Source organism: Ancylobacter novellus DSM 506 (genome assembly GCF_000092925.1).
GTDB lineage: Bacteria > Pseudomonadota > Alphaproteobacteria > Rhizobiales > Xanthobacteraceae > Ancylobacter > Ancylobacter novellus.
Genome location: NC_014217.1, coordinates 57,672 through 509,623, shown reverse-complemented (window position 1 = coordinate 509,623; position 451,952 = coordinate 57,672). Strand labels below are relative to the sequence as shown.

Genomic DNA, 451,952 nt, shown 5'->3' with positions numbered 1-451,952 from the left:
GACGCCGGGATGGTTCTCGCGCAGGTCGCGAATGTCCTGCGGGGTGAAGCGCTCATGCACCTCGCAATGGCCCTTCCAGGCGATAAGCTCGATCTCCGGCACTTCCTTCTGCACGTTGCGGGCGAGGTACTCGTCCGGCAGCATGAGGATGCGGTTGACGCCCCATTCCTTCGCCACGGCGCGCACCACCTTCACGGCATTGCCGGAGGTGCAGCAATAGTCGCTCTCGGCCTTCACCTCGGCCGAGGTGTTGACATAGGTGACCACCGGCACGCCCGGATAACGCTGGCGCAGCAGGCGGATATCCTCCGCAGTGATGCTCTCGGCGAGCGAGCAGCCCGCTTCCATGTCCGGCATCAGCACGATCTTGGAAGGGTTCAGCAGCTTGGCCGTCTCGGCCATGAAATGCACACCGGCCATGACGATGACGTCGGCATCGACCGTCACAGCCTCGCGGGCGAGCGCGAGGCTATCGCCGACGATGTCGGCCACCGTGTTGAAGATTTCCGGCGCCTGGTAGTTGTGGCCGAGCACCACGGCATTGCGCTGCTTCTTCAGCCTCTCGATCGCCTCGACGTCGCGCACGATCAGCGGCCATTCGGCCGGGGTGACGTGCTTCGACACGCGCTCATAGAGATGCGCCAGCGGCAAGGCACTGGGACTGGAAGGCGCGTTGGCGGGCGCCAGGTCGGGGGCGAAATCCTCAGTGGTTCCCATGCGGGCGGCGACGTCGAGATCCAGCATCGCATCCTCCCTTATGCTCTTTTTGAGTATATCTAAGGCCAAAGAAGACCGGGCTACGAGCCCGGCATTTCGGGGTTATGCTAGGACTGAGTATAAGTCGCTGTCAACAGGCTGTCACAAAGAGCATGGCGATTTCTGCGGCTCCGAATCCGACATGCACGCAGGAGTCTTTGCAGATCATGGATTTGACGCTGGAGCCGGCCCTCGCCGCGGAGGAGGAAGCCGTCGCTGCGCTGTGGCGGGAATGCGGGTTGACCGTGCCCTATAACGACCCCGCCGCCGATTTCCGCTTCGCTCTCGGCCGCGAGGCGTCCGACGTGCTGGTGGCGCGCCAGGATGGCCGCGTGGTGGCGACGGTGATGGTCGGCCATGACGGCCACCGCGGCTGGCTCTACTACGTCGCCGTCGCCCCGGCGCTGCAGGGCAAGGGCATCGGCGCGCAAATCGTCGCCGCCGGCGAGGAGTGGCTGAAGGCGCGCGGCGTGGTGAAGCTGCAGCTCCTCGTGCGCGAGACCAACACGCGCGTCGTCTCCTTCTACGAGAATCTCGGCTTCGAGATCGCCCCGCGCGTCGTCATGTCGAAATGGCTGGACGGGCGGGAATAGTCACCGCCGCCCGAAGCCGCCGGGCAGGCGCACGCCCGGCGCGGGGCGCTCCAGCAGCACCTCGCGGCGGAAGCGCACGAGGCGAGCCGGCCGGCCGCCGGTCTCGGCGGTGGTCTCGCCGGTCTCCTCGACCAGGCGCTGCTGCTCCACCAGCCGGCGGAAATTCTGCTTGTGCAGCCGCGCGCCGGAGAGCGCCTCCACCGTGCGCTGGAGCTGGCCGAGCGTGAAGCTCGGCGGCATCACCTCGAACACCACGGGGCGGTATTTGATCTTGCCGCGCAGTCGGGCGATGGCGAGCGCCAGCATGCGCCGGTGGTCCTCGCGCATCTCGACGCCGGAGGGGCCGGACGCCGCGCGCTCGGAGCCGCGCTCGCGCAGCGCCTCGGCGACGAGGCCGGCCTCGTAGAGCAGCTCGTAGCGCTCCAGCACCCGCTCCTCGTTCCAGCCCGCCTCGTTGCCGCCCATGCCGCCGAAGCACAACGCGATGCGCTCGGCGCGGATCTCGCCCATGCGCGAGCTCGCCGCCCCCGCCGCCCAGGCGCGCAGCCCGTGTTCCAGGCTGTCGAGCACCGCCGGCCGGCCGCCGCGCCAGTCCTCCCACGGGAAATAGCGGTACCAGCTCTGCCAGGCGGCCTCCGTGTCGCCGGCCGGGCGCGCCTCGCGCACCAGAGCGAGATAGGCCAGCGAGAGCGCGCGACCGCCGTCCTCGCCGCGGTCGCGGTCGCCGAAGGTGTAGAGCTGCTCGACATAGCCGAGCTCCTGCAGCGTCTGCCGCTCCACCCAGCTTCGCAGCCCCACCTCCAGCGTGCGGTGGCCGCGCTCCAGCGGGCCGGAGGGCAGCGAATCCCGGCCGTCGCCATGGCGGATGGTCAGCACCTTGGGGTCGTCGCCGGTCACCGCGACGATCACCGCCGACAGGCCGATGGCGAGCCCGGGCTCGGGCGCATCGGGCAGGTCGGCGTCGGCGGTCGGACGGGTGAGCGGCGTCGCGGACATGGGTTCCGGGCGATGGCGGTGTTCTGGCGTGCGTGCGCGGAGAATAGCATGGCGCAGAGCGCGCCGCTTGCGCCGGGGCGCCGGGAATGGCAATCCGCCTCATCAAGCTGTGGAGGTCGACGATGAGCAGAGTGGTTCTTCCCGGCGGGACGCGGGTTCCCGCTCTCGGCATCGGTACATGGATGATGGGCGAGCGCCCCGCCGCGCGGAAGGAGGAGACCGAATCGGTCCGTCTCGGCGTCGAGCTCGGCCTGACGCTGGTCGACACCGCCGAGATGTATGGCGAGGGCGCCTGCGAGACCTTCCTCGGCGAGGCGCTGGCCGGGCTGCGCGACAAGGTGTTCCTCGTCTCCAAGGTCTATCCGCACAATGCCAGCCGCGCCGGCGTCGTCGCCGCCTGCGAGCGCAGCCTGAAGCGGCTGAAGACCGACCATCTCGATCTTTACCTGCTCCATTGGCGCGGCGGCGTGCCGCTGGCCGAGACCATCATCGGCTTCGAGCACCTCAAGAGCCAGGGCAAGATCCGCCACTGGGGCGTGTCGAACTTCGACACCGACGACATGAACGAGCTCTACGAGACCCCCGGCGGCGAGGGCTGCGCGGTCAACCAGGTGCTCTACAACCTCACGAGGCGCGGGCCGGAATATGACCTGCTGCCCTGGTTGGAGGAGCAGGAAATCCCGCTCATGGCCTACAGCCCGATCGAGCAGGGGCGCATCAAGACGAGCGGCGTGCTGGCGCAGATCGCCGCCAAGCACGGCGCGAAGCCCTTCCAGGTCGCGCTCGCCTGGGTGCTGCGCAGCCCGAACAACATCGTCATCCCCAAGGCCTCGCGCCCCGAGCACATGCGCGAGAATGCCGGCGCGCGCGACATCAAGCTCGACAATGACGACCTCGCCGCGCTCGACGCCGCCTTCCCGCCGCCGAGCCGGAAGCGCTCGCTGGAGATGCTGTGACGATCACGCACCGGTCGCCGCCTGGAACACCGTCATCCCCGGGCCTGGCCCGGGGATCCACGCCTTTGCCCGATGAAGGCGTGGATGGCCGGGCCAAGCCCGGCCATGACGTCGCAAAGGAGGGTAGCGGCTTGCATGGAGACTCCCTCCTCCTCGAAAACGTCACCCTGCGCCGCGGCGGGCGGGTGGTGCTCGATTCCGTCAGCCTCGACCTCTCCGAGCGGCGCATCGGCCTGATCGGCAATAACGGCTCGGGCAAGAGCTCGCTCATCCGCCTGCTCAACGGCCTTCTGACCGCCGACGAGGGCCGCGTCGTCGTGCATGGGCTCGATGCGAAGGAGAAGGCCGCCGAGCTGCCGCGCAAGGTCGGCTTCATCTTCCAGAACCCCGACCACCAGATCATCTTCCCGACCGTCGCCGAGGAAGTCGCCTTCAGCCTCGAGCAGGCGGGCATGCCGCGCCGCGAGGCGGCCAAGGAGGCGATCCCGGCCCTCGCCCGCTTCGGTCGCGACCACTGGGCCGAGCGGCCGGTGCATGCGCTCTCCGAGGGCGAAAAACAGTTCCTCTGCATCATCGCCGTGCTGGTGATGCAGCCCGCCGTGCTGGTGCTGGACGAACCCTTCTCCAGCCTCGACCTGCCCACCCGCCGCCGGCTTGAGGCGCTGATCGCCGGCCTGCCGCAGCAGGTCATCCTCATCGCCCACGAACTCGACGCCTTCGCAGGCTACGACCGGGTGATCTGGTTGCATGAGGGCAAGGTGGCGATGGACGGCGCGCCGGAGGCGGTGATCACCGCCTACCGCGCCTTCGTGGAGGCGGGCGGATGATCTCGCTCTACCTTCCCGAGCGCACCTGGCTGCACGGCATTCCCGCCGGCTGGAAGCTGATCGCGCTGGCGCTCGTCAGCCTCACCGTGGCGCCCTTCGACAATCCGTCGCTGATGGCGGGCCTCGTCGCCGCGGTGCTCGCCCTCTACGCCTCGCTCGGCCGCGCGGCGCTGGCGCAGATCGCGCTGCTGCGCCCGCTCTGGCCGCTCTTCCTCATATTGCTGGCGCTGCACTGGTGGCGCGGCGATGTCCTCCTCGGCGCCGTCGTCATCCTCCGCATTCTCGCCATGGTACTGCTGGCCAATGCGGTGACCATGACCACCCGCATGGATGCGATGATGGACGCGGTCGAGCCGCTGCTGCGCCCGCTCGCCCTATTCGGTGTCGCGCCACGCGCGGTGGCCCTCGCCGTGGCGATGATGATCCGCTTCGTGCCGCTGCTCTTCGCGCTGTGGGAGGCGCTGAACGAATCCTGGCGCGCCCGCACCGGAAGGCGCGGCGGCTGGCGCCTGCTCGCGCCTTTCTGTATCCAGACTTTGAGAATGTCGCATCATACCGCCGAGGCGCTGGCCGCGCGCGGCGGCGCCCCGCGAGGAGAGAGAAGATGAAGGACCGCAGCCTCGTCCAGATCGCCCTCTATGCGGCGATCTTCGCCGTGCTCGGCCTGTTGCCGCGCTTCGACCTGCCGATCGCCGGCGGCGTCCCGATCACCGCCCAGAGCATGGGCGCGATGCTGGCGGGCGTGATGCTCGGCGGCTGGCGCGGGGCACTCTCCATCGTGCTGCTGCTCTTCGTGGTGGCGCTCGGCGCGCCGCTGCTGGCCGGCGGGCGCGGCGGGCTCGGCGTGTTCTTCACGCCCTCGGTCGGCTTCCTGTTCGGCTGGGTCGCCGCCGCCTTCGTCGCCGGCTGGATCATGCAGAAGCTGCGCAAGGCGCCGGTCTTCCCCGCCGCGCTGGTCGCCTCGGTGGTCGGCGGCATCCTCGTGCTCTACGCCTTCGGCATCGTCGGCATGGCCGCGATGGGCAACCTGACCCTCAAGGAAGCCGCCATTGCCTGCCTCGTCTTCATCCCCGGCGACACGATCAAGGCGGTGCTGGTGGCGCTGATCGCCCAGACGGTGGCACGCGGCATGCCGGAGGCGCTGCTCTCGCGCAACGCCTGAGGCGATGGCACGGACCATCGGCGCGAAGCTGGAGGCGCTGGCGGCCGCCGCGCCGTCACGCCGCGCCCTGATCTGCGACGACGAGACGGTCTCCCGCGCCGCGCTTGCCGCCCGCATCGGCGGGCTGGCGGCATGGCTGACTGAGCGTAGCGCCCCGGGCGAGGGCATCGCGCTCGCCATGGGCAATGCCCCCGCACTGGTGGAAGCCTTCCTCGCTTGCGCGGTCTCGGGCCGGCAGGCGCTGGTCTACGATCCCGCGTGGCCCGCGCCCTACCGCGCCGCCATCGACGCAGCGCTGGCTCCGAGAGTGACGTTGGAAACCGCGCCCGAGGTGCCGCCGGCCCCCTTCCCCGCGCCGCCAGCGCCCGAGGCACCGTTCTATGTCGGCTTCACCTCCGGCTCGACCGGCACGCCGAAGGGCTATCGCCGCAGCCACCGCTCCTGGATCGACAGTTTTCACGTCAGCGCCCTCGAGTTCGGCCTGTCCGAGCGCGACGTGGTGATGGCCCCCGGCGGGCTCGCCGCCTCGCTGCATCTCTATGGCGTCGTCCACGCGCTGCACATCGGCGCCACGGCGGTGATGATGCACCAGTTCCACCCGCGCCGGGCGTTGCGGCTCATCGCCCGCCACGGCGTCACCGCGCTCTACGCCACGCCGACGCAGTTGCAGATGCTCATCGACGCGGCCGGCGGCGAGGCCTTCCCGAGCCTGCGCATGCTCATGATCAGCGGCGCCAAATGGCGGGCGGAGACGCGCGCCGCGACCGAGGCGCTGTTCCCCAAGGCCGGCATCGCCGAGTTCTACGGCGCCTCGGAGACGAGCTTCATCACCATCGGCCACCCGGACGAGAAGGTGCCCGCCGGCTCGGTCGGCCGCGCCGCCCATGGCGTATCCTTGCGCATCCACGACGCTGAGGGACGCGACCTGCCATCGGGGGAGGCCGGCGCGATCTGGGTCGGCAGTTCCATGCTGTTCGACGAGTATGCCTGCGGCAGCGCGCCGGAGACGCGGCGCGAGGACGGTTTCCTTACCATCGGCGACCATGGGCGGCTCGACGAGGACGGCTTCCTCTATCTGCACGGGCGCGAGAAGCGCATGCTCGTCACCTCCGGGCTCAACGTCTATCCCGAGGAGGTGGAGGCGGTGCTGGGCGGGCTCTCCGGCATCGAGGAGGCGGCGGTGTTCGGCCTGCCGGATGCCCTGCGCGGCGTCGAGCTGGTTGCCGTGCTGCGCGGCCATGTCGACGAGCCGGCCCTGCGCGCCGCCTGCCGGGCGCTGCTGCCGGCGGCGAAGATCCCGCGCCGCTTCCTCGCCCTCGACGACTGGCCGCGCACCTCCGGCGGCAAGGCGGACCTCCGGGTGTTGGAGGCCATCGCGGTCGAGAGGCTGAAGCGGTGAGCCGCGCCTTCATCGCGAGCGCCCGCCGCACAGCCGTGGCACCCCGGCGCGGGGCGTTCAACACAGTGGAGGCGCACGACCTCGCCGCGCCGGTGCTGCGGGCCTGCCTCGATGACGCCGGCGTCGCGCCGGACGCGGTCGATCACGTCATCCTCGGCAATGCGCTATCCGGCGGCGGCAATGTCGCCCGCCTCGCCGCGCTCGCCGCCGGTCTGCCGGACGGCGTGCCGGCGCTCACGATCGATACCCAGTGCTGCTCCGGTCTCGACGCCATCATCCTTGCTGCCCGCCTCGTCGAGGCCGGCGCGGCGGAGGTCGTGCTGGCAGGGGGCGTCGAGAGCTGGAGCCGGGCGCCCTTGCGCGCCCGTCGTCCGAAGGCGCCGGACGAGAAGCCGGCCTTCTATGAGCGCCCGGCCTTCGCGCCGTTTCCCGAGCGCGACCCCGACATGATCGAGGCCGTTGCCGGGCTCGCCCGCGAAAAGGGCATTTCGCGCGAGAGACAGAACGGCTTCGCGATCCACAGCCACGAAAAGGCCCTCGCCGCCCGCGAGCGGCTGAAGGCGGAGATCGTGCCGGTCGCCGGCCTCGACCACGACGCCTTCAGCCGCGCCCTCACCATGAAGCTCTGCGCCCGCGCGCCGGTGCTCGCCGGCGACGGCGAAACCGTCATCGACGCTACCGGAGCCGCCGTGGAGGCCGATGCGGCCGCAGCGGTGCTGGTCGTCTCGGAGCGCCGAGCGGCCGCCGGCGGCATTGCCACCCTCGACGGGCTCTCCGTCGGCGGCGCGCCGGAGCAGCCGGCGATGGCGCTGGTGCCCGCCGTCGAACGTCTTCTTGCGCGCCACCAAGGCACGCCCGCCGTCGTCGAGCTCATGGAAGCCTTCGCCGCGCAGGCGCTGGCGAATATCGACGCCCTCGGCCTCGATCCCGCCGGCATCAATCCCGGCGGCGGGGCGCTGGCGCGCGGCCATCCCATCGGCGCGTCGGGCGCCATCCTCGCCGTGCGGCTGTTCCACGAATTGAAGGCGCGGCCGGAAGGAACGCGCGGCCTCGCCGCCATCGCCGCGGCCGGCGGGCTCGGCGCCGCGATGCTGCTGCAGCGCACCTAAGCGGGCGTTTGCCGCGAGCCGTTCCATTGTGCAGGATTGATGACCGCAAGGGCGACAGATGAATCGCCCATCAGAACGACAGATCATTCGGGAAGAACCGGCCAAGACAACATGAACATCTCCTCACGCCAGCAGGACATCCTCGTGCTCGCCCGTGCGCAGGGGCGCGTGAGCGTCGAGGACCTCGCCGGGCGCTTCGAGGTCTCGCCGCAGACCATCCGCAAGGACCTCAACGACCTGTGCGTGCGCCGGCTGATGTCGCGCGTGCATGGCGGCGCCGTGGTGGCTTCCGGCGTCGAGAACCTTGCCTATGAAGCCCGCCGCGCCATGGCGCAGGGCGCCAAGCGCGCCATCGCCGAGGCGGCCGCGCTCATGGTGCCGAACCGCGCCTCGCTGTTCATCAACATCGGCACCACCACCGAGGAGGTCGCTCGCGCGCTGGCCGACCACGAGGACCTCCTCGTCATCACCAACAATCTCAACGTCGCCACCCTGCTCTACCGCCACCCGAAGATCGAGCTGATCATGGCCGGCGGCCCGGTGCGGCATGCCGACGGCGCGGTGATCGGTTCCTCGGCGGTCGACTTCATCCGCCAGTTCCGCGTCGACTATGCCGTCATCGGCGCCTCGGCGATCGAGGAGGACGGCACGCTGCTCGATTTCGACTATCGCGAGGTGCAGGTCGCCCGCGCCATCATCGACAATGCCCGCCAGGTCATCCTGGTCGCCGACCGCTCCAAGCTGGAACGCTCCGCGCCGGTGCGCATCGGCGCCATGTCCGAGGTCGACACCTTCGTCACCGACACCGTCTCCTCGCCGGAACTGCGCCATGTCTGCCAGCGCGAGCAGGTGGAGCTCATCGAGGTCGGCAGCCTCGACGAGGATGGTTTCTGACGCAGCCCGCCTACAACATATGGGTGGTTAGCACCCGCGCGCTCCTGCCCTACACTCCCGCCGAACCATCATGGCGAGACAGAGGCGGGAGGAAGACGAATGGAACTGCGCCGGCTCGGACGCTCCGACATACTGGTCCCGCCGCTCTGCTTCGGCGGCAACGTGTTCGGCTGGACCGCCGACGAGACGACCTCCTTCCGCCTGCTCGACGGCCTCGTCGAGGCGGGCTTCAGCTTCATCGACACCGCCGACGTCTATTCGCGCTGGGCGGACGGGCATGCCGGCGGCGAATCCGAGACTATCATCGGCAACTGGATGAAGGCTCGCGGCAACCGCGCCAAGATCGTCCTCGCCACCAAGGTCGGCGGCGACATGGGCCTCGGCAAGCGCTGCCTGAAGCCGGACTATATTCGCAGCGCCGTCGAGGCCTCGCTGAAGCGCCTGCAGACCGACTATATCGACCTCTACCAGTCGCATTGGGACGATCCCGAGACCCCGTTCGAGGACGTGCTGGACATCTATGAGGAGCTGATCAAGGCCGGCAAGGTGCGCCTCATCGGCGCCTCCAACCTTTCTCCCGCCCGGCTGTTCGAGGCGCTGGCGGTGGCGACGCGCGAGAAGCTGCCGCGCTACGAGACCTTCCAGCCCGAATACAACCTCTATGACCGCGCCGGCTACGAGAACGAGCTGGAGCCGATCTGCTCCGGCAACGGGCTCGGCGTCATCACCTATTTCTCGCTCGCCGCCGGCTTCCTCACCGGCAAGTACCGCTCGGCCGCCGACGCGCAGAAGAGCGTGCGCGGGCGCGCGGCGGTCGACAAATATCTCAACGACCGCGGCCGGCGCATCCTTGCGGCCCTCGACCAGGTGTCCGCCGCCCATGGCGTGAGCCCGTCGCAGGTGGCGCTCGCCTGGGTGATGGCGCGCCCCAGCGTCACCTCCGCCATCGCCAGCGCCTCGAAGGTCGAGCAGCTCGGCGACCTCCTCGCCTCGGCCGAGCTCAGGCTCACCAATAGCGAGATATCCCGGCTCGACGCCGCCAGCGCCTGGAAGGAATGAACATGACGATGCTGGATTCCGCCGCGCTCGGGCGCTTCATCGATGCCGGGCGCGGCGTCGCTCCAGCCGATGTCGTGATCAAGGACGTGCGCCTGCTCGACGTCATCACCGGCGCGATCACGCAGACCGACATCGCCATCGTCGGTGACCGAATCGTCGGCACCTATGACAGCTATGACGGCCGCGAGGTGATCGACGGCAACGGCCTGTTCGCCGTGCCGGGCTTCATCGACACGCATCTGCATGTCGAATCCTCGCTGGTCACGCCGCTGGAATTCGACCGCTGCGTGCTGCCGCACGGCGTCACCACGGCGATCTGCGACCCGCATGAGATCGCCAACGTGCTGGGCGCGGAGGGCATCGAGTACTTCCAGCGCTGCGCCGAACACACGATCATGGACCTTCGGGTCCAGCTCTCCTCCTGCGTGCCGGCCACCACCTTCGAGACCGCGGGGGCGGAACTCGATGCCGACGACCTCGTCGCCCTGCGCGGCCACAAGAGCGGCATCGGCCTCGCCGAGTTCATGAACTTCCCCGGTGTGCTGTTCAAGGACGAGGGCTGCCTCGCCAAGCTCGCCGCCTTCTCCGAGGGCCACATAGACGGCCACGCGCCGCTGCTGCGCGGGCGCGACCTCAACGGCTACATTAGCGCCGGCATCCGCACCGAGCACGAGGCGACCGGGCTCAATGAGGCGCGCGAGAAGCTGATGAAGGGCATGACGGTGCTGATCCGCGAGGGCTCGGTCTCCAAGGACCTGCATGCGCTGATCCCGCTTGTATCCGCAGACACCTCCGCCTTCCTCGCCTTCTGCACCGACGACCGCAACCCGCTCGACATCGCCGAGCAGGGCCATCTCGACTACATGATCCGGGAGGCCATCACTGGGGGCGCGCCGCTGCACCACGTCTACCGCGTGGCGAGCTGGTCGGCGGCGAACGCCTTCGGCCTGCGCGACCGCGGGCTGATCGCGCCGGGCCGGCGCGCCGACATCGTGCTGCTGGATAATCTCGAAGCCTGCTCGGTGCGCCACGTCATTTCCGCCGGCCGGCTGGTGACGCCGGAGCTGTTCGCGTCGCGCGGCACGGTCGAGCCGGTCGGGCTGGAGTCGATGAAGGCCGAGCCGGTGGCGGCCCAGGATTTCCGCATCCCCGCTTCGGAAACCGCGACGCGGGTGATGGGCGTGGTGCCGGGGCGCATCATCACCGAGGACCTCGCCTTCGACCTGCCGTTGATCGGCGGCGAGAAGCATGTTGACCTCGACAAGGACGCGGTGAAGGTCTGCGTCGTCGCCCGCCACGGCAAGAACCGCAATATCGGCCGCGGCTTCGTGCATGGCTTCGGCATGAAGCGCGGCGCCATCGCCTCCTCGGTCGGCCATGACAGCCACAATATCTGCGTCGTCGGCGCGGATGACGCCGACATGGCGGTGGCGGTGAACCGGCTGATCGAGCTGAAGGGCGGCTTCGTCGTCGCCGAGGGCGGCGCGGTGAAGGCCGAATTGGCCCTGCCGGTGGCGGGGCTGATGTCGGCCGGCTCCTTCGAAGAAGTGCACGACGCCCTCATCCCGCTGCGCGCGGCGGCCAAGGCGCTCGGCGTCGTCCTGCCCGAGCCGTTCCTGCAGGTCGCCTTCCTGCCGCTGCCGGTGATCCCGCATCTGAAGATCACCGATTTCGGCATGTTCGACGTGAACAGCTTCGCGCTGATCGGCGGTTGATTCCCTGCGCACCGTCATGGCCGGACTTGGTCCGGCCATCCACGACTTCCCGTGGGACAGGAGAAGACGTGGATCCCCGGGCCAAGCCCGGGGATGACGTCGCACTTGCGGTTCAGGCCCGACGCCTACGCCATCGCCTGCCCCTCCCTCCGGCGCCACCGATCTGCTAGACCCGGCGCATCGTTTCCGAAATTCCGCCGCCCGAGATTCCGCCGCCTATGTCCCGCCTGCGCTCGTCCGCCTTCCTCGTGCTGCTGGTCCTGTGGACGGTGCTGCTGGCGCCGACCATCCCCTATTACGCCCTGCGCAACGCGCCGAGGGCGACGCGGCGCTTCTCGCGGATCTGGGCCGGCGGCGTGCTGGCGATATTGCGCATTGTCGGCGTCTCCTGCCGCACCATCGGCGAGGCCAACCGGCCGGACGGGCCGGCGCTCTATGTCGCCAACCACCAGTCGACCTTCGAGACCATCGCCAGCGCGGTGCTGGTGCCGGACGTCGCCATCATCCTCAAGGAAGAGCTCTACAAAATCCCGGTCTTCGGCTGGTTCCTCAGGAAATCCCCGATGATCGCCATCGACCGCGCCGGCGGCGGCACGGCGATGAAGAAGATGTTCCGCGAGGGCCGCGAGGCCGCAGCCGAAGGCCGCAGCCTGCTGATCTTCCCGGAAGGCACCCGCCAGCCGGTGGATGTGCGCGCGCCGATGCAGCGCGGCGTGGTGCTGCTCTACAAGGCGCTCGGGCTTCCCGTGGTACCGATGGTGCACAATGCCGGCCTGTTCTGGCTGGCGCGCAGCTTCGAGATCAGGCCCGGCGAGATCACCGTCTCCTTCCTGCCGCCGATCCCGGCCGGCCTGCCGGAGGCCGAGTTCATGGAGCGGCTTTCCGCGGCGATCTATGACGAGCGCGACCGGCTGGTCGCGCAGGCGCAGGAGGCCGCATGAGCAGGCAGGAAGGCATCGTCATCGTCGGCGCCGGACAGGGCGGCTTCCAGGCGGCGGCCTCGTTGCGCGAGGCGGGCTTCACGGGCCCGGTGACGCTGGTCGGTGAGGAACCGGGCCTGCCCTATCAGCGCCCGCCGCTCTCCAAGGCCTATATGAAGGGTGATGCCGGCATCGAGCAGATCGAGCTGCGTCCCGCCGCCTTCTTCGCCGACCACGATATCCAGATAGTCAACGCCCGCGCCGAGGCCATCGACCGCGCGGCGCAGCGGGTCGTGCTGGAAGGCGGGGAAGCCCTGCCCTACGCGCACATGATCCTCGCCACCGGCGCCCGCAACCGGCCGCTGCCAGTGCCGGGGCGCGAATTGGCGGGCGTGTACTATCTGCGCAGCCACGCCGATGCGGATGCGCTCAGAGAACGGCTCGAAGGTGCGCGCCGCGTGGTGGTGATCGGCGCCGGCTTCATCGGGCTGGAATTCGCCGCCGTCGCCCGCACGCTCGGCCATGAGGTGACGGTGATCGAGGCGGCCGCCCGTCCCCTCGCCCGCGCGGTCTCGCCGGAAATGTCGGCCTTCTTCGCGGACGCCCATACGAGCATGGGCACGAGCCTGTTGCTCGGCGCCGGCGTGATTGGACTCATCGGCGCCGCCGGCCATGTGACCGGCGTCGAGACGACGGACGGCATGGTGCACCCGGCCGATTTCGTCGTCGTCGGCATCGGCGTGACCCCCAATGTCGAGCTCGCCGCCGAAGCCGGGCTGGAAGTGGCCAACGGCATCGTGGTCGACGCGCATCTCTCCACCATGGACCCCGCCATCTCGGCCATCGGCGACGCGGTGGCCTATCCGAGCCGCTTTGCCGATGGACTGGTGCGGCTGGAATCGGTGCAGAACGCGGTGGACCAGGCCAAGGCCGTCGCCGCCCGGCTCACCGGCAGGCCGGCGCCCTATGCGGCGGTGCCGTGGTTCTGGAGCGACCAGTCCGACCTGAAGCTTCAGATGGTCGGCCTCGCCGGCCCGACCGACGACGCCGTGCTGCGCGGCGACCCGGCTTCCCGCCGCTTCTCGGTGTTCCGCTTCCGGGATGGCGTGCTGACGGCAATAGAGAGCGTCAACCGCCCCGCCGACCACATGCTCGGCCGGCGCCTGCTCGCCGGCACGCCGACGATCACTCCCGAGCAGGCGGCGGACGAGAGCTTCGAGCTAAAGAGCCTGCTGGGGAAATGAACACCCTCATGGCCGGGCTTGACCCCGCCACCCAGTGACTTGGCGCACCCAGTCTCCCTGGGTCCCCGGGTCAAGCCCGGGGATGAGGGGAAGTGGTGTGTCACACCTTCGCCGCGCGCAGCCGCAGGGCATTGGCGATGACGCTGACCGAGGACAGCGACATGGCGAGCGCGGCGATCATCGGCGAGAGCAGCAGGCCGAACACCGGGTACAGCACTCCCGCCGCGATCGGCACGCCGGCGGCGTTGTAGATGAAGGCGAAGAACAGGTTCTGCCGGATGTTGCTCATCGTCGCCTCCGACAGGCGCCGCGCCCGCACGATACCGCCGAGATCGCCGCGCAGCAGCGTCACGCCGGCGCTCTCGATGGCGACGTCCGTGCCCGAGCCCATGGCGATGCCGACATCGGCGCTGGCGAGCGCGGGCGCGTCGTTCACGCCGTCGCCGGCCATGGCGACGACGCGGCCCTCGCGCTTGAGCTTCTCGACCACCGCCGCCTTCTGGTCCGGCGCCACCTCGGCCTCGACCTCGGTGATGCCGAGCCGGCGCGCCACGGCTTCCGCCGTCGTGCGGTTGTCGCCGGTCAGCATGACCACGCGGATGCCCTCGCTCGCGAGGTCGGCCAGCGCCTGCGGCGTCGTCGCCTTCACCGGGTCGGCGATGGCGACCACCGCCGCCGCCTTGCCGTCGATGCCGACGAAGATGGCAGTCGCGCCCTCGCGCCGCAGCTCGTCCGCCTGCCCGGCGAGCGCATCCGTCGCGATGCCGAGCTCCTTGAGGAAGCCGGCGCTGCCGAGCACCACCCGCTTTCCGTCGACGAGGCCATAGGCGCCCTTGCCGACGGGTGAATCGAAGCCGCGCACCTTGGGGATGTCGAGGCTGCGGTCCTGCGCCGCCGTCACGATGGCGCGCGCCAGCGGATGCTCGGAGGGCCGCTCGACCGCGGCAGCGAAACGCAGCGCCTCGGCCTCCTCGACGCCTTCCGACGTCACGATGGCGGTGACGGAAGGCTGGCCCTCGGTCAGCGTGCCGGTCTTGTCGACCACCAGCGTGTCGATCTTCTCCATGCGCTCCAGCGCCTCGGCGTTCTTGATCAGCACGCCCATCTGCGCGCCGCGCCCGACGCCGACCATGATCGACATCGGCGTGGCGAGGCCGAGCGCGCAGGGGCAGGCGATGATCAGCACCGCCACCGCGGCGATCAGCGCATGGGCGAGCTGCGGCTCCGGCCCCCACACCGCCCAGGCGGCGAAGGCGAGCACGGCGCACAGCACCACCAGCGGCACGAACCAGCCCGACACCTGGTCGGCGAGACGCTGGATCGGCGCGCGCGAGCGCTGCGCCTCCGCCACCATCTGCACGATGCGCGCCAGCATGGTGTCGCGCCCGACCTTCTCGGCGGCGACGACGAGGCCGCCCGAGCGGTTCAGCGTGCCGCCAATGACATGGTCGCCTTCGGTCTTGGTGACCGGCATGGATTCGCCGGTGACGAGGGATTCGTCCACCGCCGAGCGGCCCTCGACCACCTGCGCGTCCACCGGCACCTTCTCGCCGGGGCGCACCCGCAGCTTGTCGCCGACCGCGACCTGGTCGAGCGGGATCTCCTCCTCGCTCTCGTCCGGATTGATGCGCAGCGCGGTTTTGGGCGCGAGGTCGAGCAGCGCCTTGATGGCGCCGGAGGTCTGCTCGCGGGCGCGCAGCTCCAGCACCTGGCCGAGCAGCACCAGCACGGTGATCACCGCCGCCGCCTCGAAATAGACCGCGACCGCCCCCTGCGCGTCGCGGAAGGCCGGCGGGAAGACGCCGGGCGCCAGCACCGCGACGAGGCTGTAGAGATAGGCGACGCCGGTGCCGAGCGCGATCAGCGTGAACATGTTGAGGTTGCGCGTCAGCAACGACTGCCAGCCGCGCTCGAAGAACGGCCAGCCGGCCCACAGCACCACCGGGGTGGCGAGCACGAGCTGGATCCAGTTGGAGAGCTGCGGCGGAATGAAATGGTGCACCGCCGGCAGGAAATGGCCGCCCATCTCCAGCACCACCACCGGCACGGCCAACGCGAGGCCGATCCAGAAGCGGCGGGTCATGTCGACGAGCTCGTGGTTCGGCCCGTCGTCGAGGCTCACCAGCACCGGCTCGAGCGCCATGCCGCAGATCGGGCAGGAGCCGGGGCCGATCTGGCGCACTTCCGGGTGCATCGGGCAGGTATATTCGGTGCCTTCCGGCACCGGCGCGACCGGCGCCCGCTCGCCGAGATATTTCTCGGGGTCGGCGACGAACTTGGTCCGGCAGCCGGCGCAGCAGAAATAATAGGTCCGCCCGCCATGCTCGGCCCGGTGCTGGGCGGTGTGCGGGTCGACATCCATGCCGCAGACCGGGTCCTTGGCCATGTGGGCTGCGGCCCCTGCGTGGTCATGCGTATGGCCCTGCGCGTGGGCGTGGCCATGATGGGAGTGGTCGTGGCCGGCGTGGTCGTGATCATGGCTGCCGCAGCAGGAATCGGCGGCCTCGGCGGGCTTCTCCGAAGGCGCCTTGGCATGGCTGCCGCAGCAGGACGCGCCGCTCGGCTTCGCTTCATGTTCGTGATCCGCCATCGCCATCTCCTGTCCATACCCCACTTGGGTATTCGGTACTTGCGATATATACCCGACAGGGGTATATGGCAAGCATGCAGAATGAAACACGCAATGCTTGTTTGAAACGCCTCAGCCGCATCGAGGGCCAGGTCCGCGGCCTCTCGCGCATGGTCGAGGAGGACCGCTACTGCATCGACATCGTCACTCAGGTGGCGGCGGTGCGGGCTGCACTCAAGAAGGTGGAGGAGGAAGTGCTGCGCGACCACGTCGCTCACTGCGTCGAGCACGCCATCCAGTCCGGCGACGCCGACGAGCAGCGCGGCAAGGTCTCCGAGCTGATCGCCGTGCTCGGCAAGCTGAAGGCGTGAACGCCGGCAAGGGCGGCTAGAAAAGCGATCCCTGCGCCGGTGCCGGCGGCCTGAGATCGACGCCTTCGAGCTCCAGCATATGCGCCTTGGTGTCCGCCCCGCCCGGCGCGGAGAAGCCGCCGAGCTTGCCGCCGGCGGCCAGCACGCGGTGGCAGGGGATGATCAGCGGCACCGGGTTGCGCGCCATCGCCTGCCCGACGTCGCGCGCCGCCTCCGGCCCCGCGCCGAGTTCTTTCGCCAGCGCGCCATAGGTGGTGGTCGCGCCCCAGCCGACGCGGCGGAGCGCGGCATAGATATCGGCGAAGAAGGCCTCCTGCTCACCAAGGTCGAGCCGCACGTCGGAGAAATCGACCGTCTCGCCATCGAAATAGCGCCGCACAGCGGCAACCGTCTCGGCGATCTCGGGCGTCGGCTCGCCGGGCCGCGCCACCGGCACCCGCCGCAGCAGGTTGCGCTCGGTGGCGGCGGCGCTCGACGTGGGCAACTGGAAGCGGGTGATGCCGGCGGCGCTCCAGGCGAGGCCGCAAAAGCCGCGTGCGGTCTCGAACACCAGATAATGCTGCGCAAGCGGGTCCATGGCTTTCCTCCCTGGTGAAAGCTAGGTCGCTTTGCCGGCGCGACCAACCCGATCCCGCCTCACCCCGCGTAGAGCGCCTTGTACTGCTCGCGCAGCAGGTTCTTCTGCACCTTGCCCATGGTGTTGCGCGGCAGGTCGTCGACGAAGATCACCCGTTTGGGCAGCTTGTAGCGGGCAAGCCGCCCCTCCAGCGCCGCAACCACCGCCTTCTCGTCCAGCGCCGCGTCGGGGCGGGCGACCACCACCGCCGTCACCCCCTCGCCGAAATCGGCGTGCGGCAAGCCGATCACCGCGCTCTCGACCACGCCGTCCAGCGCGTCGATTTCGCTCTCGATCTCCTTGGGGTAGACGTTGTAGCCGCCGGAGATCACGAGGTCCTTGCCGCGCCCGACGATCTGCACATAGCCATCCGGGCCGATCAGCCCGAGGTCGCCGGTGACGAACCAGCCGTCATGAAATTCGGCGGCGGTCTTCTCCGGCATGCGCCAGTAGCCCTTGAAGACGTTCGGCCCCCTCACCTCGATCATGCCGATCTCGCCGGCGCCGAGTTCCGTCCCGTCGTCGGGCGCGACGACGCGCAGGCTCACCCCCGGCAGGGGCATGCCGACCGTGCCGGCTATGCGCTCGCCGTCATAGGGGTTGGAGGTGTTCATGCCGGTCTCGGTCATGCCGTAGCGTTCGAGGATGGCGTGGCCCGTCCGCGCCCGCCATTCGCGGTGCGTGTCGGCCAGAAGCGGCGCCGAGCCGGAGATGAACAGCCGCATCTTCGCCGCCGCCTCGGGGGTGAGGCCGGGCGCCTTGAGCAGGCGGGTGTAGAAGGTCGGCACCCCCATCATGACGCTCGCCCGGCCCATCAGCCTGAGGATCGCCTCGGGGTCGAACTTCGGCAGGAAGATCATCGACGCGCCGGCCGCCAGGATCACATTGGTGGCGACGAACAGGCCGTGCGTGTGGAAGATCGGCAGGGCGTGGATCAGCACGTCCTCCGGCCCGAAGCGCCAGGTGTCGACCAGCGCCAGCGCGTTGGAGGCGAGGTTGTCATGGGTGAGCATGGCGCCCTTGGAGCGCCCGGTGGTGCCCGACGTATAGAGCAGCGCGGCGAGGTCGTCCGGCCCGCGCTCTACGTCCTCGAAGTTCGCCGCCGCCGCGTCCGCCGCCGCGCTCAGGGTTCCCTTGCCGTCGGCGTCGAGGGTGAACAGATGCGCGACGCCCCGCGCCCTTGCGATCGGCGCCAGCGTCGCCTCGGCCGCCGGATCGCAGACGAAGACCGCCGGCTCGGCATCGCCGAGGAAATAGTCGATCTCCGGCGCCGTATAGGCGGTGTTCAGCGGCAGGAACACGCCGCCGGCTCGAACCGTGCCGAGATAGGCGAAGATCGCCTCGACGCTCTTCTCCACCTGCAGCGCCACCCGGTCGCCGGGCTTCACGCCCAGCGAAACCAGCGCATTGGCGTACTGCGCCGCCCGCCGCTCCATGTCGGCATAGGTGAAGACGGCGCCCTCCGGCGTCGCGATGAACACGCGCCCGCCCTCCGGCTGGCCAGCCCGGAGGGTGTCGAACAGATGGTTGGTCATGGGCAGGGGGTTTCGAGCTGGGACGCGCCGGCGGGGTCGAGCGAGGCAAGGCGGCCGCAGGGGGCGCCGGTCGACGCGGTCTCGGGAACCTTCAGCCCGAGCGAGGCGACATAGCCGCGATTGACCGCGGTGTTGGCGAAGCGCGCATTGTCGAGATAGGCGCGCAGCGTCGCCTGCACGGCCTCGCGCGACGGCTTGTCCATCGTCGCCCATTGGCTACGCGGCACACTGCCGAAATGCGCGATCGCGTCCCAGCCGGCCGGCTTCCGGATCGAGGCGACAGTCGAGGGTGAATCCAGGTTCTTGTAGGTCCAGAAACTCCAGCCGATGCCGAAGCGCTCGTTCAGCGCGCGGAACTGGGCGTTCCAGTCATTGTTCAGCTCGCCGGTCTCGCCGACGAAGATCGGCACCTGCCAGCGATTGGCGAAGTTGGCGTATTTCTGGATCGAGCTGCGCTGAGGGGCCGCCCAGAACATGTGGTAGGTGTAGCCGAGGTTCTCGGCGAAGGGCGGGCCGAACACGTCGAAATTCGTGCTCCACTGCGCCCCGGCGAGCATGATCGGGTGGTTCGGGTCGACTTCGCGGATCGCCGTCACCAGGTCGCGGTAGAAGGGCTCGAGCCGCGAGTTCAGGAAATCGGTGTCGTGATAGGGCGTGACCGGCTCGTTGAGCAGGTCGTAGCCGAGCACGGCGGTCTCGTCGCGGTAGCGCTCCGCGATGGCGCGCCACATGGTGATGGTGCGGCGCTTGAACTCGGGCACGTAGAAGGTCAGCGGGTAGCCGACGCCGTCGTCGTGGTTCACCCCGGTCTGCCCGCCGGGGGCGGCGTGGATGTCGAGAATCAGCTTGATGCCGTGGGTCTTCGCCCAGCCGACCAGCCGGTCGATCAGCACCCAGCCTTCGCCGTTCGGGTCGACGCTGTCCGGGTTCTTCGGGTCGAGGAAGAACTTCCAGTGCAGCGGCACGCGCACCGTGGTGAAGCCGGAAGCGGCGAGGAAGGCGACATCCTCTTCGCGGATGTAGGTCTCGCGAAAATCCTTCCAGAACCGCGCCGCTTCCTCCGGGCCGGCGAGGTATTCGATCACGCCCTCGATGTCCGCCGGCGAGCGCTGGACGGTGAACTTGAACATGTAGCCTTCCGGCAGCAGCCAGTTGCCGAAGCTCATGCCGCGGATCGGGAAGGTCGAGCCGTCCGGATTGACGAAGCGCTTGCCCTCGACGCGCACGAAGCCCGGTGTCGGGGAGGCCGGCGCGTCGCTCTGGGCGCGCGCGAGAGGCGCGGCGGCGAGAAGCAGGACGGCGAGCGGGAGGAGGCGGGAGAGGAAGTGAAAGATCATGGCAGGAACCTATAAAAGCCGGCGCGCGGCGGCAATGGCGGACCTGACTCGGCCTAAGGTAATTGAGGGCTGGTGCGCGCCTCCGGCACGGTGACAGCGCGGGCCGGGCAGGCTAAGCCTGACGCGTTCCGCCCTTGCTCCCGCCCGTTGATGCCTCACCCATGTACCTGACCTACGCCGCCATCTTCGTCGCCGTCGTGGCCGTCTTCGCGCTTCTCACGGCGCGCGGCAGGGTCCATGCCTTCCTCGCCCTCGTGGCCGCCGCCTTCGCCTTCAACTGGGGCATCGGCTGGTCGCTGGGCTATGTGGTCAAGAGCTTCGGCACCGGCTTCAGCCAGTCGCTAGCGGCGCTCGGCCTCGTCGTGGTGGCGGGGGCGCTGATGGCCGAGATCGCCGACGGCACCGGCGCCACGGCGCGGCTGCAGCAGATGGCGCGCGGCTGGCGCCGGCGTTCGCCGCCGCTCGCACTGCTCGGGCTGATCGGCGGCATGGGCTCGACGCCGGGCGCCGCCTTCGCGGTGCTCGACCCGCTGCGGCGCGGCATCGGCGGCGACAGCCCGCGCTCCGCTCTGGTGCTCGGCCTGTCGCTCTCGGCCGGCCATGGCCTTCTCATCCCCGCCCCGGTGATGCTGGCGAACCTCACCATATTGCGCGGCGACTGGCTTCTCGCAGCGTTCATCGGCCTGCCGGCGGCCATCCTCTGCGTGCTGCTCGGCATGTTCTTCGCCCGCCTCGCCGCCACTGACGCGCCCCGCCCGGTCGACACGGCGGAGAGCATCGGCGGCGAGACCCTGCACGCACCCCGCCGCGGCGCGCTGGCGCTACTCGTCACCAGCCTCGTGCTGATCGCGCTGCTGATCGTGCAGTCGCTCGGCGACATCGCCTCCGAGCCGTTCGGCGGTGGCAATGACCGCCTCTTCATCCTCGCCCTCGGCAGCCCGATGCTGCTGGTGGCGGTGGGCGTCGGCCTGCTCCTGCTGCTGAGCTGGAACTGGGAGCCCGGCGGGCTCGGCGAGGAGGGCTGGGCGGCCCGCGCCTTCGCCCGGGTCGCGCCGCTGCTGCTCATCGTCGGCGCGGCCGGCGGCCTGGCGAAGGTGGTGCAGGACACCGGCACCGCCGAGATGGTGGCCGAGACGGCGATCGACCTCCTGCCCGCCCACGGCGCGCTCGCGCTGCTCGTGCCCTTCGCGCTCGCCGCGATCGTCAAGACGCTGCAGGGCTCGTCCCTCGTCGCCGCCATCACCGCCGCGGGCATGATGATGGAGCTTCTCGCCCCACTCGGCCTCGACGACCCCACCGGCCGGACGCTGGCCGCGCTCGCCGTTGGGGCCGGCGCCATGACGGTGTCGCAAATAAATGACGGATTCTTTTGGCTCGTTGCCCGCGCCGGCGGCTTTACGCCCCCAGCGGCGCTCGCGCGCCTGTCGGTCGGCACCGCGCTGCAGGGCGCGCTCGCCGTCGCCGTGCTGATGCTGTTCCGGCTCATCGCCGGATAGGTCCTCAAGGGAATCCCCGATGCTCCGACGCCGCGACTTCCTCGCCTCCGCCGTCGCCGCAACCGCCCTGCCCGCCTTGCCGCTCGGCGCGAGGGCGCAGCAGGGGCAGCCCCCCGTAGCGATGCCGCCGGCTCCCGCACAGGTGCAGCCGCTGTCGCCCGCCGGCCAGCCGCAGCTGCCGCCCGGCTTCGTCTGGGGCGCCTCGACCTCCTCCTACCAGATCGAGGGCGCGGTGAAGGAAGGCGGGCGCAAGCCCTCCATCTGGGACACCTTCTCGCACACACCCGGCCGCATCGCCGACGGCACCAATGGCGACATCGCCTGCGACCACTACAACCGCTATCCCGGCGACGTCGAACTGATGGCGAAGGGCGGCTTCCAGGCCTACCGCTTCTCCATAGCCTGGCCGCGCGTCATCCCCGACGGCACCGGGCAGGTGAACGCCGCCGGCCTCGATTTCTACGACCGCCTCGTCGACAAGCTCATGGAGCGCGGCATCCTGCCCATGGCCTGCCTCTATCACTGGGACCTGCCGCAGGCGCTGCAGGACCGCGGCGGCTGGCACAATCGCGACATGGCCGGCTGGTTCGCCGACTATGCCCGCGCCGCGGTGGGCCGGCTCGGCGACCGCGTGAAGCCCTGGGCCATGCTCAACGAGCCCTCCGTGCACGCCATCTTCGGCCACGGCTTCGGCAACCACGCGCCGGGGCTCACCGGCTGGCCGAGCTACGTCATGGCCCAGCACCACCAGAACCTCGCGCAGGGTACCGGCATCACGGCGGTGCGGGCGCTGCGGAGCAACCTCAAGCTCGGCACGGTGTTCTCGCTGCAGCCGATCTACCCGGCCTCGCAGGACCCGGCCGACCTCGCCGCCGCCCAGCGCTTCGACGCCTGCTGGAACACGATCAACCTCGACCCGCTGTTCAAGGGAAGCTACCCGGCACCGTTCGAGAACGTGTTCGCCCAGCTGGTGAAGCCCGGCGACATGGAGGCGATCCGCGTTCCCGTCGACTTCCTCGGCATGAACTATTACGGGCCGTCCTGGATCAAGCACGACCCCGCCGCCTTCCTCGCCCAGGCCGGCTATGGCGCGGTGCCGGAAGGCACGCCGCGCACGCTGCTCGGCTGGCCGATCAGCGCGCAGGGACTGGTCGAGGTGCTGACAAGGCTGCGCGACCAATATGGCAACCCGCCGGTCTTCATCACCGAGAACGGCGCCTGCTACGAGGACCCCGCGCCCGCGAATGGCGTGGTGCAGGATCCCGAGCGTGTGGAGTACATCCGCGCCCATCTCGTCGCCTGTAGCGAGGCGATCCGCCAGGGCTGCGCGCTCAACGGCTATTTCGCCTGGTCGCTGCTCGACAATTTCGAGTGGGCCGAGGGCGAGCGCCGGCGCTTCGGCCTGATCAACGTGGATTTCGCCACCCAGCAGCGCACGCCAAAGGCGTCCTATCTGTATCTTTCGCAGGTCATGCGGGCGCACGCCGCCGCGCGGCCGTGACGGCGGATTTCGGTTTGCGGGCGAGTGACATGCGCCGGACACATATGTCGGTCATTTGACGCTGCTGGCTTGAGCCGCCCTTCTATGTGATACCAGACGTAACCTCAGCTTCAGGCATCTCGCCGGACGGACAACAGAGCAGACGCATGCAGACAGACGATCCCGCCGTTGCTGAAATCGTCGACTTCATCTCCGGCGAGGTCGGGGTCGATTCGAACCTGCTGACCCCCGAGACGCCGGTTTCCGAGCTCGGCATCTCCTCGCTCGACCTGATCGAGACCATCTTCAAGCTGGAAAGCCGCTTCGGCATCGAGATACCCAATGACGGCCCGCTGAGCGGCAATGACGTGACCGTCGGCACACTCGTCCAGCACGTCGCCGAGCTGCTCGCGGCGCAGAAGGCCAAGACCGCCTGATGCCGGCGCGCGTCGCCATCACCGGGCTCGGCTCCCTCTCGGCGCTGGGCCAGGATGTGCCGTCGCATCTGGCGGGCCTGCGCGCCGGCACGGTGGGCATCGGCGAGACGCAGGGCGTCGACGTCTCCACCATGAAGACCAAGATCTCGGCCGAGGTCCGCGGCTTCGTGCCGGAGGATCATTTCGATCCGCGCCAGCTCGGCCTGCTCGACCGCACGTCGCAATTCGCCGTCGTCGTCGCCCGGCAGGCGTTGGCCGACGCCGGCCCGGCGCTGGAGGGCGCGGCACGCCATCGCGCCGGCGCCATCTTCGCCGCCTCGGTCGGGTTCCACGCCGTCGACGACAGCTACCGCAAGCTCTATGCCGACAAGGCGCCGCGCCCGCACCCCTTCACCGTGCCGCGCGCCATGCCGAGCGGGCAGGTGAGCCATGTCACCATGGACCTCGGCATCCACGGCCCCTCCTTCTCCATCGCCTCGGCCTGCTCCTCGGCCTCGCACGCGATCGGCACCGCCTTCCACATGATCCGCTCCGGCATGCTGGACGTGGCGGTGGCCGGCGGCGCGGAATCGCAGATCACCTACGGCATGCTGAAGAGCTGGGAAGCCCTTCGGGTGCTCGCCCCCGATGGCTGCCATCCCTTCTCCAAGGACCGGGCCGGGCTCGTCATCGGCGAGGGCGGCGGCGCGGTGGTGCTGGAGAACATGGACCGCGCCATCGCCCGTGGCGCCACCATCCATGCCGAGCTGGTCGGCTTCGGCATGAGCGCCGACGGCATGGACATCACCGCCCCCGACATGGCGAGCGCCGCGGCCTCCATGCGCTTCGCGCTGGAGGATGCCGGCCTCGCACCGGAACAGGTCGGCTATGTGAGCGCCCATGGCACCGCCACGGTGCTCAACGACAAGACCGAGACGGCGGCGCTGCGCCATGTGTTCGGCGCTCATCTCGACAGGCTGCCGGTCTCCTCGTCGAAGTCGCAGTACGGCCATACGATGAACGCCTCGGGCGCGCTCGACCTCGTGACCACGGTTCTGGCTTTGCGCGAGGGCTTCCTGCCGCCGACCATGGGCTTCAACGAGGCCGACCCGGAATGTGACATCGACTGCGTGGCGAACGCCTCGCGCGAGGCGCCGATCGAGGTGGCGATTTCCTCCTCCTTCGCCTTCGGCGGCCTCAACGCCGTGCTGGCGGTGAGGCGGTACGAGGGGTGAGCCTCACGGCTCGACCCTGAACCCCTCGGCCAGCCCCTCCCCCACCAGCGCCGCGACCGCCGGCTTCGACGCCAACAGCCGCTCGCGGCAGAAGGCGGCGATCTCGCGCGGCAGGCGGCCGAGCTCCTGGCGGCGGGCGATCAAAGTGAGGTGCCGCGCCAGCCCCGGACCGGGCAGCGCATGGCAGGCGAGCCCGTCCAGCGGCACGGCGGCCTCGATCAGGCACAGCGGCGTGGTCACGGCGAAGCCGGCCCCATCCGCCACCGCCGCCGTCACCCCATAAGGCGTGTCGAACTCCAGCGGGCGCGGCAGTTCGAGCCGCAGCCGGCGCAGATGCCGCTCCACCTCCATGCCGGTCTTGGAGCGGGCGGAGAAGCGCACCAGCGGCACGGTGCGGGTCAGTTCCTCGATGTCGGCGACCCGCGAAGGCGCGGGCAGGTTCGCCGGCATCAGCAGCACATAGGGCTCGGTGAGCAGCGGCCAGCGCTCCAGCCCCTCGATCTCGTCGAGCGCGTCGGCACCGACCAACAGGTCGAGCTGGCGCGTCAGCAGCGCCCCGGCATGGGCGGCGGTGAGGCCGGAAAGCAGCGACACCTGCTCCGCCTTCTCGGCCAGGGCCCGCACCAGCGGCGCGATCAGCACGCGCGAGAGCGAATCCACGATCCCCGTGCGGATCAGCGGCAGCCGCGCCCGTTCCGCCTCGCGCAGCAGCGGCGCGATCTGCCGCGCCTCGGAGAGCAGCGCACTCGCCCGCTGGCGCAGCGCCCCGCCGGCGGCGGTGAGGGCGAGCGGCCGGGCGCTGCGGTCGAACAGCGCGACGCCCATGCGCCGCTCCATCTCGGCCACCGCCTGCGAGATCGCCGGCTGCGTCAGCCCGAGCCGGCGCGCCGCCTGCGCCATGGTGCCGGCGTCGCAGACGGCGAGGAACAGCTCCAGCGAACGCAGGTCGAAGGGAAGGGTGTCGGGCTGTGCCATGGCGCCGCTGGAGATTATAAGTGAAACTTATATTATCAGCGGATCGGCTCTCGCCTATAGCTCTCAGCCACATCCACGCCGATCCCGCCGAGCACTGCTCCCGATGCATTATTCCTGGCTCAGCATCCTCAAGAACGGCCTCACCGGGCAGAAGGGCTGGACGCCCGCCTGGCGCGACGCCGCGCCCAAGCCCTCCTATGACGTGATCATCGTCGGCGGCGGCGGCCACGGGCTGGCAACGGCCTACTATCTCGCCAAGGTCCACGGCATCCACAACGTGGCGGTGATCGAAAAGGGTTATATCGGCTCCGGCAATGCCGGGCGGAACACCACCATCATCCGCTCCAACTACCTGCTGCCGGGCAACGAGCCGTTCTACGAATGGTCGATGAAGCTCTGGGAAGGGCTGGAGCAGGAGCTGAACTACAACGCGATGGTCAGCCAGCGCGGCATCCTGAACCTCTTCCATTCCGACGCCCAGCGCGACGCCTATGCGCGGCGCGGCAATGCCATGCGGCTGGCGGGGGCGGATTCGGAGCTGCTGGACCAGCGGCAGGTGCGGGCCATGTACCCGTTCCTCGACTTCGACAATACCCGTTTCCCCGTACAGGGCGGCCTGCTCCAGCGCCGCGGCGGCACCGCCCGCCACGACGCGGTGGTCTGGGGCTATGCCCGTGCCGCCGACCGGCTCGGCGTCGACATCATCCAGAACTGCGAGGTCACGGGCTTCCTGCGCGAGGGCGAGGCGATCGTCGGCGTCGAGACCTCCCGCGGGCCGATCCGTTCGGCCAAGGTGGGCCTTGCGGTCGCCGGCTCGTCCTCGCGCGTGGCACAGAAGGCCGGCCTTCGCCTGCCGATCGAGAGCCACGTCCTGCAGGCCTTCGTCTCCGAGGGGCTGAAGCCGCTGATCGACGGCGTCATCACCTTCGGCGCCGGGCATTTCTACATCTCGCAGTCCGACAAGGGCGGCCTCGTCTTCGGCGGCGACATCGACGGCTACAATAGCTACGCCCAGCGCGGCAACCTCCCCGTGATCGAGGACGTCGCCGAGAGCGGCATGGCGCTGATGCCCCGCATCGGCCGGCTGCGGCTGCTGCGCATGTGGGGCGGCATCATGGACATGTCGATGGACGGCTCGCCCATCATCGACCGCGCGCCGGTGCCCGGCCTCTATCTCAATGCCGGCTGGTGCTATGGCGGCTTCAAGGCCACCCCGGCCTCGGGCTGGTGCTTCGCGCATCTGCTGGCGAAGGACGAATTCCACGATGTCGGCGGCGCCTACCGGCTCGACCGCTTCCGCACCGGCCATCTCATCGACGAGAAGGGAGTCGGCGCCCAGCCGAACCTGCACTGATGCGCATTCCCTGCCCCTATTGCGGCGAGCGCGACGCCCACGAGTTCGCCTATCTCGGCGACGCCACGCCGGCGCGGCCCGATCCCGCCGCCGAGGACGCGGAGCAGCGCTTCCACGACTACGTCTACCTGCGCGACAACCCGGCCGGCGCCCACATCGAGTGGTGGTACCACGCCAATGGCTGCCGCCAGTGGCTGAAGGTCGAGCGCGACACCCGCACCCATGCCATCGCCGGCGCCCGCGCCGCGCGCGAGGCCGACACGCCGGCGGGAGACGCCGCATGAGCCGCGCCCAGCGCAACCGTCTCGATGCCGGCGGCCTGATCGACCGCTCGCAGGTGCTCGACTTCTTCTTCGACGGCCGCCGCTATCGTGGCCATGCCGGCGACACGCTGGCCTCGGCGCTGCTGGCGAACGGCGTGCGCCTGGTCGGCCGCTCGTTCAAGTACCATCGCCCGCGCGGCATCTTCTCCGCCGGCGCGGAGGAGCCGAACGCGCTGGTCGAGCTGCGCGACGGCGGCCGGCGCGAGCCCAACACCCGCGCCACCGTCGCCGAGCTCTATGACGGGCTGGAGGCGACCAGCCAGAACCGCTGGCCCTCGCTCGGCCTCGACGTGCTGAGCGTGAACCGGCTCGTTTCGCCCTTCCTCGGCGCCGGCTTCTATTACAAGACCTTCATGTGGCCGGCGAAGGCGTGGGAGAAGCTCTACGAGCCCTTCATCCGCCGCGCCGCCGGCCTCGGCCGCGCAGCCGAAGGCAATGACCCCGACCATTATGAGAAGGCCACCACCTTCTGCGACGTGCTGGTGATCGGCGCCGGCCCGGCCGGGCTGATGGCGGCGCTCGCCGCCGGGCGCACCGGCGCCCGCGTCATCCTCGCCGACGAGGACTTCCTGCCCGGCGGTCGCCTGAATGCCGAGGTCCACGAGATCGGCGGGCAGCCGGGCGCCGCCTACGCCGCCCATGTCGCCGCCGAGCTGGCGAGCCTGCCCAATGTGCGGGTGATGCCTCGCACCACCGTGTTCGGCGTCTATGACGGCGGCACCTATGGCGCGCTGGAGAAGGTGGGCGATCATCTGCGCGTGCCGGCGCCCTTCCAGCCGCGCCACAGGTTCTGGCGTATCGTGGCGCGGCGCGCCGTGCTGGCGGCCGGCGCCACCGAGCGGCCCATCGTCTTCGGCGGCAATGACCGACCGGGCGTGATGCTGGCCGGCGCGGTCGGCACCTATGTGCAGCGCTTCGCCGTGCGGCCGGGCCGACACGTCGCCCTCTTCGCCAATAACGACGCCGCCTGGCGCGGCATGCTGGCGGCGCAGGCCGCCGGCGCCAATGTCGAGGCCATCGTCGATGTGCGCGGCGACGTTGCCTCAGTGCTGACCGAGGCTGCGAAGGCGAAGGGCATCCGGATCTTCACCGGCGCGCGCGTGATCGCCACCCACGGCAAGAAGCTGCGCACCATCGACGTCGCCGCCTCCGGGCGCGGGCGCGAAACGCTCTATATCGACACGCTCGCCGTCTCCGGCGGCTGGTCGCCGGCCGTCCACCTCACCTGCCATCACGGCGGCAAGCCGGTGTGGAACGAGGCCGTCGCGGCCTTCGTGCCCGGCAGCACGCCGCCCGGCCTCGCGGTCGCCGGCGCGGCGAATGGCAGCTTCGCCCTGGGCGCCATCCTGAAGGAAGGCGCGCAGCAGGGCGCCGAAGCCGCGGAGGCGCTCGGCTTCCCGGTGCCGCCGCTCGACGTGCCGCATACGAGCGAGGAAAGCACCGCCCTCAAGCCCTTCTGGCATGTGGCGGACTCGAAGGGGGCCGCCTTCGTCGACCTGCAGAACGACGTCACCGCCAAGGATGTCGGCATCGCCCATCGCGAGGGCTTCCGCTCGGTCGAGCATCTCAAGCGTTATACGACGCTCGGCATGGCGACCGACCAGGGCCGCACCTCCAATGTCACCGGCCTCGCCATCATGGCCGAGCTGACCGGCGCTTCCATCGCCGAGACCGGCACGACGATCTTCCGCCCGCCCTACACGCCCGTCTCCCTGGGCGCGCTGGCCGGGCATCACCGGGGCAAGGATTTTCGCCCCGTGCGCCTGACGCCCACCCATGAATGGGCGGCCAGGCAGGGCGCGGTCTTCGTCGAGACCGGCCCGTGGCTGCGCGCGCAATATTTCCCGCGCAAGGGCGAGAAGGACTGGCTGGAGACCGTCACCCGCGAGGTCAAGGCGGTGCGCTCGTCGGTCGGGCTGATCGACGTCTCGACCTTCGGCAAGATCGACCTGCAAGGCCCGGACGTCGGCGCCTTCCTCGACCGCGTCTACATCAACACCTTCTCGACACTTGCCGTCGGCAAGGCGCGCTACGGCGTCATGCTGCGCGAGGACGGCATGGTGATGGACGACGGCACCACCGCCCGGCTGGCGCCCGAGCACTATGTGATGACCACGACCACGGCGAACGCCGCCAAGGTCTTCCAGCATCTCGAATTCTGCCTGCAGGTGCTGTGGCCGGAACTCGACGTCTCGCTCGCCTCGGTCTCCGAGCACTGGGCGCAGATCGCCATCGCCGGCCCGGTGGCGCGCACCGTGCTGTCCCGCGTCGTCGACAAGGGCGTCGATGTGTCCGATGCCGCCCTGCCCTTCATGGGCGCGATCGAAGGCACGGTGATGGGCGGGGTGAAGGCGCGCCTCTTCCGCCTCTCCTTCTCCGGCGAGCTCGGCTATGAGATCGCCGTGCCGGCCCGGCAGGGAGCGAAGCTGGCGCAGGCGCTGATGCAGGCCGGCCACGAATACGGCATCACCCCCTACGGCACCGAGGCGCTCGGCGTGATGCGCATCGAGAAGGGCCACGTCTCCGGCAACGAATTGTCCGGCCAGACCACGGCCGGCGATCTCGGCCTCGGCCGCATGGCCTCGGCCAAGAAGGATTATATTGGCCGCGTCATGGCCGGCCGGCCGGGCCTCGTCGACCCCGACCGCCCGAGCCTCGTCGGCTTCCGGCCGGCGGACCGGACGAAGCGCCTGCGCGCAGGCGCGCATTTCCTCGGCCTCGGCGCGCCGGCCGACACGGCGCATGACGAGGGCTACATGACCTCCGTCGCCTATTCACCGCAGCTCGGCCACTGGATCGGCCTCGGCCTGCTCAAGGGCGGGGCGAAACGCATCGGCGACCGGGTGCGCGCCTATGACCCGGTGCGCGGCGAGGAATTTGAGCTAGAGGTCTGCGCGCCGGCCTTCATCGATCCGCAAGGGGAGCGTCTGCGTGGCTGACCGTTCGTCTCACGACCCTCTCGCCGGGATCGCCTTCGACCGGCTGCCGCCGGCCGGCGCCTATGGCGTCGCGGGCGAGCCGGGCGTGGTCGCCTCCATCGCCGAGCCCTTCGTCGCCCTCGTCGTCGCCCGGCCGGGCAAGGCGGCGAGCGTGGTCGACCGCCTGAACCGCGCCTTCTCGGTCACGCTGGCCGACCGCCCGCACGCCGCCATCGAGGGCAACACCACCGTCATCGGCACCGCGCCGGGCCGCTTCCTCGTGCTGTCGCGCACCGACGCCGACCTCTTCGGCACGCTGCGCGCCATCCTTGGCACCGAGGCCATGGTGACAGAGCAGAGCGACGGCAATGTCACCTTTAGCGTCACTGGTGACAGGGCGCCGGACATGCTCGCCAAGGGAGCGTTGATAGACCTCGATCCGGTCGCCTTCCATGTGGGCGACGCTGCCACCACCGTCATCGCCCATATCGGCGTGACGCTGTGGCGGAGCGGCGAGAAGAACTGGCGGGTGCTGGTGGGGCGCAGCTATGAGGCGAGCTTCACCCGTTTCCTGATCGCCAGCGCCGCCGAATACGGTCTGCGTCTGGAAAACCAGGGTTCTGAGGGACGAGGTTGAGGGCGGCGCGCCGCGCGCTTCCCCTGACACCTCATCTCCCTTAAAACCGCGCCGCCGGCGCTGCGACGAGATCGACATGACCGATATGACCGAGCCCTACGTCCTCACCCTCTCCTGCCCCGACCGCCCCGGCATCGTCGCCGCAGTGGCGAGCTTCCTGTTCGAGCGCGGCGGCAACATCCTGGAAGCGCAGCAGTTCGACGACACGGAGAGCGGCCGCTTCTTCATGCGCGTCGTGTTCGACCGCGCTGCCGATTCCGGGGCCATCGCGGAGCTGAAGGCGGAATTCGAGGCGGTGGCGGAGAAGTTCGCGCTGAACTGGCGCCTGCGCGGGCGCAACCAGAAGCGCCGGGTGATGCTGCTGGTCTCCAAGTTCGACCACTGCCTCGCTGACCTGCTCTATCGCTGGCGCATCGGCGAGATCCCGATGGAGATCGCCGGCATCATCGCCAATTACCCGCGCGAGACCTACGCCCATCTCGATTTCGCGGACATCCCGTTCCATTATCTGCCGGTCACCAAGCAGACCAAGATGGAGCAGGAAGCCCAGCTTTGGGAGCTGTTCCAGAAGTCCGGCGCCGAAGTGGCGGTGCTCGCCCGCTACATGCAGGTGCTGTCGGACGGGCTCTCGGCCAAGCTTTCGGGGCGCTGCATCAACATCCACCACTCCTTCCTGCCCGGCTTCAAGGGCGCCAAGCCCTATCACCAGGCGCATGAGCGCGGGGTGAAGCTGATCGGCGCCACCGCCCATTACGTCACCTCCGACCTCGACGAAGGCCCGATCATCGAGCAGGACGTGGAGCGGATCAGTCACCAGGACACCGCTGATGACCTGGTGCGCAAGGGCCGCGACATCGAGCGCCGCGTGCTCGCGCGGGCGCTGGCCTGGCATCTCGACGACCGTGTGCTGCTAAACGGCCACCGCACCGTCGTTTTCCGCGACTGAGGGGGCGAAGCATGGTCGAGACCCGGATCATCGACGGCAAGGCCTTCGCGGAGAAGCTGCGCAAGCGCGTGGCGAGCGAGGTGACCGCCTTCCACGCCGCGACCGGCGTGACGCCGGGCCTCGCGGTGGTGCTGGTCGGCGAGGATCCGGCCAGCTCCGTCTATGTGCGCAACAAGGGCAAGCAGACTGTGGAGGCCGGCATGGCCTCCATCGAGCACAAGCTGCCGGCGAGCACCACGCAGGCCGAACTGCTGGCGCTGATCGCCACGCTCAACACCGAGAAGGAAGTGCACGGCATCCTCGTGCAGCTTCCCCTGCCCGGCCATATCGACGCGCAGGCGGTGCTGTCCACCATCGACCCGGCCAAGGACGTCGACGGTTTCCACGTCGTCAATGCCGGCCGGCTCGCGGTGGGTATCGACGCGCTGGTGCCCTGCACGCCGCTCGGCTGCGTGATGCTGCTCAAGGATGCACTCGGCTCGCTCGCCGGGCTGGAGGCGGTGGTGGTCGGGCGCTCCAACATCGTCGGCAAGCCGCTGGCGCAGCTCCTGCTGCGCGAGGACTGCACCGTCACGATCGCCCACTCGCGCACCCGCGACCTACCCGAGGTGTGCCGGCGCGCCGACATCCTCATCGGCGCAGTGGGCCGGCCGGAGATGATCCGCGGCGACTGGATCAAGCCGGGCGCCACCGTGATCGACGTCGGCATCAACCGGATCACGGGGCCGAACGGCAAGCACCGGCTGGTGGGCGACGTGGCTTTCGAGGAAGCGCAAGGCATCGCCGGCGCCATCACCCCTGTCCCCGGTGGCGTCGGCCCGATGACCATCGCCTGCCTGCTGGCGAACACACTGACGGCGGCGAAGCGGCAGGTGGGTTCCTAGACCCGCGGCATGCGGTTCCATGCGTCGAGGCCGGCGATCTTGTAGGCCTCGGCGAGCGTTGGGTAGTTGAACGTGTTCTCGATGAAATAGTCGATCGTGCCCTTCAGGTTGAGCACCGCCTGGCCGATGTGGATCAGCTCGGTCGCGCCCTCGCCGACGATGTGCACGCCGAGCAGACGGCGCGTCTTCACCGAGAAGATCATCTTCATCATGCCGTTGCTCAGCCCCATGATGTGGCCGCGCGAGGTCTCGCGGAAGCGGGCGATGCCGCACTCATAGGGGATCTCGCGCTTGCGCACCTCCTCCTCGCTCATGCCGACCGTCGACATCTCCGGCACCGAATAGATGCCATAGGGGAAGAACTCCGGCGGCGGAGGCGGCTCCAGGCCGAAGGCGTGGCAGGCGGCGACGCGGCCCTGCTCCATCGAGGTGGAGGCGAGGCTGGGGAAGCCGATCACGTCGCCGGCGGCGTATATGTGCGGCACCTCGGTCTGCAGCGTCTTCGGATCGACCTTCAGCCGCCCGCGATGGTCGACGTTAAGCCCCGCCGCGTCGAGGTTCAGCCGGTCGGTGGCGCCGACGCGGCCGGCGGCGAAGAGCAGCATGTCCGCCTGCACGGTGCGCCCGTCAGCCAGCTTGCACACCGGGCGTTCATCGGGGCCGAGTGTGATCGAGGTGACCGCCGCGCCGAGGCGCAGGCCGACATTGCGGTCGCGCAGCTCATGGGTGAATTCCTCGATCAGCTCCTTGTCGATGAAGTCGAGGAAGCTCGTGCGCGGCTCTATGAGCGTCACCGCGACATCCAGTGCGCTGAAGATCGTGGCGTATTCGACCCCAATCACCCCGGCGCCGATCACCGCCAGGCTGCGCGGCAGCTTGGGCAGGTCGACGATCTCGTCGCTGTCGAACACAGTCATGCCGTTGAACGGCACGTAATCCGGGCGGAACGGCTTGGTGCCCACGGCAATGAGGACGTGCTCGCCGGTCACCGTCTCGATCTCGCCGGTCTCGCCGGTGATCTCGATGGTGTGCGGGTCGAGGAAGCGCGCCTCGCCGCGCGCGTTCTTCACCCCGTTGCGCGCGAACTGATGCTCCAGCACCTCGACCTCGTGGTCGAGCGTCTTGTGCAGCCGCGCCATCAGGTCACCGGCGCCGATGTCCTGCTTTACCCGGTAGGCGCGGCCATAAAAGCCGCGCTCGCGCCAGCCGGAGAGGTTCAGCACCGTCTCGCGCAGCGTCTTCGAGGGGATGGTACCGGTGTGGACCGAGACGCCGCCGACGCGGCGGCCCTTCTCGATCACCAGCACCGACTTGCCGATCTTGGCGGACTGCACGGCGGCGCGGCGCCCGGAGGGACCGCTGCCGATGACGATCATGTCGTAGTCGTACATGGAGGACGCCGGACCATTGGGGCAGCAGGATCGCCGCCCATCGATGCACGATGAATGCCAAGCTTCGATGACGGTCGATTGCACCCGAAGGCTTGGCTTTTGCTCTGCGAGACTTGGCTTTTGCCGGCGAAAGGGCTCCCATGGTCCGGTCGAAAAGGGAGCCAGACTTGACCGACACGTCCCGCAGGCCGGCCGCCAAGGCAGAGACGACGAATGAGGATCTCAGCACCGGGTCGGGCGCGCCGCTCGTCAATGAGCGCACGCTGGAGCAGGCGCTCGGCCAGCAGGTGCGCGCGGTGCGGCGCGAGCTCGAGCTCACCGTCTCCGACCTCGCCAGCGCGGCCGGCATTTCGGTCGGCATGCTGTCGAAGATCGAGAACGGGCTGATCTCGCCCTCCCTCGCCACGCTGCAGGCGATCTCCAGCGCGCTCAACGTGCCGATCTCGACCCTGTTCACCACCTTCGAGGAAAAGCGAGACTGCTCCTATGTGCCCGCCGGCCAGGGCGTGCGCATCGAGCGGCGCGGCACCAAGGTCGGGCACCAGTACGAGCTGCTCGGCCATGCGCTCGGCGGCGACGTGGTGGTCGAGCCCTACCTGATCACGCTGAGCGAGGAGGCGGTGTCCTATACCGGCTTCCGCCATGCCGGGGTGGAGTTCATCCACATGCTCTCCGGCGAGGTGATCTACCGCCACGGCGACCGCACCTACCACCTTCGCCCCGGCGATTCGTTGCTGTTCGATTCCGCCGCCAATCACGGGCCGGAGGAATTGCTGGTGCGGCCGATGACCTATTTGTCGATCATCATCTATCCGCGCCAGCCGGGGTAACCCGTCTCCCGTCGCTGTCATCCCGGACGGCTGCAGGCCGATCCGGGATCGCAAGCCAATCGGAGAGCGATCCCGCTCTCGGCTTCGCCTCCGGCCGGGATGACGACAGAAATGGGATCGGCACCGAAGTTTCTTCCTAAGAAAATTATATTCCCTTACATTGACGTCCCGCCCCACCTCGCCTACAAGGATCGGGACCCCCTCTCCTGCCCCGGAGTTCCGCCATGTGCGGCATTGTCGGCCTGTTCCTGAAGGACAAGAAGCTCGAACCCGAGCTCGGCGCCATGGTGGCGCAGATGCTCGACGTCATGTGCGACCGCGGGCCGGATTCGGCCGGCTTCGCCGTCTATGGCGCCGGCATGCCGGGCTTCGTGAAGCTCACTTTGCGCGGCCCCGCCGGCACGGACTTTTCCGCCCTCGGCGCCGCGATCGGCCATCTCGTCACCCCGCGCGACACCCACGCGGTGCTGAGCGTGCCGGTGGCGGAAGAAGCCACCGTGCGCGCGGCGCTGGCCCGCATCGCCCCTGACGTCCGCGTGGTCGGTGCCGGCGCCCGCATGGAGCTCTACAAGGAGGTCGGCCTGCCCGCCGACGTCGCCAAGCGCTTCAAGCTGGAGACCATGTCCGGCACCCATGCCATCGGCCATACCCGCATGGCGACCGAGAGCGCGGTGACCACCGACGGCGCCCATCCCTTCTCCACCGGCCCGGACCAGTGCCTGGTGCATAACGGCTCGCTGTCGAACCACGCCGGCGTGCGCCGCCTGCTCGCCCGCGAGGGGCTGCCGGTGACCACCGAGAACGACAGCGAGGTCGCCGCGGCCTACCTCACCTACCGCATGCGCGGCGGCGACAGCCTCGGTGAGGCGCTGGAGCACTCGCTCGACGACCTCGACGGCTTCTACACCTTCGTCGTCGGCACCGAGTCCGGCTTCGGCGTGCTGCGCGACCCCATCGCCTGCAAGCCCGCCGTCATGGCCGAGACCGACGGCTACGTCGCCTTCGGCTCCGAGTACCGAGCTCTCGCCGGCCTGCCGGGCATCGAGAGCGCCCGCGTCTTCGAGCCTGAACCCGCCAAGGTCTATTTCTGGGACCGCGCCGCGTGACCCTCGCCATGGATCGCCCCATGACTGCCCCGACCGCCGACGCTACTTTCTTCGATCTCGCGGCCGCACCGCTGCGCGAGCTCAACTCCGCCCTGCACAAGCTTTCCGCCGACACCAATGAGACCTATTGGAAGGTCGCCAACCCCGCCGGCCGCCACGCCGTCGCCGCCGGGCTCGACGTGCCCGTCACCGTCGAGATCGACGGGCCCGTCGGTTACTACTGCGGCGGCATGAACAAGCAGGCGCGCATCATCGTCAACGGCAATGCCGGCGTGGGCGTCGCCGAGAACATGATGAGCGGCCTCGTCCATGTGAAGGGCGACGCCAGCCAGGCGGCCGGCGCCACCGCCCATGGCGGCCTCCTCATCATCGACGGCAACGCCTCGGCGCGCTGCGGCATCTCGATGAAGGGAATCGACATCGTGGTGAAGGGCTCGGTCGGCCATATGAGCGCCTTCATGGCGCAGGCCGGTACCCTCACCGTGCTGGGCGACGCCGGCGACGCGCTGGGCGACTCTCTCTATGAAGCCAAGCTCTTCGTGCGCGGCTCGGTCGCCGGCCTCGGGGCCGACTGCATCGAGAAGGAGATGCGCGAGGAGCACAAGGCGCTGCTGGCCGCCAAGCTGGAGGCCGCCGGCATCCTCGGCGAGGTCGATATAGGCGAGTTCCGCCGCTACGGTTCGGCCCGCACGCTCTATCATTTCCACGTCGACAACGTGTCGAGCTACTGAGGTGGACATGTCGGACCACAGCAACATTCCGCGCACCAAACCCCGCGCGTCCGCCACCTTCGACGACTACACGCTATCGGAAATCCGCCGCGCCGCGGCGACCGGCATCTACGACATCCGCGGCGCCGGTGCGAAGCGCAAGGTCCCGCATTTCGACGACCTGCTCTTCCTCGGCGCCTCCATGTCGCGCTATCCGCTGGAAGGCTATCGCGAGAAGTGCTCGACGGAGGTCGTGCTCGGCACCCGCTTCGCCAAGAAGCCGATCGAGCTGAAGATCCCGATCACCATTGCCGGAATGAGCTTCGGCTCGCTCTCGGCCAATGCCAAGGAAGCGCTCGGACGTGGCGCCTCGGCCATGGGCACCTCGACCACCACCGGCGACGGCGGCATGACCAATGAGGAGCGCGGGCACTCCATCCAGCTCGTCTACCAGTACCTGCCCTCGCGCTATGGCATGAACCCCGACGACCTCAAGCGCGCCGACGCCATCGAGGTGGTGGTCGGCCAGGGCGCCAAGCCCGGCGGCGGCGGCATGCTGCTCGGCCAGAAGATCACCGAGCGCGTCGCCGCCATGCGCACGCTGCCCGTCGGCATCGACCAGCGCTCCGCCTGCCGCCACCCCGACTGGACCGGGCCGGACGACCTCGAGATCAAGATCGAGGAGCTGCGCGAGATCACCGACTGGGAGAAGCCGATCTATGTGAAGGTCGGCGCCGCCCGCCCCTATTACGATACGGCGCTGGCCGTGAAGTCGGGCGCGGACGTGGTGGTCGTCGACGGCATGCAGGGTGGCACCGCGGCGACGCAGGAGATCTTCATCGAGCATGTCGGCATCCCGACGCTGGCCGCCGTCCGGCAGGCGGTGAAGGCGTTGCAGGACCTCGGCATGCACCGCAAGGTGCAGCTCATCGTCTCCGGCGGCATCCGCAACGGTGCCGACGTGGCGAAAGCCCTGGCGCTCGGCGCCGACGCGGTGGCGATCGGCACGGCGGCGCTGGTGGCGCTCGGTGACAATGATCCGCACTACCAGGCCGAATACGAGGCGCTGGGCACCACTGCCGGCGCCTATGACGACTGGCACGAGGGTCGCGACCCCGCCGGCATCACCACGCAGGACCCGGCGCTGATGGCGCGGCTCGATCCCGTCGCCGCCGGCCGCCGGCTCGCCAACTACCTCGCCGTGCTGACGCTGGAGTGCCAGACCATCGCCCGCGCCTGCGGCAAGAGCCACGTCCACAATCTCGAGCCCGAGGATCTGGTGGCGCTCACCATCGAGGCCGCCGCCATGGCCCAGGTGCCGCTCGCCGGCACCGACTGGGTGCCGGGCAGGAATGGAAGCTTCTGAAGATCATCAAACCCCGCGCCTCGGCGCGGGGTTTGCACGTCACGACCACCAACGAGCCCGCAACGGGCCGGGGAACAGCACGGGACCGGATTGAACCATGGCGAACGACCTCGCGCATGCCGCCAAAGAGCTCGGCATCAAGTATTTCCTGATCTCCTATGTCGACCTGTTCGGCGGGCTGCGGGCCAAGCTGGTCCCGGCCGCTGCCATCGGCGGCATGCAGAAGGCGGGCGCGGGCTTCGCCGGCTTCGCCACCTGGCTCGACATGACGCCGGCCGACGCGGACCTGTTCGCCGTTCCCGACCCGGACAGCCTGATCCAGCTGCCGTGGAAGCCGGAGGTCGCATGGCTCGCCTCGGACCTCGTCATGAATGACGAACTGGTGGCGCAGGCCCCGCGCAACCTGCTCAAGACCACCATGCTGGGCGCCGATTCCATCGGCTACCAGATGAAGACCGGCGTCGAGTGCGAGTTCTTCCTGACGACGCCGGATGGCTCCAAGATCTCCGACGGCGCCGACAACGCCACCAAGCCCTGCTACGACCAGTCCGCCCTGATGCGCCGCTACGACGTCATCAAGGAGATCTGCGACAGCATGCTCACTCTGGGCTGGGGCCCGTACCAGAACGACCACGAGGACGCCAACGGCCAGTTCGAGATGAACTGGAACTTCGGCGACGCGCTCATCACCGCCGACCGGCACGTCTTCTTCAAGTTCATGGCCCGCTCGATCGCGGAGAAGCACGGGCTGCGCGCCACCTTCATGCCCAAGCCCTTCATCGACCTCACCGGCTCGGGCTGCCACATGCACACCTCGCTGTGGTCGGGCGACGCCAATGTGTTCGAGGACGAGGCCGGCGAGCTCGGCCTGTCGGACATCGGCTACAATTTCATCGGCGGACTGATCCATTCGGCCGACGCGCTATGCGCCATCACCAACCCGACGGTGAACTCCTACAAGCGCATCAACGCCCCGCGCACGGTCTCCGGCGCCACCTGGGCGCCGAACACCATCACCTATACCGGCAACAATCGCACCCACATGATCCGCATCCCCGATGCGGGCCGGCTGGAGCTGCGCCTGCCGGACGGGGCGGCGAACCCCTATCTCATGCCGGCCGCCGTGCTCGCCGCCGGCCTCGACGGCGTGCAGAACCAACGCGATCCCGGCAAGCGCCTCGACATCAACATGTACACGGACGGCCACAAGGTGCGCGGCGCCAAGAAGCTGCCGCTGAACCTGCTCGACGCCCTGCGGGCGCTGGAAAAGAGCTCCGTGCTGCGCAACGCGCTCGGCGCGCCCTTCATCGACGGCTACATCAAGCTGAAGACCGAGGAATGGAACGCTTATTCGCGCCACCTGACCCAGTGGGAGCGCGACAACACGCTGGATATCTGACACAGGAGTTGCTAACTGGGCACGACCATCCATGGTGGAAATACTTGCGTGCTCGGGGACAACCATTGCGACATCACGTACTGATTACGGGAACAGGCCGTGCTGGCACGTCTTTCCTAGTTCAACTTCTTACCAATCTGGGGTTGAACACCGGCTACGCCACAGACAACTTCATCCTCGATCCTATCGCTCGTGCAGGGCTCGAATTCGACGCGCGGGATGCGAATGCTCCCTACATCGTCAAAAGCCCCTGGATCTGCGACTACATCGAGGAGCTTCTGGAGGACGTTTCGGTCCGGATTGACCACGTCATCATTCCGGTCCGGAATTTCGAGGCCGCCGCGGCCAGCCGCGCCTATGTGCAGAAGATCAATACGGGCGTCGAGGATGGCTCGAGGCCCGTGCCAGGCGGTCTCTGGCACACAGAGAAGGCGTCGGACCAGATCGGCGTCCTTCAGCAGCGCTTTACCCGGCTGGTCGAGCAGCTCGTCCGCTTCGACGTCGAGACGACGTTCATCTGGTATCCCCGCCTCACGCAGGATGCGGCCTATCTCCGCTCGAAGCTGGCCAAGGCGCTGCCAATGCCGGACCAGAAGACCTTCGAAGAGGTCTTCACCAGGACCATCCGCCCGGAATGGGTGCATCAGTTCGGCGCTACGGATCGGACGATGGCGGTATGATCCGCGGTTGAGGCCGCTTAGTCCCGCACTGAGAACGGCACCACGTCGCGCCGGTCGGGATCGAGCACGATCTCGCGGTCGAGCGGCGGGAAGGCGCGCTCGGGGCATGAGGCGCGTGGGCAGATGCGGCAATTGACTCCGAGCGGCGCGACCGCCGCCGACTTCAGGTCCAGCCCGTCGGCATAGACGAGCTCGCCCGCATAGGAGATCTCGCAGCCTATGCCGAGCGCGAAGCGGCGCTCGCGCGCACCGTAGCGGGTCGCCGGCTTCGAGGTGCCGCGCGCGAGGCACAGATAGCGCACCCCGTCCGGCATCTCGCCGACCTGCACCAGCGTGCGCGAGGGCTGCTCGAACGCCTCGTGCACGTTCCACACCGGGCAGGCGCCGCCATAGCGGGCGAACTGGAAGCGCGTGGCGCTGTGGCGCTTGATGACGTTGCCGGCGCGGTCGACCTTGAGGAAATAGAACGGCACGCCCTTCTCGCCCGGCCGCTGCAACGTCGAAAGCCGGTGGCAGACCTGTTCCAGGCTCGCCCCGGTTATCGCCGCCAGAATGTCGAGGTCGTGCCGCCTCTCCCGCGCGAGGCGCGCGAAGCGGCGATAGGGCAGCATCAGCGCCCCGGCATAGTAGTTCTGTAGCGACAGCCGGCAAACTTCGCGCGCGGTGGCGCTGCGGAAGCCGGCATCGATGACGTGCTGGTCGATAAGGTCGCTCTGCTCGAAGCGGGCGATCAGCGCGGCGAGGCGGAAGGCCTGGCTGGCGCGGTCGAGCGTGCGCGAGAGCGTCGCCACGCGCCGATGGCGATCATAGGCGACGAGCGGCGCGTCGAGCGCGTCGGCGGGCGCCATGTCGACGACGATGTCGTGCCTCTGGCGCAGATGCTGCGCCAGCACCGCCACAGCATCCTCGCGGGCGAACAGGTCGAGCGCGGCGTTGCGCTCCTCCGCCGCCCGGTCGAGCCCGTCGACATAATTGTCGATGTAGTGGAAATGGTCGCGCACCTCCTCATAGGGTGCGGGGTTGCGCGCTTCCCCGTCGACCTCCCGCGCGACCGACACCACCGCGTCGTCCAGCGCGGCGCGTCGCTCGTCCAGCCGGCGCAGCGCGCCGTGCAGGCGCAGGAAGGCGTGCGCGAAGGCGGGGGCGTGGGTGGTGGCGTTCTTCAGGTCCTGGAGGCTCGGCTCCAGTCCACGAAACACCGGATCGGCCAGCGCCTCGCGCAGGTCAGCGACGATGCGGTCGAGGTCGTCGGCGCCGAAGCGGGTGATGTCGAGGTCGAAGGTGCGGCTGATGGCGAGCAGAACCGCGGCGGTGACCGGGCGCTGGTTGCTCTCGATCTGGTTGATGTAGCTCGGCGACAGCGACAGCCGCCGGGCGAAGTCGATCTGCGTCAGCCCGAGCCGCTCGCGCACATTGCGCACCGCGTGTCCGGCGAACACCTTCTTCGACATGCCGGCCATGGTCGCCGCTTGCGTCCCGTCATCGATTTTGTGAAAATTTTACAATTTTACGATCCGCATTTTCACAGCTTAAGTTTTGCCCCGCAAGGGCCTAGAACATTCGCCGAATACCGCGCGCCGCGAACGCCGAGGGAACCGCCCGATGAAGCACATTCTCGACGAGCTCGAACAGCGCCGCGCCGGTGCCCGCCTGGGCGGCGGGGAGAAGCGCATCGAGGCGCAGCACAGGCGCGGCAAGCTCACCGCGCGCGAGCGCATCGAACTGCTGCTCGACACCGGCTCCTTCGAGGAGTTCGACAGCTTCGTGCAGCATCGCTGCACCGATTTCGGCATGGAGAAGTCGAAGATCCCCGGCGACGGCGTCGTCACCGGCTGGGGCACGGTGAACGGCCGGCAGGTCTTCGTCTTCGCCAAGGACTTCACCGTGTTCGGCGGCTCGCTGTCGGAAGCCCACGCGGCGAAGATCACCAAGATCCAGGACCTGGCGCTCAAGACCCGCGCGCCGATCATCGGCCTGTTCGACGCCGGCGGCGCCCGCATCCAGGAGGGCGTGGCGGCGCTCGGTGGCTATGGCGAGGTGTTCAAGCGCAACGTACTGGCCTCCGGCGTCATCCCGCAGATCTCGGTCATCATGGGTCCCTGCGCCGGCGGCGACGTCTATTCGCCGGCGATGACCGACTTCATCTTCATGGTGCGCGACACCTCCTACATGTTCGTCACCGGCCCGGACGTGGTGAAGACCGTCACCAACGAGACCGTCACCTCCGATGAGCTCGGCGGCGCCAAGGTGCACACGACCCGCTCCTCGGTCGCCGACGGCGCCTATGACAATGACGTCGAGTGCCTGCTGCAGATGCGCCGGCTGATCGACTTCCTGCCGGAGAACAACCTCTCCGGCGTGCCCTCCTGGCCGAGCTTCGACGATGGCGAGCGCATCGACGCCTCGCTCGACACGCTCGTCCCCGATAACCCGAACAAGCCCTACGACATGAAGGAGCTGATCGGAAAAGTCGTCGACGAGGGCGACTTCTTCGAGATCCAGGAAGCCTTCGCCCGCAACATCGTCACCGGCTTCGGCCGGGTCGAGGGGCGCACGGTCGGCATCGTCGCCAACCAGCCCATGGTGCTGGCCGGCGTGCTCGACGCCGACGCCTCGCGCAAGGCCGCCCGCTTCGTGCGCTTCTGCGACGCCTTCGAGATCCCGATCCTCACCTTCGTCGACGTGCCCGGCTTCCTGCCTGGCACGGCGCAGGAATATGGCGGCCTGATCAAGCACGGCGCCAAGCTGCTCTTCGCTTACTCGCAGGCGACGGTGCCGCTCGTCACGCTCATCACCCGCAAGGCCTTCGGCGGCGCCTATGACGTCATGGCCTCCAAGCATATCGGCGGCGACGTGAACTATGCCTGGCCGACGGCGCAGATCGCGGTGATGGGCGCGAAGGGGGCGGTGGAGATCATCTTCCGCGCCGACATCGACGATCCCGAGAAGATCGCCGCGCGGACGAAGGAGTACGAGCAGCGCTTCCTCTCGCCCTTCGTGGCGGCCGAGCGCGGCTATATCGACGAGGTGATCACGCCGCGCTCGACGCGCAAGCGCATCGCCCGCGCGCTCGCCATGCTCGCCTCGAAAAGGATCGAGGCGCCGATGAAGAAGCACGACAACCTGCCGCTCTGAGATCAAGGCATGTTCAAGAAGATCCTCATCGCGAACCGTGGCGAGATCGCCTGCCGGGTAATCAAGACCGCGCGGCGCATGGGCATCGCCACCGTCGCCGTCTATTCCGACGCCGACAAGGATGCGCTGCATGTCGAGATGGCCGACGAGGCCGTGCATATCGGCGCGGCGCCGGCGGCGCAGTCCTATCTGCTGATCGACCGTATCATCGCCGCGGCGAAGCAGACCGGCGCCGAGGCGGTGCATCCGGGCTACGGTTTCCTCTCCGAGCGCGCCGCCTTCCCCGAGGCGCTGGCAGCGGAAGGCATCGTCTTCATCGGGCCCAATCCGCGCGCCATCGAGGCCATGGGCGACAAGATCGAATCCAAGAAGGCGGCGGCCGCCGCCAAGGTCTCGACCGTTCCCGGCTATCTCGGCGTCATCGAGGATGCCGAGCACGCGATGAGGATCGCCGACGAGATCGGCTATCCCGTGATGATCAAGGCCTCGGCCGGCGGCGGCGGCAAGGGCATGCGCATCGCGAATTCCCGCGCCGAGGTGCAGGACGGGTTCGACCGCGCCCGCTCGGAAGCGAAGTCCTCCTTCGGCGACGACCGGGTGTTCGTCGAGAAGTTCATCGTCCAGCCGCGCCACATCGAGATCCAGGTGCTGGGCGACAAGCACGGCAACGTCATCCATCTCGGCGAGCGCGAATGCTCGATCCAGCGCCGCAACCAGAAGGTCGTCGAAGAGGCGCCTTCGCCGCTGCTGGACGAGGCCACGCGCAAGCGCATGGGCGAGCAGGCGGTCGCGCTGGCCAAGGCGGTGAACTATGACAGCGCCGGCACGGTGGAGTTCGTCGCCGGGCAGGACAAGTCGTTCTATTTCCTGGAGATGAACACCCGCCTGCAGGTGGAGCATCCGGTGACCGAGCTCGTCACCGGCATCGATCTCGTCGAGCAGATGATCCGCGTCGCCGCCGGCGAGAAGCTGTCCATCACCCAAGCCGACGTGAAGCTGAAGGGCTGGGCGGTGGAGAGCCGCGTCTATGCCGAGGATCCCTATCGCGGCTTCCTTCCCTCCATCGGCCGGCTCACCCGCTACCGGCCGCCCGCGGAAGGGGTGAAGGACGCCGTCACCACCCGCAACGACACCGGCGTCTATGAGGGCGGCGAGATCTCACTGTTCTACGACCCGATGATCGCCAAGCTGATCACTCACGCGCCGACGCGCGAGGAGGCGATCGAGGCGCAGGCGGACGCGCTGGACGCCTTCGCCATAGACGGCATCCAGCACAACATCCCCTTCCTCTCCGCGCTGATGGCGCATCCGCGCTGGCGGGCGGGCACGCTCTCCACCGGCTTCATCGCCGACGAATATCCCGACGGCTTCCACCCCACCGCGCCGAGCCCGGCGCTGGCCCGCCGCCTCGCGGCGGTGGCGGCGGTGATCGACAATGTCGGCAACGCCCACAAGCGGAAGATTTCCGGCCAGCTCGCCGGGCGTCCGGTGATCTTCGAGCATCAGCGGGTGGTGAGCCTCGGCGGCGGTCAAGGCGGGCTTGCCCTGCACTGCGAGGTCGACCGCGCCGCCGGCGGCTTCATCGTCACATTCCTCGATGAGGACGGCCGCGCCGCCGGCACGCATGAGCTGCGCTCCGGCTGGCAGCCCGGGGAACTGGTGTGGAACGGCGTGTTCGACGACGAGGCCATCGCCGTTCAGGTGCGCCCGCGTCTCAACGGCGTCAGCCTCGCCCATCGCGGCGTGGCGGTCGACGCGCTGGTCTATACGCGCCGCGAGGCCGAGCTTGCCGCGCTGATGCCTACGAAGGTGCAGTCCGGCGCCGGCAAGCAGTTGCTCTGCCCGATGCCCGGCCTCGTCGTCTCCATCCCCGTCTCCGAGGGGCAGGAGGTGAAGGCCGGCGAGGCACTCGCCGTGGTCGAGGCGATGAAGATGGAGAACGTGCTGCGCGCGGAGCGCGACGCCACGGTCGGCAAGATCCTCGCCAAGGCCGGCGACAGCCTCGCCGTCGACGCCGTGATCTTGGAATTCGCCTGAGGAACGCGTGATGGACCTCGATCTCGCCTCCTTCCCGCCCGCCACCCGCGCCGACTGGCTGAAGCTGGTCGAGGGCGTGTTGAAGGGCGCGCCCTACGACAAGCGCATGCTCACCCGCACGGCCGACGGCTACACACTCGACGCCCTGCCCGAGCGCCGGCGCGAGGCCGCGGCCATCGTCGGGCGGCGGGCGGGTGCGTCGTGGAAGGTGATCGCGCGGATCGACCATGACGACCCGGCGGCGGCCAATGCGCAGCTGCTGGAAGACCTCGACGGCGGCGCCGACGGCTTCAGCCTCGTCTTCGCCTCGGCGCCCTCGGCCGGTGGCTTCGGCCTGCCGGTCCGCCACGAGGAACTGGTGCAGGCGCTCAAGGGGGTGATGCCGGAGCTCATTACCCTGCGCGTCGAGGCGGGGCAGTATCAGGGCCGCGACATCGCCCTCGCGCTGGCGCGGCTGTTCGAGGCGCAGGACCCAGCCCGGCTCGACATACGCTTCGGGCTGGACCCCATCGGCGACTTCGCCGCGCTGGGTGCCGCGCCGATCGAATGGGACGCGCTCTCCGCCCGCCTCGGCCAGACCGTGGCGACGCTGCGCGCCCGCGGGCTCGTCTCGCCCATGGTGCGCGCCGATGGAAGGCTGCACCACGCCACCGGTGCCACCGACGCGCAGGAACTCGCCGCGGTGCTCGCCACCGCCATCGCCTATCTGCGCGCGCTGGAAGCGGCGGGCTTGTCGCTGGAGGACGCCGCCGGCGCCATCGAGGTGACGCTCACCGCCGATGTCGACCAGTTCGGCACCCAGGCCAAGCCGCGCGCCTTCCGCCAGCTCTGGGCGGCGGCGCTGTCCGCCTGCGGCATCGAGGCCAAGCCCGTCGCCATCCACATGGAGACGGCGTGGCGCTCGCTGACCCGCCGCGATCCGCATGTGAACCTGCTTCGCGGCACCATTGCCGCCTTTGCAGCAGGTGTCGGCGGCGCGGATAGCGTGAACGTGCTGCCCTACACGCAGGCGCTCGGGCTTCCCGACGCCGATGCGCGGCGGCTCGCCCGCAACACGCAGATCATCCTGATCGAGGAATCCCATCTCCACCGCGTCGCCGATCCTTCGGCCGGCGCCGGCGCCATGGAGGAACGCACAGAGAAGCTGGCCGCCGCCGCGTGGGAGCTGTTCCGCCAGATCGAGCGCGAGGGCGGGATGGTGGAGAGCCTCACCTCCGGCGCCTGGCAGAGGCGAGTGGCCGAAGCCCGCGCTGCGCGAACCAAGGACGTCGCCACCCGCCGGCTGCCGATCACCGGCACATCGGAATTCCCGCTGCTGGGCGAAGCCGTGCCGACCGTCCTCGCCCCCGCCCGCCGCGTCGCGGCCGCTCCGCCTTCGGAGGGCGCGCTGCTCTGCGAGCCGCTCACCGCCCAACGCCTTGCCGAGCCATTCGAGCACCTCCGCGATGCCGCCGAGGCGGCGGGCGCGCGCGTGTTCCTCGCCGACCTCGGCACGGCCGCGGACTTCACCCCCCGCGCGGCTTTCGCCCGCAGTGCTTTCGAGGCCGGCGGCATCGCCGCGCCGGCCAATGATGGCTTTGCCGACACGGCGGCACTGGCCGCAGCCTTCCGCGAATCCGGCGCCCGCCTCGTGTGCCTGTGCTCTTCCGACGAGGTCTATGCGACCTCGGCGGCCGAGGCGGCGAAGGCGCTCCGGCAGGCCGGCGCCGCCGCGATCTATCTCGCCGGCCGGCCGGGCGAGCACGAGGCCGACTGGCGCGCGGCCGGGATCGATGCCTATCTCTATGCGGGCGGCGATCTCCTCGCCTTGCTGGAGGAGGCGCATCGCCGGCTTGGCATCCCTGCAACGCGGGAGGGCTCGGAATGACCGCCACCGCTCGCCGCATCCCCGATTTCAGCGCCATCGACTGGAAGGCGCCCGCCCTCGCCCTGCCGCCCGAGGGCGCCGGCGCCTGGGAGACTCCCGAGCGCATCGCGGTGAAGCCGCTCTACGGGCCGGACGACGTCGCCGGGCTTGCCTTCGTCGACAGCTATCCCGGCATCGCGCCCTTCCTGCGCGGGCCGTACCCGACCATGTACGCGACGCAGCCCTGGACCATCCGGCAATATGCCGGCTTCTCCACGGCGGAGGATTCCAACGCCTTCTACCGCCGCAATCTCGCTGCGGGTCAGAAGGGGCTGTCGGTCGCCTTCGACCTCGCCACCCATCGCGGCTACGATTCTGACCACCCGCGCGTCGCCGGCGACGTCGGCATGGCCGGCGTGGCGATCGATTCGATTCTGGACATGCGCACGCTGTTCTCGGGGATTCCCCTCGACCGGATGAGCGTGTCGATGACCATGAACGGCGCGGTGCTGCCGATCCTCGCGCTCTATGTCGTCGCCGCCGAGGAGCAGGGCGTGAAGCCGGCCCAGCTCTCGGGGACCATCCAGAACGACATCCTCAAGGAGTTCATGGTCCGCAACACCTATATCTACCCACCCGGCCCCTCGATGCGGATCATCGCCGACATCTTCGCCTTTACCGCCAAGGAGATGCCGCGCTTCAACTCGATCTCGATCTCCGGCTACCACATGCAGGAGGCGGGGGCGACGCAGGACCTCGAACTCGCCTATACGCTCGCCGATGGCGTCGACTATGTGCGCGCCGGCATCGCGGCGGGCATGCCGGTCGACGCCTTCGCGCCGCGCCTCTCCTTCTTCTGGGCGATCGGCATGAACTTCTTCATGGAGGTCGCCAAGCTCCGCGCCGCCCGGCTGATCTGGGCCAAGCTGATGAAGGACCTCGGCGCCTCGAACCCCAAGTCGCTGCCGCTGCGCACCCATTGCCAAACCTCGGGCTGGAGCCTGACCGCGCAGGACGTGTTCAACAACGTCATGCGCACCATGGTCGAGGCGATGGCGGCGACCCAAGGCCATACCCAGTCGCTGCACACCAACGCGCTGGACGAGGCGCTGGCGCTGCCGACCGACTTTTCCGCCCGCATCGCCCGCAACACGCAATTGCTGATCCAGCAGGAGAGCGGCACCACGCGCGCCATCGACCCGTGGGGCGGCTCCTTCTATGTCGAGCGGCTCACTGCCGACCTCGCGCAGAAGGCGCTCGGCCACATCGCCGAGGTCGAGGCGCTGGGCGGCATGGCCAAGGCCATCGAGGCCGGCATCCCCAAGCTGCGCATCGAGGAGGCCGCCGCCATCACTCAGGCGCGGATCGATTCCGGCGCCCAGACCGTGGTCGGCGTGAACAAGTACCGGCCCACGCGCGAGATGCTCATCGACGTGCTCAAGGTCGACAATTCGGCCGTGCGCGCCGCGCAGCTCGACAAGCTCAGGCGCCTCAAGGCCGAGCGCGACCCGCAGGCCGTCGAGGCGGCGCTGGCCGCGCTGGAGAACGGCGCGCGCGGAAATGCTAACCTGCTGGCGCTTGCCATCGACGCCGCCCGCGCCAAGGCGACGGTGGGCGAGATATCGGACGCGCTGGAGCGCGTCTTCGGCCGGCACCGGGCGGAGATCCGTGCGGTCACCGGCGTCTACCGGCGGGAGGCGGGAGCGATGGGCGACAGGGTGGCCCGCATGCGCCAGCGCATCGAGGCCTTCGAGCACGAGGAGGGCCGGCGCCCGCGCATCCTCGTCGCCAAGGTCGGGCAGGACGGCCATGACCGCGGCCAGAAGGTGATCGCCTCGGCCTTCGCCGACCTCGGTTTCGACGTCGACATCGGCCCGCTCTTCGCCACGCCGCAGGAGGCGGCGCGGCAGGCGGTGGAGAACGATGTCCACGTCATCGGCATCTCCTCGCTCGCCGCCGGTCACCTGACGCTAGTGCCGCAGGTGAAGGCCGCGCTCGCCGCAGAAGGCCGGCCGGACATCATGGTGGTGGTCGGCGGCGTGGTGCCGCCGCAGGACTACGAGGCCGTGCGGGCGGCCGGCGCCGAGGCGATCTACCCGCCCGGCACGGTGATCGCCGAGGCGGCGGAGGAACTCGTCGACAAGCTCGCCGCGCGTCTCGGGCACAAGAAGCAGGCGGCGGAATAACGGCGCCCATTTCGGCGCTGCTGGTCAAAGAAGCGGCATCTGGTCCGCACCGGCGCAGCAGGGCCCCATAAAACACCGTCATCCCCGGGCTCGGCCCGGGGATCCATGTCTTTTTCCAATGATCCAGACCAGGGAAGACGTGGATGGCCGGGCCAAGCCCAGCCATGACGGCGTTCTGTCGGCTCGCCGCCAGCTCGCCCCCGTCCTCTGGCACAGCCCTTGCTTGCAAGCTTGTATACAAGTTTGTGGGCAAGCCTGATGAACCCCGCCACCGCCAATATCGAAGAGGCGATCCTTTCCGCCATCCTCGCCGGCCGCATCGCTCCGGGCACGCGGCTGGGCGAGCAGAAGCTGGCCGACCTGTTCGGCGTCTCCCGCACCCGCGTGCGCGAGGCGATGATGCGGCTGGAGACGCGCGGCGTGGTGCAGGTCAGCGCGCGGCGCGGCTGGTACGTGGTCGAGCCTTCGGCCGAGGAGGCGCGCGAGGCGTTCCAGACCCGCCGCGTGATCGAAACCGGCCTGTTGCAGACCGTGCGCGAGGTGCCGCCGCAGGTCCTCGCCAGCCTCAAGGAGCATGTCGCCATGGAGCGGCAGGTGATCGAGGCCGGCGACGTGTCCTCCCGCGCCTGCCTGCTCGGCGACTTCCACATCCATCTCGCCGACGCGCTCGGCAACCGGCTGCTCACCGAGATCATCCGCGACCTCACCGCGCGCACCACGCTGATCTCGATGCTCTACCAGCCGACCGAGAAGGCCGAGGAATCCAGCCACGACCACGAGGACATCGTCGCGGCCATGGAGGCGGGCGACCTCGCCCTCGCCGCCCGGCTGATGGACGAGCACATCGGCAAGGTCGAGGCCGGGCTCGACCTCACCGCCCGTCCCGATCCGCTCGCAAGCCTGCGCGAACTGCTGACGCCGTCGGCCTTCGCCGGCAACGCCCCCTCAGTGCCGCACGCTCATTCCCACTCCCATCCCCCATCGCTGCGAAAAGAGGATTGACCGCATGAACCCCATTTTCGTCCACCGCCGCACCCTCCTTGCCCTCGCCGCCGGCGCGCTGATCGCGAGCACGCAGGCCCCGCTCCCCGCCCATGCCGACGCGCTCGCCACCATCGAGGCGAACAAGGTGATCCGCATCGCCGTGCCGCAGGACTTCCCGCCCTTCGGCACGGTCGGCGCCGACATGCAGCCCAAGGGCTACGACGTCGACATGGCCAAGCTGATCGCCGACAAGATGGGCGTGAAGCTGGAGCTGGTGCCGGTGACGAGCGCCAACCGCATCCCCTATCTCCAGACCAACAAGGTCGACCTCGTCATCTCCTCGCTTGGCAAGAACCCCGACCGCGAGAAGGTCATCGACTTTTCCGCCGCCTATGCGCCCTTCTTCAACGGCGTGTTCGGCCCGGCCGAAGTGGCGGCGAAGGACGCCAAGGACCTCTCCGGCAAGACGGTGGGTGTCACCCGCGGCGCAGTGGAAGACCTGGAGCTGACCAAGATCGCCCCCGCCGACGTCACCATCAAGCGCTACGAGGACAATAACGGCACCATCTCGGCCTTCCTCTCCGGCCAGGTCGACCTCATCGCCACCGGCAACGTGGTCGCCGCCGCCATCCTCGAGCGCAACCCGCCGAAGAAGCCGGAGATCAAGTTCCTGATCAAGAACTCGCCCTGCTTCATCGGGCTGAACAAGAACGAGCCGGCGCTGCTCGCCAAGGTCAACGACATCATCGCCGCCGCCCGAAAGGACGGCGCGTTGGAGGCGATCTCGCAGAAATGGCTCGGCGCCAAGCTGCCGGCGGAGCTCTGATCGGGATTGGCCAGACCGATCTCGTCTGCGTGCTTCGAGACGCGGGGCTACGCCCCGCTCCTCGGCATGAGGAACTCCTCTTCGGCTTTCCGGCCCTCCTCCTCCTGAGGTGCCCGGCGTAGCCGGGCCTCGAAGGACGCAGAACGTCGCCGCCCCTCCGTCACACTGCACCAGCGGGAGTTCACGGGCATGAACTACGCGTTCGATTATGGCTGGCTGTTCGAATACTGGCCGGTCCTCGCCAAGGGGCTCGCCGTCACCGTCGAGCTGACTTTGGTCGGCGGCGTGCTGGGCGTGGCGCTCGGCGTCGCCTGCGCCTGGGCGCGGGCGCTCGGGCCGTCATGGCTGCGCCCGTTCGTTGCGGCCTATGTCGAGCTGATCCGCAACACCCCTTTCCTGATCCAGCTCTTCTTCATCTTCTTCGGCCTGCCGGCGCTCGGCCTGCGCATGGGCGAACTGGAGGCCGCCAACCTCGCCATGGTGGTCAATCTCGGCGCCTATGGCTGCGAGATCATCCGCGCCGGCATTCAGGCCACGCCGAAGGGCCAGTTCGAGGCCGGCGCCTCGCTCGGCATGAGCCGCATCCAGACCTTCTGGCATGTCGTGCTGGTGCCGGCGCTGCAGCGCATCTGGCCGGCGCTGTCCTCGCAGATCGTCATCGTCATGCTCGGCTCGGCGGCGGTGTCGCAGATCGCCACCGAGGACCTGACCTTCGCGGCGAACTTCATCCAGTCGCGCACCTTCCGCGCCTTCGAGGCCTATTTCGTCTCGACGCTGATCTACCTCGCCCTCGCCATCGCGCTGCGCCAACTGCTGCGCGGGGTCGGCTGGACGATCTTCCCCAGGCGTGGAGCGGCACGATGAGCGACTTCACCACCTGGGACATCGTCCGCAACCTGCTGCTGGCGGCGCGCTGGACCGTGCTGCTCTCCCTCGTCTCCTTCATCGGCGGCAGCATCGTCGGCGCGCTTCTGCTCTTCATCCGCACGGCCAAGGGCAGGCTCGGCCCCGCCTTCGTGAAGGCCTATGTCGAGGTCTTCCAGGGCACGCCGCTGCTGATGCAGCTCTTCCTCGCCTTCTTCGGCCTCGGCCTGTTCGGCATCGACGTGCCGGCCTGGCTCGCCGCCGGGCTGGCGCTGATCCTGTGGAGCGCCGCCTTCCTCACCGAGATCTGGCGCGGCTGCGTGGAATCCGTTGCCCGCGGCCAGTGGGAAGCCTCCTCCAGCCTCGGCATGGGCTATGTGCAGCAGATGCGCCACGTCATCCTGCCGCAGGCGCTGCGCGTCGCCATCCCGCCCACCGTCGGCTTCTCGGTGCAGGTGGTGAAGGGCACGGCGCTGACCTCGATCATCGGCTTCGTAGAATTGTCCAAGGCCGGCACGGTCGTGACCAACGCCACCTTTGAGCCCTTCAAGGTCTATGGCCTCGTCGCCCTCATCTATTTCTGCCTGTGCTGGCCCCTGTCCAAGTCCTCCCAGATCCTCGAGAGGAAGCTCAATGTCGCTCATCGAAATCACTGAGGTGAAGAAGCGCTTCGGCGACAACGAAGTGCTCAAGGGCATCAATATCGACGTCGCGCCGGGCGAGGTGATCGCCATCATCGGCAAGTCCGGCTCGGGCAAGTCGACGCTGCTTCGCTGCATCAACGGGCTGGAGACCATCGACGAGGGCTCGATCTCCGTCGCCGGCGCGCAGCTCCTGCCGGACGAGTTGCACCTCAAGGCGCTGAGGCTGAAGGTCGGCATGATTTTCCAGAGCTTCAACCTGTTTCCGCACCTCACGGCGGGGCGCAACGTCATGCTCTCGCAGATGGTGGTGAAGAAGACGGCGAAGGCCGAGGCCGAAGCGATGGCGCGCCGCCAGCTGGAACGGGTCGGGCTCGGCCATAAGTTCGACGCCTATCCGGACCAGCTTTCCGGCGGCCAGCAGCAGCGCATCGCCATCGCCCGCGCGCTCGCCATGCAGCCCATCGCCCTGCTCTGCGACGAGATCACCTCGGCGCTCGATCCCGAGCTGGTCAGCGAGGTGCTCGCCGTGGTGAAGGAGCTCGCCGGCGAGGGCATGACGCTGATGATGGTGACGCACGAGATGCGCTTCGCCCGCGACGTGTGCTCGCGCGTTGTCTTCATGCACCAGGGCCGGGTGCACGAGATCGGCCCGCCCGAGGAGGTGTTCGCCGCTCCCAAGACGCCGGAGCTGAAGCAGTTCCTCGGCGTCCTCCACTAAGGCCTAGAACAACGCCTCCGGCCGGCGGCGATAGACGTTGCCGGAGGCGAAGAGCTCGGCCACCCAGTCGACGAAGACGCGCAGGCGGCTGCTCAAATGCCGGTTGGGCGCATAGACGACGTGCAGCACGATCGGCTCGCCGCGCCACTCCGGCAGGACCGGCACTAGCGTGCCGGCGGCGAGATAGGGCTGGATCATCGGCTCGACCGCATGGGCGATGCCGAGCCCGGTGAGGCAGGCGGCGAGATAGGCGGTGGAATCGTTCACCGCCACCGCATAGGGCAGATCGAGCTCGTAGGTCTCCTCGCCGCGGATCATGTCGAAGGCGAAGCGCCGCCCGGTGCGCGGGCTGAAATAGGCGATGACGCGGTGCCCGTCGCGCAGGTCGCGCGGGTGCTGCGGCATGCCGTGGCGCTGGATGTAGCCCGGCGTCGCGCACATCACGAGCTCCACCTGGCCGATGCGGCGGGCGATGAGGCTGGGGTCCAGGAGCTCGCCGCCGCGTATGGCGCAGTCGATGTTCTCGCCGACGAGATCCGCCGGCCGGTCGGAGACGCCGAGGTCGAGCTGGATGTCGGGATAGCGGGCGTGGAAGTCCGGCAAGGCGGGTATCAGCACGTTGAGCGCCAGCGACGAGCCGACATCGACGCGCAGCCGGCCGGACGGGGTGGTCTGCGCCTTGGTCATCGAGCCGTCGAGCTCGTCGAGGTCCGACAGCAGCGCCAGCGCCCGCTCGTAATAGGCGGCGCCGTCCGGCGTCACGCCGACGCGCCGCGTCGTGCGGTTCAGCAATTTGGTGCGCAGATGCGATTCCAGTTGCTGGATCAACTTGGTAATGGTCGGCTTGGGCATCTCCAGCAGGTCGGCCGCACGGCTGAAATTGCCCGCCTCGACGACCCGGACGAAGGCCCGCATGGCGGCGATCTGGTCCATGCCTGGGCTCCTACTGCCTGATTATTTCCGTATGTGAATAATGAAATCACCAGACGGGTATTTTTTCGGCACGGACAAGATACTAGTTTTCGCCGCACTGCAATAGGACGAAATCGGGTGGGCATCGGGCCTGCCCGTTTCGATGGTGGGCACCATGACCGCATTGTGGACCGAGGACAGGCTGGAGATGGACGGGACGGCGTTGCCGGTCCGCGTCTATCGTGCGGCCGCGTCCATGCGTCCGACGCCGCTGGTGCTGCACCTGCATGGCGGCTGCTTCACCGACGGCGACCTCGAATGCAGTGTCAAGGTGTGCCAGCTGATGGCCGAGGCAGGGGCGGTCGTCGTCTCCGCCGACTATCCGCTGGCGCCCGAGCACCCCTTTCCGGCCGCGCTCAACGTCTCCTTCGCCGCCCTCGGCCTGTTGCATGCGCAGCGGGCGAAATGGGCGGGCCGCGGGTCGCGCCTCTTCGTCGCCGGCGAGGAGGCCGGCGCCAATCTCGCCGCGGCGCTGGCGATGATGGCGCGCGACCAGGGTGCGCCGGCGGTCGCCGGCCAGATCCTGCTCTCGCCGATGATCGATCCCTCGCTGTGTACGGGCTCGATCCATGCGGCGGAAGCGGGCGCTGCCGGCTGCAAATGGGCGGATGGCTGGCACCGCTATCTCGGCTCGGCCGACAAGGCCGCGCACCCCTATGCGGCGCCGTTCGGCTCGCGCAGGCTCGCCGGCGTCGCGCCGGCGCTGATCATCACCTGCAGCGACTGCCCGATGCGCGACGAGAGCCTCGCCTATGCCCGCCGCCTCGCCGAAAGCGGCATCGCGGTGGAGACCAGCGTGCTCGAGACGCCGGCGGATTCGCCGGATGAGATCGACGCCAGCATGGACGCCAGCATCGACGCCAGCCCGCAATGGGAAGCGCCGCTGCGCGACCTCTTTCAGAATTTCCTGGCGGAGCATTCCGCCAGCCCCGTTCGCACTATTCGGGCCTGAGGGCCAGGAGACCGCCATGAGCAACGACAACCTCGGCAACGACGCTGGTTCGAGCCAGATCGTACACGTTGAGATCGCTCGCGACGTTGCGTCGCAGCATAAGCGCCACCGCTGGCGGGAGGCCGGCGTCGTCCTGACGCTGGCGGCGCTCGCTACCGGCGCGGCGGTGTTCCTGGCTTGGCCGAGCAGCAACGCGCTGGCGACCGATCCGGCGCCCGCCGCGGCCGCTCCGCCGGCCATGCCGGTCGCGGTGGCGGTGCTGGAGCCGCGCGACACCATGAAATGGGACGAGTTCTCCGGCCGCCTGCAGGCGGTGGAGCGCGTCGAGGTGCGCCCGCGCGTCGCCGGCGCGGTGAAGACCATCCATTTCCGCGAGGGCGCGCTGGTGAAGCAGGGCGAGCTGCTCGTCACCATCGATCCCGAGCCCTTCCAGGCCGAGCTGGACCGCGCCGAGGCGCAGTCCGCCGCCGCCGAGGCGCGGCTGCTGTTCACCAAGAACGAGCTCGACCGCGGCCAGAAACTGGTCGATTCCCGCGTCGTCTCGGTGCAGGACCTCGACCAGCGCACCAACAACTACAAGGAAGCGCAGGCCAATCTACGTGCCGCGCAGGCCGATGTGCAGACCGCCAAGCTGGACCTCGGCTACACCGAGGTGCGCGCGCCGGTCGACGGCCGCGTCGGCCGCATCGACGTGACGGTCGGCAACCTCGTCTCGGCCGGGCCCACCTCGCCCGTGCTGACCACGCTGGTCTCGGTCGACCCGATCTATGTCGGCTTCGCGGCCGACGAAGGTGCGGTGAGCGAGGCCCTCGCCACGCTCGGCAACGGCGACGTGCTGGGCGAGATCGACCGCATCCCGGTCGAGATCACCACCGCCACCACCGGCGAGAAGCCGGCGCGCGGCCATCTCCAGCTCGTCGACAACCAGGTCGATACCGCCACCGGCACCTTCCGCCTGCGCGCCGTGTTCGACAATCCGGACGGCCGTCTCGTGCCGGGCCAGTTCGCCCGCGTGCGCATGGGCCGGGCCAAGACCGAGCCGGCGCTCGTCATCAACGAGCGCGCCATCGGCACCGACCAGGACAAGAAGTACGTCTTCGTGGTCGATCCGGAGAACAAGGCCGTCTATCGCGAGGTCAAGCTCGGCCCGCCGAGCGAGGGCCTGCGCGTGGTGGCGAGCGGCCTGAAGGAAGGCGAGCGCATCGTCGTCAACGGCCTGCAGCGCGTGCGTCCCGGCGCGCTGCTGGCGCCAGAAATCGTGCCGATGAACACGACCGCCAGCGCGGCGAACCCCAACACTTCCGTCGCCGCGCGCTGATTTCTAGCCGCCGACTTTTCGCCTCCTAAAGGGGGAGGACGCTATGAATCTGTCCAAATTCTTCATCGACCGGCCGATTTTCGCCGGCGTCCTCTCCGTCGTCATCTTCCTCGCGGGGCTCCTAGCCCTGCGGGTGATGCCGATCTCGGAATATCCGGAAGTGGTGCCGCCGCAGGTCATCGTGCGCGCCACCTATCCCGGCGCCAACCCGAAGGTCATCGCCGCCACGGTGGCGACGCCGATCGAGGAGCAGATCAACGGCGTCGAGGACATGCTGTACATGTCCAGCCAAGCGACCACCGACGGCGTGATGACGCTGACCGTCACCTTCAAGCTGGGCACCGACCCCGACAAGGCGACGCAGCTGGTGCAGAACCGCGTCGCCCAGGCCGAGCCGCGCCTGCCGGAAGAGGTGCGCGCGCTGGGCATCACCACGGCGAAGAGCTCGCCGAACTTCATCATGGTGGTGCACCTTCTCTCCCCCAATGACCGCTACGACATCACCTATCTGCGCAACTACGCCGTCCTCAACGTGAAGGATCGGCTGGCGCGCATCTCGGGCGTCGGCCAGATCGACATCTTCGGCGCCGGCGACTACTCGATGCGCGTCTGGCTGGACCCGCAGAAGATCGCCGAGCACGGCCTCTCTGCCGGCGACGTCGCCAACGAGATCCGCGCCCAGAACGTGCAGGCCGCCGCCGGCATCGTCGGCGCCTCGCCGGCCGCCGAAGGTGTCGACCTTCAGCTCTCCGTCAACGCCCAGGGCCGCCTCGAGACCGAGGAGGAGTTCGGCGACATCGTCGTGAAGACCGGCACCGACGGCCAGGTGGTGCGCCTGCGTGATGTCGCCCGCATTGAGCTCGGCGCCGCCGACTACGCGCTGCGCTCGCTGCTCGACAACAAGCAGGCGGTCGGCATCGGCGTGTTCCAGGCCCCCGGCTCCAACGCGCTGGAGATCGCCGAGAACGTCCGCAAGACGATGGAAGAGGTGAAGAAGACGATGCCGGAAGGCGTCGACTACGCCATCGTCTACGACACCACCCGCTTCGTCGACGCCTCGATCGAGGCGGTGGTGCACACGCTGTTCGAAGCCGTGCTGCTGGTCGTCATCGTCGTGGTGGTGTTCCTGCAGACCTGGCGCGCCTCGATCATCCCGCTGCTGGCCGTGCCTGTCTCCATCGTCGGCACCTTCGCGGTGATGTATATCTTCGGCTTCTCGATCAACGCGCTGAGCCTGTTCGGCCTCGTGCTCGCCATCGGCATCGTGGTCGACGACGCCATCGTCGTGGTGGAGAACGTCGAGCGCAACATCGAGAACGGGCTGACGCCCCGCGCCGCCGCCTATCAGGCGATGACCGAAGTGTCGGGACCGATCATCGCCATCGCCCTGGTGCTGGTCGCGGTCTTCGTGCCGCTGGCCTTCATCTCCGGCCTGTCGGGCCAGTTCTACCGGCAGTTCGCGCTCACCATCGCCATCTCGACGGTGATCTCGGCGATCAACTCGCTGACCCTGTCGCCGGCGCTGGCCGCGCTGCTGCTGCGCGGGCACGATGCCCCGCCGGACATGCTCCAGCGCGTCATCAACGCCCTGTTCGGCTGGTTCTTCCGCGGCTTCAACTTCGTGTTCTCGCGCGGCTCGCGCGGCTATGGCAGCGGCGTGCGCGGCACGCTGAAGGTCAAGAGCCTCGTGATGATCTTCTACGCGCTCATGCTGGGCGCCACCTGGTGGCTGTTCCAGGCCGTGCCCTCGGGCTTCGTACCGGCGCAGGACAAGCAGTATCTGGTCGGCTTCGCCCAGCTGCCCGACGGCGCCACGCTCGACCGCACGGAAGAGGTGATCCGCAAGATGACGGAGATCACCCTCGCCGAGCCGGGTGTCGCCAGCGCGGTGGCCTTCCCGGGCCTGTCGATCGCCGGCTTCTCCAACTCGTCCAACGCCGGCATCGTGTTCTCGGTGCTCAAGCCGTTCGAGGAGCGCACCGACCCTTCGCTCAGCGCCGGCGCCATCGCCGCCTCGCTGAACCAGAAATACGGGGTGATCAAGGATGCCTTCATCGCCATGTTCCCGCCCCCGCCGGTGCAGGGCCTCGGCGTGGTCGGCGGCTTCAAGCTCCAGCTCGAAGACCGCGCCGGCCAGGGCTACGAGGCGCTGAGCGAGGTCACCAACGCCTTCATGGCCAAGGCCATGGCGGCGCCGGAACTGACCGGACAGTTCACCACCTACCAGATCAACGTGCCGCAGATCTTCGCCGCCATCGACCGCACCAAGGCCCGCCAGCTCGGCGTGCCCGTCCAGTCGGTGTTCGAGACGCTGCAGGTCTATCTCGGCTCGCTCTACGTGAACGACTTCAACAAGTTCGGCCGCACCTATTCGGTGCGCGTGCAGGCCGACGCGCCGTTCCGTTCGCGTCCCGAGGACATCGGCAAGCTGAAGGTCCGCTCGATCTCCGGCGAGATGATCCCGCTTTCCGCTTTGCTCAAGGTCGAGCAGACGGCGGGACCGGAACGCGCGCAGCGCTACAACGGCTTCCTCACCGCCGACTTCAACGCCTCGCCGGCGCCGGGCTTCTCGTCCGGCCAGGCGCAGGACGCGGCCAAGCGCATCGCCGAGGAGGTGTTGCCGCCCGGCTTCGACTATGAATGGACCGACCTGACCTATCAGGAGATCCTGGCGGGCAACTCGGCGACGCTGGTGTTCCCGATCGCCATCCTGCTCGTCTTCCTGGTGCTGGCGGCGCAGTATGAAAGCCTGACCCTGCCGATCGCGATCATCCTGATCGTGCCCATGGGCCTGCTAGCGGCGCTGTTCGGCGTCTGGCTCGGCGGCGGCGACAACAACATCTTCACCCAGATCGGGTTGGTGGTGCTGGTCGGCCTGTCGGCGAAGAACGCCATCCTGATCGTCGAGTTCGCCCGCGAGCTGGAGTTCGTCGGCCGCAATCCGGTGGATGCGGCGATCGAGGCGGCCCGGCTGCGCCTGCGGCCGATCCTGATGACCTCCTTCGCCTTCATCATGGGCGTGCTGCCGCTGGTGCTCTCCACCGGCGCCGGCGCCGAGATGCGCCACGCCATGGGCGTCGCCGTGTTCGCCGGCATGATCGGCGTGACCTTCTTCGGGCTGTTCCTCACGCCCGTCTTCTATGTGCTGCTGCGGCGGATCACGGGCAACCGCCCGCTGCGTCAGCACGGCGAGGTGCTCCCCGCGGCTCATCCCGCGGAGTGAGCGCTTGCGGCCGGCCGGAAAGCCGGACCCCACGTCGTCCCGCCCCCCTCGACGTGCGGCCCATAAAGCTTTCCGGCCGGCCCTCATCGACAATCCGGCCTCGCGATGCCACATGCGTGCGCGACAGAGCCGGGACAACCATGAAGCACATCAAGACCGACTGGACGGACGTCGTCCTCGTCTGCCGCAAATGCGCGAAGAAGCTCGGCGGCAGCTTCGGCCCGGACGGCGAGCAGTCGCTGCCCAAGGCATTGCGCAAGGAGATCGCCCGGCGCGAGGGCGGCAAGCCGATGAAGAAGCCGCGCCGCAAGGGCGCCCGCGTCGCCGTGGTCGAGATCGACTGCCTCGACATCTGCCCCAAGGGCGCGGCGGTGGTGGTTCCGGCGAGCGCGCCGAGCCGCTGGCGTTCCGTGCCGCGCGGCACGGATGTCGCGACGCTGCTGGACGAGATCGCCCCGGCCCGCGATCAGGACTGATCAGGCCGGTCCGTCCGCCACCTTCTCCGCCGGCTTCACCGAATTGAACGCCCAGACCAGCGTGGTCATGATGCTCACCCCGATGACGATGCCGACGAGGCGGTCGATCGGCGGCTCCAGCGTGGTCGGCGGGCCGGTGCCCACCAGCGTCACCAGATAGGCGATTGCCGACTGCGTGCCGATATAGGCCTGCGTCGTCCCGCCGAGATGGATGCGGGCGAAGGTGAACACGCCGAGGAACAGCATCGTCACCCACCACCACATGTCGGTGGCGTCGAGCCCGATCACGACCAGCCCGGCCGTGCCGCCGATGATGCAGCCGAAGATGCGCTGCGCGCCGCGATGGCGGCTCGCCACCGGGTCGTTGTCGATGATGATGAGGCTGGAGATCAGCACCTGCGGCAGCTGCGGCAGGTCGAACAGCGACCAGGTGACGATGATGATCAACGCGCCGACCGCCGCGACCATCGACTGGCGCTCGGCATTGACCTGGCTGGTCGCCGCCGCCTGCGCGACGAGGCGGGCGTGCAGTTCGCCTGCGCGCGGCCCGAGCGCCCAGCTCGCCAGCGTGCCGCAGACCACGCCGGTAACGATCTCGTAGCAGCGATACCAGGCGAAGTCGTAGAGCTGCTCGGGCTGCGTCATGGTGTAGAGCATGACGAGGGCGAAGGTCAGCCCGCCATAGAACCAGGCATAGCCATAGGCGCTGCGCTGGCGGCCATAGGTGCCGACCGCCGCGGCGATCATCACCAGCGCCGCCTGCAGCGCGTTCAGCCCCTCGGCCCACTGGCCGACATAGTAGCCGCCGATCACCCCGATGAAGGTGCCGGTGATGCGCAGCACGCCCTTGGTGAACAGCGCATCGCGGTCGACATTGGCGATGATCATTACGCTGAGCGCGGCCCAGTACGGGTCCTGCCATCCCATGGCCAGCGAGATGTAGACGGCGGCGAGCACCCCGGTGGCGGTGGCGAAGGCATGCCGCGTGACGTCGTCCATGGGCTTGAGCATGTTCCGCGAAAGTTGCCCGACTTTCGCGATTAGAACATGCTCCAGCTTATTGAATCTAGAGCACTTTCTTATCAATCAGGTGATTCCACCTGATTGGAAAGGGCTCTAGAACCAGATCAGCACGCGGGCATCGGCGCCGTTGAACAGGCCGACGCCCGCCGGCCAGTCGTCGAGCTCGATCTCGATCGGGAAGCGCCGGGGCAGACGCACCCAGTCGGTGGTCGGCTCGACATAGGGCACGATCTCGGGATTGTGCGGCGAGCGCGCGACGCCGGCGGCGATGCCGCTCACCCGCCCGAGATGCAGCTGCCAGGGATCGTTGCCGAGGGTCAGCAGCACGCGTTGGCCGATGCGGATGCGCTCCAGATGGCGCTCGTTCATGTTGGCGACCACGCGCCGGCGGCGATCGGTGATGATCGCCAGCACCTCGGTGCCCGGCCGCAGATAGTCGCCGAGCCGCGTGGTGAAGGGCGTGATCCGCCCCGCCTCCGGCGCCGCCACCACGGTCTTGGAGAGGTCGTATTCGGCCCGCGCCAGCTCCGCCTGGGTGGAGCCGATCGCCGCATTCGCCACGGTGACACGCTGGGTCGCCACGGCGAGTTGGGCCTGGGTGGAGGAGACGTTCGCGCCGGCGGTGGCAACGTCACGGGTGGCGACGTCGAGCTGCGCCTCCGGCGAGAAGCCCTCCCCCGACAGCGTCTTGATGCGGTTCAGCTGCTCCTGCGCATTGGCCTGGATCGCCTGGGCGGAAGCGATGTTGGCCTTGGCGGCGTTCACCTCGTCCTGCGCCAGGCCGAGATTGGCCTGCGCCTGCGCCAGCGACGCCTGCGCCTCCTGGACCTTCAGCGCGAAGGGCGTGCGCTCGATCTCGAACAGCAACTGGTTCGCCGCGACCGTCTGGTTGTTCTGCACCGCAAGCTTCGAGACCGGCCCCTCGATCTGCGAGGAGATGACGACGATGTCGCTCATCACATAGGCGTCCGCCGTATAGGCGAAGAAGCGCACGCTGATCTCGTAGATGACGAAAAGCGCGACCACCACGCCGACGATCAGCGTCACCGGATGGCGGAGAAGGCGACTCAACATGGACGGGCGCGTCTCCGCGGCGGGTCGGGCGGTGACGCATCATCGCGGCTTTGCCGCCCGCGCTCAATGGCTAGAGGCCGGAGAGCGTGCTCTTATCCCGAGCGTATGACCAGTCCCCGGCGACCGTTATGCCCGGGCTTGGCCCGGGCATCCACGCCTTGGGCGAGTACCGGCGAGAAGTCGTGGATCCCCGGGTCAAGCCCGGGGATGACGGTCAGATGGCGGCAGCCGCCCTCAGTGCCGGCGCTCCTCGATGGTCGGGAGCATCGGCTCCTCGTCCTCCTCGCTGCGCTCGCGCGCGCCGGGATGCTCCTCGATCAGCGGACCGGGCGTGCGGGCGGCACGGGCGGCCTCGGCCCGGCGGGCACGCTGGGGCGCGGAGAGGTCCTCTGGCCGCTGGCTGACGAGGCGCAGCGGCGGCGCCTCGCCCTTCTTGTCGGTGCCGAGATAGACGGTGCGGTGCGGGTACGGGATCTCGATGCCGCGCGCGTCGAACGCCGCCTTGATGCGGCGGTAGAACTCGCGCTTGACGTTCCACTGGCCGAGCGGACGGGTCTTGAAGCGGCCGCGCAGCCAGATGTAGCTCTCCTCCAGCGCCTCCACCCCCACCACCTCGAAGGGCGCGACGATGGTCTCGGCCAGCGGCCCCTTCGCCGCCATGTCCGCCGCCACCTCCGACATCAGCGCCAGCGCCTCGTCGATGTTCTCGCGATAGGAGACGCGCACGTCGATGACCGCATAGGCGAAGTCCTTCGACATGTTCTTGATGGTCTGCACCTCGCCGAAGGGGATCGAGTGCACGTTGCCGTCGAAGTCGCGCATGTGGACGGTGCGGATGCTGATCTTCTCCACCAGCCCGCTATGGGCGCCGACCTCCACCACGTCGCCGACCGAGATGGTGTCCTCCATCAGGATGAAGATGCCGGTGATCACGTCCTTCACCAGCGTCTGCGCGCCGAAGCCGATGGCGAGGCCGAGCACGCCGGCGCCGGCCAGCAGCGGGGCGATGTTGACCCCGATCTCGGAGAGCAGGATCAGCCCGCCCAATGTCAGCAGCACCACGCGGAAGGCGTTCTGCAGGAAGGGCAGCAGCGTCTTCAGCCGGGTGGAGCTGGGATTGCCGGCGCGCAGACGCTCGGAGAAGACGGTGGCAAGCTCCCAGGCGATCAGCCCGGCCAGCACCACCACGCCGATGGAAATGAGCCGGCCGACCGCGCCCTGGCCGTGGTCGGAGGCCAGCCATTCGAACGGCCTGGCGCCCCATATCTCCAGCAGCACCAGCGTGGCGACCGCGAGCACCAGCCCCTGCATGCCGCTGCGCAGCGCGGGCAGATAGCGGTTGGCGCGCGCCTCCAGCAGCGGGTAGCGCTCGCGCATCTCGCCGTTCAGCCGGAACACCTTGTCGAAGGCCCGCAGCAGCAGCGAGATCGCCAGCGCGGCAAGCGCGACGGTGAGGAGCGAGAGCAGCGTCGCCTGGGTGAGGAAGGCGAAGCCGCCGGCGACATCGAACACACGGACGATGTAGGCGGCGACGACGTAGGCGATCAGCAGCACATGCCAGAAGTCCGCCACCGTATCGCGCAGCCGCGCCGCGCGGCCTTCCCGCGCGCCGATGCGGCGCAGGCGCGCAGCGACGCCGGCGCGAATCTGCAGGATGAACACGATGCACATGCCGGCGACGAACAGGCCGAGCGCATGGCTGAGGAAGTGGTAGGTCGGCAGGGCGAGGCCGAGCACCCAGGCGGCGCGCAACAGGAAATAGCCGTAGACGACGGTGTATGCGAAGCGCCTGACCCACAGATAGCCATAGGCCGCGCTCTCATTCTCCAGCGGGAACAGCCGCAGATGCGGCGCGTCCGGCGTCAGCACGGCCCTGCCGGCGGCGAGGATGAGCCGCGCCAGCACATTGGCGTTGATCACTGTGACCACGGCGAGCCGGATGACGAAATTGAGCTCGACCAGCGCCAGCACGCCGAAGGACGCGGCGGCAAAGGCGGCGATGGGCAATATGTCGAGCACCGTGCGTATGCCGAGCAGCAGAGCCCGCATGGGAAGACCCCGCGCGTGGCGCGCTTCCACCGCCCGGCGCAGGCGGGAGAGCAGCAATTTGGCGACATATTCCGCCAGCAGCGCCGCCGCGAGGACGGTGATGACCATTATCGCCGCCCAGCCGACGCGCTGGAGCACCAGCGGATCGGATAGATCCTCGAAGAAGCGTTCGGCCTGTTCCGGCAGTTGCTCGATCTCGCCGACCAGGCCGAGGACCGAGTTGGAGAAGCTGCCGAGCGACCGGGTGGCGCCCGCCAGCCAGTCGTCGCGCTCCGGCGCCGCCGGTTCCGGCGCAACGGTGCCGCTCTCGACGAGCGCACGCAGCCGGGCGAGGAAAGCCGTCCGCGCCGCGTCGTCCTCCAGCGTGTCGAGCAGCGCGCGCAGATCCTGCCGCGTGCCCTCGGGCCGCGTGCTCTCGGGCGTCGTCTGTGCCGGCTGGGCCGGCGGGGAAGCGAGCGTCTGCGCCTTGAGCGGCGCGGCGAAGGTGACGCAAAGGGCGAGCAGCAGGATGCCGGGTATCGCGCGCAGCGGCATGAAGCATTCCGTCGTTCGCGGCCCATTGGCCAGCATCGACCGGCGGGCGCGCAGATTGGGACGAGGGGATGCGACCGGCAGATGCGGCCACGCGCCATTTAACGCTGCATTGCGGGAAAGGTTCCCCGGCCTCCACGCAGGAGAGCCGCGAGAAGCTCAGCGCATATAGGTGCGGATGACGTCGATCAGCTCGGCGGCGGCTTCCTCGCGGGCCTCGCCTTCGGCGCTCACCACATGCTCGCGCAGATGGTCCTCGATCAGTTCGGCGGTCAGCCCATTGATCGCGCCACGCACCGAGGCGACCTGGTTGAGGATGTCGGCGCAGGCGACCTCGCTCTCGAGCGCGCGCTCGATCGCCTCCATCTGCCCCTTCAGCCGGCGGACGCGGGCGATCAGCCGCGCCTTGTTGGTGACTGTGTGGCTCATATGATCGTGTGCCTCATGGGCGCTACCCTATAACCCATCGGGGCGCGACAGAATGTGCCAGCGGGCCGTAGGGCCTTGTTGCCGACAACTTCCTCGCCACATTGGGCAACGAAACGCGACAGTGTGGAAACATGGAAGCAATTGCTGCGGATTTGGCCGCCTTCATGCGCGGCCATGAATACCTCGTGCCTGTCGTCATCGGCCTCATCGCCTTCGCCGAATCCCTCGTCCTGGTCGGCCTTGTCGTCCCCGCCACGGCACTGATGCTCGCGATCGGCGGGCTGATCGGCTCGGGCATCCTCTCCCCGGTCCCGGTGATCAGTGGTGCCATCGTCGGCGCCGCGCTCGGTGACATTGTCTCCTACTGGCTCGGCCGCTGGGTCGGCCCGCGGGTGGTGCATCGCTGGCCGCTGCAGGGCTATCGCCACCAGGTGGCACAGGCGCGGCTGTTCTTCCGCCGCTTCGGCTTCGCCTCGGTGTTCGTCGGCCGCTTCTTCGGGCCGGTGCGCGCGACCATGCCGCTGGTCGCCGGCATGATGCGCATGGACCAGCGCCGCTTCCAGTTCGCCAACGTCTCCTCGGCCATCGTCTGGGCACCGGTGATGCTGGCGCCGGGCTGGATCGCCGGCAAGGGCGCCAACCAGCTCGGCGCCGCCAGCAGCGGCGAATGGCTGGTGCTGATGGTGGGGATCACCCTGGTCATGCTCATCGCGACTGCCGTCATCCTGCGGGTGGTGCAGGGGCGGATCGCCAAGCGCCCGCGCAACCGCCGCGCCGCGCGTACCTCCGCCCGCGCCTCGGCCGGCTGAGGACGCCGCCGGCTTCATCCGCTGACCGCCGCGGCCGGTAGATGGGCGAGGCCGGTCCAGCCGTGCCAGCCGACATAGAGTGCCACTGCCACCAGCAGCGCACCGGAGACGTAAGGCGCACGCCGCGCCAGTTCGCCGAACCACGCGATGCGCTTGGTCGCGTGCTGCACGCTCAGTGCTGCCACGACGCCGACCGCCACCAGCGTGAGCGCAAGGCCGACCGAGAAGCTCAGCACCAGCGTGAAACCCAGCGCCAGCTCGCGCAGCTGCAGGCAGAGCAGCAGCACGGTAATCGCCGCCGGACAGGGGATCAGCCCGCCGGTGAGCCCGAACAGCACGATCTGCCAGGTACTTACCTGACGGCCGGCGAAGCGGCGGCGGATGTCGTCGGCATGCGCCAGCTCATGCGCGTCCTGATAGCCCTCGGTCGCCAGCTCGAAGACGTGGTCGTCATTGCCATCGTGACAATGGTCATGGTGACTCCTGTCATGATGACTCTTGTCACCGTGAGCATGGTGACTCCTGTCATGATGGTGATGATCGTGCGCGGCCTCGGCGATCCGGTCCTGCCGGGTGCGCCAGATCATCCACGCGGCCATGGCGAGGATGACCGCCGCGGAGGCGAGCTGGAGATAGGGCTCGAAGGTCTCCGGCGCGACGCCCTGCCAGAGATAGACCCCGCCCAGCGCGATCGTCCACACCACCAGCGTATGCGAGACCGTGGCGGCGAGGCCGAGCAGCACCGCCTGCGGAACGCTGCCGCGCACGGCGATGATGAAGGCCGCCATCATGGTCTTGGAATGGCCCGGCTCCAGCCCGTGCAGCGCGCCGAGCAGGATGGCGCTGGGGATGAACAGCCAGGCATGGGCGGCGCCCTGCTGCAGGAGTTCGGCGAAGGCGGGCATGGCGGCCTCTGGTCGTTTCGCTGCCGCCTGCACGGTTTGCAGCCGGCAGCGCGACGATGTTGCAGCGCCGATGCAGCCGAGGCGGCAGGCTCCGCGTGCCGCCTTTATCGCTCCTGTCGCGACGATCTTCAATACATATAGGGGGTATATCTATAATAAAAATCCGCCGACCCTGCAGGCCGCGCCGGCACCACGGCCGGCGAGCGGCCCGCCCGCCCGCTAACCAAAGCGGCAGGTCGAGGTCGGCGGCGGTCGGCGGTTGCGATAAGATGCGTGGAAGTGGGCGTGCCGTTGGGCGGATCGGCGTCATGTCGTCCGCCCGAGTAGGAGCATGAGATGACGGATATGACCGAGCCATCGCCGGAATCGCCCGGACCGCGCCCGAGCGACGTCCCGACGGGGGCGAAGCCGTCCGGCCCCGCCGCGCCGGCAAGCCGCAGCAAGGGGCCGCCGCAGGATCCCGAAGCTTTCCAGCGCTGGATCGGCATCGAGCGGCTCAAGGTCGACATGCGCCGGCTGGAGCTCGAGACCAAGCGCATGGAGGCGCCGGAGACGATGCCGCCGCGCCGGCGTAGTCCGGTGCTGCCCATCCTCTACGGCGTGATCCTCGTCGCCTTGGTCGGGCTCACCGCCTTCCTCGCCTCGCAGGTCCTGGCGCTGCGCGGGGAGATCGGCGCGCTGCGCACGGCGCAGACGGAAATCGGCCAGCGCCTCGCCGCCGCGGAGAGCGAACAGACCGGGCTGCGCGAGGCGGTGGAAGCGGCGCAGACCAAGGCCAATGCGGCGGCATCGGTCCAGCCGGCGCCCCAGGCCTCATCGCAAACCCCAGCGGCACCGAGCGTCGCGCCGGCTGATGCGTCGAGCCAGGCGGCTGCGCCGGCCGCTCCGGACCCCGCTCTTCCCGGCTCCGGCTACACGGTGCGCATCTTCGCGCCGGTGAACGCCGTGGCGAAGGCGAAGATCGACGGCTTTGTCAATCCGCTGAAGGCGGCGGGTTACGACGTCGTGGTCTCGGATACCGGCGTGGTGCAGACGACGAGCAACAGCCTGTCCTATCACGCCTCGTCCGAGGAGATGGCCAAGCGCCTGTCGACGCTGATCCAGCAGAAGAAGCCGGCGCTCGCCATGGAGATGCGCGCCTCGCCCTCCATCCCGCCGAGCGCGCGGCAGATCCTCATCCTCAACCTGACCGAGGACGCCTTCAAATGAAGGCCTCCGGATCCTGCTGATATTGGCTCCTTGAGCGGCAGGGGCCACCCTCTCGCCCTCATGGCCGGGCTTGACCCGGCCACCCAGGGGCCATTTCGCGCAACCGCGGAAAGGCTGGATCCCCGGGTCAAGCCCGGGGATGAGGGAAGGTGGAATTGCCTTCAGGCGGCGGCGCTCTGCCCGCGCGCCGGCCGGCAGGAGCCGCGGATGGCGGCGATGTTGGCGGCGTAGGCGTCCGCTCCGCCCTTGAACACGGCCGAGCCCGCGACCAGCACATTGGCGCCGGCCTCCGTGCAGAGCGGCGCGGTTTCCGGAGTCACGCCGCCATCGACTTCGAGGTGAATAGGCCTGCCCCCTATCATGGCCCGCAGCCGGTGCAGCTTCGGCACCACGTCGGGAATGAAGGCCTGACCGCCGAAGCCCGGATTGACCGTCATCGCAAGAATGAGGTCGGTCTTCTCCAGCACATAGGCGAGCACGCTCTCATGCGTCGCCGGATTTAGCGCGACGCCGGCCTTCTTTCCCAGCGAGCGGATGAGCTGAAGGCAACGGTCGAGGTGATCCGTGGCTTCCGCCTGCACGGTGATGATATCGGCGCCGGCCTTGGCGAAGGCTTCGATATAGGGTTCGACCGGCGCGATCATCAGGTGAACGTCGAACACCTTGTCGGTGTGCGGGCGCATCGCCTTGATGACATCCGGGCCGAAGGTGATGTTCGGCACGAAATGCCCGTCCATCACGTCGAGATGAATCCAGTCGGCGCCGGCCGCATCGACCGCGCGCACCTCCTCGCCGAGCCGGGCGAAGTCGCTGGCGAGCATGGAAGGGGCGATGAGGGCCATAGGGGTCTCCTGACGTATGGACTGGTACGACGTCATCCCCGGGCTTGGCCCGGGGATACACGTCTTTCCTGCCGTTCCAAAGGCGTGGATGGCCGGGCCAAGCCCGGCCATGACGTTCAGTCAGCCGCACGCAGCGGCGGATAGCTGTCGATGCCGCCGGAGAACACCCGGCTGGCGAGGATGTCCTCCGCCTCGATGGTGGCGAGGTCGGCCGCCGTCACCGGCCGCTCGGAATTGAACAGCCGGTTCGCCTGCCGCAGCCGCGCGCGGTCGAGCGCGTTGCGGATCGAGCGGCCATTGGCGAAATGCGGCTGCTGCATGCGCAGATCGATGTAGCGCTGGAACGCCTCCTGCGCGCCCGCGCTCATGCGGTAGTTCATCGTCTCCAATATGCGCCCGCCAATGGCTTCCAGCTCCTCGCCGGAATAGTCGGGGAAGTCGATATGGTGCGCGACGCGCGAGCGGAAGCCGGGATTGGCCATGAAGAAGCGCTCCATCCGGTCGCCATAGCCGGCGAGGATGACGACGAGGTCGTCGCGCTGGTTCTCCATGACCTGGAGCAGGATCTCGATCGCCTCCTGCCCGTAGTCGCGCTCGTTCTCGGGCCGGTAGAGGTAATAGGCCTCGTCGATGAACAGCACGCCGCCCATGGCGCGCTTGAGCACTTCCTTGGTCTTGGGCGCGGTGTGGCCGATATACTGGCCGACAAGGTCGTCGCGGGTGACGGTGACGAGATGGCCTTTGCGCACATAGCCGAGCCGGTGGAGGATCTCCGCCATGCGCAGGGCGACGGTGGTCTTTCCCGTCCCCGGATTGCCGGTGAAGCTCATATGCAACGTCGGGCTGACCGCCTGCAGGTCGAAGCGGGCGCGGGCGCGGTCGACCAGCAGCAGCGCGCCGATCTCGCGCAGCCGCTGCTTCACCGGGCCGAGGCCGACCAGCTCGCGGTCGAGCTGCTCGAGAACTTCCGCGAGCCCGCTGCTCGCGAACTCGGCGCGCAGGTCGATGGCGGTGGGCTTTGTGGCGCCAGCGGCTTTCGGTTCGTCGATGACGGCATCCATGGCGGCCTCCATTCAGTCCTTCGTCATCCCGGAAGCGGCGCAGCCGCTATCCGGGATCGCCCGGGAATTGTGTTCGCGATCCCGGCTCTCCGCTGCGCTCCGGCCGGGATGACGAGATTGAGAAGAAAAGGGGGACCGGCTCCGGGCGCGGCATTCCGGAACCGGTCCCTCGCGGTCGGGGAGGAAACCGAGCGACCGCGAAAACCGTCGGGGGAGTGAAGGGAGACCGACGGGTTCCTGGCGTCTCCGGGCGAAGCGGGATCGCCCCGCCCGGAAGCGCATAATCCTCAGTAGCGCGCTCCCTCCGGCCGGTTGGCGGCATAGGCGCGCGTGGTGTAGCGGATCGACCGTCCATCCACTTCCTGGCGCTCCAGCGCGAAGCCGGGCTCCTCGGCGGGGCGGTCGGTGATGAAGGAGAGGCGCAGCGATTCCCACGTATGGGTGGAATCGAAGGCGCTGACGCGGATGTAGTGCCGGCCCGCATAGGCCTTGCGGCAGGCGTTCAGCTCGAACATGACGCCGGCGGCATCGCGCACGTCGAACATCGGCTGGCCCCACAGCTCCCAATAGGTGTTGCGGGGGTGCGGGTCGTCGGTGAACTCGATGTTCACCGCCCAGCCCTTGTCGATGCAGTACTGCACCTGCTTGGTGATCTGCTCGTCGGTCAGGTCGGGCAGGAAGGAGAAGGCTCCCTGGGTGATGCGCATGGTCTTGTCTCGCTCTGTTAGCTGTGACGGGCTCCGCCTTCCGCCGTCATCCCCGGGCTTGGCCCGGGGATCCACGCCTTTGACCTCCGGCAAGCGGGAAGTCGTGGATGGCCGGGCCAAGCCCGGCCATGACGTCGTGAGGCGGCACAGATCAATCACTCCGCCGCGGTGGCCTGCGGCACGAAGTCGGGCGTGTCGGTGGACGAGTAGTTGAAGGTCACGTCCTTCCACGTCTCCAGCGCCTGCTTCAGCGGCATGCAGTGGCGGGCGGCCTCGTTGAGGATGTCCGGCCCCTCGGCCAGGATGTCGCGGCCCTCGTTGCGGGCGAGGATCATGCATTCCAGCGCGACGCGGTTGGCGGTGGCGCCGGCCTGGATGCCCATCGGGTGGCCGATGGTGCCGCCGCCGAACTGCAGCACGACGTCTTCGCCGAGCAGGTCGATGAGCTGGTGCATCTGGCCGGCATGGATGCCGCCGGAAGCGACCGGCATCAGCTTGCGGGTCGAGGCCCAGTCCTGATCGAAGAACACGCCATGGGCGAGGTTCTGCGGCACGAAATCGTCGCGGCAGATGTCGTAATAGCCCTTGGTGGTGTGGGGGTCGCCTTCCAGCTTGCCCACCACCGTGCCGGCATGGATGTGGTCGACGCCGGCGAGGCGCATCCACTTGGCGATGACGCGGAACGACACGCCATGCGACTTCTGCCGGGTGTAGGTGGAGTGGCCGGCGCGGTGCAGATGCAGGATCATGTCGTTGCGCCGCGCCCACTTCGCCATGGACTGGATCGCGGTGTAGCCGATCACCAGGTCGATCATGACGATGTTGGAGCCGAGGCTCTTGGCGAAGTCGGCGCGCTCGTACATGTCCTCCATCGTGCCGGCGGTCACGTTGAGGTAGGTGCCCTTGATCTCGCCGGTCGAGGCCTGCGCCTTGTTCACCGCCTCCATGCAGTAGAGGAAGCGCTCGCGCCAATGCATGAAGGGCTGCGAGTTGATGTTCTCGTCGTCCTTGGTGAAGTCGAGGCCGCCCTTCAGCGCCTCATAGACCACGCGGCCATAGTTGCGGCCGGACAGGCCGAGCTTGGGCTTCACCGTGGCGCCGAGCAGCGGCCGGCCGAACTTGTCGAGCCGCTCGCGCTCCACCACGATGCCGGTGGCCGGGCCGTCGAAGGTCTTCACATAGGCGACGGGCAGGCGCATGTCCTCGAGGCGCAGCGCCTTGAGCGGCTTGAAGCCGAACACGTTGCCGATGATCGAGGCCGACAGGTTGGAGATCGAGCCCGGCTCGAACAGATCGAGGTCGTAGGCGATATAGGCGAACCAGGAGCCCGGCGAATTCGGCACCGGGTCGACCCGGTAGCACTTGGCGCGGTACTTGTCGCAGGCGGTGAGCCGGTCGGTCCACACGACCGTCCAGGTCGCGGTCGAGCTCTCGCCCGCCACCGCCGCCGAGGCCTCGATCGGGTCGACGCCGTCCTGCGGGGTGACACGGAACAGGGCGATGACGTCGGTGTCCTTCGGCTCGTAGTCGGGCTGCCAGTAGCCCATCTTGCGGTATTCCATCACGCCGGCGCTGTAGCGGCTGCGCGGCTTGTCGGCGGAAGCGGTCTTGTCGATCGCGTTCATCGATCCCTCTCCTGTGACGTTCCCGACGGCGCCCGATCAGCGCGCGCGGGGTGTTTGCGTGGTCTCGTTCATTCCGCCGCCGCCTGGGCGCCGCCGATCACCGGATCGAGCGCGCCCGAGGCGTAGCGCTTGGCCATCGCTGCCAGCGGCAGCACCTTGATCTGCGCGGCGTGGCCCGCCGTACCGAACTGCTCGAAGCGCTCGCGGCAGAGGTCGCGCATCGCGTCCATGGCGGGCTTGAGGAATTTGCGCGGGTCGAATTCCGACCTGTTGGCCTGCCCGACCTTGCGGAACTGCGCGGTCATGGCGAGACGGCAGTCGGTGTCGATGTTCACCTTGCGCACGCCGTGGCGGATGCCGCGCACGATCTCCTCGACCGGCACGCCCCACGTCTGGGGCATCTCGCCGCCGGAAGCGTTGAACAGGTCCTGCAGCGCCTGCGGCACCGAGGAGGAGCCGTGCATGACGAGGTGGACGCTCGGCAGCCGGCGGTGGATCTCCTCGATCACATGCATGGCGAGGATGTCGCCGTCCGGCTTGCGGGTGAACTTGTAGGCGCCGTGCGAGGTGCCCATGGCGATGGCGAGCGCGTCGACCTTGGTGCGGGCGACGAAGTCCACCGCCTGGTCGGGATCGGTGAGCAGCTGGTCGTGGCTGAGCGCGCCCTCCGCGCCGTGGCCGTCCTCCTGCTCGCCCGAGCCGTGCTCCAGCGAGCCGAGCACGCCGAGCTCGCCCTCGACCGAGGCGCCGACCCAATGGGCGGCGTCGACCACGCGGCGGGTGATGGTGACGTTGTAGTCGTAGTCCGCCGGGGTCTTGGCGTCCGCCTTCAGCGAGCCGTCCATCATCACCGAGGTGAAGCCGTGCTGGATGGCGGAGAGGCAGGTCGCCTCGTTGTTCCCGTGGTCCTGATGCATGCAGATCGGGATCGACGGATACATCTCGGTCAGCGCGTCGATCATGCGGGCGAGCATGATGTCGCCGGCATAGGAGCGCGCGCCGCGGCTCGCCTGCATGATGACGGGAGCATCGACCGCCTGGGCGGCGTCCATGATGGCGATGCCCTGCTCCATGTTGTTGATGTTGAAGGCGGGCACGCCGTAGCCGTGCTCGGCGGCATGGTCGAGGAGCTGGCGAAGGGTGATGCGGGCCATGTCCGTCCTCCTCAGGCGCAGGTGATGAGGTCGCAGGCAGCGGCAACGACCGCCTCCGGCGTGATGTTGAAGTACCTGTAGAGGTCGGCGGCCGGCGCCGAGGCGCCGAAGCCCTCCATGCCGACGAAGCGGCCGCGCTCACCGATCCAGCGGTCCCAGCCGAACCGGGCAGCCGCCTCCACCGCGACGCGCGGGGCGGTGCCGAGCACGGCGCGGCGATAATCCGCGCTCTGCTTCTCGAACAGCTCCCAGCAGGGCATGGAGACGACGGCGGCGTCGACGCCGCGCAGCGCAAGCATGTCGGCCGCCTTAAAGGCGAGCTCGACTTCCGAGCCGGTCGCCAGCAGCGTCACGTCGCGCCGGCGCTCGGGCTTGCGGGCGACATAGGCGCCGTAGCCGGTGAGGTTCTCCTCGCTGTGCGTGGTGCGGAAGGTCGGCAGGTTCTGCCGCGACAGCGCCAGCACCGAGGGCGTGCGCTCCGCATGCAAGGCGAGCTGCCAGGCTTCCAGCGTCTCCACCGCGTCGGCGGGGCGGAACACATGCAGGTTCGGCGTCGCCCGCAGCATGGCGAGGTGCTCGACCGGCTGGTGCGTCGGCCCGTCCTCGCCGAGGCCGATGGAGTCGTGCGTCAGCACATAGACGACGCGCTGGCCCATCAGCGCCGAGAGCCGCATGGCGCCCCGCGCATAGTCGGAGAAGACCAGGAAGGTCCCGCCGTAGGGGATGGTGCCGCGATGCAAGGCGAGGCCGTTCATCACCGCCGCCATGGCGTGCTCGCGGATCCCGTAATGCAGGTAGCGGCCGGCGAAGTTGCCGGGCGTCACCGGCATCAGGCCCTTGGTGTAGGTGAGGTTGGAATGGGTGAGGTCGGCCGAGCCGCCGACCGTGAGCTCGGTCTCGGCATTGATGACCCCGAGCGCCATCTCCGACGCCTTGCGGGTCGCGACCTTCGGCGCGCTCTGCGACAGCTCGCGCTTGTAGGCGTCGAGCTTCTCGTCGAAATCGGCGGGCAGTTCGCCTTCCATCGCCGCCTCGAAGGCGGCGCGGCGGCCGGAACCGGACAGGCGCCGCTCCCAGGCCTCGCGGGCGGTACGGCCGCGCGCGGCGGTATGCGCCCAGGCCTCGCGGACGTCGTCCGGCACCTCGAAGGGCGGATGGCTCCAGCCGAGCCGGGCGCGGGCGCCGGCGATCTCGTCGGGGCCGAGCGGCGCGCCATGGGCGCCTTCCGTGCCCGCCTTGGTGGGCGCGCCGAAGCCGATGGTGGTGCGGCAGGCGATGAGCGTCGGACGCTCCGTGCCGCGGGCCTCGGCGATCGCGTCGGTCACCGCGTGATAGGCGTGGCCGTCGACGCGCATCACGTCCCAGCCGGCCGCCTCGAAGCGGGCGAGCTGGTCGGTCGAGGTCGAGAGCGTGGTGCGCCCGTCGATGGAGATGCCGTTGTCGTCCCACAGGAGGATCAGCTTGCCGAGCTTGAGGTGCCCGGCGAGGTCGATGGCCTCGTGGCTGATGCCTTCCATCAGGCAGCCGTCGCCGGCGATGACGTAGGTGTAGTGGTCGACGAGGTCGTCGCCGAAGCGGGCGTTGAGCATGCGCTCGGCGAGCGCCATGCCGACCGCGGTGGCGAGCCCCTGGCCCAGCGGGCCGGTGGTGGTCTCGACGCCGAGCGTGTGGCCGTGCTCGGGATGGCCGGCGGTGACCGCGCCGAGCTGGCGGAAGCGCCTGAGCTGGTCGGTGCCCATGTCGGCATAGCCGAGCAGGTGGTTGACGGCGTAGAGCAGCATCGAGCCGTGGCCGGCCGAGAGCACGACGCGGTCGCGGTCGTACCAGTCCGGGCGGGTCGGATCGATCTTCACGAAGCGGCTGAACAAGGCGGTGGCGACATCCGCCATGCCCATGGGCATGCCGGGATGGCCGGACTTGGCCTGTTCGACCGCATCCATGGCGAGCGCGCGCAGCGCATTGGCCATGTCGTCGTGCAGCACTTCCGGCAGGTCTTGGGGCGGACGCTGGGACGTCGGGGCGTTTCGGGTGAGCATGTCGTCCTCCGGCTCAGGCGGCGCGCCGCTTCTTTTCGACGAGGTGAAGGATCATCGGCGTGAGGATGAGCTGCATCGCGATGTCGAGCTTGCCGCCCGGGATCACGATGGAATTGGCGCGGCTCATCCAGGAGCCCTGGATCATCGAGAGCAGGTAGGGGAAATCGATCCCGCGCGGGCTCTTGAAGCGGATGACGACGATCGACTCGTCCGCCGTCGGTATCCAGCGCGCGATGAACGGGTTCGAGGTGTCGACCGTCGGCACGCGCTGGAAGTTGATGTCGGTGTGGGTGAACTGCGGGCAGATGTAGTTCACGTAGTCCGGCATGCGCCGCAGGATGGTGTCGGTCACCGCTTCGGTGGAATAGCCGCGATGCGAGCGGTCGCGGTGGATCTTCTGGATCCACTCGAGATTGATCACCGGCACCACGCCGATCTTCAGGTCCGCATAGCGGGCGACGTCGATGTTGCCGCTCACCACCGCGCCGTGCAGGCCCTCATAGAAGAGCAGGTCGGTAGGCGTCGGGATCGGCTCCCAGGCGGTGAAGGTGCCGGGCGCGCCGCCATATTCCTCCGCCTCCTTGTCGTCGTGGACATAGTGGCGGAACTGGCCGGTGCCGGTCTGAGCGTAGGAGCGGAAGGTCTCCTCCAGCTCCTCGAACAGGTTCGAGTCCGGGCCGAAATGGCTGTAGTGATGGTTGCCGCGCCCCGCCTCCTCGGCCATGACGCGCTTCATCTCGGCGCGGTCGTAGCGGTGATAGGCGTCGCCCTCGATATAGGCGGCGGCGACATCCTCGCGGCGGAAGATCTGCTCGAAGATGCGCCGCACCGAGGTGGTGCCCGCGCCGGACGAGCCGGTGACGGAGATGATGGGATGGTGGATCGACATGGTTCCCCTCCCCTCAGGCGCGCAGCAGGCCGCGACGGCCGAACAGCGGCGAGCGCTCGGGCATGGCGGCGGCATCGTGGTGATAGCGGGCGATGCGTTCGACCTCGGCGCGCGAGCCGAAGACGAGGGGCACGCGCTGGTGCAGATGGGTCGGCTCGAGCTCGAGGATCGGGCGATGGCCGTCCGTCGCCGCGCCCTGCGCCTGCTCCATCAGGAAGGCGACGGGATTGGCCTCGTAGACGAGGCGCAGCCGGCCCTGCATGTAGCCGCGGCGCGCGTCGCCCGGGTAGAGATAGACGCCGCCGCGCACCAGGATGCGGAAGACGTCCGCCACCATGGAAGCGACCCAGCGGGTGTTGAAGTCCTTGGCCCGCGGGCCGTCCACGCCGGCCTGGCAGTCCTCGACATAGCAGCGTATGGCGAGATCCCAGTGGCGGGTATTGGAACCGTTGATGGCGTATTCCGCCGTCTCCGGCAGCACCATGGCCCGCTCCTCGGCGAGCAGGAAGTCGCCGCTCGCACGATCGAGGATGAAGATTTGCGTGCCCGCGCCGACGGTCAGCGCCAGCGCGGTCTGCGGCCCGTAGACGAGGAAGCCCGCGGCGAGCTGCGCCGAGCCCGGCTGCAGCAGCGAGGCGGGACCGATGTAGGGCAGGATCGAGAAGATCGTGCCCACCGTCATGTTCGTATCGATGTTGGACGAGCCGTCCAGCGGATCGACCGCGACGGCGAGCGACCCGGCCGGGTTCAGCGCCACCGCCTCCTCGGCCTCCTCGGAACCGAACAAGGCGACCTGCGTCCCGGCCAGCGCCTCGCGCACCAGCGTGTCGGCGACGACGTCGAGCTCCTTCTGGCTGTCGCCATCGGCATGGTGGCCGCGCACGGCAGCGAGCGCACCCGCCAGCGGGCCGGCGGCGAGAAGCTGCGAGATGCGGATGCCGGCGCCCGCAAGGGCGAGCACGGCGCTCGCGACGTCGCGGCGCGAATCATCGGCTTGCGACCACCTGTCGAGGTGGTCCTGCAAAGTCGGGCGTATCATGGCGTTCCCCAGTTATGTCGAGGGCTTCAGCCCTTTCGGCGTGTCGTTTCCGTAAGGCCTTCGAGCGGGGAACCCGAAGCGGCGGACGCCTTTTGTTGATGTCAGACTGCACGAATTGCGTGCGTAAGGAAATTCGAATAATCTTTCCTGGTAATTCAATTTAGCTGAAATGTAATTCCCCATGCGTAATGCCACGCTCAAGCAGCTTCGTGCCGTCGCCGCCGTCGTCGAGACCGGCAGCGTCACCGGCGCCGCCCGCAAGCTCAACGTCACCCCGCCCGCGGTGACGATGCAGGTGCAGCAATTGGAGGAGCATCTCGGCCTGCCGCTGCTCGACCGCGCCGGCGACCGCTTCCAGCCCAGCGCCGCGGGGCGCGAGGTGCTCGCCGCCATCGCCCGCATCGAGCAGGCGATGGCCGATTGCGGCGCCGCGCTCGACGCCATGAAGGGGCTGAAATCCGGACGCGTCTCGGTGGGGCTGGTCTCGACGGCGAAGTATTTCGTGCCGGCGGCGCTCGGCAGCTTCACCCGCGCCCATCCCGGCATCGACGTGGTGCTGACCGTCGGCAACCGCGAGGAGATCATCGCCGGGCTGCGCGGCGACAATATCGACGTCGCCATCATGGGCCGCACGCCGCTCGACATGGAGGTCGACAAGACGCTGATCGGCGATCATCCGCACGTCATCATCGCGCCGGCGGACCATCCCTTGCTCGGCCGGCGCCTGCCGCCCTCGGCGCTGGCGACTTCGACCTTCATGTCGCGCGAGCCGGGCTCGGGCACGCGCGGGCTGATGGAGCGCTTCTTCGAGGAGAACGGCATCGCCCCGCGCATCGGCATGGAGATCGGCTCGAACGAGACCATCAAGCAGGCGGTGATGGCGGGGCTCGGCCTTGCCTTCATCTCCGGCCACACCATCGCCGCCGAGGTCGCGGACGGGCGCCTCGCCGCGCTCGACGTCGAGGGGCTGCCGGTGGTGCGGCAATGGTTCGTGGTGAAACGCACGGCCAAGCGCCTGACCCCGCCGGCGGCGGCGCTCACCGAGTTCCTGTCGCGGCGCGGGCCGGAATTCCTGCCGTCGACGCCTTATGTGCATGTCGAGGCGACGGCCTGATAAGCAGAACGCCCTCATCCCCGGGCTTGACCCGGGGACCCAGCCTTTCCGCATGCACCCGGTCACTGGGTGGCCGGGTCAAGCCCGGCCATGAGGGCCGTGTGGGGTGCTACGCGTAAATCGGAAAGCTCGCACAGAGCGAGGTCACCTGCGCCCGGACGGCGGCGATCGCCGCGGCGTCCGCCGGCGCCTTCACCACGCGGGCGATCCAGCCGGCGATGGTCTCGAACTCGGCGATGCCGAAGCCGCGCGCAGTGCCGGCATTCGACGAGAGCCGAAGCCCCGAGGGCGCTTCCGGCGGGCGCGGATCGAAGGGGACGAGGTTCTTGTTCACCGCCAGCCCGGCCTTCTCCAGCGCCTTGGCGGCGATGTCGCCGGTGACGCCGAGCGGCGAGAGATCGACCAGCATCAGCCCGCAATCGGTGCCGCCGCCGACGATGCGTAGCCCCTCGGTTGCCAGCGCCGCCGCCATGGCGCGGGCGTTCGCCAGCACCGCCTCGTTATAGGCGTGGAACTCGGGCTTGAGCGCCTCGCCGAAGCAGGCGGCCTTGCCGGCGACGGCATGCATCATCACCGAGCCCTGCACGCCGGGGAAAATGCCGTAATTGATGCGGTCATTCAGCGACGCGTCGTTCCACAGCACGATGCCGCCGCGCGCACCGCGCAGCGACTTGTAGGTGGTCGAGGTCACCACATGCGCATGCGGGAACGGGTGCGGGTAGAGCCCCGTCGCCACCAACCCGGCGAAATGCGCCATGTCGACCATGAACAGCGCGCCCACCTCGTCGGCGATGGCCCGCATGCCGGCAAAGTCGATGGCGGGCGGGTAGGCCGAGCCGCCGGCGACGATGAGCTTCGGCGCATGGTCGAGGGCGAGCGTACGCAGTTCGTCGAGCTCGATGCGCTCGGTCTCGCGGCTGACGCCATAGGGCACGATCCGGTAGTCGCGCCCGGTCAGCGTCGCCGGATGGCCGTGGCTGATATGCCCACCGGCCGCCGTGTTCATCGACAGGATGGTGTCGCCGAGCTTCAGCAGGCCGAGGAACACGCCGGCATTGGCGTTGGAGCCGGAGTGCGGCTGCACATTGGCGAAGCGGCAGTTGAACAGCTTCTTCGCCCGCTCCACCGCCAGCGCCTCGATGGCGTCGGCGAATTCCGCGCCGCCATAGTAGCGGGCATAGGGCAGCCCCTCGACGGTCTTGTTGGTCAACACCGAACCCTGCGCCTCCAGCACGAGGCGGGAGACGATGTTCTCCGAGGCGATCAGCTCGATGCCATCCTGCTGGCGCTTCAGCTCGCCACGCAGGGCAGCGGCGAGCTCGGGATCGGCGTCGAGCCCCTCGGTGAAATAGCCGGCGTGCAGCGTGGACATGGCTCGCGGGTGGGCGGTCTGGAGATGAGAAGTCCGCAGCCGGTCAGCTGCGCTTGCCGGTCAGCCAGGACAGCAGCGGGTTGAGCGTGTCGCCCGAGCCCGGCATCGATTCGACCACCACGAGTTCCTGCACCTCGCCCCGCTTGAAGGCGGCGAGGAAGGCGTCGTAGTCGGCGACGGAGACGCAGCCATTGGAATCGCCGCGCGGCCCGAGCAGGTACGGGTGCAGCAGGAAGCCGTTGCGGCCATACATCTTGCCGTCGCCGACCGGCGTCATGCGGACCGCCTCGGTCCCATGGAACAGCGCCTCGCGCATCTTCAGCGAGTAGCGGTTCGGCGGGGTCACGCCCTCCATCCGGACATGGACGTAGCGGACGTTATCCATCTTTGCGCCATACCCCGAATGCGCCTCTAGCTTCTTGCCGCTCGGCAGATAAAGCTTCTTGGCGCGGATGTCGTAGACGGCGAACTTGTCCTCGCGCGTGGGGTAGCGCAGTTCGTCCTTCGGCGCCTCGGTGACGGCGGGCGCCGGGGCCGGCTCGTCCGGCGCGACGTCCTCCTCCATGGGAGGCGGCAGCGCGGCGATCTCGGCATCGAGCTTCGGCTTCTTCGGCGGCCGCGGCGCGAAGGTGAGCGCGTCCTCCGGTTCGTTGCCCGCCATGACGCGGCCGGCGGCAAGCGGATTGGCAGCCGGCAGCGGCACGGCACTCACCGTCTCGACGGTCGGCTCGGCCGTCGGGGCCGGCACCGGCACGGCGGCGACCACCGCCGGACGGATCGGCATCACCGCCGGGTCGAACAGCCAGTTCGAGGGCTGCGGGATCTCGCCGGCGGCGTAGAAGTTGCGCACGTCCATGACGGTGCGGGCCGGCCGTGCGGAGGGCTCGTCGACGACGGCGCTCGCCGTCTCGGGGGCGGCCGGCGCCATGCGGAACGGCGGAAGATCGGCGCGGGCGGCATCGGCCGGCGTCGGCAGGGAGGCGTTCGACACCCATGCCACAGCGACGGCAACGCCGACGAAGCCCGCTGAGCCGATGAGGAACGATCCGATAAGCCGCATCAAGCATCCCTGCACAGAGGACGGGCGTACGCGCCAACGGCGTGGCCGCCACGCGCGTCTGTTCCGTCTTCGGTTGCGATCAGGTCCGCGGCGCCCAAGCCATTGTCGCCGAAGACCCCCAAGCCAAATCGGTTAGTAGCCCACGTTTAGGTAATATTTCATTAATGTCGCTCGGACAACCCGCCGATTTGGTGGGATGCCAACCCGCCAACAGCTTCCCGGCATGGCGGGCCGAGGCGTGGCGCAGCGCCTTCTAGGCCGTGAGCGGGCGCTTGGCCGGCGGCGCCATGAAGGTCGGCGCGATCGGCTCGGGGACGTGGCGGGCGAGGATGGCGTCGATCTCGCCCTTGGTCGCCTCGTCGATGGTCCAGCCGGCGATTTCGCCCACCGGGTCGAGCTGGTCTGGACGGCGCGCGCCCCACAGCGCGATGGTCGGCCCCTGGTCGAGCACCCAGCGCACGGCGAGCGCCAGCACGGTCTTGCCGAAGCGCTCGCGCGCCAGCGTGTCGAGCTCGGCCACGGCGGCGAGATAGCGCGGGAAGCGCTCGCCGGTGAATTTCGGGTCGAACTTGCGCAGGTCGTCGCCGGTGAAGGTGGTGTCGGCGCGCATGCGCCCGGAGAGCAGGCCGCGGCAGATGGCGCCGTAGCTCAGCACGGTCAGCCCGGAGCGCGCCGCATAGGGCAGCACGTCCTTCTCGATGTCGCGCTCGAAGAGATTGTAGGGCGGCTGCACCGCGTGCAGCGGCGCATGCGCGCGGAAGGCGTCCATCTGTGCCGGCGAAAAGTTGCTCACGCCGATGGCACGGATTTTCCCCGCCTGGCGCAGTTCCTCCAGCGTGCGGGCGGTCTCGTCGAAGGGTGTCTCGAGGTCCGGCCAGTGGATCTGGTAGAGGTCGATGACATCGGTGCGCAGCCGGCGCAGCGAATCCTCGACCTCCTGCCTCAGCCGCGCCGCGCGCGAATCGCGATGCACCTTGCCGTCCACCCAGGCAAGGCCGGCCTTTGTGGCGATCTGCGCCTTTGCGCGCAGGCCGCCCTCGGCCAGCGCCTTGCCGACGATCTCCTCGGAATGGCCGAAGCCGTAGACCGGCGCGGTGTCGATAAGCGTCACACCGCGCTCCACCGCCGTGCGGATGGTGGCGATAGCCTCGGCCTCGTCCGAGCCGCCCCACATCCAGCCGCCGATGGCCCAGGTGCCGAGGCCGATGCGCGAGGTCTTCACCCCCGAGGAGCCGATGTCGATCTGTTCCATGTCCTGTCTCCAATACGGCGGTCAGACGACCCCGCCGGCGTCCTTCGCGGCGAGGCGGCCGATGGCCGACCAGTCCTGCCCCTCGCCGCCATTGGCGAGGAGGGTGAGAAAGCGGTCGCGCAACAGGCTGCCGACGGGGAGCGGCACGCGCAGCTCCTCGGCGGCGGCGAGCGCGAGCCGCATGTCCTTGAGCCCGAGCGGAGCGGCGAAACCGACCGGCCGCGGCGTGGTGTCGACGATGAGGTTGCCGTAGTTGCGGTAGACCGGGGCGCCGAACAGGGTCGAGGTGAGGAAGTCGAGATACTGCTTCTGGTCGACGCCGCCCTTGCCGACCAGCGCCAGCGCCTCGCCGAGCGTCTCGATCACGCAGGCGATGAGGAAGTTGCCGCTCAGCTTGACGAGGTTGGCCTTGGACGGCGTGTCGGAGAACACGAAGGTCTGCCGGCCGATGGCGTCGAACAGCGGCTGGGCGAGCGTGAGCGTGTCCGCCGGACCCGCGGCGGCGACGAAGAGCTCGCCCGCCGCCGCCACTTCGGGCCGGCCGAAGACGGGAGCGGCGGCATAGAGCTGGCCGGCCTCGGCATGCGCGGCGGTCAGCTTCTCCGACAGTGCCACGCTGATCGTGCTGGCAGAGACGTGCAGCGCGCCGGGCGCGAGGCTGGCAAGGATGCCGCCCTCGCCTTCCGCGACCGAGGAGACGGCCGCATCGTCGGCGAGCATGGTGATCACCGCCTCGCCCTTGCAGGCCTCCGCGACGCTCGATGCGGCGACGGCGCCGGCTTCCACCAGCGGCGCGGCCTTGGCCGGCGAGCGGTTGAACACCGTCACCTCGTGCCCCGCCTTGAGAAGGTTGCGCGCCATGCCGGCGCCCATGCTGCCCAGTCCGATGAAACCGACCTTCATGATGTCTCTCCATCTCCATTCGGGCCCGCGCCCGCCGCGGCAAAGATCGCGATCCGAAGCCTCGTGCACCATGGGACGATGCGATTGATCTTTCAAATTGAATGTCGAGATGGCATTAATCTGATGGAGACATGAATAGCGAGGCCGCCATGGAACTGCGCCATCTCCAGCACTTCATCGCCGTCGCCGAGGAGCAGCACTTCACCCGGGCGGCGCAGCGCGCCAACATCGTCCAGTCGGCGCTGTCCTCCTCCATCCGCGCGCTGGAGGAGGAGCTGGACGCGCGGCTGTTCCTGCGCACCACGCGGCAGGTGCGCCTCACCGCGGCGGGCGAAGCCTTCCTGGAGAAGGCGCGGCGCGTGCTCGACGCGGTGCGCGAGGCGCGCGAGGCGGTCTCCTCCGCCGCGGCGCTGGAGCGCGGCACGCTCGACATCGGCGCGGTGCCGAGCCTGCCGGCCTTCATCGACCTGCCGGCGCTGCTCGCCGCCTTCCACGCCCTCTATCCCGGCATCGAGGTACGGCTCAGCCAGGGCGGCTCGGAGCCGCTGACGGAGAAATTGCGCGCCGGCACGCTCGATCTTGCAATCCTGCCGCTGTGCGAGCCGGTGCCCGACATCGCCGCCTCGGTCGTCGCCTGCGAGGGGCTGGTGCTGGTCTGCGCGCCCGCGCACCCGCTCGCCGGCCGGACCGAGGTGACGCTGGCCGAGCTGGCCGGCGAGCCCTTCGTCGACTTCCAGCCCGGCTGGGGCACGCGCCGGCTGGTCGACAAGGGCTTCGGCCAGGCGGGTCTGGAGCGGCGCATCGCCTTCGAGGTCAGCGACCTCGACAGCCTGCTGGCCCTTGTGGCGCGCGGGCTCGGCGTGGCGCTGGTGCCGGAGACGGTGGCCGAGGCGCGGCGGGACATGCTGGCGGTGGTGGACATCGCCGGGCCGGACCTGTGCTGGGAGCTGGTGGTCGCCCATCTGGCGCCGGGCCGCGGCGGGATGAGTGCGCTCGACGAGGCGCCGCGCGCCTTCCTCGACCTCATGCTGTCACGAGCCGAGCCGGCGAAGACGCAAGCCGCCTGACGGCGCCGCGCTAGGATGCGCCCGCCTCCCTAGCGTGTGGCATTTCTGCACCCATATGAGCGTCGCGGGCCCCAGGGATACGTCCCACCGGCCTGCCCCAGGAGATGCCCATGAAGAAGACTGACCCCCGCCTCTGGATGTGGTCGGACGCCATCGACATGCTGAACCGCGCCGAGCGCATGCACCGACAGATGTTCCAGCCGGCCTCGCGTGCCGACGCGGTATCGCCGCGCCGCCACGCGCCGTGCTGGGAGCCGCCGGTCGACATGATCGAGACCGAGCGCGAGCTCATCGTGCTCGCCGCGCTCCCCGGCGTCGATCCCGAGCGCATCAGCGTCGCCATCCAGAACGGCACGCTCGCCATTTCGGGCGAGCGCGTGCTGCCGGCGGAGCTCAACCGCGCCACCATCCATCGCATGGAGCTGCCGCAGGGCCGCTTCGAGCGCCAGCTCGTGCTGCCGCCCGGTCGCTACGAGGTCGCCCATCCGCGCGTCGTCAACGGGTGCCTCGCCATCGTGCTGCGTAAGGTTTGAGGAAGGGGGACAGAACCATGACACACCCCGATTTCGAAAGATTCGATCCGGTCCGCATGGCCGATGCCGGCGGAAACAACGGCGCCTCGGGCGCCACCAACGGCAATGTGCCCGCCGACCAGCTGATCGTCCTGCCGGTGCGCAACTTCGTGCTGTTCCCCGGCGTCGTGCTGCCGCTCAGCGTCGGCCGCGCGGCCTCCATCGCCGCCGCCCAGCAGGCGGTGCGCGAGGGCCGTCCCATCGGCATCTTGATGCAGCGCGACGCCAGCGTGGAGGAGCCGAGCCCGACCGACCTGCACCGCATGGGCGTCGTCGCCAACATACTGCGCTACGTCACCGCGCCGGACGGCACGCATCACCTCGTGCTGCAGGGCGAGCAGCGCTTCCATGTCGACGAGTTCGTGCGCGAGAAGCCCTTCGTCACCGCCCGCGTGAAGCGGCTGGAGGAGAGCGAGGAACGCTCCTCGGAGATCGAGGCGCGCTTCGTCCACCTGCAGGGCCAGGCCACCGAGGCGCTGGAGCTGCTGCCGCAGGTCCCGGCCGAGCTGGTCGCCGCCGTGCGCGGCTCCAACTCGCCGGCCGGCCTCGCCGATCTGGTCGCCGCCTATATCGACATCTCGGCCGACGAGAAGCAGGAGCTTCTGGAGACGGTCGACATCGTCGCGCGCATGAACAAGGTCTCGCGGCTCTTGGCGCACCGCATCGAGGTGCTGCGCCTGTCGCAGGAGATCAGCAAGCAGACCAAGGCGTCGCTGGACGAGCGCCAGCGCGAGGTGCTGCTGCGCGAGCAGATGGCGGCGATCCAGAAGCAGCTCGGCGAGGATGACGGCAACAGCCAGGACATCGCCGATCTGGAGAAGGCTATCACCGATGCCGGCATGCCGGAGGATGTGGAGCAGATGGCCCGCAAGGAGCTGGGCCGGCTGCGCCGCATGCAGGACGCCAGCGCCGAATACGGCATGGTCCGCACCTATCTGGACTGGCTGATCGCCCTGCCGTGGAAGCTGCCGGAAACGGCGCCGATCGACATCGCGGAGGCCCGCAAGATCCTCGACGAGGACCATTTCGGCCTCGACAAGATCAAGCGCCGCATCGTCGAGTACCTCGCCGTGCGCAAGCTGGCGCCCGGCGGCAAGGCGCCGATCCTGTGCTTCGCCGGCCCTCCGGGCGTCGGCAAGACCTCGCTCGGCCAGTCCATCGCCCGCGCCATGGGCCGCAAATTCGTGCGCGTCTCTCTCGGCGGCGTGCATGACGAGGCGGAGATCCGCGGCCACCGGCGCACCTATGTCGGCGCTCTGCCCGGCAACATCATCCAGGGCATCCGCAAGGCGGGCACCCGCGACTGCGTGATGATGCTGGACGAGATCGACAAGATGGGCTCCGGCATACAGGGCGACCCGTCGGCGGCGATGCTGGAAGTGCTCGACCCCGAGCAGAACGGAACGTTCCGGGACAATTATCTCGGCGTGCCGTTCGACCTGTCGCGCGTGGTGTTCATCGCCACCGCGAACATGCTCGACACCATACCGGGGCCGCTGCGCGACCGCATGGAGATCATCCAGCTCACCGGCTACACCGACACCGAGAAGCTGCAGATCGCCAAGCGCTATCTGGTCCGCCGCCAGCTGGAAGCGAACGGCGTCAAGCCGGAGCAGGTCGAGGTCGACGACGAGGCGCTCAAAGCCATCATCCGCGCCTATACGCGGGAGGCGGGCGTGCGCAACCTCGAACGCGAGGTCGGCCGCGCCGTGCGGCACGTCGCCGTCGGCATCGCCGAAGGCAGCGTCAGCCATGCGCGCATCAGCGTCGACACGCTGCCCGAGATGCTCGGTCCGCCGATCTTCGAGGACGAGGTGGCGCTACGCGTTTCGGTTCCGGGCGTCGCCACCGGCCTCGCCTGGACCCCGGTCGGCGGCGACATCCTCTTCATCGAGGCGACCCGCGTCCCCGGACGCGGCGGGCTGATCCTCACGGGCCAGCTCGGCGACGTGATGAAGGAGAGCGCGCAGGCCGCGTGGAGCCTGGTGAAGAGCCGCGCCGAGGAGCTCGGCATCGATCCGGAGCTGTTCGCCAAGAACGACGTGCACGTCCATGTGCCCGCCGGGGCGACGCCGAAGGACGGGCCGAGCGCGGGCGTGGCGATGTTCACCGCCCTGGTCTCGCTGCTCACCGGCCGCACGGTGCGCAAGGACACCGCCATGACCGGCGAGATCTCCCTGCGGGGTCTTGTCCTGCCGGTCGGCGGCATCAAGGAGAAGGTGGTGGCGGCGGCGCGCGCGGGGCTGACCCGCGTGATGCTGCCCGCCCGCAACCGGCGCGACTATGAGGACATCCCTCAGGACGCGCGCGACCGGCTGGAGTTCGTCTGGCTGGAGCGGGTGGACGAGGCCATGGCCAATGCGCTGGAACCGCGCGAGAGCCCGGACCAGCCGGCTTTGCCGCTGAAGGCGGCGAGCTGACACCACAAACCGCCCCGGAAGCGTTTCCGGGGCGGTTTCTTTTTCCGCTCACCACGATGCCATCTGCCGTTACGTCAGTCTGGACGGCGCGGGGATGACGCTGCGCCGATTACCGGCTAGAGACGGTGCATCCATAGGCCGTCCTCATGCTTCGTTTCCTGTCGGAATACTGGCCGCACATAACGCTCGTCACGAGCGCCGCCATCGGCGTTGTGGCGGCGATCCATGCGGCGATGACGAAGGACGATGTGCGCGCCGCCATCGGCTGGGTCGGCGTCATCCTGCTGTCGCCCTTCGTCGGCGCCTTCCTCTATCTGGTCGCCGGCATCAACCGCATTCGCCAGAGCGCCGCCGGCCGCCGCCGCGCCAGCCAGGACCGCCGGCGCCACCATGAGCGCCCGCCCATCGCCATCGCCCTCTCGCCCAGCCTCTCGGCGATGAAGCGGCTGGGCGACCGCGTCGCCGCCTTCCCGCTCACCACCGGCAATGCGGTCGAGCTGCTCGACAGCGGCGATGCCGCCTATCCCGCCATGCTCGACGCCATCCGCGCGGCGAAGCGGCATGTCGCGCTCTCCAGCTACATCTTCGACAACGACCCGGTCGGGGTGCAGTTCGCCGATGCGCTGATCGAGGCGCACAAGCGCGGCGTCGCCGTGCGCGTGCTGATCGATGCCATCGGCGCGCGCTATTCGCGCCCCTCCATCGTCGGGCGGCTGATGGAGGGCGGCGTCACCGTCGACCTTTTCATGGGCAATCTGATCGGCCTGCGCCTGCCCTACGCGAACCTGCGCAGCCACCGGAAGATGCTGATCGTCGATGGCGGCCTCGCCTTCACCGGCGGCATGAATATCCGCGCCCAGTTCATGGCCGCGTTCGGCGGCGACGATCCCGCCCGCGACACGCATTTCCGCGTCGAGGGGCCGGCGGTGGAGCAGTTGCTCACCGTGTTCAGCCAGGACTGGTCCTTCACCACCGACGAGTTCCTCGACGGCCCGGCCTGGGCGGAGGCGCCGCAGGGAACTCATGGCCCGGTGGCAGTGCGCGTCGTGCCCTCCGGCCCCGACCGCAACCTCGCCAGCGCCCACAACATGATCATGGGCGCGCTCGCCGTGGCGCAGAGCCGCGTGCATGTCTGCTCGCCCTATTTCCTGCCCGACCAGCAGCTCATCGGCGCGCTCACCGTGGCCGGGCGCCGGGGTGTCGAGGTCGACATCGTCATCCCCTCCGCCAACAATCTGAAGCTGGTCGACTACGCCATGACCGCCCAACTCGACCAGGTGATCGCCGGCGAGTGCAGGGTGTGGCGGGCAGAGGGGATGTTCGACCATTCCAAGCTGATGGCGGTGGACGGATGCTGGGCCTATGTCGGCTCGTCCAACCTCGACCCGCGCAGCCTGCGGCTCAATTTCGAGCTCGACCTCGAACTCTACGATCCGACGATCGCCACGGCGATCGAGACGCGCGTCGCCGCGATGATGGCCGCGTCGCGGCCGGAGACGCTGGGGACACTGGCGCGGCGCCCCTTCCTGGAGAAGCTGCGCAACCGCGCCATCTGGCTGGCCTCGCCGTATTTGTGAGCTGCCTCGCCATCTCCGGAGCGCGGCATCCACCCCACGCTGTCGTCATGGCCGGGCTCGGCCCGGCCATCCACGACTTCGGGGACACCCAGCAGCCCAGTCTCAAGTCGTGGATGCCCGGGTCAAGCCCGGGCATGACGTCGTGATGATTGCCGACGTCTCGCGCGGCCAAAAACAAAAGCCAGCCCCGCGGACGGGACTGGCTTGAGGGAGACGGTCGGCCCGTCTCAGGAGGCAGCGGCGGCGGGCGGGAACCCGAAGGCCCGGCCCGCCGCGCAATTCCTCACGCCGCAGCGGCGGCCTTTGTGTCGACTTCCGAGATCGTCTTCAGGACCTGGGAAGCGATCTGGTAGGGGTCGCCCTGGGAATTCGGGCGGCGATCCTCAAGATAGCCCTTGTAGTCGTTGCGGATGAACGAGTGCGGCACGCGGATGGAAGCGCCGCGGTCGGCCACGCCGTAGGAGAACTTGTTCCACGGCGCCGTCTCATGCTTGCCGGTCAGGCGCATGTGGTTGTCCGGGCCGTAGACGGCGATGTGGTCGTCGAGGTTCTTGGCGAAAGCCGCCATCAGGGCCTCGAAATAGTCCTTGCCGCCCACTTCACGCATGAACTTCGTGGAGAAGTTGCAGTGCATGCCCGAGCCGTTCCAGTCGGTATCGCCGAGCGGCTTGCAGTGGAACTCGATGTCCACGCCGTACTTCTCGGTCAGGCGGAGCAGCAGGTAGCGGGCCATCCACACTTCGTCGGCGGCCTTCTTGGAGCCCTTGCCGAAGATCTGGAATTCCCACTGGCCCTTCGCGACTTCCGCGTTGATGCCTTCGTGGTTGATGCCGGCCTCGAGGCAGAGCTCAAGGTGCTCCTCGACGATCTCGCGGGCGATGTCGCCGACATTCTTGAAGCCGACGCCGGTGTAGTACGGGCCCTGCGGGGCCGGGTAGCCGTGCTCGGGGAAGCCGAGCGGGCGGCCGTCCTTGTAGAAGAAGTACTCCTGCTCGAAGCCGAACCAGGCGCCTTCGTCGTCCAGGATGGTGGCGCGCGCATTGGTGGCGTGCGGGGTGACGCCGTCCGGCATCATCACTTCGCACATCACCAGGGCGCCGTTCTTGCGGGCCGGATCGGGATAGATCGCGACGGGCTTCAGCACGCAGTCGGAGCTGCGACCCTCGGCCTGCTCCGTGGACGAACCGTCGAAGCCCCACAGCGGGAGCTCCTCAAGCGAGGGGAAGTGGTCGAATTCCTTGATCTGCGTCTTGCCGCGCAGGTTCGGGGTCGGCTTGTAGCCGTCGAGCCAAATGTACTCGAGCTTATACTTCGTCATTGCGTGTCTCTCATGAGCTGATGGACCGGAGCCGAGGCCCCCGTCGCTGTGCCGGCCGTGCGAGAAAGTCGACCGCCAACCGCTACCGCTCGTAGAAGCATTTACCGTGCCAAATGGAGAGACGGCGCGCCGCCACAGGCGCATTCCTTTGCCGGCATCAGCGGGTGGGCGCGCTGCGGGAGGGCGCGCGGCGGCGTGATTCGCCTGTCGCCAGCACGGCTTGGCCGAAACCGGCACGATTGCGGACGACATTGCGGCGCACGCGCGCAGGCAACCAAAGCGGCGCTATGGCCGTTGATGCGTCAGCATCGGCCGTGGCGTTTGGCGCTGCACAATTTCTGCCCTCATTGTGATCGCAAAATGTGCATATTGCGCAAACGCCATGCAGAAGGTGCTATATAGGCTTAAACGCTGACGCAGGAACGCGCAGCGGGAAAGGAGAAATGTGCAATGCGTACCAACATCCAGCGCGCAAGCGCGCAGATCGTCCAGTTCCCTGTCGGTGGCCGCGCGGGTCTTGCCGCCCGTCGCGCCGAGCTTCGCGCTTCCGAGCCGCTCAAGGTAAACCCGGCCGTCATCTTCGGCAGCTGGTACCACGAAGAGGCCATTCGGGAAGACGCTGGCCCCAAGAACTGACGTCGACCCGTGCCTTCACGAGCGAGACTTCCGTTCTGCGCATCGCGCATCATCCACGCCTTACCAAGAGGGCCGCGACCGACCGTCCGGCCCTCTTGTCGTATCTGACGCGCTCTAGGCTGCCTCAGCCGAACACCGACCAGCCGAGCCGCTGGGTCAGTGCCTCCAGCGCGATGCGGCCGAGATGCGAATTGCCGCTGGCGTCGAGCCCCGGCGACCACACCGCGATCGACGCCTTGCCCGGGGCGATGGCAAGGATGCCTCCCCCCACCCCGCTCTTTCCCGGCAGGCCGACGCGGTAGGCGAACTCGCCCGAGCCGTCATAGTGGCCGCAGGTGAGCATGATGGCGTTGATGCGCCGCGCCCGCTCCGCGGACACCACCGAGAAGCCGGTCGACGGATTGCGCCCGCCATGGGCGAGGAAGCGCGCGGCCATGGCGAGCTGCCGGCAGCTCATGGCGATGGCGCAGTGGTGGAAATAGACGCCCAGCGTGTAGTCGACCGGGTTCTCCAGCACGTCGAACGACTTCATGTAGTTGGCGAGCGCCCGGTTGCGGAAGCCGGTCCGTTGCTCGGAGGCGGCGACCGCCTCGTCGATGCCGATCGAACTGTCCTCAGCGAGGAAGTGCATGAAGCGCAGGATCTCGCCCAGCGCCTCGCGCGGCTGGTGGCCGGAAAGGATGACGTCGGTCACCGCGATGGCACCGGCATTGATGAAGGGGTTGCGCGGGATGCCGTGCTCGGCCTCCAGCTGGACGATGGAGTTGAACGGGCTGCCCGAGGGCTCGCGCCCCACCCGCTTCCACAACAGGTTGCCGATCTTGCCCAGCGCCAAAGTGAGCGTGAACACCTTGGAGACGCTCTGGATGGAGAAGGGCACGTCGGCGTCGCCGCCCACTGCCACCTGCCCGTCCGCCGCGATGACGGCGATGCCGAAGGCATTGGGGTCGGCACGGGCGAGCTCGGGGATATAGGTCGCGACCTCGCCGCGGTCCGGGCGGGCGCGCATCTCCTCGGCGATGTCGCTGACGATGCGTTCGAGATCGGGCACGGGGTTCGTCACCTTCGGCTGCGGGATGGCGGGGATTACCGCATCCGGCCCGTGCAACGCCAGTGCCGCGCGCTCACCCGCTGCCGAGGTCGATGAGCGAGATGCCGAGGCCGGGGCGCTTTCGGCGGTGCAGATGCGCCGGGGTCTCGGTGATCATCACCTCCAGCGTCGGCCGGACAATGCCGTCGAGCAGGTGCCCGCCGCGGGTCGAGCCGTCGGACAGGCCGAGTACGGCGTGCAGATGCAGGCTCGCCTTGCCGTCGTCGTCGCGGGCGATGTCGCCGAGCGCGCTCAGCACCTCGCACTGCTCCTCGACCGGGATGCGGCGATAGTCCCTGGTGTCGAAATCGAACCAGCCGACCGTCGCCCGCGAGAAGGCGCCGATGGCGGTGACGGAGGCGGCACTGATCCCCTCCTTCGCGGCGAAGTCGCGGATGGCGGCGAACGCCTCTTCGCCGGGATCGAGCACGAGCGCGAACAGGCGACCACCCTCGCCTTCGCCGAGCAACTTGGATTTCATCTCAGACCGACCCTAGTTTCCTGCCTGAACGGGGAACGGCAGGGCCGCCGGCATGGTTCCGCGGGAGACGGATCGTGGACGATCCCTATGACCTCAAGCGCTTCGTCAGCGCGCAGGAGACGGTCTTCGACACGGCGGTCGCGGAGCTGCGCGCCGGGCGCAAGCGCAGCCACTGGATGTGGTTCATCTTCCCGCAGCTGCGCGGGCTCGGCCGCTCGCCGACGGCCGAGTTCTACGGCATCGGCTCGCTGAAGGAGGCGCGGGCCTATCTCGCCCATCCCGTGCTCGGGCCGCGGCTGGAGCGCGCCACGCAGGCGGTGCCGTTGGAGAGCGGCCGGTCACTGCACGACATCTTCGGCAGCCCGGACGACATGAAGTTCCGCTCGTCCATGACGCTATTCGCGCTAGCCTGCGATGCGCCCGACAGCGTGTTCCGCCGGGCGCTCGACCTCGGATGCGCCGGCGACATGGACAAGGCGACGCTGGCGCTGCTGGACGAGGAGAGGGCCTGAGCCCTCACTCCAGCCCGCGCGTCAGCACCGCCAGCCAGTCGGCCTCGGTCACCACGCCGATGGGCTTGCGATCCTCATCGACCACGAAGACCGCGTGGACGCGGTCATGGGCGTAGCGGCCCAGCAGATCGATGGCGTGCGCCTCCGGCGTCGCCGTCGCGGCAGGCGTCATCAGTGCGCGGACCGTCGCCGCGGGACGGATGAGATCGCGCAGGCCGACGGCGCCGACGATGCGGCCGTCAGTGTCGAGCACCGGCAGCCGGCGCACGTCGCTCGCCACCAGCTTGGCGCGCGCCTCCTCGGGCGCGGCCGAAGCGGCGACCGAGATGAGGCCGGTGGACATCAGCTCGCGGCAGGTCAGCTGCTTGTAGGAACGCGCCAGCGCCCGCTGCTCGATGGTGCGCAGCAGCGTCTCCAGGTCCGCGGTGTCGATGTCGAAGGTCTCGCCCATCTCCTCGAGGGCGGAGGCGACATCGGAGCGGCTGAAGGTCCAGGGCAGTTCCTGCGTCGGCTTCGGCGCCGCGGCCGGGGCGGCGGGCGCGTGCGGGTAGGTATGGCCCGACATCCGGTGATAGACCCAGGCGCTGGCCGTCAGGATGACGGCGTTCACGCCCACCGGCATCAGCGGGAACCAATAGCTCGAGGACGCGCCGGCGAAGAGGCCGACCAGCGCCGCCGCGCCGCCCGGCGGGTGCAGGCAGCGCAGCAGCGACATGGCGGCGATGGCGCTGGCGACCGCGATGCCGGCAGAAAGCGCCGACAGCGGCATGAAATGGGCGACCGCGATGCCGATCAGCGCCGAGATGACGTTGCCGCCGATGGCCGGCCAGGGCTGCGCCATCGGGCTCGCCGGCACGGCGAACAGCAGCACGGCCGAGGCGCCCATGGGCGGCACGATCCACAGGAGATCAGTCACGTTCCCCGCCGCCACGGCGCTGACAAAGGCGGTCAGCGCGATGCCGACGAGGGCACCGAGGCAAGCGAGGATACGGTCGCGCAGCGTGGCGCCGGCGAGGATCGGACGGAACAGTCTTATGCGTGCAAAGGCTGACAAGGCCCACTCCAAATGCATCGCCAGGGGGGATGGCCGCGGACGCGCGCCCGCCACGCAGGCGACGAGCAGCCCGGCCGATGACACCAGGACGAGGGCAGTGGTGGAAACGGCCATCACGCCAGTCCGGGCTGAATCCGGCCCATGCCGGAATCGAGGGAAAGCAGCAGGCTCTGGAAGCCCTGCCGCCGGTCGATGAGGTCCGCCAGCGTGTAGCGGTCGAGCACGGCGAGGAACGCCATCAGCGCCTCGTCCAGCACCGAGGATAGGCCGCAGCCGCGCGACAGCACGCAACGCGGGCAATCGACGAGGTCGAGATCGTCCTCGGTGTGCCGCAGCAGGTCGCCAACCACGATCTCGTTCGCCGGCCGCGCCAGCCGGAAGCCGCCATTGCGCCCGCGCGTGCTCGCCACATAGCCGGCCCGCCCTAGGTCGTTCATGACCTTCATCAGGTGGTTCTGCGAAATACCGTAGGCTGCCGCCATCTCCGATATGGAGCACGGACGGTCGCCGCGTGCCGCGAGATAGAGCATCACGCGCATGGCGTAATCGGAGTAGCGGGTCAGTCGCATGCGGAACTGTCTGGAGCTTTTCTAGTTCGCCAAATCATGCATACTCTATACATGATTTCTGCAGAGGCCAACACCATGACCGATACCGCCGCGGCAACAGCGCAGCCCGCTCATGTGGATCAGCGAGGCCCCCGCGCCTTCGTCGTCGAGAGCCGCCACAAGGAGAGCGAGGTCATCACCTCCTTCGTGCTGCGCCCGGCGGATGGTCGCCCGCCGGCGCCGCACGAGGCGGGGCAGCACCTCACGTTGTTCGCCGAGGTGCCGGGCCATGGCCGGCAGAAGCGCAACTTCACCATCTCCTCGGCGCCGAACGGCGAGACCTACCGGATCACGGTGAAGCGCGAGCCCGCCGGCACGGTCACCAAATGGCTGCACGATTCAGCTGAGCCCGGCACGCGGCTCGACATCGCCCGGCCGGACGGCAGCTTCGTGCTGCCGCGCGGCGACGAGCGACCCATCGTCATGGTGAGCGCCGGCGTCGGGCTGACGCCGATGGTGGCGATGCTGGAGGAATTCGTGCGCGAGAAGCGCCACGTCCGCGTGCAGTTCGTCCACTGCACCCAGAACGGCGGCACGCATGCCCTGGGAAAGCACGTCCGCGACCTCGCCGCCGCCTCGGACGGGATCGAGACGACCTTCCTCTACACGCGGCCCGAGAGCGGCGACGTGGCCGGGCGCGACTTCGACATTTCCGGCCATCTGAGCCTCGACTGGCTGGCCGCGCATACGCCGCTCAATGAGGCCGAGTATTTCGTCTGCGGGCCGCTGCGCTTCCTCAGGGACTTCGTGCCGGGGCTGGCGCAGCGCGGCGTGCCAGTGGAGCGGCTGAACTACGAGTTCTTCGGGCCGGTCGAGGACCTGTTCGGTGACGCCACCGATGGCGGGACGACCCCCTCACCGCAATCGGGCACGGTCGCTGCGCGAACGGCGCGCGCGGTGCACGGCTTCAGCCGCGAGCAGATCGGCGACGCACTGCTCGACAGCGCCGCCGACGCCATCATCGCCAGCGCCACCGACGGCACCATCGTGCTGTGGAACGCCGGCGCCGAGCGCATCTTCGGCTTCACCGAAGAGGAGGCGCTGGGCCAGTCGCTCGACATCATCATCCCCGAGCCGTTCCGCGCCCGGCATTGGGAAGGCTATGACGAGACGATAGCCTCGGGAGTCAGCCGCTATGGCGCCGGCGACCTGCTGGCGGTGCCGGGCCTGCACAAGGACGGACGGCGCATCTCGATCGAGTTCACCATCGTGCTGATGAAGGACGAGACCGGGAAGGTCACCGGCATGGTCGCCGCGCTGCGCGACGTCACCGCCCGCTTCGAGGAGACCAAGGCGCTGAAGAAGAAGCTGGCGGCGCTGGAGGCTGCCACCGGCGGGAACTCCTAGCCGAGCGCCGGCTCGGTGCGCGCCAGCAGGCGCCGCAGTTCCGGGATGCAGGAGCCGCAATTGGTGCCGGCCTTCAGCGCCGCGCCGATGCCGGCGAGCCCCGCCGCCGGATTGCCGGCGATGAAGGCCTCGATGCTGTCCTGCGCCACGCCGTGGCAGGCGCAGATGACCGGGCCGCAGGCGCCGCCGCTCTCCGCCCGGCCCGAGAGCACCTGACCGCGCCGGGCAATATCCCGCTCCTCGTCGGCGAACCACGACAGCGCGCCGGACCAGTCGAGACGACGGTCCGAGCGCTCGACGAAGGCCACGAGGCGGATGCGGCCGGCCTCGTCGAAATCAGCGAAGCGGTAGCGCCCGGCGCCGGCATCGTCGAGACGCACCGCCCCTGTCTCGTCCCCTAGCCATGCGTGCAGCCAGTCCTGCGGCGGGCGGTCATCGGCGAGGATGTAGGCGATGGCGCCGTCGAGCGTGGCGCGCGCCCACCATTGCGCCGGCGGCGGCGTCATCGCCTGCCGCGACAGCACGAAGCCGCGGAACGGCATCTCGACAGGCACGAGGGTCACTGGTGTCGCCTTCGCCTCCGGCTGGCCGGAGGCAGGATCGGTATCGCCCGCGACCAGCGCGCCGAGACGGCCGCAGGAGGAGGTCGCCTCGCTCCAGTGGATCGGCACGAAGACGGTGCCACGCGGCTGGCCGGCGGCGAGGCGCGCCTCCACCGCCAGCGCGCCATGCGCCGACGCCACCCGCACCATCGCCCCGTCCGTAATGCCGAGACGTGCGGCGTCCTCCGCATTGATCTCGGCGAAGGGCACCGGCAGATGCGCGCCGAGCCGAGGGCTGAGACCGCTACGGGTCATGGTGTGCCACTGGTCGCGGATGCGGCCGGTGTTGAGGAGGAACGGATAGGCCTCGCTCGTCGCCCGCGCCAGTTCGGGACGCCGGGGCGGCACGAAACACGCCTTGCGGTCGGACGTATAGAAGCCGCCCTCGGCGAAGAAGCGCTTGCTCTCCCCCGCCCCGCGCACCGGCCACTGCACCGGCGCGAGGGCGTCGAACGCCGCATCGTCGAGGCCGGCAAGGCCCGACAGGTCGAAATCGCGCGTGCCGCCATTCTCAAAGGCGGAGAGCGCGGCATGCTCGCGAAACACCTCGGCAGCGGAGCGCCATTTGAAGGCGGCGGCATGGCCCAGCCGCTTGCCGACCTGCGCGATGGCCCACCAGTCCGCCTTCGCCTCGCCCGGCGGCGACAGGAAGGCGCGCTGGCGCGAGATGCGCCGCTCGGAATTGGTGACGGTGCCGTCCTTCTCGCCCCAGGCGAGCGCCGGCAGCACCAGATGCGGCCGGCAGCCCAGCGTGTCGTTGGCCGCGACATTGTCGGAGACGGCGAGGAAGTCGAGCCCGCGCAGTGCCTCGCGCACGCCGTCGGCGCGCGGCAGGCTGACCGCCGGGTTGGTGCCCATCACCCACAGCGCCTTCACCTTGCCGGCGGCGATGGCATCGAACAGCGCGACGGCCTTAAGCCCCTCGCGTGTCGCCATATGCGGCGCCTGCCAGAAGCGGCCCACCCGGTCGACGCTCCCGGGCGAGAAATCCATATGCGCGGCGAGCTGGTTGGCGAGGCCGCCGACCTCGCGCCCGCCCATGGCGTTGGGCTGGCCGGTGAGCGAGAACGGCCCCATGCCGGGCCGGCCGATGCGGCCGGTGGCGAGATGGCAATTGATGATGGCGTTGACCTTGTCGGTGCCCTGCGCCGACTGGTTCACGCCCTGCGAATAGCAGGTGACGACGCGCTCCGTCCGCTCGAACAGGCGGTAGAATTCCTCCAGCGCCTCGGCCTCCACGCCTGCCGCCCGTGCCGCCGTGGCGACATCCGGCGCCAGCTCGCGCGCGGCGGCCAGCGTCGCCTCGAAGCCGCTCGTGTGGGCGGCGATATAGGCGTCGTCCAGCGCGCCGTGCTCTGCCAGCCGGACCAGCAGGCCGGAGAAGACGATCGAATCCATGCCTGCGCGAACGGGGAGGAACAGGTCGGCCTCGTCGCCGGTGGCGGTGCGGCGCGGGTCGATGACGACGACGCGCGTGCCGCGCCGCGCCCGGGCCGCCTCGATGCGGCGGAACAGCACCGGGTGGCACCAGGCGGCATTCGAGCCGACCAGCACCACGAGGTCGGCCTCGTCGAGGTCCTCATAGCAGCCCGGCACCGTGTCCGAGCCGAAGGCGCGGCGATGGCCGGCGACCGAGGAAGCCATGCACAGGCGCGAATTGGTGTCGACATTCGCCGTGCCGAGGAAACCCTTGGCCAGCTTGTTGGCGGCGTAATAATCCTCGGTCAGCAACTGGCCGGAGAGATAGAGCGCGACGGAATCCGGCCCGTGCCGGTCGATGGTGTCGCGGAAGGCGCTCGCGATGCGGTCGAGCGCCGTCCCCCAGCCGATGCGCAGCAGCGGGCCGTCGCCCTCGCGTGCCATGGGATGGAGCAGCCGCGTCTCCAGCCCCAGCGTCTCGCCGAGCGCCGAGCCCTTGGAGCACAGCCGGCCGAAATTGGCGGGATGCTCGGGGTCGCCGGCGATCAGCGCCCCGCCCTGCCCGTCCAGCGTCGCCAGCACGCCGCAGCCGACGCCGCAATAGGGGCAGGTCGTGCGCACCGCCGGCCTGCCGGACGATGCAGCGGCGACCACTTCGCCGAGCGGCGGGGGCACCGGCGCGTTCATCAGTAGACGTCCGCCTGATAGCGGCCGGCCTTCTTCAGTCCGGCGACATAGGCGAGGGCGTCGTCGGTGGTTCTGCCGCCATGGGCGGCGACCACCTCGACCAGCGCCCGCTCGACATCCTTGGCCATGCGCTTGGCGTCGCCGCAGATGTAGAAATGCGCGCCCTCCTCCAGCCAGGCGAACAGGTCGGCGCCGACCTCGCGCATGCGGTCCTGCACATAGACCTTCTCGGAGCCGTCGCGCGACCAGGCGAGCGTCAGGCGCGCGAGGTGGCCGCCGGCACGCATGCCGGAAAGCTCGTCCTCGTAGAAGAAGTCGCAGTCGCTGCGTTGATGGCCGAAGAACAGCCAGTTGCGGCCCTTGGCGCCGCTCGCCATCCGCTCCCACAGGAAGGCGCGGAACGGCGCGACGCCGGTGCCCGGCCCAACCATGATGACGGGCGTCGCGGGATCGGCCGGCAGGGCGAAGCCGTGCGCCTTCTGCACATAGGCGCGCATCGGCGTGCCCGGCTCCAGCCGGCCGGACAGGAAGGTCGAGCCGACGCCGAGCCGGGTGCGGCTGCCGAGCTTGTAACGTACCGTGTCGACGGTCAGCGACAGCCGGCCGGGCGTCGCCTTCGGGCTCGACGAAATGGAATAGAGGCGCGGCTGCAGCGGCTCCAGCGCCTCGACCAGCACCTCGGCGGCGATGGCGGGCCGGCCGAACTTTTCCAGCGCGGCGAGCACGTCGAGGCCGGCCGCGTCGCCGTCCGGGTCCTCGCCGGCCGCCAGCGCTCGGGCGCGCCGCCGCGCCTCGCCGCCGGTCAGGTAGGTGAGGAGCTGGAACAGCCCGTCCGGCGCGCCGCCGAGCGAGACATCGCGGGCGAGGATGTCCGCGACGGTGCGGCCCTCAATCTCCTCGCTCCCGTCGGCGCCGATCGCGGCCAGCACGGCGGCGACGAGGGCCGGATCGTTCTCCGGGAAGATGCCGAAGCTGTCGCCCACCGTGTAGTCGAGCCCGGCGGCGGCGAGATCGAACTCGACGTGCCACGTCTCCTTCTCCGAGGCGCCCTTGTTGAGCCGATGGCGGGAGACGAGGGTGACGAGGGCCGGGTTGTCGCGCGAGGTGCCGGGGGCACCCACAGGGGCAGCAGGTGCCGACGTCGCCGGCACGGCGGCGGGCGCGCCATCCAGCTCGGCGGCGAGCGCCTTCAGCATGCGCGCCGTCTCCTTGCCGCCGGGGGCGCAGAGATTGAGCTTGGCCTCGGTGCCGGCGGCGAGCGCGGCGGCGTAGCTCTCGCAGACATAGCCGCACTGGCCGCAATCCTGCTGCGCCATGGCGGCCATAAGACGCCGCGGCAGCGGGCGGCCCTCGGCCAGCTTCATGCGCTCGTCCAGGGGCATGGCGGGATCGTGCCAGGGCGCGCCGTCGTCCTCGATGGCCGGCGCGGCGGGTGCGTCGAGCGCCACCGGCGTGCCGGTCGGCGGGGCGAGGACGGCGGCGAAGAAGCCGTTCAGCCAGGCGCGCTGTTCCTCGCTGAAGGGCGCGGTTTCCGGCAGGTAGGAAACGGCCGGCATCGGCTGCAACATGGGTGCATTCATGCCGAAATCTCCGCTGCCATATCGACAAGGGAGCGTAGAGCCTCGGGCTCATGACGACGGGTGAAGCGGGCGAGCGTCTCGGCGTCGTCCATGCGGTTGGCGAGCCAGGCGCGCAGCAGCGCCTCGACCCGAACTGGGGCCTCCTCCTCGCGCACGTCGCGCCAAAGCTCACGGCCGATGGCGGCATCCGGCCCGAAGCCGCCGCCGACCACGACATGATAGCCGGCGACGGTGTCGCCCTCCTCGTTCAGCGGCACGCGCGCGCCGACGAGGCCGATGTCGCCGATGTAATGCTGCGCGCAGGAATGGTGGCAGCCGGTGACATGGATGTTCACCGGCAGATCGACCGCGACCCGGCCCTCGCAATGGCGGGCGATGGCCTCGGCGGTGGCCTTGGTGTCGGCATTGCCGAACTTGCAGCCGGCCGCGCCGGTGCAGGCGACGAGGCCGGCGCGGATGGCGGTAGCGCGGGAGGTGAGGCCGAGCGCCTCCAGCGCCGCCTCGACCAGCGCGACATTGGCGTCGGCAACGCCGGAGAGGATCAGATTCTGCCAGACGGTGAGGCGCAGCTCGCCATCGCCGAGGTCGCGGGCGATGCGGGCGAGTCCGCGCATCTGCTCGACGCTCATCTTGCCGACCGGCAGCACGACGCCGACCCAGTTCAGCCCCTCCTGCGTCTGCTTGTGCACGCCGACATGGGCGAGGCGGTCGGGCTCGGGACGCGGCGCCACCGCCTCGGCTGGCACGCGCGTGAGCTTGGCCCCGAGCTTCTCCTCGGCGGCGGCGAGGAACTTCTCGAAGCCCCAGGCATCGAGCAGGTACTTCAGCCGCGCCTTCTTGCGGTCGGTGCGGTCGCCATGGTCGATGAACACCCGTACCATGGCGTCGGCGACGGCGGTCGCCTCTTCCGGGCGCACGATCACGCCGGTGTCGCGGGCGAGGTCGAGATGGCCGGTGATGCCGCCCAGCACGACGCGAAACCACACGCCGGGCGCCACACCGAAGCCGTCCGCCACTTCCACTGCCTGGAAGCCGATATCGTTGGTCTCCTCCAGCGCTCCGATGCGCCCGCCACCATCGAAGGCGACGTTGAACTTGCGCGGCAGGCCGTAGAGCGAACGGTCGGCGAGGATGTGGTGATGCCATTCCAGCGCATAGGGCCGCGTGTCGATCAGCTCCTGCGGATCGATGCCGGCGGCCGGCGAGCCGGTAACGTTGCGGATATTGTCCGCCCCGGCGCCGCGCGAGGTGAGGCCGAGCCCGACCAGCCCTTCCAGCACGGCCGGGCCTTCGGTGACCGGGATCTCGCGAATCTGCAGATTGGCGCGGGTGGTGATGTGGCTGTAGCCGCCGGCATGGTGTTCGGCGAGGTCGGCGACGCCCTCGAACTGCCAGTGCTTCAGAATGCCGTTCGGGATGCGCAGCCGGCACATATAGCTGTCCTGCGTCGGGGCGACGTAGAACAGGCCGTGGAACTTCCAGCGGAAGACGTCGCCGCCCTTTGGGAAGGCGCCGTCGCGGGCATGCTGCTTCATGCGCGCATAGGAATCGAGGCCGAGCTCCTCGCGCTTGATCTTCTCCTCATTGACCAGCTTGCGGCCCTCGGCCTCGAAGCGGGCCATGGCCCGGTGCGCGGCGGCGTCGGGGCCGGTCGGCTCGGCAGCGACGACCGGCGCCGACGCGGCGTTCGCGGCGCTTCCGGTGATGCCGCCGGAAGCGCGGGTGGCGGCGATGCCGGCGACGAAGCCTTCAAGATAGCGCTTCTGCTCGGGAGAGAAATCGGAGCCCATCACGCGGCCTCCCTGGCAAGGTTCGGAAGGGGAAGGTCGGGACGGCCAAAGGCGATGTCGGCGCGCTCAGCGGAGATGTCGCGTCCCGAACGGATCAGGTCGAGGTAATAGAGGCCGTCCGCCGTGTCGCCGAACAGCACCGCGCCGACGAGCCTTGTGCCGGCGGCGTCCGGGCGCAGCACCAGCCGGCGGTAATGCTCGGCGCGGGCATCGAACAGCACGATGTCCTGCGTGTCCGCGCCGCCCATGAAGTCGCCGGCGGAGAACACCTTCACACCGGAGACCTTGAGGTTGGTGGCGGTGACGCTGCCCTCGTAGCGGGCCGAGCCGCCGGCGAGCCGCGCCGCCAGCACCCGCGCCTGCTCATAGGCCGGCTCGACGAGGCCATAGACCTGCCCGCGATGCTCCGCGCATTCGCCGAGCGCGTAGACGCCGGGCATATCGGTGGCGAGCCCGTCATCGACCAGCACGCCGCGCTGGCAGGCGATGCCGGCGGCGCGGGCGAGTTCAGCATTCGCCCGCACGCCGCAGGCGACGATGACGAGGTCCGCCGGCAGGCAACGGCCATCGGCGAGGCGCAATGCCTCCACACGATCGGTGCCCTCGATGCATTGCGTCGAGGCGTTGAGATGCACGGCGATGCCGCGTGCCTCCACTGCGCGCTTCAGCAGGCCGGCGGCGCGGGCATCGAGCTGGCGCTCCATCAGCCGGTCGGCGAGATGGATCACCGCGGTCTCGATGCCGGCGCCTGCGAGGCCGGTCGCGGCTTCCAGGCCCAGCAGCCCGCCGCCGATCACCACCGCCCGGCGGCCGGGGCTGGCCGAGGCGAGGATGGCCTCGACATCGGCCCGGTCGCGGAAGGTCATGACGCCGGGAAGCTCCATGCCGGGCACCGGCAGGCGGATCGCCTGCGAACCGGTGGCGAACACCAGCTTGTCCCAGCCGAGCACCGTGCCGTCGGCGAGCACGGCGTGGCGCGCCTCGATGTCGATGGCGGCGACCGGGCAGCCGGTGCGGACGGTGACGCCCTTGGCGCGCCACCAGGCGGCGGAGTGCAGTTCGATGTCCGGTGCGCCGATCTCGCCGGCGAGCAGGCAGGAGAGCAGCACGCGATTATAGGCGAGGTGCGGCTCGGCGCCGACGACAGTGACGTCGAAGCGGCCGTGGGCGGCGCTGTCGAGCTCCTCGCAGAGCTTCGCCGCCGCCATGCCGTTGCCGATGATCAGCAGGCGCTCGCGCGGGAGACGGATGGCGGGGTTCATGGCTGCACCCCGACGATGCGGCCGAAGGGCGATTCCTGCACCGGCGGCGCCGCCGACTTGAGGGCATCGATCATCACCGTAGCGAGGACGTGATAGGCCTCGGTCCAGGCCATGCGGACCTCGGGCGTGAAGCCCTCGCCCAGCCCCTTCTCCAGCGTCCACAGCAGCGCCGCGCCGACCGGCGCGAAGTGCTCGCCGGTCACGCCGTAGCCGGCATGGCGGGCGCCGAGCCGCTGCACCACCGGCAGCAGTGCCGGCAGGTCGTCCAGGCTATTCACGACCACCGCCAGTGTGGTCATCAGCTTGCGGCCCTGCTCGGTGAGGTCGGCCGGAAACAGCGGACGAACCTCCGGCGCGATCTGGAACAGGCGGCCGTAGAAGAGGGCGGCGGCATCATCGGCGATGGGGCGGACCTTGGCGAAGCTCTCGCGGACGAGAGCGATGCGCTCGGGCGTCATGGCGATCTCCTCAGGCGGCTTCGACGAAGCGGTGGCGCTCGTAGAGGAACTTCAGCACCGCCTCGCGGCAGGCGAGGTAGGTGGGGTCGGTCACCAGATCGAGTCGGCGGCGCGGGCGCGGCAGCTCGACGTCGAGCACCTCGCCGATGCGCGCCGAGGGGCCGTTGGTCATCATCACGATGCGGTCGGAGAGCAGCACCGCCTCGTCGACATCGTGGGTGATCATCAGCACGGTGTTGCCGATGGCGGCGTGGATCTGCATGACCGAATCCTGCAGATGAGCGCGGGTGAGCGCGTCGAGCGCGCCGAAGGGTTCGTCCAGAAGAAGAACCTTGGGCTCCATGGCGAGCGCGCGGGCGATGCCGACGCGCTGCTTCATGCCGCCGGAAATCTCGGCGGGGCGCTTGTCCTTCGCGTGGACCATCTGCACCAGTTCGAGATTGTGCAGGGTCCAGTCGTGCCGCTCGGCGCGGTTCTTCACGCCGGAGAACACCTTGTCCACGGCGAGGCGGACATTGTCGTAGACCGACAGCCAGGGCAGCAGCGAGTGGTTCTGGAACACGACGGCACGGTCGGGGCCGGGGCCGTCGACCTGCCGGCCTTCGAGGATGACGCCACCCGTGGTCGCCGGGGTGAGGCCGGCGACGATGTTGAGCAGGGTGGACTTGCCGCAGCCGGAATGGCCGATGATGGAGATGTACTCGCCCCTGGTGACGTCGAGCGAGACTTCCTTCAGCACCTCGGTGACATTGCCGCCGCGGGCGAAGACCTTGTCGATGTGGTCTAGCTTGAGATAGGCGGTCATGGGAGCCTCCTCAGGCGGCGGTGCCGCGGGTGACGAAGGCGCCGATGCCGGCGACGAGGCGGTCGAGCACGAAGCCGACCACGCCGATATAGACCAGCGCCACGATGATGTCGGACAGGCGCGAGGAGTTCCACGCGTCCCAGATGAAGAAGCCGATGCCGACGCCGCCGGTGAGCATCTCGGCGGCGACGATGGCGAGCCAGGACAGGCCGACGCCTATCCGAAGGCCGGTGAAGATGTACGGCGCCGCCGCCGGCAGCATGATCTTGGCGAAGAACTCGAACGGGTTCAGCCGCAGCACCTGCGCGACGTTGCGGTAGTCCTGCGGGATGTTGCGCACGCCGACCGCGGTGTTGATGATCACCGGCCAGATGGCGGTGATGAAGATCACGAAGATCGCCGAGGGGTTGCTGTCGCGGAAGGCGGCGAGCGCGATCGGCAGCCAGGCGAGCGGCGGCACGGTGCGCAGCACCTGGAAGATCGGGTCGAGCCCGCGCATCGCCCAGACCGACTGGCCGATCAGCACGCCGAGCAGGATGCCAACGCCAGCCGCGAGGCCGAAGCCGATGGCGACGCGCTGCAGCGACACCAGCACGCGCCAGCCAAGGCCGATATCCTGCGGCCCGTTGACGAAGAACGGGTCGACGATGAGGTCGTAAGAGTCCTGCCAGATCGATGAAGGTGGCGGCAGGGTGGCGCCGGGCCCGGCGCAGAGCAGCTCCCACAGCCCGAGCAGCAGCATCAGCACGACGAGCGGCGGCACCAGGGTGACGGCGAGCGAATGACCGAGGGTCGCGAAACGCCCCGGCGCGGCGGCCGGGCGGGCCGGGAAGACGAGGCGGACGACCTTGGCGCCACTCTTGCCGCCGGCGGCGGGCTTCGGCGGCACGGTCGTCTCGCTCTTCAGGGCGGTGAGGGACATGGGTTGCTCCGAATTCGGGGTGTCGGGTCGAGGCGGGAGGACGCGGCGCGTCCTCAGGCGACCCGCTTGATCTCGAGGCTGGCGAGGTAGGCGGAGGGATCGCCCGGATCGAAGACCTTGCCGTCGAAGAAGGTCTCCTTGCCGCGCGAGGTGGAGGACGGGACGTCCGCCGCCGCCACGCCCAGCGCCTTGGCGGCGTCGCGCCAGAGGTCCTCGCGGTTCACCTTGTCGACCAGCGCCTTGACGTCGGTCGTGGGCTCGAACTTGCCCCAGCGCATGTCCTCGGTGACGAACCAGGCGTCATGGCTCTTGAAGGGATAGGAAGCCTGGTCCTGCCAGAACTTCATGTACTGGTCGGAGCCCTTCACCACCCGGCCATTGCCGTAGTTGATGTCGCCCTTCGCCCGGCCGAGGATGTCGGCGACCGGCACGTTGAACCATTGCCGCTTGCCGACGATGGTCGACATCTCCTCCTTGTTGGCCGGCTGGTCGCACCATTGCTGGGCTTCCATCACCGCCATCAGGATGGCGCGGGTGGCGTTCGGGTTCTTCTCGACGAAGTCGGCGCGCATGCCGAGCGCCTTCTCCGGATGGTGCTTCCAGATCTCGCCGGTGGTGCAGGCGGTGTAGCCGATGCCCTGGTTGACGAGCTGCTCGTTCCACGGCTCGCCGACACAGAAGGCGTCCATGTTGCCGACCTTCATGTTCGCCACCATCTGCGGCGGCGGCACCACGATGGTGGAGACGTCCTTGTCCGGGTCGATGCCGGCGGCGGCGAGCCAGTAGCGCAGCCAGAGGTCGTGCGTGCCACCCGGGAAGGTCATGGCGACCTTCACTTCCTTGCCCGCCGCCTTCTTGGCGGCGAAGGCGGCCTTCAGCGCCGAGGCGTCGGTGGTGACCTTGAGGTCCTTGTATTCGTTGGAGACGGAGATCGCCTGCGCGTCGAGATTGAGCCGCGCGAGGATGTACATCGGCGTCGGCACGTTGTTCTGCGTCACCTTGCCGGTGGAGATGAGGTAGGGCATCGGCGAGAGGATGTGGGCGCCGTCGATGCCGTTGGCGGCGCCGCCGAGCACGAGATTGTCGCGGGTGGCGCCCCAGGAGGCCTGCTTCACCACCTCGACGTCGGGTACGCCGTGCTTGGCGAACAGGCCCTTCTCCTTGGCGATGACGAGCGGGCTCGCATCCATCAGCGCGATGTAGCCGAGCACGGCCTTGGTGGTCTCGGGCCCCGCGGCGTAGGCGGAGGGCACGCCGCCGGGGAAGGAAAAGCGCAGCGCCTCGACGAGGCTGGCCGTGCCGAGCGTGGCGGCCGACACCTTGAGGAAGGAGCGGCGGGACAGGCGGGAATCGCTACGGGACTTACTGCGGCGGGACGGCGTATCGGTCATCGGCTGGTCCTCGAAAGCTTGTCTCGGTCGGCCGCGCGGGAAGCCCCTGACACGGCGGTGAAACGCAAAAAGCCACGGACCCGCGAAGGCGAACCTCGCGCGGTGTCAGCGGCTTTGCCAAGGGCCCGTCGGTGGGCGGAATTCTGGAAACGCGCGGTCATCGTTGGCCGGCGGTGCAATAAGCAATGCACAGCGCGTGCCAACTGCGCGGGTAGCCGCCAGTCGAGAACCGATCCAAAGAGAAATCAGCGACTTGGCGGATTTGGCCGGTTACGGCCGCAACAGCCGCCGCAACAACCGGTTGCGCTTAATTTCTGCGCAGCTGACGCCCTTATGTGCAACGCAGCGGAAGCTTGGCTTTCACTTTCCCTCATCCCCGGGCTTGCCCCGGGGACCCAGGGAACTGGGCGCACCCGGTCACTGGGTGGCCAGAACTCGGGCTTGCCCGAGTTCTGCATTAAGAAGACCGAAGTCGGCAGATGCCGACTTCGGGTCAAGCCCCGCCATGAGGGTGGGGATGGGGTTATCGCGGGGCAAAACGAATCTGGCGCCTAAACGCGGTCGACCTCGGCCAGATAGCCCTCGATGTCCTCGGGGCGGAACGGCATGCCGAAGCGGGTGCCGACGGGGTCCGGCTCCACGGCGGGAGGAGTGCCGTGCGTGCCCAGCGCGGCGTCATAGAGGGCGGGCTGGTAGACCTGCATCGCCTCATGTGCGGCGTCGGTCGAGAACTGCGCCTGCCGCGCCCGTACCATCTGGCCGTAGATCCACAGCGCCTGCGCCGGATCGGGCCGGTTGGCGCCGTTGCGGTGCATCACCAGGAAGTCGACGTCGGAGCGGGGAACGGCGTCGCCCGTACCTTTGAGCCGGCCCGCCAGCGCCCGCGTAAGCATGTCGCGCGGCAGGCCGAGATGACGCGGCTCGGCGAGCAGGGCGGCGAGTTCCTCATGCGATTGCGGCTGGTCGCACCAGCGCGCCGCCGCGTCGAGCGCGCGCACCAATTGGGCCAGCACGTCCGGCTCGCTATTGGCGAAGCGCGCATGCACGCCGAGCACCTTCTCCGGTGCGCGGGCGAAGATTTCCGAGCCGAGCAGCAGGACACGCCCCACCCCGGCCTCGACCGCCACGCTGTTCCACGGCGAGCCGACGCAGAAGCCGTGGATCAGCCCGCTACGCAAATTCTCCACCGTGTAGGGCGGCGGCACCACGACGAGGCGCACGTCGCGGTCGGGGTCGAGCCCGGCGGCGGCGAGCAGATGGCGCAGCATGTAGGTGTGGGTGGAGAAGGGATAGACCGTGGCGAAGGTCAGCGGGTCCTGCCCGTCCTTCAGCCGCTGCCGCGCCACGAGGCCGAGCGCGCGGGCAGCGCCCTCGGCGCTGGAAAGATCCTCGCCGGTCGCCTGCATCGCCTCGTGCAGGGCGTTGGCGACGGTGATGGCGTTGCCGTTGAGGTTGAGCGCGAAGGGCGCGACCAGCGGCACCCGCACATGGCCGAGGCCGAGCGAGGAGGCGATGGCGAGCGGCGCCAGCATGTGCGCGCCGTCGAGCAGGCCGACATTCACCTTGTCGCGGATGTTGGCCCAGGAGACCTCGCGGTGCAGGTCGAGGCGCAGCCCCTGCGCGGCCGCAAAGCCGCGCTCGGCACAGGCGATCACCACCGCCGCGTCGGTGAGCGGGATGAAGCCGATCGACAGGCGCCTCATCGGAATGACCTCATTTCAGCAGCTCCGCCGCGGTGATGACGGATTGGGCGATGTCGACGAGGCGCCGCTTCTCGTTCATCGCGGTACGACGCAGCAGGGCGTAGGCCTGCGGCTCGTCCAGCCCCTTCATCTTCATCAGGATGCCCTTGGCGCGGTCGATGGTCTTGCGCTCCTCGAGCTCGGTGCGGGTCTGTTCGAGCTCCTCGCGCAGGCGGGCGAAGGCGCGGAAGCGGCTGATCGTCATGTCGATGATCGGCTTGACGCGCTCCTTCTTCAGCCCGTCGACGATGTAGGCGGAGACGCCGGCGTCGATCGCCGCGGCGATGGTCGAGCTGTCCGACTGGTCGACGAACATGGCGATGGGCCGCTTCACCTCGCGGCTGACCTGGAACATCTGCTCGATGACGTCGCGCGAGGGGTCTTCGAGGTCGATGACGATCACGTCGGGATCGATGGCGTGCAGACGCGCCAGCAGATCGTGGCGCTCGGGCAGGCGCAGCACGTTGCGGTAGCCCGCCTCGCGCAGGCCCTCCTCCAGGATGGCGGCCCGCAACGGGCTCTCGTCGACGATGACGATACGAAGGGCGGGGTCGGCCGTCATCGCGCGACGCTGAAGCGGGTACGGGGAATGCAACTCATCGGCGAGGAATATGCAATCCGAGGACCACCTTCACCGGCGCGAGATGACGCACCCGCCCTGCCTGAACGATCGCCCGGCGCCGCTCAGGCGGCGTCGGGCAGGCGGTCGAGATATTTGTCGAGCGTGATCGGATAGTCGCGCACGCGCACGCCGGTGGCGTTGTAGACGGCGTTCGCCACCGCCGCGCCGACCCCGCATATGCCGAGCTCGCCCACGCCCTTCGCCTTCATCGGCGAGGAGAGCGGGTCGGTCTCGTCGAGGAAGATCACCTCCTGGTGCGGGATGTCGGCATGCACCGGCACCTCGTAGCCGGCCAGGTCGTGATTGACGAAGAAGCCGCGCCGCGTGTCGACGGCGAGTTCCTCCATGAGCGCCGCGCCGGCGCCCATGGTCATGGCGCCGATGACCTGGCTGCGCGCGGACTTCGGGTTGAGGATGCGCCCGGCGGCGCAGACCGCCAGCATGCGGCGGATGCGCGTCTCGCCTGTATAGGCATCGACCGTCGTCTCGACGAAATGCCCGCCGAAGGTCGACTGCTGGTAGCGTTCGTCGAGGTCGCCATACTCGATTGCGTCCTCGGCGATGATGTCGCCTTCAGCCGCCGCCGCGCCGAGCAGCACGGAGCGGTTGCCCGCGCGCACCTGCCCGTCAGCGAACACCGCGTCCTCGGAATTGAAGCCGAGCCTTTGCGTGACCTCCTCGCGCAGCTTCACGCAGGCGGCATAGACGCCGGCGGTCGCATTGTTGGCGCCGAACTGGCCGCCCGAACCGGCGGAGACCGGAAAGCTGGAATCGCCGAGGCGCACCGTCACCTTCTCGATCGGCACGCCCATCATCTCCGCCGCGGTCTGGCCGATGATGGTGTAGCTGCCGGTGCCTATGTCGGTCATGTCGGTCTCGACCGTCACCCGCCCGTCGCCGTCGAGTCGGACGCGGGCGCCCGACTTCATCAGCAAATTGTTGCGGAAGGCGGCGGCCATGCCGATGCCGACGAGCCATTTCCCCTCGCGCCACTGGCCGGGACGCGGATTGCGCGCATCCCAGCCGAAGCGCTCGGCACCGAGGCGCAGGCATTCGGCGAAGGCGCGGGCGGAGAAGGGCCGCTCCGGCTTCTCCGGGTCGACCTGAGTGTCGTTGCGGATGCGGAACTCGATGGGGTCGATGCCGAGCTTCTCGGCCATCTCGTCCATGGCGATCTCCAGCGCCATCATGCCCGGCGCCTCGCCGGGCGCGCGCATGGCGTTGCCCTCCGGCAGGTCGAGCACCGCGAGCCGCATCGCGGTCATGCGGTTGGCGCCGGCATAGAGCAGGCGGGTCTGGTTCACCGCCGTCTCCGGGCCGCCGCCTTCGAGGTCGCCGGACCAGCTCTCATGGCCGATGGCGGTGATGACGCCCTCGCGCGTCGCACCGATGCGGATGCGCTGGATGGTGGCTGGGCGGTGGGTGGTGTTGTTGGCGATCAGTGGGCGCTGAAGCGCCACCTTCACCGGCCGTCCCGCCGCCCGCGCGCCGAGCGCCGCCAGCACGACATCCGCACGCAGGAACAGCTTGCCGCCGAAGCCGCCGCCGATGAAGGGCGAGATGACCCTCACCTTCTCCGTCGGCACGCGCAGGGTCTTGGCGAGATCGCCATTCGCCCAGGCGATCATCTGATTGGAGGTCCACACGGTCAGCTTGTCGCCCTCCCAGGCGGCGAGGGTGGCGTGCGGCTCCATCATCGCGTGGGAATGGTCCGGCGTGGTGTAGGTCTCGTCGAGCGTCACCGGCGCCTGCGCGAAGGCGCCGGCGAAGTCGCCGACATGGGTCTCCGGCGGACCGGTGATCTCGTTCTCCTCCGGCGGGAAGGCGGCGACGCGGGCGGCGTGCAGGTCGAAGCTGCCGGCCTCGGTGGCGTAGTCGATCTTCACCAGCGGCGCGGCGGCGCGGGCCTGCTCGAAGGTCTCGGCGACGACGAGCGCCACCGCCTGGTGGTAGTGCTCGATCTCCGGGCCGCCCAAGAGCTTGGCGGTATTGTACTTGCCCTTGTCGAGCAAGCCGGCATTCTCGGCCGTGACGACGGCGAGCACGCCCGGCGCGCGCTGGGCGGCCGAGACGTCCATACGGGCGATCCGCCCTTTCGCAATGGCGGAGCCGACGACGTAGCCATAGGCGGGAGCGGCGGCGACGTCGTGCCGCTCATAGGCGTAAGGCGCGGTGCCGGTGGTCTTGAGCGGGCCGTCGATGCGGTCGAGCGGCTGACCGACCACCTTCATCTGGTCGATCGGATTGGTGGTGGCGGGGGTGTCGAATTTCATGGCTCAGCCCCTCGCCTCGTTGAGAACCGCAGCGAGCGTGCGTTCGACCAGCGCGACCTTGAAGGCGTTGTCGCGGGTCGGACGGGCGCCGGCGAGCAGCCGCGTGGTGAAGGCGCGGGCGCCGTTCGCCAGCTCGGCCTCCGCCTCCTCCACCCGCCAGGGCTTCGGCGCGATGCCGCCGACCGCGATGCGGCCGGTGCCGTCGTGCTGGAGGACCGCGCCGACCGAGACCAGCGCGAAGGCGTAGGAGGCGCGGTCGCGCACCTTGCGGTAGATCTGCGTGCCGCCGACCGGCGCCGGCAACACCACCGCGGTTATGAGTTCGCCCGGCTCCAGCGCGGTCTCGACATGCGGCGTGTCGCCCGGCAGACGATGCAGCTCGGCGACGGGAATGCGCCGCGTCGCGCCGTCCGCCCTCACCGTCTCCACCGTGGCGTCGAGCGCGCGCAGCGCCACCGCCATGTCGCTCGGATGGGTGGCGATGCAGGCATCGCTGGTGCCGATCACGCCGAGCTGGCGGGTGACGCCGCCGATGGCCGAGCAGCCGCTGCCGGGATGGCGCTTATTGCAGGGCTGGTCGGTGTCGTAGAAATAGGGGCAGCGTGTGCGCTGGAGCAGGTTGCCGGCGGTCGTCGCCTTGTTGCGCAGCTGGCCGGAGGCGCCGGCCAGCAGGGCGCGGGCGAGCAATCCGTAGTCGCGGCGCACCCGCGCATCCGCGGCGAGGTCGGTGTTGCTGACCAGCGCGCCGATGCGCAGCCCGCCCTCCTGCGTCGGCTCTATAGTGTCGAGCGCGAGGCCGTTGACGTCGATGAGATGGGCTGGCGTCTCGATCTGCAGTTTCATCAGGTCGAGCAGGTTGGTGCCGCCGGCGATGAACTTGGCGCCGGGCATCTGGATCGCGGCCGCGGCGGCCTGCGCCGGTGAGGCGGCGCGCTCATAGGTGAAGGGTTTCATGCCGCCCTCCCCGCCACCTCGGTGATGGCCTCGATGATGTTGGAATAGGCGCCGCAGCGGCAGATATTGCCGCTCATGCGCTCGCGGACCTCGTCGACCGAGAATTCCGGCGTCGCGGTGATGTCGGCGGTGACGTGGCTCGGAATGCCGGCCTTGATCTCATCGAGCACCGCCACGGCCGAACAGATCTGGCCGGGCGTGCAATAGCCGCACTGGTAGCCGTCATGCTTGACGAAGGCGGCCTGCATCGCGTGCAGCCGCTCCGGCGTGCCGAGCCCCTCGATGGTGGTGACCTCGGCGCCCTCGTGCATCACCGCCAGCGTCAGGCAGGAATTGATGCGCACCCCGTCGACCATCACCGTGCAGGCGCCGCACTGGCCGTGATCGCAGCCCTTCTTGGTGCCGGTGAGGTGGAGATGCTCGCGCAGCGCGTCGAGCAGCGAGGTGCGGGTATCGAGCTCCAGCGCCTGCGCGCGGCCGTTGACGGTGAAGCGGACGGGAGCGTGGATCGGCGCGCGCGGCGCGGTGTCGACGGACGTCGTGCTCACCGCATCTTGAGCGTGCGCGGGACCCACAGCCGCACTTCCGGCGACGGTCGCGGCACCCGCGGCGAGCAGGTCGCGGCGCGAGAGCCCGGGTTCGGAATGGCTATGCATATCGTGATCCGATCGTTGTAGGGCCTGGATTTGGCGGATGTTCGGACGGTCCGGTGCCGCGGGGGATCGGCTATCGCCGCGGCGGCTGTCATGGGCTGAATGCCCGCCGGGCCGGATGGGTTCCCGCGCAGCATCTCCGAAACCCGGTCTCGCGGATCACCGGCCGGAACGGCGGGAATCCCGAACTCTTCGCACAAATCATTCGCCCTGCCCGCACCGTCCACACGAGTACGGGCAGAAAGACGAAGAACAACGATATCGCGGCGTGAAGCCGGTCGGTTACGACAATGCACGCTTGAATGCGAGGAGGGCCGCTGAAGCGGCTCCGCTTCACACGGCGGCCATCGACCGCTTCTGGCCGACGGCGCGGCCGGCGCCCTCGGGCGCGTCGAGCTGGGCGTGCGCCGTGGCGATCGGACGAAGCCGGGCGAGGATGATCTCCGGCGCGGGCGTCGCCCGGCCGGCCCTGGTGTCGACATGCAGCAGCATCTGCTCGGCGGTGGCGACCTCGCGGTTCCCCGCGCCGGCGAAGAGCCGGTGGAAGATGTGGATGCGCTTCTCGTCCACCGACAGGATCTGGCAGGTCGCGCGCAACGCCTCGCCGAGATGCGCCTCGTCGAGGTGCCGCAGATGCGTCTCCACCGTGTAGTAGGAGTGGCCACCCTCGACATAGGCGAGGTCGGCGCCGATGAGGCGCAGCAGCGCGTCGGTGGTGTCGCCGAACACCTGCAGATAGCGGTGTTCGGTCATGTGGCCGTTATAGTCGATCCAGGCCGGCGACACGCGGGTCTCGACCAGCGGCAGCGGCGCATGGATGTCGACGGCGTCCGCGTGGCCCGCGCTCTCGCGCAGCCGCTGCTCAAATTCGGCGAGCAGCTTGCCCGCACCCCAGCCCTCGCCGCCCTGTCCTGCCTTCAGTGCCTGCAATATGCCGACGAGGTTCTCGTCGCGGATGCGCTCGAGCTGGCGGATCGAGAGGCCCTTCGCCTGCGCATCCGATTGGGCGCCGATCTTCTCGACCAGCGCCTCGTCGAGGTCGACGACATCGGTCAGCTTGGTCCACGGCCATTGCAGGCACGGGCCGAATTGGGCGAGGAAATGGCGCATGCCTGCCTCGCCGCCGGCGATGCGGTAGGTCTGGAACAGGCCCATCTGCGCCCAGCGCAGGCCGAAGGAATAGCGGATCACGTCGTCGAGCGTCTCGACGTCGCAAATGTCGTCCTTGATCAGCCACAGCGCCTCGCGCCACAGCGCCTCCAGCAGCCGGTCGCCGACGAAGGCCTCGATCTCGCGGGCGATGACGACGCCCTTCATGCCGATGGCGTCGAGCGCATCCTTCGCCCGCGCGATGGTGGCGGCGCTTGTGGCCTTGCCGCCGACGATCTCGGCGAGCGGCAGGAGATAGACCGGGTTGTAGGGGTGGGCGACGAAGAGGCGCTCGGGATGACCCAGCCCCTCCTGAAGGTCGGAGGGCAGGAGGCCGGAGGTGGAGGAACCGATGAGCGCGTCCGCCGGTGCGGCGGCGTCGATCTCGGCGAGCACCCGGCGCTTGAGGTCGAGCCGTTCCGGCACGCTCTCCTGAATCCACTCAGCATCCGCTACCGCCTCGCCGACGCTGGCGCAGAAGGTCAGCCGGCCGCGCGGCGGCAACGGCACGCTGGTCAGCAGCCCATAGGCGCGCTCGGCATTGGCGAGCACCTCAGCCACAATACGCTCGGCCTCAGGATGCGGGTCGAACACCTTCACGTCGATGCCAGCGAGCAGGAAGCGGGCGACCCAACCGCCGCCGATGACGCCGCCGCCGATGCAGGCGGCGCGGGAGATGGGGGCAAGGCTCGTCATGTCGATCCCTCTCAGCGCTTCACCAGCTTGAGTTTTTCGCGGACCTCCTGCGGTCCAAGGATGCGCGCGCCCATATTCGTCACCACGGTCGCGGCCTTCTCGACAAGCTGCGCATTGGTGGCGAGCTGGCCCTTGCCGGCATAGAGGTTGTCCTCCAGCCCGACGCGGACATTGCCGCCCGCCAGCACCGCCGCAGCGGGATAGGCCAGCGCGTTGCGGCCGATGGAGAAGGCGGAGAAGGTCCAATTCGCCGGCACGTTGTTGACCATGGCCATGAACGTATTCAGGTCGTCTGGCGCCCCCCACGGAATGCCCATGCAGAGCTGGATCAGCACCGGGTTCTCGATCAGCCCTTCCTCGGCCAGCTGCTTGGCGAACCAGAGGTGGCCGGTGTCGAAGGCCTCGATCTCCGGCCGCACGCCCAGCGCCGTCATCTGCCGCGCCATCGCGCGCAGCATGGAGGGCGTGTTGGTCATGACGTAGTCGCCGAGGTTGAAGTTCATCGTGCCGCAGTCGAGCGTGCAGATCTCCGGCAGGCACTCGGCGACATGGGCGACGCGCTCGGTGGCGCCCGCCATGTCGGTGCCGGCCGCGTTCACCGGGAACGGGGCCTCGACGCTGCCGAAGACGAGGTCGCCGCCCATGCCGGCGGTCAGGTTGAGCACCACGTCAACCTCGGCCGAGCGGATACGATCCGTCACCTCGCGGAACAGGTCGCGGCGGCGCGACGCGGCCCCCGTCTCGGGATCGCGCACATGGCAATGCACCACCGCCGCCCCCGCCTTCGCCGCGTCGATCGCGCTCTCGGCGATCTGCTGCGGCGTCACCGGCACATGGGACGAGCGCCCCACCGTGTCGCCGGCGCCGGTCACGGCGCAGGTGATGAAGACCTCGCGATTCATCGACAACGGCATGTCGTGCCTCCCTGCTGATTGGGCGGAGCTTGACGTGATCGCGCTTCCGTGACGCAACTATTTGCGTAGACGATTTTCCATTCTACGAAGCCGACCGGTGCGCGATGATCTTCGCCCATTCCGACGAGCCGCTCGACGTCACGCTGCTGCTGTTCTCCGGCCTGTCGCTGCTGTCGCTGGCGGCGACGCTCGACCCGATGCGCGGCGCCAACCGCGTGCTCGGGCGCGCCGCCTATCGCTGGAAGCTCACCTCGATCGACGGGCAGATGCCCGTGGCGAGCTGTGGCTTGCCGATTCCGGTTGACGGAGCGTTCGACCCGTCGATGCAGCAGGACGCGTTGATCGTCGTCGCCGCCTTCGACGCGGTGCATCATGCGACGCCGCGCATCCTGAAAAGCCTGCGCGCCGGCGCCACCCGCTCGAAGATCGTCGGCGGCATTGAATCCGGCTCCTGGCTGATGGGCTTCGCCGGACTGCTCGACGGGCGCCGGGCGACCACGCATTGGGAAGATCTGGAGGATTTCGCCGCCCGCTTCCCGAATGCGGATGTCGAGCCGGACCGCTTCGTCGTCGACGAGCCGGTGTTCACCACCGGCGGGGCGACGCCGGCGCTCGACTGCATGCTGTCGCTGATCCGCGCCCGCAACGGCTATTCCGCCGCGCTCGACGTCGCCAGCCTCTATATCTACGAGGAGGTGCGCACCGGCTCGGACGTGCAGCCCATCGTCTCGCTCGGGCGCATCCGCCAGCACGAGCCGCGCGTGGCGGAGGCGATCCGCATCATGGAGACCCATATCGACCGGCCGCTCACCATCGCCGCCATTGCGCGCCGGGTGGGCGTATCGACGCGGGGGCTGGAGACGCTGTTCCAGAAGACCGTCGACGTGTCGCCCGGCGTCTACTACGTGACGCTGCGGCTGAATGCGGCGCGGCGGCTGGTGCTGGACACGAATCTGCCCATCGCCGACATCGCCGAGCGGACGGGCTTTTCCGCCATCGCCTCGCTTTCGCGCGCCTATCGACGGCAATTCGGCGCGCCGCCCTCGGCCGCGCGCCGAACCAGGTCGTGAGATCAGAGGCCCAGCCCGCTCTTCACCGCGGTCACGCTGGGCTTGCCGTCGAAGGTGGTCACGCCGGCGAGCCATTTGTCGAGCACGGCCGGGTTCTCCTTCAGCCAGGCACGCACGGCGGCGTCCGGCGTCATCCCCTTGTCGAGGATGTCGCTCATCAGCCGGTCCTCCATGGCCACGTCGAAGACGAGGTTGGTGAGCAGCCGGCCGACATTCGGGCATTCCTTGACGTAGCCCGGCCGGGTCAGCGTCACCACGGTGGCGCCGCCGTCATTCGGGCCGAAGACGTCGTTGCCGTTCGAGAGATAGGCGATCGGCAGGTTGACGTTCATCGGGTGCGGCCGCCAGCCGAAGAACACCACCGGCTGCTTCATGCGAATCTTCTGCGATACCTGGGCCAGCATGCCCTGCTCGCTGGATTCGACGAGGTCGAAGCCCTTCAGGCCGAAGGTGTCTTCGGTGATCATCTTCGAGATGGTGTTGTTGGCGCCGCTGCCGGCCTCGATACCGTAGAGCTTGCCGCCGAGCTGATCCTTGAACTTGGCGATGTCGGCATAGGTCTTCAGGCCGGCGTCATGGGCCTCCTTCGAGGTGGCGAAGCCGATGCGGGCGTCCTTGAGGTTGTCGACGACGACGTCGACCTTGCCGGCCTTGACCAGCGGCCCCTGCGTCGGCTCCTGCAAGGGCATCCAGTTGCCGAGGAAGATGTCGCGGTCGCCATTCTCCAGCGCCTTGAAGGTGATGGCGACGGAGAGCACCGAGACCTCCGGCTTGTAGCCGAGGCTCTGCAGGATCTGGCTGGCGATGGTGGTGGTGGCGGTGATGTCGGTCCAGCCGACATCGGAGAAGCGCGGCTTGGCGCACGCAGCCGGCTCGCTGGCGAAGGCGGGCGAGCCGAGCAGCGTGGCGGACAAGCTGAGGCAGGCAACGAGACTGCGTAAAATCATTGCTGTTCCCCGTGTTGGCGATCATGCCGCTGGCGGCACCGCAAGGGAAAGCCTACGCCCGGCAACCTCCGCTGCTTGACCAATTCCGCACGCCGGATAGCCGAATACGAAGCGCGCGAGCACGCGCCACGGCGCGGAGCCCGCTCGGCGCGGAAACCGGATCACCAGCCGCGGGAAGCCTCTAATGGCGAGGCGCTACTGCATGATCTGCGGCGTGCCGCAATTGGGCGGAGCGCAGTCCGGCAGCTTGAGATCGGCTGCGCCGCCCACCGGCGGCGGGCCGGGCAGAGGCACCAGCTCCCCGGTGAGGGGCTGCGGCGCGTCGGCGCCGGGGTTCAGATTGTCGGGGTTGCCGGGCGGAATCACCGGCTGGTTCAGGTTGTTGAGGTTGCCGGGCATCGTGCCCGCATCCTGGGCGAATGCCGGCGCCGCGGCGGATGCCGCCAACATAATGACGGCCAACAGGGTAGCTGGAACTCTCGACATTGCTACCTCTCCTTCACAAACGGACCGCGGCGACACTAGCACCGTGCGGCGCCGCGAAAAAGCCCGCGACGCGCCACATTGCCGTTTGCCACGATCCGGTGCCTACGTCGTGCCACCTTACGATTTATCAATATGTGAAAATATCAGCATATGAAATTCTCATTATGAAACATCGTTGACGCGGTCGGCGGTTGCGTGGTCGGCTACGGATATCCAAGGAGTCTGGAGCCTGCCCCAGCAGCAACGACCATGAGCAAGTTCTCCCCCTTCGCCACCACCCTCTGGTACGCCACTGCCGCGCCGGCACCACAGACGACACGGCTCGAAGGCCGCGTCAGCGCCGATGTCTGTGTCGTCGGCGCCGGCTTCACCGGCCTCACCACCGCTCTGGAACTCGCACGGCAGGGGGTGAAGGTGGTGCTGCTGGAGGCCGAGGAGGCCGGCTTCGGCGGCTCTGGCCGCAATGCCGGCCACTGCACCCCGACCTTCAGCTATTACAGCCTGCCGTCGCTGCGGAAGATCCTCGGCGAGCCTTGGGCCGAGCGCCTCATCCACCGCCAGACGCGGGCGAACGACCGCGTGGGGGCGATGATCCGCGACTACCAGATCGACTGCGAATGGCGGCAGAACGGCTATGTGATGGGCGCCCTGCGGCCCGGCGCGGTCGAGCTGCTGAAAGGCAAGGTCGAGCAGTACAACGATGTCGGCGCCCGCACCCGGCTGCTCGGGCGCGACGAGGTCGAGACGCTCACCGGAAGCCCGCGCTTCTATGGCGGCTGGCTCCACGAGGAAGCCGGGCACATGAACCCGCTCGGCTATGCCCGCGGCCTTGCCCGCGCGGTGATGCAGGAGGGCGGCACGCTCTACACCGCCTCGCCGGCGGAGGATGTCGAGCCGGAAGGGCTGCGCTGGAAGGTCAGGACGCCGCAGGGCGAGGTCGTCGCCGACAAGGTGATCTTCGCCACCGGCGCCTATACGGTGAAGGCGTGGCCCAAGCTCGACCGCAGCTTCAAGATCCTCAGGGTCTTCGTCTGCGCCACCCAGCCGCTCGACCCGGATGTGCGCCGATCCGTGCTGCCGCAGGACACCACGATGCATGACGGGCGCGGCGACATCTACGTCTACAAGTACAATGCCGAGGGCCGCATCGTCGCCTCCATGTTCCCGATGGGCGCGCGCGGCAGCGACATCCCCTACACCCACCAGGTGATGGCCGACCGGCTGAAATGGCTGCACCCGCAGATCCGGCAGCCGATCCGCTGGGAATATTTCTGGTATGGCGAGCTCGACATGCAGGTGCGGACGGTGCCGCGCCTCTACGGCCTAGCGCCGGGCGTGGTTGCACTGACCGGCCTGTCCGGCCGCGGCGTGCCGACCGGCTCGATGCTCGGCGGCATCCTTTCCGAATGGGCGATGGGCGTGCCGGAGAAGGACCTGTCGCTGCGCGTCGAGCCGCTGAAGGCGGCACCCTTCTACATGGACTACGCGCCGAAGCTGCGGCTGCGCTATTTCCGCTACGCCGACACCCGCGCCGCGCGGCGCGAGGGTGCCGAGCTTCCGCCTCACGCCTGAGAGGTTCGCCATGACCGCACGCACCGTTCTCATCTCCGGCGGCGGGCGCGGCATCGGCGCGGCCACCGGCCGCGTCATGATGCAGGCCGGCTGGAACGTCTCGCTCGGCATGCGCAGCCCGGCTTTGCCCGACTGGGCGGAGGAAGGTCCCGGCCAGGTGCAGGCCTGCGCCTATGAGGCGACCGATCCGGCCGCGGCCGAGCGCTGGGTGGCGGAGGCGCGCGCCCGCTTCGGCGGCATCGACGCGGTAGTGGCCAATGCCGGCATCATGATCCGCAAGGACGTGATCGCCGCCGAAGACGAGGAACTTGCGCGGCTGATGGAGGTGCATGTCGCCGCGCCGCGCCGGCTCGCCAAGGCGGCCTGGAACGACCTTGCCGCCAGCGGGCGGGGACGGGTGATCATCGTTTCCTCGCTCTCCGGCAAACGGGTGAAATCGGCGATCTCCAGCCTCTATTCGGTGTCGAAATTCGCCGCCACCGGGCTCGCCCATGCGCTGCGCCACACCGGCTTCGAGCTCGGCATCCGCGCGACCGCGGTCTGCCCGGGCTTCGTCGCCACCGACATGGGGCTGCCGCTCACCACCCGCACGGCCGAGGAACTGACCGACCCGGCCGATATCGGCCGCGCCATCCGCTTCCTGATCGAGCTGCCCAACACGTCGAGCGTCGCCGAGTTCGCGGTCAACTGGACGCTGGAAGAGTCGTTCTGACCCGCGGTCAGCTCCGCCTCTCGATCAGGTCGATCTCGGCGCGCAACAGGGCCGCATAGTTCTCCACCAGGCCGGGCACGATCTTGGCGCAGAGGAAGGTGAAGCCGAGCGAGGCGACCGGCACGCCGGTCTCGTCGAGGATCGGCATGGCGACGCCGGCAATGCCGGGGATGAGTTCACCGATGTCGACCGCGTGGCCGCGCGCCCGCGTCTCCTCGATCAGCCGCCACACCTTGTCCGCGGCGAGGTCGCGGAAGGCGGCGAAGCGCGGCTCGTTGGCGCGCAGGATGAACTCCTGCTCCTCGCGGTCGAGGAAGGCCAGCATGGCGATGCTGCCGGGCCCGGCGCCGAGCGGCACGGAGCCGCCGATGGAACCGGTCAGGGTCTGCACCACGCATTCCCCGTCGCGACGATCGAGACAGAGGGAATCGTGGTTGTGCCGCGCCATCAGATGCGTGGTCTCGCCGGTCTTCTTGCGCAGCCGCGACAGGCTCATCTCGCAGCGGCTGATGAGGCCCGGCCCACGCGCGGCCCGCGCGCCATAGATGAACATCTTGGCCCCGAGCCGATAGCGCTTGCGCTTGTCGTCACGGGCCAGCAGCCGGTGCCCGACCAGCGTGTTGAGGATGCGGTGGCAGGTCGCGGTGTTGAGCCCGGACCTTTCCACGAGCTCCTTCAGCGTCGCTCCCTCCGACGTTCCATCGGCGATGAGATCGAGCAGCAAGGCCGCCCGATCGAGGAGTTGCGAACCGCTCGCCGTGGGAGCTGCCATCGGGAATTTCTACATAGTGATAAAAACGCCGTCCCAAGCTTATAGTGTGAGAAGTTCTGATAATCAATGTCCAAAAAACAAGCAGACAGGGGGCGGGTCAGTTTTTGATCAGACCTGCTGGTGCAGCCGGCTCATTGCGCGGCCTCGCTACCTTCGCGCCACGCGACGTAATGCTCAACCAGAACCAGAGGGACGTAACGTGAGAACTTCCATCCTGACCATCGCCGCCTCGCTCGCGATGACGCTGGGCATCGGTGCGGCGAGCGCCGACACGCTCGCCGACGTCAAGGCCAAGGGCACGCTGACGATCGGCGTCAAGAACGACTACCCGCCTTACGGCTTCCTCAACGACAAGGGCGAGATCGTCGGCTTCGAGGTGGATCTCGGCAAGTACATCGCCAAGGAACTGCTCGGCCCCGAAGGCAAGTTCGAGCTGGTGCCCGTGGTCGCCGCCAACCGCATCGAATTCCTGAATTCCGGCCGCATCGACATCATCCTCGCCACGCTCGGCGTCACCGAGGAGCGCGGCAAGGTGATCGACTTCTCGGAATATTACGTCTCGGCGCCGGGACCCTCGGTCATCGCCCCCAAGGCGGCGACCTTCAGCAAGTGGGAAGAGCTCAAGGGTCTCACGCTCTGCGGCATCCAGGGCTCCTACTACAACAAGCACCTGTCCGGCGACCTCGGCATCCAGCTCACCGCGTTCAAGACGCAGCCGGAGGCCTACCGTGCGCTCAAGGACAATCGCTGCGTCGGCTTCGTCTTCGACGACATGACGCTGCGCCAGAAGACCGAGGAGGCCGATTGGGCGGGCTACAAGATCGCCGTCGACCCCTATGAGTACATCCCGCAGGCGGCCGGCATCCGCAAGAACGACGTGGCGTTCCGCGACGCGGTGAACAAGGCGATCACCAAGGCCGAAGCCGAGGGCAAGCTGATCGAGTGGGAAACCACCTACGGCATGCCCCCTGCCAAGTACATCGCCGAGCGGGCCAAGGCCGCCGCCGCCAAGCTGAAGCCGTGATCCACCGTCCCGCGGAGCCTACCTCTTGTTCGGTCTCGACTATTCCTGGCTGAGCGACCCGGTCTATCAGGACTGGCTGCTTCGCGGGACGCTCACCACCATCGGACTGGCGCTCGCCTCCTCGGCGATCGCCATCCTCATCGGCGCGTTCGGGGCGCTGGCGCTGAGCCTGCGCATCGCCTGGCTCGACGCGCTGATCGAGCTCTTCGTCGAATTGTTCCGCAACACTCCGCCGCTGCTGCAGATGCTGTTCTTCTACTTCACGCTCAGCACCATCGGGCTGCGCGTGACCGACCCGGCGACGGGGCTGAGCGTGCCGCTGCTCTCGGCCTTCGACTGCGCCCTGGTTTCGCTGAGCCTGTTCGGCGGCGCGCTGTGCATCGAGGCCTTCCGTTCCGGACTGGAGAGCCTGCCGCACTCGGTCACCGAGGCGGCGCGCTCGCTCGGCTACAGCCGCTGGGCCCGCTTCCGGCGCATCGAGATGCCGATCGCCAGCCGCATCTGCCTGCCGGCGCTCACCAATATCCTGACCAACCTGTTCAAGACCACCTCGCAGGCCTCGGTCATCACGGTCCCGGAGCTGATGTACTACGCCGGCCAGATCTACAACGACACGTTCCGCACCGCCGAGGTCATGCTGCTGGTGTTGCTGATCTACGTGTCGCTGGTGAGCCTTCTGTCCTGGGGCATGTCGCGCATCGAGCAGGCGCTCGCCTTCCCCGGCTACGGCAAGGGCCACTGAGATGCAGTGGCCCCTCACCTATCACGAGAAGAAGCGCGCGGTGCAGCTCGCCATCGTGCTGGCGCTCGTCGCCTGGCTGGCGGCGGATGCGCTCACCGGCGGCGCCGCGAACTGGCAGCGCGTGTGGCTGCGCCTGCCGCTGCTGCTCACCGGCAGCGGCTCCGGCTGGCCGCTCACCGGCGGCTTCGTGCTGAACATCTTCCTCGGCCTTTGCTCCATGGTGCTGGCCGCGGTGATGGGAACGCTGCTCGCCTTCGGCATGATGGCGAGGAACCGGGCGATCCGCCTGCCCTGCTTCTTCATCATGAACTTCCTGCGCAACTCGCCCTGGCTCGTGCTGCTGTTCGCGATGCTCTACATCATCCCGTTCAACGTCCGGCTGTTCGGGTTCAGCATCGCCGTGCCGGCCTTCGTCAAGGCGGTGATCGGCCTTGCCCTGCCGACCGGGGCGAACTTCGCCGAGATCATCCGCGGCGCCGTGCAGTCCATCCATTCCGGCCAGTGGGAGGCGGCGCGCGCCTTCGGCTACATGCCGATGGCGATCTATTGGCGCATCATCCTGCCGCAGGCGCTGCGCCGCATGATCCCGGGCTGGATGAACCTCTACGCCCTGCTGATGATCGCCACCTCTCTCGCCACGGTGACAGGTATTCAGGACGTCATTACGACGCTGAATACGCTTCTTTCCATGGAGAACGAGCGGGTCATCGTCTATTTTTACATTGCCACCCTGTTCCTGTTCTTCGCCTATTGCTACCCGATCGCGCTGCTGGCGCGGCGGATGGAACAGTCGGTCAAGGGAGACGCCCTATGAACCGCGCCGACACGCTGATCGAGCTCGACGGGGTCACCAAGAGCTTCGGTTCGTTCCAGGTGCTGAAGGGCATCTCGCTCTCGGTAAAGGATGGCGAGGCGGTGTGCATCATCGGCCCTTCCGGCTCGGGCAAGTCGACCATCCTGCGCTGCATAAACGGACTGATCCCGATAGACGGCGGCAGCATCCGCGTGGGCCAGCACGAGGTCCACAAGCTGAAGACCGAGAAGGAGATGCGGCCGCTGCGCCATCAGGTGTCGATGGTGTTCCAGCAGTACAACCTGTTCCCGCACCGCACGGTGCTGCAGAACATCATGATGGCGCCCGTCCAGGTGCTCGGCCACGACGCGAGGGAGGTCGAGGCGCGGGCCCACCGCCTCCTCGCCAAGGTGCGGCTGTCGAACAAGGCCGATGCCTATCCCGGCCAGCTCTCCGGCGGCCAGCAGCAGCGCGTCGCCATCGCCCGCGCGCTTGCCATGGAACCGCAGGTCATCCTGTTCGACGAGGTGACGGCGGCGCTCGACCCGGAGACGGTGAAGGAGGTGCTCACCGCCATCCGCGAGCTGGTCGACGACAGGCTGACCTGCATCCTCGTCACCCATGAGATGAAATTCGCCCGCGAGGTGGCGGACCGGGTCTGCTTCACCGATCACGGCCGCATCGTCGAGAGCGGGCCGCCGGCGCAGATCTTCGATGCGCCGCAGGATGCGCGCACGCGCGAGTTCCTAGGACAGGTGCTCTAGGGACAGGTGCTCTAGGCCCCCTCCCCCGATTTCCGAACGCGTCGGCGCCCCTCGAGCCCACGCGTTCATTCAGCAGAGGCAGTGCAATGTCGGCAGCAGACATTTTCGCGGAGGGCTTCAAGGCCCAACCTTATTGGTGGGACGCCGCCGAGCCGGAGACCGACCTCGACCCGCTCCCGGCCCGCGCCGACGCGGTGGTCATCGGCTCGGGTTATGCCGGCCTCAACGCCGCGACCGAGCTTGCCCGCGCCGGGCTCGACGTGGTGGTGATCGATGGGGAACGCATCGGCGAAGGCGGCTCGACGCGCTCGGGCGGCATGGTCTCGAGCGGCCAGAAGCTGGTGGTTGGCGGCGCCATCAAGGGCATCGACCCCGAGCTGTTCAACCGCATGATCGGCGACAGCATCTCCTCCTTCGACTATCTGCAGAACCTCATCCAGGGCGAAGGGCTCGACGCCGACCTGAAGATCACCGGCCGCTTCTTCGGCGCGCATGCGCCGTCCCTTCTCCAGCCGACCTGGCACAATGGCCGGATCCTCGCCGAGAAGACCGGCGTGACCGTGCATCTCTACGACCGCGCCAATCAGCGGCATGCGATCGGCTCGGACTACTATCATGGTGGCATCGTGGTCGATGAGTATGGCGGGCTGCATCCCGGCAAGTACCATCAGGCCCTGCGCCAGCGGGCGCGCGCGAGCGGCGCGAAGCTGCGCTCGCACGCCAAGGCCGGCCCCGTGCAGGACGCCGATGGCGGGCTGAAGCGGGTGCCGACGACGCGCGGCGACATCCTCGCCCGGCACGTGGTCAGCGCCACCAATGGTTATACTCGCAAGGACGGCCATCCCGACCTCGCCCGCCGCGTGGTGCCGGTGAAGAGCTACCAGATCGCCACCGAGCCACTGCCGGCCGATCTCATCGAGACGCTGATTCCCAGGGCCCGGATGATCTCCGACACGCGGCGCGACGTGATCTACAGCCGGCCCTCGCCGGATGGCACACGCATCCTGTTCGGCTCGCGCCCCGGCTTCTTCGAGCGCGAGGACCGCGACGCCGCGCCGGCGATCTATGAGCGGATGACGGAGATTTGGCCCGAGCTGAAGGCCTACAGGATCAGCCATGCCTGGAGCGGCTTCGTCGCCATGACGGTGGACAAGGTCGCCCATATGGGCCGGCGCGACAATTCCGACTTCGCGGTCGGCTGCAACGGCAACGGCGTCGCGCTGATGTCCTATCTCGGCTACCAGACGGCGCAGAAGATCCTCGGCCGGCAGAACCGGACGACCGCCTTCGACCGCGAGCAGTTCACCGCCGTGCCGCTCTATTCCGGCAATCCGTGGTTCGTGCCGATCGTCGCCGCCTGGTACCGGCTACAGGACTGGTACGAGCGCCGCTGAGGCGCTCGGTCGGGCACTCGCCGCGGCTCAGGCAAGCTCGCCGAGATGCTGCCGGACCCATCTGGCCTCCTCGGAGGCCGTGCGCCGGAAATGGCGCTTGAAGTCGCGGCTGAACTGGGCGGGGCTGGCATAGCCGACGCAGGCCGCGACCTCCGCGATCGTCCTGTCCTGCCGGGCGATCATCAGCCGCGCCTCGTGGAGCCGCATCGCCTTCACATACTGCATCGGCGTACTACCGGTCAGGGCCTTGAAGTGGACGTGGTAGGAAGGAACGCTCATCCCCGCCTCGCCTGCCAGCGCGGCGACGGAAAGCGCGGAATCGTAGGTTTCGCGTAGCCGGGCGAGGCTTTGCACGATCCTCCCGCTGGTGCCGCGCTGCTGCAGGGCCGCGATCATCGCGCCGCCCTGCGGGCCAACCAGGACGCGGTAATGCAGCTCGCGCGAGATGGCGGCGCCTAGGACGGCGAGCTCGACCGGATCGCGCAGCGCCCGCAGCAATCGCAGCACGACGTCCTCGATAGCCGGCTCCATGCGGCTCGACGCCAGGCCCCTCATCTTGCCGGCTGCCGGCTCGGCACGCCTCACCCCCACTTCCGAGGCGATCTCGGCGGCGAGGCGCATGTCGAACTCGACGTAGACGGCAAGCAGGGGGCGTTCGGCGCTGGCGATGGATTGCATCCGGAACGACACCGGCACCGACACCGCCAGATAGTGTTCCTCGTCATAGAGATAAACCTCGTCCTCCAGCAGGCCTTGCTTGCGGCCCTGCAGCACGAACACCGCGCCCGGCCGATAAAGCACGGGAATGTCGTGGAGGACCGCCTCGGTCCTGAGGAGGCGAACATTGTCGAGCCCGGTCGGATTGTAGCCATGGCGGGGGGCAAGACGTTCGGCCAGCTCCACCAGCTCTCGCCGCGCCGACCGCTCCTCCACCGCCTTCATAGGATCTGGCAAGACATTCATAATTTTCAGGATCGATGATCGCCTCGAGGAAGATTATTGGTCATGGACCGTCCCATCAAGGAGAGAACGGCGCTCATGTCAGGCAAGACCTTCTTCATCACCGGCGCGAATTCCGGCTTCGGCTTCGCCATCGCCGCGGCCGCCCTCCGCGAGGGCCACCAGGTCATCGGCACCGTCCGCTCGGAGGAGACGCGGGCAGCGCTCGCCGAACGCCTGCCGGCGGTACGCCCGGTCCTGTGCGACGTGACCGAGTTCGACCGCATCGATGACGTGGTCCGGCAGGCCGAGGACGATCACGGACCGGTCGACGTGCTCATCAATAATGCCGGCTACGGGCACGAGGGGGTGCTCGAAGAGTCGCCGCTGGAAGAGATGCGGCGCCAGTTCGACGTGAACGTCTTCGGCGCCGTCGCGGTTGCGAAAGCCTTCCTGCCGCGGTTTCGCGAAAGGCGCCGCGGCTTCATCGTCAACGTGACCTCGATGGGCGGCATGATCACCATGCCCGGCATCGCCTATTACTGCGGGAGCAAGTTCGCGCTCCAGGGCATCTCGGAAGTCATGCGCGCGGAGATGGCACCCTTCGGCGTCCATGTGACGGCCCTGTGCCCCGGCTCCTTCCGGACGGATTGGGCCGGACGCTCGATGGTCCGCACCGAGCGGTCGATCCCAGACTATGACGCGCTGTTCGATCCGATCCGGCAGGCTCGGCAGGCCAGGAGCGGCAAGCAGCTCGGCGATCCCGAGAAGCTGGCGGCAGCGGTCCTGCGCCTCGTCGAATCCGACACCCCTCCGCCACAGCTCCTGCTCGGCAGCGACGCCCTCGGCCTCGTCTCGGACCGGATCGAGCGCCTCAGGCAGGAGATCGAGGCCTGGAAGCCCGTCACCATTTCGACCGACGGCTGACGGCTCAGCCCCGATCCGGGAAGAGACGCTTGCTGAGGATGGCGTGGACGCCCCAATTGCCGTCCACCACCTGGGTGATGCCGAAATCGACCGCCGCCGACATGAGCGCGATGGCTTCGTCCTCGCTCAGGCCCTTCGTCGTCATCAGGAAGCGCCGCACCTTGCGGAAGGCGTCGCGCATGGCGAGGTCGAGCGACGACTTGGCGTAGACCTCGCTCTGGCCGTCGGCGCCGAACTCGGCGAGATAGTTGGGGTGGCTGAAGCCGGTAAGCACCCAGTCGTCGGTGGTCTCGATCAGCGGATAGGTCAGGTCGGCCAGCAATGTGCCGGCGGTGTCGGCCTTCCTGTGCAGGATCACGCGAAACGTGCCGGTCATCGAGCATTCGATGGCTGTGCCCGAGAGCTCGCCGTCGCCCTGCGCCGCGTGCGGGTCGCCGACCGAGAGCAGCGCGCCGGGCACCGAGACCGGCAGGTAGATCGTCGCGCCCTTGCCGAGCCGCCAATTGTCGAGATTGCCGCCGAAATAGGCCGGCGGCACGGAATCGACGAGGCCCGTCTCGCGCGGCGCCACCGCGATGACGCCGAAATGGGGACGCAGCGGGATGCGCACGCCCTCCAGCACCCCCTTCTTCGGCGTCACCGTGCCGGGACGGACGGGCACGCCGGGATAGTCGTAGAGCAGGTGCCGGACGCCGGAGGGGTCCGTTTGCGGCTCCCAGCGATAGGCGTGCACCGCCTTCGCGTGGGGCTCGTCCGCATCGGCGAGGATTTCGTAGATCGTCACCGTCTCGCGCGGATGCGGCTCGCTGAGGAACTCCGAATAGTGGAAGCCCCACCAGGCCGCGACGCTGCTGCCGAAGACGCGGCCGGCATGATCCGGGTGGCGGGAGGGACGCGGCTCGATATCGAGAATCTCGACCTCCAGCACATCGCCGGGCTGGGCACCTCTTATCGCTATGGGGCCGGTGCAGATGTGCACGCCGAAGCCCTCGCCGGCGCCGCGGCCGAACACCGAGGCGTCGAGCGGCCCCGCGCCGCGCCGGTCGACCGCCTTTGCCGCGCGGGTCCAGTGGAACACGCTCTCGGCGCCCGGATCGCCCTCTATCATCAGTTCGGGCGCGTCGGAGGCATGCTGGGTCAGTGTCTCGACCGTGACTATGTCGCCGGAATCGATCTCCAGCAGCGGCTTCAGCGAGCGGCTGAAGAAGCCCCAGTGCACATGATGGGCGTTGACCGGAAGATAGTGGTGCGCCGGAGATTCCGGGGCATCGGCGGGCGGGTCGCTGCCGAGCACGACGCCGCGACGCGCATCGGGCTCGGCTTCCGTCTGGCGGGCGCGCAACTGCACCAGCGCCTCCTGCGGCCAGCCTCGCTGGCCGCTCGGCAACGCGTCCTGGCCATGCCGGCCGGCCTCCCGCCGGCGCAGCTCCCGCGGCGGCAGCCCGAAGCGCTCGCGGAAGAGGCGGCTGAAATGGGCGGAATCGGCGAAACCGTAGCGATAGGCGACCTCCGAGATCGGCACCGTCGCCTCGCCCGGATTGGCAAGGTCGTGCCAGGCGCGCTGCAGGCGCCGCTCACGCACATAATGACTGAAGCTCTCACCCGTGCCCTCGAACAGCTTCTGGAGGTAGCGTTCGGAAATGCCCTCGCCCCGCGCTATCTCGGCGATCGAAACGTCCTCGCTGCCGATGTTCCGCTCGATCGCGGCGTAGATCCGCTGGAGCAGCGCGGCGCGGCTGGAGGACGGGTCGGCCCTGGTCGTCGCCAGTTCCGCCGACAGCGCGAGCAGAAGCTCGGCGGCGCTCTGCGCCACCGCTTCCCATTCCGCATCCGAGAGCCGGTCGAGCGCGCCGCTGCCCGACTGGACGGTCCGTGCCAGCACATCCGCCAGCCCGTCGGGCGCGAAGACCCGGGGCGGGCAGGCCGCGAGCGGGGCCACCTTGCGGCCACGGAAGGCCTCCGCCGGCACGGAGAGCGCGAGCGCACGCACGCCGCGCTGGAACTGCACCTGCCAGTCCGCCCCGCGCGGCCCGAGGACGACATGGCCGGCTGGCACGATCTGCGAGTCGCCCGCGATGGTGAGCACCATCGTGGTCTCGACCGGCAGCAGCAGCAGCGGCAGCCCCCCGCGCCCGGAGAGCGGGCGGAGCGTCTGTGCGTCGGCCGCGAGGGTCCCGAGCCGCACCCCGAGCGAGGAGAGCCGCGACAGCGCGCTGGCATGGGCGGGCGTGCCCTGGCGCCCACCCAGCGAATGCAGCCCGAAGCCGCCGAGCACCTCCTGCCAGGCGCGCTCCCGCGCGCCCTCGGCATAGGCCTCGCTAGTAAACGGCTCGGCATTCATGCTTCGGACCTCGTCATGGAGGCCCGGTCAGGCAAGGATCATGCCCGGGACGCGGCGGGTCGCGCGCCGGCCGAGCAGGACCCGTCCGTGCCAAGCGGTCTCAGCGGCCGGCGAAGATGCTCTTGCGGATCGAGCCGGTGAGGCCCCAATTGGCGTCCACCACCTGCGTCACCGCGAAGTCCGCGGCCACCGACATCAGCGAGATCGCCTCGTCCTCGGAGAGCTTCTGCGTGGTCATGAGGAAGCGGCGCAGCTTGCGGAAGGCGTCGCGCATCGCGTTGTCGAGGCTGCCGCGCTTCAGGATCTCCGTCTGGTGGTCCGGGCCCAGCTCGGTCAGATAGTTGGCGACGCTGAAGCCGTAGACCGACCAGAGCTCGTCGTTCTCCAGCAATGGGTGGTTCAGCCCCTCGAGCAGCGTGCCGTCCAGCTGCTCCTTCTTGTGCAGGATGAACTCGAACTCGCCGGTGAGCGAAATCTCGATCGCGGTGCCGGAGAGCTCGCTGTCGCCCTGCGAGGCATGGGCGTCGCCGCAGGAGAACAGGCCGCCGGGCACGGCTACCGGGTAGTACATCCGTGCGCCCTTGGCGATGCGCCAGTCGTCCATGTTGCCGCCGGTGTAGTTCGGCGGGATGGTGGAGACGAAATCCGCCTCGGCCGGGGCAAGGCCCATCGTGCCGAAATGCAGCCGCGCCGGCACCTTGATGCCCGGCAGGATGCCCTCCTTCTTCACGATGGTGCCGTGGTCGACCCGCACGCCCGGATAGTCGATGGTCGGGTGCACGATGCCGTCCGGATCGGTCTGCGGCGTCCACCGGTAGGAATAGAGCGCCTTCACCGCGGCTTCGCCCATGTCGAGCTCGTAGATGGTGACGACCTCGCGGGGCTTCGGCTCCTCGATCAGGTCCTTGTACTGGAAGCCCCAGTTGGCGGACGGGTTGGAGCCGAAGAACCGGCCCTGATAGGCAGGATTGGCGCTCGGGCGGGGCCAGGCGTCGATGATGCGCACCTCGATCACGTCGCCCGGCTCTGCTCCCTCGACCGCGATCGGGCCGGTGAGCAGATGCACGCCGAGCCCCTCGCCCGAGCCATAGGTGAACGGCCCCTCGGTCGCGCCCGCCCCGCGGCGGCGCAGGGTCTTCGCCTCTTTGGTCCAGAGGAATATCTCCTCCGCCGCCCGGTCGCCGGCGATCATGCGCTCGTAATCGTCATTGGCGTGGTGGGTGATGGTCTCGATCACCGCCCGCTCGCCGGACTTGAGCGTCAGCACCGGGTCGAGGGTCCGGCTGAAATAGCCCCAATGGACGGTGTCAGGAGTGGCGGGCAGATGGTGCTTGGTCATAGGGAGCCTCGTTGGAGGAAAGGTCGGCGCCCGGCCTGCGTTGCCGGAGGCACGGGTAGAGCCGCCGTCAATCGGCGGCCATGGTGCTGAGGAAGCGGGCGGTGAGCGGATGGCGCGGCTCGCGCAGAACCTGCTGGGCCGGGCCCTCCTCGACGATCGAGCCGCCGGCGAGGAAGACGATCCGGTCGGCCACATCGCCTGCGAAATGCAGCTGGTGGGTGGAGATGATCATGGCGAGCCCGTCCTCCACCGCGAGGCGGCGGATCACCTCCAGCACCTCGCCCACGAGTTCGGGATCGAGCGCCGAGGTCGGCTCGTCGAGCAGCAGCACGCTGGGACCGGGCGCCACGGCGCGGGCGATGGCGACGCGCTGCTGCTGGCCGCCAGAGAGATGGCGCGGCAGCGCATCGGCGCGGTGGGCAAGGCCGACGCGTTCAAGCAGTTCCTGCGCCCGACGGCGGGCATCGAGCCGCGACAGCCCCTGCACCCAGCGCAGCGGCCCGGCGATGTTCTCCTCCGCGGTCAGGTGGCCGAACAGGTTGAACTGCTGGAACACCATGCCGACGCCGACGCTGGCGCGCATCTGCGCGGTCGTTCGCGGTGAGAGCGGGCGTCCCGCCTCGTCGCTGCCGAGGAAGCGGCCGCCGACGCGGATGGTGCCGTCCTCCCAGCCTTCCAGCCGGTTGATGCAGCGCAGCAGCGTCGACTTGCCCGAGCCGCTCGGGCCGAGAAGCGCGACGACCTCGCCGGCGCGCACTGTCAGGTCGATGCCGTCGAGCACGGTCTGGTCGCCATAGCGCTTGCGCAGCCCCTTCACCTCGACCGCAACGTTATTGCCGGCAAGGCGGCGGGCGCGGGCCTCCCGATCCGGCCGCGCCAGCGCGGCCTTCGGCGATGCCGGCGGCAGCGGATCGACGGCGATTTCTTCAAGGATTTCCTTCGCGACGTCGGGCGGGACGGCACCGGCGGCGTCTGCCGGCACCGGTTCGGCGCGGCCCGGCAGCATCGCCCGCAGAAATCGTCGCAACTGTTCCTTGGGCGGCGGACGGTCGAGGTCGAGCAGCATCTCGACCACGATCTGGATCACCGCGATGGCCCCGGTGAGGATCAGGTACATCAGCCCCGAGGCGAAGAAGATGGAGAAGAAGTCGAAGGTCGCCGAGGCGAGCTGGGTCGAACGCAGGGTGAGCTCCTGCACCGCCACGACCGACGCGAGCGACGAGTTCTTCAGCGCGCTCACCGCCTCGTTGCCGAGCGCGGGCACCATGGAACGGATGGCCTGCGGCGCGATCACCCGGCGCATGATGGCGGCCGGCGTCATGCCGAGCGCCTGGCCGGCACTCACCTGGCCCCGGTCGACACCTATGACGTTGGAGCGCAGGATCTCGGCGATGAAGGGCGCCTCGTTGAGCGCCAGCGCGAGCCCCGCGGCGGAGATCGCAGTGAGCTTGATGCCGATCAGCGGCAGGGCGTTGTAGCAGAACACCATCTGCAGGATCAGCGGCGTGCCGCGGAAGATGATCGAATAGCCTCGGGCAATGATGGCGAGCGCCCGGAAGCGGCTGAGCTGCATCGCCGCGAGCACCACGCCCATCAGGAGCCCGCCGAGGAGCCCCAGCACCGTGATCAGCAGCGTGTAGCCCACGCCGTCGATCAGGTACGGCATGCTCAGATAATGCAGGAAGAGATCCATCGGCCTTTCCGGGCTATGGCACGGGACATCGAGCAGACGGGACCACGGGCGGAGAGCCCGCCCGTGGCGCCTGACGGATCGCTCAGTCGGCGAGGACGAGCTTCGGGCTTTCCAGCTGCTCGGCGGGCAGGTTCCACTTCTTCATCAGCTCGGCCTGCAGGCCGGACTTCTGGATCTCGGTCAGCGCAGCCATGACCGCGTCGCGGAACTCGACCTTGTTGCGTGGCACGGCGATGCCCACCGAATAGGGCAGCGTCACCGCCGTCGCCTTCGCCAACTTGTCCGGATAGGCCTTCACGGCGCCGTCCACCGTGTTGACGTCATTGATGTAGGTGTCGGCGCGCCCGGCCAGGATCGCCTGGATGCAATTGGCGTTGTTGTCGAAGAGCAGGATTTCGGGCGCCGGCTTGCCCGCCTTCTTGCACTCGGCCTCCAGCGCCTGGATCAGCGGCACCTCGACATAGCCGGTGTTCTCGGCGGCCACCGCGCCGCACAGGGACAGGTTGATGCCGTCGATGCCCTTCGGATTGCCCTTGGCGACCAGCACGCCGTCGAACACCTTGAGATAGGTGATGAAGTCCGCGGCCTTGGCGCGCTCCTTGGTGGCGTAGATGTCGGAGATGACGATGTCGGCCTGTTCCGCCTGCAGCGTGGTCAGCAGCGCAGCGAAGGTGACCGGCTTGTAGGTCAGCTTGAAGCCGAGGCATTCCCCGATGGCCTCGCCGAGATCGATGTCGAAGCCGATATACTTGGTCGGGTCGGCGGGATCGATGGTCTCGTAGCCCGGCGTGTGCGGGTTGATGGCGTTGATGAGGGTCTTGCCCTTCAGCGAGGGATATTTCGCCTGAAGCGCGGCGCAGGCGGCCGGCATGGAGGCTTCGGCCTGCTGCGGCAGGGCGGTCGCGAGCCCGCCGGTGGCGAGTGCGAGGCCCAGAACGCCAAGGAGCGCCGAGCGCAGCCGCGCGCCCATCGGGCCGCCTTTCGCACGGGAATGCGTGTCGAGATCGAGTGCCACTGAACCTTCTCCTCTGCTTCCGCGTGCGAATGGCGCGGTGACCGGAACTGAGGAGCGGAGTGTTGCGCAGGGTGCCCTGGGAAGACTTGTCTGCGGACGTACCGATTGTTGGATGCCGGGCTACCAACAATCGGGCAGGTGCTGCCCACCAGATGGGCATATCCGGCGCCGGCCCAATGCGGGGAGCACCTTAGGCGAAGGATCCGCGAGCCTTGATCGCAGCATCTATCGCGATGAGGCGTTTCGCGGACATCGCATGCAGCCGCTCGACCATCTTGCCGCCGAGCGTGATGACGCCCTTGTCCGCGTTCTCCGGCAGGGCGAAGGCTTCGACGATCGTGAGGGCTTCGGCGACGTCTTCGTCCGCGGGGGCGAAGAGGCGATTGGCCAGAGCGATCTGCGAGGGATGAATGAGGGTCTTGCCGTCGAAACCGAGCTGGCGGCCCTGGGCGCATTCGCGCACGAACCCGTCCATGTCCGTAAAGGCGTTATAGACACCGTCGAACACCGAAAGCCCGTGAGCGCGCGCGACCAGCACGGCGTTCAGCAGCCACGGCACCATGGCCGCGCGATCGTCACCCGCCAGCACCCCGGTATCCTTGGCGATGTCATTCGTGCCGAGCACGAGGCCCGCGAGCCTGTTGTCGGGCTGCTTGCGACCCTCCCGCACGATCTCGCTCAGGTCGAGCAGGCCAAGCGGCGTCTCGATCATCGCCCAGAGCTGGAGGCCCGGCGCCGCCCCCGCAGAGCGGAGAAGGCGATGGGCCTCGCCAATGTCGTCGGGCGCTTCGACCTTGCTGAGCACCACGATGTCGGGACCGGCCGCCGCCACCGCGGCGAGGTCGTCTTCGAACCACCGGGTTCCCCGCGAATTCACGCGGATCGCGACCTGGCGGAAGCCATAACCGCCGGCCGACACCGCGCGGCAGGCATTCTCGCGCGCCTGCGGCTTCATCTCGGGCGCAATGGAATCCTCGAGGTCGATGATGAGAGCATCGACATCGAGCTCGCGTATCTTCTCGAGCGCCCGCTCCCTGATGCCGGGCACGTAGAGGACGCTGCGCAGAGGCCGCTCGCCGTTCATCGCGACACCTCCGTGTCGGCGCCCGGCCGGATATCCAGTTCGCCGCGCCGGCGTCGCCACGCCAGCAGGTTCTGCAACAAGGGCGCGACGAAGATGATCGCCGCCAGGACGAGGCAGACCGCGGAAATCGGCTCCCTGAGGAACACGCCCATGTCGTCGCCGGACATGACGAGGCTGCGGCGGAAGTTCGATTCCATCATGTAGCCCAGCACCAGAGCGAGCACGATGGGAGCCGGCTCAATGTCGACCTTGGAGAGAAGATAGCCGACGATGCCGAAGCCGACCGCGACCCCGATCGCGAAGATGTCGTTGGATTCCGAATAGGTGCCGAGCAGGCAGGTCGCAGCCACTATGCCGGTCACGACCGAAGCCGGGATCGTCGTCAGCCGCACCCATAGGCGCGAACCGAACAGGCCCAGCAGCACCATGAAGGGCATGCCGACGAGCAGCGCGATATAGATCGAGTAGGGAATCTCCGGGTGCTGCGTGAAGATCAGCGGCCCCGGCCGCACGCCCTGGATGGCGAGCGCCCCGACGAGGACGGCCGTGCTCGCCTTGCCGGGAATGCCCAGCGCAAGCATCGGCGCGAGCGCGCCGGGCATGCAGGCATTATTGGCGGTTTCGGCGGCGACGACGCCTTCCGGATTGCCCTTGCCGAAGGTCTCGGGCGATTTGGACAGGCGCTTCTGGACCGAATAGGCGGTGATGGACGCGATCGTTGCGCCGGCGCCGGGGATCACGCCCAGGATGTAGCCGATGAAGGTCGAGCGCACGAGATTGCCGGCGTGCGGCTTCAGGAGACCGAACTGGGCGGTGAGGCCGGGCAGTTCCTTCAGCGGGGTCACGCGGTCGCCCGGCGACTCCAGCATGCGCAGCACCTCGGACAGCGCGAACAGGCCGATCAGTGCGGCGATGAAGGGGAAGCCGCCGAGCAGGTTGTCGGTGAAGACGTAGCGCATCACGCCGTCCACGGGATCGGCGCCCACGGTGGTCAGCAGCAGTCCGAAGAGAAGCGCGATGAAGCCGCGCAGGATCGAATGGCCGGCAAGCGTCGAGATCAGGCTCAGGCCGAGCACGGCGAGGGCGAAATATTCCGTCGGGCCGAAAGCCAGCGCGATCTTTGTCATCCACATCACGGTGAAGATCAGCAGCAGCGTGCTGATGATCGATCCGACGGCGGAGCCGAGGATCGACAGGGTCAGCGCCTCGCCCGCCTCGCCGCGCTCGCGCATCGGGTAGCCATCCAGCGCCGTTATGGCGGAGGAAGGTTCACCCGGCGTGTTCATGAGGATGGCCGGAATAGCGCCGGAATATTCCGAAGCCATATAGAGGCTCACCAGCATGACGACCGACACCACCGGATCGAGCCCGAAGGTGAAGGGAATGAGCAGCGCCATGCCGACACCGGCCGACAGGCCGGGAAGCGCGCCGACGACGTAGCCGATGACGACGCCGCCCAGAAGCCCGGCCATGACCTGCCAGGAGGAGAAGGCCGAGAGTCCCGCTAGGAATCCATCGATCATGGCGCACCTCAGGGCAGTGGGATGGAGAGGACCATCTCGAAGACGACCTTGCTGAACAGCAGGAAGCCCGCGACATAGGCGAGGATGTGCAGGGGGCGACGGCAATCGGCGACCCAGAGCAGGGCCGCGAGGAAGACGCCCATGGTCGGGTAGTAGCCGAGGTGCCGCATGGCCGGCGCGAAGGCCAGCATCAGGCCCATGCCCGCTATGACATGCAGCGGCCGGCCGATGGTCACCAGATGCCCGCTCGGCGGACCGAACAGATGCACGAGGCCGTTGGCCAGAAGCACCAAGGCGCCGATGCCGAGCAACAGCGCGATGCCGCGCGGGAAGGTCGCGGCGCCGACGCCATAGCCGCCGCCGTCATCGATGTCGGCGCCGAGCACCCAGAACGTGACGGCGAACGCCAGGAGCGCGGCCCCGGCAAGGGCGTCTCCCAGTTCCAGGCGGAAGCTGAGATCCTTGGGCTCGGCGGAGACGTCGACGGTCGGCTCGTCGTGTTGAGTTGCCATGGTCACGGTCAGGCTCTCTCGGTCGAATGCCGGAAGGAGGAGGCCGCCATGCGGCCTCCGGCGGATTCCTCGACGGTCAGCGCGTCAGTCCGAGCGTCGCCATCCATTCCTTGGTGGCGGCGTTCTCCCGCTGGGCGGTCGCCGTGAAGTCCGCCGGGCCCTGGAAGGCGGGAACCAGCGCCGATTCCTCCATGTAGGCCTTGAGCTCAGGCGTCTCGAGCGCCTGCTTGACCGCGTCGGCGAGCTTGGCCTTGATCGGCTCGGGAATGCCCTTCGGGCCGATGATGCCGCGCATCTGCTGCCACGAGGTGTCGGCGGCGTAGCCCTGTTCCTTCAGGGTCGGCACATCCGGGAACTGCGGCACCCGCTTGTCGGACATGACCGCGACGACGCGCAGATTGCCCGCCTGCACATGGGTCTTGACGAGGTCGACATAGGCGATGGCGACTTCGGCATGGTTGCCGAGCGCCGCGGTCACGGCGTCGCCGACGCTGTCGAAGGGCACCCAGCGCACCTTCTTGCTGTCGAGATCAGCCGACTTGGCCATGATCTCCCAGGCGAAATGTCCGCCTGATCCGCGCACGAAGCCGGCCATCACGACGCTGCCGGGCTTGGCATTGGCGGCCTCGACGAGGTCCTTCATGGACGTGATCTTGCTGTCCTTGTTGACCACGATCAGGTACGGCTCGTTCACCAGCCGGGCGATCCAGTCAAAGCTGTCCACCTTGTATTGCTTCAGGGTCTGGTTGAACGCGCCGATATGGGTCGAGGTGACGGCGCCGATGGTGTAGCCGTCCGGCTTGGCGGCTGCGAGCTCGGCCAGCTGGGTCGCCCCGCGCCCGCCGGGCTTGTTCTCCACGACGAGCGGCACGCCGAGGATCTTCTCCATCGCAATGGCGAGCTTGCGCGCCATCACGTCGGTGGCGCCGCCGGGCGAGACATGGAGCAGATAGCGGATCGGCTTGTCGGGAAAGTCGGCCCTGGCGCCCGCCGGCATCATGGCGATAGCGGCCGCGAGCGCGGCCGTTCGAAGCAAGAACTTCAGCATGATCGTTCTCCCTAGTTTCGGAGGCCCTTTATTGCGGGCTCTATCCTGGCCTTCGGCTGAACCTTTCCAAGTATCCTTCGGCTTATCCGCACGACGATTGGCGTCGATCGTGCGTGTAGTGTTTCCGTTAAGTTTGCCCATACCACTCAGTATGAGGTGAGTGTGCATGGGGCACTTGTCGCAGGCCGCCCGCTCGACATTTCAGCTGCGACGGAAATCCTCTCGCGGTGCGGCTTCTCCGTCGCTTTTTCACGACATCGAAGCGATCGACACCGGGATCGAATGATCCACATTGCGCACCTTAAAAGTTCGTAGTAGCAATAGCAACAACTAATCAAAACGAGCCTGAAATTGTCATTGGCGGCTGAACGCCGCGCGCCGGAGAAGGCGTGTCGGTGCAGGCGCCGCAATCGAGGAAACGCCACCATGAGCCGCCTGCGACGCATACGTCTCAGCCGCCTTCGGCTGCCATTGATCCGGCCCTATCGCCTGTCCTACCGGACCTTCGATGAATTCGAGCCGTATCTGGTGGAGGTCGAGGACAGCGACGGCTGCACGGGCTTCGCCGATGCTCATATTTCTCCCGGCTCGAGCTCGGAGACCCGGGAGGGAGGCTGGGCGTTCTGCCTGGCGAAGATGGACGCGATCATCGGCAAGGCGCCGGCGGATGCGAAGGAGATCGTCCTCGCCGATTTCGCGAAGAGCAAAGTCGCCGCCACCGCTCTCACCGCCGCCATCGAGGTGCTCGAAGGCAGCGAGTTGCTGGACGTCACCGACACCCGCAGCCAGCCGCTTCTGACGCCCATCAACGCCCTGGAGCCGGAGGCGATCGCCGCCGAGGTCGAGAAATGGATCGGCGAGGGTTTTCGCACCTTCAAGGTGAAGGTCGGCAAGGACGTAGACGCCGATCTGGCGCGCGTCGCCGCCATCCAGCAGGTCGTTTCCGGGCGCGCCACGCTGCGCCTCGACGCGAACCGCGCGTTCAGCCGCGAACAGGGCATCGCCTTCGCCTCGCGGCTCGATCCCGCCGGCATCGAGCTGTTCGAGCAGCCCTGCGATTCCGACGACTGGGAGGCGAATGCCGCGGTCGCCGCCGCCTCGACCGTGCCGCTGATGCTCGACGAGCCCATCTGCACCCTCGGCGATATCGAGCGCGCGGCGAAGATCGAGAGGGTCGGCTTCTGCAAGCTCAAGCTCAAGCGCTTCGGCAGCCTCCAGCGTCTGGCCGACGGCCTCAATGCGGTCCGGGCGCACGGCATGAGCCCGGTATTGGGCGACGGCCTGGGCAGCGAGGTGCAGGGCTGGCTGGAGGCCTGCGTCGCGCGTGACACGGTCGACAATGCCGGCGAGTTCAACGGCTTCCTGAAGCCGAAGACCGGCCTCTTCGAGAACCCGCTTCCCTTCGAGAGCGGCGAGGTCCGCATGCCCGCCGGCTATCGCCCGCAGCTCGATCGCGCGGCGGTCGAGCGCGCCACCATCGCGACCCACGACGTAGCCGCCTGACGCGCCTGCCGACACTCCGATCGGTGACGTCCTCAGCAAGATGCAGGATTCCAAGATGCCTCACGACGTAATGCTCGAGAAACTCGACGAGCGCCGCACGCAGGCGCGGCGCATGGGTGGGCTGGATAAACTGGCCAAGCGCGCCGAGCGCGGCCAGCTCAATGCCAAGGAGCGGCTGGACGCTCTCGTCGACCCCGGCAGCTTCTTCGAGGTCGGGCTGCTCGGCGCTTCCGGCGTGTTCGACGCCGATGTCGAGGCGACGCCCCGCGACGGCAAGATCACCGGCTTCGGCAGGATCGAGGCGCGGGACGTCGGCGTGGTGGTGAACGACTTCACCACCAAGGGCGCCTCCACCAGCGCCACCAACTCGAAGAAGATGGGCTATATCCGTCGCACCTGCACCGAGCGGGGCATGCCCTTCCTCCATATCGGAGAGTCCACCGGCGCGCGCCTTCCCGACGCCATGGGTTCTAAGGGCATGGGAGCGCTGCTCGGCAACGACACCACCCAGTTCAAGCGCATGCGGGACACGCCGTGGGTCGCGGCCGCGCTCGACACCTCCTTCGGCTCGTCCGCCTGGCTTTGCTGCTGCGCCGACTTCGCGGTGATGAAGAAGGGCTCGATCATGTCGGTGTCGAGCCCGCGCCTCGTGTCCATGGCCATCGGCGAGAAGGTCGACCTCGAAGAGCTCGGCGGCTGGCGGCTGCATGCCGAGCAGACCGGCCTCATCGACTATTTCGTCGACACCGATGCCGAGGCGATGGCGGTGATCCGCCAGTTCCTCTCCTACATGCCGAGCCACAATGGCGAGCTCGCACCTAATGCGCCCGTCACCGAGGGATCGGGCGAGGATCAGGACCGCATCCTCGCCGTGCTGCCGGAGAAGCGCACGCAAGTCTACAACATGAAGAAGATCATCGAGGTGATCTTCGATCGCGACAGCTTCTTCGAGGTCAAGGCCCGCTTCGGCAAGTCGGCGGTGGTGGGTCTTGCCCGGCTCAACGGGCAGGCGGTGGGCGTCGTCGCCAACAACCCCCAGGTCGGCGGCGGGGCGCTCTCGGCGGAAGCCTGCCGCAAGATCATCGACCTCACCGTGCTGTGCGACAGCTTCAACCTGCCGATCGTGCGCCTCGTCGACACGCCCGGCTTCGTCGTCGGCACCGAGGCCGAGCGGCGCGGCGCGCCGGGCCACATCATGAACTTCATGAACGCCACCTGCCTGACCACGGTGCCCTCGGTCACCGTGCTGTGCCGCAAGGCCTATGGGCGCGCCTATGTCGCGATGGGCGGCGGCGCCCACAACGACGCGATGATTGCCTGGCCGACCGCCGAAGTGAGCTTCATGGACCCGGTGTTCGCCACCAGCATCGTCCACAATCTCACCGCCGGGCAGGAGGGCTTCGAGGACGCGCTGGCGCATATCCAGAAGGACCTCGAAATCTGGGACATGGCCCGCATCTTCTCCGCGCAGGACGTGGTGAAGCCCCAGGAGACCCGCGCCTGGGTCATCCGCATGCTGGACATCCAGCGTCGCCGGCGCTCGGGCGGCCTGGGCCAGCACCTGATGCGCACCTGGCCGACGAGCTATTGAGGGGCCGATCATGACCGTTCAGGATACCCACACCTTACGCGCGGCCCGCGGGGAAGCGCTCATCGCCGAGGCGCGCGCCAATGGACGCGGCAGCCTCGATGAGGCGGCCGGCAAGGCGCTGCTGGCCGATTTCGGCGTGCGCGTGCCGCGTTCGCGCTTCGCGGCGGACGTCGTTCAGGCGGCTGAGATCGCCGGAGAGCTCGACGGGCCCTTCGTCGTGAAGGTCGTCTCGCCCGACATCCTGCACAAGTCCGATGCCGGCGGCGTCGCCCTTCGTCTGGCCGACGCCGACGCCGTGCGTGCGGCGGTGGAAGCGATGGCGGCGAAGCCCCTGATCGCCGCCGCCAAGGTCGATGGCTGGCTGGTCGAGGAGATGATGCCGTCCGGCCGCGAGATCGTCATCGGCGGCTATCGCGATCCCCAGTTCGGCCCGATGATCATGGTCGGGCTCGGCGGCATCTTCGTCGAAGTGCTGCGCGACATCTCCTTCCGCATCTGCCCGATCGAGGCGAAGGATGCCGAGGAGATGCTGGCCGAGCTGAAGGGCCATGCCCTGCTGGACGGCGCGCGCGGCGAGGCGGGCATCGACAAGGCGGCGCTCATCGACATCATGCTGCGCATCGGCGGTGCAGGTGGCCTGTTGATGCGCCATCAGGCCGACATAGCCGAGCTCGACCTCAATCCGGTGATCGCCTCGCAGAACGGCGCGGTGGCCGTCGACGCGCGAGTGATCCTGACACCGCAGGCGGAAGCGGACATTGCCTTCGAAGCGCCAGACGCGTCCCCGCTCGACGCTTTCCGCCCGCTGTTCGAGCCGCGCACCGTGGCGGTGCTCGGCGCTTCGACCAAGGACGTCGCCATCGCCAACACCTTCATCCGCCGGATGAAGGCCTTCGGCTACGAGGGCAGCATCTACCCCATCCATCCGGCGGCCGAAGAGATCGAGGGGCTGAAGGCCTATCCGAGCCTCGCCGACACGCCCGAGCCGGTGGACTACGCCTATATCGCCGTCGGCGCCGAACGTATTCCCGGCATCCTCGCCGCTGCCGGCGGGCGCTGCCGCATCGCTCAGGTCATCTCCTCCGGCTTCGGTGAGCTGGAAGACGGGAAGGCGCTTCAGGACGCGCTCGTCGAGGGCGGGCGCACGGGCGGAGCGCGGATCTTGGGGCCGAACTGCCTCGGAACCTATTCCCCCCGCGGCGGTCTCACCTTTCCGGCCGAGGCGCCGAAGGAAGTCGGCACGATCGGTGTGATTTCGCAGTCGGGCGGACTGACGACGGACATCATCAAGCGCGGCGAATGGCGGGGCCTGCGCTTCAGCGGCGCGGTGACCATCGGCAACAGTGCCGATGTGGAGCCGCATGAGCTGCTGGCCTATTACCTCGCCGATCCGCAGACCCGGGCCATCGGCATCTACATGGAGGACGTAAAGCACGGGCGCGCCTTCTACGAGCAGCTGAAGAAGGCGAGCAAGCCGGTCGTCATCCTCAAGGGCGGGCGCTCGGCTCTCGGACGGCTGGCCGCCGCCTCGCACACCGGCGCGCTCGCGGGCGACGAGAAGGCGTGGGAAGCGCTGCAGAAGCAGACGCCCGCCGTCCTCGTCGCCACGGTGGACGAGTTCATCGACCTGCTGCTGGCGCTGCAGCATTTCGACCTTCATCCGGACCATCCCACCCGCACCGTCACCCTGTTCGGCAATGGCGGCGGATCGAGCGTGCTGGGTACGGACGCCTTCGCGGGTGCCGGGCTGGAGGTGGCGCCCTATGGCGAGGAAGCACGCCGCCTGCTGGAGGCGATGAAGCTTCCGCCGGGCACCAGCGTCGCCAACCCGATCGACACGCCGGTGCGCACGCTGCAGGAGAAGGACGGCTTCGTCGCCGGCGAAATCCTCGACATCGTCTATGGCCACGCCCATCCCGATGCCGTGCTGATGCACCTCAACCTGTCCGCCTTCGTCGGACGCGGTTCGGTAGACCCCATCGACAACCTGTTCACGGTGGTGGGACAGACCAAGGAGAAATGGCCCGGAGGGCCGCATTTCGCCCTGGCCCTGCGCACGGACGGCTCGGCGGCGCTCGACGATCGCCGGCGCCATTATCGCGAGAAGGCCCGCGCCATCGGCGTGCCGGTCTTCGACGAGATCGCGCCGGCGGCGAAGGCTCTCGCCGGCATCGGGCATCTCGAGCGGCGACTGAATGGGCGTTGAACAACGAGGGGCGGTCCGAGGACCGCCCCTACGAGCCCGGCTGAACGTTCCGGAATGTCAGCTAAGACCGGTGCGCTTCTTGAACGAGGCGGCCTGTTCGGGCGAGAAGCAGGCGAGGCGTAGGTCGCGCAGATAGGGGCCGAACGCCTCGTCGATCTGTGGCCCCAGGCGGGCGAATATCTCCGCCATGTAATAGTCGTGGCGCACCAGCGATTCCGCGAGATTCACGATGGGTCCGTTGCGAGTATAGGCGGCGACCACCTCGCCCTCCACGGTGGCCGTCAGCGTCTCGATGTGATCGATCGAAACGGTGAAAAGATTGTCCGTCGTGCCCATACGCACGCCGTTGCCCTCATGGATGTAGACCCGGCAGGTTGGGCCGAAGCGGAACTCCTCGGCATCCGGCCCGAACAGGACGATGAAGATCTCGATCCCGCGGGCCGCGGCCTTCCGCAGCGCCTCTTTGTGGCGGCGTAGCACCGTATCGCTGGCCTTGATCCAGATCGAGGTGTCGCTTTCCTCGATCAGCGTGTCGATCTTGGAGTGGACGTTGCCTTCGCCTCTGAGCATCCAGACATATTCGCCCTTCGACGAAGGAGCGATTGAGGAGAGGCGCTCGGAAAGATCCGCGCACAGAGCGCGGGTCTGGTTGGAAAGCGCAGCCAGGAAATCGTTGGGCGGTGCCGCCACATAGCGCACCGGATTCTCGCTCACCGGAAGCACGGCGCCGCGCTGCGCCAGCGCTTCCAGCGCGTGATAGGTGTTCGGGCGCGGGACATTGGCGCCTTTCGAGATCTCATAGGCGGTCGAGGGCGGCATGCGCAGCAACTGGATGTAGATCTTCGCCTCGTACTCGGTGAACCCGAGCCGCTTCAGATCGGCGAGGAGGTCATCCGATTCATTTGCCGCTATGGCCAGCTTGCCTGCCAATGTGGTCTCCAATGACACTTTTGCCCGGTATGTCTTCACGCGGCCAGCAGGCGCATGCGATGGGCGTCGATGAAGCCAGTGTGGACGTCACCGCTGACAAAGTTCTCGTCGCCCAGACACGCCAGCAGGAAATGGCGATTACTGCGAATGCCGTCAATGGAAAACGCCCGCAGCGCCTCGACCGCGCGCCGGCGTGCCTCCTCCCGGTCCTCGCCCCAGGCGACGACCTTGGCCACCATCGGGTCGTAGAACGGCGTCACGACGTCGCCCTCGCGGTAGCCGCTGTCGATCCGCAGATGCGCCATGCCCGTCGGCGGCCGGAAGGTGGCGAGAGGGCCCGGCGCCGGCATGAACATCTTGTTCGGATCCTCCGCATAGAGCCGGCACTCGATGGCATGGCCATGCGTCTTGATCTCGGCCTGCGGGATGAAGGCGAGCGAACCGCGCGCGAGCTCGATCTGCATGGCGACGAGATCGCGGCCGGTGATCATCTCCGTGACGGGATGCTCGACCTGGATGCGCGTGTTCATCTCGAGGAAGAAGAACTCGAAGGTCCCCGCGTCGACGATGAACTCGACGGTGCCGGCGCCGCTGTAGCGGGTCGCCTCGCACAGCCTCACCGCGGCGGCGGCCATGGCGTCGGTGACATGAGGCGGCAGGCCCGGCGCGCGGGCTTCCTCGATCACCTTCTGGAAGCGGCGCTGCAACGAGCAGTCGCGCTCGAACAGATGGATGGCGCGGCCGTCGCCGAAGCCGAACACCTGGATTTCCACATGGCGCGCCTTGGGCACGAAGCGTTCGAGGAAGACCGCTCCATTGCCGAAGGATTTCTGCGCCATCGACTGGGTCGCCACGACGATGTCGGTCAGCTTGTCCGGGCCATCGACGCGCCGCATGCCGATGCCGCCGCCGCCGCCCGCCGCCTTGACCAGCAGCGGATAGCCGACAGCCTCGGCGGCTGGCTCCAGCCCTTCCAGCATGCCGGGCTCGAAGCGGATGCTTCCCGGAACCACGGGCACGCCGGCGGCCTCGGCGATCTGCCGGGCGCGCTGCTTGTCGCCCATCTGGCGGATGGTCTCCGGCGAGGGGCCGATCCAAATCAGCCCCGCGTCGATGACGCTCTGCGCGAATTCCGCATTCTCGGACAGGAAGCCGTAGCCGGGGTGGATCGCATCGGCGCCGGTCTCGCGAGCGGCGTCCAGCACCTTCTCCACGCGCAGATAGCTCTCGCGCGCCGGCGCAGGCCCCACGCCGACGGACTGGTCCGCGGCCTCGACATGGGCACTCTCCGCATCAGCGTCGGAATAGACGGCGACGTTCGAGAGACCGAGGGCGCGGCTCGAACGGAAGACGCGGCAGGCGATCTCACCCCGGTTGGCAACGAGGATTTTCTTCATCGTTCAGGCCTCGATGCGGGCAACGACGGTGCCCTCGGTCACGGTGTCACCTTCGGCAACGAGGATTTCGATGATCACACCGTCCTCCGGCGCCGAGACGGGGATCTCCATCTTCATCGACTCGAGGATGAGGATCACATCCTCCTCGCCGACCTGCTCGCCGACCGCTTTCTCGATCTTCCAGACGTTGCCCGTGATTTCTGTTTTGATGTCGACCTTTGCCATCGTTTCCTCCGTGAGGCCCGCCTGCGGGCATTGACGTTCATTCTAGGGTGCCGCATTAGTAGTTGCAATGACAACTACGATAAATGGGAGGAATGCGATGACGGGGCTCGACGCGTGGATCGGCCGCATGGAAACGTCGGCCGCCCGGCTTGATGGCTGGCCGCTCGCCGGCCTGCGCGCGGCACTGGATCAGAATGAAGCGGTTCAAGCCGGGACGGCCCTGCCGCCGACCGGGCAGTGGCTCTATTTCCAGCCGCTCGCTCCGCAGTCACGCCTCGGTGCGGACGGGCATCCCGAGCGCGGAGGCTTTCTGCCCCCCATCGAACTGCCGCGCCGCATGTGGGCGGCGAGCGACATGACCTATCACCGCCCGATATGCGTCGGCGACGAGGTCGAGAAGCGCTCGCGGATCGCCAATGTGTCGTCCAAGAGCGGCCGGACCGGCACGCTCGCCTTCGTCACCGTGGAGCACTCCTATCTCAGGAGCGGCATGCTGATGCTCTCCGAGACACAGACGCTGGTCTATCGCGACGCGCCCTCGCCCGGCGAGCCGCCTTCCCCGCCGCAGCCGGCGCCCGACGGCGCCCTCTGGTCGCAAGAGGTGACGCCGGATTCCCGGCTGCTGTTCCGTTACTCGGCGGTGACGTTCAACGCCCACCGCATCCACTATGACGAACCCTATGCAAGGCAGGTCGAGGGCTATCCGGGACTGGTCGTGCATGGGCAGTTGACGGCGACCTTGCTGATCGAGGCCTTCCGCAAGGAGCGGCCGAAATTTGCGGTCGGCGGCTTCTCATTCCGCGCGATGCGGCCGGTCTTTGCCGGCACGACCATCCATCTCGAAGGCGCGGGCGACGGGGATGGGTATCGCCTGTGGGCGCGCGACCAGGATGGCGCCGTCATCGTCGAGGCGAAGGTTCGCCCTTGATGCTGCACCGAGACGGCTGATGACTGGACTGAAGAGGGGGGAACGAATGACGGAGAATCGGGAACTTGCCGGCCATACGGCGCTGGTGACCGGAGCGGCCCGCAACGTCGGGCGTGCCATCGCCGTGGCTCTGGCACGAGCCGGCGCGAGGGTGGTGGTGCATGCGCGCTCCTCGGTGGACGCGGCGAACGAGACCGTCGCGCAGTGCCAGCAAGCGTTCGGCGGCGCGGACGGGGCTTTCGCGCACTTTGCCGATCTGACCGACCCGGAAGCCGTGCGGATCATGTTCGCGGAGGTCGAAGCGCGCTTCGGCGGGCTCGATCTCCTGGTTCACAACGCCGCCGAACGTGCGGACGGCCCCTTCGACGAGATCAGCTTTGCCGAATGGCGCCGCATCGTCGGCAGCATCCTCGACAGTGCTTTCCTGTGCGACCAGGCGGCCCTGCCGCTGCTGAGGCGCAGCGCCGCCGCCAGCATCATCCATATCGGCGGCGTCGCCGCGCATGTGGGCGTTCGCCATCGCGCCCACGTCTCGGCGGCGAAGGCCGGGATCGTCGGCCTCACGCGGGCGCTTGCCGCCGAGTTCGCGTCCGAACAGATCACGGTGAACTGCATCTCGCCGGCCCAGATGGAGACCGAGCGCAAGGGGCACATGCCCGAGCATTTCCGGCAGCGCCCGGTGCCGCTCGGCCGTCCGGGACAGCCCGCCGAACTCGCCAGCCTCGTCTGCTTCCTTGCCGGCCCTTCCGGCCGCTTCATCACCGGCCAGACCATCCATCTCAACGGCGGGTGGTACATGGGATGACGCCGCTCGGATGGAGGCCTGATGCTGGGCGACATCTTCGCCCTGCGGTCCATCAATCCCAAGCTACTGTATTAGCGGCCGGCTGAGGCCATTGGCCGGAGAACGACGCGGCCAGAGCGCCATCGCTCGCGAGAGCGGGCGCATCGTCTGCGGCTGGGCGCGCTTGGCTCTTTCACGGCGCGAGGCCGTGCCGTGGCCGAATTGATCCGAAGAGGGCGTGCCGAACCGCCCGCCCGTCTGTGACGGCCGGCGGACACACCGGGCATCCGCTCTGTCTAAGAGGCGCCCACGATCCCACGCCGTTCCTGACATCGCATAACGCGGCCTGACGGGGGGCACAGGTTGCCCCGCGCCAGAAGCGCGAGCGGCCGCGCTTTTCACGGCCGAATAGCTGTCTGATTAATCAGGAAATAAATGGCGCGCCCGAAAGGATTCGAACCTCTGACCCCCAGATTCGTAGTCTGGTGCTCTATCCAGCTGAGCTACGGGCGCCCGGCCTGATCCGCGGAGCGGAGGAGGCCTTCATCGCGGCAGGGATGCCTGTCGCGAGGGCCCGTCAGCTACCCCGTTTCCGCGCGCAATGCAAGACGTCCCTGCCATGCATCGCGACGTCGTCGTGACGAGGCACGGGGCTTTCCACAGCCTAGGCCGGCTCGCCGGATATTCTCCAGGCACGGCACAGGGCGCGGAAATCGCGGCCCCACAGCGGGCTGGTGCGCGGCGAGCCCAGCGAGCAGGCCTACCGCACCTCGAACGGCATATTCGCCGTCGCCGCCGCGCCGCGGCCGTCATGCACCTCGACGAAGACGCGGTAGCGGCCCGCCGGCAAGCCGGAGATGCGCGCGCCGGTCGGCCCGCTCTGGCGCACCGCCTCGGGGAAGGCGTGGGGCGCGGCCTCCGGATCGCCGCCGACGCTGCGCGCGGCGCTCTCCGCCATCACCGACCAACGCGCCTCCAGCATGTCGCCATCCGGATCCACCGCGTCGAGGGTGAAGGAGCCCTCGTCGCCCGCCGGCCACACGGCGAAGGGCGCGCTGGGGTCGTCGGCCACCCGCAGATAACCGATGCGGGGCGCGTGATTCTCCGCCGGCGCCTGCCCGCCCCAGGCTTCGGCCATGGCTTCGGAGGCCTCCAGCCACACGCCATCCGGCAGCAGCAGGCTGTGCCAGGTCGGCGTCACCTCCTGCTTCGAGCCCCAGAGGAAGGCGATGGTCCCGACCTCCTCGCCCTCCAGCGCCTTGAGGTAGCGGCGCAGCTGGATCGCCTTCTGCGTCGAGCTCGGCTCGAAGGGCGCGCCCCACGGGGCCTGCGCGGCCTGCCATTGGCCGAGCGCGCCCAGCTCGGTGACGACGATGGGTCCTTCCCAGCCCTGCGCGCGGGCGCGGGAGGCGGCGGAATAGAGCGCGTCGCCATAAGAGTTGAGCCCGAGCACCTGGATACTGGGCGCCTGAGCGATCAGCTTCTTCACCTTGTCGCTGCCGGTCTCCGCCAGCACGCCCATCGTCGGATGGGCCGGATCGACGCGGCGCACCATCGCCGCCACCTGCTCTATCGCCGGCCATGCGGGGGAGTCGTCGGCGAGTTCGACCTCGACCTCGTTGCCGATGCCCCACATCAGCAGCGCCGGGTGGTTCCTGTATTTCTCCACCATGGCCTGCAGTTCGGCGAGCTGCCGCTCGACGAAGGCGCGGTCGCCATAATCGGCGCCCTGCCGCGGCTGGCCGACCCACAGGCCGACGATCACCTTCAGCCCGGCCTTCTCCGCCGCATCGAGGATCGGGCCGGGATCCTCGCCATAGGTACGCACGGTGGTGGCGCCGAGGGTGGCGAGCATGGGCAGCGGGCCGTCACCGGTGGCGCCGCGCACGTCGAAACGCTTGCCGTCGTTCAATATCTGCCGGCCAGAAACGGTGACATCCGCCGCCACCGCGGCGTGAATGGTGGCAAGGAGGATGAGGCCGGCCCAGAACCAGCGCCCTCTCCCCCTGCCCTCCCCCTTGCGCTCAGCCATGCTGGCGCAGGGCACGGTGCGCCTCGAGGTCGACGGGCCGGTCGGGCACGCGCAGCTGGAAGGTGGCGCCGATGGTGCCGGGCACGAGCTGGATGTCGCCGCCATGCGCGTGCATCAGCTCGGCGGCGATGGCGAGGCCGAGCCCGGTGCCGCCGCGCCGCGCCGAGCCCTGGAAGGCCTCGAACAGGTGCGCGCGGGCGCGCTCGGGCACGCCGGGGCCGGTATCGGCCACCTCGATGATGACGATGGCGCCCTCGCGCCGGCCGGTGATGCGGATCTGGTCGCGCGAGGGTTCGTTCGGCGACCGGGCGGAAAGCGCCTCGACCGCGTTGCGGCAGAGGTTCAGCAACACGCGGAACAGCTGGTCCGGGTCGGCATCGACCTCCAGCTCGCGGTCGACCGATTCGACGAAGCCTATCCCCTGCGCCTCGTCGGGGCCGAGGCCGAGCGTGTCGCGCACCTCGGCGACCAGCGGCGCGAGCGGCACCATGCGCCGCTCCGGCGCCGGCTCCTGCGCCTTTCCATAGGCCAGCGTGTGCTCGCAATAGGCGATGGCGCGGTCGAGCGCGACCTCCAGCTTGGGCGCGAATCGCTGTACCGCCGGGTCACGTATGTCGGCGAGGCGGTCGGAGATCAGCTGCACCGAGGCGAGCAGGTTGCGCAGATCGTGGTTGATCTTGGAGACGGCGAGGCCGAGGGCGGCGAGATGGCTCTTCTGCTGCAACGTCTCGGCGATCTGCTGCTGCATGGCGGTGAGCTCGCGCTCGGCCTGGCCGATCTCATCCATGCGGCCATCCGTCTCGACCTCGGGCACCGGATGCGAGGGGTCGGCGCGGAAGGCCACCATGCGCTGGGTGAGCCGGCGCATCGGCCGCACGAACATCCAGGCGAGGCCGAGATAGACCAGCGCGCCGGTCAGCGCGGCGATCACCAGCGAGACCAGCAGCAGGTTGCCGGTGAAGCGCAGCATCGCCTTGCGCAGCGGCGTCTCGTCGATGACGATCTCGACGAAGCCGTCGCCGCGCGGCGGCGTGCCGACGGCGCGGATCACGCGTCCGTCGCGGGCGAGCAGCGTGTCGAAAGCTTCCGACACCGCCTGCCAGGGGCCGACGTCGCGCACGTCGGCATGGTGGTCGACCTCCGGCGGCATGTCGGTCGAGGCGAGCAGGCGGCGCGTGTCGTCGCGCTTCAGGGCGACGGTGATGGCGCCGACGCTGCGCAGCAATTCCTGGGTCAGCTGCGGCGAGATCATGCCGTCCGGCGCCGCGTCGAGCACGAGGGCGGCGGTGCGGGCGCCGGCGAGCCGGTCGGACAGCCAGTTGAGGCGGAAGGCGGCGACCGCCGGCACGAGGATCAGCACCTCGGCCAGCAGCACGAAGGCGAGGGTGAAGGCGAGCAGCTTGCCGGAGAGGCCGAGATGGCGCGGCGGCTTCGGCGAGGTGGCGGCGGCCGTCTCGGCCGTCACCTGCGGAGTACCGGCATGCAGGCGCAGTTCGCCGAACCCCGCCGCGGCGGCGGGCAAGGCGATGGCCTGACTCCCGGCTCCCGAACGCTTCTTCATCGCACCCCGTCTACACCGGGGCCCGTCCTCACGAGGATGGGACCCGAAGCTAATTCCCTATCCGAACCAACGAATACGGCATGGAAACGACGCTGCGTGAGCAATATGCGCGCATTGTCCGCGCGGGTCGTCCCAGCCTGCCCCAACTTTCATGTATGTCGGTCCGCCGCGAGTGCCAGAGGCAGACGCGGCGAACAGCTCATGCGGCCCTCATGCCCGCATTCCCTTATCACGTTCCACGCCCCGGTCCCCAAAGCCCTCGACAACTCGTCTCTCTCAAGTTGACTTGCGGCGACGCCCCCCCTATAAGCCGGCTCCAACCACGGCTGCCCTTCGCGGTCGGGTTGCCCCCCGCATGTCCGCTTGCCGCCGCGACTGGTTTCGTGGCCTTCCGGAGGTCGGGGAGCATCCGGTCCGGGCAGCGATGACGAAACGAGCGGAGATAGACCCGTGAAGCGCACTTATCAACCGAGCAAGCTCGTGCGCGCCCGCCGGCACGGCTTCCGTGCGCGCATGGCGACCCGCAACGGCCGCAAGATCATCAACGCCCGCCGGGCTCATGGTCGCAAGCGCCTGTCGGCCTGAGACCGCCCTTCGGCCCCATATGGCTGGGGCGCGCCGCCCTGCTGCCTGAGGATCGGCGCCCCGCCATGCACCGGATCGTCAAGCGCAAGGATTTTCTGGCCGCAGCCTCCGGGCTGCGCGCCAATTCAGGCCCATTGCTTTTGCAGGGCCGCGACCGCGCCGACGACACTGCGCCCCGCATCGGGCTCACCGTTACCAAGAAGCACGGCAATGCCGTCGAGCGGAACCGCATCCGCCGACGCCTGCGCGCCGCCGTGCGCGACGCCCTGCCGCGCGCGGGCAAAGACGGTTTCGACTATGTGATCGTCGCCCGCCGCGCCGCACTGGGCACGCCCTTCGCCGATCTCGTAAAGGACATTGAGCGGGGCATCGCCCGGCTTCATTCAGGCCGGCGTCCGCCGAAGCCCGCGCCGCGCGACAGCGCCGCGCAGCTTCCGGCGCGCGCCGACGGAGACACGCTGCCATGACGACCGAAAACCGCAATATGATCATCGCCATCGTGCTGTCGATGGCGGTACTGATCGCCTGGCAGTACTTCTCCGGCATCCCGCAGATGGAGCAGCAGCGCCAGCAGCACGCGGCGCAGCAGCAGGCGGCACAGCAGCAAGCCGCCCAGCCCTCCGGCGAGGCCGGCACCGCGGCACCCGCCCCCGGCACGAGCGCGCCGGCACCGGCCGGCACGGCGCCCAAGGCGCTGACCCGCGCCGAGGCCCTCGCCCGCTCGCCCCGCGCCGTCATCGACACGCCGCGCGTCATCGGCTCGGTGGCGCTCAAGGGCGGGCGCATCGACGACCTGTCGCTGAAGGACTACCGCGAGACCGTCGACCCCAACAGCCCGATCATCGTGCTGCTCTCGCCCTCGGGCGGGCCGAACCCGTTCTATGCCGAATTCGGCTGGGTGCCGGGCGCCGGCGCCTCCGTGCAGGTGCCGAACGCCGAAACGCTGTGGACCGCCCCCGAGGGCGCCAAGCTCACCCATGAGGCGCCGCTGGTGCTGAGCTGGGACAACGGCGCCGGCCTCATCTTCCGCCGCACCCTCTCCATCGACGCCAACTACATGTTCCATGTCGTGGACGAGGTGGAGAACACGACCGCCGCACCGGTGGCGCTGCACCCCTATGGGCTGGTGTCGCGCCACGGCACGCCGCATGTGCTCGGCTACTACATCCTGCACGAGGGCCTGATCGGGGTGACCTCGGAAGCGGGCCTGCACGAGATCAAGTACAAGGACATCGCCGAGAGGAAGACCGAAACCTTCCCGTCCGTCGGCGGCTGGCTCGGCATCACCGACAAGTACTGGGCGGCGACCGTCATCCCCGGCATCCAGGAGAAGGTGCAGGCGCGCTTCTCCGCCGCGCAGGCGGGTAACGACTTCTCCTACCAGACCGACTTCCTCGGCGACGCGGTGAGCGTGGCGCCGGGCGCCAAGGCCTCGACCGAGGGTCGCCTGTTCGCCGGCGCCAAGGAAGTGCGCGTGGTCGACGGGTATCAAAGCACCTACAACATCGACCGCTTCGACCTGCTGATCGACTGGGGCTGGTTCTATTTCATCACCAAGCCGCTCTTCCTGGTGATCGACTGGATCTACAAGGGTGTCGGCAATTTCGGCGTCGCCATCCTGATCGTCACGGTGATGCTGAAGATCGTCTTCTTCCCGCTCGCCAATAAGAGCTACGCCTCGATGGCGAAGATGAAGGCGGTGCAGCCGGAGATCACGGCCCTGCGCGAGCGCTACGGCGACGACCGCGTGAAGCTCCAGCAGGAGATGATGGAGATCTACAAGAAGGAGAAGATCAACCCGGTCGCGGGCTGTCTTCCCATCGTGATCCAGATCCCCGTCTTCTTCGCGCTCTACAAGGTGCTGTTCGTCACCATCGAGATGCGGCACGCGCCGTTCTTCGGCTGGATCAAGGACCTCTCCGCGCCCGATCCGACGACGATCTTCAACCTGTTCGGCCTGATCCCGTGGGATCCCGGCCAGGTGCCGGTCATCGGCCACTTCCTGCTGCTCGGCGTGTGGCCGATCATCATGGGCATCACCATGTGGGCCCAGATGAAGCTCAACCCGGCCCCGCCGGACCCGACGCAGAAGGCGATCTTCGACTGGATGCCGCTGATCTTCACCTTCATGCTCGGCTCCTTCGCCTCGGGCCTCGTCATCTACTGGGCGTGGAACAACACGCTCTCGGTGATCCAGCAGTCGATCATCATGCGCCGCAACGGCGTGAAGATCGAACTGTGGGACAATGTGAAGGAGCTCTTCGGCCGCAAGAAGAAGCCGAAGGCCGGCTGACGCGGTGGACACGACCGCGCAGGACGACGACAAGCCGGAGGCGGGCGGCGCGGCCGCCGCCTTCTCGCCCGAGGAGATCGAGGCGGGGCGCCGGTTGTTCGCCGGCGAGTGGAACTTCCTTTCCGCCGCCCCGACGATTCCCACCATGCCGCCCATGCGCGGCATCGAGATCGCGCTCGCCGGGCGCTCCAATGTCGGCAAGTCGAGCCTCGTCAACGCGCTGACGGGCCGCAAGGCGCTCGCCCGCACCTCGGTGACGCCGGGGCGCACGCAGGAGCTGATCTTCTTCGGCCTCGGGCCGGAGCTGACCCTCGTCGACATGCCCGGCTACGGCTTCGCCAAGGCGCCGAAGGACAAGGTCGACGCCTGGACCGCCACCATCCACGCCTATCTGCGCGGGCGCGCCAACCTCGCGCGCGTCTTCGTGCTGATCGATTCCCGCCATGGGCTGAAGCCCATCGACACCGAGGTGCTGGACGGCCTGGACAAGGCCGCGGTGTCCTATGCGATCGTGCTGACCAAGGCCGACCAGCTGAAGAAGGGCGAGCTCGCCCAGCGGGTGGAAGCGACGCAGGCGGCGCTGCTGCGCCGGCCCGCGGCGTTCCCGATCGTCTTCCCGACCTCCAGCCGCGAGGGCTGGGGCATCCCCGAGCTGCGCGCCGCCGTGGTGCGGCTGATGGCCGAGCGCGGCATCGCGGCGGGCTGACGACAGCGAAAGGCCAGCCGGCGTTTGATGGACGTCATGGCGGCGTGGGCGGATGATGGCAGGGTTCCGAGGTCAACCGAGGAGCCCCCCAATGCCCAAGATGAAAGCCGCCATCTTCGTCGAGCCCGGCCGCATCGTGCTCGACGAGAAGCCGATTCCCGACGTCGGCCCGCTCGACGCGCTGATCAGGATCACCACCACCACGATCTGCGGCACCGACGTCCACATCCTCAAGGGCGAGTACCCGGTCGCCAAGGGCCTGACCATCGGCCATGAGCCGGTCGGCGTGATCGAGAAGCTCGGCTCGCAGGTGACGGGCTACACCGAGGGCCAGCGCGTCATCGCCGGCGCCATCACTCCGAGCGGCCATTCCTACGCGTGTCTCTGCGGCTGCGGCTCGCAGGACGGCGCGGGCACCAAGCACGGCTTCAAGGCCATGGGCGGCTGGAAGTTCGGCAACACCATCGACGGCACGCAGGCCGAATATGTGCTGGTGCGCGACGCCATCGCCAATCTCGCGCCGGTGCCGGACGCGCTCACCGACGAAGAGGTGCTGATGTGCCCCGACATCATGTCCACCGGCTTCTCCGGCGCCGAGAGCGGCGAGGTGAAGATCGGCGACCATGTCGCGGTGTTCGCGCTCGGCCCGATCGGCCTGTGCGCGGTGGCCGGCGCCAAGCTGAAGGGTGCCACCCGCATCATCGGCGTCGACACGGTGCCCGAGCGCCTTGCCATCGCGAAGCAGCTCGGCTGCTCCGACGTGGTCGACTTCAAGCAGGGCGACGTCTACGAGCAGATCATGGCACTCACCGACGGCCGCGGCGTCGACGTCGCCATCGAGGCGCTGGGCACCCAGAACACCTTCGAGACCGCGCTGCGCGTGCTGCGGCCGGGCGGCACGCTGTCCTCGCTCGGCGTCTATTCCAGCGACCTGAAGATCCCGCTCGGCGCCTTCTCGGCGGGGCTCGGCGACAACAAGATCGTCACCACGCTCTGTCCTGGCGGCAAGGAGCGCATGCGCCGGCTGATCGACGTCATCGCCTCCGGCCGGGTCGACCTCAAGCCGCTGGTGACGCACCGCTACAAGCTGGACGACATCGAGGCCGCCTACGACCTGTTCTCGCACCAGCGCGACGGCGTGCTGAAGGTGGCGATCACGCCGTAGGGTGGCTCTGGAACAGAACACCCCTCATGCCCGGGCTTGACCCGGGCACCCAGACTTCCTGCAAACGTCACGATGGCGGCCCCTGGGTCCCCGGGTCAAGCCCGGGGATGAGGGCCTTCTTGGGCCACGTCGTCATCCCGGCCGAAGCGAAGCTTCGAGCCGGGATCGCATGCCGTTTATTGGGAAACGATCCCGGATCGGCCTTTGGCCGTCCGGGATGACGAGGATGAATCACACATCGTTCGCCGAGCTGAGCCGCTCGGCGGGGATGTAGCCGGCCTTCTGCTTGATGCGCAGGCCCGGGCCGCCGCCCGAGCTCGCCTCGCCGGCGTCGAGCAGTTCGATGCCGGCCTCCTCCAGCACGCGGCGCAGGCGCTCGGCCTCGTGGTCGAACCCGTCGCCCGGCTCGCGGCCCTGCTCGAAGGCGGCGAGCCAGTCCACCGTCACATGCGCCCGCGCGGCCAGCTCTTCGACGCTCCAGTCGAGCATGGCGCGCGCCGCCCGGCACTGCTCGGGGGCGAGGGCAAGATTGGCGGGAACCGGCGTCGCAGGCATGGGCGCTCTCCTCACTAAGGCTCTACCCACTCAAGTAGGGCAGCCCTGCGCGGAATGCAGCCGGTACGGGGGCGCCGCCGCCGAAATACCGCAAAAATTCCGCCGGCCCGCCCGGCTCACGCCGCGTCGGTGGCCGGCGTGCCGGTCAGTATGGTGAAGATCGCGGCGGCGTCGCGGGAGTTGCGCAGCTTCTTGGCGACCTCGGGGTCGCGCAGCAGCCGCGCCACCCGCGCCAGCGCCTTGAGATGGTCGGCGCCGGCCGCCTCCGGCGCAAGCAGGAGGAAGATCAGGTCGACCGGCTCGCCGTCCAGCGCCTCGAAGTCGATGGGCTTCTCCAGCCGGGCGAACATGCCGAACAGCTTGTCCATCTTGGCAAGCTTGCCGTGGGGGATGGCGATCCCGCTGCCCACCCCGGTGGAGCCGAGGCGCTCGCGCTGGTTCAGCGTCTCGAAGATTTCCCGCTCGTCCCGTTTCAGGATCTGCGCGGCGTGGGCCGAGAGTTCCTGCAGCGCCTGCTTCTTGCTGCCGACCCGCAGGCTCGGGAAGATCGCGGACAGCGCCAAAATATCGTTCAGAGCCATGAGAGAATCCGAGACTTGAAGATCCGCGGCGTGACGCTCTCCAGCGTGGCGTGGCAAAGCGCGCGCACCGCGGTCGCGGCCGCGCGCCTGCCGTCGTCAAGCGGGCTCAATGGACTTCTTCCGTCACAGCACTGACCGGCGGATCGACCCAGCCGACATGACCGTCGCCGCGCCGGTACACGACGTTGATGCGCCCGTGCCCGGCATGGCGGAAGACCAGCACCGCGGCGCCGGTGAAATCGAGTTCCAGCACCGCGTCGCTGACCGAGAGCCGCGGCAGGTTGGCGGTCGCCTCGCACACCACGGTCGGGTTCCACCCTTCCAGGAGTTCGGCGTCCTCGTGGTCGGGGGTCGAGAACACGGTGAGCGGCACCGTCTCGGCCAGCCCCTCGCCTTCGCCGTTGGCGGCCCGGCGCTTGATGCGGCTCTTGTAGCGGCGCAGCCGCGTCTCGATCCGCTCCACCGCGGCATCGGCGCTGGAATAGGGATCCTGCGCGTCGGCATGCGCCTGCAGGATCGTGCCGCTGTCGAGATGCAGCGCACAGTCCGAGCGGTAGCCGGAGCCTTCGCGGGCGACCGTGACGTGGCCGGACCAGCCGCCATCGAAATATTTGCCCATGGCGCCAGCGACGCGGTCAGCCACACGCTGCCTCAGCGCCTCGCCCACATCGATATTTTTTCCTGAAACCCGCAGCGGCATCGCGACTAGTCCCTCTGCTGGGGCATTGGCGGCGGCAATCGGGTAAGTCTGCCGTCGCACCCTGCCCGAACCCCCTACATGCCCGGCCGGTGCCCTTAAGAGGTAGGAGCCGCGAGGGAACGTGTCAACGAGGCTGTGGATAGGTCCGCATCGGCGGCCTGCCGATGCGGCAGTCAGCCGGCCGAGAGCGCGGCCTGCTTCTCGCGCCGGCGCTGCACCGAGGAGGGGATGCGCATCGCCTCGCGATATTTCGCCACCGTGCGGCGGGCGATGTCGATGCCGGCTTCGCGCAGGCGTTGCACCAGCGTGTCGTCGGAGAGCACGTCGTCCGGGCTCTCCGCGTCGATCATCTGCTTGATGCGGAAGCGCACCGATTCGGCCGAATGTGCTTCGCCGCCGTCGGATGCGGAAATGGAAGACGAGAAGAAATACTTCATCTCGAAGATTCCGCGCGGCGTCGCCATGTATTTGTTCGAGGTCACGCGCGAGACGGTGGATTCGTGCATGCCGATGGCGTCGGCCACCATGCGCAGGTTCAAGGGGCGCAGGTGCTGCACGCCCAGGGTGAGGAAGGCGTCCTGCTGGCGCACGATCTCGGTCGCCACCTTGAGGATGGTGCGGGCGCGCTGGTCGAGCGAGCGGGTCAGCCAGGTAGCGGTCTGCATGCAGTCCGACAGGAAGGCCTTTTCGCGGTCGTTGCGCGTGGTCTTCTGCACCCGCGAATAATAGGCCTGGTTGACCAGCACGCGCGGCAGCGTGTCGGCGTTGAGCTCGACCAGCCAGTTGTCCGGCCCGCCGCGCACGAACACGTCCGGCACGATCGGCTGGATGACGCCGGAGCCGAAGGCGAGGCCGGGCTTGGGATTGAGCCGGCGGATCTCACCGACCATCTCCGCCAGGTCCTCGTCGTCGACGCCGCAGACCCGCTTCAGCGTGGTGAATTCGCGCCGCGCCAGCAGTTCCAGATGGCTCAGCAGCGCCGCCATGCACGGGTCGTAGCGGTTGCGTTCCTTGAGCTGGATGGCGAGGCACTCGGAGAGCGAGCGCGCGCCGATGCCCGGCGGGTCGAAGCCCTGCACCACGGCGAGAACCTTCTCCACCTGCGCCAGCGGCGCACCGAGCCGCTCGGCGACGCCGGCAAGGTCGGCGGAGAGGTAGCCGGCCTCGTCGATCAGATCGATCAGGTTCTGGCCGATCAGCCGCTCCACCGGATTGCTCACGGCGAGCGCCAACTGGCCTTCGAGGTGGTCGGCGAGCGTCGTCTCGGCGGAGACGAAGGCTTCGAGATTGTAGCCGTCATCGTCGCGCCCGCCGGTGCCGACGCCCGCCCATTCCGAATAGGCCGGCGCCTCGCCGCCCGGTGCGAGGCCCGTGGGCTCGCGGACGGCGTCGTCGGGGTAGACATTCTCCAGCGTGGTGTCGAGCCGGTCCTCGATGGCGCTGCGGCTGGTTTCGAGCCGCTCCTCCAGCCAGTCGGAGACACGCTCGTCGCGCTCGCCATCCGCGGCCTCGGAGGCGTGGCTGGCGCGGGGATCGAGATCGGCGTCGCTCACCCGCTCCAGCTGGTCGCCGCCCTCCCCCTCCATCTCCGCCGGGCGCTCGCCCTCCGGCTCGACCTGACGCTCCAGCAGCGGGTTGCGCTCCAGCTCCGCCTCGACATAGGCGACGAGATCGAGATTGGAGAGCTGCAGCAGCTTGATCGCCTGCATGAGCTGCGGCGTCATCACCAGAGACTGGGTCTGGCGGAATTCGAGGCGCGGGCTCAGCGACATAGCGCGCACTCTCCAGGGGCGGCAACGAGCGGGGCGGCGATGCGCCGGGTCTGGGGCGGCTCGCGGTCCATGCTACAGACGGAACTCCTCGCCGAGATAGAGCCTGCGCACTTCCTCGCTCGCCACGATCTCGTCCGGCGAGCCCTCCATCAGCACGGCGCCGGAATGGATGATGTAGGCGCGGTCGATGAGGCCGAGCGTCTCGCGCACATTGTGGTCGGTGATCAGCACGCCGATGCCGCGCTGGGTGAGGTGGCGCACCAGCGTCTGGATGTCGCCGACGGCAATCGGGTCGATGCCGGCGAAGGGCTCGTCGAGCAGCATGAAGGTCGGGCGCGAGGCGAGCGCGCGGGCGATCTCGACGCGGCGGCGCTCGCCGCCGGACAGCGCGATGGAGGGCGACTTGCGCACATGGGTGACGCGGAATTCCTCGAGCAGCGCGTCGAGCTGGCGCTCGCGCTCCTTGCGGCTCGGCTCCACCACCTCCAGCACGGCGCGGATGTTGTTCTCGACCGAGAGGCCGCGGAAGATCGAGGCTTCCTGCGGCAGGTAGCCGACGCCGAGGCGGGCGCGGCGGTACATGGGCAGGTGGGTGACGTCGTGGCCGTCGAGCTCGATGCGGCCGGCATCGGCCTTAACGAGGCCGGTGATCATGTAGAAGATGGTGGTCTTGCCGGCGCCATTGGGGCCGAGCAGGCCGACCGCCTCGCCGCGCCGCACATTGATGCTGGCGTCGCGCACGACCTTGCGGCCGCCATAGCTCTTGGCGAGGCCGGTGGCGCGCAGCACGCCGCGGTCGTCGACCGGCTCCGGCCGAAGGGGGGTGGCGAAGGATTTCGGTGACGCCTTCACCGGCGCGGCGGCGAACAGCGCCTCCATGTCGGCTTCGAGACCGGGCGTGATCTCCGGCGCGAGGTTGGAGGTGAAGTCGGGGTCCCGCCGCGCCTCGGTGCGGCCCGTCCGGCCGCCGCTGCCGAAGCCGCGCGCTGTCCCATTGTCCCGGCCGCCGCGTGGCGCCGATTTGCCGCGTCCGACGATTGCCGAGAAAAAACCCACGCGCACCTCCGTGGTGTTGTCACCACTGCCAAGGTGATAAACGCTCAGGGCTCAGCTGGCAAATGGAGATGCAAGAAGCGGGCCGAAAGCGCGCAATGTCGCAGCAAAGCTGCGCGAAAGCCGTTGGTAATCCAACAATCCGCCCCAATCAGGGCTGAGCGAGCTCACTGAGTTGGCTTGGCACCGGGTTTGGCGGCCGGCTTCGCGCCCGCGCCCGGCTTGGCGCCCGGACCGCCCGGCAGCGCGCCGTCCTTCATGCTGTTGGGCACGATCAGGCTCTCGATGCGCCCGCCGTCGAAGCGCGACATGCCGCTGGCGAGATCGACGGTCAGCTTCTTGCCGCGGATCACGTTCGGCCCGGAGGTCAGCACCACCGGGCTGCCGTTCAGCGTGATGGTGTTGGAGGCGGTCTCGAAGGTGCCGTAGTCGCCGGTGGCGGTCTGCTCCTTGGTGGTGACCACCACGGAACCGTTGATCTCCAGCCGGCGAATGGCGGAGGAGTTGATCGGGCTGCCGGAGGCGAGCGCCTCGCTGCTGGCCGGCGCGCCGGCTTTGCCGCCGCTCTCCTTGCCGTCGTAATAGACCACCAGCTCCTTGCAGCGCAGCGTGGTGTCGCCCTGGATCACCACGACATTGCCGGTGAACACGGCCTGCTTCTGCTGGTCGCGCACTTCCAGGCTGTTGGCATTGATGCGGATGGGCTCGTCGCGGTTGGCGGCGAAGCCCTGCAGCGCGTTCGGCACGTTCCGCGCCTGCGCGAGGGCGGGCCGCGCCAACGGGCCGAGGCACGCGGCGCCGGTCACGAGAAGAGCGAGGCCGGCGGCGCCGGCGAAGCGAAGCAGCGTGATCATGGATGAATGTCTAGCCGTGCCGCCGTGGCCATTCAATGACGCAACGTCTCACGGGGTCGCTCCGACGGTGGTCGCGCCGCGCAATTGCGGCGGACGGCGGGGCGGCAGCGGCACGTTGGCCGGCGTCGCGCCATTGACCACCACCGGCACCGGAGAGGGCGCGCCGTGAAAAATGTCGGTGGGCTGGGCAGCGGCGGCGGTCCTGGAAGCGGGAGGCGTCGCCGCAGCCGTCGAAGTCGCGGAAGCGTTTGCCGCGCCGGAAGCATTTGCCGTGTTGGAAGGCCTGGCACCGTCCGAAGGCTTGGCGCCGTCCGCGGGCGGCATCTTGAAGTCGAGCTGCACATTGCCGACCAGCAGCGCGCGCGAATCCTTCTGCGTGACCTCGATGCTGTCGGCGGTCAGCTTGCCGTCGAGATAGGTGAACTCGACCGGCTTCTTCGACACCAGCTTGCCGCCCTTGATGTCGACCGAGGCGTTCTGGAGATGGCCGCCATAGCCCGAGGAGGTGTCGAAGCGGATGCCGCCGTCGAGCATGAGCTTCTCGGTCTTGGTGTCATAGTGCCCGGTGGCTGCCACGAGGTTGACCCAGCCATGGTCGGCGAGCTCGAGCTTCGCCGCGATGGTCTCAAGATCGATGGCGTCAGGCTTGGTCAGATCCTGGTAGGCCGCCTCGGCGGTGACGCTGTAGCCGCGATTGTCGGAGGTGAAGCCGTGCAGCTTGGGGAATTCCATCTTCACCTTCGAGCCCGACAGCGAGATGCGGCCAAGCTCGAAGGGCAGGTCGACGGCGATGCTGAACGGGTCGAGATAGTTGACCGCGAGGGTGAGCCCGAGCGCCGTCGTCACCCCGACGGGCAACGCCCAGCGGAAGAAACGCACGCGGCGGCTGTGGCGGGCAGCGGCCTTGAAGCGGGCGACGGTCTTCGAACGGTCGGTCTCCACACGCGCAGACGCAGGCGCACGGCGAGCCGCTGGCTCCGCCGCACTCGCGCCGAGGCGCACGGGAGGTTCGACATGCTTGTTCATGCGTGACGGTCTATCCCCGGACTGCGGCCGACCCCCACAACGACCGAACCTTAAGATGGCGGGTTCCGCCCCCGCACGCAAGCGCGGGTCGGTGCGGCGCAACAAGCCCGCAGAAGGCGGCGAATATCAGGCAAACCCTCAGGAATGCGCGAAGATGTCCTCGTCCGGCCAGCCGGCGAGGTCCAGCTTGGCGCGGGTCGGCAGGAACTCGAAGCAGGACTGCGCCAGCTCGGTGCGCCCGTCGCGCGCCAGCATGGAAGCGAGCTTCTCGCGCAGTGCGTGCAGGTAGAGCACGTCGGAGGCGGCATATTGAAGCTGCGCCTCGCTCAGCTCCTCCGCCGCCCAGTCCGAGCTCTGCTGCTGCTTCGACAGGTCGACGCCGATCAATTCGCGCACCAGCTCCTTCAGCCCGTGCCGGTCGGTATAGGTGCGGGTGAGGCGCGAGGCGATCTTGGTGCACCACACCGGCGCGACGGTCAGGCCAAAGGTCTTGCCGAGCACGGCGACGTCGAAGCGGGCGAAGTGGAAGAGCTTGGTGATGCGCGGATCGGTGAGCAGCGCCTCCAGGTTCGGCGCGCTTCCCGGGCCGGCGCCGGCCGGGATCTGCACCACGTCGGCGGTACCGTCGCCGGGCGAGAGTTGCACCACGCACAGGCGGTCGCGATGCGGGTTGAGACCCAGCGTCTCGGTGTCGATGGCGACGAAGGGGGCGTTCTCGGGCGTGTAGCGGGAGAGGTCGACCAGGTCGCCGCGGTGCAGGCGGATGCTCATGAGGTGCGCAGTTCCAACGATTGCCGGCTCCTTAGCACCGCCGGGCCGCTCGCGCTACCTCAGCCGACGAGTGCGTCGAGCAGGAAACCGGCGAGCAGGATCAGCCCCGCGTCGCGGTTCGACTTGAACAATTTGAGGCAGAGGGCGCGGTCGTCGATGTCGAGGCGGCGCACCTGGGTGCCGAGCTGCACGACGAAGATGCCGAGGCCGCCCCAGGCATAGGGGCCTGCACCCGCCGTCACCAGCGCGACGCCGATCAGCGCCGCCGCGGCGGCATAGAAGCCGACCAGCCAGGGCTTGGTCGCCCGCCCGAAGAGGCGGGCGGAGGACTTCACCCCGACCAGCGCGTCGTCCTCGCGGTCCTGGTGGGCGTAGATGGTGTCATAGCCGATCACCCACAGCACCGAACCGGCATAGAGCAGGAAGGCCGCGGCCGGCAGCTCTTCGAGGAGCGCGGCGAAGCCCATCAGCGCGCCCCAGGAGAAGGTGAGCCCGAGCACGGCCTGCGGCACCCAGATCACCCGCTTCATCAGCGGGTAGATCGCCACCAGCCCGAGCGAGGCCAACGCCGTGACGATGGCGAAGGGCGGCAGGCAGATCAGCACGACGAGCCCCACCAGCGCCTGAAGGGCGAGGAAGGCGAAGGCACCGAGAAGCGTCACCTGCCCGGCCGGCAGCGGGCGGGCGCGGGTGCGCTCGACCCGCACGTCGATGTCGCGGTCGAGGATGTCGTTCCAGGTGCAGCCGGCGCCGCGCATGGCGACCGCGCCGACGGCGAACAGCACGCCGAGGATCAGCGCGCGGGAATAGTCCGCCTCACCGGCGCGCGCCTGCATGCCGAGCGCGAGCGCCACCGACCACCAGCAGGGGATGAGCAGCAGCCAGCTGCCGATCGGCCGATCGATACGGGCGAGCCGCAGGAAGGGACGCAGGGCAGCCGGCGCGCGGTCGACCCAACTCACGGCGGAATCGGCCGGAGCCGGTCCGGCGGGGGTGGACGGTGCGGTCATCGCCGCTCAGCGCAGGGCGTCGCCACCGAGCGTGTCGAACATCCCGCCCTTGGGAGCGCCGACGCTCGGCAGGCCACTCGGCAGGCCGAGACCGGCGGAAATCTGCCCCTGCGGAGGCGGGCCGCTGGGACCAGCCCCACCACCGCTCTCCTGCAGCTTCGCCACCTCGCACACCTTGTTGCGGGTCGCGTTGACGGAATTCACGTTCTTCTTCAGCTGCGCGATGACCTCGTCGGGAACGCCGCACTTGGTCTTGTTGGTGCTGAGGTAGGAATAGAAGCTCTGCTGCGCCGAGGTGAAATTGCGGAACAGCGGGCACAGCTCGGTGGGCGGGCGCTTGGCCTTGGCCGCCTTCTCCAGCGCGCCGCCGCGCGCTTCGAGGTCGCCGCGCAGCTTCATCACCTGGCCCTGGCATTCACTCATGTTAGGGTTGGCTTGAGCCGCCCCTTGCGACATGCCCTGGGGCGCGGCCTGCTGGGGAGCGCCCATGCCGGGCGCGAAGCCGCCCCCGGCACCCGCCGCCGGGCCCGGCGACGGCGCAGTGATGGTCACGGCACCGGACGAACCGCTCGAGCTGCCGTCGCCGCCCGGCGCACCGATCCACTGCGCATGAGCGGGAAATGCACCGAGCATGACCGCGACGAACGCACCTCCCAGCGCCGGCACACAGGCGCGGGCGGTGAAGCGCATCTGGCGAGCTTGCAAAATCGAACCCCTCATTGAACCGTCAGCCTGAGCCCGTTCTTGACCCAGCGTGATACAGAGGCCTTAAAGATTGGGCAACATCACGGCGGGTGGCGTCGTGCGGCAATAATCGAGAAAATGGCCCGCATCATGGCCCGCCATCAAGAAGATTCGTCCGATCAGCCCTATGATTTCCGCGCCCAGCGTCTCTATGTCGACGACGATCTCGGCGAGGGCACGCTCGTCCGGCTCGACCGCGACCGCGCCCATTACGTCGCCGACGTGATCCGGCTAGAGGTCGGCGGCGCCCTCCATCTGTTCAACGGACGCGACGGCGAATGGCGCGCCGTGCGGGAGCCCGCGGGCCGGCGCGAGGCCGTCCTGCGGTGCGAGGCGCGGCTGCGCCGGCAGGCGGAACCGGCCGATCTCGACTATGTGTTCGCCCCGCTCAAGCACGCCCGGCTCGACTACATGGTGCAGAAGGCGGTGGAGATGGGCGCCGGCCGGCTGGTGCCGGTGATGACCCGCCGCACCCAGGCGAGCCGGGTGAACACCGAGCGCATGCGCGCCAATGTGATCGAGGCCGCCGAGCAGTGCGGCATCCTCAGCCTGCCCGCGGTGCTGGAGCCGTCGGCGCTGGCGCGCTGGCTGGCCGACCTCGCCCCCGAACGCCGGCTGGTATTCTGCGACGAGGCGGCCCCCGAGGCCGATCCGCTGGCCGAGCTGCGCGAAGCCGTCGCCGGCCCGCTCGCCGTGCTAATCGGCCCCGAAGGCGGCTTCGACGAGGAGGAGCGACGGCTGCTCAAGGCGCGGCCGGGCACCATCGTGCTTTCCCTCGGCCCGCGCATCCTGCGTGCCGATACCGCCGCCGTGGCGGCGCTCGCGATGGTCGAGGCGGCGCGGCAGACGGCCGCTAATTTTTCGGCCCGTTGAGCTTTCCCGAAAAGCAGCCGAAGTCGATGGAACCGGAGAGAGGGATGCGCGTTATCGGGCGCTGACCTCCGGTGGGAATCCCATTCGGGCGTTCAGGAGTGGACGCCCCTGGCGACCGCAGCTCTGGAGTGAAAGATGCGTGCCTTCTGGTAATATCCGCACCACGTACGCACTTATTATAATAAAAAAATGACACCCTCCGGAATAAATTGAAGTCATAATCCGGTCTCACTTTTCCATCATCAAGCGCACCGACGCCGACGCACGCTGATTCTGCGTCGGCTAACCTACATCTGTGCGCATTCTAGTCGATTCGAGCGGAGAACCACGCCATGACAACAGAAGAATACCGCATCGGCATCGAAGAAGAATATTTCATCGTCGACGGCGAGACCAAGAGCGCGTTGCGGCGCATGCCGGCTCCCTTCATGGACCAGGCGCGCGGCGCGCTTGGCGAAGCCGTGAGCGGCGAGATGCTGCAGTCGCAGATCGAGATGATGACCCGCCCGCACGTCAGCGCCGCCGATGCGCGCCGCCAGCTGCACGGGCTACGCCGCTCGCTCGGCGAGGTGGCGGCCGAGTTCGACCTCGCCTTCCTCGCCGCCGGCACCCATCCGACCGCGAGCTGGCAGACCGGCAAGCGCACCCCGACCCAGCGCTATGACGGGCTGATGCACGACCTGCAGATGGTCGGCGAGCGCAACATGCTGTGCGGCATGCATGTGCATGTCGAGCTGCCCGACGCCGACCAGCGCGTCGACGTGATGCGCCGCATCCTGCCCTACCTGCCGATCTTCGTGGCGCTGTCGACCTCCTCGCCCTTCTGGGAATCCAAGCGCACCGGGCTGATGGGCTACCGCCTCGCCGCCTATGACGAGCTGCCGCGCACCGGCCTGCCGGAGCTGTTCGAGAGCGCCAAGGACTACCAGGATTATGTCGACGCGCTGGTGGCGGCGCGGGCTATCCGCGATTCCAGCTATGTGTGGTGGACCATCCGCCCCTCGCAGAAGCACCCGACTTTAGAGCTGCGCGCGCCCGATAGCTGCACGCGGGTGGAGGATTCGGTCGCCATCGCCGCGCTCTACCGCGCGCTGGTGCGCCACCTCGTGCGCGATCCCAAGCTCAATGCCGGCATCGACGCCGTCGACCGCGCCATCGCGGTGGAGAACAAGTGGCGCGCCCAGCGCTACGGCATCCATGGCAGCTTCGTCGACCGCAGGACGCGCGAGGCGGTGCCGGTAACGCAGGCCGTAGAGACGCTGATCGACCAGCTGCGCGAGGACGCGCGCGCCCTCGGCGGGCTGGACGAGCTGGAGCACCTGCGCACCATCCTGGGCGGCGGCACCAGCGCCGATATCCAGATCGCGGTCTACCAGGAGGCGGCCCACCGCACCGGCAACCGCAACGAGGCGCTGAACGCGGTGAAGACCTGGCTCGCCCACGCCTCGGCGCAGTAGGCGACATTCCCCAGCCGCGCGGGCGGCGCAGGGATCAGGTGATCCCCTCCGTCGCCCGCAGCGCCGGCACGGCGAAATCGGTGAAGGCCCGCACCACCGGACGCATGAAGCGCACCGAGGGATAGGCGAGGAACGCCTCGGACGGGCGCACCTCGTACTCCGGCAGCAGCCTTACGAGCCGTCCCGCCGCCAGATCGCGCGCGGCGAACAGCACCTGCACCGGCCCGGCCGCATGGCCCCCCAGCAGCGTCTGCTCGATCACTTCGGCGGCGTTGGTGCGCAGGACCGGACGCACCGGCACCTCGATGGATTCGCCCAGAGGGGTCCCGGCACGCTGCAGCATCAGCATGTCGCGTGGCGATACCACCGCCGGCGTGGTGACGATGTCGACCTCCGACAGGCGCTCCAGCGTGTCGACGGGGCCGCAGCGGGCCAGGAAGCTCGGCGCCGCCACCAGCACCCGCCGCACCAGCCCCAGCCGCCGGATGACCAGGTCCTGCCCTTCCGGCCGGCCATATTTCACCGCGAGGTCCAGATTCTCGTAGACGAGATCGACGCTGCGGTTCTCCAGGATGAGATCGACGTTGACGCCGGGATGCGCGGCCTGGAACTCCATGACGATGCCGTGCAGCCGCCGCGCGCCGAGGCAGGCGGGCGCGTGGATGCGCAGCGTCCCCTCGATGGCGCCCATGTCGCGCCGCACGCCTTCCAGCGCCGAATCGATGGAGGCGAGTGCCGAGCGGCTCGTCTCGTAGAGCGCCGCGCCCTGCGGCGTAGGACGCACGAGCCGCGCCGAGCGCTCCAGCAGCCGGGCGCCGACATGGCGTTCCAGATTGCGCAGATGCTTGGTGACCGCCGGTTGCGTCACGGCGAGGTCGCGTGCCGCCGCCGTCACCGAGCCGCGCTCGACGGTGCGCACGAAGGCGCGCAGGGCGGCCGCGAGATCCATCCATGCCTCTTGGTTATGGAAGTGATTACCCCATAACATATGGACGCTTCCGGCGCCATCGCGCACCTAGGCCGCCACCCGTTCGCATCCTTCCGGAGGCACAGAGATTCCATGCCCATCCACCGACGCAGCCTGCTTCTCGGCGCGCCCTTCCTTCTCGCCGGCTGCACCACGGCGCGCCGGCAGGAACCGACGCCGGTCGCCCGCTCCCTTGCCTATGCGCCGTCCTACGAGACCATGTATGCCGCGCTCGACGGCGAGCCCTATCCCGTCCCGGCCGTCGATCTGTCGCAGATCGACCCGCGCTTCCTAAGGCGCGAGGTCGCCTACGCCACCCGCGAGGAGCCCGGCACCATCGTCGTCGACGTCGAGGCCCGCTACGCCTATCTCGTCATGGAGAACGGCCGGGCGCTGCGCTATGGCGTCGGCGTCGGCAAGGAGGAAGGCTTCAACTTCCGCGGCGCGGCGACCATTGCCCGCAAGGCCGAGTGGCCGCGCTGGACGCCGACCCCGGACATGATCCGCCGCGAGCCCGAGCGCTACGCCAAATATGCCGGCGGCCTGCCGGGCGGGCCGGGCAACCCGCTCGGTCCCCGCGCGCTCTATCTCTATCGCGACGGGCGCGACACGCTGTACCGGCTGCACGGGACGATCGAACCCTGGACCATCGGCACCATGGTCTCCTCCGGCTGCATCCGGCTGCTGAACCAGGACATCATCGACCTCTACCGGCGCGTGCCGGCGGGAAGCCGCGCCGTGGTCCTGAGCTCCGCCGGCACCGCCGCGTAAAGCGGCGTCGAACCCCGCCCATTGCACCAATGCATTCCCAATTTCCATCGGTAGTTACGGCGATTTGCGTCCCCGCCTCGCCTGTGTATGGTCTCGCGCCCCAAAGCCAGCCTGCCCCGCCTGCCGCCGGAGTCCCTTATGGCGCGAGACCAGATCGACACGCAGCCCATCGAAAGCCGCGACGACCTCGTCGCGTGGCTGGAGGCGGGCTGCAAGGCGCCAATGAAGTTCCGCATCGGGACCGAGCACGAGAAATTCCCCTTCACCCTGAACGGCCACGAGCCGGTCCCCTATGAGGGGCCGAACGGCATCCGCGCGCTGCTGGAAGGCATGCAGGCGCTGAACTGCTGGGAGCCGATCATGGAGGGCTCCACCATCATCGGCCTGGCCGACAATGTCGGCGGCGGGGCCATCTCGCTGGAGCCCGGCGGGCAGTTCGAGCTTTCCGGCGCGCCGCTCATCACCATCCACGAGACCTGCGCCGAGGTGAATTCGCACCTGACCCAGGTGCGCGAGGTGGCGACCCCGCTCGGCTTCGGCTTCCTCGGCCTCGGCATGAGCCCGAAATGGACGCTGGCGCAGACCCCGGTGATGCCCAAGGGCCGCTACAAGATCATGACCGCCTACATGCCGAAGGTCGGCACCCACGGCCTCGACATGATGTACCGGACCTGCACCGTGCAGGTGAACCTCGACTTCTCCTCCGAGGCCGACATGGTGCAGAAGCTGCGCGTCGGTCTCGCTTTGCAGCCGGTCGCCACGGCGCTGTTCGCCAATTCGCCCTTCACCGAAGGCAAGCCGAACGGCTTCCTCTCCTTCCGCTCGGAGATCTGGCGCGACACCGACAATAACCGCTCCGGCATGCTGCCCTTCGCCTTCGAGAAGGGCATGGGCTTCGAGCGTTATGTCGACTACGCGCTCGACGTGCCGATGTACTTCATCAAGCGCGGCGACCATTACATCGACGTCGCCGGCTCCTCCTTCCGCGACCTGCTGGCGGGCAAGCACCCGGCGGTGCCGGGCGAGACGGCGACCGTCTCCGACTGGGCCAACCACCTCTCCACCATCTTCCCCGAGGTGCGGCTGAAGCGTTACCTCGAAATGCGCGGTGCCGACGGTGGGCCGTGGGCGAACCTCTGTGCCCTGCCCGCTTTGTGGACCGGCCTTCTCTACGACCAGGCCAGCCTCGATGCCGCCTGGGAACTGGCCAAGGGCTGGAGCGCCGACGAGCGCCAGAAGCTGCGCGACGACGTGCCCCGGCTCGGCTTCAAGGCCGAGATCGCCGGCCGCTCGATGCACGAGCTCGCCCGCGAGGTGGTCGCCATCTCCCGCGCCGGCCTCGCCCGCCGCGACAAGCGCGACAGCCAGGGCCGCGACGAGACGCGCTTCCTCCAGCCCCTGGAGGAAAGCCTCGTTTCCGGGCTCACGCCGGCCGAGGTGCTGCTTAAGCGCTACGAGACCGAGTGGAACCGCTCGGTCGAGCCGATCTTCGACGACTGCGCCTATTGATCGCCGTCATAGGAGCCGGCGCAGCAATTCCCCTTCCCTCATCCGCGGGCTTGACCCGCGGACCCAGGAGACCGGGTGCGCCCAGTCACTGGGTGGCCGGGTCAAGCCCGGCCATGAGGGCGAAAGGGTGGCTATCGCCGAGCCAAGCTGAGTTACGAGTCAGACTTATAGGAGCCGGCGCGGTAGGTGCCGACGCTCCATAGATGGCCTTCCGGGTCGCGCACGGTGAATTCGCGCGAGCCGTAGGGCGTGTCGTAGATCGCCATCACCACCTCGGCACCCGCCTCCATCGTGCAGGTCCACAGCGCGTCGGCGTCCGGCACCACCACATAGATGCCTTGCGTGACGCCGCCCGCCTCGGCCGGCGTGCGCATGCGCAGAACGTCGTCCTTCACCCCGCCGATCATCAGCGCGCTGGTGCCGAGCGCCAGCTCGGCATGGGCGACGCCGCCATGGCCGTCATCGACCACCAGGATCGGCGAGAAGCCGAGCGCCTTCTTCAGCCAGGCGATGGCGGCGTGCGGATCGGCATAGCGGAGGAAGGGAACGAGGTCGCCGGGGACGGGTGCGGACATGGGAGCCTCCTGCGGCATTGTGGCACCATGTGCGGCGCGCGTGGCAGGGCCGCGCCAGCGCCGTACCCGATTGACTTAGGTCATGCCGCCGCTGCGTCACCTCCCTACACTGTCCGCAGTTCCCGCTGGCGACGAAGAACCGCGCGCCCGTTCCGGCGGGAAGCGCGGAAGCCGACGGTGCTGCCGGAGAGTGAGCGGGACTCGGGGCGCGGCCTTTGGACGGGGCACGCGATCCCGACGCGGCCGGACCGGCGGGTGGGCCGGGGATGGCCGGAGCGGCGGGCGAAAGCCCGCCGCTTTTTTGGGTGGGTTCGCGCGGACGCGGCGGATTTACTCCGCCGCTATGGCGGCTTCCGAGATGTTGTCGAGGCCCTGGACGATGTGGTTGGCGAGGGCGTCCGCCAGCGGCGAAGCCTCGTGCCGGTTGCGCAGGAGGCCGATGCGACAGGGCGCCAGCGCGGGGAAGCCGTCCGAGGGACCGAGCACCCGCATGCCGGGGCGCAGCCCCGATTCCGGCAGCACCGAGATGGCGAGGCCGGAGAGCACCGCCGCCGAGACCGCCGTGCTGTTCGAGGAGGTGTAGAGGATGCGGAACGGCCGGCCGACCGCCTGCAGCATGGATATCGCCTCCTGCCGCCAGTTGCAGGTCTGCCGCCCCAGCGCCAGCGGCACGGGGTCCTCGAGATGCACCGGGTGGCGGTTGGAGCCGACCCAGAGCAGCTGCTCGCGGCGGATGATCTCGGTCTCGCGGTTGATCATCTCGCAATCGGTGACAATGGCGAGGTCGAGGTCGCCGGTGTCGATGCGGTCGATGAGGTCGGTCGAGGGATCGCACACCACGGTCAGCTCGACATTGGGATGGGTGTTGGAGAACCGTGCCATGATCTCCGGCAGATAGCGGTCGGCATAGTCGTCCGGCACGCCGAGCCGTACCCGTCCCGAAAGCTCGGCGGAGGCGAGGCTCGCCACCGCCTCCATGTTCAGCTTCACGATCCGCCTTGCGTAATCGAGCAGCCGGTCGCCCTCGTCGGTGAGGCGCGAGGCACGCCCGTCGCGCGCGAAGATCGCCTTGCCGACCCTTTCCTCCAGCCGCTTCATCTGCATGGAGACGGCCGACTGGGTCTTGTGAACCACATCGGCGGCCTTTGTGAAGCTGCCGGTTTCGGCGATTGCGATGAATGTTCTTAATTGATCAATATCGAGCAGCACGGTCATGGAGCGACCTCCCGGCGGGCTATCATCAACAGCAATGATATCTCGGATCAGAAACATTCGCTAGTGTGATCGATTGCGCTGCGGCATAAAGATCCCGCCGCGAACGGATGACGTCGATATCGGGTGGCTCCGGTGCCTCCCGAGGATCAGAAAACCCAGCGTCATCGCCGCACGGCCGACAGATGGAGGGATCGATGTCGTATATTGGCGAAGTCCGGAGAACAGCCTTCTCCACATTCGGCGCCGCTGCCAGCGGCCTGCTGGTCGCCGTCGCCACGGGTAGCGTTCAATTCATCAAGGCGGTGGGCCGCCATCGCCGCGCGCACGAAGCGCATCCGGCTCGGCTCGGCGGTGACGGTGCTCTCCTCCGATGATCCGATCCGCGTGTTCCAGCGTTTCGCGACGGTCGACGCCATCTCCAACGGGCGGGCCGAGGTGATCCTCGGGCGCGGCTCCTTCACCGAATCCTTCCCGCTCTTCGGCTTCGACCTGAAGGATTACGAGGCGCTGTTCAGCGAGAAGCTCGACCTGTTCGCCGCGCTGCTGAAGGACAACGGCACGGCCGACGGCGTGACCTGGAACGGCAATCTGCGCCCGCCGCTGGAGAAGCAGCACGTCTATCCGCTGGTCGAGAGCGGCACGCTGAAGACCTGGATCGGCGTCGGCGGCTCGCCGGAATCGGTGGTGCGCGCCGCGCGCTACGGCCTGCCGCTGATGCTCGCCATCATCGGCGGCGATCCGGCCCGCTTCGCGCCCTATGTCGATCTCTACCACCGCGCGGTGGACCAGCTCGGCGGCGTGGCGCATCCCATCGGCGTGCATTCGCCGGGCTATGTCGCCGAAACGGACGAGCAGGCGCGCGAGGAGTTCTTCGCCGACTACAAGCGCATGCGCGACCGCATCGGCGCCGAGCGCGGCTGGCCGCCCATGGGCCGCGACGAGTTCGAGCGCGAGGTCACGCGCGGCTCGCTCTATCTCGGCTCGCCCGAGACGGTGGCGCGGAAGATCGCCAAGACCGCGACGACGCTCGGCATCGGCCGCTTCGACATGAAGTACAGCGCCGGCCCGCTGGCGCATGAGAAGTCGATGAAGTGCATCGAGCTCTATGGCCGGCAGGTCATCCCGCGCGTGCGGGAACTGCTGGCGCAGGAGAAGGTGGAGGCGTAGGCGCCGCGCCCGCTTCCCATCACGCCCTCATCCGCGGGCTTGACCCGCGGACCCAGAGGGACCGGGTGCACCTGGTCACTGGGTGCTCGGGTCAAGCCCGGGCATGAGGGGGTGTTCTGTGGGGCGGCCCCCTTGCCAACAATCGTCATCCCGGAACGGCCGCAAGGCCGTATCCGGGATCGCATCGTCATTGCAGAGCCATCACGGAAAGCGATCCCGGCTCTCCGCAGCGCTCCGGCCGGGATGACGGTTGGATTTAGAACAACATCATCCCCGGGCTTGGCCCGGGGATCCACGCCTTCCTTCATCGGCCAGGACGTCGATGGCCGGGACAAGCCCGGCCATGACGGCATTCTCGCGGGACGCGCCCGACATCCTCACACGTTCAGCAGCAGATATTCCCGCTCCCAGGGCGAGATCACCCGCATGAAGGTGTCGAACTCCTGCTGCTTCACCGCCGTGTAGGTCTTCACGAAGGACGGCCCGAGCACGCCGGCGATCTCCTCCGAATACTGCAGCGCCGCCACCGCCTCGAGCAGCCCGCGCGGCAGCTCGAAGTCGAGGAACTTGGCGTCGGCCTCCAGCGGGTCGGTGGGACGCAGGCCCTCGACCAGCCCGAGATAGCCGCAGGCGAGCGAGGCGGCGATGACGAGATAGGGGTTGGCGTCCGAGGACGGCACCCGGTTCTCCACCCGCCGCGCCGCCGGCGAGGAAGGCGGCACGCGCAGGCCCGCGGTGCGGTTGTCATAGCCCCACTGCACGTTGATCGGCGCCATGGAATCGCGCGTCAGCCGGCGGTAGGAGTTCACGTAAGGCGCCATGATCGACATCACCGCCGGCATGTAGCGCTGCTGGCCGGCGATGAAGGAGAAGAACTCCGGCGTCGGGTCGCCGTCCTTGTCGGAGAAGATGTTCTTGCCCGTCTCGGCATCGACGATGGACTGGTGGATGTGCATGGCCGAGCCGGGCTCGTCGGCGATCGGCTTGGCCATGAAGGTAGCGTAGATCTTGTGGGCGAGCGCCGCCTCGCGGATGGTGCGCTTGAACAGGAACACCTGGTCGGCGAGCACGACGGGATCGCCGTGCAGCAGGTTGATCTCCATCTGCGCCGCGCCGTCCTCGTGGATCAGCGTGTCGATCTCCAGGCCCTGGGCCTCGGAGTAGTCGTACATGTCCTCGAACAGGGCGTCGAACTCGTTCACCGCCTGGATCGAATAGGACTGGCGGCCGATCTCCGGCCGGCCCGAGCGCCCGATCGGCGGCTTGAGCGGATAGTCGGCGTCGGTGTTCGGCTCGACGAGATAGAACTCGATCTCGGGTGCCACCACCGCCTTCCAGCCCTTGTGGGAATAGAGCTCGACGACGTTCTTCAGCACCTGACGCGGCGCGAGGTCGACCGGGCGGCCGTCGCGGTGATAGGCGTCGTGGATGATCTGGGCGGTCGGGTCCTGCGCCCAGGGCACGACGGCGAGGGTGGAGAAGTCCGGCTCCATCACCAGGTCGCTGTCGACCACCACCGAATCCACCAGCCCGTCATAGGGCGGGTAGTCGCCGGAAATGGTCTGGAAGAACACGCTGAGCGGCAGGTTCATCGTCGGTCCGGAGAGGAACTTCGACACCGGCATGATCTTGCCGCGCCCGACCCCGGCAAGGTCCGGCACGGCGCATTCGATCTCGGTGATGCCCCGGGCGGCCATCCAGGCCTTGGCCTCGGCGAGCGAGGTGACACCGCGGGGAGCTTCGACCACGTCCTTGTCGGGACGCTTCTTCTTGGCCATGATTGCCTTCCTGATGCGCGATTTGCGCCATCATGAGGCAATCACGGCCCCCTGACTGCCGTCAAGGCAGGCCCGCCCTGCTCAATTCCGGGCATGGTAAAATTGTTTGCATTGCGCCGTTGAGCCGCCGCGCGAAGCCGGATAGCGTTTCTCCATTGCCGGCGCGGCCGGCGGGGGAACGGGACCTGACAGCATGAGCAATGGCGTCGCCGAGAAGACGCAGAAGACCATTGGCGGCATCCGCCGGAAGTTCGCCCCCTGGAACGACCCGCAGGCCGTCCCGCTCATCCGCTACCAGAACGTCACCAAGCGCTTCGGCGAGTTCACCGCCGTCGACAACCTCTCCCTCGATATCTATGAGCGCGAGTTCTTCGCCCTGCTCGGCCCGTCCGGCTGCGGCAAGACCACGCTGATGCGCATGCTCGCCGGCTTCGAGGACCCGACCGAGGGCAAGATCACCCTTGCCGGACAGAACCTCGTCGGAACGCCGCCCTACAAGCGGCAGACCAACATGATGTTCCAGTCCTACGCGCTGTTCCCGCATATGAGCGTGTGGGACAACATCGCCTTCGGCCTTCGGCAGGACCGGATGGAGAAGGGCGCCGTCGCCGCCCGCGTGGAGGAGATGCTCAAGCTGGTGAAGCTTGAGAAATTCGCCAAGCGCAAGCCGCACCAGCTCTCCGGCGGCCAGCGCCAGCGCGTGGCGCTCGCCCGCTCGCTCGCCAAGCGCCCCAAGGTGCTGCTGCTGGACGAGCCGCTCGGCGCGCTCGACAAGAAGCTGCGCGAGGAGACCCAGTTCGAGCTCATGGACATCCAGATGGAGCTCGGCATGACCTTCCTGATCGTCACCCACGATCAGGAGGAGGCGATGACGGTGGCCGACCGCATCGCGGTGATGAATCACGGCAAGCTGGTGCAGGTCGACCAGCCGGCGGTGATCTACGAGCAGCCCAATTCGCGCTACGTGGCGGACTTCGTCGGCGACGTGAACATACTCGACGCCAAGGTCGAGGCGCTCGCGCCCGGCGCCGTCACGCTGCGCTCCGAGGCGGCGCCCGACATGCCGATCCGCGTCGCGCAGGAATGCGCGGCCAAGGTCGGCGACAGCGTCGCGGTGGCGCTCAGGCCGGAGAAGCTGCGCGTCGAGCTCGACCCGCCGGCCGACCCGAGCGTCAACACGCTCACCGGCACGATCTGGGACATCGGCTATCTCGGCGACCTCTCCATCTACCATGTGGAACTGCCCAACGGCATGCGGGTGAAGGCGGCCAAGCCCAACCTGACCCGCATGGTCGAGCGGCCCATCACCTGGGAGGACAAGGTCTATGTCTCCTTCACGCCGGATGCCGGCGTGGTGCTGACGAACTGAGGGGGCGGCCATGGCGGTGAAGTCGTCGGGGCGCTGGCTGGTCCTCTCCGTCCCCTATCTCTGGCTGCTGGCGCTGTTCCTGGTGCCGTTCCTGATCGTCTTCAAGATCAGCCTGTCGACGGACGCCATCGCCCAGCCGCCCTATGAGCCGATCTTCGACCTGTCGGCCGGCTGGGACGCCTTCAAGGAAGCCTTCGCCCAGCTCTCCTTCGAGAATTATTCCTACGTCCTGAGCTGGGACAACGAGTTCATCGAGGCCTACGGCTCGTCGCTGTGGATCGCCGGAGTCTCGACCTTCCTCTTGCTGCTGGTCGGCTACCCCATCGCCTACGGCATGGCGCGGGCGCCGAAATCCATCCGCCCGACGCTGTTGATGCTGGTCATCCTGCCGTTCTGGACCTCGTTCCTGATCCGCGTCTATGCGTGGATCGGCATCCTGTCGCCGGAAGGGCTGCTCAACCAGCTATTGATGGCGCTCGGCATCATCTCGCCGGACGCGCCGCTGCAGATCCTCGCCACCAACACGGCGGTCTATATCGGCATCGTCTATTCCTACCTGCCCTTCATGATCCTGCCGCTCTACTCGGCGCTGGAGAAGATGGACGACACGCTGCTCGAGGCCGCCGCAGATCTGGGCTGCCCGCCCTTCGCCGCGTTCTGGAAGATCACCTGGCCGCTGTCGCTGCCGGGCGTCTTCGCCGGCTGCCTGCTCTGCTTCATCCCGGCGGTGGGCGAGTTCGTCATCCCCGACCTGCTCGGCGGCTCGGACACGCTGATGATCGGCAAGGTGCTGTGGACCGAGTTCTCGGTGAACCGCTCCTGGACCGTCTCCTCGGCGGTGGCGGTGCTGCTGCTCATGGTGCTGGTGATACCCATCGTCTTCTACCAGAACCTCCAGGCCCGCGAAGTGGAGGGACGGTGATGCGCAAGGGTCTCTCCTGGTTCAACACCACCTCGATCGTGCTGGGCTTCGCGTTCCTCTACATCCCGATCGTGCTGCTGGTGATCTACTCCTTCAACGCCTCGCGGCTGGTGACGGTGTGGGCCGGCTTCTCCTTCCACTGGTACGTGCAGCTATTCCACAACGAGCAGCTGCTCGACGCCGCCTGGGTGACGCTGCGCGTCGCCTTCCTCCCGCCAGCATCGCCACCATCCTCGGCACCATGGCGGCGATCACCCTGACCCGCTACGGCCGTTTCCTCGGGCGGACGCTGTTCTCGGGGATGGTCTATGCGCCGCTGGTGATGCCGGAGGTGATCACCGGCCTGTCGCTGCTGCTGCTCTTCGTCGCCATCGGCCTCGACCGCGGCTTCTGGACCATCACCCTGGCGCACATCACCTTCACCATGTGCTTCGTCTCGGTGGTGGTGCAGTCGCGGCTGGTGACGTTCGACCGCTCGCTGGAGGAAGCCGCGCTCGACCTCGGCTGCACGCCGTTCCGGACCTTCTTCGTCATCACCCTGCCGATCATCCTGCCCGCGGTGGTGTCGGGCTGGATGCTGGCCTTCACTTTGTCGCTCGACGACCTCGTCATCGCCAGCTTCACCACGGGTCCCGGCGCGACCACGCTGCCCATGCGCATCTACAGCCAAGTGCGCCTCGGCGTGACGCCGGAGATCAACGCCGCCTGTACCATCCTCATCGCCATCGTCACCGTCGTCGTCATCATCGCCTCGATCATGACCAAGCGTCAGGAGATGGAGCGGCAGAAGGCCGAGCGGCTGGCGGCGGCGGGATAGCGGGGACGGCCGCGGTCCGAGCGGGCCGCGGCGTCCGCGCGCTGCTATGATGGGCGATCGGACACGAATCGGATCGCCGGAACCGCCATGCCCCTGCGCCTGCTCCCCTCCACCCTGGTCGACCGCATCGCCGCGGGCGAGGTGGTGGAGCGTCCGGCGGCGGCGCTGAAGGAGATCGTCGAGAACGCGCTCGATGCCGGCGCCACCCGCATCGAGGTGGTGATCGACGGCGGCGGCCGCCGGCTGATGCGGGTGACCGACGACGGCTGCGGCATGAGCGCGGACGAGCTGGCTCTGGCCGTCGAGCGCCACGCCACCTCCAAGCTCGACACCGAGGACCTCCTTTCCATTGCCACGCTCGGCTTTCGCGGCGAGGCGCTGCCCTCGATCGGCGCGGTGGCGCGGTTGTCCATCACCAGCCGCCCGCGCGGCTCCGACACCGCGCATGAGATCCGCGTCGAGGGCGGGGCGAAGTCGGCGGTGAAACCCGCCGCTCTCGGTTTCGGCACCCGTGTCGAGGTCCGCGACCTGTTCTTCGCCACCCCGGCGCGGCTGAAATTCCTGAAATCCGAGCGCGCCGAGACCGCGGCGGCGGTGGATGCGGTCAAGCGCCTGGCGCTGGCCCGTCCCGATGTCGGCTTCATCCTGGTCACCGATGACCGCCCGCCCGTCACCTGGCCGGCGCGCTCCGCCGATGCGGCCGGCCGGCGCGCCCGCATCGCCGACGTGCTCGGCCATGAGGTCGGCGCCAATGCGCTCGACATTGACGGCCTGCGCGAAGGGGCAAGGCTCTCCGGCCTCGCTGGGCTTCCGACCTACGCCAAGGCCAATTCGCTGTCGCAGTACCTGTTCGTCAATGGACGGCCGGTGCGCGACAAGGTGCTGATCGGCGCCATCCGCGCCGCCTATGCCGACCTGCTGCCCAGCGACCGCCACCCGGTGACGGCGCTGTTCCTCGACCTCGATCCGCACGAGGTGGACGTGAACGTGCATCCGGCCAAGACCGAGGTGCGCTTCCGCGACGCCGGCAATGTCCGCGCGCTGATCGTGCGCACGCTGACCGACGCCCTGGCGCTCGGCGTGCCGCGCACCGCCTCGACGGCGGCGGAGAAGCTGGCGCAGTTCGCCCGCCCCGAATTCCGGCAAGGTGCTGGCAATCCGCCGCGCCCCGGCAACTATGACTGGACCCGCTCCTGGGCGGCGCCGGACGTCGCCCCGCGTGAGGCCTCTCCCGCGGGTTTTCGCGAGGAGGCGGCGGGCTTCGACTTCGGGCTGGGCCTCGCGCTCGCCCCTTCGGCGGACGCCCGCGCCAATGCCGCGCCGCCGGCGCCGGACCTGATGGAGCGCCCGCTGGGCGCCGCCCGCGCGCAGTTGCACGAGACCTACATCATCGCCCAGACGAAGGACGGCGTGGTCGTCATCGACCAGCACGCCGCGCATGAGCGCATCGTCTACGAGAAGCTGAAGGCCGCGATGGAGCGCGACGGCCTCGCCCGGCAGATGCTGCTGGTGCCGCTCGTGGTCGAGCTCGACCCCTCCGACGCCGCCCGCCTCGCCGAGCGCGCCGCGGCGCTGGAAAAGCTCGGCCTCGTCCTCGAGCCCTTCGGCCCCGGCGCGGTGCTGGTGCGCGAGGTGCCCTCCCTCCTCGGCGATGCCGACGTCTGCGCCCTCGTCACCGAGCTCGCCGAGCACGCCGCCGAATGGGACGACGCGCTGCCGCTGGAACGGCGCCTTCTGCACATCGCCGCCACCATGGCCTGCCACGGCTCGGTGCGCGCCGGCCGGCGGCTGCGCGTCGAGGAGATGAACGCCCTGCTGCGCGAGATGGAAGAGACGCCCAACGCCGCGCAGTGCAATCATGGCCGGCCGACCTTCGTCACGCTGGCGCTCGCCGACATCGAACGCCTCTTCGCGCGGCGATAGGCTTTCGCGTAAGGTGCCTGCGTAATGGCGTTCGATACCGATCATCCCGCAAGCTGGTACGCCGCGACGGCGCACCATCTCTCCCCCTTCCCGCCGCTGGCGGGTACGGTCCGCACTGACGTCTGCGTCATCGGCGGCGGCTATACCGGCCTCTCCGCCGCGCTGCACCTCGCCGAGGCCGGGCTGTCGGTGGCGCTGCTGGAAGCCTCGCGCCTCGGCTCCGGCGCCTCGGGCCGCAATGGCGGGCAGATCCATTCCGGCCAGCGCCGCGACCAGGACTGGCTGGAGGCGCATGTCGGGCTCGACGACGCCAAGGCGCTGTGGCGGCTGGCTGAGGACGCCAAGGCGCTGCTGCACCGGCTCATCGCCCGCCACATGATCGATTGCGACGTGAAGCCGGGCCTGATCGTCGCCGATCACAAGCCCTCCTATGTCGCCCACAGCCACGCTTATGCGCGCAAGCTCAACGAGGTCTACGGCTACCCGCACGCAGCCCCGCTGACCCGCGAGGAGCTGCGCGAGCTGGTCGGCTCCGACGCCTATTATGGCGGCATGATCGACCGCGGCGGCGGCCATCTGCACCCGCTCAACCTCGCACTGGGCCTCGCCAAGGCCGCGCACACGGCCGGCGCGCGGCTGTTCGAGCAGTCGCGGGCGCTGCGCATCAATGAGGCCGGCGACAAGGTGAAGGTCTCGACGCCTAGGGGCGTGGTCGAGGCCGATTGGGTGCTCGAATGCGGCGACGGGCTGCAGGACGGGCTCGACAAGCGCGTCGACACCCATGTGATGCCGATCGCCAACTACATCGCCGCCACCGAGCCGCTGGGCGAGCGGGGGCGGGAGATCATCTCGAATGGCGCGGCGGTGGCCGACAGCCGCTTCGTGGTGAACTATTATCGCCTCTCCGGCGACGGCCGGCTGCTGTTCGGCGGCGGCGAGAGCTATACGCGCCGGCTGCGGCCGAACCCCGGCGAGTTCGTGCGCCCCTATATGCTCAAGGTCTTCCCGCAGCTTGCCGATGTGCGCATCGACTATGGCTGGGGCGGGCTGCTCGGCATCACCATGACCCGCATGCCCTTCGTGCGCCGCCTGTCGCCGCGCGTGCTCACCGCCGCCGGCTATTCCGGCCAGGGCGTGATGCTGGCGCCGTATTTCGGCAAGATCCTCGCCGAGGCGGTGAAGGGCCAGCTCGGCCGCTTCGACCTGCTGGCCGGCCTGCCGGTGCCGCCCTTCCCCGGCGGCCCGCTGATGCGCTGGCCGCTGCTGGTCGCCGGCATGAGCTATTACGCGCTGCGCGACCGGCTGTGAGGGCGGATTGATCGAGCTGGAGAGCTATGCCCGCGAGATGCTCGCCTTCGTCGAGGCGCATGCACACTGGGCGCCCTACATTGCCTTCGCGCTGGCCTTCGGCGAATCCATCGCCGTGCTGTCGCTGTTCTTCCCCGCCACCTTCGTGCTGATCGGGCTAGGCCCGATCATCGAGGCCGGCGGCGCGCCCTTCGCGCCGGTCTGGGCGGCGGCGGTCGCCGGAGCGTCACTGGGCGACGCGTTGTCCTACTGGATCGGCCGCCATTTCAAGGACAGCGCCCGCCATATCTGGCCGCTGCGCAACTATCCGGAGATGCTGGCGCGCGGCGAGCGCTTCTTCCGCAGCTATGGAAGTTGGAGCGTCTTCATCGGCCGCTTCTTCGGGCCCTTACGCGCCGTGGTGCCGCTGGTCGCCGGCATGTTCGGCATGCCGCACCTGATCTTCCAGATGGCGAACGTCACCTCCGCCATGGTCTGGGCCTTCCTCCTGCTCGCGCCCGGCGCGGCGGCGGTGAAGCTGCTAGGGTGGTGATGGCTTCCATCACAAATCAGCATTTGCACGTCCGCCTCTCTTCGCGCGAGAGTTGAGACGGCGGTCTTGCCTCGATTGCCGCCCCCGTCACGGCGAAACGCAAGATGGGCTGCCGGTGCGGGGTTGGCGGTCATCCTGACACAACAAAACCGCCGCTCCAGGTATTCGTCATGCCGGCCCATCGGGTCTTGCCTTCGGCAAGCCCAAGGGCAGGCTCCGCGAAGCGGAGAGCCGGGATCGCTCTCCAACGTTTGCGCGATCCCGGATCGGCCTGCGGCCGTCCGGGATGACGACGTCTCTGGAACTGAAACGCACATGGCCGGGACTAACCCGGCCATGACGTTGTCCGTAGGAGTTGCAGACCAAGCTCAGTTCTTCGTCTTGTCGACCAGCTTGTTCTTGCCGATCCACGGCATCATGCCGCGCAGCTTCTCGCCGACTTCCTCGATCTGGTGGGCGTCGTTGATGCGGCGGATGCCCTTGAAGCGGGCGGCGCCGGCGCGGTACTCCTGCATCCATTCCGAGGTGAACTTGCCGGTCTGGATGTCGGTGAGCACGCGCTTCATCTCGGCCTTGGTCTCGGCGGTGATGATGCGCGGGCCGGAGACGTACTCGCCCCACTCGGCGGTGTTGGAGATCGAGTAGTTCATGTTGGCGATACCGCCCTCATAGATGAGGTCGACGATCAGCTTCACCTCGTGCAGGCACTCGAAATAGGCCATCTCCGGGGCGTAGCCGGCTTCCACCAGCGTCTCGAAGCCGGCGCGGATCAGCTCGACCAGGCCGCCGCAGAGCACGACCTGCTCGCCGAACAGGTCGGTCTCGCACTCTTCCTTGAAGGTGGTCTCGATGATGCCCGAGCGGCCGCCGCCGACGCCGGAAGCGTAGCTGAGGCCGAGGTCGAGCGCGTTGCCCGAGGCGTCCTGATGCACGGCGACGAGGCACGGCACGCCGCCGCCCTTCTCATATTCGCCGCGCACGGTGTGGCCGGGGCCCTTCGGCGCGATCATGAGGACGTCGACGGTGGACTTCGGCTCGATCAGGCCGAAATGCACGTTGAGGCCGTGGGCGAAGGCGATCGCCGCGCCGTCGCGGATGTTGGGGGCGATCTCGTTCTTGTAGATGTCGGCCTGCAGTTCGTCCGGGGTGGCCATCATCATCAGGTCGGCCCACTTGGCGGCCTCGGCGACGCTCATCACCTTGAGGCCGTCGGCCTCGACCTTCTTGGCGGTCGCCGAGCCCGGCTTCAGGCCGATGGCGATGTCCTTGACGCCGGAATCCTTGAGGTTCAGCGCATGGGCGCGGCCCTGCGAGCCGTAGCCGATGATGGCGACCTTCTTGCCCTTGACGAGGTTCAGGTCGGCATCGCGATCGTAATAAACGCGCATGGGTGTCTCCTTTGTCACGCGTTGGTCTGGTTCCGGCCCGGACCCGTCTTTTCCGTGCCGCAGAGGGTGAGAAACTGGTCGGTCGCGCGGGCCGCATCCCGCTCGATCTCGCTGGGCGAGAGGCTGAGGCGGTCGCCCAGCAGCACGCGGATCTGCACGTCGCGGCCGACGAGGCCGATGAAGGTGCGGAAGGCGGTCTCGGTGTCGTCGAAATCGAGCAGCCCGGCCTCGCGGCCGGCGTCGAGCAGCGGTTTCAGCCGCTCGCCTATGGCGAAGCGCCCGTTCGCCAGCATGATGGCGCCGAGGTTCGAGCCGCGCGTGCCGGCCTGGCTGATGGCGAAGCGGTTCAGCGCGACCGAGGTCGGGCTGGAGATCACGCCGAGCCAGTTGGCGGCGAAGCGGATCAGGCTGTCCCGCAGCGCAAGGATGTCAAGCCGGGTGCGGTCATAATTGCCGGCGCGCACCTTGGAGGCCTGCCAGCGCACCGTGGCGGTGAGCAGCCCGTCACGGTCGCCGAACCATTTGTAGAGGCTTTCCTTGGAGCAGCTCGCGCGCCGCGCCACGGCGGTCATGGTGACGTCGCCGCCCTGCTCCACCATCAGCGCCAGCACGGTGTCGAGCACCGCCTGCTGGCGTTCGGTGAAGGTCTCGCCCGCTGGATCGGGTGGCGTCGTCATGCGGGAAAATGTCCGTACCGTACGTTACGGTTCCGTCTACAGCAGGGCGCCCCGCTCCGCAAGTAGAGTCCGTCCCGCCGCGCCGGCCCTCGAAATTTCACGCTGCGGAAGCTATCTGAGCGGAGCCGTGCCATTGCCGAACGGAGACCGTGATGAGCCTTCCAACTGCCGCCGAGATCATCGCCTTCTGGCGCGAGGCCGGGCCGGACAAATGGTTCGAGAAGGACGACGCCTTCGATGCGGCCATCCGCGCCCGCTTCCTCGCCGCCCATGAGGCCGCCGCCGCCGGCGAGCTCGACGGATGGGCGCAGACGGCGGAAGGCAGCTACGCACTGCTGCTCCTGCTCGACCAGTTCCCGCGCAACCTGTTCCGCAACTCACCGCGCGCCTTCGCCACCGATGAGAAGGCGCGCGCCGTCGCCGACCACGCCGTCGCGCAAGGCTTCGACATGGAGTTCGACACGCTGGAACGGCGCTTCATCTACATGCCGTTCATGCATTCGGAGGCGCTGGCCGACCAGGAGCGCTGCATCGCCCTGTGCGAGGCGTCGGGCGACGAGGAAGGCACCATGTACGCGGTGATCCACCGCGACATCATCCGCGACTTCGGCCGCTTCCCGCACCGCAATCCCGTGCTCGGCCGCGACACCTCGGAAGAGGAGCACGCCTTCCTCAAGGCCGGCGGCTTCGCCGGCTGACACCTCAAGGCTGGCGGCTTCGCCGGCTGAGGCTACATGCCGTCCGGGCCGCGGCCTATGGCGGCGACGCCGGTGCGCGAGACCTCGACGAGGCCGAGCGGCTCCAGCAGCGAGACGAACTGGTCGATCTTCTCCGGCTTGCCGGTGATCTCAAACACGAAGCTCTCCAGCGTCGTGTCCACGGTGCGGGCGCGGAAGCTCTCGGCGATCAAGAGCGCCTCCTGCCTGATCTCGCCCTTGCCGCGCACCTTGATGAGGGCGAGCTCGCGCTCCACCGCCTTGCCGACCACGGTGAGGTCGACGACCTTGTGCACCGGCACCAGCCGGTCGAGCTGGCTCTTGATCTGCTCGATGATCGGCGGCGCGCCGGTGGTCACCACGGTGATGCGCGACAGGTGCGAGGCGTGGCTGACCTCGGAGACGGTGAGGCTGTCGATGTTGTAGCCGCGCCCGGAGAACAGGCCGACGATGCGGGCAAGCACGCCCGGCTCGTTGTCGACCAGCATGGAGAGGGTGTGGCGTTCGGCGGGTTCTTGGACCGGGGGCATGGGGAACTCTGAAAAGGCGCTACTGAAAAAGTCGGGATCGGCGTCAAGTCTTCTGTCTGTCATCCCCGGGCTTGGTCCGGGGATCCACGAATTCGGCCGGCTTTAAGTCGTGGATGGCCGGGCCAAGCCCGGCCATGACGTGGTTACAGCGGCCGAGCCGTCACACCAGCATCTTGCCTTCCTCGCTGATGGCCTCGTCGAGCGCCTCGGGATGATCGGGCAGGATCATCTCGTTATGCGGCTTGCCCGACGGGATCATCGGCAGGCAATTCTCCATCTTGTCGACGAGGCAGTCGAACAGCACCGGCCGGTCGACATTGATCATCTCCTGAATGGTGCCGTCGAGGTCGGCGGGGTTGGAACAGCGCAGGCCCACCGCGCCATAGGCTTCCGCCAGCTTCACGAAGTCGGGCAGCGATTCCGAATAGGAATGCGAATAGCGCCCGCCATGCAGCAGGTCCTGCCACTGGCGCACCATGCCCATATACTCGTTGTTCAGCACGAAAATCTTGACCGGCAGGTTGAACTGCAGCGCGGTCGAGAGTTCCTGCAGGCACATCTGGATCGAGGCCTCGCCGGCGATGTCGATGACGAGGCTGTTCGGATGTGCCACCTGCACGCCGATGGCGGCCGGCAGGCCGTAGCCCATGGTGCCGAGGCCGCCGGAGGTCATCCAGCGGTTCGGCTCCTCGAAGTGGAAGTGCTGCGCCGCCCACATCTGGTGCTGGCCGACCTCGGTGGTGATGTAGACGTCCTTGTCCTTCACCGCATCGTAGAGCGCCTTGACCGCCTGCTGCGGCTTGATGATGCGGTCGCCCGGCTGGAAGGCCAGCGACTTGCGCGCGCGCCAGCGGTCAATCTGGCCCCACCAGGAGGCGATCGCCTGCCGGTCGGGCTCGACCTTCATGCCGCGCCAGACGGTGAGGATGTCCTCCAGCACATGCCTGACGTCGCCGATGATCGGCAGGTCGACCTTGACGTTCTTGTTGATCGAGGACGGGTCGATGTCGATGTGGATCTTCTTCGAGTTCGGCGAGAAGGCGTCGACGCGGCCGGTGATGCGGTCGTCGAAGCGCGCGCCGATGCACAGCATGACGTCGCAGTCATGCATGGACATGTTGGCCTCGTAGGTGCCGTGCATGCCGAGCATGCCCAGCCACTGCTTGTCGGAGGCCGGGAAGGCGCCGAGGCCCATCAGCGTCGAGGTCACCGGATAGCCGGAGAGGCGAGCGAACTCGCGCAGCAGGCGGCTCGCCTCGGGGCCGGAATTGATGACGCCGCCGCCGGTGTAGAGCACCGGCCGCTTGGCCTTGGCCAGCAGCTCGACCGCGGCCTTGATCTTCTCCGGGTCGCCCTTCAGGCGCGGCTGGTAGGTCTTGTGCTGGATGTTCTCGGGGCCGACATACATGCCCTTGGCGAACTGCACGTCCTTCGGGATGTCGACGACGACCGGGCCGGGACGCCCGTTCTGCGCGACATAGAAGGCCTCGTGCATGATGCGCGCGAGGTCATTGACGTCGCGGACCAGGTAGTTGTGCTTGGTGCAGGGCCGGGTAATGCCGACCGTGTCGCACTCCTGGAAAGCGTCGGTGCCGATGAGATGCGTCGGGACCTGGCCGGTAATGCAGACGAGCGGGATGGAATCGAGCAGCGCGTCGGTCAGGCCGGTCACCGCATTGGTGGCGCCGGGACCGGAGGTGACGAGGACGACGCCGACCTTGCCGGAGGAGCGGGCATAGCCTTCCGCCATGTGGACCGCGCCCTGCTCGTGGCGCACGAGCACATGGCGGACCTGGTTCTGGTGGAACATGGCGTCGTAGATCGGCAGCACCGCGCCGCCGGGATAGCCGAACATGTGCTCGACGCCCTGATCGATCAGGGCCTGCATCACCATTTCGGCGCCGGTCATCTCGCGCATCATGGTCTTGTTCCTTTTGAACTCGTCGTTCGTTGCTGCTGTTCGAAGGTCCAGAAAATCAAAAGGCCCCGTCAGGGGCCATTTTTCCGCGCGTCACCGTTGGGCGGAGCAGCCGTCAGGCAAGCTCCGCGGCGACGCGCCGTCCTACGATAAGGATAATATTCTTGCGCATCTGAGCGCCGCTCCTTCGTAAAGTTGCGCGACCTGTACAGGTACCCGCTTCTCGCGTCAAGCCGGTCCGCAACCTGACGCAGAGAATGCATGCGGATCGCGCACTTTTCGTGGCAGGCGAAGGCCGCTATACCGCCCGCGGGATGATGGAATCCGGCCTGGGAGTTCAGCCTGTCATGACGCAGATGCGGCTCGTCGTCGTCGGGGCTTCGGGACGGATGGGTCGGGTGTTGATCCGCGCCGTCGACGAGGCTCCGGACCTGCTTCTCGTCGGCGCCATCGACCAGCCCGGCAGCGAGTTCATCGGCCGCGACGCCGGCGAGCTCGCCGGCCTGCCGCCGCTCGGCGTCAAGATCTCGGACGACGCGCTCACCCATTTCGCCGCTGCCGACGGGGTAATCGACTTCACCGTGCCGCAGGCGACGGTGGGCTATGCCGCGCTCGCCGCGCAGGCCCGCATCGTCCACGTCATCGGCACCACCGGCTTCTCGCCCGAGGACGAGGAGAAGATCGCTGCCGCCTCGCGTCATGCCGCCATCGTCAAGTCCGGCAATATGAGCCTCGGCGTGAACCTGCTGGCGGCGCTGGTGCGGCGGGTGGCGCGCACGCTCGACGAAGGCTTCGACATCGAGGTGCTCGAAATGCACCACAACCGCAAGATCGACGCGCCATCCGGCACGGCGCTGCTGCTCGGCCAGGCGGCGGCGCAGGGGCGCGGCGTCACGCTGGAGGAGAACGGCGTCTTCACCCGCCACGGCCACACCGGCGCGCGCAAGGCCGGCGACATCGGCTTCGCCACGCTGCGCGGCGGCTCGGTGGTCGGCGAGCACAACGTCATCTTCGCCGGGCAGGCCGAGCGCATCGAGCTCGCCCACAAGGCCGAGGACCGGGGCATCTTCGCCCGTGGCGCGCTCGCGGCCGCCCGCTGGGCGCGCGGGCGCAAGCCGGGGCTCTATTCCATGGCCGACGTGCTCGGCCTCGCCGACTTCTGATCCACTGGAGACCGATCGATGTCCGAACGCCTTCTCGTGCTCGTCCGCCACGGCCAGAGCGAGTGGAACCTGAAGAACCTGTTCACCGGCTGGCGCGACCCGGACCTGACCGAGCTCGGCGTCGAGGAGGCGAAGACGGCGGGCAAGCGGCTGAAGGCGGACGGCTACACCTTCGACATCGCCTTCACCTCCAAGCTGTCGCGGGCGCAGAAGACGCTGGACCTGGCGCTGGCCGAGCTCGGCCAGACCGGCCTGCCGACCATCGAGAACCTCGCGCTGAACGAGCGCGACTATGGCGAGCTCTCCGGCCTCAACAAGGACGATGCCCGCGTGAAGTGGGGCGAGGAGCAGGTGCATATCTGGCGCCGCTCCTACGACGTGCCCCCGCCCGGCGGCGAGAGCCTGAAGGACACCATCGCCCGCACCCTGCCCTATTACGTCACCGAGATCCTGCCCAAGGTGCTTCAGGGCAACCGCACGCTGGTGGTGGCGCATGGCAATTCGCTGCGGGCGCTGATCATGGTGCTGGAGAAGCACACGCCGGAGAGCATCATGAAGCGCGAGCTTCTGACCGGCGTGCCGGTGATCTACCGGCTGAAGCCGGATTCCACCATAGAGAGCGTGGTCGATCTGGCGGGTTGAGCCGCCCGCGGAGGCGGCTTGCGAAGACGACATCGTGTCCCATATGAGCAGCGTGAAGACGGCTTCCCCCGTTCCGGGATCGCAGTCGGGACGGCCCGATATGCAGAGGAAGACCGTCATGCGTACCCCCGCCGACCGCATCCGCCACGTCGTCATCTTCGAGATCATCGCCCTGTCGATCATCACGCCCCTCGGGGCGTGGGTGTTCGGCCTGCCGATGACGGAGATGGGCGTGGTCGGCGCCGGCGCCGCCCTCATCGCCGCCAGCTGGAACTACCTGTTCAATCTCGGCTTCGACCACGCGCTGGCGCGGCTGCGCGGCTCGGTGCGCAAGACCCTCGGGCTGCGCGTCGTTCACGCGCTGTTGTTCGAGGCCGGCCTGCTGGCGGTGCTGGTGCCGTTCATCGCCTGGTATCTGCGCATCGGCCTCGTCGAGGCGTTCCTCATGGACGTCGCCCTGGCGGGCTTCTTCCTGATCTACGCCTTCCTGTTCAACTGGGCCTATGACGTGATCTTCCCGGTGCGCGAGACGCGCCGCCGGCCGGTGCCGGCGGAGTAGAGGCCCCGCGCCGAGCACGCCCTATTTGCAGAGCTGGCCCGCCTCCCAGCCGAGTATCGCCCGCTTGCGGGTGAGACCCCAGTGATAGCCGGTGAGGTCGCCGTTCTTGCCGAGAACGCGGTGGCAGGGCACGACGAAGGACATCGGGTTCTTGCCGATCGCCGCGCCGACCGCGCGCGCGGCGCTCGGCCGCTCGACGCAGCTGGCGATGTTGGAATAGGTGGTCGCCTTGCCGAGCGGAATTCGCATCAGCGTCTCCCACACCCGCACCTCGAAATCGGTGCCGATGAAGACGATGCGCAGCGGATCGTCGAGGCTCCATTTCTGCGAATCGAAGATGCGCGCCGCGTAGGGCGCGGTGGCGATCGGGTCCTCGATGTAGAGGGCGTTCGGCCAGCGCCGGCGCATATCGGCGAGCGCCTTGTCCTCCTCGCCCTCGTCGGCGAAGGCGAGGCCGCACAGGCCGCGCGGCGTCACCATGGCGAGCGCCATGCCGAATTGCGAGGCGTGGAAGCCGTAGCGCACCACGAGGCCGGCGCCGCCGGTCTTCCATTCGCCCGGCGACATGGATTCGTGCACGATGAACAGGTCGTGCAGCCGGCCGGGGCCGGAGAGGCCGAGCTCATAGGCGGCGTCGAGCACATTGTCGGATTCGGTCAGCACCCGCCGCGCCGCGTCGATGGTCACCGCCTGAAGGAAGTCCTTCGGGGTGAGGCCGCACCAGCGGCGGAACAGGTCGGTGAGCGCGCGCGGGTTGACCCCCGCGGCGCGGGCGATCTCCTCCACCTCCGGCTGGTCGCGGAAGCGCAGGTTCACATATTCGACCGCACGCCGCACGATCTCGTAGTCGTGGGCGGCGATTTCCAGCGGGTGGGCGGCGTCGAGATTGGGAGCAAGCACAGGCAGTCTCCTCTTGCTGGACCTATCCGAGCACGCCCCGCAAGCAGGGGCCACCCGATTTCGACATGGGTTCTTTTCCGAGCACTTTCTTGTCGCTCGAATGTAGTCATTCGAGCGGAAAGGGCTCGCTAAAACGTCGAGCGCACCACGCCGCGCCGGGCCTCGGCGAGCGCCCGTGAGAGCTGCTCGGCCAGTTCCTCGCGCTGCGCGGTGTGCAGGAAGCCGCCGATGACATAGGGCCGGCCGCGCATCTCCAGCGTCAGGCGCTGCAGGCCGTAATCCTCGTGCAGTTCCCGGTGGAGCCGCGTCCAGAGCGGATTGAGCTCCTCCTCATAGACCGTGCCGTCCGCCGCGACGTGGCGCAGCCGGATCAGGCTCGGCGTGACAACGATCTCCTCGCAGGCCCGCGCCTGGCGGAAATTCAACCGGAACGCCCAGTAGATGGCGAGCGCGTCGAGCCCGAACATGCCGAACACCGGCCAGGCGCCCATCAGGAGGAAGGCCGTGCCGCAGACGAAGCTGATGCCGGCGACGATGATCATCACGACGAGGAAGCCATGCTGGCCGAGCGAGCGATAGGGCTGGTAGCGCGCCGCGAACAGCGTCGGCTCGTCGTCGATGGTCGGACCCAAAGCTTGGTTGGTACTGGCAGCGTTCATGACCCGATATTATAGGTCGGAAATGGCTGACGGGGACAGGGATTCGGGATCAGGCCCGGCGCGGGAGCGCGCGGGGACACGCAAGCCCGCTGCGAAGCCGGCCAGTGGCAAGGCTGCCGCCAAGAAGATCGCCTCGAAAGCCAAGGCGGTGCTGGAGGAACAGGCGGCCACCCGGCCGGGACGCCGCCGCGCCGTCGCCAATGCGGCGGCCGCTGCGATAGGCGGTGCCTTCAAGCCGTGGACGAAGAAGGAAGTGGAGACCGCCTTCTCCCGCTTCGAGGAAGCCAACCCGCATCCGGAAGGCGAGCTGAACTACCATGATCCTTTCACCCTGCTGGTCGCCGTGGTGCTCTCGGCGCAGGCGACCGACGCCGGGGTGAACAAGGCGACGAAGACGCTGTTCGAGGAAGCGCCGACGCCTGCGAGGATGGTGGCGCTCGGCGAGGAGGGCGTCGCCCGCCACATCCGCACCCTCGGCCTCTATCGCGGCAAGGCGAAGAACGTGGTCGAGCTTTCCCGCCTTCTCATTGCCGAGCACGACGGCAAGGTGCCGCCCGACCGCGCGGCGCTGGAGGCGCTGCCCGGCGTCGGCCGCAAGACCGCGAATGTCGTGCTCAACATCGCCTTCCACATGCCGACCATCGCCGTCGACACGCATCTGTTCCGGGTCGCCAACCGCACCGGCCTCGCGCCGGGCAAGACGCCGCTGGAGGTGGAGCTGGGGCTCGAGCGCGTCATCCCCGACCGCTTCAAGCTACACGCCCATCACTGGCTGATCTTGCACGGGCGCTACATCTGCAAGGCCTTGAAGCCCGAATGCCCGCGCTGCCTGATCGCCGACCTGTGCCGCTGGCCGGAGAAGACGCCGGCCTAATATTCCCGACGCGACAGGCGCTTGTGCAGCCGCACCATGAAGATGGTGGCGAAGACCGGGGTGACGAGGTTGAGGATCGGCACCGACACTACCGCGGCGATGATCAGCCCGGCGAGGAAGATCGCCCCCGCATGGTGGCGGCGCAGCAGCGCGACCTCGTCCTCGTCGCGGTAGCGCATGGCGGCGAGTTGGAAATATTCCCGTCCGAGCAGATAGCCGTTGGCGACGTAGAACACGACGAGGTTCACCCCCGGCACGAGCAGCAGCAGCAGCGCCACGAGGTTCACCGCCAGCATCACGCCGAAGAACTTCACCGTGAGGAAGAGCGAGCGGCCGATCGGCAGCGGCTGGCCCTCGGGCTCGCCGGGGAAGCCCCGCTCGACCTGCGCGGCGACGTCGTCGAGGAACAGGCCGGCGATCAGCGAGGTCACCGGTGGCACCAGGAAGATGGCGGCGATGAAGATGCCGAAGGCGGCGACGATGTCGAGCGTGATCTCGGCCCAGCGCAGGTCCAGCGCGACGAAATAGGTCAGCGCGTAATGCGCGCCGATGCCGAGCGCGACGAGCAGGCCGACGGCGAAGCCGACCGAGCGCAGCAGCACCCGGCGATAGTCCGGCGAGAAGGTCTCGGCGAAGGCGGCAAACGCATCCCGCAGCATGATGATCCCCAATGGCGATCCTGTAGTTAAGGTGCCGACGGCCCGCGCTCAAGCGAGGCGTTCGCCGCAGCCGAGGGACACGCGCCGGCGCCATCCGCGAATCAGCGCTTGCAATTTCCGAATCGGCCATCGAGTCCCGATTCGTTCCGTCGCGAACAAATCATGATTCGCGTCAAGCCCTTAGCCGGCGAGTTCGCGCCGGGCCACGGCCGTCACTTCGCGTGTCAGATCGGCCAGCCGCTCGGCCACCAGCCGGTTCACCTGCCAGAACAGCGGCGTGTCGACCGGCGTGTCCGGGATCAGCTCGACGAGCCGCCCGGCGGCGAGATGATCTCGCACCGAGCGGAACGGGTTCATGCCCCAGCCCATGCCGGCAAGGGTCGCCTCGATGAAGCTCTGCGGCGAGGGCAGCCAATGGGTGGGATGGGCGATATCCGCCCCCAGCGCCTGCCGGATCCACCGGCTCTGCAGCTGGTCCTTCTGGTCGAAGGTCAGCGCCGGCGCATTCGCGATGGCAGCCGGGGTCACGCCGTCGGGGAAATGCCGCGCCCTGTAGTCCGGGCTCGCCGTCGCGTGGTAGCGCAGCGCGCCGAGCGAGAGCCGCCGGCAGCCCTGGATCGGCTTCTCCAGGCTGGTGACCGCGGCCACCACCCGCCCGGCTTTGAGCCATTCGGCGGTGTGGTCCTGGTCGTCAACGACGAGGCCGACGAGATAGTCCGAGCGGCGGGCGAAGGCGGCGATGGCCTCCACGAACCAGGTGCCGAGGCTGTCGGCGTTCACCGCGATATGCACGGTGACGCGCTGGCGCGGCGAGGCATCGGCCAGCGCCGGCAGGCCGGCGAGCAATTCGCCCTCCAGCATGCCGACATGCTCCATGTGCCGGCACAGCTTCGCGCCGATCTCGGTCGCGGTGCAGGGCGTGCCGCGGGCGATCAATACGGTGCCCAGCCGCTCCTCGAGCTGCTTCACCCGCTGCGAGACGGCCGACGGCGTGACGTTGAGCGTGCGGGCCGCCTTCTCGAAGCTGCCGGCCTGCACCACCGCCGCCACGGCGCGGAGCGCGGAATAATCGAGCATCTGATTAGCTGTGCTTAATTCACTTTATGAACATTAACTATCCTAATTGGTCGGATGAGGATAGTCGGCAGGCTCCTCGGAGCTTCCGCATGCCCCTTTCCGCCTATATCGCCGGCCTCGCCTCGGGCCTCAGCCTCATCGTCGCCATCGGCGCGCAGAACGCCTTCGTGCTTCAGCGCGGATTGCGCGGCGAGCACGTCTTCGCCGTCTGCCTCGCCTGCGCGCTGTCCGACGCGGTGCTGATCGCCGCCGGCGTCGCCGGCCTGCAGCAGATGCTGGCCATGGCGCCCTGGCTCGATGCGGCGCTGCGCTATGCCGGCGCGGCCTTCCTCGTCTGGTACGGCGCACGCAGCCTGCGCTCGGCGCTGCGCTCGCAGGAGGCGCTGGTGGTCGGCGCCGGTGGCGCCGCGGCGCTCGGGCCGACGCTCGCCGCGACGCTCGCGCTCACCTGGCTCAACCCGCATGTCTATCTCGACACCATGGTGCTGCTCGGCACGCTCTCCACCCGCCATCCCGGCGCCGAGGCGTTCTTCGCTTTTGGTGCCATCACCGGCTCCTTCGCCTTCTTCTTCGGCCTCGGCTATGGCGCGGCGTGGCTGCGGCCGCTCTTCGCCCGCCCCTCCTCCTGGCGGGTGCTGGAAGGCGTGATCGCCGCCGTAATGTGGAGCATCGCCCTCGGCCTGCTCATGGACAGGTGAGGGACGGACGGCTTCGCCCGCCTCGCCCGCCGTGCTAGCTTCGCGGCGATGCTTCCGGAACCTGTCGCCGCATGAATAGATCGCCGTCCCGCCCCGGCGCGCTGAGCCGCCGCCGCTTCCTTGCCGCCACCTCCGCCGCGCTGCTGCCGATGCCGGCGCTCGCGCAGGCGCAATATGCGGGGGATGTCGACGTCGCCATCGTCGGCGGCGGCGCGGCCGGCATCGCGGCGGCGCGCAAGATTGCCGAAGCGGGGCGCAACTATGTGCTGCTGGAGGCGGGCTCGGCGCTCGGCGGACGCGCGCGGACCGTCAGCGCCTTCGGCCAGGACATCGACCTCGGCGCTTCCGGCTTCGCCCGCACCGACAGCACGCTCGCCGCGGCGGCGCAGGCCATGGGGAGCGAGATCACTCCCCTGCCCTCCGGCCGCCGGCTCTTCCTCGACGGCCGCGAAGCGCATGAGAGCGCCTATGACGCCTTCTCCGTCGCGCTCGGCAAGGCGCGGCGCGACATGCTGGCGGTGGCGGACACCAACAAGGACCCCGCCGCCGCGACGGTGATCGGCCCTGTCGACGGATGGGCGGCCACCTCTGCCCAGCTCATCGGCCCGCTCAGCGCCGGGCGCGCGCTCGCCAGCCTGTCGACGCTCGACCTCGTCCAGCGCGAGGCGCCGCCGGACGACGCGACCAGCGTGAAGGGCATCGGTGCGCTGATCGAGACGCTGGGCAGCCGGCTGAACGTCCAGACCGGTGCGGCGGTGAGCGTCATCACCAATGCCGGCCGCTTCCACACCCTCACTTTGCGCGGCCAGCGCGCGCCGATCCGGGCGCGGGCGATCATCGTGGCGGTGCCGGCGCCGGTGATCGCCGCCGGTGCGCTCCGCTTCAACCCGGTGCTGCCGCCGCGCCTCGCCGCCGCCTTCCGCGGCGTGCCGGCCGGCTTTCTGGAGCAGGTCGTCTTCCGCCTGCCCCGCAATCCGCTCGGCCTGCAGCCGAACGAGACCGTGCTGGCGCGCGCCGGCACCGCCCCGCCGGCCCTGCTGCGCGGGCGGATCAATGGCGGCGACGTGCATGTGCTGACCTTCGGCGACGCGCAGGCCCGCGAGATCGCCGAGAAGGGCGAGGCGGCGGCGCTGAACCTCGTGCGCACCTATCTCGCCACCGCCTTCGAGCTCGACGCCGACGCGGTGAGCGAGGTCGTCTGCTCGCGCTGGGGCGCCGATCCGCTGTTCCGCGGCGCGCTGGTGGCGGCCTCGCCCGGCCAGGGCGCGCAGCGCCGCCTCTTCGCGGACACGGTGCAGAACCGCATCTTCCTCGCCGGCGACTATGTGCCGACGCGAGGCTGGGGCACGCTCGCCGCCGCCTGGAGCTCGGGAGAAGCCGCCGCCGCCAGGGCGCTGCGGCTGGTCGGCGACGGGCCGGCGTAGAACATCACTCGGTGAAATAACCGACCCGTCATGGCCGGGCTTGGCCCGGCCATCCACGACTTCTCGTTCTGGACCGAAGCAAGACGTGGATCCCCGGGACAAGCCCGGGGATGACGTTCATTGGGCGGTAGCTACCCCCGCAGCATCGCGCCGGTCTTCTTCGCCACTTCCGCGACGATCTTGCCCGCCACCGCCTCGATCTCGGCGTCGGTCAGGGTCTTCTCGCGCGGCTGGAGCGTGACGGAGAGCGCCACCGACTTCTTGTCCTCGTCGATGCCCGCTCCCTCATAGAGGTCGAACACGTTCACCGCGGTGATCAGCTTGCGGTCGACGCCGGCCGCCGCCTTCACCATGTCGCCCGCCGCGACCGAGCGCGGCACCACGAAGGCGAAGTCGCGCTCGACCGGCTGGAAGGCCGCGAGCTCCAAGAGCGGCTTGACGCGCGTCGCCTTGGCCTTCGGCTCGGGGATGCGGTCGATCAGGACTTCGAAGCCGACCAGCGGGCCGTCGGCGTCGAGCGCCTCCAGCACCGAAGGGTGCAGTTCGCCGAAATGGCCGATGACGTTCGGGCCGAGCCGGAAGGTGCCGGAGCGGCCGGGATGGAACCACGCCGGGGCGTCGGTCGAGATCTGCAAATTCGCCACTGGCGCGCCCGCCGCCGCCAGCACCGCCAGCGCATCCGCCTTGGCGTCGAAGGCATCGACCGCCCCGGCCTTGGCCGACCAATGGCGGCCGGCGCCCATAGGCCTGGCGGTGGCGCGGCGGATGCCGGTGGCAGCGATGAACTGGTCCTGCGGCCGGTCGCCCTTGAACACCTGCCCCACCTCGAACAGCGCGCTGTCGCCATGGCCGCGGTCGGCATTGGCCTGCGCCGAACCAATCAAGCCCGGCAGCAGGCTGGGGCGCATGTCGGAGAGATCGGAGGCGATGGGGTTGGCGAGCGCCAGCTCCGGCGCGCCGCCGCCAAACAGCTCGGCCTGCTCCTTGGCCACGAAGGACCAGGTGACCGCCTCGACCAGCCCGCGGGCGGCGAGCGCGCGCTTGGCCTTGCGGGTGCGCAGCTGCAGCGTGGTCAGCACAGGCTTGCGGGCGGTCTCGTCGCGCGGGAAGGGAATGGACGGCACGCGGTCGAGGCCGGCGATGCGCACGACTTCCTCGACGAGGTCGGCCTTGCCCTCGATGTCGCCGCGCCAGGACGGCGGAGTGACGCGCGCGGTGCCCGAAGTGCCCTCGACCTTGAAGCCGAGCTTGCCGAGCGTCTCGACCTGCTCGGAATCGCTGGCGACCAAGCCCGTCAGCTTCTCGGTGAGGCTCAGCGGGAACTCGATCACCCGCGTGGTGTCGGGGATGGCGCCGGCCAGCACGACCTCGGACGCTTCGCCGCCGCAGAGGTCGAGGATCAGCTTCGTCGCCATCTCCAGCCCCGGCAGGGTGAAGGCCGGGTCGATGCCGCGCTCGAAACGGAAGCGGGCGTCGGAATTCAGCCCGAGCTTGCGGCCGGTCTGGGCGATGTTGATCGGCTCCCACAGCGCGGATTCGACCAGCACGTCGACGGTCGTCTCGTCGCAGCCCGATTCCTCGCCGCCCATCACGCCGGCGAGCGATTCCACGGCGCGGTCGTCGGCGATGACGCACATGCTCTCGTCAAGCGCATAGGTCTTGCCATCGAGCGCCGGCAGGCTCTCGCCCTCCTTGGCGCGGCGCACGACAAGATTGCCGTGGACCTTCGCGGCGTCGAAGACGTGCAGCGGGCGGTTCTGGTCGAAGGTCAGGAAATTGGTGATGTCGACCAGCGTGTTGATCGGGCGCAGCCCGATGGCGCGCAGCTTCGCCTGCAGCCAGTCGGGCGACGGGCCGTTCTTCACCCCGCGGACGAGGCGCAGCGCGAAGGCCGGGCACGGCGCGCCCTCGGCGATGATCACCGAGACCGGGCACGGATAGGCGCCCTTCACGGCCTCGATCGGCTTTTCGATCAGCGTGCCGACACCGGCGGCGGCGAGGTCGCGGGCGATGCCGTGAATGCCGAGCCCGTCGGCGCGGTTCGGGGTGACGGCGATCTCCACCACCGGGTCGCCAAGGCCCGCCCAGTCGACATAGGTCGCCCCGACCGGCGCGTCGGCCGGAAGGTCGATGATGCCGTCATGGTCCTCGGAGAGCTCGAGCTCGGCCGCCGAGCACAGCATTCCCCGGCTCTCGACGCCGCGTATGGTGCCGATGCCGAGCGTGATGTCCTTGCCGGGGATGTAGGTGCCGGGCGGCGAGAACACGCTCTTCATGCCGGTGCGCGCGTTCGGCGCGCCGCACACCACCTGCACCGGCTCGCCCTGCCCGGTGTCGACCATGCAGACGCGCAGCTTGTCGGCGTTCGGGTGCTGCACGGCGGAGACGACATAGGCGATGGAGAAGCCCTTGAGCTTGGCCGCCTTGTCCTCGACGCCCTCGACCTCGAAGCCGATGCGGTTGAGCGTGCCGGTCACGTCGTCGAGCGAATAGTCGCCGGAAAGGTGCTCGCGCAGCCAGGAGAGGGTGAATTTCATGTGTCTGTCCTCTCCGGGCTCAGTTCGACAGGCCGCCGGCCAGCGTCGGGAAGTCGAGCGGGCGGAAGCCGTAATGGGAGAGCCAGCGGACATCCGCCTCGAAGAAGGCGCGCAGGTCCGGCATGCCGTATTTCAGCATGGCGATGCGGTCGATCCCCATGCCCCAGGCGAAGCCCTGATACTCGTCCGGGTCGAGGCCGCAATTCTTCAGCACGTTCGGGTGCACCATGCCGCAGCCGAGGATCTCCAGCCAGTCCGAGCCCTCGCCGAAGCGGATCTCGCCCGGCCGCGAGCGGTCGCACTGGATGTCGACCTCCATGGACGGCTCGGTGAAGGGGAAGAAGGACGGGCGGAACCGCATCTTCACATTGTCGACCTCGAAGAAGGCCTTGCAGAACTCCTCGAGGATCCACTTCAGGTGCCCGAGATTGGAGCCCTTGTCGATGACCAGCCCCTCCACCTGATGGAACATCGGCGTGTGGGTCTGGTCGCTGTCCGAGCGATAGGTGCGGCCGGGGCAGATGACGCGGATGGGCGGCTTCTTGGACAGCATGGTGCGCACCTGCACCGGCGAGGTGTGGGTGCGCAGCACGAGCCGCGAGCCGTCCTCCTTGGTGGGCAGGTAGAAGGTGTCGTGCATCTCGCGCGCCGGATGCCCCTCGGGGAAGTTCAGCGCGGTGAAGTTGTGGAAGTCGTCCTCGATGTCCGGGCCTTCCGCCACCGAGAAGCCCATGTCGGCGAAGATGGCGGTGAGCTCGTCGATCACCTGGCTGATCGGATGGACGCGGCCGAGCTCGGCCGGGGTCTCGCGCACGGGGAGCGTGACGTCGACGCGCTCGGTCTCCAGCCGCTTGGTGAGCGCCGCCGCCTTCAGCTCGGTGCGGCGGGCGCCGAGCGCCTCGTTGAGCCGGTCGCGCAGGCCGTTGATGGCCGGGCCGGCGGTCTTGCGCTCCTCCGGGCTCATGCCGCCGAGGCTCTTCAGGAGCTCGGAGACCGAGCCCTTCTTGCCCAGTGCGCTAACGCGCACCGCCTCCAGCCCCGCCTCGTCGGCGGCGGCAGTGATGGCGGAAGAGAGCTCGCGCTCCAGCGCGTCGAGATCGGGAAGGGCGGCGGCGACGGACATGAGGTTCGGCCTCGGTCAAGCGGTCGGTGGAAGCCCTTCCGCCCGTTCACGCCCTCATCCTGAGGTGCGAACGCAAGTGAGCCTCGAAGGATGCTCACTTCGGCGGACATCCTTCGAGGCCCGGCTGCCGCCGGGCACCTCAGGATGAGGGCGTGTAAGGTAGCGGTCTCTTAGCCGAGCCCCGCCAACGCGAAAAGCCCCAACGCTCGCGCGCGGGGCTTCCCAGGCTTCGGTCCCGGCATTTACGGGAAGATCAGGCGGCCTGCTTTTCCAGCGCGGCCTTGGCCTGCTCGACCAGCGCCGCGAAGGCGGCAGGCTCGTGGATGGCGATATCCGAGAGCACCTTGCGGTCGACCTCGATCCCGGCCTTGCCGAGACCGTCGATAAATCGGCCATAGGTGAAGCCGAGCTCGCGGGTCGCCGCGTTGATGCGCTGGATCCAGAGCGCGCGGAAATTGCGCTTCTTCACCTTGCGGTCGCGATAAGCGTACTGCTGCGCCTTCTCGACCGCCTGCTTCGCGACGCGGATGGTATTCTTGCGGCGGCCGAAATAGCCCTTCGCCGCCTTGAGCACTTTCTTGTGCTTGGCGTGGGAAGTTACGCCGCGCTTGACACGTGCCATGGGATTTTCTCCTGGTACTGGCTAGGGGGCGTCAGCCGTTGGGCAGATAGAACTTGCGAACATTGAAGGCATCACGCTCGGACATGACCGTGGTGCCGCGCTGGTCGCGGATCTGCTTGTTGGTGCGCTTGATCATGCCGTGGCGCTTGCCCGCCTGGGCCATGACCACCTTGCCGGTGCCGGAGAGCTTGAAGCGCTTCTTCGCTCCGGACTTGGTCTTCATCTTGGGCATTTGGCTCGTCTCCACGGCCTGCGGCATCCCGAAAGGGGCGCCCGGCACTTTTTCTAGTGTGAGCATTCGAACCGCCACGGCAGCCCTTTTAGCCGGCCGGTTCGCGAAGGCCGCACCCTCTACAGGAGCGGGCCGATTATTTCAAGAGCATGACCGCGCGGGGAAGAAGCGAGCCCCCTCCCCGCGCAGGCAAGCCGGCCCCTCACCTCTGGGGGGCCGGGCAGCCCGGCGTGTTCGGCACGCAGTTCGGCCGGCCGCCGTATCCGGGCCTCTGGGGCTGCTGAGACGGCGGCGCGGACTGGTTGTTGCGCCAGCGCGACGTGTCATAGGGCACCGGCCCCTGCGGCGGCCGCTGCAGCCACTGCTGTTGCGGCGGGCTCTGGGGCGGCTTCTGCCCCTGTTGAGGCGGTCGCTGCCACTGCGGGGGCTTGCCCTGCGGCGGCGGACCACCCTGCTGCGGGGGCTTGCCGCCCTGCGGGGGCTTGCCGCCCTGCGGGGGCTTGCCGCCATTCCAGCCGGGATTGCCGTTCCAGCCCGGATTGCCGTTCCAGCCGGGATTGTTGCCGGGCTTTCCGCCCCAGCCGCCATGCGGCGGATTACCGTTCCAGCCGCCATGCGGCGGATTACCGTTCCAGCCGCCATTCGGCGGCTTGCCGCCCCAGCCGGGCTTCGGCGGCGGAGGTCCACCCCAGCCGGGACCACCCCAGCCGGGCTTGCCCCAGCCGGGCTTGGGCGGCGGGGCCCAGCCGGGCGGTCCCCACACCGGCGGGCGGCGCGGCGGACCCCAGCGGTCATAGGTCGAGTACCACGGGCGGCCCTGGTAATAGCGGCCCCAATAGTCGCCGAAGGTGAAGCCGATGATCGGCACGCCGATCACCGGCGCGTAGTCGTAGAACTCGACGCGCCGGCCCTGATAGACCGATTCGACATATTGCGCCGCGACCCAGCCGCGATAGTCGTCCACCGCGACGTCGCACCAGCTGTAATCCTCGAGGCAGCCGAAGATGTCGAGCGGCGAGCCTTCGGCGAGCACCAGCACCACCGGATACTCGACGCTGGGACCCGCCCGCAGGTTGACATCCGTCGTCACGAAACCGCGGCCCTGCGCGAAGGCGGAGCCGCCGAGCGCCATGAGCAGCATGGCACCCGCAACCAGAATTCTCATCGATAACTCCCCAAGCGCTGCCGTTCCCGGGCAACGCCGACCGTTGGTAAAACGACACGCCATCTGGGGCGAATTCATGTTGGCCGGGTGTCGGGACCCCGCCGATGCGAAAAACGCACGGGGAAAACCCGCCCCCGCCTGACACAGCGTCACGTTGATCGGATCGCGCGAAGCGGACAGGATGCGCGCGCCGGGGCGCCGCCTCCGGCTTCCTCCCCTCACGGACACCCCACAATGTCGTTCGGCACCCTGCTCGAAGCCTTCCTCCTCGGCCTCCTGGAAGGCTTCACCGAGTTCCTGCCGGTCTCCTCGACCGGCCACATATTGCTCGCCGGACATTTCCTCGGCTTCGAAAGCCAGGGCAAGGTGTTCGAGGTGGTGATCCAGCTCGGCGCCATCCTCGCCATCGTCGTCGCCTATTTCCAGCGCTTCCTGCATGTGCTCGTCACGCTGCCGACCAGCGAGCGCTCGCGCAACTTCGTCATCGGCATCCTCATCGCCTTCCTGCCGGCGGCGGTGATCGGGGCGTTCGCGCACGGCTTCATCAAGAACGTGCTGTTCGAGACGCCGGCGCTGATCTGCATCATGCTCATCCTAGGCGGCGGCGTGCTGCTCTGGGTCGACACGCTGAAGCTGCGGCCGATCCACGACGATGCCATGGCCTTCCCGAAGGCGCTGGCGCTGAAGATCGGTTTCATCCAGTGCCTCGCCATGATCCCCGGCGTGTCGCGCTCGGGCTCGACCATCGTCGGCGGGCTGCTGCTCGGCGCCAGCAAGCCGGCGGCGGCCGAGTTCTCCTTCTTCCTCGCCTTGCCGACCATGGCCGGCGCCTTCGCCTACGACCTCTACAAGAACCGCGACGCGCTGAACGCCGACGACGCAACGCTGATCGCGGTGGGCTTCGTCGCCGCCTTCATCGCCGCGCTGGCGGTGGTGCGCGGGCTCATCGCCTTCGTCTCCCGCCACGGCTACACGCCCTTCGGCTGGTGGCGCATCGCGGTGGGCGGCGTCGGGCTGGTGGCGCTGGCGCTGGTGGGCTGAGCGCTTGTTTCCGGGCCACTGAACCCGCAATCCCCCTCATCCTGAGGTGCCGCCGCAGGCGGCCTCGAAGGATGGTCGGCACCGTGCGCCCGGACGAGCATCCTTCGAGGCCCGGCTGACACCGGGCACCTCAGGATGACGACAGTTCATCAGGAAGGAGGACTCAGGCCGCTTCCGGCCGGGTGAACTGGCCCGCCTTGCGGTAGCGCCACAGATAGCTCGGCAGGATCGCGCCGAGCGCGGTCGGCTTGATGCCGAGCCCTTCCAGCGTGCGCCCTTCCGCCTTCGCAGCCTCGGAGACGACGTTGTCGTAGCCGAGCATGCGCACCTGGTCGCGGGTGAGCAGCGGGTTGGGCAGCAATTCGAGGAAGCGCGCCTTGAAGGCGGCGACCGCGGACGGCACCGGCACCAGCAGGCGCTTGCGGTCGATCTCCGCCAGCATCAGCTCCATCAGCTGCTTGAAGCTGAGGATCTCCGGCCCGCCCAGCTCGTAGACCGTGCCAGGGCGGGCGAGATTGTCCACCGCCCTGGCATAGGCCTCGGCGACGTCGCCGACAAAGACCGGCTGGAAGCGCGTCTCGCCGCCGCCGATCAGCGGCAGCACCGGGGAGAGGCGCGACATCGAGGCGAAGCGGTTGAAGAAATCGTCCTCGGGGCCGAACACGATGGAAGGGCGCATGATCACCGCCTCCGGCACCGCCTCGAACGCCGCCGCCTCGCCCGCCGCCTTGCTCTTGCCGTAGAAGGCGGTGGATTCCGCATTGGCGCCGATGGCCGAGCCGTGGATCAGCCGCGCGCCGACTTCCCTAGCCGCCAGCGCCACCTGTTTGGCGCCGAAGGCATGCACCGCCTCGAAGCTCTGGCGCCCGCTCTCATGCAGCACGCCGACGAGGTTGATGACGACCTCCGCCCCTTCCGCGGCGCGCAGCACCGAGGCGGGATAGCGCAGGTTCGCCTGCACCGGGTTGATCTGCCCGACCGCGCCGAGCGGCTGGAGATGGCCGGCGAGGTCAGGCCGGCGCACCGCGACGCGCACGCGCCAGCCGCGCTTGGCCAGCGCGCGCACCACATGCCGGCCGATGAAGCCGGAGCCGCCATAGATGGTGACGAGGCGCTCCATCGGCGCGGCGCGCGCCTCGAGCTCGGCCTCGCTCTCCAGCGGCAGTTCGGCGGCGACGTCGACCATGTGCATTCTCTCCCGGCCCGGCATTGGGATGCCAGACGATTAGCGCGCCGCCGCCCCAGCGTCCAGCGCGCGCGAGCGCGCGGGCCTCGATCCCCTCGGCATGTGCCGCTCAGGCGGTCGCCATGCAAAGATTTCCACCGCCTGCGCGGGCGGAACGAGAAACGCGCGTTGACAAGACGGAGGCCGCCCGACTATGTGTCGCCGCCGTGCCGCAAGGCATGTGCCCAGGTGGCGGAATTGGTAGACGCGCTGGTTTCAGGTACCAGTGGGTAACACCGTGGAGGTTCGAGTCCTCTCCTGGGCACCATATCCCCTTGATTTCATCGGGATCCGCGGCTGAGACAGCCGCCGACGTTAATTTCGACATCCCCGCGTGCCGTATGCCTGACGCAGCACTGTCAGGCCGACCCGCCGGCATCGGCCTTTCGGCGTCGTCCCGACCTGCCGTGCAGGATCACCTCACCTGTTGGCCAGCGTCGTCGCCAGTCCTGTCAGGACCAAAGCGACGCCGACGAAGAACGCCAGGCCGAGATGGTCGCCGAACAGGGCGGCGGAGGCCATGACCCCGACGACAGGCTGCAGGAACTGAACGCTGGCGGCCACACGGGCGGGCACGGTGCGGAGCATGTTCAGCCAGAGGAACAGGCCCGCCACGGTGACGACAACGCCCAGATAGATCGCGGCGCCGATCGCCGTGACGCCGATGACGAACGGGGTATTCGACGCTTCCCACGCGGCCCATGGCGCGAGGCTGATAAAGCCGCAGAGGGTGCTCCACGCCACGACGGTCACCGTGCCATAGGCATCGGCGACCTCGACGCTCCACACATAGTAGAAGGCGATGGCCGCAGCGGAGAGCAGCATAAGGATTGCGCCACTCGCCGTCGTCTGGGCCAGGGCCGCGGGGTCCCTGTCGCCGAACGCGACCAGGGCGATGCCGGCAAACGCCGCGATCAGGCCGGCTGTCTGGAGAAGCGTGACCGGCTGCCGCAAGCGCAGCGCGGCGATGACCACGATGAACAGCGGAATGGTAGCGGTGATCACCGTGCCGACCGAGGCCGAGGTCCCCACCACTCCGAGAGTCTGGGTGACCTGTCCGATGCCGATCGCCAGGAAGCCGAGCGCCGCCACCTTGGGCACGGCCCGCCAAGGCAGCCGCCACCTTCCCGCCAGGAGAGCGAACAGCAGCGGCACCGCGACCGCGAAGCGAAGCGCGGTGAGCGTCAAAGGCGGAAGCGTCTCCAGTCCCATCTTGGTGACGGGTATGGAAAGGCCCCACATCACGGCCAGGAGCAGCATGGAGCCCAGGCTCCGAAGAGACATGCTCCGCCGCGAGCCTTCCATATAGGCGATGTCGTTCGTCATGCAGTCGGGCCAAGGTCCGGCCCCACATAGGGGCACCTGAAAGCCCAATGCTTCTCCAGCCTCGCGCCACGATTGGAAAACAAGAAAACGTCATGCTGCGATCGGGGGCGCTGATCCAGCCGGTCTCAGCGGCATGGAACCCGCGCGGCCGCCGACCGACGGCCGCGCCCTCAGCTCCTTCCGATCAGGGCTGGACCTGCAGCGTCTGGATCACCTGCTGGCCGAAATCCTCGACATAGGCGTGCTGGGTCGCCGGCTCGATGCCCTTGTCGGCGGCGACGAGCCCGCAATAGGAGAGGATCAGCGCGTTGGCGATGTCGGCGGGGCGCGCCTTCGGGTTTTTCGTCACCAGTTCGCGGGCGTAGCCGCCGCCGGCGCCGCCGGGCACGGGAAGCTGCGGCTTGCCGATCAGCCCGGCCGCCGCGGTGACGAGATCGGCCGGAATCTTGCCCGCCGCCGGACAGGCGAGCGGCCCGGCGAGGCTCTCGGGCTGGCGCGCCACCAGCGACTTGCCGGCCACCACCGCCGTGACCACCGGCACGTCCGGCAGCGAATCCGGCGTGCCGCGGAAGGAGACGTCCGCCGCCGCTTGCAGGGTGAAGCCCTTGAGGCGGGCATATTTCTGGTAGTCCTCGCCCGCGCCGGCGGCGACCACCGGGCAATAGGCGGCCATCAGCGCGTCGACCACCTGGGCCGGCGAGGCATTCGGCGCGGCCGCCTCATAGCTCTCGACCAGCGAGGAGACCTCGCGATTGCCGCCGGCGATGGCGGCGGTGAGCGCGGCGACCGCCTTCGGGTCCGGCCCCGGCGCGCCGGGCGCGCCGCCGACCTGGGCGCAGTCGAAGGCGGAGGCGGCCTGCGTGCCGTAGTCTGGGACCTTCACCGTCTCGCGCCAGGCGGCGACCATGCGCGGCGTGGCGTTGGGCGTGCCCTGGTTGCCCCAGGCGGTGCGGACATAGTTCACCACATCGGCGATCTGCTGGTCCGACAGCCGCCCGGCGAAGGACGGCATGGTGCCGTAATGGCCGTCGGAGGGCAGGCCGTGCAGCGTGGCGGCGATGACGTTGTAGGGCTCGGCCGCCGTCACCGCCGGGTTGCCGGCAAGCGAGGGAATGGCGCCGAGCAGGCCGGTGCCCTGCTGCTGGTGACAGACGGCGCAATTGTCGATGAACAGCTTCGAGGCGCGGGCATAGACGTCCGCCGGCAAGGGCGAGGCCTTCTGCGGCGCCGGCGCGTCGAGCGGCGGCGGGCTCTCCAGCAGATAGGTCGCCATGGCGGCGAGGTCGGCGTCGGTCAGGTGGGAGAGGCTGTCATGCACCACCTCCGCCATCGGGCCGAACACCACGGTCTTCTGCGGCGCAGAGCCGGTCTTGAGGAACTGGATCAGCATGTCCTTGCGCCAGGTCTTGCCCAGCGCGCCGGAGGCGATGTCGGGGGCGTAGAAGCCGTCGACCTCGGCGCCGGTGAAGGCTTCCTTGCCCTTGATCGCGCCCATGATGTTGCGCGGGCTGTGGCAATCCGAGCAGTGGCCGAGCGCCTCGACCAGATAGGCGCCGCGGTTCCACTCGTCGCTCTTGCCCGGCGTCGGCTTGAAGAAGGCCGGCTGGAAGAACAGTTCGCGCCAGGCCAGCATGCCCAGGCGGATGTTGAAGGGGAAGGAAAGCCCGTTCTCCGGGTTGGGCGCGTTCACCGCCGGGATGCGCCGGACATAGGCCCAGAGCGCCTTGAGGTCGTCCTCGGTGATGCCGGTATAGGCGTCGAACGGCATGGCCGGGTAGAGATAGGCGCCGTCCTTGCGGATGCCGTCATGCAGCGCCCGCCGGAAGTCGTCGAAGGACCAGGAGCCGATGCCGGTCGCCACGTCCGAGGTGATGTTGACCGAATAGAGCGTGCCGAAGGGTGTGTTCAGCCCGAGCCCGCCGGCGAAGGGCTTGGCCTTGTCGCCGGTGTGGCAGGGCATGCAGTCGGCGGCGCGGGCGAGATATTCGCCGCGGGCGACGAGGGCCGAATCGTCGGGAGCCGCCGGCGTCTGCGCCGGGGCGGGAGCGAGACCGAGGCCCCAGAACGCCGCCGCCAGACCGAACACGATGCCCCGTTTGCGCGCACCCGACATGATTCCCCCTCCGCAACCGACCCGAACACCATGGAACCATTCCATGAATGGGAGACGACCGCCACCCTCAGGGAGGGATGACGCGTCCGGTTTGAATGGCGGGGGAAGAGGTAGGTGGGGCGCTGGCGTCATCTGGAGCGGCGCAGACAAGCGCAACGTCATCCCCGGGCTTGGCCCGGGGATCCGCGACTTGGCCGGACGCGCCCGGCCGGACCGAAGATGTGAATGGCCGGGCCAAGCCCGGCCATGACGGCGCTCTATCGGAGGCCGTCGGGATGACGCCGTCGGGTCGGGAGAAGCCTCAGAACGCCCCGAGATAGTCGCTCTTGCCGACCGGAACGCCCTTGTGACGCAGGATGTCGTAGGCGGTGGTGACGTGGAAGAAGAAGTTCGGCAGGGCGAAGGTCAGGAGATAGGCCTGACCGACGAAATGCCGCTCGCCGCGCCGCGACTTCTGCACGATCTCGCGGGTCTCCGCGCCCTCGAAGCCGGCCCGGTCGACGCTGGCGAGATAGTCCAGCGTCTTGGCGATGCGCGCGTGCAGCTCCTCGAAGGTCGTCTCGGTGTCGGCGAAGCTCGGCCCGGTGGTGCCGGTCAGCCGGGCGGCGGCGAATTTGGCGGAATCGCTGGCGCTCTGGATCTGGCCGGTGAGCGGGAACATGTCGGGCGCCAGCCGCGCCGCGGCGAGCTCGGAAAGATCGATGCCGTTGGCGGCAGCGTGCTCCTCGGCCTTGGTGAGGATGGCGTCGAGGTTGCGCAGCGCGCGCTCAAAGACCGGGATCGAGGCGTCGTAGATGGAAAGCGGCATGGGGAGTCTCCGGAGAGAAAGAGCGGATACGAGTTTGTCTTGCACGATATATGGCTTCGAAGCGGCACGCGGAAGACGCGATCGGACGGCAGGCAAAGAAAAACCCCGGCGGGGGGACCCGGCCGGGGCTTGTCGTCTCGATCACGGCGCGATCAGATCGCGCTGTTGATCCACTGCAGCATCTTGGCCTTCGGCGCCGCGCCGACCTGGCGCGAGGCGAGCTGGCCGTCCTTGAACAGCAGCAGGGTCGGGATCGACATGATGCCGTATTTGGAAGCGGTCGCCGGGTTCTCGTCGACGTTCAGCTTGACGATCTTCAGCTTGTCGCCGAGCTCGCCGGCCACCTCGTCGAGGACGGGAGCGACCATGCGGCAGGGGCCGCACCATTCGGCCCAGAAGTCCACGAGGACCGGACCATCGGACTTGATGACGTCGGACTCGAAGCTCTGATCCGACACTTTTTCGACGCCCATTTGGACACCTTTCCAGAATCTGGAGAATGCAGGGAAGTTGGAATGAAATTAGGTATCGCCCCCCTGCCCCGTCAAGGCGGCGTCACTGCGAAGTGACACTTTCCACTATGCGCTCAAGCACATCAGCGCCGAGCGCGTGGGCCAGCGGCCCGGCGGTGTAGACGAGCCGCGCCTCGATCGGCCGGCCGGGATAGAGACGGCGCAGCAGCCGCGCATAGAGCGCTACCTGCCGCACATGCGCGGGCGGCAGGCTTGAAGCCTCGCGCGGCACGCGGCGGTCGGTCTTGAAGTCGGCGATGAGGATGCGGTCGCCCAGCACCGCCAGCCGGTCGATGCGGCCGGAGACCGGCGTTCCGTCCTCCAATTCGCCGACGAGCGGTACCTCGGCGAGGCTGCCGGGGCCGAACAGGTCGGCGAGACCCGGCACGGCGAGCACGCCGAGGGCCTCGGTGAGCAATTCCTCGCGGGCGGCCTCCTCGAAATCGCCGGCTGCCGCGAGCAGGCGCCGCCCCGGCGCGGCGCGCTCCTCGGGCGGCAGGCTCGCGAGCGCAGCCATCAGCCGGTGCAGCAGTTCGCCGCGGTGCAGCGCCAGCGCCTCCGGTCCTTCCGGCGCAGCGCTGAGCAGGCTGGAGGCGGAGGGCCGCAGCGCGGCGCGGGCCGCGGGTTCCTCTATCGGGCGTGACAAGGCGCGGGCCAGCGCCCGCTCGGCCTCGTCCGGGGCGGCGGCGATGGCGGCGACGGCCGGCGCCGCGATGATCTCCTCGTGCACGGCCGACCGCCAGCGGCGCACCGTGCCGGCAAAGCCGGCGGCGGGCTGCTCGACGGCTTCCGGCTCCAGCGCGCCGCGCACGAGGTCGTACCAGCAATCGGCCGGGCGCTTGCGGCCGCCATCCGCGCCGGCCAGCACCAGCGCGCTCTCGGCACGGGTGAGCGCGACATAGAGCAGGCGGCGATACTCGTCCTGCTGCGCCGCGTCGCCCTGCGCACGGGCCCGCGCCATGGCCGGCGTGTCGCCCTTCTTGGAGGGAGCGTGCAGCGCCGCGCGCCGTCCGTCCGGCAGCTCTACCCGCAGCAGGCCGGCGGCGCGGCGGGTCATCGGCCCGGAGGTGGTGTCGGCGAGGATGACATAGGGCGCCTCCAGCCCCTTGGCGCCGTGCACGGTCATCACGCGCACCTCGTCGCGGCCGGCCTCCATGTCGCGCTTGGCCTCGGCGCCGCCGCGGCGCAGGAAGGCGAGGAAGCCGGCGAGCGAGGGCGCCTCGACATTCTCGTAGGAACGCGCCAGCGCCAGCATCTCGTCGAGCGCGTCCGCCGCCTCCGGGCCGAGCCGGGCGATCATGGCGGCGCGGCCGCGCTCACGCCCGAGCACGCGGGCGTAGAAATCGAAGGGCCGCAGCCGCCGCGCCTCGGGCCGCAGCCGCCTCAGCCGCTCGGCCGCCGCGCGCCAGTGGGGGTTCTCGCCGGCGCGGGCGAACAGCGCGTCTTCCAGAAGGCCCGCGCGCTCCGGCGCCAGCTTCATCAAGTCGGAATCGTCGAGGCCGAAGAGCGGGCTCTTCAGCGCGCAGGCCAGCGCCAGCTCGTCGTCGCGCGCGAGCAGCGCGTCGCCCAGCGCCATCAGGTCCATCACCGCGATGTGCTGGGCCACCGTGAGGCGGTCGGCGCCGGCCACCGCGACGCGCGCCTCCTTCAATTCGCGGATGATCGCCTCGAACAGCGAATCGCGCCGGCGCACCAGGATGAGGAAGTCGCCGGGCCGCGCCGGGCGCGTGCCGTGCCGGCCGGTGACGGGAAAGCCCTCGCGGATGCGCGCGGCGATGTGGCCGGCGATCTTGCGGGCGAGCCGCCCCTTGGGATCGTCGGCGGCCGGCGCGTCGAGCGGGCGCTGCCAGGCGTCGATATCGACCTTCTCGCTCGGCGCCTCCGGCTCCCACAATTCGACCAGCGAGGGCAGCGCGGCGTGGATCGCCTCATGCACCGGCGGCTCGGCCAGCGCCGATAGGCCCTGATAGGCGGTCTCGGCATGGAACACCGTGTCGACCGCCGCCAAGATCCCCGGCGCCGAGCGGAAGGAATGGCGCAGCTCGATATGCTCGAAGCCGACGCCGCCGGTCAGGCGCATCAGCTCCCGCCGCACCGTGTCGAAGCGGCGCGGATCGGCGCCCTGGAAGGAGAAGATCGACTGCTTCTCGTCGCCGACCACGAACAGCGTGCGCGGCAGGCTCGCAGCGCCGTACCGCGCCTCGGCGCGCGCGCCCTCCCCGGCGAAGAACTCGGCGACCAGCGGGCGGATCACCTCCCATTGCTCGGGGCTGGTGTCCTGCGCCTCGTCGAGCAGCACATGGTCGATGCCCTGGTCGAGCTTGTAATGCACCCAGGCCGAGGCGCCCGATGCCAGCAGGCGCCGTGCGGCATCCACGAGATCTGAAAAATCGAGCACGCCGCGCGCGGCCTTGGCGCGCTCATAGCGCCGCGCCGCCTCGCGGCCGAGGATGAGCACCCCGCGGCTGCGCTCTAAGGCGCGCGCCGCCGACAGTAACTGCGCCAGCGGCGCGAGACGATCGCGCTCGGCGAGCAGCAGCGGGTATTTCGCCCGGATCGGCGCGGCGCCGAACTGGCTGTCGCCATAGGGCTCGCCGTCCTCCTTCAGGAAGACGCGGGCATAGGTGTCGGCGGTGCCCTCGTCCGGCGCGGCGGCGGCCTCCAGCAGCGAGCGGCCGCGCCGGGCGCAGTTGCCGCCCTCCTCGATCAGCGCCTGTCCGAGACCGAGCCAGGCGCCCCGCGCGATCAGCGCCTCGGCGATGATGCGGTGCTCGATGTCGCGCGAGGCGATCGGCCGATCCAGCCCGACCGCGGCGGCGAGGTCGTCGTCGCTCGCTTCCAGCGCCGCGGGATCGGCGACCATCGCCCCGATGATCTCGTCGATGCCGTCATCCGAGGTGGTGCCGACGATGAGGCCGAGCGCCTGCCCGAGCGCGCTCTCCGGCCTGCCGGCGGCCTCCAGCACCACGTCGGCGCGCACGCGGGCGAGCAGTTCCAGCCGCGCCGCCTCCTCCAGCTCGCCGAAGCCCGCGGGCACGCCGGCCTCGAAGGGGAAGGCATGCAGCAGCGCGCCGCAGAAGGCGTGGATGGTCTGGATCTTCAGCCCGCCCGGCGTCTCCAGCGCCTGCGCGAACAGCCGGCGGGCATGGGCGCGGCGCAGCGCATCGGGGCGGCCGCCGTCGGTCCTGACGATCTCCTTGTCGAGCGTCTCGTCGTCGAGCGTCGCCCAGCGACGCAGCTCGTCCAGCACGCGGTTGGCCATGTTGGCCGCCGCCGCCTTGGTGTAGGTGAGGCAGAGGATGCGCCCGGGCGGCACGCCGCGCATCAAGAGCCGGATCACCCGCCGGGCCAGCACATGGGTCTTGCCCGAGCCGGCATTGGCCGAGACCCAGGCCGAGAGCAGCGGGTCGGAGGCGGTGGTCTGCAGCGCGGTGGCCGCGCGCAGCGGGCCGGGGGCGAGATCGGTGAGTTCGCTCATTCCTCGCCCTCCCCGCCGGTCGACCATTCCTTCACACGGGCGAGGTGGTCGTAGTCGCCGAAGCGGCCGCGGAACATCGGCCGCGCCAGCGAGGCATAGCCGCGCGAAGGATCTTCGAAGGTGGCTATCAATTGCTCCAGCCGTTCCAGCGTCGAGGCGGCGAGGCCGAAGGCGGTCTCGTCCCTGTCGACCGCGCCGACCTCCTTCAGCTCGCTCGTGCCGAGCCGCACATAGGTCAGCGCCGCCGCGCCTTCCGCCGGCAGGTCGCGGAACCCGCCCGCCGCCGCCATCGCGGCTTCCAGCGGCAGCTGCGGCGAATAATGCGCGGCGGTCTGCTTGGCCGTGGGCACGGCGCCGGTCTTGAAGTCGATGATCGCCAGCCCGCCCTCGCGCAATTGCTCGATGCGGTCGGCGCGGCCGGTGAGGGCGAAGCGTCCGCCCGCCAGCGCCATGCGCCCGCCCAGCTCGGCGAAGACGCGGCGAGTATCAGCGCGCCGCGCCCGCTCCCAGCCGATATAGCGCGGCACGAGCCGCTCGAAGCGCGCCCACCACAGCGCGTATTCGGCGGGGAAGGCCTCCAGCTCCCGGAACGCCTCCCGCCCGAAGGCGAGCAGCCCCGCCTCGGGCTCCGCCGGCAGGGCCTCGGGAAAAGCCTGCGCGAAGGCGCCGAGGGCGTCGTGGATGGCGCTGCCGCGCTCGGCCGCGCCGGGCGCCTCGTCCAGCATGTCGAGCGGGCGCAGCCGCAGCACATGGCGGGCATAGATGGTGTAGGGGTCGCGCAGCCAGGTCTCGATCTCGGTGACGGAGAGCCGCTTCGGGCGCAATTCGACCGGCGGCGCCGGCTCCGGCCTTGCGATGCGCGACGCCGCCGGCGCCTCCTCGATCAACGCGGCAAGACGGCGGAAGCGGTCGCCGCGGAGCTTCGCCATCTTCCAGCGCGCCTCCCCGCTCACCGCTTCCAGCCGCTGGAGAAAGCGCGAGGGCACGGTCGGCGCGCCGCCAAGCTTGCGCGGATGCGACAGGATCAGTTCGGGCGCGCCGCAGCCCTGCGCGAAGTCGTGCGCGGAAAGGCCGATGCGCCGCTCCGGCGCCTCCAGCCCCAGCGCCGCGCGCATCGGCCGGCTGAGCCAGGGATCGGTGCGCACCGCGCTCGGCCAGGTGCCCTCGACGAGCCCGGCGAGCACCATGCGGTCGACGCTGACGAGGCGCGCTTCCAGCGGGCCGAGAATGCGCAGCCGAGCGCCGGGCAGCAGCGGCGGACGGACCGGACGGTCCGCCAGAAGCAGAGGCAGGGCAGCGGCATAGTCGGCGAGGCGCATCACCGGCGCCTCGCTCGCCCCTTCGGCCATGGCTTCGAAGGTCTTGGAAAGCTCGGCCAGCGCGATGGCGTCCTCCGCCGCGCCGCCATCCTCCGCGCTCCACGCCGCCGCGACGGCCGCGCGATGCGCCTCCAGCAAGGTCGCGAAGGGGTGCTCGCCCGCGCCCAGTGCCAGCAGCGGCCCGAACGCCCTAGCGATCCTCTCCGCGAGGCCGGCGGCGAGGGCCTGCCGATCCGTGTCGATGGCCGCTCTCGGATCGGAAGAATGATGCAGCCCCGGTGAGAAGCCCGCGACGGCCCTGACCAACCCATCCGCTCCCGCCTCCGGGCGCGGGCCGCGCAGCACCATCAGCTCCAGCGCGTCGGCGGCCTGATCGAGCGCCCCGCGCTCCAGCCCGAAGCGGGCGAGCGGATGGCGCAGGAGCGCCGAGAGCGGCACCGGCGCCAGCTCGGCGTCGCAGGCATCCGCCACCAGCCGGGCGAAGCGGCCTGGCGCGCTCTCGGACAGCGGCTCGCCGGCGGAATCGTCGATGGCGACCTCGAAGCGCAGCAGCTCCGCGGCGACGCGGCGGGCGAGGTCGCGGTCGGGGGTGACGAGGGCGGCGCTGCGGCCCGGCTCCTCCAGCGCCTCGCGCAGCGCCACGGCGATGGCAAGCGCCTCCTCGCGGGCGTCGTCCGCCTCGATGACGCTGACCTCGGCCAGCGCCGCGTCGATCTCCGCCGCGCCGAGGCGCTCGGCAAGGCTCGCCCAGGCCTCGGTGGAGGCGACGGGACGCAGCGCCTCGGAGAGCAGCCTTTCGCGCCCATGCGGCGCCGGCGGCGCGAGGCTTCGCACCGCGTCGCGCCCGACCCGCATATGGGCTTTCAGCAGCAGCGCGAGGCCATATTGCGGGTGGCTCGGCGCCGGCGCCTCGTCATCGGTGAGATGATCCCAGGAGCGGGCGTCGAGGTCGGTGTCGAGGCCGGGCAGCACCACGCAGCCATCGGTGAGATGCGCGACGGCCGCCAGCAGGCGGGCGGTGGCCGGCATGGAGCCGGTCGAGCCGGCGGCGATCACCGGGCCGGCGGGCGCGGCCCTGAGCCGCTCCGCCTCGGCGGCGATCAGCCTGTCGCGCCGCACGCTGGCATCGACCGCGCCGAGCTCGTCGAGCAGCGCCGGCCAGAACTCGCGGGCGATCTTCAGGAAGTCGAGCGCCATGTCCCAGTAGAGGTCGTGCTGGCCGGGCACCAGCGTGTCGAGCTTTTCCCACGGCACCTGCTGCGCCGCCATCTCGTCGATGAGATGGGCGAGCGCATCGGCCAGCGCGAACTCCGCCCCCGGCCCCGCCGCCACCGCGACGCGGCCGTCATCGCCGGCGAGCAGTCGCCGCCAGCGCCGCACGAGGCTCGCCAGCGCCAGCCGGCGGGTCATGCCCGGCACGGCACGCGGCGGGTCGGTGAAGCTCTCGGCGAAGGCGAGCGAATCCTCGTCGACGTCGCCGAGCGGCACGATGCGCGGCAGCAGCGTCACGCCCGATTCCATGCGGGCGCGCAGCGCCTCGGCCAGCAGGCGGCCGGCACGGCGGGTCGGCAGGAAGACGGTGGCGCTCGCCAGCGCGAACGGGTCGTGGCGCGGCGCGAAGCCCTCCACCAGCCGGCCGTCGAGCAGCGCGTCGGCCAGCACGGCGAGGAAGGGCGCCGAGGCGGGGATGGTCAGGAGATTGGGGTCCGGACGGCTCATGCCTGCCCCTCGCACCGGACGCAGGCGATCACGCGCTCAGTCCTTGGAGCGCTCGATGGCCTCCTCGGCCAAAGCGACGGCCTCCGGCGTGCCGACATGCATCCACACTCCTTCCATGCGCTCGCCATGCAGCCGGCCGGCCTCGGCCGCCTGCCGGAACAGCCGGCTCAGCGAGAACGGCCCCTGCGGCGTGCCCGCGAAGATTCGCGGCGCCACCACCGCCGCGCCAGCATAGACGAACGGCGCCAGAATGCGCTCGGGTCGCGGCGTCAGCCGCCCCTCGCCGTCCATCAGGAAATCGCCGTGCCCGTCATAGCCGATCGAGGTGGCGATGGGCGCCACCAGCAGCGCGATGTCCATGGCCTCCGGGTCGAAGCCCTCCGCCAGCGCGGCGAGGTTCGGCCGGATGCCCTCGATCCAGATGGTGTCGGCATTGATGACGAAGAACGGGTCCGGTCCCAGCTCGGGGAGCGCCTTGCGGATGCCGCCGCCGGTCTCCAGCAGCGCGCCGCGCTCGTCGGAGAGCACGATGCGCGGGCGGGTGCGGCCGAGCAGATGCCGCTCCAGCACGTCGGCGTGCCAGTGCAAATTGACCACGGCCTTCTCGACGCCGGCCTCGGCCAGCCGGTCGAGCACATGGTCGATCAGTGGCCGGCCGTTCACCGCGACCATGGGCTTGGGCATGTGATCGGTCAGGGGGCGCATGCGCTGGCCGAGGCCGGCAGCGAGCACCATGGCGGTCTTGATCGCGGTCATGTCGTGGCGGGGTCGTTCGGCGTTTGGGTCGATGCGGCCTCGGAAGGAACGGCGTCCGGCGGGGTCTCGGCCGCCGGCGCCTCGGCCACGGTGGCGGGCGCCGATGGCGTCTCTGTGACAGCCGCGGCTTCAGTCGGCGGCGGCGCTTCCGCAGGCGGTGCGGCAGGCGGGGCCTTGGGCGCCGCTTCCGCGGGCCTCGGCGGCGCGAGCGGCGCGGCGGGGACCGGCGCCGGCGCCGGCATGCCGACGGCGCCCTCCGGCCGCCCGTGCAGGCGCGGCGGCGGCACATGGTCCTTGTACCAGCCGGCCAGCGCTTCCAGATCGGTGAAGGCGAGGCAGCGCTGGAGATAGTTCCAGATGCGCGGCATGTGGCGCAGATAACCCGGCTTGCGGTCGCGGTGGTTCAGCCGGGCGAAGATGCCGAGGATCTTGGTGGCGCGCTGCGCCCCCATCACCGCATAGGAGGCGGCGAAGCCGCGCATGTCGAAATCGGCGTCCGCCTCGCGCCGCGCCTTCACGTAGCGGCCGAGCAGATGCAGCTCCAGCGCCTCCGGCACGTCGACGCGCGCATCCTGCGCCAGCGAGACCACGTCATAGGCCGGCGGGCCCATCACCGCGTCCTGGAAGTCGAGCAGGCCGACCTTGGCGATGCCTTCGCGCTGCGGCAGCCACATCAGGTTCGGCGAGTGGAAGTCGCGCAGCGTCCAGACCGGCTTCTGCGCCAGCGAGGGCGCCAGCGCCGCCGCCCAGAGCTGGCGGAAGGACTGGCGCGCATCCGCCGGCAGGGCGACGCCGCAATGCGGCAGGTACCAGTCGAGCAGCAGCTCCGCCTCGATGGTCAGCGCCTCGAGGTCGTAGGGCGGGATCTGGTGGTCGATGCCCGACGCCACCGCCAGCGTCGCCGGCAGGTCGAGCGCGTGCAACGCCGCCAGGACGTCGACGGACGCCTCGTAGCGTTCGGGCACCGGCGCCGGCGGCGTGCCGGCGAGCACGCCCTCCTCGCCGAGGTCCTCGATGACCAGCAGCCCGGCGTCGAGATCGCCGCCATAGATCGCCGGCGCCGAGAAGCCGCGCGCCCTCAAGCCGCGCGCCATGGCGACGAAGGGCTTCACGTCCTCGGCGAGATGGGCGACGGCGCTGTAGCTGCGCCCCGCACGCACCGGCGGCCCGTCCGGCCGGCGCGGCGCGTTCATCAATATGGCGTTGCGCTTGGCACCGACCAGCCGCTCATAGGAGCGGGTGGAGGCATCGCCCTGCAGATGCCGGCGGCGTGCCGGGCCGAAGCCGGTGGAATCGATCAGCGAGCGGATCGCCCGCATCCGGTAGAGCGCGCCGGCAAGCCTGCCATAGCCCAGCAGACGCACGCGCCGCGCGGTCTCCGGCCTGTCCTGCGGCATGGAGATATGCACCTCCAGCCGGTCGGTCTTGAGCACCGCGCCCTCGGCGCGCTCGGGCCACTCGACCAGCGTCACCGCGCCGTCGGTCTGCTCCTGCCAGCCCAGTTCGTCGAGTTCGGAAGCGTCGCTCAGGCGGTAGAGGTCGGCATGCACCACGCGGTGGCGCGGCAGGTCGTAGGTCTGCATCAGCGTGAAGGTCGGGCTCGGCACCTCCAGCTCGGGATCGCCGGCGAGCTCGCGGATCAGCGCCCGCGCCAGCGTGGTCTTGCCGGCGCCGAGGTCGCCGTCCAGCGCCACGAGGTCGCCCGGGCGCAGCATGGCGGCGAGGTCCATGGCGAGGCGGCCGGTCGCCACCTCGTCGGGCAGCACGACGTCCCAATGGGCGACCGGCATGGTCGGGACTGCGCCGGTGGTGCGACCGTCTATCATCGCCTGCTCCGCCGCATCGCCCTACTCCGCCGCGTCGCGGCTCGCGCCGGCTTCCAGCGGGAAGATGCAGGTCACCAGCGTGCCCCCGCCCTGCGCCGGCGCCAGGCTCACCGTGCCGCCATGCAGCGCCACCAGCGAGCGCACGATGGAGAGGCCGAGCCCGACGCCGCGGTGGCGCGAGCCGGCGGTGTGGCTCTCGAAGCGGTCGAACGCCCGGGCGCCGATCTCCGGCGGGACGCCCGGCCCCATATCGCGCACGCGGAAGATCACGCCGTCCTCGCGCCGCTCGGCCGAGAGCGTGACGGTCGAGCCCTCCGGCGCGAAGCCCACCGCATTGGAGAGCAGGTTGTAGAGGATCTGCCGCACGCGCTTGGCATCGGCGCGGAAGGAACCGGCGGCGTTCTGCAACTCGATGGAGAGGCGGATGCCGCCCTCGGCGAGCCGGTCGCGCACGCCCTCGGCCGCCGCGTCCATGGCGGCGCGCACATCGACCTCGGTCAGCTCCAGCGCCATGGAGCCGGCATCGATGGTGGCGAGGTCGAGGATGTCGTTGATGATGGCGAGCAGCGCCGCCGAGCTCTCGGTGATGTGGTTCACATAGGCGCGCTGCTTGACGTTGAGCGGGCCGATGCCGGTGTCGTCGAGCAGCTGGGCGAAGCCGATGATCGTGGTCAAAGGCGAGCGCAGCTCATAGGAGACGTGGCTGACGAAGGTGCTCTTGAGATGGTCGGCGGCGACGAGGGCGTCGTTGCGCTCCACCAGCGCCCGCTCGACGTTGACGCTGTCGGTGACGTCGCGCAGCGTCACCAGCGTGGCGCCGTCGGGCAGCGGCTGGGTCGAGCCGTCGAGGATGGTGCGGTCGTTGCGCTCCATGCGGAACTCGGTCGGCATGCGCGCCTCGATGCCGGTCACCGTGGCGGTGAGCCGCGCCCAGACCGCGGCGTCGGCGGTCAGCGGGCGGCAGGCGGCGGCCACCGCGTCGATATGCGGATGGGCGTCGAGCATGGCGGCGTCGAGCTGCCAGAGCCGGCGGAAGGCGGAATTGACGAGGCCGAGCCGGCCGTCGCTGCCGAACACCGCCACCGCCTCCGCCAAGGCGTCCAGCGTCTCGGACTGGATGCGGGTGAGCGAGTTGAAGCGGCTCTCCAGCGCGAGCCGCTCGGTCACCTCGTCGAACAGATAGGTGATGCCGCCTTCCGGGTTCGGCGCGGTGACGACGCGCAGCGTGCGCCCACCCGGCAGGTGCCACCAGTGCTCGCGCGGCTCGATGGCGCGGTAGGCGGCGTGCAGCTCCTCGCGCCAGAGGCGGAAATCGGCCTGCTCCGGCAGGCGCCGCGCGGCGCGCAGCCGGTCGAGCACGGCGCCGTCGGTCGGCCGGTCGTCGAGGAAGGCGGCGTCGAGGTCGAACAGCCGGGCATAGGCGGCATTGTGGAAGACGAGGCGCTGGTCGGCGCCGAAGATCGCCACGGCGGTTGCGAGCTGGTCGAGCGTGCGCCGGTGCGCGCCGACCACCTGGGCGAGCTCCGCACGCACCACCTCGGCCTCGGTGGCGTCGAGCGCGATGCCCGCCGCGCCGCCGCCGGCCGGCACTTCCAGCACGTCGAGCACGCGCCGCGTGCCGGCGACCACCACCGGCAGGCGGGCCTTGAAGGGCAGGCTCGCCGCATGCGCCTTCTCGGCCTGGGTGCGGCTCTGCTGGTCGAGCAGCATGAGGCCGCGCGAGGCGGCGTCGGAAGCGTCGCGCGCCTCCACCGCATGGGCATAGGCGGCATTGCTCCAGCGCAGCCTGCCATCCTCGCCGTCGACCCAGGCGGGCGCCGGCAGCGCATCGAGCAGCGTGCGCAGCGCCGAGCTCTCGGCATCGAGGGCGCGATAGGCGGCTTCCAGCTGCGCCTGGTCGAGCCGCACGCCGGTGATGTCGCGCAGGCGCAGCACCACCGCGGCGCCGACCGGGCGGCCATCCGCCTCGACGAAGCGGCCGTCCTGCGTGGCGAGGGTGGCGGCGAGCGGCGTGCCGCGGCCGCGCAGCCGGTCCACCGCCGCCTCGATCTCGCGGGCGGAAGCGGGGGTGAGCCATGAACCGAAGGCGAGGATGCGGGCGGGGGCGGCGACGCCGGTGAAGGCGGGCGTGTTGCCGATGATCTCCGGGTCCGCGGCGGGATCGCGCCAGACCACGACGATCTGCGGCTCGGCCATCAATAGGGCGCGCGCCTCGTCGATCTGGGCTTCGAGACGGGAAATCTCGCCGAACGCCGCCATCTCGCGCCTCAGCGACTGGCGGCGATAGCGCAGATGCACGATGGCGGTGGTGGTGGCGAAGACGATGAGACCGACGACCAGCGCAAGGCCGATCAGCACGCTCGGGTCCTGCACCGCCAGCACGGCGAAGACGTCGGAGGCCGGGGCGGCGGAAGCGGGCGCTATCGGCGCGGCAAAAGCGAGGCCGGTGAAGAGCGGGCGGAGGAGCCGGCGGCCGGGCCGCACCTGCGGCACCCGTCCCCCTTGGTTCCGTTCTCCGCCCATGCCGGCCGGATGCGCCATCCGCGCCCGTCTCCCCTCGCCGACTGCCGTCCCCACGGCCGGCGCCCGCATCCCCTGCGGGCACCGAATCACCGTGACTTTACCGGAGGGGGAGTCGCACTAGAAGGGCCGGCGGCGCAAAGGCCGCCGAAGGCTCACAGCCCTTCGAACAGCGGGGTAGAGAGGTAGCGTTCGGCGAAGGAGGGGATGATGACGACGATGGTCTTGCCCTCGTTCTCCGGCCGCACGCCGACTTCCAGCGCCGCCGCAATCGCCGCGCCGGAGGAGATGCCGACCGGGATACCTTCCAGCCGGGCCACCGCGCGGGCGGTCTCGAAGGCGGTCTGGTTGCCGACGGTGACCACCTCGTCGATCACCGAGCGGTCCAGCACCTCCGGCACGAAGCCGGCGCCGATGCCCTGGATCTTGTGCGGGCCGGGCTGGCCGCCGGACAGGACCGGGCTGTCCTCCGGCTCCACCGCGACCATGCGCAGGCTCGGCTTGCGGGGCTTCAGCACCTGGCCGATGCCGGTGATGGTGCCGCCGGTGCCGACGCCGGAGACGACGATGTCCACCTCGCCATGGGTGTCGTTCCAGATCTCCTCCGCCGTGGTGCGGCGGTGGATGGCGGGGTTGGCCGGATTGCGGAACTGCTGCGGGATGATGGCGTCCGGCAGCTCCTTCACCAGTTCCTCGGCGCGGGCGACGGCGCCACGCATGCCCTGTGCCGCAGGGGTCAGCACCAATTCAGCGCCGAGCAGCGCCAGCATCTTGCGGCGCTCGACCGACATCGATTCCGGCATCACCAGGATGAGGCGGTAGCCATGCGCGGCGGCGACGAAGGCCAGCGCGATGCCGGTATTGCCGGAGGTCGGCTCGACCAGCACGGTGCCCTGCTTGATCAGCCCGGCCTCTTCCAGCGACTGGATCATGGAGACGCCGATGCGGTCCTTGACGCTGCCGATCGGGTTGAAGAATTCGAGCTTGACGAGGATGCGCGCCTTGACGTCGCGCTGGGCCGGCAGCCGGTTGAGCTGCACCAGCGGCGTGTCGCCGATGGTCTCGGTGATCGAGTTGTAGATCCGGCCCCGGCCCACCTGCGCGGCGGGCGTCTTGAGAGCGGTCTCGGCCATGGGTGCCTCCAGCAGGGCGGACTGGCCTGACGCGCCCAGTCCGTTATTGGCGAACGATTTTCGCCGGCAGGGCTAGCATATTCACGCAATCAAGTCGAGAAAACAAAATTTAAACGTAATCAGATCGTGAAATCTATGCCTTCAGGTAATCCCTTGCGCAGCGTGTTCTGCGCGGCGGACCGACAGAGGTCCTCCACGGTCACCCCGTCGAGCGCCGCCTCGAAGGCACGCTCGGCCTCGGCGACGGCCGGCTGGACGATGTCACGCACCAGCGGCGGGAAGCCGTCGAGCGCCTCCTCGCTCTCCGCCTCGACCACGCGGACCACCTCGGCGACGGTGATGCGCCGCCGCTCGCGGGCGAGCTCGTAGCCGCCGCGCGGGCCGCGCACGCCCTTGAGCACGCCGGCATGGACGAGGGCCTGCAGCACGGGTTCGAGATGGCGGGGCGGAAGGTCGTGGCGGGCGGCGAGCGCCTTGGCCGCCACCGGCATGCCGCGCGCGTGCAGCGCGACGTCGACGACGGCGGCAATGGCGAGAAGACTCTTGTCGGACAGGCGCGGCATGCCCCTTGGCTAGCGCGATATGTGCCGCCCGTCGAGCCCCGTCGAGCCGAATCCACCGCTACCGCGTGTTGTTTCGTTCAAATCCCCGGTCTCGACCAGCTTAATTCGCGTCACCGGCGCGACCACCATCTGCGCGATGCGCTGGCCGCGCTCCAGCACCACAGGCTGGTCACTGAGGTTGACCAGCAGTACCTTCACCTCGCCGCGATAGTCGGAATCGATGGTCCCCGGCGCGTTGAGCACGGTCAGCCCCTGCTTGAGAGCGAGGCCGGAGCGCGGGCGCACCTGCGCCTCGTAGCCTTCCGGCAGGGCGATGGAGAGCCCGGTCGGCACCGCCGCGCGGGCGAGCGGGGCGAGCGTCAACGGCTCGTCTCCGGGCAACGCAGCGAGGAGGTCGAGCCCGGCGGAGCCCGCCGTGGCGTATTCCGGCAGCGGCAGGCCCTCGCCATGCGGCAGCACCAGGACGGCGACGTCCAGACTCGCTTCGAAGCTCATTCGGCGGCCCCCAGCGGGCCGAGCGAGGCGGCGACACGGGCGATCAGCTTCTCGGCCACCGCGGCCTTGGAGGCCTCCGGCCAGTGCTCGACACCCTCCGCGGTGATGAGATGGACCGCGTTGCTGTCGCCGCCCATCACCCCGCCGGCGATGCCGCTGTGCTGCGAGACGTCGTTGGCGACGATCCAGTCGCAGCCTTTTCGCGCACGCTTGGCCTGCGCGTAGGCGACGACGTTCTGCGTCTCCGCCGCGAAGCCGACGACGAGGCGCGGCCGGCGGTTCGACAGATGCGCCACGGTGGCGAGTATGTCGGGATTCTCGGTCAGCATGAGCGGGGGGATGGCGTTGCCGTCCTTCTTCAGCTTCTCGCCCGCCTCGCTCGCGGCGCGCCAGTCGGCCACGGCGGCGGCGAAGATGGCGGCGTCGGCCGGCAGCGCGGCCTCGACCGCCGCCAGCATGTCGCGGGCGCTCTCGACATGGCGGACATCGACGCCGGCGGGGTCGGGCAGATTCACCGGGCCGGAGACCAGCGTCACCTGCGCCCCCGCACGGGCGGCAGCGGCGGCGATTGCGTGGCCCTGCTTGCCGGAGGAACGGTTGGCGATGTAGCGCACCGGATCGATCGGCTCGTGCGTCGGGCCCGAGGTCACCAGCACATGCCGGCCTTTGAGCGGGCCGGAAGCTGCCAGCAGGCGCTCGGCGGCCTCGACGATCTCCATCGGCTCGGCCATGCGGCCCGGCCCGTCCTCGCCGCGCTCGGCCATGGCGCCCGCATTCGGGCCGATGAAGGCGACGCCGTCGGCGGCAAGCTGGGCGGCGTTGCGGCGCGTGGCGGCGTGGCTCCACATCAGCGGGTTCATCGCCGGGGCGACGAGGACCGGCTTGTCGCTCGCCAGCAGCACGGCGGAAGCGAGGTCGTCGGCGAGGCCGTGCGCCATCTTCGCCATCAGGTCGGCGGTGGCGGGGGCGACGATGATGAGGTCCGCCTCGCGCGACAGGCGGATATGGCCGATGTCGTGCTCGGCCTCGCGGTCGAACAGCTCGGTGAAGACGCGTTCATGCGAGAGCGCGCCCGCCGCCAGCGGGGTGACGAAGTGCTGCGCCGCCGCGGTCATGATCACCCGCACCGAGGCGCCGCGCTCCTTCAGCCGGCGGATCAGGTCGAGGCTCTTATAGGCGGCGATGCCGCCGCCAATGATCAGCAGGATGCGCTTGGTCGCGAGCATGCACTCTTCCTGTGGCCGGCATCAGGCCTGCGCCTATAGCGCAGCCCAGCGCCGCAGCACAAAGACTATGTCGGCGGCCGGGCTCGCGATAGCTCTGGAAGACGGACGAGGTTAACCCGTCACTCGGCGGGGCCGGCGTGGGGGTGATGGTCGCGCGAAGCGACGAGATAGACGATGCCGCCGACGACCAGGGCGCCGACCGGCATGATCAGCAGCAGCAGGAAGTTCGCGGTGGTCATGGCACAGCAGATTCACTCCGCGGGGCCGGTATGGCGATCAGCGTGGCGGCTGTCATACGCCGACAGGCGGTCCGCGGCGAACGCGCCGGCAAGCAAAATGAACGGCACGCCAACCAGGATGTACCATTGAAGCAAGGTCATGGCTCGTACCTCATGGCTGAAGCCGACCAAGAATGCGTCGCACGACATAATGTAGGGCTACGCCGGTCAAAAGCCAAACTGCGCTAATCAACAAGGCGAACCGGCCGCTGATGGGGCCGGGCATGCCGAAGGTGAATGCGACGATCGGAGCTATCACACCAGCTACGATCGTTGCGGCCGCCACTGTATTGAGCAGGGTGGCGAGGTACTTCGTCCGCTCATTGTGAACGAGGCTCATGCGAAAACCCTTCCGAGGGATCGGAACAGGATATCGCCAAACCGGACCGTGCTACCTCAAAAAAGCAGATGCCCCGCCAGCAGCGCGGCGATCACCCACAGCGCGACCGTGCCCCAGCGATTTCCCCGCCCCTCGGCGCGGCCGATGGCCTCCATCGTCTCCGGCGACAGCACCAGCCCGTCGCGCGTTGCCGCGTCCAGCTGGTTGGCGATGCGCTGGCCCTGGGCGACGAGGTCCGGCAGGTTCTGCAACGAACGGCCGATGGCGGAAAAGCCCCCCGCCACCTCCTCGATCCGCCCCACGGGGCCGAGATTGCGCTCGATCCAGGCGCGCACCACCGGCTCGGCGGTCTTCCACATGTCGAGCTGCGGGTCGAGCGTGCGGGCGACGCCCTCCACCACCACCATGGTCTTCTGCAGCAGCAGCAATTCGGGCCGCGTCTTCATGTCGAACAGCGCGGTGACCTCGAACAGCAGCGTCAGCAGCTTGGCCATGGAGATCTGGTCGGCGCGGCGCGAATAGATCGGCTCGCCGATGGCGCGGATCGCCTGCGCGAAATCCTCCACCGAATGGTGCGGCGGCACGTAGCCGGCCTCGAAATGCACCTGCGCCGTGCGCAGCCAGTTGCGGGTGATGAAGCCGAACAGGATCTCGGCGAGGAAGCGCCGCTCCTTGTGGCCGAGCCGGCCCATGATGCCGAAATCGACCGCCACCAGCCGGCCCTGCGCATCGACGAACAGGTTCCCCGGATGCATGTCGGCGTGGAAGAAGCCGTCGCGCAGCGCGTGGCGCAGGAAGGACTGCATCACCACCCGCCCGAGCTTGGGCAAATCGTGGCCGGCGGCGCGCAGCGCGTCGAGGTCGTTCAGCTTGATGCCGTCGATCCACTCGGTGGTCAGCACCTCGCGCCCCGTGCGGTCCCAGTCGACCGCCGGCACGCGGAAATCCTCGTCCTCGCCGGTGTTCTGGGCGAGCTCGGAGAGCGCGGCGGCCTCCAGCCGCAGGTCCATCTCCATCGACACGGAGCGGGCGAGCGTGTCGACCACCGCCACCAGCCGCAGCCGCCGCCCCTCGGGCGAGGCCTGCTCGCCGAGCCGCGCGGCGCGGTAGAAGGAGGAGAGGTCGATGCGGAAGCGGCGCTGCACGTCGGGGCGCAGCACCTTCACCGCGACGCGCTGCACCGTACCGTCCGCCTCCGTCACCTCGCCCTGATGCACCTGCGCGATCGAGGCGGCGGCGAGCGCCGGACTGAGGCGCGAATAGACCACCGAGGCCGGCCGGTCGAAATTGCGTTCGATGGTCGCCTCGGCCACCTCCTGCGGGAAGGCCGGCATGCGGTCCTGCAGCAATTCGAGGTCGCGCGCCATCTGCGCGCCGACGACGTCCGGCCGGGTGGCGAGGAACTGGCCGAGCTTCACATAGGACGGGCCGAGCCGCGACAGCGCGGCGCCGAGGCGCGCGGCGCTGGAGGCCGGGCCGCGCCGCTCGATCAATTTGGCGATGGCGAAGAGCGGCTCGGAGCCGGGCGGGCGCATGGCGGGATCGATGCGCGAAGCGACGCCCTCGCGCGCCAGCACGAAGCCGGCGCGGGCAAGACGCAGATAATCGCCGAGCGGGGTGGCCACGTCCCTAGATCCGCACGCCGGAGTGCAGGCAGACGATGCCGCCGGTCAGCGGCGTGACGTCGACGCGGCTGAACCCGGCCGCCCGCATCATCTCGGCGAAGGCCTCCGGCGAGGGAAACTTGCGGATCGATTCGACGAGGTACTGGTAGGACTCGGCGTCGCCGGTGACGAGCTTGCCCATGGGCGGGATCAGCTTGAACGAATAGGCGTCGTAGATGGCGTCGAGGCCGGGCACGTCGACGCGCGAGAACTCCAGCACGAAGCACCGCCCGCCGGGCTTGAGCACGCGGCGCATCTCGGCGAGCGCCTTGTCCATGCGCGGCACGTTGCGGATGCCGAAGGCGATGGTGGTCGCGTCGAAGCTCTTGTCGGCGAAGGGCAACTCCTCCGCATTGGCCTCGACGAACTCGACCCGGTCCGACAGGCCGAGCGAAGCCGCGCGCTCGCGGCCGACCCCGAGCATGCCGCCATTGATGTCGGCGACGGTGGCGCTGGTCCCCGCCCCTCCCGCCTCGACGGTGCGGAAGGAGACGTCGCCGGTGCCGCCGGCGACGTCCAGCAGCCTGAAGGAACGGTCGGTTTTCGGCGGGCGCAGGCGCGAGACCAGCAGGTCCTTCCAGGCGCGGTGCAGACCGAGCGACATCAAATCGTTCATCAGGTCGTAGCGGCGCGCCACCGAGTGGAACACCTCGTCGACCATGCGCTGCTTCTCGCCGAGCGGCACGGTGCGGAAGCCGAAATGAGTGTCGGCGGCCTCGCTCGTGGTGCCGTCCGTCCGTGTGTCCGCAGCCATCTGCGCGCGGCTCCCGCCTTCGATCCGAAATCGGCGCGGACCATAGCGGAGAGCCTGCGCGCATCCAAGCGGCGGCGGCGGACGTGGTTACGCAGCAGCCATGCGCCCCACACAACAAGGCATCCTCATCCTGAGGTGCGAGCGCAGCGAGCCTCGAAGGATGGTCGCTCGAGCGCGCCCGGACGAGCCTCCTTCGAGGCCCAGCTGGCGCCGGGAGTCTGATTCGTAATTCGCGACCGGGATGCTTGGAGGCTCGTCATGGCCGGGCCAAGCCCGGGGATGACGGTCCAAAGGCGGCACCCACCATCCCGAAAAGCAATTACGGGTCAGGCTCTCAGGATGACGGCGCGCTGCTTCTCGGTTCCGGGCTCAGATCACCCGCACCAGCGTGCCGACCTGCACGCGGCCATAGAGGTCGATGACGTCCTCGTTGCGCATGCGGATGCAGCCGGAGGACACCGCCTGGCCGATGGTCTCCGGCTCGTTGGAGCCGTGGATGCGGTAGAGCGACTTGCCGAGATACAGCGCGCGGGCGCCGAGCGGGTTGTCCTCGCCGCCGGGCATGACGCGCGGCAGGTCGGGACGGCGGTCGAGCATCTCGGACGGCGGGCGCCATTCCGGCCATTCCGCCTTGCGGCTGATGCGCTCGCTCCCCGCCCACTGGAAGCCTTCCTTGCCGACGCCGATGCCGTAGCGCACCGCCGTGCCGTCGCCCTGGATCAGGTAGAGATAGCGCGCGCCGGTATCGACGATGATGGTGCCGGCCGGGTCGGAGCTGGAATAGCGCACGACGTGGCGGTCGAACTTGCGGTCGACGCCCTTCGCACCGGTCGAGGGCCGGTAGAGCGGCAGCGGCGTGTCGGGGTCGTCATAGATGTCGTCCTCGACCGTGTAGCTGGCCGGCACGGCGGCGGTGCGCGTCGCCGTCCCCCTGGTCGAGCGGCTCGCCGCCTTGGTCTGGCGCGTGGTCGGCGCGGCCGCCTGCACCGGCGCCGGCGGCAATTCGACGTCGGCGTCGTAACCAGACGGGTTCGCGCTCGCCGCATAGGAGGAGGCCGGCGCGGTGGTGGTCCGGCGGGCCGGCGGGGCATATCCATAGACCCCGCGCGCGGCGCCGACGTCGGCGCTCGGCCGCGGCGGCTGATAGACGCTGCCCGAGGGATAGACCGGCGCATTGCCCGGCCGCCAGGCGGAAGGATTGGACGCCGCGGAGCGCGAATAGAGCTGGTAGGAGGACTGGTAGCCGTAGACGCCGCTCTGCGCCTGCGCCGGCCCCGCAGCGGCCAAGGCCGTCAGCGCGACAGCGACGGCCGCCGCCTGCACGGCTGCCCGCTGACGTGCTGAAAGGAGACCCGAATCACCGCGCATGTCTGACGCCCCCGCGAAATGAATCACAGGTTGGTCATTTATGGTTAATGAAACCTTGCGGGGCGGAGTACCTCCGCGGGTGACGCTCTGAGCGCACGCCAGCGGCACCACCTCATCCTGAGGTGCCGCCGGAGGCGGCCTCGAAGGATGGTGACTTAAGCGCACCCGGGCGAGCATCCTTCGAGGCTCGCTGCGCTCGCACCTCAGGATGAGGGTGATCGGAAGTGGCCTGAAAAGAAGCGCCGGGCATTTCAGCCCACAACGCCGTCATGCCCGGGCTTGGCCCGGGCATCCACGACTTGCGACCAGGCGCCGAGAGGAAGGCGTGGGTGGCCGGGCCAAGCCCGGCCATGACGTTGCTCTCTTGAAGGCCGTCCGGGATGACGACGGATTGCCTCAGGCCTCGAACGTCAGGCCTCAGCCCCAATCCTCACGCCGGGCAGCGGACATAGACCATGGTGCCGTAGCGGCCGGCCACTTCGGGGTCCAGCCACTTCAGCACCAGGATCTGGCCGTCGAAGCGCACGACCTCGCGGTCGGACTTGGCGCCCGCCGGCTCGGTCGGCAGGCCGATGAAGATCGGGCCGGTGCCGACCTGCTTCGACACCATCTCGGAAGGCGACGAATCATCGGCGAGGTACATCATGAAGCCGCCACCCGGCCCGGCATTGATGACGTAGGGCTGGCGGCAGCCCTGCCGCGCCTGCGCCTCGGTGCGCGCCGCGTCCTCCGGGCGGTGATAGGCGGCCAGGCCCCATTTGCCGACCAGCTGCTGGGCGGTGATCGGCGATGTGTATTGCGGCATGGCGGGTGCCGCCGGCTGCGGGGCCTGGGTGGCGCAGGCGGCGAGAGCGGCGGCGAACATGCCGGCAAGAGCCAGGCGGAGGACGCGGTGGAACAGGTTCATTGAGCACTCCGGGACGTATGGATGCCGGACGGACAAACGCTGGGTAGGATGCGCGCCCGCCGCTTCATAATTCCTTACATCAGCATAATGATTGAGCTTTACGCCAGAAGGCCAGCCGAACATAGTCCGCGCGCGCTCCGACGTCGAACCTTCCCCGGCGATTGTGCCGGGATTGCGGGCCGAACGCCGGGCCGGAGTGGCCGAATTGACCGATTTCCTGATCCGACCGGCGGATGACGCCGACGGCGATGCCATCGCAGTGCTGATCGCCGCCGCCTTCGCCGAATATGAGGGCTGCGTGTTCGACCGCGCCGCCGAATTCCCCGAGCTCGACGCCATCGCCTCGCATTTCGCCGCCCGCGGCGGCACTATCTGGGTGGCCGAAGCGGATGGCGAGGTGATCGGCTCTTTCGCCCTCGCCCCGACCCGCGACGCCGATGCGCCGGCCGGCGGCATGGAGATCTTCAAGGTCTATGTCGCCCGCACCGCCCGCCGCCGCGGCGTCGCCCGGGCGCTGTTCGAGCGGGCGCTGACGCAAGCACAGGCCGCCGGCGCGCCGGAGATCCGGCTGTGGACCGACACCCGCTTCACCGACGCCCACCGCTTCTATGAACGCTGCGGCTTCCATCGCCACGGCGAGGCGCGGGAATGCCACGACCTCTCCGCGACCTGGGAATATTCCTACCGGCTGTCGCTGAACCCGGCCGCCCCTTCCCGCCTCGCTCGCATCGAGAGCTGATCCCATGCCGCGCTTCAACACCGGGCCCGCTCTCGCGGCGGTCACCGGCATCGGCCTCCTGTCGGTGATGGACGGCATGATCAAGTACGTCGCCACAGAGCACGGCATCGGCCAGATCGGCGTGATGCGCTACGCCTTCGGCGCGCTCGCGGCCTATCTCGTCTTCCGCGCCGCCCGCACGCCCTGGCCGGATGCGGCGACGGTCCGTCCGCATGCCTGGCGCTCGGTGGTGGTGGCGGCGACCGCGCTGCTGTTCTTCTATTCGCTGGCGGTGCTGCCCCTCGCCGTGGCGCTGGCGCTCTCCTTCACCTCGCCGATCTTCATCGCCCTGTTCGCCGCGGCGATCCTCGGCGAGCGGCCGGGCCGGCCGATCCTGATCGCGCTGGTGCTCGGCTTCGCCGGCGTGCTGGTGGTGCTGTGGAGCGAGCTCACCCATACCGGCGGCGAGGAGGCGAACGCGCTCGGCCTCGCCGCCGCCATCGGCGCCGCCATCACCTATGCGCTGTCCATGGTGGTGCTGAAGAGCCGGGCCGCGCGCGACCCGCTGCCGACCATCGTACTGCTGCAGAACAGCTTCGCCGGCCTGCTGCTGGCGCCGCTCGGCATCTGGCAGTGGACGGCGCCGGCCGGCGGCGAGATCCTCGTCTTCGTCGGCATCGGCGTGCTCGGCACGGCGGGGCATCTGTGCATGGCCTGGGCCTATGGGCGCGCCGACGCCAGCCGGCTCGGCGTGTTCGAATACACCGCCTTCGTCTGGGCGCTGGCCATCGGCCTTCTGGCCTTCGGCGAGGTGCCGGCGGTCAGCACCCTGCTCGGCGCCACGCTGATCGTCGGCGGCGCGCTGGTCGCCTCGGGCCGCACCAAGGCGCCGCCGGAGCCGGAGATCGAGATCGGCCCCTGAGCTCCGCGCTGCCCAAAGACTGGGCTGGACCGCGGGCGGGGAGACGATAGGTTATCCGCGCGCCGGCGCACCCTGGCCGGCGGCAAAGTTGAGGGGGCTGCGATGCGCTATTCGAGCTGTCTGCGCGCGGCGCTGACGGGCGCGGCGATGAGCGTCGCCGCCCTCGCCCTGCCTGCCTTCACCCTGCCCGCCTTCGCCGCCGAGCCGATCCGGATCGGCGAGCTCAACAGCTACAAGGCCCAGCCCGCCTTCCTCGATCCCTACCGCAAGGGCATGCAGCTCGCGGTGAAGGAGATCAACGACGCGGGCGGCGTCAACGGGCGGCCGCTGGAACTGATCTCGCGCGACGACGGCGGCAATCCGGGCGACGCCATCCGCGTCGCCGAGGACCTGGTGACGCGCGAGAAGGTGGACCTGCTCGCCGGCACCTTCCTGTCGCATATCGGGCTGGCGGTGTCGGGCTTCGCCGGCAAGCGCAAGGTGTTCTTCCTCGCCGCCGAGCCGCTCACCGACAAGCTCACCTGGACGGACGGCAACCGCTACACCTTCCGCCTGCGCCCCTCCACCTACATGCAGGTGGCGATGCTGCTGCCGGCGGCGAAGGCGGCGCAGCGCAAGCGCTGGGCCATCGTCTATCCCAATTACGAATACGGCCAGTCCGCCGCCGCCACCTTCAAGAAGCTGCTCAAGGACGCGCAGCCGGACGTCGAGTTCGTCGAGGAGCAGGCCACCCCGCTCGGCAAGATCGACGCCGGCCCGGTGGCGCAGGCGATCGCCGACGCCAAGCCGGACGCGGTGTTCAACGTGCTGTTCGGCCCGGACCTCGCCAAGTTCGTGCGCGAGGCCAATACGCGCGGCGCGCTGGAAGGCACCCATGTCGTCAGCCTGCTCTCCGGCGAGCCGGAATATCTCGACCCGCTGAAGGACGAGACGCCGGTCGGCTGGGTGGTCACCGGCTATCCCTGGTACGCGATCACCACGCCCGAGCACATGGCGTTCCTTTCTGCCTACCAGAAGGCCTATGGCGACTATCCGCGCCTCGGCTCGGTGGTCGGCTACACCACCATCAAGTCGATCGCCGCCGGGCTCAATAAGGCCGGCAGCACCGACAGCGAGAAGCTGGTCGACGCCTTCCGCGGGCTTCAGGTGACCGGGCCGTTCGGCCCCTTCAGCTACCGCGCCAGCGACCATCAGGCGACCATGGGCGCCTATGTCGGCATCCTCGCGCTGAAGGACGGACAGGGCATCATGGTGCAGCCGAGCTATGTCGACGGCGCCAGCGTGCTGCCCTCCGACGCCGAGGTGAAGGCGCTGCGGCCGGCGACCGACTGAGCGGCGCGACGAGACGGCGGGCCCCTCCCGATGTCGCTCGACGCGCTCCTGTTCCAGGCGGTGAACGGCCTCGCCTCCGCCTCCGGCCTGTTCCTCGTCGCCGCCGGGCTGTCGATCATCTTCGGCGTCACCCGCATCGTGAACATGGCGCACGGCTCCTTCTACATGCTGGGGCTCTATCTCGCCGTGACGCTGGCGCCGAAGCTCGGGACGTGGATCGGCGGGCCGCTCGGCTTCTGGGCCGGCATCCTCGCGGCCGCGCTCGTCGTGGCGGCGCTCGGCGCGCTGATCGAGATGACGCTGCTGCGCCGGCTCTATGGCGCGCCCGAGCTCTACCAGCTGCTCGCCACCTTCGCGCTGCTCCTCGTCATCAACGACGCGGCGCTGTTCCTCTGGGGGCCGGAGGATATACTCGGCCCGCGCGCGCCGGGCCTGTCGGGCTCGGTGATGCTGCTCGGCCGGCGGCTGCCGCAATACGACATCTTCCTCGCGCTGATCGGCCCGGCGGTGCTGATCGGCCTGCACCTCCTGCTCGCCCGCACCCGCTTCGGCCGGCTGATCCGCGCGGCGACGCAGGACCGCGAGATGGTGGCGGCGCTCGGCATCAACGAGGCGCTGCTGTTCACCGCGGTCTTCGCCCTCGGCGCCGGCATCGCCGGGCTCGGCGGCGCCTTGCAGATGGCGCGCGAGCCGGCGAGCCTCACCCTCGACCTCTCCGTGCTCGGCGACGCCTTCGTCGTCGTCGTGGTCGGCGGCATGGGCTCGATCAGGGGCGCCTATCTCGCCGCCGTTCTGGTGGCGGAGGCGAAGGCGCTGTGCACTGCGCTCGGCGTGGTCGACATCTTCGGTTTCACCTTCAACATGTCGCGGCTGACCCTGGTCGCCGAGTTCCTGGTGATGGCGCTGGTGCTGATCGTGCGCCCGCACGGCCTGTTCGGCCGGCCGCAGCCGCCCGCCGCCCGTGGCGGCCCGGCCGAGCCGCCGCTGCGCCCGTTCTCCGCCCCTGCCCGCGTGTTTGCCCTCGCCGCCATCGCCCTGTTCGCCGCCATGCCGCTGATCGGCACGCTGGTCAGCTACGCCCCGGTGCTGGCGCTCGACATGCTGGTGGCGGCGCTGTTTGCCGCCTCGCTGCACTTCATCATGGGGCCGGGAGGGATGGCCTCCTTCGGCCACGCCGCCTATTTCGGCCTCGGCGCCTACGGCACCGCCTACGCCGTCACCGCGCTCGACCTGCCGACCCCGCTCGCCTTCGCCACCGGCATCGGCGTCGCGGCCTTCGGCGCGGTGCTGTTCGGCTGGTTCTGCGTGCGGCTGGAAGGCGTCTACTTCGCCATGCTGACGCTCGCCTTCGCGCAGATCGTCTGGTCCGTCGCCTTCCAGTGGGAGGAGGTAACGGGCGGCTCCAACGGCCTGTTCGACGTGTGGCCGGAATGGCCGTTCGACAGTCGCACCGGGCTCTATCTCGCCGCCTTCGTGGTCACGCTGGCCGGGCTCATGCTGCTGCGGCGGCTAGTCTTCGCGCCCTTCGGCATGGCGTTGCGCGCCGCGCGCGATTCACGCCTGCGGGCGGAAGCCTCCGGCATCCCGGTGGCGCGGGTGCGCTGGCTCGCCTTCGCGCTGGCCGGCGCGGTCTGCGGCGCGGCGGGCGGGCTGTTCGCCTTCGCCAAGGGCTCGATCTCGCCAGAGGCGATCTCGGTCGGCCGCTCCATCGACGGGCTCGTCATGGTGCTGATCGGCGGCGTGCAGAGCCTCGTCGGCCCGGTCGTCGGCGCCGGCGCCTTCACGCTCTTGCAGGACAGCGTGATGCGCGAGACCGACTACTGGCGCGCGCTGCTCGGCGTGCTGATCCTCGCCATCGTGCTGCTCTTTCCCTTCGGCATCGCGGGTGGGCTCTCTCGCGGCCTGCGCCGGCCGGGAGGCGCGCGATGACGCAAAACCCGGCCGGAACCGTATTGGAGGTGCGCGAGCTCACCAAGCATTATGGCGGCGTGCGCGCCGTGGACGGGGTGAGCTTCTCCATCGCGCCGGGCGAATTGCTGGCGCTGATCGGCCCCAACGGCGCCGGCAAGTCGACCTGCTTCAACATCGTCAACGGCCAGCTCAAGCCGGATTCCGGCACGGTGCGCATCCTCGGGCGCGACGTCACCGGCGTTCCCTCGCGCCGCATCGCCCATCTCGGCGTCGGCCGTACTTTTCAAGTCGCCGCCGTGTTCGGCTCGATGACCGCGCTGGAGAATGTGCAGGCGGCGCTCATCGCCGCGCGCGGCTCGGTATTCGGCTTCTGGCGGCCCGCGACCACCATTGCCCGCGACGAGGCCATGGCGCTGCTGGAGCAGACCGGCATGGCCGGCGAGGCCGAGCGCCCCGCCGCGGCTCTCGCCTATGGCGACGTGAAGCGGCTCGAGCTCGCCATGGCGCTCGCCGGCGATCCCAGGCTCCTCCTGATGGACGAGCCGACCGCCGGCATGGCCGCGGCCAAGCGCGGCGAGATGATCGCGCTCGTTCAGAAGCTCACGCGCTCGCGCGGACTCGCCGTGCTGTTCACCGAGCATTCCATGGACGTCGTCTTCGGCCATGCCGACCGGGTGATCGTGCTGGCGCGCGGGCGGCTGATCGCCGACGGCACGGTCGACGAGGTGCGCGCCGACCCGAGAGTGCGCGAGGTCTATCTCGGCGGCACGGCGGAGGCGGCAAGATGAATCCGCCCGCGGACACGCCCATGCTGGAGGTCGACGGGCTGGAAGCCTGGTATGGCGAGGCCAAGATCCTGTTCGGCCTGTCGCTCACGGTCGCGCCGGGCGAGGCGGTGGCCCTGGTCGGGCGCAACGGCGCCGGCAAGTCCACCACCATGAAGGCGGTGATGGGGCTGGTGCGCCGCCGCGCCCGCCGCCTCGCCCTGCATGGGCAGGACATAGCGGCGCTGCCGACCTATGCCATCGCCCGGCTCGGCATCGGCTATGTGCCCGAGGATCGGCGCATCTTCACCGACCTCACCGTGACGGAGAACCTCGACCTCGGCCGCCGCGCCGTGCGGCCCGGCGGCGGCAGCCTCATGGGCCCCGACTGGCCGCGCGAGGCGCTGTTCGAGCTCTTCCCCAACCTCGCCGCGCTCAGGGATCGCCTGGGCGGCCAGATGTCGGGCGGCGAGCAGCAGATGCTCGCCGTGGCACGGGCCCTCGTCGGCCGCCCGGCGCTGCTGCTGCTCGACGAGCCCTCCGAAGGTATTGCGCCAATCATCGTAGAACAAATGATCAATGCGCTGGGTGCTTTGAAGGCCAGCGGCCTCTCCCTGCTGATCTCCGAACAGAATACCGCGTTGTGCAGTGCGGTATGCAACCGGGCGTATGTGATCGAACAAGGCGAACTGCGGTGGCAGGGCGCGATGAGCGACCTCGATTCGGCAGTCGAGCCCATGCGGATATTCGGTTGAATGCGTACAAATCATTGAAGATGCGCGTATGGCATTTGCCAGCCGGCTTCGTTGTGCTCTGATGGTGGCCATGACGGATGTGCGGGAAAGCGACGGGCTAATGAGTGCGGGCGGCCCCGACGATCCGGCCGACGCGAAGGCGCTGGCGATCGAGACCTACCGGCTCGACCAGCAGGTGGGCTTCCTCATGCGCGTCGCCAACCAGCGCCACACCGCCCTCTTCGCCGCGCGCATGATCGAAAACCTGACCCCGCCGCAATTCGCCACCCTCGCCAAGCTGCGCGAGGTCGGCCCCTGCTCGCAGAACCGGCTCGGCCGCCTCGTCTATCTCGACGCCGCCACCATCAAGGGCGTGGTGGATCGCCTGCGCGCCCGCGGCTTCGTGCTCACCGCCGACGACCCGCTGGACCGCCGCCGCCGCGCCGTCGGCCTGTCCGAGCGCGGGCGGGCCGTTGCCGACGAAGCCATACTGGTCGCGCGCGAGATCACCGAGGCGACGCTGGAGCCGCTCGACGAGGCCGAGCGCGCCGAGGCGCTGCGCCTGCTGCGCAAGCTCGGCTGAGGCGGACTATCCCTTCGGGGCGAAATCGGCGAGGCGGCCGGCATAGGGCTTCGGCCGCGGCGGCGCATAGGCGCCGGTCTTCGAGGTCGTCAGCCCGGCCCTGACCAGCCCTTCCGCCAGCGCCACCGCGCTCGCCACCCCGTCGATCACCGGCACGCCGTGCTCCTCGCCCAGGGCGCGGGCCAGATCCGCCATGCCGGCGCAGCCGAGCACGATCGCCTCCGCCCGGTCCTCGCGCAGGGCGCGGCCGATCTCCTCCGAGATGCGGGCGCGGGCGCCGGAAGCCGGGTCCTCCAGTTCCAGCACCGCCACTTCCGAGGCGCGCACGGCGGCGCAGCGGCGGTCGAGACCGTAGCGCAGGAGATTGCCCTCGATGACGGGAATGGAACGCGACAGCGTCGTCACCACCGCAAAGCGGTGGGCGAGAAGGCTCGCCATGTGGAAGCCGGCCTCGCCGATGCCGACCACCGGCGCCCTGGCGAGCGTGCGCGCAGCCTCCAGCCCGGTATCGTCGAAGCAGGCGATGATATGCGCGTCCACCCCCGCCGCCTCGGCCTCGGCGATGGCGGCGAGCAGGCCGGGCAGCGCCAGCGCATCGTCATAATGCCCCTCGATCGAGGCCGGCCCCATGGCGGAGGTCGCCGCCATTATCTGCGTGCCCGGCGCCGCGACGACGCGTGCGGCGGCGGCGATGGTCTCGGTCATCGACCGCGTGGTGTTGGGATTGACGAGATGGATGCGCAAGGAAGCCGCCGCGTGATGGATCGGGATCGTCCCGCTTCTAGCATGGCGGCTGGCTGGGGCGGGAGGATTCGAACCTCCGCATGGGGGAATCAAAATCCCCTGCCTTACCACTTGGCGACGCCCCACCGGGCCGGTGGCCGTTCGACGCTGCGCCCGGCCGGCCGTGGGCGCGGACATAGACACAGCTTAGCCCGGCTTTCAACCTCGTTCGGCAGGGCGCCGCCCGCCCGCGGGCGAAAGGGTCGCACGTCGCCACCCGCGTCATCCACATCCTGCGCGCCGCGCCCCTTGCGGCCCTGCGCATCGGCATGCTAGAGGCTCGCGCCGCGGCGGAGTGTAGCGCAGCCTGGTAGCGCACCTCGTTCGGGACGAGGGGGTCGCAGGTTCAAATCCTGCCACTCCGACCACTAACTTTCCCGAGATCTTCCAATCATCTGCCCGACGCGGCCGGCCCCGGAAACGGGGGCCGCCGGCGCGAGCCTTGCGCAAGGTGACGCAGCGTCTGGATAAGCGCGCGGGCGGCCCCACATAGGGCCGATGATGCAAGCATGGCCGTGCGCGTGAGTACCCTCCTGCCGGCAACCGCCTTCCTTCCCCTGCCCGTCCCGCTCGCCGTCAGTGGGCAGCCGCGCCGCGTCGGCGTCGAGGTCGAGTTCACCCGCCTCTCCGAGCGGCGGGCGGCCGAGCGCATCGCGCGCGAGATGGGCGGCACGCTGCGCGAGGAGGACCCGCACGCCTTCCACATAATCGGCTCGCGGCTGGGCGACCTGTGCGTCGAGCTCGACATGCGCCACGCCCACCCCCATCGCGACGGCCATCCCATGCCGCGGCTGCGCCCACATGCCGGCCTCATCGGCGCGGCGCTGCGCCCCTTCGTGCCGCGCGAGCTGGTGACCGGGCCGATCCTGCCGGGCGATCTCGGGGAGATGGACGACCTGGTGCGCGCCCTGCGCGAGGAAGGCGCCGGCGGGGACGGCGCCACCGTCCTCGGCTCGCTGGGGCTGCATTTCAACATCGTGCCGGCCTCGCTGGAGCCGTCGGCGCTGCTGGCGATGCTGCGGGCCTTCCTGCTCTCGGAACCGCGCCTGCGGGCGCAGGGCCTGACCGGCCTCTCGCGGCTGCACGCGCCGCCGCCCTACCCGCAGGACTATGTGGATAAGGTGCTCGGTCCCGGCTATCGGCCGGATCTGGAGGCGCTGTGCGACGACTATGTCGGCGCCAACCCGACGCGCAGCCGCGCCCTCGACCTCCTGCCGCTGTTCCTCGAACTGTTTCCCGAGCGCGTCGCCCCGCGCATCAGCGGCAAGGTGAAGCCGCGCGCGGCGCTGCATTACCGGCTGCCGGTGGCGCGCGTCGGCCGCCCCGGCTGGAGCCTCGCGGAAGACTGGAATCGCTGGGTCGAGGTGGAGAGGCTTGCGGCCGATCCTTCACGGCTGGCGGCGGCGGTCGCGCGCCACCGGCCCGTCTAGCCGGCCAGGGCCACGCCGGAGGGCCGGTCGTCGCTGCGTCCGCGGGCACGGGCGTTCAGCCGCTGCTCGGCAAGCGCGCAGAGCGCATCCGCCGCGCGCTGGCGCGCGACCAGATTGGCGTGCAGCAGGCGGGCACATTCCGGCTGGCCAAGCTGGCGCAGCCAGGCGGCCGCCGTCATGTAGCGGGCGGCGCTATAGGTCGCGACCGCCTGCATGGCGGCAGCGATGGCAGTGTCGAGCACGTAGAAATCGTCGATCTCTTCGTTCAATTCCTCGGCGCTGATGAAAATGCCGTCGATCGCCGGACATTCGATGGAACGGGGCGCCGCATCGTGCCGGAGGAACACCTCCTCGATGCGCGCGAGGTGATCCTCGCTCGCCATCCTCGCTCGCTCGAGTTCCCGTCGGAGCAGCGGATCGGAGACCTTGGCGGCCAGTCCCGGCAGCGCCTTGGCGATCCGCCGTTCGGTGTAGAGCAGCTCGCCGAGGCTCTGCCGGAGGAGATCGTCGAGCGACTTGATGTCCTTGGAGAACAGTCCCACGGCATTTCCTCCCACGTTCCGCCGAATTTCGTTGATGGGACCGGCATTGCCAGTCAGCGCATCAACGCCCGCCGGGAATGGCGGTTCCAATGAATCAGCAAGATTTGGGCCGCGACGGCCTGCGCCGGTAATCGGCCCCGAAAGCCGGCCTGCTCGATGGGCGTATCAGGCACTGGAACGCGGAAAGGCGGTATCCGGGCCAACCCTCACACGGGGCCGAAGGTGCCGTCCGCGCGCAGCCGTTCCAGCACCCCGGTCGCCACCGCGAAATAGGCGCCGTGCAGCGCCAGGCGGCCGTCCTCGACCCGCTCCTTGATCCAGGGGAAGGTGGCGAGGTTGCGCAGGGAGAGCTTGACGCACTGGTGCTCGAGGATGGTGCGCTGCTCCGCTGGGTCACTGCTCAGGTTGAGCGCGATGTCCCGCGCCGGCCGGGCGATGCGGATCCAGTCGGGCAGGAAGTCCTGCGCCTGCGCCGGGGCGCCGTCGATCAGCGCGCCGGCGCCGCCGCACAGCGCGTGGCCCAGCACCATGATCTCCTGCACTTCCAGCACCTTGACGGCGAATTCGATTGCCGCACTGGTGCCGTGGTGGTCCTGCTCCGGCTCGGCATGGGCGTCGGGCGCCGTATAGGGCGGCACCAGATTGGCGACGTTGCGCACCACGAACAATTCGCCCGGACCGGCGTCGAAGATCATGGTCGGGTCGACGCGGCTGTCCGAGCAGGCGATCACCAGCGTCTGCGGTTTCTGCCCGCGCGCGGCGAGCCTCTCGAACAGCGCCTTGCGCTCCGGCCATGAGGTGGCACGAAACCGGCGATAGCCGTCGAGCAATTTGTCCATCGATCACCCTTGCGATAGGCAGGCCGCGCAGTAGCTGAATAGCGGTGCGGCGCGCGGTGCGCAATTCGGTCGTGCTCGACCGGGACGCGCGCGACGGCATGCCCAAAGGGAAGGCAGGCATGGCAGAGGACATCCCCTTCGAGCGGCGCTTCGACGCCGTGCCCGGCGTCGCCGATGAAGTGGCGCCCGGCGTGCGCCGCGTGCTGGCGCCCAATCCCGGCCCGTTCACCTTCACCGGCACCTGCAGCTACATCGTCGGCCGCGGCGAGGTGGCGATCATCGATCCCGGCCCGGACGATGCCTCCCACGTCTCCGCCCTGCTCGCCGCCATCCACGGCGAGAAGGTGACGCACATCTTCCTCACCCACACCCACCGCGACCACAGCGGCGCGCTCGACGCGCTGAAGGAGGCGACCGGCGCCCCCGCCTATGCCGAGGGCCCGCACCGGCCGGCGCGCGAACTGCATGCGGGCGAGACCAACGTGCTGGACGCCGCGGGCGACCGCTCCTTCCTGCCGGACGTCGCTTTGGCCGACGGCGCGCGGGTGGAAGGCGCGGGCTGGACGATCGACGCCCTCGCCACCCCCGGCCACGCCGCCAACCACATGGCCTATGTGCTGGAAGGCGCCGGTCTCATCTTCGTCGGCGACCATGTGATGGGATGGTCCACCACCATCGTCGCGCCGCCGGACGGCTCGATGAGCGACTACATGGATTCGCTGCGCCGGCTCGGCGAGCGGCCGGAACAGCTCTATCTGCCCGGCCATGGTGGCGCGATCCCGCAGGGGCCGGCCTTCGTCGAGCGCTATCTGCGCCATCGCCAGGCGCGCGAGGCCGCCATCGTGCGGGCGCTGGAGCGCGGGCCGCTGGCGATCCCGGAGATCGTGCGGGCGATCTATATCGGCCTCGACCCGCGCCTCGCCGGTGCCGCGGGGCTCTCCACCCTCGCCCATCTGGAGGACCTGGTCGGGCGCGGCGAGGCGCTCACCGAGGGGCCGGCGGCGCTCGAAGGCGTTTTCCGCTTGCCGTAAGATTACTGCCGGCGCGGGCGGCCCTGCTGGTCGGCGAGCTCGTCGAAGAGCTGGTCGATGCGCCTTGCGTTGGAGCCGAAGTCGCGGTTGCCGCTGCGCGCCACCGAGCGCATGTCGACGATGGAGCCGGTCGGCGTGCGCCGGACCCGGATCACCATGTCGTCGCGCAGGCCGAAGGGCAGGCTGCGTGCCACCGCCTCGATCCGCCCGTCGCGCTCGCCGCGCGGCGGCACCGAATCGACGACGAGCCATTTATGCCGCGTCACCATGTTCATCAGCACGCGGAAGATCTCGTCCGGCGGGGCGTCGAAGGTGATCGGCTTGATGCCGGGATAGATGTCGAGCTGGTCGTCGGCGAGCTTGCCGCCGGGATAGGCGAGGCCGGTGGAGGCACGCGAGCGCACCGTGCCCAGCGTGACGAATTCCGGCGGGTCCTCGGTGTCGCTGGTCACGTCCGGCAGGGTCTTGAGGCCGACGGCGAGCGCGGCGAGCGTCGCGGTCGGGGTGATCAGCAGCAGCGCCAGCGCAGCCGCGCCGATGACCCGGCCGAGGCCCTTCAGCCCCTCGTTCCAGATGACGACGAAACCGGCGAAGGCGAGCAGCAGCGCCAGCACCGCCACCCCGACGCCGGCCAGCACGGTATAGGCCGCGCTGCGGAAATCGAGCGTCTCGGTGGCGTAGAGCGCGGCGCCGATGAGGGTGACCGGGAAGGCGAAGATCGCCGTGCGCAGGCTCCAGACGGCGAGCCGCGACATGCGCTCCTCGATGTAGAGGCGGCGGCGGATCATCGGGCCGCCTCCGCCGGAGCGGCGCGCAGGATCATGTCGGCGAGGTCCTCCACCGTGTCGACCACGAGGTCGGCCTCGTGGGCGAAATCGTCCACCGGGCCGGGGCCGCAGCGCACCAGCACCGCGATGGCGCCGGCATTGCGGGCGGTGTGCAGATCGTGCCGGGTATCGCCGACGAGGGCGATGTCGGCCGGGGCGAGGCCGGTCAGGCGGCTGAACGCCTCCACCATGCCGGGCGCCGGCTTGGAGCCGTAGCCGGAATCATAGCCGTAGACGGCGCTGAGCAGCCCGTCGAGGCCGAGCTGGGTCGCCTGCAGGCGGGCATTGGGCTCGGCGTCGTTGGTGGCGATGCCGAGCGGCAGGCCGAGCGCGTGCAGCCGGCCGAGCGTCTGCGCGGGGCTGCCGATGGGGGTGAGGTAGCGCCCGCCTTCCTCGCGAAAGAGCCGGTCGATCTCGCCGAAGAAGTCCATCGTCGCCGGCACGTCGAGGATCTGCGCCCAGAGCGGGCCATATTGCCGCGAGGAGCCGGCGATGAGCGGCGAGCTCTGCAGGAAGCGATCTTCCGCTGGCAGAAAATGGCTGGCTGCGTAAAGCTGGGTCAGCGCCGCTTCGTCCGCTCCGGCGAGACGGCGCATCACGGCACCTGCGGCGGGTCCCCAGGTACGGTCGAAATCGACCAAGGTACCGTCCTTGTCGAACAGAATGGCGCGTGGCGCGTTCACTGTCGGTCCAAACCCGCGATCCAAAGCCCGGTCACGCCGGCATGAGGAGGCCTGATAGCATGGATTTCCGAAGCCTCCCATTCATCCGCCTCCCATTCCCTCGCCGCGTCGCACCAATCCTCGCCGTCGGGCTGCTGCTGGCCGGTGCCTCGCCGCTCGCCGCCGACGATCTCACCCGCTCGATCGACCGCGCCGGCAACGCCATCAACCGCCAGCTCGGCGACTTTTTCGGCGTGACGCCCGAGCGCCCGGCCAAGCGCCGCCCGGCGACGAAGAGCACGGCGACGGCGAAGCCGGTCGACGGCAAGGTGCCGCTGCCCCCCTCGCGCCCCGGCGAGGCCGACCAGCAGGCGGCGCTCACCTCGCAGCCGGAGGAGGCCTCCGCGCCCAAGCCCGAGGCGAAACCTGCCGTCGCCGAGCCGGATATGCCCAAACCCGACATCAAGGCCGCCTCCGACCCCGGCGAGGCCAAGCCCGACACGCCCACTCCCTCCGGCGAGCGCGCGGCCACCTCCGACCCCGGCGAGGCCAAGCCCGACACGCCCGCTCCCTCCGGCGAGCGCGAGGTGGTGGTGCCGCCGCCGGCTGCCCCGGAGCCGCCGGCCGCAGCGAGCGCTCCCCTGCCCCCGCCGGCCCCGGAGCGGCTTGCCGCCCTGCCCCCGCCCGCCGCCGGACCTACGGCCGAGCCGGCCGAGACCGCCCGCGCCGCGCCCGTTCCCACCATCTGCCCGGAACTGTCGAACGAAGATATCGGCGTGTTCACGCCCACGGAGGTGAAGACCACCGAGCCCGCCTGCACGCTCGACCGCGGCGTCGTGCTCTCGGCGGTGCGGATGAAGGACGGTCGTCTGGTGCAATTGCAGCCGGCCGCCGAACTGCGCTGCGAGATGGCGGCCTCGGTCGCCCGCTGGCTGCGCGAGAAGGTCGAGCCGGCGGTCGCTACGCTCGGCTCGCCGCTGGACAAGGTGCTGGTCGCCGGCTCGCTGCAATGCCGCTCGCGCAACCATGTCGCTGGCGCGAAGATCAGCGAGCACGGGCGCGGCAACGCGCTCGACACCCACGGCTACGAGCTGAAGGACGGGCGCCGCTTCGTCATCGGCCCGCCGTCCATGGGCTCGGGCGAACATGCGATGCCGGTCGACTTCCAGGAGAAGCTGAAGGCGAGCGCCTGCGCCGACTTCACCACCATCCTCGGCCCCGGCTCGGATGGCTATCACGAGCAGCATCTGCATGTGGACCGCGCCGAGCGGCGTTCCGGCGCGGTGCTGTGCCAGTGGGCGACCGCGCGCGTCGAAGCCGTCCCGCCCAAGCCGCCGGTGAAGCCCGCCGAGGCGAAAGCGGGGGAGCCCGCCGCCTCCGACGCGCCCCCGGAGGAGGGGGCGACACCGGATTCCGCGGGAAAGAGTCAATAGAGCCCCGCTCAGACCAACGGCGTGCTTCCGGCGCGCCGTCTGTGGTTCTAGGCTGACGGCCGGTTTTTCTCACCGGCGGAGTTCGGCCATGCTCACCAACCTTCAGGCTCGCGATGTCGAGACCCTGGTCCACCCCTACACCAATCTCGTGGCGGTCCGCGAAACGGGACCGCTCATCCTCGAGCGCGGCAAGGGCGTGTGGGTGCATGACGTCGACGGCAAGCCCTATCTCGAGGGCATGGCCGGCCTGTGGTGCACCGCGCTCGGCTACGGCAACGAGGAACTGGTCGAGGCGGCGGCGACGCAGATGCGCAAGCTGCCCTTCACCCACATCTTCGGAGGCAAGAGCCACGACCCGGCGATCGAGCTCGCCGAGAAGCTGAAGGAGATGGCGCCCGTGCCGATCTCCAAGGTGTTCTTCACCTGCTCGGGCTCGGAAGCCAACGACACCCAGATGAAGCTCGTCTGGTACATGAACAACGCGCTCGGCCGGCCGAAGAAGAAGAAGATCATCTCGCGCATGCGCGCCTATCACGGCGTCACCATCGCGGCGGCCTCGCTCACCGGCCTCGCCGGCAACCACAATGATTTCGACCTGCCCATCGCCGGCGTGCGGCACACCACCTGCCCGCATTACTACCGCCTCGCCGAGGCCGGCGAGAGCGAGGAGGATTTCGCCACCCGCCTCGCCGCCGATCTCGAGGCGCTGATCATCGCCGAGGGGCCGGAGACGGTCGCCGCCTTCATCGCCGAGCCGGTGCTTGGCGCGGGTGGCGTCATCGTGCCGCCGAAGACCTACTACCCGAAGATCCAGGCGGTGCTGGAGAAGTATGACGTCTTCTTCATCGCCGACGAGGTCATCACCGGCTTCGGCCGCCTCGGCACCGCCTTCGGCTGCGAGGCCATGGAGATGAAGCCGCACTCCATCTCCGTCGCCAAGGCGCTGTCCTCGGCCTACCAGCCGATCGGCGGCGTGATGATCCCCGAGGACATGTACCAGGCCATGCTGGAGGAGAGCCGCAAGCTCGGCAGCTTCGGCCACGGCTACACCTATTCGGCGCATCCGGTCGCCGCCGCCGTGGCGGTGAAGACGCTGGAGATCTACGAGCGCGAGAGCATCTTCGAGCGGGTGCGGGCGAAGATCCCGCACTTCGGTGCCCGCCGCGCCGCGCTGGAGGACCATCCGCTGGTCGGCGAGGCGCGCGGCGCCGGGCTGGTGGCCGGCATCGAGCTGGTGGCCGACAAGAAGTCGAAGCACCAGTTCGACCCGAAGCTGGGCGTCGCCGCCAAGTGCGTCGCCTTCGCCCAGGAGGAAGGGCTGATCGTGCGCAACGTCTTCGGCGACGCCGTCACCATCTGCCCGCCGCTGGTCATCTCGCCGGCCGAGATCGACGAATTGTTCGACCGCCTCACCCGCGCGCTCGACAAGACGCTCGACTGGGCGGTGCGCGAGAACCTGCTGGCGGCGTGAGGATCACGTCGTCATCGCCCCCACGTCGTCATCCCGGACGGTCCGCAGCACCGATCCGGGATCGCGTGAAGGACAAGAGCGGTTAGCGATCCAGGCTCTCCGGCTTCGCCTCCGGCCGGGATGACGGCAACAGGACCGCGCAAACAAAAAGGGCGCTGCCGATGCAGCGCCCTTTTGCTTGAGACGACGTCGGATCGCGTCAGAGCACGACGACGTTGGTGCCCTGCGGCACGCGGGTATAGAGGTCGATCACGTCCTCGTTGAGCATGCGGATGCAGCCCGAGGAGATGGCCTGGCCGATATATTCCGGCTGGTTGGTGCCGTGGATGCGGAACAGCGTGTCCTTGTTGCCCTGGAACAGGTACAGCGCGCGCGCCCCCATCGGGTTGTGCGGGCCGGGGCCGACGAAGTCCGGCACGCCGGCGATGCGCTGCTTGATCTCGGGGGTCGGCGTCCAGGTCGGCCATTCGGTCTTGCGGCCGACCTTGGCGTTGCCCTTGAAGGCGAGGCCTTCCTCGCCGACCGTCACGCCGTAGCGGATGGCCTTGCCGCCGTCCTGGACGAAGTAGAGCCACTTCTTGTCGGTATCGACGACGATGGTGCCCGGCTTCTCCCTGCCGGAATAGTCGACGATGGCGCGCTGGTACATGTCCGGCGGCAGCACCTTCTGATACGGCGCATTGGCCAGAAGCTGCTTGTCGCGCGGCGTCAGCGACGCCGTCGGCGCCGGCTGCCGCTGCGCATTGCTGCATGCGCCCAAAAGAACAGCCAACAGGACAACGCCCGCCCCGCGCAAAATCATTTTTCTCAATGCTCCGAATCGCCGGCACGCGGACGCGTGTCGCTCAGCCCGATAAGTCGATTAGCCGAACTGCGTTCTGCCTTGAAGAGGCCACATCATCGCCACGCACTAGTGGCCGCAAAATGTTGCAAAAAGAGCTCAGTTCCGTTGGAAGAGGTCGGAAAAGCCGGCTAAAGGCGCCGCTGACGCAAAGAGACCTTATCCGAGACCGTGATTCTGCATATTTTTGACGCACTCGATGATCATTTCGAGAGCAGTCGCCGAAAGATGGCGGCAAGTATTGGAGGAAGTCATGTCCAGTGAAGACCAACCGGCGCCCGAGGCGCAGCCTAGCCAGCGCTGGGAAGCGTCCCAGCAAAACGCGCATTGGCGCGAGATCGGCCTCCCGGCGCTTGCCGCCGCGGCGCCCTACAACGCTGCCAAGCAGACGGTATCCGATGCCCCCGGTACGGGCGCGGCGCGGACCGACGAGGCAAAGATCGTCACGATCCGAGACGTAGAATATTTCGCGGCCTGACGCCGCCGGCCCGATGGCCGCGCCGCGATAGCCGCCTCATCTCCCAGAGCAATGGAAGAGAAGAGCGCCCAAGGGCGGGCGCGGCCACAACATGCGCGCGCGTGGGCGGCTTTCCGGACCGCCGCGCGGGGCGGCTGGAACTCCGCGCCGTTCCGGCGCATCTTCCCCAATGAAGCAGCGTCGGAGAGGCCATGATCACCGCCCATTGCGTGCGCGGCGGCACGCTCGTGTCCGTTCACCTCGGCGCGGGCGAGGCCCTGCCTCCCGACGCGGTGTGGATCGACCTCAACCAGCCGGCCGACGGCGAGGACCGCCTCGTCGAGGCGGCGATCGGCATCTCGGTGCCGACCCGGGCGGAGATGCTGGAGATCGAGCCGTCGAGCCGCCTGCGGGTGGAGAACGGCGCCCGCTACATGACCGGCTCCATCGTCTGCAACAGCGACAGCGATCGCCCGACGCTGGCCCAGGTGTCGTTCATCCTCGCCAAGGGCAAGCTCACCACCGTGCGCTATGACGAGCCCAAGCCCTTCCGCCTCGTCCTCGCCAAGCTCGACCGCGACTGCCCGCAGACGATGAAGGGCGACCGGCTGCTGCTGGAACTGCTCGACACCATCGTCGACCGCGCCGCCGACATCATCGAGACGCTGTCGGAGGACATAGACGGCCTGTCGCGGCGCATCTTCGAGCGCGAATCCTCCTCGAACGGCGGCAGCCAGCGCTTCCGGGTGATCCTGAAGCTGCTCGGCCGCCGCGCCGACCTCGCCTCCAAGGTGCGCGAGAGCCTGGTCTCGATGGGCCGCCTCGTCACCTTCCTGTCCACGGAAGGCGAGGCCGAGCGCTTCGACAAGGAGCAGCGGACCTGGCTGAAGAGCATGCAGCGAGACACCGCCTCGCTGAACGACCATGTCAGCTATCTCGGCAACAAGATCATCTTCCTGCTCGACGCCACGCTCGGCATGGTCAGCATCGAGCAGAACAACATCATCAAGATCTTCGCCGTGCTGTCGGTGGTGCTGATGCCGCCGACCCTGATCGCCTCGATCTACGGCATGAACTTCCAGCACATGCCCGAGCTCGGCGAGCGCTTCGGCTATCCCGTAGCCCTCATCGCCATGCTGGCGGCGGCGGTCGTGCCCTACTGGTTCTTCAAGTGGAAGAAATGGCTGTAGCGCTCCGGCGCCGGCCTCGTCATCCCGAGCGGCTGCAACTCACGCGACGTCATGCCCGGCCTTGGGCCGGGCATCCACGACTTGGCTGATGCACGACTTGACTTATGCGCGACTTGGCTGATGCGCGACTTGGCTGATGCACGACTTGGCTGATGAAGGCGTGGATGGCCGGGCCAGGCCCGGCCATGACGTTCATCTGCCGGGCGGCCTCACACGTGCTGGCCGCCGTTGATGTGGATCTCCGCCCCGTTCAGATAGGACGAGGTGTCCGTGCACAGCACGTAGATGATCTTCGCCACCTCGTCGGGCGTGCCGAGGCGCTGCATCGGGATCTGCTCGACGATCTTCTCGGTGCCCGGCGACAGGATCGAGGTGTCGATCTCGCCCGGCGCGATGGCGTTCACCCGCACGCCGAGCGGGCCGAAATCGGCCGCCATCTCGCGGGTCAGCCCGGCCAGCGCCGCCTTCGAGGTGGCATAGGCCGCGCCGGCAAAGGGATGCACCCGCGAGCCGGCAATGGAGGTGACGTTCACCACCGCGCCATGGGTGCGCTTGAGCTCCTCCAGCAGGCCGCGCGCCAGGAGGATCGGGGCGAAGAAGTTCACCTGGAACACCCGCCGCCAGTCCTCCTCCGGCGTGTTGAGCGTGCCGAGGCGGGACCCGCCGGGGCCCTTGGGCGAGATGCCGGCATTGTTGACCAGCGCGTGCAGTTCGCCGTCCGGCAGCCGGCTCTTGATCTCGTCCACCGCGCGGAGCGTGTCGGCCGGGTCGGAGAGGTCGACCTGGATATGGTCCTCCGGCCCCATCTCCCACGGACAATTCTCCGGGAAGGCATGGCGCGAGCAGGTGATCACCCGCCATCCCGCGGCCGAGAAGCGCTTGACGGTGGCGTGCCCGATCCCGCGCGAGGCGCCGGTGAGCAGCATGGTGCGGCGAGGCTGGTTGGTACCCTTGGTCATGGGGGCTGTCTTAGCTCAGGGGCAAGGCCGTGTCAGGGACAAAGCGGGGTCAGGGGTAAAGTCTTGTCTTGTTCCAGACAGTCGCCTCGGCGCTGTCCCTGCGGAACACGATGCGGTCATGCAGGCGGAACGGGCGGTCGTGCCAGAACTCGATCTGCACCGGCCGGATGCGGAAGCCGGTCCAGTGCGGCGGGCGCGGCACGCTGCCCAGCGCATATTGCGCGGTGTATTTCGCCACCGCCGCCTCCAGCGCGAAGCGCCCCTCCAGCGGGCGCGACTGCACGCTCGCCCAGGCGCCGATCTGCGACAGGCGCGGCCGGGTGAGGAAATAGGCGTCGGCCTCCTCGTCGCTCACCACCTCCACCGGGCCGCGCACGCGGATCTGGCGGTTCATCGACTTCCAGTGGAACACCACCGCCGCCTTCGGCACGGCGGCGAGCTCGCAGCCCTTGGCGCTGCCGGTATTGGTGAAGAACACGAAGCCGCGCTCGTCGCGCTGGTTCAACAGCACCATGCGCACATCCGGCAGCCCGTCGGCGTCGACGGTCGCCAGCGCCATGGCGTTGGGATCCCGCGGCTCCTTCTCCTTGGCCTCGGCGAACCACTCCTCGAACAGCCGGAAAGGCTCCGTGGCGGCGGTGAAATCACCGGATATTAACTCTTCAGACGCTTCCATAAGGTCATCTTCGGGCGGACGGACGACAGGGACCCATGGACACGTTCCACAGGCGGCGGGCGACGGCGGCGCAGGTCGCGTCGCGCGGCGGCTCCTCATATAAGCGCGACACGTCCTTCCGCACAGCCGCCCTATGGACGACTTTGGTCGGCGCGCTCGCCATGGCCGGCTGTTCGAGCGCCCCGCCGCTCGACATGCAGGCCACCGGCTCCATCTCGCCGCGCCGCGCCGCCGCCTATCAGCGCGAGCCGGTGCCGCAGGGCGTGGCGCCGGACGACTGGGCCGCCGCGCGCCTCGCGCTCGCCGAGGCGCTGCGCGAGGATTCCAAGGCGCCGAGCGTGCCGTGGGAGAACTATGCCAGCGCCACGCGCGGCACCGTCACCCCGCTCGCCTCCTCGGCCTCGGGCCGCGGCGCCTGCCGCGATTTCCTGATGAGCTTCGTGCGCGCCGCCGGCGAGGAATGGCTGCAGGGCGAGGCCTGCCGCAACGAGCGCGGCTGGTGGAAGGTCGACGAGGCGCGGCTGCTGGCCAGAGGCTGACGCTTCGCGCCGATCTCACCGCCGGCGACCGTTGCATCGCGGCAACACCATGCCTACATGGTTCTGAGCCGGAACCGCCGGACGAGACCAGCATCCATGCGCGATCCCTATGACATCCTCGGCGTCGCCCGCAACGCCGACCAGAACGAGATCAAGCGTGCTTTCCGCAAGCACGCCAAGAAGCTGCACCCGGACGCCAACAAGGACGATCCGAAGGCGCAGGAGCGTTTTGCCGAACTGAACAGCGCGCACGAGATACTCTCCGATCCGGAGAAGCGCGGCCAGTACGACCGCGGCGAGATCGACGCCGAGGGCAAGCCGCGCGGCTTCGAGGGCTTTCCGGGCGGCGGCGCCGGCGGGTTCAACCGCGGCGGCTTCCAGCGTGGCCCCCATGGCGAGACGATCTTCGAAAGCTTCTCCTTCGGCCCGGAGGGTGCACGCCGCTCCGGCCACGGCCCGCACGACGCCGGCGGCTTCGACGACGTGATCGCCGACATTCTCGGCGGGCTCGGCGGCCGGGGCCGCGGGCGCGCCCGTGCTGGCGGCCAGCAGGAGATGCCGCGCGGCGGCGACGTCGACATCTCCGTGCCGGTGCCGCTGGAGCGCGTGGTCGAAGGCGGCCCGGTCAAGGTGCACCTGCCGAACGGACGCACGGTCGAGGTGAAGATCCCGCCCAAGGTCACTGAGGGCCACCGCATGCGGCTGAAGGGCCAGGGCGAGCCGAGCCCCTTCGGCGGCGCGCCGGGCGACGCCTATGTCGTCGTCGCCTATGCGCCGCACCGCCACTTCAAGGTCGAGGGCGCGGACCTGCGCACCGACGTCTCGCTGCCGCTGGCCGACGCCGTGCTCGGCGGCAAGCTGCGCGTGCCCACGCTCTCCGGCGAGGTCGAGCTCTCCGTGCCGGCCTGGACCCAGTCGGGCCGCACCTTCCGCCTGCGCGGCAAGGGACTGCCCAAGGGCGACGATGCCGCCGGCGACCTCTTCGCCACGGTGCGAATCACGCTGCCCGAGACGCCCGATGCGGAGCTCGAGGAGCTGATGCGCCGCCGGCGCGACGGCGCGGCATAAGCCGCGCCTTTCCGGCAAGCCCTCTCCCCTCTCCACCGCTCGCTTGAGCGGGTCCTGCCGCTGTGCGATAGGAACGCTCGCCATCGCGAGATGGCCAGCGATACGGAGCAAGGCGTGACCAGCATGGCATCGGGCGGATTGATGAGCGGAAAGCGCGGCCTGGTGATGGGAGTGGCGAACAACCGCTCCATCGCCTGGGGCATCGCCAAGGCCGCCCATGCGCAGGGCGCGAAGCTCGCCTTCACCTATCAGGGCGAGCCGCTGAAGAAGCGGGTGGAGCCGCTGGCCGCCGAGCTCGACGCCACCCTCGTCGGCCATTGCGACGTCACCGATCCCGCGACCATCGACGCCGTCTTCGCCGAGACCGAGCGCCAGCTCGGCGGGCTCGACTTCCTCGTCCACGCCATCGCCTTCTCCGACAAGAACGAGCTCGACGGGCGCTATGTCGACACCACGGCGGAGAACTTCAGCAAGACCATGCTGATCTCCTGCTACAGCTTCACCGCCGTCGCCCAGCGCGCCGAGAAGCTGATGACCGACGGCGGCTCGATGCTGACCCTGACCTATTACGGCGCCGAGAAGTGGATGCCGCACTACAACGTCATGGGCGTCGCCAAGGCGGCGCTCGAGGCGAGCGTGCGCTACCTCGCCGCCGACCTCGGCCCGAAGAACATCCGCGTCAACGCCATCTCCGCCGGGCCGATCAAGACGCTGGCCGCCTCGGGCATCGGCGACTTCCGCTACATCCTCAAGTGGAACGAGCTGAACGCCCCGCTGCGCCGCACCGTCACCATCGACGAAGTCGGCGACACCGGCATGTACCTGCTCTCCGATCTCGGGCGCGCCGTCACCGGCGAGATCCACCATGTCGATGCCGGCTACCACATCGTCGGCATGAAGAACCCCGAAGCGCCCGACCTCACCCTCGAGCGCGACTGACGTCATCCGCGGAGCAGGAGCATCGCCGCATGAGCAAGGCCCGCCTTCCCCAGCTCTTCCGTACCCTCCTGCCCATCGCCCTCGTGGCCGCCGGCCTCGCCGCCGCGGCGCCCGCGAGCGCGCAGAACGGCCCGATCATCGTCGGCCCGCCGCCCGGCTCGGGCCTCGGCGGCTCCGGCCTGCCCTACATCCCGCCGCCGGGCTCGCAGGACCGCGGCGTGCCGCCGGATTTCCAGACCTACCCGCTGCTCAACCGCATCTTCGGCACCGGCGGCGCCATCTTCCCGGGCTATGTCAGCCCCAGCGGCGGGCGCAACGACGCGGACCGCCTCGCCTATCTCACCGGCGGCGGCCAGGGCCGCATGATCTTCGCCGCCGGCACGGCCGACCAGCTCTGCCAGATGGGGCAGGCGCCGCGGATCAGGGTGGTCACCGCCCCGGCGACGGTGAAGATCAAGTTCGACATCGGCTCCTTCACCGCCACCGGCACCGACGCCGGCTCGAAGCGTTGCGTCGGCGGCCAGGCCGGGGGCGCGCGCGTCTTCGCGTCGGGCAGTGCGCCGCTGGGATCGACGGTGACGCTGCGCGTCTCCTATCCGCTCAACGGCCCCAGCTACACGCACGTCGTGGCCCTTCCGGCGAAATGATCAAGCGACGCATCTTCCTCGTCCGCCACGGCGAGACCGACTGGAACCTCGCCGGCCGCCTGCAGGGTTATCACGACATCCCGCTCAACGATCTCGGTCGCGAGCAGGCGGCCGAGACCGCCCGCGTGGTCGAACGCCTGAGCGGCGGCACGGTCGGCCTCGACTATGTGGCGAGCCCGCTCAGCCGGGCGTCGCAGACCATGGCGATCCTGCGCGCCGAGCTCGGCCTGCCGCCGGACGGCTTCCGCCGCGACCCGCGCCTGCGCGAGATCGGCTTCGGCCGCTGGGAAGGCGCGACCTGGCCGGAACTGCGCCGGCGCGACCCGGTCAACCTCGCCGCGCGCGACGCCGACCCGTGGAACTTCGTGCCGCCGGGCGGCGAGAGCTATGCCGATCTTTCCGCCCGCGTGCTCGCCGCCATCGGCGAACTGACCCATGACGCCGTGGTGGTGACCCATGGCGGGGTGGTGCGGGCGATACTGCACGCGCTCACCGGCATGCCGGCGGCCCAGGCGGTCGAGCTCCCGGTGCGCCAGGGCGCGGTCTACCTGATCGAGGACGGCGCGTTCGAGCTGGCCGTGGCCTAGAGCCCTTCCCGTTCGGATGGAACATCCGAACGATCGGGAAGTGCTCTGGATTCAATAAGCTGGAGCAATTCCACTTCGATCAGATGATTCCATCTGATCGGGAAATGCTCAAGGAAATCGAAGGAGGCGAGGCGATGGGCGCGCAACTGATCCGGGCCGAGGAGGCTTCCCAACCGCGCCCGATCTGGTGCGTCACGCCGCAGAACTGGCGCGAGGTTGCCGGCGGCCTGCCCGTCCCGGCACTCTCCTTCGCCGAGGCGACCGGCTTCAAGGCCGAGGCCGGTGCGCTGCTCATCCTGCCCGCCGCGGATGGCTCCATCGCCGGCGCGATCTTCGGCTGCGAGGAAGTCCCGCGCGATCCGCTCGCCTTCGGCAAGCTCGCCACCGCCCTGCCCGCTGGCGACTACCGCATCGCCCATGCGCCGGCCGACCCGCGCCTCGCCGCGCTCGGCTTCCTGTTAGGGGGCTACCGCTTCACCCGCTACGGCAAGCGCAACGGCGCCGATGTGCGCCTCGTCGTGCCGGAGGGCGTCGACGCGGCCTATGTGCTGCGCACGGCCGAGGCGGTGGCTCTGACCCGCGACCTCGTCAACACGCCGGCCAACGACCTCGGCCCGGCCGAGATCGAGGCAGCGGTGCGCGCGCTCGCCTCCCGCTTCGGCGCCGAGGTTCGCGTCACCACCGGCGAGGACCTGCTGGCGGAGAACTTCCCGCTGATCCATGCGGTCGGCCGCGCCTCGCCGCGCGCGCCGCGCCTCATCGACATGAGCTGGGGCGACCCGAACGCGCGCAAGGTGACGCTGGTCGGCAAGGGCGTCGCCTTCGACACCGGCGGGCTCGACATCAAGCCGTCGAGCGGCATGCTGCTGATGAAGAAGGACATGGGCGGCGCCGCCAACGCCATCGGCCTCGCGCAGATGATCATGGGCCGCGGCTTGAACGTGCGGCTGCGCCTGATCATCCCGGCGGTCGAGAACGCCATCGACGGCTCGGCCTTCCGCCCCGGCGACATCTTCCCCTCGCGCAAGGGCCTTACCGTCGAGATCGGCAACACCGACGCCGAAGGCCGGCTGATCCTCGCCGACGCGCTCAGCCTCGCCGACGAGGAGGCGCCCGAGCTGCTGATCGATTTCGCGACGCTGACCGGCGCAGCCCGCGTCGCGCTCGGCCCGCAATTGCCGCCCGCCTATACGGACGACGAGGCGCTCGCCGCCGACCTCGCCCGCTTCGGGGCGGCCGAGGCCGACCCGTCCTGGCGCCTGCCGCTGTGGCAGCCCTATGCCTCGATGCTCGACAGCAAGATCGCCGACCTCAACAACGCGCCGGGCGGCGGCTTCGCCGGCTCGATTACCGCGGCGCTGTTCCTGCAGCGCTTCGTCGAGCGCGCCGGCGCCTGGCTGCATCTCGACATCTTCGCCTGGAACCCCTCCCCCCGCCCCGGCCGGCCGGAAGGCGGCGAAGCGCAGACCATCCGCGCCCTCGACGCCCTGATCGCCGAACGGTTCGGGTGAGGCAGGACGGCTCCCTGCCGCACCACCTCATCCTGAGGTGCGAGCGCAGCGAGCCTCGAAGGATGGTCGCTCAAGTGCGCCCGGACGAGCATCCTTCGAGGCCCGGCCGTTGGCCGGGCACCTCAGGATGAGGGTGATCGGGCGCCAACCATACAAGGCATTCCCCAACGTCGGCCCGTTAAGGATTTCTTGTCGCCGACGCCGTCATGATCCGATAAACAATCCGCAGCCGTAACGATTACGGCGGGGCGGATCGTCGGAGACGGGCAATGGCGGTCGAGTTGCGGCCCTCGCAGGCCTTGCGCCTCCTGCATGAGCTGTCGCTCGCGCAGGTCCGCGACGACGCGCCGGACCTCAGCCCGCGCCAGCTCGCCATCCTGCTCGGCGTTTATCTCGAAGCCCCGCCGCACACGGTGCGCGGCCTCGCCGCGCGGCTCGGCGTCACCAAGCCGGTCATCACCCGCGCGCTCGACACCATGGGCGAGCTCGGCCTGGTCTCGCGCCGGCGCGACGACGCGGATCGACGCAACGTGATCATCCAGCGTACGGTGGAAGGCGCGCTCTATGTGGAGCGGCTCGGCGACCTCGTGGTAACCGTCGCCCGCTCCCTGCCGAGATAGTGTCCATGAACGCCCATTCGCCCGCCGCTCTCGATCCCCGTCTCACCCCGGCCCGCCCGGACCTCGCCGCCGCGCATCTGAAGGACGTCGTCGCCGCGCCGCGCTATGTCGAGGGCACGGCCCAGATCGTCGTCCGCGCCTCCGCACCGATGCGTAAGGAGCCGGATCCGTCCGCGCCGCTGGTGACCGAGGCGCTGTTCGGCGAGAGCGTGACCGTCTACGAGATGACGATCGAAGGCTGGGCCTGGGGCCAGATCGATGCCGACGGCTATGTCGGCTGGCTGCCCGCCGAAGCCCTCGCCGCGCCGGGCGCGCCCGCGACGCACAGGGTGCGGGCGCTGCGCACGCCTTTGTTCCCCGGCCCGTCGATCAAGCTGCCGCCGATGGAGCTGCTCTCCTTCGGCAGCCGGCTGACGATCACCGGCACGCGCGAGCGTTTCGCCGTCACCGAGACCGGCGGCTTCGTCTTCGCCGATCACCTCACGCCGCTCGATTCCTATGAGGATGACTTCGTGGCCGTGGCCGCGCGCTTCCTCGGCGCCGCCTATCTCTGGGGCGGGCGCTCCAGCCTCGGGCTGGACTGCTCGGGCCTGGTGCAGGTGGCGCTCAATGCCTGCGGCATCCCCTCACCCCGCGACACCGACATGCAGGAGGCGGCGCTTGGCAACCCCGTCGCCTTCTCCGGCGACCTCGCCGAACTCCGGCGCGGCGACCTCGTCTATTGGCCCGGCCATGTCGGCATCGTCGAGGACGCCGACACGCTGCTGCACGCCACGGCCTATTTCATGTCGGTGGTGCGCGAGCCGCTCAAGGATGCGCTCGCCCGCATCGAGGCACTCGGCACGCCGGTACGCAGCGTCAAGCGGCTTTGATATCCGGCCCCTCCACCCCTCATCCCCGGGCTTGACCCGGGGACCCAGACCTTACGACCGGGCGCGCCCGATGGCCCCTGGGTGGCCGGAACTCGGGCTTGCCTGAGTTCCTCATTGACGAGACCGAAGTCGGCAAATGCCGACTTCGGGTCAAGCCCGGCCATGAGGAAGGAAATGTTGGGAGGCGATCGACGCTAGCCGTTCGGCCAGGCGAAGGCGTCGACGCGGCCGCGGTTCAGCGCGAACCATTGCAGCGCGAGCATCACGAAGCCATTGGCGAAGGCGCCAGGGAACGGCGCGTGCAGGCTCGCCATGGCCTCGTCCACCGGCACCAGGAAGGGCCGCGTGTGCTCGGTCTCGCCCGGCTCGCCGGCCTCGGCCGGCACCTCGCGCGAATCCACCAGCCCGATATAAAGCGTGGCGAACTCGTCGGTGACGCCGGGCGTCGGCAGGAACTGCGTCGCCGGCAGCAGCGCGCGCGGCTCGACGCCGATCTCCTCCCTGCATTCGCGCCGGGCCGCATCCTCCGGCTTCTCGCCGGGATCGATGAGGCCGGCGGCGATCTCCACGAGTTCGCCGACCCCGGTGGCGAGCTGCGCGCCGAGGCGGAACTGGCGGATCATCACGAAACAGGCGGCGACCGGGTCATAGGCCAGCACCGCCACCACCGGCCCGACACGGAGAATGTCGCGCTGCTGGCGCAGCGGCGCGCCGCCGGCGCCGTCCAAAGTCGCGATCACCCGGTGATAGGCGCGGAAGCCGCTGCCGACCGAGACCGGTTCGGTCAGGGCGACGTCGATGGAGCGGTCGGCGAGCTCGCCGATGCCGGCGCGGTCGGTCATGCGGAGATCCTAGGCGTCCGCCGCGGTACCGGCGGTCTCGATGTTGAAGGCGGCGGCGAACAGCGCCCGCGTGTAGTCGGTCTTCGGGTGGGCGAAGAGGTCGGCGGCGGGGCCTTCCTCCACCACCACGCCGCCCTTCATCACCATGACCCGCGAGGCAAGCGCGGCGACGACGCGCAGATCGTGGCTGATGAAGAGATAGGTCAGCCCGCGCTTGTGCTGGAGGTCGCGCAGCAGGTCGACGATCTGCGCCTGCACGATCATGTCCAGCGCGCTGGTCGGCTCGTCCAGCACCACGAAGGAGGGCTCCAGCACGATGGCGCGGGCGATGGCGACACGCTGGCGCTGGCCGCCGGAGAATTCGTGCGGGTAGCGGTGCCGGCTCTCCGGCTCCAAGCCGACATCCTTGAGCGCATCGATCACCCGCTGCTCGCGCTCCTCGGCCGAGAGCTTGGGCTGATGCACGCGCAGCCCCTCGCCGACGATGTCGGCGATCGACATGCGCGGCGAGAGCGAGCCGAACGGGTCCTGGAACACCACCTGCATCGCGTGCCGGTGCGAGCGCATCTGCTTGAAGCCGAGCGTGTCGATGCTCTCGCCCATGAACACGATCGGCCCGTCGCTGGAGATGAGGCGCAGCAAAGCGAGGCCGAGCGTGGTCTTGCCGGAGCCGGATTCGCCGACGACGCCCAGCGTCTCGCCGCGCCTTATCTCCACCGAGATGCCGTCCACCGCCTTGATATGGCCGACGGTCTTGCGCATCAGGCCGGCCTTGATCGGGAACCAGACCTTCAGGTCCTTCGCCTCCAGCACCACCGGCGCTTCCGGGTGCGGCGGCTCGGGATTGCCGCGCGGCTGGGCGGCGATGAGCGCGCGCGTATAGGGATGCTGCGGCTTGGCGAAGATGTCCGCCACCGGCCCCGCCTCGACGATGCGGCCCTTGTTCATCACGCAGACATGGTCGGCGATCTTGCGCACGATGCCGAGGTCGTGGGTGATGAACAGCATCGCCATGCCGAGCCGGCGCTGGAGGTCCTTCAAGAGCTTGAGGATCTGCGCCTGCACGGTGACGTCGAGCGCCGTGGTCGGCTCGTCGGCGATGAGCAATTGCGGCTCGTTGGCGAGCGCCATGGCGATCATCACGCGCTGGCGCTGGCCGCCGGAGAGCTGGTGCGGGTAGGAGCCGAGCCGCGTCTCCGGCTCGGGGATGCCGACCTCGGTGAGCAGCTCGATCACCCGCGCCCGCGCGCCCGCGCCCCGCATGCCGCGGTGCAGGAACAGGATCTCGGCGATCTGCTGCTCCACCGTGTGCAGCGGATTGAGCGAGGTCATCGGCTCCTGGAACACCATGGTGATGTCGTTGCCGCGCACGCCGCGTATCTCGCGCTCGGACATGGCGAGCAGGTCCGCGCCCTTGAACAGCACCTTGCCTGAGGGGTGGCTGGCGGCGGGATATTGCAGCAGCTTGAGGATGGAGAGCGCCGTCACTGACTTGCCGGAGCCGGACTCGCCCACCAGCGCCACCGTCTCCCCGCGCTTCAGGTCGAAGGAGACATGGTCCACCGCGAGCGTCGTCCGCGCTCCCTGCGCGAAGGCGACGGAGAGGTCCTGGACGGAGAGGAGGGGGGAGGTGGAGGTCATGACATCATCTCGATGAACGCGGCGAGGTCCGCCCCCTTCGGATCCCAAATAGGTATTTGGGTGCAGCCCGCCAACCGCCCATCGGAGCTTATGATCTGCGTAGCCGAAGACTGTTCAGCGGTTGCAATATGAATGGCGTCAGGCAGCTTTAAAGCCTTGAACCGTGCCCTCAACTGGGCTGCCGAGCGCAGAATGTCGAAAGACACGGGCACCGTTTCGATCTGCCCACCGCCTCCGACCAGAAGGTTGTTATAGACTTCGATCAACGCAAAATCCTGATTGCGTATGGGGAGAACGAGCAATTCAGCCAGTCCGACATCAGCGGCACCGTACTCCGTGACGCCTTCGCCAGAACGAAACCGAAGCTGCCCGCTTCGCGACCAGATGTCTCGACCGCTTGAATCAAGGCATTGGCATCGAAGTAAAAGCGCACCGGCTATTCGTCCCATTCGTCGCGCAAGGCCCGGATACGGGCGACCGCCTCTTCGGTTGTTGTTCCGCGCTCACCGACTCGCGCGCGCGCTTCCTCGATTGTCATCGGCTTCGGGTTGCGAAGAATGGCTTCGATGCGCTCGTCAACACCAGCCGGGGCTTCCTCCGTCACCACCGTGACACTCACATACGGCCCCTCGATACCCTCCCGCAGATCCTCGGGCAGCCTGTCGACCGGATAGTGTTCGCGCACGATCTTGTTCATGGCCTTTCTCCTCGGGCCGATCCTACCACGCCGCTCATTGGAAGGTCTTCCGCGGGTCGAAGGCGTCGCGCACGGCTTCGCCGATGAAGATGAGCAGGCTCAGCATGATCGCCACGGTGAAGAAGCCGGTCAGGCCGAGCCACGGCGCCTGCACGTTGGACTTGCCCTGCGCCAGCAATTCGCCGAGCGAGGGCGAGCCGGGCGGCAGGCCGAAGCCGAGGAAGTCGAGGGCCGTCAGCGTCATCACCGAGGACGACACGATGAAGGGCAGCATGGTCAGCGTGGCCACCATCGCGTTGGGCAGCATGTGCCGCCACATGATGGTGAGGTTCGACACGCCCAGCGCCCGCGCGGCCTGCACATATTCGAAGTTGCGGGCGCGCAGGAACTCGGCGCGCACCAGCCCGACCAGCGAGACCCAGGAGAACAGCAGCAATATGCCGAGCAGCACCCAGAAACCCGGTGCCAGGATCGAGGAGATGATCAGCAGCAGGTACAGCGCCGGGATCGAGGTCCATATCTCGATGAAGCGCTGGAAGATCAGGTCGGTCCAGCCGCCGAAATAGCCCTGCACCGCGCCCGCCGCCACGCCGATGATCGAGGAGATGATCGTGAGGATCAGGCCGAACAGCACCGAGAGGCGGAAGCCGTAGATCAGCCGCGCCAGCACGTCGCGGCCCTGGTCGTCGGTGCCGAGCCAGTTCCATTCCAGCGCGTCGCAGCCGCCGGTGCGGCCCAGCTTCTCCACCACCGGCGCGCACTGCGCCTCGGTCAGCATCCAGGTCGGCGGCGAGGGCGCGGGCGTCGGCAGGTCGAGATTATGCGTCGAATAGGAGTAGCGGATCGGCGGCCAGACCATCCAGCCGCCCTTCTCGGAAATCAGCTTCTGCAAGTAAGGGTCGCGGTAGTCCGCCTCGGTCTCGAAGTCGCCGCCGAAGGTGGTCTCGGGGTAGGCGACGAGGCCGGGGAAATAATAGGCGTTGTCGTATTCGACCAGGAACGGCTTGTCGTTGGCGATGAACTCGGCGCCCAGACTGAGCACGAACAGGACCGAGAAGATCCAGAAGCTCCACCAGCCGCGCCGGTTGCGGCGGAAATTGGCGAGGCGGCGCTGGTTGAGCGGCGACAGGCGCGAGCGGCGCGGCGTCTCCGCCGGCGTGGCGGACGCACCCGTCGGCGCGGTCGACGGCAGCGTGGTGTTCGCGGCGTCCATCTCAGACGTCCCGCGTCTCGAAGTCGATGCGCGGATCGACCCAGGTATAGGTGAGGTCGGAGAGCAGGTTGATGAGCAGCCCGACCAGCGAGAAGATGTAGAGGTTGGCGAACACCACCGGATAGTCGCGGTTGAGCACGCTCTCGAAGCCGAGCAGGCCGAGCCCGTCGAGCGAGAAGATGGTCTCGATCAGCAGCGAGCCGGAGAAGAAGGCGGCGACGAACGCCCCGGGAAAGCCGGCGATGATGATCAGCATGGCGTTGCGGAAGACGTGGCGGTAGAGCACCGCGCGCTCCGAAAGCCCCTTCATCCGCGCGGTGATGACGTATTGCTTGCGGATCTCGTCGAGGAACGAGTTCTTGGTCAGCAGCGCCATGGTGGCGAAGGCGCCGAGCACCATGGAGGTGATGGGCAGCGCGAGGTGCCAGAAATAGTCGAGGATCTTCGCGCCCAGCGAGAGCTGGTCCCAATTGTCGGAGGTGAGCCCGCGCAAGGGGAACCAGGAGAAGAACGAGCCGCCGGCGAACAGGATGATCAGCAGGATGGCGAAGAGGAAGCTCGGTATGGCGTAGCCGACGATGATCACCGCCGAGGTCCACACGTCGAAGCGCGAGCCGTCGCGCACCGCCTTGGCGATGCCCAGCGGAATGGAGATGGCGTAGGTGATCAGCGTCATCCACAGGCCGAGCGAGATCGACACCGGCATCTTCTCGGCGATCAGGTCGATGACCGAGATGTCGCGGAAATAGGAGCGGCCGAAGTCGAAGCGGGCATAGTCCCACAGCATCTTGCCGAAGCGCTCATAGGCCGGCTTGTCGAAGCCGAACTGCTTCTCCAGCTGCTTGATGAAGGCGGGGTCCAACCCCTGCGCGCCGCGATATTTCGAGGAGACCGGATCGCCCGCCGGGGCGTTCTGCTGCATGCCGCCGAAATCGCCGCCGCCGCCGGTGATGCGCGAGGTGGCGGAGGCGCCCTGCCCGGTCAGTTCGGCGATCACCTTCTCCACCGGGCCGCCAGGAGCGAACTGCACCACGGCAAAGGAGATCAGCATGATGCCGATGACGGTCGGCACCATCAGCGCGAGGCGTCGGACGATATAGGCGAGCATGCGTTTCGGGCTTCCTTCGCCGGTTCTCGGCAACCGGCGCTCAGGGTGGAGGGCGGGCGCACCCGCGTCAACTTAACGTCCGTTCATGCGAGGTTGTTCGAGGTCGGGGCCGCCGCGGCCGATTCCCACGATCACCGTCATCCTGAGGTGCCGGCCGCTGGCCGGCCTCGAAGGATGGGGATCCGGGCGCACTGCAACGACCATCCTTCGAGGCTCGCTTCGCTCGCACCTCAGGATGACGGTGCTCTGCATGCGACGGCTCATCACCCCGCCGACCGCCCCCGCGCCGACCAGATCGTCGGGATGGCGCGGTCATAGTCGGGGCGCGGCACGCTGGGCCAGGCGAACTCGTCCCAATAGGCGATGCGGAACTCGGCCGAATACCATTGCGGCACCCAGTAGCGCCCGGCCCGCAGCCGGCGATCCAGGACCCGGCAGGCGGTGCGCAGTTCGTCCCGCGTCGCGGCGGCGATCACCTTCTCGATCAGCAAATCGACCAGCGGGTCGGAGATGCCGGACAAATTATTCGAGCCCGGTATCTTCGCCGCCCGCGAGCCGAAATAGTTGCGCAGCGAGTCGCCCGGCACGGTGGACATCGAGTAGCGCCGCACCGTGGTGTCGAAATCGAAGTCGTTCAGCCGGCGCTGATATTGCGGCGGGTCGACGAGGCGGAAATTGGCCTCGATGCCGAGCAGCTTGAGGTTCTTGATGAAGGGCGAGGTGTGGCGCTCCAGCCCGTTCTCGTCGTCGAGGAACTCGATGGTGAAGGTCTTGCCCTCGGCATTGGTCAGGCGGCCGTCCTTGATCACCCAGCCCGCCTCGCGCAGCAATTGCGCGCCCTTGCGCAGCAGCGCGCGGTCCTGTCCCGAGCCGTCGGAGACCGGCGGCAGCCAGGGCGGAGCCTTGAGCACCGCGACCTCCTCCGGCGTGATCCTGTCGCCGAGCGCCGCGATCAGCGCCAGTTCGTCGGGGCCGGCCGGCCCTTCCGCCTTCAGGTCCGAGTTCTCGAAGAACGAGGTCGTGCGCTTATAGGCGTCGAACATCAGGTTCTTGTTGGTCCACTCGAAGTCGAAGGCGTAGGACAGCGCCTCGCGCACCCGCGGATCGGAAAATTGCGGCCGGCGCAGGTTGAGGAACCAGCCCTGCGCGCCGGAGGGCGTGTGGTCGGGCAGGATCTCCTGCTTCACCCGCCCGTCCTTCAGCGCCGGGAAATTGTAGCCGGTCGCCCAGGTGCGGGCGGTGAACTCCTGCCGGAACAGATAGGCGCGCGCCTTGAACGCCTCGAAGCCGACCTCGCGGTCGCGGAAATATTCGTAGCGCTGCACGTCGAAATTGGCGGTGCCGACATTCACCGGCAGGCCCGAACCCCAATAATCGGCGACGCGCTCATATTCGATGAAGCGGCCGGGCTCGAAGCGCCCGACCTTGTAGGGGCCGGAGCCGAGCGGCGGCTCCAGCGTGCTCTCGTCGAAGGGCTTCTTGCCGTAATAGGCGCGCGAGAAGATCGGCAGCGAGGCGGCCAGCAGCGGCACGTCGCGCGCCCGTTCCGGCTTGAAGCGGACCACGGCGAACTCGTCGCCGTCGGCCTCGGCCGCCTCCATGTCGCGCAGGCTCTGGCCGATGATCGGGTGGCCCTTCTCCTTCAATATGTTGAGCGAGAAGGCGACGTCGTGCGCGGTGAGCTTGGAGCCGTCATGGAAGCGCGCCTCGGGGCGCAGGCGGAAGCGGTAGACCGTGCCGTCGGGCGAGACGGTGACGCTCTTGGCCACGAGGCCGTAGATCGCGTCCGGCTCGTCGAGCGCGCGCACCATCAGCGGATCGAAGATGAGGGCGATGCCCTGCGCGCCGTCGCCCTTGAGGATGTAGCCGTTGAGCGAGTTGAAGGTCTGGAAGGACTGGTTGAAGGCGGCGGTCGGCCCGACCTGCGAGAAGGTGCCGCCCTTGACGGCATTGGGGTCGACATAGGCGAAATGCTTGAAGTCGGCGGGGTATTTCAGATCGCCGAAGGCCGAGAGCCCGTGCCGCTCGCCATTGGCGCCGGCGGCTGGAGGCGGGGCCGCCTCCTGCGCGAAGGCGCCGCGCGGGAAAGCGAGCGCCGCACCGGCGGCAGTGGTGAGGGTGAGCAGCGCGCGGCGGGAGACGCCCCCCTGCATCGACCGACTGCGTCCTTCGAGACGGCCGCCTTCAGCGACCTCCTCAGGATGAGGAAGGATCCCCAGCGGCAGTCGCCTCATATCCGACCTCCCTCATGCTGAGGTGCCCGGGCAACGCCCGGGCCTCGAAGCACGCAGGCGATGATCCCCATCGGCCGCCTCACTGCGTGCCCCCGGTCTGCGCCGCCTTCTGGGCGTCCCACCACCAGATGTCGGGGAAGCCGAAGGAATATTCCGGCAGCTTGTCCGGCCGGCCGAAGCGGTTCCAGCGCGCGGTGCGCGTGTTGGGGTAGTTCCAGGTCGGCACCACGTAGTCATGGGCCAGCAGCACGCGGTCGAGCGCATGGGTGGCGGCGACCAGCTCGGCGCGGTCCTTGGCGTAGATCACCCGCTCGATCAGCGCGTCGATGCCGGAATCCTTGATGCCGGCATAATTGCTCGATCCCTCGCGGTCGGCGGCGGCCGAGCCCCAGAAGTCGCGCTGCTCGTTGCCGGGCGAGAGCGACTGGCCCCAGCCGGTGACGATCATGTCGAAGTCGCGGGCGCGGATGCGGTTGATATATTGCGAGACGTCGACCTGGCGGATGTTCACGGTGATGCCGAGCCGCTCCAGCGTCGGCTTGTAGAACAGCGCGACGCGCTCGAAGGCCGGGCTCGCCAGCAGGATCTCGATGGTGAAGGGCTGGCCCTGCGGGTCCACCAGCTTGCCGCCCTTCACCTGGTAGCCGGCCTCGCGCAGCAGCTTCGCCGCCTCGCGCAGATTGGCGCGGCGCACGTCCTCGCCGCCGTCCGGCGGGTTGGCATAGGGCGTGGTGAACACGCTCGGCGGCACCTTGTCCTTCACGCTGTTGAGGATTTCCAGCTCCAGCCCGGTCGGCAGGCCGGAGGAGGCGAGCTCGGTGTTCTGGAAATAGCTGGAGGTGCGCTTGTACTGGCCGAAGAACAGCGTGCGGTTCATGCCGTCGAAGTCGAGCGCGTAGTTCAGCGCCCGGCGCACCCGCTGGTCCTGGAACTTCGTCCGGCGCAGGTTCGGGATGAAGGCCTGCATGGAGCCGGAGGCGCGGTCGGGGAACTCCTCGAGGATCACCTTGCCCTGCTTCACCGCCGGGAAGTCGTAGGCGGTGGCCCAGTCCTTGGCCGAGGTCTCGACGCGGAAATCGTACTGGTCGCCCTTGAAGGCTTCGAGCTCCACGACGTTGTCGCGGAAATACTCGTAGCGCTGCTCGGCGAAGTTGTTGGTGCCGATGTTCACCGGCAGGCCCGCTCCCCAATAGTCCGGCACCCGCTCGAAGGAGATGGAGCGGCCCGGCACCACCTGCTTGACCTTGTAGGGGCCGGAGCCGAGCGGCACTTCCAGCGTGCCCTGGCTGATGTCGCGTTGCTTGCCGCTGGCGTCCTTGCCCGTCCACCAGTGCTTGGGCATGACGCGGATCTGGCCGACGATCTGCGGCAATTCGCGATTGCCCGCCTGGTCGAAGGTGAAGGTCACCTCGCGCTCGCCGGTCACCTCGGCCTTCTTCACATGGCTGTAGTAATAGGCCTGGCGCGGGTTGTTCTTGGTCAGCTGCTCGAAGGACCACACCACGTCCTCGGCCGTCACCGGCTGGCCGTCATGCCACTTCGCTTCGGGGCGCAGGCGATAGGTGACGGTGGAGAAGTCGGCGGGGTAGCGCACGCTCTCCGCCAGCAGGCCGTATTCGGTCGCCACCTCGTCATAGGCCGGGCTCATCAGCGTGTCGTAGATCAGCTGCAGCCCCGACGCCGGCGTGCCGCGCGGGATGATGTCGTTGAGCGAATCGAAGGTGCCGTCGACCGAGAGGCGCAGCAGGCCGGCCTTGGGCGCGTCCGGGTTCACATAGTCGAAATGCTTGAAGTCGGCGGGGTATTTCGGCGTGCCGAGCAGGGAGAGGCCGTGCCGCCATTCACCCGCGGCGCCCTGCGCGGCGCCGGGTGCCGCGCCCTCCTGTGCCGCCACCGGCCCGGCGAGCAGGCCGAAGGCGAGAAGCGCGGCGCTGAGCGCCGGAAGGCCGCGAGAGGCAAGATCGAGGCGGCGAAGCAAGCTCGGCATGCAAATCCCTTTCACGCGCAATACGTCGTGGCGCCGCGTCCGTGCCAGACTACCGGACGCGCCGTCCTTCGCGGCGATTATGAACGGTAACGTTCCGAAAAGAATAAGGCCGGGGCGCGAAGCGCCACCGGCCTGACGGAAACGTGAAAGAAGCGCGCTTTCGCGCGCTTCCGATCAAGGATGGGCAGGAGCGGCGGGAGCCGGAGCCGCGGGAGCCGGTTCGGCCGGCTTCTCGCCCGCAGGAGCGGCGGCCGGGGCAGCGGCGGGCGCGGCCTCTTCGGGCTTGGGCAGCGGCAGCGGGTTGTGCGAGAGCGTGTTCAGGTAGACCAGCAGGTCGGCGCGCTCGCTCTCCTTGGCGATGCCGGCAAAGCCCATGGCCGTGCCGGGAATGTCCGCCTTCGGGTTCTTGATGAAATTGTTGAGCTGCTCGAAGGTCCACTCGCCGCCATGCGCCTTCATCGCCGCGGAATAGGCGAAGCCCGGCGCGCTGGCGACCGCACGGCCGACGACGGCATAGAGGTCGGGACCGACCTTGGCGCCGGCGCCCTCCTGGAAATTGTGGCAGGCGGCGCACTTCTTGGCCTGCGCGGCGCCCTTCTCGACGCTGGCGGTGGCGAGCAGCTGGGCGATCGGCACATCGGCGGGAGCGGCAGCCTGAGCGGAGCCGGAGGAAGCCTCCTGCACGGCGATCTCGAAGCCGGGCTTCTCCGGGGCGTGGGTGGTGAACAGGATGTCGGAGAACACGTTCAGGCCGACCGTGAAGGTCAGCACGCCCAGCACCGCACCAGCAATCTTGTTCAGCTCGAAGCCGTCCATCGAAATATTCGCTCCCTCACCCGGCGCGGCGGCCATCCGGCTGGCCCGCCAACGTCCCGCGCGCAATGTAACAGCCGGCTATATCGGCCGCCAATGGCGGGCGGAACTAATCATTTTGACGGTTGGCGTGCAACCCGTATAAGCGCGCCGCGGTGCTACGTTTCGCCACTCTGATGAGGCGTCGGCGGGCACGCGAGAGCATTGGTAAGGCCGGGAAATGTCCTCCCAGGACACACTTATTCTTATTCCAGCCCGCATGGCTTCCACGCGGCTGCCGGGAAAGCCGCTCGCCGATCTCGGCGGCCGGCCGATGATCGTCGAGGTGGCGCGGCGTTCCGCCGCGGCCAATATCGGCCGCGTCGTCGTCGCCACCGACGATGAAGGCGTGCGCAAGGCGGTGGAAAACGCCGGATTCGCCGTCGTCATGACCCGCGCCGACCACACCACGGGCTCGGACCGAATCTTCGAGGCACTCGGCCATGTCGACCCGGAGCGCCGGGTGAGCCGCATCGTCAACGTGCAGGGCGACCTGCCGACCATCGATCCGGCGCTGATCCGCTCCGCCGTCGACCTGCTCGACGATCCGGCCGTCGACATCGGCACGCTGGCGGCGCAGATCACGGTCGAGGCCGAGCGCACCAACCCGAACGTGGTGAAGGCGGTCGGCAGCCCGCTCTCGCCCTCGCGCCTGCGCGCGCTCTATTTCACCCGCGCCACTGCCCCCTATGGCGAGGGGCCGCTGTTCCACCATATCGGCCTCTACGCCTATCGCCGCGCCGCGCTGGAGCGCTTCGTCGCCCTGCCGCCCTCGCCGCTGGAGAGCCGCGAGAAGCTGGAACAGCTGCGCGCGCTGGAAGCCGGCATGCGCATCGACGTCGCCATCGTCGACACCGTGCCGCTCGGCGTCGACACGCCGGAAGACCTCGAACGCGCGCGGGAGCTTCTGGCGCGCGAAGCCAAGACCGCCAAGTGAGGAAGCCGTCATGACCACCCGCCGCATCGTTTTCCAGGGCGAGCCGGGGGCGAATTCGCACATCGCCTGCCGCGAGGTCTATCCCGACCATGAGGCGGTGCCCTGCCCGACCTTCGAGGACGCCTTCGCGGCGCTGCAGAACGGCGAGGCCGATCTCGGCATGATCCCGATCGAGAACTCGGTCGCCGGCCGCGTGGCGGACATCCACCATCTGATGCCGACCTCGGGGCTGACCATCGTCGGCGAGTTCTTCCTGCCGCTGTCGCACCAGCTCATGGCGGTGAAGGGCGCGACGCTTGCCACGGTGAAGACGGTGGAGAGCCACGTCATGGCGCTCGGCCAGTGCCGCAACATCATCCGCAAGCTCGGCCTCAAGCCGATCGTCGACGCCGACACCGCCGGCGCCGCCCGTCTCGTCGCCGAAGCGGGCGACCCGACCCGCGCGGCGGTGGCCTCGCGCCTCGCGGCGGAGATCTACGGGCTCGACATCATCGCCGAGAACATCGAGGACGAGGCGCACAACACCACGCGCTTCGTCATCCTGGCGAAGGAAGGCGAATGGGCGCCGGCCAATAACGGCCCGACCGTGACCACCTTCGTCTTCCGCGTGCGCAACGTGCCGGCGGCGCTCTACAAGGCTCTGGGCGGCTTCGCCACCAACGGCGTGAACATGACCAAGCTGGAATCCTATCAGCTCGACGGCGAGTTCTTCGCCACCCAGTTCTACGCCGACGTCGACGGCCACCCGGACGACCGCGCGCTCAAGCTGGCCCTGGAGGAACTGTCCTTCTTCTCCAAGGAAGTGCGCATCCTCGGCGTCTACCCCGCGCACCCCTACCGGATTGCGTTGCGGGCGTGAGCTCCGAGGCCCCGTCGTCATCCCGGACGGCCGACAGGCCGATCCGGGATCGCGAACCGTGCCCGGAATCACCGTGAAAACAGGCGACCTCATCCTGAGAGCCTGACCCGTAGTGCTTTTGGCGTGGCGGGTGCAGCCATTGGACCGTCATCCCCGGGCTAGGCCCGGGGATCCACGACTTTTCGGGCGCCGATCTGGACGAAGTCGTGGATGGCCGGGCCGAGCCCGGCCATGACGAACTTCCAAGCATCCCGGTCGCGAATTACGAGCCAGACCCTGAGGTGCCGGCACAAGGCCGGCAACGCTCCCCGTCGTCATCCCGGCCGGAGCGTAGCGGAGAGCCGGGATCCCGAGCCGTGCCCGGAATCAGTGTGAAAGCAGACGACCTCATCCTGAGGTGCCCGGCGTTTCGCCGGGCCTCGAAGGATGCTCGTCCGGGCGCCCTTGAGCGACCATCCTTCGAGGCTCGCTGACGCTCGCACCTCAGGATGAGGGTGCTGGCGGTGAGGCCGGGCCCGGCCCGGCCATCCACGACTTCCTCGCGGTCCGAAGACGTGGAAGCCCGGCACAAGGCGGGGCATGACGGTTCCCCCATATCGCCCTCATCCCCGGGCTTGACCCGGGGACCCAGGAGGACCGGGCGCTCCCGGTCACTGGGTGGCCGGGTCAAACCCGGCCATGAGGGCGGTTGAAGGTGCTGTCACCCGGCGAAAGAAGGACGGCTTACGTCCGAGAACAGGTCCGACGGGGAGAGGGCGCCGGCTCGCGGGTTGCGCATGCGCCGTCCCCGCGTAGGGTGCTGGTCGTCGCGACAGCACCGCGGCGCGTATCGGAGACGAGCCTCATGTTCTCCCGCTCCCCGCCCACCCCCGCATCCTTCACCTGCATCGACGCGACGGCGGCGCCGCTCGATCACGCCGGCTGCCTGTGCCACCGGCCGGAAATCGGTGCGCTGAGCCGGCGGCTCGGCGCCGGCCTGTCGCGGCGCGGTTTCGTCGCCGGCATGGCGGCCTCGCTGGCCGCGGCCTCGCTCGGCGTGCCCGGGCCGGCGCGGGCGCAGGCGGGACCGAACCGGGTGCTCTTCACCAATGTCCGGCTGTTCGACGGCACCTCGGGCACGCTGCGCGAGGGCGTCTCGCTGCTCGTCGAGGACAAGATCGTCAAGGCGATCGCGTCCGGCACGCCGGCCGCGCCGGAAGGCGCGCAGGTGATCGACGGCGGCGGCCGGGTGCTGATGCCCGGCCTGATCGACATGCACTGGCATGCGATGTTCGCCGCGCTGCCGATCCATGTGATCGCCACCGCCGACATCGGCTACATCTTCCTCGCCGCCGCGGCCGAGGCCGAGCGCACCCTGATGCGCGGCTTCACCACCATCCGCGACCTCGGAGGGCCGTCCTTCGCGCTCAAGCAGGCCATCGACGAGGGCCTGATCGCCGGCCCGCGCATCTATCCTTGCGGCGCCATGATCACCGCCACCGGCGGCCATGCCGACCTGCGCCCGACCAGCGAATTGCCGCGCGCCGCCGGCACGCCCGGCGCCACCGAGCAGTCCGGCGCCAACGCCATCGCCGATGGCGAGGCCGAGGTGCTGCTGCGGGTGCGCGAACAGCTCCTGCAGGGCGCCTCGCAGATCAAGATGGTGGGCGGCGGCGGCGTGTCCTCGCCGCGCAGCCCGCTCGACGCCTCGACCTTCACGGAAAGCGAGATGCGCGCGGCGGTGCAGGCGGCCGGCGACTGGAACACCTATGTCGCCAGCCACGCCTACGCGCCGCAGACCATCCGGCGCTCGCTCGATGCCGGCGTCACCTGCATCGAGCACGGCCACCTGATGGACGAGGAGATCGCAGCGCAGATGGCCGAGAAGGGCATCTGGCTCAGCACCCAGCCCTTCCTCAGCGCCGAGGATGCGACCCCGCTCACGGGCCCGAGCCGCGAGCGGATGCTGCAGGTGTTCGCCGCCACCCGGACCGTCTATCCGCTGGCGAAGAAGCACGGCATCAAGACCGCCTTCGGCTCGGACCTGCTGTTCTCGGCCGTGCTGGCGCGGCGGCAGGGCACCATGCTGACCCATCTCGCCGAGTGGTACAGCGCCGCGGAGGCGCTGACGATGGCGACGGCGACCAATGCCGAGCTGCTGACGCTGTCGGGGCCGCGCAACCCCTATCCCGGCACGCTCGGCGTGCTCAGGGAAGGCGCCTTCGCCGACATGATCCTGGTCGACGGCAATCCGCTGGAGGACCTGTCGCTGATGGCCGACCCGGAAGCGAAGTTCCTGGTCATCATGAAGGACGGCCGCATCCACAAGGACACGCTCGGCCGCTAGAGCGCGCTCCAGCGGCAGCCGGCGCGCCCCTACTCCGCCGCGACCTCGCCGGCGGCGCGCTCCTCGGCGTCCTCGATCGTCTTCAGCGCGTCGGGATGCGGCATGGAGATGATGTTGTAGCCGGAATCGACGAAATGGACCTCGCCGGTCACGCCCGACGACAGGTCCGAGAGCAGGTACAGCGCCGAGCCGCCCACCTCGTCGATGGTCACGGTGCGGCGCAGCGGCGCGTTGCGCTTCTGGTAGTTGAACATCAGCCGCGCATCGGCGATGCCGGCGCCCGCCAGCGTGCGGATCGGGCCGGCGGAGATGGCGTTCACGCGGATGCCCTGCGGGCCGTAATCGGCGGCGAGGTAGCGCACGCTCGCCTCCAGCGCCGCCTTGGCGACGCCCATCACGTTGTAGTTGGGCATCACCCGGGTCGAGCCGCCATAGGTGAGGGTGATGACCGAGCCGCCATTAGGCATGATCGCCGCCGCGCGCTTGGCGAGCTCGGTGAAGGAGAAGCAGGAGATCACCATGGTGCGGGTGAAGTTCGCCCGCGTGGTGTCCGCATAGCGGCCCTTCAATTCGTTCTTGTCGGAGAAGCCGATGGCATGGACGAGAAAGTCGATGCTGCCCCACTTCTCCTTCAGCGCCGCGAACACCGCGTCGACCGAATCGAGGTCCTCGACGTCGCAGGAGATCAGCGTGTCGCTGCCCAGGCTCTCGGCGAGCGGTCGCACGCGCCGGCCCAGCGCCTCGCCCTGATAGGTGAAGGCGAGCTCGGCTCCTTGAGCCGCCAGCGTCTTGGCGATGCCCCAGGCGATGGAGTGATCGTTCGCGACCCCCATGATGAGGCCGCGCTTGCCGTTCATCAGGTTGCCCTGCATCAGGCCCATGCCGACTGTTCCTTCCGCGCCGCCGTCCCGGTCATGCATCGGGATGCTGGAACACCAGCACCGCATTGGCTCCGCCGAAGCCGAAGCCGTTGGAGAGCACGCGCTCGAGCCGGGCATTGTCCACCCGCTCGCGCACGATCGGCATGTCGGCGAAGGCCGGGTCGAGCTCGTCGATATGCGCGCTCGCGGCGATGAAGCCGTTCTGCATCATCAGGATCGAGTAGATCGCCTCGTGCACGCCGGTGGCGCCCTGCGAGTGGCCGGTCAGCGACTTGGTGGCCGAGATCGGCGGCGCGTGAGCGCCGAACACGGCACGGATCGCCTCGATCTCCTTGAGATCGCCGATCGGCGTCGAGGTGGCGTGCGGGTTGATGTAGTCGATGCCGCCCTTCACGCCCTTCATGGCGAGCTGCATGGCCCGCGCCGCGCCCTCGCCGGAGGGGGCGACCATGTCGGCGCCGTCCGAGGTCGAGCCGTAGCCGATGATCTCGGCATAGATGCGGGCGCCGCGCGCCTTGGCGTGCTCCAGCTCTTCGAGCACCAGCACGCCGGCGCCGCCGGAGATGACGAAGCCGTCGCGGTTCTTGTCATAGGGCCGCGAGGCCACCGCCGGCGTGTCGTTATAGTCGGAGGACATCGCCCCCATGGCGTCGAACAGGCAGGAGAGCGTCCAGTCGAGGTCCTCGCAGCCGCCGGCAAAGACGATGTCCTGCTTGCCCCACTGGATCTGCTCGGCGGCGCTGCCGATGCAGATATTGGTGGTGGCGCAGGCGGCCGAGATCGAATGGTTGATGCCCTTGATCTTGAACCAGGTCGACAGCGTCGCCGAGGCGGTCGAGCCCATCGCCTTCGGCACCGCGAAGGGGCCGACGCGCTTGGGGCTGTTGTTCTTGCGGGTGATGTCGGCGGCCTCGACGATGGTGCGGGTCGAGGTGCCGCCCGAGCCCATGACGATGCCGGTGCGCTCGTTGGAGATCTCGTTCTCTTCCAGCCCGGCGTCGCGGATCGCCTGGTCCATGGCGACATGGTTCCACGCGGTGCCGCCGCCGTGGAAGCGCATGGCGCGGCGGTCGACGATGGCGCTGGCGTCGAGCTGCGGCGCGCCGTGCACCTGGCTGCGGAATCCGAGCTCGGCATAGCTGTCGGCGCGGACGATGCCGCTCTTGCCTTCGCGCAGCGAGGCCAGGACTTCCTGGGTGGAATTGCCGATCGACGAGACGATGCCCATTCCGGTTACGACAACGCGGCGCATAGGCTTCCTTTCCTTCCAATCACGCGAGAAGGGCGCCATGGCGCCCCGCTTGAGCCGGCCGTCAGGCCGTCTGGAACAGACCGACCTTGAGGTCGCTCGCGCGGTAGATCACTTCGCCGTCGGCCTCCAGCCAGCCATCGGCGATGCCGAGCACCAGCTTGGAGCGCATCACGCGCTTGAAGTCGATACCGTAGACCACCTTCCTGACGGTCGGCAGGACCTGGCCGGAGAACTTGATCTCGCCGGCGCCGAGCGCCCGCCCGCGGCCCGGCGCGCCGAGCCAGCCGAGGTGGAAGCCGACCAGCTGCCACATGGCGTCGAGGCCGAGGCAGCCCGGCATGACGGGATCGCCGAGGAAGTGGCAGGCGAAGAACCAGAGGTCGGGCTTGACGTCGAGCTCGGCGCGCACATGGCCCTTGCCATTCGGCCCGCCATCGTCCGAGATCTCGGTGATGCGGTCGAACATCAGCATCGGCGGCGCGGGAAGCTGCGCATTGCCCGGTCCGAAAAGCTCACCGCGCCCGCAGGCGAGCAGTTCCTCGTAGTTGAAGCTCGTCTGGCGCTCGACCATCGTGCCGGTGTCACTCACGCTCGTAACTTTCTTTCCTTTGAGCGGCCCCCGCCGCAGGATGCGCGACGCAAGTCGCCGGCCCGTTCCCCCGACGGGCCACCGATCGTAGGGCTTCCTATCACAGCGTCCTGCGCACTCAAAGCCACTGAACCTGCCCCTGCGACACTGCGAATGTCAGTACCGTGACAGTCGCCGAATCCTTCGCCGGCATCCCCTTCCGGCACGGCGGACCGCACCCTACATTGGAACCGTTACGATTATCGGCGCCGATATTGCCCCGACCTTCGGCGTGCAGATATAATGCCAGACGAAAAACGCAACGTGCGGAAGACGCTTGGGGTGCAAAACCTCGGTCCGGCGCGGTGCATCACTTATTGCAGACCGGCTTCGCCGGAGCCGCAAGGCCCGTGGGTTGCCCGGTCTACGATGGTCCGGAATACGAGATGAACGAAGGCTTCCGCCCCCATAACGTCGCGATTTCCCGCGTGGTCGTCGAGGAGGAACCTGTGCTGCCGGTAGCCCGGCTGCGCGACAGTTCCGCCGCCCGTACCGGCTGCCCGTTCCACGACGTGCGCCACATGCTGCGCGACGTCGGCCTGCGCCCCACCCGCCAGCGCCTCGCGCTCGGCTGGCTGCTCTTCGCCAAGGGCGACCGCCACGTCTCGGCGGAAATCCTGCATGAGGAGGCGATCAAGGCGCGCTTCCCGGTCTCGCTCGCCACCGTCTACAACACGCTGCACCAGTTCACCGAGGTGGGCCTGCTGCGCGAGCTCGCGGTGGACGGCTCGAAGACCTATTTCGACACCAACCCCTCGGACCACCACCACTTCTTCCTCGAGGGCGAGAACAACCTCGTCGACATCCCGAGCGCGGCGGTCGAGGTCGAGCGCATTCCCGAGCCGCCGGAAGGCTTCGAGGTCGCCCGCATCGACGTGGTGGTGCGCCTGCGTCCCAAGCGCCGCAGCTGAGCCTCCGGCACAGCCGAGCTTCGGCACATCCCGGAAATCCGAAAGGCCGGTCCTGCGACCGGCCTTTTTGTTGCGCTCGGCCGATCCGTCGCGGTCGACCACTCGCCGTGTCAGCCGGCCCGAAGGAAGGCGGCGAGTTCGCACAACGCGGCTCTCGTCGGCGCGTCCGCGGCGCGGGCGATCAGCATCACCTTGGCCGAAGGCAAGGCGGGCAGCCCTAGCGCCGGCCCCACATCGACGCTGCCGGCGGGAGCGAGATGGGCGGCCATTGGCGCCACGGCCAGTCCCGCCGCCACCGCGGCGGCGACGGAAGACACGCTGCCGCCGGTAAACGCCTCGCGCCAAGCGATGCCGGCAGCATCCAGCGCGCCGGTCGCCGCCGCCCGCACGCCGCAGGGCGCCGCCAGAAGCGCCAGCGGCAGGGGTGCGGAGCCCCTGCGCGCCTCGCCGGCCGCGAACCAGCCATAGCGGTCCTGCCGCACCATCTCCCCTGCCCGCCGGTCGCCCTCGCGCCGCACCACAATCGCATCGAGCTCGCCGGCATCGAACGCGTCGAGCAGGACCCGCGAAAAGCCCATGCGGATGTCGAACACGACCTCGGGGCTGACTGCCGCCAGACGGCTCAGCAGACCCGGAAGCGTGTCACCCGTGGTGTGGTCGCTGATTCCAAGCCGCAGCCGCTGCACGGATGGTGCGCCCCAGAGGCGGGCGTCGCGGTCGGCCGCCAGCAGCCGGCGAGCACGCTCCAGAAACTGGGCACCGTCGGGGGTGAGGCGCACAAGGCGCGGCGTGCGTTCCAGCAGCGTGCGGCCCAGGCGATCCTCCAGCTTGCGCAGCCGGAGGCTCACCCCGGCCTGGGTGCTGCCCAACGCCTCGGCCGCGCGAGTGAAGCTCGAGAGTTCGGCCACATGGACGAAGGCACGCACGAGTTCGAGATCGAGTGGTCGATCGGTCATAACAAAACCATATCACTGATATCCGTCATGATAGCATTATCACATGATATGGCCTGCGTTACGACTCCCTCCGCACCAGTCAGGGAGACGTGCCATGCCGATGATTCAGATCAAGTTCTCGTCGCCTTCACCCACCCCGCGCATGGAGGCGGCGCTCGCCGGCCGCGCCGCGCAGCTCGCCGAGGAATGGCTCGGCAAGGACCCGGCGGTCACTGCCGTGCTGGTCGAGCGCGCCGATCCGTCATGCTGGTTCTGCGGCGGGCGCAGCCTCGCGGAGGCACGGCTCGCGGCGTTCTGGCTCGACATAAGGGTGACGGAGGGCACCAACACCAAGGATGAGAAGGCGGCCTTCGTCGCCGCGTGCTTCGAGGCCTTCGCCGCGCTGCTCGGTCCCTTGCACGCGGAAAGCTATGTGCATGTGGTGGAGGCGCGCGGCGACGCCTATGGCTATGGCGGCGTCACGCAGGAGCGCCGCTATATCGCCGCCCGTCCGGCGGCGGCCTGACGGCGCCTACTCGATCTTCTCGCCGGGATAGACGCCCCACAGGCGCTCCTGGGCGACGAAGCCGTCGAAGCCGTTTTCGAAGAAGCGGCACCATTTGCCGTCGCAATGCTCGACCTTGCCGAGCACGCCGGGCTCCAGCTTCGCCTTCACCGCGGAGGACTTGTCCGGGTCGGCATAGAGCGGGGTCGGCTCGCCGGCCTTCCAGGGGCTCACCAGCGCGGTGCGGCGGCCCGACAGCATGGAATGGTAGACCCAGCCCTCGGCGCCGTCCGAATCGCGGATGCGCCGCCAGGTCTCGAATTCGGCGGTGATCTCCACCGGCAGGCCGGCGCGGGTGAACACCCAGGCGACCGCATGGTCCCGCGTCGGGCCGGAGCGCACATTCACCTTGTCGGCCTTGAGGCTGACGAATCGCGGCACCGGCAGGCCGCTGGCGCGCCCGGTGGGGCCGTTCGCCGCGCCCGGCGCCTCGCCGGAGGAATCACCCGAAGAAGCGCCCGAGGAAGCGCCCGGAGATTCGCCCGATGCGGGCTCCTCCTGCGCATGGCCCAGAGTGCCCGCCGCCAGGCCCGCTACCAAGAGGCCCGCCGCCAGTCCAAATGCCCAGTTTCGCAGCTTCGCCCTGCCCCGAAGCCCGTCCATACCCATCGTCCAATCACCCATTCGTCCACCGGGAGCGGTGCCGAATTCCCCGGCACGATCCTGAAAGCACGCCCCTGCACCGCGAACCGGTGCATTTTTGTGTTTCGCGAACCCGTCTGCTAATGAACGCGTCGCCCGGATGGCGCGAGTGTGTGGCCTCAGCGTTAACGAGAGCTTGACCGCCACGGGGTTTTGCACGGGGAGCAACATGGCTCGCAAGAAGCCGCTGGTGGTCGTGACGCGCAGGCTGCCCGACAAGATCGAAACCCGTATGCGCGAGCTGTTCGACGCGCGCCTGAACGTCGACGACGTCCCGATGTCGCAGGAGCAGCTCGCCGAGGCGATGGCTACCGCCGACGTGCTGGTACCCGCCATCTGCGACCGCATCGACGCGAAAGTGATCGAGGCCGCCGGACCGAATCTCAAGCTGATCGCCAATTTCGGCAACGGCGTCGACCATATCGACGTCGCCGCCGCCAATGCCCGCGGCATCACCGTCACCAACACGCCCGGCGTCCTCACCGAGGACACCGCCGACATGACCATGGCGCTGATCCTCGCCGTGCCGCGCCGGCTCACCGAGGGCGCGGCGCTGATCACCAGCGACGACGGCACCTGGCCGGGCTGGTCGCCCATGTGGATGCTCGGGCATCGCATCTGGGGCAAGCGCCTCGGCATCATCGGCATGGGCCGCATCGGCCAGGCGGTGGCCCGCCGGGCCAAGGCCTTCGGCCTGCAGATCCACTACCACAACCGCCGGCCCCTCCCCGCCCATATCGAGGAGGATCTGGAGGCGACCTACTGGGACAGCCTCGACCAGATGCTGGCGCGCATGGACATATTGTCCGTCAACTGCCCGCACACGCCGGCGACCTTCCATCTGCTCTCGGCCCGGCGGCTGAAGCTGATCCGCCCCGACGCCTATATCGTCAACACCGCCCGCGGCGAGGTGATCGACGAACATGCGCTGATCCGCATGATCGAGAACGGCGAGATCGCCGGCGCCGGGCTCGACGTGTTCGAGCGCGAGCCGGCAGTGAGCCCGAAGCTGCTGAAGCTCGCCCGCGCCGGCAAGGTGGTGCTGCTCCCGCATATGGGTTCGGCGACCGTCGAGGCGCGCGTCGACACCGGCGAGAAGGTGATCGTCAACATCAAGGCCTTCATGGACGGCCACCGCCCGCCCGACCGCGTGCTCCCCGCTATGCTGTGAGGTGGATGTCACCGCGCGCCCCGGATGCCACCGGTGGCGGGCGAAATGTCACCTTTTCGGTCACCGCCTGTGGGCGGACAGATCGGTGATGGTGGGGCTCTCGCCGGTCAGCGGATTGTCCGGGTCCCAGCCATAGCTCAGCGTCTCAAAACGCATCGACATGGTGTCGATCATCAGGAGGCGACCGACCAGCCCCTCGCCGAATCCGACCACGGCGCGGACCGCCTCCAGCGCCACGAGCGAGCCGGCGACGCCGGCCAGCGCGCCGAGGATTCCCGCCTCGGCGCAGGTCGGCACGGTGCCGGCCGGCGGCGGCTCGGGGAACAGGCAGCGATAGGTCGGGTTGGGCGTGCCGTCCGCATTCTTCTCATGCGGGCGCAGCGTCGTCACCGTCGCGTCGAAGCGCCCGAGCGCCGCCGTCACCAGCGGCCTGCCGGCCAGCGCGCAGGCGTCGGAGACGAGGTAACGCGTTGAAAAATTGTCGGAACCGTCGATCACCACGTCGACCGAGGAGACCAGTTCCATCGCGTTGTCGGCGGTGATGCGGGCGTCGACGCCCTCGAAGACGACATGTGGATTGAGCGCCGCGACGAGGGCGCCGGCGCTCTCCGTCTTCGGCTGGCCGATCCTCTCGGTGGTATGGATCACCTGCCGCTGCAGGTTCGACAGCGAGACGATGTCGTCGTCGATCACCACCAGCCGGCCGACGCCGGCGGCGGCGAGATAGAGCAGCGCCGGCGCGCCGAGCCCGCCCGCGCCGACCACCAGCATCGAGGCCTTCTTCAGCTTCTGCTGCCCCGGCCCGCCGATCTCGGCGAGCACGAGATGGCGCGCATAGCGCTCCACCTCGTCGGCGGAGAACACGGAGGCGCGGGCGGGTGCAGGGGCGTCGGTGGTCGTCATGATGCGCCTATATAACCACGATCACGCCCCAAACCAGCATGCCGGCCCCGGCCCGCTTGCGCCGTATTCCCCCTCCCGGCCATCCGGCGGGAACATGCGTTCTGCCGCTCGCGGGGTGTCCCCCGGCCACCGGCGAAATTCCTGGTCCGGCCCCTGCGCGACATCGCACGCGCCCGGTTGCCGGCGGGTAGCCGTTCGACTATGAAGACGCAGCACCGGCGCAACTTCCGCGCCGCGGGCACCCGTAGCTCAGCTGGATAGAGCGTTGCCCTCCGAAGGCAAAGGTCGCACGTTCGAATCGTGCCGGGTGCGCCATTTTCTAACGCAAAATCAGTAACTTATCAAGGCGCCCTTACGGGATGGTTCGCCTCTGTCTCGCCGCGGAAGCACTGCGGAAGCAAATTACGGCGTGCGGCAGCGTGGCGCCGCGTAGAGCGGGCGGCGAAGAGATTCGCGATGAGCGTCGCGGCTCTGCCCTTAAGCCGCCTCCCACACCTTGTTGAGGATCTGGGCCGCAGGGGCCGCCTTGTCCTGCGGTAGGAAGCGCCCGTAGTGCTTGGCGACCATCTCGGGGGTGTCCTGATTGGCGTAGCTCGCCTGCTCATAGGAGCCCGTCTTCTTGAGGATATGGGTCGCGAGCACGTCGCGCACATTTTGTGGCCCGTACGGCAGCAGACCCTTGATGGCACCGCGGCCGGTGTAGGGGTTTATGCCATAGCGCTGGATCGCGAGGCGCCAGGCCTCATAAAAGGTGTTCTGGCAGTACGCGGTATCCTAGACGTGCCTTGCAGGCTGGAATAAGCCGACCCGAACGTTCGGCTCGACGCCTGGGCGTCGGGCCGAATTCGGGCCGAGGGGGCCGATCGTGTCGTCAGTCGATTTTCTTACCGGCGGTCTCTGGGGCGCAGAATGTTGCCCACAAGGTTATCAGAGCCAGGATGACCAGATAGATAGAGATCGGCCAAGTCGCCCCACTCCATGCCAGAAGCGCAGCGGCGATGATGGGTGTGAAGCCGCCGCTCAGCGCAGCCCCGACCTGAAAGCCGAGCGATGCGCCGCTGTAGCGTAGCCGGGCATCGAAGAGTTCGGACATCCAGGCCGCCCCGATGGCGAACATGACGCCCTGTCCGAGGCTCAGCGCAATCGCAACCGTGATGGCAATGACGGTCGGATCGGCCGTATCGAACAGCCAGAACAGCGGGAAGGCGAACACGATCGAGAACAGGCAGGCGAAGACGAACATCACCCGCCGGCCGAACCGGTCCGCCATCCAGCCGAACAGCGGGATGGTGAAGAGTTCGATGAAGGCGGCAATGAGCAGGCCGTTGAGGATGACGCTGCGGGGCAGGCCAAGCTGCACCGTGACATAGGAGATGGAGAACACGGTGACGACGCTGACATAGGCGATCTCGGACACCTTGAGGCCGACGGCCGTGAGGAAGGTGCGCGGGTGCCGCGTCAGAATCTCCACCAGAGGGAGCTTGGAGACCGTGTTCTGCTTTTTCACTCGCTGGAATGCCGGCGTTTCGTGCAGGCGCAGTCGAATAAACAGGCCGACGACCACCAGGAGCGCGCTGGCGAGGAAGGGAATGCGCCAGCCCCAGGAGAGGAACTCGGCCTCGGGAAGCTTGGTCGCCATCGCGAAGACGCCGATGGATGCGAGAACGCCCAGAGGATAGCCGAGCTGAACGATGCTGCCGAAGAAGCCGCGCCTGTTGTCCGGCACGCTTTCCACCACCATCAGCACGGCGCCGCCCCATTCGCCGCCGATTCCGAGCCCCTGCACGAGGCGCAGCGCCACCAGCAGGATGGGCGCCCAGATGCCGATCTGATCATAGCTGGGCAGGCAGCCGATGAGGAACGTGCCCGCCCCCATGATGATGATGGTGAGCGACAGCATGGCCTTGCGCCCCAGCTTGTCGCCGAAATGGCCGAACACCGCGCCGCCCAGCGGGCGTGCGAGAAAGCCGACGGCATAGGAGCCGAAGGCGGCGATGGTGCCCACCACTGGATCGAAGCTTGGAAAGAACAGCTTGTTGAACACCAGTGCGGCGGCGGTGCCATAGATGAGGAAGTCGTACCACTCGACCGTGGTACCGATCACGCTCGACCAGACCACCTTGCGGCGCTCGCCGGGCGAGAGGGACCCGGTAGGCACGGCCGGCACATCCGCGCCGGCATCCATCGTTGACAGTGACACGGTCAAATCCTCCATAGTGGAAATATATCCACTATAGTGGAAGCAAGAGTCGTGCCACGCGGCTGCTACAGTTCCAGCGTGACGCCCACCCGGGCACGGGAAACGCACGGCGTGAGCTTGTCCTGCCGGTCGGCGAGACTGAGCACGCTGTCGCGATGAATCACCGTGCCGTCGCGATAGCCGCAGATGCAGGCGCCGCACACGCCCAGTTCGCAGGACGACGGCATGACGAAGCCATTGGCGCGCAGGATGTCGAGAGCCGAGCGATCGGCAGGCACCCGCAGGGTCTGGCCGGTCGAGGCAATCGTGATGTCGAACGGCTCGGGCTTGAAATTCTCGTCCAGCGTCGGCTGGAACACCTCGGTATGACAGCGCTCTGCGGCCCAGCTCTGCCTCTCGGCGGCCGCAGCGATGGCGGCATTCAGCCCGGCGGGTCCGCAGAAATAGAGATGGGCATCCGCCGTGACACCGAACCACGCGAGGATGTCATCCAGCGACGCCGGCGCCTCATCGTCGAGATGCAGGTGCAGATGCCCTGCGAAGGCGCGTTCCAGTTCGGCCAGAAGCGGCGCGTGACGCCGCGAGCGGGCCCGCAGATGCAGTTCGAACGCGTCGCCGCGCTGAAGCGCCTCGTATGCGAGCGCGGCCAGCGGGGTGACGCCGATCCCCCCGGCGATGAACAGATGGCGCCCTGCCTGCGGCGCCAGCGCGAAGTTGTTGCGCGGCGCGGAGCAGTGGACCGCATCGCCGACGGCGAGGGTCTCGTGGATCCAGGCGGACCCGCCCCTCCCCGCCATCTCGCGCTTGACGGCGATGCGATAGCGCGTGCGGTCCGCCGGATCTCCGCAGAGCGAATACTGCCGGATGCGCCCATCCGGCAGGTGAACGTCGATATGCGCGCCGGCCTTCCAAGCGGGAAGCGCGGGCCGGCGCGGATGGCGGAGCGAAACCAGGATGACGTCGGTCGCGTCGTCGACGCGCTCGGCGACATCCAGCTTCATGATCATGCGAGCGGTCATGATGGCTCAGTCGTCCAGCGGCTCGATGGGGTCGCCCGGCCGGATGATGCCGCCGGTCTCGATCGAGCAGTTGAGGCCCGAGCGGTTGTAGAGCGGCAGGAAGACCGGCATGCCGAGGAGTTCTTCCAGATATTTGCAGGGAAAGTTCAGCCGGCCGCCGCGCAGCACCGTCTCACCCACGCGGAATCTCTTGCCGACCAGATGATTGAGCGGGACGCCACGCGTCGTCAGGTTCCGGCGATGGTCGGCCGGGTCGAGCGTGATCGGGCTCTGTTGCAGGGGCGGATCGTTTTTCGCCAGCGCCTCCAGCGCCTCGATCTCGATGAGCGTGACCTCGCGAATGTCCGGCTTGGGAGAATAGGTGCCCGTGCCGAGGAAATAACGATCTCCCTCGATGCCACGCCCGGCGACGAGGTTTGCTTCGGCCAGTTCCTCCATCTCGTAGGAGGCGGCCGGGGCGATGTGGATGTGGAGCAGGACGCCGCCCTTCCAATCGGTCATGGCGCGGTCCTCACGCCTGGCCCGAAAGAGCGATGCATTCGATCTCGACAAGCACGTCGCGCGGCAGGCGCGCCACCTCGATGGTCGAACGGGCCGGCAGCGAGGTTCCGAACACCTCCGCATAGACCGCGTTCATCGCCGCGAAGTCGTTCATGTTCTTGAGGAAGACCGTCGTCTTGAGGACACTCGCGGCGCTGGCGCCAGCGGCGTCGAGCACCGCCGTCACATTGGCGAGCGACTGGCGCGTCTGCGCCTCCACGCCCTCGGGGACGGCGCCCGACAGATCGAGCGGCAGCTGGCCGGCGACGAAGACGAGGTTTCCGGCCGTGACGGCCTGGGAATACGGGCCCGCGGCGGGCGGGGCGGCAGGGGTGCTGATCAGGCGACGCTCGGTCATAGGCTACTCGCTCCTCATGAGAGGGCGAATAGTGGAATTTTTTCCACGTTAGTGGAAGCTTTTTATCCGCGCAGGCCGGAGCTGTTGATGATCAAAAAATACTCACACTCGCCGGCTTCGAGGTTGGTGAACTGGTGCGTCTCATGCGCCTGGAAATAGAGTGCATCGCCGGTCTCCAGCGTCACCCGCCGCGCGCCGACCCGGGCTTCGAGCCGCCCCTTCAGCACGTAGATGTATTCCTCGACGCCCCGCCGGTGCGCGACGAACTCGCCGCTCGTGCCGAGGGCAGGCAGCGTGTTGATCACCCAGTCGACGCCCCGTCCGGGTAGCACAGGCGAGATGCAGCGGCGATGATAGCCGGAGGCGGTGTCGCTCAGGATCGGCTGGCGGTCGGCCGGGATGACGATGATCTCGCTCTCCACCGGATGCGCCATGAGCTGGGAGAAGGTGGTGCCCAGCGCTTCGGCGAGCCGGGAGAGCGTGCCGGTGGACGGCACGGTTTCGCCACGCTCGATCTTCGAGATCATGGACCGGCTCACGCCGGACAACAGGCTCAGTGCCTCCAGCGAAAGCTGACGGTCCTTGCGATGGCGACGTAGCTCGGCGGCAAGGATGCGCAGTTGATCGGCGACGCTATCCTCGATTTCAACTGGCTCCGCCTGCACAGCACGACTCCCACACGACCTCGGCAACAGCCAGGCTCATATCAGCAAACCGGCTTCGACGCGATCACCGGACTACACCGGCAGGCGTGCGGCGACCTGATGAGCGCCAGACGAGCACCGACGAGCCACGAAGGCGGATAAAAAAAAATCGGGGCGGTTCAGCTAGAGGGGGCCGTATGCCAGCCGGCAGCCTCGCTCCAGATCACTTTGAAGATGTTTTCACGCTAACACCTGCTTCAATTCGATCGCTTGGGTAGACGATGACACTTTGGCCAAGCACCAATCCCGAGCCGATGGCTGCCGAACGGGCAGATCTCCGCAGGACGACGACCGGCGTTAGCTGAGCGCGTCCATTTTCGACAGTGAAGACGTGCCAGGTGTCATCACGGCGGAATAGCGCACCGGCAGGAACTATCGTTGCGTCCTCGAGACCGAAAACGGCGATCTTGGCGTCAACCTGATATGCTTCGCCGAGACCGGACCATCGATCAGGCGGCGAGACGATATCGATCAACACATTGACTCGCTGCTCCTCGACTCCGAGCGTCGAAATCTTCGTGAAAGCCGCAGGCTCAACGCGCCGTACCCTTCCTTCCAGTGCGTTGGGGCCACCCCAATGTTCAATCGTCACCCGAGCGCCGGGGCGAATTTCCACTGCGTCGGTACTGAGAACGTCGACTACGATCTCAATATCCCGCGGATCTCCCAGTTCAAGGAGTGGTGTGCCGGGCTGGACAATCGTCTCGCTCTCCTGGTTGACTTTCAGGACGATCCCCGTGATGGGAGCAGTGACGCTCCAAGTCTCAGGAATCTCCTTGGCACCATCGCTATACTGCGCAAGAAGCGCGCGCGCCTGGTCGAGTTCATGCTCTGCGGCATGTAGCTGAAACGCTGCTGCGCGCAAATCTCGATCGGCGACGCGCTTTGCTAACTCAGCCCGTTCGAGGGCCTGCATCGTCGAAGCGCCGCGTTCGACCAATGTGCGCGTGCGCGTTAGCTCCTGTTCGGCCTGAACGGCTTGCGCCCGTGCTCGTTCCACCATGGCCTTGGCGCGTTCAAGCGCTGCTTCTGCCGCACCGAGCCTCTCCTGGCTCTCGCGGCGGCTGCGCGGATCGAGAAATGGCGCCGGAGATGGAAGGATTGATGCCAGCACGTCCCCGGTAGAAGCTCGATCTCCGGCTTTAAGCTGCACCCGGGTCAGCCTACCTGCCAGCGGCGCTGCGACGACGTAGCGTTCTCGAATTCGGGTATTGCCATCGTCGTCAACGGTGGCAACGAAATGTCCTTTTGTAACCTTGGATGTCTCAACGGGTATGGGGCGGGGCAGCACTGCCCACACCACGCCGGCAACAGCTATGAGCAACAGAAGAAGTCCAATGCCGCGACCAACTGTGATCCGCATCGTCAATCTCGCGTCTTGAGCGCGGCGACAAGGTCAAGTCGATCGATCTGCCGTCTTACGACATATGCGCTTGCCAATGCAGCAAGCACAACAACCAGCCCTGCAGCAGCGTATGTCCGAGGTCCGATCACACCCGGAATTTGAAAACTCTCGTTGGAATGAAATTGCGCGATCAAGCTGATTATGGCTCGCGAGGTCAGTAGGCCGAGGGGCACGCCCAATGCGATCTCGAAAGCGAACTCACTGAATAGGATGCGCGAAACTTCAGCGCCGCTAAAGCCGAGAACTCGCAGGCTGGCAAGTTCCCATGCGCGTTCCTGTAGCCCGATGCGCGCGCTGTTGTAGACGACCCCAACTGCGATGATGATGCCGAAGGCGGTCAGGATTCCGGCGCTGACGAAAACAAGCCCTGCGATCTTGGCCATAAATGAACTTAGCGTGTAAGATTTCACCGCGACCGACTCGATGACCGGAAGGTCCTTGAAGCGTCTCAATAGGTCGGATAGGGCGGCCGGATCAACGAACAGCGCAGCGGCTGAGACGACGTCGCCTTCTCCGGTCAGCTGATTGATGGCATCCATCTGCATGTACGATGCCATTCCGATGAGCTCATCGACAATCGCGCCGACCGGCAGGTCGCGCCTGAGTCGCCGACCTTCCATGACCTCGATTGTCACCACCTGACCCAAGTCGACGTCCAGACGCTCAGCGAGGCGGCGAGTGAGCGTGATTCCCTCGGCCGATACATCGATTGGCCGTAGTGAAGCATCATGCGGCCGTCGCAGTTCGCTGCCGGTGGGTAGTCCGATGACGGACGTTAGATAGCTGCGTTGGCTGGCGCGTAAGCGAACGGGAACGATGCGCTGGCCTTCAGCGGCGAGCACGCCGGGCTGTCGCGCCAAATCGTAGATGATGCCGCGATCAAACGGATGCGGAAATGTGACCGCCACGTTGCCGCGCTCCACTAGGTTGAATTGAACATCGATCATGTGGTCGATGGCATCGCGCCAGAACAAACCGAGGACCACCATCGGTACGGCGAAGGCAATGCCGATCACGGTCAAAGCGGTCCGCACCGGGCGTCCCGCTAAATTGCGGACGATCATCATACGCTGCGGCGTATAGCCGAAAGCCGTCATGAGTCCTTCGAGGCGCAACCGGCGAAAGCGCAGCGGTGCCACTGGCCGCATCGCCACGGCCGGCGGCAGCACCAGGACATTGCGTACCGCCGAAAGTACGCCCAGCGAGGCCATGGCAAAGCTGACCGCTGTGCCGGCAACCAGCGACCACGGTGTGAGCTCAAATGTGAAGACGGGAAGCCGGAAAAATCCCCGATAAGCTGCGATCATCGCTTCGCCGAAGGCGACGCTGCAGGCAATGCCGAGCAGCGAGCCGATCAAAACGATCACGGCGACAAGTTTGATGTAATGCATTCCGATCGGAACAGCGGAAAAGCCCAAGGCTTTCAAGGCCGCGATTTGCTCGCGCTGCGCGGCGACCAGCCGGCCGAGAACGACATTGAGGAGGAAGGCGGCGACGCCAAAGAATATGAAGGGGATCGTAATCGACATCACCCGTTGCTGGTTCAACTCGTCGTCTAGAAACCTGTTCGATGGTTGGTCGCGGCGCTCGATCGCGCCGACCGAACCGTAGGGTTCAAGCAGCCTGTCAAGCTCGGCGATCACGGCCTGCGGGTCGGTGCCGGGTGCCACGAAAACAACCAGATCATTGAACGCGCCCTTCAAGTCGAAGGCGGCCTCCACGGCGCTACGATCCACCCAAATGGTGGCGTACAGCCGGTCGTCAGGAATCGGTAGGCCAGGCTTGACCGAGTAGACGTATTCGGCCGAGAGGGCGGTCCCGGATATGCGAAACGTCTGCACACGACCATTGAGCAGGATCCGTATATCGTCGCCGGGCACGATACCGCTGGCATCGGCGTATGCTTCATTTATAGCGACGCTCTTTGCGTCGCCTGGCAGCGGCGCTGTTCCGCGACGCATGTGCAGGCGAACGAGGCTTTCATCGCCGCCATTTTGTATAGAAACCATGCGAGCCGAGATCGGCAGTACGGACGCAGGACTGTCGACTATGAGCTCCCGCACGATACGCGGTTCGGCCGTGACGATACCGGCAATTTCGTTGATCTGCGACAGCAGCGATAGCGGGGCACGCTTAAGGGTCACGAAAACTTGCGGAAACCGGGCATTCAGGTAGAAGCGATCGCGCGCTGAAAGCAGCGAATCGTACGTCGAAATCGAGGCGACGAAGACAGCGATGCCGGCGGCAATCACCAGGGAAATGGTGACGACCTGACCCCGCATAGTCGAGATGTCGCGCAACAGTTTGCGGTCGAGCAGACTCACCAGTGCACCTCATCAGGCGACAGCCGGCGCGGATTCCTCTCTTCGCCGACAATGCGGCCGCCGCCGAGGCGCAGCACCCGGTCAGCCATCCCCGAGATGGCAGCATTGTGGGTGATGATGACGGTCGTGGTGCCGAGCTGCTGGTTTGCGCGGACGATGGCGGCAAGCACCACTTTGCCGGTCTCGTAGTCGAGCGCGCCGGTTGGCTCGTCGCACAACAGCACGTCAGGCGATTTGACGATCGCGCGCGCGACGGCGACGCGTTGCTGCTCGCCACCCGACAACTGGGACGGAAAGTGATCGAGCCGATGCTCTAGACCGACCAGCGCAAGGGCATCGCGTGCATTCAGAGGGTGGCTGGCGATCTCTGTTACCAGCGCGACGTTCTCAAGGACGGTCAAGCTTGGAATGAGGTTGTAGAACTGGAACACGAACCCAACATGTTCGCGCCGGTACCGGGTGAGCTCTGCGTCATCGGCGCCGACGAGATTGTGATCGCGCCAGTTCGCCTCTCCCGAGGTCGGTGCGTCAAGGCCGCCAAGAATGTTGAGAAGGGTCGATTTGCCGGATCCGGATGGCCCCAGCAGCACCACGAACTCCCGCTCGAAAATATCGAGGTCCACGCTGCGCAGCGCGTGGACCTCGACGTCGCCCATCACGTAGGTCTTGGAAAGGCCACGGGCGTGAAAAACCGGTGCGGGCGGGGGACTGACGTCGGACATCGGCAACGCTCTTGCGGCATCCCATCACGGACAAGCTACCAATTTGGTGGCGTCAGGAAACAGCCATGTTGAACAACGCGCCGATGCCGTCTATGGCGGCCGGCGGCCACAGCTCCGATCAACAGCATGCGTCCGCCGCCGATGAAAGCGTTCCGATCGGAAAACAAACTCAACACCGCGCCGATGATGAACAGCGCGACGCCGGCGATGGCCGCGGCGATAGCGATGCCTTGAGGGCCGGCGCTGAACAGGAACGGCAGAAGCGGTAAAACCGCGCCGACCGAAAAGGCCAGGAATGACGATATCGCCGCTCCAGCTTCAAACGGTCCAGTTCTCGGGGGGCAGATCAACGTTGGCTTTGGGTCCACAAGAGAGAGTCGGTTGGTATCTTAGTAAATATCGCGGGCAAGCTCCGACCGGTCACTTCACGTTTCTCCATCCATTCCCATCCAAATTCCGTCGCCCGATTCGACATTGAATTCGTAGTGCCGCCTCCAACTCCGTCGTGGTGTCGGAAATCGAGGGCCTGTGTCGGACGCGGAATCATAGCGCTCCAGCGGAAACGTAGTTCTCAGTTTCATCAACGCTGCCGCGCCATTTTCGGTACAGAGGCGAACGGCGGACCAGCGGTGCCGGTCGCAATGATCCTTGAGCGCCACGACGGCGGTTTGCGCCGTCGTTCCGAGCTCCTAAATCCACAGAAAATTCCCCGCCCGTCGCTTCCATCGCAGCGCCGCAGCGCCGCAGCGCATCGCGCTATCTTGCGGTCCAGCCGCCGTCGACCCTGAGGCTGTCGCCGGTGATGAAGCGGGCGCCGGGGGAGACGAGGAAGAGGATCGACTGCGCGATGTCCTCGGGCACCGGCAGGTCGTTCATCGGCACCATGTCGTAGACGAAGCGCTTGAACTCGGCGTCCTCGAACATGCCCTGCGTCATCGGCGTCACCACAAAGGTCGGTGCGATCGAGACGACACGGATGCCGCGCGGCGCCAGTTCCACCGCCATCGCCTTGGTCAGCCCCTCCACCGCATGCTTGGTCATGCAGTAGACCGTGCGCCTGGGCGAGCCGACATGGCCCATCTGCGAGGACATGTTGACGATGACGCCGCCCTCGCCCATCGCCCGGGCGGCGGCGCGGGCGACGCGGTAGACCGAGCGGATGTTGAGGTCGATCATCCAGTCAAGCGTCTCGTCGTCGACATCCACCATCATCTTCGGCCGGTTGCCGCCGGCATTGTTGACGAGAATGTCGAGGTCGCCCATCGCCTCGATCCGCGCGAGGAAGTCCTCATCGCGCACATCGGCTGCGAGAGGTTCGATCCGTCCCTCGCCTTCGCGGGCGAGCTGGTCGAGATCGGCCTGGGTACGGGCGACCGCGACGACATGGGCGCCGGCCTGAGCCAGCGCGAGCGCCGTCGCCCGGCCGATGCCGCGGCCGGCGCCCGTCACCACCGCGGTCTTGCCGTCGAGCCTCGTCATGTCAGCGTTCCTCGATATCAGCGACGAGCCCCGCCGCCTCGACGCCGGCGACCGCGCAGGCCTCGTCGACATCTGACGTGTCGCCGCTGATACCCACCGCGCCGATGATGCGGTTCGCGCCGTCGCGGATGAGCACGCCGCCCGGCACCGGCACCATCCGGCCATCGGTCACGGCGGCGAGCGCGTTGAAGAAGGTGCCCATCTTCGCCGCCCGCGCGGCGAGGCCGCGCGTCGAGATGCCCATGCCGAGCGCTCCCCAGGCCTTGCCGAAGGCGATCTCGAAGCGGGCGATGCCGCTGCCGTCCTCGCGCCGGGCTACGACGACATGCCCGCCAGCGTCCAGGACGACCACGGTTAGAGGCTGGGCGCTGCGGGCGCGCGCGGTCTCCAGCGCCACGCGGGCGGCGATATCGGCCTGATCGAGGGAAACCGCGCTCATGTCCGTCAGTCCTCCGCCGGTCCGGTCATGCCCTTGAGCACCGCGAAGAGCGAGGCGGTGTCCTCCTTGCCCCGCCCCTGCGCCAAAGCGGCGAAGTAGAAAGGCAGGCTTGCCGCCATCAGCGGCGTCGGCGCGCGCATCTCGCGGGCGAAATCCATGATGAGCTGCAGATCCTTGATGTAGATATCCATCTTCATCGTCGCCGGCTCATAGCGCTCCTCGATCATCATGGGGGCGCGCACATCGAACATGCGCGAACCGCCCGCGCCCGGACGTATGGCGTCATAGACGAGGTTGAGGTCGAGCCCGGCGCGCTCGGCAAGCAGCAGCGCCTCGGCGGTGGAGAGGTTGTGGATCGTCACCAAGAGGTTGGCGATGTATTTCAGCTTCATGCCGGTGCCGAAGCCGCCGCAATAGCGCACGTCGCGGGCGAAGTCGGCGAACGCCGCCTCCACCTTGCGGAACGCCGCCTCGTCGCCGCTGGCATAGATGGAGAGGTCGCGCTTCGCCGCCTGCGCACCGGTGCCGCTCACCGGGCAGTCGAGCAGTTGTGCGCCCCTGGCCTCCAGCGCACGCCGACACGCCTCCTTGGCGTCGATGGGCAGCGTGCCCATCTCGCACACCACCGCGCCGGGGCGCACGGCACCGGCGATCTCCGCGGTGACCGCTTCCAGTGCCTTCACCGATGGCAACGCCAGCAGCACGATGTCGGCGGCCTCGGCGACCGCTCGGGCGGAGCCGACGCGCCGCCCGCCCTGCCCGGCCAGTTCCGCCATCGCCGCCTCGGCCACGTCGGTGCCGACCACCTCGTAGCCGCGCTCCAGCAGGTTCCTGGCATAGGCCGAGCCCATGATGCCGAGACCGACGATGCCGACGGTCCTTTTCGTCTCACTTGTCACGCGCTACTCCGCCGCCTGTCTGGAAATGTCGAGAAACTCCGCCACCCGCGCATTGAAGCCGGCGACGTCCTCCATGTTCGAGATGTGCGCGACGCGCGGGAGGATTTCGAACTGCGCCCCCGGCGTCGCTGCCGCCATGGCGCGCATCGCGTCGGGAGGCGCGCCCCCGTCCTCGGCGCCGACAATGTAGAGCGTCTCGGGCTCGAGGCGCGGCAGGTGGCGCAGATAGTCGAGCCCCTTCAGGGCCTCGGCGCAGCCGGCATAGCCGACGGGCGAGGTGTCCAGTACCATGCGCGCCGCGCGGTCGACGATCTCAGGCCGCTCCTGTCGCGTCTGCGCCGTGAACCAGCGCTCCATCGTGCCGGCCAGCACCGCCCCCATGCCGCCCGCGGCGACGGCGGCGATGCGCTGGTCCCAGCCGGCCACGAAGGGCGGCGGCGCGTCCGCGCGGGCATCCGCGCAAATGAGCCGGTTCACGCGCTCGGGATAGGCGAGGCCGACGCCGAGCGCGGTCATGCCGCCCATGGAAAGGCCGAGCACATCCGCCTGCCTCACGTCGAAGCGGTCCATGACGGCGATGAAGTCGGCCACCAGCATGTCGAAGCTGTAAGGCCCGTTCGGCGCGCTGCTGCGGCCGTGCCCGCGCGTGTCGTAGCGGAGCACGCGATAGCTGCGGGTCAGGAAGGGAATCTGGTCGTCCCACATCGTCAGATCGGCGGCGAGCGAGTTCGACAGCACGATCCAGGGCAGATGATCGGCACCGTCCACGCGCACGGCGAGCTCCGCGTCGCGCGAGACGACGATGTCCGTAACGTCCAGCTTCGGTGTGACCGTCATAGGCGCCTCCTCCTTGAATCTTTCTTTCCGGGGCGTTTGCCGCCTCCGGCCGTCGCGACGCTAGCGGGGCAGCGCGCGGGCAGCGAAAACATAAGTTCTGATCCCGCCGATCATGATTGCTGATCGTCGGCAGCGACATCGCCCGGCAGGCAGAAAAACTCCTCCTCCTTCGCGCCGGACGATTGACAAGAGCATCGGCCCGATCTGATATTTATCGAACGATAAACAAAATCTGCACGGTTGAAAAGGCCCATCCGGCACTACGGACGCCACCGACGAAGACCGTGCCACGCCGCCGCCCCGCCTGCCGACGCCAAGCATCGGGTGGGGTGCGAAAACTCCGTAAGAAGTGAGGAAACCCCATGGAAATCAACGTCGGCCTCGCCGCGATCGAGGAAGCCTCCCGCAAGCTCTCCAATTGGGGGCGCTGGGGGAAGGACGACCACAGCGGCACGCTCAACCACGTCACCCCGGAACATGTCGTCGAGGCCGCCAAGCTGATCCGGCAGGGCAAGGTGTTCGCGCTCGGCATCCCGCTCGACCGCGAGGGACCGCAGAACGGATTGTTCGGCGGGCGCTTCAACCCGATCCACCAGATGCTCGCCACAGGCACCGATGCGGTGGCCGGCCAGCAGGACTGGAACAAGATCCGCTATGCCGACGACACGCTGAACCTCTGCGTGCAGGGCGCCACCCACTGGGACGCGCTCGGCCACATCTTCTACGACGACAAGGCCTATAACGGCCACGACCCGCGCCTCATCAACTCGCGCGGCCTCAACGTGCTGGGCATCGAGCACTCCAAGTCGAAGATGAACGGGCGCGGCGTGCTGCTCGACATCGCCCGCTTCCGCGGCGTCGACTGGCTGCAGGATGGCGAGAGCATCTCGAACGACGAGCTCGATGCCTGCGCGAAGAAGCAGGGCGTGGAGATCCGCAAGGCCGACTTCGTCATCATCCGCACCGGCCAGATGGAGCGCTGCCTCGCGGAAGGGCAATGGGGCGGCTATGCCGGCGGCGACGCGCCGGGCGTGAAGTTCGAGAACTGCTACTGGTGCGCCGAGAAGGAGGTCGCCGCCATCTGCTCCGACACCTGGGGCGTCGAGGTGCGGCCGAACGAGACGACCGAGGCCAACCAGCCCTGGCACTGGGTCGTGATCCCGGCGATGGGCCTGTGCATGGGCGAGATCTTCTATGTGAAGGAACTCGCCGAGGACTGCGCCAGGGACGGCGTCTACGAATTCTTCTTCTGCGGCCCGCCGCTGATCATCACCGGAGGCACCGGCTCGCCGATCAATCCGCAGGCGATCAAGTAGCGCCGCGGCACCGGCCGACATCGCAGGGCGGCGGACAGAGAGCCGCCGTCCCCTCGCCGCTCACATCATCGGAGCCGACCATGGCTGCTGCCCGCAAGGTCATCATCACCTGCGCCTGCACCGGCGCGATCCACACGCCTTCCATGTCGCCGCATCTGCCGATCACGCCGGACGAGATCATCGCCGACGCCATCGGCGCCGCCGAGGCCGGCGCGGCGATCCTGCACCTGCACGCCCGCAATCCGGAGAACGGCCGGCCGGACCAGACGCCCGAGGCCTTCGGCCGGTTCCTGCCGCAGATCCGGCAGCAGACCAATGCCGCCATCAACATCACCACCGGCGGCAGCCCCTACATGAAGGTCGAGGAGCGGGTGCTGCCGGCGGCGCGGTTCAAGCCGGAGGTGGCCTCGTTGAACATGGGCTCGATCAATTTCGGCCTCTATCACCTGCTCGACCGCTACAAGGAGTTCAAGTTCGACTGGGAGCGCCAGCATCTCGAAGCCACGCGCGACCTCGTCTTCCGCAATTCCTTCAAGGACATCGAGTACATACTCGAGACCTGCTACGACAACGGCACGCGCTTCGAGTTTGAGTGCTACGACATCGCCCATCTCTACAATCTCAAGCACTTCCTCGACCGCGGCCTCGTCAAGCCGCCGCTCTTCGTGCAGTCGGTGTTCGGCATCCTCGGCGGCATCGGCACCCACCCCGAGGACATCATCCACATGAAGCGCACCGCCGACCGGCTGTTCGGCGACCAGTACCGCTGGTCGGTGCTGGGCGCAGGCGCGTCGCAACTGCGCGTCGCCGCCATGGCGGCCTCGATGGGCGCCAATGTCCGGGTCGGACTGGAGGATTCGCTCTGGATCGGGCCGGGCGAACTCGCCCCGTCGAGCGGCGCGCAGGTGCGCAAGGCGCGGCAGATCCTCGAAGGCATGGGCCTCGAACTCGCCTCGCCCGACGAGGCGCGCGAGATCCTTCAGCTCAAGGGCGCCGACAGGGTGGACTTCTGAGCCTCTGCTGCACGCGTTGAATTGCCTGCTGCTGTCCCCATCGCTTCGAGGAGAACACCATGTCGACGTCCACTCAGCGCACGATGATCGTAACCGGCGGCTCCAAGGGCATCGGCGCCGCCATCGCGCGAGCGGCCGGGGGCGCCGGCTTCCGGGTGGCGTTCAGCTACAAGGGCGATGCGGCCGGCGCGGAGCAAGTCGCGCGCGACATCGCCGCGGCCGGCGGCGAAGCCCTGACCATCAAGGCCGATGTCGCGCGCGAGGAAGACGTGCTCGCCCTGTTCGAGCAGGTCGATGCCCGCTTCGGCCCGCCGGACGTGCTCGTCAACAATGCCGGAGGCGTCGGCCCGCTCGGCCGGGTCGAGGCGATCAGCGCGAGCGCGCTCACAGAAGTCATGGCGGTGAACGTGGTCGGCAGCTTCCTGTGCTGCCGCGAGGCGGTCCGGCGCATGTCGACCCGCCATGGCGGACGCGGCGGCATCATCGTCAACATCTCCTCGCGCGCCGCCGGTCTCGGCGGTGCCGGCGAATGGGTGCACTACGCCGCCAGCAAGGGCGCGGTCGACAGCCTCACCATCGGCCTTGCCCGCGAGGTGGCGGCGGAAGGCATCCGCGTCAACGCCGTCGCGCCCGGCCTCATCGCCACCAATCTGCATGCGGTGGCCGGCGCGCCGGACCGGCTGGAGCGTCTCGCCCCTTCCATTCCGATGCGGCGTCCCGGCACGGCCGAGGAAGTCGCCGACGTAGTGATGTGGCTCGCCTCTCCCGCCAGCGCCTATGTCACCGGGGCCGTCATCCCCGTCGCCGGCGGGCGCTGATCGCCCGCCGCCTCGACGGGTACGAATTCCGGCGAATTCGACTTGCGAACGCAGAGCAAATCATCTTGCATCGTTGACTTGATCGAAAATCCGCGTGATTATCTACCGATAAATAAGCAGACGCCGCGGCACTGAAAGCCAGCGGTGGAAACGCCAAGCCGACCGGGACGCTCTCCGATTCCCGCGCGAGGTTCGTGGGTCGTCCTGCGATACAGCCCAGAACAATAAGCGATCGGCCAAAGGCCGGCGCAACGGGAGAAGACGACCATGGCAACACGACGCGGCGCGCTGGCGCTCGCGGCCGCTTTGGCGGCCCTCATCGCGGTCCCCGGCGCAATGCCGGCCGCTCACGCCGACCCGGTGAAGATCCGCATCGGCTGGTCCACCATGCCGGGGCATCTCATCCCGGTGCTCTACAGCAAGCCGGACATCCTGAAGCACTACGGCAAGAGCTACACGGTGGAGCCGATCCGCTTCCGTGGCTCCTCCCCCCAGATCACCGCCATGGCGGCGGGCGAGATCGACATGGCCGCCTTCGGGCCGCTGGTCCTCGCGCTGGCCGTCACCAATGCCCGGCTCGACGTGAAGGTCGTGGCCGACATCATCCAGGACGGCGTCGACGACTATCACAGCGAGACCTTCCTGGTCCGTTCGGACTCCGGCATCTCGAAGGTGACGGACATGAAGGGCAAGCGGGTGGGCACCAACGCCATCGGCTCGGCCTCGGACACCGCCATACGCGCCATGTTCCGCAAGAACGGCATGCGCGACAAGCGCGACTACACCATGGTCGAGGTCGCCTTCCCGAACATCCCGGCCATGCTGGACGAGCACAAGATCGACCTCGGCACCGTGCTGCAGCCCATGTCGAAGCAGTTGCTCGCCACCGGCAAGTACAAGGTGCTGTTCACCTCCGAGGACGCCATGGGTCCGTCCCAGCTCGTCTTCCTGGCGGCGAACGGCAAGTTCCTCGAAGCGAACCGCCAGGCGGTATTGGACTTCTTCGAGGACCATGTGCGCGCCGTGCGCTGGTTCACCGATCCGAAGAACCGCGCCGAGGCGGTGAAGATCATCGCCAACTTCATGCAGCAGCCGCCGGAGACGCTGAGCCACCTCTTCACCAGGGAGGACTATTTCCGCGATCCCTTCATGGTGCCGAACGTGAAGTCCATACAGGAGAGCATCGACATCGCCGTCGATCTCGGTCTCGCGCCTGCCGGCATCAAGGTCGAGCCGGACCATGTCGATCTGAGCTTCGTCAAGGAAGCCCAGAAGCGGATCGAGGCCAGCCAATGAGCGTGACCACTCATGCGGCCGCTTCACGCCAGCACGCCCACACTGCCAGGGGCATTTCGATAAGGGATGTGTCCCACACCTATGGCGCGCGTACCGGCGGCATGCTGGCGCTCGACGGCATCGATCTCGACATCGGCGACGGCGAGTTCCATTGCCTGCTCGGCCCCTCCGGCTGCGGCAAGAGCACCCTGCTCTATCTGATCGGCGGCTTCATTCCGGTGCAGGCAGGCACGATCTCGACCTCGTCCGGCACGGTGGTTGCACCGGGGCCCGACCGGAGCATCGTGTTCCAGAACTTCGCGCTGTTTCCGTGGAAGACGGTGAAGGACAACGTCCTCTACGGACTGAAGAAGGCGGGCGTCGCCGGCGCCGAGCGCGAGCGGCGCGCCCAGCGTTACATCGACATGGTGCATCTCACGGGCTTCGAGGACGCCTATCCCTCGCAGCTCTCCGGCGGCATGCAGCAGCGTGCGGCCATCGCGCGGACGCTGGCGGTCGATCCCGGCATCCTGCTGATGGACGAGCCCTTCGGCGCCCTCGACGCGCAGACTCGCCGCGTCATGCAGGAGGAACTGCGCGCCATCTGGCGCGACAGCCGCAAGACCGTGGTCTTCGTCACCCATGACGTACAGGAAGCGGTCTTCCTCGCCGACCGCATCTCGATCATGAGCGCCCGCCCCGGACGCATCCAGCACGTCATAAATGTCGATCTGCCGAAGGATCGCGGCGAGGAGATACTGGAGAACCGCGACTTCATCGGCCTGAGCGAACATATCTGGCGGCTGGTGCGCGAACAGGCGGTGGCGGCGACACGGGGAGCGCATTGATGAGCGACATCCTCGCCGGCCGGCGCCGCCCGGCCGGGCTCGCCTATGCGGCCGTCGACTTGGCGGTCCGCTTCTCGCCGGTGCTGGTGCTGGCGGTCTTCTGGGAGTTCCTCGGCCTCAGCGGCATCGTCTCGCAGCAGATGCTGCCGGGCCTGATGGAAATCTTCGCCGCCTTCGTCGACATGCTGGTCAACGGCGACCTTCTCTACAACACCGCCCGCTCGGTGAGCCGCGCGGCCGCCGGGCTCGGCGCGGCGGTCGTGGTCGGCGTGGTGGTCGGGCTGATGATGGCGCAGTTCCGCGCCGCGCGGCTGCTGGTCAATCCCATCGTGCAGATCTTCTACCCGATGCCGAAATCGGCGCTCATCCCGGTGGTGATGATCTGGCTCGGGCTCGGAGATTCCTCGAAGATCCTGCTGATCTTCCTTGGCTGCCTGCTGCCGGTGGTGGTCGGCACCTATAATGGCGCGCGCGGGGTGAACCCGTTCCTGCTCTGGTCGGCTTCCAGCCTCGGCGCCTCGCGTCTCGACGTGCTGCACGAAGTCGTGCTGCCCGCTGCCATGCCCGACATCCTCAACGGCTGCCGCACCGCCCTCGCCTTCTCCTTCATCCTGATGGTGAGCTCGGAATTCGTCATCGCGACGGACGGCGTCGGCTTCATGATCAGTTCGCTCGGCGATGGCGGACAGTACCCCGCCATGTTCGCCGCGATCTTCTTCGTCGCCGGCATCGGCTTCGCCGCCGACCGCATCTACGCGATGCTTGCCCGGCACATGCTGCGTTGGAGGGAGGCATGATGAACATGGCTGGAGCCCAGCCGCTCGCGCGCGCCCCCACATCACCGACGCAGAAGGCGCCGGTGCCGCCCGCGCCCCGTACCCTGTCGCCGCGCATGGTCGACATCGGCGTGCAGGTGGCGGTAGTAGCGGCGCTCGCCGGCCTGTGGGAATTCGGCGCGCGCTTCGGTGCCCTCAACCCCTTCCTGCTGCCGCCGCTCAGCGTGGTGCTGGGGCGGATCTGGGAGGACCTCATCGCCGGCACGGTGCTGGTCGATCTCGGCCTCACCCTCTACCGCGCGCTCGCCGGCTTCGCCATCGGCGCCGTGATCGGCATCCCGCTCGGCATACTGATGGCGCGCTCGGCACTGGTGCGCTGGTTCTTCGATCCGCTGGTGTCGATCGGCTTCCCGATGCCGAAGATCGCCTTCCTGCCGATCTTCATCCTGTGGTTCGACATATACGACACCTCGAAGATCATCATGGTGGCGTTCTCCTGCTTCTTCCCCATCGTGGCGGCGACCTATGCCGGCTGTTCGAGCCTCGACAAATGGCCGATCTGGTCGGCCCGCTCCTTCGGGGCGAAGGAGCGTGATCTCCTGTGGGAGGTCTATCTGCCGATGGCGATGCCGCAGATCATCACCGGCCTGCAGGTGGCGCTGCCGGTGGGCATGATCACCACCATCGTCACCGAGATGCTGATGGGAGGGCGCGGCGTCGGCGGCGCGATGATCATGGCCGGGCGCTTCGCCGATTCCGTCGGCGTGTTCGCCGGCATCGTGCAGATCATCATCCTCGGCTTCGTGGTGGTGAAAAGCCTCGAGATCGTCCGCCGCCGCATCCTGGTCTGGCATCCCGAGAGCCGGCGGTGATCGCGCTGGCCGGCCCGGCTCCATGGCCGGTGCCCTACGGCATCGACAAGATGCCGACGGGACCGACGTCGCTGGACCGCTTTCCCCGGGTGCTGCTGCATCCGGGGAAGGTGCTGCGCCTCAATGACGAGGCCTTCGAGCTGCCGCCTCCGGCCATCGGCCAGGAGACGGTCGCGACCGACATCCGCCTCGCGGATCATCTCAAGCGCCTGTCCGGCACTTGGAATCGTCCCGCGACCCTGTTCATCGACGGCTATTTCGAGCATCTGCGGCAGGTCATCGCCGCCCATCGCACCGCGATCGTGGAACATCTCGCGCCCGTGGCGGGCCTGTTCGCGCCGGAGGACGTGCTCTATTCCGCGCCGCTTCCGCTCCCGCGGGCACTGCCGCCCCTGCCGGACGGCGAAAGCGTGATGGTCGACATGTTGTTCTGGCTGGGCGGGCGGGCCGAGGCAGTGCTGTTCGCGCCCTCCCCCTTGCTGCCGGCCGCCGAGCGCCGCCGGCGCGAAGGCCTCGCCGCCGTCGGCATCGGCGTCACGGTCCTGACAGCCGGCGAGCTTGTCGAGCCCGACACCTTCGCGGCCCTGCTGGGTGAACAGGGCCGCGCCTTCTGGCAGGATGAACGTCTGCCCTCAGCCCCGGGCGGCCCTCGCCTCCCGCCGTTCTGAGCCGAGCCGGGCCTGCTCGCCGCGATACCATCCGGCGATCTCCTCGCCGGTCATCAGCGCCACCTGGTCGCGCGAGCAGACATAGTCGAGCAGCTGCTCGAAATAGCCGATGCGATGCGGCACGCCGGTCAGGTAGGGATGCGTGCTGATTGCCATCACCTTGGCGTTGTCGCCGCCCTCCTCCCACAGCCGGTCGAACTGGTCGACGCAGCGCCGGTTGAAGGCGTCGGACGGCTGATGCTGCACGGCATGCACCACGATGTCGTTGGTCTCCACCGAATAGGGCACCGACAGGATCGGGCCATGCGGCGTGTCCAACTCCAGCGGGAGATCGTCGATCACCCAGTTGGCGACATAGCCGATGCCCGCCTCCTTCAGCAGGTCGAGCGTCTCGTTATTCTCGGTGAGGCCGGGGCTCTCCCAGCCCGGCGGCGGCCGACCGGTGAAGTCGCGTATGGCCGCCACCGTGTCGAAGATCGCCGCCCGCTGGTCCTCGGTATTATGCATCGGCTGCTGCACATAGCCATGCCCCATGAACTCCCAGCCGGCATCGCGCGCCGCCCGTGCGACGCGCTCATAGGAACGGCACACATGCCCGTTCACCGCGAAGGTGGCGCGCAGGCCGCGCTGCTCGATCGCCTTGAGCAGTCGCCAGAAGCCGACCCGCATGCCGTATTCGTGCCAGGCCCAATTGGGCAGGTCCGGCATCAGCGGCTGGCCCATGGGCGGTGGCAGAACGGTGCGCGGCATGGCCCGCGCGATGGACCATTCCTCGACATTGACGATGACCCACACCGCGACGCGGGCCTCGCCCGGCAGATGCAGGCGCGGCCTGTCCGGGAAGGCGAGATAAGGCGCGCGTTCGCTGAGCAGCCCCATGCTCACAGCCCCAGCAGCGCTGCGGCGGTGCCGCCGGCGACCTTGGCGCGGGTCTCGTCGTCGAAGCTCTCGACGCTCAGCACATGCTGCACCGGGTCGTAATCGGCCATGTCATAGGGATAGTCCGTCCCCATGACGATGTGGTCGGCGCCATAGGTGTTCACGAGATATTCGAGCTGGTGCGGCGTGAACACGACGCTGTCGAAATAGACCCGCCGCAAATACTCCGTCGGCGGCTTGGGCAGTCCGCCATTGGAATCCTTGCGCGCCCCCCAGGCATGGTCGATGCGGCCGGAATAGGCCGGCAGGAAGCCGCCGCCATGCACGGCGAGGAGCTTCAGCTTGGGATGGCGTTCCAGCACGCCGTCGAAGATCAGGTAGTGCAGCGCCACCGTCGTCTCCAGCGGATTGCCGATGACGTTGCTGAAATAGAAGCGCGTGAAGCGCTCGCCGCCAGTGAAGCCGTTCGGATGGATCATGAGCAGCGCGCCAAGCTCCTCCGCCTTGGCGAAGACCGGCTCATATTCCGGCGAGGAAAGCTCACGCCCGTTCACATTGGTGAGCAGCTCGACGCCCTTGAGCCCGAGCACGCGCACGCAGCGCTCAAGCTCGGCCGGCGCGCTCGCCGGGTCCTGCATGGCGAGCGTGCCGAGGCCGGCGAAGCGGTCCGGCCGCCGGGCGACGAAGGCGGCGATGCCGTCATTCACCATCCGGTTCGCCTTCACGCCGTGCTCGGCATCGACGGTGTAGTAGCACTGGAACGGCGGCGGGGCGACGACCTGGATGTCGATGCCGAGCTTGTCCAGCACCTTCAGCCGGTCGTCCATGTCCACCATGGTCGAGGCGCGGTCCTGGTCCTGGCGCTGGTTCACCATCCGCGTCTCGTCGCTGGAATATTTGACCATCGCGATCTGCCCGACATCGAGATGCGGGGCGACATAGGCGTGCGCCTCCGGCACCGCGATATGGGCGTGGATGTCCACCGTCACCGTGTCGAGGCGGGCGGGCGTGGCGGCGGGCGCGCGCGCGGAGGTCGGCCCGTAGCGGTTCACACTGCCGCCGAGGGTCCGCGTGTCGATGATGCTGTGGTCCATGAAAAATCCTTTCGAGGAGGGCGTCCCGGCGGCGGCCGCCGGGACGGCTGGCGCAGCCGCGCTCACATGCTCTTCGCCTTCCAGGCGGCGACGTCGGCGGCGACCTGCTCGCGCGAGAAGTCGTTCGCGGGATCGATCAGGCTGCGGTCGAGGAAGGTCGCGGGGTCGATCTCCTTCTGGAGTTCGCCGAGCTTCACCATCGGCGCCTGCACGCGCTTCCAGACCTCGGGCTGGAGATCGCCCAGCTTCGGCGTGACCGAGTAGTTCATCGGGATCGAGGCATCGAGGAATTCGCGCCCGAAGGTCGGGTTCTCCCACTCTTCCGGCACGGCCTTGCGGCACATCACGGCGAGCGTCTCGACGTCGATCTTGCCGACCACCATGCCCTTCGACCAGGCGCGGAAGAACCCGATGAGCGGCTGGCGCAGCTCGTCGATGCGCGCGGCATTCACCACGAAGGAATTGGCCGGCGTATCCGCCACTTCCGACGGCGTGATGAGCCGGATCTTCATGCCGTTGGCCTGCAGCGACAGCCAGTCCGGCACCGCCCCGGAGATGGCCGATACCGTCTGCTTGCGGAAGGCGTTGGCGAGCGTCGGGCCAGCCTCGCCCACCACCACCGTCTTCACGTCGTCGATGGAGATGCCCTTGGTGTCGAGCGCGATGGCGAGCGTGGTGCGGTCGCGGTCCGACACGAGACCGACCGTGGTGCCCTTGAGCTGCTCGACCGAGGTGATCGGGCTGTCGGCGCTCACCGCGATGCCTTCCGGCGCCCGCTGCATGCCCTCATAGACCACCTTGATCGGAATGCCGGCCTGCACCGACTGGAAGGTCTGCGGTGCATCGAGCATGGCGAGCTCGGCCTGCCCGTTCTGGACGAAGGCGACATAGGGCACGGTGGTCGAGGACGGCAGCAGGTTGACCTTGACGCCCTCCTTCTCGAAATAGCCGAGCGCCTCGCCGGCGATCAGCGGATAGAAATTCGCCGAGCGCGGCAGCGGCATGATCACATTGATCGCACGCAGCCCCTGCGCCCTGGCCGCGCGCGTGGCGAACGGGCCGAGAGCGAGGCCGGCGGCGGTGCCGGCCATCAGGCCGAGACAGTTCCGGCGCGAAAAAGCAATGTTGTCCGTCAGCATGACGCATCCTCCCCTCGGCGCCCGTGGCGCCGTTGTTTCGTTCGTGCAGTCTCAACGGATGTTCGGGCGGCGGCGCGCCGTCGCCCGGCTTGTGCGCGACGGCCGCGCCTAGCGCCGGCCGGTGACGCCGCCCCAGGCTCTCGCCTTCTTGCGGCTGATGGCAGTCATGCGCGCGTCGTGGCGCCAGTAGACCAGCCAGTTGTCGGCCCACTCCATCAACAGGAAGAGCACGTAGCCCATGGCGGTGAGGATCACGAGCACCGCGAAGGACGAGGCCATGTTCAGCGCGAAGGTGTAGCGCTGCATAAGCACGCCCATGCCCTCGCTCGCCGAGATGAACTCGCCGACGATGGCGCCGATCAGCGCGAGCGATATCGCCGTCTTCAGCCCCGCCATAATGATCGGCATGGCGTTGGGCAGCATCAGGCTGAAGAAGATCTGCCGCTTCCTGGCGCCCAGCGAGCGGAACATCTCGTTGGCGTCCTCGTCGACGTTGAGCAGTCCCGTCAGCGTGTTGATGAAGGGCGGGAAGAAGCAGATCAGCGCGCCGATGGCGATCTTCGGCATCATGCCGAAGCCGAGCCAGGCGATGACGATCGGCGCCAGCGCGATGCGCGGCGTCACCTGCAGCGCAATGATGTAGGGCGAGATGTAGCGGCGGAAGCTCTCGTTCAGCCCCGCCGCCACGGCGAGGCCGATGCCGATCGCCGAGCCGATGACGAAGCCCGCCACCGCCTCCCACAGCGTGACGCCGAGATGGAACCACACCGTGCCCTGATAGAGCACCATGTTCACCAGCGCCGCGGCGATGGCGGTCGGCCGCGGCAGGATGAGCGGATCGACGAACTGGTAGTAGCTGGCGAGCTCCCATACCAGCATCACGCCGAGGAACAGCGCGACATGGCGCATGACGCGCCCGGCAAGACCGCCGCGCTCGCGCGCGACGTCGGTCATGGACAGGTTGCCGTCGGTGGCGAGGCTCATCTCAATGCCCTCCCAGGATGGAGCGGACCTCGCCGACCAGCCGGTTGAACTCCGGCGTCTGCATCAGCGCGATCTCGCGCGGGCGCTCGAAGGAAACGTCGACGATCTTCGCGAGGCGGCCGGGGCGCGGCGTCATCACCATCACCTGGTCGGCGAGGAAGATCGCCTCGGAGATGTTGTGGGTGACGAACAGCACGGTCGCCTCGACATCGTCGACGATGCGCAGCAATTCGAGGTTCAGCCGCTCGCGGGTGAATTCGTCGAGCGCGCCGAACGGCTCGTCGAGCAGCAGGATGTTGGCGCCGGTCTGAAGCAGGCGGGCCAGTGCCACGCGCTGCTGCATACCGCCCGAAAGCTGGCGCGGGAAGCTGAACTCGAAATCCCTCAACCCCACGAGTTGCAGCAGCTCGATCGCCCGGCGGCGGTCGGCGTCGGTGGTCGCGCCCTGCACCTCGGTCGGCAGCAGCACGTTCTCCACCGCCGTGCGCCATTCCAGCAGCGTCGGGCGCTGGAACATCATGCCGACATCGTGGGACGGCCCGGTGACGCCGTGGCCGAGCACGCTCAATTCGCCCGCCGACTTGCCGATCAGCCCGGCGACGAGGCGCAGCAGCGTGGACTTGCCGCAGCCGCTCGGCCCGACCAGCGAGACGAAGGAGCCGCGCTTGATGTCGAAGCTGGCGCGGTCGAGCGCCACCACCTCGCTGTTGAAGGCTTTGACGAGGTCGCGGGCGGAAATGACGATGTCGGGGTCGATATGGCTGGTCGAGGCGGCGACCAGCTGGCTGGCTATGGCGTTCATCTCGCTCCTCCGCGTCCGCGCGCAGCCGGCGACCTTCGCCGGCGAGGCGTCGGGACGACATGTGGCGTTTCCTTGCCGCAGCCCGTCTTCTGCATGCGCGGACGGGTCGGCGGCGGCCCTTGCGGGTCGTGCGCGCGGCCGGCATGGCGCCGGCTGCGCCTGGGCGGGCCGTTCGTCAGGCGACGATCGGACGGCTTTCGAGGGCTCGCAGGATCTGGCTCTGCGAGCGCCCTATGTGGCGCTTCAGCATGCGCGCGGCGGCATTGCCGTTGCGCGCCTGCAGGGCGTCGATGATGTCGTTGTGCTCGCGCAGCGGCCCCTCGTTCCGGCCATGCGCGGTCACGGCGGAAAGGCTCACCATGCAGAGCCGCTCATAGAGGTCCATCACCCGGCTCATCTCCTCCGCGAGGCGGCGGTTACGCGCGAGCGCGGCGAGGTGATGGTGGAACCGGCGGTTATATTCGGTGAAGACCGGGATCGAGCTGGTGTCGGCATCGCGGAAATTGTCGAGCCCGGCGAGCTCGGCGTCGGTGGCGACGAGCGCCACCTTGCGCACGCCCGCCGTCTCGAGGATCAGCCTGAGCTCCAGCATGTCGGCGGCGTCGCTGATGGAGACGGGCATCACGCGGTGGCCGCGCCGCGGCTCGATCTCGACGAGGCCTTCGAGTTCGAGCTTCTGCATGGCGTCACGGATCGGCGACTTGCTGACGCCGAAGCGCTCGGCGAGGTCGGCCTCCCGCAGCTCCGCGCCGGGCACGATGGCGCAGGACAGGATCTCCCGCCGCACCATCTCATACACCCTGTTGCGAACCAGCTTCATGGAAAACCGCTCGTCCCGTGAGATATCACCAATCTATATTGATCGACTGATAACGTCAATAGCGTCGCCGGAATGCAGCTACGGAAATTCGCGTCCTCAGCGAATAAAATCATACAAAACCTTGGCGTTCGGTTCGAATGCAGAATGCCGCTCGTAAGAGACGAGATATCTCAGCGATATTCAGGTACGCATAAAAAAGGGCCGGAGCGAACTCCGGCCCGAGGACGCCCGAGAGGGAAGGACGACCAAGTCTGTCGGGGTGTTACCCCGCCCGGCGCGCGGCGGTCGCATAGTCGACATTGCCGCCGCCATAGCGGCGCACGCGCACATTCGCCTGCTCGGCATGGCCGAGGAATCCTTCGAGCACGCAGAGCCGCGAGCAATATTCGCCGACCTCGGCGCTCGCCGCGTCGCTCGTTACCTTCTGGTAGGTGCAGGTCTTGAGGAACTTGCCGACCCACAGCCCGCCGGTGTAACGCGCCGCGCGCCGCGTCGGCAGCGTGTGGTTGGTGCCGATCACCTTGTCGCCATAGGCGACATTGGTGCGCGGCCCGAGGAACAGCGCGCCGTAATTGCGCATATTGGCGAGGAAATAGTCGGGGTCAGCGGTCATCACCTGCACATGCTCGGAGGCGATGCGGTCGGCCTCGCGCACCATCTCCTCGACGTCGTCGCAGACGATCACCTCGCCGAAATCCCGCCAGGCGACCGAAGCGATCTCGCCGGTCGGCAGTATGGCGAGCAACCGCTCGACCTCGGCCATGGTCTCGCGCGCGAGCTTCTCGGAATTGGTGAGCAGGATGGCCGGCGAGGTCGGCCCGTGCTCAGCCTGCCCGAGAAGGTCGGTGGCGCAGATTTCCGCGTCCACCGTCTCGTCGGCGATCACCAGCGTCTCGGTCGGCCCGGCGAACAGGTCGATGCCGACGCGGCCATAGAGCTGGCGCTTCGCCTCGGCGACATAGGCGTTGCCCGGCCCCACCAGCATGTCGACCGGCGCGATGGTCTCGGTGCCGAGCGCCATCGCCGCCACCGCCTGCACGCCGCCGAGCACCAATATCTCGTCGGCGCCGGCAAAATGCATCGCGGCGACGATGGCCGGGTGCGGCCCGTTCCGGAAGGGCGGCGCCGCCGCCACCACGCTCTTCACGCCGGCGACCTTGGCCGTGACCACGCTCATATGCGCGGACGCGACCATGGGATACTTGCCGCCCGGCACGTAGCAGCCGACCCGCTCAACCGGCACGTTCTTGTGGCCGAGGATGACGCCGGGCAGCGTCTCCACCTCGAGATCGGTGAGGCAGGCGCGCTGCTTCTCCGCGAAGTTGCGCACCTGCGCCTGCGCGAAGCGGATGTCGTCGAGATCGGATTTCGAGACCTGCGACAGGGCCTTCTCGATCTCCCGTTCGGAAAGACGGAAGCTCGCCGGCGACCATGTGTCGAAGCGTTCGGAATAGGCGCGGACGGCCGCGTCGCCGCCGGCCTCGATCTCCGCAAGGATGGTCTCGACGGTCGCGCGCACCTGCGCATCGGCATCGGCGCGCTCCTCGACGGAGCGCGCGGTCTTGAGATGACGGGCCATTGTTTCCTCCCGGCGCCGGCTGCGGCGCCAACCTTATGCTCTCTTGCGCGCGATCGGGATCGGCTGTTATTTATCGAGTGAAAACTAAATCGCGCGGGAGTGTCAAGCCGGCTTGCCCATCCCGCTCCTCCGTATTATTTATCGAACGATAATTAAAGGAGGAACGCCATGCGAGCCACCGGCCTGAACCACCTCTCCATCGGCGCGAAGGACGTCGATGCGTCCGTGCGCTTCTATGTCGAGATGTTCGGCATGGAGGTCATCCCGACCTATAATTTCGGCTTCCGCACCCAGTATCTGCGCTGCGGCGACCAGCAGTTGCACATCTTCGGCCTGCCCGACGCCACGCCGCACTACCAGCACTTCGCGATCAACGTCGACGACTTCATGGGCGTGTATGAGCGCGCCCGCGACGCCGGCCTCATCGATCACGCGACCTTCGGCAACGGCGTCAACGAGATGCCGGACGGCACCGTGCAGCTCTATCTGCGCGATCCCGGCGGCAACCTCGTCGAGGTCGACTGGCCGGACGTCTCCAGCCTCGACACCGGCCGCATTCCCGAGCTGAAGCGCCTCGCCGATCGCTTCGAGCAGGTCGGAGAGAACCTCGAGGCGACGCTGTTCCTCGACCGCCGCCGGCGCGCGTGAAGGAGGCGAGTCATGTCCCACACCATCCCCCTCGCCGCCCCGCGCACGATCCGCTCGGCTGCCGAGCAACGCCACGACGAATTGCTCCAGCGCGCCACCGACCTCGCCACGGCCTTCGCCGAGCGCGCGCCCCGTGCCGAGGAACTGAGCCGCCTGCCGCCGGAGAACGAGCGCGACCTGCATGAGAGCGGCCTCTACCGCATGCTCCAGCCCGAGGCGGTCGGCGGTTCCGAAGTCGGCTACGAAAGCCTGATCACCATCGGCGCGGCGCTCGCCGCCGGCTGTGCCTCCACGGCTTGGAACCTCACCAACCTCGCCAGCCACCACTGGATGCTGGCCATGTTCGCGCCGGCCGCACAGGACCGCATCTGGCGGGAGGATCCCGACGCGCTGATCGCCTCCTCCTTCGTCTTCCCGGCGGCGAAGGTGACGAAGGCACCCGGCGGCTACGTCCTCTCCGGCCGCTGGCCGTTCTCTTCCGGCGTCGACGTCTGCTCCTGGAACATGCTGGCCGGCATCGTCCGCGCGGAGGGAGAGGCGCCGGACCACCGCGTTTTCCTCGTCCCGCGCTCGGACTACCGCATCCTCGACACCTGGCACGTCACCGGGCTGAAGGGCACGGGCTCCAACGACGTCCAGTGCGAAGAGGTGTTCGTGCCGGAAGAGATGAGCGTCTCGGTCGAACATCTGAAGGGCGGCCTCACGCCCGGCAGCGAGCGCCATCCCGCCCCGCTCTACCGGCTACCGGTGTTCGCGCTGTTCCCGGCGATCCTCTCCGGAGTCGGCCTCGGCAATGGCGAGGGCGCGCTCACCGCCTATGTGGCCGCCACCCGCAAGCGCTCGGCCAATTACACCGGCGCGCGGCTGGCCGAGCTGCAGAGCATCCAGATCCATATCGGCAATGCCGCCACCCGGCTCGCCCATGCGCGGCGCGTAATGCTCGCCATCTGCGAGGAGGCGATGCGCGACGCCGAGCGCGGCCACGTCCCGGACATGGTGACGAAGTTCGCCTATCGGCGCGACCTCGCCTATGCGACGAAACTCACGACGAAGGCGGTCGACGAGATTAATGCCGGCAGCGGTGCGCAAGCGCTCTACCTCAGCGGCAGCCAGCAGCGACGCTTTCGCGATGCGCATGCTATAAGCGCGCATATCGCCTTCAGCACCGATGTCGCCAACGCCGCCTTCGGCCGCCTGGCGCTCGGGCTGGAGGTGGACAATCCCGTGGTGTGACGGACGCCGGACAAAGGGAACACGACGACAGCAGATGGCCGGACGTTCATCCACATCGCTCGCGGCGGGCGCCAAGCCCCCCGCGCCGCGGCGCACGCGCAACAAGCCGGAGGAACGGCACAGGGAGTTCGTCCGCAAGGCCGTCGAGCTGTTCGCCGAGGTCGGCTTCGAAGCGGGCACGCGCGAACTCGCCCAGCGGCTCGGCGTCACCCAGCCGCTGCTCTACCGCTATTTCCCGAGCAAGGACGACCTGATCGCCGCCGTCTACCAGGAGATCTACGTCAATCGCTGGAAGCCGGAATGGCGCGAGGGCCTGATCGACGAGAGCCGCCCGATCCGGGACCGGCTCATCGCCTTCTATGAGGACTACACCGAGACGATCTTCACGCCGGAATGGCTGCGCATCTATCTCTTCGCGGGCCTGCGCGGCGTCGACATCAATCGGCGCTATGCCGCCACCGTCGAGGCCGAGATCCTGCGTCCGATCACCGTCGCGACCCGCAAGAGCTTCGGTCTGGGCGACGACGACCCTCCGACGCCCGAGGAGGTCGAGCTGTCCTGGACCCTGCAGGGCGGCATCTTCTACTATGGCGTGCGCGAGATCGTGTACCGCTTCCCCCGGACGGTGGACCGCGCGACCATGATCCGCAACGCGGTCGATACGTTCCTCGCCGGCGTCGGCTCGGTGATGAAACGGCTCGCCGAGCGCGAAAGCGATCCCGCTTAAGACCATCTGACGACAAGCGCTCGAACATCTCCGCTTTGATCGAAAGTCGCTCCGGCCTATGATCCGGCAGGTTTTCTTTCCGCACGGAGCGCGCAAGACGTGTCCCTTCAGCCTGTCGTGACCAACGACGACGATGCCACCACGCTCGGCATCGAAATCTATGCCCGTCTTCGCCGCGATCTCATTGCCGGCCATCACAAGCCGGGCGAGCGCCTGCGCTTCCGCCAGCTCAGTGCCGCCTACAGCGTCGGCATCGCGCCGCTGCGCGAGGCCCTCTCCCGGCTGGTCTCCGACCAGCTGGTGCGCTTCGAAGGCCATCGCGGCTATACGGTGGCGCCGCTCTCCCTCTCCGATCTGAACGACCTCTGCGCGCTGCGCACGGAGCTCAGCTGCAACGCTCTGCGCCGTTCCATCGCGCAGGGCGACGAGGACTGGGAGGCCGAGATTCTCGCCGCCCTGCACCGGCTCGAACGCGCGCCGCTTCCCCATTCGGTCGAGGACCGCAAGACGGTCGACGAATGGGAGCAGCGCCATGATCGGTTCCACTACAGCCTGATCGCCGCCTGCGGTTCGCCATGGCTGCTGCATTTCTGCGGCGCGCTGTCCGATCATTTCCAGCGCTACCGTCGGGCGGTGATCGTCGTCACCTCTTCCTCGGAAGCTTTGCTGAAGCGGGTGCGCGAGCAGCACCGCACCGTCGCCGAGGCCGCCATCGCCCGCGACGCCGAGCGCGCCACCACCGTCCTCGCCGAGCATTTCCGCGGCAGCGTCGAGGTGGTGATCCGCAATTACGAGGAGGTCTCCCGCAGCCTGTCCGCCGGCAATGGGGACGACGGCCGCTAGCCTGCCTGCATGCCAAATCGATGAGCGTTCATTCGCCTCGCTTTATTGACATGCGCATGATGTTCGAACATCCTTTCGATTAACAATCAAGGATCTCCCGACGGGCCTGCGCTCGCGAGGATCCATCGGGAGGACGACGCATGCTCGATCACACCAAAGCCGCCGATGTGAAGATCGACCTGATCTCCGGCATGAAGCTGATCGCCCATGATCCGCTGGCCGGCTTCGGAGGCGTGGGAGAGGGCATGTCGCTGCAGAAGGCGCCGGACGGGCGCCGCATCCTGTGGCTCGCCCATGAGGGCCCGCCGAAGAACTTCACCGGCGTCGACGTCACCGATCCGAGCCGGCCGAAGGTGATCGTGCAGACCGATCTGCCGCACAACAAGGTGCGCTCCAACTCGCTGGAGACCACCGGCGACGTGATGGCGGTGGCCTACCAGACCTACCAGCCCGGCCTCCAGCCAGCCGGCATCGAATTGTTCGACATCTCGGTGCCGGAGAATCCGCGCTCCATCAGCTTCTTCGACTGTTCCGGCCCGCATTCGCGCGGCGTCCACCAGGTGTGGTTCGTCGACGGCGAGTTCATCCATTGCGCCGCCGGCGCCGCCGACTTCACCCCGCGCAACCCGCTGGACGACCAGGCCTATCGCATCGTCGACGTGCGCAATCCCTCGAAGCCGGTCGAGGCCGGGCGCTGGTGGATGCCCGGCACCGCCGAGGGCGACGACGCACCCCCGCCGGAGCGGCTGAAGATCGACAGCGGCTTCCGCTGCCACAACACCAATGTCTATCCCGCCCGCCCCGACCGCGCCTATGTCGGCTACATCGACGGCGGCTTCTACGTGATGGACATCTCCGACAAGTCGCGGCCGACGGTGATCTCGCGCTTCAATCCGAACCCGCCCTTCCCCGGCTTCGCCCACACGCTGCTGCCGCTGTTCGGCCGCGACCTCGCGGTGGCGACGCATGAATGCATCCATGACGACGGCTTCGATTGGCCGAAGCTCACCTGGCTCCTCGACATACGCCGCGAGGACAATCCGGTGCCGCTCTCGACCCTGCCCATGCCCTCCTTTGAGGAATATAGCCGCAAGGGCGGGCGCTTCGGCTGCCACAACGTGCATGAGAACCCGCCGCGCGACACCGCGCTGCAATCCGAGGCGCTGATCTTCTCGACGCTGTTCAATGGCGGGCTGCGCGTGCACGACATCAGCGACCCGCTGGCGCCCCGCGAGGTCGCCGCCTTCGTGCCTTCGGCGCCGCCCGGCGCCCGTGTGCCGGCGATCCAGATCAACGAGGTCTACGTCGACGAGAACGGCATCGTCTATTGCGCCGACCGCCACGCCGGCGGGCTCTACATATTGGAGCTCGACATCTGAGCCCAGCGGGAGCATCCGCGCATGGCCATCCCCGTCGTACTGATCACCGGCTTCCTCGGCAGCGGCAAGACCACGCTGCTGAACCATCTGCTGTGGGACCCGGAGATGGGCGACACCGCGGTCATCATCAACGAGTTCGGCGATGTCGCCATCGACCATCTGCTGGTCGAGAGCGCCATTGAGAACGCCGTGGTGCTGCAGAGCGGCTGCATCTGCTGCACCGTGCGCGGCGATCTCGTCGACACGCTCGACGATCTCTGCGCCAAGGTCGCGCGCGGTGAACTGCCGCCCTTCTCGCGCATCGCCATCGAGACCACCGGCCTTGCGGATCCCGCCTCGCTGGTGCGTACCTTCCTGACCGAGCGCCTGCTGGCCGATCGCTTCACGCTGCGCGCGGTAGTGACCACGGTCGACGCGGTGAACGGCGCCGTGCAGCTCGACGAATTCGAGGAAGCCCGCCATCAGGCCGCCCTCGCCGACGTCATCGTGTTGACCAAGTCCGACCTCGCCTCGCCCGAGGCCGTCGCCTCTCTCACGGCGCGGCTCAAAGAGGCGAATCCTTCAGCCGCCATCGTGCCGGTGGTTCATGGCGCCATTGCCCCGGACACGCTTTTCGCCCTGGTGCCCGCGCATCCCTCGCGTGCGGACGACGAGGTGCTGGCCTGGCTCAACAGCGAAGCGTTCGAGGAGACCGACGGTCACGCACATTCCCATCACGACAGCAGCATAAAGCCCTTCGCCGTCACGCTGGACCGGCCGGTGACACGCGAGGCGCTGCGCAGCTGGCTGCGGTCGATCCTGTCCCTGCGCGGCGCCGACCTGCTGCGGATGAAGGGCATCGTGGCGCTGAAGGGCGAGGCCGCGCCCATCGTCGTTCATGCGGTGCAGAACGCGCTCTATCCGCCGGTCCAGCTCGCGGCATGGCCGAGCGACGACCACACCACGCGCATCGTCTTCATCACCCGCGACATCGCTCCGGAGGCCTTACGCAACAGTCTTGAAGTTCTCGCGTCGCGCAGCGCGGCCTGAAGCGGCTGGCTAGCGCTCGTCTCCGCGCATTTGATCGAGATTGTCGGGATTATGTATACAGTACACATATCCCGACTGCGTAAAGCAAATACGGATATATCTGCGGATATAAGTCAGTATATACGACATTATTCCTCCCGGAATACCGTATTATTTTCTTGTACGGTAACACAAATCTCTCATATGGAAACCGCTTCAGACATTTTTATCGACTAAGCTCTGCAAACATTGATAATCATATAGCGTATAGACCAACTCATTTGAGTACATACACGCCGATAACATGCACCTCCCAGTGCGACACGTGCCGCGCCGGCGCACCCCTCGCGGCATATTTCTCGGTGTAAAGAGACACGAATACCTTATCCATGCCGATATGTATTATAGGTATGCCGTTTCGATATATATAAGTCTCAATAATTCCTTTCATTTAACTTGACATCCTCATGTGGCCGCTCTTTTCTCAGCGCCACAAGACGTCAACAAGACGCTGTGCCAACGCCATGCCTGGGAAGGAACGCCACATGATCCAGCCTTGCGCCGCTCGGCCTTTTCATCTGCAGCTGAAACATTCCGTGCTTGCCGCGGCGCTCGGTATCGCGCTCGCCGCCGCGCCGGCCGCGCTCCATGCGCAAACCGCTCCCACCGGCCCGATCGAGATCACCACCGGCACCAGCCCCGGCGGCACGCCGGACGTGCTGATGCGCCGGGCCGCCAAGATCCTCAACGAGCAGAAGATCGTCACCAACCCGCTGGTGGTGCAGAACCGCACCGGCGGCTCGTGGATGGTCGCGGCCAATTTCGTGATGGGCAAGAAGGGCGACCGAAACGTCGTGCTGTGCATCGCCCAGCCCATCCTGACCACACCGATCACCCAGGGCCTGCCGACGCTCTATGACAAGCTCACCCCGATCAGCATGTTCATCCAGGGCGACCTCGTGCTGGTGGTCCAGCCCGACTCCCCGGTGAAGGACCTCAAGCAGCTTATCGAACAGGCCGCAAAGCGCGAGCGCTCGGTGAAGGTCGCCGGCGCGCAGTCGGGCTCCACCGACCACATGGTGGCCGGCCTCGTGGAGAAGGCGGGCAAGGTCAAGCTCAACTACGTCCCGTTCGACGGCGGCGGCGCCGCGCAGGCGGCCTTCCTCGGCGGCAATGTCGAGCTCATGACGCTCACGCCGAGCGAAGCGCTGCCGCTGGTGAAGAGCGGCAAGGCGCGCATCCTCGCCATCCTCTCCAGCGAGCGCAGCACCGCGCCCGAGCTGAAGGACATCCCGACGGCGAAGGAGCAGGGCTACGACATCGTCTGGGGTCAGGCCTGGGGTATCGCCGGCCCGCCCGGCCTCGACGCCGACACCGTGAAGTTCTGGGACGACGCCATCGCCAAGCTGGTGGCCAATCCGGAATGGCAGGCGAGCCTGAAGGAGAACTTCCTGCGCAGCCGGCTGATCCCCGCGGCCGAGGTGAAGCCGTACATGCAGAAGCTGCATGACGAGCATCTCGCCTTGCTGCGTGACCTCGGCCTCGCCAAGCAGCCCGCCGTGCAGTGATCCCTACAGGAGGCGGGCCGTCCTTCGGTCCGCCTCCTTCCGTCACCCGTCCCGCGTAGGTCTGGGAAGACTGAAGATCGGCATGCGTGTCACCAATTTCATCGTAGCCCTGGCGCTGTTCGCCCTCTCGGCCGGCGTGCTGCTCGGCACCTGGGACCTGCCCTACTGGGCCGATTTCGCGCCGGGCTCCGCCTTCGCACCCTTCTGGGTGGCAACGATCGGCATCATCCTCGCCATCGCCCTTTTCGTCGCCACTCTGGCGGAGGACGGCAGCGAGCCGCACCAATTCCCCGACCGGCGGGGGATCGCCCGCGTCACCGCCCTCGTCGCTGGCCTGTGGCTGATGGTGCTACTCATCCCGCTCATCGGCTTCCTCTCCGCCAGCGCCCTGCTCTGCCTCCTCCTGCTTCTCGGCATTGAGCGGCGTCCCGTCGTCCCGAGCCTGTTCGCCACGGCGGTGGTGATCTCCCTGGTCTATGGCGTGTTCATCGCGTGGCTCGGCATCGCGCTGCCCGCCGGTCCCTTCGGCATCTGAAGCGGGAGCTTTCCCATGGACGCCCTCGCCTCCCTCGCCCACGGCTTTTCCGTCGCGATGACACCGACGAACCTCCTGTTCGTGCTCATCGGCGTCACCCTCGGCCAGCTCATCGGCGCCCTGCCCGGCATCGGCCCCTCGGCCGGCATGGCGCTGCTGCTGCCCGTCACCTTCGGGCTGGAGCCCGTCACTGCCTTGGTGATGCTCTCGGGGATCATGTATGGCGGCATGTATGGCGGCACCCTCACCTCGGTGCTGGTGAACGTGCCCGGCGAAGCCGCGAGCGTGATGACCGCGGTGGACGGTAACCAGCTCGCCCGGCAGGGACGCGCCGGACAGGCGCTGGCCGCCGCCGCCATCGGCTCCTTCCTCGCCGGCATCGGCGCCGTCACCGCCCTCGCCTTCCTCACCCCCATACTCAGCGCCTTCGCGCTCGGCTTCTCGGCGCCGGAATATTTCCTGCTCGCTCTGCTCGGCATCACCGCCACGGCGAGCCTCGGCACCGGCTCGGCGGTCAAGGCGATGATCGGCGCCACCCTCGGGCTGATGATCGCCCTCGTCGGCACCGATCCCATCCAGGGCACCTCGCGCCTCACCTTCGGCTCGCTGGAGCTGCTGGAGGGCATCGACTTCTTGCCCGTCGCCATCGGCGTGTTCGGCATCGCCGAGATCCTGGTCTCGATGGAGCAGACGCAGGCGAGCCGGGCGGTGCGCACCCGCCTTCGCGACATGTGGCTCACCGGCAAGGACTGGGCCGAGTGCCGCATGGCGATGCTGCGCGGCGGCCTCGTCGGGTTCGTCATCGGCCTGATGCCCGGCGCCGGGCCGACGGTGGCGGCGCTGCTCGCCTACATCGTCGAGAAGAAAGTGAGCCCGCACCCCGAGAAATTCGGCCATGGCGCGCTCGACGGCGTGGCGGCGGCGGAATCCGCCAACAACTCCGCCGCCCATGGCGCCATGGTGCCGATGCTGGCGCTCGGCATTCCCGGTTCCGCCTCGACGGCGGTTCTGCTGGCGGCGCTGGTCCTGCTCGGCATCCGCCCCGGCCCGATGCTACTCACCGAGCAGGCCGACCTCGTCTGGGGCCTCATCGCCTCGATGTTCGTCGGCAATGTGATCCTTCTGGTGATGAACCTGCCGCTCGCCCCGCTTTTCGCCAGCGTGCTGCGCATCCCCTACTCCTATCTCGCGCCGGGCATCCTCGTCGTGTCGCTGGTCGGCGCCTATGCCATCAGCCTCAGCCTGTTCAATGTCGGGCTGACGCTGTTCTTCGGCATGGTCGGCTACCTGATGATCCGCGCCGACATTCCGCGCGCGCCGCTGGTGCTCGCCGTGGTGCTGGCGCCGCTGATGGAAAGCTCGCTGCGCCAGAGCCTGATGCTCTCGGAAGGCAGCCCGGCGATCTTCGTCGAGCGTCCGCTCTCCGCCGTGCTGGCGCTGCTGGTGCTCGTCTCGCTCGCCCTTCCATTGTTCAATTTTCTCCTCGCCCGCCGCGCGGCCCGCCGCGCCGGCGTGGAGGAGGCCCTGTCCCACTCATCCGACTAGGACACGCGCATGAATGCTCCCGTGATCGACGTCCACGCCCATATCCTCACCGAGGAGATGATGGCCCGCATGCGCCGCGAGGCGCCCGAGATCGGCCCGACCTTGTCCGAGGTCGACGCCGAGGGCGGCGTGCTGAAGGTCGGCGACATCGTGCAGCGGCCCTTCCCGCGTGGCGGCTGGGACCTCGACAGGCGCTTCGCCGACCTCGACCATGCCGGCTTCGACCTGCAGGTGCTGTCCAACTGCCCGCAGACCTTCCTCTATGAACGCGAGGCTGCGCTCACCGCCGCGCTGTGCCAGATCCAGAACGAGGCCATCGCCGACCTTGTGCGCCGCCATCCCTCGCGCTTCCTCGGCATCGCGACGCTGCCCATGCAGGACCCGGCGCGGGCGGCGAACGAACTGCGCCGCGCCGTGACCAGGCTCGGCCTCAAGGGCGCGCAGATCGGCTCGCATATCGAGGGCCGCAACCTCGACGATCCGGCGCTGGAGCCGCTCTGGGCCACCGCCGAGGAGCTCGGCGCCTTCATCCTCATCCACCCGCAGAAGACGGCGGCGGGGGAGCGGACGAAGGAGTTCTATCTGAAGAACCTCATCGGCAATCCGCTGGAGACCACCATCGCGGCGGCCTCGCTCGTCTTCGGCGGCGTGCTGGAGCGCTATCCCGATCTCAGGATCTGCCTCGTGCATGGCGGCGGCTTCCTGCCCTTCCAGACCGGCCGGATGATCCATGGCTGGAAGGAGCGGCCGGAATGCCGGCGCCTCATCAAGGAGAGCCCGGAGGTTTCGATCCGCCGCCTCTACTTCGACACGCTGACCCATTTCGGACCGGCGCTGCGCTATCTCACCGACACCTTCGGCGCCGGCCATGTGCTGCTCGGCAGCGACTATCCCTTCGACATGGGCACGCTGGAGGGCGCCCGTCAGGTGCGCGCCGCCGGCCTCGCCCCGGCTGAGGAGGCGGCGATCCTCGGCGGCACGGCGGCCGGCTGGTTCGGCCTGTCCGCGGCAGAGCGGAAGGCGGTGCGCGCATGAGCAACGCGGCCATCCTCCGCCCGGACCAGCTGCCCGTCACCGAGCGCGGCGGCGGCGCACGCACCGTGCGCCTCGTCACCGCCGAGCTCGGCTCGCAGAAGCTGCTCAACGGCATCACCCGCTTCGGCCCCGGCGCGAGCATCCCGCTGCACAGCCACAATTGCGAGGAGAGCGTCATCATCCTCGAAGGCGACGCGGTGTTCGAGATCGACGGCGTCACCCACGAGCTGAAGACGCACGACACCACGTGGATCCCGCCGGACGTGCCGCACCGCTTCCGCAACGCCTCGGACAGCGCGCCGCTCGCCATCTTCTGGACCTATGCCGACGTCGCCGCCACCCGCACCATGGCCGCGACCGGCGAGACCCGTTCCATCGCTTCCGAGCATGCGGGGAACGGCCGATGAACGCCGCCGTGAAGCCGGAGCCCGGCGCCGCCGCCTCTCTCCCCTCCGCCGCGCTCGAAGGCCTCATCGCCGACGCGATGCGCGCCTGCGACCTGCCGCCCGAGGATGCCAGGGGCGTCGCGCGCCTCATGGTCGAGGCCGATCTCACCGGCGCCGACGGCCACGGCATCTTTCGCCTGCCGCAATATGTGCGGCGGCTGAAGGGCGGCGGCGTCAACCCCACCCCGCGGATCGAGGTGGAGCGCGCCGCCCCCGGCGTCGCCCTCGTCGACGGCGACAACGGCATGGGCCATCTGGTGATGAGCGTGGCGGTGGAGCATGCCGTCGCCCTCGCCCGCGAGATCGGCGTCGCCTGGGTCGGCGTGCGCCGCTCCAACCATGCCGGTCCCGCCGCGCTCTATGTCGACATGCTGGCGCGGCGCGGCATGGTCGGCATCTATTCGGTGGTGGCAAGCTCCAACCACATGGCGATCTGGGGCGGCACCTCCTCGCTGCTCGGCACCAACCCGCTCGCCATCGCCATCCCGGCGGGCGAGGACGCGCCGCCGGTGCTGCTCGACATCGCCACCACGGTCGTCTCCTACGGCACCGTCAAGAAGCATGTGCTGAACGACATCCCGCTCCCCGAGGGCTGGCTTGTCAGCAAGCAGGATGGCAGCGCCATCACCGACCCGAAGCGCAGCGGCGAGGGCCTGCTGCTGCCCATAGGTGGCCATAAGGGCTCCGGCCTCGCCCTCATGCTCGGCCTGCTTGCCGGCACGCTGAACGGCGCCGCCTTCGGCAGCGAGGTGGTCGACTTCAACGCCGATTCCTCGACCGAGACCAATACCGGGCATTTCCTCCTGGCGCTGGACGTCGCCCGCTTCATGCGCCCGGAGGCCTTCGCCGCCCTGCTCGCGCAACAGCTCAACGGATTGCGTGCCGACGCGCCGCTGCCCGGCACGGAGGGCGTGCGCATCCCCGGCGACCGCCGTGCCGCCCTGAGGGAAACGCGCGCCCGCGACGGCGTGCCGATCGCGCCGCCGCTACGCCGCCAGCTCGACGAGCTCGCCACGTCCCTCGCCATCCCGCCGCTCGACGACCGCCTCTGAAATCGCAGGAGACACGCCATGTCCGCCCCCGCCGCCACCGAACGCGGGACCATCAACGAGGGCGCCTTCAAGGCCGGCGACGGCGCCTATCTGTTCCAGCTCGACGCGCTCTCGGCCATCGAGGGTGGTCCCGGCTACTCCACCGCGATAGGCAGCGTGGTGGAGGGCATCCGCACCCAGTGCGGGCTGATGCGAAAGGCGCGCGGCACCGGCGCCCGCCCGCATTCGCACCCCAACGAGCAGTGGAACTATGTCGTGCAGGGCCGGCTCCGGGTGAACATAGAGGGCGAGCCGGAGCGCATCGCCGGGCCCGGCACGCTCATCTATTTCCCGCCGAACGTCACCCACTACACCATCGCTCTGCCCGAGGAGGACGTGGTGTTCTTCGTGGTGAAGGACACCACGCACGGCATCGCCGGCAAGGCCGCGGACGGCACGATGAGCGGCGGGCACTACGACACGCCGGCCTCCTCGTAGAGCCCGGCCCGTTCGCCCCACACGCCGCCGACCCGCGCCGTCTCGTCGGCCAGCACGTCGAGGAAGGCGGCCGCGGCCGGGCTCAGCGGCCGTCGGGCCGGCTCGATCCGCACGAGGTCCATGCCGAGCGGCGGATCGGCGATCGGGTTGACGGTGAAGCGCCGCAGCGTGCCCGGCGATACCGGCCGCGCCGCCTCCTCCGCCATCATCAGTCCCGGCAATATCGCTACCCAGTCGGTGGAGGCGACGAAGTCGAGCGTGCCCATCATCGCGTCGAGTTCGAGCCGCCGCTCCACCGCCACGCCATTGGAGGCGAGATAGGTCTCGATACTGGCGCGCCGGGCATTCTGCGCGCTCGGCACCACCACCTTCAGCGGGCCGAGATCGACGAGCCGCAGCGCCTTCATGTGCTCCCGCCCTGCCGCGGCGCCGGAGACCAGCACCTCCGGCGTATAGGCGAAGCGCGTCGTCTTCACGCCCACCGTCCCGGTCGAGGCCGGCACGATGGCGAAGGCGAGCTCGCCCGCACGCACCTGCTGGGTGAGGTTGGCCGAATAGGCCTCCCAGATCCGCACCCCGACATTGGGGTGCAGGGCCACGAAGCGTGCCAGCGCCGGCGCCAGCACCGAGCGCGTCATGGTCGGCATCAGCCCCACCACCATCTCGCCGTCGAGCCCGGCGCCGAAGCGTCCCACCGAGCGGTTCGCCATCTCGTTGAGCCGCAGCAGCTCGATGCAGTGGCGATAATAGCTCTCCCCCGCCGGCGTCGGCTGCACGGAGCCGCCGCCGCGCGCAAAGAGCTTCACCCCGAAACGGTCCTCGATCTTGCGGATGTGCTGGGAGACGCCGGACTGCGTCGCATTCTCCCGCTCCGCCGCCGCCGTGAAGGAACGCTCCTCATAGGCAGCCACGAACAGCCGGACATCGCGCAGCGTAGTGCTCATCGCCATTACGTTTCCTGATGGAGACGAGCAGATCATATCATTTCGGCAGCGACGGGTCGCGCCCTAAGCTTTTCCCATGAGCGAACATGTCATCGATTTCCGATCGAGCGACGATCACGGCCATTTCCGGCGGGCGCTCGGACGTTTCGCCACCGGCGTCACCGTGGTCACCACGCGCACGGCCGACGGCAAGCTCGAAGGCCTGACCGCCAACAGCTTCTCCTCGGTTTCGCTCGATCCGCCGCTGGTGCTGTGGAGCCTGCGGCGGCAGGCCCCCTCGCTGTCGAGCTTCACCGCCGCCGGGCACTTCGCCGTCAACGTGCTCGGCACGCACCAGAAGCATCTGTGCCGGCACTTCGCGACCCCGCATGCCGACAAGTTCGACGTGGTGCCGCACCGCATCGGCGACCACGGCGCGCCGCTGATCGAGGACGCCATCGCCCGTTTCGAATGCCGCACCGAGCAGGTGATCGAGGCCGGCGACCATCTGATCTTCCTCGGCCGGGTGCTGCGGGCCACCCATCGCGACGGCGAGCCGCTGATCTTCGCCACCGGCGCGCTGTGCAGCCCCGCGCTGCTGCCGTCGGACCCGCCGATAAACGACCATTCCGCGAACCGGGAGCGCGCCTCATGAAACTCGGCTTCTTCACCATGCCGATCCACCCGCTGCACCGCCCGCTGGCCGAGACGCTGCAGGAGGACCGGGAATTCTGCCTCATCGCGGAGAAGCTCGGCTTCTGCGAGGGCTTCTTCGGCGAGCACATCACCGACGGCGCCGAGACCATTACCTCCTCGCTGATCTTCATCGCCTGGCTGCTCAACGAGACCAGCACGATCAAGCTGGGCTCCGGCACCATCAACCTGCCAAACCAGCACCCCGCCCGCGTCGCCGGCGAGGTGGCGATGCTCGACCACATGGCGGAGGGTCGCTACCTGATGGGCATCAGCCCCGGCGGCCTGCTCTCGGATGCCGAGGTGTTCGGCAATCTCGACAAGGACCGCACCGAGATGTTCGTCGAGGCGATCGACCACGTCCTCGCCATCTGGTCGGAGGAGCCGCCCTACAAGCGGGTCGGCAAGCACTGGACCATCACCACCGAGCGCACGAACATCCCCGCGCTCGGCCAGGGTGCGATCCACAAGCCGTATCAGCGCCCGCACCCGCCCATCGTCGTCACCGCCGTCGCCCCCTTCTCCAAGGGCGTCACCGAGGCGGCCATCCGCGGCTGGGATCCGATCTCGGCGAACTTCCTGCTGCCGGTCTGGGTGAAGACCCACTGGCCGAAATATGTCGAAGGCTGCGAGAAGGGCGGGCGCCCGGCCGATCCCGCCAATTGGCGCGTCGCCAAGAGCATCTTCGTCGCCGACGACCTCGCCACCGCCCGCCGCTACGCCACCGAGCCCGGCAGCCCCTATTATGCCTATTACAACTCACTGGCGACCAAGTTGGTCGGCAATGGCCGCGCCAACCTGTTCAAGCGCGACCAGAGCGCGCCGGACAGTTCGGTGACGGTAGAGAGCGTGCTGGCCGACCTCGTCATCTGGGGCACGCCCGACAAGGTCGCCGACGAGCTCGCCGCCTTCGAGGACGAGATCGGCGAGTTCGGCACCCTGCTCTATGCCGGCCATGACTGGGCAGATCGCGGCCTCGCCATACGTTCCCTGGAGCTCATGGCGGAAAAGGTGATGCCGGCGGTGAATGCCGGCCGCCGCTCCGCCGCCGCCGAATGACGTTCAACGACCAAGAGCCGCCGGCCAAGGCGGCAAGGGAGGACACATGATCCGCGCCGCGATCGCCGGCCTCGGCTGGTGGGGCAAGCACATGATCCGCCGCATGGCGGATTCCGACGAGCTGCGCATCGTCGCCGCCATCGACACCTCGGACGCTCAAGGCGCCTTCGCCGCCGAGCACGGCATTCCGCTGACGACCGACTGGGACGACGTGCTGAACGATCCCTCGATCGACGCGGTCATCCTCTGCACCCCGCACTCGCTGCACACCGCCCAGGTCGCGATGGCCGCCCGCGCCGGCAAGCACGTCTTCTGCGAGAAGCCGCTGGCGCTCACCCGCGCGGACGCCGAGCGCTCGGTCGCCGCCTGCCGCGCCGCCGGGGTGAAGCTCGGCATCGGCCATGAGCGCCGCTACGAGCCGGCCATGCTGGAGATAAAGCGCCTGGTGCAGTCCGGCGCGCTCGGCACGATCATGCATGTCGAGGCGAATTTCAGCCACGACAAGCTCGCCGCCGTGCCGAAGACCGACTGGCGTGCCTCCACGGTCGACGCGCCCGCCGCCGGCATGACCGCCATGGGCATCCATCTGACCGACGGCTTCATCGAGCTGTTCGGGCCCATTGACGAGGTCTATGCCAGCACCGCCACCCGCGCCACCGACCGGCCGAACGGCGACGTCGTGTCCGTGCATACCCGCTTCGCCTCCGGTGCCACCGGCTATCTCAACGCCATCCTGGTGACGCCGCTCTATATCGGCATCACCGTGTTCGGCACCGATGCCTGGGTCGAGGCGCGCAACCATACGCATCCCGATACGCCGGGCCCGACGACGCTGACCCTCCAGCACAAGGACGGCCGGCGCGAGGTGCGCGACTACGAATGGACCGACACGGTGCGCGCCAATCTCGAAGCCTTTGCACGTTCGATCGAATCCGGCACGCCCTATGTGTTCACGGACGAGCAGAAGGTCGGCAACATCGCGGTGCTGGAAGCGATCTGCCGCTCGGTGGCCACCAACGCGCCGGTGAAGGTCGAGGCGGACCGCCCCGCCCTCGCGGCCAGCGCCTGAGGAGCCGGGATGGACGACCTCACCGCCGCCCCCCGCTATCGCGAGCTGGATCCCGCCCACCTCGACCCCGCGCAGCGCCGCATCTTCGAGGAGATCGGCCGCCCGCGCGCCGGGGCGGTGCCGGCGCCGTTCCACATCTATGTCGAGAGCCCGGAACTCGCGGAGACGGCGCAGGCGCTCGGCGCCTTCTGCCGCTACCGCACCGGCCTGCCACCGCGCCTGTCGGAACTCGCCATCCTCACCACCGCGGCGCATTGGGGCGCCGAATACGAGTTCGGCGTCCATGCCCGCGAGGCCCGCAAGGCCGGCGTGCCGGAGGCCGAGATCGAGGCGCTCGCCGCCGGCCGGCGCCCCCACTTCACCGATCCCGATGCCGCGCTGGTGCACGACTTCGCCGGCGCCGTCTATCGCGAGAAGGACGTGCCGGACGAACTCTTCGCCGCCGCGGTCGAGCGCTTCGGCCGCCGGACGGTGATCGAGCTGACCGGCCTGCTCGGCTACTACTCCATGATCGCGATCGCCCTGCGCGTGTTTCGCGTGCCGCCGCCCGCGTGAGAGGATCAGCGTTCAGAACAAGGGGCACACCACAACAGAACAGGTGCCTTCGGAGGAACCGCCATGGAACTGCGCAGCATCGAAGCCTTCGTGCGCGTCGCCGAGCTCGGCAGCATCACGCGGGCGTCCCGCGACCTCGGCATCGTCCAGCCCGCCCTCAGCCGGCACATACAGCGCATCGAGACCGAGATCGGCACGCCATTACTGGTGCGCCTTCCACGCGGGGTGCAGCTCACCTTGGCGGGCCGCCGCTTCCTCCAGCACAGCCGGCGCATTCTGCAAGAGGTCGCGCGCGCGGCCGAGGAGATGAACATCGGCGGCGACTGCCTCTCGGGCCGCGTGGTGGTCGGCATCTCGCCGACGCTCTCCTCGCTGCTGACGCCCGGCCTCATCGAGCGCTGCGCCTCGACCTATCCTGCGATCAACCTCACCATCGTCGAGGAATTCACCCGCCGCCTGCAGACGGATCTCGTCAACGGCCAGGTCGACCTCGCGCTTCTCACCAACCCGCCGCCGAACCGGGCGCTGCGCTTCACCGCCGTTCTCACCGAGCCGATCGTTGTGGTCATGCCCCGCCATTCGCGCGGCGTCTCTCCGGTGGTGACGCTGGACGAGCTCGCCTCGACGCCGATGCTGGTGACGCGCGGCATCCGCGCGATGGTGGACGAACAGCTCGCCCCTCACGGCGTGTGCATCGAGGTCGATTGCGAGATCGACGCCGTCGAGGCGATCCGCCGCATGCTGCTGCGCGGCCGCGGCGCCTCGATCATGCCGATCTCCGCCTTCCGCAAGGAGATCGACGATGGCCTGCTCACCGGCCTCGCGGTGGGCGGCGTCAATCTCAGCCGCACCATCATGCTCTCGCATGTCGGCGACAAGGTCAGCGCCGCCGCCCATGCGGTGATGGGCCTGCTGCGTGCCGAGATCGACTCGCTGGCCCAGCGCGGCCTGTTCAGCGCCCTGCCGGACACCTCCTCGCACTGGGCGCAGCCGCAGCAGCGCGGGCTGGCCGGCGCAGCCTGACCTTCCCGCTCCCCATGTCAAAACGGCCGGGCTCCCGCCCGGCCGTTTTCCGTTTGCCCGGAAGGAGGGGCGACCCGATCAGTCCGTGCTCTCCTCGAAGGCGCGCTGCCGCGTCACGCGGATCATCGGGGCGACGAGCACGATCAGCAGAAGGAAGGTCAGGACGAGGAAGCTCAGGCTGATCGGCCGCTCGATGAACACCATCGGGTCGCCGTGCGAGATCAGCAGCGCCCGGCGCAGCGTCTCCTCGATCATCGGGCCGAGGATGAAGCCGAGCAGCAGCGGCGCCGGCTCGCAGTGCAGGCGCCTCATCATGTAGCCGAAGCCGCCGAACACCGCGGCCATCACCACGTCGAGCGCGTTGTTGTTGATGCTGTACACGCCGATGCAGCAGAACAGCATGATCGCCGGATAGAGCATGCGGTAGGGCACCGAGAGCAACTTCACCCAGATGCCGATCAGCGGCAGGTTGAGCACCACCAGCATCAGATTGCCGAGCCACATGGAGGCGATCAGCCCCCAGAACAGGTCCGGCCGCTGGTTCATGAGCTGCGGCCCCGGCGAGAGGCCCTGCATCATCAGTGCGCCGATCATCAGCGCCATCACCGCGCTCGACGGCAGGCCGAGCGTCAGCATCGGGATGAAGGCGGTCTGCGCCGCGGCATTGTTGGCCGCCTCCGGCCCGGCGACGCCCTGGATGGCGCCGTGACCGAACTCGCCCGGCGTCTTCGAGAGCTTCTTCTCCAGCGCGTAGGTGGAGAAGGACGCGAGCACCGGCCCGCCGCCCGGCAGCAGGCCGAGGCAGCCGCCCAGCGCCGTGCCGCGCAGCGCCGGTCCGATGAAGCGCTTGATATCCGCCCAGCCCGGCCACAGCCCGCGCACCTCCTTGACAAAGCTGCGCCCGCTGTCCTTGTGCTCGAGATTGGAGATGGTTTCGCCGATCCCGAACATGCCCATGGCGATGACGGCGAAGTCGATGCCGTCACCAAAGGCCGGCACCCCGAAGGTGAAGCGCTCGACGCTGGTATTGGCGTCGATGCCGATGGTGCCGAGCAGGATGCCGACCAGGATCATGCCGATGGCCTTCACGATCGAGCCATGGGCGAGGATCACCGCGGCGACGAGGCCGAACAGCATCAGCGAGAAATAGTCCGCAGGGCCGAAGTCGAGCGCCACCTCGGCGAGCGCCGGCGCCGCCACTGCGATGACCAGGGTCGCCAGCGTGCCGGCAATGAAGGAGCACAGCGCGGCGGTGGCGAGCGCGAGGCCCGCCTGCCCCTTGCGCGCCATCTGGTAGCCGTCGATGGCGGTGACGACCGATGAGCTCTCGCCCGGCAGGTTGACGAGGATCGCCGTGGTCGAGCCGCCATATTGCGCGCCGTAATAGATGCCCGCGAGCATGATCAGCGCCGCTGGCGCCGGCAGCGCGAAGGTCACCGGCAGGAGGATGGAGATGGTCGCCACCGGACCCAGTCCCGGCAGCACGCCGATGACGGTGCCTAGCAGCACGCCGAGGAAGCCGTAGAGCAGGTTCGCCGGCGTCAGCGCCACCGAGAAGCCGAGCATCAATTCGTTGAAGAGCTCCATCGCGCCGCCCTCACCACAGATGGGTGGCGGGCAGATGCAGCCCGAGACCGTAGGAGAACAGCACCAGGCAGAAGCCGACCAGCCCCACTGCGAGCAGTATCGTCTCCAGCGGCTTGTATTGCCGGCCGGCGATACGCGCGCCGATGACCACGGCAAGACCGGCCACCGGGAAGCCCCAGTCCTCGATGAGCAGGCCGAACAGCAGGATGCTGCCGATCAGCAGCGCCAGCGGCCGTATGTCGATCGAGCCGACTTCCTCGGTCTCGGTGACGAAGGAGCGGATGATCAGCACGCCGCCCAGCAGGATGAGACCGGAGCTCACCAGCAGCGGGAAATAGCCGGCGCCCATGCGGGCGGCGGTGCCGATCGGGTAGTCGGAGCCGATGATGATGGCGACGGCCCCGAGGCCGCAGAACAGCAGCCCGGTGAGGAAGTCGGAAGAGATCCTGATATCCATGGACAACCCCGTTTCCGCCCTCGCGGCTGCGCAGGGCAGCGGGACGACGGCGGCTTGGTGACCGGGTGACGGTCGAAGCCGGCGCCCGACGACGCCGGCTTCGCGGTCGGTTCAGGCGGGCGTCAATCGGCCTTGGCGCCGATCTCCTTGATGATGCCGCTCCATTTGTCGGCGTCCGCCTTGATATAGGCCTTGAACTCCGCCGGGCTCGGGCTCGACACCGCGATGACGCCGGATTCGGCCATGCGCGCCCGGATGGTCGGGTCCTTCATCGCCTCGACCACCGCCGCATGCAGCTTGTCGATGATCGGCTGCGGCGTGCCGGCGGGAGCGAGCAGCCCCTGCCAGGAGGAGGAGACGCTCTTGGGGAAGCCCTGCTCGGTCATGGTCGGCACGTCCGGCAGCTGCGCGACGCGCTCCTTGGTGGTGACGCCGAGCGCCTTCAGCCGCCCGCCCTTCACATGATTGATGCCGGAGGAAATGGTCACGAACATCAGGCTGACATGGCCGCCCATCACGTCGGCGGCGGCGGGACCGGCACCGCCCTTATAGGGCACATGGATCATGTCGAGCCCCGCCTCGCGGCGGAACGCCTCCATCTCCAGCCGGTTCACAGAGCCGGTGCCGGGCGAGGCGAAGTTCACCTGCCCCGGCCGCGCCTTCACATATTCCACCAGTTCCTTGACGTTGTTCGGCGGGAACTTCGGGTTCGCGATCATCAGGCCGGGGGTGTCGGCGACGATGGAGATCGGCGCGAAGTCCTGCAGCGGCTTCACCCGCAGGCTGGAGAAGATGTAGGGGTTGATCGACACGGTGCCGACATTGCCGAGGAACAGCGTGTAGCCGTCCGGCTTGGCGCGGGCGGCGAGATCCATGCCGACATTGCCTGCGGCGCCGTCGCGGTTCTCAACCACGATCTGCTGGCCGAGGATCTCCGAGAGCTTCGGCTGCAACAGGCGGGCGGCGAAGTCGGAGGCGCCGCCGGGCGCGAAGGGCACGATGACGGTGATCGGCTGGTTCGGATAGTCCGATTGCGCATGCGCCGGCACAGCAGCGGCGAGCGTTGCTCCGGCCAGGAGCGCGAGACCGGCACGGCGGGTGAAAGTCACGGCAGCATTCATCGTTCCCTCCCAGGAATCGCGGCGCCGCCCTTGTTTTGCTGGCGCCGTTTCAGCTTGCAGCGATGCGTCAGGCCATGGCGGCCTCGCGCATGAGTTCGCGTTCACCTTCGACTTCGAGCGGCAGCTTCACCGGCCGCTTCAGCTTTGCGGACAGGTCGAGCGCCTTGGTCAGCATCAGCCGGTTGTGCGCCTCCGCCGCGGTGGCGTGCTGCGTCGGCAGGTCGAGCGCGATGCGGTTGAGCCAGGATTCCGTCTCGGTCCGCATCGGCCCGCGCAATTCGCCGAGCGCCATGTCGCCGGGCGGGTAGCTGCCCATGAAGTCGACGAGGCGGGTCTTGTCCGGCAGGTAACCTTCTTCCTGCGGCGCGGAGACCGCCAGCACGATGTCGCGGTGGGTGTCGTCGATGGTGAGCACGCCGGTCGTGCCGACGATCCCGACCTCGAGGCTGTAGACCGCGCCCGGCCAGGTCACCGGCAGCGCCCAGGAGATGTTGAGGTGGTAGAGCGAGCCGTCGCTCATCATGATCATGCCCGCGGTGCCGTCGATGCCGCGCCAGTCCGGGCCGAGCACCTTGTCGACGGAGCGGGCATAGACCTCCACCGGCGTCTTGGCTTCCAGGTACCACATGACGATGTCGAGCGCGTGGGTGCCGGAGATCACCATGGGCGAGATCGTCTCGGGCGCGTTCGAACGGCGGTAATTGTCGATGGCGACCAGCCGGTTCATGAAAGCACGGGACGTGACCATGGTCACGTCGCCCAGCGCGCCGGTACGCACCTTCTCCTTGGCGGCGAGCCAGCGGCGGCGGAAGCGCTGGGTATAGCCCACCACGGCGTCGACGCCGGACGCCTCGATCTCGCGCAGCACCCGCGCGGAATCGTCGAGATGCGTCGCCAGCGGCTTCTCGATCAGCATCGGCAGGTCGCGCTCCAGTGCGGCCATCACCGGATCGACATGCAGGTGCTCGTCGGTGGCGACGATGACCGCCGTCACCTCCGGGCGCTTCAGCAATTCGCGATGGCTGGTGGTGACGAAATCCGCGCCGATCTCGGCGCCGATGCGCCGGCCCTTCTCCGCATCGATCTCCGCGAGGCCGATCCATTCGACGGCGGGATGCCGCGCGGCGACCGCGCCGCGGAACAGACCGACGCGGCCGGCGCCGACGATGGCAAGCCCGATCCCCCTAGGCGACTTTCGCGGCATCAGATAACTCTCCCTCGACAATCCAGACAATGCACGGGCGATTTCCTTGTGCATCGCACCGCGAGCCGGCTCTTTATTTGCGGTCGAGCGGACCATACGCAGGGAGGGTCTTCAAATACTCTTTCGCCATTGGGACATACTGGCAGGGCATGGCAGAGGACGCACAAGCCCGAAGGCGCGGCGGCTCAGCGACGCTCGAATTCGATGTTCAGCGTAAAGCGGTTCTCGGGATGCACCGAATAGGTGACGAGGAAGACGGCGCCGTCCTGCCCCCGGTAGCGACGGATGATGACGAGGGCGGGGTCGTCCTGGCGCGCCATCAGCGGCTCGGCCAGTTCCGCCGTGACATGCCCGACGAAGATCTCGACCTGGGCATGTGCGGCACGCACGTTCAGCATTTCCTCGAGCTGACGCAGAACCGACACCCCTTCCGGGTTCGGAAGGTCGAACACGCCCGCATGTTCCGGCAGCACATAGATGTCGAAATAGGCGATGGGCGCGAGCGATGCCTGCGTCAGGCGGAGGGCCTTCAGCCGTACCCAGGGCTGCCCGACCCGGCATTTCAGCAGCATGGCCAGTTCGGGCGACGCGGCGAGGGCGTCCGTCCTTATGTGCTGACGGCGGGTCTCCGAAGGATATTGCAGCAGCTCCTCGATCGAGCTCAGCCGGTGCACGAAGGTCTCGCGCCGGCGGCTGGCGAGAACGATGGTGCCGACGCCGGCGCGCGCATCGATCAGCCCTTCCTCCCGCAGCCCTGCGAGCGCCTGCCGAATGGTGAAGCGGCTTGCCGCGAAGCGGGCGCACAGCTCGTGCTCCGTCGGCAGGTGAGCGCCGACCGGATGGGTGCCCGCATTGATCTCGGCGCGCAGGGCGGCCTCGATCTCGCTGTACCGGGCGGCACGTCCCGGCTTTTCCGGCACGGCTGGATCGGCATCGCTCATTGCGGCCTCGCGCATTCCCGTCACGACGCCGCGATGGCGGCGGCGTTCAGATCGCCTATGCGGGCGATCGACTGGTTCGACAGCGGCAGGTCGACCGGCTCGTTGATCGCCGCCGAGAGATCCGCCGCCATATAGGTCTGCATTACCATACGGGCATGCTCCGGCTCGACCATCACCGGGCGGTCGCGCAGCACGGATTCGAGGAAATGGATCGTCTCCGGCCCCATCTGGCCGGCGAACACATGGTCCACCTGCTCGCCGGGCATGGTCGACATGGGAAAGCGCGTGCCCTCGCTCACCGTGCTGAGCCAGTTGTCGCGCTGGGTGTCGTCGAGGATCAGCGCGCCCTCGGTGCCGGTGATCTCGATCCAGGTGCCGCAATAGTTCGGATAGGCCGGCGGCAGGTTCCAGCCGCCGCCGACGACGACCAGCGCGCCGTTGTCCATCGTGACCGTGGACCACATGCAGTCATAGGAGCCGTTGATCTCCTGCATGTAGCCATAGGCGCCCTGCGAATAGACCCGCACCGGCTTGGCCGGCTCCAGCAGCCAGAACACGAAGTCGAGATCGTGGGTGGATTCCATGGCCGCCGGCGAGAGCTTGACGCGCGAGGCGATCTTCTTGCCGAGATTGCGCGAGAGATGACGGCTGACCATCACATTGACCACCCGCCCGAGCGTACCCTCGGCGATGCTCTTCCTGGCATAGGCGATCTTGGGGTTGAAGCGCTGGGAATAGCCGATGGTGAATTTGACGCCATTGCGCCGGGACAGCTCGATCAGCTCGTTCGCCTCCCACAGCTCCATGGCGATCGGCTTCTCCAGCAGCACATGCTTGCCGGCCCGCAGGCAATCCCGCGCGATCGGGAAGTGGGTGCTCTCCGGCGTCGTGGAGATGTAGACGACCTGGATCGCGTCGTTGTGGACGATGTCCTGGTAGTCGAGCGTGGCTGTCGCCGGGTTGGTCAGCGCCCGCACTTCCTCCAGCCGCTCCGGCCGGATCTCGCAGATGTGCAGCCTGTCCACCAGCGCCGAACGGGACAGCGTCTCGGCCCGAATCCCCCCGCACCACCCGGTACCGATGACCGCCACCTCGACCTGCCGCATGACCACATCTCCCGTCCCGGTTTCGCGGAATGGGATAATGTCCGGACATTATGGAGAAGGCAATTGCCGACGGTGCTTATTGGAGAATGAAACAGACCTCTCGCCTCTGGGCTAATGTCCGGACCTTATCCGGCCGGCGAAGACGGTGCCCTATAGCCACTCCGCCATCGGCCGGACGCCATAGCCGGCGCCTTCGAGCCGGGTCCTCACGGCGCGCGCCATGGCCACGGCATCGGCGGTGTCGCCGTGGACGCACACCGTGTCGGCGCGCACGGGGATGCGCGCGCCGCTGATCGAGACCACCTCGCCGCTTTCGACGATGCGCAGCACGCGCTCTGCCGCGGCTTCCGCGTCGTGCAGCACGGCACCGGGCAGCTTGCGCGAGGCGAGGTTGCCATTGTCGGCATAGGCGCGGTCGGCATAGATCTCGCGCGCAACCTTCAGCCCCATCTCCTCGCCCGCCCGTTCGGTCGGCAGGCCGGGCATGACGATGAAGATGAAGCCGGGGTCCACCGCCTTGATCGCCCGCGCCACCGCCCGCGCCAGCTCAATGTCCTCGTTCGCCATGTTGCCGAGCGAACCATGCGTCTTCACATGGGCGAGCTTGAAGCCCTGGGCATGGGCGAGCGCCTGCAGCGCGCCGATCTGGTAGATGAGTTGCTTCTCGATCTCTCCGACGCTCTGGCCGAGGATGGGCCGCCGGCCGAAGCCCCACAGGTCCATGAAGCTCGGATGCGCGCCGCAACCCACCCCGCGCGCCTTCGCGCTCGCGAGCGTGTCCGCCATCACCAGCGGGTCGCCGGCATGGAAGCCGCAGGCGATGTTGGCGGAAGTGACGATATCGAGCATCGCCTTATCGTCGCCGAGCGAATAGACGCCGAAGCCCTCGCCCATGTCGCAATTGAGGTCGATCGTCTTCATGGGAACGCTCCGGTCAGAAGGAAAGCTCGGGATCGGTCGCCGAGCATATGCCGTCGATCAGGTTGTGGGTCAGCAGCCATTCGCTGGTGAGCGCGGCGCCGGGGCGGATGACCTCCGTCATCTGCCCGGCCATGGTCATGATGGCTTTCTCATGCGCCAGCGCCGCCGCCTGCGCCGCCTCGGGCGAGATGGCGGCAAAGCGCAGTATGTCGCCGGGGCGGGCTTGGCCGAGGCGCCAGAGGTCCGGGCCGATCACGGTGGCGATCTTCGGGTAGCCGCCGGTAGTCTGTCGGTCGGCGAGCAGCACCAGCGGCCGGCCGTTGCCCGGCACCTGGACGGAGCCGTTCATGATGCCGTCCGAGACGATGTTGAAGTCGTCGGCATGCTCGATCTCCGGCCCGTCAAACTGGGCGCCCATGCGGTCGGCCTTGTCGGTCACGCGGTAGTCGGACGACAGGAAGGTCTCGATGCCCTTCGCGGTGAAGAGGTCGTCCTGCGGGCCGAGCACGACGCGGACCGCCCCCTCGCCGCGCGGGCGATGAGCCCGTGCCAACGTCAATAGCGGCCCGGCTGCCGCGCCGCGGACGGGGAGCCGGTCGCCGGTGCGCAAGGCCCGCCCCTCCAGCCCGCCGATCGCGGAACGGGAGTGGGTGGAGAGACTGCCGAATGTCGGCGCGATATCGAAGCCGCCGGCAATCGCGAGATAGCCGCGCATGCCGGCACGGGCGGCGCCGATGTCGATACGGTCGCCGGGGGTAAGCTCATAAGCACGCCAGCCCTCGGCAGCGGCGCCGTTGATGGAGAACGGCATGTCGGCGCCCGCCAGAGCCATACGCAGCGGGCCGCCTTCGACCGTCGCCGAAAGGCCGAGCATGGTCAGCTCGATGGCAGCCTCCCCGCGCGCATTGCCGACGAGGAGGTTCGCCGCCAGCAAGGCGAGGCTGTCCATCGCACCGGAAGCGGAGATGCCGAAGCGCTGATAGCCGAAGCGGCCGAAGTCCTGCAGGCTGGAGAACAGGCCCGGCCGGTCGATGACGAGATGCGCCGCCATCACGCTGGCTCCCATTCGGCGACGATCTCGCCCGCCTCGGCCGCTCGGCACAGGCGCTCATATTCCCCCGCCTTTATGGGCACGAAACGGATGGTGTCGCCCGCCGCGAACAGGAACGGACGCTCGGCGCGCGCAGGATCATAGGAGCGCACCGGCGTCTGGCCGAGCAGGTGCCAGGCCGAGGGAATCGACAGCGGCGGCGAGACGGCCGTCTGCTTGCCGCCGATGGAGACGCTACGCGGCGGCGTTCCCATCCGCGGGCCGGTACGCCGGCTGGTGTGGACCGCCTCCGGCAGGCCGCCGAGATAGGCGAAGCCCGGCGCGAAGCCGATCATGTAGACGCGATAGTCGGCGCCGCTGTGCAGGTCGATCACCTCCTGCGTGGTGAGACCGTGCACATGCGCGACATGCTCGAGGTCGACGCCATGCTCGCCGCCATAGAGCACCGGCACGCGCCAGATGCCGTGGGCCTCGCCGGCATCCGCCGGCGGCGGCCAGAGCGCCAGCACCTCTTCGCGCAGGTCCTCGCGCGCCAGCACTAGCGGGTCGAACAGCACCAGCAGCGAGCGATAGGTCGGCACCACCTCGCGCACGCCGGCAAGCTCGCGCGCCGCCAGCGCATCCGCCAGGGCGATCACCTGCCGATTGATGGTCTCGTCGATGGCGTCGCCGAACTCGACGACGAGGCCGCTCTCCCCGGCGTCGAGCAGGCGGGGGGCGGGAGCCGGCCCGGTCTTCATGCACATTCTTCCGTCACTTCACGCAGCATGGCGGGCTTCGTTTCCAGATATGTGCCAAGCGCGCCGGCTCTCCTGCGCTCCTCGCTTCCCGGCGGCGGGAAAACCGTGTGCCGGCCGATCTTTGCAGCAGGCGGGCACCCCGCGCCAGCCCGAAGCCTTCGCTGCCGCCCTCACCTCGTCTCCCCGCCACTCGAGGGTTTCCGCCCAGGAATTGAGCAGAGGCTGAACAAAAATGCCACTTGAATTCCAAGGGTATACCAAGAAAGATCAGGCGATTACCGAAGAGATGGCGCAAGCGGGCCCAGTTTTCGGAGGGCAGCGGGCGCCGGGCGACCGATCCGCAGGGTTCGAGGAAAGCGATGGATTACCGTCTCGACGACAGCCTGGTCCTGCCCGCCGGCCGCGGCTGGGCGGTCAAGATGAAGGCGGGGCAGCGGCTCAAGCTGACCAATCCTCACGGCACCCAGGCGGTCGACTTCTGGGCCTTCGCCGAGCGCGACATCTACGAATTCACCTCGATGGACCATTTCCGCTCGTTCCATTCGACGATCCATGTGACGAAGGACACGCCGGTCGTCAGCACCAAGCGCCGGCCGCTGGCCTCGATCGTCGAGGACACCTCCTCGGGCAAGCACGACACGCTGCTTTGCCCCTGCAATGCCGCTCTCTACCGCCAGCTCGGCGCTGAGGGCCATCACCGCTCCTGCGCGGATAATCTGCACGAAGGGCTGGCCGAGCTCGGCATCAATCTGCCCTTCACCCCGGCCTCGGTGAACCTGTTCATGTGCGTCGCCGTGCGCGCCGACGGCTCGCTCGACCGGCTGCTGCCGGCCTCCGCGCCCGGCTCCTATGTCGTCATCGAGGCCGAGGATAACATCGTCATGGCCTTCTCCTGCTGCCCGCAGGACATCACCCCGATCAATGGCGAGGACCGCACGCCGCGCGACTGCCTGATCGACATCTATTCCCCCATCCGCGAGGCCGCCTGATGGACGGCGAGCCGCTGATCCGCATCCGCGATTTGCGCAAGAGCTTCGGCGCCCATGAGGTGCTGAAGGGCGTGTCCCTCGACGTGCATGCCGGCGAGGTGGTCTCGATCATCGGCGCCTCGGGCTCGGGCAAGAGCACCTTCCTGCGCTGCATCAACGTGCTGGAGAAGCCCACCGGCGGCACGATGGATTTCGGCGGCTTCCACTTCGACTACGAGCAGGGCGCCCGCCTCCAGCCGACCGCAGCGCAGCTGCGCGAATTGCGCGCCCGCATCGGCATGGTGTTCCAGAGCTACAATCTCTGGCCGCACATGACCGTGCTGGAGAACGTCATCGAGGCACCGATCCGGGTGAAGGGCGAGACGCCCGCCGAGGCGCGCGACAAGGCCGAGGCGCTGCTCGCCCGCATCGGCCTCGCTGAGAAGCGCCACGCCTATCCCTCCAAGCTCTCCGGCGGCCAGCAGCAACGCGTCGCCATCGTGCGCGCGCTCGCCATGCAACCCAAACTGATGCTGTTCGACGAGGTCACCTCGGCGCTCGATCCGGAGCTGGTCGGCGAGGTGCTCTCGCTGATGGCGAGCCTCGCTGCCGAGGGCATGACCATGCTGCTGGTCACCCACGAGATCGGCTTCGCCCGCGAGGTCTCCAACCGGGTGATCTTCTTCGACCAGGGCGTCATCGCCGAGGACGGGCACCCGCGCGAGGTGCTGCGCCAACCCAGGAGCGAGCGGCTGCAGCAGTTCCTGCGCCGCGTGCTGCACGAGGATGCCTATCACGCCGCGCCGCTCACCGAAGGGGCCGCATCATGATCGAGAAGATCGCCGTCTGGTGGGAAGGCTTCGCCCCCTATGTGCCCGGCTTCCTCGCCGCGAGCTGGCTGGTGCTGGTGCTCTCGCTGCTGGCCATATTGGTGAGCTGGGGCTGCGGGCTGATCGCCGCGCTCGGCAAGGTGTCGCGCTTCGCCGCGCTGCGCAAGGCGAGCGAATTCTACATCTGGTTCATCCGCGGCACGCCGACGTTGATCCAGATCTTCATCATCTATTTCGGCCTGCCGCAGCTGGGGCTTCGGCTCTCGCCCTTCGTCGCCGGCGTGGTCGCGCTCGGCTTCAATGGCGGCGCCTATGTCGCCGAGATCGTGCGCGCCGGCCTCTCCGCCATTCCCAAGGGGCAGACGGAATCGGCGCAGGCGCTCGGCATGGGTCGCTGGCAGATGATGACCCGCATCATCCTGCCGCAGGTCTTCCGCGTGATCCTTCCGCCCGTGACCAACGAGGCGATCACCATGGTGAAGAACACCTCGCTGCTCTCCACCATCACCGTGGTCGAGCTGACGCTCTACTCGCAGACCATCATCGCCACGACGTTCCGCCCCTTCGAATTCTACATCGCGACCGCGCTCATCTACCTGGTGATGACCTCGCTCATCTCGCAGGCGGCAGCGCATGCCGAGCGGCACTACGCCCGCTCGCTGTAAGAGGAAGACAAGATGAGCGTCCTGCCCATCGACTCGCTGGAAACCCCGCGTTTCTGCGGCGTGCCGACCTTCATGCGCCTGCCGCAGGCGACGACGCTGAAGGGCCTCGACGCGGCGATCATCGGCCTGCCCTCGGATTCCGGTGCGCCCTTCCGCACCGGCGCGCGCTTCGCGCCCAATGCCGTGCGCGCCATGTCGATCATGCTGCGGCCGATCAACCCGTACCGGAACATCAACGTCTTCGAGCGCCTCGCCTGCGCCGATGCCGGAGACGCGGCGGTCGTGCCCGGCTATGAGATCGAGTCGCTGGAGCGGCTGGAGCTGGCGGTGCGCGCCGTGGTCGATGCCGGCGTCACGCCCTTCGGCATCGGTGGCGATCATTCGGTGACGCTGGCGGGGCTGCGCGCGGTCGCCGCCAAGCACGGGCCGCTGGCGCTGATCCAGTTCGATTCCCACTCCGACACCTGGGACAAGTACTTCGCCGGGCAGCGCTACAGCGCCGGCACGCCGTTCCGCCGCGCGGTGGAGGAAGGCATCGTCGACCCCGCGCGCTCGATCCAAATCGGCCTGCGCGGTTCGCTGTTCAAGCCGGACGATGTCAGCCAGTCGGTCGAGCTCGGCTTCGAGGTCGTCACCACCGATGGCATGTTCGAGATGGGCATCCCGGCGCTCGCCGCCCGCATCGCGGAGCGCACCGGCAGCCACCCGGCCTACCTCACCTTCGACCTCGACTTCGTCGACCCGGCCTATGCGCCCGCGGTGGAGACGCCGGAGGCCGGCGGCCCCAGCGCGCGCGAGGCGCTGGACCTCCTGCGACGGATCGAAGGCGTCAACCTCGTCGGCGCCGACGTGGTCGAGCTCTGCCCGCCCTATGACGGCTCCAGCCAGATCTCGGCGCTGCTCGCCGCCACGGTCATGGCCGAGCTTCTGGCGCTCAAGGCGAGTACGGAATCCTGAAGGCGGCGCGGCGCGCACCTTTCAAGAGCGGACCGGAGCCGCCCCCCGGCGGCCCCGTTGAAGACCAAGGACCAGCAGACGACAGAGGGGATAAAACGATGCGTCTGAATCTTCTTCCCGTGCTTGCCGCCGCTCTCGTCGGCGGCCTCGTCACCGGCGGGCTCTCGGCCCCGGCGAACGCCCAGCAGCTCGAACTCGTCAAGCCCGGCGCGCTGCTCGTCGCCACCGAAGGCACCTACCCGCCCTTCTCCATGCGCACGCCGGATGGCCAGCTCGACGGGCTGGAAATCCGCGTCGCCAAGGAGATCGCGCGGCGGCTGAACCTCACCTATGAGCCGGTCGTCATCAAATGGGAGGCGCTGCTCGTCGGCCTCGCCGCCGACCAGTACGACTTCGCCTCCGCTGCCATGGATATTACCGCCGAGCGCCAGAAGCAGGTGATGTTCGCCGATGGCTGGCTGGAATCGGGCGGCCGCGTCGTCACCCAGAAGGGCTCGCCGATCAAAACGCCCGCCGACATCAAGGGCAAGACGGTCGGCGTGCTGGTCTCCTCCACCTGGCAGAAGCTGGCCGAGGAGCGCGGCGCGACGGTGAAGGCCTACAAGGCCGAATCCGATGCCATCCAGGATCTGGTGAACGGCCAGATCGACGCGGTGATCACCGATTCGATCGCCGCTGCCTACGCCATCGAGGCGTCCAAGCTGCCGCTGGTGATGGTCGACGACTATCTCAGCCACATCCAGAAGGGCTTCCCCTTCAAGAAGGGCAAGCCGAACCTGGTCAAGGCGGTGAACAAGGCGCTGGCGGACATGATCGCCGACGGCACCTATGCCAAGCTCACCACCCCCCTGATCGGCTACTCGCCCGCTCCCAAGGATCCGATCAAGACGATCTTCTGATCGTTCCGCCCGTCCGGCCGCGTACCCCGCGGCCGGACGCCATCTCGCTTTGAGCCCCGGCCGCAGAGTTTCGAATGTCCGTTCCCGTCCGACGCAAGGCTGTGGCCGACCCGCTCGAAGAGCGCGAGGAAAGCCTCAGCCAGATGGCCTACAACGCGCTGCTGGACCAGCTGATCAAGCGCGAGATTCCGGTCGGCTCGGTGCTGCAGGAACGCCGCCTCGCCGAGGCGCTCGCCATCTCCCGCACCCCGGTGCGCGACGCGCTCAACCGCTTGGAGAGCGAAGGCTTCATCACCCGCAAGCCCGGCGGCGTGCTGGTGGTGAAGGAGTTCTCCACTCGCGAGCTGATCGAGACGCTGCATGTGCGCCAGATCCTGGAGACCGAAGGCGCGCGCCTCGCCACCGGGCGCATTCCCGTCGCCGAGCTCGACGAGGTCGAGGCCGAGATCCGCGCTTTGCTCGCCGCTCCCGCGCCGAACGCCGAGAAGGATTGGGAGGTCGACTGCCGCTTCCACTCCATGATAGCCGCCCGCAGCGGCAATGCGGTGCTCGCAAAGCACATCCACGACCTGCGGCTGAAGACGCACATGTTCAACATGGACCGCGTGCCCGAGCGCTTCGAGATCGGCCATCGCGAACATCTTTCCATCATCGACGCGCTGCGCCGGGAGGACCGCGAGGCCGCCCGCGCCGGCCTCTACGCCCATATCGAGAACGTAAAGCTGAGCATCATCGAGAAGCTCCGCGCCATCTGAGGAACGACCATGGCTGAGAAGATCAACGAGACCACGCGCGGCGTGTACATCATCGCACCGACGCCCTTCACGCAGACGGGCGAGGTCGATTTCGCCAGCACGGATTCGCTGATCGATTTCTATTTCGAGACCGGCGTGACCGGCATGACCATCCTCGGCGTGCTCGGCGAAGCCTCCAAGCTCGCCCCGACGGAGTCGCGCGCCTTCCTCGAGCACGTGATGAAGCGTGTTGACGGCCGCAAGCCCGTCGTGGTCGGCGCCTCCAACCCCGGCACCGACAACCTCGTGCGCTTCGCCAGGCAGGCGATGGATCTCGGCGCCGCCGGCCTGATGATCGCGCCGCAGCCCTTCCTGAAGACCGACGACCAGGTCTTCGGCTACTGGGCGGAAGTGCTGACCCGCCTCGGGCCGGACATCCCGGTCTGCTACCAGGACTATCCGCAGACCAGCAACACGGTGAGCTCGGTCTCGGTTCTGCATCGCCTGATCGACGCCTTCCCGAACTTCGTGATGCTCAAGCATGAGGAAGGCTCCGGCCTGCCGAAGATCACCAAGATGCGCGAGCGCTCCGACAAGGGCGAGGGCCGGCGCGTCTCCATCCTCGTCGGCAATGGCGGGCTCTATCTGCCGCAGGAACTGCGCCGCGGCGTCGACGGCGCCATGACCGGCTTCGCTTATCCCGAGATGCTGGTCGGCGTGGTCGAGAAGTTCCATGCCGGCGACCTCGAGGGCGCTGAGGACCTGTTCGACACCTATTTGCCGATCCTGCGCCACGAGCAGCAGCTCGGCTTCGGCCTCGCCATCCGCAAGGAGGTGCTGAAGCGCCGCGGTATCATCGCCTGCTCGGACACCCGCCATCCCGGCCCGAAGCTCACCGCCCGCGACCATCAGGAACTGGGCGAGCTGATGAGCCGCCTCACCGCCAAGCTGCACGGCTGATCGGGAGACGCTGACATGGATCTCGGACTGAAGGGCCGCACCGCGCTGGTGCTCGGCGCCAATCGCGGCCTCGGCAACGCCATCGCCCGCACGCTCGCCAAGGAAGGCGCGGCGGTGATCCTCGCCGGCCGCAACGAGGCGGCGCTGGAGGAAGAAGCCGCCGCCATCCGTAAGGACGGCGGCGAGGCGCGCATCCAGAAGCTGGATCTGGGCGACCGCGCCTCGGTGCTGGCCGCGCTCGATGTGCTCGAAGGCGAGACGATCGACATCCTCGTCAACAATTCCGGCGGCCCGCCGCCCGGCCCGGTCGCGGCCGTGACGCCGGACGTATGGAGCGCGCAGTTCGAGACGATGGTGAGCGCCATCTTCCTCGTCACCTCGCGGCTGCTGCCGGGCATGCGGGCGAGGAAGTTCGGCCGCATCGTCAACATCGCCTCCTCCGGTGTCACCCAGCCGATCCCGAACCTCGGCATCTCCAACGCGCTGCGCGCCTCCATCATCGGCTGGGCCAAGACGCTGGCCGCGGAGGTGGCGGCGGACGGGGTGACGGTGAACTCGGTGCTTCCGGGGCGCATCCATACCCAGCGCACCGACCAGATCGACGCCGCCAACGCCGCCCGCAGCGGCCAGAGCGTCGACCAGGTGTCGGCCGCCTCGCGCGCGACCATTCCGATGGGGCGCTACGGCACGCCGCAGGAATTCGCCGACGTGGTGGCCTTCCTCGCCAGCGAGAGGGCCAGCTACGTCACCGGCTCGACGCTGCGCGTCGACGGCGGCGCCATCCGCAGCATTTAACGAAGGCTCTGTCGTGAGCTCGCTCTGCCTCATCCTCCAGCGCATCCACGACGCCGGCGTCGAGCATCTTCTCGCCGCCGGCCACGAGGTCCGCCTCGCTACCTCGCTGGAGCCTGGGGCGCTGCTCGCGGAGATCGCCCCCGCCCGCGCCGTGCTGACCCGCGATGCGCGCGTCGACGGGCCGCTGATGGACGCGGCACCCGATCTCAAGGTGATCGGCGTGCACGGTGCCGGCGTCGACAATGTCGACATCGCCGCCGCCACCGCGCGCGGCATCCCGGTGGTGAACACGCCCGGCGCCAATGCCCGCTCGGTGGCCGAGCACGCGCTGGCGCTGGCGTTCCATCTCGCCAAGGCGCTCGGCCCCGGCGAGCGTGCCGCCCGCGCCAGCGACGGCTCGTTCAAGTACCGCGCGCGGATGATCGAGCTCGACGGTGCCGTCTTCGGCCTCGTCGGCTTCGGCGCCATCGGCCGCGAGACCGGGCGCCTCGCCCGCGCGCTCGGCATGGAGGTGATCGTCTGGACCCGCCGCCCGGACGATCCCGCGGTCGCGGCGGCCGGCTTCACCCATGTCGCCGACCTGAACGAGCTGCTGGCACGGGCCGACATCGTCTCGTTGCACCTGCCGGGCGGGGCGCAGACGCGCCATCTGATCGGCGCACCTGAGCTCGCCCGCATGAAGGACACCGCCTACCTCATCAACACCGCGCGCGGCACGATCATCGACGAGGCGGCGCTCGTCGAGGCACTGCGCGAGGGTCGCATCGCCGGCGCCGGGCTCGACGTGTTCGAGACCGAGCCGATGCCGCCCTCGTCGCCGCTCATCGGCTTCGACAATGTGGTGCTCAGCCCGCATGTCGGCGGCTCGACGCAGGCCGCGCTGAGGCGCACGGCGGTCGCCCTCGCCGAGCAGGTGAACGACGTCCTTGCCGGCCGCCGCCCGGCCCATCTCGTCAATCCCGAGGTCTGGCCGATCGCGGCGATCGCGGAGGCCGGCGCATGAGCCCGCTCGCCAAGGCCATCGCCCTCACCGAGCAGCTCTTCGAGGAGCTGCGCGCCCACACCACCGACGAGCCAGGCATCACCCGCGCCGCCTATGGCGAGGGCGAGGAGTTCGCCCATGCGGTGGTCCGGCGCGTCGGCCGCGAACTCGGCCTAAACGAAGCCGTCGACGCCGCCGGCAATCTCTATCTGACGCTGGAGGGCGAGGATCCGACGCTGCCCAGCTGGATCATCGGCTCGCATATCGACAGCGTGCCGCATGGCGGCAATTACGACGGCGCCGCCGGTGTGTTCGCCGGGCTCGCCCTGGTGCATGCGCTGCGCACGGAAGGCCGGCGGCTCACGCGCAACCTCACCATCATGGTCATCCGCGCCGAGGAGAGCACCTGGTTCCCGGTCTCCTATCTCGGCAGCCGCGCCGCCTTCGGCCTCCTGCCGGCCGACGCGCTGGAGACGCGGCGCGCCGACACCGGCCTGACGCTGCGCGAGCACATGGCCGCCCTCGGCCTAAATCCCGACGCGGTGGCGCGCGGCGAAACGTATTTAGACCCCGCCAGCATCCACGGCTTCGTCGAGGTGCATATCGAGCAGGGGCCGGTGCTGGAGCGCGAGGATGCGCCCATCGGCCTCGTCACCGGTATTGCCGGCTCGTTCCGCTACCGCAAGGGCCGCGTGCTCGGCCAGTACGGCCATTCCGGCGCCGTGCCGCGCGCCTATAGGCAGGACGCGGTGATCGGCTTCGCCGATCTCGTCGCCGCGCTGGAGACCACATGGGACGGGCTGGAGCGCGACGGGGAACGCGCCACCATCACCTTCGGCGAGGTCGGCACCGACCCGACCCAGCATGCCTTCTCCAAGGTGCCGGGCGAGGTCGGCTTCTGCTTGGACGTGCGCAGCGAGAGCCCAATGGTGCTGGAGCGCATCCATGCCGAGCTTTTCGCCCATGCCGCCATCATCGAGCAGCGGCGCGGCGTGCGCTTCGACTTCGGCGAGCAGTCCGGCAGCACGCCCGCCGTGCTCGATGCCGGCCAGCGTGCCGGGCTGAAGGCGGCGGCGGCCTGCGAGGGCATCCGCGCCATCGAGATGCCGAGCGGCGCCGGCCACGACACCGCAACCTTCGCCGGGCGCGGCGTGCCGGCGAGCCTCATCTTCGTGCGCAACCAGAACGGCAGCCACAACCCGTTTGAAGCCATGCGGATCGAGGACTTCGCCTGCGCGGTGCGGACGCTGCTGTCGTTCCTGAAGGTCTAGCCGGAGACAGGCGGGCGGAGCCTCGCCGGCTACTCCTTCGCCCGCAGGCGGGCCAGCGTCGCCTCCATGCCCTGGCGTATCGCCGCATAGAAATCGGCCATCTCGGTGAGGCGATCGCGCGCGCCTTCTGACCGGACACCGCGCGCACCGGAGCGCATCAGCGCGGCCAGCGCGTCGAGGAGGCGGTTCTGCTCGGCCAGCATGGCCGCGTAATTGTCGGACACGCCGTAGAGCGCCCGCTTGCTGCCGCGCACGCCGTGGCGATGTGCCAACGTGTATTTCTCCAGCAGCCGGGCGGCGACGCTGGCGCTGCTCTTGCTGATCTCCAGCCCCTCGGCGATGGCATCGAGGCTCACCGGCTTTGCATGGATGAGCAGGAAGCCGTAGAGCCGCGCCGCCGTTTGCGGCACCCCCCAGGGCACCAGCAGCCGTGCCGTATCCTCGATGAAGCGGCGCTCGGCGGTCGTCGGCTCGTGATTTGCTTTATTCTGCATATCTCGAATATACTGCCTTTCATAAACACGTCCATGGAAACGTGTTCATGGAGGACAGTCCATGTCCACCACGTCGTCCGACACAGCCGCGGCGCGCACCCGCGCCTTCTCCCGCGTGATCGGCCCCTGGCTCGTCATCATTCCCGGCCTCGTCATGCTGCGCGAGCCGGAGATGGGCACCATCGCCGCCGCCTTCTTCGCCAATCCTGCGCTGGTCTGGCTCGCCGGCGGCCTGATGCTGTTCGGCGGCTTGCTGATCATCGCCTTCCATCCCTATTGGTCGGGCCTCGCCGCCGTCATCATCTCGGCCCTCGGCTGGCTGCTGGTGCTGCGCGCCGTCGCGGTGCTCGCCGCGCCCACCCTGTTCGAGCAGGCGGCCATGGCCTCGGCCGGCGCGGCCATGACCGTGCGGCTGATCTTCGGCCTGCTGGTCGTGGCCGGGCTCTACCTCACCTATGTCGGCTGGCTCGCCCGGCCCGTGACCGATTGAGGCGCCTCATGGTCTCCTATCTCCTCCAGTGCATGGCCTGGACCGTCTTCATGGCAGCGCTGGTGCTGCTGCCGGCGGGAACGCTCGACTATCCCGGCGGCTGGGCCTTCATCGTGCTGTTCGCGGTCGGCGGCCTCGCCATGGTGCTGTGGTTGGGAAAATACAGCCCCTCGCTGCTGCGCGAACGCATGTCCGCGCCCTGGCAGCGCGAACAGAAGGGGTGGGACAAGGTCTGGCTCACCGCCTTCATGCTCGCCTTCCTGGCCTGGCTGGTCTTCATGGCCTGGGATGCCGGCCGTACCCGCTTCATCGCCATGCCGGCCTGGCTGCAGGTGGTCGGATTCCTGATCGCGCTCGCCTACATGGCCGGCGTCTGGTGGACCTTTCGCGAGAACGCCTTCGCCGCGCCGGTGGTGAAGATCCAGGAGGGCCAGAAGGTCATCGACACCGGCCCCTACGCCTATGTCCGCCACCCCATGTATACCAGCGCGCTCTTGTTCTTCATCAGCCTGCCGCTGATCCTCGGCTCCTGGTGGGGCCTGCTGCTCGCCGTGCCGTTCGTCCTCGGCGTCGCCTGGCGCGCGGTGCATGAGGAGGAGGCGCTGCGCGTCGGCCTGCCTGGCTACGACGCCTATGCCGCGCGGGTGCGCTACCGTTTCGTGCCGATGGTCTGGTAGCGGCAGGAGCCCGGCCGACGAAACGTCACGCTCGGCTGGGGGGCGGAAGCCGCGCCGCCCGCCGACCGGGCCGCCGGCACTCTGCGCGACCAAGATTTCCTGCGCACGTCGAAATGTTTCCGTTCATTTCTCCGCCTGTCGCAGGTCGCGCGACAGGTGGAAACATGCCGGACATATTCGGACCAATGGCGGACAACGACGGATGGGAAATCTCCAGCAATCGATGCGACGGAGGTAACCCGACGTGAGAATTACCCCTGCCCTGATCGCGGCCGCGCTGTTCGGCGTGCTTGCGGCCACAGCGGTGCCCGCTGCCGAATCCGGCAAGCCCGAGAACCATCGTGCCGGCGAGGCGCGCAAGGACGACCGGCCGCGCGAGCCGGCCGAGACCAAGCTCGCGATCTGCCTGGCCCCGCGCCTGCCCGGCCCGCTGGAGCTGGCGAGCCGGCTCGACGCCTACGAGACCTTCGTCGGCATCCGCCCGGCCCAGATCGACGCCTGGCGCGACTACACCGACGCGCTGCAGGCAATGACGGTCGGGGCCGAGGCCGAACGGCGCGAGCTACCTGCCACCGGCCTCACCGACGGCGACGCGCTCAGCCAGTCGGCCACGCTGGCCGGCGCGGTGATCGCCACGGGCGAGCGTGCCACGCGCTTGCTCGCCAGCGTCGATGCGCTGCGCGCGGTGCTGTCCGAGGCGCAGAAAGCCCGCCTCGACGAGGCCGGCCCGCTGTTCCCGCCCAAATGCGCCGGCACTCTCGCCGAGGCCGGCACGCCGGCCGACGCCGCCGCGGCGCCGCACTGATCAAAGATGAGCCGAGCCGCCATGAGCCGAACCGCCACTAGCTTCGTCGACCAGATATCCTTCCTCGCCAACTGGGCGGGCGATCCGCTGCGGGTTGGCGCCATCGCCCCTTCCGGCCGCAGCCTGGCCGACATCATCACCCGCGGCATCTCTCCCGCCGATGCGCCGGTGATCGAGCTCGGCGCCGGCACCGGCGCCTTCACCCGGGCGCTGATCGCCCGCGGCGTGCCGGAGGACCGGCTGGTACTGATCGAGCTCGGCGCGGATTTCGCGCGCATGCTCAAGCGCCGCCACCCGGAGGCAAGCGTGCTGCAGATCAACGCCGCCGAACTCGCCAATATGGAGCTGTTCGGCTCCGAGAGGGCCGGCGCCGTGGTCAGCGGCCTGCCGCTGCTCTCCTTCCCGCAGATCGCCGTGGTGCGCATCCTCAAGGGCGCCTTCGCCCATCTGCGCGAGGAGGGCGGCTTCTACCAATTCACCTACGGCCCGGTCTGCCCGGTGCCGCGCCCGATATTGGAACGCTTCGGGCTGCGGGCAACGAAGGTCGGGCGCACGCTCGCCAACCTGCCGCCGGCCACCGTCTACCGCATCTCGCGCCGCCCGGGCGAGGCGCTGCGGTTCTGACGAACGCCAAGGAAACCGCCAGAAATCCGCCGGAAACAAATGGCCGATTGACTGCCGGCCCTCGACGGAGGGATTGGCAGCCAAGGGACAGCGATGGCGACGCCCACCATACTGGTCGTCGACGACGACGCCGGCATACGCAGCCTGGTCAGCGAGAGCCTGAGCCTGCACGGCTTCTCGGTGCTGGAGGCGCGCGACACCCGCGCCATGGACCGGGCGCTCGCCGCCAACGCGATCGACCTCATCATCCTCGACGTGCTGATGCCCGGCGAAGACGGCATCTCCGCCTGCCGGCGCCTCGCCGGACGCGCCGGTCCGCCGGTAGTGATGCTGAGCGCCATGGACCAGCCGACCGACCGCGTGGTCGGGCTGGAACTCGGCGCCGACTACTATCTCGGCAAGCCCTGCGACCCGCGCGAGCTGCTCGCCGTGGTGCGGGCGACGCTGCGCCGGCGCGGCGCCGACGAGGACACCGACAGCCGCGCCCGCTACCGCTTCCTCGGCTGGACCGTCGATTTCGCCGCCTATGAGCTGCGCGACGGCGCCGGCGCACTGGTGCACCTCACCGACGGCGAGTTCGCCGTGCTGCGCAGCTTCGTGCAGCGCCCCCGCCGCGTGCTCACCCGCGACCAGCTGCTTGAAGCCGCGCGCGGGCCGGATTCGGAGGCGCTCGACCGCGCCGTCGACGTGCAGGTCAGCCGACTGCGACGCAAGCTTCGCGCCGACAGCGACCTCATCCGCACCATCCGCAACGAGGGCTACATGTTCGTGCCGGCGGTGCAGAAGCTATGATGGGCGCGCGCTTCCCCGTCCTGCGCCGGGCGCCGCTCGCCGCCCGGATGAGCATTCTGCTCATCATCGTCGTCGCCGCCGTGCAGCTCATCAACCTCGCGCTGGTGGTGCTGGTGCCGCCGCCGTCGGAGGAGACCTATTCCGCCGCCCAGTTCGCCGCCGCGCTCAAGGGCGAGGATGCCGGCACCGATTTCAGCCTGCGCCGCTTCCAGGACAGCGAGATGCGCCCGCAGCATCCGGCGCTGGTGCCCATCCGCGACCAGCTCGCGACCTATTTCGGCGTGCCGCCGGAGCAGGTGCGCGTCGAGGTAGCCGGCGCGGCGCCGGATACGCCGCGCCAGGACAAGGGGCTGCTCGACGGCAGCGTGATCTTGAAGTTCGCCAGCCTCGAAGCCTCGAGCTTCGACGGGCAGAAGGCGCTGTTCCAGGGCCTGTTCAAGGTCGGGCTGCGCCAGGGCGACGGTTCCTGGCTGGTCGCCCGCCCGACCGGCGCGCTGCACGCGCTGTGGAAGCAGCGGGCGCTGCTTTGGCTGCTCAGCACCATCGTCGTCGCCATCCCCTGCGCCTATCTCGTGGCCCACAAGCTGGCCGAACCGATCCGCCGCTTCGGCGCCGCCGCCGAGGAGCTCGGCCGCAATCCCGGAGCGCCGCCCATCGACACCAGCGGCCCGAAGGAGATCGCCGCCGCGGCCAGCGCCTTCAACGACATGCAGCGCCGTCTCAACCGCTATGTCGACGACCGGGTGATGATGATGGGCGCCATCGCCCACGACCTGCGCACGCCGCTGATGCGCCTCGCCTTCCGGCTGGAGGAGGCCCCGCCCACCCTCGCCGGCAAGGCGCGCGAGGACATAGACGAGATGAAGGCGATGCTCGCCGCCGTGCTCTCCTATGTGCGCAGCGTGCAGAGCGAGCGGCCGCGCGAGCGCCACGACCTGCGCTCGCTGGTGCTCAGCATCGCCGACGAGCTGGCCGATCTCGGCCATGACGTCAGCGTCGAGGACGGCGATGACGTCGTGGTCACCGGCGACGGGCTCGGGCTGAAGAGCCTGTTCGCCAATGTCATCGGCAACGCCGCCAAATATGGCGGCAGTGCCCGCGTGCGGCTGGCGGCCGAGGACGGCCATGTCACCATCATCGTGGACGATGACGGCCCCGGCCTGCCGTCGGACGAGCTGGAGCGCGTGTTCGAGCCGTTCTACCGCCACGAGACCTCGCGCAACCGGGCGACCGGCGGCGTCGGCCTGGGCCTTGCCACCGCCCGTTCTGTGGCGATCGCCCATGGCGGCTCGATCCGGCTGGACAACCGGGCCCATGGGGGCTTGCGCGCGACCGTGGTGCTGCCGCTGGTGCCGGCCGCCGAGCCCGCACCGGCCGAGGCCTGCGGCTGCTCGATCTCCTCGCTCCTGCCGCGTCCGGGACGCGAGCCGCACACGGCGTGAGGCTCAGCCCCCGCCGCCTCCTTCGCCCGCGTGCGCTCAAGGAAGCCGATCAGCGAGACACTGGCGCCGAGAATGTGCTCGCGGGTGAGCCGGGCGGCCTCGTCGGCGTCGCGGGCGATGCAGGCTTCCAATATGCCCTGGTGCTCGCGGCGCGCGCGCGCCATGCCGTCGGTCAGCACGAGCTGGGCACGCAGGTAGCGGTCGACGCGGTCCAGCGCGGCGCTGATGGTCTGCAGGTAGTAGGGCCGCGCGGCCGGCTCGTAGAGCGAATAGTGGAAGCTGCGGTTGAGCTCGCCCCAGTGCGAGGAATCCGGCTCCGTGGAGAATGCATCGGCGAAGCGCTTGGCGTTCTCGAGCCCCTCGTCCGAGATGCGCTCCACCGAATAGCGCAGGATTTCCGGCTCCAGCAGGGCGCGGAATTCGAAGATCTCGCGGATCTCGTCGGTCGAGAGCGTGGTGACCACGGCGCCGCGGTAGCGCTGCGTCGACACCAGGCCCTGCTCCTCGAGACGCGTCAGCGCCTCGCGCACCGGGATGCGGCTGACGTTGAACAGGCGGGCGATGTGGTCCTGCCGAAGGGTCTGGCCTTCGGCAATGTCGCCCTTGGCGATGGCCTCGCGCAGCGCGTCGAAAATGACGTCCGACGCGGATGCCATCTGCGCGATGTCCGTTGCCTTAACCTTCACCTCGTCTCCCCTCCCGGCTTTGCGGCCGACCGGCTTAAGTCGCCGATTCGTTGCCGGCAAGTCCTTTGCGCAGCTTGCGGTTTCGGCGGCCGGCGCGCCAGAGGCGCCACCGCCCAATAAAATCGCATGGATGCTGCAAAAAGGATATTGAAACTTGGATCCAAAAATCGGAAGCTCCTAGCCGTCGCCGGACGACGCCCCTCTCCCAGCGGTGCCGCCGGCCACTAACAGCAAACATGACCTTCAGAGGAGAGCCGTTATGGCTAAGGGAATCGGCATTCTCGCCGCGGCGGCGCTGACGCTCGCCGCTGCCATGCCCGCGCAGGCTGACAAGCTCGACGACATCATCGCCTCCGGCACGCTGCGCTGCGCCGTGGTGCTGGACTTCCCGCCCATGGGATCGCGCGACGCCAGCAACAACCCGATCGGCTTCGACGTCGACTACTGCAACGACCTCGCCAAGGTGCTGGGCGTGAAGGCGGAGATCGTCGAGACCCCGTTCCCCGACCGCATCCCGGCCCTCGTCTCCGGCCGCGTCGACGTCGGCGTCGCCTCGACCTCCGACACGCTGGAGCGCGCCAAGACCGCCGGCTTCACCATCCCCTACTTCGCCTTCAAGATGGTGGTGCTGACCAAGGACGGGCTCGGCATCAAGGATTATGACAGCCTGAAGGGCAAGAAGACCGGCTCGGTCTCCGGCACCTTCGAGGCGCTGGCGCTGGAGAAGGACGTGAAGGCCTGGGGCACCGGCTCCTTCCGCGGCTACCAGACCCAGGCCGACGTGTTCCTGGCGCTGGCCCAGGGCCAGATCGAAGCCACCGTCGTCACCTCCACCGTCGCCGCGGCGATCGTGAAGGAAGGCAAGTACAAGGGCCTGATGATGGGCGGCGACGCCCCCTACGACATCGACTACGTCGCGCTGATCGCGCTGCGCAACGAGCAGGGGCTGATCAACTACCTCAACCTGTTCATCAACCAGCAGGTCCGCACCGGCCGCTACAAGGCGCTCTACGAGAAGTGGGTCGGCCTCGGCGAGGCGCCGAACCTCACCGTGCCCGGCGTCTATCGCTGAGCGACGCGACCGGATGAAGCGAGAGGCGGTTCGGGTGCAGCCCAGACCGCCTCCCCCACCGGAACGCCCTCATCCTGAGGTGCGAGCACAGCGAGCCTCGAAGGATGCTCGCTACAGCGCACCCGGATGAGCATCCTTCGAGGCCCGGCCCATGGCCGGGCACCTCAGGATGAGGTTCCTCAGAGTGGGGACTTGCTTTTGTCACCGGGGCTTCCGGCTGACATTTGCTAGGATGCCCCGCAGATTTCCGGCCGCCCATCGGGTGGCGCCGCGCGAAGCGACGGACGAAGGCATGCACTACACCTTCCATTGGCTGCCGGCCTTCCGCGCCCTGCCCGACATGTTGTGGGGGGCGCTGGTGACGCTGGAGATCGCCGTGCTCTCCATGCTGCTCGGCGTGTTCTTCGCCGTGCTGCTGGCGGTGGCAAGCGGCTCGCAGTACCGGGCCTTGCGTGCGCTCGCCTCGACCTGGGTCGAGCTCGCCCGCAACACGCCGGCGCTGTTCCAGATCTACATGGCCTATTTCGGCCTCGGCTCGCTCGGCATCCATCTCGACAGCTTCCCGGCGCTGCTGGCGGGCATCACCTTCAACAATGCCGGCTATCTCGCCGAAACCTTCCGTGGCGGCCTGCGCGCCGTGCCGCCGACGCAGGTGCGCGCCGCCCGTTCGCTCGGCATGGGCCAGATACAGGCGTTCCGGCTGATCGTGATGCCGCAGATGTTCCGCGTCGTGTTCTATCCGATGACCAACCAGATGGTCTGGGCCATCCTGATGACCTCGCTCGGCGTCATCGTCGGCCTCAACAACGACCTCACCGGCGTCACCCAGGAGCTGAACGTCCGCTCCTTCCGCACCTTCGAATATTTCGCCCTGGCGGCCGTGATCTACTACCTGCTCGCCAAACTCGTCACCCTGTCGGCCCGCCTGATGGCGTGGCGACTGTTCCGCTACTGAGGAGGGCCGCGCATGTTCTCCTCGCTTCTCGACACCTCGTTCTCGCTGGGCGACCTCTGGTTCATGCTCAAGGGCGCCGGCGTCACCCTCGCGCTCACCGCCTGGGCGGTGCTGGGCGGCACGCTGCTCGGCGTGCTGTTCGGCGTCATCCGCGCTATCTCGCCCTGGTGGATCAACGCCCCGATCGGCGCCGTGCTCGACGTGTTCCGCTCGGTGCCGCTGCTGATCCAGCTGGTGCTGGCCAACTCGTTCAAGACCATCGTCGGCATCAACTGGGCGCCGTTCACGGTGAGCTGCGTGGTGCTGGCGCTCTACATGTCGGCCTATTGCACGGAGATCGTACGCTCGGGCTTCCTCGCCGTGCCGTCGACCACCCGCCGCGCCGCCCGCTCGCTGGGCATGACCTGGCGGCAGGACCTGACCGACATCGTCTTCCCCATCGCGCTGCGCGTCGCCTTGCCGAGCTGGATCGGCCTGACGCTGGGCGTGATGAAGGATACCGCCATGGTCTGGTGGATCGGCGTCGTCGAACTGCTGCGCTCCTCGCAGGTGATCGTCACCCGCATCCAGGAGCCGCTCTTCGTGCTGTCAATCGCCGGCCTGATCTACTTCCTGATGAGCTTCCCCATCGCCCGGCTCGGCGCCCGCCTCGAGGCGCGCTGGCGCGAGAACGACTGAGAAAAGCCCATGTCCATTCTGATCGACGACGTCCACAAATCCTTCGGTTCGCTCGAAGTGATCAAGGGCGTCACCATGACTGTCGAGAAGGGCGAGGTGGTCTCCGTCATCGGCGGCTCCGGCTCGGGCAAGTCGACCCTGCTCATGTGCATCAACGGGCTGGAGCCGATCAATTCGGGGCGCATCCTCGTCGACGGCACCGATGTCCACGCCCGCGGCACCGACCTCAACAAGCTGCGCCGCAAGATCGGCATCGTCTTCCAGCAGTGGAACGCCTTCCCCCACCTCACCGTGCTGGAGAACGTGATGCTCGCCCCGCGCAAGGTGCTGGGCAAGTCGAAGGCCGAGGCGCAGGCGGTCGCGGTGGAGAAGCTCACCCATGTCGGCCTGGCCGAGAAGCTGAACGTCTATCCGTCCAAGCTCTCCGGCGGCCAGCAGCAGCGCATGGCCATCGCCCGGGCGCTCGCCATGTCGCCGGACTACATGCTGTTCGACGAAGTCACCTCGGCTCTCGACCCGCAGCTCGTCGGCGAGGTGCTCGACACCATGCGCCTGCTCTCGAAGGAGGGCATGACCATGATCGTGGTCACTCACGAGATCGCCTTCGCGCGCGAGGTGTCCGACCGCGTCGCCTTCTTCCACAAGGGCCGAATCCACGAGATCGGCCCGCCTTCGCAGGTGATCGGCAATCCGCAGCAGCCGGAAACCGTCGCCTTCCTCAAATCCGTCCTCTGATCCCACCCGATCGCAGACAAGACCCAGGAGCAGACCATGTGGCAGGGCATCTATCCGGCCGTCACCGCCAAGTTCAACGAGGATGACAGCCTCGACCACAAGGAGATGGAGAAGAGCTTCGCCTTCCAGATCGAGGCGGGCGTCGACGGCCTGATCGTCAACGGCTCGCTCGGAGAAGGCCCGATGCTCTCGCATGACGAGCGCCTCGCCGTGCTGAAGACCGCGAAGTCCGTCGCCGGCAAGAAGCCGGTGCTGATGACCATCGCCGACTCGTCCACCCGCGACTGCGCTTCGCTGGCCAAGCGTGCCGCGGCCGCCGGCGCCGACGGCCTGATGACGGTGCCGAGCCTCGTCTACCACACCAACCCGAAGGAGACGGTGGCGGCGCTCTCCGCGGTGGCGCAGGCGGCCGACCTGCCGGTGATGATCTACTCCAACCGCCTCGCCTACCGGGTCGACGTCACCGTCGAGATCATGGCCGAGCTCGCCAAGGACAAGCGCTTCGTCGCGGTGAAGGAATCCTCCGACGACATCCGCCGCACCATCGACATCTTCAACGCCTTCGGCGACCGCTACGATGTGTTCACCGGCGTCGACAACCTCGCCTATGAGGCGCTGGCGGTGGGCGCGGTCGGCTGGGTCGCCGGCCTCGTCGTCGCCTTCCCGCACGAGACGGTGGCGATCTACAAGCTGATGAAGGCCAAGCGCTATGACGAGGCGCTGGCGATCTACCGCTGGTTCCGCCCGCTGCTCGACCTCGACGTGTCCACCTACCTTGTGCAGAACCTCAAGCTGGTCGAGGCGCTGGTCACCGGCACGACCGAGCGCGTGCGCTCGCCGCGCCTGATGCTGGAAGGCGAGCAGCGCGCCAAGGTCGAGAAGATCGTCGCCGAGGCCCTCGCCACCCGCCCGGCGCTGGCCAAGGCGGCGTGATCGACCAACCCACAGGAACGGTCCTCATCCCCAGGCTTGACCCGGGGACCCAGGGGACCGGGAGCCCCGGCCCTGACGTCTGGATGGCCGGGTCAAGCCCGGCCATGAGGGCATTGATATGTGCCTGAGCATAAGAACATGAGCGACAGGGCTGACTCAGGTGAGATCGCCGTCATCGGCGCCGGCATCGTCGGGCTCGCCTGCGCCTTCCACCTGCTCGGCGAGGGCCACCGCGTGCGGCTCGTCGAGCGCGGCGGCGTGGCGGAGGGGGCGAGCTTCGGCAATGCCGGGGCCTTCGCCTTCACCGACATCTTGCCCCTCGCCTCGCCCGGCATGCTGCTCAAGGCGCCGAAATGGCTGTTCGACCCGCTCGGGCCGCTCTCCATCCCGCCGCGCTACCTGCCGCAGATCACGCCCTGGCTGATCCGCTTCTGGCGCGCCAGCCTGCCCGACCGCTACCGCCATTCGCTGGTGGCGCAGGGCAGCCTGATGCGCTTCGCCGCCCAGGCGATGGAGAGCATGGTCGCCGCCGCCGGGCTCTCCTCGCATGTCCGCCGCGACGGCAACCTCCAGCTCTATGAGAGCGAAGCCGAGCTTGCCGCCTCCCAGCCCGGCTGGGACGCGCGTGCGAAGGAAGGCGTCGAGTTCGAGCACGTGCGGGGTTCTCGTCTGGCAGAACTGCAGCCCGGCGTCGCCCCGCGTTTCGTCGCCGGCACCTTCACGCCGCGCTGGCAGACGGTGGACGATCCCCATCATTTCGCCCTCGCGCTGTTCCAGGCGGTGATGGCGCGCGGCGCGGCAATCACCCATGGCGAGGTGAAGGCGGTCGAGCCGGCGGAGAGCGGCGTGCGCCTGCGCCTCGCAGACGGCTCGCAGCTCGCCGTCGGGCGCGCAATTCTCGCCGGCGGCGCCTGGTCGCGCCCGCTGGCGCGCGAACTCGGCGACGCCATCCCGCTGGAGACCGAGCGCGGCTACAACACCACGCTGCCGCCCGGCGCCTTCGCTTTGCACCGCCAGCTCACCTTCGGCGGCCACGGCTTCGTGGTCACGCCGCTCTCCACCGGCATCCGCGTCGGCGGTGCGGTGGAACTCGGCGGATTGAAAGCGGCGCCGAACTTCAGGCGCTCCGAGGTGATGCTCAGGAAAGCCGCCGCCTTCCTCCCCGGCCTGAACACCGAAGGCGGCACGCAGTGGATGGGCTTCCGCCCCTCGCTGCCCGACAGCCTGCCGGTCATCGGCACGTCCCGCGCGTCGAACCGTGTCCTTTATGCCTTCGGCCACGGCCATCTCGGCCTGACCCAGAGCGCGGCGACCGGGCGCCTGGTCGCCGACATGGTGGCCGGGCGCACGCCGTCCATCACCCTCGACCCCTTCCGTCCCGACCGCTTCTGACGAGTGACCTCCATGGCGCGACACAGCTTCTTCTGCATAGACGGCCACACCTGCGGCAACCCCGTGCGGCTGGTGGCCGGCGGCGGGCCGAACCTCCAGGGCGCGAACATGATCGAGAAGCGCGCCCACTTCCTCGCCGAATATGACTGGATCCGCACCGGCCTCATGTTCGAGCCGCGCGGCCACGACATGATGTCCGGCTCGATCCTCTATCCGCCGACCCGGCCAGATTGCGACGTCGCCATCCTGTTCATCGAGACCTCCGGCTGCCTGCCCATGTGCGGGCACGGCACCATCGGCACGGTGACCATGGCCATCGAGCACGGCCTCGTCACGCCGAAGATTCCGGGCGTGCTCATGCTCGACACGCCGGCCGGCGTGGTGAAGGCCGAATACCGGCAGGAAGGCCAGTATGTGGAGGAGGTGCGCATCACCAACGTGCCCGCCTTCCTCTATGCGCGCGGCCTCACCGCCGAATGTCCGGGCCTGGGCGAAGTCATGGTCGACGTCGCCTATGGCGGGAATTTCTACGCCATCGTCGAGCCGCAGGAGCATTTCCGCGACATGGCCGACTTCACCGCCGGCGAGCTCATCGGTATGAGCGGCGCGCTGCGCAAGGCGCTGAACGCGAAATACGAGTTCGTGCACCCGGAGAAGCCGGAGATACGCGGCCTGTCGCACATCCTCTGGACCGGCGCGCCGAAGCACGCCGAGGCGCATGCGCGCAACGCGGTGTTCTACGGCGACAAGGCGATCGACCGCTCGCCCTGCGGCACCGGCACCTCGGCGCGCATCGCCCATTGGGCCGCCAACGGCAAGCTCAAGGTCGGCGACGACTTCGTCCACGAGAGCATCATCGGCTCGCTGTTCAAGGGCCGGGTCGAGGCGACCGCGCGCGTCGGCAATGTCGACGCCATCATCCCGTCCATCGGCGGCTGGGCCCGCATGACCGGCTACAACACCATCTTCATCGACGACCGTGACCCCTTCGCGCACGGCTTCGTGGTGGTCTGAACCTTGCGCTTCGCGCGCAACCTCATCCTGAGGTGCCCGGCTCATGGCCGGGCACCTCAGGATGAGGGCGAGTAATGCAACACGAACGGCAGCAGGAGGGCCTCACATGAAGATCACCGGCATTAAGGCGTGGAAGGTCGGCCTGCCGCTCAAGGAAGGCCGCTACAACTGGTCGAACGGCAATTTCGTCGAGGTGTTCGATTCCACCGTCGTCGCGGTGGAGACCGATGCCGGCATCACCGGCTATGCCGAATGCTGCCCGCTCGGCTCGGCCTATCTGCCCGCCTATGCGCACGGCGTGCGCGCGGGCCTCGAGGAGATCGGCCCCAAGGTCATCGGCCTCGACCCGACCGACCTCAACGTGCTGAACCGCCACATGGATTCGGTGCTGCGCGGCCATCCCTACGTGAAGGCGCCGATCGACATCGCCTGCTGGGACATCCTCGGCAAGGTGTCCGGCCTGCCGGTCTACAAGCTGCTCGGCGGCGCGGCGCAGGAAAAGGTCGCGCTCTACCGCGCTATCTCGCAGGAAGCGCCGGAGGCGATGGCCAGGAAGATCGCCGGCTACAAGGCCGAGGGCTACACCAAGTTCCAGCTCAAGGTCGGCGGCGACGCCGATCAGGACATCGACCGCATCCGCGTCACCCGCGAGATTCTCGATGCGACCGACACTCTCGTCGCCGACGCCAACACAGGCTGGACGCGGGCGGAGGCGGCGCGCATCGCGGCGGAGGTCGGCGACCTCGACGTCTATATCGAGCAGCCCTGCCCGACCTATGAGGAGTGCCTCTCGGTGCGCGCCCGCACCGCCCGCCCCTTCGTGCTCGACGAGGTGATCGACGGCGTCGGCACGCTGATGAAGGCGCTCGCCGACGACGCCATGGACATCATCAACCTGAAGATCTCCAAGGTCGGCGGCCTGACCAAGGCGCGGCTGATGCGCGACATCTGCGTCGCCTCCGGCACGCCGATGACCATCGAGGACACCTGGGGCGGCGACATCGTCACCGCGACCATCGCCCATCTCGCCCGCTCGACGCCGGAGGAGTTCTCCTTCTCCGCCACCGACTTCAACAGCTACGGCACGGTGGACATCGCCAAGGGTGCGCCGAAGCGCGTCAACGGCTTCATGACTGCCTCCGACGCGCCGGGGCTCGGCATCGAGCCTATCTTCGAGGTGCTGGGTGAGCCGGTGGTGGTGATCGGCTGAACACCCAACGACGTCATCCCCGGGCTTGGCCCGGGGATCCACGCCTTTCTTCCTCCGCAGCAGAAGACGTGGATGGCCGGGACAAGCCCGGCCATGACGGCGATAAGGCGGATGGCATGCACGAAGAGGTTCCCCCATGCGCTCATCCAAGGTCATCCATGTCGTCGGCTGCCACGCTGAGGGGGAGGTCGGCGACGTCATCGTCGGCGGCGTCGCGCCGCCTCCGGGCGAGACGGTCTGGGCGCAGTCGCGCTTCGTCGCGAGCGACAACACGCTGCGGAACTTCGTGCTGCAAGAACCGCGCGGTGGCGTGTTCCGCCATGTGAACCTGCTGGTGCCGCCGAAGAACAAGGAGGCCGTCGCCGCCTGGATCATCATGGAACCGGAGGACACCCCGCCCATGTCCGGCTCCAACTCGATCTGCGTCTCCACAGTGCTGCTCGACACGGGCATCGTGCCGATGGTCGAGCCCGAGACGCACATGGTGCTGGAGGCGCCGGGCGGGCTGATCGAGGCCACGGCTTACTGCAAGAACGGCAAGGCCGAGCGCATCCGAGTGAAGAACCACCCCTCCTTCGCCGACAAGCTCGACGCGAAATTGGAGCTGGAGGGCTACGGTACGCTGACCGTCGACACCGCCTATGGCGGCGACAGCTTCTGCATCGTCGATGCCCATGCGCTGGGCTTCTCGATCAAGCCGGACGAGGCCAAGGACTTCGCCGATCTCGGCATGAAGATCGTCAAGGCGGCGAACCAGCAGCTCGGCTTCCAGCATCCGACCAACAAGGACTGGTCGCACATCTCCTTCTGCCAGTTCGCCGCGCCGCTGACCGACGATAACGGCACGCCCTCCGGCGCCAATGCGGTGGCCATCCGCCCCGGCAAGATCGACCGCTCGCCGTGCGGCACCGGCTGCTCGGCCCGCATGGCGGTGCTGCACGCCAAGGGCATATTGAAGGTCGGCGACGCCTTCGTCGGCCGCTCCATCATCGGCTCGCGCTTCGACTGCCGCGTCGAGGCCGAGACCAGCATCGGCGGGCGGCCGGCCATCGTGCCCTCGATCATGGGCCGCGCCTTCATCACCCACACCGCGCAGCTCATGGTCGATCCTGACGACCCGTGGCAAACCGGCTATCGTCTGTCGGATACGTGGCCCGTCTGGAAGCAGGACTGACGGTGGACGAGCCCGTCCGCCTTAGCCTCGCCGAGGTGCATGTGCTCTGCCGCGACACGCTGGTCGCCGCCGGGCTCGGCGAAGAGCATGCGCAGGCCATCGCCCGCTCGATCACGCGGGCGGAGGCGGACGAGTGCCACTCGCACGGGCTCTACCGGCTGATCGGCTATGTCGCCTCGGTGCGCAGCGGCAAGGCGGAGCGCCACGCGCTACCGGCGCTGGCCAGGGCGACGCCGGCGGTGCTGCGCGTCGATGCGAAACACGGCTTCGCCCCGCTGGCGGTCGAGACCGGCGTGCCGGCGCTGATCGCGGCGGCGAAAGAGATCGGCATCGCTGCGCTCGCCATCCATGACTGCTACCATTTCTCCGCGCTCTGGGCCGACATCGAGCCGGCGGTGGAGGCCGGGCTCGCCGCCTGGTGCTTCACCGTCGGCCAGTGCTGCGTCGCCCCGGCCGGCGGCACGACGCCACTGCTCGGCACCAATCCCTTTGCCTTCGGCTGGCCGGGGCCTTCGGGTCGCCCCTTCATCTTCGACTTCGCCACCAGCGCCGCCGCGCGCGGCGAGATCGAGCTGAAGCGCCGCGGGGGCGAAAAAATCCCGCCCGGCTGGGCGGTCGGGCCGGACGGCGCGCCGACCACCGATCCCGCGGCCGCGCTCGCCGGCGCGCTGCTGCCCTTCGGCGGCCACAAGGGCTCGGCGCTGTCCATGATGGTGGAGTTGATCGCCGGCCCGCTGATCGGCGACCTCACCAGCCGGCAATCCAAGGCGGTGGAGAACGGCGATGGCGGCCCGCCGCTCGGCGGCGAGCTCTTCATCGCCATCGACCCGGCCGTGTTCGGCACGGGGAACCTGTCCTCGCGGCTCGCCGATGCCGACGAGCTCTTCGCCCTCGCCAAGGCGCAGCCCGGCGTGCGCCTGCCCTCGGAGCGGCGCTATCAGGCACGCGAGCGCAGCCGCACCAACGGCATCGCCGTCCCCGCCGCGCTCTTCGCCGAATTGCAGGCCCTCGGGCCTCGCGGGTCCTGACCGGAGGGGCGCCCGCTCAGAAATCCACCGCGTCGCGGATGATCGGGCAGGTCATGCAATGGCCGCCGCCGCGCCCGCGGCCGAGCTCGGAGCCGTCTATGGTGATGACCTCGATCCCCGCCTTGCGCAGCAGCGTGTTGGCATAGGTGTTGCGGTCATAGGCGAAGACCACGCCCGGCGAGGCGCAGACGAGGTTGGCGCCGCTGTCCCACTGCGTGCGCTCGCGCATATAGTCGTTGCCGCCGGTCTCGACGACGCGGATCTCCTTGAGGCCCAGAGCCTCCTTCACCGTCTCGATGAGGCCCTTGTCCCTGGAGAGCTCGACGCCGCCCTTGCCGTCCGGCCGGTAGGAGAAGCACTCGATCTTGTCGACGATGTCGGGGTAGATCAGCACGCAGTCGCGGTCGGCGAAGGTGAACACCGTGTCGAGATGCATCGCCGCGCGCAGCTTCGGCATGGCGGCGACGATGACACGCTCCGCCCCGCCCTTCTCGAACAGCGCCGCCGCGGCCTGGCTGATGGCCTGGCGCGAGGTGCGCTCGCTCATGCCGATCAGCACGTTGCCCTTGCCGATCGGCATCACGTCGCCGCCTTCCAGCGTGGCGAGGCCCCAATCCTTGGTCGGGTCGCCCCACCAGACATTCACCTTGCCCGCGAAGTCCGGGTGGAATTTGTAGATCGAGCTGGTGAGGATTGTCTCCTCGTGCCGCGCCGGCCAGTAGAGCGGGTTGAGCGTGACGCCGCCATAGATCCAGCAGGTCGTATCGCGGGTGTAGAGCGTGTTGGGCAGCGGCGGCAGCAGGTATTCGTTGACGCCGGCGGCGTCGCGGATCAGCGCCAGCGTCTCGCCGCCGATGGTCTCGGGGAACTCGTAGGTGGAGAGGCCGCCGATCAGCGTCTCCGCCAGTTGGCGGTTCGGCAGGCCCTCGAGATAGGAGCGCACCTCCTCGACGAAGCCGAGGCCGATCTGGTTCGGCGCCACCTGGTTGTCGAGGATCCATTTCTTGGCTTCCGGGACGGCGAGCGTCTCGGTGAGCAGATTGTGCATCTCCACCACCTCGATGCCGCGGTCGCGCATCTTGGTGATGAAGTCGAAATGGTCGCGCTTGGCAACGTCGACCCACAATACGTCGTCGAACAGCAGCGCGTCGCAATTGCTGGGCGTCAGCCGCTGATGCGCACGGCCCGGCGCGCAGACCAGGACCTTGCGCAGCTGGCCGACCTCCGAGTGGACGCCGAAACTGGTTTCCATGGCAGGTCTCCCGATGGCTTTTCTTGTTCAGGGGGTGATGAGGCCGGTGGCCAGCCCATAGGCGCCGACAGCACCGCCGACGAGGGTAATGATGAAGACCACCAGTTCGACCGGCGTGAACAGCCGCGCCTGCTGCTCGCGCCGCGCCCAGAAGTACAGGATGGTGCCCGGCACGAAGAGCACGGTGACGAGCAGCACGTATTTGAGCCCGGCGGCGACGAACATGAACAGGGTGTAGACGATGGCGATCCAGGCGAAGATCTGGTCGCGGCCGCGCTCGCCGGGCGTCGCCTCGTAGCCGACGCCGCTGCGGGCCAGCAGCACGCCATAGCCGGCAACCAGCAGATAGGGCAGCAGCGACGTCACGCTGGTCATGTCCAGCATGAAATTGAAGGCGTCGCGCGACCAGTAGGTCGAGATGACGAAGAGTGAGACGACGATATTGGTCAGCCACAGCGCGTTGGCCGGCACGCGGTTGGCGTTCTGCGCCGCGAAGAGGCGCGGCATGTCGCTCGACTTCGCCGCGGCGAACAGCACCTCGGCGCAGATCAGCGACCAGGCGAGATAGGCGCCGAGCACCGAGATCAGCACGCCGACGGAGATGAACACCGCGCCCCAGTGACCGACGACGAGCTCCAACGCGCCGGCGAGTGAGGGATTCTGCACGCCGGCGATGGCCGCGCGCGGCGCCGTCGCATAGGGCAGCAGGGTGACGGCCACCATGAGGCCGGTGACGGCGACGAAGCCGAGAATGGTGGCGGCGCCGACATCCGAGCGCTTCTTGGCGTAGCGCGAATAGACGCTGGCGCCCTCGATGCCGATGAACACGAATACCGTGATCAGCATGGTGTCGCGCACCTGCGCAACCAATGTCTTCTCCGGCATACCGACGCCGCCGAAGAAGTTCTCCGAGAACTGCGTGTAGTTGAAGAAGAAGACGAAGGCGAGGACCGCCACCAGGATCGGAACGATCTTGGCGATGGTGACGATGGTGTTGATGAAGGTCGCCTGCTCGACGCCGCGCAGGATCATGAAATGGAAGGCCCAGATGCCGACCAGCGACACGATGATCGCGGTGGCGCTGGAACCGTCGCCGAAGATGTCGGGGAAGAAACGGCCGAGCGTCGACCCGATCAGCACCCAGTAGAACACGTTGCCGAGGCAGCTTCCCAGCCAGTAACCGAAGGCCGAGAGGAAGCCCATGTAATCGCCGAAGCCGGCCTTGGCATAGGCGAAGACACCGGCGTCGATGTCCGGTCGCTTTTCTGCCAGCGCCTGGAAGACCCGCGCCAGCATGTACATGCCGGTGCCGGCGATCAGCCAGGCGATGATGGCGCCGAAGGGTCCCGTAGCGGTGGCGAAGCGGCCGGGAAGGTTGAAGATGCCCGCCCCGACCATCGAGCCGACGACCATGGCGGTCAAGGTGGGAAGCGGAAGTTTGCCCGCCTGCGGGTCGGCCATGTTGCGCCTCTTGAGGGGGAAAGGTGCGTGGTCAGCTCGACTTATAGATCAAGTTTCGAATAAATTTCCCAAACTCTATAATTGTTTGCATGTAATCAAAATATGATCGTCTTGTCACCTTTCCATTTTCATGCTGCGAATGCGAAACAGAACTGGAATAATGCGTGCCACGACAGGGTTCTTTTAGGCTTGAATTCCCGGCGTAACCGGCAAACTTGGGAGTATTGCAGGACGGTGACCGCTTCAGGAATGTTGCGGCTCAGCATGAGGGGCTATACGGTGCCGTGATCCAGTCCGGGAGGCCGGTTAATGCCACGTCCAACGTCTGCGACCCGCGCCCGCCGGCCATCAGGAGCGGACAACGCCCCTTCGCCGAACGCTGAGCCGGCAACGGATGCGCGTCGCGCTCCCGTTCTCATCGACCTTGCGCTGCAGGGCGGCGGCTCGCACGGTGCCTTCACCTGGGGCGTTCTCGACCGTCTGCTGGAAGAGGAGTGGCTGCGCATCGACGGCGTCTCCGGCACCTCGGCCGGGGCGATGAACGCGGCGGTGATGGCGGACGGCTACGCGGCCGGCGGCGCGGCAGGGGCGCGCGCGGCGCTCGATGCCTATTGGCGCCATGTGGCCGAAGCGGCGCGCTTCAGCCCGTTCCAGCGCGGCCCGCTCGACGTGCTGTTCGGCCGCTGGACGCTCGACCATTCGCCCATGTTCATCGCCATGGACCTGATGTCGCGGCTCTATTCGCCCTACGACCTCAACCCCGCCGGCACCAATCCGCTGCGCGACATTCTCGAAAAGGCGATCGACTTCGACCGGCTGAAGACCTCGCCCATCAAGGTCTTCATCACCGCCACCAATGTGCGCACCGGGCGCGGGCGGGTGTTCCGCAACGCCGAGATCACGCCCGACGTGCTGCTCGCCTCCGCCTGCCTGCCGACCCTGTTCCAGGCGGTGGAGATCGACGGCGAGAGCTACTGGGACGGCGGCTATGCCGGCAACCCGACCATGACGCCTCTGGTGCGTGAGCTCGATTCCGACGACACCATCCTCATCCCGATCAACCCGATCGAGCGGCCCGGCACACCGCGCAGCGCCGCCGAAATCCTGAACCGGCTCAACGAAGTGTCGTTCAACTCGGCGCTTCTGAAGGAATTGCGCATGATCGCCCTGCTGCGCCAGGTCGCCGATCCCGGCCACAGCGAGGGCGCGCAATGGGCGAAGATGCGCATCCATCTGGTGCGCAACGAGATCATGGCGACCCTCGGCTATTCCTCGAAGCTCAATGCCGGCTGGGACTTCCTCTCCATGCTGCGCGAGGAGGGACGCAAGGCGGCGCAGGCTTTCCTCGACGCCGACGCCGACAATATCGGCAAGCGCTCCTCGGTCGATCTCGACGTGCTGCTGGAAGGGGTATGAGCCATGGGCCTCATCGGCATCCTCCTCGGCCTCGGCCTGCTCATCTGGTTCGCCTATCGCGGCTGGAGCGTGCTGCTGCTCGCCCCGCTCTCGGCGCTGATCGCCGCCCTGCTCTCCAATGAGCCGCTGCTCGCCAACTGGACGCAGACCTTCATGGGCAGCGCGGCGAGCTTCGTCGGCCAGTTCTTCCCGCTGTTCCTGCTCGGCGCGCTGTTCGGCAAGCTGATGGAGGATAGTGGCTCGGTCACCGCCATCGCCGAGTTCATGACCGAGAAGCTCGGCGCCGAGCGCGCCATCCTCGCCGTGGTGCTGGCCGGCGCCATCGTCACCTATGGCGGCGTGAGCCTGTTCGTCGCTTTGTTCGTGCTGGCGCCGATGGCCGAGGCGCTGTTCCGCGTCGCCGACATCCCGCGCCGGCTGATGCCGCCGGCCATCGCGCTCGGCACCTTCACCTTCACCATGATGGCGCTGCCCGGCACGCCGGCGATCCAGAACGCCATCCCCATGCCGTTCTTCGGCACCACGCCCTTCGCCGCGCCGGGGCTCGGCATCATTGCTTCATTGATCATGCTCGGCTTCGGCCTGTGGTGGCTCTCCCGCGCCGAGGCGAGCGCCCGGCGTGCCGGCGAGGGCTTCGACGGCATCGGGCCGGACCTGCATGCGGTCGTGACCGATCCGGTGCTGCGCGAGCGGGCGACCGTCACGCGCGAATTCGACCCGGCGGAGATCGAGCACGGCCACCTCAGCGTGGAGCGTCCCTCCATCGCGCTGGCGGCGCTGCCGCTGGTGCTGGTGATCGTCGTGAACCTCCTCATGTCCTTCGTCATCCTGCCGCGGCTCGACTTCTCCTTCCTCGCCGAGCCGCGCTGGGGCGGTGTCACCTTTTCGGGCGTCAGTGGCGTCTGGTCGGTAGCGGTGGCACTGATTGTCGCTATTCTTGCCACCATCGCCATCAACCGGCGTCGCCTGCCAAAACTGCGCGAAACCATGGACGCCGGCGCCAACGCCTCGGTGCTGCCGATCTTCTCGGTGGCGAGCCTCGTCGGCTTCGGCGCCGTGGTGGCGGCGCTCCCGGCCTTCGCGCTGGTGCGCGACTGGGTGCTGTCGATCGGCGGCGGGCCGCTGGTGTCGCTGGCGGTGGCGACCAACATCCTCGCGGCTTTGACGGGTTCTGCCTCGGGCGGCCTCACCATCGCGCTCGACGCGCTCGGCGCCACCTATCTCCAGCGCGCCGGCGAGCTCGGCATCGACCCGGCGCTGCTGCACCGCGTGGCGGTGATGAGCGCGGGCACGCTCGACAGCCTGCCGCACAGCGGCGCCGTGGTCACGCTGCTGGCGGTCTGCGGCGTCACGCCGAAACAGAGCTATCTCGACATCGTCATGGTCGCTATCGTCGGTGCCATAGTGGCGCTGGTGGCGGTCATCGCGCTCGGCTCGGTAGCCGGCAGTTTCTGACGCGCCGGATGATGTTCTTGCCGGAGGAATGATGGCGTCGATCCAGGTCTCCGGTCTTCTGACCTTCACCGTCGCCATTTTGGTGTTCTTCGCCGGGTCCGGCCTCAATCGCCTGATCGCACCGCTGCGCGCCTGGAACATCCCCGAGGCGGTCACCGGCGGCCTGCTGGCGGCGACCGTCACGCTGCTCGCCTACCGCCTGCTCGGCGCCGAGATCAGCTTCGCGCTCCAGGCACGCGACATGCTGCTGCTCTATTTCTTCACCGGCATCGGCCTCAACGCCCGGCTCGACGACCTGATCTCCGGCGGGCGCCCTTTGATCATCCTGCTGGCGCTCACCGTCGTCTTCCTCGTCATCCAGAACTTCATCGCCATCGGCGCCGTCGCCGCGCTCGGCCTGCCGGAGGGGCTCACCGTCTTCCTCGGCTCCGCCTCGCTGATCGGCGGGCACGGCACGACCATCGCCTGGGCCCCGCTGATCTCCCAGCGATTCGGCGTGCCGAACGCGATGGAAATCGGCATCGCTTCGGCTACCCTCGGCCTCGTGCTGGCGAGCCTCGCCGGCGGGCCGATCGCCCGCCACCTGATCGGCCGCTACAAGCTGCACGGCCCCGCCTATGGCGACGCCGCGGTCGGCCTGCCGGCCAAGGCGGAGAATTCGCCGGCCGACGACATCGGCCATGTCAGCCTGCTGCGTACCGTACTGGTGCTTAACGTCGCCATATTGATCGGCTTCGGCCTGGAGGGCGTCGTCGAGGAGACCGGCATCAAGCTGCCCATGTTCGTGGTCTGCCTACTGGTCGGCATCGTGCTGACCAATACCGTCCCGCGTCTGTTCTCGCGCCTGCTCTGGCCGACGCGGACCCGCGCGCTGGCGCTGGTCTCGGACCTGTCGCTCAACATCTTCCTCGCCATGTCGCTGATGAGCATGCAGCTCTGGACCATCGGCGGGCTCGGCCTCGCGCTCGTCATCGTGCTGGCGGTGCAGACGGTGGCGGCGGTGGCCTACATCATCTTCGTCGTGTTCCCACTGATGGGCCGCGACTACCAGGCCGCGGTGATCGCCGCCGGTTTCACAGGCATCAGCCTCGGCGCGACGCCGACCGCCATCGCCAACATGACGGCGATCACCAAGACGCATGGCGCGGCGCCCCGGGCGTTCATCATTTTGCCGCTGGTCTCCGCGTTCTTCATCGACATCATCAACGCGGCCGCGATCGGATTCCTGGCCCGTTGACCCTCACCGCAAGGAGTTCCGATGCTCTCCCGACGCTCTCTGTTCAAGGGCCTCTTGGCCGCCGCCCTCGCCGCACCGGCCGGCGCGGCCCTGACCTCCACCGCCGATGCGCAGTGGGGTGTCCCCGGCCCTCGCATGGCGCCGCCTCCGCCGCGCCGCGAGCCGCGCCCGCGACCGCGCCGTGGCTACACCTGGGTGCCCGGGCACTGGAACTGGAGCGCGCGCCGAGGCTGGGTCTGGGCGCCCGGCCATTGGGAGGAGAACCGCCGCGGATTCACCTATGTCGGCCCGCGCTGGGTATTCCGCCGCGGCCAATGGGTGTTCGAGCCCGGCCGCTGGGTCCGCTCCTGGTAGTTCACGTCTGATCCCGGCGCCCTCAGTCCGCGCCGGGGTCCTCGACGGTCCCGCTCATGGTGCGGCCGAAGCTTTCCATCTGCCCCTGATAGGTGCGCCGCGTCGCCGGATCGACCACCGCGATCGGCGCGCTGATGGCGAGGCCCGCGGCACTGCCCACCGTCTGGCCGACGCCCATGGCGCCGGCAGCGATGCGGTCACCGATGCTCACCTCCGAATCCGTCACCGTCTGGCCGTTGACCAGCCGCGTGCCGATCAGCTGCACCACCTCCGGCGAGGAGGCGAAGCGGTCATGGTTGAGCGCGTCGCCGCCGCGCATCTTGGTGAGGTCGATCACCACGATGCCGGACTTCTCCAGCTCGGCGTAATATTTCTGGGTGTCGATGAGGCCGAGCCGGTCGACGCCGCCGGCGATGCGGCGCGAGACCTGCAGCGCGCGGTCGTCCTGCGAGACGAAGAGCGTGAAGCGCGCCTTGGGTCCGTTCAACGCCCGCCATTGCGAGGCGAAGACATCGACGTCGACATCCGGCGAGGCGAGGATGACGTTGCTGATCTTGGCCGGCAGCTTGCCGCGGCGGATCGCCATCTGCCGCAGCCCCTCCATCGCCAGCCACGCGCCCATGGAATGGGCCATGACGGTGACGTCCTCGACGCGCGGGTCGCTCGCCACCTGCCAGACCGCCTCCTCGAAGGCGTCGCGCGAGAAGATCGTGCTCTCACGGTCGAACAGATAGTCGAAGACGCGGGCGCGCGAGGGCCAGGTGAACAGCACCGGCGCCACTTCCGAGCGTGAATCGTGGACGATCTGCGCGAAGCGGTAGACCGAATCCTCGAAGCGGTTGTTGTAGCCGTGGACGAAGATCAGCACGCGCCGGCTCGGCGGCAGGTGCGAGTCGAGCCAGCCTTTGGCCGCCTTGACGCTGGGAAGCGGCTGGACGTTGAGCGTGGCGAAGTCCGTCTCGGGATTGGGCGGCAGGCTACGCGGCCACTGCACCTGACCGACCTCGCGCCGGCTGTCCGGCGGGATCGAGACGGTGAAGGCGCTCAGCGAAACGCCCTGACCGCGCTCGCCGGTGTAGCGGATGCCCGCATCGGGCGACGGCGCGCGGGTGGTGGCGACGAGGAGGTCGACCTTCGTCGCCTCCGGCACGGCCGCCTCGACCGGCGTGAGCACGCCTACCGGCCGCCCGGCGCAGCCGGCGGTCAGGAGCGAGGCCAACAGGAGTACGACCAGACGCATTCACCCTCCGCCCGGCAAAGTCGCTGACGGCAAGGCAGCAATAGCGCGCCGCCGACGCTCTGGCCAGACTCGAACCTCCTCGAACCTCCCGCGCTCAGGACACTCCGGCAGGCACGGGCGGCTTCTCCTCGCGGCCGGAGAGAAGCTGCGCGATCCAGCGCGTCTCCTCGCGCTCCTCGCAGAAGGTGAGCGCGGCGATCACCAGCGGCACGCCGATGAAGGCGCCGGCGATGCCCCACATGAAGGCCCAGAAGAACACCGACAGCAGCACCAGGAAGGGCGACATGGCGAGCGCCCTCCCCGCCACACGGGGCTCGATATAGCTGCCGCTGAAGAACTGGATGACGTTCATGGCGACGAACACCAGCACCGCCGCCTCCCAGGAGCCGAACTGCGCCAGCGCGAAGAAGGTCGGCAACAGCGTCGCCACCAGCGGGCCGATGAAGGGGATATAGTTGAGCGCGAAGGCCATGACACCGAAGGCGAGCGCGAGGTCGAGGCCGAGCGCAGCGGTGACCGCCCAGACGAACAGGCCGGTGAGCACGCTCATCACCGTGCGCACCATCATGTAGGTGCGGAACTTCGCCGCCGTCGCCGCGCTGGCCCGCACCAGCCGTCCGCCCGCCTCGCCGGCCGCAAGCAGCTTGTCGCGCACTATGTCGGCTTCGAGCAGGCCCAGCATCACATAGATCATCGTCACCACGGCAAAGCCGAGCATGCCGTTCACCCGGCCGGCCAGCCCCTGGAAGGTACCGATCAGCCAGCTGGCGCTGAAGGTGTCGGCCAGCGTGCCGGCGGAATAGAGCCCATGCCCTTCCAGCCACGCCGCGGTCTCGGCGTAGAGCGCCTGGAACCGCCCGGCATTGGTGACGAGCCAGCGCCCGGTCTGGCTCAGCCCCCACACCGTCGCGTAGCCGACGACGAAGACGGCGAGGATGGTCACCGCGAGCGTGATCGCCATGGCGGCGAGCCCCGGCAGGCGTCGTTGGAGCCGGTCCTGCAGCGGCCAGACCAGCGCCATGACGAACAGCGCGAAGGCGACCGGCGCAATCACCGGCCGGGCGAGAAAGATCGCCCCGCCGGCGAGAACCACCGTGCAGATGCCGAGTAGGATGCGGTTGGTACGCGCGCTCATGGGAACCCTTACGCTTTCGCCCGAACATAGCCGGATTAGCGAAAGGCGCAGTACCGATAAGCCGACCTACCCACAGCTTGGCGACGCGGTCACGTTTGGGCTGCTGCGCGACCGCGCCGCCGGATCAGAGCGGGCTGATGACGCCGGTGGCGATGAGATACGCGGCCAGCGCGCCGGCGGCGATGAGGGCGAGAGCCAGGATCACCTCGACCGGGGTGAACACGCGCTTGGCCTGCCGGCGCCGGCCGCCACGTTCTGCGGCAGGCTGAACACGCCCGCCCCGACCATCGAGCCGATGACGAGGGCGGTGAGCAGACCGCGGCGGAGCCTTCCGGACCGGGTCGTGCTGGTCGTCGTAGCCGGCTGCTGATATCGGCTGCCACTGTCGACGGAAGTCATGATATCCTCCCCCTGCACGGGCTCCCCGGGGCAGGACATTGCGGCAGCACGCCGTGCTCCGCCTTGTGCTGGATCAGGCCGGATGGCGGCCGTGGCGCGGAAGCGCGGTTGATCCGCGTCAATTCCCGAGGGCATCGCCCATGACAAGCTTCCCGAAAATCGACTTCCAGGGAGGAAACCATGAAGGCACGTGACGTAATGACCTCGCCGGTGATCACGGCGAAGGCGACCGATCTCGTGGTGCAGATCGCCAAGACCCTGCTCGAGCGGCGCATCAGCGGCATGCCGATCGTCGACGACAAGGGCAAGATGGTCGGCATCATCAGCGAAGGCGACCTTATCCGCCGCGCGGAAGCCGGCACCGAGCGCCGCCGTTCCTGGTGGCTGCAGGCCTTCGTCGACGACGGCACGCTGGCGGCCGAATATGTGAAGGCGCACGGCCGCACGGCCGCCGACGTGATGCACCGGGATCCGGTGACTGCCGGGCCGGACACGCCGCTGCACGAGATCGCCGCGCTGATGGAATCTCACGGCGTCAAGCGCATCCCGATCGTCGAGAAGGGCCATCTGGTCGGCATCGTCAGCCGCTCCAATCTCATCCAGGCGGTCGCGGGCACCAAAATGGGACTGGAGATCCCGCTGTCCGACAGCGCCATACGCGAGAAGGTGATGGAGCGCCTGAACCAGCAGCCCTGGGCGAATACGTGGCGGCTCAACGTCACCGTCGATGACGGCGTGGTGAATCTGTGGGGCATCGCCAACGCCGATACCGAGCGGCAGGCGCTGCGTGTCGTCGCCGAGACCACACCGGGGGTGCGGGCGGTCAATGACCACCTCATGAAGGAGCCGATGGGCAGCTGGGCCTGATCCGGCCGGCTCTCTCTTCGCCGCCTTCAGATCGAGAGTTCATAAGCCCGGCGCGGTCCATTGGCCGCTGCCGGGCGTCCTGCTTTCTACCCCTTCGGAAAGTCACCTTCAGCGTGGCGTTGAAAGCATTCCGGGTCGTGCCCTCGTTCTGCGCCCGCCGTCACAAATTGAAACATGGTCGAGACATCCGGGCGATGCCGGACGCCTAGCAAGGTTGGCGGACACACAGACGCCGCCTTCCGGGCGGCCTGCATCGGGGTTCCGCCATGCTCAGGAAGATGATCTTCGCCGCCGCGCTGACGCTCGCCGCCGCACCGGCGGCCAGCGCCGCCACCACGGCCGTCGCCGTCACCAACGTCAATCTGCGCGCCGGCCCGTCGACCGTCTATCCCGCGGTTACCGTCGTGCCGACGGGCGCCGCTATCACCACGTTCGGCTGCGTCTCCGGCTATAGCTGGTGCGACATCGGCTTCGGGCCGTATCGCGGCTGGGTGGCGGCAAGCTACATCCAGGTCGTCTATCGCGGCGCGCCGGTGGTGCTCACCGCGCCGCTGGCGCCGACGATCGGCATCACCGTCGTGTCGTTCAACCGGGCCTATTGGGACCGCTACTATGTCGCCTATCCCTGGTACGGCCGCTGGGCGGCCTATCCGTCCTATGCCGCGCCACGCGTGACCTCGGCCAATCGTTCGGTCACCTGTGCGGGCAGCGCCTGCGTCGGCGTCCGCGGCGCCACCGGGGTTTACGGCGGCTCGACCGCCCAGACCCGCGTCTGCACCGGCGGGGCCTGCACCTCCACCCGGATCACGGAAGGCCCCAATGCCGGCATGGCGGCACGCACGCGCAACTGCGCCGCCGGACAGGGCTGCACGACCAATCGCGCGGTCATCGGCCCCGGCGGTGGCGTGCACACCGGCTCGCGCAGCTTCCAGCGCTGGTGAGCCGGCCCGTTCCAGCAAAAAGGCCGGGAGCCCGCGCTCCCGGCCTTTTCCTTTCTAGCCGTCAGAGCGGGACGCCGGAACCCTCGCCGCGCCGCCACTGCACGAAGCGGACGATCCGCTCGACCAGCTTCTCCTGCATCTGCTTGGCCATGCTCATCTGCTCGGGCGTCAGCACCGTCTTGAGCTTGGAGACGGCGTCCTGCAGCGCACGGGCCTTCTCCGCCCGCTCGATGGCAGCGCCGGCAATGTCCTGCGCGAGGTCGAAGGCCTGTGCCTCGGCGCGCTTCTTCTCGTCCGTCCAGCGCCCGAGCCGCTCGCCCGAGGGCAGAAGGGCGATCAGTGCCGTGGTGTAGCCGCGCCAGGCGTCCATCTGGTCAGTCCGGATGCCGAGCGCCGTCTCCTGCGCGGAGAGCAGCATGCCGGCGATGAGCCGCGCGGCGGCGGGATCGATGGCCGGCCCCGGCCCGGCGGCGAAGGGCGGCACCTCGCATGCCCAGGGCCCAGCCGCCCCGGCGGGAGCCGCGAGCGGTCCGGCCAGGTCCTGCGCGATCCCGAGTGTCGGCACGGCGCCGGCCGCGACGAGGGCGAGGACGACGGCTCCGCCGGCGATCCGCGTGGACAGGGTGGAAGGGAATATCTTTCTCATGGCTTTGATCCTTTGCCGTTGAGGAGGCGGCAAAGGTGGGCGGCCAAGGTGTCGCCGCTCGAACCGCGGCATGTCGATTTGTATCAGGCCGGCGGCTCGGTCCGCGGCAGCATCACCCGGACGGCAAGCCCGCCACGGCGGCTGGTACCGAGCTCGATGCTGCCGCCGTGCCGCTCGACCAGCCGGCGGACGATGGTCAGACCTAGGCCGGTTCCGCCGCTGTCGCGGTTGCGCGAGGCTTCCAACCGATGGAACGGCTCGAAGACCCGCTCGCGCTCCTCGGCCGGGATGCCGGGGCCTTCGTCCTCTATGACCAGGACGACACGCGCGCCGCCCGTCTTGATGCCGGCGAAGGCGCGCTCGCCATAGCGCAAGGCGTTGCCGACGAGGTTGGCGACGACGCGCCCGAGGGCCTTGTCGCCCATGGCGACATGTACCGGGCCATCCGGCACGTCGAGGACGATGCGCGCATCGTTCTGCTCGGCCGCGTAGCGGCGCAGCGCGGTGGCGAGATCGGCGCGGACCGGCTCCGTCGGGACGAAGGAATCCTGCGCGAAGTCGAGCGTGTCCGCGACCAGCGCCTGCATGGCCTCGACATCGGCGATGGCGCCGGCCCGGTGGCGGCTCTCCGGCATCATCTCGACGCGCAGGCGCAGGCGGGTGAGATAGGTGCGCAGGTCGTGCGAGATGGCGCCGAGCGTCAGCGTGCGGTTGCGCACCAGGGCGGCGATGCGCTTCTGCATGGCGTTCACCGCGCGGATCAGCTTGCGCAACTCCGGCGCGCCGCGCTCGGGTATCGCCACGGGATCGATGCCCTCGCCCACCCGGTCGACCTCGCGGGCGAGGCGGGTGATCGGCCGCATCTCGCGCGCGACCGCCACCAGCGCGGCAAGGGCGACGATGACGCCGAACAGGCCGGCGAAGAAGCCGATGGGCACGCCGAGCAGCCGGACGGTGACGCGGTCCTCGACGTCGAGCCAGAGATAGCCGCCGTCGGCGAGCTCGACATAGACGCTCAGCGTGTCGCCGCGCCCGCTCTCGCTGCGCCCCTCGAGCCGCGCCCAGACCTGCCGCCCCTCCGCGCCGCGCAGCGCCAATGCGGCACGGATCGACCGCTCGATCCGGATCAGCCCGTTGGTGCGGGTGAAATCGTCGGGAAGAGCGGGGACGATCGTGGCGGTGCGGCCATTCTCGCTGAAGGCTTCGAGCAAAGCGGGCCGAAGGTCGGCGGGCACCTTGTCGACCAGCAGGACCAGCGACGCGACCTGCCGCGACAGGGAGGGCGAACCCTCGCCGAGCGTCCGGCGGCCTTCGCCGGCCCCGAAATAAAAGAACAGCGCCAGCAGCTGGATGGCGAAAAGCGCCACCGCGACGATGAGGATGATGCGGGCGAGCAGGCCGAGGCGCATGCCGACCTACCTCAGGCCTCGCGCACGTCGGCCGAGAACAGGTAGCCGACATTGCGCACGGTGGTGATCGGCTGTTCGGCCTCGCCGATGCAGCGGGACAGCTTGCCCCGCAGCCGCGAGACGGTGACGTCGATGGTGCGGTCGAACGGGTCGCCGCCAGCGCGCCCGCGGGTCCAGTCGAGCAGTTGGTCGCGCGAGAGCACGCGGCCGGGCCGCTCGAGGAAGCAGGTCAGCAGGTCGAACTCGGCGGTGGTGAGATTCACGCGCTGCCCACCATCGTCCACCACCGTGCGCGCATCGAGGTCGGCGACCAGCCCCGCGAAACGCCGGCGCCGCCGCTCCGGCACGCCCGCGGACAAGGGACCGGAGGCGCGGCGCAGCAGGGCGCGGATGCGCGCGAGCAGTTCGCGCGGGTTGAACGGCTTGCCGAGATAGTCGTCGGCGCCGATCTCCAGTCCGACGATACGGTCGATGTCGTCATGCTTGGCGGTGAGCATGAGGATCGGCACACGGCTTTTCGTCCTGAGCCGCCGGCAGATCGACAGCCCGTCCTCGCCGGGCAGCATGATGTCGAGGATGACGAGGTCGGGCATGCCGCGCATCAGCGCCCGGTCCATCAAGGCGCCGCTTCCGACCGCCTCGACGTCGTAGCCCTCGCCGCCAAGGAAATCGACGAGCAGGCTGCGAATGTCGCGGTCGTCCTCGACCAGAAGCACTCTTGCGGCTGTCATGGCGTTGGCATGACAGCCGCGGCGAACCCGCGCAAGCCGTACCGCCGGCAGCGATACAAACTGCAACAAAAAGCCCCTGCGCCGAGACACGGCCGCAAAACGCCGCGGCGATCTTCCGCTCCCGTCGCCGAGCACACCACACCCGTTCCCGGCGGCACGGCAGGCGTGAGCCTGCCCGCCATGGAGCCCGTCGCGGTCGGCCGCCTCCCAGCCGGGCGGGCTCCATGGTCCTGCCCCACTCCCCCAAAGGAGCCGTCATCATGGATCGTGCCTTCTTCCTCCGTGCCGGCCTCGTGCTGGCCTTCGCCACCCTGCTCGGCGCCGCCTTCGCCAGAGCCGCCTCCGCACAGAACATGTCGCGTGCACAGGCGCAGGCCGTCCGGTCCGCCTGCGAGGCGGACATCCGCGCCACCTGTCCCGGCGTGCAGCCGGGCGGCGGGCGCCTCCTCCAGTGCATCAAGGCCAATCCCGACGGGATCTCCCAGCCCTGCAAGGACGCGCTCGTCGCCGCCAGGGCCGCGCCGGCCCAGTAACCGGCCCCGCCCAGTAACCGGCCCCCGGCCGCCCTTCCCCCGGATGTCCTCGTCATGAACGTCCAGCCCGGCCTCGACCAGTTCCTGTCGCTCGAGGCGCCGCTCCCGCGCCCGCGTCGCCGCCGCGGGCTTCGGCTCGCTGCCCTCGCGGCGGCGGTCCTGGCGATCGGGTTCGTCGGCGTGCGCTACTTCTATCCGCATGCGGTGGAGGGCGAGGTTCTCCGGCCGGGCATGCTGGACGTCGAGCTTCAGGGACCGGGGACGCTGTCGGCCTTGACCGAGGCCAGCGTCGGCAGCCGCATCCAGGCGCGCATCGAGGAGCTCGCCGTCGATCGCAACGACGTGGTCGCCAAGGGCGAGACGCTCGCCCGCCTCGCCTTCGACGACCTCAGCGGCGAGTTCGACGCTGCCGAGGCGAGCGCCCATGCCGCCGAGCGCACGGTGAGCGTCGCGCAGGCCGAACGCGACCGCGCCGTCGCGACGCTGGAGAAGGCGCGCGCGACGCATGAAAGGCAGGTCGCGCTGCTCGCCAAGGGCGTCGCCAGCGAGGCCGGGCTGGAAGACGCGCTCGCCACCCGCCGCCAGGCCGAGGCGGACCTCGCGCGCGCCGGCCGCGCCGTCGAGCAGGCCGAGGCCGAGCGCGACGCCGCGACGGCGCGCATCGCCGTCGCCCGCGCCCAGCTCGACGACAGCGTGCTGCGTGCGCCGATCTCCGGCGTGGTGGTGTCGCGCACGCACCATGTCGGCGAGGTGCTGACGCCGGGCAGCGAGGTGCTGCACCTCGTCGATCCCGCCAGCCTCGTGCTCACCGCGCGGCTGGACGAGAGCGTCATATCCGCCGTCCTGCCGGGACAGGCGGCGCGCGTCACCTTCACTCGCGCCGAGGACCCGATTTCCGGCCATGTCCTCAGGCTCAGGCGCGAGGTCGACGAGGAGACGCGGGAATTCGAGATCGACATTACGCTCGATACGCTTCCCGCCAACTGGGCGCTCGGCCAGCGCGCCATGGCGCGTATCATGATCGAGCGGCGCGGCCCGGTGCTGACCGTGCCGACGTCGTTCCTCGTCTGGTGCGACGGGCGCCCCGGCGTATGGGTCGCGACCCGTGCTCGCGCGCGGTGGCGTGAGGTGACGCTGGGCGAGGCGGGTGCGAAGCGCGTCGAAATCCGGCGCGGCCTCGACGCCGGCCAGAAGATCCTCAAACCCGGCGACCTCTACCCGTTTATGCGCGTGCGCCTTGCCGGTCCCGCCACATGAACCTGGCGCTGAAGGACACGCTGCACGCCCCGACCCGCTTCGCGCTCACTGCGCTCGGCGTCGCCTTCCTCGTCATGGCGGTGATCGGCATGACCGGCCTCTATCGCGGCATCGTCGAGGATGCGCTGCTGATCCTCGACCGGATCGATGCCGACCTCTGGGTCGTGCAGGGCGAGCGCGCCGGGCCCTTCGCCGAAGGCTCGGCGGTGGCGTCCGACATGGACCGGCGCGTGGAGGGCGTGCCGGGCGTCGCGGATGTGCGGCGCTTCACCCAGTTCAGCCAGCAGTTCAGCTTCGCCGGCGCCTCGCGCCGCGCCACCGTGACCGGCGTCGACGTGCCACGCGACGACGGACGCTGGCTGCCGCTCGCCGAGGGACGCTGGCTCGGCGGCAGCCGCTACGACGCGGTGGCGGACGCCAGCACCGGCCTCAAGGTCGGCGACCGGATACAGCTGGCGCGCGACGTCTACACGGTCGTCGGGCTCACGCGGCAGATGGTGGACTCGGCCGGCGACGGGCTGCTTTTCGTCGGCATCAACGACGCGGCCGTCATCGCGCGTCGCCGCACCTCGGAAGAGGTCCATCTGGCCCGCGCCGCGGGGAGCGGCGGCGGCGCCGTCAGCGCCGATGCGAGCTCGGTGGCGCAGGAGAGCAAGATTTCCGCGGTCCTGGTCCGGCTCGATCCCGCCGCCGACGCCGCGCGCGTGATCGCCACCATGCAGCGCTGGGGCGACGTGCGGGTCATGACCATGGGCGAGCAGCGCGACCTGATGCTCAATGCCCGGCTCTGGAAGCTGCGCCTGCAGATCCTGACCTTCACCGGGATGATCCTCGTCATCACCGCCATCGTGGTGTCGCTCATCGTCTACACCATGACCATCGAGAAACTGCACGAGATCGCGCTGCTCAAGCTGATGGGCGCCCGCGAAAGCGTCGTGGTCGGCCTCATCGGCCAGCAGGCCGCGCTCATCGGCATCGCCGGCTACGTCCTGGCCATCGGCCTGTCCGGGCTGATCTTCCCGCTCTTTCCGCGCCGCGTGGTGATGCTGCCGGCCGACCTCGCGCAGGTCGCCCTCGCTCTCACCCTCGTCTGCGCCGCCGCGGCGTGGGTCGGCATCGCCCGCGCCTCACGGGTCGGGGCGCGGGAGGTGCTGTCGTGAGCGGCGCGCCCGTGCTCTCGGTGCGCGAGCTCTCGCGCCATTACGCCACTGGCGGGGGAATGGTGCGGGCGCTCGACGGCGTGTCGCTGGACGTCGCCGCCGGCGAGTTGGTCGGCGTCTTCGGGCCCAGCGGCTCGGGCAAGAGCACCTTCCTCATGCTGGCCGGACTTCTGGAAAACCCGACTTCCGGCGAGGTCTGGCTGGCGGGCGAGCGGGTCTCCCATGCCGGCGCCGACCTCGACGCGCTGCGCGAGACGCGGCGCAAGCGCATCGGCTTCGTGTTCCAGAAGGCCAATCTGATCCCGTTCCTGTCGGCGGTGGAAAATGTCGCGCTGAGCCTCGAACTCGCCGATGTGGCCCCTGCCGATGCCCGCGCCCATGGGAGGCGGCTGCTCGCCACGCTCGACCTCGCGCACCGCGCCGACAACCTGCCGGCGAAGCTGTCGGGCGGCGAGCAGCAGCGCGTCGCAGTGGCGCGGGCGCTCGCCAACGCCCCGCCGCTCATCCTCGCCGACGAGCCCACGGCGGCGCTCGACAGCGTGCGGGGCCGTCAGGTGATGGAGATCTTCCGCCGCATCGCCGGCACGCGGGGGGCCGCCGTGCTGGTGATCACGCATGATCCGCGCTCGACCGACCTGTTCGACCGCATCGTCCATTTCGAGGACGGACGGATGGTCCCGGACTGACCGTCCGCCAAGTGCCGTCACTCGCCGCGCGGGTAGCGCTGCGACTCTTCGAGGATGTTCAGGTCCATGTGGTTGCGCATGTAGCGCTCGGATGCCTTCTGCAGCGGCTGGAAGTCCCACGGGTAATAGGCGCCGTTGCGTAGCGCCTCATAGACGACGTGCCGGCGCGCCTGACTCGAACGTACCTCGGCATCGAAGCGGGCGAGGTCCCAGCGCGAACGCATGGCTGTTGTCATTCGGGCCATGATATCGGCGCAGGCTGGGTCCTGCGCCCGGTTGGCGAGCTCGTGCGGATCCTCGTCGAGATTGGTCAGCATAGGCGGGTCGAGCTCGCAGAGGCTGAGCTTCCACGGCCCGTCGCGCAGCGCCACCAGCGGCGCGTAGGAGCCCTCCGCCGCATATTCCATCGGCACCGCAGAGCGAGATCCGTCGCCTCGCGCGAGCGGCACAAGACTCTCGCCGTCGGTCCAGGGCATGATGCCGGAGAGATCGAGCGCCGCGAGGTGGGCAAGCGTCGGCAGCACGTCGAGCGTCGACACCGGCCGGTCGATCTGCCCCGCCGGCAGGCCGGGCGCGGCGACCATCAGCGGCACGCGCGCCGAGCCCTCCAGAAAGTTCATCTTGAACCACAGCCCGCGCTCGCCGAGCATGTCGCCATGGTCGGAGACGAAGACGATGACCGTGTCGTCCGCCATCCGGCAGCGCTCGACGATGTCGATCAGCTCGCCGATCTTCTCGTCGATATAGGAGATGTTGGCGAAATAGGCCCGGCGCGAGCGCCGCACATCCTCGTCGGTGACGTGGCTGGCCGCATGGTCGCTCGCCAGCATCAGCCGCTGGGAATGCGGGTCCTGCGCCTCGAACGGGATGGGCGCGACGACCGGGTCGAGCGCCGGGCAGTCCTCGTACAGGTCCCAGAAGCGCTTGCGCGCGACATAGGGGTCGTGCGGGTGGGTGAAGCTAACCGTCAGGCACCAGGGCCGCTCGTCATGCCCGCGGGCGAGGTCGTAGAGCTTGCGGCCGGCGTGGTAGGCGACCTCGTCGTCATATTCGAGCTGGTTGGTGATCTCCGCCACGCCGGCGCCGGTGACCGAGCCGAGATTGTGGTACCACCAGTCGATGCGTTCGCCGGGCTTGGTGTAGTCCGGCGTCCAGCCGAAATCGGCCGGGTAGATGTCGGTGGTCAGGCGCTCCTCGAAGCCGTGGAGCTGGTCCGGCCCGACGAAATGCATCTTGCCGGACAGCGCCGTGTGATAGCCGGCGCGCCGCAGATGATGCGCGTAGGTCGGGATATCCGAGGTGAACTCCGCCGCATTGTCATAGACGCGGGTGCGGCTCGGCAGCTGGCCGGACATGAAGGAGGCCCGTGCCGGCGCGCAGAGCGGGCTCGCCGTGTAGGCGTTGGCGAAGCGGGCCGAGCGCGCGGCCAGCGCCTTCAGGTGCGGTGCGTGGAGGAAGTCGGCGGGGCCGTCCGGGAACAGCGTCCCGTTCAGCTGGTCGACCATGAGGACGAGGATGTTGGGACGCATCATTACCGTTTCCACCACGCAAAAGGTGGACGGGCGCGCCGTGGCGCCCGTCCATAGTGCCAGGAGGCTTGGTCAAAGCCCGAGCGAGGCCTTCACCGCCGGCAGGCCGGGCTTGCCGTCGAAGGTGGTAACGCCGGCAAGCCAAGGTTCGAGCGCGGCGGGATGCGCCTTGAGCCACGCCTTGGCGGCGGCGGCCGGCTCCAGCCCCTCGTCCAGGATCTTGCCCATCATGGCGTTCTCCAGAGGCAGGTCGAACTTCAGGTTCTTGAAGAAGGTCGCCGCATTGGGGCACTGCGCGGCCCAACCGACGCGCGCAAGAGTGCGCACATCGGCACCGCCGAAATTCGGGCCGAAATAGGCGTCGCCGCCGGAGAGATAGGTGATGTCGAAGGTCTCGTTCATCGGGTGCGGCGCCCAGGCGAGGAACACGATCCAGCCCTTGCCGTTGCCCGAGCGCTTGACCTGCGCCAGCATCGCCTGCTCGCCGGATTCCACCACCTTCCAGCCCTTCAGGCCGAAGTCGTTGGCGTCGATCATTTTCTGGATGTTGGCATTGGCCGGCGCACCCGGCTCGATGCCGTAGATCTGGCTGCCGAACTTGTCGGCATTGGCGACGAGGTCCTTGAAGTCCTTCACGCCCGCCTCGGCGACATAGTTCGGCACGGCGAGGGTGAACTTGGCACCGGTCAGGTTGGTGGCGAGCACCTCGACCGCCTTGGCTTCGTTCAGCGCATCCATGAACTTCCGCTGCGCCGGCATCCAATTACCGAGGAAGACATCGAGATTGCCGTTCTTCATCGATTCGTAGCCGATCGGCACCGAGAGCGTCTTGACGTCCTGCGTGTAGCCGAGCCCGCTTAAGAGCACGCCGGCGATGGCATTGGTGGAGGTGATGTCCGTCCAGCCGGGATCGGACATGCGGATCGTCTTGCAGGCGGGCGCGTCAGCCGCGACTGCGGCACCGGCGGAGAGGAATAAAGAGAGGGCGCAAGCGGCCCTTACGAAGCGATTCATGGTCGAACCTCTGGAAAGGGTGAGAGCCGAAACACCGCAAGAGGGCTGCCCTTTGGGTCTGTGGCCGCCTTGCCCCGACGTTCATCAAACCGTTAAATGGTAGCCGCTGTGAAGCTCCGTCTTTTCAATGGCAGCCCTAATGGCTCTTTATGGCTGAGCGCCTTCTCGACCTTGGCTGGGTGCGGATCTTCGAGGCCGTCGGTCGCCTCGGCAGCCTGACCGCGGCCGCCCATGAGCTCGGCCTCTCCCAGCCGGCGGTCAGCTACACCGTGCGCAATCTCGAACGGCAGCTCGGCACCCCGCTGCTCGAACGTGGGCATCGCGGCAGCACGCTCTCGCCCGCCGGCGAGCGGCTGCACCGCGCCGCCAGCGCGGCGGTGGCCGAGCTCGACGCCGGCGCCCGCGCCATAAGGCGCATGAGCCGGCGACCAGTGGTGCGCCTCTTCACCGATTACGGCTTCGCCTCGTTCTGGATGATGCCGCGCGTGGCGCAGTTCCGGCTGGTGCATCCGGACACGGAAGTCCACATCATCGCCTCGGCCGCCGCCGATCCCGGCACGGACGAGGCCGAGGACGTCGCCGTGCTGTTCGGCACGCAATCGGATTTCGGCGCGGGCGCCACGCAGCTCTTCGAGGAGTGCGTCTATCCGGTCTGCAGCCCGCACTTCGCTGCGCGGCACGGGCTGACCGACGATCCGCGCGCCATCGTCGGCCTGCCGCTCTTGCATCTCGACAGCACGCCGCATCCGCGCTGGTTCGTCTGGAGCGACTGGTTCGCCGCCATGCATGTGGCGCGCGAGCCCGGCCCGGGCGACCTCAGCCTGAACACCTACGGCCTCGTGGTGCAGGCGGCGATCGCCGACCAGGGCGTCGCGCTCGGCTGGGCGGGTCTCATCGACGGCGCCATCGCCGACGGCACGCTGGTCGCCGCCGGCCCGGCGCTCTCGCGCGCCGAAAGCGGCTATTGGATGAGGCCCGGCCGCGAACCGTCCGCCCCGGCGCTGGACCTCATCGAGTGGATCATAGGGGACGTGCGCCGCTAAGCGCGTGGCGCCGCGCGAGCCGGTAGAGGCGATGTCGGGGAAACTGGATGGTGCTGCGAGAGAGGATTGAACTCTCGACCTCTCCCTTACCAAGGGAGTGCTCTACCACTGAGCTACCGCAGCGCCGACGGGCCGGCGGGCAGGGCCGCCGAAGCGCGGGGACCTTTGCCACAGCGCGCCGGCCGGCGCAAGCACCGGGCATGCAATTCACGGCGCCGCGGTGGAAACCCCTCTGGAGGCGGCCGCCTCTTCCCCCGGCGCGCGGCCTTTATTAGGACTGCGCACGAAGACATGCGCGCCGACAGCCTCGGCTTCTTGGCGCGCGCGGGCGGGAGACAAGGATGAGCAGCGCGGACGACGCCGCGCGCGCCGAGCGGCTGGCGGCGGCGCTGCGCGAGAACCTCAAGCGGCGCAAGGCGCAGATGCGCGGCCGCCAGGCGGAGAGCATGGAGCCCGCCAGGCCGAACGAGGCGCCCGTGCCGGACGCCGGATCGGCGAACAAGGACGCGCCGGACGCCGCTCCGCAGGCCTCCGCGCCAAAGCCCAACCGTAGCGGCTGAGGCGGCCTCTCGTTGTCGCGCTGCGTAACACGCGCTAGACCTTTAGGGGGATAAGGGCGGCGGCGCCACGAATCGGCCCCATCGTCCCGTCATGCCGCCTCAGGGGAGGCAGCGGGCGCGACTTTTATCGTCCTTGCGCCCGAACAGGCCGCGCGCCATCTGCCGCGAAGCTCGACGGCCTTGGCTGGGAAGGGAGTGTTGAACCTCATGGACCGCATCCGCATCGTCGGTGGCAATCCGCTCACCGGGTCGATCCCGATTTCCGGCGCCAAGAACGCCGCCCTGCCGCTGATGATCGCGGGCCTGCTCACCGACGAGAAGCTGGTGCTGCACAATGTGCCCCGCCTCGCCGACGTGTCGCAGCTGCAGCGCATCCTCGGCAATCACGGCATCGACATCACGGTGAACGGCAAGCGGCGCGGCGACGACCCCTATAGCGGCCAGACGATGGAGATCGACGCGCGGGTGATCGTCGACACCACCGCGCCCTATGAGCTGGTCTCGAAGATGCGCGCCAGCTTCTGGGTCATCGGCCCGCTGGTGGCGCGCATGGGCGAGGCCAAGGTCTCGCTGCCCGGCGGCTGCGCCATCGGCACGCGCCCGGTCGACTTCCATCTCGACGCGCTGCGCGCGCTCGGGGCCGAGATCGAGATCGATGCGGGCTACGTGCTCGCACGCGCCCCGAAGGGGCTGAAGGGCGCGCATATCCTGTTCCCGAAGGTTTCGGTCGGCGCCACCCACACGGCGATGATGGCGGCGAGCCTCGCGGAAGGCGAGACGATCCTCGAGAACGCCGCGCGCGAGCCGGAGATCGTCGACGTCGCCGATTGCATCAACGCTATGGGCGGGCGCATCGAGGGACAGGGCACCTCGACCATCCGCATCACCGGCGTCCCGCGGCTCAAGGGCGCGCACCACTCGGTGCTGCCGGACCGTATCGAGACCGGCACCTACGCCATGGCGGTGGCAATGACCGGTGGCGACGTGATGCTCTCCGGCGCGCGCGCCGACCTGCTCGATTCCGCGCTCGACACGCTGCGCGAGTGCGGCGCCGAGGTGACGGTGTCGAACGAGGGGCTGCGGGTGAAGCGCAACGGCGCCGGCATATCGCCGGTCGAGGTGACCACTGCGCCCTTCCCCGGCTTCCCGACCGACCTGCAGGCGCAGCTGATGGCGCTGACCACGCGGGCGCGCGGCACCTCGAAGATCACCGAGACCATCTTCGAGAACCGCTTCATGCATGTGCAGGAGCTCGCCCGGCTCGGCGCCCGCATCCATCTCGACGGCGAGATCGCCACCATCGAAGGCGTCGAGAAGCTCAAGGGCGCGCCGGTGATGGCGACGGATCTGCGCGCCTCGGTGTCGCTAGTGATCGGCGCGCTCGCCGCCGAAGGCGAGAGCATGATCCACCGCGTCTACCATCTCGACCGCGGTTTCGAGCGGCTGGAGGAGAAGCTCTCCGCCTGCGGCGCCGAGATCGAGCGGCTGGCCGGCTGAGCGGCGATCGAGACGAGAAAGAACCGCGGGGCGCACGGGCGTCCCGCGATACTGATTTCGACAAGGTCTCCTAAGTTCTTTTCCGCCCCTTGCCGTCCGCCTGTCGCAGCGCCATCTGGGCGGCAGATGACTGCGGAGTGACGAAAATGGCCGGTCTCAAGCTGATTGCGCTCGACGCAGAGGACCTCGCGGTCCTCTCGGTGCATCTGCAGGATGCGGTGGTCTCGGTGGGCGAGATGACCTTCCTGCCGAAGGAGCACCGCTTCGTGCTGCTCGCCAACCGCTTCGATTGGGAGAAGGCGATCCAGGCGGAGGCGATGGCGGATATCGACACGTTCCCCGCCGGGCCGGGCCTTGCTTTCGCGGCAGCCCCGGTGGCAGCCGCTACGCCTTGCGTGCGACGGCGCTCGGGGCTCCGCTTCGAGCGGGTGCTGAACGCGCGGGTGCGCGGCATCGACCTCACGAAGAAGCAGGGCGTCCTGAACCTGCTGGCGTTGAAGTTCGACGAGATCGACGCGCCGTCCGGCACCGTCACCTTCCTGTTCTCCGGCGGCGGCGAAGTGCAGCTCGACGTCGAATGCATGGAAGCGGGCCTCGAGGATCTCGGTCCCGCCTGGGACGCCAAGGGCACGCCCTGCCACGACGTGGAGTGAGCGGCGCGGCGGCGCCGATCCGGTGCCCTCTTGTGCAAAGCGTGCCCGGTTGCGATAGGACGGTCTGATGGCGTCGCACGCTGCGCGCCGTTCCCGTGCCCGCAGGACCCGACATGCCGCTCCGCCTCGATACCGCCTCGCCCGAATTCAAAGCGCGCTTCACGGCCTTCCTCGGCACCAAGCGCGAGGTGTCGCAGGACGTGGCGCAGGCGGTGGCGCGGATCATCGACGACGTGCGTGCGCGTGGCGATGATGCGCTGATCGACTTCTCCCGGCAGTTCGACCGCGTCGACCTCGGCGCGCTCGGCATCCGCGTCACCGACACGGAGATCGACGCCGCCGAGAAGGCGGCCGATCCGGCGGCGCGCGAGGCGCTAGCCTTCGCGCATGAGCGCATCCGTTCCCATCACCAGCGCCAGCTCCCGGAGAGCGGTCGCTATGTCGACGCCGCCGGCGTCGAGCTCGGCCATCGCTGGACCGCGGTCGACGCGGTCGGGCTTTATGTGCCGGGCGGCACGGCGGCCTATCCTTCCTCTGTGCTGATGAACGCCGTGCCGGCCAAGGTCGCCGGCGTGAAGCGCGTCGTCATGGTGGTGCCGGCGCCGGATGGGCAGATCAATCCGCTGGTGCTGGCGGCGGCGAAGCTCGCCGGGGTCGACGAGGTCTACCGCGTCGGCGGGGCGCAGGCGGTGGCGGCGCTCGCCTATGGGACGCAGACGATCGCGCCTGTCGCCAAGATCGTCGGGCCGGGCAACGCTTATGTCGCGGCGGCCAAGCGCCATGTCTTCGGCACGGTCGGCATCGACATGGTCGCCGGCCCCTCCGAGGTGCTGGTGATCGCCGACGGCGCGCAGAACCCGGACTGGATCGCCGCCGATCTCCTGGCGCAGGCCGAGCACGACACCGCCGCCCAGTCGATTCTGATGACTGACGATGCCGCGCTCGCTGACGCTGTGGTCTACGCGGTGGAGCGTCAGCTGACGATGCTGCCACGCCGCGACATCGCCGCGGCGAGCTGGGCCGAGTTCGGCGCGGTGATCAAGCTCAAGAGCCTCGACGAGGCGCCGGCGCTCGCCGACCGCATCGCGCCCGAGCACCTCGAGATCATGGCGGCCGACGCCGAGGCGCTGGCGGAACGCATCCACCATGCTGGGGCGATCTTCCTCGGCGCCCACACGCCGGAAGCCATCGGCGACTATGTCGGCGGCTCCAACCATGTGCTGCCGACCGCCCGCTCGGCCCGCTTCTCCTCGGGGCTGAGCGTGCTCGATTTCATGAAGCGGACCTCGATCCTGAAATGCGGGCCGGAGCAGCTTCGCGCGCTGGGGCCAGCGGCGATCGCGCTCGGCGAGGCGGAAGGCCTGAGCGCACATGCCCGCTCGGTCGCCATCCGGCTCAACCTCTGACGGCGCGCAATGGCGGAGGGCCAGGATCCTGACAAGGACCCGCACGCCGCTTCGCGCCGCCTCTGCGCGGTGACGCTGGATGGCGCCTCCATCGGCCGCTCCAACATCGACGTCGAGCACGAGCGGGCCGTCGCCATCTACGACCTGATCGAGGAGAACACCTTCGCCCCGCTCGGCGACGCGGCTCCCGGCCCCTATTGCCTCGCCATCTCGCTGGCCGAAGGGCGCCTCGTCCTCGATGTCACCCGCAAGGACGGCGCGCCGGTCGTGCAGCACCTTCTTTCGCTGAGCCCGCTGCGGCGCGTGGTGCGCGATTATTTCCTCGTCTGCGAGAGCTATTATTCGGCGATCCGCACGGCGAGCCCGTCGCAGATCGAGGCCATCGATATGGGCCGGCGCGGCCTGCACAATGAAGGCTCCGAACTGCTGCGCGAGCGGCTGAAGGACAAGATCGCCCTCGATTTCGGCACGGCGCGGCGGCTGTTCACGCTGGTCTGCGCGCTGCACTGGAAGGGCTGAGCGTGGCCACCTCCGCCCAGTCGTCGCTGCTCGTCGGGCCGGCGGTGCCCGGACGCAAGGAGCGTCCGCAATCGGTGCTGTTCATGTGCGGGCAGAACAGCGTGCGCTCGCCCATGGCGGCGGTGCTGGCGAAGCACCTGTTCGGCCGGTCGCTCTATGTCGGTTCGGCCGGGGTGGCGAAGGGCGAGCCCGATCCTTTCGTCACCGCCGCCATCGACGAGGTGGGGCTCGACCTGCATCGCCACCGGCCGCAGACGCTGGAGGAGCTGGAGGAGAATGAAGGGCTCGCCTTCGACCTCGTCATCACCCTCTCGCCCGACGCTCATCACCGGGCGCTGGAGCTCACCCGCACCAACGCCATCGACGTCGAGTACTGGCCGACGCCGGACCCGACGCTGGTCGCCGGCAATCGCGAGCAGCAGCTCGACGCCTATCGCGCCGTGCGCGACGAATTGGAGGCGCGCATCCGCGCCCGCTTCCAGCGCCATGTTTGAATCGGGCGGTCTCATGGGGCTTGGGTGAGAAGTTCGTTCAGTTTTTGCGGAACATGCTCTAGCTTGCCGGCCGATTGGACCGCCGGGCCGTCGTCCGGCGGAAGAGGAGTTGTTGCGTGAGCGCCCGCCCCACATTGGTGCTGGCCTCGGGTTCGCCGCGCCGGCTGGCGCTGCTCGCCCAGGCCGGAATCGAACCCGACGCCCTGCTGCCGGCCGATATCGACGAGGCGCCCGAGCGCGGCGAGCTGCCGCGCCGCCTCGCTTTGCGCCTCGCCCAGCAGAAGCTCGCCGCCGCCGATGCCCGCCGCAAGGCTGGCAATGAGCACGAAGGGGCCTATCTCTTGGCGGCGGACACGGTGGTGGCGGTTGGCCGGCGCATCCTGCCCAAGCCCGACCTCTCCGAGGAAGCGGCGGACTGCCTGCGGCTGCTCTCGGGCCGCGCGCACCGGGTCTATACCGGCCTCGCGCTGATGACGCCGAAGGGCGGCGTGCGCACGCGCCTCGTCGAGACGCGGGTGCGCTTCAAGCGGCTGTCGCGCGAGGAGATGGACGGGTACGTCGCCTCGCGCGAATGGCTCGGCAAGGCCGGCGGCTATGCCATCCAGGGCCTCGCCGGCGTGTTCGTGGTCAAGCTGGTCGGCTCCTACACCAATGTGGTCGGCCTGCCGCTGGCCGAGACCGTGGCGCTGCTCGCCGGCGAGCGCTTCCCGGTCTACCAGCGCTGGGGCAACCCGGAGTGAACCCGAACCAGGGAGGGAAGCATGAGCGCTGACGCGCCCTCCAGTGCCGACAAGAACACCGGGACCTGCCCGATCTGCGGCAAACCCTCGGTGGAGAAGTACAAGCCCTTCTGCTCCAGCCGCTGCGCGGATGTCGACCTGCACCGCTGGCTGACCGGCGCCTATGCGATCCCGGTCACCGAGGACGACGACGAGGACGGCGAGGAGCCCTCCCTCGCCCCCAAGCCGCCGCGCAAGGCGTGAACCGCCGCGCGGGGGCTGAGCGGTCGCCTGCGGCGCACGGTCATGCCGTCGTCATGCGGTTCGCCGCCGCCTTGGGGAAAGGACGGATTTTCGCCCGCCGCAGATATGGACAGGGCGCGGCCGAGACTCTATAACCCGCCCGCTCCGCACGGCCTCTGGCCGTTGCCGGCTACGCCCAGGTAGCTCAGTTGGTAGAGCATGCGACTGAAAATCGCAGTGTCGGTGGTTCGATTCCGCCCCTGGGCACCATTCACTTTAAATCATTGCAATCATTGATATTTTTCTCCCACTTTGCAGTGGGAGAGGCAGGTTCGGCTGTTGCCGCCCGGGCCACATCGCCATGCAGGCTTCATCCCGTCCGAAGACGTCCAGGCGGCCCGGAGCAGGCTCAGTGACGCGCCCCTCCCATTCGCCGTTCTGCCGATCATCGATGGCGTCTCTGCCCGTTTCTCCTATCGAGGGCACGGCGCGGAGGCCCGTGCGCCAAGGCACGCGAGCGCTGCGCCGCCACCTGTCAAATAGTAAAACAGTATGACTATTCAGACCTGTTTCCCTGTGCCATAAATTGCCGGCCGGAAAGCGCTCGCCAGTGGCGCGACGGCAGCACCCCACGGGAGAAACGCCAATGAATTTCAAGGCTTTGTTGCTCGCGACCGCCTTCTCCGGCGCGCTCGTCTCCGCTGGCGCGCAGGCCGCGGACCTCACCATCGGCTTCTCGCAGATCGGCTCGGAATCGGGCTGGCGCGCCGCCGAGACCACCGTCTCCAAGGCCGAGGCCAAGAAGCGGAACATCAATTTCAAGATCGCCGACGCGCAGCAGAAGCAGGAGAACCAGATCAAGGCGATCCGCTCCTTCATCGCCCAGGGCGTGGACGCGATCTTCCTCGCCCCGGTCGTTTCCACCGGCTGGGATTCGGTGCTGAAGGAGGCCAAGGAGGCCAATATCCCGGTCGTCCTGCTCGACCGCGACATCGACCCTTCCGGCAAGGACCTCTACCTCACCGCCGTCACCTCCGACAGCGTGCATGAGGGCCGCGTCGCCGGGCAATGGCTGGTGAAGACGGTCGGCGCCAAGCCCTGCAACGTGGTCGAATTGCAGGGCACGGTCGGCGCCAGCGTCGCCGCCAACCGCAAGAAGGGCTTCGAGGAAGGCATCGCCTCCGCGCCGAACGTCAAGATCGTGCGCAGCCAGACCGGCGACTTCACCCGTGCCAAGGGCAAGGAGGTGATGGAGAGCTTCATCAAGGCCGAAGGCGGCGGCAAGAACATCTGCGCCGTCTACGCCCACAATGACGACATGATGGTCGGCGCCATCCAGGCGATGAAGGAAGCCGGCCTCAAGCCCGGCTCCGACGTGCTGACCGTCTCCATCGACGCCGTGCCGGACATCTTCAAGGCCATGGCGGCGGGCGAGGCCAACACCACGGTGGAGCTCACCCCGAACATGGCCGGTCCCGCCTTCGACGCCATCATCGCCTACAAGGCGAAGGGCACCGTGCCGCCGAAATGGATCCAGACCGAATCCAAGCTCTACACCGCCGCCGACAACCCGCAGGCGGTCTACGATTCGAAGAAGGGCCTCGGCTACTGAGCGGGCGCGCCGCGGGCGACCTGCCCGCGGCATCTGTCCCGCCGTGGCGGGCCGGCCTCCCTCCCGCCGGCCCGCCACGGCATTCTGCCGCTGCTTCCGAGACCGCCATGCATCCGACCGACGGCTCCCTGCTCGAACTCACCGGCTTCTCGAAATCCTTCACCGGCCTCATGGCGCTGGACAAGGTCGACTTCACCCTGCGCCGCGGCGAGATCCATGCGCTGCTCGGCGAGAACGGCGCGGGCAAGTCGACGCTGATCAAGACGATGACCGGCGTCGTCACCCGCGATGCCGGCACCATGCGGCTGGAAGGCGCCGAGATCGCGCCGCGCTCCGCCGGCGAGGCGACCAAGCTCGGCATCGCCACCGTCTACCAGGAGGTCAATCTCGCGCCGAACCTATCGGTGGCGCAGAACCTGTTCCTTGGCCGCCAGCCGACCCGTCTCGGCTTTGTCCGCGAGGGCGAGATGCGCCGGCGCGCGCAGGCCCTGCTCGCCGAGTTCGGCCTGTCCATCGACGTCGCCGCGCCGCTGGAGACCTATTCGGTCGCCATCCGGCACATCGTCGCCATCGCCCGCGCGGTCGACCAGTCGGCGCGCGTGCTGATCCTCGACGAGCCCACCGCCAGCCTCGACGCGCACGAGGTCGAGGTGCTGTTCACCGTGATGCGCCAGCTCAAGGCCCGCGGCATCGGCATCGTCTTCGTCACCCATTTCCTCGACCAGGTCTATGCGATCTGCGACCGGATCACCGTGTTGCGCAATGGCCGCCTCGCCGGCACCGCCCCGATCGCCGAGCTGCCGCGCATCGACCTCGTGCGGATGATGCTCGGGCGCGAACTGAGCGCCGCCACCGCCCAGCGCCCGCCGCGCACCGCGGCGGCCGAGGCGGAACCCGTCGCCGCCTTCGAAGACTTCGGCAAGGCCGGCTATGTCGCCCCCTTCGACCTGACGTTGCGCGCCGGCCATGTGGTCGGCCTCGCCGGCCTGCTCGGCTCGGGCCGCACCGAGACCGTCCGCCTCGTCTTCGGCGCCGAGCGCGCCGACAGCGGCACCGCCGAGGTGGGCGGCGCGCGCGTCGTCCTCTCCTCGCCGCACGAGGCGATGCGTCTCGGCTTCGGCTATTGCCCGGAGGAGCGCAAGACCGAGGGCATCGTCGCCGACCTCACCGTGCGCGAGAACATCGTGCTGGCGCTGCAGGCAAAGCGCGGCCCGCTGAAGCCGCTGCCGCGCCGCGAGCAGGACGACATCGCGGCCAAGTTCATCCGCCTGCTCGACATCCGCCCGCCCGACCCGGAGCGCCCTGTCGGGCTGCTCTCCGGCGGCAACCAGCAGAAGGTGCTGCTCGCCCGCTGGCTCGCCACCGCGCCGCGCCTGCTCATCCTCGACGAGCCGACGCGCGGCATCGATGTCGGCGCCCATGCCGAGATCATCGGCCTGATCCGCGACCTCTGCGCCGAGGGCATGGCCCTGCTCGTCGTCTCCTCCGAGCTTGAGGAGATCGTCACCTATGCCGACGAGGTCGTGGTGTTGCGCGACCGCGCCCATGTCGCCCGTCTCACCGGGGACGAGGTCGACGTGCCCGCCATACTCGCCGCCATCGCCGCCGATGCGCCCGCATCGGTCGCGGCGCCGATGTGAGGGAGGCGGGAATGGCCATTCGCCTGCCGCGCATCGGCACCTCGCAGGTCGCCGCGCTCATCCTCATCCTGCTGGCGAACTGGATGGTCTCGCCGCAATTCTTCGACTTCCACATACGCGACGGGCGCGTCTTCGGCAGCGTCATCGACGTGCTGAACCGGGGCGCGCCGGTGGCGCTGCTCTCCATCGGCATGGTGCTGGTCATCGCCATGCGCGGGATCGACCTGTCGGTCGGCGCGGTGATGGCGATCTGCGGCGCCATCGCCGCCAGCCTCGCCGACAGCCATGCGCTGCCCGTCGTGCTCGCCGCCGCGCTCGGTGCCGGCCTGCTGTGCGGCCTGTGGAACGGGCTGCTGGTCGCCATGCTCGGTATCCAGCCCATCGTGGCGACGCTGATCCTGATGGTGGCGGGGCGCGGCATCGCCCAGCTCATCACCGAAGGCCGCATCGTCACCTTTTCCTCGCCCGACCTCGCCTTACTTGGCGGGGGCGGCTCGGTGCTCGGCCTGCCGACGCCAGTGGTGCTGACCTTCGGCATGCTGGCGCTGACGCTGCTCATCGTGCGCGGCACCGCGCTCGGCCTGATGATCGAGGCGACCGGCGGCAATCCGCGCGCCAGCGCGCTGGCCGGCATCGGCACGAAGCTTATCACCGTCGCCGTCTACATGTGGAGCGGGCTGTGCGCGGCGCTCGCCGGCATCGTCGCCGCCGCCGACATCCTCGGCGCCGACGCTAACAATGCCGGGCTGTGGCTGGAGCTCGACGCCATCCTCGCCGTCGTCATCGGCGGCACCTCGCTGTTCGGCGGGCGCTTCAGCGTGGTGCTGGCGGTGGTGGGCGCGCTGATCATCCAGGCGATGAACACCGGCATCCTGCTCTCCGGCTTCCCGCCCGAGACCAACCTCGTCGTCAAGGCGGTGGTGGTGCTCGCCGTGCTGCTCGCCCAGTCGCCGCGCGTCGCCGGCCATTTCGCCGGCCTCGGCGTGCTCCTCAACCGAAGCCGTTCGTGAGGAGGCGCAAGTGACCCGTTCGCTCAATCGCCTCATGCCGGTCTTTGCCACCACCGCGGTGTTCCTCGCCGGCTTCCTGATCTGCTCGCTCGCCTATCCGAATTTCGCCTCGCTGCGGGTGGTGATGAACCTGCTCACCGACAACGCCTTCCTCGGCATCGTCGCGGTGGGGATGACCTTCGTCATCATCTCCGGCGGCATCGATCTGTCGGTCGGCTCGGTGATCGGCTTCACCACCGTCTTCCTGGCGCTCGCCATCGAGCGCTGGGGCGTGCCGCCGTTTGCCGCCTTCGTCGTCATCCTTCTGCTCTGCGCCGCCTTCGGCGCAGCGATGGGGGCGACCATCCAGTATTTCGAGCTGCCGCCCTTCATCGTCACGCTGGCCGGCATGTTCCTGGCGCGGGGGCTGAGCTTCCTGATGTCGACGGACTCGATCCCGATCACCGCCGACCTCTATGCGAACCTCTCCGACCACGCGATCCGGCTTGCCGGCGGGGCGCGTCTCACCGTGCCGGCGATGATCATGCTCGCCATCGTCGCCGCCGGCATGGCGCTGCTGCACCTCACCCGCTTCGGCGCCAACGTCTATGCGCTCGGCGGCTCGCGCGCCGCCACCGGGCTGATGGGCATCAACGTCGCGCGCACCACCGTGCTCATCTATACGCTCTCCAGCGTGCTCGCCGGGCTGTCCGGCATCGTCTTCTCGCTCTACACGTCGAGCGGCTATTCTCTCTCGGCGGTCGGCGTCGAGCTCGATGCCATCGCGGCGGTGGTGATCGGCGGCACGCTGCTGTCGGGCGGCTACGGCTTCGTCTTCGGCTCCTTCCTCGGCGTGCTGATCCAGGGGCTGATCCAGACCTACATCAGCTTCGACGGCTCGCTGTCGAGCTGGTGGGCGAAGATCGCCACCGGGCTGCTGCTCTTCGCCTTCATCGCCTTCCAGCAGATCACGCTCCACATGGCGCGCCGCTCGCGCCTGCGGCCAGCCGGAGTTGCCAAACCGTGACGTCGCAGATCATCGTCATCCCCGCCCGCCGCGCCCATTCCAACCATGCCGAGGTCGCGCGCACCATCGGCATCGACATCATCGCCGGCCGCTATGGCGAGGGCGCGAAGCTTCCCGGCGATGCCGAGCTGACCCTGATCTTCGGCGTGTCGCGGCCGGTGCTGCGCGAGAGCGTGAAGACGCTGGTGGCCAAGGGCCTGCTCTCCACCAAGGCGCGGGTGGGCACGGTGGTGCGCGAGCGCGCGGCCTGGAACATGTTCGACCCCGACGTGCTCGCCTGGCACCTCGACGCCGGCATCAACAAGCAGTTCCTGCGCGACCTCGCCGAGATCCGCCTCGCCGTCGAGCCGCGCGCCGCGGCGCTCGCCGCCGAGCGGCGCACGGAGAACGACCTCGAAGTGATGCGCCGGGCGGTCGCCCGGATGGCCGACGAGCCCGGCGCCTCGAGCGGCTTCGCCGAGGCCGACCTCGCCCTCCATGTCGCCGTTGCCGCCGCCTCCGGCAATCCGTTCATGCGCTCGATCGGCGCGGTGATCGAGGCGGCGCTGCGCGCCTCCTTCGTGCTCTCCGCCCCGGTCGATGCGCGCGAGCACGGCATCGCCGTCGCCGCGCATGAACGCATCGTCGAGACCATCGCCGACAAGGACGCCGAGGCAGCCGCCGCGGCGATGACGAACGTGATCTTCAACGGCCTGCGCCGCCAGGGCGCGACGGGCTGACGGGTGCCTCGATGAGCGACGATAGCGACCACGGATCGAAGAAGCCCGGCAGCGGTAGGCCCTTGCGCAGTCAGGCCTGGTTCGGCCGGCAGGACAAGATGGGCTTCTACTACCGCTCCTTCCTGAAGAATTCCGGCCAGCCGCAGGACCGCTTCGATGGTCGGCCGGTAATCGGCATCTGCAACACATGGTCCGAGCTCACCCCCTGCAACGGCCATTTCCGCGATCTCGCCGAGCATGTGCGCTACGGCGTGCTGGATGCCGGCGGCTATCCGCTGGAATTCCCCGTCTCCTCGCTCGGCGAGGTGACGATGCGCCCGACCGCCATGCTGTTCCGCAACCTCGCCTCGATGGATGTGGAGGAGGCCATCCGCGCCCATCCGCTCGACGGCGTGGTGCTGCTGATGGGCTGCGACAAGACCACCCCGGCCCTGCTCATGGGCGCGGCTTCCGCCGACCTACCGGCCATCGGCGTCTCTGGCGGGCCGCAATTGCGCGGCGTCTATCGCGGCCAGATCATCGGCTCGGGCACCAACATCATCTCGATGAGCGAGCAACTGCGCGCCGGCGAGATCACGCTTGCCGAGTTCCACGAGGCCGAGGCGGCGATGAACCGCTCGGCCGGGTCTTGCATGACCATGGGCACCGCCTCGACCATGGCCTCGATGGTGGAAGCGCTCGGCATCGGCCTGCCGGAGAACGCCGCCATCCCCGCCGCCGACGCAAGGCGCAACCTGCTCGCGCGTATGGCCGGCCGGCGCATCGTCGAGATGGTCAAGGAGGACCTGAAGCCCTCCGACATCCTCACCCGCGAGGCTTTCGAGAACGCCATCCGCACGCTCGCGGCCATTGGCGGCTCGACCAATGCGGTGGTGCATCTGCTCGCCATCGCCGGGCGCGTCGGCGTCGAGCTGACGCTGGCCGATTTCGACCGGCTCGGCCGGAACATTCACTGCCTCGTCGACCTCATGCCGTCCGGGCGCTTCCTGATGGAGGACTTCTATTATGCCGGCGGCCTACCCGCCGTGCTGCGCGCGCTCGGCGAGCGCGGCCTGCTCCACAAGGACGCACTCACGGTGAATGGCAGCAGCATCTGGGAGAACGTGGCAGCCGCCCAATGCTGGAACGCGGAGGTCATCACGCCCTTCGATGCGCCGTTCAAGGCCGAGGCCGGAATCGCCATCCTCACCGGCAATCTCGCCCCGAACGGGGCCGTCATAAAGCCCTCCGCCGCATCGCCGGAACTGATGCAACACACCGGCCGCGCTGTGGTCTTCGAGAGCGTCGAGGAGATGCACCACGCGGTGAACGACGAGGCGCTCGACATCGACGCCGACTGCATCATGGTGCTGAAGAACTGCGGGCCGAAGGGCTATCCGGGCATGGCCGAGGTCGGCAACATGCCGCTGCCGGCCAAGCTCCTTCGCGCCGGCGTGCGCGACATGATCCGCATCTCCGACGCGCGCATGTCCGGCACCGCCTATGGCACCGTGGTTCTGCACGTCGCGCCGGAGGCGACTGCCGGCGGGCCGCTCGCTCTGGTGCAAAATGGCGACCTGATCACCCTCGACGTCCCCGCCCGCTCGCTGCATCTGCATGTCGACGAGGCCGAACTCGCCGCGCGCCGCGCCGCCTGGGTGGCGCCGGAGCCCCACGCCGCGCGTGGTTATCAGCGCCTCTATGTCAACCATGTGCTGCAGGCCGACCGCGGCGCCGATTTCGATTTCCTGGTCGGACGTTCCGGTTCGCCGGTCGCCCGCGACAATCACTGAGAGTTCCCGATGACGACCAGTTCCGCCGCCGGTCCCTATAAGGGCGTCTTCCCCGTCGCACCGACGGTGTTCGACGCCGACGGCCGGCTCGACCTCGACGGCCAGAAGCGCGCCATCGACTTCATGATCGACGCCGGCTCGCACGGCCTGTGCATCCTCGCCAATTTCTCCGAGCAGTTCGTGTTGACCGACGAGGAGCGCGACCTGGTGATGGAGACGGTGCTGGAGCATGTCGGTGGGCGGGTGCCGGTCATCGTCACCACCACCCATTTCGCCACCCATGTCTGCGCCGAGCGCTCGCGACGCGCGCAGGAGATGGGCGCGGCGATGGTAATGATCATGCCGCCCTATCACGGCGCCACCTTCCGCGTGCCGGAAGGAGCGATCTACGATTTCTACCGTGCCGTCTGCGACGCCATCGACATCCCGATCATGGTACAGGACGCCCCCATCGCCGGCACGCCGCTCTCCGTGCCGTTCCTCGCGAGGATGGCGAAGGAGATCGAGCACCTCGCCTATTTCAAGATCGAGGTGCCGCAGGCCGCCGCGAAACTGCGCGCGCTGATCGAGGCCGGCGGCGACGCGATCGTCGGCCCGTGGGACGGCGAGGAGGCGATCACGTTGATGGCCGACCTCGACGCCGGCGCGACCGGCGCCATGACCGGGGGCGGCTATCCGGACGGCATCCGCCAGATCATCGACCCCTATGTCGCCGGCGATCGCGAGGCGGCGGTCGACGCCTATATGCGCTGGCTGCCGCTGATCAATTACGAGAACCGGCAATGCGGCCTCGCCGCCTGCAAGGCGCTGATGCAGGAGGGCGGCGTCATCGCCCATGAGACGCTGCGCGCACCGCTGCCGACCCTGCACCCGGCCACCCGCGCCGGGCTGATCGAGATCGCGCGCCGGCTCGATCCGCTCGTGCTGAGCTGGGGGCGCTGACCATGGCTCCCATCCGCCTCGCCATCGTCGGCCTCGGCAAGATCGCCCGCGATCAGCACATCCCCGCCATTGCAGCGACCGAGGGTATCGAGCTCGCGGCTGTCGCCAGTCGCAACGCCGCGCTGGACGGCGTGGCGCATTTCGCCACGCTCGACGACCTGCTGGCGGATAGTGCCGACATCGACGCGGTGGCGCTCTGCACGCCGCCGCAGGTGCGCCGCGCGCAGGCCGAAGCCGCGCTGGCCGCGGGCAAGCATGTGCTGCTGGAAAAGCCGCCGGGCGCCACGGTGAGTGAGCTCGGTCCCCTCGTCGCCGCCGCCGAGGCTTCCGGCAGGACGCTGTTCGCCACCTGGCACTCGCGTTTCGCACCTGCCGTGGAGCCCGCGCGGACCTTTCTGGCGGAGCGCGCCATCCGTTCCGTGATCATCGAATGGAAGGAGGATGTACGCGTCTGGCATCCGGGACAGGAATGGATCTGGGAGCCGGGCGGGCTTGGCGTGTTCGACCCCGCCATCAACGCGCTGTCGATCCTGACGCAGATCCTGCCGCGCCCGGTATTTGTGACCAAAGCCCACCTCGCCTTCCCGACCAATCGCGACGCGCCCATCGCCGCCGAGCTCGGCCTTTCCGACGTCGCCGGCATCCCGATCCGGGCCGAGCTCGACTTCCTGCAGACCGGCCCGCAAACCTGGGACATCCGCATCGAGACCGAGGCCGGCCAGATCGTCCTCTCCTCCGGCGGCGCGCGGCTCGTCCATGACGGCGCCGTCTTGGTGGACGAGAAGGAGGCCGAGTATCGCGGCATCTACGCCCGTTTCGTCGAGTTGGTCCGCGGCGGGCGCTCCGATGTCGATCTCGCCCCGCTGGCCCTCGTCGCCGACGCCTTCCTGCTCGGCCGGCGCTCCATCGCCGAACCGTTCGAGTACTGACCATGCACGCTGCCGCCCATGCGTCCCCCCTCCTCCGCGAACCCTTCGGAACCCTGTCCGACGGGCGGGCGGTCGAGCGCATCCGCCTCGCCGGCGAGGGCGGTTTCGAGGTCGCGATCATCACCCATGGTGCGGCCGTGCAGGCCTTGCATGTACCCGACCGCGACGGCCGCCTCGCCGACATCGTGCTCGGCCATGACGACCTCGCCCCCTATGAAGCGCACCGGCGCTATTTCGGCGCCGCGGTGGGGCGCTATGCCAATCGCATCGCCGGCGGCCGCTTCCCGCTCGACGGTACCACCTGCCAAGTCCCCGCCAATAACGGCGCCAACGCGCTGCATGGCGGCCCGGACGGCTTCGACCGCCGGCTCTGGAGCGTCGAGGCGCTGGCCGACGGGTCCGTCCCCTCCGTGACGCTCGGCCTCACCAGTCCCGATGGCGACCAGGGTTTTCCGGGCGAACTCGATGTCCGCGTCACCTATGCGCTCACCGGGCCCCGCGAACTCTCCATCGCCTTCGAGGCGACGACCAGCCGGCCGACCATCGTCAACCTCACCCATCATGGCTTCTTCAACCTCGCCGGCGTCGAAGCCGGCGGCGACGTGCTCGGCCACGAGCTGACCCTCCACGCCGACGCCTATCTGCCGATCGACGCCGCGGCGATCCCGGTCGGTGGCCCTACACCCGTCGCCGGCACGCCCTTCGATTTCCGCATCCCCCGGCTGATCGGCGGGCGGATACGAGAAGCGCACGAGCAACTCCGGCTCGGGCGTGGCTACGACCACAATTTCTGCGTCGCCGGCGGCCGGACCGCCGAGCCGCGCCTCGCCGCCCGCGTCGAGCATCCTGCGTCCGGCCGCGTCCTGGAACTTCTGACCGACCAGCCGGGCCTGCAATTCTACTCAGGCAATTTCCTCGACGGCACGACGGAGGGGAAGTTCCGCCGGCTGCACCGCCAGTCCGACGCCTTCTGCCTCGAGCCGCAGGCGTGGCCGGACACGCCGAACCGGCCGAACTTCCCCTCGGCCCGCCTCGACCCCGGCGAGACCTACCGCCACGTCTCGCTCTACCGATTTTCGACCGTCTGAATGAGGAGCGCCGCCATGCACGGAAAAACACAGAAAACCGACCGCACGCTCCGCTCCCGAGCCTGGTTCGACAACCCGGCCAATGCCGACATGACAGCGCTCTACCTGGAGCGCTACCTGAACTACGGCCTCAGCCAGGAGGAGTTGCAGAGCGGGCGGCCGATCATCGGCATCGCCCAGACCGGCTCGGACCTCTCGCCCTGCAATCGCCACCACCTCGAACTCGCCAAGCGGGTGCGCGAGGGCATACGCGAGGCCGGCGGCATCGCCATCGAATTCCCGGTCCATCCCATCCAGGAGACCGGCAAGCGCCCCACCGCCGGGCTCGACCGCAACCTCGCCTATCTCGGCCTCGTCGAGGTGCTCTACGGCTATCCGCTCGACGGGGTGGTGCTGACCATCGGTTGCGACAAGACCACGCCCGCCTGCCTGATGGCGGCGGCCACCGTGAACATCCCGGCCATCGCCCTCTCGGTCGGGCCGATGCTGAACGGCTGGTACAAGGGCGAGCGCACCGGCTCGGGCACCATCGTGTGGAAGGCGCGCGAGCTGCTCGCCACCGGCGAGATCGACTACCAGGGCTTCGTGAAGCTCGTCGCCTCCTCCGCTCCCTCCACCGGCTACTGCAACACCATGGGTACGGCGACGACCATGAACTCGCTCGCCGAGGCGCTGGGCATGCAGCTTCCCGGCGCGGCGGCCATCCCCGCGCCCTATCGCGACCGGCAGGAGGCCGCCTACCGCACCGGCCTGCGCATCGTCGAGATGGTGCATGAAGACCTGAAGCCTTCCGACATCCTCACCCGCGAGGCCTTCCTCAACGCCATTCGGGTCTGCTCCGCCATCGGCGGCTCGACCAATGCGCCGGTGCACCTGAACGCGCTCGCCCGCCATGTCGGCGTCGAGCTCTCGATCGACGACTGGCAGGCGCATGGCGAGGACGTGCCGCTGCTGGTCAATCTCCAGCCGGCCGGAGCCTATCTCGGCGAGGACTATTACCGCGCCGGCGGCGTCCCCGCCGTGGTGAACCAGCTGATGGCGCAGGGCCTCGTCCATGAGGACGCCGTCACCGCCAATGGCCGCAGCATCGGCGAGAACTGCCGCGATTCGGCCATCGCCGACGAGGACGTCATCCGGCCCTATGACCGGCCCCTGAAGGAGAAGGCGGGCTTCCGCGTGCTGCGCGGCAATCTCTTCTCTTCCGCCATCATGAAGATGAGCGTCATCTCGCCCGAGTTCCGCGCGCGCTATCTGTCCAACCCCGACGATCCGGAGGCGTTCGAGGGGCGCGCCGTCGTGTTCGACGGGCCGGAGGACTATCACGCGCGCATCGACGATCCCGCGCTGGCCGTCGACGAGATGACGGTCCTGTTCATGCGCGGGGCCGGTCCCGTCGGCTATCCCGGCGCGGCGGAAGTGGTGAACATGCGCGCGCCCGACTACCTCATCAAGGCGGGCATCCATTCGCTGCCCTGCATCGGTGACGGGCGCCAGTCCGGCACCTCCGGCTCCCCCTCCATCCTCAACGCCTCTCCCGAGGCGGCGGCCGGCGGCGGCCTCGCGGTGCTCCGCACCGGCGACCGGGTGCGCATCGACCTGAAGCGCAACAGCGCCGACATGCTGGTGCCGGAAGAGGAGCTGGAACGCCGCCGGCAGGAACTCGTTGCGCAGGGCGGCTACCACTATCCCGCCCACCAGACGCCCTGGCAGGAGATCCAGCGCGGCCTGGTCGGGCAGCTCGAGACCGGCGCGGTGCTGGAACCGGCGGTGCGCTACCAGCGCATCGCCCAGACCAAGGGAGTGCCGCGTGACAATCACTAGCGCGCAGGCGCCTGCCACCACGGAGCCGACGCTGGAGACACTGCCGGTCGCGGTACTGTGCGAGGAGCGCTGCCATCTCGGCGAGGGGCCGAGCTACGATGCGGCGCGCGACACCGCCTGGTGGTTCGACATCCTCGAAAAGCGGCTCTGCGAGGCCCGGCTCGCCGGGGGGGCCGTCACCGTCCATTCGCTGCCCTTCATGGCGAGCGCGCTGGCCATGGTCGACGACCGCCGCCAGCTGCTGCTGACGGAGAACGGGCTGGTGCTGCGCGACATCGCCGGCGGCCGGCTGGAGCCTGTCGCGGACATCGAGGCCGGCAACCCGGCCACCCGCTCGAATGACGGGCGCGTGCATCCGAGCGGCACCTTCTGGATCAGCACCATGGGCCGCCATGCCGAGCGGGAGGCCGGGACGATCTACGCCTATCGCGACGGCGCGGTGGCGCCTCTCTTCCCCGGCATCACTATCCCAAACGCCATCTGCTTCTCGCCGGACGGCACGCTCGGCTACTTCGCCGATACGAAGGCGAACCGGCTTCACCGGGTGCGGCTCGACCCAGCTACCGGCCTGCCGCTGGAGAGCCCATCCGTGCTGCGCGTCCACACCGGCGCCGGCGGGTTCGACGGCGCGGTGACGGATGCCGAGGACCTCGTCTGGTGCGCCATCTGGGGCGGCGGCCGGCTGGAGGCCTATACGCCGGCGGGAGACCTCGTCCGCAGCGTCGCCGTCCCCGCGCGGCAGACGAGTTGCCCGGTTTTCGTCGGCCCGGCCTTCGACCGCGTGCTGGTCACCTCCGCCTTCGAGAACATGGACGAGGCGGCCCGCGCCGCCGACCCCCATCACGGCAAGACCTTCCTCCTCGACATCGGCGTGCGCGGACACGCCGAGCCGCGCGTGCGGCTAGGAGGCGCCTGACCCACTTCCATCATGCGGCGCTCTGCACCCCGCAGCACCGCCCGCCAAGAAAACGGCACGTGAAACGCGGCCACCGAAACCCCAAGGGAGTTCGACATGAAACGCCTCACGACTACGCTTTCCGCCTTCGCGCTGGGCGCCCTCGCCCTCTCCTTCGCGGTTCCCGCCTCGGCCCAGGACAAGGGCACGGTGGGTATCGCCATGCCAACCAAGTCCTCCGCCCGCTGGATCGCGGACGGCGACAACATGGTGAAGGTGCTCAAGGAGCGCGGCTACGACACCGACCTGCAATATGCCGAGGACGACATCCCCAACCAGCTCTCGCAGATCGAGAACATGGTGACCAAGGGCGCGAAGGTCCTGGTCATCGCCTCGATCGACGGCACCACGCTTTCCGACGTGCTGAAGCAGGCGCAGGCCCAGGGCATCAAGGTCATCGCCTATGACCGGCTGATCCGCGACACGCCGAACGTCGACTATTACGCGACCTTCGACAATTTCCAGGTCGGCGTGCTGCAGGCGCAGTCCCTGCTCAAGGGCCTCGGCTATCCCGAGAACAAGGGCCCTTTCAACATCGAGCTGTTCGGCGGCTCGCCAGACGACAACAACGCCTACTTCTTCTACGACGGCGCCATGTCGGTGCTGAAGCCGCTGATCGACAACGGCACGCTGAAGGTGGCTTCCGGCCAGATGGGCATGGACAAGGTCTCGACGCTACGCTGGGACGGCGCGACCGCCCAGGCGCGCATGGATAACCTGCTCAGCGCCTATTACAACGACAAGCGCATCGACGGCGTGCTCTCGCCCTATGACGGGCTGTCCATCGGCATCCTCTCCTCGCTCAAGGGCGTGGGCTACGGCTCGGGCGGCATGAAGATGCCGGTGGTGACCGGGCAGGACGCCGAGGTGCCATCCATGAAGTCGATCCTCGCCGGCGAGCAGTACTCGACCATCTTCAAGGACACGCGCGACCTCGCCAAGGTCACCGCCGACATGGTCGACGCCTCGCTAAGCGGCAAGGAAGTCACCGTCAACGACACCAAGACCTACAATAACGGCGTGAAGGTCGTGCCGTCCTATCTCCTGAAGCCGGTCGTCGTCGACAAGGGCAACTGGGAGAAGGTGCTGGTCGGGTCCGGCTACTACAAGGCCGACCAGATCAACTGACGGCGGATGCAGGTTGCGGCCCGCGCCGGCCCCGTGCCGGCGCGGTCATCGTGCGGAACGCGGAGCGCAACATGAGCGCACTTCTGGAGATGCGGGGCATCAGCAAGCACTTCACCGGCGTGAAGGCGCTGAACGATGTCTCGTTCGAGGTCGAGCCGGGCGAGATCCACGCCCTCGTCGGCGAGAACGGCGCGGGCAAGTCGACGCTGATGAAGGTCCTGAGCGGGGTCTACCCGCACGGCTCCTATGACGGCTCGATCATGTTCGACGGCGAGGAGCGGCGCTTCCGCGACATCATCGATTCCGAGGCGCTCGGCATCATCATCATCCATCAGGAACTGGCGCTGATCCCGCTGATGTCGATCGCGGAGAACATCTTCATCGCCAATCCGCCGGCGCGCTTTGGCGTCATCGACCGCGGCGCCGTGCACCGGCGCACCCGCGAATTGCTCGCCAAGGTCGGCCTCAACGAGGAGCCGGATACACTCGTCACCGACATCGGCGTCGGCAAGCAGCAGCTCGTCGAGATCGCCAAGGCGCTGTCGAAGAAGGTGCGCCTGCTCATCCTCGACGAGCCGACCGCCAGCCTCTCGGAGAAGGACAGTGCGGCGCTGCTCGACCTGCTGCGCGAATTCCGCGCGCAGGGCATCTCCTCTATCCTCATCTCGCATAAGCTGAACGAGGTCTCGAAGGTCGCCGACCGCATCACCGTGCTGCGCGACGGGCGCACCGTCGACACCATGGACTGCCACGAGGGCGCGGTGGAGGAAGACCGCATCATCCGCAAGATGGTCGACCGCGACCTCGAGCACCGCTTCCCCAAGCGCGAGCCGAAGATCGGCGAGACGATCTTCCGGGTAGCCGACTGGTCGGTCCACCACCCCCTCCATGCCGACCGGCAGGTGATCAAGGACGTCGACTTCGAGGTCCGACGCGGCGAGATCGTCGGCATCGCAGGGCTGATGGGCGCCGGGCGCACCGAGTTCGCCATGAGCATCTTCGGCCGCTCCTGGGGCCAGAAGATCGGCGGCCGCGCCGAGATCGAGGGGCGGGAGGCGGACCTATCGACCGTGCGCCGGGCCATCGACGCCGGCCTCGCCTATGTCACCGAGGACCGCAAGGAACTCGGCCTGCTGCTGAACGAGGACGTGCGCAAGAACGTCACGCTGGCGAACCTCGCCGCGGTTTCTTCCGCGCAGGTGATCGACGACGTGAGGGAGCTCGCCGTCGCCTCCGACTATCGCGGCCGCATGCGCATCCGCAGCCACAGTGTCTACCAGGAGGCCGGCAAGCTCTCCGGCGGCAACCAGCAGAAGGTGGTGCTGTCGAAATGGCTGTTCACCGACCCCAAGGTGCTGATCCTCGACGAGCCCACGCGCGGCATCGACGTCGGCGCCAAGTACGAAATCTACTGCATCATCAACGAGCTCGCGGATGCCGGCAAAGGCGTGGTGGTCATCTCCTCCGAGATGCCGGAACTGCTCGGCATCTGCGACCGCATCTGCGTGATGAATGAGGGCGCCTTCGTCGGCGAGTTCCCCGCCGCCGAGGCGACACAGGAAAAGATCATGCGCGCCATCATGCGCAAGGGAGACCGCTCATGAGCGACACCGCGCTGAAGGACAAGCCGCGCCACGCGGGCTTCGTGAAGAACAATCTGCGCGAATACGGGATGCTGATCTCGCTCTTCGCCATCATGATCTTCTTCCAGGTGGTGACCGACGGCACGCTGCTGCGCCCGCTCAACCTCACCAACCTCGTGCTGCAGAACAGCTACATCGTCATCATGGCGCTGGGCATGCTGCTGGTCATCGTCACCGGCCATATCGACCTCTCGGTCGGCTCGGTGGCGGGCTTCATCGGCGCAGTGGCGGCGGTGCTGATGGTGAAGTTCGGCATGCCCTCCATTCTGGCCGTCCTCATCTGCCTGGCGCTCGGCGGGCTGATCGGTGCGGCGCAGGGTTACTGGGTGGCCTATTTCAAGATCCCGTCCTTCATCGTCACGCTGGCGGGCATGCTGGTGTTCAAGGGGCTGGCGCTCGCCATCCTCGCCGGCCAGTCGGTCGGCCCCTTCCCGCCGGCCTTCCAGAAGCTGTCCTCCGGCTTCATCCCGGAACTCGTGCCGGGCGCCGGCACGCTCTACCCGACCTCGCTCGCCATCGGCGCGGTGCTGGCGCTGGTGCTGGTCTGGCAGAATTTCCGCAGCCGCGCCCGGCAGGAGGCGCATCACATCGAGACCGAGCCCTACGGCTTCTTCCTGGTGAAGAACCTGTTGTTCTTCGCGGTGATCGTCTATTTCGCCTATCTCATCGCCTCGCATCGCGGCTTGCCGAACGTGCTCGTCATCATGACGGCGCTGATCGCGCTCTACGCCTTCGTCACCACCCGCACCACGATCGGCCGGCAGATCTACGCGGTCGGCGGCAATGAGAAGGCGGCCAAGCTCTCCGGCATCAAGACCGAGCGGCTGACCTTCCTCACCTTCGTGAACATGGGCGTGCTGGCGGCACTGGCCGGCCTCGTCTTCGCCGCGCGGCTGAACACGGCGACGCCCAAGGCCGGCCTCGGCTTCGAGCTCGACGTCATCGCCGCCTGCTTCATCGGCGGCGCCTCGGCCTATGGCGGCGTGGGCCGCGTCGGCGGCGCGGTGATCGGCGCGCTGATCATGGGCGTGATGAACAACGGCATGTCGATCCTCGGCATCGGCATCGACTATCAGCAGGTGATCAAGGGCCTCGTCCTGCTCGGCGCCGTCTGCCTCGACGTCTACAACCAGAAGCGCTCGGCATAGCCGGGCGCTTCAAAGGACGCCGCCTGCCGTCAGAACTCGACCGTCAGCCGCGCGGTGAAGCCGTTCTGCTGCGCGTCGGAGGCGAGTTGGCCGTTATAGGCGACGCCCAGCGTCGCCTGCGGCGTCAGGTTCCAGTCGAGTCCCGCCTCGACGACGGCGGCATTCTCCGCGATCGGCACGCCGGCGATGGTGAAGGGATCGCCGCCGGCGAAAGCCTGCGTCGAGAGCGGCGTCACGTCGCCGAAGGCGTGGCGCCAGCCGAGCGTGCCGCGCAGCGTGACGTCGGCGCCGGCGAGGCCGAGCCCGGCCGCGACGCGCAGGCCGAGGGTGGTGAAAGTGGTGTCGGTGGTCTGCCCGCCGGCATAAAGCGCCGCGGCACCCCATTGCTCGGTGAAGCCGTCACTGTCGAAGCTGACATAGGCGACGTTGGCGAAGGGCTCGAACGCCACAGCCTGCACATCGATGCGGTAGCCGAGCTCGCCGAAGGCCTGGAAGGTCGAGGCATCGTAGCTGCTCGTCAGGCTCTCGCTGAAGCCGGGGAAGGCGACGGAGCGGCTGGTGTCGATCTCGTGCCACGTATAGGCGAGGCCGGAGCGGAAGCCGAGATTGCCCCACTGCGTGCCGGTATAGATGCCGAGCGGGTAATTGTCGCTGCTGCCCGAGGAGGCGCGGGCGTCCACGTCGAAATTGGTCCGGCTGTAGCCGGCGATGACGCCGAGCCGCCAAGTCTCGAAGATCGGCGCGTCGGCGCCGAGAAAGAAGCCCCCGGTCGAGCTATTGATCTGCGCCGCGTTGCCGTCGCCGTCGATCTGGCCCCAGGAGCCGAAGCCCTGCCCCCAGATGGCGAAGCGGTCGGTGGTCGGAGCGGCGGATTGCGGCCCGCCCTCGCCATAGGCCATCACCGGCGAGACCGAGGCGCCGACGCCTCCCAGCGCCGCACGCACGCGGTCGATCGCCGCCTCGCGGACGAAGCGGCTGTCGTCGATCAGCACGCTCTTGGCCGAGGCGTGGATCTCGCCCGATAGCAAGTCGAAGGCACCGCGCGCCTGCGCGGCCGACAGGCCGAGCACCGCGTCATAGAGCGGATTGCCGAGACCGAGGCTTTCCGTGCCATTGCCGGTGGCGATCTGGTTCGGGGTCAGGCCGACCGCGCCGAAATCGACGTCGTTGCGGATGAGCGTGAGATAGACGTTGTTCGGGTCGTAGCTCAGCGTCGGGTCGAGGAAGGCGAAATCGGACGTCACCGCCGCGAACTCGCCGTCCACGCCGCCGTCGGCGGTGACGATGGTATAGGTGCGCAGGGGGCTGTAGGCGCCGGCAAGGCCGATATGCTCCACCGTGCCGCCCTCGATGGCGACGGTGCCGGTGGCATGGATTAGGTCGCCATTGCTGCTGTTGGGGTCGAGTTCAAGCTCGTAAGCGCTGCCGGCTGCGAAAGTCGCGTTGCCGGCGATGTTCAGCGTACCGATGGAGTTGCCGGGCGCGATGACGGCGCCGCCGGCGATGGTGGTCGAGCCGACCGTGCCCGTGCCCTGTAGGCGGCCGGCGAGGACGTCCAGCGTGCCGCCGAGCGTGCCGTTCACCGCCAGCGTGCCGCCATGGAGCGTCGTCGCGCCGGTAAAGCCGCTCGAATTGCCGGTCAGCACCGTGGTGCCGGAGAACAGGTCGATGGTGCCGGTGCCGGTCATGCCGGCGGAGAACTGGTAGTTCGTCGAGGTGTGGTTGAAGACGATGGCGCCGGTGCCCGGCCCGAAGACGATCTCGCCCGCCGCGAGCGTGCCCGGGGCAGCAGCCGCAAGCCCCTCGCCGGCGCCGATGTTCAGCGTGCCGGAGGAGCCCGCGCCCGCGGCGATCTCCACCGCACCGCCGACCTCGACTCGGCCGCCATCGGCGATGGTCAGCACGCCGGTGCCGTCGGCGCCGATGAAGAGATCGCTGCTGTTCAGCCAGGTCGCGCCGGAGACCGTCGCCTCGCCGATGCCGCCGGTCGAAGCGCCGATGCCCGCCACCACCGAATTTACCTGCGCGCCGTCCTCGACGAACATCACGCCATTGCCTTCGAGGCCGACGAAGAGGAATTCGTTGCTGGTGAGCGACGAGCCGGCGCCGCTGATGGATGCGCTGCCACCCGAGTTCGCTTCCATGCCGAGAAGGACGCTCTGCGCCTCCGCCGTGCCGCCGGCCGTGACCGACAGCGCACCGGTGCCCTCGTTGCCGATGCCCATGTTCCCGGTGTTGACGAAGCTCGCCCCCTCGCCCTCGACGTTCAGGATGCCGACGCCGGCGGCAAAGCGGCCGAGGACGGAATCCAGCGTGTTCACCGTGCCGCCATCGGTGACATTGAGCGTGCCGAGACCGGAGTGCCCGACGATGAAGGTCGAGCTGCTCGTCCAGTTGGCGCCGCTGGTGACGGTCGCGGTGCCGGTGCCGCCGAGCGCGATGTTCGCGCCGACGCTCGTCACGCTCGCACCGTCGGATACGGTGAACGTGCTCTCGCCGCCGGCACCGACGAAGATCTGTCCGCTTGCCGTGAGGCTCGAACCCGCGCCGGTGACCGTGCCCGAACCGGTGCCGAGGGATACGCCGACGGTATTGAATGCCGCGCCGGCCTCGATGAGCAGATGGCCGACGCCATCGCTGCCGATGCCGGTCGAGGCGGTTGTCGTCCACGTGGTGCCCACCCCGGTGATGGTCACCTGCCCGAAGCCGGTAGGGCCGAAGCCGACAGCGAGCGTCTGCGATTCCACCGTGGCGCCATCGGAGACCGTGACCGTACCGCTGCCTTCCTCACCGACGATGAATTCGCTGGAGGCGATCCAGCTCGTCGTGCCGCCGCTGATGTCGAGGAAGCCTTCGGACCCGTTGGCGGCGCCGACAGTCACCCGCTCGGTCTCCACGGTCCCGCCGGTGTCGACATTGACCATGCCGCTGCCGAAATTGCCGACGATCAGCGGATCGGTGACCGTCCAGGTGGAATCCGTGCCGGTGACCGTCACCAGGCCCGAGCCGACATTGCCGACGAAGGAATCGTTGCTGATGACCTGGCCGCCATTGGCGATGGTCAGGCTGCCGCTGCCCTGGTCGCCGACATAGAAATCGCCGGTGTTCGCCCAGACGGAATCGGTGCCGGTGACGACCACCGTGCCGGTGGAGCCGAGGCCCCGGCCGATATAGCCGTTGGTGGTCAGCAGCACACCGGCACCCTGCACCGTCAGCGAGCCGACCGCGCTGTTGCCGATGGTGAGATCGCGCGCATTGGCGCCGATGGCAAACACCGCCGGCGCGTTCACCGCGATGTTGTCGACCTCGGCGTCGGTGACGTTGTTGGGCAGGCCGGCGCTCCAGTTGCCGGGATCGAACCAGTTGTTCGAATTGGTGCCGGTCCAGAGCGTCTGCGCGCTCACCGGCGACGCATAGGCGAGCGCGATGACGGCGGTGGTCGCCAGCAGCGCCGCATGACGCGTGCGCCCTGAGCGCCCGTTACCCGCCTCCGCGGCCCGACCGCTCGATATACCCAGCTTCACCCGCGTCATAGACACATCCCCGAAACGCCATTGCGTCGCGGGACAGGCCCCTCCCCCGCGATGCGGGCGACTTTGGGTTAGGCATCATTGCACATGCAAGGAAATGAGACGCAGCGGAAGCAAATGTATCCCGGGGCGCCGAATCCGTATCCGGTAGTGCAAATCCCAAAACTACACTGTGGAGAGTGAAGCTGATCTCTGCTTCGATTTTCGAATCGTTTACTTTGCCGCCGCAGGACGACGCGCCCGGCTCATTTCACTTCAGCTGGCGAACCCAGTGCCACATGGTCGTGTCGTCGCCGGGCCGCTCGAACAGGCGGCGCCCCTCCGCCGCATGCGCCCGCACCTCGCGCGGCGTGACGCCGAATTCGCGGCGGAAGGCGCGGACGAAATTGGTGCGGTAGGCGAAGCCGTGCAGCTCGGCGACGTCGGCGATGCTGCGGCCCTGCTGGGTGGGATCGGCGAGCATCGCCCGCGCAAGCTGGAGCCTGCCGCGCGTGACATAGGCCGCCACACCGCCATGCGCCTCGAACAGGTAGTAGAGCTTGCGCGTCGAGATGCCGAAGGCGGCGGCGATGCTCTCGCCGCTCAATGCGGGATCGAGCACATGCTGGTCGATATGCCGGCTGATCTGCCGGGTCAGGACGAGCTGAACCGAGGCGGCGCTCTCCTCGCTGATCGAGGCATTGAGCGCGGCAGCGGCCAGTTCGATGGTCGGGCGGACGATCGCTTCCGCCTCGTCCGCGGTCATCGCGCCGGCACCAGCATAAAGGCCGGTGAGATGGTTGCGCAGCAGCGCGGCGAGTGGCGCATTGCCGGGGATGCGGCGCAGATTGTGCTCATCCGGCGTCTTCAGCAGCGGCGCCAGCAGCCGCCGCGGTATCGTCAGGCTGAGGCTGTCATGATCCGTCGTCGCGGTCGCCTGCGCCTGCGCAAGGTCGGCGATGATGAGATCGCCCGCATTGGCCTGGTCGGCGGCCCCGCCGTCGCGACGTCCGTGGCTGCCTCTCAGGCAGACCTGCAGCGTGATGTGGTCGAGCCCGTCGCGGCCGATGCGGGCACGGGTGCGGTCGAAGCTTTGCGCCACACAGCTATAGCCGGTCAGCAGGATCTCACCGAGATGATAGGCGTCGGCGCGGAAACTGAAGCGGTCGGCCTTGTTGCGCAGGCGCACGTCGTAGAAGACGCCGAGGCTCTCCTGCCACAGCGCGATCGCCTCCTTCTGGGGGAGTGTGCCGGAGTCCATGACAATGTGCTGGACGCGCGGGTCGGCGGCAATCGGCGCCAATAGTTCGGAATTCGCAGTTTCCGTCATGCCGACCCAGAGTTTTCGCCAGTGCTCAGGCTAACCAGCTTCCATTATCATGGTCAATCCGCAAGCAGCGCGCTGTCTGATGCCTCCTATTCCAGATGAAAGCCGGGCTCTGCTGGTTCAACCGGAAAATGCGGGACCAATACTTCCCGCCGACGTGCTAGCGTGCGACGAAGAAGGTCACGAGCGCGAGGACGCCGGCGGCGACATAGAGCAGTTGCTTCGAGGACGGCCCGAGCAGGTGATAGGCCGCGGCGCAGACAAGGCAACCGGCGAGCGCGATGGTGCCGAGCAGCGCCGAGAGCCGCCCGTTGGCGCCCTGTATGGCGGCCAGCACATAGCAGAAGGCGAAGGCCGGCAGAGCCAGGAGCAGATAGAGCCGAACGATCTTCCGACGCGCTTCGGGCGTGTCCCGCGTACTCATTCCCAGCCACCGAATGCCACCATTCTGCGGCACGCTAACCGTCGGGCGCACGCGGTGCAACCTCCCGACGCCGCTGCGTCAGGAGGGGCGCGTGCCGATCAGCGGATGAACTCGATCGTGTCCAGCGCGATAAGCTGGCTGCCGTCGTAATTGTTGTCGTGCAGCCGGCAAAGCATAAAGCGGTCCGCGACTTCGATCGGTCCGTAGGCGGTGACCAGATCGCCGCTGCGCAGCTTGATGGTCAAAGCGTGCTTGCGGTCGTCCTTGGCCACTTCCTTCAAGAGATCGCAGATGGTGCGGTCCGTGGTGCAGATGTTCATGGCGTTTCTCCCGTCACGTCCATGCCGCTTGCTCGGGGCCGGCTCAGGCCGGCCACGCGACTTATTCTGGACACCAACCAGCCACGAAGTATCGGGTTCCCTACTGATTCCGGCAAGAAATTTGTCGCAAGCTTCTGCCCGGTCACGGATTTCCGCAGGGTCAGGTCAGCCGGCAACGCGCCGTGCCCGCCGCTTGCGCAGCACCGCGATGGTCACCAGCGCGAGGATGATCACGCCCATGGAAAACACCGTCGTCACCGTGCCCAGCGCATAGAGCACCGGCGTGGTGACGTTGGTGGTCATGCCGTAGATCTCCAGCGGCAGCGTGTTGAAGGTGCCCGAGGTCATCAGCGTGCGGGCGAACTCGTCATAGGACAGCGTGAAGCCGAACAGGCCGACGCCGATCAGGCTCGGCAGGATGATCGGCAGTACCACATGGGCGAAGGTCTGCCACGGGCTCGCGCCGAGGTCGCGCGCGGCCTCCTCATAGGCCGGGTTGAAGCGGTTGAACACGGCGAACATGATCAAGAGGCCGAAGGGCAGCGTCCAGGTGAGATGCGCGCCGAAGGCCGAGGAGTACCAGGCCGTCTCCAGCCCTAACACGTTGAAGGCAAGGCCGATGCCGAGCGAGATCAGGATCGAGGGCACGATCAGGCTGGCGATGGTCAGGTAAAACAGCGGCCCCGACCCGAGGAAGCGGCGCCGGAAGGCGAGGCCCGCCAGCAGCGACACCACCACGGTGGTGAGCATGGTCATGATGCCGAGCACGAGCGAGCGGGTGAAGGCGCCGCCGAAATCGCCCACCGCCTGCTGCTCGAACAGGAGATTGTTGAACCAGCGCAGCGACACCCCGTTCATCGGGAAGGTGAGCCCGCCATTCGGCCCCTGGAAGGACAGGATGAAGATCGTCGTCAGCGGCCCGTAGAGGAATAGCACGAACAGCACGAAGAAGGCGGTGAGCACATAGAAGCCGGGGCCGCGCTTTTCCGAATTCATCGCTCACAACTCCCGGCGGATGTTGACGATGCGCAGGATGCCGCCGACCAGCAGCAGCACGAGGACCAGCAGGATCACCGCATTGGCCGCCGCGGCCGGGTATTGGAGCAGTGCGATCTGGTTCGCCATCATCAGGCCGACCGAGGCCGACTGTCCGCCGGACATGAAGCGCACGGTGATGAAGTCGCCCATCACCAGCGTCACCACGAAGATCGAGCCGATGGCGATGCCGGGCTTGGCCAGCGGGATGATGACGTTGGTCAGTATCTGCAAGGCATTCGCCCCGGCGTCGCGCGCCGCCTCGATCAGCGCCCGGTCGATGCGCATCAGCGTGTTGAAGATCGGCGTGACCATGAACAGCGTGTAGAGATGGACCATCGCCAGCACCACCGCGAAGTCCGAGAACAGCAGGAACTCCAGCGGCTGGTCGATGACGCCCATGGTCATCAGCGTCTGGTTGAGCAGCCCGTTGCGCCCGAGGAACGGGATCCACGAGATCATGCGGATGATGTTCGAGGTCAGGAACGGGATGGTGCAGACCAGGAACAGCACCATCTGCGTCGTCGCCGAGCGGATGTGGAAGGCGAGGTAGTAGGCGACCCAGAAGCCGATGAACAGCGTCACCGCCCAGACGATGCCCGTGTATTTCAGCGTGTTGAGATAGGTGTTCCAGGTCACCGGAGAGGTGATCGTCTCCTCGTAATTGGTGAAGACGAAGGCCGGGAAGATCTGGATCGAGTCGTAGTCCCAGAAGCTCACCATGACGATGGTGGCGATCGGCAGCACGAGGAACGCCGTCAGGATCAGCGTCAGCGGCGCCGCCTGCAGATAGGGAGCTATCCGGGAGAGGGTCATGAGCAGTGCTGCCACCGGGACTATGTAGCGACCGAATGCCTGCTGGCGTCGTCATCCCCGGGCTTGGCCCGGGGATCCACGTCTTTCTTGCCGTCCGCCCTCAACCAAGGCGTGGATGGCCGGGCCAAGCCCGGCCATGACGGCGTCCTTGCCTCACGCCGCGATGAACTCGTTCCAGCGGCGGACCATGTAGCGGTCCTCGTCCATCACCGAGTTCCAGCAGGCGACCGCGCCCATGCGCTGCTCGAAGGAGCCGCCGTCGCGCACCGCGCCGGCCGTGTACATCACCTTGCCTTCCGGCGAGAGGATGTCGGCCTTGGCGGGCTGCCCGAGCATCCAGAACGCCCATTCGTCCGGCGTCATGTTCTTCTCGGCGGTGGAAAGAACGGCCGAGTAATAGCCCTGGCGGTTGAGATAGGCGCCGACCCAGCCCGACAGGTACCAGTTGATGTACTCATAGGCCGCGTCGAGCTGCGCGCCCTTCAGGTGCTTGGCCATGCCGAGGCCGCCGCCCCAGGCGCGGTAGCCCTCTTCCAGCGGCTGGTAGACGCAGGGGATGCCCTTCGAGCGCACCGCCGCCACCGCCGGCGACCACATGGACTGGATCACCACCTCGCCCGAGGCCATGAGGTTGACGCTCTCGTCGAATGTCTTCCAGAAGGCTCGGAACTGGCCGGCTTTCTTGGTCTTGATCAGGAAGTCGATGGTGAAATCGATCTCCTTCTTCGTCATGTTGCCCTTGTCGGCATATTTGATCAGCCCGGCGCTCTCGCAGATCATCGCCGCGTCCATGATGCCGATGGACGGGATGTTCAGGATGGAGGTCTTGCCCTTGAAGGCCGGGTCGAGGATGTCCTTCCAGTTCTTGATCGGCCGGCCGACGAGGTCGGGGCGGATGCCCAGCGTGTCGGCGTTATAGATGGTCGGGATGAGCGTCATCCACTGGGTCGGCTCCTTGGCGAACTTCTTGGAATCCGGCCCTTCGACGAAGCCGACCGTGCTCGGCGCGGTGCCCTGCGCGATCTTCGATTCCGGGGTCAGCTTGCCGGTGGTGAAGATCGGCACGATCTGGTCGTAATACTTGATCTTCTTCACGTCCATCGGCTGCAGCGTGCCGGCGGCGAACACTTTCTTGCAGATCCAGTATTCGATGTCGGCGATGTCGAAGCTGTTGGCTTGCGTGACGACGCGCTGGGAGACGGCGTCGGAATCCAGTGCCGTCATCTGCAGGGTGATGCCGAGGTCGGCCTTGCACTTCTCGGCGATGGCGTTGAGGTTCGACACGCCGGTGCCGAACTGGCGCAGCGTGATCGGGTTCTGAGCCCAGATGGTGGGGAAGCCGGTGATCGCTCCCGAGCCCGCGGCGACGCCACTGAAGGCCGCGGCGCCCTTGAGGACGTTGCGACGGCTAATGCCCTTGGCGCCGCTGGCGCCGATGCGATCCGAAGTGTTCTTGCTCATTGCAGTCTCCCGAGCGTTGGTCGGCGATGGCGTCAGTCGAACGGCTAGGCTTTGGGTCAGGCCGAGGGCGAGGCCTCGAGGATGTGGACGTCCTGCGGCGTCCAGGTGAGTGGCACGGCGTCGCCCACGCTGAGCGGCGCGGCGAAGAAGGCGGTCTCCGGCACCTGCACCGAGAATTCGTCGATGCCGGGCGCGGCGAGCGCCACCTGCACCTTCTGGCCGTGATATTCGATGTTCTGCACGAGCCCCGTGAGGCCGCAGCCGGGCTCCAGCCCGGCGCCGAGCTTCACCCGGTCGGTGCGCACGGCGATCTCGACCGGCGCTCCCGGTTCCAGCCCCGGCGCGAACTGGGAGGTTCTTGGCGCCTTGAACGAGGCGCCACCCGGCACCTCGAAGGTGACCGTCTCGGATCCCGCCTCGGTGACGCGGCCGGCGATCACGTTATGGTCGCCCATGAAGCGGGCGACGAAGGCGGTAGCCGGCCGGTTGAACACTTCGCGCGGCGTCGCCGCCTGCTCGATCCGCCCGCCATTCATCACCACCACGAGGTCGGAGAGCGCCATCGCCTCCTCCTGGCTGTGGGTGACGTGGATGAAGGAGATGCCGAGCTGCAATTGCAGCTTCTTCAGCTCCTGCCGCACCTTGACCTTGAGGAACGGGTCGAGCGCCGAGAGCGGCTCGTCCAATAGCAGCGCCTGCGGGTCGGTGATCAGCGCGCGGGCGAGCGCCACGCGCTGCTGCTGGCCGCCGGAGAGCTGGGCGGGCCGGCGCTCGGCGAGATGGTCCATCTGCACGAGCTTGAGCATCTCCAGCGCCTTGGCCCGGCGGGTCGCCTTGTCGACGCCCTTCATCTTCAACGAGAAGGCGACGTTGTCGACGATGTCGAGATGGGGGAAGAGCGCGTAGCTCTGGAACATCATCGCCGTGCCACGCTTGGCCGGCGGCAGGTCGGAGACGACGCTCGCCCCGAGGCGGATATCGCCCTCGGTGATGCTCTCGTGTCCGGCGATCATGCGCAGCGTCGTGGTCTTGCCACAGCCGGATGGGCCAAGCAGGCAGCAATAGGTGCCGGCGGGGACCTTGAGCGACACCGCGTCGACCGCCAGCGCCGTGCCGTAGCGCTTGGTGACCTGGATAAGCTCTATGTCGGCGCCCTTGCTCATGTCGTCGGCAACGCTCCCACTTCATCGCTCCCGGCTGCTGCAATCGAGGTCAGACTAACGCAAGCGATATGCCAGTTGCGCAAAAGATGGCGGCGCGCCATGGCGGTGCGAGCTTCGGCCCGGTGGGCCGCGCGCGGCCGGCAAAAGCGCCCATCAATTGGGCATCGTATGCTCAAGCTGCACAGATTGGATACGATCCCGCGTCAGATTACATCCAATCCTTCTCCGCCCATGGTCGAACACCGATGGAGATTGAGCGGAGGCGCCCTATACCGCAATGTGGGCGTGGACAGGCAGCACGGGATCCGCGAGAGGTCCGGCTGCGCCCGCACCGCGCATTTGCACCAAGGGAGGTCGCCTCAATGCTTCGCTCGCTCTTTGCCGCCGCCGTCACTGCCGTCCTCGCCGCAGGCGGCGCCGCGGCCCAGGATTTCCCGACCCGGCCGATCACCATGGTCATCCCCTTCCCCGCCGGCGGCTCGACCGACCTTGTCGGCCGGCTGATCGCCGAGCGCATGACCGCCGAGCTCGGCCAGCCGGTGGTGGTGGAGAACAAGGGCGGCGCCGGCGGCAATCTCGGCGCCGCGCAGGTCGCCAAGGCCTCGCCCGACGGCTACACCATCCTCATGGGCACGGTCGCCACGCACGCGCTCAACCCGGCGCTCTACAAGAAGATGCCCTATGACCCGGTGAAGAGCTTCGCGCCGGTCTCGCTGCTCGCCATCGTGCCGAACGTGCTGGTGGTGAACCCGGAATTCCCGGCCAAGACCACCGAAGAACTGATCGCCCTGCTCAAGGCCAATCCCGGCAAATACTCCTACGCCTCCTCCGGCAACGGCACCCCGCTGCATCTCTCGGGCGAGTTGTTCAAGAGCCTCGCCGGGGTCGACATGCAGCACATCCCCTATCAGGGCGCGGGCCCGGCGCTGATCGACGTGATCTCCGGCCAGGTGCCGATCATGTTCGACAACCTCCCCTCCTCCTCCGGCCACATCAAGAGCGGCAAGCTGCGGGCACTGGGCGTCACCACTGCCAAGCGCGCCCCCTCCTTCCCCGACCTGCCGGCGATCGCCGAGGTGGTGCCGGGCTACGAGACCTATACGTGGAACGCGCTGTTCGCCCCGGCCGGCACGCCGCCGGAAGTCGTCGCCAAGCTCAACGCCGCCGCGAACAAGGCGCTGACCGATCCCAAGGTGCAGGCGCGCTTCAATGACTTCAGCGCCACGCCGGTCGGCTCGACTCCGGAAGAGCTCGGCGAGCATGTGAAGAAGGAGATCGCCAAATGGGCACCGATCGTGAAGGCGACCGGCGCCCAGCTGGATTGATGTGAACGGCGGGCGTCATCTCGTCCGCCATCCAATGGCGTCATCCCGGCCGAAGCGACGCGCAGAGCCGGGATCGCTCTCCAATATCGACGCGATCCCGGATCGGCCTTTGGCCGTCCGGGATGACGGTTCAAACAGGAACACCGTCATGGCCGGGCCTGCCCCGGCCATCCACGCCTTGATCCGCCGAAGTCACGGATGGCCTCGCCGCCCGTCCGGCCCCATGATGGCGCGAGCTTGGGGGCTCCATCATGCATCGTGTCTTATTCGCCGCGGCCGCCGCCGTGCTTCTCTCGCTGTCATCCGCTGGCGCTCAGGATTTTCCGAATCGGCCGGTCACGCTCGACATACCCTTCCCCGCCGGCGGATCGACTGACCTCGTGGGTCGGCTGATCGGCGAGGGCATGAGCGCCGACCTCGGCCAGCCCGTCATCATCGAGAATCGCGGCGGTGGGGGCGGGAGCCTCGGAACCGCCCATCTCGCCAAGCAGCCGCCGGACGGCTACGCGGTGATGATGGGCACGGTCTCGACCCACGCGCTCAACCCGGCGCTCTACCGCAACCTGCCCTTCGACCCGGTGAAGAGCTTCGCGCCCGTGTCGCTGCTCGTCATCGTGCCGAACGCGCTGGTCGTCCATCCGAGCTTCCCGGCGAACACGGTCGAGGAGTTCATCGCCCTGCTCAAGGCCAATCCCGGCAAGTATTCCTACGCCTCCGCCGGCAACGGCACGCCGGGGCACCTGTCGGGCGAGCTGTTCAAGACCATGGCCGGCGTCGACATGCAGCACATCCCCTATCAGGGGGCGGGGCCGGCGCTGGTCGACGTCATCTCCGGGCAGGTGCCGATTATGTTCGACAATCTGCCAACCGCCTCCGGTTACATAAAGAGCGGCAAGCTCAAGACGCTCGGCGTGACGACGCTGAAGCGCGCGCCGTCCTTCCCCGACCTGCCGGCGGTCGCGGAGACGCTGCCGGGCTACGAGACCTATAGCTGGAACGCGCTGTTCGCCCCGGCCGGCACGCCACCCGCCATCGTGGCGAAACTGAACCAGGCCGCCAACAAGGCGCTGGCGACGCCCAAGGTGCAGGCGCGCCTCGCCGATTTCAGCGCCGTCTCGGTCGGCTCGACGCCGCAGGAGCTGGAGGCCCATGTGAAGGCCGAGCTCGCCAAATGGGCCCCAATCGTAAAGGCGTCGGGCGCGCAGCTGGATTGAGGCTCAGAACACCGTCCCGTCCGCGTCGATGGCGATCGGCGGCGGGCCGGCGGGCGGGCGGCGCTCGGCGGCGATGCGGCGCCCGGCACTCCAGGTGCCGCCCTGCAACAGCTTGGCGAGCGGGAACTGCGAGGCGTCGAGGCCGAGCCGCTCGCGCACGCGGCCGGCCAGCAGGTCCATAAGCGCCACGGTGAGCGCGCGCCATTCTACCACCAGCTCGGACGACACCGGGTGCTTCTGCGCCGGATCGATGGGCTGGCGCGGCACGATCACCTCCAGATCCACCAGCAGCCCGCCATTGCGGTACTCGGGCAGCGCGGTCAGCTCATCGAGCTCGGTGACGGCGAGGCCCGCCGCCTCGAAGGGCTCCAGCAGCGAATAGGTCAGCCATTGCGACAGCTTGTGAAACGGCACGAGCTGGTCGGAGAGGTCGGCGACCCGCACCGCCGGATGGCGGCCGACATCGCCCAGCGCGACGCCCTCGACATCGAGGCCAGAGGGCCAGATGGAGGACAGCCCGTCGAGCAACGCGCCGAGTATAGCGGGCGCCGGCAGCCGGCCGATCTTCGCCTTGGGCAGCAGCGCATCATAAAGCCCGCCCGGCCGTGGCACCTCGGTGCCGAACAGGTCCGGCCGCGCCGCGAGCGCGTTGCCGAGCCGGTTGATGAGCGCCACCCGGCCGGACACGCCGACCAGCGGATTGTCGTCCGACACCTGGAATTGCTTCGCCAGCGTCGCCGCATCGAGGCCGATCAGCGCTTTTGCATCGGCGCGCAGCGGCACCTTGGGGTCGGAGGAAAAACCGCCCACCTCGAACATGCGCAGGCTCGCCACGGCGAGGCCTTCCGAGCGGGTGACGGTCAAGCCCGTCGCTTCTTCGCGGTAGCGCCAGGCGTCGCCGGCGCCGGCATCGAGCAGCACGCTCACCACGGCGAGGTCGATCATGACGCGGGCGCGTTCGGCCTTATCCGCGCCTTCGAGCCTACCTTCCAGCGCGGCCCAGCGGTCGACCCCGCCCGCGTCGAAGTGCCGCCAGCGGCTGTGATAGGGGATGTCGAGGGTCGGATAGGCCTGCCGCGTCACCTGCGCGACATAGTCTGCCACCCCGTCCAGCGCCGCCTCGTCGACGGTGAAATGCGGCGAATGCCCGACCCGCACATAGTCGAGCACCTGATGGCAGCGGGCGCGCACCGCGGCGGGCGAGCGCAGGGCGACGAGTTCGGGCGGGGTCATGCAACTACTTTCTTCAATGCCACCTCATCCTGAGGTGCGAGCGCAGCGAGCCTCGAAGGATGCTCCTCCCGGACGGCTCTGCGATGACCATCCTTCGAGGCCCGGCGTTGCCGGGCACCTCAGGATGAGGTTGGACGGAAGCGGAAGGAAGTCGGGACCCTACTCCTCCAGCGCCCGTCCCTGCGTCGCGTCGAACTGGCTCTGGAAACCGACGCCGTAATAGCCGGCGGAGACCTTCGCCTCCATCTCGACCCGCGCATCGGAGGGGATCAGCTCGTCGGGGATCGGCACCCGCTCGACTACTTCGATGCCGGCGCGCGCCAGCGCGTTGAACTTCATGTCGCTCATCGAGGCGAAGCGGTCGATGCGCTTGATGCCCAGCCAATGGAACACGTCCGGCATCAACTCCTGGAAGCGCATGTCCTGAACGCCGGCGACACATTCGGTGCGCTTGAAATAGGTCTCCGGCAGGTCGCCGCCCTCCTGCCGCTTGCGCGCATTGTAGACGAGGAACTTCGTCACCTCGCCGAGCGCCCGGCCTTCCTTGCGGTTGTAGACGACGAGGCCGACGCCGCCCTTCTGCGCCATCTCCACGCAGATCTCGATGCCATGGGCGAGATAGGGCCGGCAGGTGCAGATGTCGGAGGAGAACACATCCGAGCCGTTGCACTCGTCATGCACGCGGCAGGCGAGCGGGGTGATGCCGTCGCCGATCTTCGAGGGGTCGCCGAACATATAGAGCGTCATGCCGCCGATGGGCGGCAGGAACACCTTGAGGTCGCCGCGGGTCACGAGCTCGGGGAACATGCCGCCTGTGTGCTCGAACAGCGCCCGGCGCAGCGCGCCTTCCGAGACGCCGAAGCGCTCGGCAATGCCGGGCAGGTACCAGACCGGCTCGATCGCCGCCTTGGTGACGCGCACGTCGCCCTTGGGGCCGATGATGTCGCCATCGATGGCGAGCCGCCCGGCGCGGATCGCGTCACGGATCTCCGGCATATCGATATGGGCGCGGGTGATGGCGATGGTCGGGCGCACATCGAGCCCGGCCGCGATCTCGCCGGCGAAGGCTTCGCCCACCATGTGGCCATAGGGGTCGAGCGAGACGATGGCCTTCGGGTCGCCCCATTGCGGGTGCGGGCCGATGGCATCGGAAGGGGCGGTGTTGGTGAGGTCGGCGCGGAAATCGGCCGGCAGCGCCCCGGCGGCGATGGCCAGCGCGCGATAGACCGAATAGCCGCCGGCATGGGCACCGATGGCGTTGCGGCGCTTGGGATCGGTGAGTGTGGCGACGACGGGCCCGCGCTCGGCGGGCGTGGGCGCTCCCCAGTTCAGGCTGGGCGCGTCGGCAGCGACGCCGGTCGGCGCCCCGTGGGAGGTGAGGACGATGTGGTTGCGGGAACGACCGCCTGCATTGGCATTGACGGACATGATCAACTCGCTTCTCCGTCCGGCGAGTGCGCCGGACAACGGAAGCAACAGATGTGAGCGCGAAACCCCGGCTTCCGCAAGGGGGCGGCGGCCGGCAAGCGGAAAAACGGACGAAATGGTCCGTTTCTTGTATCGCGTTTCGCGCTATCCTGCCCTCAAGGGAGACGCGACGGCCCGCCTTTCGCGGGCCGCGCCACATAATCCAGAGCGAGCCCATGAACGCGCCCACCGTGCTGACCGACGTTGCCCTGCCGCCGACCACCATCGTCGTCGACCACCCGCTGATCCAGCACAAGCTCACCCTGATGCGCCGCTCGCGCACGCCGGCCAACGAGTTCCGGCTGCTGCTGCGCGAGATCAGCATGCTGCTCGCCTATGAGGTGACGCGCGACATGCCGACCGAGCTCATCGAGATCGAGACGCCGCTGGCGACCATGCAGGCGCCGATCCTCTCGGGCAAGAAGCTCTGCCTCGTCTCGGTGCTGCGCGCCGGCGGCGGCATCCTCGAAGGCATGCTGGAAATCCTGCCGGCGGCGCGCGTGGGCCATGTCGGGCTCTACCGCGACCCGGTCTCGCTGCAGGCGGTCGAGTATTATCTCAAGCTCCCGCGCGATATCTCCGAGCGCACCGCCATCGTGCTCGACCCGATGCTGGCGACCGGCAATTCGGCGGTGGCGGCGGTGTCCGAGGTGAAGGCCGCGGGCTGCCAGTCGATCAAGTTCGTCTGCCTCATCGCCGCTCCGGAAGGACTGAAGGTGATGCACGAGGCGCATCCCGACGTCACCGTCTATGCCGCGGCTGTCGACAGCCACCTCAATGACCACGGCTACATCGTGCCCGGCATCGGCGATGCCGGCGACCGCATCTTCGGCACCAAATAGCCGCCTTGGCACGGCCGCTGCATGGGCTGAGGTCGGGGCGCGAAGCGGATTGACCGGGTCGGCCCCCGGCCTATGCTCGCCGTGCCAAATCATCCTACGCAGACGTACGCACCGGGGGCACCCGAAGGCGGCCTGCCTTTTCCACGAGGGATCGTCATGTCCAACTTCGTCCCGTCCGGCGTCCGACGTCACGCCACCCGCGGTGCGCTCGCCGCCCTGCTGGCGCTCAGCCCGAGCCTCGCCTTCGCCCATCCCGGCCACGGCGGTGCGGTCGGGTTCTCGCACGGCTTCCTGCACCCGATCGGCGGCCTCGACCATGTGCTGGCCATGGTCGCGGTCGGCATTTTCGCCGCCAATCTCGGTGGGCGCGCGCTGTGGGCGGTGCCGGCGACCTTCGTCGCACTGATGGCGACCGGCGGCGCGCTCGGCATGTATGGCGTGGCCGTGCCCTTCGTCGAGATCAGCATCGCTGCCTCGGTCATCGTGCTCGGCAGCGCGGTGGCGCTCGGCTGGAAGAACTGGCCGCTCGGCGCCGCTATGGCGCTGGTCGGCTTCTTCGCCGTCTTCCACGGCCACGCCCATGGCGCCGAGATGCCGGCCGACGCCTCTGCCCTCACCTATGCCGCCGGCTTCATGCTGGCGACCGCCTTGCTGCATGTCGCCGGTATCGGTGCCGGCATCGCCATCGGCAAGGCCGGCGCCAATGCGCCGCGCCTCACCCAGGCGCTCGGCGCCGTGGTCGCGGTGGCCGGCGTCGGCCTGCTGACCGGGGTGATCTGAGTCTTCGTCTTCCGGCCGGCGCCGAAAACTTCGGCGGCGGTCCTCGGCATTTGCCGCAATTCCGGGCTTCCGGTCCGCCGGAAGCCGATCTACCCTTCGATGCAAATGTCCCTAGGGTTCCGGCGTCCTGTGACGCGACTGGTCCGAGAGGGGCAGCCCGGCCTTACGCCGGGTCCACGGCGGGACAAAAGCCCGGGAGGCTCGCGCGGCGGCATTCGCGGCGAAGACCCTCCGGCTCACCCGCCCGAGGTCTCCTCGCTAAGGCCGCCTGAGGTCTTTCGGCGATGAGGAGACAGACGATGCGTCATTTCCCCGAACCTACCGCCCCCCAGCGTTCCACCCGTGTCGCGGGCCTGCGCCCCGCCCCGTCGCGCCTGCGCCGGCATCATCCCAATTTCGAGATCAGGGAGATGCAGGGCTGGCGCTCGCTCGAAGCCGAGGAGAAGCTCTCCGAGAATGGCTGGCGCAAGGAACAGCAATGGGCGCTCGACATGGGCCTGCCAGGCGCCGATTCCATCACCGACAAGTCGATCCCGACCTTCGCGCGTGGCGAACTTCCGCACTTCGCCGGCATCAACACCTTCCTCAAGGCGCCCTATGTCGAGAATGTCCGCGACGTCGGCAAATATGACGCCGCCGTGCTGGGCATCCCGTTCGACAGCGGCACGACCTATCGCCCCGGCACCCGCTTCGGGCCGCAGGGCATCCGCCGTATCTCGGCGCTCTACACGCCCTATAATTACGAACTCGGCATCGACCTGCGCGAGCAGATGACGCTCTGCGACGCCGGCGACGTGTTCACCATCCCCGCCAATCTCGAGAAGAGCTTCGACCAGATCTCCAAGGGTGTTTCCCACGTCTTCTCGTCCGGCGCGCTGCCGATCATGCTCGGCGGCGACCATTCCATCGGCTTTCCCTGCGTGCGGGGGATCGCCGAATGCACCTCCAAACGCATCGGTATCATCCATTTCGACCGCCACATCGACATCCAGGAGAAGGATCTCGACGAGCGCATGCACACCACGCCCTGGTACTGGGCGACGAACCTGCCGAACGTCTCGCCGAAGAACCTCGTGCAGCTCGGCATCGGTGGCTGGCAGGTTCCGCGCTACGGGGTGCAGGAGGCGAGGAAGCGTGGCACCAACGTCCTGACCATCGACGACATCGAGAAGATCGGGCTCGAGAAGACCGCCGAGATCGCGCTGGAGCTGGCGTGGAAGGATGCGGACGCGGTCTACATCTCCTTCGACGTGGACAGCATCGATTGCGGCTTCGTGCCCGGCACCGGCTGGCCGGAGCCCGGCGGCTTCCTGCCGCGCGAGGCGCTGAAGATCCTCGGGCTGGTGGCCGCCGAGGGCCTATGCGGGCTGGAGGTCGTGGAGGTCTCCCCGCCCTACGACACCTCCGACATCACCGCTTTGTTCGGCCTGCGCGTCGTCGTCGAGGCGCTCGGCTCGATGGTGGCGCACGGCAAGCTCGGCTCGCACCGGCACATGATCGACAAGCCGGTGAGTTTCTAGACCGGCACCCCACTGACCATCCTTCGAGGCCCGGGCTTTGCCCGGGCGCCTCAGGATGAGGATGCTCTCGGTCCACGAGCAGATCCTCCTCATGCTGAGGCGCCGCCGCAGGCGGCCTCGAAGCACGCAGGAGGCTGAAACATGCACCGCGGCCACGATCATCACCACCACGACCACGGAGCGGGTGGCCATAGCCACTCACATTCCCATTCGCACGCTCACCACGCGGCTCCGAACCACGGCCACTCGCCGCGTCCGGCGGCGCAGTGGCAGACGCCGCATCTGCCCGAGCCGCCGGAGGACAGCGACCATGCGCATGTCGAAACGGATATTGATCTCGTCGAGAAGGCCTTCGTCGAAGGCTTCGCCGGCGCCAGCGATCCGACCAGCTTCCTGCGCCTCGCTAATGTCCCGTTCGACGCCATTACGACGGACGGAACCCGCGTCAGTCTTTTGCGCGTCGAGACCGACGAGGTCACCGATGTCGGCGCGGTGATGCCGCATCTGGGCGGTGGCAGCTTCCGCTACGATCCGCTCCCCGCCCAGATGGTCTCGCGCCGTAAGCGCCTGCGCTTCGTCTATTTCGACGGCCGCCAGACGCTGCCTTTGACACTGGCGGAGGTACGCACGCTCGCGCAGACGTGAGGAAGCGGCTTTTCCAATAGGCGCGCCCGATCGCCGCGTCCGGGTTTTCTCGGGTTGATCGGAACCGCTCCAAAGTTCATGTTGCCCGAAGAGCGCCCCTGCCCTTGCGGACAGCGGCCCGGTTGGGATGCGCCGAACTGGGATGCACCATGGACTACGCCCGTTTCTTCCAGAACGCCGTCGACACGCTCAAGCAGGAGCGTCGCTATCGCACCTTCGCCGAGATCGAACGCGATAGCGCCCGCTTCCCGCATGCGGTCTGGCACTCGCCGCAGGGCGCGCGCGACATCGTCATCTGGTGCTCCAACGACTATCTCGGCATGGGCTGCCACGAGACCGTGGTGGAGGCGATGTGCGCCACCGCCCGGCAGGCCGGCGCCGGCGCCGGCGGCACCCGCAACATCTCCGGCAACAGCCACGCCATCGTCGAGCTTGAAGCCGAGCTCGCCGACCTGCACGGCAAGGACGCGGCGCTGGTCTTCACTTCCGGCTACGTCTCCAACCAGACGGGCATCTCGACTCTGGCCAAGCTCATCCCCGACTGCCTCGTGCTGTCGGACGCGCTGAACCACAATTCGATGATCGAGGGCGTGCGTCAGGCCGGCCGCGACAAGCAGATCTTCCGCCACAACGACCTCGCCCATCTCGAAGAGCTGCTGAAGGCGGCGGGCGACCGGCCGAAGCTCGTCGTGTTCGAGAGCGTCTATTCGATGGACGGCGACGTGGCGCCGATCGGGGCCATCTGCGACCTCGCCGAACGCTACAATGCGATGACCTATCTCGACGAAGTGCATGCGGTCGGCATGTACGGCCCGCGCGGCGCCGGCGTCGCCGAGCGCGACGGGGTGATGCACCGGGTCGACGTCATCGAAGGCACCCTCGGCAAGGCGTTCGGCGTGGTCGGCGGCTACATCACGGCCAGTCGCGCCATCGTCGACGCGGTGCGCTCCTATGCGCCGGGCTTCATCTTCACCACCGCCCTGCCGCCGGCCGTCGCCGCGGCGGCCGCCGCTTCGGTGCGGCACCTGAAGGCGTCGGGCACCGAGCGCACCCGCCAGCAGGCGCAGGTCGCTAAGGTCAAGCGCGCGCTCGATCTCGCCGGCCTGCCGCAGATCGTCACAGACACCCACATCGTGCCGGTGATGGTCGGCGACGCAGAGGCGTGCAAGGCGGCGAGCGACATGCTGCTCGCCGATCACGGCATCTATATCCAACCGATCAACTACCCGACCGTGCCGCGCGGCAGCGAGCGGCTGCGCATCACTCCCGGCCCGTTCCACGACGACGCGCTGGTCGCCCAGCTCGCACATGCGCTCGTGGATGTGTGGAGCCGGCTCGGCCTGCCCTTCGTCACCCGAGCCGAAGCAGCGGAATAGCCGTCAGTCCTTCGGCTCGGTCTGGTCGATCTCGACATTCTCGGACGGGATCGCCGCCCGGCCGAAGAACATCCGCGTCACCAGCGGGATCGCTAGGGCGAGGCCGAGGAAGCGCGTGAGGTGGTGCGCGGCCACGAAGGCCGGGTCGAGGCCCAGCACGAAGGCCATGATAGTCATCGCCTCCAGCGCGCCGGGCACATAGGCCAGCAGCACCTTGGTGAACGGCTCGCCGGCAAGCCACGAGCCGAGGAAGGCGAAGGCGAGCGCCACCAGGGTGGCGATCGCCAGCGCCACCATCGAATCCACCAGGAAATGGCGCAGCGTCCGGATCTTGGTGCCGGCGAAGCGGCTGCCGGTATTGGCGCCCAGCACCACGAAGCCGATGATGAGGAAGATGTCGGGCAGCCGGCCCTCGATCAGGCCGAAGCCGTGCACCAGCGCACTCGCCAGCATCGCGCCGACCATGGCGCCGCCGGGAAAGCGGATGCGCTCGGCGATGAAGGCGCCGGCGATGCCGACGCCGATCGACAGCAGCGCTGTCGCAAGATCCGGCACCACCGGGTTGATCGGCAGCGTTCCCGCCGGCTCGTGGCCGAAGCCGCCGAGCGTCGGCGGCAGCAACGTGACCAGGATGAACAGCCGGATCGACTGGCCGAACACGACGCGTCGGGTGTCGGCGCCCGAGGTCTCCGCCATCACCAGCACGGTGGAGAGCGCGCCCGGCGCGGCGGCGAAGAAGGCGCTGCGACGGTCCCAGCCGGCGATCCGTTCCAGATAGAACACCACCGCCACCATCATCACCGGCACCGAGACGATCAGCACCAGCATCGTCACCGGCCAGGTGGTGATGCCGTGCAGCGTATCGGGCGTCACCGCCGAGCCCATGGAGGTGCCGAGCAGGATGTAGGTGGCGAGGCGGATGTTGCGCTCTACCCCGACCGGCGCCCCCGCCAGGGCGGCGATGCCGGTCGCCACCAGCGCCCCAGACAGCCAGCCCGCCGGCATGGCCAGCCAGGCGAAGAACCCGCCGCCGGCAAAGGCGATGACGAGCGTGGCAGCAAGCCAGACGAGGCGGCGCGTAGGGGTGAGACGCGTCAGGAAAGGCGGCAGGAGCATAGGCGGACCGGCAGGTGCATGGCCGGCATGTGGGGCAGATCGCGGCCGGAGGTTTGCGCGGGATCAATGCGCCGAATGCCGTTCCGGGTCAAACAACCAACATGCATAGTTCAACCCTGCTGCACGCAGAGCGGGCCGTTCCCCGCTATACTTCGTATCCCACCGCGCCGCACTTCACCGGTGACGTCGGCCCGCAGAACCACGCCGCGTGGCTGTCCACGCTCGACACCGGGGCGAACCTCTCGCTCTATCTGCATGTGCCCTTCTGCCCGGCACTCTGCTTCTATTGCGGCTGCACCACCAAGGCGACGCGCCGGCCTGAGCCAGTGGCGGCCTATGTGGCGCGGCTGGAACGCGAGATCGAGTTCGTCGCCGCTCATGCCGGCGGGCGCACCGTCACCCATATCGCCTGGGGCGGCGGCACGCCGAGCCTTGTCGGCGGCAAGGCGCTGCGGCGCCTTTATGACCGAATCAGCGAAGCCTTCGATCTCGACCGGCTCACGGAGCACGCTTTCGAGCTCGACCCGCGTGAGGTCGACGAGGAGATCGCAGACGCGCTCGCCGCCATCGGCGTCGACCGGGTGAGCCTCGGCGTGCAGGATTTCAGCGCCCATGTGCAGCGCGCCATCGGGCGGGTGCAGCCCTTCGGCACGGTGGAGCGCGCCGTGCGCCTGCTGCGCGAGGCCGGGGTCTCCTCGGTCAATCTCGACCTGATGTACGGCCTGCCGCACCAGAGCGAGCGCGACGTGCGCCGCACCGCGCGCCTCGCCACCCTGCTCGGGCCGGAGCGGCTCGCTCTGTTCGGCTATGCGCATGTGCCGTGGATGCGGCCGAACCAGAAGATGATCGACGAGAAGGATCTCCCCGGCGCGGCCGAGCGGCTGCAGCAGGCGGAGGCTGCGCGCGAGGTGCTGCTCGCCAACGGCTATGCCGCGGTCGGGCTCGACCATTTCGCCCGCCCGAACGATCCGCTGGCGCGCGCCGCGGCGGCGGGACATCTGCACCGCAACTTCCAGGGCTACACGGTCGACGCGGCGGACGCGCTGATCGGTCTCGGCGCCTCCTCCATCAGCCGCTTCCCGCAGGGTTTCACCCAGAACGCGCCGGACGCCGCCTCCTATATGCGCGCCGTCGACGCCGGCCGGTTCGCCACCGCGCGCGGCATCGCCTTCACGCCCGAGGACGTCGCGCGCGGCGCCTATATAGAGCGGCTGATGTGCGACCTGCAGGTTGACCTCGACACGCCGACCTTCGACGAGGCGGCGCCGCGCCTCGCCAGCCTCGCCGCCGACGGGTTGGTGACCATAGAAGGTCACCACGTCGCCATGACCGCCACCGGACGCCCCTTCGTGCGCCTCGCCGCCGCCGCCCTCGACGCGCGGCTGCAGCAAACGACTGCGCGCCATTCGGCCGCGGTGTGATCCGATGGAGGCCCAAAAGAAAAACGCCCCGCGCGAGCGGGGCGTCGAGGCGATGGAAGGGATTGGTCGTCGCACGCTCCGGCGATACGCAGCCGGTATTTCTCCGTGTCAGAGCGCGCCGGCGAGCCGGCGCATGCTGCCGCGGTCCTGGATGCGCACCTCGTCGGCGCGCTGGAGCGCCACGAAGCCGCGCCGCTTCAGTTCGGAGAAGGCCCGGCTCACCGTCTCCAGCGTCAGGCCGAGGAAATCGGCGATCTCCTGCCGGGTCATGGAGAGATGCAGCGTGCCCCCGACCATGCCCTCGGGCATGAGGCGCAGCAGGAAGAAGGCGACACGCTCCAGTGCCGACATGCGGCCGAGCACGAGCGCGTGGGAATGCATAACGCAAAGCTGGGCCTCGAAGCGCCGCAGCAGCCGGCTCGCCAGCACCGGATCGCGCTCCAGCGCGCTGCGCTCATGGGTGGCGATGGTCGCCGGCGTCAGCGTCTCGGCCGAGCAGGCATAGGCGTCGTCATGGGCGAGGCCGAAGACATCGCCGGGCCCGAGCAGCTCGACCACCTGGCGGCGCCCGTCGGGCAACAGCTTGGTGAGCATCACCGCGCCCTCGACCACTTCCATGATGCGCCGAGCCGGATCGCCCTCGTGCAGCACGGTGACATGGGTGGCGACCCGCAGGCCGGGATGGTGCGGCTCGGCATAGGACGGCTGGCGCGTCGGGCTTCCGGTGCGTTCTTCGACGATCTGTCGCATCTGGCGCTCCACCTTCTGTGTGCAGAAACCTTAGGCGGCGGGCGGCGGTCGCACAGTTCGGTGGGCTGCGTAAGGGACTTTCCGGAGCGGCGGGGCTATTCGGCCGGCAGCACACGGGTGATGGTGTCGGCGTCGAGCGGCTTGCGCACCAGCCAAGTCGGCTTCAATCCGCGCAGCTGGTGGTCGATGAAGCTCTGCGACTGGCCGGTGATGACCATCACGCGCGGCGGGGTGGCGAGGTTGAGCAGCCAGCGCACCAGCTGCGCGCCGGGAATGCCGGGCAGGCTCAGATCGACGATCACGGCGTCCCGTCCCTCCGGCGGTGGCGCCTTGAACAGGCTTTCCGCGTCGGGATAGGCAATCACCTTATGACCGACATTGCCGAGGATGAGGGAGAGCGAATCGCTCACACCGGCATCATCTTCCACCACATGGACGCGCAACGATTCTCTCCCACGTTTTGTCCCCGAAAGTGGAAAAGACGTGCTGCGTCAGCAATTCGTAGGGATGCGTAGAGGTTCCTGCTGCCCAGGCCCGCAGTCCTTAAGCCCGCATGTCCTTGAGCACGATGCGCACCAGGTCGGCGGCGTTCTTGGCGCCGAGCTTCTCCATGATGCGGGCGCGGTGCACCTCGATGGTGCGCGGCGAGATGCCGAGCTTGCGTCCCGCCTCCTTGTTGGAGGCGCCGGAGGCGATCTGCACCAGCACCTCGCGCTCGCGCGGTGTGAGCATCTCGTGGCCGGGAAAATGCGCCGTCAGCAGGTCGCCCGGTTCCGAGGAACCGCGCCGGCTGTGCGCCTCGATGGCATCGCGCACGCGCTCGACCACCGTGTCGGCGTCGAACGGCTTCTCGATGAAATCGAGCGCGCCGTGGCGGATCGCGTCCACCGCCATCGGGATATCGCCCTGGCCGGAGATGATGAAGATCGGCGCCGGATAGCGGTCCGCCTCCAGCTCCTTGAGGATGTCGAGGCCGGATCGGCCGGGCATGTGCACGTCGAGCACGATGCAGGCCGGCACATGGGTACGGGCCACCGAGAGGAAGGCCGCGCCGTCCGAGAAGCTGCGTACGTGGTAGCCTTCAAGACTGAGCACCAGCGAGAGCGCGTCGCGCACCGCGGAATCGTCGTCGACGATGAAGACCTCACCCAGCTGCGCCATCGCCTGCTCCTTCACCCCACTTCAGCCGGCGCGGCCGCCGCTGGCAGGACCAGCGAGAAACATGCACCCCTGCCATTGCCGCCCGGATCCACCAGAAGGTCCCCCCCGTGGTTCTGGGCGATCGTCCGCGAAATCGCAAGGCCAAGACCCATGCCGCGACGTTTTGAACTGGCGAAGGCCTCGAACAGCTTCGACAACGCCTCCGGCGCGATGCCGGGCCCGTTGTCCTGCACTTCCAGCACCACCGTGCCATCCGCGCTGCGGGTGCGGATATGGATCGCCGGATCGGTCATGCCGGCGGCAGCCTCGATGGCGTTGCGCACCAGATTGACCACGATCTGCTGCACCTGCACCGGGTCGACCGAGACCGGCGGCAGGTTGGTGCCCTGCTTGCGATCGATGCGGATACGATGGCGCTGGCCCAGCAGGGTGAGGTCGATCGCCTCGTCGATCAGCGGGTCGAGTTCGCGCACATGCCGCTCCGGCTCACGCTTCTCGACGAACTGGCGCATGCGCTGGATGATGTGGCCGGCGCGCTCGGCCTCGCCCGCCGCCTTGTCGAGGATCTCGCCGACGACCTTGACGATGTCGACGCCCTTGGCGTGGGCGCGCCTGATCGCCTGCAGGTAGAGCATCAGCGCGGTGAGCGGCTGGTTGAGTTCATGGGCGATGGCCGCGCCCATCTCGTCGATCGCCGAGACGCGGGCAAGATGCACGAGTTCGCTCTGCAGGTCGGCGAGGCGCTGCTCGCTCTCCTTGCGCGGGCGCAGGTCGCGCAGGATGCCGATGAACTGCCGCCCGTCCGGCGTTGCCGCCTCGCCGACCGACAGTTCCAGCGGGAAGATGGTGCCGTCGATATGACGCCCGCGCACTTCGCGGCCGATGCCGATGATCTTCTTCACGCCGGTGCGAATGTAGCTGCCGAGATACTCGTCGTGCTCCCGCGCGTACTCGATCGGCATGACGATCCTGACGTTCTGCCCGATCGCCTCGGCGGCCGCGATGCCGAACATCTTCTCGCAGGCCTTGTTGAAGATGAGAATGCGCGCATGCTCGTCGATGACGATGATGCCGTCCGCCGCAGTGTCGAGCACCGACAGCAGCCGCGCTTCCGACACGGTCGGCGGAGGAAGCGGTCCGGGGGGAGAACTGAACTCGCGCATACAAACAGTCTGCGTCGCCGGCGCCTCTTCTTCAAGGTATCAGATGACGCGCGTCCCTCGTGTCACCTCTTGAGCCAGCGCACCAGCCGGTCGGTCGCTTCCGCCACCTGGGCCTCGCCGCGGGCGAAGCACAGCCGGATATATTCCTCGCCGCCGGGGCCGAAGGCGGTGCCGGGCGCGAGCCCGATATTCGCCTCGTCCACGAGCTTGAGAGCGAGCTGGCGCGTGTCGTCCTCGCCCTCGACACCGAAGAACATGTAGAACGCGCCTTCCGGCTGGGCGAAGCGCACGCGGTTCGACGAGGCGAGCCCCTCGGCAACGATGTCGCGCCCGCGCTTGGCACGCTCGATCTGGTGAGCGACGAAGCTCTCGCCGCGCTCGAGCGCGGCGACGCCTGCCCGCTGCATGAAGGCGGCGACACCCGAGTTCGAGTACTGGATCAGGTTCTCGATCACGTCGCCGAGCGAGGGGTGCGCCTCCAGCCAGCCGACGCGCCAGCCGGTCATCGCCCAGTTCTTGGAGAAGGTCTGGACGAAGAGAATACGCTCCTCCGGCTCCATGATGGAATGGAAGGACGGCGCCAGCCCGCCCTCGCCGGCGGCATAATAGAAGCGGCCATAGATCTCGTCGGCGATAATCCACAGCCCATGCCGGCGGGCGATGTCGAGCACGCCGCGCAGCTCATCGAGCGAAGCCACGTAGCCGGTCGGGTTGGCCGGCGTGTTGATGAAGATCGCCCGGGTGCGCGGGGTAACGGCGCTCTCCAGCCGGTCGAGGTCGAGCCGGAAGCCGCGCCCCGCGTCGAAGGAGAAGGGCACGTAGACCGGGCGAGCGCCGGCCGCCTCAGCGGCGGCGGCGATGTTCGGCCATTCCGGCGAGGGGATGATCACCTCCTCGCCGGCCGAGACGGTGAGCGCCAGCGCGACCTGCACCGCGTGCATGCCGGAGCCGGTGACGAAATAGCGCTCGGGATCCTCGGCCACGCCGTAGAGCCGGGTCATGTAGCTGGCGATGGCGGCGCGCAGGTCCGGTATGCCGCGCTGCCAGGTGTAGAAGGTCTCGCCCGCCGCCAGAGAGCGCGTCGCCGCCTCGGCGATGAAGGAGGGCGTCGGGAGGTCGCCCTCGCCGGCCCAGAGCGGGATCAGCCCCTCGCGCGTACGGCCATAGTTGAACACCTCGACGATGCCGCTCTCCGGCAAAGCGAGGGCCTGCGGACGGACATGGTCGACGAGTGGAGACGGCGTGAAGGACGGCGCGAGCGAGGCGGGCATGGAGGGACCTGACGAAAAAGGATATCGCCCGCCAGTCTATAACCGAGCGGGCGGGCGGCATTCATGAAAAGACGTGAGGCGAGGATGAATGCGCGCGATGGTTTCAATGAGGCGGGGGCTGCGCTCAGAACCCGTCCTCGGCGAGCTTCATCAGATAGGCGCCGTAATTGGACTTGCTCTGCGCCTCGCCGAGCTTCGTCAGCTGCGCCGCATCGATGAAGCCGGCACGGAAGGCGACCTCCTCCGGCGCGGCGATGCGCAGGCCCTGGCGCGTCTCGAGGATCTGCACGAACTGCGCCGCCTCGAGCAGCGAATCCGGCGTGCCGGTGTCGAGCCAGGCGAAGCCCCGGCCCATCAGCGAGACGTTGAGCTCGCCCCATTCCATATAGGCGCGATTGACGTCGGTGATCTCGATCTCGCCGCGCGGCGAAGGCTTGAGATTGGCAGCGATGTCCACTACCCGGTTGTCGTAGAAATAGAGCCCGGTCACCGCGAGGTTCGACTTCGGCTTTGCCGGCTTCTCCTCGATGGAGGTGACCCGGCCCGCCGCCGTCATCTCGACCACGCCGTAGCGCTCGGGGTCCTTCACCGGATAGCCGAACACGGTGGCGCCCGTCTCGCGCGCCACCGCCGCGCCGAGCAGCTCCGGCAGGCCATGGCCAAAGAACAGGTTGTCGCCGAGCACCAGCGCCACGCGCTCGTCACCGACGAAGTCGCGCCCGACGATGAAGGCGTCGGCGAGACCGCGCGGGCTCTCTTGCACCGCATAGGAGAGGCTGAGCCCGAACTGCGAGCCGTCGCCCAGCAGCTTCCGGAACAGGGCGCTGTCGTGCGGCGTGGTGATGATCAGGATCTCCCGGATCCCCGCCATCATCAGCGTGGTCAGGGGGTAGTAGATCATCGGCTTGTCGTAGACCGGCAGGAGCTGCTTCGACACGACCAGAGTGATCGGGTGGAGCCGCGTGCCGGAGCCGCCGGCGAGGATGATTCCCTTCATGGTGCCTCTTGTTTGGCGGCGAACAGCGCGTCGACCACCTCGGCCGCGCGAAGCTGCCACGGCGCGGCCTCATAGCCCACCGTGCGGGCGAAGAGCGCGCTCGACAATTCGGAATTGGCCGGACGGCGCGCCGGGGTGGGATAGTCGGCGGTGGTGATCGGCGCGACCTCGACATGCCGGCCGGTGTGGCGGGCGGCGTGCGCGACGATGACGCTGGCGAAGCCGTGCCAGGTGGTCACGCCGGTGCCGGCGAGATGATAGGTGCCGGGCGTCACGTCGGCGGTCGCAAGCTGCATCGCCGCGGTGAGAAGCCCCTCGGCGATGTCGCGCGTGGCGGTCGGGCAGCCGGTCTGGTCGGCGACGACGGTGAGCCGGTCGCGCGTCTCCGCGAGCCGCAGCATGGTCTTGAGGAAGTTGGCACCATGGACGCCATAGACCCAGGAGGTGCGCACGATGAGGTGGCGGTCGAGGCTGTCGCGCACCGCCCGCTCGCCCGCCTCCTTGGAGGCGCCATAGACGCCAAGCGGCGCGACCGGATCGCTCTCCACATAGGCGCCGGCCTTGGTGCCGTCGAAGACGTAGTCGGTGGAGATGTGGATCAGCCCCGCACCATGGCTGGCACAGGCCTGCGCAATCAGGCCCGGCGCCACGGCGTTGATGAGGTTCGCCTTCTCCGGCTCGCTCTCCGCCTTGTCGACGGCGGTATAGGCGGCGGCGTTGATCACCACTTGCGGCCGGTATTGCTCCAGCGCCGCCTTGAGCGCGCTGGCATCGGTGATGTCGAGGCCGGCATGGTCGAGCGCGGTCAGGCTCTCGACCCGTCCTGGCGCCAGCGCCGCGATCTCACGGCCGACCTGCCCGCCCGCCCCCAGCAGCAGCACGCGCGTCATTTGGCGACCCCGAGGCGCGCCCGGTTGTAGCGCGCCTTCAGCGGCTCCCACCAGGCGGCATTGTCGAGATACCAGCGCACCGTCTTCTCGATGCCGCTCTCAAAATCATGCTCCGGCACCCAGCCGAGCTCGGTCTTCAGCTTGGAGGCGTCGATGGCGTAACGCGCATCATGGCCCGGCCGGTCGGTGACGAAGCGGATCAGCGCGTCGCGCGGGCCGATCTTCGCATCCGGTACGACGCGGTCCATGATGGCGCAGATGGTGCGCACCACGTCGATGTTGCGCCGCTCGTTGGAGCCGCCGACATTGTAGCTCTCGCCGAGCCGCCCGCGCGTGGCGATCAGCTCCAGCGCTGCGGCGTGGTCCTCGACATAGAGCCAGTCGCGCACATTCTCGCCCTTGCCGTAGACCGGCAACGGCGCGCCTTCCAGCGCGTTGAGGATGGTGAGCGGGATCAGCTTCTCGGGGAAATGGTACGGCCCGTAATTGTTCGAGCAGTTCGACATCACCACGGGCAGGCCGTAGGTGTGGAACCAGGCCCGCACCAGATGGTCGGATGCCGCCTTGGAGGCGGAATAGGGCGAGTTCGGCTGATAGGGCGTGTCCTCGCGGAACAGGCCGTCCTCGCCCAGCGTGCCGAACACTTCGTCGGTGGAGATGTGGTGGAAGCGGAAACGCTTCTGTGCGGCGGCATCGAGGCCGCGCCAGTAGCGCAGCGCCTCGTCCAGCAGCGTGTAGGTGCCGACGATGTTGGTGGCGATGAAGTCGCCCGGCCCGTCGATCGAACGGTCGACATGGGATTCGGCGGCGAGGTGCATCACCAGATCGGGGCGGAAGCTCTCCAGCGCCTCGCGGAAGGCGCGCCCGTCGCAGATGTCGGCCTGCAGGAAGCTGTGGCCGGGCAGGTTGTGCACCTCGGCGAGCGAAGCGAGGTTCCCGGCATAGGTGAGCTTGTCATAGGTCAGCACCTGCCGGCCCTGCCGCACCAGACGACGCACCACGGCCGAGCCGATGAAGCCGGCGCCGCCGGTGACGAGGACGCGCTGGGCGATGCTGGTCATGGTCAGGCCCGCACCGTCTCGGGGGCATAGGCGAAGGGGCTGGCATAGTCGCGCAGGCGCGGCTGCACGCGGTCCTTGTCCGACAGCACCGCCGTCTCCGTCGTCACCGGCCAGTCGATGGCGAGGTCCGGATCGTCCCAGGCGATGCCGGCGTCGTTCGGACGCGAATAGGGCGCGTCGACCTTGTAGGCGATCAGCGTGTCCGGCTCGAGCGTGCAGAAGCCGTGGGCGAAGCCGTGCGGCATGAAGAGCTGGTTGCCCTCTTCGGCGGTCAGCGTCGCCGCCACCCATTTACCGTAGCTCGGCGAGCCCCGGCGGATGTCCACCGCGACGTCGAAGATCGCCCCGCGCAAGACGCGCACGAGCTTGGCCTGCGCCATGGGCGGGGTCTGGAAATGCAGGCCGCGCACCACGCCGACCGGGCGGGAGAGCGATTCGTTGTCCTGCACGAAGGCGAGATCGATGCCGAAGGCGTCGAAGGCCGGCTTCTTGTAGGTCTCGCAGAAATAGCCGCGCCCGTCGCCATGCCGCACCGGCTGGACAAGGACGACATCCGGTATGGCGAGGCGGGTGAACGCGACCATCGGCTAGCGCATCTCCAAGGGGTTGGCAGCGCTTATAGCCAATGTCGCCGGGCCGTCCAAGCAGGGTGGGTTGAGATGCCCTTCCTCCCCAAACGTCGTCATGCCCGGGCTTGACCCGGGCATCCACGACTTGATGGAGGCGGGGAGATGGATCCCCGGGTCAAACCCGGGGATGACGGTCATCTAGTGGAGACCGTTCGAAATCCCATGCGGCCCGCGCTGGCCCCCTCACACCTTCTTAGCCAGCAGGTCGCGGATCTCGGTGAGCAGCACCTCTTCCTTGGTCGGCGGGGCAGGCGGCGGGGGCTCGTTCGCCGCGTTGCGGCGCAGCCGGTTGATGCCCTTCACCACCAGGAAGAGGATCCAGGCGACGATGAGGAAGTTGATCACCACGGTGAGGAAGTGGCCATAGGCGAAGACCGCACCCTGCTCGCGGGCGGCGGTGAGGTTGTTCGCCGTCACCTGCGACGACAGGCCGACGAAGTAGTTGGAGAAGTCGAGCCCGCCGAAGATCGCGCCGACGACCGGCATGAACAGGTCGGAGACGACCGAGGTGACGATCTGGCCGAAGGCCGCGCCGATGATGACGCCGATGGCGAGATCGACGACGTTGCCCTTCACCGCGAATTCGCGGAATTCCGTCAGCACTTTGCTCATGACAACCCCCGGTTCCGTCCACCCCGCGGCGTCACTGTGATCCGCGCCGCTGAGTCGGGCAACCCTCGGCGCCACGCGCAGGGCCCATGCTTGCCGAGCCGGGCCGGGCCGGCGCATAAAGGGCGCGAAGATTTCGCCCGGGGATTGCATGCTTCAGGCATGGACCATCATCGCCGTCGCGCTCGTCTATATCGGCTTCCTCTTTGCCGTGGCGAGCTTCGGCGACCGGCGCCTGCCGCGCTCGCGGCGGCGCGGCCGACCCTACATCTACTCGCTGTCGCTGGCGGTCTACTGCACCTCCTGGACCTTCTTCGGCTCGGTCGGCCTTGCCACCACGCAGGGCGTGAACTTCCTCACCATCTATATCGGGCCGATCTTCGTCTTCGCCCTCGGCACCCCGTTCCTCCTGCGCATGGTGCGGCTCGCCAAAGGCCAGAACATCACCTCCATTGCCGACTTCGTCGCCGCCCGCTACGGCAAGAGCCAGGGCGTGGCGGCGCTGGTCGCCTGCGTGGCCATCGTCGGCTCGCTGCCCTACATCGCCCTGCAGCTGAAGGCGGTCTCGGCCTCGCTGCTCGCCATGCTCGGCGATTTCGACGGGCTGGGCCTGCCCTATCCGGTGGTCGGCGACCTCGCGCTCACCATCGCGGTGGCGATGGCGGTGTTCGCGGTGCTGTTCGGCACCCGCCACATCGACGCCACTGAGCATCAGGAAGGGCTGATGCTGGCGGTGGCGACGGAATCCATCGTCAAGCTGGTCAGCTTCCTGGCGGTCGGCCTGTTCGTCGTCTTCGGCATGTTCTCTGGCCCCTTCGACCTGCTCGACCAGGCAGCGGAGAAGGGCGTGCTGCCGGTGCTGACGCAGGGCATCTCGGTCGGCAGCTGGGCGGCGATGACGCTGCTCTCAGCGCTCGCCATCCTCCTGCTGCCGCGCCAGTTCCACGTCGCCGTGGTCGAGAACACCTCGGAGCAGGAGATTCGCACCGCCTCCTGGCTGTTCCCGCTCTATCTCGTTCTGATCAACCTCTTCGTCATACCAATTGCCATTGCCGGCCTCGTCGCCTTCCCGCCCGGCTTCATCGATGGCGACATGTATGTCGTCACCCTGCCGCTCTCGGCAGGCTCCCACGTCATGTCGCTCGTCGCCTTCGTCGGCGGCCTGTCGGCGGCCACCGCCATGGTGATCGTCGAGACGGTGGCGCTCGCCGTCATGGTGTCGAACGACATCTTCATGCCGCTGATGGTACGCGGACGGCGCCTGCGCGACGCCGCGGAGGCGAACCGCGCCGCCGCCGATGGTCCGCCGGATACCGGCGCGGACGGACAGACCGACGGCCACGCCGATATGGGCCGCCGGCTGCTCACCGTCCGGCGCATCGCCATCTTCGCCATATTGCTGCTGGCCTATCTCTATTACCGCGTCACCGGCGAGGCGCAGCTCGCACAGATCGGCCTGCTCTCCTTCGCCGCCGTGGCGCAGTTCGGCCCGGCGCTGCTGCTCGGCCTCGTCTGGCGGCGCGGCACGGCGCTCGGTGCGCTCGCCGGCATCGCCGCCGGCATCGCGCTCTGGGCCTATACGCTGCTGCTGCCGAGCCTCGTCGATGCCGGGCTGTTCACGCACGCCCTGCTGCAAGAGGGACCGTTCGGCCTTTCCATGTTGCGCCCGCAGACGCTGCTCGGCGTGCAGGCGAGCCCGCTGGTGCATGGCGTGCTGTGGAGCCTCACCATCAACGTGCTGGTCTTCCTCGCCGTCTCGCTGATGCGCAAGCCGACGCCGATCGAGCGGCTGCAGGCCAGCGTCTTCGTCGAGAGCGACCACGCCCCCTCGGCGCCGAGCTTCCGGCTCTGGCGCTCGCCGGTCACCGTGGGCGAACTGGTGTCCACCGTCGCGCGCTATCTCGGCGAGGAGCGCACCCGCGCCTCCTTCGAGAGCATCTCGGCCATGCGCGGCATCTCGCTGGAGCCCTCGCGCGAGGCCGACTTCCAGCTCATCCGCTATGCCGAGCACCTGCTCGCCTCGGCCATCGGCGCCGCCTCCTCGCGGCTCGTGCTGTCGCTGATGCTGAGGAAGCGCACCGTCTCGACCAAGGCGGCGCTCAAGCTGCTCGACGACGCCTCCGCCGCCATCCAGTACAACCGCGAGATCTTGCAGACCGCGCTCGACCATGTGCGCCAGGGCATCGCCGTGTTCGACCGTGATCTCAGGCTCATCACCTGGAACCGTCAGTTCGGCGAGATGCTGGAACTACCGCCGGAGATCTTGCGCATCGGGGTCAGCATCGACCAGATCATCCGCTTCAACGCCACCGGCGGCCAGTTCGGTCCCGGCCCGGTCGAGGAGATCGTGCGCGAGAAGCTCGACCGCTACGCAAGGCGCAACGTCGTATTCCAGGAGCGCCTCACCCCGCGCGGCGTGGTCATGGAGGTGCGCGTCAACACCATGCCGGACGGCGGCGTGGTGGTGACCTTCACCGACATCACACCTTCGGTGGAAGCGGCCGAGGCGCTGGAACGCGCCAACGAGACGCTGGAGCGGCGCGTGCGCGAGCGTACCAAGGCGCTGGAGAAGCTGAACACCCAGCTCGCCCAGGCGAAATCCGAGGCGGAAGAGGCGAACATCTCCAAGACCCGCTTCCTCGCCGCCGCCAGCCACGACATCCTGCAGCCGCTGAACGCCGCCCGGCTCTACGCTACCAGCCTCGTCGAACGTTCCGTGGCCGGCGAGGAGACCCGCCTCGCCCGCAATGTCGACGCCTCGCTCGAAGCGGTGGAGGAGATTCTTGCCGCCCTGCTCGACATCTCCCGCCTCGACGCGGGGGCGCTCAAGCCCGATATCGCCCCCTTCCGGCTCGACGAGATCTTCCAGCAGCTCGAGCTCGAATTCGCCCCGATGGCGAAGGAAAAGGGCCTGGAGCTCACCTTCGTGCCGAGCGCGGCGGCGGTGCGCTCGGACCGCCGGCTTTTGCGCCGGCTCCTGCAGAATCTTGTCTCCAACGCCATCAAATACACCCACAAGGGTCGAGTACTGATCGGCGTGCGCCCGCGCCGCGGCAAGCTGCGGGTGCAGGTGCTCGACACCGGCGTCGGCGTGCCGCCGGGCAAGCAGAAACTGATCTTCAAGGAATTCCAGCGCCTTGACGAGGGCGCCAAAGCCGCGCGCGGGCTGGGGCTGGGGCTTTCCATCGTCGAGCGCATCGCCCGCGTGCTCGACCACCCGATCTCGCTCTCCTCGACATCCGGCAAGGGCAGCGTATTCACCGTCGAATTGCCGGCCGCCCCTGCCATGCCGGCGCGCGGGCAGCCCTCGCCGCGCCCGGCCGCCCCGGTTGCGACGCTGCAGGGCCTCAGCGTGCTGTGCATCGACAACGACCCGGCGATCCTCGACGGCATGGAGACGCTATTGACCGGCTGGGGCTGCGAGGTTCTGAAGGCACCGGGCCTCACTGAAGCGCTCGCCATGCTGCGCGAGCACCGCGCTCCGCCCGACGTGCTGCTAATCGACTACCATCTCGACAAGGGCGACGGCATCGACGCCGCCAAGCAGTTGCGCTGGAAGCTCGGACATTCCCTGCCGGCCGTGCTGATCACCGCCGACCGCTCGAAGCGCGTGCGCGATACCGCTCGCGCCACCGAGATGGAAGTGCTGAACAAGCCGGTGCGCCCGGCCGCGCTGCGCGCCCTGCTCGCCGCCTGCCGTGCCACGCGGGCGGCGGCGGAATAGCGGGACTCAGCCCGCCGTCTGGGACCAGGTGCCGCCTTCGATCTTCGAGGCGGCGATCACCGCCTGGGTGCGGCTCTCCACGCCGAGCTTCTGCAGGATCGCCGAGACATGCGCCTTCACCGTCGCCTCGGAGACGCCGAGCTCATAGGCGATCTGCTTGTTGAGCAGCCCCTCGGACAGCATCATCAGCACCCGCACCTGCTGGGGCGTCAGGGTGGCGAGGCGGGCCACCAACGCCTGCGTCTCCTTGTCGGAGGTCCCCGAGAGGTCGACCTCGGGCGGCGTCCAGGTCTGGCCCTCCAGCACGGCGGCGACCGCCTCGCGCATGGTCTCGACCGCGCTGGTCTTGGGGATGAAGCCGGAGGCGCCGAACTCCATGCAGTTGCGGATGACGCCGGCCTCCTCATTGGCCGAGACCACCACCACCGGAATGCCGGGATATTGTGCCCGCAGATACATCAGACCGGAGAAGCCGCGTACGCCCGGCATGGTGAGGTCGAGCAGGATGAGATCGAGGTCGCCCTCGCGCTCCAGAAGCGCCTGAAGGTCCTCGAAGCCGCCGGCCTCGAACAGCTCAGCCTGCGGGAACTGGCGGGAAACGGCCTCGCGCAGCGCGCCCCGGAACAGCGGATGATCGTCGGCGATCACCAGCCGGAAACTCGTCGTCGTATCCACCTGCGGCGGCCCTCTCCCCGCGCGAACATGCGCTCGCCGCATGCCGCGCCGCGATCATGGTGCGGTGGAACCGCTGCTGCAAGCCATCCGGCCGGACCGGCGACAGGCTGGCGCGAAGTTCCGTAGCGACCTTTAGTAGGCCTCGCCGACAAAGGCCACAACCAATTCGCGCTGGTGCGGCCGCGCCCGGTGCTCGATCAGATAGAGCCCCTGCCAGGTGCCGAGCGCCATACGGCCGCCGATCACCGGCACGCTGAGGCTGATGCCGCTCAGCATGGCCTTCACATGCGCCGGCATGTCGTCCGGGCCCTCCATGTCGTGCGCCCAGCCGGCATCCTCCGGCGCCAGCCGGTCGAGCGCGGTCAACAGGTCCACCCGCACGTCCGGGTCGGCGTTCTCCTGGATGGCGAGCGAGGCCGAGGTGTGCCGGCAGAACACCGACACCTCGCCCTCGCTTGCGCCCGCGGCGATAAGGAAATCCGCCACCGCGCCGGTGATGTCGGTGAATCCGCGCCCCGGCGTGTCGACGGCGAGCATCGCCGTGAAGCGCCGCGTCACCGTGCTTTCCCGCAATTCGCCGCGGCTGATCCTGGCCATCGGCACCCTCCTGTCACCGGGTCGGCGCTGGACGAATGGACCCGGCTGGGTTTGGATAGGACGGATCAGCCCCCGATGACAGGCCCACCCCACGCTACTTGGAGCGTCACTGCTTTATGTCCTCTCCGCTGCCCGAAACCCGCGCCTCCTCTGCCGCCCCGCTCGTGGTCGACCCCGCCTTGTTCGAGGAGGCCGCCATTACGCCTGAGACGCGGGCGATCAATGCCGGCATCGTCAAGGCGCTCGGCGCCGTGCCGGACCGCTGGGTGTTTCCCATGGCGATGCTGCGCAAGCTGCGGCTGGAGGGCAAGGGTCCGTTCCCGCTGGCGCCGGAGAGCTCCTATGCGCAGGTAATCGAAATCGACGGCCCGCACGGCCCGGTGCCGCTGCGCATCCTCACCCCGCCGACGCCGCCCAAGGGCGTCTACCTGCACATCCATGGCGGCGGCTGGTGCCTCGGCTCGGCCCGCGAGAACGACGGGCTCAACCACCGCTTCGTCGAGCGCACCGGCTTCGCCGTGGTCTCTGTGGAATATCGCCTCGCGCCGGAGGAGCCCTGGCCCCGCGGGCCGGACGATTGCGAGGCCGCCGCGCTGTGGCTGATGCACGAAGGGCCGGCCCGCTTCGGCACCGACCGCTTCGCCATCGGTGGCGAGTCGGCAGGGGCGAACCTCTCCGTCGCCGTCCTGCTGCGGCTGCGCGACAAGCACGGCCTCACCCCCTTCCGCGCCGCCAACCTCACCGCCGGCGCCTACGACCTCGGCCTGACGCCGAGCGCGCGGCAATGGGGCGACGAGCCGCTGGTGCTCAACACGCGGGACATCAACGTCTTCGTCGGCCACTATCTGAGGGAGGGCGGCGATATCGCCTTGCCCGACATCTCGCCGCTGCAGGCCAATCTGAAGGACCTACCGCCGGCGCTGTTCACCATCGGTACCCGCGACGCGCTCTTGGACGACACGCTGTTCATGGCGCCGCGCTGGCTCAAGGCCGGCAATGCTGCCGAGCTCGCCATCTATCCCGGCGGCTGCCACGTCTTCATCGGCTTTCCCGGCAGCCTCGCCGACCAGGCGCTGGCGCGCTCCCACGCCTTCGTCTCGGCCTGCTGAGGGATCAGAGTTTCTGGTCCTGCGCGCCTTCCTCGCGGCGCAGCTGGTCGACCATGTCGAAGAAGCGGCGGAACACCTGCTCGACCATGTCCATCGCCTGGTCGAGCCGCTTGCGCGCCTCCTCGGAGAGTTCCTGTTCGCTTTTCGGCGCCGGCTTCGCTGCGTCCGGCGGGCCGAGGGGCTCGTCCTTCGGCGTATCCTTCGGCGCTTCTGCGGAGGGCGGCGCCATGATGTCCGGCACGCCGGTGCCGGTCCCGCCCGTGCCGGTGCCGGCACGGCTCTTCTCCAGCACGGCGATGCGCGCCTGCAGCCGGGCGATCTCCGCCTCCAGCGCCGCACGATCCTCCGGCACCGCCTCGCAGACCCAGGCTCCGGCCTTGGCCGAGCAGAACGACATCGCGCCGGTGCTGGTGTCGAGCTTCATCAGCCCACCCTCGACCGGCTGCATGGTGAATCGCGCGGCTTCAGGCGGGCCGTTCGGCGGAATATTCGGCGCCTGGGCCTGCGCGGGGTGAAGCATGGCGAGGGCGAGGCCCGCGCCGATCAGGGTCAGCCGCATATCCGGCCCTCCTCTGGACGGCGGCGCCTCACGGCGTGAACGGCGCGCGCCCGCTCGACAATGCCCTCTCCAGCATGTCGATCCGATCCTGCCCCCAGAACACCTCGCCGTCGAGCACATAGGCCGGCGAGCCGAACACGTCGGCTTCGACGGCGGCGTCGTGATTGGCCTTGTAGATGACGGCGGTGCGGTCTCCCGCAGAGGCTTCCAGAAGCTCCGCCGGCAGGCCGAGCTCGGCCAGAACCACGCCGAGCGCCGCCGGGTCGGCCATGTTCTCCTGCCGCTGCCAGACGCCGGAGGTCAGTCGCGACACCAGTGGCGCCACGTCATGGCCGGCGATCTGCGCGGCGATGACCAATCGGTCGGCAGCGGCCGGATCGAGCGGCCAGTGCGCCGGGCTGAGATGGAAGTCGAGGCCGCGCGCCTCGCGCCAGCGCTTCAGTTCGACGAGGCGGTAGCGCTGACGTGCCGGATGGCGCCGGGCGAGCGGCAGCCCACCGGTGTCGGCGAACAATTCGCCGAGGAAGACCGGGCGGAAATTGATCCGCGCGCCGTGGCGCTTCGCCACGTCGAGGAAGGGCGAATGACCGATGAAGGCCCAGGGGCTGGCGATGGAGAAGTAATAGTCGATGGAACGGGACATGGGGGCACTCGGCAGACGAATCTGGCCTCACGCTAGAGCACCCCGCCCGCGAACGCAGCCCCCAAAAGCCAGCGGCGCCCGCAAGGGGCGCCGCCGGTGGTCGTCAGGGGAGGAGGATGAAGTTCAGGCGGCCGAGCGCGAGGAGAAGGCGGCGACCATCTGGCGGAGTTCGCCGATGGCTTCCTCGATCTCGGTCTTCTGCGTCTCGAGCAGGGCGAGCTGCTCCACACATTTCTCGCGGGTAAGGGCGAGGCCACCGGCCGGGGCGGTGCCTTCGCGCAGGGCGACCATCGCCTTGATCTCGGCAAGGGTGAAGCCGAGCTTCTTGCCCTTCAGGATGATGGCGAGGCGCGACCGCTCGGCCGGGCTGTAGAGACGGGTCAGGCCCTCGCGGCGGGGGGCGAGCAGGCCCTTGTCCTCATAGAAGCGCAGCGCGCGCAGCGTGACGCCGAATTCGCGGGCGAGGTCACCAATGGTGAAGAAGGCATTTTCGCCCGACGGGGCGGCATGCGTGTCTGCGGTGCGTTCGGCCTCGAAGGAGGTGAAATCCATGTCGGCAACTCCGGGTAAGGGGCAGGACAACGCGTCAGCGATGTTGCCGCACTGTCGCAGAGAGGTTGCCGCTAGGGGAGAAAGTCACACCCGACGTTAGGGCAACTTACTGTTAAATGACGGAATAAGACGTTATTTTTCAAAAGCTTGTGCCGACATGGCGTGACTTGCCACGAGGAGAGGCAAGCTGGGCGGAGGCGCCGCCGGAGGTCCATGCAGGGGAGAGGTTAGCTGCACGCAGGGGATGTCGGCGGCGCCCCGCCGGGCATTTCCGCGCGGCACGCCGCCGAACAGGGTGCCGGACAAAAGCTCAACGGCGGTAGGGCATTAACGCGGCATTTACCAAGAATCGAAACAGTTGCGTCAGCAGCCTCCAGCGCCGCTGTGGCGATTCTCGCCGCGCCAGGCGCCCGACGCGACGGAGAACAAGGTGAGGCAAGGGGCCCCTTCGACGGCCGGGCAGATCGCTCCGGAAGCCTGGCAAGCCATGAGCGAGGCGGCGCAGCGGGCCGGCATGCCTCTGGAGGAGTGGCTGAAGAGCCAGCTCTTCGGCACCATGGCCGCTGCCGCGCCGGCGCCGGGCGCTCCCGATCCGGTCGGCAGCGTCGCCGACCTGCAGCGCCGCATCGAACAGCTTTCCGGCCAGATCGAGCAGATGGGCGGCGCCGCCGCTGCCCCGGCCGAGCCGCCACCGGCCCCCGCGCCGGTGAAGGTCGACGACCGCCTCGAAACCACCATCCGCGAGCTCAATGAGCGGCTCGAGGCGCTGAACCTGATGCCTCCGCGCGCCGAGGCCCCGGCCACCCGCGCAGCCGACCCGGTGGAGATGGCGGTCGCCGAGATCGCCGCCCGCCAGCACGAGCTCGACAGCGAGATCACCCGCCGCCGCACACCGCCGGCCTTCGAACCACCGCCGCGCCCGGCGTCCTCCGCCGCGCCGCGCGAGAGCGTGGCGCGCGATTCGATCCGTGACCGCTTCATCCGCGATCCCTTCGCCGGCGGCCCCTTCCCCACCCGCGCCAATCCCGTGCCGCCCTCGCCCGTGCCGCCCTCGCACCCCGTCGCGCCGTCGATCGCCCCCTCCGCGCCGTCGCGCTCGCCGATCAACGAGGCGCTCTCCGCATTGCAGGGCGAGCTCGGCGACATGCGCCAGTCGCTCGGCATGCTGGCACCGCGCCGCGCGGTGGACGAATTGCAGCGCGTGGTCCAGCAGCTCGCCGACCGCGTCGAGCGTTCCGGCACGCGCGACGAGGAGCTGCGCGCCACCCTTCTGGCGCTGCGCGACATGATCGGCGGGCTCAAGCTGCCGGAGCATCCGGCGCTGCTGCTCGGCCGCATCGATTCGCTGGAGCGCAAGCTCGACATCGTCAACGCCAAGGCGGTCGACGGCGCCACCATCGCCCGACTGCAGGCGCAAGCGACCGAGATCCGCGACCTGCTGGCGCGCACCCTCTCCGCCGATTCCGTGCGCCTTCTGGCCGAGCAGGTGTCGCTGCTCGCCACCAAGGTGTCGGAGATGGCGGCCAACGAGGACCGGGTGATCCGCTCGGCCGTGGGCTCGCTGGAGCGGCGCCTCGACACGCTGGCCGACCGCATCGCCAGCCAGCCGGCGCCGGTGCTGCCGCTGAACGACCTGATTGGCCGGCTCGATTCCATCCAGTCGAGCCTCGCCAGCGCCCGGCACGAGATGCCGCCGGGGCTGGAGGCGATGCTTCGCGGCCTCGCCGATCGCATGGAGCGGATCGAGCGGCCGGAGGAGAATCTGCGCCTCGACGTGCTGGGCCGGCAAATCTCCGAGCTGACACAGAAGATCGAGAAGGCGGTGGCGGGAGCGGAGATCGCCGGCCAGCTCGCCAGCATCGAGCGCGTGGTCAACGACCTGTTCATCCAGATGGAGGAGACCCGCGCCACCTTCCTCGCCACCGGCTCGCGCCCCCGCCCCCCCGCGGGCGGAAACCCGAATGGCGGCGCGACGCGGATCAAGCGCGAGATCGCGGCGCTGGAAGCCGAGCGCGAAGCGCCTCCCGCAGCCCCCGTGGCTACGGCCATCATGGCGCCGGTCGAGGCGGCCGCCCCAGCCGTGCCGGAGGCCGTGTTCTCGCCGCCGCCGGCCTCGATCCCCAAGCCCTTCGAGCCGCAGCTCATGCGCGCCGCGCTGGAGGAGCTGAGCCGTTCCGCCGATGTTGCGGCCCTGCGCGGGGAAACCGCGCCGGCTCCCGAGGCCGCGGCTGCGCCCGAACAGGTGGCAACCACCCCCATCGACGACGAATTCGACTTCCGGCCCGTCGACCTCGACGCGCAGGCCGCGGCCAATGCCGCCGCGCGCGGCAATGCCCCGACGGTGCCGAACGTGGTGCATCCGGCCGCTCCGGCCGCGGCGCCGGGCGCGCCCAACCGCGCCGCCTTCATCGCCCAGGCACGCCGCGCCACCCTGCCGGCCGGCGCCGGCACGCCGGAACTGCGCAGCCACATCACCGAGCGCAACCGCCGTCCGCCGACCCGCTGGCTGGCGCGCATTCGCGCCATGCTGCTGATCGGCCTGTGCGGCTCGGCGCTGGCCTATGGCTCCTGGCATTTCCTGGCGCAAATGCGCGAGCAGCAGTTGCGCGCCGCCGCGCCGGCCGTGTCCAACACCGCCAAGCTGCCCCCAGCCGCCAAGCCCACGCCACCCGGCAGCCTGCCGGCGCCCGAGGACATCACCGGCTCGGTCGGCAAGAGCGCGCCACGCCCGCAGCCGCCGGCGCCCGCCGCCGCTCCCGAGGCGACTCCCGACGCCATGCCGCCCGCCCCGGCGCCGATCGGCCCGTCCAGCATGTCGCTGCCGACCGAACTGCCGGGCGGCATCGCCAGCCAGACCCTGCGCGCCGCGGCGCTCGCCGGCGATCCCGCCGCCGCCTTCGAAATTGCCCGCCGCTACACCGACGGCGAGGGCGTGCCGGCGAGCCCGGCGCGCGCCGCCGAATGGCTCGCCTATGCGGCCAAGAACGGCTCCATGCCGGCGACCTACCGCCTCGGCACCATCTACGAGAAGGGCATGGACGGCGTGCCGCGCGACCCCGCCAAGGCGCGCCAGCTCTATGAGCAGGCGGCCAATGCCGGCAATGTCGCGGCCATGCACAATCTCGGCGTGATGCTCGCCTCCGGCGCCATCGGCCAGCCCGACTACCGGACCGCAGTGACCTGGTTCACCCTCGCCGCCGAGCGCGGCGTGCGCGACAGCCAGTATAACCTCGCCGTGCTCTATGCCCGCGGCTTCGGCGTCACGGCGAACCCGGCCGAGGCGTGGCGCTGGTTTGCGCTGGCCGCCGCCCGCGGCGACGGCGAGGCGGCGCTGAAGCGCGACGAGATGGCCGTCAAGGTCGACGCCAAGACGCTGGCGACGCTGCGCAGCACGGTGGACAGCTGGGCGCCGCTGATGGTCGACGCAAAGGCCAACGACATGCCGTCGGTGAGCTGGGACGAGGTCCCGCGCAAGACGGCGTCGCGCTGAGAAATCCCGTCATCCCGGCCGAGCGAAGCGAGAGCCGGGATCGCATTCCAATGCAAGAGCAGATGACGATCCCGGATACGGCCTGACGACCGTTCCGGGAAGACGCCTTTTCAGCCCGCGCGATCCGGCAGGCAGGCGTGGTGGGCGATGCGGTAGATGCGGGCGCCGCCGACCAGATGCGCCGCATAGGCGCCGGGGAACAGGCGCGCCAGCGCAGCGTCGCGGATGTTCAGCCCACCGGCATAGGCGCCGAGCGCCGGCATGACGAGGCGGGCGCCATCGGTGGCGAAGCAGCGGCGGCGCAGCCCCCGCCCGCGCACCACGAGACGCGCCACGGGGTGGAAATGCCCGGCGATCTCGCCCGCGCCATCGCCCGAAGGCTCGTGGCGCAGGGTGAGTGGACCGGCGCGCAATTCGTCGACATGGACGCCGCCGAGGCCCGGCATCGGGTTGGGATCGTGGTTGCCGGCGACCCAGATCATCTCCCGCCCGCGCATCAGCGCGGCGATGCTGGCCCGCTCCTCCTCGCCGAGGCGGTCGGCACCGCGGCGGTCGTGGAAGCTGTCGCCCAGCGCGACGATGGTGCGGGCATTGCGCCGCGCGACGATCTGCGTGAGCAGGGCCAGCGTCGCGCGCGTGTCGTAGGGCGGCAGCGGCACGCCGCGGGCGGCGAAGGAGGAGCCCTTCTCCAGATGCAAATCGGCGACGATGAGCATGCGCTCGGCCGGCCACCAGAGGGCGCCGGCGGGATCGAGCACGAGGCGCGCGCCGGCGATGACGAGGCCGTCCTCAGCCACGCCGATCTCCTCCAGCGCCGTCCCAACTGACATCGGCACCGTCCATCGCCTCCCTGACCAGTTCGTCCTCGGCCTCGGCGAGCAGCGCCTCATGCGCCTCGCCAGCCACCATCTCCCGCCCGATCTCCAGCATCACCGGCACGGCGAGCGGAGAGACGCGCGGCAGGGCGACATGGTCGATTCGCCCCCTTATGCGCGTGAGCATGTCGGAGAGGCGGCGAATGTCCAACAGCCCGGTGGCCGCGTCCTGCCGCGCGGCGCGCAGGAGAACATGGCCAGGCTCGTGCCGGCGCAGCACGTCATAGACGAGGTCGGTGGACATCGTCACCTGCCGCGAGTTCTTTTCCTTGCCGGGAAAGCGCCGCTCGATCAGCCCGGCGATCACCGCGCATTTGCGGAAAGTGCGCTTCATCAGCGACGATTCCGCCAGCCAGTCCTCGAGGTCGTCGCCGAGCATGTCGGCATCGAACAATTCGTCGAGATCGAGCCGGCCCTGCTGAATGGCCCGCGACATGTCGGAGATGCCGTAGATGGCAAGCGCATAGTCGTTGGCCATGAAGCCGAGCGGGCGCAGTCTCGCGCGGTCGAGCCGACGCGTCAGCAGCATGCCGAGCGTCTGGTGGGCGAGCCGGCCCTCGAAGGGATAGGCGACGAGATAGTGCCGCCCCCCGCGCGGAAAGGTCTCGACCAGCAAGTCCGCCCGCCCCGGCAGGCGCGAGCGCAGCTTCTGCAGGTCGAGCCATTCATGCACTTGCCCCGGCAGGCTCGACCAGCGGTCCGGCTCGGCCAGCAGCGCCCGCACCCGCGAGGCGAGGAAGGTGGAAAGCGGGAACTTGCCGCCTTCATAGGACGGCACCTTGGGCTCGCTCGCGCTGGTACGGGTCGCGCGGACCTCGTCCTCGACGATGGAGAGGAACTCCAGCACCTCGCCGGCGAAAACGAAGGTGTCGCCGGGACTTAGCTGCTCGGCGAAATATTCCTCCACTTCGCCCAGCACCCGCCCGCCATAGCGGGATTTCGCGCTGGCGAGGCGCACTTTCAGCATCGTCGCCTCGACGATGGTGCCGACGTTCAGCCGATATTGCTGCGCCACCATAGGGTTAGTCACGCGCCAGCGGCCGTCCTTCATCTTCCTGATGCGGGCGAAGCGCTCATAGGCGCGCAGCGCATAGCCACCAGTGGCAACAAACGCGACAACATCGTCGAAATCGGTGCGCAAAAGTCCCGCATAGGGCTCGGCGGATGTCACCTCTGCGTAGAGCTCGTCCGAGGCGAAGGGGCCGGCGCAGGCCATGCCGAGCACATGCTGGGCGAGCACGTCGAGCGCGCCGGAACGCTCCACCGCGCTGTCCTGCGCCCCTGCCCGTACCGCCTCCAGCGCGGCCCGGCATTCCAGCACCTCGAAGCGGTTGGCGGGGACGAGTACGGCGCGGCTCGGCTCGTCGAGCCGGTGATTGGCGCGGCCGATGCGCTGCATCAGCCGCGAGGAGCCTTTTGGCGCGCCGACATTGATCACGAGGTCGACCGCGCCCCAGTCGATGCCGAGATCGAGCGAGGAGGTGCAGACCACCGCCTTCAGCCGGCCTTCGCCCATCGCCGCCTCGACGCGGCGGCGCTGCGACACGTCGAGCGAGCCGTGATGCAGGGCGATCGGCAGGTTGGCGTCGTTGATGCGCCACAGCTCCTGGAACAGCAACTCGGCCTGCATGCGGGTGTTCACGAAGACCAGCGTCGTCGTGTTGGCCTCGATGAGGGCGTAGATCTCCTTCAGCGAATGCCGCGCGGTGTGGCCGGCCCAAGGCACCTGGGCGACACTGTCCAGCATGGAGAGATCCGGCGCCGCGCCGGCCTCGGCGATGACGACATCGCCCATCGCGCCGTCCCCCGCCTGCGGCACCAGCCAGCGGCGCAGCGTTTCCGGATCGGCAACGGTGGCGGAGAGCCCCACCGTCTGCGCCTGCGGGGCGAGGCACCTCAGCCGCGCGAGGCCGAGCGAGAGCAGGTCGCCGCGCTTGGAGCCGGCGAGCGCGTGCAATTCGTCCAGCACGATGCGGCGGAGATCGCCGAACAAATGCTCGGCATCGGCGGAGGCCAGCAGCAGGGCGATCTGCTCGGGCGTTGTCAGCAGGATGTCCGGCGGGTCGCGGCGCTGGCGCTGGCGGCGCGAGGCCGGCGTGTCGCCGGTGCGGGTCTCGATGCGGATCGGCAGCGCCATCTCGTCGGCCGGTCGCTCCAGATTGCGGGCGACGTCGACCGCCAGCGCCTTGAGCGGCGAGATGTAGAGCGTGTGGATGCCCGGCGGGCGCACGCTGTTGCGGGCACGCGGCCGCTCGGAAAGTTCGACGAGGCTCGGCAGGAAGCCGGCCAGCGTCTTGCCGGCGCCGGTCGGGGCGATCAGCAGGGTGGAGCGCCCCTCCCGCGCCTTGGCCAGCAGTTCGAGCTGATGCGCGCGCGGCGCCCAGCCGCGGCCGGCGAACCAGCTTCGGAACGGCTCGGGGAGGTGGTCGTCGCGGGCGGCATCCATCGGCACCGCGAGAAGCTAATGCCTCGCCGGCGAATTGCGAGGGGTCCCGCTCTTACACCGTCATGCCCGGGCTTGATCCGGGCATCCACGCCTTGGGACCGGGCGCGGGCAGGAAGACGTGGATGGCCGGATCAAGTCCGGCCATGACGGTCTTCTGCTTCATACGTCGTCATCCCGGAATTGCCGCAGGCAATATGCGGGACCGTGACCCGATTGGAGAGCGGCACGCGACCCCGGCTCTCCGGCTTCGCCTCCGGCCGGGATGACGACGATGGAATGGCGACCGGTCTCAATCCGCCCGCATTCCCACCACCACCAGCCCAGGCACCGGCTGCTCCTTCTCTTTCCGCGTCGACTCCGCGACGCAGGAGACGAGTTCCAGCCCGGCCGCCGCCAGGGCCGCGCGCACATAGCTTTCCGCATGCGCATAGCGCAGCGTGTCGCGCAGCAGGATGCCCTCGCCCTCATGCGTCTCGACGGTGAAGGCGATGAGCCCGCCCGGCTCCAGCACGCGGCGGGTCTCGGCGAGGATCGGGTGAAGGTCGGCGAGGTAGCAGAAGGCGTCGCCGGCGAAGATCAGGTCAGCATCCTCGGACGGCCGACCGGCGAGGAAGGCGACCATCTCGCCGGCGACCAGCACCTCGTAGACCCCGCGCTTCTTCGCCTCGGCGATCATGTTGGGCGAGAGGTCGACGCCTTCCAGTGCCCCGACATGCTCGGCCAGCCGCAGCGCCACCAACCCGGTGCCGCAGCCGAGGTCCAGCCCGCGCGCGAAGGCGTAAGCGCGGCCGAGGGCCACGCACGCGGCGGCGAGCGCATCGTCGATCAGCTCCGGGCCGCGATAATCCAGCCGCGCCAGCGCCGCGTCGAAACGGCCGGCATATTGGTCGAACAGGGTGCGCACATAGGCCTCGCTCATGCCGGCCTCGGCATCCGAGGCCCCGCCGAGCCGAGCGAGCCGCAGCCCGCTGCCGAGCCTGTCGCCGGCGTCGAGCGCCTGCGCCTGCCGGTAGGCGTCGAGCGCGCCGGCGATATCCCCCGACGCCTCGCGTGCTTCGCCGAGCAGGAACCAGCCCGGCGCATAGGCGCCCGCCCGCTCCATCGCCTCGCCGAGTAGTTCCGCCGCATCCGCGGCCTTGCCTTC

Annotated in this window: 415 protein-coding genes, 7 tRNA genes, 4 pseudogenes and 1 riboswitch (2 of these 427 cut by a window edge); of the genes and pseudogenes, 218 read left to right on the top strand and 208 right to left on the bottom strand. The window is 68.6% G+C overall.

The annotated features are described in order from the left end of the window. Positions 1-744, bottom strand: partial view of a quinolinate synthase NadA gene (gene nadA, locus SNOV_RS02480; protein ID WP_013165328.1) — the 5' portion only. It extends 327 nt beyond the left edge of the window; the window shows 744 of its 1,071 coding nt (coding positions 1-744); its start codon is at positions 742-744; its stop codon lies off the left edge, out of view. Positions 745-923: 179 nt separating this feature from the next. Here nadA and SNOV_RS02475 point away from each other — a divergent pair, with 179 nt between their 5' ends. Next, a complete protein-coding gene (locus SNOV_RS02475; protein WP_013165327.1) occupies positions 924-1,349 on the top strand; it encodes a GNAT family acetyltransferase in 426 nt (141 codons plus the stop codon). Here the strand turns inward: SNOV_RS02475 and SNOV_RS02470 are convergent, their stop codons facing one another. Next, the gene (locus tag SNOV_RS02470) at positions 1,350-2,345 is read right to left on the bottom strand and encodes an NUDIX hydrolase (protein ID WP_013165326.1); all 996 of its coding nucleotides are present in this window, start codon (positions 2,343-2,345) and stop codon (positions 1,350-1,352) included. It lies immediately after the preceding gene. Positions 2,346-2,467: 122 nt separating this feature from the next. On the opposite strand from SNOV_RS02470, the gene SNOV_RS02465 reads away from it, so the two are divergent. From SNOV_RS02465 to SNOV_RS02415, 11 genes are all read left to right on the top strand, one after another. After that, on the top strand, positions 2,468-3,301 hold the full coding sequence (locus SNOV_RS02465) for an aldo/keto reductase (RefSeq protein WP_013165325.1): 834 nt from the start codon (positions 2,468-2,470) through the stop codon (positions 3,299-3,301). A 131-nt stretch (positions 3,302-3,432) separates the two neighbouring features. After that, entirely contained in the window at positions 3,433-4,128 is a 696-nt protein-coding gene (locus SNOV_RS02460; protein WP_013165324.1) for an energy-coupling factor ABC transporter ATP-binding protein, read from the top strand. Then, a complete protein-coding gene (locus SNOV_RS02455) occupies positions 4,125-4,736 on the top strand; it encodes an energy-coupling factor transporter transmembrane component T family protein (RefSeq protein ID WP_013165323.1) in 612 nt (203 codons plus the stop codon). The genes SNOV_RS02460 and SNOV_RS02455 overlap by 4 nt, the downstream gene beginning before the upstream one ends. Continuing rightward, a complete protein-coding gene (locus tag SNOV_RS02450) occupies positions 4,733-5,290 on the top strand; it encodes a biotin transporter BioY (RefSeq protein ID WP_013165322.1) in 558 nt (185 codons plus the stop codon). Before SNOV_RS02455 ends, SNOV_RS02450 begins: the two co-directional genes overlap by 4 nt. Positions 5,291-5,294: 4 nt before the next feature. Beyond that, positions 5,295-6,689: a class I adenylate-forming enzyme family protein gene (locus SNOV_RS02445; protein ID WP_013165321.1), complete on the top strand. Its 1,395-nt coding sequence runs from the start codon at positions 5,295-5,297 to the stop codon at positions 6,687-6,689. Continuing rightward, entirely contained in the window at positions 6,686-7,798 is a 1,113-nt protein-coding gene (locus SNOV_RS02440; RefSeq protein ID WP_013165320.1) for a thiolase family protein, read from the top strand. Before SNOV_RS02445 ends, SNOV_RS02440 begins: the two co-directional genes overlap by 4 nt. A 111-nt stretch (positions 7,799-7,909) precedes the next feature. Continuing rightward, positions 7,910-8,692 carry a DeoR/GlpR family DNA-binding transcription regulator gene (locus SNOV_RS02435; RefSeq protein WP_013165319.1) on the top strand — a complete coding sequence of 261 codons (783 nt, stop codon included), beginning with the start codon at positions 7,910-7,912 and terminating at the stop codon, positions 8,690-8,692. A gap of 99 nt (positions 8,693-8,791) precedes the next feature. After that, positions 8,792-9,751, top strand: coding sequence for an aldo/keto reductase (locus SNOV_RS02430; protein WP_013165318.1), 960 nt, complete (start codon positions 8,792-8,794; stop codon positions 9,749-9,751). 2 nt (positions 9,752-9,753) lie between these two features. Next, a complete protein-coding gene (gene ade / locus SNOV_RS02425; RefSeq protein WP_013165317.1) occupies positions 9,754-11,466 on the top strand; it encodes an adenine deaminase in 1,713 nt (570 codons plus the stop codon). A 218-nt stretch (positions 11,467-11,684) separates the two neighbouring features. Next, positions 11,685-12,407 (top strand): lysophospholipid acyltransferase family protein, encoded by a 723-nt coding sequence (locus SNOV_RS02420; protein WP_013165316.1) that lies wholly within the window; start codon positions 11,685-11,687, stop codon positions 12,405-12,407. After that, positions 12,404-13,630, top strand: a complete 1,227-nt coding sequence (locus SNOV_RS02415; protein ID WP_013165315.1) for an NAD(P)/FAD-dependent oxidoreductase — start codon at positions 12,404-12,406, stop codon at positions 13,628-13,630. Before SNOV_RS02420 ends, SNOV_RS02415 begins: the two co-directional genes overlap by 4 nt. 100 nt (positions 13,631-13,730) lie before the next feature. Here the strand turns inward: SNOV_RS02415 and SNOV_RS02410 are convergent, their stop codons facing one another. Then, a complete protein-coding gene (locus tag SNOV_RS02410) occupies positions 13,731-16,220 on the bottom strand; it encodes a heavy metal translocating P-type ATPase (RefSeq protein ID WP_013165314.1) in 2,490 nt (829 codons plus the stop codon). A gap of 74 nt (positions 16,221-16,294) precedes the next feature. Here SNOV_RS02410 and SNOV_RS02405 point away from each other — a divergent pair, with 74 nt between their 5' ends. Then, positions 16,295-16,570, top strand: a complete 276-nt coding sequence (locus SNOV_RS02405; protein WP_041782720.1) for a metal-sensitive transcriptional regulator — start codon at positions 16,295-16,297, stop codon at positions 16,568-16,570. A 16-nt stretch (positions 16,571-16,586) separates the two neighbouring features. On the opposite strand, the gene SNOV_RS02400 is transcribed toward SNOV_RS02405, so the two are convergent. Genes SNOV_RS02400 through SNOV_RS02390 form a run of 3 tightly spaced genes read right to left on the bottom strand, consistent with a single transcriptional unit; the run spans position 16,587 to position 20,058 of the window. Next, positions 16,587-17,147, bottom strand: a complete 561-nt coding sequence (locus SNOV_RS02400; protein WP_013165312.1) for a methylated-DNA--[protein]-cysteine S-methyltransferase — start codon at positions 17,145-17,147, stop codon at positions 16,587-16,589. Between the two features lie 59 nt (positions 17,148-17,206). Next, the gene (locus tag SNOV_RS02395) at positions 17,207-18,721 is read right to left on the bottom strand and encodes a malonate--CoA ligase (protein ID WP_013165311.1); all 1,515 of its coding nucleotides are present in this window, start codon (positions 18,719-18,721) and stop codon (positions 17,207-17,209) included. Further along, positions 18,718-20,058, bottom strand: a complete 1,341-nt coding sequence (locus SNOV_RS02390; protein ID WP_013165310.1) for a glycoside hydrolase family 5 protein — start codon at positions 20,056-20,058, stop codon at positions 18,718-18,720. The genes SNOV_RS02395 and SNOV_RS02390 overlap by 4 nt, the downstream gene beginning before the upstream one ends. A 161-nt stretch (positions 20,059-20,219) precedes the next feature. On the opposite strand from SNOV_RS02390, the gene SNOV_RS02385 reads away from it, so the two are divergent. From SNOV_RS02385 to SNOV_RS02370, 4 genes are all read left to right on the top strand, one after another. After that, positions 20,220-21,554, top strand: coding sequence for a GntT/GntP/DsdX family permease (locus SNOV_RS02385; protein WP_013165309.1), 1,335 nt, complete (start codon positions 20,220-20,222; stop codon positions 21,552-21,554). Between the two features lie 19 nt (positions 21,555-21,573). Next, entirely contained in the window at positions 21,574-23,055 is a 1,482-nt protein-coding gene (locus SNOV_RS02380; protein WP_013165308.1) for a GH1 family beta-glucosidase, read from the top strand. 146 nt (positions 23,056-23,201) lie between these two features. After that, a complete protein-coding gene (locus tag SNOV_RS02375; protein WP_013165307.1) occupies positions 23,202-23,471 on the top strand; it encodes an acyl carrier protein in 270 nt (89 codons plus the stop codon). After that, positions 23,471-24,685: a beta-ketoacyl-[acyl-carrier-protein] synthase family protein gene (locus SNOV_RS02370; protein ID WP_013165306.1), complete on the top strand. Its 1,215-nt coding sequence runs from the start codon at positions 23,471-23,473 to the stop codon at positions 24,683-24,685. The genes SNOV_RS02375 and SNOV_RS02370 overlap by 1 nt, the downstream gene beginning before the upstream one ends. A gap of 3 nt (positions 24,686-24,688) precedes the next feature. Here the strand turns inward: SNOV_RS02370 and SNOV_RS02365 are convergent, their stop codons facing one another. Beyond that, positions 24,689-25,660: a LysR family transcriptional regulator gene (locus SNOV_RS02365; protein ID WP_013165305.1), complete on the bottom strand. Its 972-nt coding sequence runs from the start codon at positions 25,658-25,660 to the stop codon at positions 24,689-24,691. A gap of 103 nt (positions 25,661-25,763) precedes the next feature. Here SNOV_RS02365 and SNOV_RS02360 point away from each other — a divergent pair, with 103 nt between their 5' ends. The 6 genes from SNOV_RS02360 (at position 25,764) to folD (ending at position 32,722) form a co-directional block, all read left to right on the top strand. Beyond that, the gene (locus tag SNOV_RS02360; RefSeq protein WP_013165304.1) at positions 25,764-27,014 is read left to right on the top strand and encodes a sarcosine oxidase subunit beta family protein; all 1,251 of its coding nucleotides are present in this window, start codon (positions 25,764-25,766) and stop codon (positions 27,012-27,014) included. Beyond that, the gene (locus tag SNOV_RS02355; protein ID WP_013165303.1) at positions 27,014-27,298 is read left to right on the top strand and encodes a sarcosine oxidase subunit delta; all 285 of its coding nucleotides are present in this window, start codon (positions 27,014-27,016) and stop codon (positions 27,296-27,298) included. The genes SNOV_RS02360 and SNOV_RS02355 overlap by 1 nt, the downstream gene beginning before the upstream one ends. Further along, a complete protein-coding gene (locus SNOV_RS02350; protein WP_013165302.1) occupies positions 27,295-30,276 on the top strand; it encodes a sarcosine oxidase subunit alpha family protein in 2,982 nt (993 codons plus the stop codon). Before SNOV_RS02355 ends, SNOV_RS02350 begins: the two co-directional genes overlap by 4 nt. Next, the gene (locus SNOV_RS02345; RefSeq protein ID WP_013165301.1) at positions 30,269-30,892 is read left to right on the top strand and encodes a sarcosine oxidase subunit gamma; all 624 of its coding nucleotides are present in this window, start codon (positions 30,269-30,271) and stop codon (positions 30,890-30,892) included. The genes SNOV_RS02350 and SNOV_RS02345 overlap by 8 nt, the downstream gene beginning before the upstream one ends. Before the next feature lie 76 nt (positions 30,893-30,968). After that, positions 30,969-31,838, top strand: a complete 870-nt coding sequence (purU, locus tag SNOV_RS02340) for a formyltetrahydrofolate deformylase (RefSeq protein WP_013165300.1) — start codon at positions 30,969-30,971, stop codon at positions 31,836-31,838. A gap of 11 nt (positions 31,839-31,849) precedes the next feature. Then, on the top strand, positions 31,850-32,722 hold the full coding sequence (folD, locus tag SNOV_RS02335; RefSeq protein WP_013165299.1) for a bifunctional methylenetetrahydrofolate dehydrogenase/methenyltetrahydrofolate cyclohydrolase FolD: 873 nt from the start codon (positions 31,850-31,852) through the stop codon (positions 32,720-32,722). Here the strand turns inward: folD and sthA are convergent. Further along, positions 32,719-34,113, bottom strand: coding sequence for a Si-specific NAD(P)(+) transhydrogenase (gene sthA, locus SNOV_RS02330; protein ID WP_013165298.1), 1,395 nt, complete (start codon positions 34,111-34,113; stop codon positions 32,719-32,721). The genes folD and sthA overlap by 4 nt on opposite strands. Positions 34,114-34,253: 140 nt before the next feature. On the opposite strand from sthA, the gene SNOV_RS02325 reads away from it, so the two are divergent. From SNOV_RS02325 to SNOV_RS22485, 6 genes are all read left to right on the top strand, one after another. After that, positions 34,254-34,943 (top strand): helix-turn-helix domain-containing protein, encoded by a 690-nt coding sequence (locus SNOV_RS02325; RefSeq protein WP_013165297.1) that lies wholly within the window; start codon positions 34,254-34,256, stop codon positions 34,941-34,943. Between the two features lie 224 nt (positions 34,944-35,167). Further along, positions 35,168-36,049, top strand: coding sequence for a class II glutamine amidotransferase (locus tag SNOV_RS02320; RefSeq protein ID WP_013165296.1), 882 nt, complete (start codon positions 35,168-35,170; stop codon positions 36,047-36,049). A 20-nt stretch (positions 36,050-36,069) separates the two neighbouring features. Beyond that, entirely contained in the window at positions 36,070-36,780 is a 711-nt protein-coding gene (locus SNOV_RS02315; protein ID WP_013165295.1) for a GltB/FmdC/FwdC-like GXGXG domain-containing protein, read from the top strand. Between the two features lie 7 nt (positions 36,781-36,787). Then, the gene (locus tag SNOV_RS02310) at positions 36,788-38,125 is read left to right on the top strand and encodes an FMN-binding glutamate synthase family protein (RefSeq protein WP_013165294.1); all 1,338 of its coding nucleotides are present in this window, start codon (positions 36,788-36,790) and stop codon (positions 38,123-38,125) included. Between the two features lie 97 nt (positions 38,126-38,222). Beyond that, a complete protein-coding gene (glnT, locus tag SNOV_RS02305) occupies positions 38,223-39,524 on the top strand; it encodes a type III glutamate--ammonia ligase (protein WP_013165293.1) in 1,302 nt (433 codons plus the stop codon). 143 nt (positions 39,525-39,667) lie between these two features. Further along, positions 39,668-40,204 carry a hypothetical protein gene (locus tag SNOV_RS22485; protein WP_049785680.1) on the top strand — a complete coding sequence of 179 codons (537 nt, stop codon included), beginning with the start codon at positions 39,668-39,670 and terminating at the stop codon, positions 40,202-40,204. Between the two features lie 17 nt (positions 40,205-40,221). On the opposite strand, the gene SNOV_RS02295 is transcribed toward SNOV_RS22485, so the two are convergent. After that, positions 40,222-41,664: a helix-turn-helix domain-containing protein gene (locus SNOV_RS02295; protein ID WP_013165291.1), complete on the bottom strand. Its 1,443-nt coding sequence runs from the start codon at positions 41,662-41,664 to the stop codon at positions 40,222-40,224. 142 nt (positions 41,665-41,806) lie between these two features. Here SNOV_RS02295 and SNOV_RS02290 point away from each other — a divergent pair, with 142 nt between their 5' ends. The 9 genes from SNOV_RS02290 to SNOV_RS02250 all read left to right on the top strand — a co-directional run bounded on the left by SNOV_RS02290 (position 41,807) and on the right by SNOV_RS02250 (position 53,444). Beyond that, entirely contained in the window at positions 41,807-43,339 is a 1,533-nt protein-coding gene (locus SNOV_RS02290; RefSeq protein WP_013165290.1) for an acyl-CoA carboxylase subunit beta, read from the top strand. A gap of 9 nt (positions 43,340-43,348) precedes the next feature. Next, entirely contained in the window at positions 43,349-45,376 is a 2,028-nt protein-coding gene (locus tag SNOV_RS02285; RefSeq protein ID WP_013165289.1) for an acetyl-CoA carboxylase biotin carboxylase subunit, read from the top strand. A gap of 10 nt (positions 45,377-45,386) precedes the next feature. Then, positions 45,387-47,243 carry a methylmalonyl-CoA mutase family protein gene (locus SNOV_RS02280; protein WP_013165288.1) on the top strand — a complete coding sequence of 619 codons (1,857 nt, stop codon included), beginning with the start codon at positions 45,387-45,389 and terminating at the stop codon, positions 47,241-47,243. Continuing rightward, positions 47,240-49,408: a methylmalonyl-CoA mutase gene (gene scpA, locus SNOV_RS02275; RefSeq protein WP_013165287.1), complete on the top strand. Its 2,169-nt coding sequence runs from the start codon at positions 47,240-47,242 to the stop codon at positions 49,406-49,408. The genes SNOV_RS02280 and scpA overlap by 4 nt, the downstream gene beginning before the upstream one ends. Before the next feature lie 258 nt (positions 49,409-49,666). Continuing rightward, positions 49,667-50,410 (top strand): GntR family transcriptional regulator, encoded by a 744-nt coding sequence (locus SNOV_RS02270; protein ID WP_013165286.1) that lies wholly within the window; start codon positions 49,667-49,669, stop codon positions 50,408-50,410. A gap of 4 nt (positions 50,411-50,414) precedes the next feature. After that, complete coding sequence (locus SNOV_RS02265) at positions 50,415-51,218, top strand: transporter substrate-binding domain-containing protein (protein ID WP_013165285.1); 804 nt, start codon at positions 50,415-50,417, stop codon at positions 51,216-51,218. A gap of 189 nt (positions 51,219-51,407) precedes the next feature. Continuing rightward, a complete protein-coding gene (locus tag SNOV_RS02260; protein ID WP_013165284.1) occupies positions 51,408-52,082 on the top strand; it encodes an amino acid ABC transporter permease in 675 nt (224 codons plus the stop codon). Further along, positions 52,079-52,738, top strand: a complete 660-nt coding sequence (locus SNOV_RS02255; RefSeq protein ID WP_013165283.1) for an amino acid ABC transporter permease — start codon at positions 52,079-52,081, stop codon at positions 52,736-52,738. Before SNOV_RS02260 ends, SNOV_RS02255 begins: the two co-directional genes overlap by 4 nt. Further along, positions 52,716-53,444, top strand: coding sequence for an amino acid ABC transporter ATP-binding protein (locus SNOV_RS02250; RefSeq protein WP_013165282.1), 729 nt, complete (start codon positions 52,716-52,718; stop codon positions 53,442-53,444). Before SNOV_RS02255 ends, SNOV_RS02250 begins: the two co-directional genes overlap by 23 nt. 3 nt (positions 53,445-53,447) lie before the next feature. On the opposite strand, the gene SNOV_RS02245 is transcribed toward SNOV_RS02250, so the two are convergent. Further along, positions 53,448-54,377 carry a LysR family transcriptional regulator gene (locus tag SNOV_RS02245; protein ID WP_013165281.1) on the bottom strand — a complete coding sequence of 310 codons (930 nt, stop codon included), beginning with the start codon at positions 54,375-54,377 and terminating at the stop codon, positions 53,448-53,450. A 154-nt stretch (positions 54,378-54,531) separates the two neighbouring features. Between SNOV_RS02245 and SNOV_RS02240 the strand changes: the two genes are divergently transcribed. The 4 genes from SNOV_RS02240 to SNOV_RS02225 all read left to right on the top strand — a co-directional run bounded on the left by SNOV_RS02240 (position 54,532) and on the right by SNOV_RS02225 (position 60,385). Further along, on the top strand, positions 54,532-55,368 hold the full coding sequence (locus SNOV_RS02240) for an alpha/beta hydrolase fold domain-containing protein (RefSeq protein ID WP_013165280.1): 837 nt from the start codon (positions 54,532-54,534) through the stop codon (positions 55,366-55,368). A 16-nt stretch (positions 55,369-55,384) separates the two neighbouring features. Beyond that, positions 55,385-56,686 carry an efflux RND transporter periplasmic adaptor subunit gene (locus SNOV_RS02235; RefSeq protein WP_013165279.1) on the top strand — a complete coding sequence of 434 codons (1,302 nt, stop codon included), beginning with the start codon at positions 55,385-55,387 and terminating at the stop codon, positions 56,684-56,686. A gap of 43 nt (positions 56,687-56,729) precedes the next feature. Beyond that, positions 56,730-59,909 carry an efflux RND transporter permease subunit gene (locus SNOV_RS02230; RefSeq protein WP_013165278.1) on the top strand — a complete coding sequence of 1,060 codons (3,180 nt, stop codon included), beginning with the start codon at positions 56,730-56,732 and terminating at the stop codon, positions 59,907-59,909. Positions 59,910-60,049: 140 nt separating this feature from the next. Then, positions 60,050-60,385 carry a hypothetical protein gene (locus SNOV_RS02225; RefSeq protein ID WP_013165277.1) on the top strand — a complete coding sequence of 112 codons (336 nt, stop codon included), beginning with the start codon at positions 60,050-60,052 and terminating at the stop codon, positions 60,383-60,385. Here SNOV_RS02225 and SNOV_RS02220 read toward each other — a convergent pair whose 3' ends face one another. The 4 genes from SNOV_RS02220 to SNOV_RS02205 form a co-directional block, all read right to left on the bottom strand. Continuing rightward, positions 60,386-61,384 carry an FUSC family protein gene (locus SNOV_RS02220; RefSeq protein WP_013165276.1) on the bottom strand — a complete coding sequence of 333 codons (999 nt, stop codon included), beginning with the start codon at positions 61,382-61,384 and terminating at the stop codon, positions 60,386-60,388. It lies immediately after the preceding gene. A gap of 117 nt (positions 61,385-61,501) precedes the next feature. Further along, positions 61,502-62,482 (bottom strand): HlyD family secretion protein, encoded by a 981-nt coding sequence (locus tag SNOV_RS02215; RefSeq protein ID WP_013165275.1) that lies wholly within the window; start codon positions 62,480-62,482, stop codon positions 61,502-61,504. 234 nt (positions 62,483-62,716) lie between these two features. Then, positions 62,717-65,065 (bottom strand): mechanosensitive ion channel domain-containing protein, encoded by a 2,349-nt coding sequence (locus tag SNOV_RS02210; protein ID WP_041781916.1) that lies wholly within the window; start codon positions 65,063-65,065, stop codon positions 62,717-62,719. A 156-nt stretch (positions 65,066-65,221) separates the two neighbouring features. Then, positions 65,222-65,491, bottom strand: a complete 270-nt coding sequence (locus tag SNOV_RS02205; protein ID WP_013165273.1) for a metal/formaldehyde-sensitive transcriptional repressor — start codon at positions 65,489-65,491, stop codon at positions 65,222-65,224. 131 nt (positions 65,492-65,622) lie between these two features. Between SNOV_RS02205 and SNOV_RS02200 the strand changes: the two genes are divergently transcribed. Beyond that, the gene (locus SNOV_RS02200) at positions 65,623-66,300 is read left to right on the top strand and encodes a DedA family protein (protein WP_013165272.1); all 678 of its coding nucleotides are present in this window, start codon (positions 65,623-65,625) and stop codon (positions 66,298-66,300) included. A gap of 14 nt (positions 66,301-66,314) precedes the next feature. Here the strand turns inward: SNOV_RS02200 and SNOV_RS02195 are convergent, their stop codons facing one another. Further along, on the bottom strand, positions 66,315-67,205 hold the full coding sequence (locus SNOV_RS02195) for a nickel/cobalt efflux transporter (RefSeq protein WP_013165271.1): 891 nt from the start codon (positions 67,203-67,205) through the stop codon (positions 66,315-66,317). A gap of 336 nt (positions 67,206-67,541) precedes the next feature. Here SNOV_RS02195 and SNOV_RS02190 point away from each other — a divergent pair, with 336 nt between their 5' ends. Continuing rightward, a complete protein-coding gene (locus SNOV_RS02190) occupies positions 67,542-68,414 on the top strand; it encodes a hypothetical protein (protein ID WP_013165270.1) in 873 nt (290 codons plus the stop codon). Between the two features lie 161 nt (positions 68,415-68,575). On the opposite strand, the gene rpe is transcribed toward SNOV_RS02190, so the two are convergent. The 8 genes from rpe to SNOV_RS02150 all read right to left on the bottom strand — a co-directional run bounded on the left by rpe (position 68,576) and on the right by SNOV_RS02150 (position 77,767). Beyond that, positions 68,576-69,256, bottom strand: coding sequence for a ribulose-phosphate 3-epimerase (gene rpe, locus SNOV_RS02185; RefSeq protein ID WP_013165269.1), 681 nt, complete (start codon positions 69,254-69,256; stop codon positions 68,576-68,578). Positions 69,257-69,372: 116 nt separating this feature from the next. Further along, a complete protein-coding gene (gene cbbX / locus SNOV_RS02180; RefSeq protein WP_013165268.1) occupies positions 69,373-70,317 on the bottom strand; it encodes a CbbX protein in 945 nt (314 codons plus the stop codon). 287 nt (positions 70,318-70,604) lie between these two features. Next, positions 70,605-71,024: a ribulose bisphosphate carboxylase small subunit gene (locus tag SNOV_RS02175; protein WP_013165267.1), complete on the bottom strand. Its 420-nt coding sequence runs from the start codon at positions 71,022-71,024 to the stop codon at positions 70,605-70,607. A gap of 155 nt (positions 71,025-71,179) precedes the next feature. Further along, positions 71,180-72,649, bottom strand: coding sequence for a form I ribulose bisphosphate carboxylase large subunit (locus SNOV_RS02170; protein WP_013165266.1), 1,470 nt, complete (start codon positions 72,647-72,649; stop codon positions 71,180-71,182). 68 nt (positions 72,650-72,717) lie between these two features. Continuing rightward, positions 72,718-73,803, bottom strand: a complete 1,086-nt coding sequence (gene fba / locus SNOV_RS02165) for a class II fructose-bisphosphate aldolase (protein WP_013165265.1) — start codon at positions 73,801-73,803, stop codon at positions 72,718-72,720. Positions 73,804-73,814: 11 nt separating this feature from the next. Then, complete coding sequence (tkt, locus tag SNOV_RS02160; protein ID WP_013165264.1) at positions 73,815-75,839, bottom strand: transketolase; 2,025 nt, start codon at positions 75,837-75,839, stop codon at positions 73,815-73,817. 13 nt (positions 75,840-75,852) lie between these two features. Continuing rightward, the gene (locus tag SNOV_RS02155) at positions 75,853-76,728 is read right to left on the bottom strand and encodes a phosphoribulokinase (protein WP_013165263.1); all 876 of its coding nucleotides are present in this window, start codon (positions 76,726-76,728) and stop codon (positions 75,853-75,855) included. Between the two features lie 13 nt (positions 76,729-76,741). Further along, positions 76,742-77,767, bottom strand: a complete 1,026-nt coding sequence (locus SNOV_RS02150) for a class 1 fructose-bisphosphatase (protein ID WP_013165262.1) — start codon at positions 77,765-77,767, stop codon at positions 76,742-76,744. 181 nt (positions 77,768-77,948) lie between these two features. Between SNOV_RS02150 and SNOV_RS02145 the strand changes: the two genes are divergently transcribed. Beyond that, the gene (locus tag SNOV_RS02145; protein ID WP_013165261.1) at positions 77,949-78,881 is read left to right on the top strand and encodes a LysR family transcriptional regulator; all 933 of its coding nucleotides are present in this window, start codon (positions 77,949-77,951) and stop codon (positions 78,879-78,881) included. A 109-nt stretch (positions 78,882-78,990) separates the two neighbouring features. On the opposite strand, the gene SNOV_RS02140 is transcribed toward SNOV_RS02145, so the two are convergent. The 4 genes from SNOV_RS02140 to SNOV_RS02125 form a co-directional block, all read right to left on the bottom strand. Next, positions 78,991-80,253, bottom strand: a complete 1,263-nt coding sequence (locus SNOV_RS02140; protein ID WP_013165260.1) for a serine hydroxymethyltransferase — start codon at positions 80,251-80,253, stop codon at positions 78,991-78,993. 43 nt (positions 80,254-80,296) lie between these two features. Further along, positions 80,297-81,313 (bottom strand): DUF2778 domain-containing protein, encoded by a 1,017-nt coding sequence (locus SNOV_RS02135; protein ID WP_013165259.1) that lies wholly within the window; start codon positions 81,311-81,313, stop codon positions 80,297-80,299. A 253-nt stretch (positions 81,314-81,566) separates the two neighbouring features. Further along, positions 81,567-82,565 (bottom strand): aldo/keto reductase, encoded by a 999-nt coding sequence (locus SNOV_RS02130; RefSeq protein WP_013165258.1) that lies wholly within the window; start codon positions 82,563-82,565, stop codon positions 81,567-81,569. A gap of 21 nt (positions 82,566-82,586) precedes the next feature. Beyond that, the gene (locus tag SNOV_RS02125; RefSeq protein WP_013165257.1) at positions 82,587-83,468 is read right to left on the bottom strand and encodes an NAD(P)-dependent oxidoreductase; all 882 of its coding nucleotides are present in this window, start codon (positions 83,466-83,468) and stop codon (positions 82,587-82,589) included. A gap of 131 nt (positions 83,469-83,599) precedes the next feature. On the opposite strand from SNOV_RS02125, the gene SNOV_RS02120 reads away from it, so the two are divergent. From SNOV_RS02120 to SNOV_RS02105, 4 genes are all read left to right on the top strand, one after another. Next, positions 83,600-84,535, top strand: a complete 936-nt coding sequence (locus SNOV_RS02120; protein ID WP_210160639.1) for a LysR family transcriptional regulator — start codon at positions 83,600-83,602, stop codon at positions 84,533-84,535. Between the two features lie 110 nt (positions 84,536-84,645). Continuing rightward, entirely contained in the window at positions 84,646-85,068 is a 423-nt protein-coding gene (locus SNOV_RS02115; RefSeq protein WP_013165255.1) for an Hsp20/alpha crystallin family protein, read from the top strand. A gap of 17 nt (positions 85,069-85,085) precedes the next feature. Continuing rightward, positions 85,086-87,527 carry an endopeptidase La gene (gene lon / locus SNOV_RS02110; protein ID WP_013165254.1) on the top strand — a complete coding sequence of 814 codons (2,442 nt, stop codon included), beginning with the start codon at positions 85,086-85,088 and terminating at the stop codon, positions 87,525-87,527. 146 nt (positions 87,528-87,673) lie between these two features. Beyond that, positions 87,674-89,104 (top strand): phospholipase D-like domain-containing protein, encoded by a 1,431-nt coding sequence (locus SNOV_RS02105; protein ID WP_013165253.1) that lies wholly within the window; start codon positions 87,674-87,676, stop codon positions 89,102-89,104. Between the two features lie 283 nt (positions 89,105-89,387). On the opposite strand, the gene SNOV_RS02100 is transcribed toward SNOV_RS02105, so the two are convergent. After that, the gene (locus SNOV_RS02100) at positions 89,388-90,422 is read right to left on the bottom strand and encodes a glutamine synthetase beta-grasp domain-containing protein (RefSeq protein WP_013165252.1); all 1,035 of its coding nucleotides are present in this window, start codon (positions 90,420-90,422) and stop codon (positions 89,388-89,390) included. 450 nt (positions 90,423-90,872) lie between these two features. Between SNOV_RS02100 and SNOV_RS02095 the strand changes: the two genes are divergently transcribed. Continuing rightward, positions 90,873-91,058: a DUF2735 domain-containing protein gene (locus SNOV_RS02095; RefSeq protein WP_013165251.1), complete on the top strand. Its 186-nt coding sequence runs from the start codon at positions 90,873-90,875 to the stop codon at positions 91,056-91,058. A 124-nt stretch (positions 91,059-91,182) separates the two neighbouring features. On the opposite strand, the gene SNOV_RS02090 is transcribed toward SNOV_RS02095, so the two are convergent. Together SNOV_RS02090 and SNOV_RS02085 are read right to left on the bottom strand one after the other, a co-directional pair. Beyond that, entirely contained in the window at positions 91,183-92,109 is a 927-nt protein-coding gene (locus tag SNOV_RS02090; protein WP_041782711.1) for a glutaminase, read from the bottom strand. Between the two features lie 73 nt (positions 92,110-92,182). Next, on the bottom strand, positions 92,183-92,629 hold the full coding sequence (locus SNOV_RS02085; RefSeq protein WP_013165249.1) for a PPC domain-containing DNA-binding protein: 447 nt from the start codon (positions 92,627-92,629) through the stop codon (positions 92,183-92,185). Positions 92,630-92,703: 74 nt separating this feature from the next. On the opposite strand from SNOV_RS02085, the gene SNOV_RS02080 reads away from it, so the two are divergent. Further along, positions 92,704-93,141 carry a DUF1810 domain-containing protein gene (locus tag SNOV_RS02080; protein WP_013165248.1) on the top strand — a complete coding sequence of 146 codons (438 nt, stop codon included), beginning with the start codon at positions 92,704-92,706 and terminating at the stop codon, positions 93,139-93,141. A 4-nt stretch (positions 93,142-93,145) separates the two neighbouring features. Here SNOV_RS02080 and SNOV_RS02075 read toward each other — a convergent pair whose 3' ends face one another. Further along, the gene (locus SNOV_RS02075) at positions 93,146-94,195 is read right to left on the bottom strand and encodes an HPP family protein (RefSeq protein WP_244412841.1); all 1,050 of its coding nucleotides are present in this window, start codon (positions 94,193-94,195) and stop codon (positions 93,146-93,148) included. 113 nt (positions 94,196-94,308) lie between these two features. Further along, positions 94,309-94,764: an RrF2 family transcriptional regulator gene (locus SNOV_RS02070; RefSeq protein ID WP_013165246.1), complete on the bottom strand. Its 456-nt coding sequence runs from the start codon at positions 94,762-94,764 to the stop codon at positions 94,309-94,311. A 75-nt stretch (positions 94,765-94,839) separates the two neighbouring features. Here SNOV_RS02070 and SNOV_RS24300 point away from each other — a divergent pair, with 75 nt between their 5' ends. After that, positions 94,840-96,150 (top strand): PAS domain S-box protein, encoded by a 1,311-nt coding sequence (locus SNOV_RS24300; protein WP_049785678.1) that lies wholly within the window; start codon positions 94,840-94,842, stop codon positions 96,148-96,150. On the opposite strand, the gene SNOV_RS02060 is transcribed toward SNOV_RS24300, so the two are convergent. The 15 genes from SNOV_RS02060 to bcoG form a co-directional block, all read right to left on the bottom strand. Beyond that, positions 96,147-98,858, bottom strand: coding sequence for a nitrate reductase (locus tag SNOV_RS02060; RefSeq protein ID WP_013165244.1), 2,712 nt, complete (start codon positions 98,856-98,858; stop codon positions 96,147-96,149). The genes SNOV_RS24300 and SNOV_RS02060 overlap by 4 nt on opposite strands. Then, entirely contained in the window at positions 98,858-100,438 is a 1,581-nt protein-coding gene (locus SNOV_RS02055) for a sulfite reductase subunit alpha (RefSeq protein ID WP_013165243.1), read from the bottom strand. The genes SNOV_RS02060 and SNOV_RS02055 overlap by 1 nt, the downstream gene beginning before the upstream one ends. Beyond that, on the bottom strand, positions 100,435-102,228 hold the full coding sequence (locus SNOV_RS02050; RefSeq protein WP_013165242.1) for a NirA family protein: 1,794 nt from the start codon (positions 102,226-102,228) through the stop codon (positions 100,435-100,437). Before SNOV_RS02050 ends, SNOV_RS02055 begins: the two co-directional genes overlap by 4 nt. Next, complete coding sequence (locus SNOV_RS02045; protein ID WP_013165241.1) at positions 102,228-103,490, bottom strand: NAD(P)/FAD-dependent oxidoreductase; 1,263 nt, start codon at positions 103,488-103,490, stop codon at positions 102,228-102,230. Before SNOV_RS02045 ends, SNOV_RS02050 begins: the two co-directional genes overlap by 1 nt. Then, positions 103,487-103,948 carry a globin family protein gene (locus SNOV_RS02040; protein WP_013165240.1) on the bottom strand — a complete coding sequence of 154 codons (462 nt, stop codon included), beginning with the start codon at positions 103,946-103,948 and terminating at the stop codon, positions 103,487-103,489. Before SNOV_RS02040 ends, SNOV_RS02045 begins: the two co-directional genes overlap by 4 nt. A gap of 10 nt (positions 103,949-103,958) precedes the next feature. After that, entirely contained in the window at positions 103,959-104,753 is a 795-nt protein-coding gene (locus SNOV_RS02035; RefSeq protein ID WP_013165239.1) for an ABC transporter ATP-binding protein, read from the bottom strand. 10 nt (positions 104,754-104,763) lie between these two features. After that, positions 104,764-105,675: a nitrate ABC transporter permease gene (ntrB, locus tag SNOV_RS02030; RefSeq protein WP_013165238.1), complete on the bottom strand. Its 912-nt coding sequence runs from the start codon at positions 105,673-105,675 to the stop codon at positions 104,764-104,766. A gap of 53 nt (positions 105,676-105,728) precedes the next feature. Beyond that, positions 105,729-107,066 carry a CmpA/NrtA family ABC transporter substrate-binding protein gene (locus tag SNOV_RS02025; protein ID WP_013165237.1) on the bottom strand — a complete coding sequence of 446 codons (1,338 nt, stop codon included), beginning with the start codon at positions 107,064-107,066 and terminating at the stop codon, positions 105,729-105,731. Positions 107,067-107,617: 551 nt separating this feature from the next. After that, positions 107,618-108,769 carry a CmpA/NrtA family ABC transporter substrate-binding protein gene (locus SNOV_RS02020; RefSeq protein ID WP_013165236.1) on the bottom strand — a complete coding sequence of 384 codons (1,152 nt, stop codon included), beginning with the start codon at positions 108,767-108,769 and terminating at the stop codon, positions 107,618-107,620. A 10-nt stretch (positions 108,770-108,779) separates the two neighbouring features. Next, positions 108,780-109,370 (bottom strand): ANTAR domain-containing response regulator, encoded by a 591-nt coding sequence (locus SNOV_RS02015; RefSeq protein ID WP_013165235.1) that lies wholly within the window; start codon positions 109,368-109,370, stop codon positions 108,780-108,782. Between the two features lie 122 nt (positions 109,371-109,492). After that, positions 109,493-111,703: an aldehyde oxidoreductase molybdenum-binding subunit PaoC gene (gene paoC, locus SNOV_RS02010; RefSeq protein ID WP_013165234.1), complete on the bottom strand. Its 2,211-nt coding sequence runs from the start codon at positions 111,701-111,703 to the stop codon at positions 109,493-109,495. A gap of 3 nt (positions 111,704-111,706) precedes the next feature. Next, complete coding sequence (locus SNOV_RS02005) at positions 111,707-112,657, bottom strand: FAD binding domain-containing protein (protein WP_013165233.1); 951 nt, start codon at positions 112,655-112,657, stop codon at positions 111,707-111,709. Then, on the bottom strand, positions 112,654-113,313 hold the full coding sequence (paoA, locus tag SNOV_RS02000; RefSeq protein ID WP_013165232.1) for an aldehyde dehydrogenase iron-sulfur subunit PaoA: 660 nt from the start codon (positions 113,311-113,313) through the stop codon (positions 112,654-112,656). Before paoA ends, SNOV_RS02005 begins: the two co-directional genes overlap by 4 nt. Positions 113,314-113,643: 330 nt before the next feature. Beyond that, positions 113,644-115,155 (bottom strand): carnitine 3-dehydrogenase, encoded by a 1,512-nt coding sequence (locus SNOV_RS01995; RefSeq protein WP_013165231.1) that lies wholly within the window; start codon positions 115,153-115,155, stop codon positions 113,644-113,646. 11 nt (positions 115,156-115,166) lie between these two features. Further along, the gene (bcoG, locus tag SNOV_RS01990; protein WP_013165230.1) at positions 115,167-116,069 is read right to left on the bottom strand and encodes a 3-dehydrocarnitine:acetyl-CoA trimethylamine transferase BcoG; all 903 of its coding nucleotides are present in this window, start codon (positions 116,067-116,069) and stop codon (positions 115,167-115,169) included. A gap of 104 nt (positions 116,070-116,173) precedes the next feature. Here bcoG and SNOV_RS01985 point away from each other — a divergent pair, with 104 nt between their 5' ends. Next, positions 116,174-117,139, top strand: a complete 966-nt coding sequence (locus SNOV_RS01985) for a GlxA family transcriptional regulator (protein ID WP_013165229.1) — start codon at positions 116,174-116,176, stop codon at positions 117,137-117,139. A gap of 2 nt (positions 117,140-117,141) precedes the next feature. Here SNOV_RS01985 and choX (SNOV_RS01980) read toward each other — a convergent pair whose 3' ends face one another. Together choX (SNOV_RS01980) and SNOV_RS01975 are read right to left on the bottom strand one after the other, a co-directional pair. Beyond that, complete coding sequence (choX, locus tag SNOV_RS01980; RefSeq protein WP_013165228.1) at positions 117,142-118,086, bottom strand: choline ABC transporter substrate-binding protein; 945 nt, start codon at positions 118,084-118,086, stop codon at positions 117,142-117,144. Between the two features lie 195 nt (positions 118,087-118,281). Then, entirely contained in the window at positions 118,282-118,572 is a 291-nt protein-coding gene (locus SNOV_RS01975) for a hypothetical protein (RefSeq protein WP_013165227.1), read from the bottom strand. Positions 118,573-118,821: 249 nt separating this feature from the next. Between SNOV_RS01975 and SNOV_RS01970 the strand changes: the two genes are divergently transcribed. Then, entirely contained in the window at positions 118,822-120,144 is a 1,323-nt protein-coding gene (locus SNOV_RS01970; protein ID WP_013165226.1) for an NAD(P)/FAD-dependent oxidoreductase, read from the top strand. A gap of 10 nt (positions 120,145-120,154) precedes the next feature. Then, positions 120,155-120,856: an SDR family NAD(P)-dependent oxidoreductase gene (locus SNOV_RS01965; protein WP_013165225.1), complete on the top strand. Its 702-nt coding sequence runs from the start codon at positions 120,155-120,157 to the stop codon at positions 120,854-120,856. Between the two features lie 7 nt (positions 120,857-120,863). Here the strand turns inward: SNOV_RS01965 and SNOV_RS01960 are convergent, their stop codons facing one another. Further along, positions 120,864-121,628, bottom strand: a complete 765-nt coding sequence (locus tag SNOV_RS01960; protein WP_013165224.1) for an IclR family transcriptional regulator — start codon at positions 121,626-121,628, stop codon at positions 120,864-120,866. Between the two features lie 199 nt (positions 121,629-121,827). Between SNOV_RS01960 and SNOV_RS01955 the strand changes: the two genes are divergently transcribed. The 5 genes from SNOV_RS01955 (at position 121,828) to SNOV_RS01935 (ending at position 126,345) form a co-directional block, all read left to right on the top strand. Then, the gene (locus SNOV_RS01955) at positions 121,828-122,652 is read left to right on the top strand and encodes a transporter substrate-binding domain-containing protein (protein ID WP_013165223.1); all 825 of its coding nucleotides are present in this window, start codon (positions 121,828-121,830) and stop codon (positions 122,650-122,652) included. A gap of 25 nt (positions 122,653-122,677) precedes the next feature. Beyond that, positions 122,678-123,394, top strand: a complete 717-nt coding sequence (locus tag SNOV_RS01950) for an amino acid ABC transporter permease (RefSeq protein WP_013165222.1) — start codon at positions 122,678-122,680, stop codon at positions 123,392-123,394. 1 nt (position 123,395) lies between these two features. Next, entirely contained in the window at positions 123,396-124,208 is an 813-nt protein-coding gene (locus SNOV_RS01945; protein ID WP_013165221.1) for an amino acid ABC transporter permease, read from the top strand. Continuing rightward, positions 124,205-124,951, top strand: coding sequence for an amino acid ABC transporter ATP-binding protein (locus SNOV_RS01940; RefSeq protein WP_013165220.1), 747 nt, complete (start codon positions 124,205-124,207; stop codon positions 124,949-124,951). Before SNOV_RS01945 ends, SNOV_RS01940 begins: the two co-directional genes overlap by 4 nt. A gap of 86 nt (positions 124,952-125,037) precedes the next feature. Beyond that, positions 125,038-126,345, top strand: a complete 1,308-nt coding sequence (locus SNOV_RS01935; RefSeq protein ID WP_013165219.1) for an NAD(P)/FAD-dependent oxidoreductase — start codon at positions 125,038-125,040, stop codon at positions 126,343-126,345. Positions 126,346-126,372: 27 nt separating this feature from the next. On the opposite strand, the gene SNOV_RS01930 is transcribed toward SNOV_RS01935, so the two are convergent. After that, positions 126,373-127,287, bottom strand: a complete 915-nt coding sequence (locus SNOV_RS01930) for an AraC family transcriptional regulator (protein WP_013165218.1) — start codon at positions 127,285-127,287, stop codon at positions 126,373-126,375. A 96-nt stretch (positions 127,288-127,383) separates the two neighbouring features. Here SNOV_RS01930 and SNOV_RS01925 point away from each other — a divergent pair, with 96 nt between their 5' ends. Beyond that, the gene (locus SNOV_RS01925) at positions 127,384-128,211 is read left to right on the top strand and encodes an oxidoreductase (protein WP_013165217.1); all 828 of its coding nucleotides are present in this window, start codon (positions 127,384-127,386) and stop codon (positions 128,209-128,211) included. Positions 128,212-128,215: 4 nt separating this feature from the next. Here the strand turns inward: SNOV_RS01925 and SNOV_RS01920 are convergent, their stop codons facing one another. The 8 genes from SNOV_RS01920 to SNOV_RS01885 form a co-directional block, all read right to left on the bottom strand. Further along, positions 128,216-130,552 carry an acetamidase/formamidase family protein gene (locus SNOV_RS01920; protein WP_013165216.1) on the bottom strand — a complete coding sequence of 779 codons (2,337 nt, stop codon included), beginning with the start codon at positions 130,550-130,552 and terminating at the stop codon, positions 128,216-128,218. A gap of 100 nt (positions 130,553-130,652) precedes the next feature. After that, positions 130,653-131,891, bottom strand: a complete 1,239-nt coding sequence (locus SNOV_RS01915; protein ID WP_013165215.1) for an acetamidase/formamidase family protein — start codon at positions 131,889-131,891, stop codon at positions 130,653-130,655. 67 nt (positions 131,892-131,958) lie between these two features. Further along, a complete protein-coding gene (locus SNOV_RS01910) occupies positions 131,959-133,584 on the bottom strand; it encodes an amino acid ABC transporter permease/ATP-binding protein (protein ID WP_013165214.1) in 1,626 nt (541 codons plus the stop codon). An 82-nt stretch (positions 133,585-133,666) separates the two neighbouring features. Then, the gene (locus SNOV_RS01905) at positions 133,667-134,554 is read right to left on the bottom strand and encodes an ABC transporter substrate-binding protein (protein WP_041782698.1); all 888 of its coding nucleotides are present in this window, start codon (positions 134,552-134,554) and stop codon (positions 133,667-133,669) included. Between the two features lie 235 nt (positions 134,555-134,789). Next, a complete protein-coding gene (locus SNOV_RS01900) occupies positions 134,790-135,683 on the bottom strand; it encodes an HpcH/HpaI aldolase/citrate lyase family protein (protein ID WP_013165212.1) in 894 nt (297 codons plus the stop codon). Continuing rightward, entirely contained in the window at positions 135,680-137,206 is a 1,527-nt protein-coding gene (locus SNOV_RS01895; protein ID WP_013165211.1) for a tripartite tricarboxylate transporter permease, read from the bottom strand. The genes SNOV_RS01900 and SNOV_RS01895 overlap by 4 nt, the downstream gene beginning before the upstream one ends. 8 nt (positions 137,207-137,214) lie before the next feature. Then, positions 137,215-137,718, bottom strand: a complete 504-nt coding sequence (locus SNOV_RS01890) for a tripartite tricarboxylate transporter TctB family protein (RefSeq protein ID WP_013165210.1) — start codon at positions 137,716-137,718, stop codon at positions 137,215-137,217. 76 nt (positions 137,719-137,794) lie between these two features. Then, the gene (locus SNOV_RS01885; protein ID WP_013165209.1) at positions 137,795-138,766 is read right to left on the bottom strand and encodes a tripartite tricarboxylate transporter substrate binding protein; all 972 of its coding nucleotides are present in this window, start codon (positions 138,764-138,766) and stop codon (positions 137,795-137,797) included. A 426-nt stretch (positions 138,767-139,192) separates the two neighbouring features. Between SNOV_RS01885 and SNOV_RS01880 the strand changes: the two genes are divergently transcribed. Genes SNOV_RS01880 through SNOV_RS01870 form a run of 3 tightly spaced genes read left to right on the top strand, consistent with a single transcriptional unit; the run spans position 139,193 to position 144,066 of the window. Beyond that, positions 139,193-140,269, top strand: a complete 1,077-nt coding sequence (locus SNOV_RS01880) for a mandelate racemase/muconate lactonizing enzyme family protein (protein ID WP_013165208.1) — start codon at positions 139,193-139,195, stop codon at positions 140,267-140,269. A gap of 55 nt (positions 140,270-140,324) precedes the next feature. Next, a complete protein-coding gene (locus tag SNOV_RS01875) occupies positions 140,325-141,860 on the top strand; it encodes an acyl-CoA carboxylase subunit beta (protein WP_013165207.1) in 1,536 nt (511 codons plus the stop codon). A 10-nt stretch (positions 141,861-141,870) separates the two neighbouring features. After that, positions 141,871-144,066, top strand: coding sequence for an acetate--CoA ligase family protein (locus SNOV_RS01870; protein WP_013165206.1), 2,196 nt, complete (start codon positions 141,871-141,873; stop codon positions 144,064-144,066). A 57-nt stretch (positions 144,067-144,123) separates the two neighbouring features. Here SNOV_RS01870 and SNOV_RS01865 read toward each other — a convergent pair whose 3' ends face one another. Genes SNOV_RS01865 through SNOV_RS01855 form a run of 3 tightly spaced genes read right to left on the bottom strand, consistent with a single transcriptional unit; the run spans position 144,124 to position 146,618 of the window. Further along, entirely contained in the window at positions 144,124-144,996 is an 873-nt protein-coding gene (locus SNOV_RS01865) for a TrmB family transcriptional regulator (RefSeq protein ID WP_013165205.1), read from the bottom strand. A 35-nt stretch (positions 144,997-145,031) separates the two neighbouring features. After that, entirely contained in the window at positions 145,032-146,393 is a 1,362-nt protein-coding gene (locus SNOV_RS01860) for an acetyl-CoA carboxylase biotin carboxylase subunit (protein WP_013165204.1), read from the bottom strand. 3 nt (positions 146,394-146,396) lie between these two features. Further along, positions 146,397-146,618 (bottom strand): acyl-CoA carboxylase biotin carboxyl carrier protein subunit, encoded by a 222-nt coding sequence (locus SNOV_RS01855; RefSeq protein ID WP_013165203.1) that lies wholly within the window; start codon positions 146,616-146,618, stop codon positions 146,397-146,399. Positions 146,619-146,715: 97 nt separating this feature from the next. Between SNOV_RS01855 and SNOV_RS01850 the strand changes: the two genes are divergently transcribed. Next, positions 146,716-147,546, top strand: a complete 831-nt coding sequence (locus SNOV_RS01850) for an HTD2 family dehydratase (protein WP_013165202.1) — start codon at positions 146,716-146,718, stop codon at positions 147,544-147,546. 46 nt (positions 147,547-147,592) lie between these two features. Next, entirely contained in the window at positions 147,593-148,351 is a 759-nt protein-coding gene (locus tag SNOV_RS01845; RefSeq protein WP_013165201.1) for an SDR family NAD(P)-dependent oxidoreductase, read from the top strand. Positions 148,352-148,766: 415 nt separating this feature from the next. Here SNOV_RS01845 and SNOV_RS01840 read toward each other — a convergent pair. The 3 genes from SNOV_RS01840 to SNOV_RS01830 form a co-directional block, all read right to left on the bottom strand. Further along, positions 148,767-148,843 (bottom strand) — tRNA-Arg (locus tag SNOV_RS01840). Positions 148,844-149,090: 247 nt separating this feature from the next. Then, complete coding sequence (locus SNOV_RS01835) at positions 149,091-150,362, bottom strand: glycoside hydrolase family 2 TIM barrel-domain containing protein (RefSeq protein WP_144295926.1); 1,272 nt, start codon at positions 150,360-150,362, stop codon at positions 149,091-149,093. Then, entirely contained in the window at positions 150,355-151,923 is a 1,569-nt protein-coding gene (locus SNOV_RS01830; RefSeq protein WP_013165199.1) for a sensor histidine kinase, read from the bottom strand. Before SNOV_RS01830 ends, SNOV_RS01835 begins: the two co-directional genes overlap by 8 nt. 450 nt (positions 151,924-152,373) lie before the next feature. On the opposite strand from SNOV_RS01830, the gene rpmH reads away from it, so the two are divergent. From rpmH to SNOV_RS01805, 5 genes are all read left to right on the top strand, one after another. Beyond that, on the top strand, positions 152,374-152,508 hold the full coding sequence (gene rpmH, locus SNOV_RS01825) for a 50S ribosomal protein L34 (protein ID WP_013165198.1): 135 nt from the start codon (positions 152,374-152,376) through the stop codon (positions 152,506-152,508). Positions 152,509-152,573: 65 nt separating this feature from the next. Continuing rightward, entirely contained in the window at positions 152,574-152,975 is a 402-nt protein-coding gene (gene rnpA, locus SNOV_RS01820) for a ribonuclease P protein component (protein WP_013165197.1), read from the top strand. Further along, entirely contained in the window at positions 152,972-154,801 is a 1,830-nt protein-coding gene (yidC, locus tag SNOV_RS01815; protein WP_013165196.1) for a membrane protein insertase YidC, read from the top strand. The genes rnpA and yidC overlap by 4 nt, the downstream gene beginning before the upstream one ends. Positions 154,802-154,805: 4 nt before the next feature. Continuing rightward, complete coding sequence (gene yihA, locus SNOV_RS01810) at positions 154,806-155,507, top strand: ribosome biogenesis GTP-binding protein YihA/YsxC (protein WP_013165195.1); 702 nt, start codon at positions 154,806-154,808, stop codon at positions 155,505-155,507. A gap of 91 nt (positions 155,508-155,598) precedes the next feature. Continuing rightward, positions 155,599-156,672 carry an NAD(P)-dependent alcohol dehydrogenase gene (locus SNOV_RS01805; RefSeq protein WP_013165194.1) on the top strand — a complete coding sequence of 358 codons (1,074 nt, stop codon included), beginning with the start codon at positions 155,599-155,601 and terminating at the stop codon, positions 156,670-156,672. Between the two features lie 231 nt (positions 156,673-156,903). Here the strand turns inward: SNOV_RS01805 and SNOV_RS01800 are convergent, their stop codons facing one another. The 10 genes from SNOV_RS01800 to SNOV_RS01755 all read right to left on the bottom strand — a co-directional run bounded on the left by SNOV_RS01800 (position 156,904) and on the right by SNOV_RS01755 (position 165,684). After that, positions 156,904-157,227, bottom strand: a complete 324-nt coding sequence (locus SNOV_RS01800) for a helix-turn-helix domain-containing protein (protein ID WP_013165193.1) — start codon at positions 157,225-157,227, stop codon at positions 156,904-156,906. Positions 157,228-157,343: 116 nt separating this feature from the next. Next, positions 157,344-157,808: a PTS IIA-like nitrogen regulatory protein PtsN gene (ptsN, locus tag SNOV_RS01795; protein ID WP_013165192.1), complete on the bottom strand. Its 465-nt coding sequence runs from the start codon at positions 157,806-157,808 to the stop codon at positions 157,344-157,346. Between the two features lie 106 nt (positions 157,809-157,914). Continuing rightward, the gene (gene hpf, locus SNOV_RS01790; RefSeq protein ID WP_013165191.1) at positions 157,915-158,508 is read right to left on the bottom strand and encodes a ribosome hibernation-promoting factor, HPF/YfiA family; all 594 of its coding nucleotides are present in this window, start codon (positions 158,506-158,508) and stop codon (positions 157,915-157,917) included. A 173-nt stretch (positions 158,509-158,681) separates the two neighbouring features. Beyond that, on the bottom strand, positions 158,682-160,280 hold the full coding sequence (rpoN, locus tag SNOV_RS01785; protein ID WP_013165190.1) for an RNA polymerase factor sigma-54: 1,599 nt from the start codon (positions 160,278-160,280) through the stop codon (positions 158,682-158,684). Positions 160,281-160,352: 72 nt separating this feature from the next. Then, a complete protein-coding gene (gene lptB / locus SNOV_RS01780) occupies positions 160,353-161,336 on the bottom strand; it encodes an LPS export ABC transporter ATP-binding protein (protein ID WP_013165189.1) in 984 nt (327 codons plus the stop codon). A 164-nt stretch (positions 161,337-161,500) separates the two neighbouring features. Then, entirely contained in the window at positions 161,501-162,187 is a 687-nt protein-coding gene (locus SNOV_RS01775; RefSeq protein ID WP_013165188.1) for an LptA/OstA family protein, read from the bottom strand. Positions 162,188-162,235: 48 nt separating this feature from the next. Further along, entirely contained in the window at positions 162,236-163,213 is a 978-nt protein-coding gene (locus SNOV_RS23985; protein ID WP_013165187.1) for a hypothetical protein, read from the bottom strand. 138 nt (positions 163,214-163,351) lie between these two features. Then, entirely contained in the window at positions 163,352-163,984 is a 633-nt protein-coding gene (locus SNOV_RS01765) for a ribonuclease D (RefSeq protein WP_013165186.1), read from the bottom strand. A 59-nt stretch (positions 163,985-164,043) separates the two neighbouring features. Next, complete coding sequence (gene ubiA / locus SNOV_RS01760) at positions 164,044-164,994, bottom strand: 4-hydroxybenzoate octaprenyltransferase (protein ID WP_013165185.1); 951 nt, start codon at positions 164,992-164,994, stop codon at positions 164,044-164,046. A gap of 6 nt (positions 164,995-165,000) precedes the next feature. After that, positions 165,001-165,684: a hypothetical protein gene (locus SNOV_RS01755; protein ID WP_041781908.1), complete on the bottom strand. Its 684-nt coding sequence runs from the start codon at positions 165,682-165,684 to the stop codon at positions 165,001-165,003. A 144-nt stretch (positions 165,685-165,828) separates the two neighbouring features. Here SNOV_RS01755 and SNOV_RS01750 point away from each other — a divergent pair, with 144 nt between their 5' ends. Then, complete coding sequence (locus SNOV_RS01750) at positions 165,829-166,611, top strand: 16S rRNA (uracil(1498)-N(3))-methyltransferase (RefSeq protein ID WP_013165183.1); 783 nt, start codon at positions 165,829-165,831, stop codon at positions 166,609-166,611. 332 nt (positions 166,612-166,943) lie between these two features. Continuing rightward, positions 166,944-168,068 (top strand): carboxylate-amine ligase, encoded by a 1,125-nt coding sequence (locus SNOV_RS01745; protein ID WP_013165182.1) that lies wholly within the window; start codon positions 166,944-166,946, stop codon positions 168,066-168,068. A gap of 34 nt (positions 168,069-168,102) precedes the next feature. On the opposite strand, the gene SNOV_RS01740 is transcribed toward SNOV_RS01745, so the two are convergent. Next, positions 168,103-169,017 (bottom strand): LysR family transcriptional regulator, encoded by a 915-nt coding sequence (locus SNOV_RS01740; RefSeq protein ID WP_013165181.1) that lies wholly within the window; start codon positions 169,015-169,017, stop codon positions 168,103-168,105. Positions 169,018-169,128: 111 nt separating this feature from the next. On the opposite strand from SNOV_RS01740, the gene SNOV_RS01735 reads away from it, so the two are divergent. Both SNOV_RS01735 and SNOV_RS01730 read left to right on the top strand, forming a co-directional pair. After that, positions 169,129-169,806, top strand: coding sequence for a L,D-transpeptidase (locus tag SNOV_RS01735; RefSeq protein WP_013165180.1), 678 nt, complete (start codon positions 169,129-169,131; stop codon positions 169,804-169,806). A gap of 138 nt (positions 169,807-169,944) precedes the next feature. After that, positions 169,945-171,315: a glutamate--cysteine ligase gene (locus SNOV_RS01730; protein WP_013165179.1), complete on the top strand. Its 1,371-nt coding sequence runs from the start codon at positions 169,945-169,947 to the stop codon at positions 171,313-171,315. A 152-nt stretch (positions 171,316-171,467) separates the two neighbouring features. Here the strand turns inward: SNOV_RS01730 and SNOV_RS01725 are convergent, their stop codons facing one another. Beyond that, positions 171,468-171,890 (bottom strand): VOC family protein, encoded by a 423-nt coding sequence (locus SNOV_RS01725; protein WP_013165178.1) that lies wholly within the window; start codon positions 171,888-171,890, stop codon positions 171,468-171,470. 330 nt (positions 171,891-172,220) lie between these two features. Next, on the bottom strand, positions 172,221-173,105 hold the full coding sequence (locus SNOV_RS01720) for a LysR substrate-binding domain-containing protein (protein WP_013165177.1): 885 nt from the start codon (positions 173,103-173,105) through the stop codon (positions 172,221-172,223). 194 nt (positions 173,106-173,299) lie between these two features. On the opposite strand from SNOV_RS01720, the gene SNOV_RS23695 reads away from it, so the two are divergent. Further along, positions 173,300-173,479 (top strand): hypothetical protein, encoded by a 180-nt coding sequence (locus SNOV_RS23695; RefSeq protein ID WP_187291171.1) that lies wholly within the window; start codon positions 173,300-173,302, stop codon positions 173,477-173,479. Beyond that, positions 173,412-174,272, top strand: a pseudogene (locus SNOV_RS01715) (LLM class flavin-dependent oxidoreductase); the annotation flags it as partial. The gene SNOV_RS23695 and the pseudogene SNOV_RS01715, both read left to right, overlap by 68 nt. A 377-nt stretch (positions 174,273-174,649) precedes the next feature. Here SNOV_RS01715 and SNOV_RS01710 read toward each other — a convergent pair. After that, complete coding sequence (locus SNOV_RS01710; RefSeq protein WP_013165175.1) at positions 174,650-176,050, bottom strand: glutamine synthetase family protein; 1,401 nt, start codon at positions 176,048-176,050, stop codon at positions 174,650-174,652. Positions 176,051-176,243: 193 nt separating this feature from the next. On the opposite strand from SNOV_RS01710, the gene SNOV_RS01705 reads away from it, so the two are divergent. From SNOV_RS01705 to SNOV_RS01680, 6 genes and pseudogenes are all read left to right on the top strand, one after another. Further along, complete coding sequence (locus SNOV_RS01705; protein ID WP_013165174.1) at positions 176,244-177,419, top strand: ABC transporter ATP-binding protein; 1,176 nt, start codon at positions 176,244-176,246, stop codon at positions 177,417-177,419. A 10-nt stretch (positions 177,420-177,429) separates the two neighbouring features. Beyond that, positions 177,430-178,341, top strand: coding sequence for an ABC transporter permease (locus SNOV_RS01700; RefSeq protein ID WP_013165173.1), 912 nt, complete (start codon positions 177,430-177,432; stop codon positions 178,339-178,341). Further along, positions 178,341-179,158: pseudogene (locus SNOV_RS01695) on the top strand (ABC transporter permease subunit). Before SNOV_RS01700 ends, SNOV_RS01695 begins: the two are co-directional and overlap by 1 nt. Positions 179,159-179,245: 87 nt before the next feature. Further along, entirely contained in the window at positions 179,246-181,081 is a 1,836-nt protein-coding gene (gene mutL / locus SNOV_RS01690; RefSeq protein WP_013165172.1) for a DNA mismatch repair endonuclease MutL, read from the top strand. 24 nt (positions 181,082-181,105) lie between these two features. Continuing rightward, positions 181,106-182,389 (top strand): NAD(P)/FAD-dependent oxidoreductase, encoded by a 1,284-nt coding sequence (locus SNOV_RS01685; protein WP_013165171.1) that lies wholly within the window; start codon positions 181,106-181,108, stop codon positions 182,387-182,389. A gap of 7 nt (positions 182,390-182,396) precedes the next feature. Then, a complete protein-coding gene (locus SNOV_RS01680) occupies positions 182,397-182,921 on the top strand; it encodes a DedA family protein (protein WP_013165170.1) in 525 nt (174 codons plus the stop codon). 368 nt (positions 182,922-183,289) lie between these two features. Here the strand turns inward: SNOV_RS01680 and ilvC are convergent, their stop codons facing one another. Both ilvC and SNOV_RS01670 read right to left on the bottom strand, forming a co-directional pair. Continuing rightward, positions 183,290-184,309 (bottom strand): ketol-acid reductoisomerase, encoded by a 1,020-nt coding sequence (gene ilvC, locus SNOV_RS01675; RefSeq protein WP_013165169.1) that lies wholly within the window; start codon positions 184,307-184,309, stop codon positions 183,290-183,292. A gap of 14 nt (positions 184,310-184,323) precedes the next feature. Further along, positions 184,324-184,986, bottom strand: coding sequence for a TetR/AcrR family transcriptional regulator C-terminal domain-containing protein (locus tag SNOV_RS01670; RefSeq protein ID WP_013165168.1), 663 nt, complete (start codon positions 184,984-184,986; stop codon positions 184,324-184,326). Between the two features lie 152 nt (positions 184,987-185,138). Between SNOV_RS01670 and SNOV_RS01665 the strand changes: the two genes are divergently transcribed. Beyond that, a complete protein-coding gene (locus tag SNOV_RS01665) occupies positions 185,139-185,684 on the top strand; it encodes a DUF924 family protein (RefSeq protein ID WP_013165167.1) in 546 nt (181 codons plus the stop codon). Between the two features lie 32 nt (positions 185,685-185,716). Here the strand turns inward: SNOV_RS01665 and ilvN are convergent, their stop codons facing one another. Beyond that, the gene (gene ilvN, locus SNOV_RS01660) at positions 185,717-186,232 is read right to left on the bottom strand and encodes an acetolactate synthase small subunit (RefSeq protein ID WP_013165166.1); all 516 of its coding nucleotides are present in this window, start codon (positions 186,230-186,232) and stop codon (positions 185,717-185,719) included. A 160-nt stretch (positions 186,233-186,392) separates the two neighbouring features. Continuing rightward, entirely contained in the window at positions 186,393-188,153 is a 1,761-nt protein-coding gene (locus tag SNOV_RS01655) for an acetolactate synthase 3 large subunit (protein ID WP_013165165.1), read from the bottom strand. Between the two features lie 353 nt (positions 188,154-188,506). Here SNOV_RS01655 and dapB point away from each other — a divergent pair, with 353 nt between their 5' ends. From dapB to SNOV_RS01640, 3 genes are all read left to right on the top strand, one after another. Then, positions 188,507-189,313: a 4-hydroxy-tetrahydrodipicolinate reductase gene (dapB, locus tag SNOV_RS01650; protein ID WP_041782679.1), complete on the top strand. Its 807-nt coding sequence runs from the start codon at positions 188,507-188,509 to the stop codon at positions 189,311-189,313. 18 nt (positions 189,314-189,331) lie between these two features. Next, positions 189,332-189,955: a 2,3-bisphosphoglycerate-dependent phosphoglycerate mutase gene (locus tag SNOV_RS01645; protein ID WP_013165163.1), complete on the top strand. Its 624-nt coding sequence runs from the start codon at positions 189,332-189,334 to the stop codon at positions 189,953-189,955. A 118-nt stretch (positions 189,956-190,073) separates the two neighbouring features. Next, positions 190,074-190,514 carry a PACE efflux transporter gene (locus SNOV_RS01640; RefSeq protein WP_013165162.1) on the top strand — a complete coding sequence of 147 codons (441 nt, stop codon included), beginning with the start codon at positions 190,074-190,076 and terminating at the stop codon, positions 190,512-190,514. A gap of 21 nt (positions 190,515-190,535) precedes the next feature. Here SNOV_RS01640 and SNOV_RS01635 read toward each other — a convergent pair whose 3' ends face one another. Then, positions 190,536-191,414: a methylated-DNA--[protein]-cysteine S-methyltransferase gene (locus SNOV_RS01635; protein ID WP_013165161.1), complete on the bottom strand. Its 879-nt coding sequence runs from the start codon at positions 191,412-191,414 to the stop codon at positions 190,536-190,538. Between the two features lie 128 nt (positions 191,415-191,542). Further along, positions 191,543-192,073: a DUF2244 domain-containing protein gene (locus SNOV_RS01630; protein WP_013165160.1), complete on the bottom strand. Its 531-nt coding sequence runs from the start codon at positions 192,071-192,073 to the stop codon at positions 191,543-191,545. Positions 192,074-192,095: 22 nt separating this feature from the next. Between SNOV_RS01630 and nth the strand changes: the two genes are divergently transcribed. After that, entirely contained in the window at positions 192,096-192,947 is an 852-nt protein-coding gene (gene nth / locus SNOV_RS01625; RefSeq protein ID WP_013165159.1) for an endonuclease III, read from the top strand. Here the strand turns inward: nth and SNOV_RS01620 are convergent. Together SNOV_RS01620 and SNOV_RS01615 are read right to left on the bottom strand one after the other, a co-directional pair. Further along, positions 192,944-193,606: a sulfate transporter family protein gene (locus tag SNOV_RS01620; RefSeq protein ID WP_013165158.1), complete on the bottom strand. Its 663-nt coding sequence runs from the start codon at positions 193,604-193,606 to the stop codon at positions 192,944-192,946. The genes nth and SNOV_RS01620 overlap by 4 nt on opposite strands. A gap of 180 nt (positions 193,607-193,786) precedes the next feature. Beyond that, entirely contained in the window at positions 193,787-194,683 is an 897-nt protein-coding gene (locus SNOV_RS01615; protein WP_013165157.1) for a LysR family transcriptional regulator ArgP, read from the bottom strand. Positions 194,684-194,772: 89 nt separating this feature from the next. On the opposite strand from SNOV_RS01615, the gene SNOV_RS01610 reads away from it, so the two are divergent. Together SNOV_RS01610 and SNOV_RS01605 are read left to right on the top strand one after the other, a co-directional pair. Beyond that, complete coding sequence (locus SNOV_RS01610; RefSeq protein WP_013165156.1) at positions 194,773-195,381, top strand: LysE/ArgO family amino acid transporter; 609 nt, start codon at positions 194,773-194,775, stop codon at positions 195,379-195,381. Positions 195,382-195,452: 71 nt separating this feature from the next. Then, a complete protein-coding gene (locus SNOV_RS01605) occupies positions 195,453-196,805 on the top strand; it encodes a flavin monoamine oxidase family protein (RefSeq protein WP_013165155.1) in 1,353 nt (450 codons plus the stop codon). A 131-nt stretch (positions 196,806-196,936) separates the two neighbouring features. Here the strand turns inward: SNOV_RS01605 and pheT are convergent, their stop codons facing one another. From pheT to SNOV_RS22475, 5 genes are all read right to left on the bottom strand, one after another. Beyond that, positions 196,937-199,342, bottom strand: a complete 2,406-nt coding sequence (gene pheT, locus SNOV_RS01600; protein ID WP_013165154.1) for a phenylalanine--tRNA ligase subunit beta — start codon at positions 199,340-199,342, stop codon at positions 196,937-196,939. Positions 199,343-199,361: 19 nt separating this feature from the next. Then, the gene (pheS, locus tag SNOV_RS01595; protein WP_013165153.1) at positions 199,362-200,465 is read right to left on the bottom strand and encodes a phenylalanine--tRNA ligase subunit alpha; all 1,104 of its coding nucleotides are present in this window, start codon (positions 200,463-200,465) and stop codon (positions 199,362-199,364) included. Positions 200,466-200,718: 253 nt separating this feature from the next. Beyond that, on the bottom strand, positions 200,719-201,087 hold the full coding sequence (gene rplT, locus SNOV_RS01590) for a 50S ribosomal protein L20 (protein ID WP_013165152.1): 369 nt from the start codon (positions 201,085-201,087) through the stop codon (positions 200,719-200,721). 31 nt (positions 201,088-201,118) lie between these two features. Further along, positions 201,119-201,319, bottom strand: a complete 201-nt coding sequence (rpmI, locus tag SNOV_RS01585) for a 50S ribosomal protein L35 (protein WP_013165151.1) — start codon at positions 201,317-201,319, stop codon at positions 201,119-201,121. Between the two features lie 202 nt (positions 201,320-201,521). Continuing rightward, positions 201,522-202,484, bottom strand: a complete 963-nt coding sequence (locus SNOV_RS22475) for an SH3 domain-containing protein (protein WP_013165150.1) — start codon at positions 202,482-202,484, stop codon at positions 201,522-201,524. 234 nt (positions 202,485-202,718) lie between these two features. Between SNOV_RS22475 and SNOV_RS01575 the strand changes: the two genes are divergently transcribed. Further along, complete coding sequence (locus SNOV_RS01575; protein ID WP_013165149.1) at positions 202,719-203,525, top strand: undecaprenyl-diphosphate phosphatase; 807 nt, start codon at positions 202,719-202,721, stop codon at positions 203,523-203,525. 163 nt (positions 203,526-203,688) lie between these two features. Here the strand turns inward: SNOV_RS01575 and SNOV_RS01570 are convergent, their stop codons facing one another. Then, positions 203,689-204,711, bottom strand: coding sequence for a complex I NDUFA9 subunit family protein (locus SNOV_RS01570; protein ID WP_013165148.1), 1,023 nt, complete (start codon positions 204,709-204,711; stop codon positions 203,689-203,691). A gap of 222 nt (positions 204,712-204,933) precedes the next feature. Here SNOV_RS01570 and SNOV_RS01565 point away from each other — a divergent pair. Further along, positions 204,934-205,018 (top strand) — tRNA-Leu (locus SNOV_RS01565). 152 nt (positions 205,019-205,170) lie between these two features. Here the strand turns inward: SNOV_RS01565 and SNOV_RS01560 are convergent. From SNOV_RS01560 to SNOV_RS01475, 19 genes are all read right to left on the bottom strand, one after another. Beyond that, a complete protein-coding gene (locus tag SNOV_RS01560; RefSeq protein ID WP_013165147.1) occupies positions 205,171-206,034 on the bottom strand; it encodes a DMT family transporter in 864 nt (287 codons plus the stop codon). Between the two features lie 226 nt (positions 206,035-206,260). After that, the gene (locus tag SNOV_RS22470) at positions 206,261-208,189 is read right to left on the bottom strand and encodes a c-type cytochrome (RefSeq protein ID WP_013165146.1); all 1,929 of its coding nucleotides are present in this window, start codon (positions 208,187-208,189) and stop codon (positions 206,261-206,263) included. A gap of 301 nt (positions 208,190-208,490) precedes the next feature. Beyond that, positions 208,491-208,997 (bottom strand): DUF1993 domain-containing protein, encoded by a 507-nt coding sequence (locus SNOV_RS01550; protein ID WP_013165145.1) that lies wholly within the window; start codon positions 208,995-208,997, stop codon positions 208,491-208,493. 152 nt (positions 208,998-209,149) lie between these two features. After that, the gene (gene trxA, locus SNOV_RS01545; protein ID WP_013165144.1) at positions 209,150-209,470 is read right to left on the bottom strand and encodes a thioredoxin; all 321 of its coding nucleotides are present in this window, start codon (positions 209,468-209,470) and stop codon (positions 209,150-209,152) included. A gap of 82 nt (positions 209,471-209,552) precedes the next feature. After that, the gene (gene addA / locus SNOV_RS01540; RefSeq protein WP_013165143.1) at positions 209,553-212,987 is read right to left on the bottom strand and encodes a double-strand break repair helicase AddA; all 3,435 of its coding nucleotides are present in this window, start codon (positions 212,985-212,987) and stop codon (positions 209,553-209,555) included. Continuing rightward, positions 212,984-216,025, bottom strand: a complete 3,042-nt coding sequence (gene addB / locus SNOV_RS01535) for a double-strand break repair protein AddB (protein WP_013165142.1) — start codon at positions 216,023-216,025, stop codon at positions 212,984-212,986. Before addB ends, addA begins: the two co-directional genes overlap by 4 nt. Positions 216,026-216,061: 36 nt before the next feature. Continuing rightward, complete coding sequence (locus SNOV_RS01530) at positions 216,062-216,781, bottom strand: nucleotidyltransferase family protein (RefSeq protein WP_013165141.1); 720 nt, start codon at positions 216,779-216,781, stop codon at positions 216,062-216,064. Then, positions 216,778-218,607, bottom strand: coding sequence for a tRNA (adenosine(37)-N6)-threonylcarbamoyltransferase complex ATPase subunit type 1 TsaE (gene tsaE, locus SNOV_RS01525; protein WP_013165140.1), 1,830 nt, complete (start codon positions 218,605-218,607; stop codon positions 216,778-216,780). Before tsaE ends, SNOV_RS01530 begins: the two co-directional genes overlap by 4 nt. 21 nt (positions 218,608-218,628) lie before the next feature. Next, a complete protein-coding gene (locus tag SNOV_RS01520) occupies positions 218,629-221,148 on the bottom strand; it encodes a sensor histidine kinase (protein ID WP_013165139.1) in 2,520 nt (839 codons plus the stop codon). Positions 221,149-221,282: 134 nt separating this feature from the next. After that, a complete protein-coding gene (cysK, locus tag SNOV_RS01515; protein ID WP_013165138.1) occupies positions 221,283-222,260 on the bottom strand; it encodes a cysteine synthase A in 978 nt (325 codons plus the stop codon). 119 nt (positions 222,261-222,379) lie between these two features. Continuing rightward, positions 222,380-222,823, bottom strand: coding sequence for an RrF2 family transcriptional regulator (locus SNOV_RS01510; protein WP_013165137.1), 444 nt, complete (start codon positions 222,821-222,823; stop codon positions 222,380-222,382). 9 nt (positions 222,824-222,832) lie between these two features. Beyond that, positions 222,833-223,318 carry a dUTP diphosphatase gene (gene dut / locus SNOV_RS01505; protein WP_013165136.1) on the bottom strand — a complete coding sequence of 162 codons (486 nt, stop codon included), beginning with the start codon at positions 223,316-223,318 and terminating at the stop codon, positions 222,833-222,835. After that, the gene (gene coaBC / locus SNOV_RS01500; RefSeq protein WP_013165135.1) at positions 223,315-224,544 is read right to left on the bottom strand and encodes a bifunctional phosphopantothenoylcysteine decarboxylase/phosphopantothenate--cysteine ligase CoaBC; all 1,230 of its coding nucleotides are present in this window, start codon (positions 224,542-224,544) and stop codon (positions 223,315-223,317) included. Before coaBC ends, dut begins: the two co-directional genes overlap by 4 nt. A 251-nt stretch (positions 224,545-224,795) precedes the next feature. Continuing rightward, complete coding sequence (locus tag SNOV_RS24205; protein ID WP_013165133.1) at positions 224,796-224,924, bottom strand: hypothetical protein; 129 nt, start codon at positions 224,922-224,924, stop codon at positions 224,796-224,798. A 10-nt stretch (positions 224,925-224,934) separates the two neighbouring features. Then, positions 224,935-225,162 carry a hypothetical protein gene (locus SNOV_RS01495; RefSeq protein ID WP_041781906.1) on the bottom strand — a complete coding sequence of 76 codons (228 nt, stop codon included), beginning with the start codon at positions 225,160-225,162 and terminating at the stop codon, positions 224,935-224,937. Between the two features lie 56 nt (positions 225,163-225,218). Further along, complete coding sequence (gene ubiB, locus SNOV_RS01490) at positions 225,219-226,787, bottom strand: 2-polyprenylphenol 6-hydroxylase (RefSeq protein WP_013165132.1); 1,569 nt, start codon at positions 226,785-226,787, stop codon at positions 225,219-225,221. Between the two features lie 4 nt (positions 226,788-226,791). Further along, entirely contained in the window at positions 226,792-227,580 is a 789-nt protein-coding gene (ubiE, locus tag SNOV_RS01485; RefSeq protein WP_013165131.1) for a bifunctional demethylmenaquinone methyltransferase/2-methoxy-6-polyprenyl-1,4-benzoquinol methylase UbiE, read from the bottom strand. Between the two features lie 369 nt (positions 227,581-227,949). Continuing rightward, complete coding sequence (locus SNOV_RS23920) at positions 227,950-228,948, bottom strand: L,D-transpeptidase (RefSeq protein ID WP_013165130.1); 999 nt, start codon at positions 228,946-228,948, stop codon at positions 227,950-227,952. Between the two features lie 430 nt (positions 228,949-229,378). Further along, on the bottom strand, positions 229,379-229,855 hold the full coding sequence (locus SNOV_RS01475; RefSeq protein ID WP_013165129.1) for a hypothetical protein: 477 nt from the start codon (positions 229,853-229,855) through the stop codon (positions 229,379-229,381). A gap of 196 nt (positions 229,856-230,051) precedes the next feature. On the opposite strand from SNOV_RS01475, the gene SNOV_RS01470 reads away from it, so the two are divergent. The 7 genes from SNOV_RS01470 (at position 230,052) to SNOV_RS01440 (ending at position 236,819) form a co-directional block, all read left to right on the top strand. Next, the gene (locus SNOV_RS01470) at positions 230,052-230,594 is read left to right on the top strand and encodes a GNAT family N-acetyltransferase (RefSeq protein ID WP_244412838.1); all 543 of its coding nucleotides are present in this window, start codon (positions 230,052-230,054) and stop codon (positions 230,592-230,594) included. Positions 230,595-230,598: 4 nt separating this feature from the next. Continuing rightward, the gene (locus SNOV_RS01465) at positions 230,599-231,495 is read left to right on the top strand and encodes a DMT family transporter (protein ID WP_013165127.1); all 897 of its coding nucleotides are present in this window, start codon (positions 230,599-230,601) and stop codon (positions 231,493-231,495) included. A 102-nt stretch (positions 231,496-231,597) separates the two neighbouring features. Then, positions 231,598-232,827, top strand: a complete 1,230-nt coding sequence (locus SNOV_RS01460) for an ABC transporter substrate-binding protein (protein WP_013165126.1) — start codon at positions 231,598-231,600, stop codon at positions 232,825-232,827. A 30-nt stretch (positions 232,828-232,857) separates the two neighbouring features. Then, positions 232,858-234,756, top strand: coding sequence for an ABC transporter permease (locus SNOV_RS01455; protein WP_013165125.1), 1,899 nt, complete (start codon positions 232,858-232,860; stop codon positions 234,754-234,756). Then, a complete protein-coding gene (locus tag SNOV_RS01450) occupies positions 234,753-235,526 on the top strand; it encodes an ABC transporter ATP-binding protein (protein WP_013165124.1) in 774 nt (257 codons plus the stop codon). The genes SNOV_RS01455 and SNOV_RS01450 overlap by 4 nt, the downstream gene beginning before the upstream one ends. Further along, complete coding sequence (locus SNOV_RS01445) at positions 235,523-236,257, top strand: ABC transporter ATP-binding protein (protein ID WP_013165123.1); 735 nt, start codon at positions 235,523-235,525, stop codon at positions 236,255-236,257. The genes SNOV_RS01450 and SNOV_RS01445 overlap by 4 nt, the downstream gene beginning before the upstream one ends. A gap of 100 nt (positions 236,258-236,357) precedes the next feature. Further along, positions 236,358-236,819, top strand: a complete 462-nt coding sequence (locus tag SNOV_RS01440; RefSeq protein WP_041781904.1) for a MarR family winged helix-turn-helix transcriptional regulator — start codon at positions 236,358-236,360, stop codon at positions 236,817-236,819. Positions 236,820-236,825: 6 nt separating this feature from the next. Here SNOV_RS01440 and SNOV_RS01435 read toward each other — a convergent pair whose 3' ends face one another. Together SNOV_RS01435 and SNOV_RS01430 are read right to left on the bottom strand one after the other, a co-directional pair. After that, positions 236,826-237,563 (bottom strand): aspartate/glutamate racemase family protein, encoded by a 738-nt coding sequence (locus tag SNOV_RS01435; protein ID WP_013165121.1) that lies wholly within the window; start codon positions 237,561-237,563, stop codon positions 236,826-236,828. Positions 237,564-237,613: 50 nt separating this feature from the next. After that, positions 237,614-237,688, bottom strand: a tRNA-Gln gene (locus tag SNOV_RS01430). 205 nt (positions 237,689-237,893) lie between these two features. Here SNOV_RS01430 and SNOV_RS01425 point away from each other — a divergent pair. Together SNOV_RS01425 and SNOV_RS01420 are read left to right on the top strand one after the other, a co-directional pair. Next, positions 237,894-237,970: transfer RNA gene (locus SNOV_RS01425), tRNA-Pro, on the top strand. A 141-nt stretch (positions 237,971-238,111) separates the two neighbouring features. After that, positions 238,112-239,032 carry an amidoligase family protein gene (locus SNOV_RS01420; protein ID WP_013165120.1) on the top strand — a complete coding sequence of 307 codons (921 nt, stop codon included), beginning with the start codon at positions 238,112-238,114 and terminating at the stop codon, positions 239,030-239,032. Here SNOV_RS01420 and SNOV_RS01415 read toward each other — a convergent pair. Next, positions 239,029-239,574, bottom strand: a complete 546-nt coding sequence (locus SNOV_RS01415; protein ID WP_013165119.1) for a YciE/YciF ferroxidase family protein — start codon at positions 239,572-239,574, stop codon at positions 239,029-239,031. The two genes, SNOV_RS01420 and SNOV_RS01415, sit on opposite strands and share 4 nt — an antisense overlap. A 206-nt stretch (positions 239,575-239,780) precedes the next feature. After that, entirely contained in the window at positions 239,781-240,413 is a 633-nt protein-coding gene (locus SNOV_RS01410) for a carbonic anhydrase (RefSeq protein ID WP_013165118.1), read from the bottom strand. A 119-nt stretch (positions 240,414-240,532) separates the two neighbouring features. Between SNOV_RS01410 and SNOV_RS01405 the strand changes: the two genes are divergently transcribed. After that, entirely contained in the window at positions 240,533-241,444 is a 912-nt protein-coding gene (locus SNOV_RS01405) for an MBL fold metallo-hydrolase (RefSeq protein WP_013165117.1), read from the top strand. Between the two features lie 2 nt (positions 241,445-241,446). Here the strand turns inward: SNOV_RS01405 and SNOV_RS01400 are convergent, their stop codons facing one another. Together SNOV_RS01400 and SNOV_RS01395 are read right to left on the bottom strand one after the other, a co-directional pair. Next, a complete protein-coding gene (locus SNOV_RS01400; protein ID WP_013165116.1) occupies positions 241,447-242,232 on the bottom strand; it encodes a DUF1499 domain-containing protein in 786 nt (261 codons plus the stop codon). Then, the gene (locus SNOV_RS01395) at positions 242,229-242,954 is read right to left on the bottom strand and encodes an HAD family hydrolase (protein ID WP_013165115.1); all 726 of its coding nucleotides are present in this window, start codon (positions 242,952-242,954) and stop codon (positions 242,229-242,231) included. Before SNOV_RS01395 ends, SNOV_RS01400 begins: the two co-directional genes overlap by 4 nt. A gap of 59 nt (positions 242,955-243,013) precedes the next feature. On the opposite strand from SNOV_RS01395, the gene SNOV_RS01390 reads away from it, so the two are divergent. Further along, entirely contained in the window at positions 243,014-244,366 is a 1,353-nt protein-coding gene (locus SNOV_RS01390) for an extensin family protein (protein WP_013165114.1), read from the top strand. A gap of 88 nt (positions 244,367-244,454) precedes the next feature. Further along, entirely contained in the window at positions 244,455-245,837 is a 1,383-nt protein-coding gene (locus tag SNOV_RS01385) for an aminotransferase (RefSeq protein ID WP_013165113.1), read from the top strand. Positions 245,838-246,036: 199 nt separating this feature from the next. Here SNOV_RS01385 and SNOV_RS01380 read toward each other — a convergent pair whose 3' ends face one another. After that, positions 246,037-246,639, bottom strand: coding sequence for a L,D-transpeptidase (locus tag SNOV_RS01380; RefSeq protein ID WP_013165112.1), 603 nt, complete (start codon positions 246,637-246,639; stop codon positions 246,037-246,039). 292 nt (positions 246,640-246,931) lie between these two features. Here SNOV_RS01380 and SNOV_RS01375 point away from each other — a divergent pair, with 292 nt between their 5' ends. Next, positions 246,932-247,156 (top strand): hypothetical protein, encoded by a 225-nt coding sequence (locus SNOV_RS01375; protein WP_013165111.1) that lies wholly within the window; start codon positions 246,932-246,934, stop codon positions 247,154-247,156. Between the two features lie 191 nt (positions 247,157-247,347). Then, a complete protein-coding gene (locus SNOV_RS01370) occupies positions 247,348-248,325 on the top strand; it encodes a magnesium transporter CorA family protein (protein WP_013165110.1) in 978 nt (325 codons plus the stop codon). Between the two features lie 209 nt (positions 248,326-248,534). Here SNOV_RS01370 and SNOV_RS01365 read toward each other — a convergent pair whose 3' ends face one another. Beyond that, positions 248,535-249,284 carry an SDR family NAD(P)-dependent oxidoreductase gene (locus tag SNOV_RS01365; protein ID WP_013165109.1) on the bottom strand — a complete coding sequence of 250 codons (750 nt, stop codon included), beginning with the start codon at positions 249,282-249,284 and terminating at the stop codon, positions 248,535-248,537. Between the two features lie 49 nt (positions 249,285-249,333). Next, the gene (gene pdxH, locus SNOV_RS01360; protein ID WP_013165108.1) at positions 249,334-249,960 is read right to left on the bottom strand and encodes a pyridoxamine 5'-phosphate oxidase; all 627 of its coding nucleotides are present in this window, start codon (positions 249,958-249,960) and stop codon (positions 249,334-249,336) included. Between the two features lie 35 nt (positions 249,961-249,995). Between pdxH and SNOV_RS01355 the strand changes: the two genes are divergently transcribed. The 8 genes from SNOV_RS01355 to SNOV_RS01320 all read left to right on the top strand — a co-directional run bounded on the left by SNOV_RS01355 (position 249,996) and on the right by SNOV_RS01320 (position 256,743). After that, a complete protein-coding gene (locus SNOV_RS01355) occupies positions 249,996-250,499 on the top strand; it encodes an RT0821/Lpp0805 family surface protein (RefSeq protein WP_013165107.1) in 504 nt (167 codons plus the stop codon). A 96-nt stretch (positions 250,500-250,595) separates the two neighbouring features. Next, positions 250,596-251,567, top strand: a complete 972-nt coding sequence (locus tag SNOV_RS01350; protein WP_013165106.1) for a DnaJ C-terminal domain-containing protein — start codon at positions 250,596-250,598, stop codon at positions 251,565-251,567. Positions 251,568-251,690: 123 nt separating this feature from the next. Beyond that, positions 251,691-252,506, top strand: a complete 816-nt coding sequence (gene fabI / locus SNOV_RS01345) for an enoyl-ACP reductase FabI (protein ID WP_013165105.1) — start codon at positions 251,691-251,693, stop codon at positions 252,504-252,506. A gap of 29 nt (positions 252,507-252,535) precedes the next feature. Next, positions 252,536-253,153, top strand: coding sequence for a hypothetical protein (locus SNOV_RS01340; RefSeq protein ID WP_013165104.1), 618 nt, complete (start codon positions 252,536-252,538; stop codon positions 253,151-253,153). Next, the gene (locus tag SNOV_RS01335; RefSeq protein WP_013165103.1) at positions 253,150-253,740 is read left to right on the top strand and encodes a histidine phosphatase family protein; all 591 of its coding nucleotides are present in this window, start codon (positions 253,150-253,152) and stop codon (positions 253,738-253,740) included. Before SNOV_RS01340 ends, SNOV_RS01335 begins: the two co-directional genes overlap by 4 nt. A gap of 134 nt (positions 253,741-253,874) precedes the next feature. After that, on the top strand, positions 253,875-255,251 hold the full coding sequence (locus SNOV_RS01330; RefSeq protein ID WP_013165102.1) for a leucyl aminopeptidase family protein: 1,377 nt from the start codon (positions 253,875-253,877) through the stop codon (positions 255,249-255,251). Between the two features lie 269 nt (positions 255,252-255,520). Then, positions 255,521-255,871: a MarR family winged helix-turn-helix transcriptional regulator gene (locus SNOV_RS01325; RefSeq protein ID WP_013165101.1), complete on the top strand. Its 351-nt coding sequence runs from the start codon at positions 255,521-255,523 to the stop codon at positions 255,869-255,871. Between the two features lie 5 nt (positions 255,872-255,876). Continuing rightward, entirely contained in the window at positions 255,877-256,743 is an 867-nt protein-coding gene (locus tag SNOV_RS01320) for a C40 family peptidase (RefSeq protein WP_013165100.1), read from the top strand. 194 nt (positions 256,744-256,937) lie between these two features. Here the strand turns inward: SNOV_RS01320 and SNOV_RS01315 are convergent, their stop codons facing one another. The 9 genes from SNOV_RS01315 to SNOV_RS01275 all read right to left on the bottom strand — a co-directional run bounded on the left by SNOV_RS01315 (position 256,938) and on the right by SNOV_RS01275 (position 267,281). Further along, on the bottom strand, positions 256,938-257,585 hold the full coding sequence (locus tag SNOV_RS01315; RefSeq protein ID WP_013165099.1) for an NUDIX domain-containing protein: 648 nt from the start codon (positions 257,583-257,585) through the stop codon (positions 256,938-256,940). 9 nt (positions 257,586-257,594) lie between these two features. Then, on the bottom strand, positions 257,595-259,226 hold the full coding sequence (locus SNOV_RS01310; protein WP_013165098.1) for an ABC transporter ATP-binding protein: 1,632 nt from the start codon (positions 259,224-259,226) through the stop codon (positions 257,595-257,597). Further along, positions 259,223-259,492, bottom strand: a complete 270-nt coding sequence (locus tag SNOV_RS23690) for a type II toxin-antitoxin system VapC family toxin (RefSeq protein ID WP_049785676.1) — start codon at positions 259,490-259,492, stop codon at positions 259,223-259,225. Before SNOV_RS23690 ends, SNOV_RS01310 begins: the two co-directional genes overlap by 4 nt. A gap of 170 nt (positions 259,493-259,662) precedes the next feature. Beyond that, entirely contained in the window at positions 259,663-259,923 is a 261-nt protein-coding gene (locus tag SNOV_RS01300) for a hypothetical protein (protein ID WP_013165097.1), read from the bottom strand. Between the two features lie 34 nt (positions 259,924-259,957). Then, entirely contained in the window at positions 259,958-261,136 is a 1,179-nt protein-coding gene (locus SNOV_RS01295) for an ABC transporter permease (RefSeq protein ID WP_013165096.1), read from the bottom strand. 1 nt (position 261,137) lies between these two features. Beyond that, positions 261,138-262,244: a microcin C ABC transporter permease YejB gene (locus SNOV_RS01290; protein ID WP_013165095.1), complete on the bottom strand. Its 1,107-nt coding sequence runs from the start codon at positions 262,242-262,244 to the stop codon at positions 261,138-261,140. Between the two features lie 263 nt (positions 262,245-262,507). Next, on the bottom strand, positions 262,508-264,397 hold the full coding sequence (locus tag SNOV_RS01285; protein WP_013165094.1) for an extracellular solute-binding protein: 1,890 nt from the start codon (positions 264,395-264,397) through the stop codon (positions 262,508-262,510). A gap of 160 nt (positions 264,398-264,557) precedes the next feature. Then, positions 264,558-266,465 carry an extracellular solute-binding protein gene (locus SNOV_RS01280; protein ID WP_013165093.1) on the bottom strand — a complete coding sequence of 636 codons (1,908 nt, stop codon included), beginning with the start codon at positions 266,463-266,465 and terminating at the stop codon, positions 264,558-264,560. A gap of 174 nt (positions 266,466-266,639) precedes the next feature. Further along, complete coding sequence (locus SNOV_RS01275) at positions 266,640-267,281, bottom strand: c-type cytochrome (protein WP_013165092.1); 642 nt, start codon at positions 267,279-267,281, stop codon at positions 266,640-266,642. Between the two features lie 217 nt (positions 267,282-267,498). On the opposite strand from SNOV_RS01275, the gene SNOV_RS01270 reads away from it, so the two are divergent. The 3 genes from SNOV_RS01270 (at position 267,499) to SNOV_RS01260 (ending at position 271,439) form a co-directional block, all read left to right on the top strand. Next, positions 267,499-268,254 (top strand): 3-deoxy-manno-octulosonate cytidylyltransferase, encoded by a 756-nt coding sequence (locus SNOV_RS01270; RefSeq protein ID WP_013165091.1) that lies wholly within the window; start codon positions 267,499-267,501, stop codon positions 268,252-268,254. A gap of 10 nt (positions 268,255-268,264) precedes the next feature. Beyond that, on the top strand, positions 268,265-269,113 hold the full coding sequence (locus tag SNOV_RS01265) for a prephenate dehydratase (protein ID WP_013165090.1): 849 nt from the start codon (positions 268,265-268,267) through the stop codon (positions 269,111-269,113). Positions 269,114-269,957: 844 nt separating this feature from the next. Beyond that, positions 269,958-271,439: a metal-dependent hydrolase family protein gene (locus SNOV_RS01260; protein ID WP_013165089.1), complete on the top strand. Its 1,482-nt coding sequence runs from the start codon at positions 269,958-269,960 to the stop codon at positions 271,437-271,439. A gap of 29 nt (positions 271,440-271,468) precedes the next feature. Here the strand turns inward: SNOV_RS01260 and fabI (SNOV_RS01255) are convergent, their stop codons facing one another. The 3 genes from fabI (SNOV_RS01255) to fabA form a co-directional block, all read right to left on the bottom strand. Then, positions 271,469-272,311: an enoyl-ACP reductase FabI gene (gene fabI, locus SNOV_RS01255; RefSeq protein ID WP_041782649.1), complete on the bottom strand. Its 843-nt coding sequence runs from the start codon at positions 272,309-272,311 to the stop codon at positions 271,469-271,471. Between the two features lie 40 nt (positions 272,312-272,351). Next, a complete protein-coding gene (gene fabB, locus SNOV_RS01250) occupies positions 272,352-273,572 on the bottom strand; it encodes a beta-ketoacyl-ACP synthase I (protein ID WP_013165087.1) in 1,221 nt (406 codons plus the stop codon). Positions 273,573-273,633: 61 nt separating this feature from the next. Then, positions 273,634-274,143 (bottom strand): 3-hydroxyacyl-[acyl-carrier-protein] dehydratase FabA, encoded by a 510-nt coding sequence (gene fabA / locus SNOV_RS01245; RefSeq protein ID WP_013165086.1) that lies wholly within the window; start codon positions 274,141-274,143, stop codon positions 273,634-273,636. A 443-nt stretch (positions 274,144-274,586) separates the two neighbouring features. Between fabA and irrA the strand changes: the two genes are divergently transcribed. Then, positions 274,587-275,111 (top strand): iron response transcriptional regulator IrrA, encoded by a 525-nt coding sequence (gene irrA / locus SNOV_RS01240; protein ID WP_013165085.1) that lies wholly within the window; start codon positions 274,587-274,589, stop codon positions 275,109-275,111. Positions 275,112-275,221: 110 nt separating this feature from the next. Here the strand turns inward: irrA and SNOV_RS01235 are convergent, their stop codons facing one another. Next, positions 275,222-276,067: a LysR family transcriptional regulator gene (locus tag SNOV_RS01235; RefSeq protein ID WP_013165084.1), complete on the bottom strand. Its 846-nt coding sequence runs from the start codon at positions 276,065-276,067 to the stop codon at positions 275,222-275,224. Between the two features lie 94 nt (positions 276,068-276,161). Between SNOV_RS01235 and SNOV_RS01230 the strand changes: the two genes are divergently transcribed. Continuing rightward, the gene (locus SNOV_RS01230) at positions 276,162-276,572 is read left to right on the top strand and encodes a tautomerase family protein (RefSeq protein ID WP_013165083.1); all 411 of its coding nucleotides are present in this window, start codon (positions 276,162-276,164) and stop codon (positions 276,570-276,572) included. 6 nt (positions 276,573-276,578) lie between these two features. Here SNOV_RS01230 and SNOV_RS24345 read toward each other — a convergent pair whose 3' ends face one another. Continuing rightward, on the bottom strand, positions 276,579-277,235 hold the full coding sequence (locus SNOV_RS24345) for an SH3 domain-containing protein (RefSeq protein ID WP_244412835.1): 657 nt from the start codon (positions 277,233-277,235) through the stop codon (positions 276,579-276,581). Positions 277,236-277,422: 187 nt separating this feature from the next. Here SNOV_RS24345 and SNOV_RS01220 point away from each other — a divergent pair, with 187 nt between their 5' ends. Beyond that, positions 277,423-278,424, top strand: coding sequence for a 2-hydroxyacid dehydrogenase (locus tag SNOV_RS01220; protein WP_013165081.1), 1,002 nt, complete (start codon positions 277,423-277,425; stop codon positions 278,422-278,424). A gap of 60 nt (positions 278,425-278,484) precedes the next feature. On the opposite strand, the gene SNOV_RS01215 is transcribed toward SNOV_RS01220, so the two are convergent. After that, on the bottom strand, positions 278,485-279,288 hold the full coding sequence (locus SNOV_RS01215) for a HesA/MoeB/ThiF family protein (RefSeq protein WP_041782645.1): 804 nt from the start codon (positions 279,286-279,288) through the stop codon (positions 278,485-278,487). A 277-nt stretch (positions 279,289-279,565) separates the two neighbouring features. Between SNOV_RS01215 and SNOV_RS01210 the strand changes: the two genes are divergently transcribed. Continuing rightward, positions 279,566-279,642, top strand: a tRNA-Arg gene (locus SNOV_RS01210). Between the two features lie 162 nt (positions 279,643-279,804). Here SNOV_RS01210 and SNOV_RS01205 read toward each other — a convergent pair. The 14 genes and pseudogenes from SNOV_RS01205 to SNOV_RS01140 all read right to left on the bottom strand — a co-directional run. After that, positions 279,805-280,101 (bottom strand): annotated as a pseudogene (locus tag SNOV_RS01205) (hypothetical protein); the annotation flags it as partial. Positions 280,102-280,198: 97 nt separating this feature from the next. Beyond that, positions 280,199-281,512 (bottom strand): MFS transporter, encoded by a 1,314-nt coding sequence (locus tag SNOV_RS01200; RefSeq protein WP_049785675.1) that lies wholly within the window; start codon positions 281,510-281,512, stop codon positions 280,199-280,201. Between the two features lie 80 nt (positions 281,513-281,592). Continuing rightward, complete coding sequence (locus SNOV_RS01195; protein WP_244412833.1) at positions 281,593-282,534, bottom strand: PDR/VanB family oxidoreductase; 942 nt, start codon at positions 282,532-282,534, stop codon at positions 281,593-281,595. A gap of 18 nt (positions 282,535-282,552) precedes the next feature. Next, positions 282,553-283,047: an MOSC domain-containing protein gene (locus SNOV_RS01190; protein WP_013165077.1), complete on the bottom strand. Its 495-nt coding sequence runs from the start codon at positions 283,045-283,047 to the stop codon at positions 282,553-282,555. A 10-nt stretch (positions 283,048-283,057) separates the two neighbouring features. Then, entirely contained in the window at positions 283,058-283,444 is a 387-nt protein-coding gene (locus SNOV_RS01185; protein WP_013165076.1) for a RidA family protein, read from the bottom strand. A 62-nt stretch (positions 283,445-283,506) separates the two neighbouring features. After that, positions 283,507-284,109, bottom strand: coding sequence for a helix-turn-helix domain-containing protein (locus SNOV_RS01180; RefSeq protein ID WP_013165075.1), 603 nt, complete (start codon positions 284,107-284,109; stop codon positions 283,507-283,509). A gap of 202 nt (positions 284,110-284,311) precedes the next feature. Continuing rightward, positions 284,312-285,511: an efflux RND transporter periplasmic adaptor subunit gene (locus SNOV_RS22795; protein WP_013165074.1), complete on the bottom strand. Its 1,200-nt coding sequence runs from the start codon at positions 285,509-285,511 to the stop codon at positions 284,312-284,314. 2 nt (positions 285,512-285,513) lie between these two features. Next, entirely contained in the window at positions 285,514-287,877 is a 2,364-nt protein-coding gene (locus SNOV_RS01170; protein WP_013165073.1) for an ABC transporter permease, read from the bottom strand. After that, the gene (locus SNOV_RS01165) at positions 287,874-288,599 is read right to left on the bottom strand and encodes an ABC transporter ATP-binding protein (RefSeq protein ID WP_013165072.1); all 726 of its coding nucleotides are present in this window, start codon (positions 288,597-288,599) and stop codon (positions 287,874-287,876) included. The genes SNOV_RS01170 and SNOV_RS01165 overlap by 4 nt, the downstream gene beginning before the upstream one ends. A 35-nt stretch (positions 288,600-288,634) precedes the next feature. Further along, on the bottom strand, positions 288,635-288,967 hold the full coding sequence (locus SNOV_RS24340; protein WP_081440922.1) for a VIT1/CCC1 transporter family protein: 333 nt from the start codon (positions 288,965-288,967) through the stop codon (positions 288,635-288,637). 388 nt (positions 288,968-289,355) lie between these two features. Continuing rightward, complete coding sequence (locus SNOV_RS01155) at positions 289,356-290,078, bottom strand: SDR family NAD(P)-dependent oxidoreductase (RefSeq protein ID WP_013165071.1); 723 nt, start codon at positions 290,076-290,078, stop codon at positions 289,356-289,358. A gap of 1 nt (position 290,079) precedes the next feature. After that, positions 290,080-290,517, bottom strand: coding sequence for a GlcG/HbpS family heme-binding protein (locus SNOV_RS01150; protein ID WP_013165070.1), 438 nt, complete (start codon positions 290,515-290,517; stop codon positions 290,080-290,082). A gap of 5 nt (positions 290,518-290,522) precedes the next feature. Next, positions 290,523-291,416: an NAD(P)-dependent oxidoreductase gene (locus SNOV_RS01145; protein WP_013165069.1), complete on the bottom strand. Its 894-nt coding sequence runs from the start codon at positions 291,414-291,416 to the stop codon at positions 290,523-290,525. Positions 291,417-291,419: 3 nt separating this feature from the next. Beyond that, positions 291,420-292,253 (bottom strand): alpha/beta fold hydrolase, encoded by an 834-nt coding sequence (locus tag SNOV_RS01140; RefSeq protein ID WP_013165068.1) that lies wholly within the window; start codon positions 292,251-292,253, stop codon positions 291,420-291,422. A gap of 362 nt (positions 292,254-292,615) precedes the next feature. Between SNOV_RS01140 and SNOV_RS01135 the strand changes: the two genes are divergently transcribed. The 8 genes from SNOV_RS01135 (at position 292,616) to SNOV_RS01100 (ending at position 299,839) form a co-directional block, all read left to right on the top strand. Beyond that, positions 292,616-293,569, top strand: coding sequence for a cyclase family protein (locus SNOV_RS01135; RefSeq protein WP_013165067.1), 954 nt, complete (start codon positions 292,616-292,618; stop codon positions 293,567-293,569). Between the two features lie 80 nt (positions 293,570-293,649). Beyond that, positions 293,650-294,582 carry a 3,5-dioxohexanoate:acetyl-CoA acetone transferase gene (gene kce / locus SNOV_RS01130; RefSeq protein WP_013165066.1) on the top strand — a complete coding sequence of 311 codons (933 nt, stop codon included), beginning with the start codon at positions 293,650-293,652 and terminating at the stop codon, positions 294,580-294,582. A 59-nt stretch (positions 294,583-294,641) separates the two neighbouring features. Beyond that, positions 294,642-295,400 carry an SDR family oxidoreductase gene (locus tag SNOV_RS01125; RefSeq protein ID WP_013165065.1) on the top strand — a complete coding sequence of 253 codons (759 nt, stop codon included), beginning with the start codon at positions 294,642-294,644 and terminating at the stop codon, positions 295,398-295,400. A gap of 267 nt (positions 295,401-295,667) precedes the next feature. After that, entirely contained in the window at positions 295,668-296,696 is a 1,029-nt protein-coding gene (locus tag SNOV_RS01120) for an ABC transporter substrate-binding protein (RefSeq protein ID WP_013165064.1), read from the top strand. Between the two features lie 68 nt (positions 296,697-296,764). Further along, complete coding sequence (locus SNOV_RS01115) at positions 296,765-297,523, top strand: ABC transporter ATP-binding protein (RefSeq protein WP_244412831.1); 759 nt, start codon at positions 296,765-296,767, stop codon at positions 297,521-297,523. Beyond that, positions 297,523-298,320, top strand: a complete 798-nt coding sequence (locus tag SNOV_RS01110) for an ABC transporter permease (RefSeq protein ID WP_013165062.1) — start codon at positions 297,523-297,525, stop codon at positions 298,318-298,320. Before SNOV_RS01115 ends, SNOV_RS01110 begins: the two co-directional genes overlap by 1 nt. Before the next feature lie 5 nt (positions 298,321-298,325). Further along, positions 298,326-299,171 carry an ABC transporter permease gene (locus SNOV_RS01105; RefSeq protein ID WP_187291089.1) on the top strand — a complete coding sequence of 282 codons (846 nt, stop codon included), beginning with the start codon at positions 298,326-298,328 and terminating at the stop codon, positions 299,169-299,171. After that, entirely contained in the window at positions 299,168-299,839 is a 672-nt protein-coding gene (locus tag SNOV_RS01100; RefSeq protein WP_013165060.1) for a hypothetical protein, read from the top strand. The genes SNOV_RS01105 and SNOV_RS01100 overlap by 4 nt, the downstream gene beginning before the upstream one ends. On the opposite strand, the gene SNOV_RS01095 is transcribed toward SNOV_RS01100, so the two are convergent. The 7 genes from SNOV_RS01095 to hisD (SNOV_RS01065) form a co-directional block, all read right to left on the bottom strand. Then, positions 299,804-300,718 (bottom strand): polysaccharide deacetylase family protein, encoded by a 915-nt coding sequence (locus tag SNOV_RS01095; RefSeq protein ID WP_013165059.1) that lies wholly within the window; start codon positions 300,716-300,718, stop codon positions 299,804-299,806. The two genes, SNOV_RS01100 and SNOV_RS01095, sit on opposite strands and share 36 nt — an antisense overlap. 2 nt (positions 300,719-300,720) lie before the next feature. Further along, positions 300,721-301,812, bottom strand: a complete 1,092-nt coding sequence (locus SNOV_RS01090; protein WP_013165058.1) for an amidohydrolase family protein — start codon at positions 301,810-301,812, stop codon at positions 300,721-300,723. Between the two features lie 62 nt (positions 301,813-301,874). Beyond that, a complete protein-coding gene (locus SNOV_RS01085; RefSeq protein ID WP_013165057.1) occupies positions 301,875-302,951 on the bottom strand; it encodes an ABC transporter substrate-binding protein in 1,077 nt (358 codons plus the stop codon). Positions 302,952-303,059: 108 nt separating this feature from the next. Then, positions 303,060-303,935: an ABC transporter permease gene (locus SNOV_RS01080; RefSeq protein WP_013165056.1), complete on the bottom strand. Its 876-nt coding sequence runs from the start codon at positions 303,933-303,935 to the stop codon at positions 303,060-303,062. Position 303,936: 1 nt separating this feature from the next. Continuing rightward, positions 303,937-304,737, bottom strand: coding sequence for an ABC transporter ATP-binding protein (locus SNOV_RS01075; RefSeq protein WP_013165055.1), 801 nt, complete (start codon positions 304,735-304,737; stop codon positions 303,937-303,939). 175 nt (positions 304,738-304,912) lie between these two features. Beyond that, on the bottom strand, positions 304,913-305,557 hold the full coding sequence (locus SNOV_RS01070; protein ID WP_013165054.1) for a GntR family transcriptional regulator: 645 nt from the start codon (positions 305,555-305,557) through the stop codon (positions 304,913-304,915). Positions 305,558-305,819: 262 nt separating this feature from the next. Continuing rightward, on the bottom strand, positions 305,820-307,136 hold the full coding sequence (gene hisD, locus SNOV_RS01065) for a histidinol dehydrogenase (protein WP_013165053.1): 1,317 nt from the start codon (positions 307,134-307,136) through the stop codon (positions 305,820-305,822). A 168-nt stretch (positions 307,137-307,304) separates the two neighbouring features. Between hisD (SNOV_RS01065) and SNOV_RS01060 the strand changes: the two genes are divergently transcribed. From SNOV_RS01060 to SNOV_RS01000, 13 genes are all read left to right on the top strand, one after another. Continuing rightward, entirely contained in the window at positions 307,305-307,784 is a 480-nt protein-coding gene (locus tag SNOV_RS01060; RefSeq protein WP_013165052.1) for a VOC family protein, read from the top strand. Positions 307,785-307,796: 12 nt separating this feature from the next. Next, entirely contained in the window at positions 307,797-309,017 is a 1,221-nt protein-coding gene (locus SNOV_RS01055; RefSeq protein WP_013165051.1) for an acyl-CoA dehydrogenase family protein, read from the top strand. 34 nt (positions 309,018-309,051) lie between these two features. Further along, positions 309,052-309,744, top strand: a complete 693-nt coding sequence (locus SNOV_RS01050) for a TetR/AcrR family transcriptional regulator (RefSeq protein WP_013165050.1) — start codon at positions 309,052-309,054, stop codon at positions 309,742-309,744. Between the two features lie 99 nt (positions 309,745-309,843). Next, a complete protein-coding gene (locus tag SNOV_RS01045; RefSeq protein WP_013165049.1) occupies positions 309,844-310,587 on the top strand; it encodes an FCD domain-containing protein in 744 nt (247 codons plus the stop codon). A gap of 140 nt (positions 310,588-310,727) precedes the next feature. Beyond that, positions 310,728-311,966: an LVIVD repeat-containing protein gene (locus SNOV_RS01040; RefSeq protein ID WP_013165048.1), complete on the top strand. Its 1,239-nt coding sequence runs from the start codon at positions 310,728-310,730 to the stop codon at positions 311,964-311,966. Positions 311,967-311,987: 21 nt separating this feature from the next. Next, positions 311,988-312,995 (top strand): CobW family GTP-binding protein, encoded by a 1,008-nt coding sequence (locus SNOV_RS01035; RefSeq protein ID WP_013165047.1) that lies wholly within the window; start codon positions 311,988-311,990, stop codon positions 312,993-312,995. A 575-nt stretch (positions 312,996-313,570) separates the two neighbouring features. Continuing rightward, entirely contained in the window at positions 313,571-314,542 is a 972-nt protein-coding gene (locus SNOV_RS01030) for a Bug family tripartite tricarboxylate transporter substrate binding protein (protein ID WP_187291088.1), read from the top strand. An 82-nt stretch (positions 314,543-314,624) separates the two neighbouring features. Continuing rightward, the gene (locus tag SNOV_RS01025) at positions 314,625-315,077 is read left to right on the top strand and encodes a tripartite tricarboxylate transporter TctB family protein (RefSeq protein WP_013165043.1); all 453 of its coding nucleotides are present in this window, start codon (positions 314,625-314,627) and stop codon (positions 315,075-315,077) included. A gap of 15 nt (positions 315,078-315,092) precedes the next feature. Next, the gene (locus tag SNOV_RS01020) at positions 315,093-316,622 is read left to right on the top strand and encodes a tripartite tricarboxylate transporter permease (protein WP_013165042.1); all 1,530 of its coding nucleotides are present in this window, start codon (positions 315,093-315,095) and stop codon (positions 316,620-316,622) included. A 9-nt stretch (positions 316,623-316,631) separates the two neighbouring features. Continuing rightward, positions 316,632-317,657 (top strand): amidohydrolase family protein, encoded by a 1,026-nt coding sequence (locus SNOV_RS01015; RefSeq protein WP_013165041.1) that lies wholly within the window; start codon positions 316,632-316,634, stop codon positions 317,655-317,657. Then, on the top strand, positions 317,654-318,064 hold the full coding sequence (locus tag SNOV_RS01010) for a cupin domain-containing protein (protein ID WP_013165040.1): 411 nt from the start codon (positions 317,654-317,656) through the stop codon (positions 318,062-318,064). The genes SNOV_RS01015 and SNOV_RS01010 overlap by 4 nt, the downstream gene beginning before the upstream one ends. Beyond that, the gene (locus tag SNOV_RS01005) at positions 318,061-319,155 is read left to right on the top strand and encodes an Ldh family oxidoreductase (protein ID WP_013165039.1); all 1,095 of its coding nucleotides are present in this window, start codon (positions 318,061-318,063) and stop codon (positions 319,153-319,155) included. The genes SNOV_RS01010 and SNOV_RS01005 overlap by 4 nt, the downstream gene beginning before the upstream one ends. Before the next feature lie 18 nt (positions 319,156-319,173). Then, positions 319,174-319,632, top strand: a complete 459-nt coding sequence (locus SNOV_RS01000) for a cupin domain-containing protein (protein WP_013165038.1) — start codon at positions 319,174-319,176, stop codon at positions 319,630-319,632. On the opposite strand, the gene SNOV_RS00995 is transcribed toward SNOV_RS01000, so the two are convergent. Then, positions 319,608-320,582 (bottom strand): LysR family transcriptional regulator, encoded by a 975-nt coding sequence (locus SNOV_RS00995; RefSeq protein WP_013165037.1) that lies wholly within the window; start codon positions 320,580-320,582, stop codon positions 319,608-319,610. The two genes, SNOV_RS01000 and SNOV_RS00995, sit on opposite strands and share 25 nt — an antisense overlap. A gap of 70 nt (positions 320,583-320,652) precedes the next feature. Between SNOV_RS00995 and SNOV_RS00990 the strand changes: the two genes are divergently transcribed. The 5 genes from SNOV_RS00990 to SNOV_RS00970 all read left to right on the top strand — a co-directional run bounded on the left by SNOV_RS00990 (position 320,653) and on the right by SNOV_RS00970 (position 324,954). After that, positions 320,653-321,210 carry a flavin reductase family protein gene (locus SNOV_RS00990; RefSeq protein ID WP_013165036.1) on the top strand — a complete coding sequence of 186 codons (558 nt, stop codon included), beginning with the start codon at positions 320,653-320,655 and terminating at the stop codon, positions 321,208-321,210. Next, positions 321,207-322,307: an LLM class flavin-dependent oxidoreductase gene (locus SNOV_RS00985; protein ID WP_013165035.1), complete on the top strand. Its 1,101-nt coding sequence runs from the start codon at positions 321,207-321,209 to the stop codon at positions 322,305-322,307. The genes SNOV_RS00990 and SNOV_RS00985 overlap by 4 nt, the downstream gene beginning before the upstream one ends. Positions 322,308-322,353: 46 nt before the next feature. Beyond that, positions 322,354-323,376: a Gfo/Idh/MocA family protein gene (locus tag SNOV_RS00980; RefSeq protein ID WP_013165034.1), complete on the top strand. Its 1,023-nt coding sequence runs from the start codon at positions 322,354-322,356 to the stop codon at positions 323,374-323,376. Between the two features lie 9 nt (positions 323,377-323,385). Beyond that, a complete protein-coding gene (locus tag SNOV_RS00975; protein ID WP_013165033.1) occupies positions 323,386-323,931 on the top strand; it encodes a carboxymuconolactone decarboxylase family protein in 546 nt (181 codons plus the stop codon). A gap of 63 nt (positions 323,932-323,994) precedes the next feature. Next, on the top strand, positions 323,995-324,954 hold the full coding sequence (locus tag SNOV_RS00970; RefSeq protein WP_013165032.1) for a LysR family transcriptional regulator: 960 nt from the start codon (positions 323,995-323,997) through the stop codon (positions 324,952-324,954). Positions 324,955-325,032: 78 nt separating this feature from the next. On the opposite strand, the gene SNOV_RS00965 is transcribed toward SNOV_RS00970, so the two are convergent. The 9 genes from SNOV_RS00965 to pxpB all read right to left on the bottom strand — a co-directional run bounded on the left by SNOV_RS00965 (position 325,033) and on the right by pxpB (position 334,082). After that, positions 325,033-326,541 (bottom strand): tripartite tricarboxylate transporter permease, encoded by a 1,509-nt coding sequence (locus tag SNOV_RS00965; protein WP_013165031.1) that lies wholly within the window; start codon positions 326,539-326,541, stop codon positions 325,033-325,035. Positions 326,542-326,551: 10 nt separating this feature from the next. Further along, a complete protein-coding gene (locus SNOV_RS00960) occupies positions 326,552-326,998 on the bottom strand; it encodes a tripartite tricarboxylate transporter TctB family protein (RefSeq protein ID WP_013165030.1) in 447 nt (148 codons plus the stop codon). Positions 326,999-327,120: 122 nt separating this feature from the next. Then, positions 327,121-328,119, bottom strand: a complete 999-nt coding sequence (locus tag SNOV_RS00955; RefSeq protein WP_013165029.1) for a Bug family tripartite tricarboxylate transporter substrate binding protein — start codon at positions 328,117-328,119, stop codon at positions 327,121-327,123. 67 nt (positions 328,120-328,186) lie between these two features. Further along, the gene (locus SNOV_RS00950; protein WP_013165028.1) at positions 328,187-329,323 is read right to left on the bottom strand and encodes a Gfo/Idh/MocA family protein; all 1,137 of its coding nucleotides are present in this window, start codon (positions 329,321-329,323) and stop codon (positions 328,187-328,189) included. A 185-nt stretch (positions 329,324-329,508) separates the two neighbouring features. Continuing rightward, entirely contained in the window at positions 329,509-330,264 is a 756-nt protein-coding gene (locus tag SNOV_RS00945) for a GntR family transcriptional regulator (RefSeq protein ID WP_013165027.1), read from the bottom strand. A gap of 20 nt (positions 330,265-330,284) precedes the next feature. Continuing rightward, positions 330,285-331,370, bottom strand: a complete 1,086-nt coding sequence (locus SNOV_RS00940) for a Gfo/Idh/MocA family protein (RefSeq protein ID WP_013165026.1) — start codon at positions 331,368-331,370, stop codon at positions 330,285-330,287. Positions 331,371-331,520: 150 nt separating this feature from the next. Next, entirely contained in the window at positions 331,521-332,291 is a 771-nt protein-coding gene (locus SNOV_RS00935; protein ID WP_013165025.1) for a LamB/YcsF family protein, read from the bottom strand. Between the two features lie 13 nt (positions 332,292-332,304). Further along, complete coding sequence (locus tag SNOV_RS00930; protein WP_013165024.1) at positions 332,305-333,342, bottom strand: 5-oxoprolinase subunit C family protein; 1,038 nt, start codon at positions 333,340-333,342, stop codon at positions 332,305-332,307. Next, complete coding sequence (gene pxpB / locus SNOV_RS00925; protein WP_013165023.1) at positions 333,342-334,082, bottom strand: 5-oxoprolinase subunit PxpB; 741 nt, start codon at positions 334,080-334,082, stop codon at positions 333,342-333,344. Before pxpB ends, SNOV_RS00930 begins: the two co-directional genes overlap by 1 nt. Positions 334,083-334,441: 359 nt before the next feature. Between pxpB and SNOV_RS00920 the strand changes: the two genes are divergently transcribed. The 10 genes from SNOV_RS00920 (at position 334,442) to SNOV_RS00875 (ending at position 343,143) form a co-directional block, all read left to right on the top strand. Beyond that, positions 334,442-335,071 (top strand): DUF1989 domain-containing protein, encoded by a 630-nt coding sequence (locus SNOV_RS00920; RefSeq protein ID WP_013165022.1) that lies wholly within the window; start codon positions 334,442-334,444, stop codon positions 335,069-335,071. Beyond that, entirely contained in the window at positions 335,071-335,880 is an 810-nt protein-coding gene (locus SNOV_RS00915; protein WP_013165021.1) for an amino acid ABC transporter ATP-binding protein, read from the top strand. Before SNOV_RS00920 ends, SNOV_RS00915 begins: the two co-directional genes overlap by 1 nt. Next, positions 335,877-336,545 (top strand): amino acid ABC transporter permease, encoded by a 669-nt coding sequence (locus tag SNOV_RS00910; protein WP_013165020.1) that lies wholly within the window; start codon positions 335,877-335,879, stop codon positions 336,543-336,545. Before SNOV_RS00915 ends, SNOV_RS00910 begins: the two co-directional genes overlap by 4 nt. A 12-nt stretch (positions 336,546-336,557) precedes the next feature. Continuing rightward, on the top strand, positions 336,558-337,502 hold the full coding sequence (locus tag SNOV_RS00905) for an agmatinase (RefSeq protein ID WP_013165019.1): 945 nt from the start codon (positions 336,558-336,560) through the stop codon (positions 337,500-337,502). Positions 337,503-337,600: 98 nt separating this feature from the next. After that, entirely contained in the window at positions 337,601-338,401 is an 801-nt protein-coding gene (locus SNOV_RS00900) for a transporter substrate-binding domain-containing protein (protein ID WP_013165018.1), read from the top strand. A 74-nt stretch (positions 338,402-338,475) separates the two neighbouring features. Continuing rightward, positions 338,476-339,156: a GntR family transcriptional regulator gene (locus tag SNOV_RS00895; protein ID WP_013165017.1), complete on the top strand. Its 681-nt coding sequence runs from the start codon at positions 338,476-338,478 to the stop codon at positions 339,154-339,156. A 9-nt stretch (positions 339,157-339,165) separates the two neighbouring features. Then, on the top strand, positions 339,166-340,095 hold the full coding sequence (locus SNOV_RS00890; RefSeq protein WP_013165016.1) for a dihydrodipicolinate synthase family protein: 930 nt from the start codon (positions 339,166-339,168) through the stop codon (positions 340,093-340,095). Positions 340,096-340,110: 15 nt separating this feature from the next. Next, positions 340,111-340,890 carry an SDR family oxidoreductase gene (locus tag SNOV_RS00885; protein ID WP_013165015.1) on the top strand — a complete coding sequence of 260 codons (780 nt, stop codon included), beginning with the start codon at positions 340,111-340,113 and terminating at the stop codon, positions 340,888-340,890. A 13-nt stretch (positions 340,891-340,903) separates the two neighbouring features. Next, on the top strand, positions 340,904-341,893 hold the full coding sequence (locus tag SNOV_RS00880; protein WP_013165014.1) for a hydroxyacid dehydrogenase: 990 nt from the start codon (positions 340,904-340,906) through the stop codon (positions 341,891-341,893). Then, positions 341,890-343,143, top strand: coding sequence for a Zn-dependent hydrolase (locus SNOV_RS00875; protein ID WP_013165013.1), 1,254 nt, complete (start codon positions 341,890-341,892; stop codon positions 343,141-343,143). Before SNOV_RS00880 ends, SNOV_RS00875 begins: the two co-directional genes overlap by 4 nt. Positions 343,144-343,172: 29 nt before the next feature. On the opposite strand, the gene SNOV_RS00870 is transcribed toward SNOV_RS00875, so the two are convergent. Next, entirely contained in the window at positions 343,173-343,637 is a 465-nt protein-coding gene (locus SNOV_RS00870; protein ID WP_013165012.1) for a GbsR/MarR family transcriptional regulator, read from the bottom strand. 61 nt (positions 343,638-343,698) lie between these two features. Here SNOV_RS00870 and SNOV_RS00865 point away from each other — a divergent pair, with 61 nt between their 5' ends. The 6 genes from SNOV_RS00865 (at position 343,699) to SNOV_RS00840 (ending at position 348,467) form a co-directional block, all read left to right on the top strand. Beyond that, a complete protein-coding gene (locus SNOV_RS00865) occupies positions 343,699-344,127 on the top strand; it encodes a hypothetical protein (RefSeq protein WP_013165011.1) in 429 nt (142 codons plus the stop codon). 8 nt (positions 344,128-344,135) lie between these two features. Then, complete coding sequence (locus SNOV_RS00860) at positions 344,136-344,804, top strand: methyltransferase family protein (protein ID WP_013165010.1); 669 nt, start codon at positions 344,136-344,138, stop codon at positions 344,802-344,804. Positions 344,805-345,048: 244 nt separating this feature from the next. Further along, a complete protein-coding gene (locus SNOV_RS00855; RefSeq protein ID WP_013165009.1) occupies positions 345,049-345,609 on the top strand; it encodes a hypothetical protein in 561 nt (186 codons plus the stop codon). A 21-nt stretch (positions 345,610-345,630) separates the two neighbouring features. Beyond that, positions 345,631-346,233: a class I SAM-dependent methyltransferase gene (locus SNOV_RS00850; RefSeq protein ID WP_013165008.1), complete on the top strand. Its 603-nt coding sequence runs from the start codon at positions 345,631-345,633 to the stop codon at positions 346,231-346,233. A 93-nt stretch (positions 346,234-346,326) separates the two neighbouring features. Beyond that, the gene (locus SNOV_RS00845; protein ID WP_013165007.1) at positions 346,327-347,025 is read left to right on the top strand and encodes a response regulator; all 699 of its coding nucleotides are present in this window, start codon (positions 346,327-346,329) and stop codon (positions 347,023-347,025) included. Further along, positions 347,022-348,467 carry an ATP-binding protein gene (locus SNOV_RS00840; protein ID WP_013165006.1) on the top strand — a complete coding sequence of 482 codons (1,446 nt, stop codon included), beginning with the start codon at positions 347,022-347,024 and terminating at the stop codon, positions 348,465-348,467. The genes SNOV_RS00845 and SNOV_RS00840 overlap by 4 nt, the downstream gene beginning before the upstream one ends. Before the next feature lie 83 nt (positions 348,468-348,550). Here SNOV_RS00840 and SNOV_RS22785 read toward each other — a convergent pair. Next, positions 348,551-349,123, bottom strand: a pseudogene (locus SNOV_RS22785) (GntR family transcriptional regulator); the annotation flags it as partial. Positions 349,124-349,412: 289 nt separating this feature from the next. Here SNOV_RS22785 and SNOV_RS00835 point away from each other — a divergent pair. From SNOV_RS00835 to SNOV_RS00790, 10 genes are all read left to right on the top strand, one after another. Then, positions 349,413-350,225, top strand: a complete 813-nt coding sequence (locus SNOV_RS00835) for an ABC transporter substrate-binding protein (RefSeq protein ID WP_013165004.1) — start codon at positions 349,413-349,415, stop codon at positions 350,223-350,225. Positions 350,226-350,517: 292 nt separating this feature from the next. Beyond that, positions 350,518-351,180, top strand: a complete 663-nt coding sequence (locus tag SNOV_RS00830; protein WP_013165003.1) for an amino acid ABC transporter permease — start codon at positions 350,518-350,520, stop codon at positions 351,178-351,180. Positions 351,181-351,192: 12 nt separating this feature from the next. Then, positions 351,193-351,858 (top strand): amino acid ABC transporter permease, encoded by a 666-nt coding sequence (locus SNOV_RS00825; protein ID WP_013165002.1) that lies wholly within the window; start codon positions 351,193-351,195, stop codon positions 351,856-351,858. A 9-nt stretch (positions 351,859-351,867) separates the two neighbouring features. After that, entirely contained in the window at positions 351,868-352,593 is a 726-nt protein-coding gene (locus tag SNOV_RS00820) for an amino acid ABC transporter ATP-binding protein (RefSeq protein ID WP_013165001.1), read from the top strand. A 36-nt stretch (positions 352,594-352,629) separates the two neighbouring features. Next, entirely contained in the window at positions 352,630-353,526 is an 897-nt protein-coding gene (locus SNOV_RS00815; RefSeq protein WP_013165000.1) for a dihydrodipicolinate synthase family protein, read from the top strand. Between the two features lie 138 nt (positions 353,527-353,664). Further along, on the top strand, positions 353,665-354,918 hold the full coding sequence (locus tag SNOV_RS00810) for an NAD(P)/FAD-dependent oxidoreductase (RefSeq protein WP_013164999.1): 1,254 nt from the start codon (positions 353,665-353,667) through the stop codon (positions 354,916-354,918). A 12-nt stretch (positions 354,919-354,930) separates the two neighbouring features. Next, positions 354,931-355,932, top strand: a complete 1,002-nt coding sequence (locus SNOV_RS00805) for a 4-hydroxyproline epimerase (protein ID WP_013164998.1) — start codon at positions 354,931-354,933, stop codon at positions 355,930-355,932. 106 nt (positions 355,933-356,038) lie between these two features. Beyond that, complete coding sequence (locus SNOV_RS00800) at positions 356,039-357,142, top strand: cis-3-hydroxy-L-proline dehydratase (protein WP_013164997.1); 1,104 nt, start codon at positions 356,039-356,041, stop codon at positions 357,140-357,142. Between the two features lie 136 nt (positions 357,143-357,278). Further along, entirely contained in the window at positions 357,279-358,316 is a 1,038-nt protein-coding gene (locus SNOV_RS00795; RefSeq protein WP_013164996.1) for a trans-3-hydroxy-L-proline dehydratase, read from the top strand. A 2-nt stretch (positions 358,317-358,318) separates the two neighbouring features. Further along, entirely contained in the window at positions 358,319-359,344 is a 1,026-nt protein-coding gene (locus SNOV_RS00790) for an Ldh family oxidoreductase (RefSeq protein WP_013164995.1), read from the top strand. Positions 359,345-359,360: 16 nt separating this feature from the next. Here the strand turns inward: SNOV_RS00790 and SNOV_RS00785 are convergent, their stop codons facing one another. Next, positions 359,361-360,596, bottom strand: coding sequence for an arginine deiminase (locus SNOV_RS00785; RefSeq protein ID WP_013164994.1), 1,236 nt, complete (start codon positions 360,594-360,596; stop codon positions 359,361-359,363). A gap of 27 nt (positions 360,597-360,623) precedes the next feature. Next, the gene (locus tag SNOV_RS00780) at positions 360,624-362,057 is read right to left on the bottom strand and encodes a basic amino acid/polyamine antiporter (protein ID WP_013164993.1); all 1,434 of its coding nucleotides are present in this window, start codon (positions 362,055-362,057) and stop codon (positions 360,624-360,626) included. Between the two features lie 309 nt (positions 362,058-362,366). Here SNOV_RS00780 and SNOV_RS00775 point away from each other — a divergent pair, with 309 nt between their 5' ends. Genes SNOV_RS00775 through SNOV_RS00760 form a run of 4 tightly spaced genes read left to right on the top strand, consistent with a single transcriptional unit; the run spans position 362,367 to position 366,519 of the window. After that, positions 362,367-363,473, top strand: coding sequence for a patatin-like phospholipase family protein (locus SNOV_RS00775; protein ID WP_013164992.1), 1,107 nt, complete (start codon positions 362,367-362,369; stop codon positions 363,471-363,473). 3 nt (positions 363,474-363,476) lie between these two features. Next, positions 363,477-364,928 carry a GntP family permease gene (locus SNOV_RS00770; protein ID WP_013164991.1) on the top strand — a complete coding sequence of 484 codons (1,452 nt, stop codon included), beginning with the start codon at positions 363,477-363,479 and terminating at the stop codon, positions 364,926-364,928. A gap of 31 nt (positions 364,929-364,959) precedes the next feature. Continuing rightward, positions 364,960-366,165, top strand: a complete 1,206-nt coding sequence (gene gltS / locus SNOV_RS00765; RefSeq protein WP_013164990.1) for a sodium/glutamate symporter — start codon at positions 364,960-364,962, stop codon at positions 366,163-366,165. Between the two features lie 21 nt (positions 366,166-366,186). Continuing rightward, the gene (locus SNOV_RS00760) at positions 366,187-366,519 is read left to right on the top strand and encodes a YXWGXW repeat-containing protein (RefSeq protein ID WP_013164989.1); all 333 of its coding nucleotides are present in this window, start codon (positions 366,187-366,189) and stop codon (positions 366,517-366,519) included. A 22-nt stretch (positions 366,520-366,541) separates the two neighbouring features. Here the strand turns inward: SNOV_RS00760 and SNOV_RS00755 are convergent, their stop codons facing one another. Further along, positions 366,542-367,759: an alpha/beta hydrolase gene (locus tag SNOV_RS00755; RefSeq protein ID WP_013164988.1), complete on the bottom strand. Its 1,218-nt coding sequence runs from the start codon at positions 367,757-367,759 to the stop codon at positions 366,542-366,544. Between the two features lie 94 nt (positions 367,760-367,853). Continuing rightward, positions 367,854-368,894, bottom strand: coding sequence for an AI-2E family transporter (locus tag SNOV_RS00750; RefSeq protein WP_013164987.1), 1,041 nt, complete (start codon positions 368,892-368,894; stop codon positions 367,854-367,856). A 579-nt stretch (positions 368,895-369,473) separates the two neighbouring features. On the opposite strand from SNOV_RS00750, the gene SNOV_RS00740 reads away from it, so the two are divergent. Next, a complete protein-coding gene (locus SNOV_RS00740; protein ID WP_013164986.1) occupies positions 369,474-370,160 on the top strand; it encodes a CBS domain-containing protein in 687 nt (228 codons plus the stop codon). Between the two features lie 266 nt (positions 370,161-370,426). After that, positions 370,427-371,101: an SH3 domain-containing protein gene (locus SNOV_RS00735; RefSeq protein WP_013164985.1), complete on the top strand. Its 675-nt coding sequence runs from the start codon at positions 370,427-370,429 to the stop codon at positions 371,099-371,101. Between the two features lie 61 nt (positions 371,102-371,162). Here the strand turns inward: SNOV_RS00735 and SNOV_RS22460 are convergent, their stop codons facing one another. The 3 genes from SNOV_RS22460 to SNOV_RS00720 all read right to left on the bottom strand — a co-directional run bounded on the left by SNOV_RS22460 (position 371,163) and on the right by SNOV_RS00720 (position 373,887). After that, complete coding sequence (locus SNOV_RS22460) at positions 371,163-371,747, bottom strand: hypothetical protein (protein ID WP_013164984.1); 585 nt, start codon at positions 371,745-371,747, stop codon at positions 371,163-371,165. 83 nt (positions 371,748-371,830) lie between these two features. Next, positions 371,831-373,156, bottom strand: a complete 1,326-nt coding sequence (locus SNOV_RS00725; RefSeq protein WP_013164983.1) for an ATP-binding protein — start codon at positions 373,154-373,156, stop codon at positions 371,831-371,833. Between the two features lie 11 nt (positions 373,157-373,167). Beyond that, the gene (locus SNOV_RS00720) at positions 373,168-373,887 is read right to left on the bottom strand and encodes a response regulator (protein WP_013164982.1); all 720 of its coding nucleotides are present in this window, start codon (positions 373,885-373,887) and stop codon (positions 373,168-373,170) included. A gap of 260 nt (positions 373,888-374,147) precedes the next feature. On the opposite strand from SNOV_RS00720, the gene SNOV_RS00715 reads away from it, so the two are divergent. The 4 genes from SNOV_RS00715 to SNOV_RS00700 are packed head-to-tail and all read left to right on the top strand — an operon-like array spanning position 374,148 to position 377,523. Then, positions 374,148-374,420, top strand: coding sequence for a hypothetical protein (locus SNOV_RS00715; protein WP_013164981.1), 273 nt, complete (start codon positions 374,148-374,150; stop codon positions 374,418-374,420). Between the two features lie 54 nt (positions 374,421-374,474). Further along, positions 374,475-375,677 (top strand): efflux RND transporter periplasmic adaptor subunit, encoded by a 1,203-nt coding sequence (locus SNOV_RS00710; RefSeq protein ID WP_013164980.1) that lies wholly within the window; start codon positions 374,475-374,477, stop codon positions 375,675-375,677. Continuing rightward, positions 375,674-376,837, top strand: a complete 1,164-nt coding sequence (locus tag SNOV_RS00705; RefSeq protein WP_013164979.1) for an ABC transporter permease — start codon at positions 375,674-375,676, stop codon at positions 376,835-376,837. Before SNOV_RS00710 ends, SNOV_RS00705 begins: the two co-directional genes overlap by 4 nt. Then, positions 376,834-377,523: an ABC transporter ATP-binding protein gene (locus tag SNOV_RS00700; RefSeq protein WP_013164978.1), complete on the top strand. Its 690-nt coding sequence runs from the start codon at positions 376,834-376,836 to the stop codon at positions 377,521-377,523. Before SNOV_RS00705 ends, SNOV_RS00700 begins: the two co-directional genes overlap by 4 nt. Positions 377,524-377,540: 17 nt before the next feature. On the opposite strand, the gene betC is transcribed toward SNOV_RS00700, so the two are convergent. Both betC and choX (SNOV_RS00690) read right to left on the bottom strand, forming a co-directional pair. Next, positions 377,541-379,055 carry a choline-sulfatase gene (betC, locus tag SNOV_RS00695; RefSeq protein WP_013164977.1) on the bottom strand — a complete coding sequence of 505 codons (1,515 nt, stop codon included), beginning with the start codon at positions 379,053-379,055 and terminating at the stop codon, positions 377,541-377,543. Positions 379,056-379,124: 69 nt separating this feature from the next. Then, the gene (gene choX, locus SNOV_RS00690) at positions 379,125-380,066 is read right to left on the bottom strand and encodes a choline ABC transporter substrate-binding protein (protein WP_013164976.1); all 942 of its coding nucleotides are present in this window, start codon (positions 380,064-380,066) and stop codon (positions 379,125-379,127) included. Positions 380,067-380,215: 149 nt separating this feature from the next. On the opposite strand from choX (SNOV_RS00690), the gene SNOV_RS00685 reads away from it, so the two are divergent. Further along, the gene (locus tag SNOV_RS00685) at positions 380,216-381,109 is read left to right on the top strand and encodes a choline sulfate utilization transcriptional regulator (RefSeq protein WP_013164975.1); all 894 of its coding nucleotides are present in this window, start codon (positions 380,216-380,218) and stop codon (positions 381,107-381,109) included. Between the two features lie 48 nt (positions 381,110-381,157). On the opposite strand, the gene SNOV_RS00680 is transcribed toward SNOV_RS00685, so the two are convergent. After that, a tRNA-Thr gene (locus tag SNOV_RS00680) sits at positions 381,158-381,232 on the bottom strand. Between the two features lie 218 nt (positions 381,233-381,450). On the opposite strand from SNOV_RS00680, the gene SNOV_RS00675 reads away from it, so the two are divergent. The 23 genes from SNOV_RS00675 to mmsB all read left to right on the top strand — a co-directional run bounded on the left by SNOV_RS00675 (position 381,451) and on the right by mmsB (position 404,613). Then, a complete protein-coding gene (locus SNOV_RS00675) occupies positions 381,451-381,669 on the top strand; it encodes a hypothetical protein (RefSeq protein WP_013164974.1) in 219 nt (72 codons plus the stop codon). Positions 381,670-381,876: 207 nt separating this feature from the next. Further along, positions 381,877-383,166, top strand: coding sequence for a UDP-N-acetylglucosamine 1-carboxyvinyltransferase (murA, locus tag SNOV_RS00670; protein ID WP_013164973.1), 1,290 nt, complete (start codon positions 381,877-381,879; stop codon positions 383,164-383,166). Positions 383,167-383,312: 146 nt separating this feature from the next. Next, entirely contained in the window at positions 383,313-383,819 is a 507-nt protein-coding gene (locus tag SNOV_RS00665) for a DUF2948 family protein (protein ID WP_013164972.1), read from the top strand. 113 nt (positions 383,820-383,932) lie between these two features. After that, positions 383,933-385,225: a histidinol dehydrogenase gene (gene hisD, locus SNOV_RS00660; RefSeq protein ID WP_013164971.1), complete on the top strand. Its 1,293-nt coding sequence runs from the start codon at positions 383,933-383,935 to the stop codon at positions 385,223-385,225. Positions 385,226-385,234: 9 nt separating this feature from the next. Continuing rightward, the gene (locus SNOV_RS00655; protein ID WP_013164970.1) at positions 385,235-385,744 is read left to right on the top strand and encodes a UPF0262 family protein; all 510 of its coding nucleotides are present in this window, start codon (positions 385,235-385,237) and stop codon (positions 385,742-385,744) included. 83 nt (positions 385,745-385,827) lie between these two features. Next, positions 385,828-386,238, top strand: a complete 411-nt coding sequence (locus SNOV_RS00650; RefSeq protein ID WP_244412932.1) for an arsenate-mycothiol transferase ArsC — start codon at positions 385,828-385,830, stop codon at positions 386,236-386,238. Between the two features lie 116 nt (positions 386,239-386,354). After that, positions 386,355-386,978: a Maf-like protein gene (locus tag SNOV_RS00645; protein ID WP_013164968.1), complete on the top strand. Its 624-nt coding sequence runs from the start codon at positions 386,355-386,357 to the stop codon at positions 386,976-386,978. 21 nt (positions 386,979-386,999) lie between these two features. Next, entirely contained in the window at positions 387,000-387,221 is a 222-nt protein-coding gene (yacG, locus tag SNOV_RS00640) for a DNA gyrase inhibitor YacG (protein WP_013164967.1), read from the top strand. Between the two features lie 173 nt (positions 387,222-387,394). Beyond that, positions 387,395-387,470 (top strand) — tRNA-Phe (locus tag SNOV_RS00635). Positions 387,471-387,846: 376 nt separating this feature from the next. Next, positions 387,847-388,812: a galactofuranose ABC transporter, galactofuranose-binding protein YtfQ gene (gene ytfQ / locus SNOV_RS00630; RefSeq protein WP_013164966.1), complete on the top strand. Its 966-nt coding sequence runs from the start codon at positions 387,847-387,849 to the stop codon at positions 388,810-388,812. Between the two features lie 107 nt (positions 388,813-388,919). Next, positions 388,920-390,452 carry a sugar ABC transporter ATP-binding protein gene (locus SNOV_RS00625; protein ID WP_013164965.1) on the top strand — a complete coding sequence of 511 codons (1,533 nt, stop codon included), beginning with the start codon at positions 388,920-388,922 and terminating at the stop codon, positions 390,450-390,452. 11 nt (positions 390,453-390,463) lie between these two features. Then, the gene (locus tag SNOV_RS00620) at positions 390,464-391,462 is read left to right on the top strand and encodes an ABC transporter permease (RefSeq protein ID WP_013164964.1); all 999 of its coding nucleotides are present in this window, start codon (positions 390,464-390,466) and stop codon (positions 391,460-391,462) included. 34 nt (positions 391,463-391,496) lie between these two features. After that, a complete protein-coding gene (yjfF, locus tag SNOV_RS00615; protein WP_086012060.1) occupies positions 391,497-392,468 on the top strand; it encodes a galactofuranose ABC transporter, permease protein YjfF in 972 nt (323 codons plus the stop codon). Next, positions 392,465-393,187: a FadR/GntR family transcriptional regulator gene (locus SNOV_RS00610; RefSeq protein ID WP_013164962.1), complete on the top strand. Its 723-nt coding sequence runs from the start codon at positions 392,465-392,467 to the stop codon at positions 393,185-393,187. The genes yjfF and SNOV_RS00610 overlap by 4 nt, the downstream gene beginning before the upstream one ends. 11 nt (positions 393,188-393,198) lie before the next feature. Further along, complete coding sequence (locus SNOV_RS00605) at positions 393,199-394,959, top strand: IlvD/Edd family dehydratase (RefSeq protein ID WP_013164961.1); 1,761 nt, start codon at positions 393,199-393,201, stop codon at positions 394,957-394,959. A gap of 9 nt (positions 394,960-394,968) precedes the next feature. Further along, entirely contained in the window at positions 394,969-395,901 is a 933-nt protein-coding gene (locus SNOV_RS00600) for a dihydrodipicolinate synthase family protein (protein WP_013164960.1), read from the top strand. A 2-nt stretch (positions 395,902-395,903) separates the two neighbouring features. Beyond that, positions 395,904-396,830, top strand: coding sequence for a Gfo/Idh/MocA family protein (locus tag SNOV_RS00595; protein ID WP_013164959.1), 927 nt, complete (start codon positions 395,904-395,906; stop codon positions 396,828-396,830). A gap of 2 nt (positions 396,831-396,832) precedes the next feature. Then, on the top strand, positions 396,833-397,918 hold the full coding sequence (locus SNOV_RS00590; protein WP_013164958.1) for an aldose epimerase family protein: 1,086 nt from the start codon (positions 396,833-396,835) through the stop codon (positions 397,916-397,918). Between the two features lie 15 nt (positions 397,919-397,933). After that, positions 397,934-399,739, top strand: coding sequence for an IlvD/Edd family dehydratase (locus SNOV_RS00585; protein WP_013164957.1), 1,806 nt, complete (start codon positions 397,934-397,936; stop codon positions 399,737-399,739). After that, positions 399,726-400,655: an SMP-30/gluconolactonase/LRE family protein gene (locus SNOV_RS00580; RefSeq protein ID WP_013164956.1), complete on the top strand. Its 930-nt coding sequence runs from the start codon at positions 399,726-399,728 to the stop codon at positions 400,653-400,655. The genes SNOV_RS00585 and SNOV_RS00580 overlap by 14 nt, the downstream gene beginning before the upstream one ends. Before the next feature lie 96 nt (positions 400,656-400,751). Continuing rightward, a complete protein-coding gene (chvE, locus tag SNOV_RS00575; RefSeq protein WP_013164955.1) occupies positions 400,752-401,822 on the top strand; it encodes a multiple monosaccharide ABC transporter substrate-binding protein in 1,071 nt (356 codons plus the stop codon). 71 nt (positions 401,823-401,893) lie between these two features. Further along, positions 401,894-403,426, top strand: coding sequence for a multiple monosaccharide ABC transporter ATP-binding protein (gene mmsA / locus SNOV_RS00570; RefSeq protein ID WP_013164954.1), 1,533 nt, complete (start codon positions 401,894-401,896; stop codon positions 403,424-403,426). Next, entirely contained in the window at positions 403,423-404,613 is a 1,191-nt protein-coding gene (mmsB, locus tag SNOV_RS00565) for a multiple monosaccharide ABC transporter permease (RefSeq protein ID WP_013164953.1), read from the top strand. Before mmsA ends, mmsB begins: the two co-directional genes overlap by 4 nt. A gap of 29 nt (positions 404,614-404,642) precedes the next feature. Here mmsB and SNOV_RS00560 read toward each other — a convergent pair whose 3' ends face one another. The 8 genes from SNOV_RS00560 to SNOV_RS00525 all read right to left on the bottom strand — a co-directional run bounded on the left by SNOV_RS00560 (position 404,643) and on the right by SNOV_RS00525 (position 414,668). After that, positions 404,643-408,146: an autotransporter domain-containing protein gene (locus SNOV_RS00560; protein WP_013164952.1), complete on the bottom strand. Its 3,504-nt coding sequence runs from the start codon at positions 408,144-408,146 to the stop codon at positions 404,643-404,645. Between the two features lie 247 nt (positions 408,147-408,393). Continuing rightward, complete coding sequence (locus tag SNOV_RS00555) at positions 408,394-409,383, bottom strand: helix-turn-helix domain-containing protein (RefSeq protein WP_187291087.1); 990 nt, start codon at positions 409,381-409,383, stop codon at positions 408,394-408,396. A 226-nt stretch (positions 409,384-409,609) separates the two neighbouring features. Next, positions 409,610-409,873: a hypothetical protein gene (locus SNOV_RS00550; protein ID WP_041781881.1), complete on the bottom strand. Its 264-nt coding sequence runs from the start codon at positions 409,871-409,873 to the stop codon at positions 409,610-409,612. A 98-nt stretch (positions 409,874-409,971) separates the two neighbouring features. Then, on the bottom strand, positions 409,972-410,193 hold the full coding sequence (locus SNOV_RS00545; protein WP_013164949.1) for a hypothetical protein: 222 nt from the start codon (positions 410,191-410,193) through the stop codon (positions 409,972-409,974). A gap of 165 nt (positions 410,194-410,358) precedes the next feature. Beyond that, positions 410,359-411,189 (bottom strand): ABC transporter permease, encoded by an 831-nt coding sequence (locus SNOV_RS00540; protein ID WP_013164948.1) that lies wholly within the window; start codon positions 411,187-411,189, stop codon positions 410,359-410,361. 3 nt (positions 411,190-411,192) lie between these two features. Next, positions 411,193-412,044, bottom strand: coding sequence for an ABC transporter permease (locus tag SNOV_RS00535; protein ID WP_013164947.1), 852 nt, complete (start codon positions 412,042-412,044; stop codon positions 411,193-411,195). 153 nt (positions 412,045-412,197) lie between these two features. Next, positions 412,198-413,505: an ABC transporter substrate-binding protein gene (locus SNOV_RS00530; protein ID WP_013164946.1), complete on the bottom strand. Its 1,308-nt coding sequence runs from the start codon at positions 413,503-413,505 to the stop codon at positions 412,198-412,200. 56 nt (positions 413,506-413,561) lie between these two features. Then, a complete protein-coding gene (locus SNOV_RS00525; RefSeq protein WP_013164945.1) occupies positions 413,562-414,668 on the bottom strand; it encodes an ABC transporter ATP-binding protein in 1,107 nt (368 codons plus the stop codon). A 362-nt stretch (positions 414,669-415,030) separates the two neighbouring features. Here SNOV_RS00525 and SNOV_RS00520 point away from each other — a divergent pair, with 362 nt between their 5' ends. Together SNOV_RS00520 and SNOV_RS00515 are read left to right on the top strand one after the other, a co-directional pair. Then, positions 415,031-415,993, top strand: a complete 963-nt coding sequence (locus SNOV_RS00520; RefSeq protein ID WP_013164944.1) for a Bug family tripartite tricarboxylate transporter substrate binding protein — start codon at positions 415,031-415,033, stop codon at positions 415,991-415,993. A 251-nt stretch (positions 415,994-416,244) separates the two neighbouring features. Beyond that, complete coding sequence (locus SNOV_RS00515) at positions 416,245-417,207, top strand: Bug family tripartite tricarboxylate transporter substrate binding protein (protein ID WP_013164943.1); 963 nt, start codon at positions 416,245-416,247, stop codon at positions 417,205-417,207. 3 nt (positions 417,208-417,210) lie between these two features. Here SNOV_RS00515 and SNOV_RS00510 read toward each other — a convergent pair whose 3' ends face one another. Next, entirely contained in the window at positions 417,211-418,440 is a 1,230-nt protein-coding gene (locus SNOV_RS00510; RefSeq protein ID WP_013164942.1) for a URC4/urg3 family protein, read from the bottom strand. 159 nt (positions 418,441-418,599) lie between these two features. Beyond that, positions 418,600-419,868 carry a GTP cyclohydrolase II gene (locus SNOV_RS00505; protein ID WP_013164941.1) on the bottom strand — a complete coding sequence of 423 codons (1,269 nt, stop codon included), beginning with the start codon at positions 419,866-419,868 and terminating at the stop codon, positions 418,600-418,602. 215 nt (positions 419,869-420,083) lie between these two features. Between SNOV_RS00505 and upp the strand changes: the two genes are divergently transcribed. From upp to hemA, 5 genes are all read left to right on the top strand, one after another. Further along, positions 420,084-420,749: a uracil phosphoribosyltransferase gene (upp, locus tag SNOV_RS00500; RefSeq protein ID WP_013164940.1), complete on the top strand. Its 666-nt coding sequence runs from the start codon at positions 420,084-420,086 to the stop codon at positions 420,747-420,749. A 156-nt stretch (positions 420,750-420,905) separates the two neighbouring features. Beyond that, complete coding sequence (locus SNOV_RS00495; RefSeq protein ID WP_013164939.1) at positions 420,906-421,529, top strand: HupE/UreJ family protein; 624 nt, start codon at positions 420,906-420,908, stop codon at positions 421,527-421,529. 100 nt (positions 421,530-421,629) lie between these two features. Then, a riboswitch (guanidine-I (ykkC/yxkD leader) is annotated at positions 421,630-421,730 on the top strand. Between the two features lie 98 nt (positions 421,731-421,828). Further along, positions 421,829-423,049: an agmatinase family protein gene (locus SNOV_RS00490; RefSeq protein WP_013164938.1), complete on the top strand. Its 1,221-nt coding sequence runs from the start codon at positions 421,829-421,831 to the stop codon at positions 423,047-423,049. A gap of 141 nt (positions 423,050-423,190) precedes the next feature. Next, on the top strand, positions 423,191-423,694 hold the full coding sequence (locus SNOV_RS00485; RefSeq protein ID WP_013164937.1) for a hypothetical protein: 504 nt from the start codon (positions 423,191-423,193) through the stop codon (positions 423,692-423,694). Positions 423,695-423,843: 149 nt separating this feature from the next. After that, positions 423,844-425,070 (top strand): 5-aminolevulinate synthase, encoded by a 1,227-nt coding sequence (gene hemA / locus SNOV_RS00480; protein ID WP_013164936.1) that lies wholly within the window; start codon positions 423,844-423,846, stop codon positions 425,068-425,070. A 3-nt stretch (positions 425,071-425,073) separates the two neighbouring features. Here hemA and SNOV_RS00475 read toward each other — a convergent pair whose 3' ends face one another. Next, positions 425,074-426,186 carry an AbrB family transcriptional regulator gene (locus SNOV_RS00475; RefSeq protein ID WP_013164935.1) on the bottom strand — a complete coding sequence of 371 codons (1,113 nt, stop codon included), beginning with the start codon at positions 426,184-426,186 and terminating at the stop codon, positions 425,074-425,076. A gap of 101 nt (positions 426,187-426,287) precedes the next feature. Here SNOV_RS00475 and hemN point away from each other — a divergent pair, with 101 nt between their 5' ends. Continuing rightward, positions 426,288-427,607 (top strand): oxygen-independent coproporphyrinogen III oxidase, encoded by a 1,320-nt coding sequence (gene hemN / locus SNOV_RS00470; protein ID WP_013164934.1) that lies wholly within the window; start codon positions 426,288-426,290, stop codon positions 427,605-427,607. 108 nt (positions 427,608-427,715) lie between these two features. On the opposite strand, the gene SNOV_RS00465 is transcribed toward hemN, so the two are convergent. The 10 genes from SNOV_RS00465 to mscL form a co-directional block, all read right to left on the bottom strand. Next, positions 427,716-428,357 (bottom strand): helix-turn-helix domain-containing protein, encoded by a 642-nt coding sequence (locus SNOV_RS00465; protein ID WP_013164933.1) that lies wholly within the window; start codon positions 428,355-428,357, stop codon positions 427,716-427,718. Between the two features lie 95 nt (positions 428,358-428,452). After that, a complete protein-coding gene (locus tag SNOV_RS00460; RefSeq protein WP_272481036.1) occupies positions 428,453-428,785 on the bottom strand; it encodes a response regulator in 333 nt (110 codons plus the stop codon). A gap of 115 nt (positions 428,786-428,900) precedes the next feature. Then, entirely contained in the window at positions 428,901-429,518 is a 618-nt protein-coding gene (locus tag SNOV_RS00455; protein ID WP_013164931.1) for a response regulator transcription factor, read from the bottom strand. An 11-nt stretch (positions 429,519-429,529) separates the two neighbouring features. Beyond that, positions 429,530-430,681, bottom strand: a complete 1,152-nt coding sequence (locus tag SNOV_RS00450; RefSeq protein WP_013164930.1) for a two-component system sensor histidine kinase NtrB — start codon at positions 430,679-430,681, stop codon at positions 429,530-429,532. 62 nt (positions 430,682-430,743) lie between these two features. Beyond that, positions 430,744-431,952, bottom strand: coding sequence for a pyridoxal phosphate-dependent aminotransferase (locus SNOV_RS00445; protein WP_013164929.1), 1,209 nt, complete (start codon positions 431,950-431,952; stop codon positions 430,744-430,746). Positions 431,953-432,076: 124 nt separating this feature from the next. Next, positions 432,077-432,949 (bottom strand): glucose-1-phosphate thymidylyltransferase RfbA, encoded by an 873-nt coding sequence (gene rfbA / locus SNOV_RS00440; protein ID WP_013164928.1) that lies wholly within the window; start codon positions 432,947-432,949, stop codon positions 432,077-432,079. Beyond that, positions 432,946-433,839, bottom strand: coding sequence for a dTDP-4-dehydrorhamnose reductase (rfbD, locus tag SNOV_RS00435; protein WP_013164927.1), 894 nt, complete (start codon positions 433,837-433,839; stop codon positions 432,946-432,948). Before rfbD ends, rfbA begins: the two co-directional genes overlap by 4 nt. Then, the gene (rfbB, locus tag SNOV_RS00430; protein ID WP_013164926.1) at positions 433,836-434,900 is read right to left on the bottom strand and encodes a dTDP-glucose 4,6-dehydratase; all 1,065 of its coding nucleotides are present in this window, start codon (positions 434,898-434,900) and stop codon (positions 433,836-433,838) included. The genes rfbD and rfbB overlap by 4 nt, the downstream gene beginning before the upstream one ends. A 2-nt stretch (positions 434,901-434,902) precedes the next feature. After that, the gene (rfbC, locus tag SNOV_RS00425; protein ID WP_013164925.1) at positions 434,903-435,484 is read right to left on the bottom strand and encodes a dTDP-4-dehydrorhamnose 3,5-epimerase; all 582 of its coding nucleotides are present in this window, start codon (positions 435,482-435,484) and stop codon (positions 434,903-434,905) included. Between the two features lie 228 nt (positions 435,485-435,712). Next, positions 435,713-436,132: a large conductance mechanosensitive channel protein MscL gene (gene mscL, locus SNOV_RS00415; protein ID WP_187291115.1), complete on the bottom strand. Its 420-nt coding sequence runs from the start codon at positions 436,130-436,132 to the stop codon at positions 435,713-435,715. Positions 436,133-436,289: 157 nt separating this feature from the next. On the opposite strand from mscL, the gene SNOV_RS00410 reads away from it, so the two are divergent. Continuing rightward, positions 436,290-439,862 carry a PAS domain-containing hybrid sensor histidine kinase/response regulator gene (locus SNOV_RS00410; RefSeq protein WP_013164923.1) on the top strand — a complete coding sequence of 1,191 codons (3,573 nt, stop codon included), beginning with the start codon at positions 436,290-436,292 and terminating at the stop codon, positions 439,860-439,862. A 6-nt stretch (positions 439,863-439,868) separates the two neighbouring features. Here the strand turns inward: SNOV_RS00410 and SNOV_RS00405 are convergent, their stop codons facing one another. Both SNOV_RS00405 and SNOV_RS00400 read right to left on the bottom strand, forming a co-directional pair. Next, entirely contained in the window at positions 439,869-440,537 is a 669-nt protein-coding gene (locus SNOV_RS00405; RefSeq protein WP_013164922.1) for a response regulator transcription factor, read from the bottom strand. A gap of 132 nt (positions 440,538-440,669) precedes the next feature. Next, the gene (locus SNOV_RS00400) at positions 440,670-441,134 is read right to left on the bottom strand and encodes a secondary thiamine-phosphate synthase enzyme YjbQ (RefSeq protein ID WP_013164921.1); all 465 of its coding nucleotides are present in this window, start codon (positions 441,132-441,134) and stop codon (positions 440,670-440,672) included. Between the two features lie 116 nt (positions 441,135-441,250). Between SNOV_RS00400 and SNOV_RS00395 the strand changes: the two genes are divergently transcribed. Next, entirely contained in the window at positions 441,251-442,243 is a 993-nt protein-coding gene (locus tag SNOV_RS00395) for an alpha/beta hydrolase (RefSeq protein ID WP_013164920.1), read from the top strand. Between the two features lie 4 nt (positions 442,244-442,247). On the opposite strand, the gene SNOV_RS00390 is transcribed toward SNOV_RS00395, so the two are convergent. From SNOV_RS00390 to SNOV_RS00380, 3 genes are all read right to left on the bottom strand, one after another. Then, positions 442,248-442,802 carry a hypothetical protein gene (locus tag SNOV_RS00390; protein WP_013164919.1) on the bottom strand — a complete coding sequence of 185 codons (555 nt, stop codon included), beginning with the start codon at positions 442,800-442,802 and terminating at the stop codon, positions 442,248-442,250. A gap of 28 nt (positions 442,803-442,830) precedes the next feature. Then, complete coding sequence (locus tag SNOV_RS00385; RefSeq protein WP_013164918.1) at positions 442,831-443,445, bottom strand: 2-hydroxychromene-2-carboxylate isomerase; 615 nt, start codon at positions 443,443-443,445, stop codon at positions 442,831-442,833. Positions 443,446-443,568: 123 nt separating this feature from the next. Continuing rightward, positions 443,569-443,997 (bottom strand): MerR family transcriptional regulator, encoded by a 429-nt coding sequence (locus SNOV_RS00380; protein WP_013164917.1) that lies wholly within the window; start codon positions 443,995-443,997, stop codon positions 443,569-443,571. Between the two features lie 487 nt (positions 443,998-444,484). On the opposite strand from SNOV_RS00380, the gene SNOV_RS22455 reads away from it, so the two are divergent. Then, positions 444,485-447,487 carry a tetratricopeptide repeat protein gene (locus SNOV_RS22455; RefSeq protein WP_013164916.1) on the top strand — a complete coding sequence of 1,001 codons (3,003 nt, stop codon included), beginning with the start codon at positions 444,485-444,487 and terminating at the stop codon, positions 447,485-447,487. 110 nt (positions 447,488-447,597) lie between these two features. On the opposite strand, the gene pdeM is transcribed toward SNOV_RS22455, so the two are convergent. From pdeM to SNOV_RS00360, 3 genes are all read right to left on the bottom strand, one after another. Then, positions 447,598-448,317 carry a ligase-associated DNA damage response endonuclease PdeM gene (gene pdeM, locus SNOV_RS00370; protein WP_041781875.1) on the bottom strand — a complete coding sequence of 240 codons (720 nt, stop codon included), beginning with the start codon at positions 448,315-448,317 and terminating at the stop codon, positions 447,598-447,600. Next, positions 448,277-450,808: a ligase-associated DNA damage response DEXH box helicase gene (locus SNOV_RS00365; RefSeq protein WP_013164914.1), complete on the bottom strand. Its 2,532-nt coding sequence runs from the start codon at positions 450,806-450,808 to the stop codon at positions 448,277-448,279. The genes pdeM and SNOV_RS00365 overlap by 41 nt, the downstream gene beginning before the upstream one ends. A 289-nt stretch (positions 450,809-451,097) precedes the next feature. Continuing rightward, positions 451,098-451,952, bottom strand: the 3' portion of a protein-coding gene (locus SNOV_RS00360; RefSeq protein WP_013164912.1) for a class I SAM-dependent DNA methyltransferase. The gene runs 81 nt beyond the window's last position; only the last 855 of its 936 coding nucleotides appear in the window; the start codon falls outside the window, past its right edge — the gene reads right to left on this strand; it ends in the stop codon at positions 451,098-451,100.

Bases quoted from the DNA above. Each gene is read 5' to 3' on its own strand.
- SNOV_RS02475 (WP_013165327.1), top strand. From the start codon at position 924: ATGGATTTGACGCTGGAGCCGGCCCTCGCCGCGGAGGAGGAAGCCGTC.
- SNOV_RS02470 (WP_013165326.1), bottom strand. From the start codon at position 2,345: ATGTCCGCGACGCCGCTCACCCGTCCGACCGCCGACGCCGACCTGCCC.
- SNOV_RS02465 (WP_013165325.1), top strand. From the start codon at position 2,468: ATGAGCAGAGTGGTTCTTCCCGGCGGGACGCGGGTTCCCGCTCTCGGC.
- SNOV_RS02455 (WP_013165323.1), top strand. From the start codon at position 4,125: ATGATCTCGCTCTACCTTCCCGAGCGCACCTGGCTGCACGGCATTCCC.
- SNOV_RS02450 (WP_013165322.1), top strand. From the start codon at position 4,733: ATGAAGGACCGCAGCCTCGTCCAGATCGCCCTCTATGCGGCGATCTTC.
- SNOV_RS02445 (WP_013165321.1), top strand. From the start codon at position 5,295: ATGGCACGGACCATCGGCGCGAAGCTGGAGGCGCTGGCGGCCGCCGCG.
- SNOV_RS02435 (WP_013165319.1), top strand. From the start codon at position 7,910: ATGAACATCTCCTCACGCCAGCAGGACATCCTCGTGCTCGCCCGTGCG.
- SNOV_RS02430 (WP_013165318.1), top strand. From the start codon at position 8,792: ATGGAACTGCGCCGGCTCGGACGCTCCGACATACTGGTCCCGCCGCTC.
- ade (WP_013165317.1), top strand. From the start codon at position 9,754: ATGACGATGCTGGATTCCGCCGCGCTCGGGCGCTTCATCGATGCCGGG.
- SNOV_RS02420 (WP_013165316.1), top strand. From the start codon at position 11,685: ATGTCCCGCCTGCGCTCGTCCGCCTTCCTCGTGCTGCTGGTCCTGTGG.
- SNOV_RS02415 (WP_013165315.1), top strand. From the start codon at position 12,404: ATGAGCAGGCAGGAAGGCATCGTCATCGTCGGCGCCGGACAGGGCGGC.
- SNOV_RS02410 (WP_013165314.1), bottom strand. From the start codon at position 16,220: ATGGCGGATCACGAACATGAAGCGAAGCCGAGCGGCGCGTCCTGCTGC.
- SNOV_RS02405 (WP_041782720.1), top strand. From the start codon at position 16,295: ATGCAGAATGAAACACGCAATGCTTGTTTGAAACGCCTCAGCCGCATC.
- SNOV_RS02400 (WP_013165312.1), bottom strand. From the start codon at position 17,147: ATGGACCCGCTTGCGCAGCATTATCTGGTGTTCGAGACCGCACGCGGC.
- SNOV_RS02395 (WP_013165311.1), bottom strand. From the start codon at position 18,721: ATGACCAACCATCTGTTCGACACCCTCCGGGCTGGCCAGCCGGAGGGC.
- SNOV_RS02390 (WP_013165310.1), bottom strand. From the start codon at position 20,058: ATGATCTTTCACTTCCTCTCCCGCCTCCTCCCGCTCGCCGTCCTGCTT.
- SNOV_RS02385 (WP_013165309.1), top strand. From the start codon at position 20,220: ATGTACCTGACCTACGCCGCCATCTTCGTCGCCGTCGTGGCCGTCTTC.
- SNOV_RS02380 (WP_013165308.1), top strand. From the start codon at position 21,574: ATGCTCCGACGCCGCGACTTCCTCGCCTCCGCCGTCGCCGCAACCGCC.
- SNOV_RS02375 (WP_013165307.1), top strand. From the start codon at position 23,202: ATGCAGACAGACGATCCCGCCGTTGCTGAAATCGTCGACTTCATCTCC.
- SNOV_RS02370 (WP_013165306.1), top strand. From the start codon at position 23,471: ATGCCGGCGCGCGTCGCCATCACCGGGCTCGGCTCCCTCTCGGCGCTG.
- SNOV_RS02365 (WP_013165305.1), bottom strand. From the start codon at position 25,660: ATGGCACAGCCCGACACCCTTCCCTTCGACCTGCGTTCGCTGGAGCTG.
- SNOV_RS02360 (WP_013165304.1), top strand. From the start codon at position 25,764: ATGCATTATTCCTGGCTCAGCATCCTCAAGAACGGCCTCACCGGGCAG.
- SNOV_RS02355 (WP_013165303.1), top strand. From the start codon at position 27,014: ATGCGCATTCCCTGCCCCTATTGCGGCGAGCGCGACGCCCACGAGTTC.
- SNOV_RS02350 (WP_013165302.1), top strand. From the start codon at position 27,295: ATGAGCCGCGCCCAGCGCAACCGTCTCGATGCCGGCGGCCTGATCGAC.
- purU (WP_013165300.1), top strand. From the start codon at position 30,969: ATGACCGATATGACCGAGCCCTACGTCCTCACCCTCTCCTGCCCCGAC.
- folD (WP_013165299.1), top strand. From the start codon at position 31,850: ATGGTCGAGACCCGGATCATCGACGGCAAGGCCTTCGCGGAGAAGCTG.
- sthA (WP_013165298.1), bottom strand. From the start codon at position 34,113: ATGTACGACTACGACATGATCGTCATCGGCAGCGGTCCCTCCGGGCGC.
- SNOV_RS02325 (WP_013165297.1), top strand. From the start codon at position 34,254: ATGGTCCGGTCGAAAAGGGAGCCAGACTTGACCGACACGTCCCGCAGG.
- SNOV_RS02320 (WP_013165296.1), top strand. From the start codon at position 35,168: ATGTGCGGCATTGTCGGCCTGTTCCTGAAGGACAAGAAGCTCGAACCC.
- SNOV_RS02315 (WP_013165295.1), top strand. From the start codon at position 36,070: ATGACTGCCCCGACCGCCGACGCTACTTTCTTCGATCTCGCGGCCGCA.
- SNOV_RS02310 (WP_013165294.1), top strand. From the start codon at position 36,788: ATGTCGGACCACAGCAACATTCCGCGCACCAAACCCCGCGCGTCCGCC.
- glnT (WP_013165293.1), top strand. From the start codon at position 38,223: ATGGCGAACGACCTCGCGCATGCCGCCAAAGAGCTCGGCATCAAGTAT.
- SNOV_RS02295 (WP_013165291.1), bottom strand. From the start codon at position 41,664: ATGGCCGGCATGTCGAAGAAGGTGTTCGCCGGACACGCGGTGCGCAAT.
- SNOV_RS02290 (WP_013165290.1), top strand. From the start codon at position 41,807: ATGAAGCACATTCTCGACGAGCTCGAACAGCGCCGCGCCGGTGCCCGC.
- SNOV_RS02285 (WP_013165289.1), top strand. From the start codon at position 43,349: ATGTTCAAGAAGATCCTCATCGCGAACCGTGGCGAGATCGCCTGCCGG.
- SNOV_RS02280 (WP_013165288.1), top strand. From the start codon at position 45,387: ATGGACCTCGATCTCGCCTCCTTCCCGCCCGCCACCCGCGCCGACTGG.
- scpA (WP_013165287.1), top strand. From the start codon at position 47,240: ATGACCGCCACCGCTCGCCGCATCCCCGATTTCAGCGCCATCGACTGG.
- SNOV_RS02270 (WP_013165286.1), top strand. From the start codon at position 49,667: ATGAACCCCGCCACCGCCAATATCGAAGAGGCGATCCTTTCCGCCATC.
- SNOV_RS02265 (WP_013165285.1), top strand. From the start codon at position 50,415: ATGAACCCCATTTTCGTCCACCGCCGCACCCTCCTTGCCCTCGCCGCC.
- SNOV_RS02260 (WP_013165284.1), top strand. From the start codon at position 51,408: ATGAACTACGCGTTCGATTATGGCTGGCTGTTCGAATACTGGCCGGTC.
- SNOV_RS02255 (WP_013165283.1), top strand. From the start codon at position 52,079: ATGAGCGACTTCACCACCTGGGACATCGTCCGCAACCTGCTGCTGGCG.
- SNOV_RS02250 (WP_013165282.1), top strand. From the start codon at position 52,716: ATGTCGCTCATCGAAATCACTGAGGTGAAGAAGCGCTTCGGCGACAAC.
- SNOV_RS02245 (WP_013165281.1), bottom strand. From the start codon at position 54,377: ATGGACCAGATCGCCGCCATGCGGGCCTTCGTCCGGGTCGTCGAGGCG.
- SNOV_RS02240 (WP_013165280.1), top strand. From the start codon at position 54,532: ATGACCGCATTGTGGACCGAGGACAGGCTGGAGATGGACGGGACGGCG.
- SNOV_RS02235 (WP_013165279.1), top strand. From the start codon at position 55,385: ATGAGCAACGACAACCTCGGCAACGACGCTGGTTCGAGCCAGATCGTA.
- SNOV_RS02230 (WP_013165278.1), top strand. From the start codon at position 56,730: ATGAATCTGTCCAAATTCTTCATCGACCGGCCGATTTTCGCCGGCGTC.
- SNOV_RS02225 (WP_013165277.1), top strand. From the start codon at position 60,050: ATGAAGCACATCAAGACCGACTGGACGGACGTCGTCCTCGTCTGCCGC.
- SNOV_RS02220 (WP_013165276.1), bottom strand. From the start codon at position 61,384: ATGGACGACGTCACGCGGCATGCCTTCGCCACCGCCACCGGGGTGCTC.
- SNOV_RS02215 (WP_013165275.1), bottom strand. From the start codon at position 62,482: ATGTTGAGTCGCCTTCTCCGCCATCCGGTGACGCTGATCGTCGGCGTG.
- SNOV_RS02210 (WP_041781916.1), bottom strand. From the start codon at position 65,065: ATGCCGCTGCGCGCGATACCCGGCATCCTGCTGCTCGCCCTTTGCGTC.
- SNOV_RS02205 (WP_013165273.1), bottom strand. From the start codon at position 65,491: ATGAGCCACACAGTCACCAACAAGGCGCGGCTGATCGCCCGCGTCCGC.
- SNOV_RS02200 (WP_013165272.1), top strand. From the start codon at position 65,623: ATGGAAGCAATTGCTGCGGATTTGGCCGCCTTCATGCGCGGCCATGAA.
- SNOV_RS02195 (WP_013165271.1), bottom strand. From the start codon at position 67,205: ATGCCCGCCTTCGCCGAACTCCTGCAGCAGGGCGCCGCCCATGCCTGG.
- SNOV_RS02190 (WP_013165270.1), top strand. From the start codon at position 67,542: ATGACGGATATGACCGAGCCATCGCCGGAATCGCCCGGACCGCGCCCG.
- rpe (WP_013165269.1), bottom strand. From the start codon at position 69,256: ATGGCCCTCATCGCCCCTTCCATGCTCGCCAGCGACTTCGCCCGGCTC.
- cbbX (WP_013165268.1), bottom strand. From the start codon at position 70,317: ATGGATGCCGTCATCGACGAACCGAAAGCCGCTGGCGCCACAAAGCCC.
- SNOV_RS02175 (WP_013165267.1), bottom strand. From the start codon at position 71,024: ATGCGCATCACCCAGGGAGCCTTCTCCTTCCTGCCCGACCTGACCGAC.
- SNOV_RS02170 (WP_013165266.1), bottom strand. From the start codon at position 72,649: ATGAACGCGATCGACAAGACCGCTTCCGCCGACAAGCCGCGCAGCCGC.
- fba (WP_013165265.1), bottom strand. From the start codon at position 73,803: ATGGCCCGCATCACCCTTCGCCAGCTCCTCGACCATGCCGCCGAGCAC.
- tkt (WP_013165264.1), bottom strand. From the start codon at position 75,839: ATGCTCACCCGAAACGCCCCGACGTCCCAGCGTCCGCCCCAAGACCTG.
- SNOV_RS02155 (WP_013165263.1), bottom strand. From the start codon at position 76,728: ATGTCGATCCACCATCCCATCATCTCCGTCACCGGCTCGTCCGGCGCG.
- SNOV_RS02150 (WP_013165262.1), bottom strand. From the start codon at position 77,767: ATGATACGCCCGACTTTGCAGGACCACCTCGACAGGTGGTCGCAAGCC.
- SNOV_RS02145 (WP_013165261.1), top strand. From the start codon at position 77,949: ATGCGTAATGCCACGCTCAAGCAGCTTCGTGCCGTCGCCGCCGTCGTC.
- SNOV_RS02140 (WP_013165260.1), bottom strand. From the start codon at position 80,253: ATGTCCACGCTGCACGCCGGCTATTTCACCGAGGGGCTCGACGCCGAT.
- SNOV_RS02135 (WP_013165259.1), bottom strand. From the start codon at position 81,313: ATGCGGCTTATCGGATCGTTCCTCATCGGCTCAGCGGGCTTCGTCGGC.
- SNOV_RS02130 (WP_013165258.1), bottom strand. From the start codon at position 82,565: ATGGAACAGATCGACATCGGCTCCTCGGGGGTGAAGACCTCGCGCATC.
- SNOV_RS02125 (WP_013165257.1), bottom strand. From the start codon at position 83,468: ATGAAGGTCGGTTTCATCGGACTGGGCAGCATGGGCGCCGGCATGGCG.
- SNOV_RS02120 (WP_210160639.1), top strand. From the start codon at position 83,600: ATGAATAGCGAGGCCGCCATGGAACTGCGCCATCTCCAGCACTTCATC.
- SNOV_RS02115 (WP_013165255.1), top strand. From the start codon at position 84,646: ATGAAGAAGACTGACCCCCGCCTCTGGATGTGGTCGGACGCCATCGAC.
- lon (WP_013165254.1), top strand. From the start codon at position 85,086: ATGACACACCCCGATTTCGAAAGATTCGATCCGGTCCGCATGGCCGAT.
- SNOV_RS02105 (WP_013165253.1), top strand. From the start codon at position 87,674: ATGCTTCGTTTCCTGTCGGAATACTGGCCGCACATAACGCTCGTCACG.
- SNOV_RS02100 (WP_013165252.1), bottom strand. From the start codon at position 90,422: ATGACGAAGTATAAGCTCGAGTACATTTGGCTCGACGGCTACAAGCCG.
- SNOV_RS02095 (WP_013165251.1), top strand. From the start codon at position 90,873: ATGCGTACCAACATCCAGCGCGCAAGCGCGCAGATCGTCCAGTTCCCT.
- SNOV_RS02085 (WP_013165249.1), bottom strand. From the start codon at position 92,629: ATGAAATCCAAGTTGCTCGGCGAAGGCGAGGGTGGTCGCCTGTTCGCG.
- SNOV_RS02070 (WP_013165246.1), bottom strand. From the start codon at position 94,764: ATGCGACTGACCCGCTACTCCGATTACGCCATGCGCGTGATGCTCTAT.
- SNOV_RS24300 (WP_049785678.1), top strand. From the start codon at position 94,840: ATGACCGATACCGCCGCGGCAACAGCGCAGCCCGCTCATGTGGATCAG.
- SNOV_RS02060 (WP_013165244.1), bottom strand. From the start codon at position 98,858: ATGAACGCGCCGGTGCCCCCGCCGCTCGGCGAAGTGGTCGCCGCTGCA.
- SNOV_RS02055 (WP_013165243.1), bottom strand. From the start codon at position 100,438: ATGAATGCACCCATGTTGCAGCCGATGCCGGCCGTTTCCTACCTGCCG.
- SNOV_RS02050 (WP_013165242.1), bottom strand. From the start codon at position 102,228: ATGGGCTCCGATTTCTCTCCCGAGCAGAAGCGCTATCTTGAAGGCTTC.
- SNOV_RS02045 (WP_013165241.1), bottom strand. From the start codon at position 103,490: ATGAACCCCGCCATCCGTCTCCCGCGCGAGCGCCTGCTGATCATCGGC.
- SNOV_RS02040 (WP_013165240.1), bottom strand. From the start codon at position 103,948: ATGACGCCCGAGCGCATCGCTCTCGTCCGCGAGAGCTTCGCCAAGGTC.
- SNOV_RS02035 (WP_013165239.1), bottom strand. From the start codon at position 104,753: ATGACCGCCTATCTCAAGCTAGACCACATCGACAAGGTCTTCGCCCGC.
- ntrB (WP_013165238.1), bottom strand. From the start codon at position 105,675: ATGTCCCTCACCGCCCTGAAGAGCGAGACGACCGTGCCGCCGAAGCCC.
- SNOV_RS02025 (WP_013165237.1), bottom strand. From the start codon at position 107,066: ATGACCGATACGCCGTCCCGCCGCAGTAAGTCCCGTAGCGATTCCCGC.
- SNOV_RS02020 (WP_013165236.1), bottom strand. From the start codon at position 108,769: ATGAGGCGCCTGTCGATCGGCTTCATCCCGCTCACCGACGCGGCGGTG.
- SNOV_RS02015 (WP_013165235.1), bottom strand. From the start codon at position 109,370: ATGACGGCCGACCCCGCCCTTCGTATCGTCATCGTCGACGAGAGCCCG.
- paoC (WP_013165234.1), bottom strand. From the start codon at position 111,703: ATGAAATTCGACACCCCCGCCACCACCAATCCGATCGACCAGATGAAG.
- SNOV_RS02005 (WP_013165233.1), bottom strand. From the start codon at position 112,657: ATGAAACCCTTCACCTATGAGCGCGCCGCCTCACCGGCGCAGGCCGCC.
- paoA (WP_013165232.1), bottom strand. From the start codon at position 113,313: ATGCATAGCCATTCCGAACCCGGGCTCTCGCGCCGCGACCTGCTCGCC.
- SNOV_RS01995 (WP_013165231.1), bottom strand. From the start codon at position 115,155: ATGACGAGCCTTGCCCCCATCTCCCGCGCCGCCTGCATCGGCGGCGGC.
- bcoG (WP_013165230.1), bottom strand. From the start codon at position 116,069: ATGCCGTTGTCGATGAATCGCGAGGTCTTCATCACCTGCGCCGTGACC.
- SNOV_RS01985 (WP_013165229.1), top strand. From the start codon at position 116,174: ATGATCTTCGCCCATTCCGACGAGCCGCTCGACGTCACGCTGCTGCTG.
- choX (WP_013165228.1), bottom strand. From the start codon at position 118,086: ATGATTTTACGCAGTCTCGTTGCCTGCCTCAGCTTGTCCGCCACGCTG.
- SNOV_RS01975 (WP_013165227.1), bottom strand. From the start codon at position 118,572: ATGTCGAGAGTTCCAGCTACCCTGTTGGCCGTCATTATGTTGGCGGCA.
- SNOV_RS01970 (WP_013165226.1), top strand. From the start codon at position 118,822: ATGAGCAAGTTCTCCCCCTTCGCCACCACCCTCTGGTACGCCACTGCC.
- SNOV_RS01965 (WP_013165225.1), top strand. From the start codon at position 120,155: ATGACCGCACGCACCGTTCTCATCTCCGGCGGCGGGCGCGGCATCGGC.
- SNOV_RS01960 (WP_013165224.1), bottom strand. From the start codon at position 121,628: ATGGCAGCTCCCACGGCGAGCGGTTCGCAACTCCTCGATCGGGCGGCC.
- SNOV_RS01945 (WP_013165221.1), top strand. From the start codon at position 123,396: ATGCAGTGGCCCCTCACCTATCACGAGAAGAAGCGCGCGGTGCAGCTC.
- SNOV_RS01940 (WP_013165220.1), top strand. From the start codon at position 124,205: ATGAACCGCGCCGACACGCTGATCGAGCTCGACGGGGTCACCAAGAGC.
- SNOV_RS01935 (WP_013165219.1), top strand. From the start codon at position 125,038: ATGTCGGCAGCAGACATTTTCGCGGAGGGCTTCAAGGCCCAACCTTAT.
- SNOV_RS01930 (WP_013165218.1), bottom strand. From the start codon at position 127,287: ATGAAGGCGGTGGAGGAGCGGTCGGCGCGGCGAGAGCTGGTGGAGCTG.
- SNOV_RS01925 (WP_013165217.1), top strand. From the start codon at position 127,384: ATGTCAGGCAAGACCTTCTTCATCACCGGCGCGAATTCCGGCTTCGGC.
- SNOV_RS01920 (WP_013165216.1), bottom strand. From the start codon at position 130,552: ATGAATGCCGAGCCGTTTACTAGCGAGGCCTATGCCGAGGGCGCGCGG.
- SNOV_RS01915 (WP_013165215.1), bottom strand. From the start codon at position 131,891: ATGACCAAGCACCATCTGCCCGCCACTCCTGACACCGTCCATTGGGGC.
- SNOV_RS01910 (WP_013165214.1), bottom strand. From the start codon at position 133,584: ATGGATCTCTTCCTGCATTATCTGAGCATGCCGTACCTGATCGACGGC.
- SNOV_RS01905 (WP_041782698.1), bottom strand. From the start codon at position 134,554: ATGGGCGCGCGGCTGCGCTCGGCGCTCCTTGGCGTTCTGGGCCTCGCA.
- SNOV_RS01900 (WP_013165212.1), bottom strand. From the start codon at position 135,683: ATGAACGGCGAGCGGCCTCTGCGCAGCGTCCTCTACGTGCCCGGCATC.
- SNOV_RS01895 (WP_013165211.1), bottom strand. From the start codon at position 137,206: ATGATCGATGGATTCCTAGCGGGACTCTCGGCCTTCTCCTCCTGGCAG.
- SNOV_RS01890 (WP_013165210.1), bottom strand. From the start codon at position 137,718: ATGGCAACTCAACACGACGAGCCGACCGTCGACGTCTCCGCCGAGCCC.
- SNOV_RS01885 (WP_013165209.1), bottom strand. From the start codon at position 138,766: ATGCTGAAGTTCTTGCTTCGAACGGCCGCGCTCGCGGCCGCTATCGCC.
- SNOV_RS01880 (WP_013165208.1), top strand. From the start codon at position 139,193: ATGAGCCGCCTGCGACGCATACGTCTCAGCCGCCTTCGGCTGCCATTG.
- SNOV_RS01875 (WP_013165207.1), top strand. From the start codon at position 140,325: ATGCCTCACGACGTAATGCTCGAGAAACTCGACGAGCGCCGCACGCAG.
- SNOV_RS01870 (WP_013165206.1), top strand. From the start codon at position 141,871: ATGACCGTTCAGGATACCCACACCTTACGCGCGGCCCGCGGGGAAGCG.
- SNOV_RS01860 (WP_013165204.1), bottom strand. From the start codon at position 146,393: ATGAAGAAAATCCTCGTTGCCAACCGGGGTGAGATCGCCTGCCGCGTC.
- SNOV_RS01855 (WP_013165203.1), bottom strand. From the start codon at position 146,618: ATGGCAAAGGTCGACATCAAAACAGAAATCACGGGCAACGTCTGGAAG.
- SNOV_RS01850 (WP_013165202.1), top strand. From the start codon at position 146,716: ATGACGGGGCTCGACGCGTGGATCGGCCGCATGGAAACGTCGGCCGCC.
- SNOV_RS01845 (WP_013165201.1), top strand. From the start codon at position 147,593: ATGACGGAGAATCGGGAACTTGCCGGCCATACGGCGCTGGTGACCGGA.
- SNOV_RS01835 (WP_144295926.1), bottom strand. From the start codon at position 150,362: ATGGCTGAGCGCAAGGGGGAGGGCAGGGGGAGAGGGCGCTGGTTCTGG.
- SNOV_RS01830 (WP_013165199.1), bottom strand. From the start codon at position 151,923: ATGAAGAAGCGTTCGGGAGCCGGGAGTCAGGCCATCGCCTTGCCCGCC.
- rnpA (WP_013165197.1), top strand. From the start codon at position 152,574: ATGCACCGGATCGTCAAGCGCAAGGATTTTCTGGCCGCAGCCTCCGGG.
- yidC (WP_013165196.1), top strand. From the start codon at position 152,972: ATGACGACCGAAAACCGCAATATGATCATCGCCATCGTGCTGTCGATG.
- SNOV_RS01805 (WP_013165194.1), top strand. From the start codon at position 155,599: ATGCCCAAGATGAAAGCCGCCATCTTCGTCGAGCCCGGCCGCATCGTG.
- SNOV_RS01800 (WP_013165193.1), bottom strand. From the start codon at position 157,227: ATGCCTGCGACGCCGGTTCCCGCCAATCTTGCCCTCGCCCCCGAGCAG.
- ptsN (WP_013165192.1), bottom strand. From the start codon at position 157,808: ATGGCTCTGAACGATATTTTGGCGCTGTCCGCGATCTTCCCGAGCCTG.
- hpf (WP_013165191.1), bottom strand. From the start codon at position 158,508: ATGCCGCTGCGGGTTTCAGGAAAAAATATCGATGTGGGCGAGGCGCTG.
- rpoN (WP_013165190.1), bottom strand. From the start codon at position 160,280: ATGTCGCTGAGCCCGCGCCTCGAATTCCGCCAGACCCAGTCTCTGGTG.
- SNOV_RS01775 (WP_013165188.1), bottom strand. From the start codon at position 162,187: ATGATCACGCTGCTTCGCTTCGCCGGCGCCGCCGGCCTCGCTCTTCTC.
- SNOV_RS23985 (WP_013165187.1), bottom strand. From the start codon at position 163,213: ATGAACAAGCATGTCGAACCTCCCGTGCGCCTCGGCGCGAGTGCGGCG.
- SNOV_RS01765 (WP_013165186.1), bottom strand. From the start codon at position 163,984: ATGAGCATCCGCCTGCACCGCGGCGACCTGGTCGACCTCTCCCGCTAC.
- ubiA (WP_013165185.1), bottom strand. From the start codon at position 164,994: ATGACCGCACCGTCCACCCCCGCCGGACCGGCTCCGGCCGATTCCGCC.
- SNOV_RS01755 (WP_041781908.1), bottom strand. From the start codon at position 165,684: ATGCGCTTCACCGCCCGCGCCTGTGTGCCGGCGCTGGGAGGTGCGTTC.
- SNOV_RS01750 (WP_013165183.1), top strand. From the start codon at position 165,829: ATGGCCCGCCATCAAGAAGATTCGTCCGATCAGCCCTATGATTTCCGC.
- SNOV_RS01745 (WP_013165182.1), top strand. From the start codon at position 166,944: ATGACAACAGAAGAATACCGCATCGGCATCGAAGAAGAATATTTCATC.
- SNOV_RS01740 (WP_013165181.1), bottom strand. From the start codon at position 169,017: ATGGATCTCGCGGCCGCCCTGCGCGCCTTCGTGCGCACCGTCGAGCGC.
- SNOV_RS01735 (WP_013165180.1), top strand. From the start codon at position 169,129: ATGCCCATCCACCGACGCAGCCTGCTTCTCGGCGCGCCCTTCCTTCTC.
- SNOV_RS01730 (WP_013165179.1), top strand. From the start codon at position 169,945: ATGGCGCGAGACCAGATCGACACGCAGCCCATCGAAAGCCGCGACGAC.
- SNOV_RS01725 (WP_013165178.1), bottom strand. From the start codon at position 171,890: ATGTCCGCACCCGTCCCCGGCGACCTCGTTCCCTTCCTCCGCTATGCC.
- SNOV_RS01720 (WP_013165177.1), bottom strand. From the start codon at position 173,105: ATGACCGTGCTGCTCGATATTGATCAATTAAGAACATTCATCGCAATC.
- SNOV_RS23695 (WP_187291171.1), top strand. From the start codon at position 173,300: ATGTCGTATATTGGCGAAGTCCGGAGAACAGCCTTCTCCACATTCGGC.
- SNOV_RS01710 (WP_013165175.1), bottom strand. From the start codon at position 176,050: ATGGCCAAGAAGAAGCGTCCCGACAAGGACGTGGTCGAAGCTCCCCGC.
- SNOV_RS01705 (WP_013165174.1), top strand. From the start codon at position 176,244: ATGAGCAATGGCGTCGCCGAGAAGACGCAGAAGACCATTGGCGGCATC.
- SNOV_RS01700 (WP_013165173.1), top strand. From the start codon at position 177,430: ATGGCGGTGAAGTCGTCGGGGCGCTGGCTGGTCCTCTCCGTCCCCTAT.
- mutL (WP_013165172.1), top strand. From the start codon at position 179,246: ATGCCCCTGCGCCTGCTCCCCTCCACCCTGGTCGACCGCATCGCCGCG.
- SNOV_RS01685 (WP_013165171.1), top strand. From the start codon at position 181,106: ATGGCGTTCGATACCGATCATCCCGCAAGCTGGTACGCCGCGACGGCG.
- ilvC (WP_013165169.1), bottom strand. From the start codon at position 184,309: ATGCGCGTTTATTACGATCGCGATGCCGACCTGAACCTCGTCAAGGGC.
- SNOV_RS01670 (WP_013165168.1), bottom strand. From the start codon at position 184,986: ATGACGACGCCACCCGATCCAGCGGGCGAGACCTTCACCGAACGCCAG.
- SNOV_RS01665 (WP_013165167.1), top strand. From the start codon at position 185,139: ATGAGCCTTCCAACTGCCGCCGAGATCATCGCCTTCTGGCGCGAGGCC.
- ilvN (WP_013165166.1), bottom strand. From the start codon at position 186,232: ATGCCCCCGGTCCAAGAACCCGCCGAACGCCACACCCTCTCCATGCTG.
- SNOV_RS01655 (WP_013165165.1), bottom strand. From the start codon at position 188,153: ATGATGCGCGAGATGACCGGCGCCGAAATGGTGATGCAGGCCCTGATC.
- dapB (WP_041782679.1), top strand. From the start codon at position 188,507: ATGCGGCTCGTCGTCGTCGGGGCTTCGGGACGGATGGGTCGGGTGTTG.
- SNOV_RS01645 (WP_013165163.1), top strand. From the start codon at position 189,332: ATGTCCGAACGCCTTCTCGTGCTCGTCCGCCACGGCCAGAGCGAGTGG.
- SNOV_RS01640 (WP_013165162.1), top strand. From the start codon at position 190,074: ATGCGTACCCCCGCCGACCGCATCCGCCACGTCGTCATCTTCGAGATC.
- SNOV_RS01630 (WP_013165160.1), bottom strand. From the start codon at position 192,073: ATGAACGCTGCCAGTACCAACCAAGCTTTGGGTCCGACCATCGACGAC.
- nth (WP_013165159.1), top strand. From the start codon at position 192,096: ATGGCTGACGGGGACAGGGATTCGGGATCAGGCCCGGCGCGGGAGCGC.
- SNOV_RS01620 (WP_013165158.1), bottom strand. From the start codon at position 193,606: ATGCTGCGGGATGCGTTTGCCGCCTTCGCCGAGACCTTCTCGCCGGAC.
- SNOV_RS01615 (WP_013165157.1), bottom strand. From the start codon at position 194,683: ATGCTCGATTATTCCGCGCTCCGCGCCGTGGCGGCGGTGGTGCAGGCC.
- SNOV_RS01610 (WP_013165156.1), top strand. From the start codon at position 194,773: ATGCCCCTTTCCGCCTATATCGCCGGCCTCGCCTCGGGCCTCAGCCTC.
- SNOV_RS01605 (WP_013165155.1), top strand. From the start codon at position 195,453: ATGAATAGATCGCCGTCCCGCCCCGGCGCGCTGAGCCGCCGCCGCTTC.
- pheT (WP_013165154.1), bottom strand. From the start codon at position 199,342: ATGAAATTCACCCTCTCCTGGCTGCGCGAGCACCTTTCCGGCGACTAT.
- pheS (WP_013165153.1), bottom strand. From the start codon at position 200,465: ATGTCCGTCGCCGCCGCCCTTCCCGATCTCGACGCGCTGGAGCGCGAG.
- rplT (WP_013165152.1), bottom strand. From the start codon at position 201,087: ATGGCACGTGTCAAGCGCGGCGTAACTTCCCACGCCAAGCACAAGAAA.
- rpmI (WP_013165151.1), bottom strand. From the start codon at position 201,319: ATGCCCAAGATGAAGACCAAGTCCGGAGCGAAGAAGCGCTTCAAGCTC.
- SNOV_RS22475 (WP_013165150.1), bottom strand. From the start codon at position 202,484: ATGAGAATTCTGGTTGCGGGTGCCATGCTGCTCATGGCGCTCGGCGGC.
- SNOV_RS01575 (WP_013165149.1), top strand. From the start codon at position 202,719: ATGTCGTTCGGCACCCTGCTCGAAGCCTTCCTCCTCGGCCTCCTGGAA.
- SNOV_RS01570 (WP_013165148.1), bottom strand. From the start codon at position 204,711: ATGGTCGACGTCGCCGCCGAACTGCCGCTGGAGAGCGAGGCCGAGCTC.
- SNOV_RS01560 (WP_013165147.1), bottom strand. From the start codon at position 206,034: ATGTCTCTTCGGAGCCTGGGCTCCATGCTGCTCCTGGCCGTGATGTGG.
- SNOV_RS22470 (WP_013165146.1), bottom strand. From the start codon at position 208,189: ATGTCGGGTGCGCGCAAACGGGGCATCGTGTTCGGTCTGGCGGCGGCG.
- SNOV_RS01550 (WP_013165145.1), bottom strand. From the start codon at position 208,997: ATGCCGCTTTCCATCTACGACGCCTCGATCCCGGTCTTTGAGCGCGCG.
- trxA (WP_013165144.1), bottom strand. From the start codon at position 209,470: ATGGGCGTCGAAAAAGTGTCGGATCAGAGCTTCGAGTCCGACGTCATC.
- addA (WP_013165143.1), bottom strand. From the start codon at position 212,987: ATGAGCGAACTCACCGATCTCGCCCCCGGCCCGCTGCGCGCGGCCACC.
- addB (WP_013165142.1), bottom strand. From the start codon at position 216,025: ATGAGCCGTCCGGACCCCAATCTCCTGACCATCCCCGCCTCGGCGCCC.
- SNOV_RS01530 (WP_013165141.1), bottom strand. From the start codon at position 216,781: ATGACCGCGATCAAGACCGCCATGGTGCTCGCTGCCGGCCTCGGCCAG.
- tsaE (WP_013165140.1), bottom strand. From the start codon at position 218,607: ATGATAGACGGTCGCACCACCGGCGCAGTCCCGACCATGCCGGTCGCC.
- SNOV_RS01520 (WP_013165139.1), bottom strand. From the start codon at position 221,148: ATGGCGCATCCGGCCGGCATGGGCGGAGAACGGAACCAAGGGGGACGG.
- cysK (WP_013165138.1), bottom strand. From the start codon at position 222,260: ATGGCCGAGACCGCTCTCAAGACGCCCGCCGCGCAGGTGGGCCGGGGC.
- SNOV_RS01510 (WP_013165137.1), bottom strand. From the start codon at position 222,823: ATGCCGCGCCTGTCCGACAAGAGTCTTCTCGCCATTGCCGCCGTCGTC.
- dut (WP_013165136.1), bottom strand. From the start codon at position 223,318: ATGAGCTTCGAAGCGAGTCTGGACGTCGCCGTCCTGGTGCTGCCGCAT.
- coaBC (WP_013165135.1), bottom strand. From the start codon at position 224,544: ATGCTCGCGACCAAGCGCATCCTGCTGATCATTGGCGGCGGCATCGCC.
- SNOV_RS24205 (WP_013165133.1), bottom strand. From the start codon at position 224,924: ATGACCTTGCTTCAATGGTACATCCTGGTTGGCGTGCCGTTCATTTTG.
- SNOV_RS01495 (WP_041781906.1), bottom strand. From the start codon at position 225,162: ATGAGCCTCGTTCACAATGAGCGGACGAAGTACCTCGCCACCCTGCTC.
- ubiE (WP_013165131.1), bottom strand. From the start codon at position 227,580: ATGGCTGCGGACACACGGACGGACGGCACCACGAGCGAGGCCGCCGAC.
- SNOV_RS23920 (WP_013165130.1), bottom strand. From the start codon at position 228,948: ATGCGCGGTGATTCGGGTCTCCTTTCAGCACGTCAGCGGGCAGCCGTG.
- SNOV_RS01475 (WP_013165129.1), bottom strand. From the start codon at position 229,855: ATGAACCTGTTCCACCGCGTCCTCCGCCTGGCTCTTGCCGGCATGTTC.
- SNOV_RS01465 (WP_013165127.1), top strand. From the start codon at position 230,599: ATGCCGCGCTTCAACACCGGGCCCGCTCTCGCGGCGGTCACCGGCATC.
- SNOV_RS01460 (WP_013165126.1), top strand. From the start codon at position 231,598: ATGCGCTATTCGAGCTGTCTGCGCGCGGCGCTGACGGGCGCGGCGATG.
- SNOV_RS01455 (WP_013165125.1), top strand. From the start codon at position 232,858: ATGTCGCTCGACGCGCTCCTGTTCCAGGCGGTGAACGGCCTCGCCTCC.
- SNOV_RS01450 (WP_013165124.1), top strand. From the start codon at position 234,753: ATGACGCAAAACCCGGCCGGAACCGTATTGGAGGTGCGCGAGCTCACC.
- SNOV_RS01445 (WP_013165123.1), top strand. From the start codon at position 235,523: ATGAATCCGCCCGCGGACACGCCCATGCTGGAGGTCGACGGGCTGGAA.
- SNOV_RS01440 (WP_041781904.1), top strand. From the start codon at position 236,358: ATGAGTGCGGGCGGCCCCGACGATCCGGCCGACGCGAAGGCGCTGGCG.
- SNOV_RS01420 (WP_013165120.1), top strand. From the start codon at position 238,112: ATGGCCGTGCGCGTGAGTACCCTCCTGCCGGCAACCGCCTTCCTTCCC.
- SNOV_RS01410 (WP_013165118.1), bottom strand. From the start codon at position 240,413: ATGGACAAATTGCTCGACGGCTATCGCCGGTTTCGTGCCACCTCATGG.
- SNOV_RS01405 (WP_013165117.1), top strand. From the start codon at position 240,533: ATGGCAGAGGACATCCCCTTCGAGCGGCGCTTCGACGCCGTGCCCGGC.
- SNOV_RS01400 (WP_013165116.1), bottom strand. From the start codon at position 242,232: ATGATCCGCCGCCGCCTCTACATCGAGGAGCGCATGTCGCGGCTCGCC.
- SNOV_RS01390 (WP_013165114.1), top strand. From the start codon at position 243,014: ATGGATTTCCGAAGCCTCCCATTCATCCGCCTCCCATTCCCTCGCCGC.
- SNOV_RS01385 (WP_013165113.1), top strand. From the start codon at position 244,455: ATGCTCACCAACCTTCAGGCTCGCGATGTCGAGACCCTGGTCCACCCC.
- SNOV_RS01380 (WP_013165112.1), bottom strand. From the start codon at position 246,639: ATGATTTTGCGCGGGGCGGGCGTTGTCCTGTTGGCTGTTCTTTTGGGC.
- SNOV_RS01375 (WP_013165111.1), top strand. From the start codon at position 246,932: ATGTCCAGTGAAGACCAACCGGCGCCCGAGGCGCAGCCTAGCCAGCGC.
- SNOV_RS01370 (WP_013165110.1), top strand. From the start codon at position 247,348: ATGATCACCGCCCATTGCGTGCGCGGCGGCACGCTCGTGTCCGTTCAC.
- SNOV_RS01365 (WP_013165109.1), bottom strand. From the start codon at position 249,284: ATGACCAAGGGTACCAACCAGCCTCGCCGCACCATGCTGCTCACCGGC.
- pdxH (WP_013165108.1), bottom strand. From the start codon at position 249,960: ATGGAAGCGTCTGAAGAGTTAATATCCGGTGATTTCACCGCCGCCACG.
- SNOV_RS01355 (WP_013165107.1), top strand. From the start codon at position 249,996: ATGGACACGTTCCACAGGCGGCGGGCGACGGCGGCGCAGGTCGCGTCG.
- SNOV_RS01350 (WP_013165106.1), top strand. From the start codon at position 250,596: ATGCGCGATCCCTATGACATCCTCGGCGTCGCCCGCAACGCCGACCAG.
- fabI (WP_013165105.1), top strand. From the start codon at position 251,691: ATGGCATCGGGCGGATTGATGAGCGGAAAGCGCGGCCTGGTGATGGGA.
- SNOV_RS01340 (WP_013165104.1), top strand. From the start codon at position 252,536: ATGAGCAAGGCCCGCCTTCCCCAGCTCTTCCGTACCCTCCTGCCCATC.
- SNOV_RS01335 (WP_013165103.1), top strand. From the start codon at position 253,150: ATGATCAAGCGACGCATCTTCCTCGTCCGCCACGGCGAGACCGACTGG.
- SNOV_RS01330 (WP_013165102.1), top strand. From the start codon at position 253,875: ATGGGCGCGCAACTGATCCGGGCCGAGGAGGCTTCCCAACCGCGCCCG.
- SNOV_RS01325 (WP_013165101.1), top strand. From the start codon at position 255,521: ATGGCGGTCGAGTTGCGGCCCTCGCAGGCCTTGCGCCTCCTGCATGAG.
- SNOV_RS01320 (WP_013165100.1), top strand. From the start codon at position 255,877: ATGAACGCCCATTCGCCCGCCGCTCTCGATCCCCGTCTCACCCCGGCC.
- SNOV_RS01315 (WP_013165099.1), bottom strand. From the start codon at position 257,585: ATGACCGACCGCGCCGGCATCGGCGAGCTCGCCGACCGCTCCATCGAC.
- SNOV_RS01310 (WP_013165098.1), bottom strand. From the start codon at position 259,226: ATGACCTCCACCTCCCCCCTCCTCTCCGTCCAGGACCTCTCCGTCGCC.
- SNOV_RS01300 (WP_013165097.1), bottom strand. From the start codon at position 259,923: ATGAACAAGATCGTGCGCGAACACTATCCGGTCGACAGGCTGCCCGAG.
- SNOV_RS01295 (WP_013165096.1), bottom strand. From the start codon at position 261,136: ATGGACGCCGCGAACACCACGCTGCCGTCGACCGCGCCGACGGGTGCG.
- SNOV_RS01290 (WP_013165095.1), bottom strand. From the start codon at position 262,244: ATGCTCGCCTATATCGTCCGACGCCTCGCGCTGATGGTGCCGACCGTC.
- SNOV_RS01285 (WP_013165094.1), bottom strand. From the start codon at position 264,397: ATGCAGGGGGGCGTCTCCCGCCGCGCGCTGCTCACCCTCACCACTGCC.
- SNOV_RS01280 (WP_013165093.1), bottom strand. From the start codon at position 266,465: ATGCCGAGCTTGCTTCGCCGCCTCGATCTTGCCTCTCGCGGCCTTCCG.
- SNOV_RS01275 (WP_013165092.1), bottom strand. From the start codon at position 267,281: ATGGACGGCTTCGAGCTGAACAAGATTGCTGGTGCGGTGCTGGGCGTG.
- SNOV_RS01270 (WP_013165091.1), top strand. From the start codon at position 267,499: ATGTCCTCCCAGGACACACTTATTCTTATTCCAGCCCGCATGGCTTCC.
- SNOV_RS01265 (WP_013165090.1), top strand. From the start codon at position 268,265: ATGACCACCCGCCGCATCGTTTTCCAGGGCGAGCCGGGGGCGAATTCG.
- SNOV_RS01260 (WP_013165089.1), top strand. From the start codon at position 269,958: ATGTTCTCCCGCTCCCCGCCCACCCCCGCATCCTTCACCTGCATCGAC.
- fabI (WP_041782649.1), bottom strand. From the start codon at position 272,311: ATGCAGGGCAACCTGATGAACGGCAAGCGCGGCCTCATCATGGGGGTC.
- fabB (WP_013165087.1), bottom strand. From the start codon at position 273,572: ATGCGCCGCGTTGTCGTAACCGGAATGGGCATCGTCTCGTCGATCGGC.
- fabA (WP_013165086.1), bottom strand. From the start codon at position 274,143: ATGGTCGAGCGCCAGACGAGCTTCAACTACGAGGAACTGCTCGCCTGC.
- irrA (WP_013165085.1), top strand. From the start codon at position 274,587: ATGAACGAAGGCTTCCGCCCCCATAACGTCGCGATTTCCCGCGTGGTC.
- SNOV_RS01235 (WP_013165084.1), bottom strand. From the start codon at position 276,067: ATGACCGATCGACCACTCGATCTCGAACTCGTGCGTGCCTTCGTCCAT.
- SNOV_RS01230 (WP_013165083.1), top strand. From the start codon at position 276,162: ATGCCGATGATTCAGATCAAGTTCTCGTCGCCTTCACCCACCCCGCGC.
- SNOV_RS24345 (WP_244412835.1), bottom strand. From the start codon at position 277,235: ATGGGTGATTGGACGATGGGTATGGACGGGCTTCGGGGCAGGGCGAAG.
- SNOV_RS01220 (WP_013165081.1), top strand. From the start codon at position 277,423: ATGGCTCGCAAGAAGCCGCTGGTGGTCGTGACGCGCAGGCTGCCCGAC.
- SNOV_RS01200 (WP_049785675.1), bottom strand. From the start codon at position 281,512: ATGGATGCCGGCGCGGATGTGCCGGCCGTGCCTACCGGGTCCCTCTCG.
- SNOV_RS01195 (WP_244412833.1), bottom strand. From the start codon at position 282,534: ATGATCATGAAGCTGGATGTCGCCGAGCGCGTCGACGACGCGACCGAC.
- SNOV_RS01190 (WP_013165077.1), bottom strand. From the start codon at position 283,047: ATGACCGATTGGAAGGGCGGCGTCCTGCTCCACATCCACATCGCCCCG.
- SNOV_RS01185 (WP_013165076.1), bottom strand. From the start codon at position 283,444: ATGACCGAGCGTCGCCTGATCAGCACCCCTGCCGCCCCGCCCGCCGCG.
- SNOV_RS22795 (WP_013165074.1), bottom strand. From the start codon at position 285,511: ATGCGGATCACAGTTGGTCGCGGCATTGGACTTCTTCTGTTGCTCATA.
- SNOV_RS01165 (WP_013165072.1), bottom strand. From the start codon at position 288,599: ATGTCCGACGTCAGTCCCCCGCCCGCACCGGTTTTTCACGCCCGTGGC.
- SNOV_RS01155 (WP_013165071.1), bottom strand. From the start codon at position 290,078: ATGACGAGGCTCGACGGCAAGACCGCGGTGGTGACGGGCGCCGGCCGC.
- SNOV_RS01150 (WP_013165070.1), bottom strand. From the start codon at position 290,517: ATGAGCGCGGTTTCCCTCGATCAGGCCGATATCGCCGCCCGCGTGGCG.
- SNOV_RS01140 (WP_013165068.1), bottom strand. From the start codon at position 292,253: ATGACGGTCACACCGAAGCTGGACGTTACGGACATCGTCGTCTCGCGC.
- SNOV_RS01135 (WP_013165067.1), top strand. From the start codon at position 292,616: ATGGAAATCAACGTCGGCCTCGCCGCGATCGAGGAAGCCTCCCGCAAG.
- kce (WP_013165066.1), top strand. From the start codon at position 293,650: ATGGCTGCTGCCCGCAAGGTCATCATCACCTGCGCCTGCACCGGCGCG.
- SNOV_RS01125 (WP_013165065.1), top strand. From the start codon at position 294,642: ATGTCGACGTCCACTCAGCGCACGATGATCGTAACCGGCGGCTCCAAG.
- SNOV_RS01120 (WP_013165064.1), top strand. From the start codon at position 295,668: ATGGCAACACGACGCGGCGCGCTGGCGCTCGCGGCCGCTTTGGCGGCC.
- SNOV_RS01110 (WP_013165062.1), top strand. From the start codon at position 297,523: ATGAGCGACATCCTCGCCGGCCGGCGCCGCCCGGCCGGGCTCGCCTAT.
- SNOV_RS01105 (WP_187291089.1), top strand. From the start codon at position 298,326: ATGGCTGGAGCCCAGCCGCTCGCGCGCGCCCCCACATCACCGACGCAG.
- SNOV_RS01095 (WP_013165059.1), bottom strand. From the start codon at position 300,718: ATGGGGCTGCTCAGCGAACGCGCGCCTTATCTCGCCTTCCCGGACAGG.
- SNOV_RS01090 (WP_013165058.1), bottom strand. From the start codon at position 301,812: ATGGACCACAGCATCATCGACACGCGGACCCTCGGCGGCAGTGTGAAC.
- SNOV_RS01085 (WP_013165057.1), bottom strand. From the start codon at position 302,951: ATGCTGACGGACAACATTGCTTTTTCGCGCCGGAACTGTCTCGGCCTG.
- SNOV_RS01080 (WP_013165056.1), bottom strand. From the start codon at position 303,935: ATGAGCCTCGCCACCGACGGCAACCTGTCCATGACCGACGTCGCGCGC.
- SNOV_RS01075 (WP_013165055.1), bottom strand. From the start codon at position 304,737: ATGAACGCCATAGCCAGCCAGCTGGTCGCCGCCTCGACCAGCCATATC.
- SNOV_RS01070 (WP_013165054.1), bottom strand. From the start codon at position 305,557: ATGAAGCTGGTTCGCAACAGGGTGTATGAGATGGTGCGGCGGGAGATC.
- hisD (WP_013165053.1), bottom strand. From the start codon at position 307,136: ATGGCCCGTCATCTCAAGACCGCGCGCTCCGTCGAGGAGCGCGCCGAT.
- SNOV_RS01060 (WP_013165052.1), top strand. From the start codon at position 307,305: ATGCGAGCCACCGGCCTGAACCACCTCTCCATCGGCGCGAAGGACGTC.
- SNOV_RS01055 (WP_013165051.1), top strand. From the start codon at position 307,797: ATGTCCCACACCATCCCCCTCGCCGCCCCGCGCACGATCCGCTCGGCT.
- SNOV_RS01050 (WP_013165050.1), top strand. From the start codon at position 309,052: ATGGCCGGACGTTCATCCACATCGCTCGCGGCGGGCGCCAAGCCCCCC.
- SNOV_RS01040 (WP_013165048.1), top strand. From the start codon at position 310,728: ATGCTCGATCACACCAAAGCCGCCGATGTGAAGATCGACCTGATCTCC.
- SNOV_RS01035 (WP_013165047.1), top strand. From the start codon at position 311,988: ATGGCCATCCCCGTCGTACTGATCACCGGCTTCCTCGGCAGCGGCAAG.
- SNOV_RS01025 (WP_013165043.1), top strand. From the start codon at position 314,625: ATGCGTGTCACCAATTTCATCGTAGCCCTGGCGCTGTTCGCCCTCTCG.
- SNOV_RS01020 (WP_013165042.1), top strand. From the start codon at position 315,093: ATGGACGCCCTCGCCTCCCTCGCCCACGGCTTTTCCGTCGCGATGACA.
- SNOV_RS01015 (WP_013165041.1), top strand. From the start codon at position 316,632: ATGAATGCTCCCGTGATCGACGTCCACGCCCATATCCTCACCGAGGAG.
- SNOV_RS01010 (WP_013165040.1), top strand. From the start codon at position 317,654: ATGAGCAACGCGGCCATCCTCCGCCCGGACCAGCTGCCCGTCACCGAG.
- SNOV_RS01005 (WP_013165039.1), top strand. From the start codon at position 318,061: ATGAACGCCGCCGTGAAGCCGGAGCCCGGCGCCGCCGCCTCTCTCCCC.
- SNOV_RS01000 (WP_013165038.1), top strand. From the start codon at position 319,174: ATGTCCGCCCCCGCCGCCACCGAACGCGGGACCATCAACGAGGGCGCC.
- SNOV_RS00995 (WP_013165037.1), bottom strand. From the start codon at position 320,582: ATGGCGATGAGCACTACGCTGCGCGATGTCCGGCTGTTCGTGGCTGCC.
- SNOV_RS00990 (WP_013165036.1), top strand. From the start codon at position 320,653: ATGAGCGAACATGTCATCGATTTCCGATCGAGCGACGATCACGGCCAT.
- SNOV_RS00985 (WP_013165035.1), top strand. From the start codon at position 321,207: ATGAAACTCGGCTTCTTCACCATGCCGATCCACCCGCTGCACCGCCCG.
- SNOV_RS00980 (WP_013165034.1), top strand. From the start codon at position 322,354: ATGATCCGCGCCGCGATCGCCGGCCTCGGCTGGTGGGGCAAGCACATG.
- SNOV_RS00975 (WP_013165033.1), top strand. From the start codon at position 323,386: ATGGACGACCTCACCGCCGCCCCCCGCTATCGCGAGCTGGATCCCGCC.
- SNOV_RS00970 (WP_013165032.1), top strand. From the start codon at position 323,995: ATGGAACTGCGCAGCATCGAAGCCTTCGTGCGCGTCGCCGAGCTCGGC.
- SNOV_RS00965 (WP_013165031.1), bottom strand. From the start codon at position 326,541: ATGGAGCTCTTCAACGAATTGATGCTCGGCTTCTCGGTGGCGCTGACG.
- SNOV_RS00960 (WP_013165030.1), bottom strand. From the start codon at position 326,998: ATGGATATCAGGATCTCTTCCGACTTCCTCACCGGGCTGCTGTTCTGC.
- SNOV_RS00955 (WP_013165029.1), bottom strand. From the start codon at position 328,119: ATGAATGCTGCCGTGACTTTCACCCGCCGTGCCGGTCTCGCGCTCCTG.
- SNOV_RS00950 (WP_013165028.1), bottom strand. From the start codon at position 329,323: ATGCCGCGAAAGTCGCCTAGGGGGATCGGGCTTGCCATCGTCGGCGCC.
- SNOV_RS00945 (WP_013165027.1), bottom strand. From the start codon at position 330,264: ATGAGCGATGCCGATCCAGCCGTGCCGGAAAAGCCGGGACGTGCCGCC.
- SNOV_RS00940 (WP_013165026.1), bottom strand. From the start codon at position 331,370: ATGCGGCAGGTCGAGGTGGCGGTCATCGGTACCGGGTGGTGCGGGGGG.
- SNOV_RS00935 (WP_013165025.1), bottom strand. From the start codon at position 332,291: ATGAAGACGATCGACCTCAATTGCGACATGGGCGAGGGCTTCGGCGTC.
- SNOV_RS00930 (WP_013165024.1), bottom strand. From the start codon at position 333,342: ATGGCGGCGCATCTCGTCATCGACCGGCCGGGCCTGTTCTCCAGCCTG.
- pxpB (WP_013165023.1), bottom strand. From the start codon at position 334,082: ATGAAGACCGGGCCGGCTCCCGCCCCCCGCCTGCTCGACGCCGGGGAG.
- SNOV_RS00920 (WP_013165022.1), top strand. From the start codon at position 334,442: ATGGATTACCGTCTCGACGACAGCCTGGTCCTGCCCGCCGGCCGCGGC.
- SNOV_RS00915 (WP_013165021.1), top strand. From the start codon at position 335,071: ATGGACGGCGAGCCGCTGATCCGCATCCGCGATTTGCGCAAGAGCTTC.
- SNOV_RS00910 (WP_013165020.1), top strand. From the start codon at position 335,877: ATGATCGAGAAGATCGCCGTCTGGTGGGAAGGCTTCGCCCCCTATGTG.
- SNOV_RS00905 (WP_013165019.1), top strand. From the start codon at position 336,558: ATGAGCGTCCTGCCCATCGACTCGCTGGAAACCCCGCGTTTCTGCGGC.
- SNOV_RS00900 (WP_013165018.1), top strand. From the start codon at position 337,601: ATGCGTCTGAATCTTCTTCCCGTGCTTGCCGCCGCTCTCGTCGGCGGC.
- SNOV_RS00895 (WP_013165017.1), top strand. From the start codon at position 338,476: ATGTCCGTTCCCGTCCGACGCAAGGCTGTGGCCGACCCGCTCGAAGAG.
- SNOV_RS00890 (WP_013165016.1), top strand. From the start codon at position 339,166: ATGGCTGAGAAGATCAACGAGACCACGCGCGGCGTGTACATCATCGCA.
- SNOV_RS00885 (WP_013165015.1), top strand. From the start codon at position 340,111: ATGGATCTCGGACTGAAGGGCCGCACCGCGCTGGTGCTCGGCGCCAAT.
- SNOV_RS00875 (WP_013165013.1), top strand. From the start codon at position 341,890: ATGAGCCCGCTCGCCAAGGCCATCGCCCTCACCGAGCAGCTCTTCGAG.
- SNOV_RS00870 (WP_013165012.1), bottom strand. From the start codon at position 343,637: ATGCAGAATAAAGCAAATCACGAGCCGACGACCGCCGAGCGCCGCTTC.
- SNOV_RS00865 (WP_013165011.1), top strand. From the start codon at position 343,699: ATGTCCACCACGTCGTCCGACACAGCCGCGGCGCGCACCCGCGCCTTC.
- SNOV_RS00860 (WP_013165010.1), top strand. From the start codon at position 344,136: ATGGTCTCCTATCTCCTCCAGTGCATGGCCTGGACCGTCTTCATGGCA.
- SNOV_RS00850 (WP_013165008.1), top strand. From the start codon at position 345,631: ATGAGCCGAACCGCCACTAGCTTCGTCGACCAGATATCCTTCCTCGCC.
- SNOV_RS00845 (WP_013165007.1), top strand. From the start codon at position 346,327: ATGGCGACGCCCACCATACTGGTCGTCGACGACGACGCCGGCATACGC.
- SNOV_RS00840 (WP_013165006.1), top strand. From the start codon at position 347,022: ATGATGGGCGCGCGCTTCCCCGTCCTGCGCCGGGCGCCGCTCGCCGCC.
- SNOV_RS00835 (WP_013165004.1), top strand. From the start codon at position 349,413: ATGGCTAAGGGAATCGGCATTCTCGCCGCGGCGGCGCTGACGCTCGCC.
- SNOV_RS00830 (WP_013165003.1), top strand. From the start codon at position 350,518: ATGCACTACACCTTCCATTGGCTGCCGGCCTTCCGCGCCCTGCCCGAC.
- SNOV_RS00825 (WP_013165002.1), top strand. From the start codon at position 351,193: ATGTTCTCCTCGCTTCTCGACACCTCGTTCTCGCTGGGCGACCTCTGG.
- SNOV_RS00820 (WP_013165001.1), top strand. From the start codon at position 351,868: ATGTCCATTCTGATCGACGACGTCCACAAATCCTTCGGTTCGCTCGAA.
- SNOV_RS00815 (WP_013165000.1), top strand. From the start codon at position 352,630: ATGTGGCAGGGCATCTATCCGGCCGTCACCGCCAAGTTCAACGAGGAT.
- SNOV_RS00810 (WP_013164999.1), top strand. From the start codon at position 353,665: ATGAGCGACAGGGCTGACTCAGGTGAGATCGCCGTCATCGGCGCCGGC.
- SNOV_RS00805 (WP_013164998.1), top strand. From the start codon at position 354,931: ATGGCGCGACACAGCTTCTTCTGCATAGACGGCCACACCTGCGGCAAC.
- SNOV_RS00800 (WP_013164997.1), top strand. From the start codon at position 356,039: ATGAAGATCACCGGCATTAAGGCGTGGAAGGTCGGCCTGCCGCTCAAG.
- SNOV_RS00795 (WP_013164996.1), top strand. From the start codon at position 357,279: ATGCGCTCATCCAAGGTCATCCATGTCGTCGGCTGCCACGCTGAGGGG.
- SNOV_RS00785 (WP_013164994.1), bottom strand. From the start codon at position 360,596: ATGGAAACCAGTTTCGGCGTCCACTCGGAGGTCGGCCAGCTGCGCAAG.
- SNOV_RS00780 (WP_013164993.1), bottom strand. From the start codon at position 362,057: ATGGCCGACCCGCAGGCGGGCAAACTTCCGCTTCCCACCTTGACCGCC.
- SNOV_RS00775 (WP_013164992.1), top strand. From the start codon at position 362,367: ATGCCACGTCCAACGTCTGCGACCCGCGCCCGCCGGCCATCAGGAGCG.
- SNOV_RS00770 (WP_013164991.1), top strand. From the start codon at position 363,477: ATGGGCCTCATCGGCATCCTCCTCGGCCTCGGCCTGCTCATCTGGTTC.
- gltS (WP_013164990.1), top strand. From the start codon at position 364,960: ATGGCGTCGATCCAGGTCTCCGGTCTTCTGACCTTCACCGTCGCCATT.
- SNOV_RS00760 (WP_013164989.1), top strand. From the start codon at position 366,187: ATGCTCTCCCGACGCTCTCTGTTCAAGGGCCTCTTGGCCGCCGCCCTC.
- SNOV_RS00755 (WP_013164988.1), bottom strand. From the start codon at position 367,759: ATGCGTCTGGTCGTACTCCTGTTGGCCTCGCTCCTGACCGCCGGCTGC.
- SNOV_RS00750 (WP_013164987.1), bottom strand. From the start codon at position 368,894: ATGAGCGCGCGTACCAACCGCATCCTACTCGGCATCTGCACGGTGGTT.
- SNOV_RS00740 (WP_013164986.1), top strand. From the start codon at position 369,474: ATGAAGGCACGTGACGTAATGACCTCGCCGGTGATCACGGCGAAGGCG.
- SNOV_RS00735 (WP_013164985.1), top strand. From the start codon at position 370,427: ATGCTCAGGAAGATGATCTTCGCCGCCGCGCTGACGCTCGCCGCCGCA.
- SNOV_RS22460 (WP_013164984.1), bottom strand. From the start codon at position 371,747: ATGAGAAAGATATTCCCTTCCACCCTGTCCACGCGGATCGCCGGCGGA.
- SNOV_RS00725 (WP_013164983.1), bottom strand. From the start codon at position 373,156: ATGCGCCTCGGCCTGCTCGCCCGCATCATCCTCATCGTCGCGGTGGCG.
- SNOV_RS00720 (WP_013164982.1), bottom strand. From the start codon at position 373,887: ATGACAGCCGCAAGAGTGCTTCTGGTCGAGGACGACCGCGACATTCGC.
- SNOV_RS00715 (WP_013164981.1), top strand. From the start codon at position 374,148: ATGGATCGTGCCTTCTTCCTCCGTGCCGGCCTCGTGCTGGCCTTCGCC.
- SNOV_RS00710 (WP_013164980.1), top strand. From the start codon at position 374,475: ATGAACGTCCAGCCCGGCCTCGACCAGTTCCTGTCGCTCGAGGCGCCG.
- SNOV_RS00705 (WP_013164979.1), top strand. From the start codon at position 375,674: ATGAACCTGGCGCTGAAGGACACGCTGCACGCCCCGACCCGCTTCGCG.
- betC (WP_013164977.1), bottom strand. From the start codon at position 379,055: ATGATGCGTCCCAACATCCTCGTCCTCATGGTCGACCAGCTGAACGGG.
- choX (WP_013164976.1), bottom strand. From the start codon at position 380,066: ATGAATCGCTTCGTAAGGGCCGCTTGCGCCCTCTCTTTATTCCTCTCC.
- SNOV_RS00685 (WP_013164975.1), top strand. From the start codon at position 380,216: ATGGCTGAGCGCCTTCTCGACCTTGGCTGGGTGCGGATCTTCGAGGCC.
- SNOV_RS00675 (WP_013164974.1), top strand. From the start codon at position 381,451: ATGAGCAGCGCGGACGACGCCGCGCGCGCCGAGCGGCTGGCGGCGGCG.
- murA (WP_013164973.1), top strand. From the start codon at position 381,877: ATGGACCGCATCCGCATCGTCGGTGGCAATCCGCTCACCGGGTCGATC.
- SNOV_RS00665 (WP_013164972.1), top strand. From the start codon at position 383,313: ATGGCCGGTCTCAAGCTGATTGCGCTCGACGCAGAGGACCTCGCGGTC.
- hisD (WP_013164971.1), top strand. From the start codon at position 383,933: ATGCCGCTCCGCCTCGATACCGCCTCGCCCGAATTCAAAGCGCGCTTC.
- SNOV_RS00655 (WP_013164970.1), top strand. From the start codon at position 385,235: ATGGCGGAGGGCCAGGATCCTGACAAGGACCCGCACGCCGCTTCGCGC.
- SNOV_RS00650 (WP_244412932.1), top strand. From the start codon at position 385,828: ATGTGCGGGCAGAACAGCGTGCGCTCGCCCATGGCGGCGGTGCTGGCG.
- yacG (WP_013164967.1), top strand. From the start codon at position 387,000: ATGAGCGCTGACGCGCCCTCCAGTGCCGACAAGAACACCGGGACCTGC.
- ytfQ (WP_013164966.1), top strand. From the start codon at position 387,847: ATGAATTTCAAGGCTTTGTTGCTCGCGACCGCCTTCTCCGGCGCGCTC.
- SNOV_RS00625 (WP_013164965.1), top strand. From the start codon at position 388,920: ATGCATCCGACCGACGGCTCCCTGCTCGAACTCACCGGCTTCTCGAAA.
- SNOV_RS00620 (WP_013164964.1), top strand. From the start codon at position 390,464: ATGGCCATTCGCCTGCCGCGCATCGGCACCTCGCAGGTCGCCGCGCTC.
- yjfF (WP_086012060.1), top strand. From the start codon at position 391,497: ATGCCGGTCTTTGCCACCACCGCGGTGTTCCTCGCCGGCTTCCTGATC.
- SNOV_RS00605 (WP_013164961.1), top strand. From the start codon at position 393,199: ATGAGCGACGATAGCGACCACGGATCGAAGAAGCCCGGCAGCGGTAGG.
- SNOV_RS00600 (WP_013164960.1), top strand. From the start codon at position 394,969: ATGACGACCAGTTCCGCCGCCGGTCCCTATAAGGGCGTCTTCCCCGTC.
- SNOV_RS00595 (WP_013164959.1), top strand. From the start codon at position 395,904: ATGGCTCCCATCCGCCTCGCCATCGTCGGCCTCGGCAAGATCGCCCGC.
- SNOV_RS00590 (WP_013164958.1), top strand. From the start codon at position 396,833: ATGCACGCTGCCGCCCATGCGTCCCCCCTCCTCCGCGAACCCTTCGGA.
- SNOV_RS00585 (WP_013164957.1), top strand. From the start codon at position 397,934: ATGCACGGAAAAACACAGAAAACCGACCGCACGCTCCGCTCCCGAGCC.
- chvE (WP_013164955.1), top strand. From the start codon at position 400,752: ATGAAACGCCTCACGACTACGCTTTCCGCCTTCGCGCTGGGCGCCCTC.
- mmsA (WP_013164954.1), top strand. From the start codon at position 401,894: ATGAGCGCACTTCTGGAGATGCGGGGCATCAGCAAGCACTTCACCGGC.
- mmsB (WP_013164953.1), top strand. From the start codon at position 403,423: ATGAGCGACACCGCGCTGAAGGACAAGCCGCGCCACGCGGGCTTCGTG.
- SNOV_RS00560 (WP_013164952.1), bottom strand. From the start codon at position 408,146: ATGACGCGGGTGAAGCTGGGTATATCGAGCGGTCGGGCCGCGGAGGCG.
- SNOV_RS00555 (WP_187291087.1), bottom strand. From the start codon at position 409,383: ATGGACTCCGGCACACTCCCCCAGAAGGAGGCGATCGCGCTGTGGCAG.
- SNOV_RS00550 (WP_041781881.1), bottom strand. From the start codon at position 409,873: ATGAGTACGCGGGACACGCCCGAAGCGCGTCGGAAGATCGTTCGGCTC.
- SNOV_RS00545 (WP_013164949.1), bottom strand. From the start codon at position 410,193: ATGAACATCTGCACCACGGACCGCACCATCTGCGATCTCTTGAAGGAA.
- SNOV_RS00540 (WP_013164948.1), bottom strand. From the start codon at position 411,189: ATGAATTCGGAAAAGCGCGGCCCCGGCTTCTATGTGCTCACCGCCTTC.
- SNOV_RS00535 (WP_013164947.1), bottom strand. From the start codon at position 412,044: ATGACCCTCTCCCGGATAGCTCCCTATCTGCAGGCGGCGCCGCTGACG.
- SNOV_RS00530 (WP_013164946.1), bottom strand. From the start codon at position 413,505: ATGAGCAAGAACACTTCGGATCGCATCGGCGCCAGCGGCGCCAAGGGC.
- SNOV_RS00525 (WP_013164945.1), bottom strand. From the start codon at position 414,668: ATGAGCAAGGGCGCCGACATAGAGCTTATCCAGGTCACCAAGCGCTAC.
- SNOV_RS00520 (WP_013164944.1), top strand. From the start codon at position 415,031: ATGCTTCGCTCGCTCTTTGCCGCCGCCGTCACTGCCGTCCTCGCCGCA.
- SNOV_RS00515 (WP_013164943.1), top strand. From the start codon at position 416,245: ATGCATCGTGTCTTATTCGCCGCGGCCGCCGCCGTGCTTCTCTCGCTG.
- SNOV_RS00510 (WP_013164942.1), bottom strand. From the start codon at position 418,440: ATGACCCCGCCCGAACTCGTCGCCCTGCGCTCGCCCGCCGCGGTGCGC.
- SNOV_RS00505 (WP_013164941.1), bottom strand. From the start codon at position 419,868: ATGTCCGTCAATGCCAATGCAGGCGGTCGTTCCCGCAACCACATCGTC.
- upp (WP_013164940.1), top strand. From the start codon at position 420,084: ATGAACGCGCCCACCGTGCTGACCGACGTTGCCCTGCCGCCGACCACC.
- SNOV_RS00495 (WP_013164939.1), top strand. From the start codon at position 420,906: ATGTCCAACTTCGTCCCGTCCGGCGTCCGACGTCACGCCACCCGCGGT.
- SNOV_RS00490 (WP_013164938.1), top strand. From the start codon at position 421,829: ATGCGTCATTTCCCCGAACCTACCGCCCCCCAGCGTTCCACCCGTGTC.
- SNOV_RS00485 (WP_013164937.1), top strand. From the start codon at position 423,191: ATGCACCGCGGCCACGATCATCACCACCACGACCACGGAGCGGGTGGC.
- hemA (WP_013164936.1), top strand. From the start codon at position 423,844: ATGGACTACGCCCGTTTCTTCCAGAACGCCGTCGACACGCTCAAGCAG.
- SNOV_RS00475 (WP_013164935.1), bottom strand. From the start codon at position 426,186: ATGCTCCTGCCGCCTTTCCTGACGCGTCTCACCCCTACGCGCCGCCTC.
- hemN (WP_013164934.1), top strand. From the start codon at position 426,288: ATGCATAGTTCAACCCTGCTGCACGCAGAGCGGGCCGTTCCCCGCTAT.
- SNOV_RS00465 (WP_013164933.1), bottom strand. From the start codon at position 428,357: ATGCGACAGATCGTCGAAGAACGCACCGGAAGCCCGACGCGCCAGCCG.
- SNOV_RS00455 (WP_013164931.1), bottom strand. From the start codon at position 429,518: ATGGCGCAGCTGGGTGAGGTCTTCATCGTCGACGACGATTCCGCGGTG.
- SNOV_RS00450 (WP_013164930.1), bottom strand. From the start codon at position 430,681: ATGCGCGAGTTCAGTTCTCCCCCCGGACCGCTTCCTCCGCCGACCGTG.
- SNOV_RS00445 (WP_013164929.1), bottom strand. From the start codon at position 431,952: ATGCCCGCCTCGCTCGCGCCGTCCTTCACGCCGTCTCCACTCGTCGAC.
- rfbA (WP_013164928.1), bottom strand. From the start codon at position 432,949: ATGAAGGGAATCATCCTCGCCGGCGGCTCCGGCACGCGGCTCCACCCG.
- rfbD (WP_013164927.1), bottom strand. From the start codon at position 433,839: ATGACGCGCGTGCTGCTGCTGGGGGCGGGCGGGCAGGTCGGCCGTGAG.
- rfbB (WP_013164926.1), bottom strand. From the start codon at position 434,900: ATGACCAGCATCGCCCAGCGCGTCCTCGTCACCGGCGGCGCCGGCTTC.
- rfbC (WP_013164925.1), bottom strand. From the start codon at position 435,484: ATGGTCGCGTTCACCCGCCTCGCCATACCGGATGTCGTCCTTGTCCAG.
- SNOV_RS00410 (WP_013164923.1), top strand. From the start codon at position 436,290: ATGCTTCAGGCATGGACCATCATCGCCGTCGCGCTCGTCTATATCGGC.
- SNOV_RS00400 (WP_013164921.1), bottom strand. From the start codon at position 441,134: ATGGCCAGGATCAGCCGCGGCGAATTGCGGGAAAGCACGGTGACGCGG.
- SNOV_RS00395 (WP_013164920.1), top strand. From the start codon at position 441,251: ATGTCCTCTCCGCTGCCCGAAACCCGCGCCTCCTCTGCCGCCCCGCTC.
- SNOV_RS00390 (WP_013164919.1), bottom strand. From the start codon at position 442,802: ATGCGGCTGACCCTGATCGGCGCGGGCCTCGCCCTCGCCATGCTTCAC.
- SNOV_RS00385 (WP_013164918.1), bottom strand. From the start codon at position 443,445: ATGTCCCGTTCCATCGACTATTACTTCTCCATCGCCAGCCCCTGGGCC.
- SNOV_RS00380 (WP_013164917.1), bottom strand. From the start codon at position 443,997: ATGGATTTCACCTCCTTCGAGGCCGAACGCACCGCAGACACGCATGCC.
- SNOV_RS22455 (WP_013164916.1), top strand. From the start codon at position 444,485: ATGAGCGAGGCGGCGCAGCGGGCCGGCATGCCTCTGGAGGAGTGGCTG.
- pdeM (WP_041781875.1), bottom strand. From the start codon at position 448,317: ATGTCAGTTGGGACGGCGCTGGAGGAGATCGGCGTGGCTGAGGACGGC.
- SNOV_RS00365 (WP_013164914.1), bottom strand. From the start codon at position 450,808: ATGGATGCCGCCCGCGACGACCACCTCCCCGAGCCGTTCCGAAGCTGG.